This is a genomic window from Cytobacillus luteolus (assembly GCF_017873715.1).
GTDB lineage: Bacteria > Bacillota > Bacilli > Bacillales > Bacillaceae_L > Bacillus_BV > Bacillus_BV luteola.
Genome location: NZ_JAGGKM010000004.1, coordinates 115,344 through 516,672, shown reverse-complemented (window position 1 = coordinate 516,672; position 401,329 = coordinate 115,344). Strand labels below are relative to the sequence as shown.

At 36.0% G+C, this 401,329-nt stretch carries 371 protein-coding genes, 22 tRNA genes, 1 rRNA gene, 1 other RNA gene, 1 pseudogene, 2 riboswitches and 10 other annotated features (1 of these 408 running past the window's edge); of the genes and pseudogenes, 326 read left to right on the top strand and 70 right to left on the bottom strand.

Features of this window, described 5'->3' with window-relative positions; all coding sequences use genetic code 11:
* The 27 genes from rrf to J2Z26_RS14465 form a co-directional block, all read left to right on the top strand.
* A 5S ribosomal RNA gene (rrf, locus tag J2Z26_RS14595) occupies positions 1-97 on the top strand; the annotation flags it as partial.
* A 9-nt stretch (positions 98-106) separates the two neighbouring features.
* Positions 107-182 (top strand) — tRNA-Val (locus J2Z26_RS14590).
* A 60-nt stretch (positions 183-242) separates the two neighbouring features.
* Positions 243-318: transfer RNA gene (locus tag J2Z26_RS14585), tRNA-Thr, on the top strand.
* Positions 319-496: 178 nt separating this feature from the next.
* Positions 497-572 (top strand) — tRNA-Lys (locus J2Z26_RS14580).
* 18 nt (positions 573-590) lie between these two features.
* Positions 591-674 (top strand) — tRNA-Leu (locus J2Z26_RS14575).
* Between the two features lie 8 nt (positions 675-682).
* Positions 683-757 (top strand) — tRNA-Gly (locus J2Z26_RS14570).
* 23 nt (positions 758-780) lie between these two features.
* Positions 781-869: transfer RNA gene (locus J2Z26_RS14565), tRNA-Leu, on the top strand.
* A gap of 7 nt (positions 870-876) precedes the next feature.
* Positions 877-953 (top strand) — tRNA-Arg (locus J2Z26_RS14560).
* 10 nt (positions 954-963) lie between these two features.
* Positions 964-1,040 (top strand) — tRNA-Pro (locus tag J2Z26_RS14555).
* Between the two features lie 14 nt (positions 1,041-1,054).
* Positions 1,055-1,130 (top strand) — tRNA-Ala (locus J2Z26_RS14550).
* Positions 1,131-1,177: 47 nt separating this feature from the next.
* A tRNA-Met gene (locus tag J2Z26_RS14545) sits at positions 1,178-1,254 on the top strand.
* Between the two features lie 39 nt (positions 1,255-1,293).
* Positions 1,294-1,370 (top strand) — tRNA-Ile (locus J2Z26_RS14540).
* 14 nt (positions 1,371-1,384) lie between these two features.
* Positions 1,385-1,477, top strand: a tRNA-Ser gene (locus J2Z26_RS14535).
* Positions 1,478-1,541: 64 nt separating this feature from the next.
* A tRNA-Met gene (locus J2Z26_RS14530) sits at positions 1,542-1,618 on the top strand.
* A gap of 2 nt (positions 1,619-1,620) precedes the next feature.
* Positions 1,621-1,696: transfer RNA gene (locus J2Z26_RS14525), tRNA-Asp, on the top strand.
* A 31-nt stretch (positions 1,697-1,727) separates the two neighbouring features.
* Positions 1,728-1,803: transfer RNA gene (locus J2Z26_RS14520), tRNA-Phe, on the top strand.
* Between the two features lie 26 nt (positions 1,804-1,829).
* Positions 1,830-1,905: transfer RNA gene (locus J2Z26_RS14515), tRNA-His, on the top strand.
* 7 nt (positions 1,906-1,912) lie between these two features.
* A tRNA-Gly gene (locus J2Z26_RS14510) sits at positions 1,913-1,986 on the top strand.
* Positions 1,987-2,009: 23 nt separating this feature from the next.
* Positions 2,010-2,086 (top strand) — tRNA-Ile (locus J2Z26_RS14505).
* A gap of 33 nt (positions 2,087-2,119) precedes the next feature.
* A tRNA-Asn gene (locus J2Z26_RS14500) sits at positions 2,120-2,194 on the top strand.
* Between the two features lie 4 nt (positions 2,195-2,198).
* Positions 2,199-2,289, top strand: a tRNA-Ser gene (locus J2Z26_RS14495).
* Between the two features lie 16 nt (positions 2,290-2,305).
* Positions 2,306-2,377, top strand: a tRNA-Glu gene (locus J2Z26_RS14490).
* A 548-nt stretch (positions 2,378-2,925) separates the two neighbouring features.
* Entirely contained in the window at positions 2,926-4,860 is a 1,935-nt protein-coding gene (glgB, locus tag J2Z26_RS14485; protein ID WP_193536066.1) for a 1,4-alpha-glucan branching enzyme, read from the top strand.
* On the top strand, positions 4,808-5,947 hold the full coding sequence (locus tag J2Z26_RS14480) for a glucose-1-phosphate adenylyltransferase (RefSeq protein ID WP_319638045.1): 1,140 nt from the start codon (positions 4,808-4,810) through the stop codon (positions 5,945-5,947). The genes glgB and J2Z26_RS14480 overlap by 53 nt, the downstream gene beginning before the upstream one ends.
* Positions 5,948-6,001: 54 nt before the next feature.
* Positions 6,002-7,018 (top strand): GlgC family sugar phosphate nucleotidyltransferase, encoded by a 1,017-nt coding sequence (locus tag J2Z26_RS14475; protein WP_193536062.1) that lies wholly within the window; start codon positions 6,002-6,004, stop codon positions 7,016-7,018.
* Positions 7,015-8,478, top strand: coding sequence for a glycogen synthase GlgA (glgA, locus tag J2Z26_RS14470; protein ID WP_193536060.1), 1,464 nt, complete (start codon positions 7,015-7,017; stop codon positions 8,476-8,478). The genes J2Z26_RS14475 and glgA overlap by 4 nt, the downstream gene beginning before the upstream one ends.
* Positions 8,453-10,843, top strand: a complete 2,391-nt coding sequence (locus J2Z26_RS14465; protein ID WP_193536058.1) for a glycogen/starch/alpha-glucan phosphorylase — start codon at positions 8,453-8,455, stop codon at positions 10,841-10,843. Before glgA ends, J2Z26_RS14465 begins: the two co-directional genes overlap by 26 nt.
* Before the next feature lie 49 nt (positions 10,844-10,892).
* Here J2Z26_RS14465 and J2Z26_RS14460 read toward each other — a convergent pair whose 3' ends face one another.
* Complete coding sequence (locus J2Z26_RS14460; protein WP_193536056.1) at positions 10,893-11,606, bottom strand: lipase family protein; 714 nt, start codon at positions 11,604-11,606, stop codon at positions 10,893-10,895.
* 415 nt (positions 11,607-12,021) lie between these two features.
* Between J2Z26_RS14460 and J2Z26_RS14455 the strand changes: the two genes are divergently transcribed.
* Complete coding sequence (locus J2Z26_RS14455) at positions 12,022-14,421, top strand: penicillin acylase family protein (protein ID WP_227413686.1); 2,400 nt, start codon at positions 12,022-12,024, stop codon at positions 14,419-14,421.
* Between the two features lie 45 nt (positions 14,422-14,466).
* Here the strand turns inward: J2Z26_RS14455 and J2Z26_RS14450 are convergent, their stop codons facing one another.
* Both J2Z26_RS14450 and J2Z26_RS14445 read right to left on the bottom strand, forming a co-directional pair.
* Positions 14,467-15,231 carry a TraR/DksA C4-type zinc finger protein gene (locus J2Z26_RS14450; protein WP_193536052.1) on the bottom strand — a complete coding sequence of 255 codons (765 nt, stop codon included), beginning with the start codon at positions 15,229-15,231 and terminating at the stop codon, positions 14,467-14,469.
* 142 nt (positions 15,232-15,373) lie between these two features.
* On the bottom strand, positions 15,374-16,309 hold the full coding sequence (locus J2Z26_RS14445; protein WP_193536050.1) for a 1,4-dihydroxy-2-naphthoate polyprenyltransferase: 936 nt from the start codon (positions 16,307-16,309) through the stop codon (positions 15,374-15,376).
* 289 nt (positions 16,310-16,598) lie between these two features.
* On the opposite strand from J2Z26_RS14445, the gene J2Z26_RS14440 reads away from it, so the two are divergent.
* The 7 genes from J2Z26_RS14440 (at position 16,599) to zupT (ending at position 25,547) form a co-directional block, all read left to right on the top strand.
* Positions 16,599-17,990, top strand: coding sequence for an isochorismate synthase (locus J2Z26_RS14440; RefSeq protein ID WP_319638041.1), 1,392 nt, complete (start codon positions 16,599-16,601; stop codon positions 17,988-17,990).
* Position 17,991: 1 nt separating this feature from the next.
* Positions 17,992-19,761, top strand: a complete 1,770-nt coding sequence (gene menD / locus J2Z26_RS14435; RefSeq protein ID WP_193536045.1) for a 2-succinyl-5-enolpyruvyl-6-hydroxy-3-cyclohexene-1-carboxylic-acid synthase — start codon at positions 17,992-17,994, stop codon at positions 19,759-19,761.
* The gene (menH, locus tag J2Z26_RS14430) at positions 19,758-20,558 is read left to right on the top strand and encodes a 2-succinyl-6-hydroxy-2,4-cyclohexadiene-1-carboxylate synthase (RefSeq protein ID WP_193536043.1); all 801 of its coding nucleotides are present in this window, start codon (positions 19,758-19,760) and stop codon (positions 20,556-20,558) included. Before menD ends, menH begins: the two co-directional genes overlap by 4 nt.
* Positions 20,559-20,604: 46 nt before the next feature.
* On the top strand, positions 20,605-21,423 hold the full coding sequence (menB, locus tag J2Z26_RS14425; protein ID WP_193536041.1) for a 1,4-dihydroxy-2-naphthoyl-CoA synthase: 819 nt from the start codon (positions 20,605-20,607) through the stop codon (positions 21,421-21,423).
* A gap of 127 nt (positions 21,424-21,550) precedes the next feature.
* Positions 21,551-23,029 carry an o-succinylbenzoate--CoA ligase gene (locus J2Z26_RS14420; RefSeq protein WP_193536105.1) on the top strand — a complete coding sequence of 493 codons (1,479 nt, stop codon included), beginning with the start codon at positions 21,551-21,553 and terminating at the stop codon, positions 23,027-23,029.
* A gap of 15 nt (positions 23,030-23,044) precedes the next feature.
* Complete coding sequence (gene menC / locus J2Z26_RS14415) at positions 23,045-24,148, top strand: o-succinylbenzoate synthase (RefSeq protein WP_193536039.1); 1,104 nt, start codon at positions 23,045-23,047, stop codon at positions 24,146-24,148.
* Positions 24,149-24,737: 589 nt separating this feature from the next.
* The gene (gene zupT / locus J2Z26_RS14410; RefSeq protein ID WP_193536037.1) at positions 24,738-25,547 is read left to right on the top strand and encodes a zinc transporter ZupT; all 810 of its coding nucleotides are present in this window, start codon (positions 24,738-24,740) and stop codon (positions 25,545-25,547) included.
* Between the two features lie 47 nt (positions 25,548-25,594).
* Here the strand turns inward: zupT and J2Z26_RS14405 are convergent, their stop codons facing one another.
* Complete coding sequence (locus tag J2Z26_RS14405) at positions 25,595-25,795, bottom strand: hypothetical protein (protein WP_193536035.1); 201 nt, start codon at positions 25,793-25,795, stop codon at positions 25,595-25,597.
* A 200-nt stretch (positions 25,796-25,995) separates the two neighbouring features.
* Here J2Z26_RS14405 and J2Z26_RS14400 point away from each other — a divergent pair, with 200 nt between their 5' ends.
* The gene (locus J2Z26_RS14400) at positions 25,996-26,295 is read left to right on the top strand and encodes a DUF2325 domain-containing protein (protein ID WP_193536033.1); all 300 of its coding nucleotides are present in this window, start codon (positions 25,996-25,998) and stop codon (positions 26,293-26,295) included.
* 120 nt (positions 26,296-26,415) lie between these two features.
* Entirely contained in the window at positions 26,416-26,832 is a 417-nt protein-coding gene (locus J2Z26_RS14395) for a hypothetical protein (protein ID WP_193536031.1), read from the top strand.
* An 84-nt stretch (positions 26,833-26,916) separates the two neighbouring features.
* Here the strand turns inward: J2Z26_RS14395 and J2Z26_RS14390 are convergent, their stop codons facing one another.
* Positions 26,917-27,900 carry a sodium-dependent bicarbonate transport family permease gene (locus J2Z26_RS14390; protein ID WP_193536029.1) on the bottom strand — a complete coding sequence of 328 codons (984 nt, stop codon included), beginning with the start codon at positions 27,898-27,900 and terminating at the stop codon, positions 26,917-26,919.
* A gap of 210 nt (positions 27,901-28,110) precedes the next feature.
* Between J2Z26_RS14390 and J2Z26_RS14385 the strand changes: the two genes are divergently transcribed.
* Positions 28,111-28,878, top strand: coding sequence for a FixH family protein (locus J2Z26_RS14385; RefSeq protein WP_193536027.1), 768 nt, complete (start codon positions 28,111-28,113; stop codon positions 28,876-28,878).
* A 65-nt stretch (positions 28,879-28,943) separates the two neighbouring features.
* Here J2Z26_RS14385 and yidD read toward each other — a convergent pair whose 3' ends face one another.
* Complete coding sequence (gene yidD, locus J2Z26_RS14380; protein WP_193536025.1) at positions 28,944-29,165, bottom strand: membrane protein insertion efficiency factor YidD; 222 nt, start codon at positions 29,163-29,165, stop codon at positions 28,944-28,946.
* Positions 29,166-29,326: 161 nt separating this feature from the next.
* Between yidD and J2Z26_RS14375 the strand changes: the two genes are divergently transcribed.
* Positions 29,327-29,800 (top strand): S-ribosylhomocysteine lyase, encoded by a 474-nt coding sequence (locus tag J2Z26_RS14375; RefSeq protein ID WP_193536023.1) that lies wholly within the window; start codon positions 29,327-29,329, stop codon positions 29,798-29,800.
* 710 nt (positions 29,801-30,510) lie between these two features.
* Here the strand turns inward: J2Z26_RS14375 and J2Z26_RS14370 are convergent.
* From J2Z26_RS14370 to ytzI, 3 genes are all read right to left on the bottom strand, one after another.
* Positions 30,511-30,651, bottom strand: coding sequence for an FbpB family small basic protein (locus J2Z26_RS14370; protein ID WP_193470170.1), 141 nt, complete (start codon positions 30,649-30,651; stop codon positions 30,511-30,513).
* Between the two features lie 232 nt (positions 30,652-30,883).
* Complete coding sequence (locus J2Z26_RS14365; protein WP_193536021.1) at positions 30,884-32,347, bottom strand: amidase family protein; 1,464 nt, start codon at positions 32,345-32,347, stop codon at positions 30,884-30,886.
* Positions 32,348-32,349: 2 nt separating this feature from the next.
* Complete coding sequence (gene ytzI, locus J2Z26_RS14360; RefSeq protein ID WP_193536019.1) at positions 32,350-32,508, bottom strand: YtzI protein; 159 nt, start codon at positions 32,506-32,508, stop codon at positions 32,350-32,352.
* 155 nt (positions 32,509-32,663) lie between these two features.
* On the opposite strand from ytzI, the gene J2Z26_RS14355 reads away from it, so the two are divergent.
* The 3 genes from J2Z26_RS14355 (at position 32,664) to J2Z26_RS14345 (ending at position 34,478) form a co-directional block, all read left to right on the top strand.
* On the top strand, positions 32,664-33,104 hold the full coding sequence (locus J2Z26_RS14355; RefSeq protein ID WP_193536017.1) for a Dps family protein: 441 nt from the start codon (positions 32,664-32,666) through the stop codon (positions 33,102-33,104).
* A 135-nt stretch (positions 33,105-33,239) separates the two neighbouring features.
* Positions 33,240-33,434, top strand: coding sequence for a polyribonucleotide nucleotidyltransferase (locus J2Z26_RS14350; RefSeq protein ID WP_193536016.1), 195 nt, complete (start codon positions 33,240-33,242; stop codon positions 33,432-33,434).
* 30 nt (positions 33,435-33,464) lie between these two features.
* The gene (locus tag J2Z26_RS14345) at positions 33,465-34,478 is read left to right on the top strand and encodes a threonine aldolase family protein (protein ID WP_193536014.1); all 1,014 of its coding nucleotides are present in this window, start codon (positions 33,465-33,467) and stop codon (positions 34,476-34,478) included.
* A gap of 43 nt (positions 34,479-34,521) precedes the next feature.
* Here the strand turns inward: J2Z26_RS14345 and J2Z26_RS14340 are convergent, their stop codons facing one another.
* A complete protein-coding gene (locus J2Z26_RS14340) occupies positions 34,522-34,782 on the bottom strand; it encodes a DUF6154 family protein (RefSeq protein WP_193536012.1) in 261 nt (86 codons plus the stop codon).
* Between the two features lie 232 nt (positions 34,783-35,014).
* Between J2Z26_RS14340 and J2Z26_RS14335 the strand changes: the two genes are divergently transcribed.
* Together J2Z26_RS14335 and ytkD are read left to right on the top strand one after the other, a co-directional pair.
* Positions 35,015-35,350 (top strand): hydrolase, encoded by a 336-nt coding sequence (locus J2Z26_RS14335; protein ID WP_193536010.1) that lies wholly within the window; start codon positions 35,015-35,017, stop codon positions 35,348-35,350.
* Positions 35,351-35,425: 75 nt separating this feature from the next.
* A complete protein-coding gene (gene ytkD, locus J2Z26_RS14330; RefSeq protein WP_193536008.1) occupies positions 35,426-35,896 on the top strand; it encodes an RNA deprotection pyrophosphohydrolase in 471 nt (156 codons plus the stop codon).
* Between the two features lie 17 nt (positions 35,897-35,913).
* On the opposite strand, the gene J2Z26_RS14325 is transcribed toward ytkD, so the two are convergent.
* The 3 genes from J2Z26_RS14325 to J2Z26_RS14315 are packed head-to-tail and all read right to left on the bottom strand — an operon-like array spanning position 35,914 to position 38,479.
* Complete coding sequence (locus J2Z26_RS14325) at positions 35,914-36,726, bottom strand: ABC transporter permease (protein ID WP_406565550.1); 813 nt, start codon at positions 36,724-36,726, stop codon at positions 35,914-35,916.
* The gene (locus J2Z26_RS14320) at positions 36,710-37,483 is read right to left on the bottom strand and encodes an ABC transporter ATP-binding protein (RefSeq protein ID WP_193536004.1); all 774 of its coding nucleotides are present in this window, start codon (positions 37,481-37,483) and stop codon (positions 36,710-36,712) included. Before J2Z26_RS14320 ends, J2Z26_RS14325 begins: the two co-directional genes overlap by 17 nt.
* A 12-nt stretch (positions 37,484-37,495) precedes the next feature.
* Positions 37,496-38,479: an ABC transporter substrate-binding protein gene (locus tag J2Z26_RS14315; RefSeq protein WP_193536002.1), complete on the bottom strand. Its 984-nt coding sequence runs from the start codon at positions 38,477-38,479 to the stop codon at positions 37,496-37,498.
* A 121-nt stretch (positions 38,480-38,600) separates the two neighbouring features.
* Here J2Z26_RS14315 and J2Z26_RS14310 point away from each other — a divergent pair, with 121 nt between their 5' ends.
* The gene (locus J2Z26_RS14310) at positions 38,601-39,383 is read left to right on the top strand and encodes an alpha/beta hydrolase family protein (RefSeq protein WP_193536001.1); all 783 of its coding nucleotides are present in this window, start codon (positions 38,601-38,603) and stop codon (positions 39,381-39,383) included.
* A 54-nt stretch (positions 39,384-39,437) separates the two neighbouring features.
* Complete coding sequence (locus tag J2Z26_RS14305; RefSeq protein WP_193535999.1) at positions 39,438-39,680, top strand: DUF2584 domain-containing protein; 243 nt, start codon at positions 39,438-39,440, stop codon at positions 39,678-39,680.
* Between the two features lie 270 nt (positions 39,681-39,950).
* Here J2Z26_RS14305 and pdxR read toward each other — a convergent pair whose 3' ends face one another.
* Positions 39,951-41,348, bottom strand: coding sequence for a MocR-like pyridoxine biosynthesis transcription factor PdxR (gene pdxR, locus J2Z26_RS14300; protein ID WP_193535997.1), 1,398 nt, complete (start codon positions 41,346-41,348; stop codon positions 39,951-39,953).
* Between the two features lie 116 nt (positions 41,349-41,464).
* Here pdxR and J2Z26_RS14295 point away from each other — a divergent pair, with 116 nt between their 5' ends.
* The 5 genes from J2Z26_RS14295 (at position 41,465) to tyrS (J2Z26_RS14275) (ending at position 46,736) form a co-directional block, all read left to right on the top strand.
* The gene (locus tag J2Z26_RS14295) at positions 41,465-42,172 is read left to right on the top strand and encodes an aspartate/glutamate racemase family protein (RefSeq protein WP_193535995.1); all 708 of its coding nucleotides are present in this window, start codon (positions 41,465-41,467) and stop codon (positions 42,170-42,172) included.
* A 29-nt stretch (positions 42,173-42,201) separates the two neighbouring features.
* Entirely contained in the window at positions 42,202-43,044 is an 843-nt protein-coding gene (locus J2Z26_RS14290; protein WP_193535993.1) for a P-loop NTPase family protein, read from the top strand.
* Between the two features lie 106 nt (positions 43,045-43,150).
* Entirely contained in the window at positions 43,151-44,581 is a 1,431-nt protein-coding gene (locus J2Z26_RS14285; protein WP_193535991.1) for an FAD-binding oxidoreductase, read from the top strand.
* A gap of 2 nt (positions 44,582-44,583) precedes the next feature.
* Positions 44,584-45,147, top strand: coding sequence for an MFS transporter (locus tag J2Z26_RS14280; RefSeq protein WP_193535989.1), 564 nt, complete (start codon positions 44,584-44,586; stop codon positions 45,145-45,147).
* A gap of 51 nt (positions 45,148-45,198) precedes the next feature.
* Positions 45,199-45,444 (top strand) — a binding site (T-box leader).
* Between the two features lie 47 nt (positions 45,445-45,491).
* Positions 45,492-46,736, top strand: coding sequence for a tyrosine--tRNA ligase (tyrS, locus tag J2Z26_RS14275; protein ID WP_193535987.1), 1,245 nt, complete (start codon positions 45,492-45,494; stop codon positions 46,734-46,736).
* A 38-nt stretch (positions 46,737-46,774) separates the two neighbouring features.
* On the opposite strand, the gene J2Z26_RS14270 is transcribed toward tyrS (J2Z26_RS14275), so the two are convergent.
* Positions 46,775-47,761, bottom strand: a complete 987-nt coding sequence (locus tag J2Z26_RS14270; RefSeq protein ID WP_193535985.1) for a glycerophosphodiester phosphodiesterase family protein — start codon at positions 47,759-47,761, stop codon at positions 46,775-46,777.
* A 180-nt stretch (positions 47,762-47,941) separates the two neighbouring features.
* Positions 47,942-49,531, bottom strand: coding sequence for a phosphoenolpyruvate carboxykinase (ATP) (gene pckA / locus J2Z26_RS14265; RefSeq protein ID WP_193535983.1), 1,590 nt, complete (start codon positions 49,529-49,531; stop codon positions 47,942-47,944).
* Between the two features lie 633 nt (positions 49,532-50,164).
* Positions 50,165-50,309: riboswitch (SAM riboswitch) on the top strand.
* Positions 50,310-50,547: 238 nt separating this feature from the next.
* Here pckA and metK point away from each other — a divergent pair.
* Positions 50,548-51,750, top strand: coding sequence for a methionine adenosyltransferase (gene metK, locus J2Z26_RS14260; RefSeq protein ID WP_193535981.1), 1,203 nt, complete (start codon positions 50,548-50,550; stop codon positions 51,748-51,750).
* A 246-nt stretch (positions 51,751-51,996) separates the two neighbouring features.
* Positions 51,997-53,883, top strand: a complete 1,887-nt coding sequence (gene asnB / locus J2Z26_RS14255; protein ID WP_193536103.1) for an asparagine synthase (glutamine-hydrolyzing) — start codon at positions 51,997-51,999, stop codon at positions 53,881-53,883.
* Between the two features lie 29 nt (positions 53,884-53,912).
* Here the strand turns inward: asnB and J2Z26_RS14250 are convergent, their stop codons facing one another.
* Both J2Z26_RS14250 and J2Z26_RS14245 read right to left on the bottom strand, forming a co-directional pair.
* The gene (locus J2Z26_RS14250; protein ID WP_193536101.1) at positions 53,913-54,644 is read right to left on the bottom strand and encodes a C39 family peptidase; all 732 of its coding nucleotides are present in this window, start codon (positions 54,642-54,644) and stop codon (positions 53,913-53,915) included.
* Between the two features lie 122 nt (positions 54,645-54,766).
* Positions 54,767-55,279: a gamma carbonic anhydrase gene (locus tag J2Z26_RS14245; RefSeq protein WP_193535979.1), complete on the bottom strand. Its 513-nt coding sequence runs from the start codon at positions 55,277-55,279 to the stop codon at positions 54,767-54,769.
* 101 nt (positions 55,280-55,380) lie between these two features.
* Here J2Z26_RS14245 and J2Z26_RS14240 point away from each other — a divergent pair, with 101 nt between their 5' ends.
* Positions 55,381-56,481 (top strand): tetraprenyl-beta-curcumene synthase family protein, encoded by a 1,101-nt coding sequence (locus tag J2Z26_RS14240; RefSeq protein WP_193535977.1) that lies wholly within the window; start codon positions 55,381-55,383, stop codon positions 56,479-56,481.
* 30 nt (positions 56,482-56,511) lie between these two features.
* Here J2Z26_RS14240 and mnmM read toward each other — a convergent pair whose 3' ends face one another.
* Positions 56,512-57,084, bottom strand: coding sequence for a tRNA 5-(aminomethyl)-2-thiouridylate-methyltransferase MnmM (mnmM, locus tag J2Z26_RS14235; protein WP_193535975.1), 573 nt, complete (start codon positions 57,082-57,084; stop codon positions 56,512-56,514).
* Positions 57,081-58,043 (bottom strand): tRNA modification radical SAM protein MnmL/YtqA, encoded by a 963-nt coding sequence (mnmL, locus tag J2Z26_RS14230; RefSeq protein WP_193535973.1) that lies wholly within the window; start codon positions 58,041-58,043, stop codon positions 57,081-57,083. Before mnmL ends, mnmM begins: the two co-directional genes overlap by 4 nt.
* 225 nt (positions 58,044-58,268) lie before the next feature.
* Here mnmL and J2Z26_RS14225 point away from each other — a divergent pair, with 225 nt between their 5' ends.
* From J2Z26_RS14225 to J2Z26_RS14190, 8 genes are all read left to right on the top strand, one after another.
* Positions 58,269-58,550, top strand: coding sequence for a YtzC family protein (locus J2Z26_RS14225; RefSeq protein ID WP_193535971.1), 282 nt, complete (start codon positions 58,269-58,271; stop codon positions 58,548-58,550).
* Positions 58,551-58,561: 11 nt separating this feature from the next.
* Positions 58,562-58,726 carry a glycogen biosynthesis protein GlgD gene (locus tag J2Z26_RS14220; RefSeq protein ID WP_193535969.1) on the top strand — a complete coding sequence of 55 codons (165 nt, stop codon included), beginning with the start codon at positions 58,562-58,564 and terminating at the stop codon, positions 58,724-58,726.
* A 154-nt stretch (positions 58,727-58,880) separates the two neighbouring features.
* Complete coding sequence (locus tag J2Z26_RS14215) at positions 58,881-60,080, top strand: MDR family MFS transporter (RefSeq protein WP_193535967.1); 1,200 nt, start codon at positions 58,881-58,883, stop codon at positions 60,078-60,080.
* 105 nt (positions 60,081-60,185) lie between these two features.
* Positions 60,186-61,556, top strand: coding sequence for a sigma-54 interaction domain-containing protein (locus J2Z26_RS14210; RefSeq protein WP_193535964.1), 1,371 nt, complete (start codon positions 60,186-60,188; stop codon positions 61,554-61,556).
* 230 nt (positions 61,557-61,786) lie between these two features.
* A complete protein-coding gene (locus tag J2Z26_RS14205) occupies positions 61,787-62,473 on the top strand; it encodes a CoA transferase subunit A (protein WP_193535962.1) in 687 nt (228 codons plus the stop codon).
* A gap of 16 nt (positions 62,474-62,489) precedes the next feature.
* Entirely contained in the window at positions 62,490-63,152 is a 663-nt protein-coding gene (locus J2Z26_RS14200) for a CoA transferase subunit B (RefSeq protein WP_227413684.1), read from the top strand.
* A gap of 29 nt (positions 63,153-63,181) precedes the next feature.
* A complete protein-coding gene (locus J2Z26_RS14195) occupies positions 63,182-64,501 on the top strand; it encodes a GntP family permease (RefSeq protein WP_193535960.1) in 1,320 nt (439 codons plus the stop codon).
* A gap of 26 nt (positions 64,502-64,527) precedes the next feature.
* Positions 64,528-65,304, top strand: coding sequence for a 3-hydroxybutyrate dehydrogenase (locus J2Z26_RS14190; protein ID WP_193535958.1), 777 nt, complete (start codon positions 64,528-64,530; stop codon positions 65,302-65,304).
* A 73-nt stretch (positions 65,305-65,377) separates the two neighbouring features.
* On the opposite strand, the gene J2Z26_RS14185 is transcribed toward J2Z26_RS14190, so the two are convergent.
* Positions 65,378-66,442 carry a multicopper oxidase domain-containing protein gene (locus J2Z26_RS14185; protein ID WP_193535955.1) on the bottom strand — a complete coding sequence of 355 codons (1,065 nt, stop codon included), beginning with the start codon at positions 66,440-66,442 and terminating at the stop codon, positions 65,378-65,380.
* 281 nt (positions 66,443-66,723) lie between these two features.
* Positions 66,724-66,965 (top strand) — a binding site (T-box leader).
* A gap of 81 nt (positions 66,966-67,046) precedes the next feature.
* Between J2Z26_RS14185 and leuS the strand changes: the two genes are divergently transcribed.
* The 3 genes from leuS (at position 67,047) to J2Z26_RS14170 (ending at position 71,330) form a co-directional block, all read left to right on the top strand.
* Positions 67,047-69,464 (top strand): leucine--tRNA ligase, encoded by a 2,418-nt coding sequence (leuS, locus tag J2Z26_RS14180; RefSeq protein ID WP_193535953.1) that lies wholly within the window; start codon positions 67,047-67,049, stop codon positions 69,462-69,464.
* A gap of 89 nt (positions 69,465-69,553) precedes the next feature.
* Entirely contained in the window at positions 69,554-69,859 is a 306-nt protein-coding gene (locus J2Z26_RS14175; protein ID WP_193535951.1) for a rhodanese-like domain-containing protein, read from the top strand.
* 91 nt (positions 69,860-69,950) lie between these two features.
* Positions 69,951-71,330, top strand: a complete 1,380-nt coding sequence (locus tag J2Z26_RS14170) for an MATE family efflux transporter (RefSeq protein ID WP_193535949.1) — start codon at positions 69,951-69,953, stop codon at positions 71,328-71,330.
* Between the two features lie 14 nt (positions 71,331-71,344).
* Here the strand turns inward: J2Z26_RS14170 and J2Z26_RS14165 are convergent, their stop codons facing one another.
* The gene (locus J2Z26_RS14165; RefSeq protein WP_193535947.1) at positions 71,345-72,463 is read right to left on the bottom strand and encodes a diguanylate cyclase; all 1,119 of its coding nucleotides are present in this window, start codon (positions 72,461-72,463) and stop codon (positions 71,345-71,347) included.
* Between the two features lie 391 nt (positions 72,464-72,854).
* Between J2Z26_RS14165 and J2Z26_RS14160 the strand changes: the two genes are divergently transcribed.
* The 6 genes from J2Z26_RS14160 (at position 72,855) to J2Z26_RS14135 (ending at position 80,209) form a co-directional block, all read left to right on the top strand.
* On the top strand, positions 72,855-74,132 hold the full coding sequence (locus J2Z26_RS14160; RefSeq protein WP_193535945.1) for a metallophosphoesterase family protein: 1,278 nt from the start codon (positions 72,855-72,857) through the stop codon (positions 74,130-74,132).
* Entirely contained in the window at positions 74,132-77,656 is a 3,525-nt protein-coding gene (locus tag J2Z26_RS14155; RefSeq protein WP_193535943.1) for a YhaN family protein, read from the top strand. Before J2Z26_RS14160 ends, J2Z26_RS14155 begins: the two co-directional genes overlap by 1 nt.
* A gap of 194 nt (positions 77,657-77,850) precedes the next feature.
* Entirely contained in the window at positions 77,851-78,180 is a 330-nt protein-coding gene (locus J2Z26_RS14150) for a PadR family transcriptional regulator (RefSeq protein WP_193535941.1), read from the top strand.
* Complete coding sequence (locus J2Z26_RS14145; RefSeq protein WP_193535939.1) at positions 78,167-78,724, top strand: DUF1700 domain-containing protein; 558 nt, start codon at positions 78,167-78,169, stop codon at positions 78,722-78,724. The genes J2Z26_RS14150 and J2Z26_RS14145 overlap by 14 nt, the downstream gene beginning before the upstream one ends.
* Positions 78,721-79,611 (top strand): DUF4097 family beta strand repeat-containing protein, encoded by an 891-nt coding sequence (locus J2Z26_RS14140; protein ID WP_193535938.1) that lies wholly within the window; start codon positions 78,721-78,723, stop codon positions 79,609-79,611. The genes J2Z26_RS14145 and J2Z26_RS14140 overlap by 4 nt, the downstream gene beginning before the upstream one ends.
* A gap of 148 nt (positions 79,612-79,759) precedes the next feature.
* On the top strand, positions 79,760-80,209 hold the full coding sequence (locus J2Z26_RS14135; protein WP_193535936.1) for an SRPBCC family protein: 450 nt from the start codon (positions 79,760-79,762) through the stop codon (positions 80,207-80,209).
* Between the two features lie 56 nt (positions 80,210-80,265).
* On the opposite strand, the gene pssA is transcribed toward J2Z26_RS14135, so the two are convergent.
* Complete coding sequence (gene pssA / locus J2Z26_RS14130; protein ID WP_193535934.1) at positions 80,266-81,000, bottom strand: CDP-diacylglycerol--serine O-phosphatidyltransferase; 735 nt, start codon at positions 80,998-81,000, stop codon at positions 80,266-80,268.
* A gap of 324 nt (positions 81,001-81,324) precedes the next feature.
* Between pssA and J2Z26_RS14125 the strand changes: the two genes are divergently transcribed.
* The 8 genes from J2Z26_RS14125 (at position 81,325) to J2Z26_RS14090 (ending at position 97,688) form a co-directional block, all read left to right on the top strand.
* Positions 81,325-83,001, top strand: a complete 1,677-nt coding sequence (locus tag J2Z26_RS14125) for a bZIP transcription factor (protein ID WP_193535932.1) — start codon at positions 81,325-81,327, stop codon at positions 82,999-83,001.
* Positions 83,002-83,124: 123 nt separating this feature from the next.
* Positions 83,125-84,222 carry a prephenate dehydrogenase gene (locus J2Z26_RS14120; RefSeq protein WP_193535930.1) on the top strand — a complete coding sequence of 366 codons (1,098 nt, stop codon included), beginning with the start codon at positions 83,125-83,127 and terminating at the stop codon, positions 84,220-84,222.
* A 176-nt stretch (positions 84,223-84,398) separates the two neighbouring features.
* On the top strand, positions 84,399-86,642 hold the full coding sequence (locus tag J2Z26_RS14115; protein WP_193535928.1) for a vWA domain-containing protein: 2,244 nt from the start codon (positions 84,399-84,401) through the stop codon (positions 86,640-86,642).
* Between the two features lie 27 nt (positions 86,643-86,669).
* Complete coding sequence (locus tag J2Z26_RS14110; RefSeq protein WP_193535926.1) at positions 86,670-90,029, top strand: tubulin-like doman-containing protein; 3,360 nt, start codon at positions 86,670-86,672, stop codon at positions 90,027-90,029.
* Between the two features lie 26 nt (positions 90,030-90,055).
* The gene (locus J2Z26_RS14105; RefSeq protein ID WP_193535925.1) at positions 90,056-92,218 is read left to right on the top strand and encodes a hypothetical protein; all 2,163 of its coding nucleotides are present in this window, start codon (positions 90,056-90,058) and stop codon (positions 92,216-92,218) included.
* The gene (locus J2Z26_RS14100; RefSeq protein WP_193535923.1) at positions 92,215-96,048 is read left to right on the top strand and encodes a hypothetical protein; all 3,834 of its coding nucleotides are present in this window, start codon (positions 92,215-92,217) and stop codon (positions 96,046-96,048) included. Before J2Z26_RS14105 ends, J2Z26_RS14100 begins: the two co-directional genes overlap by 4 nt.
* A gap of 167 nt (positions 96,049-96,215) precedes the next feature.
* Positions 96,216-96,818, top strand: a complete 603-nt coding sequence (locus J2Z26_RS14095; protein WP_193535921.1) for a TetR/AcrR family transcriptional regulator — start codon at positions 96,216-96,218, stop codon at positions 96,816-96,818.
* A gap of 360 nt (positions 96,819-97,178) precedes the next feature.
* The gene (locus J2Z26_RS14090; RefSeq protein ID WP_193535919.1) at positions 97,179-97,688 is read left to right on the top strand and encodes a hypothetical protein; all 510 of its coding nucleotides are present in this window, start codon (positions 97,179-97,181) and stop codon (positions 97,686-97,688) included.
* A gap of 63 nt (positions 97,689-97,751) precedes the next feature.
* On the opposite strand, the gene mgtE is transcribed toward J2Z26_RS14090, so the two are convergent.
* Positions 97,752-99,113, bottom strand: coding sequence for a magnesium transporter (mgtE, locus tag J2Z26_RS14085; RefSeq protein ID WP_193535918.1), 1,362 nt, complete (start codon positions 99,111-99,113; stop codon positions 97,752-97,754).
* 226 nt (positions 99,114-99,339) lie between these two features.
* Here mgtE and J2Z26_RS14080 point away from each other — a divergent pair, with 226 nt between their 5' ends.
* Both J2Z26_RS14080 and J2Z26_RS14075 read left to right on the top strand, forming a co-directional pair.
* On the top strand, positions 99,340-100,590 hold the full coding sequence (locus tag J2Z26_RS14080) for a Na+/H+ antiporter NhaC family protein (protein ID WP_319638040.1): 1,251 nt from the start codon (positions 99,340-99,342) through the stop codon (positions 100,588-100,590).
* A 72-nt stretch (positions 100,591-100,662) separates the two neighbouring features.
* The gene (locus J2Z26_RS14075; RefSeq protein ID WP_193535914.1) at positions 100,663-100,848 is read left to right on the top strand and encodes a sporulation protein Cse60; all 186 of its coding nucleotides are present in this window, start codon (positions 100,663-100,665) and stop codon (positions 100,846-100,848) included.
* A 230-nt stretch (positions 100,849-101,078) separates the two neighbouring features.
* On the opposite strand, the gene J2Z26_RS14070 is transcribed toward J2Z26_RS14075, so the two are convergent.
* Positions 101,079-102,362: a BaiN/RdsA family NAD(P)/FAD-dependent oxidoreductase gene (locus J2Z26_RS14070; protein WP_193535913.1), complete on the bottom strand. Its 1,284-nt coding sequence runs from the start codon at positions 102,360-102,362 to the stop codon at positions 101,079-101,081.
* A gap of 170 nt (positions 102,363-102,532) precedes the next feature.
* Here J2Z26_RS14070 and J2Z26_RS14065 point away from each other — a divergent pair, with 170 nt between their 5' ends.
* Both J2Z26_RS14065 and J2Z26_RS14060 read left to right on the top strand, forming a co-directional pair.
* On the top strand, positions 102,533-102,919 hold the full coding sequence (locus J2Z26_RS14065; protein ID WP_193535911.1) for a hypothetical protein: 387 nt from the start codon (positions 102,533-102,535) through the stop codon (positions 102,917-102,919).
* 74 nt (positions 102,920-102,993) lie between these two features.
* The gene (locus J2Z26_RS14060; RefSeq protein WP_193535909.1) at positions 102,994-104,637 is read left to right on the top strand and encodes a putative polysaccharide biosynthesis protein; all 1,644 of its coding nucleotides are present in this window, start codon (positions 102,994-102,996) and stop codon (positions 104,635-104,637) included.
* A gap of 20 nt (positions 104,638-104,657) precedes the next feature.
* Here J2Z26_RS14060 and J2Z26_RS14055 read toward each other — a convergent pair whose 3' ends face one another.
* Positions 104,658-104,894: a hypothetical protein gene (locus J2Z26_RS14055; protein ID WP_193535907.1), complete on the bottom strand. Its 237-nt coding sequence runs from the start codon at positions 104,892-104,894 to the stop codon at positions 104,658-104,660.
* A gap of 105 nt (positions 104,895-104,999) precedes the next feature.
* Here J2Z26_RS14055 and J2Z26_RS14050 point away from each other — a divergent pair, with 105 nt between their 5' ends.
* Complete coding sequence (locus J2Z26_RS14050) at positions 105,000-105,734, top strand: pseudouridine synthase (RefSeq protein ID WP_193535905.1); 735 nt, start codon at positions 105,000-105,002, stop codon at positions 105,732-105,734.
* A gap of 83 nt (positions 105,735-105,817) precedes the next feature.
* Here the strand turns inward: J2Z26_RS14050 and J2Z26_RS14045 are convergent, their stop codons facing one another.
* Positions 105,818-106,039: a DeoR family transcriptional regulator gene (locus J2Z26_RS14045; RefSeq protein ID WP_193470088.1), complete on the bottom strand. Its 222-nt coding sequence runs from the start codon at positions 106,037-106,039 to the stop codon at positions 105,818-105,820.
* A 341-nt stretch (positions 106,040-106,380) separates the two neighbouring features.
* Here J2Z26_RS14045 and J2Z26_RS14040 point away from each other — a divergent pair, with 341 nt between their 5' ends.
* The 3 genes from J2Z26_RS14040 to J2Z26_RS14030 all read left to right on the top strand — a co-directional run bounded on the left by J2Z26_RS14040 (position 106,381) and on the right by J2Z26_RS14030 (position 110,528).
* Positions 106,381-107,697 (top strand): M48 family metallopeptidase, encoded by a 1,317-nt coding sequence (locus tag J2Z26_RS14040; RefSeq protein ID WP_193535903.1) that lies wholly within the window; start codon positions 106,381-106,383, stop codon positions 107,695-107,697.
* A gap of 102 nt (positions 107,698-107,799) precedes the next feature.
* Positions 107,800-109,227 (top strand): dipeptidase PepV, encoded by a 1,428-nt coding sequence (pepV, locus tag J2Z26_RS14035; protein ID WP_193535901.1) that lies wholly within the window; start codon positions 107,800-107,802, stop codon positions 109,225-109,227.
* Positions 109,228-109,337: 110 nt separating this feature from the next.
* Positions 109,338-110,528, top strand: coding sequence for an MFS transporter (locus J2Z26_RS14030; protein WP_193535899.1), 1,191 nt, complete (start codon positions 109,338-109,340; stop codon positions 110,526-110,528).
* 56 nt (positions 110,529-110,584) lie between these two features.
* Here J2Z26_RS14030 and cysK read toward each other — a convergent pair whose 3' ends face one another.
* Entirely contained in the window at positions 110,585-111,517 is a 933-nt protein-coding gene (cysK, locus tag J2Z26_RS14025) for a cysteine synthase A (RefSeq protein ID WP_193535897.1), read from the bottom strand.
* A 198-nt stretch (positions 111,518-111,715) separates the two neighbouring features.
* On the opposite strand from cysK, the gene thpR reads away from it, so the two are divergent.
* Genes thpR through J2Z26_RS14005 form a run of 4 tightly spaced genes read left to right on the top strand, consistent with a single transcriptional unit; the run spans position 111,716 to position 114,439 of the window.
* Positions 111,716-112,291: an RNA 2',3'-cyclic phosphodiesterase gene (gene thpR / locus J2Z26_RS14020; RefSeq protein WP_193535895.1), complete on the top strand. Its 576-nt coding sequence runs from the start codon at positions 111,716-111,718 to the stop codon at positions 112,289-112,291.
* Positions 112,292-112,338: 47 nt separating this feature from the next.
* On the top strand, positions 112,339-112,734 hold the full coding sequence (locus J2Z26_RS14015) for a CidA/LrgA family protein (protein WP_193535893.1): 396 nt from the start codon (positions 112,339-112,341) through the stop codon (positions 112,732-112,734).
* Complete coding sequence (locus J2Z26_RS14010) at positions 112,731-113,414, top strand: LrgB family protein (RefSeq protein WP_193535891.1); 684 nt, start codon at positions 112,731-112,733, stop codon at positions 113,412-113,414. The genes J2Z26_RS14015 and J2Z26_RS14010 overlap by 4 nt, the downstream gene beginning before the upstream one ends.
* Before the next feature lie 20 nt (positions 113,415-113,434).
* Positions 113,435-114,439 carry a nuclease-related domain-containing protein gene (locus J2Z26_RS14005; RefSeq protein ID WP_193535889.1) on the top strand — a complete coding sequence of 335 codons (1,005 nt, stop codon included), beginning with the start codon at positions 113,435-113,437 and terminating at the stop codon, positions 114,437-114,439.
* A 352-nt stretch (positions 114,440-114,791) separates the two neighbouring features.
* Here J2Z26_RS14005 and J2Z26_RS14000 read toward each other — a convergent pair whose 3' ends face one another.
* The gene (locus J2Z26_RS14000) at positions 114,792-114,992 is read right to left on the bottom strand and encodes a cold-shock protein (protein WP_193535887.1); all 201 of its coding nucleotides are present in this window, start codon (positions 114,990-114,992) and stop codon (positions 114,792-114,794) included.
* Between the two features lie 292 nt (positions 114,993-115,284).
* On the opposite strand from J2Z26_RS14000, the gene J2Z26_RS13995 reads away from it, so the two are divergent.
* The 3 genes from J2Z26_RS13995 (at position 115,285) to J2Z26_RS13985 (ending at position 119,387) form a co-directional block, all read left to right on the top strand.
* A complete protein-coding gene (locus J2Z26_RS13995) occupies positions 115,285-116,217 on the top strand; it encodes a diacylglycerol/lipid kinase family protein (protein WP_193535885.1) in 933 nt (310 codons plus the stop codon).
* Between the two features lie 44 nt (positions 116,218-116,261).
* Positions 116,262-118,427: a type I pullulanase gene (gene pulA, locus J2Z26_RS13990; protein ID WP_193536097.1), complete on the top strand. Its 2,166-nt coding sequence runs from the start codon at positions 116,262-116,264 to the stop codon at positions 118,425-118,427.
* A 156-nt stretch (positions 118,428-118,583) separates the two neighbouring features.
* Complete coding sequence (locus tag J2Z26_RS13985) at positions 118,584-119,387, top strand: phosphotransferase family protein (protein ID WP_193536095.1); 804 nt, start codon at positions 118,584-118,586, stop codon at positions 119,385-119,387.
* Positions 119,388-119,393: 6 nt separating this feature from the next.
* Here the strand turns inward: J2Z26_RS13985 and J2Z26_RS13980 are convergent, their stop codons facing one another.
* Positions 119,394-119,672, bottom strand: a complete 279-nt coding sequence (locus tag J2Z26_RS13980; protein ID WP_193535883.1) for a YtzH-like family protein — start codon at positions 119,670-119,672, stop codon at positions 119,394-119,396.
* 200 nt (positions 119,673-119,872) lie between these two features.
* Between J2Z26_RS13980 and J2Z26_RS13975 the strand changes: the two are divergent.
* From J2Z26_RS13975 to J2Z26_RS13965, 3 genes and pseudogenes are all read left to right on the top strand, one after another.
* A pseudogene (locus J2Z26_RS13975) lies at positions 119,873-120,556 on the top strand (transcriptional regulator).
* Between the two features lie 348 nt (positions 120,557-120,904).
* Positions 120,905-121,552 carry a tRNA (guanosine(46)-N7)-methyltransferase TrmB gene (trmB, locus tag J2Z26_RS13970; RefSeq protein WP_193535881.1) on the top strand — a complete coding sequence of 216 codons (648 nt, stop codon included), beginning with the start codon at positions 120,905-120,907 and terminating at the stop codon, positions 121,550-121,552.
* Between the two features lie 92 nt (positions 121,553-121,644).
* Positions 121,645-122,484: a YtnP family quorum-quenching lactonase gene (locus J2Z26_RS13965; RefSeq protein ID WP_193535879.1), complete on the top strand. Its 840-nt coding sequence runs from the start codon at positions 121,645-121,647 to the stop codon at positions 122,482-122,484.
* A 36-nt stretch (positions 122,485-122,520) separates the two neighbouring features.
* Here J2Z26_RS13965 and J2Z26_RS13960 read toward each other — a convergent pair whose 3' ends face one another.
* Positions 122,521-122,829, bottom strand: a complete 309-nt coding sequence (locus tag J2Z26_RS13960) for a PepSY domain-containing protein (protein ID WP_193535877.1) — start codon at positions 122,827-122,829, stop codon at positions 122,521-122,523.
* Between the two features lie 216 nt (positions 122,830-123,045).
* Here J2Z26_RS13960 and J2Z26_RS13955 point away from each other — a divergent pair, with 216 nt between their 5' ends.
* Together J2Z26_RS13955 and J2Z26_RS13950 are read left to right on the top strand one after the other, a co-directional pair.
* A complete protein-coding gene (locus J2Z26_RS13955; RefSeq protein ID WP_193535875.1) occupies positions 123,046-124,119 on the top strand; it encodes a M42 family metallopeptidase in 1,074 nt (357 codons plus the stop codon).
* A 56-nt stretch (positions 124,120-124,175) separates the two neighbouring features.
* On the top strand, positions 124,176-124,691 hold the full coding sequence (locus J2Z26_RS13950) for a DUF84 family protein (RefSeq protein WP_193535873.1): 516 nt from the start codon (positions 124,176-124,178) through the stop codon (positions 124,689-124,691).
* 37 nt (positions 124,692-124,728) lie between these two features.
* On the opposite strand, the gene J2Z26_RS13945 is transcribed toward J2Z26_RS13950, so the two are convergent.
* Positions 124,729-125,169, bottom strand: coding sequence for a YtoQ family protein (locus J2Z26_RS13945; RefSeq protein ID WP_193535871.1), 441 nt, complete (start codon positions 125,167-125,169; stop codon positions 124,729-124,731).
* A 254-nt stretch (positions 125,170-125,423) separates the two neighbouring features.
* On the opposite strand from J2Z26_RS13945, the gene J2Z26_RS13940 reads away from it, so the two are divergent.
* From J2Z26_RS13940 to murC, 6 genes are all read left to right on the top strand, one after another.
* Entirely contained in the window at positions 125,424-125,933 is a 510-nt protein-coding gene (locus J2Z26_RS13940) for a hypothetical protein (RefSeq protein WP_193535869.1), read from the top strand.
* A 98-nt stretch (positions 125,934-126,031) separates the two neighbouring features.
* Entirely contained in the window at positions 126,032-126,343 is a 312-nt protein-coding gene (locus J2Z26_RS13935) for a thioredoxin family protein (RefSeq protein WP_193535867.1), read from the top strand.
* Between the two features lie 41 nt (positions 126,344-126,384).
* Entirely contained in the window at positions 126,385-127,179 is a 795-nt protein-coding gene (locus J2Z26_RS13930; RefSeq protein WP_193536093.1) for a DUF1444 domain-containing protein, read from the top strand.
* A 408-nt stretch (positions 127,180-127,587) separates the two neighbouring features.
* Positions 127,588-130,008: a DNA translocase FtsK gene (locus tag J2Z26_RS13925; RefSeq protein ID WP_193535865.1), complete on the top strand. Its 2,421-nt coding sequence runs from the start codon at positions 127,588-127,590 to the stop codon at positions 130,006-130,008.
* A gap of 54 nt (positions 130,009-130,062) precedes the next feature.
* Positions 130,063-131,160 carry a nicotinate phosphoribosyltransferase gene (locus tag J2Z26_RS13920; RefSeq protein WP_193535863.1) on the top strand — a complete coding sequence of 366 codons (1,098 nt, stop codon included), beginning with the start codon at positions 130,063-130,065 and terminating at the stop codon, positions 131,158-131,160.
* A 380-nt stretch (positions 131,161-131,540) separates the two neighbouring features.
* Positions 131,541-132,842 carry a UDP-N-acetylmuramate--L-alanine ligase gene (murC, locus tag J2Z26_RS13915; protein ID WP_193535861.1) on the top strand — a complete coding sequence of 434 codons (1,302 nt, stop codon included), beginning with the start codon at positions 131,541-131,543 and terminating at the stop codon, positions 132,840-132,842.
* A gap of 54 nt (positions 132,843-132,896) precedes the next feature.
* On the opposite strand, the gene J2Z26_RS13910 is transcribed toward murC, so the two are convergent.
* Positions 132,897-134,012, bottom strand: a complete 1,116-nt coding sequence (locus J2Z26_RS13910; RefSeq protein WP_193535859.1) for an aminopeptidase — start codon at positions 134,010-134,012, stop codon at positions 132,897-132,899.
* Positions 134,013-134,864: 852 nt separating this feature from the next.
* Here J2Z26_RS13910 and J2Z26_RS13905 point away from each other — a divergent pair.
* The 3 genes from J2Z26_RS13905 (at position 134,865) to ytxJ (ending at position 136,237) form a co-directional block, all read left to right on the top strand.
* A complete protein-coding gene (locus J2Z26_RS13905; protein WP_193535857.1) occupies positions 134,865-135,323 on the top strand; it encodes a DUF948 domain-containing protein in 459 nt (152 codons plus the stop codon).
* A 44-nt stretch (positions 135,324-135,367) separates the two neighbouring features.
* Complete coding sequence (locus J2Z26_RS13900; RefSeq protein ID WP_193535855.1) at positions 135,368-135,832, top strand: YtxH domain-containing protein; 465 nt, start codon at positions 135,368-135,370, stop codon at positions 135,830-135,832.
* A gap of 78 nt (positions 135,833-135,910) precedes the next feature.
* Entirely contained in the window at positions 135,911-136,237 is a 327-nt protein-coding gene (gene ytxJ / locus J2Z26_RS13895; RefSeq protein WP_193535853.1) for a bacillithiol system redox-active protein YtxJ, read from the top strand.
* Positions 136,238-136,277: 40 nt separating this feature from the next.
* On the opposite strand, the gene J2Z26_RS13890 is transcribed toward ytxJ, so the two are convergent.
* Entirely contained in the window at positions 136,278-138,434 is a 2,157-nt protein-coding gene (locus tag J2Z26_RS13890) for a cell division protein FtsA (protein WP_193535851.1), read from the bottom strand.
* 272 nt (positions 138,435-138,706) lie between these two features.
* On the opposite strand from J2Z26_RS13890, the gene J2Z26_RS13885 reads away from it, so the two are divergent.
* Together J2Z26_RS13885 and ccpA are read left to right on the top strand one after the other, a co-directional pair.
* Entirely contained in the window at positions 138,707-139,780 is a 1,074-nt protein-coding gene (locus J2Z26_RS13885; RefSeq protein WP_193535849.1) for a bifunctional 3-deoxy-7-phosphoheptulonate synthase/chorismate mutase, read from the top strand.
* A 247-nt stretch (positions 139,781-140,027) separates the two neighbouring features.
* Positions 140,028-141,026 (top strand): catabolite control protein A, encoded by a 999-nt coding sequence (gene ccpA / locus J2Z26_RS13880; RefSeq protein WP_193535847.1) that lies wholly within the window; start codon positions 140,028-140,030, stop codon positions 141,024-141,026.
* Between the two features lie 51 nt (positions 141,027-141,077).
* Here the strand turns inward: ccpA and J2Z26_RS13875 are convergent, their stop codons facing one another.
* The 3 genes from J2Z26_RS13875 to J2Z26_RS13865 all read right to left on the bottom strand — a co-directional run bounded on the left by J2Z26_RS13875 (position 141,078) and on the right by J2Z26_RS13865 (position 143,594).
* On the bottom strand, positions 141,078-142,253 hold the full coding sequence (locus J2Z26_RS13875; protein ID WP_193535845.1) for an acetoin utilization protein AcuC: 1,176 nt from the start codon (positions 142,251-142,253) through the stop codon (positions 141,078-141,080).
* Positions 142,250-142,894, bottom strand: a complete 645-nt coding sequence (locus tag J2Z26_RS13870; protein ID WP_193535843.1) for an acetoin utilization AcuB family protein — start codon at positions 142,892-142,894, stop codon at positions 142,250-142,252. Before J2Z26_RS13870 ends, J2Z26_RS13875 begins: the two co-directional genes overlap by 4 nt.
* 67 nt (positions 142,895-142,961) lie before the next feature.
* A complete protein-coding gene (locus tag J2Z26_RS13865; protein ID WP_193535841.1) occupies positions 142,962-143,594 on the bottom strand; it encodes a GNAT family N-acetyltransferase in 633 nt (210 codons plus the stop codon).
* A 177-nt stretch (positions 143,595-143,771) separates the two neighbouring features.
* Here J2Z26_RS13865 and acsA point away from each other — a divergent pair, with 177 nt between their 5' ends.
* Positions 143,772-145,490 carry an acetate--CoA ligase gene (gene acsA, locus J2Z26_RS13860; protein ID WP_193535839.1) on the top strand — a complete coding sequence of 573 codons (1,719 nt, stop codon included), beginning with the start codon at positions 143,772-143,774 and terminating at the stop codon, positions 145,488-145,490.
* Positions 145,491-145,533: 43 nt separating this feature from the next.
* Here acsA and J2Z26_RS13855 read toward each other — a convergent pair whose 3' ends face one another.
* Complete coding sequence (locus J2Z26_RS13855; protein WP_193535837.1) at positions 145,534-148,449, bottom strand: transglycosylase domain-containing protein; 2,916 nt, start codon at positions 148,447-148,449, stop codon at positions 145,534-145,536.
* Between the two features lie 131 nt (positions 148,450-148,580).
* Positions 148,581-148,852 (top strand) — a binding site (T-box leader).
* Between the two features lie 61 nt (positions 148,853-148,913).
* Between J2Z26_RS13855 and tyrS (J2Z26_RS13850) the strand changes: the two genes are divergently transcribed.
* Positions 148,914-150,170: a tyrosine--tRNA ligase gene (gene tyrS / locus J2Z26_RS13850; RefSeq protein ID WP_193535835.1), complete on the top strand. Its 1,257-nt coding sequence runs from the start codon at positions 148,914-148,916 to the stop codon at positions 150,168-150,170.
* Positions 150,171-150,267: 97 nt separating this feature from the next.
* Here tyrS (J2Z26_RS13850) and rpsD read toward each other — a convergent pair whose 3' ends face one another.
* Positions 150,268-150,870, bottom strand: a complete 603-nt coding sequence (rpsD, locus tag J2Z26_RS13845; protein WP_193535833.1) for a 30S ribosomal protein S4 — start codon at positions 150,868-150,870, stop codon at positions 150,268-150,270.
* A gap of 395 nt (positions 150,871-151,265) precedes the next feature.
* On the opposite strand from rpsD, the gene J2Z26_RS13840 reads away from it, so the two are divergent.
* Together J2Z26_RS13840 and megL are read left to right on the top strand one after the other, a co-directional pair.
* Complete coding sequence (locus J2Z26_RS13840) at positions 151,266-153,107, top strand: sensor domain-containing diguanylate cyclase (protein ID WP_193536091.1); 1,842 nt, start codon at positions 151,266-151,268, stop codon at positions 153,105-153,107.
* Positions 153,108-153,299: 192 nt separating this feature from the next.
* A complete protein-coding gene (gene megL / locus J2Z26_RS13835) occupies positions 153,300-154,496 on the top strand; it encodes a methionine gamma-lyase (protein WP_193535830.1) in 1,197 nt (398 codons plus the stop codon).
* 57 nt (positions 154,497-154,553) lie between these two features.
* Here megL and J2Z26_RS13830 read toward each other — a convergent pair whose 3' ends face one another.
* The gene (locus J2Z26_RS13830) at positions 154,554-155,042 is read right to left on the bottom strand and encodes a GAF domain-containing protein (protein WP_193535828.1); all 489 of its coding nucleotides are present in this window, start codon (positions 155,040-155,042) and stop codon (positions 154,554-154,556) included.
* 143 nt (positions 155,043-155,185) lie between these two features.
* On the opposite strand from J2Z26_RS13830, the gene refZ reads away from it, so the two are divergent.
* Positions 155,186-155,839, top strand: a complete 654-nt coding sequence (refZ, locus tag J2Z26_RS13825; protein WP_193535826.1) for a forespore capture DNA-binding protein RefZ — start codon at positions 155,186-155,188, stop codon at positions 155,837-155,839.
* Positions 155,840-156,231: 392 nt separating this feature from the next.
* Positions 156,232-157,938: a septation ring formation regulator EzrA gene (gene ezrA, locus J2Z26_RS13820; protein WP_193535824.1), complete on the top strand. Its 1,707-nt coding sequence runs from the start codon at positions 156,232-156,234 to the stop codon at positions 157,936-157,938.
* Between the two features lie 45 nt (positions 157,939-157,983).
* Here ezrA and brnQ read toward each other — a convergent pair whose 3' ends face one another.
* Complete coding sequence (brnQ, locus tag J2Z26_RS13815) at positions 157,984-159,297, bottom strand: branched-chain amino acid transport system II carrier protein (protein ID WP_193535822.1); 1,314 nt, start codon at positions 159,295-159,297, stop codon at positions 157,984-157,986.
* A 260-nt stretch (positions 159,298-159,557) separates the two neighbouring features.
* Here brnQ and J2Z26_RS13810 point away from each other — a divergent pair, with 260 nt between their 5' ends.
* The 4 genes from J2Z26_RS13810 (at position 159,558) to mbcS (ending at position 163,963) form a co-directional block, all read left to right on the top strand.
* Positions 159,558-160,703 (top strand): cysteine desulfurase family protein, encoded by a 1,146-nt coding sequence (locus J2Z26_RS13810; RefSeq protein WP_193535820.1) that lies wholly within the window; start codon positions 159,558-159,560, stop codon positions 160,701-160,703.
* 5 nt (positions 160,704-160,708) lie between these two features.
* Positions 160,709-161,920, top strand: coding sequence for a tRNA uracil 4-sulfurtransferase ThiI (gene thiI / locus J2Z26_RS13805; RefSeq protein WP_193535818.1), 1,212 nt, complete (start codon positions 160,709-160,711; stop codon positions 161,918-161,920).
* Between the two features lie 92 nt (positions 161,921-162,012).
* Positions 162,013-162,216: an alpha/beta-type small acid-soluble spore protein gene (locus J2Z26_RS13800; RefSeq protein WP_193535816.1), complete on the top strand. Its 204-nt coding sequence runs from the start codon at positions 162,013-162,015 to the stop codon at positions 162,214-162,216.
* Positions 162,217-162,379: 163 nt separating this feature from the next.
* Positions 162,380-163,963, top strand: coding sequence for an acyl-CoA synthetase MbcS (gene mbcS, locus J2Z26_RS13795; RefSeq protein ID WP_193535815.1), 1,584 nt, complete (start codon positions 162,380-162,382; stop codon positions 163,961-163,963).
* A 53-nt stretch (positions 163,964-164,016) separates the two neighbouring features.
* Here the strand turns inward: mbcS and J2Z26_RS13790 are convergent, their stop codons facing one another.
* Positions 164,017-164,817: an NAD kinase gene (locus J2Z26_RS13790; RefSeq protein ID WP_193535813.1), complete on the bottom strand. Its 801-nt coding sequence runs from the start codon at positions 164,815-164,817 to the stop codon at positions 164,017-164,019.
* 193 nt (positions 164,818-165,010) lie between these two features.
* On the opposite strand from J2Z26_RS13790, the gene sppA reads away from it, so the two are divergent.
* The 9 genes from sppA to J2Z26_RS13745 all read left to right on the top strand — a co-directional run bounded on the left by sppA (position 165,011) and on the right by J2Z26_RS13745 (position 172,527).
* Complete coding sequence (gene sppA, locus J2Z26_RS13785) at positions 165,011-166,024, top strand: signal peptide peptidase SppA (protein WP_193535811.1); 1,014 nt, start codon at positions 165,011-165,013, stop codon at positions 166,022-166,024.
* 12 nt (positions 166,025-166,036) lie between these two features.
* A complete protein-coding gene (locus J2Z26_RS13780) occupies positions 166,037-166,537 on the top strand; it encodes an RDD family protein (RefSeq protein WP_193535809.1) in 501 nt (166 codons plus the stop codon).
* A gap of 95 nt (positions 166,538-166,632) precedes the next feature.
* Positions 166,633-167,328, top strand: a complete 696-nt coding sequence (locus J2Z26_RS13775) for a DUF2953 domain-containing protein (RefSeq protein WP_193535807.1) — start codon at positions 166,633-166,635, stop codon at positions 167,326-167,328.
* A 17-nt stretch (positions 167,329-167,345) separates the two neighbouring features.
* Entirely contained in the window at positions 167,346-167,819 is a 474-nt protein-coding gene (gene ytfJ, locus J2Z26_RS13770; protein WP_193535805.1) for a GerW family sporulation protein, read from the top strand.
* 149 nt (positions 167,820-167,968) lie between these two features.
* Positions 167,969-168,469 (top strand): thiol peroxidase, encoded by a 501-nt coding sequence (tpx, locus tag J2Z26_RS13765; RefSeq protein WP_193535803.1) that lies wholly within the window; start codon positions 167,969-167,971, stop codon positions 168,467-168,469.
* A gap of 216 nt (positions 168,470-168,685) precedes the next feature.
* A complete protein-coding gene (locus tag J2Z26_RS13760; RefSeq protein WP_193535801.1) occupies positions 168,686-169,687 on the top strand; it encodes a class I SAM-dependent methyltransferase in 1,002 nt (333 codons plus the stop codon).
* Positions 169,688-169,858: 171 nt separating this feature from the next.
* Positions 169,859-171,046 carry an acetate kinase gene (locus tag J2Z26_RS13755; protein ID WP_193535799.1) on the top strand — a complete coding sequence of 396 codons (1,188 nt, stop codon included), beginning with the start codon at positions 169,859-169,861 and terminating at the stop codon, positions 171,044-171,046.
* Positions 171,047-171,172: 126 nt separating this feature from the next.
* Complete coding sequence (locus J2Z26_RS13750) at positions 171,173-172,018, top strand: EcsC family protein (RefSeq protein WP_193535797.1); 846 nt, start codon at positions 171,173-171,175, stop codon at positions 172,016-172,018.
* The gene (locus tag J2Z26_RS13745; protein ID WP_193535796.1) at positions 172,015-172,527 is read left to right on the top strand and encodes a MogA/MoaB family molybdenum cofactor biosynthesis protein; all 513 of its coding nucleotides are present in this window, start codon (positions 172,015-172,017) and stop codon (positions 172,525-172,527) included. Before J2Z26_RS13750 ends, J2Z26_RS13745 begins: the two co-directional genes overlap by 4 nt.
* Positions 172,528-172,585: 58 nt before the next feature.
* Here the strand turns inward: J2Z26_RS13745 and J2Z26_RS13740 are convergent, their stop codons facing one another.
* Both J2Z26_RS13740 and J2Z26_RS13735 read right to left on the bottom strand, forming a co-directional pair.
* On the bottom strand, positions 172,586-172,903 hold the full coding sequence (locus J2Z26_RS13740) for a hypothetical protein (RefSeq protein WP_193535794.1): 318 nt from the start codon (positions 172,901-172,903) through the stop codon (positions 172,586-172,588).
* 138 nt (positions 172,904-173,041) lie between these two features.
* A complete protein-coding gene (locus J2Z26_RS13735; protein ID WP_193535792.1) occupies positions 173,042-173,494 on the bottom strand; it encodes a universal stress protein in 453 nt (150 codons plus the stop codon).
* A gap of 113 nt (positions 173,495-173,607) precedes the next feature.
* Between J2Z26_RS13735 and J2Z26_RS13730 the strand changes: the two genes are divergently transcribed.
* The 4 genes from J2Z26_RS13730 to J2Z26_RS13715 all read left to right on the top strand — a co-directional run bounded on the left by J2Z26_RS13730 (position 173,608) and on the right by J2Z26_RS13715 (position 177,099).
* On the top strand, positions 173,608-173,766 hold the full coding sequence (locus J2Z26_RS13730) for a hypothetical protein (RefSeq protein WP_193535790.1): 159 nt from the start codon (positions 173,608-173,610) through the stop codon (positions 173,764-173,766).
* Positions 173,767-174,046: 280 nt separating this feature from the next.
* Complete coding sequence (locus J2Z26_RS13725; protein ID WP_193535789.1) at positions 174,047-174,415, top strand: hypothetical protein; 369 nt, start codon at positions 174,047-174,049, stop codon at positions 174,413-174,415.
* 279 nt (positions 174,416-174,694) lie between these two features.
* Positions 174,695-175,810, top strand: a complete 1,116-nt coding sequence (gene ald, locus J2Z26_RS13720; protein ID WP_193535787.1) for an alanine dehydrogenase — start codon at positions 174,695-174,697, stop codon at positions 175,808-175,810.
* 242 nt (positions 175,811-176,052) lie between these two features.
* On the top strand, positions 176,053-177,099 hold the full coding sequence (locus J2Z26_RS13715; RefSeq protein WP_193535785.1) for a hypothetical protein: 1,047 nt from the start codon (positions 176,053-176,055) through the stop codon (positions 177,097-177,099).
* 49 nt (positions 177,100-177,148) lie between these two features.
* On the opposite strand, the gene J2Z26_RS13710 is transcribed toward J2Z26_RS13715, so the two are convergent.
* Positions 177,149-178,246, bottom strand: coding sequence for a M24 family metallopeptidase (locus J2Z26_RS13710; protein ID WP_193535784.1), 1,098 nt, complete (start codon positions 178,244-178,246; stop codon positions 177,149-177,151).
* A 365-nt stretch (positions 178,247-178,611) separates the two neighbouring features.
* Here J2Z26_RS13710 and J2Z26_RS13705 point away from each other — a divergent pair, with 365 nt between their 5' ends.
* From J2Z26_RS13705 to J2Z26_RS13695, 3 genes are all read left to right on the top strand, one after another.
* Positions 178,612-179,295: a metal-dependent hydrolase gene (locus J2Z26_RS13705; RefSeq protein ID WP_193535782.1), complete on the top strand. Its 684-nt coding sequence runs from the start codon at positions 178,612-178,614 to the stop codon at positions 179,293-179,295.
* 95 nt (positions 179,296-179,390) lie between these two features.
* Positions 179,391-179,636, top strand: a complete 246-nt coding sequence (locus tag J2Z26_RS13700; RefSeq protein WP_193535780.1) for a hypothetical protein — start codon at positions 179,391-179,393, stop codon at positions 179,634-179,636.
* Between the two features lie 75 nt (positions 179,637-179,711).
* Positions 179,712-181,028, top strand: a complete 1,317-nt coding sequence (locus J2Z26_RS13695; protein ID WP_193535778.1) for a DRTGG domain-containing protein — start codon at positions 179,712-179,714, stop codon at positions 181,026-181,028.
* Between the two features lie 60 nt (positions 181,029-181,088).
* Here the strand turns inward: J2Z26_RS13695 and J2Z26_RS13690 are convergent, their stop codons facing one another.
* The gene (locus tag J2Z26_RS13690; RefSeq protein WP_193535776.1) at positions 181,089-181,388 is read right to left on the bottom strand and encodes a YtpI family protein; all 300 of its coding nucleotides are present in this window, start codon (positions 181,386-181,388) and stop codon (positions 181,089-181,091) included.
* A gap of 176 nt (positions 181,389-181,564) precedes the next feature.
* Between J2Z26_RS13690 and J2Z26_RS13685 the strand changes: the two genes are divergently transcribed.
* Positions 181,565-182,503 (top strand): DHH family phosphoesterase, encoded by a 939-nt coding sequence (locus J2Z26_RS13685; RefSeq protein ID WP_193535774.1) that lies wholly within the window; start codon positions 181,565-181,567, stop codon positions 182,501-182,503.
* A 66-nt stretch (positions 182,504-182,569) separates the two neighbouring features.
* Here J2Z26_RS13685 and J2Z26_RS13680 read toward each other — a convergent pair whose 3' ends face one another.
* The 3 genes from J2Z26_RS13680 to ytrH all read right to left on the bottom strand — a co-directional run bounded on the left by J2Z26_RS13680 (position 182,570) and on the right by ytrH (position 183,727).
* Entirely contained in the window at positions 182,570-182,758 is a 189-nt protein-coding gene (locus J2Z26_RS13680; protein ID WP_193535772.1) for a YtzJ family protein, read from the bottom strand.
* A gap of 130 nt (positions 182,759-182,888) precedes the next feature.
* A complete protein-coding gene (ytrI, locus tag J2Z26_RS13675) occupies positions 182,889-183,431 on the bottom strand; it encodes a sporulation membrane protein YtrI (RefSeq protein WP_193535770.1) in 543 nt (180 codons plus the stop codon).
* Complete coding sequence (gene ytrH / locus J2Z26_RS13670; RefSeq protein WP_193470021.1) at positions 183,389-183,727, bottom strand: sporulation membrane protein YtrH; 339 nt, start codon at positions 183,725-183,727, stop codon at positions 183,389-183,391. Before ytrH ends, ytrI begins: the two co-directional genes overlap by 43 nt.
* 197 nt (positions 183,728-183,924) lie before the next feature.
* Between ytrH and dnaE the strand changes: the two genes are divergently transcribed.
* The 8 genes from dnaE to J2Z26_RS13630 all read left to right on the top strand — a co-directional run bounded on the left by dnaE (position 183,925) and on the right by J2Z26_RS13630 (position 194,974).
* Positions 183,925-187,314, top strand: coding sequence for a DNA polymerase III subunit alpha (gene dnaE, locus J2Z26_RS13665; protein WP_193535768.1), 3,390 nt, complete (start codon positions 183,925-183,927; stop codon positions 187,312-187,314).
* 239 nt (positions 187,315-187,553) lie between these two features.
* The gene (gene ystJ, locus J2Z26_RS13660) at positions 187,554-188,792 is read left to right on the top strand and encodes an NADP-dependent malic enzyme (RefSeq protein ID WP_193535766.1); all 1,239 of its coding nucleotides are present in this window, start codon (positions 187,554-187,556) and stop codon (positions 188,790-188,792) included.
* A 9-nt stretch (positions 188,793-188,801) separates the two neighbouring features.
* A complete protein-coding gene (locus J2Z26_RS13655) occupies positions 188,802-189,425 on the top strand; it encodes a FadR/GntR family transcriptional regulator (RefSeq protein WP_193535764.1) in 624 nt (207 codons plus the stop codon).
* Between the two features lie 142 nt (positions 189,426-189,567).
* Entirely contained in the window at positions 189,568-190,431 is an 864-nt protein-coding gene (gene accD, locus J2Z26_RS13650) for an acetyl-CoA carboxylase, carboxyltransferase subunit beta (RefSeq protein WP_193535762.1), read from the top strand.
* Positions 190,425-191,402, top strand: a complete 978-nt coding sequence (gene accA / locus J2Z26_RS13645) for an acetyl-CoA carboxylase carboxyl transferase subunit alpha (RefSeq protein WP_193535760.1) — start codon at positions 190,425-190,427, stop codon at positions 191,400-191,402. The genes accD and accA overlap by 7 nt, the downstream gene beginning before the upstream one ends.
* A gap of 286 nt (positions 191,403-191,688) precedes the next feature.
* Positions 191,689-192,648, top strand: coding sequence for a 6-phosphofructokinase (gene pfkA, locus J2Z26_RS13640; protein ID WP_193535758.1), 960 nt, complete (start codon positions 191,689-191,691; stop codon positions 192,646-192,648).
* A gap of 48 nt (positions 192,649-192,696) precedes the next feature.
* Positions 192,697-194,457: a pyruvate kinase gene (gene pyk / locus J2Z26_RS13635; RefSeq protein WP_193535756.1), complete on the top strand. Its 1,761-nt coding sequence runs from the start codon at positions 192,697-192,699 to the stop codon at positions 194,455-194,457.
* Positions 194,458-194,581: 124 nt separating this feature from the next.
* On the top strand, positions 194,582-194,974 hold the full coding sequence (locus J2Z26_RS13630; RefSeq protein ID WP_193535754.1) for an FxsA family protein: 393 nt from the start codon (positions 194,582-194,584) through the stop codon (positions 194,972-194,974).
* Between the two features lie 46 nt (positions 194,975-195,020).
* Here J2Z26_RS13630 and ytvI read toward each other — a convergent pair whose 3' ends face one another.
* Entirely contained in the window at positions 195,021-196,139 is a 1,119-nt protein-coding gene (gene ytvI, locus J2Z26_RS13625) for a sporulation integral membrane protein YtvI (protein WP_193535752.1), read from the bottom strand.
* Between the two features lie 153 nt (positions 196,140-196,292).
* Between ytvI and J2Z26_RS13620 the strand changes: the two genes are divergently transcribed.
* From J2Z26_RS13620 to J2Z26_RS13490, 27 genes are all read left to right on the top strand, one after another.
* Positions 196,293-196,754 carry a DUF441 domain-containing protein gene (locus tag J2Z26_RS13620; protein WP_193535750.1) on the top strand — a complete coding sequence of 154 codons (462 nt, stop codon included), beginning with the start codon at positions 196,293-196,295 and terminating at the stop codon, positions 196,752-196,754.
* A gap of 306 nt (positions 196,755-197,060) precedes the next feature.
* Complete coding sequence (citZ, locus tag J2Z26_RS13615; protein WP_193535749.1) at positions 197,061-198,179, top strand: citrate synthase; 1,119 nt, start codon at positions 197,061-197,063, stop codon at positions 198,177-198,179.
* 131 nt (positions 198,180-198,310) lie between these two features.
* Positions 198,311-199,582: an NADP-dependent isocitrate dehydrogenase gene (icd, locus tag J2Z26_RS13610; RefSeq protein ID WP_193535748.1), complete on the top strand. Its 1,272-nt coding sequence runs from the start codon at positions 198,311-198,313 to the stop codon at positions 199,580-199,582.
* A gap of 72 nt (positions 199,583-199,654) precedes the next feature.
* Positions 199,655-200,593 (top strand): malate dehydrogenase, encoded by a 939-nt coding sequence (gene mdh, locus J2Z26_RS13605; protein ID WP_193535747.1) that lies wholly within the window; start codon positions 199,655-199,657, stop codon positions 200,591-200,593.
* A gap of 86 nt (positions 200,594-200,679) precedes the next feature.
* Positions 200,680-201,156, top strand: coding sequence for a MaoC/PaaZ C-terminal domain-containing protein (locus J2Z26_RS13600; protein ID WP_193535746.1), 477 nt, complete (start codon positions 200,680-200,682; stop codon positions 201,154-201,156).
* A gap of 356 nt (positions 201,157-201,512) precedes the next feature.
* Positions 201,513-202,226: a response regulator transcription factor gene (locus tag J2Z26_RS13595; protein WP_193535745.1), complete on the top strand. Its 714-nt coding sequence runs from the start codon at positions 201,513-201,515 to the stop codon at positions 202,224-202,226.
* Positions 202,219-203,988 (top strand): two-component system histidine kinase PnpS, encoded by a 1,770-nt coding sequence (gene pnpS / locus J2Z26_RS13590; protein WP_193535744.1) that lies wholly within the window; start codon positions 202,219-202,221, stop codon positions 203,986-203,988. Before J2Z26_RS13595 ends, pnpS begins: the two co-directional genes overlap by 8 nt.
* Positions 203,989-204,182: 194 nt before the next feature.
* Positions 204,183-204,668, top strand: coding sequence for a GNAT family N-acetyltransferase (locus J2Z26_RS13585; RefSeq protein ID WP_193535743.1), 486 nt, complete (start codon positions 204,183-204,185; stop codon positions 204,666-204,668).
* Between the two features lie 181 nt (positions 204,669-204,849).
* The gene (gene hflK, locus J2Z26_RS13580) at positions 204,850-205,818 is read left to right on the top strand and encodes an FtsH protease activity modulator HflK (RefSeq protein ID WP_193535742.1); all 969 of its coding nucleotides are present in this window, start codon (positions 204,850-204,852) and stop codon (positions 205,816-205,818) included.
* Positions 205,818-206,750, top strand: coding sequence for a protease modulator HflC (hflC, locus tag J2Z26_RS13575; protein WP_193535740.1), 933 nt, complete (start codon positions 205,818-205,820; stop codon positions 206,748-206,750). Before hflK ends, hflC begins: the two co-directional genes overlap by 1 nt.
* A gap of 186 nt (positions 206,751-206,936) precedes the next feature.
* Positions 206,937-209,567: a DNA polymerase I gene (gene polA / locus J2Z26_RS13570; RefSeq protein WP_193535738.1), complete on the top strand. Its 2,631-nt coding sequence runs from the start codon at positions 206,937-206,939 to the stop codon at positions 209,565-209,567.
* A gap of 17 nt (positions 209,568-209,584) precedes the next feature.
* Positions 209,585-210,415: a DNA-formamidopyrimidine glycosylase gene (gene mutM, locus J2Z26_RS13565; RefSeq protein WP_193535737.1), complete on the top strand. Its 831-nt coding sequence runs from the start codon at positions 209,585-209,587 to the stop codon at positions 210,413-210,415.
* A gap of 89 nt (positions 210,416-210,504) precedes the next feature.
* Positions 210,505-211,140 (top strand): sporulation membrane protein YtaF, encoded by a 636-nt coding sequence (gene ytaF / locus J2Z26_RS13560; protein WP_193535735.1) that lies wholly within the window; start codon positions 210,505-210,507, stop codon positions 211,138-211,140.
* A gap of 30 nt (positions 211,141-211,170) precedes the next feature.
* Positions 211,171-211,770: a dephospho-CoA kinase gene (gene coaE / locus J2Z26_RS13555; RefSeq protein WP_193535733.1), complete on the top strand. Its 600-nt coding sequence runs from the start codon at positions 211,171-211,173 to the stop codon at positions 211,768-211,770.
* Positions 211,771-211,957: 187 nt separating this feature from the next.
* A complete protein-coding gene (locus J2Z26_RS13550; RefSeq protein ID WP_193535731.1) occupies positions 211,958-212,989 on the top strand; it encodes a glyceraldehyde-3-phosphate dehydrogenase in 1,032 nt (343 codons plus the stop codon).
* 559 nt (positions 212,990-213,548) lie between these two features.
* Positions 213,549-213,929, top strand: coding sequence for an adenosylmethionine decarboxylase (gene speD / locus J2Z26_RS13545; RefSeq protein ID WP_193535729.1), 381 nt, complete (start codon positions 213,549-213,551; stop codon positions 213,927-213,929).
* A gap of 81 nt (positions 213,930-214,010) precedes the next feature.
* Positions 214,011-214,388 carry a cytosolic protein gene (locus J2Z26_RS13540; protein WP_193535727.1) on the top strand — a complete coding sequence of 126 codons (378 nt, stop codon included), beginning with the start codon at positions 214,011-214,013 and terminating at the stop codon, positions 214,386-214,388.
* A gap of 130 nt (positions 214,389-214,518) precedes the next feature.
* Entirely contained in the window at positions 214,519-214,977 is a 459-nt protein-coding gene (gene nrdR / locus J2Z26_RS13535) for a transcriptional regulator NrdR (RefSeq protein WP_193535725.1), read from the top strand.
* 77 nt (positions 214,978-215,054) lie between these two features.
* Positions 215,055-216,461, top strand: a complete 1,407-nt coding sequence (locus J2Z26_RS13530) for a replication initiation and membrane attachment family protein (protein ID WP_193535723.1) — start codon at positions 215,055-215,057, stop codon at positions 216,459-216,461.
* 27 nt (positions 216,462-216,488) lie between these two features.
* Entirely contained in the window at positions 216,489-217,424 is a 936-nt protein-coding gene (dnaI, locus tag J2Z26_RS13525) for a primosomal protein DnaI (RefSeq protein ID WP_193535721.1), read from the top strand.
* Positions 217,425-217,698: 274 nt separating this feature from the next.
* Positions 217,699-218,565 carry a putative sporulation protein YtxC gene (gene ytxC, locus J2Z26_RS13520; protein ID WP_193535719.1) on the top strand — a complete coding sequence of 289 codons (867 nt, stop codon included), beginning with the start codon at positions 217,699-217,701 and terminating at the stop codon, positions 218,563-218,565.
* A 69-nt stretch (positions 218,566-218,634) separates the two neighbouring features.
* Positions 218,635-218,897: a binding site (T-box leader), on the top strand.
* Positions 218,898-218,950: 53 nt separating this feature from the next.
* Complete coding sequence (gene thrS / locus J2Z26_RS13515) at positions 218,951-220,885, top strand: threonine--tRNA ligase (protein ID WP_193535717.1); 1,935 nt, start codon at positions 218,951-218,953, stop codon at positions 220,883-220,885.
* Positions 220,886-221,009: 124 nt separating this feature from the next.
* Positions 221,010-221,151 (top strand) — a sequence feature (ribosomal protein L20 leader region).
* An 83-nt stretch (positions 221,152-221,234) separates the two neighbouring features.
* Positions 221,235-221,756 (top strand): translation initiation factor IF-3, encoded by a 522-nt coding sequence (gene infC, locus J2Z26_RS13510; RefSeq protein WP_193536089.1) that lies wholly within the window; start codon positions 221,235-221,237, stop codon positions 221,754-221,756.
* Positions 221,757-221,781: 25 nt separating this feature from the next.
* Complete coding sequence (rpmI, locus tag J2Z26_RS13505; protein WP_193469963.1) at positions 221,782-221,982, top strand: 50S ribosomal protein L35; 201 nt, start codon at positions 221,782-221,784, stop codon at positions 221,980-221,982.
* A gap of 36 nt (positions 221,983-222,018) precedes the next feature.
* Positions 222,019-222,372, top strand: coding sequence for a 50S ribosomal protein L20 (gene rplT, locus J2Z26_RS13500; protein ID WP_193535715.1), 354 nt, complete (start codon positions 222,019-222,021; stop codon positions 222,370-222,372).
* Between the two features lie 68 nt (positions 222,373-222,440).
* Complete coding sequence (locus J2Z26_RS13495) at positions 222,441-222,719, top strand: DUF1294 domain-containing protein (RefSeq protein WP_193535713.1); 279 nt, start codon at positions 222,441-222,443, stop codon at positions 222,717-222,719.
* Between the two features lie 96 nt (positions 222,720-222,815).
* Positions 222,816-223,403, top strand: a complete 588-nt coding sequence (locus J2Z26_RS13490) for a TVP38/TMEM64 family protein (RefSeq protein ID WP_193535711.1) — start codon at positions 222,816-222,818, stop codon at positions 223,401-223,403.
* Between the two features lie 315 nt (positions 223,404-223,718).
* On the opposite strand, the gene J2Z26_RS13485 is transcribed toward J2Z26_RS13490, so the two are convergent.
* The gene (locus J2Z26_RS13485; protein WP_193535709.1) at positions 223,719-224,114 is read right to left on the bottom strand and encodes a sigma-w pathway protein ysdB; all 396 of its coding nucleotides are present in this window, start codon (positions 224,112-224,114) and stop codon (positions 223,719-223,721) included.
* 136 nt (positions 224,115-224,250) lie between these two features.
* Here J2Z26_RS13485 and J2Z26_RS13480 point away from each other — a divergent pair, with 136 nt between their 5' ends.
* Together J2Z26_RS13480 and J2Z26_RS13475 are read left to right on the top strand one after the other, a co-directional pair.
* Complete coding sequence (locus J2Z26_RS13480) at positions 224,251-224,739, top strand: dUTP diphosphatase (protein ID WP_193535708.1); 489 nt, start codon at positions 224,251-224,253, stop codon at positions 224,737-224,739.
* Between the two features lie 95 nt (positions 224,740-224,834).
* Positions 224,835-225,920, top strand: coding sequence for a M42 family metallopeptidase (locus J2Z26_RS13475; protein WP_193535707.1), 1,086 nt, complete (start codon positions 224,835-224,837; stop codon positions 225,918-225,920).
* A gap of 260 nt (positions 225,921-226,180) precedes the next feature.
* Here the strand turns inward: J2Z26_RS13475 and sspI are convergent, their stop codons facing one another.
* Positions 226,181-226,390, bottom strand: coding sequence for a small acid-soluble spore protein SspI (gene sspI, locus J2Z26_RS13470; protein ID WP_193535706.1), 210 nt, complete (start codon positions 226,388-226,390; stop codon positions 226,181-226,183).
* Between the two features lie 117 nt (positions 226,391-226,507).
* Here sspI and J2Z26_RS13465 point away from each other — a divergent pair, with 117 nt between their 5' ends.
* The 4 genes from J2Z26_RS13465 to pheT all read left to right on the top strand — a co-directional run bounded on the left by J2Z26_RS13465 (position 226,508) and on the right by pheT (position 231,833).
* On the top strand, positions 226,508-227,260 hold the full coding sequence (locus tag J2Z26_RS13465) for a TrmH family RNA methyltransferase (RefSeq protein WP_193535705.1): 753 nt from the start codon (positions 226,508-226,510) through the stop codon (positions 227,258-227,260).
* Between the two features lie 65 nt (positions 227,261-227,325).
* Positions 227,326-228,000 carry a YwaF family protein gene (locus tag J2Z26_RS13460; RefSeq protein WP_233459447.1) on the top strand — a complete coding sequence of 225 codons (675 nt, stop codon included), beginning with the start codon at positions 227,326-227,328 and terminating at the stop codon, positions 227,998-228,000.
* A gap of 59 nt (positions 228,001-228,059) precedes the next feature.
* Positions 228,060-228,296 (top strand) — a binding site (T-box leader).
* 66 nt (positions 228,297-228,362) lie between these two features.
* Positions 228,363-229,397 (top strand): phenylalanine--tRNA ligase subunit alpha, encoded by a 1,035-nt coding sequence (gene pheS / locus J2Z26_RS13455; RefSeq protein WP_193535703.1) that lies wholly within the window; start codon positions 228,363-228,365, stop codon positions 229,395-229,397.
* A 21-nt stretch (positions 229,398-229,418) separates the two neighbouring features.
* On the top strand, positions 229,419-231,833 hold the full coding sequence (gene pheT, locus J2Z26_RS13450; protein WP_193535702.1) for a phenylalanine--tRNA ligase subunit beta: 2,415 nt from the start codon (positions 229,419-229,421) through the stop codon (positions 231,831-231,833).
* 32 nt (positions 231,834-231,865) lie between these two features.
* Here pheT and rnhC read toward each other — a convergent pair whose 3' ends face one another.
* Positions 231,866-232,813, bottom strand: coding sequence for a ribonuclease HIII (gene rnhC, locus J2Z26_RS13445; RefSeq protein ID WP_193535701.1), 948 nt, complete (start codon positions 232,811-232,813; stop codon positions 231,866-231,868).
* Positions 232,814-232,937: 124 nt separating this feature from the next.
* Between rnhC and zapA the strand changes: the two genes are divergently transcribed.
* From zapA to J2Z26_RS13380, 13 genes are all read left to right on the top strand, one after another.
* On the top strand, positions 232,938-233,198 hold the full coding sequence (zapA, locus tag J2Z26_RS13440) for a cell division protein ZapA (RefSeq protein ID WP_193535700.1): 261 nt from the start codon (positions 232,938-232,940) through the stop codon (positions 233,196-233,198).
* Positions 233,199-233,208: 10 nt separating this feature from the next.
* Positions 233,209-233,751, top strand: coding sequence for a CvpA family protein (locus J2Z26_RS13435; protein ID WP_193535699.1), 543 nt, complete (start codon positions 233,209-233,211; stop codon positions 233,749-233,751).
* Between the two features lie 124 nt (positions 233,752-233,875).
* Entirely contained in the window at positions 233,876-235,597 is a 1,722-nt protein-coding gene (gene polX, locus J2Z26_RS13430) for a DNA polymerase/3'-5' exonuclease PolX (RefSeq protein ID WP_193535698.1), read from the top strand.
* A gap of 64 nt (positions 235,598-235,661) precedes the next feature.
* Complete coding sequence (locus tag J2Z26_RS13425; RefSeq protein WP_193535697.1) at positions 235,662-238,016, top strand: endonuclease MutS2; 2,355 nt, start codon at positions 235,662-235,664, stop codon at positions 238,014-238,016.
* 49 nt (positions 238,017-238,065) lie between these two features.
* Positions 238,066-238,473, top strand: coding sequence for a DUF350 domain-containing protein (locus J2Z26_RS13420; protein ID WP_193535696.1), 408 nt, complete (start codon positions 238,066-238,068; stop codon positions 238,471-238,473).
* Between the two features lie 264 nt (positions 238,474-238,737).
* A complete protein-coding gene (locus J2Z26_RS13415) occupies positions 238,738-240,423 on the top strand; it encodes a long-chain-fatty-acid--CoA ligase (RefSeq protein WP_193535695.1) in 1,686 nt (561 codons plus the stop codon).
* Between the two features lie 183 nt (positions 240,424-240,606).
* Entirely contained in the window at positions 240,607-241,203 is a 597-nt protein-coding gene (locus J2Z26_RS13410; RefSeq protein WP_193535694.1) for a TetR/AcrR family transcriptional regulator, read from the top strand.
* Positions 241,204-241,214: 11 nt separating this feature from the next.
* Positions 241,215-241,988: an enoyl-CoA hydratase gene (locus J2Z26_RS13405; protein ID WP_209794360.1), complete on the top strand. Its 774-nt coding sequence runs from the start codon at positions 241,215-241,217 to the stop codon at positions 241,986-241,988.
* A gap of 114 nt (positions 241,989-242,102) precedes the next feature.
* Positions 242,103-242,876, top strand: a complete 774-nt coding sequence (locus J2Z26_RS13400; protein ID WP_193535692.1) for an electron transfer flavoprotein subunit beta/FixA family protein — start codon at positions 242,103-242,105, stop codon at positions 242,874-242,876.
* Between the two features lie 47 nt (positions 242,877-242,923).
* Positions 242,924-243,901, top strand: a complete 978-nt coding sequence (locus J2Z26_RS13395; RefSeq protein WP_193535691.1) for an electron transfer flavoprotein subunit alpha/FixB family protein — start codon at positions 242,924-242,926, stop codon at positions 243,899-243,901.
* Positions 243,902-244,248: 347 nt separating this feature from the next.
* Positions 244,249-244,563, top strand: a complete 315-nt coding sequence (trxA, locus tag J2Z26_RS13390) for a thioredoxin (RefSeq protein ID WP_193469940.1) — start codon at positions 244,249-244,251, stop codon at positions 244,561-244,563.
* A gap of 371 nt (positions 244,564-244,934) precedes the next feature.
* A complete protein-coding gene (gene uvrC, locus J2Z26_RS13385) occupies positions 244,935-246,707 on the top strand; it encodes an excinuclease ABC subunit UvrC (protein WP_193536087.1) in 1,773 nt (590 codons plus the stop codon).
* Positions 246,708-246,777: 70 nt separating this feature from the next.
* Positions 246,778-246,955, top strand: a riboswitch (Lysine riboswitch).
* A 93-nt stretch (positions 246,956-247,048) separates the two neighbouring features.
* Entirely contained in the window at positions 247,049-248,287 is a 1,239-nt protein-coding gene (locus tag J2Z26_RS13380; RefSeq protein ID WP_193535690.1) for an aspartate kinase, read from the top strand.
* A gap of 51 nt (positions 248,288-248,338) precedes the next feature.
* On the opposite strand, the gene J2Z26_RS13375 is transcribed toward J2Z26_RS13380, so the two are convergent.
* Positions 248,339-248,797: a YslB family protein gene (locus J2Z26_RS13375; protein ID WP_319638038.1), complete on the bottom strand. Its 459-nt coding sequence runs from the start codon at positions 248,795-248,797 to the stop codon at positions 248,339-248,341.
* A gap of 409 nt (positions 248,798-249,206) precedes the next feature.
* Here J2Z26_RS13375 and J2Z26_RS13370 point away from each other — a divergent pair, with 409 nt between their 5' ends.
* From J2Z26_RS13370 to J2Z26_RS13270, 21 genes are all read left to right on the top strand, one after another.
* Positions 249,207-249,815 (top strand): succinate dehydrogenase cytochrome b558 subunit, encoded by a 609-nt coding sequence (locus J2Z26_RS13370; RefSeq protein ID WP_193535689.1) that lies wholly within the window; start codon positions 249,207-249,209, stop codon positions 249,813-249,815.
* An 86-nt stretch (positions 249,816-249,901) separates the two neighbouring features.
* Positions 249,902-251,662, top strand: a complete 1,761-nt coding sequence (sdhA, locus tag J2Z26_RS13365) for a succinate dehydrogenase flavoprotein subunit (RefSeq protein WP_193535688.1) — start codon at positions 249,902-249,904, stop codon at positions 251,660-251,662.
* A 3-nt stretch (positions 251,663-251,665) separates the two neighbouring features.
* Positions 251,666-252,427 (top strand): succinate dehydrogenase iron-sulfur subunit, encoded by a 762-nt coding sequence (gene sdhB / locus J2Z26_RS13360; protein ID WP_193469935.1) that lies wholly within the window; start codon positions 251,666-251,668, stop codon positions 252,425-252,427.
* Positions 252,428-252,724: 297 nt separating this feature from the next.
* Complete coding sequence (locus J2Z26_RS13355) at positions 252,725-253,195, top strand: acyl-CoA thioesterase (protein WP_193535686.1); 471 nt, start codon at positions 252,725-252,727, stop codon at positions 253,193-253,195.
* A 132-nt stretch (positions 253,196-253,327) separates the two neighbouring features.
* Positions 253,328-253,552 (top strand): spore germination transcription factor GerE, encoded by a 225-nt coding sequence (gene gerE, locus J2Z26_RS13350; RefSeq protein ID WP_193469933.1) that lies wholly within the window; start codon positions 253,328-253,330, stop codon positions 253,550-253,552.
* Between the two features lie 193 nt (positions 253,553-253,745).
* Positions 253,746-254,204 (top strand): MarR family winged helix-turn-helix transcriptional regulator, encoded by a 459-nt coding sequence (locus J2Z26_RS13345; RefSeq protein WP_193535684.1) that lies wholly within the window; start codon positions 253,746-253,748, stop codon positions 254,202-254,204.
* A gap of 10 nt (positions 254,205-254,214) precedes the next feature.
* Positions 254,215-255,009, top strand: a complete 795-nt coding sequence (gene racE / locus J2Z26_RS13340; RefSeq protein ID WP_227413681.1) for a glutamate racemase — start codon at positions 254,215-254,217, stop codon at positions 255,007-255,009.
* A gap of 142 nt (positions 255,010-255,151) precedes the next feature.
* The gene (locus J2Z26_RS13335) at positions 255,152-256,213 is read left to right on the top strand and encodes a GerMN domain-containing protein (RefSeq protein WP_193535682.1); all 1,062 of its coding nucleotides are present in this window, start codon (positions 255,152-255,154) and stop codon (positions 256,211-256,213) included.
* 90 nt (positions 256,214-256,303) lie between these two features.
* Positions 256,304-257,059, top strand: coding sequence for a ribonuclease PH (gene rph, locus J2Z26_RS13330; RefSeq protein ID WP_193535681.1), 756 nt, complete (start codon positions 256,304-256,306; stop codon positions 257,057-257,059).
* A 1-nt stretch (position 257,060) separates the two neighbouring features.
* The gene (locus J2Z26_RS13325; RefSeq protein ID WP_193535679.1) at positions 257,061-257,675 is read left to right on the top strand and encodes an XTP/dITP diphosphatase; all 615 of its coding nucleotides are present in this window, start codon (positions 257,061-257,063) and stop codon (positions 257,673-257,675) included.
* Complete coding sequence (locus J2Z26_RS13320; RefSeq protein WP_193535677.1) at positions 257,672-258,184, top strand: metallophosphoesterase family protein; 513 nt, start codon at positions 257,672-257,674, stop codon at positions 258,182-258,184. Before J2Z26_RS13325 ends, J2Z26_RS13320 begins: the two co-directional genes overlap by 4 nt.
* Before the next feature lie 304 nt (positions 258,185-258,488).
* A tRNA-Arg gene (locus J2Z26_RS13315) sits at positions 258,489-258,565 on the top strand.
* A 178-nt stretch (positions 258,566-258,743) separates the two neighbouring features.
* Entirely contained in the window at positions 258,744-259,769 is a 1,026-nt protein-coding gene (locus J2Z26_RS13310) for a tetratricopeptide repeat protein (RefSeq protein WP_193535675.1), read from the top strand.
* Between the two features lie 277 nt (positions 259,770-260,046).
* Positions 260,047-261,333: a trigger factor gene (gene tig, locus J2Z26_RS13305; RefSeq protein WP_193535673.1), complete on the top strand. Its 1,287-nt coding sequence runs from the start codon at positions 260,047-260,049 to the stop codon at positions 261,331-261,333.
* A 348-nt stretch (positions 261,334-261,681) separates the two neighbouring features.
* Positions 261,682-262,947 carry an ATP-dependent protease ATP-binding subunit ClpX gene (clpX, locus tag J2Z26_RS13300; RefSeq protein ID WP_193535671.1) on the top strand — a complete coding sequence of 422 codons (1,266 nt, stop codon included), beginning with the start codon at positions 261,682-261,684 and terminating at the stop codon, positions 262,945-262,947.
* Between the two features lie 163 nt (positions 262,948-263,110).
* Positions 263,111-264,784, top strand: a complete 1,674-nt coding sequence (gene lonB, locus J2Z26_RS13295) for an ATP-dependent protease LonB (RefSeq protein WP_193535669.1) — start codon at positions 263,111-263,113, stop codon at positions 264,782-264,784.
* Between the two features lie 147 nt (positions 264,785-264,931).
* Positions 264,932-267,247, top strand: a complete 2,316-nt coding sequence (lon, locus tag J2Z26_RS13290; protein WP_193535667.1) for an endopeptidase La — start codon at positions 264,932-264,934, stop codon at positions 267,245-267,247.
* A gap of 3 nt (positions 267,248-267,250) precedes the next feature.
* Positions 267,251-267,832, top strand: a complete 582-nt coding sequence (gene yihA / locus J2Z26_RS13285; RefSeq protein ID WP_193535665.1) for a ribosome biogenesis GTP-binding protein YihA/YsxC — start codon at positions 267,251-267,253, stop codon at positions 267,830-267,832.
* 252 nt (positions 267,833-268,084) lie between these two features.
* On the top strand, positions 268,085-268,867 hold the full coding sequence (locus J2Z26_RS13280) for a transporter substrate-binding domain-containing protein (RefSeq protein ID WP_193535663.1): 783 nt from the start codon (positions 268,085-268,087) through the stop codon (positions 268,865-268,867).
* A gap of 97 nt (positions 268,868-268,964) precedes the next feature.
* Positions 268,965-269,624, top strand: a complete 660-nt coding sequence (locus J2Z26_RS13275) for an amino acid ABC transporter permease (RefSeq protein WP_193535661.1) — start codon at positions 268,965-268,967, stop codon at positions 269,622-269,624.
* Between the two features lie 17 nt (positions 269,625-269,641).
* Positions 269,642-270,379 carry an amino acid ABC transporter ATP-binding protein gene (locus J2Z26_RS13270; RefSeq protein WP_319638037.1) on the top strand — a complete coding sequence of 246 codons (738 nt, stop codon included), beginning with the start codon at positions 269,642-269,644 and terminating at the stop codon, positions 270,377-270,379.
* A 62-nt stretch (positions 270,380-270,441) separates the two neighbouring features.
* Here J2Z26_RS13270 and J2Z26_RS13265 read toward each other — a convergent pair whose 3' ends face one another.
* A complete protein-coding gene (locus tag J2Z26_RS13265; RefSeq protein ID WP_193535659.1) occupies positions 270,442-270,927 on the bottom strand; it encodes a LiaI-LiaF-like domain-containing protein in 486 nt (161 codons plus the stop codon).
* Positions 270,928-271,192: 265 nt separating this feature from the next.
* Here J2Z26_RS13265 and hemA point away from each other — a divergent pair, with 265 nt between their 5' ends.
* From hemA to ysxE, 8 genes are all read left to right on the top strand, one after another.
* Positions 271,193-272,551 (top strand): glutamyl-tRNA reductase, encoded by a 1,359-nt coding sequence (hemA, locus tag J2Z26_RS13260; RefSeq protein WP_193535657.1) that lies wholly within the window; start codon positions 271,193-271,195, stop codon positions 272,549-272,551.
* Between the two features lie 201 nt (positions 272,552-272,752).
* Positions 272,753-273,586 carry a cytochrome C assembly family protein gene (locus J2Z26_RS13255; RefSeq protein ID WP_193535655.1) on the top strand — a complete coding sequence of 278 codons (834 nt, stop codon included), beginning with the start codon at positions 272,753-272,755 and terminating at the stop codon, positions 273,584-273,586.
* Positions 273,587-273,603: 17 nt separating this feature from the next.
* On the top strand, positions 273,604-274,536 hold the full coding sequence (gene hemC / locus J2Z26_RS13250; RefSeq protein ID WP_193535653.1) for a hydroxymethylbilane synthase: 933 nt from the start codon (positions 273,604-273,606) through the stop codon (positions 274,534-274,536).
* Positions 274,536-275,330, top strand: a complete 795-nt coding sequence (locus J2Z26_RS13245) for a uroporphyrinogen-III synthase (protein WP_193535651.1) — start codon at positions 274,536-274,538, stop codon at positions 275,328-275,330. The genes hemC and J2Z26_RS13245 overlap by 1 nt, the downstream gene beginning before the upstream one ends.
* Positions 275,331-275,332: 2 nt before the next feature.
* Positions 275,333-276,310 (top strand): porphobilinogen synthase, encoded by a 978-nt coding sequence (hemB, locus tag J2Z26_RS13240; protein WP_193535649.1) that lies wholly within the window; start codon positions 275,333-275,335, stop codon positions 276,308-276,310.
* Between the two features lie 69 nt (positions 276,311-276,379).
* On the top strand, positions 276,380-277,669 hold the full coding sequence (gene hemL, locus J2Z26_RS13235; RefSeq protein ID WP_193535647.1) for a glutamate-1-semialdehyde 2,1-aminomutase: 1,290 nt from the start codon (positions 276,380-276,382) through the stop codon (positions 277,667-277,669).
* Positions 277,670-278,042: 373 nt separating this feature from the next.
* Positions 278,043-279,218 carry a stage VI sporulation protein D gene (gene spoVID / locus J2Z26_RS13230; protein WP_193535645.1) on the top strand — a complete coding sequence of 392 codons (1,176 nt, stop codon included), beginning with the start codon at positions 278,043-278,045 and terminating at the stop codon, positions 279,216-279,218.
* Between the two features lie 143 nt (positions 279,219-279,361).
* A complete protein-coding gene (gene ysxE / locus J2Z26_RS13225) occupies positions 279,362-280,417 on the top strand; it encodes a spore coat protein YsxE (RefSeq protein ID WP_193535643.1) in 1,056 nt (351 codons plus the stop codon).
* A 20-nt stretch (positions 280,418-280,437) separates the two neighbouring features.
* Here the strand turns inward: ysxE and J2Z26_RS13220 are convergent, their stop codons facing one another.
* Positions 280,438-280,629, bottom strand: coding sequence for a hypothetical protein (locus J2Z26_RS13220; RefSeq protein WP_193535641.1), 192 nt, complete (start codon positions 280,627-280,629; stop codon positions 280,438-280,440).
* 193 nt (positions 280,630-280,822) lie between these two features.
* Positions 280,823-281,065 (top strand) — a binding site (T-box leader).
* A gap of 56 nt (positions 281,066-281,121) precedes the next feature.
* On the opposite strand from J2Z26_RS13220, the gene J2Z26_RS13215 reads away from it, so the two are divergent.
* The 5 genes from J2Z26_RS13215 (at position 281,122) to J2Z26_RS22150 (ending at position 291,999) form a co-directional block, all read left to right on the top strand.
* Entirely contained in the window at positions 281,122-283,764 is a 2,643-nt protein-coding gene (locus tag J2Z26_RS13215; protein WP_193535639.1) for a valine--tRNA ligase, read from the top strand.
* Positions 283,765-283,848: 84 nt separating this feature from the next.
* On the top strand, positions 283,849-285,159 hold the full coding sequence (locus tag J2Z26_RS13210; protein WP_193535637.1) for a bifunctional folylpolyglutamate synthase/dihydrofolate synthase: 1,311 nt from the start codon (positions 283,849-283,851) through the stop codon (positions 285,157-285,159).
* Positions 285,160-285,263: 104 nt separating this feature from the next.
* Positions 285,264-286,982 (top strand): sensor domain-containing diguanylate cyclase, encoded by a 1,719-nt coding sequence (locus J2Z26_RS13205; protein WP_193535635.1) that lies wholly within the window; start codon positions 285,264-285,266, stop codon positions 286,980-286,982.
* Between the two features lie 151 nt (positions 286,983-287,133).
* Positions 287,134-291,045 (top strand): Ig-like domain-containing protein, encoded by a 3,912-nt coding sequence (locus tag J2Z26_RS13200; RefSeq protein ID WP_193535633.1) that lies wholly within the window; start codon positions 287,134-287,136, stop codon positions 291,043-291,045.
* 3 nt (positions 291,046-291,048) lie between these two features.
* Positions 291,049-291,999: an ankyrin repeat domain-containing protein gene (locus tag J2Z26_RS22150; RefSeq protein WP_209794358.1), complete on the top strand. Its 951-nt coding sequence runs from the start codon at positions 291,049-291,051 to the stop codon at positions 291,997-291,999.
* Between the two features lie 53 nt (positions 292,000-292,052).
* On the opposite strand, the gene J2Z26_RS13190 is transcribed toward J2Z26_RS22150, so the two are convergent.
* From J2Z26_RS13190 to J2Z26_RS13180, 3 genes are read right to left on the bottom strand one after another with little or no spacing between them, the layout of a single operon-like run.
* Positions 292,053-293,813, bottom strand: a complete 1,761-nt coding sequence (locus J2Z26_RS13190) for a hypothetical protein (protein WP_193535629.1) — start codon at positions 293,811-293,813, stop codon at positions 292,053-292,055.
* A gap of 15 nt (positions 293,814-293,828) precedes the next feature.
* Entirely contained in the window at positions 293,829-294,467 is a 639-nt protein-coding gene (locus J2Z26_RS13185) for a PilW family protein (RefSeq protein WP_193535627.1), read from the bottom strand.
* A complete protein-coding gene (locus tag J2Z26_RS13180) occupies positions 294,451-294,939 on the bottom strand; it encodes a type IV pilus modification PilV family protein (RefSeq protein ID WP_193535625.1) in 489 nt (162 codons plus the stop codon). The genes J2Z26_RS13185 and J2Z26_RS13180 overlap by 17 nt, the downstream gene beginning before the upstream one ends.
* Before the next feature lie 137 nt (positions 294,940-295,076).
* Between J2Z26_RS13180 and J2Z26_RS13175 the strand changes: the two genes are divergently transcribed.
* The 30 genes from J2Z26_RS13175 to pheA all read left to right on the top strand — a co-directional run bounded on the left by J2Z26_RS13175 (position 295,077) and on the right by pheA (position 322,086).
* The gene (locus tag J2Z26_RS13175; protein WP_193535623.1) at positions 295,077-296,510 is read left to right on the top strand and encodes a hypothetical protein; all 1,434 of its coding nucleotides are present in this window, start codon (positions 295,077-295,079) and stop codon (positions 296,508-296,510) included.
* Positions 296,511-296,588: 78 nt separating this feature from the next.
* On the top strand, positions 296,589-297,401 hold the full coding sequence (locus J2Z26_RS13170; RefSeq protein WP_193535621.1) for a PRC-barrel domain-containing protein: 813 nt from the start codon (positions 296,589-296,591) through the stop codon (positions 297,399-297,401).
* Positions 297,402-297,419: 18 nt separating this feature from the next.
* Positions 297,420-298,754 carry a VanW family protein gene (locus J2Z26_RS13165; protein ID WP_193535619.1) on the top strand — a complete coding sequence of 445 codons (1,335 nt, stop codon included), beginning with the start codon at positions 297,420-297,422 and terminating at the stop codon, positions 298,752-298,754.
* Between the two features lie 21 nt (positions 298,755-298,775).
* Complete coding sequence (locus J2Z26_RS13160; RefSeq protein WP_193535618.1) at positions 298,776-300,437, top strand: GspE/PulE family protein; 1,662 nt, start codon at positions 298,776-298,778, stop codon at positions 300,435-300,437.
* Positions 300,438-300,446: 9 nt separating this feature from the next.
* On the top strand, positions 300,447-301,487 hold the full coding sequence (locus tag J2Z26_RS13155; protein WP_193535617.1) for a type IV pilus twitching motility protein PilT: 1,041 nt from the start codon (positions 300,447-300,449) through the stop codon (positions 301,485-301,487).
* Positions 301,488-302,696, top strand: coding sequence for a type II secretion system F family protein (locus J2Z26_RS13150; protein WP_193535616.1), 1,209 nt, complete (start codon positions 301,488-301,490; stop codon positions 302,694-302,696).
* Between the two features lie 87 nt (positions 302,697-302,783).
* Positions 302,784-303,221, top strand: a complete 438-nt coding sequence (locus tag J2Z26_RS13145) for a type II secretion system protein (protein WP_193535615.1) — start codon at positions 302,784-302,786, stop codon at positions 303,219-303,221.
* A gap of 65 nt (positions 303,222-303,286) precedes the next feature.
* Positions 303,287-304,045 (top strand): prepilin peptidase, encoded by a 759-nt coding sequence (locus tag J2Z26_RS13140; protein ID WP_193535613.1) that lies wholly within the window; start codon positions 303,287-303,289, stop codon positions 304,043-304,045.
* Positions 304,046-304,074: 29 nt separating this feature from the next.
* The gene (pilM, locus tag J2Z26_RS13135; RefSeq protein WP_193535611.1) at positions 304,075-305,070 is read left to right on the top strand and encodes a type IV pilus biogenesis protein PilM; all 996 of its coding nucleotides are present in this window, start codon (positions 304,075-304,077) and stop codon (positions 305,068-305,070) included.
* A complete protein-coding gene (locus J2Z26_RS13130; protein ID WP_193535610.1) occupies positions 305,070-305,651 on the top strand; it encodes a PilN domain-containing protein in 582 nt (193 codons plus the stop codon). The genes pilM and J2Z26_RS13130 overlap by 1 nt, the downstream gene beginning before the upstream one ends.
* A complete protein-coding gene (locus J2Z26_RS13125) occupies positions 305,651-306,385 on the top strand; it encodes a type II secretion system protein M (protein WP_193535609.1) in 735 nt (244 codons plus the stop codon). The genes J2Z26_RS13130 and J2Z26_RS13125 overlap by 1 nt, the downstream gene beginning before the upstream one ends.
* A gap of 48 nt (positions 306,386-306,433) precedes the next feature.
* Positions 306,434-306,874, top strand: coding sequence for a type II secretion system protein (locus J2Z26_RS13120; protein ID WP_193535608.1), 441 nt, complete (start codon positions 306,434-306,436; stop codon positions 306,872-306,874).
* A 123-nt stretch (positions 306,875-306,997) separates the two neighbouring features.
* Positions 306,998-308,104, top strand: a complete 1,107-nt coding sequence (locus J2Z26_RS13115) for a hypothetical protein (protein WP_193535607.1) — start codon at positions 306,998-307,000, stop codon at positions 308,102-308,104.
* A 251-nt stretch (positions 308,105-308,355) separates the two neighbouring features.
* Positions 308,356-308,925, top strand: a complete 570-nt coding sequence (locus tag J2Z26_RS13110; RefSeq protein WP_193535606.1) for a Maf family protein — start codon at positions 308,356-308,358, stop codon at positions 308,923-308,925.
* An 80-nt stretch (positions 308,926-309,005) separates the two neighbouring features.
* On the top strand, positions 309,006-309,698 hold the full coding sequence (radC, locus tag J2Z26_RS13105; RefSeq protein ID WP_193535605.1) for a RadC family protein: 693 nt from the start codon (positions 309,006-309,008) through the stop codon (positions 309,696-309,698).
* A gap of 122 nt (positions 309,699-309,820) precedes the next feature.
* Positions 309,821-310,825, top strand: a complete 1,005-nt coding sequence (locus J2Z26_RS13100) for a rod shape-determining protein (RefSeq protein WP_193535603.1) — start codon at positions 309,821-309,823, stop codon at positions 310,823-310,825.
* A 272-nt stretch (positions 310,826-311,097) separates the two neighbouring features.
* Positions 311,098-311,964 carry a rod shape-determining protein MreC gene (gene mreC / locus J2Z26_RS13095; RefSeq protein WP_193535601.1) on the top strand — a complete coding sequence of 289 codons (867 nt, stop codon included), beginning with the start codon at positions 311,098-311,100 and terminating at the stop codon, positions 311,962-311,964.
* Entirely contained in the window at positions 311,961-312,470 is a 510-nt protein-coding gene (gene mreD / locus J2Z26_RS13090; RefSeq protein ID WP_193535599.1) for a rod shape-determining protein MreD, read from the top strand. The genes mreC and mreD overlap by 4 nt, the downstream gene beginning before the upstream one ends.
* 72 nt (positions 312,471-312,542) lie before the next feature.
* The gene (gene minC, locus J2Z26_RS13085) at positions 312,543-313,226 is read left to right on the top strand and encodes a septum site-determining protein MinC (RefSeq protein ID WP_193535597.1); all 684 of its coding nucleotides are present in this window, start codon (positions 312,543-312,545) and stop codon (positions 313,224-313,226) included.
* 2 nt (positions 313,227-313,228) lie between these two features.
* A complete protein-coding gene (gene minD, locus J2Z26_RS13080) occupies positions 313,229-314,029 on the top strand; it encodes a septum site-determining protein MinD (protein ID WP_193535596.1) in 801 nt (266 codons plus the stop codon).
* Between the two features lie 113 nt (positions 314,030-314,142).
* On the top strand, positions 314,143-314,934 hold the full coding sequence (locus J2Z26_RS13075; protein ID WP_193535595.1) for a M23 family metallopeptidase: 792 nt from the start codon (positions 314,143-314,145) through the stop codon (positions 314,932-314,934).
* Complete coding sequence (locus J2Z26_RS13070; protein ID WP_193535594.1) at positions 314,927-315,793, top strand: M50 family metallopeptidase; 867 nt, start codon at positions 314,927-314,929, stop codon at positions 315,791-315,793. Before J2Z26_RS13075 ends, J2Z26_RS13070 begins: the two co-directional genes overlap by 8 nt.
* A 59-nt stretch (positions 315,794-315,852) precedes the next feature.
* On the top strand, positions 315,853-317,313 hold the full coding sequence (locus J2Z26_RS13065) for an Rne/Rng family ribonuclease (RefSeq protein WP_193535593.1): 1,461 nt from the start codon (positions 315,853-315,855) through the stop codon (positions 317,311-317,313).
* Between the two features lie 124 nt (positions 317,314-317,437).
* Positions 317,438-317,515, top strand: a sequence feature (ribosomal protein L21 leader region).
* A gap of 16 nt (positions 317,516-317,531) precedes the next feature.
* On the top strand, positions 317,532-317,840 hold the full coding sequence (rplU, locus tag J2Z26_RS13060) for a 50S ribosomal protein L21 (RefSeq protein WP_193469875.1): 309 nt from the start codon (positions 317,532-317,534) through the stop codon (positions 317,838-317,840).
* 9 nt (positions 317,841-317,849) lie between these two features.
* Positions 317,850-318,182 (top strand): ribosomal-processing cysteine protease Prp, encoded by a 333-nt coding sequence (locus J2Z26_RS13055; RefSeq protein WP_193535592.1) that lies wholly within the window; start codon positions 317,850-317,852, stop codon positions 318,180-318,182.
* Positions 318,183-318,194: 12 nt separating this feature from the next.
* Complete coding sequence (gene rpmA, locus J2Z26_RS13050; RefSeq protein ID WP_193535591.1) at positions 318,195-318,485, top strand: 50S ribosomal protein L27; 291 nt, start codon at positions 318,195-318,197, stop codon at positions 318,483-318,485.
* A gap of 336 nt (positions 318,486-318,821) precedes the next feature.
* Positions 318,822-319,367: a sporulation initiation phosphotransferase B gene (locus J2Z26_RS13045; protein ID WP_193535590.1), complete on the top strand. Its 546-nt coding sequence runs from the start codon at positions 318,822-318,824 to the stop codon at positions 319,365-319,367.
* Positions 319,368-319,396: 29 nt separating this feature from the next.
* On the top strand, positions 319,397-320,683 hold the full coding sequence (gene obgE, locus J2Z26_RS13040; protein WP_193535589.1) for a GTPase ObgE: 1,287 nt from the start codon (positions 319,397-319,399) through the stop codon (positions 320,681-320,683).
* Positions 320,684-320,744: 61 nt separating this feature from the next.
* Positions 320,745-321,206, top strand: coding sequence for an ACT domain-containing protein (locus J2Z26_RS13035; RefSeq protein WP_193535588.1), 462 nt, complete (start codon positions 320,745-320,747; stop codon positions 321,204-321,206).
* A gap of 13 nt (positions 321,207-321,219) precedes the next feature.
* Positions 321,220-322,086: a prephenate dehydratase gene (gene pheA, locus J2Z26_RS13030; protein ID WP_193535587.1), complete on the top strand. Its 867-nt coding sequence runs from the start codon at positions 321,220-321,222 to the stop codon at positions 322,084-322,086.
* Between the two features lie 45 nt (positions 322,087-322,131).
* Here pheA and J2Z26_RS13025 read toward each other — a convergent pair whose 3' ends face one another.
* Together J2Z26_RS13025 and J2Z26_RS13020 are read right to left on the bottom strand one after the other, a co-directional pair.
* Positions 322,132-322,671, bottom strand: coding sequence for a transcription repressor NadR (locus J2Z26_RS13025; RefSeq protein WP_193535586.1), 540 nt, complete (start codon positions 322,669-322,671; stop codon positions 322,132-322,134).
* Positions 322,672-322,695: 24 nt separating this feature from the next.
* Complete coding sequence (locus J2Z26_RS13020) at positions 322,696-323,829, bottom strand: IscS subfamily cysteine desulfurase (protein ID WP_193535585.1); 1,134 nt, start codon at positions 323,827-323,829, stop codon at positions 322,696-322,698.
* 121 nt (positions 323,830-323,950) lie between these two features.
* On the opposite strand from J2Z26_RS13020, the gene nadB reads away from it, so the two are divergent.
* The 13 genes from nadB to yajC all read left to right on the top strand — a co-directional run bounded on the left by nadB (position 323,951) and on the right by yajC (position 336,768).
* Positions 323,951-325,531: an L-aspartate oxidase gene (gene nadB / locus J2Z26_RS13015; protein WP_193535584.1), complete on the top strand. Its 1,581-nt coding sequence runs from the start codon at positions 323,951-323,953 to the stop codon at positions 325,529-325,531.
* 2 nt (positions 325,532-325,533) lie between these two features.
* On the top strand, positions 325,534-326,382 hold the full coding sequence (gene nadC / locus J2Z26_RS13010; protein ID WP_193535583.1) for a carboxylating nicotinate-nucleotide diphosphorylase: 849 nt from the start codon (positions 325,534-325,536) through the stop codon (positions 326,380-326,382).
* A complete protein-coding gene (gene nadA, locus J2Z26_RS13005; RefSeq protein ID WP_193535582.1) occupies positions 326,379-327,488 on the top strand; it encodes a quinolinate synthase NadA in 1,110 nt (369 codons plus the stop codon). The genes nadC and nadA overlap by 4 nt, the downstream gene beginning before the upstream one ends.
* 200 nt (positions 327,489-327,688) lie before the next feature.
* Complete coding sequence (gene safA, locus J2Z26_RS22425; protein WP_193535581.1) at positions 327,689-329,137, top strand: SafA/ExsA family spore coat assembly protein; 1,449 nt, start codon at positions 327,689-327,691, stop codon at positions 329,135-329,137.
* Positions 329,138-329,301: 164 nt separating this feature from the next.
* Positions 329,302-330,048 (top strand): NAD(+) synthase, encoded by a 747-nt coding sequence (nadE, locus tag J2Z26_RS12995; RefSeq protein WP_193535580.1) that lies wholly within the window; start codon positions 329,302-329,304, stop codon positions 330,046-330,048.
* 104 nt (positions 330,049-330,152) lie between these two features.
* A complete protein-coding gene (locus J2Z26_RS12990) occupies positions 330,153-330,941 on the top strand; it encodes a YhcN/YlaJ family sporulation lipoprotein (protein WP_193535579.1) in 789 nt (262 codons plus the stop codon).
* 162 nt (positions 330,942-331,103) lie between these two features.
* Entirely contained in the window at positions 331,104-331,694 is a 591-nt protein-coding gene (locus J2Z26_RS12985) for an intercompartmental signaling factor BofC (RefSeq protein ID WP_193535578.1), read from the top strand.
* 92 nt (positions 331,695-331,786) lie between these two features.
* Positions 331,787-332,398, top strand: a complete 612-nt coding sequence (ruvA, locus tag J2Z26_RS12980) for a Holliday junction branch migration protein RuvA (RefSeq protein WP_193535577.1) — start codon at positions 331,787-331,789, stop codon at positions 332,396-332,398.
* Between the two features lie 13 nt (positions 332,399-332,411).
* Positions 332,412-333,413, top strand: a complete 1,002-nt coding sequence (gene ruvB / locus J2Z26_RS12975; protein ID WP_193535576.1) for a Holliday junction branch migration DNA helicase RuvB — start codon at positions 332,412-332,414, stop codon at positions 333,411-333,413.
* Positions 333,414-333,418: 5 nt separating this feature from the next.
* Positions 333,419-333,610 (top strand): DUF2905 domain-containing protein, encoded by a 192-nt coding sequence (locus J2Z26_RS12970; protein WP_193535575.1) that lies wholly within the window; start codon positions 333,419-333,421, stop codon positions 333,608-333,610.
* A gap of 494 nt (positions 333,611-334,104) precedes the next feature.
* On the top strand, positions 334,105-335,130 hold the full coding sequence (gene queA / locus J2Z26_RS12965; RefSeq protein ID WP_193535574.1) for a tRNA preQ1(34) S-adenosylmethionine ribosyltransferase-isomerase QueA: 1,026 nt from the start codon (positions 334,105-334,107) through the stop codon (positions 335,128-335,130).
* Between the two features lie 204 nt (positions 335,131-335,334).
* Positions 335,335-336,474, top strand: a complete 1,140-nt coding sequence (gene tgt, locus J2Z26_RS12960; RefSeq protein ID WP_193535573.1) for a tRNA guanosine(34) transglycosylase Tgt — start codon at positions 335,335-335,337, stop codon at positions 336,472-336,474.
* A 33-nt stretch (positions 336,475-336,507) separates the two neighbouring features.
* On the top strand, positions 336,508-336,768 hold the full coding sequence (gene yajC / locus J2Z26_RS12955) for a preprotein translocase subunit YajC (RefSeq protein ID WP_193535572.1): 261 nt from the start codon (positions 336,508-336,510) through the stop codon (positions 336,766-336,768).
* 48 nt (positions 336,769-336,816) lie between these two features.
* On the opposite strand, the gene J2Z26_RS12950 is transcribed toward yajC, so the two are convergent.
* Positions 336,817-337,197 (bottom strand): TIGR04086 family membrane protein, encoded by a 381-nt coding sequence (locus tag J2Z26_RS12950; RefSeq protein ID WP_193535571.1) that lies wholly within the window; start codon positions 337,195-337,197, stop codon positions 336,817-336,819.
* Positions 337,198-337,474: 277 nt separating this feature from the next.
* Here J2Z26_RS12950 and J2Z26_RS12945 point away from each other — a divergent pair, with 277 nt between their 5' ends.
* Positions 337,475-338,152 (top strand): DUF421 domain-containing protein, encoded by a 678-nt coding sequence (locus tag J2Z26_RS12945; RefSeq protein WP_193535570.1) that lies wholly within the window; start codon positions 337,475-337,477, stop codon positions 338,150-338,152.
* 24 nt (positions 338,153-338,176) lie between these two features.
* On the opposite strand, the gene spoVB is transcribed toward J2Z26_RS12945, so the two are convergent.
* Complete coding sequence (gene spoVB / locus J2Z26_RS12940; RefSeq protein ID WP_193535569.1) at positions 338,177-339,751, bottom strand: stage V sporulation protein B; 1,575 nt, start codon at positions 339,749-339,751, stop codon at positions 338,177-338,179.
* 144 nt (positions 339,752-339,895) lie between these two features.
* Here spoVB and J2Z26_RS12935 point away from each other — a divergent pair, with 144 nt between their 5' ends.
* The 9 genes from J2Z26_RS12935 to dtd all read left to right on the top strand — a co-directional run bounded on the left by J2Z26_RS12935 (position 339,896) and on the right by dtd (position 350,445).
* The gene (locus tag J2Z26_RS12935; protein WP_193535568.1) at positions 339,896-340,390 is read left to right on the top strand and encodes a COG2426 family protein; all 495 of its coding nucleotides are present in this window, start codon (positions 339,896-339,898) and stop codon (positions 340,388-340,390) included.
* Between the two features lie 10 nt (positions 340,391-340,400).
* Entirely contained in the window at positions 340,401-340,709 is a 309-nt protein-coding gene (locus J2Z26_RS12930) for a post-transcriptional regulator (RefSeq protein WP_193535567.1), read from the top strand.
* A 127-nt stretch (positions 340,710-340,836) separates the two neighbouring features.
* Positions 340,837-343,092: a protein translocase subunit SecDF gene (secDF, locus tag J2Z26_RS12925; protein WP_193535566.1), complete on the top strand. Its 2,256-nt coding sequence runs from the start codon at positions 340,837-340,839 to the stop codon at positions 343,090-343,092.
* 163 nt (positions 343,093-343,255) lie between these two features.
* Complete coding sequence (locus J2Z26_RS12920) at positions 343,256-344,116, top strand: cation diffusion facilitator family transporter (RefSeq protein WP_406565551.1); 861 nt, start codon at positions 343,256-343,258, stop codon at positions 344,114-344,116.
* A gap of 25 nt (positions 344,117-344,141) precedes the next feature.
* Complete coding sequence (locus J2Z26_RS12915; protein WP_193535564.1) at positions 344,142-344,486, top strand: LapA family protein; 345 nt, start codon at positions 344,142-344,144, stop codon at positions 344,484-344,486.
* A gap of 85 nt (positions 344,487-344,571) precedes the next feature.
* Positions 344,572-346,929 (top strand): single-stranded-DNA-specific exonuclease RecJ, encoded by a 2,358-nt coding sequence (gene recJ, locus J2Z26_RS12910; RefSeq protein ID WP_193535563.1) that lies wholly within the window; start codon positions 344,572-344,574, stop codon positions 346,927-346,929.
* Complete coding sequence (locus tag J2Z26_RS12905; protein ID WP_193535562.1) at positions 346,929-347,441, top strand: adenine phosphoribosyltransferase; 513 nt, start codon at positions 346,929-346,931, stop codon at positions 347,439-347,441. The genes recJ and J2Z26_RS12905 overlap by 1 nt, the downstream gene beginning before the upstream one ends.
* 347 nt (positions 347,442-347,788) lie before the next feature.
* Positions 347,789-349,984: a RelA/SpoT family protein gene (locus J2Z26_RS12900; protein ID WP_193535561.1), complete on the top strand. Its 2,196-nt coding sequence runs from the start codon at positions 347,789-347,791 to the stop codon at positions 349,982-349,984.
* A 17-nt stretch (positions 349,985-350,001) separates the two neighbouring features.
* A complete protein-coding gene (gene dtd / locus J2Z26_RS12895; RefSeq protein WP_193535560.1) occupies positions 350,002-350,445 on the top strand; it encodes a D-aminoacyl-tRNA deacylase in 444 nt (147 codons plus the stop codon).
* Between the two features lie 45 nt (positions 350,446-350,490).
* On the opposite strand, the gene J2Z26_RS12890 is transcribed toward dtd, so the two are convergent.
* A complete protein-coding gene (locus tag J2Z26_RS12890; protein ID WP_193535559.1) occupies positions 350,491-352,335 on the bottom strand; it encodes an N-acetylmuramoyl-L-alanine amidase family protein in 1,845 nt (614 codons plus the stop codon).
* Between the two features lie 149 nt (positions 352,336-352,484).
* On the opposite strand from J2Z26_RS12890, the gene J2Z26_RS12885 reads away from it, so the two are divergent.
* From J2Z26_RS12885 to J2Z26_RS12865, 5 genes are all read left to right on the top strand, one after another.
* Positions 352,485-352,661 (top strand): hypothetical protein, encoded by a 177-nt coding sequence (locus J2Z26_RS12885; RefSeq protein ID WP_193535558.1) that lies wholly within the window; start codon positions 352,485-352,487, stop codon positions 352,659-352,661.
* A gap of 74 nt (positions 352,662-352,735) precedes the next feature.
* Positions 352,736-352,968: a binding site (T-box leader), on the top strand.
* Between the two features lie 63 nt (positions 352,969-353,031).
* Entirely contained in the window at positions 353,032-354,315 is a 1,284-nt protein-coding gene (gene hisS, locus J2Z26_RS12880; protein ID WP_193535557.1) for a histidine--tRNA ligase, read from the top strand.
* Positions 354,316-356,091, top strand: a complete 1,776-nt coding sequence (gene aspS, locus J2Z26_RS12875; RefSeq protein WP_193535556.1) for an aspartate--tRNA ligase — start codon at positions 354,316-354,318, stop codon at positions 356,089-356,091.
* 62 nt (positions 356,092-356,153) lie between these two features.
* A non-coding RNA gene (ssrS, locus tag J2Z26_RS12870) (6S RNA) lies at positions 356,154-356,337 on the top strand.
* 412 nt (positions 356,338-356,749) lie between these two features.
* On the top strand, positions 356,750-357,517 hold the full coding sequence (locus J2Z26_RS12865) for a tRNA threonylcarbamoyladenosine dehydratase (protein WP_193535555.1): 768 nt from the start codon (positions 356,750-356,752) through the stop codon (positions 357,515-357,517).
* A gap of 41 nt (positions 357,518-357,558) precedes the next feature.
* Here the strand turns inward: J2Z26_RS12865 and J2Z26_RS12860 are convergent, their stop codons facing one another.
* Positions 357,559-358,293, bottom strand: coding sequence for an RsfA family transcriptional regulator (locus tag J2Z26_RS12860; RefSeq protein WP_193535554.1), 735 nt, complete (start codon positions 358,291-358,293; stop codon positions 357,559-357,561).
* Positions 358,294-358,445: 152 nt separating this feature from the next.
* Entirely contained in the window at positions 358,446-359,717 is a 1,272-nt protein-coding gene (locus J2Z26_RS12855; protein WP_193535553.1) for a replication-associated recombination protein A, read from the bottom strand.
* 191 nt (positions 359,718-359,908) lie between these two features.
* Between J2Z26_RS12855 and J2Z26_RS12850 the strand changes: the two genes are divergently transcribed.
* The 22 genes from J2Z26_RS12850 to J2Z26_RS12745 all read left to right on the top strand — a co-directional run bounded on the left by J2Z26_RS12850 (position 359,909) and on the right by J2Z26_RS12745 (position 381,528).
* Positions 359,909-360,592: a YczE/YyaS/YitT family protein gene (locus tag J2Z26_RS12850; RefSeq protein WP_193535552.1), complete on the top strand. Its 684-nt coding sequence runs from the start codon at positions 359,909-359,911 to the stop codon at positions 360,590-360,592.
* Between the two features lie 20 nt (positions 360,593-360,612).
* Complete coding sequence (cymR, locus tag J2Z26_RS12845) at positions 360,613-361,029, top strand: cysteine metabolism transcriptional regulator CymR (RefSeq protein WP_193535551.1); 417 nt, start codon at positions 360,613-360,615, stop codon at positions 361,027-361,029.
* A gap of 87 nt (positions 361,030-361,116) precedes the next feature.
* Positions 361,117-362,259, top strand: coding sequence for a cysteine desulfurase family protein (locus tag J2Z26_RS12840; RefSeq protein WP_193535550.1), 1,143 nt, complete (start codon positions 361,117-361,119; stop codon positions 362,257-362,259).
* 38 nt (positions 362,260-362,297) lie between these two features.
* A complete protein-coding gene (gene mnmA / locus J2Z26_RS12835) occupies positions 362,298-363,410 on the top strand; it encodes a tRNA 2-thiouridine(34) synthase MnmA (RefSeq protein WP_193535549.1) in 1,113 nt (370 codons plus the stop codon).
* 92 nt (positions 363,411-363,502) lie between these two features.
* Entirely contained in the window at positions 363,503-364,168 is a 666-nt protein-coding gene (locus J2Z26_RS12830; protein WP_193535548.1) for a tetratricopeptide repeat protein, read from the top strand.
* Positions 364,169-364,202: 34 nt separating this feature from the next.
* Entirely contained in the window at positions 364,203-366,608 is a 2,406-nt protein-coding gene (recD2, locus tag J2Z26_RS12825) for an SF1B family DNA helicase RecD2 (RefSeq protein ID WP_193535547.1), read from the top strand.
* A 26-nt stretch (positions 366,609-366,634) separates the two neighbouring features.
* A complete protein-coding gene (locus J2Z26_RS12820; protein WP_193535546.1) occupies positions 366,635-367,114 on the top strand; it encodes a PRC-barrel domain-containing protein in 480 nt (159 codons plus the stop codon).
* 16 nt (positions 367,115-367,130) lie between these two features.
* Positions 367,131-367,322, top strand: a complete 192-nt coding sequence (locus J2Z26_RS12815; protein WP_193469829.1) for a hypothetical protein — start codon at positions 367,131-367,133, stop codon at positions 367,320-367,322.
* A gap of 24 nt (positions 367,323-367,346) precedes the next feature.
* Positions 367,347-367,481, top strand: coding sequence for a YrzQ family protein (locus J2Z26_RS12810; RefSeq protein WP_193469828.1), 135 nt, complete (start codon positions 367,347-367,349; stop codon positions 367,479-367,481).
* Positions 367,482-367,553: 72 nt separating this feature from the next.
* Positions 367,554-368,627, top strand: a complete 1,074-nt coding sequence (locus J2Z26_RS12805) for an AI-2E family transporter (RefSeq protein ID WP_406565549.1) — start codon at positions 367,554-367,556, stop codon at positions 368,625-368,627.
* Positions 368,628-368,720: 93 nt separating this feature from the next.
* Positions 368,721-368,951, top strand: a binding site (T-box leader).
* A gap of 84 nt (positions 368,952-369,035) precedes the next feature.
* Positions 369,036-371,669, top strand: coding sequence for an alanine--tRNA ligase (gene alaS, locus J2Z26_RS12800; protein ID WP_193535544.1), 2,634 nt, complete (start codon positions 369,036-369,038; stop codon positions 371,667-371,669).
* Between the two features lie 254 nt (positions 371,670-371,923).
* Positions 371,924-372,190: an IreB family regulatory phosphoprotein gene (locus J2Z26_RS12795; RefSeq protein ID WP_193469825.1), complete on the top strand. Its 267-nt coding sequence runs from the start codon at positions 371,924-371,926 to the stop codon at positions 372,188-372,190.
* 3 nt (positions 372,191-372,193) lie between these two features.
* Positions 372,194-372,610 (top strand): Holliday junction resolvase RuvX, encoded by a 417-nt coding sequence (ruvX, locus tag J2Z26_RS12790; protein ID WP_193469824.1) that lies wholly within the window; start codon positions 372,194-372,196, stop codon positions 372,608-372,610.
* 54 nt (positions 372,611-372,664) lie between these two features.
* Positions 372,665-372,949, top strand: coding sequence for a DUF1292 domain-containing protein (locus tag J2Z26_RS12785; protein ID WP_193535543.1), 285 nt, complete (start codon positions 372,665-372,667; stop codon positions 372,947-372,949).
* A gap of 386 nt (positions 372,950-373,335) precedes the next feature.
* Complete coding sequence (mltG, locus tag J2Z26_RS12780; RefSeq protein WP_193535542.1) at positions 373,336-374,460, top strand: endolytic transglycosylase MltG; 1,125 nt, start codon at positions 373,336-373,338, stop codon at positions 374,458-374,460.
* 184 nt (positions 374,461-374,644) lie between these two features.
* The gene (locus tag J2Z26_RS12775) at positions 374,645-375,292 is read left to right on the top strand and encodes an O-methyltransferase (RefSeq protein ID WP_193535541.1); all 648 of its coding nucleotides are present in this window, start codon (positions 374,645-374,647) and stop codon (positions 375,290-375,292) included.
* 3 nt (positions 375,293-375,295) lie between these two features.
* Positions 375,296-376,225, top strand: coding sequence for a peptidase U32 family protein (locus J2Z26_RS12770; protein WP_193535540.1), 930 nt, complete (start codon positions 375,296-375,298; stop codon positions 376,223-376,225).
* Positions 376,226-376,258: 33 nt separating this feature from the next.
* Positions 376,259-377,533, top strand: coding sequence for a peptidase U32 family protein (locus tag J2Z26_RS12765; RefSeq protein ID WP_193535539.1), 1,275 nt, complete (start codon positions 376,259-376,261; stop codon positions 377,531-377,533).
* Positions 377,534-377,538: 5 nt separating this feature from the next.
* A complete protein-coding gene (udk, locus tag J2Z26_RS12760) occupies positions 377,539-378,174 on the top strand; it encodes a uridine kinase (protein WP_193535538.1) in 636 nt (211 codons plus the stop codon).
* Positions 378,175-378,352: 178 nt separating this feature from the next.
* Positions 378,353-378,826, top strand: a complete 474-nt coding sequence (gene greA, locus J2Z26_RS12755) for a transcription elongation factor GreA (RefSeq protein WP_193535537.1) — start codon at positions 378,353-378,355, stop codon at positions 378,824-378,826.
* A gap of 63 nt (positions 378,827-378,889) precedes the next feature.
* Complete coding sequence (locus J2Z26_RS12750; protein ID WP_193535536.1) at positions 378,890-380,668, top strand: peptidoglycan D,D-transpeptidase FtsI family protein; 1,779 nt, start codon at positions 378,890-378,892, stop codon at positions 380,666-380,668.
* A gap of 110 nt (positions 380,669-380,778) precedes the next feature.
* Complete coding sequence (locus J2Z26_RS12745) at positions 380,779-381,528, top strand: YrrS family protein (protein ID WP_193535535.1); 750 nt, start codon at positions 380,779-380,781, stop codon at positions 381,526-381,528.
* A 356-nt stretch (positions 381,529-381,884) separates the two neighbouring features.
* Here J2Z26_RS12745 and J2Z26_RS12740 read toward each other — a convergent pair whose 3' ends face one another.
* Positions 381,885-382,091, bottom strand: coding sequence for a YrzA family protein (locus tag J2Z26_RS12740; protein WP_193535534.1), 207 nt, complete (start codon positions 382,089-382,091; stop codon positions 381,885-381,887).
* A 182-nt stretch (positions 382,092-382,273) separates the two neighbouring features.
* Here J2Z26_RS12740 and J2Z26_RS12735 point away from each other — a divergent pair, with 182 nt between their 5' ends.
* The 7 genes from J2Z26_RS12735 (at position 382,274) to J2Z26_RS12705 (ending at position 387,049) form a co-directional block, all read left to right on the top strand.
* On the top strand, positions 382,274-382,915 hold the full coding sequence (locus tag J2Z26_RS12735; RefSeq protein ID WP_193535533.1) for a class I SAM-dependent methyltransferase: 642 nt from the start codon (positions 382,274-382,276) through the stop codon (positions 382,913-382,915).
* Between the two features lie 22 nt (positions 382,916-382,937).
* Positions 382,938-383,648, top strand: a complete 711-nt coding sequence (gene mtnN / locus J2Z26_RS12730; RefSeq protein ID WP_193535532.1) for a 5'-methylthioadenosine/S-adenosylhomocysteine nucleosidase — start codon at positions 382,938-382,940, stop codon at positions 383,646-383,648.
* Between the two features lie 15 nt (positions 383,649-383,663).
* Positions 383,664-384,587 carry a PLP-dependent cysteine synthase family protein gene (locus J2Z26_RS12725; protein ID WP_193535531.1) on the top strand — a complete coding sequence of 308 codons (924 nt, stop codon included), beginning with the start codon at positions 383,664-383,666 and terminating at the stop codon, positions 384,585-384,587.
* A 1-nt stretch (position 384,588) separates the two neighbouring features.
* Positions 384,589-385,728 carry a bifunctional cystathionine gamma-lyase/homocysteine desulfhydrase gene (locus J2Z26_RS12720; RefSeq protein WP_193535530.1) on the top strand — a complete coding sequence of 380 codons (1,140 nt, stop codon included), beginning with the start codon at positions 384,589-384,591 and terminating at the stop codon, positions 385,726-385,728.
* A 59-nt stretch (positions 385,729-385,787) separates the two neighbouring features.
* A complete protein-coding gene (locus tag J2Z26_RS12715) occupies positions 385,788-386,093 on the top strand; it encodes a YrhC family protein (protein WP_193535529.1) in 306 nt (101 codons plus the stop codon).
* A gap of 537 nt (positions 386,094-386,630) precedes the next feature.
* Positions 386,631-386,771, top strand: coding sequence for a YrzI family small protein (locus J2Z26_RS12710; RefSeq protein WP_193535528.1), 141 nt, complete (start codon positions 386,631-386,633; stop codon positions 386,769-386,771).
* A gap of 116 nt (positions 386,772-386,887) precedes the next feature.
* Positions 386,888-387,049 (top strand): YrzI family small protein, encoded by a 162-nt coding sequence (locus J2Z26_RS12705; protein ID WP_193535527.1) that lies wholly within the window; start codon positions 386,888-386,890, stop codon positions 387,047-387,049.
* A 465-nt stretch (positions 387,050-387,514) separates the two neighbouring features.
* Here J2Z26_RS12705 and sigK read toward each other — a convergent pair whose 3' ends face one another.
* Positions 387,515-388,228 (bottom strand): RNA polymerase sporulation sigma factor SigK, encoded by a 714-nt coding sequence (gene sigK / locus J2Z26_RS12700; protein ID WP_193469802.1) that lies wholly within the window; start codon positions 388,226-388,228, stop codon positions 387,515-387,517.
* A gap of 501 nt (positions 388,229-388,729) precedes the next feature.
* Here sigK and J2Z26_RS12695 point away from each other — a divergent pair.
* The 3 genes from J2Z26_RS12695 (at position 388,730) to J2Z26_RS12685 (ending at position 391,993) form a co-directional block, all read left to right on the top strand.
* On the top strand, positions 388,730-388,897 hold the full coding sequence (locus tag J2Z26_RS12695) for a hypothetical protein (protein WP_193535526.1): 168 nt from the start codon (positions 388,730-388,732) through the stop codon (positions 388,895-388,897).
* A gap of 159 nt (positions 388,898-389,056) precedes the next feature.
* Complete coding sequence (locus J2Z26_RS12690; protein ID WP_193535525.1) at positions 389,057-390,850, top strand: M3 family oligoendopeptidase; 1,794 nt, start codon at positions 389,057-389,059, stop codon at positions 390,848-390,850.
* Positions 390,851-391,204: 354 nt separating this feature from the next.
* Positions 391,205-391,993, top strand: coding sequence for a phosphatidylserine decarboxylase (locus J2Z26_RS12685; RefSeq protein WP_193535524.1), 789 nt, complete (start codon positions 391,205-391,207; stop codon positions 391,991-391,993).
* 22 nt (positions 391,994-392,015) lie between these two features.
* Here the strand turns inward: J2Z26_RS12685 and sda are convergent, their stop codons facing one another.
* Entirely contained in the window at positions 392,016-392,156 is a 141-nt protein-coding gene (sda, locus tag J2Z26_RS12680) for a sporulation histidine kinase inhibitor Sda (RefSeq protein ID WP_193469795.1), read from the bottom strand.
* Positions 392,157-392,571: 415 nt separating this feature from the next.
* Between sda and J2Z26_RS12675 the strand changes: the two genes are divergently transcribed.
* From J2Z26_RS12675 to J2Z26_RS12640, 8 genes are read left to right on the top strand one after another with little or no spacing between them, the layout of a single operon-like run.
* Positions 392,572-393,087: a YqeG family HAD IIIA-type phosphatase gene (locus J2Z26_RS12675; RefSeq protein WP_193535523.1), complete on the top strand. Its 516-nt coding sequence runs from the start codon at positions 392,572-392,574 to the stop codon at positions 393,085-393,087.
* A 2-nt stretch (positions 393,088-393,089) separates the two neighbouring features.
* Positions 393,090-394,196 (top strand): ribosome biogenesis GTPase YqeH, encoded by a 1,107-nt coding sequence (gene yqeH / locus J2Z26_RS12670; protein ID WP_193535522.1) that lies wholly within the window; start codon positions 393,090-393,092, stop codon positions 394,194-394,196.
* Positions 394,197-394,219: 23 nt separating this feature from the next.
* Positions 394,220-395,065, top strand: coding sequence for a shikimate dehydrogenase (gene aroE, locus J2Z26_RS12665; RefSeq protein WP_193535521.1), 846 nt, complete (start codon positions 394,220-394,222; stop codon positions 395,063-395,065).
* Positions 395,059-395,352 carry a ribosome assembly RNA-binding protein YhbY gene (gene yhbY / locus J2Z26_RS12660; protein ID WP_193535520.1) on the top strand — a complete coding sequence of 98 codons (294 nt, stop codon included), beginning with the start codon at positions 395,059-395,061 and terminating at the stop codon, positions 395,350-395,352. The genes aroE and yhbY overlap by 7 nt, the downstream gene beginning before the upstream one ends.
* A gap of 21 nt (positions 395,353-395,373) precedes the next feature.
* Positions 395,374-395,955, top strand: a complete 582-nt coding sequence (locus J2Z26_RS12655) for a nicotinate-nucleotide adenylyltransferase (protein ID WP_193535519.1) — start codon at positions 395,374-395,376, stop codon at positions 395,953-395,955.
* A complete protein-coding gene (gene yqeK, locus J2Z26_RS12650) occupies positions 395,933-396,508 on the top strand; it encodes a bis(5'-nucleosyl)-tetraphosphatase (symmetrical) YqeK (RefSeq protein WP_193535518.1) in 576 nt (191 codons plus the stop codon). Before J2Z26_RS12655 ends, yqeK begins: the two co-directional genes overlap by 23 nt.
* Complete coding sequence (gene rsfS / locus J2Z26_RS12645) at positions 396,509-396,865, top strand: ribosome silencing factor (protein WP_193535517.1); 357 nt, start codon at positions 396,509-396,511, stop codon at positions 396,863-396,865.
* Positions 396,862-397,608 carry a class I SAM-dependent DNA methyltransferase gene (locus tag J2Z26_RS12640; protein ID WP_193535516.1) on the top strand — a complete coding sequence of 249 codons (747 nt, stop codon included), beginning with the start codon at positions 396,862-396,864 and terminating at the stop codon, positions 397,606-397,608. The genes rsfS and J2Z26_RS12640 overlap by 4 nt, the downstream gene beginning before the upstream one ends.
* A 78-nt stretch (positions 397,609-397,686) precedes the next feature.
* On the opposite strand, the gene comER is transcribed toward J2Z26_RS12640, so the two are convergent.
* Positions 397,687-398,523 carry a late competence protein ComER gene (gene comER, locus J2Z26_RS12635; RefSeq protein WP_193535515.1) on the bottom strand — a complete coding sequence of 279 codons (837 nt, stop codon included), beginning with the start codon at positions 398,521-398,523 and terminating at the stop codon, positions 397,687-397,689.
* A gap of 109 nt (positions 398,524-398,632) precedes the next feature.
* Between comER and J2Z26_RS12630 the strand changes: the two genes are divergently transcribed.
* The 3 genes from J2Z26_RS12630 to J2Z26_RS12620 all read left to right on the top strand — a co-directional run.
* Positions 398,633-399,265 (top strand): helix-hairpin-helix domain-containing protein, encoded by a 633-nt coding sequence (locus tag J2Z26_RS12630; protein ID WP_193535514.1) that lies wholly within the window; start codon positions 398,633-398,635, stop codon positions 399,263-399,265.
* Between the two features lie 64 nt (positions 399,266-399,329).
* Positions 399,330-399,902, top strand: a complete 573-nt coding sequence (locus J2Z26_RS12625; protein ID WP_193535513.1) for a ComE operon protein 2 — start codon at positions 399,330-399,332, stop codon at positions 399,900-399,902.
* Positions 399,899-401,329 carry the 5' portion of a DNA internalization-related competence protein ComEC/Rec2 gene (locus J2Z26_RS12620; RefSeq protein WP_193535512.1) on the top strand. It continues 909 nt past the right edge of the window, so the window shows 1,431 of its 2,340 coding nt (coding positions 1-1,431); the start codon lies at positions 399,899-399,901; the stop codon falls past the right edge of the window. Before J2Z26_RS12625 ends, J2Z26_RS12620 begins: the two co-directional genes overlap by 4 nt.

Below are 401,329 nucleotides of genomic sequence, written 5' to 3'. Positions count from 1 at the left end.
AGGTCACACCCGTTCCCATGCCGAACACGGAAGTTAAGCTCTTCAGCGCCGATGGTAGTTGGGGGTTTCCCCCTGTGAGAGTAGGACGTTGCTAGACTGTTTAAATGGAGGATTAGCTCAGCTGGGAGAGCACCTGCCTTACAAGCAGGGGGTCGGCGGTTCGATCCCGTCATCCTCCACCAATGTTTTTTCGCGAAGCGAAAATAACTTTCCTTAAAATAAATTGACACTTTCTAAAATACGCCGGTGTAGCTCAGTTGGTAGAGCAACTGACTTGTAATCAGTAGGTCGAGGGTTCGACTCCTTTCGCCGGCACCACTTTGTACGTGCTATTAGCTCAGTTGGTAGAGCAATGAGCGATACATCTTGAATAATCTACGAATTGTACTCATCGAGCTGCTACTTGCATAAGCTTCCTGAGATGAGGACACGTATTAGATGCTCTTGCCCAATTACCTATCAAGCTTTAACATGAAATACAATCTCTTATTATTAAGAGCCATTAGCTCAGTTGGTAGAGCATCTGACTTTTAATCAGAGGGTCGAAGGTTCGAATCCTTCATGGCTCACCATTTTAATTTTATTCATTTGCGGGTGTGGCGGAATTGGCAGACGCGCTAGACTTAGGATCTAGTGTCCATGACGTGGGGGTTCGAGTCCCTTCACCCGCACCAATATTTTTGCGGAAGTAGTTCAGTGGTAGAACACCACCTTGCCAAGGTGGGGGTCGCGAGTTCGAGCCTCGTCTTCCGCTCCAAAAACAGTCTGCTTTCTTTATGTGCCGGGGTGGCGGAACTGGCAGACGCACAGGACTTAAAATCCTGCGGTAGGTGACTACCGTACCGGTTCGATTCCGGTCCTCGGCACCATTTATATGCGCCCGTAGCTCAATTGGATAGAGCGTCTGACTACGGATCAGAAGGTTATGGGTTCGACTCCTTTCGGGCGCGCCATATATATTTACGGGGAGTAGCTCAGCTTGGTAGAGCACTTGGTTTGGGACCAAGGGGTCGCAGGTTCGAATCCTGTCTTCCCGACCATTTCAAAACTATTTGGGGCCTTAGCTCAGCTGGGAGAGCGCCTGCCTTGCACGCAGGAGGTCAGCGGTTCGATCCCGCTAGGCTCCACCAAATTATTCTCACAAAGTGAAAATAATTTTCCTTGCACTTCTTAATATGGCGGTGTAGCTCAGCTGGCTAGAGCGTACGGTTCATACCCGTGAGGTCGTGGGTTCGACTCCCTCCGCCGCTACCATATTATTTAGAACAAACTAACACTTAATATCTTCTCTTAGGACCTTTAGCTCAGCTGGTTAGAGCAGACGGCTCATAACCGTCCGGTCGTAGGTTCGAGTCCTACAAGGTCCACCATTAGTTAATTATACGGAGGAATACCCAAGTCCGGCTGAAGGGATCGGTCTTGAAAACCGACAGGGGTGTTAAAGCCCGCGGGGGTTCGAATCCCTCTTCCTCCGCCATTATCTCATTTGAAATGATGGCTAAAATCTTCAGCAAAACATATACATTTATAATTTTTATTATCGCGGGGTGGAGCAGTTCGGTAGCTCGTCGGGCTCATAACCCGAAGGTCGCAGGTTCAAATCCTGTCCCCGCAACCAATGGTCCCGTGGTGTAGCGGTTAACATGCCTGCCTGTCACGCAGGAGATCGCCGGTTCGATCCCGGTCGGGACCGCCATTAGTTATTCAAAACAACAAATATTTTATATGGCTCAGTAGCTCAGTTGGTAGAGCAAAGGACTGAAAATCCTTGTGTCGGCGGTTCGATTCCGTCCTGAGCCACCATTTTATTCTCTAATTTAATAATTGTGGCGGTTGTGGCGAAGTGGTTAACGCACCTGATTGTGGTTCAGGCATTCGTGGGTTCGATTCCCATCAGTCGCCCCATACAACTGCGGGTGTAGTTTAATGGTAAAACCTCAGCCTTCCAAGCTGATGTCGTGAGTTCGATTCTCATCACCCGCTCCATTTACTTTAACCTAAACTTATTAGGGCCTATAGCTCAGCTGGTTAGAGCGCACGCCTGATAAGCGTGAGGTCGATGGTTCGAGTCCATTTAGGCCCACCATTCATAACCTATGAATGATTCTATTCTCACTATTCCACAGTAGCTCAGTGGTAGAGCTATCGGCTGTTAACCGATCGGTCGCAGGTTCGAGTCCTGCCTGTGGAGCCATTATGGGGAAGTACTCAAGAGGCTGAAGAGGCGCCCCTGCTAAGGGTGTAGGTCGCGTGAGCGGCGCGAGGGTTCAAATCCCTCCTTCTCCGCCATAAGAACATTATTTATGGCCCATTGGTCAAGCGGTTAAGACACCGCCCTTTCACGGCGGTAACACGGGTTCGAATCCCGTATGGGTCATCAAAAAAGCGTAACGAGTTTAATTACTCGTTGCGCTTTTTTTCTTTTCCTATATCGTCTACTTAACCTATTCTAGCTTCCTCTTATGAATCATTATTCACTCTTATCCACTCATCTGTCTTTTCCATATTGAACAATTTGTGTCTAGTTTTTTATCGACAATATTTGCTTTTTGACTAAAACGCTTTTGCGTTTACTGCTTTACTATAACAAATTAGCTGATAATTTATAATATTTACTATATTTTTTCTCAATAATCCCTCTTCATGAAGACGAATCCAGCATCAATCAAAGATTGTTATAACAATGTTTTACCCGTAACTATACTTGTAAAGACTATTTATAAAACAAATAGTGAAATACTTTTTTCATAAAAATAATGTAATCGTTTGCAATAATAATTGAATGTTATCTAGCAATAACAATTAATGGTGGAAAAGAATATTTTGTAAAATAATGTCATACAAAAATACCTCTTCACACTTACAATTGCTTGTAAAATGAATAAATAATGATCGAACTAAACGTTATAGAAAGGGTGGATACGAGTGATCTTAACTCTTCCAACTAGTCATGATATTCATTTATTTCATGAAGGAAATCTATTTAAAAGCTACCAGTTATTTGGGGCACATCTTACATTGCAAAATGGTGTGGAGGGAACACAGTTCACTGTCTGGGCACCTCATGCTGCAAAAGTAAATATTGTAGGTAACTTTAATCAGTGGGAAGGAGAACATCATCCATTAGATAAGATAAATAATGAGGGAATTTGGACAAATTTTTTCCCTGGATTAGTTGAAGGAGACATCTATAAATATGAGATAACTACTGACCGTGGTGACATTCTCTTAAAGTCGGATCCTTTTGCTTTCTATTCTGAGATTAGACCAGCAACAGCTTCTGTTATTTATAATCTTGAAGGCTATAAATGGAATGATAGGGCATGGCAAAGAAATAAAAGGTCTACTCATGATAAGCCTTTAAATATATATGAAGTGCATTTAGGTTCATGGAAAGTAAAAACTGATGGTACCTATTATTCATATGAAGAACTATCAGAACTTCTTATACCTTACGTTCTTGAGCATGGTTTTACTCATATAGAACTTTTACCACTTGTAGAACATCCACTTGATAAGTCTTGGGGATACCAGGGGACTGGCTATTACTCTGCAACTAGTCGTTATGGGACGCCTCATGGGTTAATGTATCTTATTGACCAATGTCATCAAAATGGTATTGGTGTCATCATGGATTGGGTACCAGGACACTTTTGTAAGGATTCTCACGGTTTATATTTATTTGATGGAAAGCCTACCTACGAATATAGCTTTAGTCATGATCGCGAAAACAAAGTGTGGGGTACAGCAAACTTTGATTTATCAAAGCCGGAAGTTCAAAGTTTTTTAATTTCAAATGCACTCTTTTGGATAGATTATTTTCATATTGATGGTTTCCGAGTAGATGCAGTGGCAAACATGATTTATTGGCCTACTAGTCATGAGGGTGAACAAAGATCTAATCCATTTGCAATAGAGTTTCTGAAAAAGCTAAATAGTGCAATTCGCGAGTTCGATCAATCTGTACTTATGATTGCCGAGGATTCTACTGTTTGGCCAAAGGTTACTAGTTCCGTGAGTGAAGGTGGCCTAGGATTTTCGTATAAGTGGAATATGGGTTGGATGAATGACATTTTAACATATATGCAAGCTTCTCCATATGAGAGAAAAAATCTACATAATAAAGTGACATTCTCCCTTTTATATGCATTTTCAGAGAAGTTTATTTTACCCTTTTCACACGATGAAGTAGTACATGGGAAAAGGTCAATGCTTGATAAAATGCCAGGTGATTATTGGGATAAGTTTGCTCAGTTAAGGCTCTTGTATGGCTACCTAATTACACACCCTGGAAAAAAGCTTCTTTTCATGGGTGGAGAGTTCGGTCAATTTTCTGAGTGGAAGGATGATAGCGAGCTTGATTGGAACCTTGATGATTTCAGAATGCATCAACATATAAGAGCGTATGTTAAAGAGTTATTCAAGGTATACAAAAAGCAGCGGTCTTTATATGAGTTAGACAATTCTGATGAAGGCTTTGAATGGATTGATGTTAACAACTATGACCAAAGCATATTTTCTTTTATACGAAAAGGAAAGAAAGAGAATGATTTAACAGTCACTGTGTGTAATTTTACACCTGAAACCTACCATGAATACAAAGTGGGAGTACCGTTATTATCTTCTTATAAAGAAGTATTGAATAGTGATGATATAGCCTTTGGTGGTTCTGGTCAAATAAACAAAGGGAACCTGATTGGTGAAGAAGGACCGTACCATGGCAAACCTTATCACATTAAAATGACAATCCCGCCATTTGGTATTTCGATTGTACGTCCAATTAAACGCAGAGGGGAGAAAAATAATGATGATCAGAAAAAAGTGCGTCGCAATGCTATTGGCAGGGGGAAAGGGGAGTAGGCTAAATTCATTAACTCAAGACCTGGCAAAGCCTGCTGTTCCTTTTGGTGGAAAATATAGAATTATTGACTTTACTCTGAGTAACTGTACAAATTCAGGAATTGATACTGTTGGTGTGCTTACACAATATCAACCTCTCCTACTACATTCTTATATTGGTATTGGTAGTGCTTGGGATCTTGACCGTAGACATGGTGGAGTCACAGTTCTTCCTCCATATGCAGAGTCCTCAGGTGTGAAGTGGTATTCTGGTACGGCCAGTGCAATCTATCAGAATGTAACCTATTTAAAACAATATGACCCAGAATATGTATTGATTTTATCAGGAGATCATATTTATAAAATGGACTATGCTAAGATGCTAGAATTTCATATTAGTAAAAATGCAGATGTTTCTATTTCAGTCATTGAAGTACCTTGGGATGAAGCAAGCCGATTTGGCATTATGAATACAAACGAGGACATGGAGATTATAGAATTTGAAGAAAAACCCGAATATCCAAAAAATAACTTAGCATCTATGGGCATATATATTTTTAAATGGTCTGTTCTAAAGGAGTTTTTAGAATTAGATGACCAAAATCAAGATTCAAGTCATGATTTTGGCAAGGATGTTATTCCGCTCTTATTAAAAGAACAGAAAAAGTTAATTGCATATCCTTTTAAGGGCTATTGGAAGGATGTAGGAACCGTAAAAAGCTTATGGGAAGCTAATATGGACTTATTAAGTGAGGATTCCAAATTAAACTTATTTGATCAATCTTGGCGCATTTATTCGGTTAATCCAAATCAACCACCACAATTTATCTCTCCATCTGCGGATGTTAATGAATCGCTTGTAAATGAAGGTTGTGTAATTGAAGGAAGTGCTTACCATTCTGTTTTATTTCAAGGTTCACATATTGGTGAGGGCTCTATTATAAAAGAGTCTGTAATCATGCCAGATGCAAAAATCGGAAAGAATGTCTTTATTGAGAGAGCCATTATTCCACCAGGAATTCACATTCCAGATGGGACGGTCATTCGTTCCGAACAGGAAGATGACATTGTCCTCGTTACAGAAGACATGATTATGGTAAATAAATAAAGATGAATAGGGTTATGGACAGAATTGAAAATAGCCCCTGAGAGGATGAGTAAAATGATAAAGAACTTGCTTGGAGTCATTGATGCAACAACATATAGAGAGGCTACCAGTGATTTAACAATAAATCGATCAATGGCAGCTATTCCATTTGCAGGTAGATATAGATTAGTTGACTTTGTTTTGTCTAACATGGTTAACTCCGGAATTGAAAGTGTAGCCATCTTTCCGAGATATCAATACCGTTCTCTTATGGATCATATTGGATCCGGGAAGCAGTGGGATTTAAATAGAAAAAGAGATGGATTATTTTTCTTTCCCTCCTCAAATTTTGAAGAAGAAGGTTCGTTTAAGCAGTTTCGTAATCATATGGATTACTTTTATCGAAGTACTCAAAAGTACACGTTGATCACAAACAGTTACACTGTCTGTAATGTCGATTATAAGAAGATATTAAAAAGACATATTGAAGAAGAGTGTGATATAACCGAAGTTCGTCATTTGGGCAAATCGCTAGAGATGTATATCCTAGAAACTTCGCTTCTGATTGATTTGATTACAGCACAAGATGCTACAGGATACTATAGCATTCAAGATGTAGTCCAGGACCATAAGCATACCTTTAAGATATGTGATTATGAATATCGCGGATATGTAAAAGTAATTGATTCTATAGGAAGCTATTATAAACACAGTATGGAGTTGTTAGATCCAACTGTTTGGAAACAATTATTCTTACAATATAGTCCGATTTATACTAAGGTGAAAGATGAGCCACCTACGAAATATACAAAAGATGCAGTTGTAAAAAATTCAATGATCGCTAATGGATGTGTAATTGAAGGACATGTAGAAAATAGTATTATTTCAAGAGGTGTTAAGGTAGGTAAAGGAACGTTTATTAAAAACAGCATCATTATGCAAAAAAGCGTTATTGGAACAAATTGTGTACTAGATGCAGTTGTTTTTGACAAAGATGTAAAAGTAGAGAATAATGTATCTCTCCAGGGAAGTAAGTTTTCTCCTTACGTAGTTCGTAAAGGAACCTTACAAGGAGCGTTGATGAAATCGTGAAAGTCCTATTTGTAGTATCAGAGTGTGTTCCCTTTATAAAATCAGGTGGTTTAGCAGATGTAGCTGGTGCCCTTCCAAAGGAACTGAAAAATTTGGGAACAGACGTAAGGATTATGCTGCCGAAATACGGGCAAATCCCCTTACAATTTAAAGAAAAGATGGATAAAGTGTGTGAGTTTAACGTTCAACTAAGTTGGAGATCTCAATACTGTGGTATAGAGGTTTTAACTTATGAGGGAATCACTTATTATTTTATCGATAATGAGTATTATTTTAATAGAGATCGCCTTTATGGGTACTATGATGATGGTGAAAGGTTTTCTTTCTTTTGCCATGCGGTTTTACAAGCTATTCCTAACATTGACTTTATGCCGGATATTATTCATTGTCACGACTGGCACACTGGAATGGTAAACTTTTTACTGAAACATGAGTATAAAGAAGAAGACTATTCTTCCATTCGTACGATTTTTACCATCCATAATCTTCAATTCCAAGGTGTATTTCCAAAGGGAATCCTAGGAGATTTGTTAAACCTGTCAGAGGAATACTTTACAAGTGATCAACTTGAGTTCTTTGGGAACGTAAACTTTATGAAGGCAGCTATTGTCTCATCAGATTTAATTACTACCGTTAGTCCAACCTACAAAGATGAAATTCAAAGCAAGTACTATGGTGAAAAATTAGATGGGCTATTACGAAAGTATAATGATAAGTTAGTTGGGATTTTAAATGGGATAGATGATGAGATATATAACCCGAAGACAGATGACCTGATTGCGAAGAAATACGATTACACGAAAATGAAAAATAAAGAATTGAATAAACAATCATTACAGAAGCAATTTGGGTTACCGAAACGAAAAGATATACCTGTAGTATCAATTATCTCACGGTTAACTGAACAAAAAGGTCTCGATTTAATCATACATGTAATAGAAGAAATGTTATCTAAGGATCTACAGTTAATTATCCTTGGAACCGGTGATGAGAAATATGAAAATATCTTTTTAACTTTAGCTCACCACTATCCGACTAAGTTAAAAGTAGTTATTGGTTTTGATGAAAAATTAGCACACCAAATCTATGCTGGTTCTGATCTATTCTTAATGCCTTCAAAATTTGAACCATGTGGATTAGGGCAACTAATTGCTTTACGTTATGGTACGATTCCGATTGTTCGTGAAACAGGGGGCTTAAATGATACTGTTCTCTCCTATAATGAAAGCACTGGTATCGGAAATGGCTTTAGTTTTAAGAACTTTAACGCACATGATATGCTCTACACTGTTGATCGTGCAATTGACTTATTTCAAAATAGGGAAGTATGGTCAAAAATAGTTGGAGAAGCAATGTCACGTGACTATAGCTGGGCACAATCTGCTTTTAAATATAATCAGCTTTATGCAGGTTTACTTGTTAGGAGTGGAATGAATGTTCACCAACAAAGAGACGTTTAAGAAGGTATTTTGCAATAGACTTGAAATGCTGTCTGGAAAAAGTTTCTCTGAATCGACAAGTAGAGATCATTATAATACACTGGGTAGTTTAGTAAGAGAGTATATTAGTTCAAACTGGATACAAACGAATGAGAAATATCGAAGTAGTAAACAGAAGCAGGTTTACTATTTATCAATTGAGTTTCTACTTGGGAGATTATTAGGAAATAACCTTATAAACCTTGGAATAAATCAAATTGTAGAAGAAGGTCTGTTAGAGCTAGGCATTGACATAAAGAATATTGAAGAGGCTGAAGCAGATGCTGGATTAGGTAATGGGGGCTTAGGAAGATTAGCAGCATGTTTTCTTGATTCATTAGCCTCCCTAAACTTACCAGGACACGGTTGTGGCATCCGTTATAAACATGGATTATTTGACCAAAAGATAATAGAAGGATATCAGGTTGAATACCCAGAGCAATGGTTACGTCACGGAAATGTCTGGGAGATACGAAAATCTGATCAAGCTGCAGAGATAAGTTTCTGGGGAGAAGTTGAGTCCTTCTATCATGAAGGGAAGCTTAAATTTAGACATGTAAATGCAGAGAAGATAACGGCTGTTCCTTATGATATTCCTGTAATTGGTTATGGTACAGAATCAGTTAATACACTTCAACTATGGAATGCAGAACCATCCCCGTTCCCTCATAATAAGAACATTTTAGAGTATAAGAGAGAAACAGAAGCGGTATCAGAGTTTTTATATCCTGATGATACCCATGATGATGGGAAAATCTTAAGGTTAAAGCAGCAGTACTTCTTAGTTTCAGCTAGTTTACAAAGTATATTACGAAATTATAAATCTACACATGGTAGCCTGGAAGATTTGCATAATGGAGTAGCCATCCATATTAATGACACACACCCAGTATTAGCAGTACCGGAATTAATGAGGATATTAATGGATGAGGAAGGTATGGGATGGTATGAAGCATGGCAGGTTACAACCAAAACGATCTCTTATACGAATCATACCACTTTATCTGAGGCATTAGAGAAATGGCCAATTTATATTTTTAAGCCTTTATTACCAAGAATTTTTATGATTGTAGAAGAAATAAATGAGCGTTTTTGTAAGGAACTTTGGAAACTGTATCCAGGGGATTGGAATCGAATTGAGAATATGGCCGTTATTGCACACGGTGTTGTTAAAATGGCACATTTAGCGATTGTAGGAAGTTATAGTGTGAATGGTGTAGCTAAGCTACATTCTGAAATATTGAAAAAACGCGAAATGAAATTATTTTATGAGGTCTACCCTGACAAATTCAATAATAAAACGAATGGAATTACTCACCGACGTTGGTTATTAAAGGCTAATCCTCAATTGGCAGCACTGCTTACTGAAACAATAGGAAACGATTGGATTTATGAGCCCAAGTCTTTACTAGAATTAAAGAATTATAGATATGACCCAACTATACTTGAGAGACTTTATGATGTGAAAATATCTAGAAAAGAGATTTTGGCAAAACGTATCCTAGCACAAACGGGTATTAAGGTTGATCCTTATTCAATTTTTGATGTACAGGTAAAACGTCTACATGAGTATAAACGTCAGCTATTAAATGTTCTACATATCATGTACTTATATAATCGAATGAAAGAAGATTCCAGTTTTACGTTTCACCCGCGAACCTTTATTTTTGGGGCAAAAGCATCCCCAGGCTATTATTATGCAAAAAAGATAATAAAACTGATTAACTCTGTAGCTGAGAAGGTAAATAGTGATAAGCAAACTTCTGAGTTCCTTAAGGTGATCTTTATTGAAAACTATCGTGTATCGATTGCAGAGGATATTTTTCCAGCAGCAGATGTTAGTGAGCAAATTTCAACGGCTAGTAAAGAAGCATCAGGAACCGGCAATATGAAGTTTATGATGAATGGTGCTCTAACAATTGGTACATTGGATGGTGCGAATATTGAAATCAAAGATGCTGTAGGCGATGAAAATATTTTCACCTTTGGATTAAAGGCTGAGGAAGTTCTTCACTATTATCAAAATGGGGGATATTATTCAAACGAATACTATTACCATGACAAACGAATTAGCAAGGTTTTAGAACAACTAATTAACGGTCATTTCCCAGAAACTGAGGGAGACTTTGAAGCAATCTATGACTCTCTTCTAACTCAGAATGATCAATATTTTGTTCTTAGAGATTTTGCTTCTTACGTGGCAGCACAGGAGCAGGTTAACGATGCTTATCAAGACCGAAGTAAGTGGTTGGAGAAGAGTCTATTAAATATTGCTCACTCAGGTTACTTTTCAAGTGATCGAACGATTCGTGAGTATGCTAAACACATCTGGAAAATAGATTCATAAACTATGAAATAGAGGGGCACTTCTCTGGGTGCACCCTCTTTTTTGTACTTTATAATTCTTCCAGGCCTTTTATATAAGTATAAATGCTATGATTGCCTCTAAGTGTCCCTGTTTGGTGAGAAAAGCTTACTTGCTTTTTAACATGTCGATAAGAACTATATTTCTCTGTTAAGGGGTTATAAATCCTTTTAGGAGGGAGCATTGGAATGATATCATTTGCATTGACAAATCGTATGGAATTTTTAATTTTACGATTATACAATGATGCAAATTCACCATTTCCTACACGTGGACCGGCCAATGTAAATAGTGTTAGTTCCTTAAAATCTGTATTTTCATAGATATCCATAGCATGTAAAACAGCTAATGCAGCCCCTAAACTATGACCTGTTACGTATAGCTGTTTTTGTGCCGATAGAGAAGATAGCTTTGATAGGAGTTGGTCTCTACATGATTCATAAATTGATAGAAAGCCCCCGTGTACTAGACTCTTATTTGTAGAGTATGGAAAGGGATGCTCAATAATATCAGCGTCTGCAATCCAATCTGGGTCTGAGACTGTTCCTCGAAAGGCTACAATTATTGAGTCTAAAGATTCGATGATAAAGCCAAACCACTCTTTCGAACCAAAGACATCAGCTTTAAAGGTATCGACAACTTTGAAACCTTTCGGAGGAGTAAATTCCCCTTTCTTATCGTATTGCGTATATGTTAGAAGACAACAGTTTGCTAGCAAAAGTGCTTCATCCTTTTTAATCCTCATTCTCCCACTTCCTTTCAAGTTAATTTATTTTATGAAAAGAAATGCATAGTGATAATAAAAACATGACACCTTAAATCCCTGCTAAGTCAGAATGCCATACCTGATTTCATCTACATAAATCGTTTATCAATTTTATGTGCGTTAATTCTTACATTCTCTTTTCCTTTGTATACCCGACTATTCTCCACCCTTTTTGAAATCCCATTTTTATATCCTCTCTCATGAAAAAAATGTAAAATTCTTGTGTAGTTTTTTGTTATGTGTATGCTCTACAATATGACACTATTCGCTCTTTTATTTCGACTGTCGAATAGTGACTGCAAAGTAATTAATGACAAATTATATTCTGAATATTATAATTATAAAAAAGTATTTCACTAAAATTTTGAAAGCGTTTACTTACGGGGGGATTTATTTGAATGGTGAGGTAATTATAAAAAAACAGACTAGGGCTAAAAAGAAAGGATTAAAGCTTGTACTCATAGCTTTAGTTTCGCTTTTAATCTTACTCACTGCAATTGTTTTAGCAGGATATTTATTTATTAAAAAGGGACTACCAACTATTGATGGGGAGCTAACTGTTTCAGGGCTAGAAAATCAGGTTACAGTTTATCGTGACGAGAATGGTGTTCCACACATTGAAGCACAAACAGAAAGAGATTTATATATCGCACAAGGGTATGTAACTGCACAGGATCGCCTATTTCAAATGGACTTATCTAGAAGACAAGCTTCAGGAGAATTAAGTGAAGTAATTGGAGCTTCAACTGTTGATAAAGATAAGTTTTTCAGGGCTCTTGGTTTACGAAGGGCAGCAGAGGCAAGCTATGGTATTTACTCTGTGGAAGCACAAGAAGTATTGAATTGGTATGCTGAAGGTGTAAATGCATATATAAATGAAGCGATAGAATCAAACTCTTTACCTATTGAGTTTACACTAGCGGGGTATAAGCCGAGGGAATGGACTGCGATTGATTCGCTAACAATTGGGAAATACATGGCATATGATTTAGGTGGACACTGGGAAGGACAGGCTTTCCGACACCATATGGCCTTCGTCGTACCTGAAGATAAGCTATTAGAACTGTTTCCAGTTTACCCTGAGGATGGAGCAACTGTAATTCAGGCCCTAAAGGAAAATCCAATGGATCTTACGAAAAGCTTTGCTACTTTGGATGTACCAGATGAATTTAATGGGAGTAACAACTGGGTTGTATCAGGAGATAAAACGGAATCAGGGTTTCCATACTTAGCGAATGACCCTCATTTAAGCCTTGCAACTCCTTCCATCTGGTATGAGGTGCACCTTAACAGTCCTGAAGTTAATGTGAATGGTGTAATATTTGCCGGAATTCCTGGTATCATACTCGGAAGAAATGAGAAGATTGCATGGGGAGTTACGAATGTTGGCCCAGACGTACAGGATTTATATATTGAGAAGCGTAATCCGGAAAATGAAAATGAATTCTTATACATGGACAAGTGGGAACAAGCAACGGTGATTGATGAACAAATTAAGGTAAAAGATGAGGAAACTATTCCTTACAAAGTGACAATCACTCGCCATGGGCCAATTATATCTGAATTTGCACACGATAATAGATCTGATACTGCTCTTGCTTTAAAATGGACTGCCTTAAGTCCATCAACAGAATTAGAGGCAGTTCTTAGATTTAACAAGGCAAGTAATTGGGAGGAGTTTAAGGATGCATTAACTTATTTTCATACTCCGGCGCAAAACTTTGTTTTTGCTGATAAAGAAGGAAATATTGCTTATCGAGCAAATGGGCATATTCCAATACGAAAAAAGGGTGATAGCTCGGTGCCAGTTCCTGGTTGGACGGATGAATACGAATGGGAAGGTTTTATTCCTTGGGAAGAGCTGCCAACGGTTATTAATCCGAAAGAAGGGTTTATTGCTACAGCCAACAATAAGATAGTAACGGATGACTACCCTTACCATATTACTCATACATGGGCACAGCCCTACCGCCAACAAAGAATTATGGATGTGCTATCTGGAAACGAAAAGCTTTCTGTTGAGGACATGAAGAAGCTTCAGTTTGATCAATACAACCTTCAGGCAGAAGAGTTCGTACCGATTTTAGTAGGGATGTTGAAGGAAGATAACTTACGTGAAGTGGATAAAAATGCATTGAAATTGTTATCGGAGTGGGATTTTAATGATAATAAAGATTTAGGTGCGCCATTAATCTTCCATTTATGGATGGCAGAAATTGGTGATGTGATTTTTGAAAGTAAAGTACCGAAAGAATTAAATGGACTCTTCGAGGGGAGAGCTCAGATTGTTGATGAAATGATTCGTAAAGCAGACAAAGGTGAAGAAAGTTTATGGATTCAGGATGCAGGTGGAATTGACAAGGTTATATCTTCTGCATATAAACGAACAATTGATAAAATTACAGAAATTCAAGGTAATACCATAACTAAATGGTCATGGGGTGAATACCATGCAGTGCCATTTAATCACCCATTGTCTGCAATAAAGCCATTAAATTATTTATTTAACTTTGCAAAACCAGTTCCTATGGGTGGAAGTCGCGTTACAGTTGCTGCAGCAGGTTGGAGTAGTACAACTGGTTTGGTTAATCACGGAGGTGCTTGGCGAACGGTTGTGGATTTAGCTAACTTATCAAAAAGCTATAATGTTGTTGGTCCTGGTCAATCTGGTCATGTTTTAAGCAATTGGTATAACGATCAAATAGGACCTTGGACAACAGGAGGATACCATACAACTTATACAGAATCATATGAAAACCAAAAATATAAATTATTATTGGTTCCAGGGAAATAACAGAAAGAGGTGTCAGGATTATTATGACACCTCTTTCTTACATTTTTATCTTCTATCTTCAGCTTCTTCTTCTGTATATGGGTCTTTTTCATATGCAGGAAGGTCTCCGAATATTGTCATTGTCCCAGCTTCATCTAATTCCTCTTCATACTTTTGGTGTTGCTTGCTAGGATAAATTTTCATTTCGTTACCGTAAATATCGGTCGCAGCAAAGTTTTCATAATCTTCTACATACCCTACAGGGTCATGTGATTCAACATATGCATCATTGTAATGGTCAACATTTTCATTTAAATCTGAAGGTGTTTCAGAGGTGCCATACCTAGCTACGTCTTGCCAAGAATCCTCAGCGTCATAGGCCTCTACATCTTTATCATCAAACTCAAATTTCCCATAATCGGGAATTAGCACACCTTCTTCAATCGGGCGATTATGTGATACCACCTGATCAGGGCTATGCTCCTTACAATAAGTAGTTGTAGGAAGAACCTCCAACCTTTCAAGCGGAATATCCTTTCCACAAACTTCACATCTTCCATAAGAACCATCATCTATCTTTTCTAAAGCAATATAGACGTCTTTGAGTTCTCGGCTTGTATGATCATTAAGTGCCAAATCCTTTTCTCTCTCATATAAAGCACTACCTTCGTCTGCAGGGTGGTTATCATAGCTAGATAGTTCACCCATTGACTCATGATAATGACCATTATCTAAATCAAAATTGTCATTTTCCTGTAGTCTTCTTTCAATATCTTCTTTGGCGTTTATCAACTGAGAACGGAAGGTTGATAACTGTTCAGGTGTAAGCATAAAAACACTCCTTCCTTGTAAATGTGTTATATAAAGTATTATCTACTTTTTACCTCAAAAAATGATTGTAAAAATTAGCATAATCAAAAGATAAATAAAACAAAGCACGTATACAATGGCTGTATACGTGCTTTTAGAAAAATTATATAAAATAACTTACAACAAGACCAACAGATAACAAAAATCCGAAGATCGTATTCGTTTGTGCTGTTGCTTTCATTGCAGGCATCATTTGGATTGGTAAGGATTTACCTACAAATCCCTTAGTTGCCTTGATCGCTTTTGGCATACTAAATAGAACTAATAAAGTCCAAATAGGAGCTAATCCTGTAATGATTAAAGCTAAAACCCAAACATAGGAAGTAATGAACATTAAGGCCAAAAATAGTATTGCATTTTTTCTTCCTATTAATATTGCTAACGTTTTTCTTCCGTTTTCCTTATCACCATCTAAATCACGAATATTATTCGCAAGGAGGATAGCTCCAACAAGAATTGAAATAGGAATCGATACTAAAACACTGCTAGTTGTTACTTCACCAGTTTGGATGAAGAAAGAAATTAAAATAATGATTAAACCCATAAAAAGACCTGCCATAAGTTCACCAAAAGGTGTATAAGCAATAGGAACAGGACCACCAGTATAAAAATAACCAGCTGTCATACAAATGGTTCCAATTAATGCAATCCACCAGCTACTGTTCATACAAATATATACTCCTAGGAGTGTAGCAATACCAAATGAAGCAAAAGCAAGTTTTAGCACAGTGTCTGCCTTAATGCCATCTCTTACAATGGCACCACCAATTCCAACAGATTCGGCTGTATCTAGGCCTCGTTTGTAATCATAGTATTCATTGATCATGTTCGTTCCAATTTGAATGAGTAAACAAGCAAGTAACATAACTAAAAATAGTGGTATATCTATCGTTGTTTCATAAAGAGCAAGAGAAGTCCCTATAAAAACAGGTATAAAAGCTGCAGTTAATGTATGTGGACGTAATAACCTCCACCAAATATCCCAGTTAGATTTTCTTCCTGTGGACATATTATGCTGTGTTTGAATTTGAGGTTGCATAAGCACTCTCCTTTCCTTCAATAGAAAAAGACATACAAGCCTAGTCTAGATAATTGTTAATGAAGTGTCAATCCTTTTTGAGTATAATAAAAAGTCCATATTATACCATAGCCATCTTTATCAATAAACTCTTGGTAAAAACGTGTGTGTTGACACATAATTATGTTGAGGTGTATCTTAAAATTAGCTAATTATGACCATTTATTTTATTATACGTTGCCTTTAGAACAACGTTTTTTAAATAATGATTTTACTAACTGTGCGGAATAGACTTTTCGGGGGGATAAAAGTGGTAATCATTCAAGAAAGTATTTTAAAAGAACATCAACGTAAAAAGAATACAAGCTTAAGCCCTCTTCTGAGGAGTTATACTCAAAAAGTAGAGAATGTTGACCCCCTCACTTTCTTTACTATAGGAAATAAATATTTTCCTGGTAAACGATTTTTTTGGACAGAACCTTCAAATGAAACAATCTTAGTTGGTTTAGGATTTTCTCATACAATAGAGGTCAATCAATCATTGAACCGGTTCCAAAACATAGAAGAAGAATGGAAACGGTTATTGATCACTAATCAAAAGAACCAGAAAGAGTTCAAAATTGGAACAGGCCCAATGCTATTTGGAGGATTTTCCTTTGATCCTTATAAAAAGAAAACAAAGTTATGGAGTAACTTTTTAGATGCCAAGTTTGTCATGCCAACTTTAATGCTCACTGTTCATAAAGATGAATGCTATTTAACAACAAATTTCTTATATAATAAGGAAGAAGAAATACAGACTCGTGAACATGAGTTAAACCCAATCAAAGATGAACTACTTACAGAATACAACCTACCTAGTGAAACTTTGTTAGGACAGGATTTTAAAATGACAGAGGTAATGCCAGAAGAATGGAAACAAAGTGTTAAGGAAGTTACGAATAAGATAAAGCAGGGGCAGGTTGAAAAGGTTGTACTAGCGAGGGAAGTAAGGCTATTCTTTGATAACTCAATAGAAATCACAAATGTAATTGCCAACCTTAGAGAGCAGCAGCCACTAAGTTATACATTTGCTTTTGAGAATGGGAAAGATTGCTTCGTAGGTGCTTCTCCTGAACGTTTAGTGAAAAAAGAAAATCAAGAGGTATTGTCTACTTGTTTAGCAGGTTCAATTAAGAGAGGAACTACGCTGAAGGAAGATGATGACTACGGTAACCTCCTACTAAATGATAAGAAAAATATAATTGAGCATGAAGTAGTAGTTCATATGATAAAAGATGCCATGTCAAAGGCGTGTAATCATTTAGAGGTTCCAAGTAAACCGTCATTATATAAAATGAGGGATATACAGCACTTATATACTCCAGTAAAGGGAATTGTTAAGGAAGATGTGTCATTATTGAGTATTGTAGAGAGTTTGCATCCTACTCCGGCACTAGGTGGTTTTCCAAAAGAGGAAGCAATAAAAATGATAAGAGAGACAGAAGTGCTAGATAGAGGTTGGTATGCTGGCCCTATCGGCTGGATAGACAGTAGGGATAATGGAGAGTTCGCAGTTGCCATTCGGTCAGCCTTATTACAGGAAAATGAAGCGAGTCTTTTTGCGGGGTGTGGAATTGTTGGGGATTCTGAACCTGAAAGTGAATACAAAGAAACTGAAATTAAGTTTAAACCTATGCTCTCCGCACTAGGAGGAATTTAGCATGAATGAAAACAATGCATTAACAACCTATGTTGCATCATTTATAGACGAATTAGTTCGGGTGGGAGTGACAACAGCTGTAATTAGCCCTGGTTCACGTTCAACACCTATGGCAATCTTAATGGCTGAGCATTCTAATATGGACGTGTATGTGAACATTGACGAGCGCTCAGCCGCTTTTTTTGCTCTTGGAATAGCGAAAGAAAAGAAAACACCAGTTGCTATATTGTGTACATCAGGTACAGCTGCTGCAAACTATTATCCAGCAATCGTTGAGGCGAGTATATCTCGAGTTCCTCTTCTAGTACTAACGGCAGATCGACCACATGAGCTAAGAGATGTTGGGGCACCCCAGGCCATAGATCAAATTCATATGTACGGTAAGTATGCAAAATGGTTTGTAGAAATGGCTTTACCTGAGGACACAAATGAAATGATAAAATACGCTAGAACAATGGCAGCTAGAGCTACAGGAAAATCCTTAACAGCCCCGGCTGGTCCAGTTCACTTGAATTTTCCATTTCGCGAACCATTAATACCAAATATTGATGCTGATAGTTTATGGAATAAAGGAACATTTAATAACCCAAAACATGTAAACGTTTCAATAGGTAGACCAGTAATTGATGAAAGTCTTAAAAGTTACTTATTTGAACTTCTAAGCTCTTATGAAAAAGGAGTAATCATTTGTGGTGAGCAGGTTAGTGAGGAATTCTCCGAGTATATAACGAAAGTTGCTAGTTTATTTGGATTCCCGATTCTGGCGGACCCACTATCACAGCTTAGAAGTGGATCCCACTCTAAAGAATACATAATTGATTGTTACGATACTTTTTTGCGTAATCAGGACTTTACCAAAACCTATCAACCTGACATTATCATTCGTTTTGGAGCGATGCCTATTTCAAAGGCTCTATTACAATATGTTAAAGCCAATGAAGGCTGTAAACAAATTGTTATTGATAGTGATGGAGGATGGCGTGAACCTACATTATCTGCTTCCGAAATGGTCTATTGCGATGAAATAAAATTTTGTGAAGCGATGTTGGCATTAGGTCAAAACAAAGATATAGCGAAAACGAACTGGACGAATGATTGGATTCTTATAAATGAGATAACTATGTCGGAATTAATGTCCATCCAGAAGGAAGAAGTACTAGCAGAAGGAAAAGTAATTGTAGAGCTAAAAAGGTTACTGCCAACTAACTCAACTTTGTTTATTGGAAATAGTATGCCAATACGAGATGTGGACTCATTTTTTACAAATACAGAAAAAGCTCTTAAGATTATGGCAAATCGAGGTGCAAATGGGATCGATGGAACAATATCTACAGCACTAGGTGTTTCAGCTTCATCCTCAGATAGATTAGTTTTAGTGATTGGTGATTTAACTTTCTTCCATGATCTAAATGGTCTTCTTGCAGCCAAAAAATACTCTATACCAATAACAATTGTTTTAATAAACAATAATGGTGGAGGAATATTCTCATTTTTACCTCAAGCAAAAGAGGAAAAACATTTCGAAACATTATTTGGCACTCCTCTTGATTTGGATTTTGAACATGTTGTAAAAATGTATGGTGGAAACTTTACTAGAATAAATACTTGGGAGTCATTCGAGATGGAATTACTGTTAGCTGATGAAAAGCAAGGTATATCAGTTATCGAGGTCCCTTCGGTCAGAGAGGAAAATGTCACTATCCATCGGACATTGTGGAATCGTGTTTCCCAGGAAATATCAAATTTCATCATAAAAAGTGACAAACAATGAAAATTGTCGTAAGTGATATTACCTATTATGTTGAAATTAGGGGAAAAGGGTCATCGCTTTTATTTTTACACGGATTCACTGGAAGCTCGCAAAATTGGTTGCCGATTGTATCGATGTTTGAAGATACCTATCAATGTATACTAATAGATATACTCGGGCATGGTAGGACAGATTCACCAGCGAATTCGAAGCTATATGATATTGAAAAAGTTAGTAGGGATATTATTTCAATCCTTGATGAACTATTAATTGATAATGTTACTTTAATAGGATATTCAATGGGTGGAAGACTAGCTTTAGCGTTGGCAATAAACTATCCACAACGGATAAATAAATTAATTCTAGAGAGCAGCTCACCAGGTCTCCTGTTAGAAAGTGAAAGAAATATAAGATCTGAAAATGATCTGAAATTAGCGAATGATATTAGAAAAAATGGAATAGAGTGGTTTGTGAATTATTGGGAACAAATTCCCTTATTTGAAACTCAACATTCACTTTCAACTGAGGTAAAACAAGCCATTCGAAAACAGCGTTTAAATAATAAAACTGTTGGCTTGGTAAACAGCCTTATAGGAATGGGCACTGGAAGCCAACCTTCCTATTGGGATAGGTTAGGTTCACTTGAAATACCTGTTCTATTAATTTGCGGTGAAGTTGATCAAAAGTTTTGTGAAATAGCTAAACAGATGTCAAAAAAATTACCAAATGCTAAGGTTGAAAAAATAACAGGTGTTGGACATGCAATACATGTGGAACATCCTAAGTTTTTTGGTAAAATAGTAAGTGAGTTTTTATGATCCTTAAGGACATTAAAAATATTATACATAATAGGAGGACAAGCACATGGCATTTGAATGGGTTGCTGAACGTAAGTATGAAGACATTCTGTATGAAACATTAAACGGAATTGCTAAAATTACAATAAACCGTCCCGAAGTACGTAACGCCTTCCGTCCAAAAACGGTAATGGAATTGATTGATGCATTTGCTTATGCACGTGATGATGCTAACATTGGGGTTATCGTATTAGCAGGAGCAGGAGATGATGCATTCTGTTCTGGTGGAGATCAAAGAGTACGTGGACATGGTGGATATGTTGGTGAGGACCAAATTCCACGTTTAAACGTATTAGATTTACAACGCTTAATTCGTGTAATTCCGAAGCCGGTTGTGGCAATGGTGTCTGGTTATGCAATCGGTGGGGGTCATGTTTTACATATTGTATGTGATCTAACAATTGCGGCGGACAACGCTATTTTTGGCCAAACAGGACCGAAAGTTGGAAGCTTTGATGCTGGATACGGCTCTGGCTACTTAGCACGTATTGTTGGTCATAAAAAGGCTAGAGAAATCTGGTTCCTATGCCGTCAATATAATGCACAAGAAGCACTAGATATGGGCTTAGTAAATACAGTTGTTCCACTAGAGAAGCTTGAGGAAGAAACAGTTCAATGGTGCAAAGAGATGTTAGAGAAGAGCCCAACAGCTCTGCGCTTCTTAAAAGCAGCATTTAATGCTGATACAGATGGCTTAGCAGGAATCCAACAGTTCGCTGGTGACGCTACATTACTTTATTACACTACTGATGAAGCAAAAGAAGGTCGTGACGCCTTCAAAGAAAGACGTCAACCAGACTTTAAGCAATTCCCTAGATTTCCATAAAAACAAAGTTCAAAACAGTTTGGTACATACCAAGCTGTTTTTTATTTTTAAAAATTGGCCAGAAATCTATTAATTCTTTATACTTATTCTTAGAATGATAATCTGATCATAAGGGGAATAGAGAATGATGAACAATGTCGAAACTCCAAACTGGTTAGCCAACCGGGCATTTCTAACTCCAAATCGAGTAGCAATTAAAACAGACAAAGAATCAATTACCTTTGGAGAACTTCATACGAAAACTTTATCGTTTGCAAGACAACTGTCCGGTTTAGGAGTTTCTAATGGAGATATGGTAGCGCTATTAATGAGAAATACCATAGATACGGTCTTAGCTATTCATGCTTTAAAATATATTGGTGCAACAACAGTCCTTCTAAATACAAGACTTACAAGTCATGAACTTTTATGGCAATTAGAAGACTCAAAACCTAAAACGGTGCTAACAGAGGGATTTTTTAGTGAGAGATTTGAATCTATTAAAGATAAAATGGAATGGTCTACCTTACATACATTAGAGGAAATTAAGCAAGTCGATGAAAAAAATTTTGATTTCGTATCAACCTTTCAATTGGATTTGGTTGACACAATTATGTATACCTCAGGAACTACGGGAAAACCAAAAGGTGTCCTGCAAACCTATGGTAACCACTGGTGGAGTGCAATTGGGTCTGCTCTAAATCTAGGATTACATGAAAAAGATACCTGGTTATCATCTGTCCCACTTTTTCATATTAGTGGTTTATCTATACTAATGAGAAGTGTTATTTATGGGATTACAGTCGTTTTACATGAAACCTTTAATGCAGAAGAAGTGAATAAATCGATTTTGAAAAATAAAGTAACAATCATTTCGGTTGTAAGCACAATGCTCTCACAAATGATTGATGACCTCGGAGTAAATAAGTACCCTAGTTCTCTACGCTGTGTATTATTAGGGGGCGGACCTGCTCCTAAACCTTTACTAGAGGTTTGTAAGGACAAGTTGATACCTGTTTATCAAACGTACGGTATGACTGAGACGTCCTCTCAAATTGTCACCTTATCCCCAGAATATAGTTTAGAAAAGTTAGGTTCAGCTGGGAAACCACTATTTCCAGTTCAAATAAAAGTTGTATCAGATGGAAAAGAAGTTCTTCCAAACCAATCAGGGGAAATAGTAGTTAAAGGCCCTAATGTAACGAAGGGATATTTAAACAGAGATGATGCTACAGCTGATTCAATTCGCAATGGTTGGTTATATTCAGGAGATATTGGCTATTTAGATAGTGATGGGTTCTTATATATTCTTGATAGACGTTCAGATTTGATTGTATCGGGAGGAGAAAATGTTTATCCAGCTGAAATTGAGTCAGTCCTGCTATCTCATCCATTTATAAAAGAAGCAGGAGTAACGGGAATCAACGATTCAATCTGGGGACAAGTACCGTGTGCGTTTATAAATCTTGAAAATCAAACTAGTCTTACTGGGGAAGAGGTACAAGCTTTTTGTCAAGAAAGACTTGCTAAATATAAAGTACCCAAGCAGGTTTTCTTTGTGAAAGAGCTCCCTCGGAATGCATCAAATAAACTAATGAGAAAAAGACTAGTAGATTTGATCAAATAAGGGTGGCGTTTATTTATGAAAGTTAAAAAAGTAACTCTTCATTTAGTTGGAATGAAATTGGTATCCCCATTCAAATCTAGCTTAGAGGTCGTATCATCAAGAGAAAGTATTTTAGTGGAAGTTCAGGATGATGATGGAATAATAGGATGGGGAGAGGTAGTTGCTTTTTCTTCACCATGGTATACGGAAGAAACAATTAAAACATGTTGGCATGTTATCGAAGATTTTTTAATACCTAAGTTACTTAAAACTGAAATATCACATCCAGATGAGTTAGAATACCTTTTTCAGGGAATAAAACGAAATCATATGGCAAAAGCAGGTGTAGAATTGGCAATCTGGGACTTATATGCCAAGAATCATAGCCAGCCACTAGCTTCAGTCCTAGGTGGAACACGCAAGAAAATAGAAGCTGGCGTAGTAATTGGTATAGAATCAATAGAGTCCATGCTTAATAAGATTGCAATCTATGTAGATGAGGGCTACAAGCGTTTCAAGATAAAGATTGAACCAGGCAAAGATGTTGAAATTGTAAATACGATTCGACAACACTTCCCACATCTGCCATTGATGGCAGATGCAAACTCGGCCTATACTCTTGATGATATTAATAAACTAAGAGAATTAGATCACTACAATTTAATGATGATTGAGCAGCCCTTAGGCTCTGACGATATTTTTGACCATTCAAAACTACAAAAAGAGCTAAATACACCAATATGCTTAGATGAAAGTATTGTTTCATTTGAGAATGCAAGAAAAGCAATTGAGTTAGGAAGTTGCAAAATAATTAATATTAAGGCAGGGCGAGTTGGGGGTCTTCAAGAAGCTAAAAAAATTCATGATTTATGTATGAGACACAATATTCCTGTATGGTGTGGGGGAATGCTCGAAACAGGGATTTCAAGAGCACATAATATTGCATTAGCTTCCTTACCCAATTTTACAATCCCAGGAGATATTTCTGCGTCTTCAAGGTATTGGGAGAGGGATATTATTACACCGGAAGTTAGTATTAAAGAGGGTTTAATTGAGGTTCCCACAGACCCGGGGATTGGATTTGAAATTAATCGAGAAATGATTAGTAAACATTTGATGCATAGTAGAATATATTGTTAAGGCTAACGGGTTATCGTTAGCCTATTTTAATACAGTGGAACGGGGCTTTTCTGCGCATTTCGGATTGTCCAGCTCCGAAAGCCCAGCGGCTAGTGGTCTTCGCCTCTCTTCCTTACGATAAGTCAACATCGGATCGCTAACGCTCTCCGTGTTTCCCTTATCTCATGCAGAGCGGCTCAGCCCATACGTCGCTGAGCGGGCTTTCTGCGCATTTCGGATTGTCCAGCTCCGAAAGCCCAGCGCCTAGTGGTCTTCGCCTCTCTTCCTTACGATAAGTCAACATCGGATCGCTAACGCTCTCCGTGTTTCCTTTATCTCATGCAGAGCGGCTCAGCCCATACGTCGCTGAGCGGGCTTTCTGCGCATTTCGTGATTTGTCGAAATAATTAATTTGACAAAAGGGACAATGGACATTATATTTTGCATAAGGGAAACTTTTTAAGTAATAGCCAATTTTTCATCAGCAATTTTTTTTATTTAAAAGTTGCACAAGGTAAACATTTATAGCTTAAACTAAATAGTCATATCGAAATCTTTATTGTATGATAAAAAATAATTTAAAATTAGGAATAACGGGAGTGGGTTTAAAATGACCGAAAATTTATTACTTGCTTTTGGCCTCACATTGATGGCTGGTCTTGCAACAGGAATTGGAAGTCTATTGGCTTTATTAACATCAAAAACAAATACTAAATTTTTATCGGTTGCTTTAGGGTTTTCGGCCGGAGTTATGATTTATGTTTCAATGGTTGAGATCTTTGTTAAAGCAAATGAGTCACTTTCTAGTGCAGTTGGAGATGAATTGGGCGGATGGTTAACAGCTGCAGGTTTTTTTGGAGGGATGATTTTAATTGCATTAATTGATAAATTTATTCCTAAACAAGGAAATCCGCATGAGCTGAAAAAAGTAGAGGATATGAACCAGGGAAAAGCAACAGGTAGCCAGGATCCAGCGTTACTAAAAATCGGAACCTTCACTGCACTAGCTATTGCAATTCATAATTTTCCAGAAGGAATTGCAACGTTCACATCTGCTCTTCAAGATCCAGCACTGGGTGTGGCAATTGCTATTGCTGTAGCTATTCATAACATTCCTGAGGGAATAGCAGTATCAGTGCCCATCTATTTTGCAACAGGAGATAAAAAGAAGGCATTCAAGTTGTCATTCTTATCAGGTTTATCAGAGCCATTAGGTGCAGTTGCAGCCTACTTATTCTTAATGCCTTACATGAGCGATACTATGTTCGGAATTATCTTCGCAGGTGTTGCTGGAATTATGGTATTTATCTCCTTGGATGAATTATTACCGGCTGCAAAGAGGTATGATGAAGCGCACCTTTCAATCTATGGACTTATTGCTGGAATGGCCGTTATGGCACTTAGTTTATTATTAATTTAAAATAGTGTTAGTTGAGAGGCTGCTTTCGCAGGCTCTCTTTTTTATTCCTAAAAATCAGAATCCATTAACCCCAATTCTAATGCCCGTTTTGCAATAATGTGGTCGACATCCTTTGGTAAATCCTCTAGAGAACCAAATTCATATTCCCATAAATTTGTAAATGAATCTACACAAATAGGAAATGTCATTTGATTAGTTGAACTAATCTCATCTTTAAAGGCAGAAAGTAAGCTATTTTTATCAGACATTTAGTAATGCTCACCTCAATGTAAAGTAATTTTCAATTCATCAATATCTTTGCCTTCCAACAAAAATAGATAACTGCCAAGAATTAACTATTTTATTGAGAATTAATTTCAATTATTATTGACATAGATAATCATTCTCAATTAAAATAAGAATAACAATAAAGAAGTAATAATGTATTAATTAGGAGGGATCGTTAGAAATGATGTCTTTATTAGTAGTCGGAGCTGATCATCTTGGCAATATTACGGATAAATTAAGGGAGTCAGGGTTTCATGAGGTTATTCACCTGGATGGTAGAAAGGTGAATATGGTAAAAAGAGAAATACCTGATGATATAGATATGATATTTGTAATGACCGATTATATAAACCATAATTTGGCGAAGGTTGTAAAACAAAGAGCTAGAGAACAAGCTAAACCTATTTATTTTGTGAAAAGATCTTGGAGCTCCATACATAAGGTTATAGAGGAGAATAAGTTATCAGCCTTAATCACTTAACTATTATTTAGTTATAATTTAATGAAACGTTGCATAAATCGATACTATGTATTAATTGTTACCAAAAGGTTTCTCTTAAGCGGGTGGATAACGAGTGTGTAAACGAAGGGAGGAAAAACTTTGTTTCATGTTGTATCTAATCGTGAAGGTCTTTTACTAAATTGTTCATTTTACGGAACTCGCAAAGAGAACTTGGTCGCAAAAGAACAATATTTATGCTACGGTGACAGTTTTGAAATTGGGCAGGATTGTAAATACATTAAAGGTGTTGGCTGGTTTTTGCTAATAGTGGTAAATGGCCAAGAGGAAATGTTTGTGCAGTTAGAATCAATTGAAAAAGCGTTAAGTGAAAATGCTGTTGTAACAATTGTAGAACTCCAAATTGAGATTAGTCTGTTGAAGTTTAAGCTTGATCATGTGTTAAAGAAGCGCATGGAGCAAGAGTTCTATGAAATTGCGACAAAATATAATGGGATTAAACAGCTTAATGAACTAACATTAGTAAAAATGGGAAATACCTCGATAAATTTAAAATAGCCCTTTAACATAGAATGTTAAAGAGCTATTTGTTGTTATTTTAATGGATTATTTAGTCTAAAATAACTAGCCTACATATAAGAATTAAAGTATTGTAGCCAACCAAAAGTAAAAAGGAATTCCAAATATTAAATTAAACGGTAATGTTAGGCCAAGGGAAGAACCTAAATATAGTCCGGAATTTGCTTTGGGTATGGCTTGGCTAATGGCAGCAGGTGCAGCAATATAAGATGAACTTGCAGTTAGTATTCCTAGCATAAAAGAGCCACCAATGGACATGCCTATGATATTACCTACAAGTACCCCAATTGTACCACCTACTATTGGAAGGATAAATGCAAATAAAAACGAATGAAATTTGTACCCTTTTAATTCTTTAATTTGCTGTGTCGCAATCATCCCCATATGCAATAAGAAGATACATAACACCCCATAGAACAGGTCCCCAAACAATGGTTTTATCTTTTGTATTCCATCCTCACTAGCTACTAACCCAATGAAAATTCCACCTAGTAAAAGAAAAATACTCTTTCCGAAGAAAGCCTCTTTGAATGCATGTCCTAGTCCACTAGAAACAGTTTGGGGTTGATCTTTTTCTTTGTTAAAAAGCTTATATAAAATAATTGCTCCAATAATTGCAGGGCCCTCCATGATTACTAAGATGGCAGAAATATAGCTTTCATAAGCTACTCCCATCTTTTCGAGAAAACCAATTCCAGCAACGAATGTAACTGCACTAACAGAACCATAATGAGCAGCAATAGATAATGCATTTGTAGTGTCAAATCTAAATAGTTTCTTTAGCACAAGGTAAGCAAAGAAAAGCATGAAAATGCTTAATAATAAGGCTGCTACAACAGCTGGTAGCATAGTGAAAAAAGAAACATTTTTAAGTTCCGTACCACCTTTTATACCAATCGTGAATAAGATAATCATTGTATACCCTGTGTAGAATGCTTCGGGTACCTTTAAATCAGAATTGACAATAACAGCTATGATGCCCATAAGGAAAAATAGTACCATTGGTGATAGTAAGTTGGTATGTACAATTTCTAAGATAAGTTCCATAGTATTTACCTCATTACAAATATTTAGTATTTAAAGATAATTATAAACGTTTATTCCAGGTTGTACATTAAAAACTTATTCTTTAAGTTTGTGAATCAGTTTCGAATTATGTATTATTTGATAGGAGAGAATGATTGAAAGAAAACATTCACATAAAGTTCACAAGGAATTTCTTGTACTATAAGGTAAATTTGTATAGAGGTGATAAAGGTGAGAAAGCTAGGACTAATATTATTAGGATTTTTCGTATTGCTAATGATAGGTTGTAATAACCAAGAAGAACAAAATGAGGAAGTACAGTTTATTGAGGTAGATATACAGGTACCTGATAAAATAGAGCCAAATGAAAGTGTTGAACTAGGTGCCTTAGTTACACTTGGTGATGAAAAAGTAGAAGACGCACAAGAAGTTAAATTTGAGATTTGGGAACAAGGTCAGGAAACTGAGCATGAAATGATTCCAGGTAAGCATGCTGGGGATGGATTATATATGATTACTAAATCATTTGGAAAAGACGGTGTTTATTACGTTGTTGCACACGTTACTGCAAGGGATATGCATAATATGCCAAGAAAAGAAGTGATAGTTGGTGACGCTAAAGCTCAAACAGAAGAAACTGTGGAGCAAGAAGAACAAAATCACGGAAGTGAGGATCATCATAACCATGGACACCACCATGCACATGGTACTTTAATAATTGACTTCCAGAAAGAAGATACTATCACATTAGAGCAACCAACCGATTTGAAAGTCATAATAACCAACGAAGATCAGCCACTCACAGGAGCGAATGTAAGGTTTGAGATATGGAAACAGGATGAAAGTAAACATGAATTTATTCCAGCAGAAGAAGGCAATGCTGGGGAGTATAGCTTTTCACATGTGTTTCCGAAAGCGGGTATATATAGCATAATCATACATGTTGAAAAGGGATCGTTACACGAACATATTGAGAAAACTGTAGAGGTTACTAAATAAGGTTAGGAAAATGAGTTCTAGAGATTTATAGAAAATGGTGTGAGGATATTACTTCCTGACACCATTTATTTTTTCTCGGGGACATTATCTATTCCACCTGGATGAAATGGGTGACATTTAGATATACGCTTGATTGTGAGCCATCCACCTTTAATTGCCCCAAATCTTTTGACTGCTTCAAGTCCATAATGAGAACAAGTTGGATAAAATCTACATGTTGGTGGTTTGAGTGGTGAAATGACTCTTTGATAAAACCGAATAATACCTATAAATATTGTTTTTAACAAGATTAACTCATCCCTTCATATTTTTATATTACTTAACTATACTATACTATGAGTTATGTACTTGGAAAAATTTTAGTAATTTAATTCGGTTTAAATAGATGAAATTTATCGGAATTAACGTTATGATAGGATTATGTATATAAAAAAGGAGTGCAAAAAATATGCCATCTGTAGAAAGTTTTGAGCTAGATCATGATGCAGTAAGAGCACCATATGTTAGACACTGTGGTGTACACAAAGTAGGTAGTGACGGTGTTGTAAATAAATTTGATATTCGTTTCTGTCAGCCTAATAAACAGGCGATGAAACCTGATGCAATTCATACGTTAGAGCATTTGCTTGCTTTTAATATCAGAAAGCATTCAGAGAAATATGATCATTTTGATATTATTGATATCTCACCAATGGGCTGTCAAACGGGCTATTATCTAGTAGTTAGTGGAGAACCAACTGTAGCAGAAATCATTGATTTATTAGAAGATACAATGAAGGAAGCAGTTGAAATTACTGAGATTCCAGCAGCAAATGAAAAGCAATGTGGTCAAGCAAAGTTACATGACCTTGATGGAGCCATTCGTTTAATGCGCTTTTGGTTAGAGCAATCAAAAGAAGATTTACACAAAGTTTTTGGATAAAAAGAAAGAAGAGTGCTTGAAATTACTCAAGTGCTCTTTTTGATAGTTTATTTGTGAAATTGTTCACATAAATGTCAACATACATATGAGTAAAAACAAAGAATAATGGTAAAATAAAGATGTAGAGAAGAATATTGAATCTCTACAAAGGAGCTAACAGTTTAAGAGGCTCAACCATCGGTGTTCGTTCCAAATTAAACGAACAAAGTAAGATTTCATTAAAGGATTCATTCGGTGGAAAAAGAAATTCTTGTCTACTAAGGACTTAATCGGAAGAAATGCTTAGGATTGAAGATCCCTACGTTCACAAGAAGGAATTTTAACACCCAAAGGCCATTAACTTACTAACAAAAATGGTCGGAATCTAAGCGCGTGGTTGAGAGAAGTATGAATCAATTCAGTTAGGTCGTTTGTTTTAGTAAAGAAGGTTTACGGAACAAACACACTCAGCATTAATAGTATTATCCTGAGCTGATGCATGGTTGGGTCTCTTAAGCTGTTAAAGTCTTGGTCAAAAATAGAAAAACGAGTCAGGATTCGCGATGGATTCTGACTCGTTTTTGTCAAAAGCAGTAAATGAGTCCGAAAAACGCCTGGATTCGGACTAGTTTCAATCAAAGCCAGCAAACAAGTCCGAAAAACCCCCGAATTCGGACTAGTAATTCCACATAAAAAATCCTCCTACAAAATGCAGGAGGATTTTCTTATATTTAACGGTTTTCCGTTTTAATATGGCGTTCTTCAATTTTTTCAATTATTTTATCGATATGGCGAGTATCTTTCATAATGTCTTGTTTATTTTTATCGATAAGTCTCTTGATTGAAAATTGAGCTGTGCTACGTTTCCTCATTGAAAATCCTTCTTTCTGGTTTTTACTTAATCTTACGATACTAAGCATACACCTAACTTTTAAATTTGTAAATATTTTGAAGGTAGTAAGAGTTGTAAATTTTTTGTAAATTGTTATCATTACTTACATTATATAGATTCCAAACAAACAAAGATGTGAGGTTAATCACAGGCCCTATCAAGAGTTTCTTACACAAAAACACACAGTGAAAAATCTACTGTGTGTTTTTGTTTTACCATTTAGGAGGTTGTCGGTGTTTAGTGAACTGCTCAAACGTATATGCAATTTTTAATAAAGTTGATTCACTAAAAGCTGCTCCAGTAAAGGTGATACCAACAGGTTCTCCCTCTTTTGTATAGCCTGCAGGTACTGTTATAGACGGATAGCCCGCTTTAGCTGGGATTGCAGCTCCATAATTATTAGGGAATACAATTGCATCTAAGGAATGCTCGGCAAGAGTAAAATCAATACCCTGTTTTGTAGAATGATAACGGTCAAACTCTAGTGCATCAATATACTCGCTTTCTTTTAAAGTGCCACTTGTGTTTTGGCTTTCCACTAATAGTTTCTGTCCATATTTTAATGTATCTTCTTTGTGCTCTCTATTAAAACGTATAATATCTTCTAATGACCGTATAGTCATAGAAGGATGTAGCCCATTTAAATATCCGTTTAAATCTGATTTAAATTCATAGGTTAACACATCATATGACCATTTGGCTTGGGTCGATGGAATGGAAACTCCATCAATAACATTCATCCCGAGTTCTTGTAACTTTTCAATTGCATTGTTTAAAATTTCACGTTTTTCTTCACTTAAATATTCAAAATAAATCTCCCTTGCAATTCCAACTTTAAAAGAGGAATGCTCAATGTTATTGAAAACTGAAGCATAGTCAATTGCATCGCCAGTTACAATCGATTTAGTGATTGGATCACTATCGTCTTTACCAACTAAGGAAGTTAAAAGGTAAGCTGCATCTTTAACAGTTCTCGCCATTGGTCCTGCTGTATCTTGGCTATGGGCAATCGGAATAATACCGGAGCGACTTATTAATCCAAGGGTTGGCTTGATACCTACTAATGAATTTTGACTAGCTGGGCTAAGAATGGATCCTGAAGTTTCTGTACCTACTGCAACCGTAGCAAAATTTGCAGCTATCGCGGCACCAGAACCTGAGCTTGATCCACCTACGTCGAAGTGATTAGGACCGTATGGATTAAGAACCTGTCCACCTCTAGAACTATATCCACTAGGCATACCTATAGTCATAAAATTAGCCCATTCAGTCATATTTGTTTTTCCTAGTATGACAGCACCTGCTTTTCGTAGTTGAGCAGCCACAAAAGAATCTTTTAGTGCAATTGAATGTTGTAATGCAAGTGAGCCTGCTGATGTATGCATCTTATCTGAGGTATCGATATTATCTTTGATGAGGACAGGAATTCCATGTAATGGACCACGTGCGCCTTTAATCTTTCGTTCAGCGTCGAGTGCTGCGGCGATATGAATTGCTTCAGGGTTCACTTCTAGAATAGAGTTAATCTTATGATCGTATTCGGCGATTTTCTTTAAATATAAGACAACTAACTCTTGTGAGGTTAATTCACCCGACTCCATTTTACTTTGAATATCATCAATTGTTGCTTCGTTGAGCCATGATTCATAAAGTTCCTTTAATTTTGGATCTTGCAAAATTATTCCTCCTTCTGGTTATCTTTTTCTTTTTTTGTAATGGATTGTTGGTCAGGCTCATCAATTGTATGTTTGAAGCCATAAGCCTTTGAGGTGGTTATTAGAGCTAAAATGAGAACAATGAAGACGATAATAATTGATATGATTAAAACAGTATACAAGGTGCTTCCTCCATAATTTTTTAGTTTTGTCTTATTTTATCATGAGTATCTCGAAATTTTTAGAGAATTGTCACTGTTCTTTTACATATTTGACACAAATCTTTATGTTTCAATACCTTTTAAAGGGGTATCTTAAACTTAAGGAGGCGATAAATATGTCAAAACAATTAACTGAAATTGTTAATAAACAAATTGCTAACTGGAGTGTTCTTTACATTAAGCTACATAATTATCACTGGTTTGTTAAGGGGCCTGCATTTTTCACATTGCACGATAAATTTGAAGAGCTCTATACTGAAGCTGCCGTTCATATTGATGAATTAGCAGAAAGACTACTTGCATTGGAAGGACAACCTGTTGCTACAATGAAAGAAATTTTAGAGACGTCTACTGTTAAGGAAGCAATAGGTAATGAATCAGCTGATCAGATGGTTCAAGTTATTACTGATGATTTTAACATCATGACTTCTGAACTAAAGGAAGGGATGAGTGTGGCTGATGAAGTTGATGATGAAACCACTGGAGATATGTTGCTGGCCATTCATCAGAGCTTAGAGAAACATGTATGGATGTTAAAATCCTTCCTAGGAAAGTAATTTTTATCTCCCTCTATTAGTAGAGGGAGATTTTTTATTTTGTAATGATATCTTAGCTTTCCATCTACTTTCATAGAAAGATTTCAGTTTTTTTACTATAATTATAGTTAAGTTATATAAGAAGGGGAGGATTATATGGAATTAAGTAGCATAATGGCAAACAACGTGGCTGAACTAAAGCGCACACTTAGTACAAATCTACTAAAAAGCCAGATGGCAACTCAAACAGCACATGCAACAGTTATGCTGAATGATTTTATGAACGCACAAGCCCCAACAAATCAAGCCCCGCATCCTACTCTAGGAAACAGAATTGATTTGAAAGGATAATTACGAGGCGAATTATTAGAGGTGAAATAGATGATAGATTTAAGAAGTGATACAGTTACTAAGCCTACGGAAGAGATGAGGAAGGCTGCTTATCAAGCTAAGGTGGGGGATGATGTTTATAACGAAGACCCTACAGTAAGAAGGCTTGAAGAATTAGCGGCCCAGATGTTAGGTAAAGAAGATGCTCTATTTGTAACGAGTGGGACGCAAGGTAATCAAATTGCCGTACTTACACATTGTGTACCAGGAAATGAAATTTTGTTAGAGGAAGATTCACATATTTTTTATTATGAAGGTGGAGCTGTCTCTGCTTTCGCGGGTGTACAAACTAGAACGATTAAGGGTCACAGAGGGGCCATGGATCCTACATTGGTTGAAGTAGCTATTAGGGGGGAAGATATTCACGTCCCGGAAACAGGCCTAATTTGTCTTGAAAATACGCATAACCGAGCGGGTGGTGCGATTGTTCCTATTGATAACATGGAATCCATCTACAACGTTGCTTCTAAATATAATGTCCCAGTTCATTTAGATGGTGCAAGGTTATTTAATGCAGCAGTAGCTTTAAATAAACCGTTGACTGATTTCACAAAGTTTACAACTACTGTTCAAGTCTGTTTATCAAAGGGACTTGGGGCACCAGTAGGGTCAATTATTGCTGGTGATGAACAATTTATAAAAAAAGCTAGAAAGTGGAGAAAGAGACTGGGTGGAGGTCTGCGTCAGGTGGGTCTAATTGCTGCACCTGCAATGGTAGCGTTAACACAAATGGTAGAGCGACTCTCAGTTGATCATGACAATGCAAAGAGGCTTGCAGCTGGGATAGGCTCAATCAAAGGATTAGAGGTTATCAATGAAGTTGATACGAATATTGTATTAATTGATGTTGCTAAAAAAGGTTTAACGGCTGAGGAGTATATCCGCTTATTAAAGGAGCAAGGTATACTAGCTGTTTCTTTTGGACCTACTATTATTAGGATGACAACACACTATGATGTTAGCACTGAACAAATAGATCAAGCACTAGCAATATTACAGAAATAAAAAAAATACCAGAAAGAGTCGTTCTCTTTCTGGTATTTTAAGTTTAATGTAAATTTCTAACACCATCGTTTGGTACCGCTTTAGTATCCCCAAATTCCTCACGAGCCATTTTTGCTTTTAACTTTTCAATCATATAAAAACCAACTAAGTTATAAAGCTCCTGGTCACTTAGTTCCTCAATTAGTGTAATCATATCATCTCTATTTAATTGTTCTAGTACTGAGAAAGCTAAAATGTCTGCATCCTCTTCATCGCCCGATAGCTTGTGACGATACATCTCGTATAATTCATCAATAAATTTCATCCGACTAGCCTCCTCTTAGAAAACTCTATGTTACCAACTAGTATATCGTATAGAAATGAAAAAATGCTTTTATCCAATAAGTAATTTTCTTTTTTCTAGTATAAATGACTTTTCAGAAACTCTCCACTAATATGGTAATAACCCTAGCTAATTTAGTTGCAACTTGTTACATACATAATTTGGCTCATTTTTGAAAAGCTAATGAAAAGAATCAACTTAGGGGTGAGAGTTCGTGGATCAAACTAAAAAAACATATTATGTTTCAATCGCCAATGGAGAAATTTCACAGCTTAGTACAGCTTCTCCTTGGGACTTCAAAATTGAAGCTACAGATGAAGAAATTATCCAGTTAAGGGAGTATTTTGAACAAAACTATTCTTCAGATTGGCAAGGCTTTTTACGAGCGCATGTTCCATACATTGAGTACCATTATGATCCTACAAATGATGCTATTGATGCAACGATGCAAAAAATATATAAAATGATGTATGAACTAGGTGATCAAGATGCAAAGGAGCTTATTAAGTCACAGAATTTAATAAGTGAAATTAGTAACAAGGAACATTAAAAAGAGTTGTTCGTATACCATTTGATTTTTATATGGTACCATATAAGAAATACCAAGTAATGGAGAAAAGGTTATATGATTGTTTTTCAGGATATGTACTTAAACGAAGTTAATTTATCCTTCACTAACAACCCTTTCTCGATGAATCCTAGGCATGTTTGGGTGATTTGCAGGCATAATGATCAGTGGCTGTTAACAGACCACAGTGAGCGAGGACTTGAATTCCCAGGAGGAAAGATTGAGAACGGTGAAACGCCAGAGCAAGCTGCAGTTCGTGAAGTAATGGAGGAAACGGGTGGAATCGTTTCAGATTTAAACTATATCGGGCAATATAAAGTTATCGGAAAAGGAAAAACGATAATAAAAAATATATATTTTGCAAAGGTTAGTAAGCTTGTAGAGAAGGATGATTACTTAGAAACAAAAGGCCCAGTATTACTAAATAATCTGCCGAAGAACCTTTCTACAAATTCCATGTATAGTTTTATCATGAAAGATGATGTTCTTCAGCATAGCATTGAGTATATCTTAAAGAAAGCTCTCTAATTATCTTAGAGAGCTTTCTATTGTTTAGAGTCCTTTATAAGCTTTCTTTCAAGCAACTCTACACCCTGATACATTAATGTAGCAAATACTGCAATGACTAAAAGACTTAGGAGAACCAGAGTGAAGTTGAACACTTGGAATCCGTATATAATCATATAGCCTAACCCTTTTGCCGAAACAAGAAATTCGCCAACAATTACCCCAACCCAAGATAAACCGACATTTACTTTCAGGGTAGAGATAATGGTAGGAAAAGAAGCGGGAAGAATTGCTTCCTTAAAGCATTGACTCCGGCTAGCGCCAAATGTGTTTAATACCTTTATATAGTTAGGGTCTACTTCCCTAAATGAGGTGTAAACAACGATTGTGGTGATAATAACAGAAATGATCGCACCCATTGCAATGATTGAAACAAATCCTGGACCAAGTGCTACTATTAAAATAGGTCCTAGAGCAACCTTAGGCATTGCATTCAATATGACGAGATAAGGGTCTAGAATTCTTGAGAGGCGTTCTGACCACCATAGAATAGCTGCCAAAATTGTCCCTAATAGTGTTCCAATAATGAATCCTAATACCGTTTCAAATAAAGTAACACTTAAATTAGAGAGTAAAGATCCATCAGATAACTTTGTGATAAAGAGTGCCCATATTTTTGATGGAGAGCTAAAAATTAAAGGGTCAATCCATGTTTTTTTACTGGCGATTTCCCAACCTGAGAAAAAGACTAGAAATATAAGGATTTGGTAAAATAGAACAATCCTTTTTTCTTTTTTTATTTCTTTTAAATATTGTTCATGGAGGAGACGAATGCTACTGTTTTGTTTCAAGATCATCTAACTCCTTCCATATTTGTTGAAAGATTGTTGAGTACATTGAATGCTGACGCGCTTCAAATGGAGTTATTTTTTTTAGTTCTTCTGGAATGGTAAAGGTTTCTGCGATTCTACCCGGGTTTGCTGAGAGTAGAAATATACGATCACTCATTGCAATCGCTTCACCTATATCATGAGTAACGAGTAATGCAGTTTTGCTATATTCCTTTAATGTTTTTACCATTAGATTTTCTAGCTTCAGTTTGGTTTGATAATCTAAAGCTGAGAATGGTTCATCGAGTAGTAAAATCTTTGGGTTCGTTGCTAACGTCCTTACTAACGAGGCTCTTTGTCTCATCCCACCGGAAAGCTGTTTTGGGTAAGACTTTTCAACTCCTTGTAAGCCCATCTCTTTTAATATATCAAGCGTTTTTTCCTTATTTTCACTAGAATACTTCTTCATGGTTCGTAGTCCGACAAAAACATTTTCTTCTATTGTTTTCCAGGGGAAAAGGTAATCCTGCTGCAGCATATACCCAATTGAAGGTCCTTCTTTATTAGGCGGATTTCCATCTATCAAAATTTGACCTTCTGTTGGTTTTAGTAAACCAGCGATAATCGATAATAAGGTTGTTTTTCCACAGCCACTAGGGCCGAGAAAGGAGACAAACTCCCCTTCCTCTATCGTTAAAGAGATATCTTCAAGTGCTGTTTTTGCGGAATCTCTAGTAAAGTAGGTATGCTGAATTCTATCTACTTTGAGAAAAGTCACGAGTCATCACTCCTATTCTGAAATGATCTTTTCGGCAATAGATGTGTTAACTAATGTGCTGTATTCAATACGTGCTGGTAGCTCACCAGCTTCATCCATAATGTTTTGAAGATTATCCCATTCTTCTTCGTCTAATATTGGGTCAGTGGCGTATGAGCCTTGGCTTCTGTAACGGTCAACAACCATTTCAATTGTTTCAAGTGGTGTGTCCTCAAAATAGGATTGAATGGATTCGGCTACTTCTTTAGCACTATGTGTTTGAACCCATTGTTGAGCTTTGTAGATAGCACGAGTGAACTTATCTACTGCTTCTTTATTACCGTCAAGGTAGCTTTGTTTCGCCATAAATGTTGTATATGGTACATGACCTGACTCTTTCCCAAATGAGGCAACAATGAAGCCTTTTCCTTCTTGTTCAAAGATACTTGCTTGTGGTTCAAACAATTGAACAAAATCACCAGTTCCGGAAGCGAAGGCAGAAGCAATATTGGCAAAATCCACGTTTTGGATTAGTTCTAAGTCATTATGTGGATCGATCCCATTCTTTTTAAGTACAAATTCACCAACCATTTGTGGCATGCCACCTTTACGTTGACCTAAAAATGTACTACCTTTTAATTGATCCCAACTGAAATCTTCCATTTTTTCACGAGCAACTAAGAAAGTGCCATCTGTTTGAGTGAGTTGTGCAAAATTAATAACCGGATCACTGGACCCTTGAGCTTGAACATAAATGGATGTCTCAGAACCTACTAGGGCAATGTCTGCTCCATCTGATAAAACGGCAGTCATCGTTTTATCACCGCCCCATGTAGTTGTAAGTTCAACATTTAAGCCCTCTTCCTCAAAAAAGCCTTCAGACAGTGCTACATACTGAGGAGCATAAAAAATAGAACGGGTAACTTCCGCAACACGGATTGTTTCTGTTTTGTCATTATTACAAGCTACTAGTGGAATAATAAGAAGAAACGTCAAAAATAATGATACATAACGCATGAAATTTACCTCCTAGACGTGTCAAGACGTCAAAATATTAGTTATTACTTACGTTACATTATGAATTGTGACAAAAATGTGTGAATGCCTAGAAGGATTTAATTAGAAAGGGGATGAATGAATGGTTGACGGCAGTATTATAGATAGACAAAGATATCCTTCACCTAATCCTAGAATCGAACTGTATCTCATTACCTATTACTGTAAGGGGCTGCGTGTAAAAGGATATTTAGCTTATCCTAAAGAAGAAGGCTGTTATGATGGTTTTCTCTATTTACGCGGTGGGATAAAGAATGTTGGAAAAGTACGAATAGGTCGTATTATCCAGTTTGCTTCTGAAGGTTTTGTAGTAATGGCTCCTTTCTATCGCGGTAATCAAGGTGGAGAAGGAAATGAGGATTTTGCTGGTGATGATAGATATGATGCTCTAGCTAGCTATAAAGTCTTGGAACAGCATCCGAAAGTGAATCCTAACCGTATTCATGCCTTTGGATTTTCACGTGGGGGTGTAATGGCACTCCTGACAGGAATTTATGAAACGAATATTTGCTCAATCGTCTCATGGGGAGGAGTGTCAGATATGTCACTTACGTATGTAGAAAGGAAAGACTTGCGTAGAATGATGAAGAGGGTTATTGGTGGTACACCAACCAAATATCCGGAACGATATCGTTATCGCACCCCACTTTATGAATTGGAAAAAATAGAGGCACCAGTCTTAATTATTCATGGTGAAAAGGACAAAAACGTATCAGTTGAGCATTCATATCGTCTAGAAAAACGATTAAAGGAATTAGGTAAAAGTGTAACGAGCAGATATTTTAAACAATTTACTCATTATTTTCCGCCAGCTGAAAATCGAGAAACGGTAAAATTTGTAACAGAATGGATGAAAAATCAGTAGCCGATTATGATACTATGAAGAGGGACCAACTTACAAAAAAGGGGAGACAAGCTTATGGGCATGCCTTTTGAATTTAATACAATGATTGTAACGAAAGGAAGAGAAACAAGGGTAGCAGAAAATATCTTTACTTTGGTGAAAGAGGGGTATCGATTATACCCAATTGATATTCCGATAGAGGTTAGAAGAACAATCGAAAGTGACTCTAGCGGTGAGGCACTTATCAAAAAGGTCGAATTAGCAAACAATACAACAACGATTACATACGAACTGATTGCCCTAAATTCTACGAACTAATCTAAAAGGAAAATGAGGCTGGGACATAACATAAGTGTTTAATTACAATTCCGAACAAAGTAATAGCCTAGCGGATGAAATATACGTAGACTCCTGCGGGATGAAAAGCAACGGCTAGACCCCGCAGTGCTTAGCACGAGGAGTGGGTTTTTTCACGCCAGTGAAAATAACCTTCTTACCCGCGGAAACCGAAGTATATTTCAGGAGCGGTGTAACTACCCCTACAACCATTGTTCGGTTTCTATATAGTTAAACTACTTTTGTCTCAGCCTATTTTTTATAGCTTTTTATAGCCATGCTTAATCTTGATACACCTTCTTCAATTTTCTCTACTGCTAATCCTCCATACCCCAAAACAATTTTATGATTGTGTAAGCCTTTAATGATTGAGTAGTACTCTACCGGATATATTTGTATCGAGTATTTTTTAATCCAATCCAATAATTCTCCATTAAAATCTACTGAGGGAATTTCTACTACCAAATGCATGCCAGCAGCATGCCCTAATATACGTGAATCAGGGAAATGATTCTTTAGGCTAGATACTAGTGCTTCACGTCTTTGTTTATATATTCTTTTCATTTTTCTGATATGCCGATCTAAGAAACCTTCTTTTATAAAACGAGTCAGCATTAATTGTTCTAATGAGGGATGGTGTCGATCTGTATACCATTTTAACTTCTTACACTCTTCAATCAGTGGTTCTGGAAGAACTACATATCCAATTCTAAGAGCCGGAGAGAGAATTTTACTAAATGTTCCTACATAAAGTACTCTCTCAGGGTCAAGTCCTTGCACTGAGTGGACAGGTGTACCTTCATAAGTAAATTCGCTATCATAATCATCCTCAACGATATAACAGTTAAACTTACGGGCGTACTCAATTAATTGTATTCTTCGTTGAATTGTCAATGTTCCGCCAAGCGGAAATTGGTGAGAAGGAAGGATAAAAATAAAACTTGGCGGTGTGTCTTCTGAAAGGAATTCTGGTTGGATTCCCTTATCGTCAACTGGAACAGGTATGATGGTTGCACCACCATATGAAAAAATGGTTCTCATTTCATCGGTAACTGGGTCTTCCACAGCAACTAATTGATTTTCTTTTAATAACAATTCTGTAATTAAAGAGAGTGCCTGTGTAGCACCAGAAGTGATTATTATTTGTGCAGGATCACTTACTACCCCTCTAGTCCGTAATAGGTATCTAGACAGTTCTTCCTTTAACTCAACTAATCCTTCAGGGGAATGGTAACCAAAAAGTTGGTCAGGGGCTTCGTAGCATACTTCTTTTGCTAATCTTCCCCATACCTTTCGAGGGAAATGGTCCATTGCTGGTGTAGCTGCTCTAAAATCAATTACATCTGTATATCCTTTATTTTGTTTTTTGATTTCTACCTTAGACTCATTGGTCGTTAGTTTAATCAAGGAAGATCCTGGGGCAACAAATGTACCTGACCTTGGTCGAACAATTAGATAGCCCTCATCAACCAGTTGATTATATACTTCAAGCACAATGTTGCGTGATACCCCAATTGAAGTCGAAAGTTCTCTAGTTGAAGGTAATTTAACATCTCTATTTAATTCACCGTTTAGGATAGAATTCCGAAGCTGCTCATAGATTTGTTGTGTTAATGTTTTTTGAATTGAGCGGTCTACATGAAACCACATCCGTTTCATCTCCTATTCTTATAAACTGGTACTATTAAAATAGTTCATTTCTGGCACTTCATACGGCCAGTATATCATGCTACTTTAATTTTATATATCGAAGGAGGGAATTTCTATTGAAAACAATTGGACTTATTGGAGGACTTAGTTGGGAGTCAACAAGTGTCTATTATTCATATATTAATCGTTTTGTACAAAAACAATTAGGAGGAATACATTCGGCAAAATGCTTAATTTATTCATTTGATTTTGAAGAGATTGCTGCATTGCAAAGAACTGGTGAATGGCAAAAAGCAACTGGAAAAATGATAGAAGCAGCAAAATGTTTAGAAAATGGAGGTGCAGAACTAATCGTAATCTGTACGAATACAATGCATCTCATGGCAGATGAAGTGCAAAATGCTTGTACGGTCCCACTAGTTCATATAGTAGATTGTTTAGTTAGCGACATAGAACATTTAGGTCACAAGAAGGTAGGACTACTTGGAACTAAGTTTACTATGGAACAATCATTTTATAGAGATCTTCTTATGCAACAAGGGATAGAGGTTATTACTCCTGATGAAGAAGAAAGAAGTGGGGTTCACGAGATTATTTTTAATGAATTATGTAAAGGTACTTTTAATGAGAGTTCGAAATCCTATTATCTATCAGTTATAAAAAAATTAGTTGATAATGGGGCAGAGGGGATTATACTAGGATGTACAGAGATACCTCTGTTAATTAGTCAAAATGACACGAACATTCCATTATTTGATACAACTTTTATCCACGCGAATAAAGTGGCTGCACTCTCATTAGGAGTGTTAGATTATAAAGGTTAGGAGTCAAACATTGTTAAGGGAGTAAGCTTATGAAAACAAAATTAATCTTAATCGAAGGTTTACCTGGCTTTGGAAAATCTACTACAGCCAGGCTAGTACATAACATCCTTGCTGAAATGAATGTGGAGGCTGAATTGTTTTTAGAAGGTAACCTAGATCATCCTGCTGATTTTGAAGGGGTTGCTTATTATTCAAAACAGGATTTTGAAGAATTACTGTCTACCCATACAAACTTTAAAGATCTATTATTAAGCCATGTAATTGAAAAGGAGAATGGATATTTTCTTCCTTACCACAAGGTGAATAATGTTATTGGCTCAAGCTTACCTTCAGACCTTACTAACAATTTCTTTCAAAAAGATATCTATGAACTACCTTTAGAACAGAACATTGAATTAATTACTCAAAATTGGATCGCTTTTGCCGAGAATGCTCTTAGAGGAAATAAAGTATATATATTTGAATGTTGCTTTATTCAAAATCCAATTACAGTTGGTATGGTTAAGTACGGTGCAGAAAAGGAAATAATCACAAACTATATTAAGGGGTTAGCTCAAAGCGTTAAAGCCTTGGAACCAATCCTTTTCTATGTAGACCAAGCAGACCTTGATTACTCTTTCAAGAAGGCTATTCAAGAGAGACCAAAAGAGTGGTTCGAAGGGTTTGTAAATTACTATACACAACAAGGCTATGGAAAAGAGAATGAACTTGAAGGGTTAGAGGGGACTCTAACGGTTCTAAAGGTAAGGAAAGCACTAGAGATGGATGTGTTTTCCCAATTAGATATGAACAAACATATTATCTTAAATAATTACAGTCAAGAGGAATATAGGAATAAACTAAAAACAATACTAGACTCAGAAACTATCTAAATCAAAATCCTATGAGCGATACTATAACTTAGTATCGTTTTTCTTTTTAGTGTAATGTAAAATATTACTAATATACATAAAACAGATACGGATTGGAGAAAACTAGATGAAAAGATTAGTAATTCTTTTTATTTGTATTATTACTTATCTATCTTTCTTCTTTTTATCAACTATAAATAATAAAGAAATCGATAACAACTTAGTTGTCTCAGATGTTAGTGGTTTAATGCCAGTGAAAGTAAAGAAGATTGTACAAAAAACCAAGACAGAGGAACTTGTTGAAATCATTGAAGAGGCAAAAGAGAAAGATTTAAAGATTTCAATTGCGGGGACAAGACATAGTATGGGTGGTCATACCTATTATAAAGACGCAATCGTACTTGATATGACAAACTATAATCAAATTCTGGATTTTAATCCTATAGAAAAAACAATAACTGTTCAAAGCGGAGCAACGTGGAATGATATTCAAAACTATATAAATCCACAGGGCTTAGCTGTAAAAGTCATGCAGTCTCAAAATATTTTTACAATCGGTGGTTCCCTAAGTGCAAATGCGCATGGGAGGGACATTCGATACGGTTCTCTTATCGATACAGTCAAATCCTTTCGATTGTTAACAGCGGAAGGGAAAATTATTAATGTAAGCAGAAAAGAAAATAGTGAGCTCTTTGCACTTGTTATTGGGGGATATGGACTTTTCGGGGTCATTCTTGATGTTGAATTAGAGCTTACTGATGATGAATTGTACGAAATGAATACAGTTTCAATGGACTATAAAGAGTATGCTGCATATTTTACAAAAGATGTTAAAGGAGATCCTAGCGTGCGTATGCACCTTGCAAGGATATCAACTGCACCGGAGAATTTTTTAACTGATATGTATGTAACAAATTATGTTCTTTCAAAGGAAGAGCTGAAAGAACATACCCAGCTAAAAAAGGACCGCTTTACATGGTTAACAAAGTTTACGCTAGGATTATCTCGTCAATATGACTGGGGAAAGGATTGGTTTTGGACATTACAACAGTCCTATTTTCATAATACCAATGGCTCTCTTATTTCTCGTAATAATGTTATGCGCTCAGAATCTAAGTTTTTAGAATATGAAAATAGTAATGATACCGACGTCCTTCAAGAGTATTTTGTTCCGATTGATCTTTTTCCTCGGTATATTGACGAATTACGAACGGTGTTATCAAATGAGGATCTGAATCTAATTAACATAACAATCAGATATGTGTCGAAGGATGAGGACGCAGTTCTTTCTTATGCAAAAGATAATATGTTTGCACTTGTGCTATTAATTAATCAAGGATTTAGTGAGAGTGATCAACAGAAAACGAAAGAGATTGTTCAAAAAATGATAGATGTTACTTTATCCCATAATGGCAGTTATTATCTACCCTATATGCCATACCCAACAAAAGAACAAATGTTAAGGTCTTACCCTAGAGCTGAGGAGTTTTTTCAAAGAAAGCTAATCTATGATCCTGAAGAAAGATTTATGAACTTCTTTTATGAAAGGTACAAATAGATATGGAAAATCATAAGAAATTGAAATGGTTAATAATAACTCAAAGCTCAGTATTTTTTGCCAGTAGTCTTATCTTTCCGTTCTATATTCTTTTCATAAATAATATCGGTTCAAATTACAGTCAGTTCGGTCTATCCTACGGTTTGTTTGCTTTAAGTGCAGCTCTTGTCCACCCAATAGCCGGACGGTTATCCAGTAAATTTGATAATCAGTATTTTTTACTCGTTAACTCGTGGGGAATGGCACTTGTACTGCTCTATTATCCTCATATAAGTAGTATAGAACAAGTTTACATCTTACAATTACTGCTAGGCATATTTGGAGCCTTGCAAAAGCATGGAGAAAAGACACTAATTGCCAGTCTTACCGACGATGCCGAACGAGGAATAAATATTGGCAATTACCATTTTTGGACTTCCATTTTTTCTGCAATCGCTATTTTTTTCGGTGGTGTCTTAGCTGACTTCTTTACTATTCACATTATTTTTTATAGTAGCTCCATTATCTATTTTGTTAGTGGGTTACTTATTTACAGGACAAATATATTAAACAAAAAAGAGTTGTAATTACTTAATTTTTCGGTTAAAATAACAAAAATCAACTAAACTTTATATTTTTAAAAAGTTATGATGGGAACACAGTAGTGACTTATCTCCCTGTTTTAGAGAGCTGATGGTTGGTGCAAATCAGCACAAAGATAAGAGCGAATTACCTCCCTGAACTTTCTTTGCGAACCTTTAAATCTCCTAGAATCTATCTTGGACAGTAAGAATTAGCAAAGAACGGCTAAACCGTTATTCGATCTTGAGTGGAAGAATCTAATTCTTCAACAAGGGTGGTACCGCGTAATCCACGTCCCTTTTTTTAGGGGCGTGTTTTTTTATTTTTTTGAGGAAAAGGAGGATTTACAATGAGTGATTTTTTTGAGCAGTTAACAAGTGAACAACGTATAGAAGTAGAGAGGCAGCTTGCGATTTATAGTAATGGAGTATCAGAGGTAATTCCGTTAAATGAACTAAAAATAAAAGTTGCAAAATCAATCTTAAAAGAAAAGCCATTGAAAATTAAGCTTGGCCTAGATCCTTCCGCACCAGATGTTCACTTAGGGCATACAGTTGTGTTAAATAAGCTAAAGCAATTTCAAGAAAATGGGCATGTTATTCAATTAATTATAGGTGACTTTACAGGCAAAATAGGTGATCCTACTGGAAAGTCTGTTGCAAGAAAGCAACTAACAAATGAGGAAGTACAGCATAATGCAAAAACCTATTTTGAACAGTTTAGCAAAGTACTCGATATGGATAAGGTTGAGCTATATTACAACTCTAAATGGTTATCAGAGCTTAACTTAGAGGATGTCATTAACTTATCTGCAAGTATAACGGTAGCCAGATTACTCGAACGAAATGACTTTTCAGAAAGATTATCAACAGGGAAACCAATTTCTTTACATGAATTTTTCTATCCATTAATGCAAGGGTATGACTCAGTCATGCTTGAAAGTGATGTAGAGCTCGGTGGAACGGATCAACATTTTAATGTTCTAATGGGAAGACATCTTCAAGAACACTATGGTAAAGAAAAGCAAATTGTAATCATGTTACCATTGCTAGAAGGACTCGATGGTGTAGACAAAATGTCTAAATCGAAAAACAACTACATTGGGGTCGATGAAGAACCGAACCAAATGTATGGAAAAACGATGTCCATTCCAGATGAACTTATTACGAAATACTTCAACTTAATAACAGATTTATCAGTTGAAGAGAAGAACAAAATCTCTGAGGGACTTTCTGAAGGAACACTACATCCAAGAGATGCTAAAATGCTTTTAGGCAAGACGATTGTAAGAATGTACCATAGTGAGGAAGCAGCGCGAAAGGCAGAAGAGCATTTTACAACAGTGTTCCAGAAGGGGTCTTTACCAGATGACATTCCAGTCGTTGAATGGAAAGGCGACTCTGAAGTAGGAATTCTTGATTTGCTTGTTGAGTTAAATTTACAAAGTTCAAAAAGTGAAGCGCGTAGAATGATACAAAATGGTGGCGTTCGATTGAATGAAGAAAAAGTAAGTGATGTAAATGTACTAGTAACAATTATAGACGGGTTAATCTTACAAGTAGGCAAACGAAAATTTGTTAAACTAACAAAATAAGTGAAGCGATCCTTCTATATTAGGAGGATCGCTTTTAACTAGTCCATCTTATTTAAAAGAGGAGCAATAATATCAATCCGATTTGTCCATATTCCCCCAAAATATTCTTCAGGTAGTCGTTCAAGATCCTCTTTTTGATCAAAACCTTCTGAGAACCCACCGTCTCCAGCAACTACTATAACTCTTGTACCCTCATTTTCCATACGTGATATAAACTTATGAGGCCATCCCCAAATCCAGGGTGCAATTTTTTCGGGTAAATGTAATTGTGAGTTTTTGCAATTAGAAGGCACAATTCCCGTCCAACCTGTTGCGAAATATGGTATTAGGCAATCCTTCATTGTTGCTTTTGACATGACACGAAGTGCTGGCATTTGTTGTTTTAATATTGCAATGGGATTGTCCCCGCCATATACTGACAACAAAGATAACTGCTCTGGTGAAAGGTCTGCAAGGTACTGAGCAAGTTGGATTCCTTCATTCGGGTCATTACTCTTTATATGAATTAAGAAAGATTGATCAGGAAAGTAGCTCAATACTTCATCTAAAGATGGCATTAATCCCTGCCCTTTACCTCGAAATGGATAGGTTTTTCCATTATCAGCAGTATATCCATATCCGATATCAAGGGACTTCAGTTCTGCCATCGTATGTTCCCTAGTTACACCCGTTCCGCTTGTTCGACAATCGAGTGTCCAGTCGTGGAAAACAGCAAATTGACCATCACTTGTGGGATGAATATCTAGTTCAACAATATCAGCCCCCGCATCAAAGGCTGCCTCCATGGATGTTATTGTATTTTCCAGATAGGGATGTTCGGGTGGATAAATTCGCTCAGCTGTACAAGTATTGTTATCAATCCCCTCAAAGGAAAAGGTTTGTGCTATACCTCGGTGTGCCAGTAAAAGTGAATCACTAGTTTCATGATTTACAAAGATTGAACTATTGTTTATGTATATAAAAATAAATAACAATAAGGCAATTCGGAAGGATGTACTTCTCCCAATTTTTTTAAGTGTGTTCATATTTCCTCCATTTCTTTAACACTAACTAATACTACTTTATGTACTCTATAAGTCTATAAGGTTATTTACGTTTTCTCAATAACTATTTAGACTGATATATGGAGAAAATCTAGGTATATTGTAGGGACCAAACTAAAAAAAAGCAGGTGCGATATGCACACTGCTTTTTGATCGTTAATACTATACTAATGGTCCACCAAGCTCTTCAATTTCTTTCGGAACATTAGAGAATTTTTTGAAGTTTTGACGGAATTTTGCTGCTAGCTCTTTAGCTTTTACATTGTATGCATCTTGATCTGCCCACGTTTTTGCAGGTTGAAGTACTTCATCAGGAACACCTGGTACATGAACAGGAATTTCTAATCCGAAGATTTCACCCTTAACTGTTTCAGCATTTGTTAGTTCACCTTCAAGAGCTGCTTGAACCATTGCACGTGTGTATGCTAGTTTCATTCTATTTCCTACACCATATTCTCCACCAGTCCAGCCAGTGTTAACTAAGAATACTTGAACATCATGCTCATCAATTTTCTTACCTAACATTTCCGCATAAACAGTTGCCGGTAGAGGTAAGAATGGTGAACCAAAGCAAGTTGAGAAAGTAGCTTGTGGAGATGTAATTCCTCTTTCTGTACCAGCTAGCTTACTAGTATATCCACTTAGGAAATGGTACATCGCTTGCTCTTTCGTTAGCTTACTGATTGGAGGTAATACTCCAAATGCATCTGCTGTTAAGAATACAATCGTGTTAGGGTGGCCTGCAATACTAGGATCAACAATATTATCAATTGCTTGAATTGGGTAAGCTGCTCTAGTATTTTCTGTTAACGAAGAGTCATCATAATCAGCAACTCTAGTATTAGGATCGATTACTACATTCTCTAATACAGAACCGAAGCGAATCGCATCAAAAATTTGAGGCTCTTTCTCATAAGAAAGGTTGATACATTTTGCATAACAACCACCTTCAATATTGAAAACACCTGAGTTAGACCAACCGTGTTCATCATCCCCGATTAAGCGGCGGTTAGGGTCTGCAGAAAGAGTTGTTTTACCTGTTCCTGATAAACCGAAGAATAAAGCAACATCTCCTTCTTGGCCTACGTTTGCTGAACAGTGCATTGGTAAAATCCCAGCTTCAGGTAACATGTAGTTCATAACAGAGAAAATAGACTTTTTCATTTCTCCAGCATATTCAGTTCCACCGATTAATACCGTTCTACGTTCAAAAGAAATGATAATGAACGTTTCAGAAGCTGTTCCATCTTCTTTAGGATCTGCTAGAAAAGTAGGTGCTGAGATCACAGTAAACTCTGTTTCATGTGTCGCAAGCTCCTCAGCTGATGGACGAATGAATAACTGGTGTGCAAATAGATTATGCCAAGCATATTCATTGATTACTTTAATTGGCATTTGATATTTTTTATCAGCACCAGCAAACCCATCAAACACAAATATTTCGTTTTGTTGTTTTAGATGGTTGATTACTTTTTTATATAATTTATCAAATGACTCTTCTGAGATAGGAGTATTAACTGAACCCCAGTCAATTTTATTTTTATTTGAAGCTTCTTCTACGATATATTTATCTTTAGGCGATCTTCCTGTATACTTCCCTGTTGTTGCACGAACCGCACCAGTTGAAGTTAAGATCCCTTCATTTCGATTAAGAACTTTTTCTACTAAGCCTGACACAGATAAGTTGTGGAGAACATTGTTCCCATTAAGTAATTCTGTTAATAATTCACTTGAAACACCAACTGAATTCATGTGCAAAACCTTCCTTTATATAAATTGTTATATGTTTTCAACGTTAATCCCATAATTAGTATAACACATTAATCTAATTAGTCTATACTATTTCTGATATTTTACGTCTTAACTTTCATAAATGTACCATTTTTTTTGAAATTAGCTAAAAAATAGTGCAAGGACGTGTTTCTAACCTCTATATGATAAAATAAAATAGAATATGAGGCACTATAAAATATGAAATAAATTGTTTTTTTTAGAAAAGGATACAATAGTATGGATTCGGACTCGTTGTGCAAAGTGAAAGCTCAACCTGTCTGAATACGAATGGATTAAGACTAGTTATGTAAAGTGAAGGCTCAACCTGTCTGAATAACGAATGGATTAAGTTATGTAAAGTGAAGGCTCAACCTGTCTGAATAACGAATGGATTCGGACTCGTTGTGCAAAGTGCAAGCTCAACCTGTCCGAATAACCAATGGATTCGGACTAGTTATGCAGAGTGGTAGCTCAACCTGTCTGAATAACCAACGGATTCGGACTCGTTTTGCAGAGTGATAATGGAATATTTATCATTTAGATAAGAATATTGTCAAAAAATGTTGACACTACCAATATGACTGAGTTATTATTGGTCATTGAACGGATACTCTCTTATCCCGAGCTGGTGGAGGGACAGGCCCTATGAAACCCAGCAACCATTACTAAATTTTTAAGCATTATGTGAGAGAAATTTCACATATTTAGTGATAAGGTGCTAACCTGATGCAAGGTAACTGACCTTGATCGATAAGAGTGAAAGGACTGAGATTGAAAAATTCTACCTTTCCTCAAAATAGGGAAAGGTTTTTTTATTTTTTGGGAACGATGCAGATTAGTTATACATACGATGAATTATTTTTAAGACAATAAACAACTTCTCAACGTATAACTGGATAAAACAGGTTTAACTAATCAATAATAAGGGAATGAGTACCGTATCTTACAAACAACACACGATTAATTTCGTGGTATTAAAAGGAGGAAGCTTTTGAATGTCTAAAAAGCGCCGTTTATTTACTTCAGAATCTGTTACTGAGGGTCATCCAGATAAGATTTGTGACCAAATCTCAGATTCAATCTTAGATGCAATTTTAACAAATGATCCTAATGCACGTGTTGCTTGTGAAACGTCAGTGACAACTGGACTAGTACTTGTTGCAGGTGAAATCACAACATCTACTTATGTTGATATCCCAAAAATCGTTCGTGATACGATTAAAAATATTGGTTATACTCGTGCGAAATATGGTTTTGACTATGAGACTTGTGCAGTTTTAACTTCTATTGATGAGCAATCTGCTGATATAGCAATGGGTGTTGATCAGGCGTTAGAAGCTCGTGAAGGTCAAATGACAGATGAGCAGATCGATGCAATCGGTGCAGGAGACCAAGGATTAATGTTTGGTTTCGCTTGTAATGAAACAAAAGAGCTAATGCCTCTTCCAATTTCATTAGCACATAAGCTTGCTCGTCGTTTAACTAAAGTTCGTAAGGATGACATTCTTCCTTACCTACGTCCAGATGGTAAAACACAAGTAACAGTTGAGTATGATGAAAATGACAAACCAGTTCGTATTGATACAATTGTTATTTCAACTCAACATCACCCAGAAATTACATTAGAGCAAATTCAACGTAATCTTAAGGAACATGTTATTTCTCCTGTTGTTCCAAAAGAATTAATTGACGAAAATACTAAATATTTTATTAACCCAACTGGCCGTTTCGTTATCGGTGGACCACAAGGTGATGCAGGTTTAACAGGTCGTAAAATCATCGTTGATACATATGGTGGTTATGCACGTCACGGTGGTGGTGCTTTCTCTGGTAAGGACGCAACTAAGGTTGACCGTTCAGCGGCGTATGCAGCACGCTACGTTGCGAAAAATATCGTTGCAGCTGGTTTAGCTGATAAAGTTGAAGTTCAATTAGCTTATGCAATTGGTGTAGCAAAACCAGTATCGATTGCAGTAGATACTTTTGGTACAGGTAAGGTTTCAGAAGATGTGCTAGTTGACGTAGTTAGCAGCAACTTCGACTTACGCCCAGCAGGTATCATTAAAATGCTAGATCTTCGTCGTCCTATTTATAAGCAAACTGCAGCATATGGTCACTTTGGTCGTTCAGATGTGGATCTTCCATGGGAGCGTACAGACAAAGCAGAGGTATTAAAAGCACAAGCTTTAGGTCAATAATAAATAAGATTTTAAAACAGGTGATATTCTACGAATATCTACCTGTTTTTTTTTGTTGCTTGTTTTAGAAGCATCCACTATCTTTAAGTTATCGTAATTGTATTCTAAGTGAAGAGTATTAAAAAAATGTAACAATTTATCACTTTTTGTCGTCTAATAAACAGGTAACCTAGATCTGTCATACAAAGCCTAAGTAAAATAGACATGGGTATTGAAGAATTTATATTAAAAGTGTAGGTGACTAAAATGTGTGGTTTTATAGGATGTATGCATAAAAAGAGCAGCTCTAATGAATACATTGATAAATTTAAAAGTATGAACACAATAATAACTCATCGTGGTCCAGATGATGAGGGCTATTATTCGGATGATATTATACAGTTTGGTTTTAGGCGTCTGAGTATAATTGATCTTGAAACGGGACACCAGCCCTTAACATACGAAAACGATCGCTACTGGATTATTTTTAATGGAGAAATTTATAATTACCTTGAGCTAAGAAAAGAGTTACTACTAGATGGAATGGAATTTGAGACAAACTGTGATACAGAAGTAATTGTAGCTCTTTATAGCAAAATAAGAGAAAACGCAGCATCACGTTTACGCGGTATGTTTGCCTTTGTTATTTGGGATAAGAATACAAAAGAAATCTTCGGTGCACGAGACCAATTCGGTATCAAACCATTTTATTATATGGAAGATGATTCAAAAATTTTATTTGCTTCAGAGAAGAAAAGTATCTTATTGGCGTTTGAAAACGATATTATCAACTATGATTCCTTACAACATTATTTAACATATCAATTCGTACCAGAGCCAGAAACAATGTCAATTGGGATTAAAAGACTTGAGCCTGGTCATTATTTCACAAAGAAATTAAATGAAGACATGAAGATTAAACAGTACTGGAAGGCCAACTTTAAACCAATAAAGTCAGAAGAAGAGACGCTCGTTAGCGAAATTAGGGATGCACTATATGATTCTGTTAATATTCATATGAGAAGTGATGTCCCTGTTGGATCATTTTTATCCGGTGGTATAGATTCTTCAATAATTGTATCTTTGGCAAAACAATTTAATCCTTATATTAAAACATTTTCTGTCGGGTTTGAAACAGAAGGATTTAGTGAAATAGATGTTGCTAAAGAAACAGCTAGTATGCTAGGTGTAGATAATTTTAGTTATGTCATTTCTCCAGAGGAGTATATCGCAGAATTACCTAAAGTCATGTGGCATATGGATGACCCACTAGCGGATCCTGCAGCAATTCCACTCTATTTTGTTGCAAGAGAAGCAAGGAAGCATGTAACGGTTGTTTTGTCAGGAGAAGGGGCCGACGAATTATTCGGTGGGTATAACATTTATCGTGAACCGCAAGCATTAGAGATATTCGATACGCTTCCCCAAACCGGTAAAACGTTGCTAAGAAAGATTGCACATCTACTACCAGAAGGCGTTAGAGGTAAAAGCTTTATTGAACGTGGCTGCACACCTATGGAGAAACGGTATATTGGAAATGCAAAAATGTTTACAGAAGATGAAAAGGAATTGTTATTAACAAGCTATAAGGAAGGGTTAGATTTTACCCAAATTACAGCTCCATTTTATCAGGAGACAGCACATTATGAACCTGTAAATCGAATGAAGTATATTGATATTCACACATGGTTACGCGGAGATATTTTACTTAAAGCAGATAAAATGACAATGGCTCATTCTTTGGAACTACGAGTTCCATTTCTAGATAAAGTAGTTTTTGATGTAGCAAAAAAAATTGGACCTGAATTTAAGACTGCAAATAAAACAACTAAATACATTTTACGTAAAGCAGTAGAAGGCATTGTGCCAGACCATGTGTTAAATCGAAAAAAATTAGGATTTCCAGTACCAATTAGACATTGGTTGAAAAATGAAATGTATGATTGGGCCGTTTCCATTATAAAGACAAGTGACACTAATCACCTGTTTAATAAAAATATAATCTTAAAATTGTTAGATGATCATTGTAAAGGTAATGCTGATAATAGTAGAAAATTATGGACTGTACTAGTGTTTATGGTTTGGCATCAAGTGTTTATTGAAAAGAAATACCAGTTTGAGGAGATTTATAGTGAAATTTCAAGTTTCTCTTAAATACAATGGGATAGAACAAGCGGCACTTATTAAGGCCAATAAGTAATCGCTTGTTTTCCCATCTGTACCCAAGATGCTATAAATTCTTCCTTTGGTGCTTTTGTGTTTTTAATTCCTGACAAGGGGTCATTAAAGTAAATAAAGTGCTCATCAAAACCTGTAACTAAAACTGAGTGTTCATGGTAGGTTATATTAATAATCCCGGTGGGTGTATGCCATGTTTCAAAAGAAGATTTTGGCAGCTTTTCAAACGTAGCATTCGTAATGACCCAAACGGGGGATCCATTTACTAAATACTTATAAACCTGTGTGAAATCTTCTCCTGTTAAATCAATAATCCTAGTAGCTAAAAATTGGTCAGCTAAATCTGCGATTGGAGCATGATAGACCCCAAGACCTTTATTTCTTTTTGTATACATATCACCCACAAACCCGTTATATGGATTGCCAAAGTGGACAATGCCATTATGTTTTTTATAAGGTGTAGGGTCTTTTTTTACAGCTTTAGCAAGAGTAAGCTTATCAACCATTACACCAGCATGTTGCAGAAGCATGGCTAAGCTTGTTACCTCACAGCCTCTTGGTAATTCAGGATTTTGTGAAATTAAAGGCGCATCTAAAATAATTTTTTTGGTGGTAGTAGTTGTAAGATTTCTGCTATAGGCAGCGGTGCCATTATTAGGTAAAAACACTATAAGAAAAGTACATACTAGAAGAATGCGATTTCTCAGTTTAGATTGATTAAGAATTTTAGGTATCATATAGACTAGCTCCAATCTTAAAAGCTTTTTATTAGGATACCATTCCTTCTGTAGTCAAAATCAGAAAAGTGTTTCCAAATGATTTGGAAACACTTCATAAGTAAACATAGTTGCATCAGATATTATTTTTGAAGGCTTTTATAATATTGACCCTTTTCAACATATTCCCTACGAATACGAGCCATGTCTGCTATGTCATCTTCATTAAGTTCACGAATTACTTTGGCAGGGCGACCAAAGGCTAATGTATTTGGCGGGATTTTCTTACCCTGAGGAACAAGACTTCCAGCTCCAATAAATGCCCCTTCACCAATTTCAGCACCATCAAGTACAATTGATCCCATACCAATTAATGCTCCTTTTCTAACTTTGGAGCTATGTAAAATAACTTGATGTCCGACCGTAACATCATCTTCAATGATAAGTGGATTATTTGGACTTTGATGTAAAATAGAATTATCTTGAATATTAACTCTGTTACCAATAATCGTTGATGCAACATCACCTCTAATTACACTGTTAAACCAAATACTACTTTCTTCACCAATTTTAACATCACCTGTTACTGTTACATAATCCGCAATAAAAGCAGATGAAGCAATTTCAGGTAAGATTCCCTTATAAGGATAGATCATAATTCTTTCGTTCCTTTCATAATTTCCTTTTTTGTAGTAAGTTTAGTGTAACAAATTTTTGAGTAAACGGTAATTCAAAATCAAAAAGACGAGGTGTTTTGATGAAGGTACCATCTAATTCTGTAAGTTTAATGGCAAAGGTATATAAAGATGTTTTACCTGAAGTTCATAAACATTTGTCATATTGGCGAGAAAAAGCAAATCAAATACCAGATCCTGAACTTAGGACACAGGCACTAGCCAGTATAAATACAAAAGCTTTTCATTGTGAAGGTGGAGCTATCTTAGCTCTTCTTGCGCATGAACATAAAAATGAATGTATCCGATTTATTGTCGCATACCAAACAATAAGCGATTATTTAGATAATCTGTGTGATCGAAGTACATCATTAGATCCGATTGATTTTAGAGCATTACATGACTCGATGCCAGATGCCTTAACTTTAGATAGCCCATTGAAAAATTATTATCGTCACCGCTCTGAACAAGAAGATGGTGGATACTTAAAAAGCTTAGTGAAAACTTGTCAGGATGTCCTGAGGAAGGTTAAACACTTTGATATTATCAATGAGCACCTACAGGAACTAGCTTTATATTATTGTGATTTACAGGTACATAAACATGTTCGAGTTGAGGAAAGAGTGCCAAGGTTAGAAAAATGGTTTAATGAATATAAACCGCATTTACCTGAAATGCAGTGGTATGAATTTTCTGCTTGTTCTGGGTCCACACTAGGAATCTTTTGCTTGGTATCGTATGCATTTCAATCAAGCTTCACTGAGGAGACAGCAAATAAAATTAGAGACGGTTATTTCCCCTACATACAAGGCCTACACATTCTTTTAGATTATTTTATTGATCAGGATGAAGATCGAAAAGGCGGGGATTTAAATTTTTGTTTTTATTACCCTAAGCAAAGTGAATTAGTTGCTCGTCTCCATCATTTTGTAGAAGAAGCTGATCAGAATATTACTGGAATACCTGATGAACATTTTCATCGTATGATAAATAGGGGGTTGTTAGGGATCTATTTATCAGATGAGAAGGTTAGAAAGCAGAAAGAAGTACATAGGATTGCAAAGAAGATTATTCAGCTAGGGGGTAAAACTTCACTGTTCTTTTATTTAAATGGACGATTATATCGTTCAATGCAGAAAGTAACGAATGTTTTAAAAGGATCAAAAAAGGAAATAGCAATGTAAAAGAGTGCTATGGGGTATCCATGGCACTCTTTATTTCTTTTCTATAGCAATGATGAATGGTGGATTGTTTGCCTGGTTTATAAAGCGATATTCTAAAACATGGGCATATTGTTGATCAATTTTTGAGACGTATTCAAGTAATTTATCACGTTCAACAGCACCTTGCTCGTGTCCGTGATAAATGACAAGTACTATGATTCCTTCTTTTTCCATGATGGAAAGTAGCTGCTCAATAGCAGCGATCGTTGAAGTTGGTTTTGTTACAATTTCTTTATTACCGCCAGGAAGATAGCCAAGATTAAAGATAGCACCGTTGATCTTTCCATGGGTTGTAGCAGGAATTGATTGTTGTAACTCATCATGACTTTGTTCAAATAATGTAACACGGTCTGACAGCTGATTTTCATTTAACCTAATACTCGTATTCGTAATAGCATCGCTTTGAATATCAAAGGCATAAACATGTCCATTCTCACCAACTAGTTTGGCTAAAAATAAGGTGTCATGACCGTTACCCATGGTAGCATCTATAGCTATCCCACCTTCGGGTATGGCCATTTCTAACAATCTTCGGGCAAAAGGCAGAATTCGTTCTAGCTTCATTTGACTTCAACTACTTTTTTGTAGTATTTCCCTTGATAACTGTCTCTTCGAATGAGTTCTGCATCGATTGCATTTAACACCTGCCACTTGTTCACACTCCACATTGGACCTACCATAATTTCAATTGGGCCGTCACCTGTTATACGGTGTATAACCATTTCTGGTGGTAAAATTTCTAATTGGTCACATACTAAATTTACATAGTCTTCAAAGGTTAAAAACTCAAGTAAGCCTTTTTCATATTGCTTAACCATTGGAGTTCCCTTTAATAAATGAAGTAAGTGTATTTTTATTCCTTGTACATCAAGTTCAGCTACTGCACGAGCAGTTTCCATCATCATTTCTGTAGTCTCAAGTGGTAGTCCATTAATGATATGTGAGCAAATACGGATATTGTGCTTTCTCAATTTATTTACACCTTCAATATAACACTGAAAGTCATGGGCACGATTTATTAATAAAGCTGTGCGTTCATGAACTGTCTGCAACCCTAGCTCCACCCAAAGATAGGTGCGCTTATTTAAGTCAGCCAGATATTCTACGACATCATCTGGAAGACAGTCAGGCCGTGTAGCAATTGAAATACCAACAACCCCTTCTTGCTCAAGAATTGGTTCAAATGTTTGACGTAGAATTTCTACCGGTGCATGGGTGTTGGTAAAGGCTTGAAAGTATGCCATATACTTTCCATCTTTCCATTTAGAATGCATTTTGTCCTTAATCGTGTGAAACTGAACGAGGATATCGTCCGCACGGTCTCCTGCGAAATCACCGGAGCCAGAGACGCTACAAAAAGTGCACCCACCATGAGCAACTGTCCCATCACGATTCGGGCAATCAAAACCACCGTCTATCGCAACTTTAAATACTTTATGACCAAAGAAGTCACGTAAATGATAGTTCCATGTATGAAACCGTTTATTATCTGAAGAATATCGGAACGGGTTTACTTGCGTCAAAGCAGTACCTCCTATATTAAATACATTAACTTTACTATTTTATCACGGGCCATTACCCTACTCAAATGCAAATAATACAAGAGGCTTCAATATTAATAAAGGAGTTAATTTAGTGCTTTAAAGTGGTGGGGGTCAGGCCCCGAAAGACATATTTTGTTCTTGTATGGTGCAAACTACAGGTTGAGGAAGCTAGTCGCTTCTTTAGTTAAGTTAGGGGGGATTTGAATGGCTACACGCCAATCAGTTGAAACGTTTCTCCAAAGATGTGAGGATACGATTAGAACGAGCAAGGAGCAAATGACGGTTGCAAGAAAGCAAGAGCATTATAATATCACTGAATATACGAATGCTATGGAGCAACTTGAAGATTGTGCAAATGACCTGGCTCATCTAGCTCTAAGTTGCAATGGACAGCAGCGTGAACAACTTCACCGTATGAGACTGCAACTTCAGCAGATTCAAAATGATATGACTCTTGATGAAAATCTTTTAAATGAATATCACTAGGGGGTCAAAGAATGAAAAAACGTTCAAAGCAAAATAACCCTGAGCAAAAAACAAAAAACGGAATTAATAGTAATGACATAGAGGTTGGTCAGGATTTTGATCCTAAAAAGGTTGCGAAGAAAAAGTATCTTGAAAAAGGCCAACCTATAAAATCAAAACAAAGAACTGAAAATTAACCCAGAAAACAAGGACAGTCATACATTCGGTATGGCTGTCTTTTTAGTGAATATTAAGAAAATTTTGTAGGTTAATTTTTATATTGCCATTTAACCAGGAAAGGAATAGAATTATTTTGGAAATCGAAACATAACAAATTTTAGGGGGATTCTGATGCCTCGATCTCTTTGGTTATTAGTGATAGGCATGATTATTAATGTGACGGGGTCTTCCTTCTTATGGCCTTTAAATACGATTTACATTCATGATCATCTTGGGAAATCTTTATCTGTAGCCGGTTTAGTATTAATGCTTAATTCAGCTGCAAGTGTTATTGGAAATCTGTTCGGTGGAGCACTTTTTGATAAAGTGGGAGGATATAAATCTATATTAACGGGGATTGTAATATCCTTAATGGCTGTAATCGGTCTGGTTTTTAACAATGAATGGCCATATTATGTTGTTTTTTTAACAATCGTAGGATTTGGATCAGGTATTGTTTTTCCAGCGATGTATGCAATGGCAGGCTCAGTTTGGCCTGAAGGTGGAAGGAGAGCATTTAATGCAGTATATGTCGCTCAAAATGTCGGAGTGGCAGTTGGTGCAGGACTTGGTGGTTTAGTTGCATCGTTCTCTTTTACGTATATATTCACGGCAAATGCAGCTTTAATTCTTGTTTATTTCTTTATAGCCCTATTTGGTTATCGACGTATTAGTATAGAAAAAGCTGAACAAAGCTCGATTTTACAACAACCCCAAGTGGTGAAAAATAGAACGAAGTTGACTGCTTTATTAGTAATGTCCATAGGGTATTTAATATGTTGGTTGGCATATGTTCAGTGGCAAACAACAATTGCTTCACACACACAAGATCTAGGAATTAGCTTAAAACAGTATAGCCTTTTATGGACAATCAATGGGGCATTAATTGTATTTGGGCAACCAGTCATTTCTTTAGTGGTCCGTAAATTTGCAAAAACCTTAAAAACACAAATTATTATCGGACTAGTAATTTTCGTAGGCTCTTTTGCTATAGTTGCTAAAGCGGAGATGTTTACTGCTTTTGTAGTAGCTATGATCATTCTTACGATAGGGGAGATGTTTGTGTGGCCGGCTGTACCGACTATTGCCAATGAACTGGCACCTAAAGGTAGAGAAGGCTTTTATCAGGGCATTGTTAATAGCACGGCTACTGGTGGTAGAATGTTAGGTCCAATTTTCGGTGGTATAATAGTAGATTTATATAATATTGAACTACTATTTATCATTTTGATGATGTTAATAATATTATCTATTATTCCAACTGCTTTATATGACCAGAAATTAAAGAAAAAAAGTCAAGATACTTCAGTGATAGTAAGTTCTCATACTTAAGATGAAATGACGTGGCACATATGTTTCACGTCATTTTTTTATTTCTATAATTTTTAAAATATTAGTGATATTATAGAAACAATTAGATTTGTAGTAGGTGATGTTATGTTTAACGAAATAGATGCTCAATATAAAAATGATATATTAGAAACGATTATTGACAGTGCTTATGAATGGATTGTAGTCGTTAACAAAGATGGAAATATTGTATATATGAATAAAAAATATTGTGAGTTTCTTGAAATTAACCGGAGTGAAATAATTGGTAAGCACGTAACAACTGTTATTGAAAATTCGAGAATGCATCTTGTTGCTAAGTCAGGTAAAGAGGAAATAGCTGACCTTCAGTATATAAAGGGGAATTATATGATTGCTAATCGAATTCCTATTTACTCAAATGGTGAAGTAATAGGTGCACTTGGTACAGTCATTTTCCGTGATACAAAAGAATGGGATAAAATGAGTAGTCATATAAAGAGCCTGATGCCACAACTTCAAACTTATTTGCAAGATTGGCAAGAGCACAATGGTGCTAAGTATACACTACAAGATATTAAAGCGGTTTCAAAGCAAATAACGGAGCTAAAAGAGAAAGTGAAAAACGTTGCTTCTGGCGATACTTCTATTTTAATCAGAGGTGAGAGTGGTACGGGTAAAGAGCTTTTCGCTCATAGTATTCATCAATTAAGTTCACGAAGCAACAAACCATTTATCAAAGTAAATTGTGGGGCCATACCGGAACACTTACTTGAATCTGAACTCTTTGGTTATGAAGAAGGCGCTTTCACCGGTGCTAAAAAAGGCGGCAAAAAAGGGAAGTTTTTATTGGCTCACGGAGGAACCATCTTCCTTGATGAAATTGGAGATATGCCATTAAATATGCAGGTGAAACTCCTTAGAGTCCTACAGGAAAAGGAGGTAGAGCCAGTTGGTTCGATGACACCAATTCCTGTGGATGTTAGAGTAATTGCAGCAACGAATAGGCCGTTAGAAAAAATGATTCAAGAAAACCGTTTCAGGGAGGACTTGTTTTACCGAATCAATGTTATTCCTTTTAAAGTACCACCTCTTCGTGAACGTGTAGAGGATATCGGTCACTTGACCGAATTCTTTTTAAAGAAGATGACAAAACGTTCCGGAAAAAGGATAACAATGATTGAGGAAGATGTTCTAAACCTGTTATATAAACATACATGGCCAGGAAACCTACGGGAACTTGAAAATGTGATTGAGGCAGCAATTCACTTAACAGATGGAGAGAAGATAACGATATCTTCTTTACCTGAATATTTTATGGGAGATCCAAAGCTTCTTATTGGTCAGAGATCCTTAAAAGAGATTTTAGATGAAACCGAGAAAAAAATTATTGAAAAATCCCTTGAACAATTTGGACAAGATAAACTACAAGCGGCTAAGTCTTTAGGAATTAGTAAATCTAGTATGTATGAAAAAATTAAAAAATATAGTTTAGAATAAAAAATTCCAGATTTCCGGAAACCATTCCGGAAATCTGGAATTTTAAATTTAAGTGATTTAAAAAGCGTTTTCAAACAGATTAACTCATTTCTATTCCAGAATTCCGGAAAAAAAAGCTGCGCTTAATTCAGTGAAAAGTGAAAAAAATGTGAACAATATGCGTTTTTGAAAAGTTGGCACGGTCCTTGCATTGTAAATAGTGAACGAAAACTTAGAAAGGAGGAGAAAAAATGAAACCTGTATTTACTTCATTTGTAGAAGCTGTAAAGGATATCAAAGATGGCTCAACACTTATGGTGGGAGGCTTCGGTTTAGTAGGTATTCCTGAAAATCTAATTTTGGCTTTAGTTGAAACAGGTGTTAAGGATCTAACTGTTATTTCAAATAACTGTGGAGTTGACGATTGGGGCCTAGGGTTATTGTTAAAGAATAGACAAATCAAAAAGATGATAGGTTCTTATGTTGGTGAAAATAAGGAATTCGAAAGACAGGTTCTCGCTGGTGAACTAGAGGTAGAGCTCACACCACAAGGGACACTAGCTGAACGGATTCGTGCAGGTGGGGCAGGTATCCCAGCTTTTTATACACCAGCTGGCGTAGGAACTCCAGTTGCCGAAGGAAAAGAAGTCAGAGAGTTTAATGGAAAAGAGTATATTTTAGAAAAGGCCCTAGTTGCTGATTTTAGTTTGGTTAGAGCTAGTAAGGCAGATAAAATGGGTAATCTTATCTATAATAAAACAGCAAGAAACTTTAATCCGATGATTGCTGCAGCGGGTAAGGTGACGATCGCCGAAGTCGAAGAGCTTTTTGAAATTGGAGATTTAAATCCCAATGAAATTCATACTCCTAGCATCTACGTTCAACGTTTAATTGTAGGCAAGCAAGAAAAACGAATTGAAAGACTAACAGTTTCATAGAAAGGAGGAGTACTTTTTGACTCATTTAGATAAACAGGCCATTCGTGAAAAAATTGCAAGAAGAGCTGAACAAGAAATTGAAAGCGGTTTCTATGTAAATCTAGGAATCGGTATGCCAACATTAGTTGCGAACTATATTCAAAGTAATAAGCAAGTCGTACTACAGTCTGAGAATGGGTTATTAGGAATCGGACCTTATCCGTCTAAGGAAGAGGTTGATCCTGATTTAATTAACGCTGGGAAAGAAACTGTTACAGCAATTAAGGGAGCTTCTTATTTTGATAGTGCCGAATCATTTGGAATGATCCGAGGTGGGCATGTTGATATTGCTATATTAGGTGGAATGGAAGTTTCAAAGTCTGGAGATCTAGCAAACTGGATGATTCCTGGCAAAATGATCAAAGGCATGGGTGGAGCAATGGATCTCGTTCACGGTGCCAGAAAAATCATTGTCATTATGGATCATGTTAGTAAAAATGGAGATCCGAAAATTGTAAATGAATGCAGCCTTCCCTTAACAGGAAAGAATGTCGTAAATCGAATTATTACAGATCGGGCTGTAATTGATGTAACAGAAAAAGGGCTAAAACTAATTGAAGTCTTTGAGGGATACACAATCGAGGATATCCAACAATCAACCGAACCAGATTTAATTATTGAGGATGTAAATGTTTATTAAGATATTAATGAAAGATAGGGGGAAAATTAATGCTTAGTATGATAGGTCTTATTGGCGGCTTAGCACTTTTAATTTATTTAACAATGAAGGGTATGAATTTACTAGTAGCAGGACCACTATGTGCATTATTCGTTGCAGTATTAAGTGGATTACCATTGTTTCCACAGTTAGCTCCAGATGGTGGAGCAAATCTAGTAACAAACTATATGACTGGTTTTTCTGGGTTTGTTGCTTCTTGGTATTTGATGTTCTTACTAGGTTCCATTTTCGGGAAAGTTATGGAAGATAGTGGAGCAGCAGATAGTGTATCTAAATGGGTAGTTGATAAGCTAGGTATGAAGCAAGCTGTATTAGCAGTAGTTGCTGCCTGTGCAATTTTAACATACGGTGGAGTTAGCTTATTCGTAGTAGCATTCTCTGTGTATCCAATGGCGCTAAGTTTATTTAAACAGGCAGACCTTCCGCGTCGCTTTATTCCTGCTGCATTAGCATTTGGTTCAGTAACCTTCACAATGACTTCAGCGGGATCGCCAGAAATTCAAAACTGGATTCCAATTGAGCATTTAGGCACGACTCCATACGCTGGTTGGGAAGTTAGTTTAATTGTTGCCGTGTTTATGGCAGTATTCGGCTACTGGTGGTTAAAACGTATGATCACGAAAGCAGTATCAAATGGTGAAAGATTCGTTGCTCGTAAAAATGACCCAGTAGTTGCAAATAAGGAATTACCTAATCCAATTGTTGGTTTAATTCCACTTTTAGTTGTACTTATTATTTCATTTATTTTCCATGATTCATTAAAACAATCTGCGTTAATTATTGCTTTATTAGGTGGGGTAATTGCAACATACTTATTAAATCGAAAATATTTCACTTCGTTCTGGAATGCAGTTTCAGACGGAACAATGGGAGCTTTAGTTGCCATCGGTAATACAGCAGCTGTAGTTGGATTTGGAGGAGTAGCAAAAGCAGTACCTGCATTCCAAGTTGCTGTTGATGCAATGACAAGCATTCCAGGCAGTCCATTAATTGGTGGAGCTATCGCGGTAAGTGTAATTGCTGGGATGACAGGTTCAGCTTCTGGTGGCCAGGCAATTGCATTACCATTACTAGCACCACATTATATGGACTTAGGTGTTAATACGGAAGCACTTCATAGAACTGTAGCTATTTCTTCAGGTGCTCTAGACTCTTTACCACATAATGGCTATGTTGTAACAACAGTTCGAGCAATTTGTGGTGAGTCACATAAAGATGCATATGGTGCAGTTGGAATTGTAACAGTAGTTGTACCGTTAATCGGTTTAGCACTTGCAATTGCATTATTTTCAATTGGTTTAGGTATTTAATTTAACAGGGAAGGGACGGTTGTAACGTGGTTGAGAATAAAGTTGTTTTCATAACAGGTGCAGCAAGAGGAATTGGTCTTGAAATTGGCAGAACCTTTGCTGAAAGCGGGGCGAAGGTTGCACTCTCAGATTTAGATGAAGCAGGGGTAAAAGAAGCAGCACAGGCCTTAACAGAGAAGGGCTATGACGTAATAGGAATTAAATGCAACGTAACTGATGAAAATGAGATGAAGCAGGCTCTAGACCAAGCGGTAAATCATTTTGGAAGAATAGACTGTTTGATAAATAACGCAGGACTTCAACACGTTGCAAACATTGAAGATTTCCCTAGCGAAAAGTTTGAACAATTAATTTCAATCATGCTTACCGCACCATTTAAGGCAATTAAGCATGTGTTTCCAATCATGAAGAATCAACAGTTTGGTAGAGTTATTAACATGGCTTCTATTAATGGTTTAGTTGGTTTTGCTGGAAAAGCTGCATATAATAGTGCAAAGCATGGAGTAATCGGTTTAACTAAGGTTGCAGCACTAGAGGGAGCGGCACACGGAATTACAGTAAATGCTGTATGTCCTGGATATGTAGACACACCACTTGTGCGTAACCAATTAAGCGATCTTGCAAAAACTAGAAATGTTCCATTAGAAAGTGTATTAGAAGAGGTTATTTACCCATTAGTGCCTCAAAGAAGATTACTTCAAGTAGAAGAAATCGCGAGTTATGTGATGTTTTTAGCTAGTGACCATGCAAAGGGAATCACTGGTCAAGCTTGTGTAATTGATGGTGGATATACTGCTCAATAAAATGAAAAAAAGAACCTTTAGTGAGTACTAGAGGTTCTTTTACTTTTATACTACTATTCTATTATCCTCCTGATCAATGTCCTCCAACAGCTTTACCATCGTCTTTGCCGTCTTCAGTTACCTTTAACATTGCTACCGCACCTTTTTGAGCATGATTAAATTGGTGAGTAACAATTGGATAGTTCCCTACTTCTGTTACAGTGAATTCAACTACAGCACCACCACTCGCAGGTAACATAACAGTTTGTAAGCCTTGCATATGGTTATATGGGTTTCCATCGATATATACATCATCAAATACAGTTCCAACTACGTGGAATGAACTTACCTCATTCGGTCCAACATTATTAACATAGATTCTAATGCGGTCACCAACTTTAGCTAATAAAGGTTCGTTTTTCAAAGAGAAAGTATCTCCGTTTGTATTGCGGTCACCTTCTTTAAGAGCTTTTGCAGAGAATACAACTTGACTAGGCTCACCATTCATGAAATCATTAATATCATTATATTTGTACCATTCATTCTGAATCAGGACAAATTCGCGATCGATTTCTGCATCGTTTGGATAACCATCTTTAGGCATAACGATTATTGTACCATGCATACCATTAGCTATATGAGATAGTACTGGTGCTGTACCACAGTGGTACATGAACACACCGGGCTTATTTGCAGGGTATCTGAATGTCCCAGTTTCATCAGGTTCTACATTTGCAAATCCTTTTGAAGGAGCTGCGTGCACGGCATGGAAGTCCATGCTATGTGGAATAGCCGGGTCCATATTTTTTAAGGTGAAGTTTATCATGTCGCCTTCTTTAACGACTACTACAGGTCCTGGAGCTTCACCATTAAAGGTCCATGCTTTATAATTGTAATCTGGGCTAATTTCAATGTCGGTGATTTGAGAAGTCATTTCAACATTTACTTCATTTTCTCCAATTCTCTCTATTTTTACTGGGATTGGCTCTTGGTTTAGGTCTTTATGTGGTGCAATAACTTCTACTTCATTAGTAGAAGTAGCTGCCTCTACTACACCATCCTTTTTGGAACTCTCATCAGTAGCACTTGAATTACATCCAGCTAGTATAACCATAGAAGATAAAGCTAAAATGAATACCATTTTGAATCGACTGTTCATATTATTCCCTCCATAAATTGTTTTTCATAAATTTGTTTTTATCTACACCCTTATAATAAAGCGTTTACTTTCCTGATTTTGTGACCCAGGCCACAAAAAAGCGCTACTTTATGTACAGTTTGTGAATTGATGAACATATAAATAATGTACGAATAGTGTTATCGGAAATTGGCCTAAATCCATTAATTTAAAAAAGCTACTATAATCAAGCCTAATTTTCTTAAATACTCTTGCAGTTCGATTGCAAATTCTATACAATACTCATTATACTAATGAAAAAAGTAATGACTTTGAAAAGGAATAGTAATGAATCGAACATGTTCAGAGAGTTGACGGGTGGTGCAAGTCAATCATTGTTAGTTCATGAACTCGCCTTTGAGTTGCAGGTGCGAACGAAAGCCTAATGGTTTTCCAAGTAGTATTTGCCGTCTTATCCGCGTTAAGGAGTAATGAAGTGAGTGACGTACGTACACTAATTTGGGTGGTACCGCGGGAGTTATACATATAACCTCTCGTCCCTTTTATGGGATGAGAGGTTTTTTTATGTTCAAAAACGTACAAAATGGTAAAAAATCATTTGTTAATACAGAGGAGGAAGGTTTATATGAGTTTCAATCATCTTGAGATTGAAAAGAAGTGGCAAACACATTGGGAAAGTAATAAGACATTTAAAACGAATGAAGAAGTTGAAAAGCGGAAGTTTTACGCATTAGACATGTTTCCTTATCCTTCTGGAGCAGGACTTCATGTAGGACACCCTGAGGGCTATACTGCTACTGACATCTTATCAAGAATGAAGCGTATGCAGGGCTATAATGTACTACATCCAATGGGCTGGGATGCTTTTGGACTTCCAGCAGAACAATATGCATTAGATACAGGAAATGATCCAGCAGAATTCACAGAACAAAACATAAATACATTTCGTCGCCAAATCAAGGAATTAGGTTTTTCTTATGATTGGGATCGTGAGGTTAACACGACAGATCCAGAGTATTATAAGTGGACACAATGGATTTTTATCAAGCTTTATGAAAAAGGTTTAGCATATATTGATGAAGTGGCTGTTAACTGGTGTCCTGCCTTAGGAACCGTGTTAGCGAACGAAGAAGTAATAGATGGTAAAAGTGAGCGTGGAGGTCACCCGGTTGAGCGCCGTCCAATGAAACAGTGGATGCTTAAAATCACTGAATATGGAGATCGTTTATTAGAAGATCTTGAAGAGTTAGATTGGCCTGAAAGCTTAAAAGAAATGCAACGCAATTGGATCGGTCGTTCAGAGGGTGCACATGTAACGTTTGAAATTGATGGACATGTTGAAACCTTTACTGTATTCACTACTAGACCTGATACTTTATTTGGTGCAACGTATGCTGTTTTAGCACCGGAGCATGCTTTCGTTAGTAAAATAACGACGGATAACCAAAAAGAAGTGGTAGAAGCCTACTTAGATAAAGTAAAAATGAAGAGTGACCTAGAGCGAACAGACTTAGCAAAAGATAAAACCGGCGTTTTCACAGGTGCGTATGCAATTAATCCAGTAAATGGTGAGAAGATGCCAATTTGGATTGCTGATTATGTATTAGCAAGTTATGGAACAGGTGCTATTATGGCGGTTCCAGGACATGATGAACGTGATCATGAATTCGCAGTGAAGTTCGACTTACCTATAAAAGAAGTTGTTGCTGGTGGAGATGTTACGAGAGAGGCTTACACAGGTGATGGTGAGCACGTTAACTCTGAGTTTTTAAATGGATTAGGAAAAGAAGAAGCCATTTCCAAGATGATCTCATGGTTAGAGGAAAATGGCAAAGGTGAGAAAAAAGTTACGTATCGCCTTCGTGACTGGTTATTCAGCCGCCAACGTTACTGGGGAGAGCCAATTCCTATAATCCATTGGGAAGATGGCACAATGACTGCTGTACCAGAAGACCAATTGCCTTTAACCTTACCTAAAACAAAAGAAATTCGTCCTTCGGGAACTGGAGAATCACCTCTTGCGAATATTTCAGACTGGGTAAATGTTGTTGATGAAGCAACTGGTAAAAAGGGACGTCGTGAAACAAATACGATGCCTCAATGGGCAGGTAGTTGCTGGTACTACTTACGTTATATTGATCCAACCAATAGTGAACAACTGGCAGACCCTGAAAAATTAAAACGCTGGTTACCAGTTGATATCTATATCGGAGGAGCAGAGCATGCGGTTCTTCATTTACTATATGCACGCTTCTGGCACAAAGTATTATATGATATCGGGGTCGTTTCAACGAAGGAGCCATTCCAAAAGTTATTTAACCAAGGTATGATACTAGGTGAAAATAATGAAAAAATGAGCAAATCAAAAGGAAATGTAGTAAATCCTGATGATATTATTAAAAGCCATGGTGCTGATACATTGCGTTTATACGAGATGTTCATGGGGCCATTAGATGCATCAATTGCATGGTCAGAAAAAGGCTTGGATGGCTCTCGCCGATTCTTAGACCGTGTATGGCGCTTGTTGGTAGAAGAAAACGGTAAAGTAACTGAAAAGATATCTGGTGATGACCAAGGTCATGCGCTAGAGCGTGTATATCACCAAACGGTTAAAAAGGTAACCGAAGATTATGAGGGATTGCGTTTCAATACTGCTATTTCACAACTAATGGTCTTTATTAATGAAGCGTATAAAGCGACAACCTTACCTAAGATTTATATTGAAGGATTTGTAAAATTACTTTCACCAATTGCGCCACATCTTGCCGAAGAGTTATGGGAGAAGCTTGGAAATACTAATACAATTTCTTATGAGGCATGGCCTGCTTTTGATGAAGGTAAGCTAGTCGAGGATGAGATTGAAATTGTAATTCAGGTAAATGGGAAAGTTAAAGCGAAGTTACACGTACCAACTGATGCAACACGCGAAAAACTAGAAGAGATTGCGATGGCCGATGAATTAGTAAAAGAGCAAATTGAAGGTAAAACGGTTCGAAAGGTAATCGCGGTACCAGGTAAATTAGTAAACATCGTAGCAAATTAAGATGGAACGCACAAGGTTCATTTGAACCTGTGCGTTTTTAATTTCATTTTGCTATAATATCACTAGTTGAAGGAAAGGAATGGATTTTAATGTCTGAAATAGAAATTATTACGACTGAAGAACTCAAGCAGAAACTTGAAAATGGCGAGCAATTAGAATTAGTCGATGTACGTGAAGACGAGGAAGTTGCAGTAGGTATGGTTCCTGGTGCTAAGCACATTAAAATGGGTGAAATTCCAGCAAACCTTGATTACTTCTCCAAAGACAAAGAATACATATTTATTTGCCGTTCAGGTCGCCGTAGTGAAAATGTTTGTTATTATTTACATGAACAAGGTTACAAAGTACGTAATATGGTTGGTGGTATGCTCGAGTGGACTGGTGAAACTAAATAATACCACTTGGGAAACTAAAAACTCTCCTAGTCATAGGGGAGTTTTTGTTATAGAATTGAGTATCCTTAACTAGAAAATAGGAGATAACCTCATGTATCAAACATATACGTTGAAAGAAAAAATTAAACTAATATTCATTATGTTAATTCCTATATTAATTACACAGCTTGGTATGTTTTCTATGGTGTTTTTTAATACCATTATGTCTGGTAAATACAATCCGGCTGATTTGGCTGGAGTAGCCATTGGTTCTTCTATATGGAATCCAATATTTACGGGCTTAAGTGGAATCTTACTAGCAGTATCTCCTATAGCTGCGCAGCGATTTGGAGAGAAAAAAGATAAAGAGGTAACTAGTGTTGTTGTAAATGGAATCAATCTAGCTTTTATCATTGGAATAATTGTTATTTTGGTTGGTGCTTTTATTCTAAATCCTATCTTAGACGCTATGAATTTAGCCCCACGTGTACACAAAACAGCACATGATTATTTAGTTGGATTAAGTTTGGGTATTATTCCATTGTTTATTTTTAATGTTTTACGATCATTTATCTATGCTTTAGGGATTACAAGAATTGTTATGATTATCTTATTAAGCTCTCTTCCAGTGAACTTCTTTTTAAACTATGTTTTAATTTATGGACATTGGGGATTTCCAGAACTTGGAGGAGCAGGAGCAGGTTTGGCTACTTCCTTAACATATTGGGTAATTGCAGGGCTTACAGCATTAATTATAAAAACGAAAATGCCTTTTTCAACATACTCTGTCTTTACAAACTATAAATCTATATCTCTTGAAGAGAGTAAGGAAATCCTAAGAATAGGAGTACCGATGGGGTTATCAACATTTTTTGAAACGAGCATGTTTGCTGTAGTTACAATATTGATTAGCAAATTTGCGATTACAACAATCGCTGCCTATCAAACTGCATTAAATGTCGTTTCTTTCCTATATATGATACCGGTAAGTATTTCTATGGCTTTAACAGTTTTAGTTGGATTTGAAGTTGGGTCAAAAAGATTTAAAGATGCAAAGGTTTATAGTTGGCTTGGCATAGGTTTATCTATGTTAATTGCATTAGTAACTGGATTGTTAGTTGTCCTATTTAGGTATGATGTTGCGGCCCTTTATTCGAATGACCAGGAAGTTATTGTGTTAACTGCCCATTTTTTAATTTATGCTTTATTCTTCCAATTGTCTGATGCGATACAAGCAACTGCTCTTGCAGCTCTCAGAGGCTATAAGGATGTAAATGTAGCTTTCATAATGACACTTGTAGCCTATTGGCTAATTTGCTTACCTCTAGGCTATTACTTGGCTAACTTTACGAAGTTAGGTGCTCCTGGATATTGGATTGGCTTAACCGCAGGATTGCTTGCAGCGGGTGTAGGCTTATCGTTAAGACTAATTCAAATACAAAGAAGATATGAAATAAAATATCCTAAATCAAAAATATCCCCTAGTTTATAATAGGGGATATATGTTTAATTATTCAAGATTACAGAATGTGTATCTCTTATAGATCGTGAAGAAGAACAGACGATATTTCTCCCATTCCGTTTAGCATGATAGAGAGCATCATCGGCTTCCTGGAAAAGAGTATAAGGCTTTTCTAATTCATGATAATAAGCAGCAATACCTACAGAAACAGTGAGGTTTATTTGTTTGTTTCCAGAAAGGTAAAATGGTTCTTCTTCAACTTTCCTTCGAATTCGTTCTGCAATTTCTTTAGCTTTCTCATGATTACAATGTGGAAGAATAATAGAAAATTCCTCACCACCATTTCTTGATAGGACATCCCCTTCTCGAGTTAAACTCTTTAGTAGATTTGCGAGCTGTTTCAATACTTGGTCTCCAGCTAAATGGCCATAGGTATCGTTAATTTGCTTAAAGTGATCAACATCTATAATACAAATTGAACAATCACCCTTCATTTCCATCGTTTTTGTCAAGATGGAATTGTAATAATAATCAAACGAACGAACATTAAATAGTCCAGTTAATGAGTCCCTTTGAGAGCTTTCTTTATATTTTAAATATAGTTCACTGTTTAACCTGATGTAGTTTACAAAATGATAAATTAATGTTCCACCGACCATAGTTGATATTACATGATATAGAGCGAAGTCAAGCACTTCATTAAAGTTATCCACTACAATATATAAGGCTAAGGAAAAGATTGTTTGACTATAGACCAGTAAGGTCAACCACTTCACCCATGGAGTAAGTCTAAGCCTTAAAGATATAAAGCTAGCACCAAAAGCAATTGTAAACATCATAAATAAAGAAACAACTGAAGAGAAGTTATATGCAATTAAGAATCTACCTATAGAAATAACAATTACTGATACTAGAGTCGGTATAAACCCACCAAAGAATGCAACTAATACCACCGGAATATGTCTTAAGTCTAATATAGTAATTTCATTTACCTGTATACTATAGTGCATCAAGATGATACCTAATAAACCTGCGATTAAGCCATCAAGTAATTTTATCTTTAATGGTGAATTCATAGTAAGTCGATTATGTCTAAATAGCTGATGCCATATAAAAGTAAAAGACATTAAAATAGATATATTAATAACTAAATCACTGAGCATCGTTAAAACCTTCCTTAAAATACGATCTTTCTATATATATTCCATTATTTAGTGCTAATGTCCTTCTAAATTATACATTTGTTTTCGTGAAAAAGAAATTATAAAATTTGTAAGATGAAGTCATAAGCAATAATAGAGATAACGCAAAGTGACCAAGCTCACTGACTACATCGATTTCTGAAGTTAGAATATTACTAAATTTCAAAGTTTTTTTCTTCTTCCATAAACTACTAGATAACTAGAAACCCTTATAAATCAACAAGTATGCTCATAGCAAACTTGATTGATTCATAGAAAAAGAGATAGAATAGATATAGATTAAATGGAATCGATTTTCCAGAAAAATAAGCTAACATCGCTTTGTTAGGTAGTAATAATAGGAGGAATTTGCTTGAGTTTATCATTTTCGTTTATTCATGCAGCTGATATACATTTAGATAGTCCGTTAACAGGGCTTGAACAGTATGAAGGGGCTCCTGTTGATAAAATAAGAAGTGCCACTCGAGAGGCATTTAAAAATTTAATAGATACAGCAATCAATAACGAAGTGTCCTTTATTATTATCGCTGGTGATTTATATGACGGTGATTGGAAGGACTATAACACAGGATTATTCTTTGCTAACCAAATGGTACGTTTACAGAAGGAAAATATTAAAGTGTATCTTATTCGTGGCAATCATGATGCAGCAAGTCTCATCACTAGGGAATTAAAGCTTCCAGATAACGTTCTTGAATTTTCTGTAAAAGAAGCAGAATCATATATTGATGACGATCTTAGGATTGCTATCCATGGACAAGGCTTTGCTTCTCGTGCTGTTGAAGAAAATCTAGTGAAAAATTACCCTAGACGACATGAGGGTTATTTAAATATCGGAATTCTACACACGAGTGCTACGGGAAGCGAAGGTCATGAAACATACGCCCCTTGTTCAGTGGAGGATATGAAGGGGCTAGGCTATGATTATTGGGCTCTTGGGCATATTCATTTAAGAGAACTGCTGCATGAAAAAGACCCGGTAATCCTATTTCCAGGTAATATTCAAGGGAGACATATTAAAGAAACAGGAGATAAAGGTTGCTCCATTGTAAAAGTTGAAGAAGGCATGGTCGATTCGGTAGATCACATATCACTTGATGTATTGCGTTGGGAGCTTTGTGAGGTAGATGCAAGTGAAGTTGAGAGTATAGATGAATTAATGAATGCGGCACGCGAGTTATTAGAGATAAAGTATCAACAAGTTGATGGAAGGTTCCTTGCTATTAGATTCAGGATTTATGGAAGTAGTAAAATTCATCAAGAGTTACTAATATCAAAGGAACATGTAATAAATAATCTACGTTCGATCGCTTTGGATGTAGGTTTAGGTGATATATGGGTTGAAAAAGTAAAAGTTGAAACAACAAGATCAGTAAATATTGATGAACTTAAGGAACAGAATACACCTTTAGCAGTTATTTTAGAATTTATTAAAGAAGCCAGAAACAATGAAAGCATGTTAGACGATTTGCTGTCGGAATTTCAGGATATCGGGCAGACACTTCCATATGAACTACGAAATAGTGAAGAAGGCCTGAATTTTAATGATAGTGACAGTATTAAAAAGAGAATCGAAGATGTTGAAGATTTAATTCTTTACTATTTAACAAAGACAGGAGTGGAAGTGTGATGAGATTTGATTACTTGAATTTACGAGCATTTGGTCATTTCACTGACTATGAACTTCTATTTGATCAAATGAAAAACTTCCACTTGATATATGGACCGAATGAAGCAGGTAAAAGTACTACACTAAGATCAATAACCCACTTTCTCTATGGATTTCCACAGCAAACGAATGACTCATTTCTCCATAGTAATACAAAGCTTCGAATCGAAGGACAATTAAAAAAATCAACGGGTGAAAGCTTACAATTTATTCGTAGAAAAGGAAACAAAAATACAATTCTTGATGTTGATGGTGCTTCTTTGGATGAAAATGTGGTCGACCATTTTTTACAAGGAATCAGTGAAGAGCATTTCTTAAATATGTTTGCTCTTGATCATGTGCGTCTTCGTGAAGGCGGAGAGAGCTTATTGCAAAGTGGTGGAAACCTAGGTGAAAGCTTATTTTCAGCTGCATCAGGAATTAACATACTCCGAAAGGTTTTTGAAGACCTAGACAAAAAGTCGGGTGAGTTATACAAAAAACGTGGTTCAACCCCTGAAATTAATAAACTCTTAAAAGAAGAAAAAGAACTAAAAAAACAAATTTCGGAGTATCAACTAAAAGTACAGGCATGGAAAGATCTTGAAAGAAGATACACAGATGGTAAAAAGCAGATTGACACCATTAGTAAAGAGGTTAGAGAACTACGTGGTAAACAAGACAAGTTACAACGCTTGAAATTAACACTCCCAAAAATCGCCAAGCGAGAAGATTTACGACAAAAGCTAGAAGAACTTGGCGAATTACCAACTATGCCAGAAAACTCCACTGAGTTACGAAAAGAGAGTCAGCAAAAGCTAGATTTAGCGAGCCTAGATAAAAAGAAGGCTGAAAATGAACAACGAGATCTTCAGTTAGAAATGGAAAAAATCACTATTCCCATTGGTATATTGGAGCAAGCAGCAAGTATCAATTCTCTCTACCGTGAAGTGCAGTCCTATCAAAATCAGGTAAATCAGGTTCCTAGACTAGAAGGTGAAATAGGAATTCTTAAGGAGAGAGTACTAGCTGTAATGAAGGAGATAGACCCTTCGAATGCTGAATTAGAATCTATTGATAAATTTCGTATTACTTCAGAAAAAAAAGAAACAATTCGTGAGCTGTGTAAAGAAAAGCCGCTACTGGATCAAGCGCTTCAGGAATACACCAAAGAGCGAGGTGAGATTGAAGAAGAATTGATAAACAAAAGAAAGGAATTAGACTCTCTTCCGCAATTGCTAAATACGGAGGAACTGGAAGATGTGATTGATCAAGTAAAACGTACTGGAGATATCGAAGAAGTTATTACTCAATTAATTTCAGATTATAGCCAAAAAGAACTACAAATTGAGGAAGAAATTAAATTGTTACCGCAATGGCGTGGTAGTTATCAGGAGTTAATGAATCTTGAAGTAGCTATCCTAACGGAAACGATAAATAAGTACGAGCAGGAACAAACACGATTAACTAAAATGCTGGATAAAGTTAAGAACCAACTTTCAACACAGAAAGAACTGATTGAAGAACATGAAGAAAAAATCAGAGAGCTAGAAGCATTGGCAGAAATTCCTTCAGAAGAAACGTTAATCAAAGCTCGAACTCATCGGGACCAGGAATGGCAGTCAATTAGTAGCAAGCTTAAAAATTGGAACACGCATACCTCAGCACAAATGTCGTTTTGGGAAGAGTCAAATGAAAGTGCGTTTGAAAAGAGTATGAAAAATGCAGATAGTATAGCGGATAAAATGAGGTTTGAAGCAGCAAAGGTCGGAGAAAAGAATAAGAGATTATCAGATATTGATAGTTGTAAAAAGAAGGTCCAAGAAATAGAACTTGAAGAGAAAAGACTCCATGATGAAATGATAGTATGGGAAACTGCTTGGAGAGAACTTTGGAAGCCTACAACCATTACACCTTTAACCCCTGCAGAAATGAAGGAATGGATAAGTAAGTTTGAATTTATTAAAGTGCTTGTGAAAGAAAATGAGAAAGTCAAAAAGTCAATCAGAGAGCTAGAAAGTAAGAAAGAGCAATTAAGAACTACCTTAAAGGTATCCCTATCTATGTTTACTAAAGTATCTTCGGAAAAATCCCTAAATGAAATACTTAGTATTGCAGAAAGACAGTATAAGAGTATTTTAGAAGTTGAAGCCAAAAGAAATAGGCTAGTAGAAGGGATATCTGAGATAAACCGAAGGCTGAATACGAATGAACAGAAAGTAAATGATACAAAAAGAAAAATAAGCTATTGGAACAAAGATTGGGAAGAGGTTATCCTAAATACTAATATTTCATCTAATATCTCTGTAAAAGTTGCTGAAAGCCTACTTAGTAAATATGAAGATTGCTCTAAGACTTATGAAGAGTTTAAGAGGGTTGAAAAGGACCTAAAAGCTGTTAAGATACAAATCTCACAATTTGAGAATAGTGTATCCTCTCTTTTACATTTGGTTGATTTTAAAATGGAACTTGAGAATACCGATCTTATTGTTAACCATTTATATGCAGCACTTCAAAAAGCTCAGACTGATCGTAATGAACTGACAAACCTAGAAAAACAATTAAAGAAGCTTCGTGATATTATTAGAAATGCTGAAGAAGAAATAGAAAATGCGACTTCAGTAATAAGTGGGTTACTGCGTACGGCAGATTGTCAGGAAATTCACGAGCTCGAAAATCTTGAAAAAAGGTTTCTGTTAAAGGAGAATTACATGAAGGATATTCGAGCTATTGAGGAGGAGCTTCTGCTAAATGGGAACGGTTTATCACTACATGACGTTTTGGAAGAGTCCAAAGAAGCAAATCATGATCAGCTAGGAATCCAAATCGAGGAAATTATGCAGAAGCTAGAGGAAATCGAACCATTACGCTCTCAAATGGAACAGAACTATGGTGTTGTAAAAAAAGAGTATGAAGAAAAAGTCCAAGGAAATAGTACATCTTCAGTTACTGCAGAACAAAATAAAACAAGTTTGCTTACTAAACTTGCTAATGTTACAGATCAATACGTTAATTTAAAGCTGGCGTCTATACTGTTACAGAGGGGTATAGAGCACTATAGAAATCAAAATCAAGATCCTATTTTAAGTAGGGCTAGTGAGCTGTTTGCAAGATTAACATTACAATCGTTTAGTGGTTTACAAGTTGATTATGACGAGAAGGACCAGCCTGTACTAATGGGTGTTAGATCCAATGGAGACAAAGTACCGGTTGAGGGTATGAGTGATGGTTCAACAGATCAACTCTACTTGGCACTTCGCATTGCTAGTATTGAAAAATATGCATCAGAAAATGAACCGATGCCTTTTATTTTGGATGATATTCTTGTCCACTTTGATGATATTCGTGCTAAAGAAACTTTAAAAATCTTATTAGAACTTTCAAATCATACCCAAATTATCTTCTTCACTCACCATTCTAGACTAGTTGAAATTATGAATGAAATTACACTCGATTCAGAATATCAATTAAAAGAAATTAATAGTAAAGAAACAGTAACAGCTTAATTAAGTTATAACAAAAAGACGAAACCATCTTGAAGGTTTCGTCTTTTTGTATTTTTTTGGAAAAATTATTAATCAGTACCTTGCATTATTCACTAGTGTATTGTAATATGTAATTTATGGAAATTTAGTGGTTAAATTTGGATTACTATTAAATAATGATTAGTACTGAACAATGTTTTGTAGGGGGAGTAAATTTGAATGTCCAATTTAAAAAAGGAGCCTTGGAGTTATGTGTGTTGATTCTAATTTCTAAAAGAGACCAGTATGGTTATGAATTGGCCCAAAATATATCAAATAAAATTGAAGTGGCAGAAGGAACCTTATATCCATTATTGCGAAGATTAACAAAGGATGAGTATGTTTCTACTTATTTAGCTGAATCGTCTGAAGGACCTCCAAGGAAATATTATGCTTTAACGGATAAAGGAAAGGGCTATATGAAATTATTAGTTGAGGAATGGCGACAATTTGCAGGTGCTGTAAATGAATTTATTGAGGAGGGTCAGCAACATGGAGAAGAATAGGTTTATTAATGAGCTTAATAGGCATTTAGAGAAGGTACCAGAGCACGATCGAAGAGAAATGCTATATGACTATGAAGAACATTTTTCAATAGGTTTGGCTGAGGGAAGAAGTGAAGATGATTTAATTTTGGAACTAGGTGATCCTAGTTTGATCGCTAGAGATTTATTAGCCGATTATCGTGTAACAAAAGCTGAAAATGATAAGTCGATACCTAATATGTTTAATGCAATTGTCGCAGCTATTAGTCTTAGTTTCTTTAATCTAGTATTTATCCTTGGGCCAGTTATAGGAGTATTTGGAGTATATGTTGGACTGTGCTTAACTGCAATTGCCTTTACATTATCACCGTTAGCTATCTTTCCTTCAATTTTCTTTAATGGATTTGAGAGATTACCATTTACATTTTTTGTATCGTTAATACTTTGTAGTTTAGGTATCTTATTAAGTGTAGGTATGATCTATGTTGGTAGATATTTCTATAATTTAATTTTACGTTACATCAAATTTAATATTCGCGTAATAAAGGGAGGAAAAGCAGCATGAAAAAGGTTGTACTGGGTGCGTTAGTACTATTAATTGTTGGTTTAGTTGGATCTGTAGCAACTGCTAGTTTTTCTGATGTATTTTCGGTCAACACAGTTGAAGTATATGAAGAGAAAACAGTAAAGGCAAGTTCAGTTGAGACAATTACCGTTAAGTTATCATCAACAGATTTACAGTTAGAACCAATTAGTGGTGATGAAATTATTGTAGAACTAAGTGGGAGTGTAAGCAAGAAGATTAAAGACCAATATGAGCTCATAGTGGTTGAAAAAGGAGACAGGTTAGAAGTTTCTTTAGACAAACTAGATGTTATGTTCTATGTAGGGGTTACAAGGGTAGATCTAGACTTAACAGTGAAACTGCCTGAAAAAATCTATCAATCTATTCTTATTGAGGCATCATCAGCTGATGTTGAAATGAAGGATCTCCAATTGGGTGAAGTGAGGACGAATGTAAGTTCAGGGGATGTTACGTTTGAAAATATTACTACTGAAGAACTTGTACTAGAAACATCAAGTGGTGATATAAAATTGATGAATTCTAAGGCTGACCTCTTCAATCTTGCTACTTCTAGTGGAGATGTGATAATAGAGGATTTAACAGGAGATATAAGAGTTAATACGACTTCAGGCAGAATAAGCTTAGAGAATGAAGAAGTGAGTGGGAATATGGATTTTACTGCTACAAGTGGTGATGTAGATGTACGTTTTAAAAGTAAACCAAATGCAATCTCTTTAGATTTTAAAGGGTCTTCAGGAGAAGGAATTGTAAATGTAGAAGGTTTCAGTTTTAGTGAAAAATCAGAGGATAGAGTTGTCGGCCAAATCGGCAAAGCAAGTTATGAATTGAAGGTTAGAACAACTTCTGGAGACTTTACGTTAAATTAAAAGAGAAAAAGATTCGAACGGTCCGAGAACAGTGAAAGAGAGTATTGAATCCCGGTATCAAAGTCAGAAAGAGGCATGAAGCTTAAATTCATTGAATACACATGTAACAAGCTACATCTAAGAAAATACATACATGGTGGTGGAAAATATGATTGTGAAAAAGCAGTTTCTAATTAATGCGAATAGAAATGATGTTTGGGAAGTATTTATGAATCCTGAAAAGTTGGCTACATGTGTACCAGGATGTAAAGAGATAAAAGTGGTGTCCCCAACAAGATATGATGCAGTTGTGGAATTAAAGGCACAGTTAATGAAATTAAAGTTTCAGGCAACGGGGGAGCTAAAAAATGCGATTGAGAAGGAGCAGCTTACAGTAGAGATGACGGGAAAGCCACTTGCAATGGTAGGACTCTTTCAAAATACAATGACTGTTCACCTTTCAGATGCTGAGCCTGGTGCTACTATGGTGGATTATGAGATGGATATACAGGTATCAGGAAAACTAGCAACAATGGGATCTAAACTTATGAAGGGTTCACTTTCAAAATCAGCGGGTGAATTTGCGGAAAACGTACAAAGTTTATTTCAGCACTCATAAATGAAAAGGGCCTAAAACTCAAATGCATAAAAGCATTGTGTTTTAGGCCCTACTTTTTATTTTCTTTTCCTTAGTCTAAACTTTCTATTCGGTAATTTGAACCTACGCTTAGGAAACTTTATTTCTTTTTCTTTTACAAAGCGAAGAAGGATAAATAAGATGTAAGTTCCTAAAGCGACATAAAAGAAAATAGGCACATTTTTTGATTTCGTAATAAGGTAAGTCATATACAAGAGAAATATTGTAACTAAGAAACTATATTTTGGTAAAGGAATATCCTTAAAACTAGGGATTTTAAACGAGCTTGCCATTAAAATTCCTAGTACAAAATAAATTACCGCAAATATTGGTACTGGTATCACTTTATAAAACAGAACAAGAAAAGCAACTAATCCACCAGCAAATGTAATAGGTATACCTCTAAAATATTTTGAGGGCTCATTGGTTGATGTTAAATTAAATCTAGCTAGTCGATAGGCACCGAAAAGTGGAAACACCCCAGCAATAACCATCCCTGCCATTCCATAATCAACAAAATATGTATAAATGGCTAAAAAGGCAGGAGCGATACCAAATGACACTATATCAGCTAATGAATCCAATTCCTTTCCAAAATCATTGGAAACACCAAGTATTCGAGCAGCTCTTCCGTCAAGAGCGTCTAACATCATTGCGATAAAAATTAATATCGTGGCATTTCGAATGTCTTGATTAATAATATAACCTAAGGAAAGAAAACCACAAAATAAATTACCAAATGTTAATGCATTTGGTATATATCTTTTTGACATACGCACACATCCTTATATCTCTTGAACTAAATATATCACATTTTTAAACGAAATAGCACATGACTCCAATTATTTTAAATTCAGCTTTCCTTTTACTGTTGGGCCTTTCTAATAAGCGCATTTTATTTCTCTTTTAGTTTATTTGCAAAAGTTTGAGGTATTCTCAATAGGAATTATGCTAATATATGGATATTACCCTCAGAATACAAGTCTAATCATAATTCTTATATTTTACGAACACATATAAGACTATTCAAGATATGAAAACATTGAATTAAATATACAATTGCTCGTAGATACTTTATACCATTGGGAGGTATTAAATTGTCTCAAAAAAAAACGATTGAAGAGCTTGAGAAGAAAGTTGATGCACTTCAAAGGGAAGCTCGTGATCTTAAAGTGATGATCTTGGAGTTGAAAAGGGAAGAGAAGGAAAGCCAAACTGACAGAATAACCGAACCTACCCCTGATATAACTAACTATCAGAAAGATATTAAATCAAAAGGTATAGTAAGAGAAGAAAGAGAACCGATTGATTGGGAACGACAGATTGGTCAAATTTGGTTACCAAGAATTTTTATATTTGTACTATTATTAGGTGTTATTTGGGCGTTTAAGGCGGCATCAGATTATGGCTATTTAAATAATTCCGTTAAAATAACCATTGGCTATCTGTCTGCTGTAATCTTATTATACATAGGTGGGCGACAAATAAGGAGTAACAGAGTTGCGTTAGGACAGGTTTTATTTGGAGGAAGTACCATCCTTTTGTTAATCGTTACTTTTGCGATGCATGTTCTATATAATATGGTCCCTTTGCTCGTGGCACTAGTATTAAATTTAATTTGGATTGGGATGGGAATATACTTCTCACATCTTTTTAAATCACAGCCGCTTGCCGTACTCACAGGTATTGGAGGTTATCTCATTCCCTTCTTACTTAAAAATAATGATCCGAATATACTAAATTTAGTGATCTTTGAAACCATATTCTACTGTATATTACTGTTATTTGCTTTAAAAAAGCAGTTCAAAATTCTTTACCTTGTTTCTTTTGTAATGTTACATATCACCTTATTAGCTTCAATAGCGATTACTGGATCTGGACAGGAAAAAACATTTGGGATAGCTGTACTAATTCAACATGGATTATTGGTAGCTACTTTCTTTTTAAAAAAGGACTTTATGAAATACCAAATGGGTGTATTGTACACCAGCTTTATATTGACAATGTCTTGGGTCGGTTTATCCTTTCCTGAGACTCAGTATGAAATGATTGTACTCTTAACCTTTGCATTGTACTCTTTTTTATCAATCATTTCCTGGAATAAAGATACAACAAGGATTCCTATAACCCTTTCAATATCAACATTAGCTTTGTTATTATTTTTAATAAGTAAGTTTGATGAAGAAAATATCATGGGGTTAATTGTTCTTCAAGGATTATTATCAATCTATATAGGAATACTTGCATCGTCGAAACTTCAACAAGCTGTTGGTGCAAGCATTTATGTGTTAAGTGGATTGGTTATAATTAGCACTGATTTTTATTCAATTGCCTCCATTGATTTTCTAAACTGGGTAGTATTACTCGGAACCTTGATTGTAGTAGTAAGGTTGTTACCTTCAGTAGAAGTAATCAAGGAGAATGAGATTACGAAAGTAAGGCAGATTATTCATATTGTTTTTATGGTGTTATTGCTCCCATTTATTACACATACTGTACAAGCTTTAACACATGAATTTACACTTAATATTAAATATATGGCTGTATCATCTTCTTGGGGAATTTATGCATTTATTGGAGTAATTCTAGGTTCAATCAAGAACTATAAACCATTAAGAGTTTTTGGGTTAATTCTGTTATTCATTACTTTAGCTAAACTGTTTTTCGTCGACTTAACCTATGTTTCGATCTTTATAAGGGCTGTCTTATTCATAGGACTTGGAATACTCGGTATTATAGGATCGAGAATTCTCTATAAAAACGAATACAAATAAAACAATGGTGTCAGGAGTTACTGACACCATTTGATTTGAATTCTGCCATTCAACTAATTTCTTGTAAATTTAACAGGAAAATGCTTTAATAGTTAAAAGCGGTAAAGTGAGGAGTCGGTATTCATGGAAGGCAATGTATTAGTGATTGGTCTAGGCTTAATTGGAGGGTCAATCGCTTTATCTATAAAGGATGAGCATAAATGTAAATTAATGGGCTATGATCTAAACCAAGATCGAGTAAGGCTTGCTAAATCCCTGAATGTAATTGACGATTGCGTAATGACTATAGAAGATGAAGCACAAGCTGCAGATCTTATTATAATTGCGGTTCCTGTCACGGAGACAATAGCCGTTTTACGTGAACTAGCAAAATTAAAATTGAAAAGCGGAGTAATAATAACAGATGTTGGAAGTACAAAAAAAGTCATTGTAGATGAGGCTTGTAATGTACTACCAGATTATGTTGATTTTATAGGTGGACATCCTATGGCAGGCTCACATAAGAGCGGGGTGGAAGCAGCAAAAAAAGATTTATTTGAAAATGCTTTTTATGTACTAACTCCGACACCTCACACATCCGAATCAGCAATTTCAACTCTAGAGAAGTGGCTAGCTTGTACTAGATCAACAATTGTAAAAATGAATGCAGAGGAGCATGATCATGTAGCCGGAGTAGTTTCTCACTTTCCACATATTATTGCATCAAGCCTTGTCGAACATGCTGAAATTTACCATCAAGAAACACCAATTATTCAAGATTTGGCTGCTGGTGGTTTTAAGGATATTACTAGAATCGCATCATCTAATCCGAAAATGTGGAGCGATATTTTATTACACAACCGAGAAGGTATTTTGCAACAGTTTGAAGTTTGGATGGATCAGATGAATAGAATACAAGAAAGTATTCGAAATTCTTCTAGAGATGAAATCTATCACTTTTTTGAGCATGCTAAAGAATTCCGTGATGAATTTTCTACTCGTAAAGGAAGGGCACTTGCCACTTACTTTGACTTATTCATTGACATTCCTGATAGCCCGGGGGTGCTTGCAGAAATTACAAACATCTTGGCAAAAAACGAAATTAACATAACAAATATTGAGATAATTGAAAGTCGGGAAGATATTTATGGGGTATTACGCGTGAGCTTCAGAAATGAAAATGATCGTGTCCGAGCAAATAAGTTAATATCACCAATCTATGAAACTTACATTCTGCAATAGTGCAAAATAAAACCTTTGGTCTTCGTAATATAGAAGTCCAAAGGTTTTTTTATGAGAAAAATTCCAAAAAGGAAAGGTTATTTTTAATTAGAGGTCATGACGAGCCTGTTAATTTGCATATTATAGTAATGATTACCAGTCCACATGCAATATTTCATTTGCGAGGAGTCTAATATATGGGAAAACGAAAAATGCGATATGGATTTGTTTTTATATTAATAATGGCATTGGTCTTGCTTTCTCCCTTTCAGAGCAAGGCAGATACAGATCCGCGTATTCCAAAGAATAAAATTGTAGCCCTTGTTTACGATGATTCTGGGAGCATGTGGGTACAGTCCGACCAGAAAGGACAAGAGTATCCAATTGATAATTGGAAGTATGGAAATTATGCTCTCCAAAGCTTTATGGCCATGCTCGATAGCCAAGATAAACTAGATGTTGTTTATATGAGCCACTCCCATTTTGCAGAATCTATTGAACTGGATCAACGTCTAAGGCAGAGAGAGGTTGAACATGTAAGATCATGGGAAGGTAAAAGTAATACACCCCTTATCTCTATCCATACAGCGATAGACCAGCTAGAAAAAGGTATGGAGGCAGAGCCTCGAGCAGATTTTTGGTTAATTGTTTTAACTGATGGGATTTTCAACGAATTAAACTACTTAGATTCAAATTTAACTAAGCAAAATATTAATCAAAGCAAGCAGAGACTGTTTAATGAATTAAAACAATTAAAAACAAAAATGGAAGAAAAAGGTGCAACTCTCCAAACCGCCCTCATTCCGATTGAATCTTATTTAAAGCCTGATGAAGAGTTAATGATGGCTGACTTTAAACGAGAATGGGTTGAAAGTACAGGGGGAGTGGTTTTAGAAAGTGATGGACAGCTTGACATTATCCATCGAATAAACGAGGTTGCTGCACTTATGACAAATCGTGACTCAGGTGATGAACAGCTTTTTCAATTAAATCCAGTGGTAGAGTTAAATCAGTTAACGTTACAATCTCCTTTCCCACTTAGGAGAATTACCATAATGGAACAAACGACAGATGAGAAAGCATCCTTTTCAATGAAAGAATTTATCATAAATAACCAATCAGTAGAGGAAGGAATCGAAGGGCCCTATACAATAGCTACACCACATGATCCATTTCAATTAAATCCACCAATTAGGGGGACACTAACTCATTTCAAAAATGAAGTTAACAATTCAATTATACCAGAAGGAACCTACAAAATCGTTTTTAATGAACCACTGACAGATGAACAGGTTAAGAATATGCAAATTCTTGCGGAACCAGCAATTGACTTTAGTATAGATTTCAAAAAAAGGAATGAGGATGGTAGTTTAACAGACGATTCATCTGCTTTTTTTGCTGGAAGCGATATGCAGATAGGAGTAACTCTTATAAAAGGTGAGAGTGATCCAACTGAAATTAATCTCCGTGAGTTAAAGGTAGGAAACCTTTTTGAAGTTGTTGCAATGATCGATGACAAACAAGTGCCATTAACGTATGATAACGAACTAAATAAATTTATTGGAAATTTTACCTTAGTTGAAAAAGAGTCAATTCCGGTAAATGTGAAAGTTATTATCAAAGGCTTTTATCAGAAGGAGAAAGAAACTTCTCTTAAGGGATATCCAATCAGATCAATGGAACTTGTAGCTAGTTCAAAGGATTGGGAGGCTCGTCTTGGAGAGTTAGATAAAGCTGAATCTTTTAAAATTACACCCTATGTAAACGGGAAAGAAATGTCGGAACAAGAACTAACAGAAATTTTTCACTCAGTTACAATTAACCTACCAAATGACCTTGATTTTAGTGTTAGACAGCAAGGTAATCAAATACTAGTAAATTTTCATGACAAGTGGCCAGTATTTCGAACTTCTGTCGGAGATATACCCTTTGGGGTGAGCCTTATAGGGAAGTATCCCGGGGAAATGGCGGAATCTACCTTTTCGATACACGTAAAGGACATTCACTGGCTAGAAAAGTATGGAGCTTTTTTACTAATAGGACTTATTCTCCTTCTGCTAGCAATCTATATCTTCGGTATTATTGTTAAGCCAAGATTTGATTACAACAGAATCGCTATAGAATACAAACAAAGTAAAAGACGGGACAAAATACGAGACAAAAAAGGAAACACTGAGCATTTTTACGGGAGCTGGTTCAAACGTTGGCTGATACCATTTGTTGCTGAGAAGAAAACGATTAATGATTTGACGTTTAAAGCCCATTCTAAAAAAGACCGAGTATTACTTACAAAAGAATGTCAGGACGAAAATATGATTGTTCGTCAAGAAAAACTACTAGAGCGAAGTAATATGGAAGACATTCTGATTTTTAATAATGATGAAATAAAAATAGAGAGAGGGAATCGGAATATTGCCTATATCTTTAAATCGCATATGTGAGGCTGAAGTAAAAAAGGGGGAAAAAGAATGACTTTTAATGTACCCACGATATTAATTGGATTAGGTGGGATTGGAAATCAGATTGTAGATATGGTCTATGGAAGCATCCCAAAAGAGAGTCGAGGGCGTATCGCAGTACATGCCTTTGATACAGATGTAAATAGTATTACTCAATTAGAGCACCTAAAAAACCATGTAACACAAACAAGCTCAAAGCATTCAGTTGGAGAGTATTTATTATCGAATGAAGATTTATTGCAATGGTTTCCAAATAATGCTCATTTAAAAAGAAAGACAATGACTGATGGGGCAGGTCAAGTAAGAGCTGTTTCACGCCTAGCTTTTCGTTCAAGTATGGCAGAAGGAAAGCTAAATGCAATGTGGGATGGAATAGAAAGCATCTTTCCTGTGGATAGTGATGCAAACAAATATGGAGTAAGGGTTATTATTATTAGTTCATTGGTAGGGGGAACAGGTTCAGGAATCTTCTTGCAAATTGCCCTTTATTTACGGGAGATGTTAGAAAGAAAACTAGGCACCGATAGTGTTCTCCTCCGAGGAGCCTTCTTATTACCGGATATTTTTGTTCGAAGTAATACATTGGATCGAACCGAATGGGAGGCAGTTCAAGCGAATGGGTATGCAAGTTTAAAAGAGTTAAATGCAATAACATTAAGTGCTTCAGGATATAGTAAGCAAAACGTGACGATTGAGCTTGAATACAGGCCCAATCAAGTTGATTTAGAAGGTCGAACAACACATGCTATTACGAACAAGCACTTACCTTATGATTTTTGCTTTCTATACGACTATGAAAATACAAAGGGTCAGCATTTAACGAATGTTTCAGAATACCTAGATCAAGTTTCTCGTTCCATCTACCTTCAGTTATTTAGTCCAATATCAGCTAAAAGCTTTTCTCAAGAAGATAACCAAATTAGAGGGCTTGTAGAATCCTATGGTACCGCTAGATATTGTGGGGCTGGGGTTGCATCCCTTACTTATCCTTATGAGGACATTGTTGATTACTGTGCGTTAAAATGGTCAATTAATGGTCTGGATGATTCATGGTTATTACTAGACCAATTATATTCTGAAGATAAAAAACGATATGAGAACGACTTAAGAAATGGTATTAATTCGGATATGCCCGAGTTAAGAAAACGCTATGTTACCTACTTTAATAAGCTAGCTAATGACCCTGAAAAACCAGATCCATTTTTCCGCCAGCTTGATTTACAAGTACACGAACTAGAAGATAAAGGGAAAAAAGGTGCACCTAAGGCTGAATTATTTATAGATGCAATTGAAGAGTATGTAAAAGGCGTTATTAATGATGATATAGAGCTTAAAGAAGATTATGAAGATGAATGTCGCATTGATGAAGGAGCACTAAAAGTCAAAGATCAGGCAAAAAAAGAGGTTGGTAGAATCGAAGCTGCACTCGAAGACTATGCAATTGAGATCAACAAAAAAATAAATGAATATAGCCAATTCATTGTTCATCAAATCATAGATGCAGATTCTCATTCTCCGGACGGTGCAAAAGGACACTCTTTTCGACTGAATACATGGATGCTAAAAAAGGATCAACCACTTCATCCAGTTGCAGCCCGGTATGTACTTTATAGTATTCATAATGAGTTACTAGAGGCCATTTCGTCTCTAAAAGAAGAAAATCGATTAATGAAAGAGCAGATTGACCGTTACGAAGAGATTTATGACCTTGATCGTAATGATGATGAAGTGGATGATGCAGTTCGCCGTGTTGACCTTGCATTGGGGCAAGGATTTATTACCAGTGTATTCAGAAGTCATTTTAAAGACTTTATTCAAGAGTATCAGCATAAAGCGAGTCGTCAGCTAACTACACTCAATAAATATAAAGTGTCAAAGCTGTTAGAGGTTGTTTATTCATCTATCAATCAATCTATAAGAGATATGCTTTCAAATTGGGAACGCTTCTTTGACAATTTAAAGGAAACAAGAGATACGCTATCGGCTGATATTAATCAATTATCCACGAAATTTGAAGGCATTAGTAATCCAACTAAAATCTACGTGCTTGCTAACAAGAAAATGTTAGATCAAACGTGGGAGCGTATTCGCCAAACAGTCGATAACGGTCTATTGCCAAACGATATAGCGGGTAAAATTTATTTAAGCCTTTATCGTCAATTTATTGAAAGAAAAAATAGTCGAGGGTCAGAAGAATATTTTCAAGAGATAAAAGTTGAAACATTTTACAGAGATAATGTATTAGCATTTTGTAGAAATGAATTAATGACAAAGCACCATGACAAGCTTGATATTACAATTTTACAAGCACTTAGACTTGAAGCTTCTAGGCTAGGATTAGAACCAGAGTCTTATATTTTTCACAAAATAAAAAGTCTAGATGAATTGGCTCAACCTTTTATTCCTTTGACTAACAGTTTTAGAGAAATAAAGATTTGGGGAGTACATGTTGAAAGTGATAAGCAACTATCTGAGCAATTAAGAAATCGTTTGTTTAACGAAAAGCAAATTGTAGATGAGGCTTTTAAAAGAAATGAAATTATCTGTTATCGAGCACATTATGGATTGTCAGTAAGTGACTTCTCAAAGTTTGCTTCGAATAATAGAAATAATCGACCTGGTGTTTACTATGAGGCTTACCACCGTTTAATTAGCCGGTTGAATGAAGATGAAAATAGAACGATTACACCTCACCTAGATCGTCGCTGGCACTTACCTGCATACATGCCAGATTTAAATCCAGAACAAGCAGAGCTAGAGACAAATCGAACAGATCGTGCTTTATTAGTAGGTCTGATTAATGGATGGTTACAGTTAGTTAACTCGGATGGTAGTAAAGTATTCCAATATAGTGGGAATCAAGGAACGAAATTAATCTTAAAATCAAATGAAAAAGTGTATGAGGAGATTTACTTACTACATGATGCACTTCCACATAATCCTGTTATCTATGATGAAATACTCGAAAGGTTTGGAGAAAAACAGGAGCTACAAATAAGAAACAATAGAGAGATAGCAGACCATGATTTTATTAAGGGTTCATTAGAAGTCTCCAAACTGAATAAGGATGGTATTGTGAATATCCTAGATGTTGTTCTGTCATATGATCAAAATCATTATACAGATATGGCGCTTACAGAAAAGGCAGATCGTTTAAGACAATGCTTATTAAATGAAATTGTAGATTACTATAGTAAGGTTTATCGCCCTGATTCCGCTAAAAGAGAGGCTGCGAATTTTATTAAACGATTATGGGATTTATCCTTAGTAAGGATGCAAACACATATTGAATCTGAAGAATATAACAAATGGTTAAACGATATCAATAATAAATTATACACACTAAGGCAGGATAAAGTTCTCCAGTAGGTGTGAAAAATGAGGGATGGTGTGGTTTGCATACAATCGTAATTCGAATTGGTAAAAAATATGAGGACTGGCATTTAATTGAGCCATTATTTTATAAGCTTGAAGAAAGAAAGAAACTAATCTTTTTTTGGGAGGAGGAGGCTTCGGCCTCTAAACCTCTCTTTTTAACATTAGTAGATAGAATTATTGAGCATATTGAGAGACACAAAGTCCTAAATTGGCAGCTATTCTTTTTGACTAGTTCAAATGACGAGAGGTCAAGGCAATATCGATTTGCCACGCAGTTGGTTGACTTGAAAAAGAATTTGTTGATGCCACTTAAGGCAAAAGGCTTTCACCCTCAGAATGTTGTTATGCACATGATTGACATTATTCAGAGAAATCCAGACTACTCTCCTCCACAAGAAATATTAAAAATGTATTGGGAACTTGATAATCATGGCTATAGAATATCTGATTGTCATACACAAGGTAATACATTCATGTTGGAAGAGATTAAGGCTCTTGATGAAAAGTGGGGAGAAAAGGTCTGTCTTCAAGATGCCGGCATATTGGATAAGCCAAATCTTGAATTTATAAAGGATCTTTCCTCAAAGTGTGATCGTGTTATCATTCATCTTACAGAATTAATTGAAAGAAAAAAATCACAGCTTGACCAAAAAGAACTTGGTGGTGACGATTGGTTATCGACTGATCAACTCAATGCAGTTCTGATGGATTTCACATCAAAGGTAAAGAAGTTATGTACCCCTCCTTTGACCCCTCTACTTACAAGTTTTAAGCCTTCATTGGAGCTTGCAAACATCTTGAAATACCATGTAGGCCTTGTAAGTGAAATGGAAGATATTCGGATGGTTAGACAGGAAATTTATATGGGATCTCATCGGGAGAGGTTGAAGGGATATATTGAACTTGCTTACTTTTTACTAACCATTTCTCATCATCCGAAACTAATTGAACGGATTGAAAAGGGAAGTTCAAGTGCCATTCAAGTGTCCTTAAATGATGAAAGGCTTGAACAGCTATTATCTAATTATTATTTCTCCTTAGTTTCGATGAAGAAAAAGATAGAAGATCGCTTAATTGTAGAAAATCAATTTCATACCAATCGTTTAAGACAAGAGGATTTTACAAACTATGTTGGCACTAAAAGTATAAAAGCAATAAATGATTTTGAAAAGGCTAGTATCCCGTTTAATCAGGCAACATTTTATGAGACTTTGGAAAATGAAATGTTTCAGGTAGATAGAACACTAGAAAATCGTGAAAAAGAACTGCTTTCGGCATCAAAAGAAGCTATTCGAAACTTAGCCATATTAAAGAGAAATAAACAATTTATCTTAGAAGAAGAGAAGATAGAAATTAATGAATACCTTGAGGAGCTAAAAAGTGATATAAGTGAAACGCAGCATAAAGTTATTAACTCTGCACCTTCATTATCGAAAGCACTTGAGAGGTGGAGAGTCTATACAAAGGAAGCAAAAGGTAAGATGCATTATCACTTACAACGCCTTCCCTCTACACAACAGGTAGGCATAGCATTTCTATTTATCTATGTAACTTTAGTTTTACCGTTTCTATTCACAATCGACGCTAGGTTGATCACTAAAACATGGGAGCAATACTATTATTATTTGTTGTTTCCTGTTGGTCTTTTAGGTTTACTATTGATCCCTTTCCTATACGCTCGGAGGTTATCAATGCAGCCCCTACTTGAGCTTAAAGAGCATTCTGAACAAATTGCACTAGAGATGTATCAGATTCAAGAGGAATCACAGCACAAATATAACGCTTATATTAACCAGTTATATAGACTTTTTTCACTAAAGAAATATTATCAAAAAGTAGATGAAGAGGGAGAGGAGAAAAAAGCATTGAATATTTTACTTCGTTACCATCAAGTAAAGCTAGAAGAATATGTTCAAAGTACAATTCGACTTCTTCGCATCCTGCAGATAAATGTTGAAACTAAAAATAATACTACAGAGTCCTATAACTATGAAATTAAAGAAGAATTGGATGTTATGCATAACCCAGTTTATACTCCATTTAGCCAGCAAAGCCCTCTAAAAGAAAGTGGAAATGGGATAAATGTATTAATAGGGAGTGCCAAAGAACAGTATGAATCCATGTATTTCGATGAACTGGAGAAAATTAGAATACTAGATGATAAGGTATATAAAGTATGAGTTCATTATATGTAATTTTAGGGTTTATTATAGCAGGTACAATTCTCCTGAATTTATTGTTTTTGTTGAACGTAAAAAAAGAATTTAGGTATAAACAATCAGCTCTTCCACTACTGGCTTTAGTGACCAGTTTCGTTTTCATTTTTATAGATGGATGGGTTCTATCTAAATTACAGCAAACAATTTTTCAACAATTCACAGGTAGTTTCACCTATCACATTATTCTATTAAACATAACCTTTTTGATTCTATTTTTGTTCATAAAGTGTAGCTGGAGAGTAGTTGTAGGTTTACAGCAATTAGCTGCAGACCGACCAGGGGATAAGGTAACAATATTTTCAAAGGTAGGCAACGTTTTTTTACTGGTTATTCCAGTTGAAGTTTTGAATAAATGGAAGAGGAAACTAAGAGACCAGCAATCTGTTTCGATCTTTTATACAAAAAAAAGAGGTAAAATATTTCTAAAAAATGAATGGTCTAATTTCTCGATTTATTTTCGAATGGCAAGCATTATCCCTATCGCATTCTTTTTAGGATTAGTAATAGCAAATGAATTTTCCTATGATTTACTTCTCTATTTACCTTATTACCCTATTTTATCGTTGGTCGTAATTATGGAAATTGCCTGGTTTCTAGATGGGAAAAGGCTTCCGTATACAGTAGGTAGTATTGATGGCAAAGATGCCATCGCTACTAAACTAACAACCTTTGAAAATTTATTTGAGGAATACTCTGAACTATGGAAAGAGCAAGTGATTATAAAAGGAAGAATGAACGAAAACCAATATTCTCACAAAAGGGTTGATCATTTTTCTTATGAAACGATTTCAAATAAACCCGAGATTCAATTAATGGTGAATGCCATTTGTGATGATTTAAAAAAGGATAAAATTGTGATAAATGAGAGCTATACAAAGGTATTAACAAATTTGCTTGAGGAAAAGGATGTTCTTATCGAGGATCCATTATATGAAGACTTTTCTCCATATTTCTTTCCTGCACTATACCACCTTTTATCTAAAAATAAAAAAATGATTGTTTTAGCTCATAGTCGACAAAGTGCAAGTGAGTCTGTTGAATGGCTGAGGAAAGGGTTAACTAAGGTAAGTGGTATTAAGTATTTATGGAAAATAAGTACCTTTCATGATGCCCTAGAACAGAATACAAATCCGGATCTATTAGTTGTTTCACCAGATACATTAAATGAAAAAAGCTTTCTCCATTACCTTAATCAATTTGAAAAAACAAAATCACTAGAAACAGTAATTTTACTACAAGCTGAACGTATTATTCCTAATTATTCGATGATCCTTCATACGTTTAATTTAAATGTACTAGAGTTAATAAAGAAAAAACCACAGTATATTATTTTCTCAGATTGGTTTGAGGGGCTAGAGCACACAATTCGGAATGTATTTTACTGCGAACCTATAGACATCCTTACTACTTCTCCTCATAGTCAAAAAATGTACTACATTATTTGGAAGACAGAGGGTGAACAGTGGTATCAACAAAAAATACTACCGAAGCTATCCCATCGTAAAATAGAGAATGAAGTCGTTCTAGCCATCCCTGCTTTACGGGCGGGAATTAATCCTGTCGACTTTTTAAATCAAAGTAAGACGCATATTCATGAGGGTATTCAAGATATTCTTGATTCAAAGCCCTTACTGTATTCCAAGGGCTTACCACTTGAAACCATCGATCATTTTGAACAACTAGTTAATGTACATGATGGAAAGCTATCGATGGATACCTCTAATTTCACATTTCTGCTGGTAAGGGATCGTAATTATAATTTGATAAACACATTAAAACAGTGGAACAGCACTGCGAGTACTGCATCTTTTGTCCATGTCGTCAGTGAACCTTACCTTTTACGTGAATACTTGGCAGAACAGTTTGATTTTTTTGTGGATAACCATCGGATGATTTCACAGTTAGCACCAAGAATTTCAGATACCCAGTGGAGTGTGGCTTACTTCTTATTAGAAAGGCTATGTCACACCTTTTTGGATGAAAAGCTGATAGTAAGATATCTATCAGATGCTAATATTAGGGGATTTAGTTCAACAATTGAAGGGATCGATTTTCTACTAAAAAAAATATTTGGCAAACAAGTAGACTATTGGTCAAATCTAGAATCAAAGGAAACCGTAAAGTTTGACCGCCAAAAGAAGGATTTTATAAAAGTAATTCAATACCGGTTACCCTTCTCATTAAGAGAGCAAATCTTACCAAAGTGGTATCGTTTTATTGAAGTTAGACACAACGGCAAAGCAATAGGAGAGGTGTTTGAAGGACATATTTATCAGCAATACCTACCAGGTCAACTTCATTCTTTTAACGGAGAGCCTTATAGAATCCGTAAAATCGATATGGAGTCAGGCTATGTTGAGGTTTCTTTTGAATCAATATATGACCAAGAATACTATCTTCCAGTCAACCACTATTCGGTTACATCGATGAAAAATGAAGGGAATACTTCGTTTAAAAAGATAGCATTTGCCCAATTAGAGATGAGTATGCACATGTATCAGGCAAATATTTCGATTACAACGGGTGGGTACCATGAAATAAGTCATCCTGGTAGTTTGAAATCGTATAAGTATCATTCGTTTACTGAATCAAAAGAGGAAATAGTCAGGAGCTATGAAAATGGTAGTTTATTATTAGTTAAAATTCGATCAAGACAGGAGAAATCATTAAAACATGAGCAAATTGCATTCACACTTTCTATTTTGCTTAATGAGTTGTTTGTTACTCTTTTTCCAACAAGTCATCAATTTCTAAAGGCATGTACTACATTTAACATTGCAAATGATGATAATAAGGATATCTTATTTAAACAAATAGTGAGTATGCAATCTACTTTTGAAATGAACGACTCCATAGATGATGAGAGTATTAGAATTTATATAATAGAAGATTCACCAATTCACTTGGGGCTTCTTGAGGCCATTAGAGAAAATTGGGAGCATATCTTTAATATTTTAAATGATTATTTGTTTTGGTTTATTTATGAAAGTGATAAAGAACAATCTTACTTGAAGTTTGGGTATGAATCAATATCTACAGAGCTGTTGCTAGAGGATTGTTTATCCATTCTAGACAATTTACTCACAAAGAAAAAACTACGTGAAATAAGAGCTGAATACTATAATACAACTGTAGAAAATGAACTGGTACCAATTACTACCCGTGAAGAATTTTGTGTCTTCTGTGGTAAGGTATTTCCAGCAGCCCAATTTATCGAATTAGATGATGGTCGGGAGAGATGCTATACCTGCAATCTAACAGCCATTGATAAGGTTACGGAAGTTGAACCATTATATAAGCAAGTAAGAGAGCTATTTAAGGAGAATTACAAAGTTGATTTAAGGTATGATATCGAACTCAGGGTACTAAATACTGAGACGATTCATAATATGAGTGGTATTCCGTACATTAAACAGCCTGGTAATCCACGAATCACAGGTAAAGCGATACTAGAGTTTAATGAAAAAATGATTGTCATTATTGAAAATGGATCACCGAAGACGATAACTCTAGCTACACTTGCTCATGAATTAACCCATATTTGGCAGTATGATAACTTAAATGTTGAAGATCTGTCTATTGAAGAGCTAGAAGGGTTTGCCACATGGGTGGAGATTAACCTTTTAGAAAGTTTAGGCGAACTTCCTTATGCTGACTTGCTAGGGCGAAACATAGAAGTTAGAGACGATGAATACGGGAAGGGATACAAACTAATACTGGAAAGACTAGAAGAACATCCAATTGCTTCTACACCATTTGAATTATTTGTTGGTGAAGCGGTTTATGAGTAATGTGGCTTTAGATTCTCGTAGTTTGATAGCAAAAAAAACACTTATTCCGCTGGAGAATAAGTGTTTTTTTGCTATTGTAGCTACCTATTTGATAACTAAGTAACACTATATTATAATTTATTATAAACTTTATAGTCAGTTTTTTATTAATAGAGAGGGTGGATGATATGGCTCCTAAAATCTCTGAAGAGGCGAAAGAGGAAAAAAGAGTAGCTTTATTAAATTCTGCATTAGAATGTTTTTCAAAAAAGGGCTACTATGCTACGTCTGTCGATGATGTCGTAACGTACTCCAAGTTGAGCAAGGGATCTTTTTATAATTATTTTAAAAGTAAGGAAGAAATTTTTATCAACTTAATGCAATATCAGACTGAAAAATCCCAGGAGGCATTATCTAAAAAATTAAATGAGATTCCAAGTCCTACTGAAAAAATAAAGTATATGATTAATTTGGATCTACCCATGAATCTCTACAAAAAGAAACTAATGAGAGTTCATCTTGAATTCTGGATGTATTCAGCAGACAACCCAGAAATTAAAGAAGTAATGGTAAATAGATTCAACCATATTATTGAGAATACAAAAGCTATCCTAAAAGAAGGCAAAGATAAACGTGAGTTCAGAGAAGACCTAGATATCGACAACGCAGCCTCTATGTTCTGGGGATTACACGATGGCATCTGGATCCACACATTGGTACTAGACGACAAAGAAATATTTGAAGCGAAAATAAAAGAATTTGAAACAACATTCTTAAGATATATTAAGTAATTAAAAACGGTATAGATTTATTAGGCTCTTTGTACTAAGTAAGTGCTCCTAAGCATAGTTAAAATTTAGACTGTAGCGAAAAGGAACGGACTATGTTCTATATTTAAAAACAGGTAAGAACTTCTTACCTGTTTTTCATTTTGCCTATAAATTATGCAGGTGAAAAACGAAAAAATTATTCTAGTATTATATCTTATTACTTATTTTGAATTAAAAGAGTTGATTTAATAGTGTGTAAAATAAGAAATTACAGAATATTCCACGTATAATGTTTTCCTTGAATAACTTTAATTGTTGATAGTATAATGACTTCTGTAGCTAATTTTGGTATAAATAGGAAAAGGAAAAGGGGGAATTACAATGAAGAAGTATCTTATATTAGTAGTATTTTCTATGATTCTATTCGTTCTTACTGCTTGTAATACAGAAACATCAAGTGGCTCAGAAGGTAAAGTAGAACCAGAAGTTGACATTACAAAAGAAGAAATCGTTAAGCAAACTCGTTCTGCAATGTTTAACCTTGAGTCAACAATCATTAAAAAAGTCCGTGAAACTGATAATCTGTTATACGCTCACATGGATGAGACAGTTACAGAAAAGCCAGCAGATAGTGCTAGTGTAATTGGTGCAAACTTTGAAAGTGAGTTAAATGCATTAGAAATTCCAGCAGAACTTAAAGCACATGAAGAAACAATCAAAACTGCACTTGCTAAACTTGGTGAAGCTTACAATAAAGAAGGGGCTGCCATTGAAGCTGGAGAAACAGTATTTTCTGAGTCAGAAAAGCTAGTTCAAGCATATATCGATGCTATGAAACAAGTTAGTGAAGCAATTGATATGGTACCTGCTAATTATAACCTAGTATTTTAACACATGAGAAAAGCGCTGCTTAAGCAGCGTTTTTTCATGTAAATAAACTAGGGATTTTTTATATTACATTAGGTAATTAATAAACATAGATGCTAAACCAAAATAAATTAGAAGAGACATGATGTCATTTAAAGTTGTAATAAGTGGTCCTGATGCAACAGCTGGGTCAATATTTAACCGATATAAAAGTAATGGAATGATTGTGCCTGCTAATGTACCAATGATTAAAGTCATCACTAAAGAGCTTCCAACAACTAGCCCCAAAACAGCACTTCCTTGCCAAACAAGTGCAATAATCGCAATTAATATTCCACATGTTACACCAATAATTAATCCTACATTCAGTTCACGCAAAATTAGCCGAACGGCCATCTTTTTATCCACATTTCTCGTAATCAAGCCGCGAACAACAACAGCTAGGGACTGAGTACCTGTATTTCCTGTCATTCCTGCAATCATTGGCATAAAAAAAGCAAGCGCAACGACTTTTGAGAGTGTTTCCTCAAACTGACTTATTATCGTACCGGATACGATACCAATAAATAAGAGCAAAATTAACCAAGGTAATCTACGGTAAGCAGCTACATATGCTTTTGTGTCAAAATCGATCGCTTTACCAGAAGCTGACAACTTTTCGATATCCTCAGTTGCCTCGCTTATCACTACATCGATGATATCATCAACAGTGACGATTCCTACTAACACTTCATTTTCAACAACAGGTATTGCTAAGAAGTCATAACGTTCGATGATTTGAGCAACTTCCTCTTGGTCCGTATTTGCTGTAACCGATATGACTCTTTTATACATAATATCTTCAATCTTCTCGTGCAAATCAGCTATAATCAAGTCACGATAGGAAACGACACCTACTAGCTTTTTCGCATCGTTGATTACATATAGGTAATTAATTGTTTCGGAGAACTCAGCGAATTCTTTTAATTTATTTGCTGCTTCGCGAACTGTATAATGCTTTGAAATCCAAACAAAACGATTTGTCATTAATCGTCCCGCAGTTTCAGGGGGATAATTCATGATATTTTGAACAATTTTTGATTCTTCTCGGCCCATCCCTGCTAAGAGCTCTTCTATTTTATCAGGGGATAGATCTTCAAGAAGAAAGGCTAAATCATCATTGTCCATTAAATCCATTACATGTCCAGACTTTTCTATTCCTAATTTTGTAAGAACCTCTAATTGGACTTCTTTTTCGAGCTCTTGTATTAAATCAGCTATTTCTTCAGGATTCATAAATAGCAAAAATTTAGTGTGATGCTTTTTCGGGAGGCTCTCAAATATTCGGGCGATATCATAAGGTTGCAATTCGTCTAAAAGTAATTTGAACTCACCCTTCTTACTATCTTTAAGGGACTTTATTATGCGTAGAGTAAGTTTATCTTGATCCTCAAGGCCTATATTACTCATGATTTACCTCCCATCTTTATAAAATAAGCATTTGCTTATGGTGTTTTAATAATGCATGTGAATCGTTAGTGTTTACCATTTTAAAACGTTAGTCTTTCGTCATAAAGCTAGTATATAATATGAAGTATTCTAATTATAGGGGTGAAAGAAACTGGAACCAGTCACGTTTTCCTTACGTCAAGTTATATTACTTATTATGGTAACTTTATCTGGTGTAATTCTTTCCGTGAGTATACATATTCCATTGTTGATTGGATTTTTGCCAGGCTTTCTTTTTTTGGTTTATTTAATAAATAGTAAGGGAGTTTCTTATTCGAAAATCTTTACAATTAGCTTAGAAGGAATAAAGAAAACACGTGGCGTTATCTATATTTTGCTACTTGTAGGCTTTCTATTGCCTTCTTGGTATTTATCTGGAACAATTGAACAACTTGTGACGGTGTCATTACATTTAATAGCACCTGCCTACTTTTTGATGCTTTCTTTTATCGTTGCAAGTGTTTTTTCAATGATACTGGGAACCTCAGTCGGTACATTAAGCGCTGTTGGAATTCCAATAATGAGTACGGGTATATCAATTGGTCATCAACCGGAGATTATTGCAGGGGCGTTAATTGCAGGCGCATTTGTTGGAGATCGTACATCACCTTTTTCTAGTGCACATCAACTTTTGGCACACACATTGGAGATTTCAGTAAAAGAACAGTTTAAAGCAATGCTTCCAACTACTTTAATAAGCATCGTACTTGGAATTGTATTTTTCAGTTTACTAGATGCTTATTATCAAGAGGGATTGCTTGGTGCTACATATGTGAATGACCTTAAAAAGTTATCCTTCATCACCTTTATCCCCCCATTGGTCCTAATTGGAATCGTTCTTGTCCGAATAAAGATTCTTTATGCTTTTATTCTAAGTATAAGCAGTGCATGTTTGATAGCTTTATATAAACTAACGACAATAAGTGAATTGTCTCACGCTTTATTTTTCGGTGTCGAAGGTATGGGTGGTGGGTTTATTAATATGTACTTACTTCTATTATTTTTAGGATTGGCCGGTGCGTATAATGGCTTATTAGAAGAATACAAGATTATTCAAAGCTTTTTAGACGAGTGGCTAGCAACATCATTTTCTCTTTTTGCAGATACGGTTAAAACGATGATAGCCACAACTCTTATTGCGATGATTGCAGCAAACCAAACTTTACCGATTATTTTAACAGGACGTTCTTTTTTATCCCATTGGAAACATAGGTATTCGAATGCAGAGCTTTCAAGAGTGATGGGCGATTCTACCATGTTAGTTCCAGGGATGCTTCCTTGGAGTGTGCTAGCAATTATGTGTAGTACAATTGTTGGTGTGCCTTTGCTTTCTTATTTACCTTATGCCATCTTCTTATGGTTACTTCCTCTACTGACAATAGGCATTTCATTATTAAAAGTAGGTAAGGCTTTCAAGCGTGAAACAGTAAACTATTAACATATAAAATTCTCTCCACTAGGTTATATTTTTAGGTTTAGTCAATAATGTAATACTAGAGGGGTGGAACTTATGGGCTTTAAGGTTAAGGTTTTTGATGAAGAGCATGAGGAAGATTTAGAGGTTGCTTTGAATCGTTTTCTTGAAAAAATAGATGAGAGACAGTTAATAGATATTAAGTATCAAGTAGCGATTACGTGTAATGCTGGTGAAGAACAAATCTATTGTTTTTCGGCAATGGTTTTATATAGAGCCTAGTATGTTGCTAGGCTCTGGAATAAACGGTCTGTAAAAATACATGGTTTGTTATTCGCTAGAATCCACTCGCTTTCCGCGGGCAGTCCGGGAGCCTCCTCGGGCGATTGCGCCTGCGGGGTCTCCCATTGACGTGCTACTCCCGCAGGAGTCTCGTGGATTCTAGCGAATAACCTAACTCTCAACATAAGCTTAAGCTAAATTACACTAGGGGACTGTCATAATACACTTTCTCATACCATTGTATCTGAAGGTCGTTTTGAATATTTCCCTGCATTTACTCCAGCTAGTCGGCCGGTTACGAGGGCGGATGTGATATTGTAGCCACCTGTATATCCATGTATATCGAGGATTTCGCCACAAAAGTATAGTCCATTCATAAATTTTGAGGACATTTCCTTTGGGTGAATTTCCTTTACAGATACTCCGCCTCCTGTTACAAAAGCTTTCTCGATCGGTAATGTACCATTGACATCAAATTGGAATTGTTTACAATCCTTTGCAAATGACCGAATGCTTTCGTGAGATAGATTGGCTGAGGTTACTTGAAGGTCTATTTGGTTTTTTTCTAACAGAAAGAGTAAATATCGCTCTGGTAAAAATCCTTTTAAAATGTTTTTTATGGCTTTTTTCGGCTCAGCCTTTGTTTCCTTAAGCACAAATTGGAATATTTCTTCCTCATTCATGGATGGTAGTGCATCAATACTAACTGTAACACTGTCTACATTAAATTTCTTCAGAGTTTTAACTACATATTGACTACAACGTAAAACCGCAGGTCCAGAAATACCAAAATGGGTAAATAACATATCCATGGTATGGGTAATAACTGTTTTTCCTTTTGGGTTGAGTACACTTAGAGCAACATCACGAAGTGCTAACCCTTGTAGAGTCTTGTTTTTTATGAAAGGTTCATTTGATGTAATAGGTACTTCTGTCGGGTACAATTCAGTAATTGTATGACCAGCTGCTTTCGCCCAAGCATACCCATCACCTGTAGAACCCGTATGGGGTACAGATTTACCTCCAACTGCAAGCACTAGGCTCTTTGTATCAATTTGCTCACCCGTTTTAAGGATTACGCCTTGTACTTTATCTTCATGATATAGTACTTTGGAGACAGGTGTGTTCGTTCGAATGTGTACTTTATATTTCTTTAATTGCTCTATCAATGCATCAACAACTGATTGAGCCTTATCTGTTACAGGAAACATTCTTCCATGGTCTTCTTCTTTAAGTTTGATACCTAGTTTCTCGAAGAAACGAATAATATCTTCATTATTAAAAACAGAAAATGCACTATATAAAAAACGACCATTTCCAGGAATATGCTTTATAATTTCTTCAACTGGGAGGCGGTTTGTAACATTACATCGTCCTCCACCGGAAATCGCTAATTTTCTCCCCAATTTTTCACCTTTATCCAGTAACAGGACCCTTGCCCCTTGTTCACCTGCTGCAATGGCTGCCATTAACCCAGAAGGGCCCCCGCCAACCACAATAACATCATACTTCATACAAGTTCACCACTTTTCTAAAAACTTCTAAGGTTAAAGATACCACTTTTTATGAAGAAATAGAAATAACCATAAAGTAATTACTTCGACCGCAACTAGTGATATGATACACTATATTTGATTTATATGAATGCTAAGTTATAATCCGTAGATAGAATTGAGGGATCATGTTGAATAGAGAATACAAACCAACCATTTCAGAAGGGCATTACCCGGAGGATGGAGGTTGGACACAAGATGAAAATGGCAATGTGTTACTGTTGTCATTACCAACTAGTACTGAATTCATTACTGAAAAGGTTTCGACATTTGATTATGCCTGGCTTTATTCTAGTGAACTAGATGCATATATATTTTGTTTTCGTTTGCCGAGCGGGTTGGAATTCGGTGTTATCTTTCATTCGAAACATGCAGGAAAGCTATTATTAGACACACAAGCATATGATACTTTCACAATAACAATTACTGATAAACCGTTTAATGAACTAACCGAAGATAGTCACTATATTTCTTTTCCAAATATCATTATAAATAGACAGCCCAGTGCTGGATGGTAATAATGAGGATTAGTCTGTTTTTATGGTAAAATAGGTAAGTTGAAAAAAGCTTCCTTATCAGAATGGGGATTTTTATGGATTCTAAATTACTACGAGGCACGTTTATACTAACCATCGGTACATATATATCAAGAATACTAGGAATGATTTATGTTTTTCCGTTTGTAGCACTAGTTGGATTACAAGGTTCAGCTTTATTTGCATACGGATATGGTCAATATACGATCTTCTTAAGTATTGCTACAATGGGATTTCCAATGGCCGTCTCGAAGTTTGTGGCTAAATATAATGAAATAGGAGATTACCATACAAGTAGACGGATGTTTAAATCTGGTCTTCTTGTAATGGGAATAGCGGGATTTGTTGCGTTTTTAGTTCTGTTTTATCTTGCGCCATATATTGCGCCTAAAGTATTAGGTGGTAGGGACGAACATGGTAATACTATTGAGGATGTAACAATGGTTATTCGAATGGTCAGTGTGGCACTAATCGCTGTCCCGGTCATGAGTTTAATTCGAGGCTTCTTTCAAGGAAATCAATCAATGGGTCCGACTGCTGTCTCTCAAGTTGTTGAACAGTTAGTGAGAGTGGTTTTCTTATTATCTGCTACTTATATTGTAATTGAAATGGTAGATGGGGAAATGGCCACAGCTGTTGGTTTTGCTACCTTTGCTGCTTTTGTAGGTGCACTTGGCGGACTCGTAGTATTACTAATTTATTTAAAAATGAGAAAGCCATACTTTGATGAATTATTAGAGAAAAGTAAGCCACAAACTGAAATGACAACGAAGGATATGTATAAAGAGCTTTTATCTTATGCGGGTCCGTTTGTCTTTGTTGGGCTGGCAATTCCCTTGTATACATATGTTGATGTTTTTACCTTTAATAATGCAATGATAAACACAGGTTTTTTAAAGGTAACAGCAGAAGAAATTTTTGGTCTGATCACTTTTTCTATTCCTAAGCTTGTAATGATTCCCGTATCATTAGCGACTGCATTTGGACTAACACTAATCCCAACTATAACTAGTTCTTTTACATCAGGTAATCTACCATTACTTCGACGTCAAATTGACCAAACGTTTCAGATCATTGTTTTATTGGTTTTACCAGCAGTAGTGGGTTTAGCTGTATTAGCTGGTCCCGCATATGCTACCTTTTATCCTACAGAAGGTTTAGGTGGAGAGTATGGAGGTTTTTTCTTAGGCTGGTTTGCACCTGTTGCCATTCTATTTTCTTTCTTCACGGTTACTGCTGCTATCCTGCAAGGGATAAACAAGCAAAAACTTGCTGTTATTAGTCTTGTTATTGGTCTACTTATTAAACTAATGACGAATGCACCACTTATTTATGTCTTTGAGGGGCTAGGGTCTATTCTTGCAACTGCATTAGGTTTCACTGTATCGATTGCTTATAGCTTTTGGATGATTGCAAAGCACACAAAATACAGTTTTTCTCTATTTTTACGTAGGTCTGTGCTCATGAGTTTATTTGCTCTACTAATGGCACTTTCTATATTATCGATAGAGTATATCTTATCATTTGTAATTAGTTATGAAAGTGGAAAAGTACAGTCAGTTACAATCTTGTTAATAGGTGTACTTATAGGTGCAGGAATCTATTTGTATTTAGCATACAAATCCCACCTACTAGCAAAACTATTAGGAGCGCGTTTTGCATTTCTGAACAGAAAGAAAAAACAGAAGGCTGTACAATAGACAGCCTTCTATTTCAAATATTATTGCCCATAACCGCCGCCGTAGCCGCCGCCATAGCCGCCACCGCCACCATAACCAAGGCGTCTTTCAATTCGGTCAACTCTACGGTCTAAATTATCAATTTGTCTTTGTTGCCGTTCTAACTGGCGTTCAAGGCGATCTAAACGTCTTTCTACATTTCCGCCACCGCCGTAGCCTCCCCCAGGAAAGCCAGGTAAACCAGGAAGTACAATTTGAGGTGTTTGTCGATAATACATAATTTTCTCTCCTTTTCCTATAAATACGTTATTAGTCTATGAATGTAGGGCAAATGTGGAGTGATTAAACTGCCTATTATGTAAAAGATGGGCATTTGGAGGATAATGATTATGAGAATAGATAAAATGTTATCAACAATTGGTTTTGGAAGTCGTAAGGAAGTAAAGGCTCTCCTGAAATCAGGAGCTGTAAAAATAGAAGGACAAATTGTAAAAGATTCTGGAAAACATGTTAATCCAAAAGAACAGATAGTCACTGTTCATGGTGAACCAGTTGTTTATAAAGAGTTTATCTACCTGATGCTTAATAAGCCACCTGGTGTTATTTCAGCAACAGAAGACTCAATGCATCAAACGGTAATTGATTTGCTTGTAATGGAGGATGCTATCTATGAACCTTTTCCGGTAGGAAGATTGGATAAGGATACGGAAGGTTTGCTATTGTTGACGAATGATGGTCAACTGTCCCATCAGCTTCTTTCCCCAAAGAAACATGTACCGAAAACGTATTTTGCAGTCATCGAAGGTGAAGTTACGAATGAGGATGTAGTTCAGTTTAAAGAAGGCGTTGTTCTAGAAGATGGGTACAAGACGCTTCCAGCAGATTTGGTTATTTTAAAACAGGGAATTTCCTCAGATATTGAAATTACGATTACTGAAGGTAAATTCCATCAGGTAAAACGGATGTTTGAGGCTGTTGGAAAAAGAGTGGTTTATTTACAAAGAATTAAAATGGGTCCACTCTCATTAGATGAAACATTAGAATTAGGAGAGTACCGAGAGCTTACAGAAGAAGAAGTTGATTTATTAAAAAATGCGAACGTGAAAAGCGACCTGTAACAGGTCGCTTTTTTGAGTATATTAAGTAATAGTACTTTTATGTATATTGTCTATAGTTTAACTATTATTTTTAATTTCAATGTTTATGATGTTAATTTAATTTTCTTTTTTGTTGTCGTCCATTTGCCACGACTTGGACTGCGCACCAAATCGTTATATGCTAACACATTTAAATCGCGCTGGATTGTACGAGGAGTTATACCAAATTCATCAACAAGTTCCTGTGTTGACACAGTTCCTTTCTCATTTATAAACATGTAGACTGATTTGATACGGGTTAGCATCCGGTTTGTTGAATTCTTCAAAAAACCACTCCTTATCATTTTTTCGCATGGCACAACGTTCTTCGATAAGTGTTCGTGATGTAACTTCACCTTCTATTTTACACAATCAATATGGTTATTTCTAGGATAAAACTGAAATTTACGAACTATTTACATAATTACCTAATTTGAAAAGGAACCTATAGGTCTTTTATCACCTCACTTAGAAGTTTTACTAATCTATATAGTCCTAATCAGAATAGTATGACTACTTCGCTATATTTTCCAAATATCCTTCATTTTTTTACAAATTTCTCATAGTGAATTTAATCTGTCGTTTACCACATATTAAAAGTAATGCTAATGAGAAAGGGTTTTTTTCAATGGAAAATACAAAAAGATTGGTTCATCCAAAAGAAGATTTTTATTTTATATTTTGCATTTTAATCAGTGTAGGTGTTTATTTAGCCTTCCTCTTTTCTATCATAGGTATATTTTTTATTGTGTTCTTAATTTTATTTTCACTTACTTTACATTTCTTGATGATTGGATCTATAAGAAGAAATGCTGTAAAAATTGGTGAGAATCAATTTCCATTGGTGTATGAGCGTGCAGTACAAATCTGCTTAGAAATGAAGCTTGAAAAGGTACCAGATATTTATATCATGGAGTCAGGCGGACTGTTGAATGCATTTGCAACCAAGTTTTTTAGAAGGAATATGGTGGTTTTATACTCTGATATCTTTGAATTAATTGAAATGGATGCTGAGGACGAAGTTTATTTTATCCTTGCGCATGAACTTGCTCATATCAAGAGGCGACATATAACCATACAAATGGTCATCTTGCCTGCTATGTGGGTTCCTTTTATTGGGGAGGCTTATTCTCGAGCATGTGAATACACTTGTGATCGTTATGCAGCGTATTACACAAATAACTTTGAAGCTGCAAAGAATGGTTTAACTATATTGGCTATAGGTAGAACATTATATAAATCCGTTAATCATGATGACTATTTAAAACAAGTTAGGGATGAGTCAGGCTTTTTTGTATGGTTATCAGAAAAAATATCAACACACCCACACTTACCTAAACGTATTCAAGAAGTCGCACAATTTATGGATATAGACTTCCCATATTATAAAGAAAGCAAGCGAGGAGTTGTTATTGGAATTGTGGGGCTAACCCTCGCTGTTACTATTTTTGTCGTTGGAAGTTATATGACAATAGACAGAATAATGAATTCATCATTATGGTCTGATTTCTTTTTAGGTGTAGAAGGAACTACACCTTTAATGGATGCTGCTTTTGAGGCAAATATAGAAGAGGTCCAGAAATTAATTGATGAAGGAGCTGAGGTTAATGTTAGTGATTCAGAAGGATCTACTCCTCTTCATTGGACAATCTACGGAATCGACTTTACTTATGAAGAGGGTATCGAAGTAGATAACATACCTAGTATTGAAACGGCAAGGCTGTTGTTAGATGCTGGTGCAAATGTAAACGCGGTTGATATTTATGGTACGACTCCTCTAATTGATGCCGTTAGCTATGATTCTCCTGAGATGGTTGAGCTATTATTAGAATATGGTGCTGATCCACTAATAACAGATGCCAATGGGATGACAGCACTAGACTTAGCAAAAGACTATCAAAATCAAGAAATTTTAACATTATTAAATACTGCTACTCAAAACTAGCCTCTAATTCTGTATAATCTTGAATAGTAGGTTTTAATTTAGAATTTATCACTACAACGTATTAACGTAATGGGGGTCAGGCCCCAGGTATGGAGGTTTATGATGAGTACAATTAATTGGATGGAAGAAGTACTGAAGAGGAAAGATGAATTGGTAAAGGATACTCAAGAATTCTTAAGAATCAAGAGTGTTTTAGATGAAGAAAATGGTACAAGTGAAGCCCCTTTAGGAGAAGGAATAGATGCTGCACTTCAGTATCTATTATTAAAAGGAAGTAAAGATGGGTTTCTAGCTAAAAATGTAGATGGATTAGCTGGACATGTTGAAATGGGTGAAGGTGAAGAGCTAGTTGGAATTCTTTGTCATGTCGATGTAGTACCTGAAGGTGATGGCTGGTCAAGTGATCCATTTGGTGCTGAAATTCGTGAAGGGAAGATATTTGCTAGAGGAGCTATTGATGATAAAGGTCCTACGATGGCTGCTTATTATGCTATGAAGATTGTTAAGGACTTAGGAATCCCTCTCAATAAGCGGATTCGGATGATTATTGGAACGGATGAGGAAAGTAACTGGCGTTGTGTAGATCATTACTTTAAACATGAAGAGATGCCAACTATGGGCTTTGCACCAGATGCAGATTTCCCGATTATCTATGCAGAAAAGGGGATTGCTGATTTTGATTTGGTGATGAAGGTCAATCATAATAGTGTTGAATCGTCACATGAACAAACGATCATTCTGAAGTCTTTCCAATCTGGTCGCCGCTATAATATGGTACCAGACTTTGCCGAGGCACGACTAAATACTACGATTCATGATGACAAGCTACTAGCAGAATTTAATAACTACATAACTCAAACTCAACTACTCGGAAAGGGATATGTAGCGGGTGATACATTAGTCTTTGAATTAGAAGGTCAGTCTGCACATGGAATGGAGCCTAAGAAAGGTAAAAATGCAGGATTACTGTTAGCTTCTTTTCTTAAGGGAATTCAACTTGACAAGGATGCATTTAGTTATATTACTTTTCTTTTAGATTATTTTTACGACGATTCCCGCGGGGAAAAGCTTGGAGTACGATATTCTGACGAAATTACTGGTGATTTAACAATCAACGTTGGAAAAATGGCCTATACCAATGAGGCTGGAGGCAGTATCGGAATTAATCTTCGTTACCCAGTCACAAATGATATGGAAAAAACAAGAGAGAAAATTGAAGAGGTTGCAGGATTAAGCTCATTTGCTTTAAGAAATTTCAGTGATTCAAAGCCCCATCATGTCGATAAAAACCATACATTAATTAAAACTTTACAAAAGGTGTATGAAGAGCAGACTGGAGAAGAAGCTACTCTAATCTCGATTGGTGGTGGGACATATGCTCGCTCATTGAAAGCAGGGGTGGCATTTGGACCTTTATTTCCTGGACGTCCAGACAGTGCACACCAAAAAGATGAATATATTATAATTGAAGACTTGCTTAAAGCAACTGCCATCTATGCGCAAGCAATAAGTGAGTTAGGTAAAATATAATTACCAAATTTTTGTATAATATGCTACTATTTATGTTAATAACCGTTCTCTTCTAACAGAGAACGGTTATTAACTATTGTAAAAGTGCACCAAAGAAAGAAGGCTCATACATGGAATTAACCACTCACAAGCAAAAGACTCGAAGTGCTAAATTAACGTTTACGCTTTTTTATTTTTTTATATTTTTCGGTTTAGGTTCTCTTTTTCCACTACTAGCTGTTTACCTTAATGATACTGTAGGTCTAACAGGTGCTCAAATCGGGACAATTATGTCTATCAGTCCTGTAGTCACAATCCTAACCCAACCTGTTTGGGGACTTATAAGTGATTATACTCAAAAGCCTAAACTTGTACTAACGATTACTCTCATTTGTACTGCCTTAATTGGAGTTGGTTATTCTTTTGTAGAATCCTACTTTTGGTTTATTATATTTGCAGCCTTATTAGCTGTTACTCAAAGTGCAGTTGTGCCAATTTCAGATAGTATGGCGTTATCTTATGTTCAAAAAACAAAAGGTAATTATGGATCCATACGTTTGTGGGGAGCACTTGGCTTTGCGGTAGCTGTGTTAATTGTAGGTAATCTATCTGAAACGTTTTCTCTTTCTATCATTTTTTATGTCTTTGTTATAATGTTATTCGTCTCATCAGTTTTTGCTTGGAGTTTGCCTGATGAAGGTAATTCTATGCAAATTAATATTAAAACTGGGGTATCACGGCTGGTAAAAATGCCTCGATTTTTATTATTCTTACTAACTACGTTTTTGATTTTTGGGCCCATTTTATCGAATAATTTTTACTTTGGACTTTATATTAGAGAACTAGGTGGAACTCTTACCGGGGTAGGGATAGCCTTTATGTTAGGAGCAGGAAGTGAAGCTCCCTTTATGAAGTTTGCAGGGAAGTGGATTCAAAAAATAGGAATGCTACAGGTCTTGATACTGGCAGGTCTTATTTCCGGATTGAGATGGATTCTCTATTTCTTTGATCCTCCACTTTATCTTGTGTTTGCTACTATTGTTGCCCAAGGGTTTTCAGTCGGACTTTATATACCTGCAGCCTTACAGTATGTAAGGGACATTTCACCTGGAGAGGTAAGAGTCACTGCAGTTTCACTTTACTCTGCTGTCGGAAATGGATTAGGAACCTGGTTTTGTACGTTTGTAGGAGGATTTATTTTAGAAGCTTTCTCAATAAACCATCTTTACTTGTTTTATGGGTTATTAACAAGCATTGGTTTAATGTTAGTACTAGTTATCGTCTACTTAGAGAAAAAAACAACAACTGCTACCATGATCTAGTAAAAGAATAAAGAGAGCCTTTGTATGAAGGTTCTCTTTATTAATGGGAAAAAATGTTATGAAAAATCAAAAACGTCACTTGATAAATATCTTTCACCTGTGTCGCAGGCTATACATACTACAACATCTTGTGGAGTAAGGCGTTTTGCTACTTGAATAGCGGCGAAACATGCAGCACCTGAGGAAGGGCCAACTAGAATGCCTTCTTCTCGAGCAAGACTCCTAGTGATTTCATATGCTTCTTCATCTTCAATCTTAAAAATTTCGTCATAGACATTTTGATTTAGTATGTCTGGGATAAACCCCGGGCTTGTTCCTACAAGTTTATGCTTTCCTGGCTTTCCTCCAGATAGTACCGGTGATCCAGCAGGCTCAACAACATGAACAGTAAGATCCTTATAGTGTTCTTTAAGTGCTTCTCCTGTACCGGTTATGGTACCACCTGTTCCCGCAGTGGCTACAAAAGCTGAAAGTGGCTTCCCAATCTCCTTCATGGCTTCAATTATCTCAATAGCAGTTGTATGACGATGTGCATCTGGATTTGCGTTATTTTCAAATTGCATAGGAACGAAGCTATCAGGAATATCTTTAGCAAGCTCGTTAGCTTTTTTGATAGCACCAGGCATTTTTTCATCTCCTGGAGTTAAAACCACTTCTGCACCATATGCCTTTAGAAGGTTAATACGTTCAGCTGTCATTGTATCTGGCATAATTAGAATTGCTTTGTATCCACGAGCAGCGGCATTCATTGCCAGCCCAATGCCTGTATTTCCGCTAGTAGGTTCAATAATCGTCGAATTCTTATTTAATAAGCCTTGTTTTTCTGCTTGAACAATCATATTGTATGCTGCTCTATCCTTAACACTTCCACTTGGGTTGAAAAACTCAAGTTTTAAATAAATGGATGCTCCATCTTTCGGTCCAATTTTATTTAATTTAACAAGTGGTGTGTTTCCGATTAATTCAGCCATGTTGTTGACAACACGCATTTATGTCACTTCCCTTAAATCTTTTTTAAGCTCTTTTTTATTATATCAATTCTGTAAAATCCTATCTAGTATGTTGGAATTAATGAATTAGTTCTGAAAGTATAGCTGATAACTTGATAAGGTGCTTTCTCCAATTATTTAAGTTAAAATGTAGTTTAAATAAAACTTCCGTAATGTTTCGTAAAAGGAGAGCTTTGAATGACTCAGCAGACACATTATTTTATCGCATTATCTTTGCCACAACCTATTCGAGAGGTTTTAATGGGGGTTAAAGAGCTTGTTGAACCGAAACTTCCATTTAAGACATGGGTTCACGAACAGGACTTACATATAACTTTGGCTTTTTTAGGTCAACCTTCATCTTTATCGCAAATGAGAGCAATAAAAGAAAAATTAAAAATAATTAGTGTAAAACATTCATCGTTCACTTTAGAGCTTAATGGTTTTGGAATCTTTGGAAAACCAGATTCCCCAAGAATACTCTGGAGTGCACTTAAAGAGCAGAACGATTTAGTTAATTTACAAAAAGATATTTATCACGCTTGTACTGGTAGTGGTTTTAAATTAGAAGATCGCCCATATAAACCGCATATAACATTAGCAAGAAAATGGATGTCTGAGAATCCTTTTGAAATGGAATCGTTAAAAAGCATGGTCCAGCCAAAAGAAGAATTTTCTAAGTTTACTGCAGGACATATCGTATTATATCAGACCCATATTAACCGTCTTCCAAAATACCAACCACTTTCTATTTATCCTCTTGAAGCAAAGTAGTAAAATAGGGTAAGTGTTGTGTTATCACAAAAGTGAAGGAGATAAAAATGAAGAAGAAGGCTTTCCTAACTATTCTCCAGCTTAGTATACTATACGGTATTTACCTTATAGGAATGATGATTCAATCTTTTTTTGATTTGTCGATTCCCGGGAGTATTATTGGGATGCTCCTTCTATTATTCCTATTACAGCTTAATGTCGTAAAAGAGAAATGGTTATCTTTGGGAACACAGTTCTTGTTATCAAGACTCCCCTTATTATTTCTACCGGCAACAGTTGGATTAATGAACTATTTTCCATTATTTAAAGGGAAAGGACTATTATCTGTTGCTATCGTTTTGCTTAGCACCTTTTTGGTCATGATTATATCAGCTAGAGTTGCAGATTTTATCTCTACTAAAAACGATACGAATAAGGATATGGGTAGGGGATTTGAAGTATGAACATAGCACAAGCAGTGTGTATGATCATATTAACTCTTATCCTTTATAGCGGAATGAAGGTCCTTTATCAAAAAAAACCTTCCCCTATTTTAGTTCCAATTGCAACCACAACCTTAGCTCTTATATTACTATTATCTCTTTTTAATTATTCTTATGAAGAATATATGACTGGTGGTAAATGGATAGATGAATTATTAGGACCAGCTGTGGTGGCACTAGCTTTTCCGCTGTATCAAAACAGAAAGTTGCTTAAGAAGTATTATATTCCTATTGTTGCCGGTGTCTTAAGTGGGTCATTTATCTCACTCCTTACAGGAATCTGTATGTCAATTTTCATTGGTCTCGATAAGGAAATAATGCTATCTATCTTACCTAAATCGGTTACTTCCCCAGTTGCTATGGATATCGCAGGAGAAATAGGTGGGGCGCCTTCACTTGCAGCAGTATATGTAATGATTGCTGGAATAGGAGGTGCGGTATTCGGACCGTCTCTATTAAAAAGGTGTGGTGTGACTCATTATATAGGAATAGGGATGGGATTTGGGGCTGCTGCTCATGGTATTGGTACGGCAAAAGCATTAGAGATTGGAGAGCGTGAGGGAGCAATTAGCTCAGTTTCCATGATATTAAGTGCTATTTTTGCTGCCATCTTTTTACCATATGTTACGTTGCTTCTTTAAAAAAATGAGGTGGTCTAAAGTTGGGTCAACTAATTAAATTACAAGACTATGTTTCCCGATACGAAATCGATATTTATCGATATCCTAGTCAGTATATTAGACTAAAAAAACAACAGTGGAATCATGTCTTAACTGCTTGGGAAAATGGATCATTAGATTCATTGAGTGGATTTGCTCAAAACAAGCATGAAATATATGAACGTTTCCAAACACTAAAAGAAGATAATAAGAAGTCTGTACTAGAACCACTTAAACAGCTTTTCTCAAGAGTACGTAAAAGTGAGGATGAGTCTAATCTGTCGGATATCCTTCTAGAAAGACCAAATACAAATGAAGATGAGATTGATTCTGATGACTTTATAGCCTCCTTTCAATCGACACCAAACTCTATAGATGAACTCAAGATTGATTTTTTAGAAAACCTCTTTACATTCCAAATGAAGTGGGCAAGTTCAACAATTAGAGAAGTATCCTTTGTTGATTCAGCGTTTAAAGTAGATAACGATTTAAAGTACTTTTTGCAGAGGTTTCCAGATACGTATTTAGTAATGTACAAGCCGGTTTTTGTGTTAAAACATGCCCCGATCGAAGTAGATATCATTTTGATTAGCCCAACGACTACTTGGTGTATCACGATTCTTGAAGGTGAAAGAGAAAGTGTGTTTCTTGGATCGAAAGAGCGCTTCTGGATAGAACGTAACGGGGATAAAGAAAAAAAAGTCTTGTCACCTTTAATAGGTCTTAATCGGATGGAGAAGATTGTAAAAAAAGTCTTTCAGCTTTATGAAGTGGATATGCCTATAAAAAAAGTCATTTTAAATCGGACGGGGTACTTTGATTATCCGTTCCCACCATATGATGTTGAGTTTATCGAAAAGCGCAACTACGATGGCTGGTTTACCAATTTAAGAAATCTGTCATCACCACTCAAACATGTCCAATTAAAAGCTGCGCAAGCTCTACTAATGTACTGTCAAACAACCTGTGTAACAAGAACTGAGTGGGCTGTTGATGATGATAAATAAAGGTTCTTTTCTAAAAAAAATAGTTCTTTTCACATCTAACCATGACCGTTCCTTTGCGCTGCAGGCACTTGCTTTCCGCGGGGAATTATGAAAAAGCCCAACTGCCAGCTTTTTCAAGGGCGAATTCCTATCGGGGAGGAAGTCGAGGGTTATTTTCACTAGCGTGAAAAAACTACCTCCTCGGCGCATGCGCCTGTGGGGTCTCGACCTTTCCTCTACTTCTGAGTAGGAGTCAAGTGCCTTCCGCTCCAATCCACTCTTGTTTAATACACATTCAAATCAACAAACTTTACGAAAAGAGCCTAAATAAAAAAACAGACTCAAAAACTTTGAGTCTGTTTTTAAAAGCTTATTAAATCTTTTGAACGTTAGCAGCTTGAGGTCCACGAGCACCTTGCTCTACGTCAAAAGAAACTGATTGACCTTCTTCAAGTGTTTTGAATCCGTCACCTTGGATAGCTGAGAAGTGAACGAATACATCGTCTGCTCCTTCGCGCTCGATGAATCCAAAACCTTTTTCTGCGTTAAACCATTTTACTTTACCATTTTCCATGTTTGTTGCCTCCTAGTGCGTGTGTAAACACAATGTATTACTATTCTTGCTCAAAGTAGATATTGTGGAAAAGCATAAGACTTCCCTAACTTACCGAACAAAAATAATTCCTATTAATAATAACAGAATTAGGAAAAATAGGCAAGTTATTAGCAGGCTTTATTGTTAATATACTGTAACAAATGTTATTTAAATTTTCTAAGAATTAATAGATTCTTTGGTTACATAATGAATGGTACAATAGGTAATAAAAAGGTTATTTTTGATCATAAAAGAAATGAAGGGTAAATCTATGAAAATATTATTCTTTATTGTCAATACTGCAGCTAGTAATGGGAAATCATTAAAAGTCTGGAGGAAATTGGTTATAGAGCTTGACCAGCGTAAAGTTAATTATCGATCTTTTAATACAAAGTATCCAGGTCATGCTACGGAGCTTGCCAGACAGATTGCCAAGATGTATGGAGATAAAGTGGCAGGAATCATTTGTGTTGGCGGGGATGGTACGATGAATGAGATTGTCAACGGACTCGTAGACCATCCAGAAGTGAAAATTGGTTTTATACCTGCTGGAACGGGTAATGATTTTTCAAGAGGCTACTCCTTACCAAAGTCTCATTTAGATGCACTGAAAGTGATACTAAAGAGAATGAATATGCCAGTGCGAAAATATGATGTTGGTAAAGCTTCTTTTGATCAACTAAAGAAGTCACACGGATTTGTGAACAGTCTTGGAATTGGTTTTGATGCAGAAGTTTCAAAGTTAGCAAATGAGTCAAAAATAAAGAAGTACTTACACCAATTAGGGCTAGGTTTTCTCTCTTATGTTGTTGCATTAATGAGGCTTCTTTTTACATATGAGGTAACAAACGTCACCCTCACTATTGATGGAAACATTTATAGGTTTCAAAATGTTTGGTTTGTCACAATTTCCAATCAAAGTTATTACGGTGGCGGTATGAAAATATCACCTAATGCTCGACCAAATGACGGTATATTAAATATTACTGTTGTTCATAACATATCTAGATTAAAACTCTTAGCTGTATTTGGAAGTGTGTTTGTGGGTAAGCATGTATTGTTTAAGGAAGTTAGCTCATATACAGGGGAAATTATTAGAGTTGATAGTGATAAGCCATTATTGATCCATGTAGATGGAGAACAAGTAGCTAAGTCACCAGTAACCGTTACGATTGAAAAAAGTAGAATGAGTATTATTAACTAAGGGACATTTGAAAAGTTCCACTATCTAGTTAGGGAGGTGACACCATCGAACCAATAGTACGTAATTTTGAGGCTTATCTAGATGAGTTAACAGTTATTACTGTTCTGCTTCCTAAATCTCATTATGGAGGGGAGAGTCAAACTTTTACTCTCTGTAAAAAGGATCTAGACATGGAGCTTGATATTATTAACAAACATGATATTGATACACACATAAAATATGTATGTACCTTCACAGCCGTTCTATCTATTGGAGATGAATACATTGTAAAAGATGAGCATGGGCATCAAACCGATTTACAAGTCGGGGCTGTTATCCGGACAAAAGACTTTGATGAGCTGTACTCTTATGATGGAGCTGATCTTGGTGTTTTATATTCACTTTCAGAATCAACATTTAAAGTATGGGCTCCCTCTTCGACGAGTGTAAAATTAAAAATATTTGATGAAAATCAGGAACAAGTAGATATTTATCAAATGACAAGAGAGCAGAATGGAGTTTGGGAGTTAACGATACCAGGTGATTTAGAGGGACTTTTCTATACTTATTTAGTCTGTGTGAATCGTAGTTGGAGAGAAGCTGTTGATCCATATACAAAGGCAGTTTCTATTAACGGTGAATATGGAGTAATTATTAATCTAGAAAAAACAAAGGTTGATCATATCACTCTTTCACCATTTCATAAAGCAACAGATGCCATTATTTATGAGACTCATGTACGGGATTTTTCTATCGATTCTGAAAGTGGAATTAAACAGAAAGGAAAATACTTAGGGATAACGGAAATAAACACGAAGGGTCCTCAGGGGACTATATCCGGCTTGTCCTATTTATTAGACTTAGGAATCACACATGTAGAGTTACTGCCTGTAAATGATTTTTATGGTGTCAAAGAGGACAGTAATACTGAAGAATATAACTGGGGCTATAACCCTTTGCACTATAATGTTCCTGAAGGCAGTTATTGTTCGAATCCGAGGGACCCTTATAATCGAATTATTGAACTAAAGAATGTGGTTGAAACATTACATGAACATGGACTACGAGTGATTATTGATGTTGTGTATAACCATGTATATATAAGGGAAGAGTCGTCCTTTGAAAAAATTGTTCCAGGTTACTACTTCAGACATGATAAATATGGTATGCCATCAAATGGAACTGGGGTAGGAAATGATATTGCTTCAGAACGCAAAATGGCACGAAAATTTATTGTGGATTCAGTTAGTTTCTGGTTAAAGGAATTTAATGTGGATGGGTTTCGCTTTGATCTAATGGGGATATTGGATGTCGAAACAATGAATTCCATAAGAAGAGCAGTTGACGAAATGAATCCAGACGTTCTTATTTTAGGAGAAGGGTGGGACTTAAACACACCACTACCTATTGATAATAAAGCCTCTATCCGAAATTCACAAAGGATGCCTAGAATTGCCCACTTTAATGACAGATTTAGAGATGGAATAAAAGGAAGTACGTTTAATCTTTATGACCGTGGATTTGCTCTAGGTAATCTCCATAAAATGATAGAAGCGAAAGAATCTATTGCAGGAAGTGTTTCCTTTACGAAAGGACATAAAGGTTTATTTTTAGAGCCAACTCAAACGGTTAATTACGTAGAGTCTCATGATAATCATACGTTATGGGATAAACTAATCGTATGTAACTCACATGAATCGGATGAAATATTGAAAAAAAGACATTTACTAGCAACAGCTATGGTCTTGCTTTCACAAGGAATCCCCTTCTTGCATAGTGGTCAGGAATTCTTCCGAACGAAGCAAGGAGTTGAAAATAGCTACAAGTCTCCAGATGCGATAAATAAACTAGATTGGTCTAGAAAACATAAGTATTTGGAAGAAGTTGAATACATTAAAGGACTTATTGCTATTCGAAAAGCACATGGTGCATTTAGGTTTGACTCTACTGCACAAATTAGAAATCATTTAAAATTTTATGATGTACCTGAGGGAATTCTTATGTATTCTCTATTTAACGTAGAAAAATATGGGCCATGGTCATCCATTTTGGTAATTCATAGTAATTCTTGTCAAAGTAAAGAAGTGAAGTTGCCATGTCACGGAAATTGGTTTGTAGCCTGTAAGGGAAAGAAAGCCGGTATAGAACCACTTTTCACATTACAAGAAGCACAAGTTATAGTTGATCCTATTAGTACAATGGTGCTATTTGAGAAAGTAGGAAATCAATAAGTTTTTTCTTGACTAACCATCAATAAGAACCTAAAATTTAAATAGATAGCTATTGTTCTGAACCATAGGCAGGTAGCTGTCTTTTTTGTTTCTAAAGAACTAACTTATGAACTATACATTAAAAAGTATAGAGACAATAAATTAAGAAATGTTGTGTTGCAATTGAAGGTGAATTGGTTGGATTATATATTAGATGATGAATGGGAGATATTCCCTGCAGGTGGAGCGACAGGAGATGCTTACTTTGCTCAATTAAATGACAAGAGGCTCTTCTTAAAGCGAAATTCATCACCATTTTTAGCTGTTTTATCCGCAGAAGGGATTGTACCTAAATTAATGTGGACAAGACGTTTAGAAAATGGTGATGTTATTACCGCACAACATTGGATAAATGGTCGTGAGCTAAAAGCACAGGACATGAATGGTCCAGACATTGCTCATTTACTTCGTAAAATTCACCATTCAAACGAACTGCTAGATATGTTAAAAAGACTACAAAAAAAACCTCTTCATCCTGAAGAGATTTTATTAGATATTACTAAACGTTTAGAGAAAGAGAAGGACCTTTCTAAGCTTGCAACCATCACAGAAGGACTTCATTTTTTAGAAATGGAGCTGCAAAATATACAATATGAGCAGAAAGTAGTTTGTCACTGTGATGTGAATCATAATAATTGGCTAGAAACTGGAGATAAACAACTGTATCTTATTGACTGGGATGGAGCAATGATAGCTGATCCTGCAATAGATATAGGACTTTTGCTACACTGGTATATAGATAAGGAAGACTGGGATTCTTGGCTAGAATTATATGGCCTGGAACTAACAGATAACCTTCGATTACGCATGAAATGGTATGTAGTATCACAGACAATCTTATCGATTCTTTGGTACAACACAAAAGATCTTCAAAAAGAGACACAGCACTGGATCAATTACCTCCAAAGCCTTACTTCATAAGCTAGGTTAGCTGAAGGAATCAATATCATTTATCCATTGAGTTAGTTCAGTTCTGTGGTTGTCTATATGATTATCAAGTGATTGTGTATATTTTCCATTTTGGCTGTAAGAGTAAATGTCCTGTAGAACAGATTTTACATTGTGATCAATGTCTGTATTAATCATTAAGGATTTAATAAGTCTCTCCATTTGTTCACACTCAGCAACTGTCCCACAGCAGTCAGTTTGTTGATTTGACAATATATCCTTTAATATATGCATTTGGTCTGTATGATTTAGTGGCATTAGTACAACTCCTTAAAGGGCTAGATGATATTATTAAATTGCCAAAAAGGCGCCTTTTTTATACGAGCAAAGCCGGTCATTTGAATATGACCGGCTTTTTGTTTTGTAGTAGATTTCTTTAGTGGAATTTTTATAAATAATTGTTTGAAGTTTCCACAAATTAACGATAACTATTTTTAAATTTGAAAGGAAGTGGTGCGATGTCTCAATTTCAACAAGAGCTTGATAAATGGCTATATCATAATATCGAGAATGAGAAAAATCATAGGAGACGAGAGATTCTTGAAAATGGTCTATGACATGGGACAGTCGAATTTATAAGAACAATATGGTTTCCAAAAGTAAGGAATTTTGATCATTTGTTTCCAGAGTGGGAAGTAAGAGATTTTAATAATGGGTTTCGTTACCTTGACCTTGCATATATGCCTGGAGGTGCTAAAGGAAGCATTGAAATTCAGGGTTATGGACCTCAGGCCAGGGATTTAAATGTAAGTCGATTCAAGGATTTATGTTGGCGTCACTCATTATTGGCTTTAGATGGTTGGACAAGTTTATCAATAGCTTACCTATCTATAAAGGAAGAACCTAAACAGTGCCAACAGCTTATTTTAGCTTTTATAGGGAAGTTTTTATCCACTGATGTATCCTCACAATTAACATGGCTTGAATCGGAAGTTGTTAGATTTGCACGTCGTAAGCTCCGTCCAATTACCCCACTTGAGCTTCGGGACCACCTTGGAATATGTGACCGGCAAGCTAGACGTATCTTGCACAATTTAGTTGATATGAAAATTCTCACTGTGGCATCGGGTAGTGTTACAGCAAGGTCTTACACTAGAAAACCATACTATTATTGTAAAATTCCCCCAAGCTTCTACTTATAATTTCATAAAGACAGTATTGCGGACTCACATTCCGTTAAGTGGCCCAAAATCAAAGAAGAAGTTCAAATTGCGGACTCAGAATCCGTTATATGCCTTAAAAACCCAAAAAAAAGCCCTTATTAGAACGAATAGCGGAGTCTCAGTCCACAATGAGCTCTTAATTAGATGAAAATTCGTAAATAGTGGAATCTCAGTCCGTCTAACGCTAGACCAATTGTTTAGGACTTACATTTAGCGATTTTAGAACTCATTAGAGATTTTACCCATGCGTTACTAACCTGGTGTCTTGCGCTTTTAGTTATTCGATGATATTATTTTGAACGAATGTTATTTAAATGAGGTGGCGTGATGCGTGTTAGAAATAAACCGTGGGCGAAAGAGAAGTTAGAAAGCTTCCCACAGTTTGTTATTCATAATCCTGAACAACATAAAGGTAAGTGGAATGAAGTATTCGGGAATTCGAATCCTTTGCATATAGAAGTAGGTACAGGAAAAGGTAGATTTGTTACGGGAATGGCACAGAGTAATCCTGACATAAACTATATCGGGATTGAATTGGCTGACAGTGTGGTTGTCACTGCATTAGACCGTATCATTGAAGCAAATCTTCCAAATGTGAAATTGTTAAATCAAAATGCAAATGACTTACAAAAGTTTTTTGATAAAGGCGATGTTGATCGTGTGTATTTAAATTTTTCAGATCCTTGGCCGAAAAAACGCCATGAAAAGAGAAGATTAACATATAAAACATTCCTTGATTTATATGAGAGTATCCTTATTGATGGTGGAGAAATCCATTTTAAAACCGATAACCGGGGATTATTTGAATACTCGTTAACAAGCTTCTCTGAATATGGGTTACTCTTGACTTATGTTAGTCTAGATCTCCACAAAAGTGATTACGAAGGCAATATTATGACTGAGTATGAGGAAAAATTCTCAGAAAAAGGATTTCCAATATACCGCAGTGAAGTAAAATTCCAAAATGAGGAGTAGACGCCTAAGTCTACTCCTTTTTTCCTTTTCATTTAAAAGTACTGAATAAAATGATAAAATGGAAATATTCTTTCAAAAGGAGGTTTGGTTTTATGGAAAGTCTTAAAATAGGCGAATATACACTTACGTGGCTAAATGGTGGAGTTACCCATTTGGATGGAGGTGCTATGTTTGGTGTTGTACCTAAACCGTTATGGACAAAAAAATATCCATTTAATGAAAACAACCAAATAGAGCTGCGTTCAGATCCAATTTTAATACAAGCCGGTGGAAAAAATATTCTCATAGAATCTGGCCTTGGAAATAATAAAATGTCAGACAAAATGAAAAGAAATTTTGGAATGAATGAGGAGTCTTCGATTGAACTATCTCTTGAAAGGCTTGACCTCAAGTTATCTGATATTGATATGGTACTCATGACACATATGCATTTTGATCATGCTTGTGGTTTAACTACGTGGAAAGAGGATACCCTAGTATCGACTTTTGAAAATGCAACAATCATTACTTCTGATATTGAATGGAATGAAATGCGAAACCCTAATATACGCTCGAAAAATACATACTGGAAAGAGAATTGGGCAGGAATCGAAAACCAGGTTAAAACTTTTAGTGGTGAAATAGAGGTATTTCCTGGCATAAAAATGACTCATACTGGTGGTCATAGTGATGGACATTCAATTGTAACCATTGAAAACAATGGTGAAAAGGTTATTCATATGGCAGATATTATGCCTACACATGCTCACCAGAATGTACTTTGGGTTATGGCTTATGATGACTATCCTATGAAGTCTATTGAACAAAAGCAAAAATGGATGGATATAGGTTTAAACCAAAATGCTTGGTACAGCTTTTATCACGATGCAATTTATCGTGCAATCAAGTGGGATGAAGCTGGAAACATACTTGATTTCATTAAACGTAAGTAAAAAGAGACTCCTTATTAGGTGTCTCCCACTTTAGTTCTATATTGGATAAACCTCTAGCACTGAACCTGTTTTTGCATCAATGAGGAACTCATATTGCTTCACTTCATCATTTATGTTTCGTGAGATGCCACCTTTATAGACACTGTAACTAATATTAAATTTTTCGAATGTTTCTGGAACCATATGAATCCATGAGCCGCTGATTGGACCGTTTTTCTTAAAAGAAGCTTTAGCAATCCTTAATGCTTTTTCAGCGGAGAGGTTTTGTTCAGGGAGTGAACCTTTTAATAGGTATGCACCTGCAAATCCAACACCCAGACCAAGTACGAACTTTTTCCAACCCATTAGATGCGCCTCCTTACATTATCCATCTACTTCTAGTATACAAAACAATTCTTTACATGTTAAGCAGGTACCTATCTTTCTACTGGAAAGGTTTATTATATTTCGTTATACTAAATGAATAAATCTGTTTATATATTGTATCTTTAGATTACTTAAAAAATGCCTAAGTATACCCCTTCACCAATGAGGTGCCAAAGAGGAAAGGAGAAATACATAATGAACCAAGAAACAATGGAACTTTTTAAAACATTAACGGAACTTCCAGGTGCTCCTGGAAATGAACATCAAGTTAGAAAATTTATGCGTTCTCAATTAGAGAAATATTCAGACGAAGTGATTCAAGATGGATTAGGAAGTATTTTTGGGGTTAAACGCGGGGATGAGAATGGTCCGATTGTCATGGCTGCAGGTCATATGGACGAAGTTGGATTTATGGTTTCACAAATTACGGATAATGGAATGCTACGTTTTCAAACATTAGGTGGCTGGTGGAGTCAGGTTTTACTTGCACAACTCGTACAAGTAATTACCGATAATGGGCCGGTTATCGGGGTAATAGGATCAATTCCTCCTCATTTATTAGATGATAACCAACGCAACAAGCCAATGGACATTAAGAATATGTTAATTGACATTGGAGCAGATAATCGTGAAAATGCATTAGAATTAGGTATTAGACCTGGCCAACAAATCGTTCCAATCTGTCCATTTACACCAATGGCAAACGAGAAGAAAATTCTTGCTAAGGCTTGGGATAATCGTTACGGATGTGGACTATCAGTTGAACTTTTAAAAGAGTTACAAGGAGAAAAGCTACCAAATATCCTATACTCAGGGGCAACAGTTCAAGAAGAAATCGGATTACGTGGAGCACAAACTGCTGCAAATATGATTAAGCCGGATATTTTCTTTGCGATGGATGCAAGTCCAGCAAATGATATGTCGGGTGATAAAAATGCATTTGGTCAACTTGGAAAAGGTGCGCTACTTCGAATTTTTGACCGTTCAATGGTTACACACCGTGGAATGCGTGAGTTTGTTCTTGATACAGCTGAGACGAACAAAATACCTTATCAGTATTTTATTTCTCAAGGTGGTACAGATGCTGGGCGTGTCCATACTTCAAACGAAGGTGTTCCTTCAGCAGTAGTAGGAATCTGCTCTCGTTATATTCACACACATGCTTCAATTGTTCACATTGACGACTATGCAGCAGCAAAAGAATTATTAGTAAAACTTGTGAAGTCCTCAGACCGTGCAACTGTTGATTCAATTAGAAATAATAGTTAAGACTGAAAGGGCCTATCTTTAGGCTCTTTTTTCAGATAAAAGGAGTTAAGGAAATTATGGTAACCATTGCAATTGGAACAAAAAATCCTACAAAGCTAGAGGCAGTAAAAGTAGCTTTTGAAGGCACGGTTGCTACCTTTATACCTACATCAGTAGATTCAGGTGTAGCTAATCAGCCTTTCTCAGATGAAGAGACGATTCAAGGTGCAATTAATCGTGCAAAGGCAGCGAGAATAAAAACTGAATCAAGTGTTGGTGTTGGTTTGGAGGGTGGCGTTTTCGAGACATCCTACGGGCTTTTTCTGTGCAACTGGGGAGCACTTTACGATGGAGTGAATGATCCTTTTATAGCAGGTGGAGCTAGAATTCTTTTACCAGAATCAGTTGCAAAGAAAGTTAGAGAAGGTTTGGAGTTAGGGGAAGTAATGGACCTCTATACGAAAGAAAATAATGTTAGGCATAAAGAAGGGGCTGTTGGTGTGTTTACGAATGGATTAATTAACCGCACTGAAATGTTCACTCATGTGGCTAAATTGCTAGTCGGTCAGTATCAATATAAAGTAAGAAACTAGAAGTTAGATAACTATCTTCTAGTTTCTATTTTTACCATTATTCGAATACGTAAGTTAGAACCTTCATAGCCTGATCTACTGTATCTACTGTCACATTAGCTTTTGTGGAAAGCTCTTTTAACGGATGGATAAGCGAGTCAGGTCTTATAATAATTAGCGGTTTATTTAAAGTAAGAGCTGCACTCGCATCCATTGCAGTATTCCATTGCTTATATTTTTCTCCGAATAAAGCAATAACAATATCTGCTTTATTCATTAGTACCTGTGTTCTAAAATTATTAATACATGAAGCTGTGTGGTCCTTGTATAAAGGGGAAGGTTGTACACCCAATACTTCTTCACCAATGGAATCAGAACGACTGTGATCTTCCATAGGACCAACAAATGACAAAGGTAAATTTAATGCTTTTGCTTTTTCCTTAATTTCATCGCGCCAACTTGAATGAATTTCACCTGCTAAATAAACAATTAAGTTCATTTTTAAACCTCCCTTTTCTACATTCTATTTTTATCCTATCATGTATTTCTTCAAATTTCCTGTCATGCGTTTTCTTCCTTTATTTTGAAATCTTTAGAAAAGGCTTGTAACAATAGAATTGAAAAAGGTATTATATAGGTAAGTATGTCAAGGCTTTTAAGTTATTATCGATTTTTTATAGTCTTTTAGATAGAGAGATACATACTACGTAGTGAAATAATTTCATTGTATGAGAAAACTGGAGGAAAGAAGAAATGAAAAATAGATTGTTACTTTCTATATGTCTACTTCTACTAACAGGACTTGTAGTAGGTTGTTCAGTATCGGTTGATGAAGAGATTAAAAAAGTAGAAACTGCTGTAGAGGAAGCCTTCACAAATAAAGCTATAGAGACTAACGAGAAATATGAGGATTTTTCTTATTACATGCCGACTACTATGAAAATAGATAGTGAAGAGGGAAACAATAACCTAATCATCAAAAAAGGAAATCAATTATTTATACTATTTGTAAATCCGAATGAGGAACCCAATAGTAAAGTAATGTTTGAATCCTCTGGTCCAGAGTCACAAGATGACTTAGTTGTAAAAACGTTTGAGGACCAAGATCGATTTGGTTATATTATAGTTAAAGAACTTGATAAAAACTTGTTTGAAATTGTAGTTGGTATCGGTGGAGTTAAAATGACCACACAAACAAAAGCAAGTGAGATATTAGAAAGTGCGCAGCAAATGATGGAGATTGTTGCATCTGTAAGATTTTAATAATCGCAACCCTCGTTAATATACAACGAGGGTTTATTTGTGTTTAAATTAGAGAAGATGTACTATTGCAGTAAATGAAGATAATTGGAGGGGTAAGAATGAAAAAGCTTGAATCGTTGGAAGAGTATAAAGATTTAATTAAAAGAAGTAAAACAGTATTAATGTTTTCAGCTAACTGGTGCCCGGATTGTCGTTTCATTGATCCATTTTTACCTGAAATAGAATCTACATACAATGATTTCAAATTTATCTATGTCGACAGAGATCAGTTTATAGATTTGTGTGGAGAGTTAGATGTTTATGGTATCCCAAGCTTTGTTGCATTTGAAAATGGACAGGAAACGGGAAGATTTGTAAGTAAGGATAGAAAGACAAAAGAAGAAATTGAAGGCTTCTTAAAAGGACTATAAATAGATTGTACAAAGGTCGACTGGAGTGATTTTAAATGAAAATGGATACAAAAAAAATGAGAGCTCGTCTCGAAGAAAGACTAACGAGACCTGAGTGGAAATTCACCTTCGACAAAGAAAAGGATACGTTAAGGGTTGAAAATCGTGAAACTGAAAAGGGAGTAACTGTATCACTTCCTGGTATAGTTGCAAAATGGCATGAAGAAAAGGATAAATCGATTGATGAGGTCATTTATTATATTGAAGAGTCATTAACCAATATGAGTGCAAATCATGAGCTAACTGGGAAAGAAAAGAACATCTACCCTGTCATTCGTTCAACTTCATTCCCAACAGAAACAAATGAAGGCAAAACCTTGGTTTATGATGATCATACGGCAGAGACACGAATATACTATGCAATAGATTTAGGTACCACCTATCGATTAATAGATGAAGAACTATTAGAGAAAGAAAAATGGAACAAAGAAAGAGTAAAAGAAGTTGCAAGATTTAACGTAAGGTCGTTGGATATTAAGGTTAAAGAGGATACAGTTGCAGGAAACACCTTCTATTTCATCAATTCAAACGATGGATATGATGCTAGTAGAATATTAAATGATACGTACCTTCAAAAGTTTAGCGAAAAAATAACAGGTAAAATGGCAGTTGCTGTTCCTCATCAAGATGTTTTGATAATTGCTGATATCCAGAATGATACAGGCTATGATGTCCTTGCTCAAATGACAATGAGCTTTTTCGCAAGTGGAAGAGTGCCAATAACAGCACTGTCCTTTTTATATGAAGACAATCAACTAGAACCTATTTTTATTTTAGGGAAAAATAGGACTAAATAAAGTTAAAACAGGTTATACTTCAGAGCCACTCATATACGAGTGGCTATTTTTATGAAAGTCTTTGGGGAAATTACAATTTAATGACTAATGCTGTTGATTATAGTGGAAGGATACGAGACTCCTGCGGGAGTAGCGGGACAGGTGAGACCCCGCAGGAGCTTTGCTCCGAGGAGGCTCACCGCACGCCCCTATGGGAATCCGCTTTTGAAAAAGCCGGTAGTTGGGCTTTTTCATGATTCCCCGCGAAAAAGCGAGTATCCTGTAACGAAAATCAACAACATGGGTGAACTGAAATATTACTCAGAATGATGAAGGTATAAACTGTATCGATTTTTTCTTTATATTCTTAGAATTATTGATACAATAGTAATATCTATGGTAGAAGTGATTAAGAAAGAGTGGTATAAGATGGATTGGTTAAAGAAGCTATACAGAACATTAGTTAATGACAACGAGAAAATAACAACTGAACCTGAGGTTACCAATAATAGAGTGATAAGCCCAAAGAATGTTGAAGCAAAGATTGCTTATCAGTATCCAAAAGGAAAGTTTCGATTTCCACTAATACCTGATGAAATAAAGGTTACAGAATCTCTCGAGAGAAGAAAGTCTGAAATAAAAAAACAGGATACTAATCTTACTAAGTTAAGAGAGGTCAAAGTACAAGAAAAGAAGAGTGGTATCAAAAAGCAATTTAAGCCAACTGAAGTACCTTCTCCTGTATATGGTTTTGGTAAACCTAAAAAAGCAGACACCGAAGATATTATAGAGTTTGAGTTAGTATCCTCAGAAAGCATGAAGCAAGTACAGGCGGAAATTGCAGTGACGAGTTCCGAAAATAACTTAAATATCCTCGAAAGTAATTTAAATGAGGATCTACATGCTCTGGAAGAGAACAAAGTTTTGGAAGCAGAACAGGAAGAAAAGAACCTAAATGAGTCAGAGGAATTTCTAGACTTGCTTAAAGAGCTTAGAGATGGTCCATTACATAACGTTCATGAAGATCATAAAGAAGACGAGACGGCTGAAATAAAGTCTCAGAGTATAGTAATTGAAGATGAAGTAGATATAGAACCGACTGAATCAGCAGGTCATAACTTACATCATTATAGTGAAGTCCCCTCAGTGGAGGAGAAAGTAACTAATGAAACGGAACAATCCATTTATGAAAACGAAAACCCAAGAAGGCACTATATTCCCTACAATGTGATGATGTTAAAACAGGATAGACAAAATTTACAAAAGAAGCAGTTAGAAAAAGTTCAAGCAAATGAAGAGGTAATTCCTCAATCAATTAGTCTAGATGATAGTGAAGCTGCTCCACAGATTGAAACGCTTAATTCAGTAGAAGAGGCTAATGAAAAAGATGTGGAAACTCGTGAACCTCAAAGTATAGGTTCTTATAATTTTCCTAGTCTTCAATACTTAAACCTACCAGTAGAACAACTAGAGGATGATGAAGAGTGGTTAGCAGAACAAAGTGAACTCCTTGATCAGACCTTACGAAACTTTAAAGTGGGAGCAACAGTTGTAAATGTAACTCAAGGGCCAGCAGTTACTCGCTTTGAGGTGCATCCAGAGCCTGGGGTTAAAGTAAATAAAATAACAAACCTTGCTGACGATATAAAATTAAGCTTAGCGGCTAAGGATATAAGAATTGAAGCTCCTATCCCTGGAAAAAACACAATTGGTATTGAAGTTCCTAACCGTAAAAGTAAATCTGTATTATTACGAGAAATCATCCAAAGTGATGCATTTAATTCGGACTCTTCTCCTATGACCGTTGCATTAGGACTCGATATATCAGGGAAACCTGTCGTTACAGACCTTCGGAAAATGCCACATGGATTAATTGCTGGTGCAACGGGGTCAGGTAAAAGTGTCTGTATAAATACAATGCTAGTGAGTTTACTTTACAAAGCATCACCACATGAAGTGAAACTATTATTAATTGATCCAAAAATGGTAGAGTTGGCACCATATAATCATATTCCTCACCTAGTAAGTCCTGTAATAACAGATGTTAAAGCAGCTACAGCAGCACTTAAATGGGCAGTGGAAGAAATGGAAAGGCGCTACGAGCTGTTTGCTCATGCAGGAGTCCGTGATATAGCTAGATTTAATGAATTAGTAGATAGACATAACGAACAAAGTGGGCATTTACCATATCTTGTTATTATCATTGATGAGTTAGCAGATTTAATGATGGTAGCACCAGGTGATGTTGAGGAAGCAATTTGTCGCATTGCTCAAAAAGCCCGTGCATGTGGAATCCATCTAATCCTTGCTACGCAGAGGCCATCTGTTGATGTAATTACTGGCCTTATTAAGGCAAACATTCCAACTCGAATTGCCTTTTCAGTATCATCTCAGGTTGACTCAAGAACAATTATTGACACAAATGGAGCTGATAAGCTATTAGGAAAAGGAGATATGCTCTTCCTTGAAAATGGATCATCAAAGCCAACTAGGATCCAAGGTAACTTTGTATCAGATGATGAAATCGAACGAGTAGTTCAACATGTAAAAGATCAAATGAAGCCAGTATATATGTTTGAACAGGATGAGTTAGTGAAGAGAGCCACAATTCAATCAGAAGAAGATGATCTGTTTTATGAGGCTTGTGAGTTCGTTCTTGACCAGGGCGGTGCTTCTACTTCTAGCTTACAACGTCGTTTTCGCATCGGCTATAACCGGGCTGCAAGATTAATTGATATTATGGAGGAACAAGGTATTATTTCAGAAGGACGAGGTAGTAAACCAAGGGAAATACTTATTACAGAAGATGAACTTGAAAATATACAAGAAACTAGCACATCAACTTTATAAATGGTATCCTAACATATAGCTAAATGTCCCTATCGAGAGAAAGGAAGCTTTTGGATGAAGGAAATAGAATTGAAAATGCAAGGTAAAATAAGCAGATTAACAAATAGCACGTTTAAATTTGATGAGAGAATTAAGGAAGGCTGGTTCTCAGCAGTCTACTTTTTAAAGACAAGAGAGATTGTTAAGGAATTTAAGTCAGATAATATTGTCACTATGCAGTTTTTCCAAAAGAATCATGCAGTACTATGCGGAACTGACGAAGTGATTGCTCTTGTCAAAACATTTGCTGAGCAGCCTGAGGAATTAGAAATTTACTCGTTAAAAGATGGAGATAAAATTAGTCCATTTGAAACGGTATTAACAATAACTGGTCCTTACCAAAGTTTTGGCTACCTTGAAGGTATTATAGACGGCATATTGGCAAGAAGAACAAGTGTTGCAACGAATGTTTATAATGTTGTAAAAGCTGCTGGATATTCTGGGATTCAAAAAAAGGTTATCTTTATGGGAGACCGTGATGATCATTTCACTCAACAAGCTGGTGATGGGTATGCCGCTTATATTGGTGGCTCGCAAGCTCAAGCAACACATGCTATGAATGAATGGTGGGGGAAAAAGGGAATGGGGACAATGCCTCATGCTCTAATCCAACTGTTTGATGGTGACACTGTTGCCGCAACAAAGGCGTATCATGCAAAGTTTCCTGAAGATGAACTAATGGTCCTGGTTGACTATAATAATGATTGTATTACTGATGCTTTAAAAGTGGCTCATGAATTTGGTGATAAGTTAAAAGCAGTTCGACTAGATACATCCCGGACAATGATTGATCAATATTTCCTTAGAAACCAGGACGTATTGGGAACATTCGACCCTCGTGGTGTTAATGCCCCATTGGTCTTTGCCTTGCGCGAGGCACTTGACAAAGAAGGCTTTAGCCATGTGAAAATTGTGGTTACAGGTGGCTTTAACGAAGAACGGATTCTTAACTTTGAAGAGCAAAATGTACCAGTTGATATGTACGGTGTAGGAAGTAGCCTATTAAAGATTAATATTGGCTTTACCGGAGATAATGTTATGCTTAACGGCCAACCACAGGCCAAGGCTGGTAGGAAATATAGACCTAACCCTCGTTTAGAAAAGGTTGAATAAATTTTTTATAGTAATCAAATTAAAATGCAATGCTATACATTGAAGTCTAATTGGGAAAACTGATAGAGATTAGCTCTGTCAGTTTTTCACTTTTTAGGGTCAGTTAAGAATGGGACTATTGAATTAGCTTATTATTATCATGGCCTTCATAATTGATTAATGCTATAATATGAAAATGCAGATATCTGTACGAATGGATTTTTTTGCAAATTAGTTATACATAATCACTACCTGAAATTGTTGCTATTATTGACGTTTATTAAGTGTTTGGAAGAGCACTTAGTTCCTTCATCTTTTGTTGTTCACACTCGATCAATTAGCAAAACTAGATGAACGTCATATACTGTCTTACAGATAGACGATTGTTGGAGGTTCTTTATATGACAGTTTACCATTTTGTTGGAATTAAAGGCACTGGTATGAGCCCGTTGGCACAGGTGCTTCATGATATGAACTACCAAGTCCAAGGCTCAGATGTAGAAAAGCGTTTTTTTACTCAATTGCCATTAGAAGAAAGAGGAATTCAGATTTTACCTTTTAGTAAAGATAATATTAAGCCAGGTATGATTGTTATAGCCGGGAATGCTTTTCCTGACACTCATGAGGAACTGGAAGAAGCGCGTAACCAGGGATTGACAATCATCCGATACCACAAGTTTTTGGGTGACTTTATGCAAAAATATACAAGTGTCGCAGTCACTGGAACGCATGGCAAGACTTCAACCACTGGTTTGTTAGCGCATGTTATTCAAGGTGCACACCCAACCTCCTATTTAATTGGAGATGGAACTGGGAAGGGCTCTGAAAACAATGAGTACTTTGTATTTGAAGCATGCGAATATCGTAGGCACTTTTTAAGTTATCACCCTGACTATGCCATTATGACCAATATTGATTTTGACCATCCTGACTACTATACGAGTGTAGAAGACGTATTTAGTGCATTTCAGGAGATGGCATTACAGGTTAAAAAGGGCATTATTGCTTGCGGTGATGATGAACACCTACAAAGCATCCAAGCAAAAGTGCCAGTAATGTATTATGGATTCGGCCAAGATAATGATTTTCAGGCACGAAATGTTAATAAAAGTACGAAAGGTACAACATTTGATGTATTTGTTAGAGGTACCTTGTTTTCAACATTTTCAATTCCAACCTATGGAGACCATAATGTATTAAATGCATTATCTGTTATTGCACTTTGTCATTATGAAAATATTGATGTTGAAGTTATACAAGAACGTCTTAAAACCTTTCAAGGTGTTAAAAGAAGGTTTTCTGAAAAGCAAATGGGCAACCAAGTGCTCATTGACGATTATGCACACCACCCTACTGAGATAAATGCAACGATTGATGCAGCTAGACAAAAGTACCCAGATCGTGAAGTTGTTGCTGTTTTCCAACCTCACACGTTTACACGAACTCAAACTTTCCTTAATGAGTTTGCAGATAGCTTAAATAAAGCAGATCATGTCTATCTATGCGATATTTTTGGTTCTGCAAGGGAAAATCAAGGAAAGCTTACGATTCACGACTTGATTGAAAGAATTGAAAATTGTACCTTGTTAAGTGAAGAGGACACCTCATCACTACAACAACACGCCAATGCGGTTATTATATTTATGGGTGCAGGGGATATTCAAAAGTTCCAGGAAGCCTATGAAAAACAACTAATAAATTAATTCTAAACAAAGAAGAAGAGGCCGATAAACATTGAGGCCTCTTTTTTGTTTATTCTATTTAAGATTTTCTGGATTTAATACTTCAAGTTCAGGAAGTACAAAGCGACCGTCCTTACGGATTAGTACATCATCAAAGTAGATTTCTCCTCCACCGTATTCGGGGCGTTGGATATTAACCATATCCCAATGGATGTTAGAATAATTTCCGTTAAATGCCTCATCATAACATTGACCAGGAGTAAAGTGGAAGCTACCATCTATTTTTTCATCAAATAAGATGTCTTGCATCGGGTGTTGGATATATGGATTTACACCAATAGCAAATTCACCTATGTAGCGAGCACCTTCGTCAGTATCGAAAATTTTATTGATACGGTCTGTATCGTTTGATGTTGCTTCAACGATTTTTCCATCTTTAAATGTTAGTTTCACATTCTCGAAAGTAAAACCTTGATATGGAGAAGGTGTGTTATATGTAATCGTGCCATTCACTGAATCACGAACAGGTGCAGTATAGACTTCACCATCAGGAATGTTCATTTCACCAGCACATTTCACAGAAGGAATATCTTTTATAGAGAAAGTCAGGTCCGTACCTTCACCAGTAATTCTCACTTTATCTGTTTTGTCCATTAAAGCAACTAAAGAATCCATTGCTTCATTCATTTTACCGTAATCAAGGTTACAAACATTAAAGTAGAAATCTTCAAATCCTTCTGTACTCATTTTTGCAAGTTGTGCCATTGCTGAGTTTGGATAGCGGAGAACAACCCATCTTGTTTTAGGAACACGAATTTCTCTATGTACTTTCTTACCTATCGTATTTCCTGTTATTTTCATCTTATCATCCGGCACATCTGCAAATTCATTAATGTTATCACCAGAGCGAAGTCCAATATAAGCATCCATATTTTTCATTACATTCGCTTCAAAATCTGCAATCATTTCGAATTGCTCATCCTTAGCACCTAGTAATAACGCACGATCAACTTGGTGGTCTTTTAGTGAAACAAATGGATATCCACCAGCCTTATATGCCTCATCAACCAAAGCAGTTACTAACTCACGTTGCAATCCAAAATTTTCAATCAAAACCTTCTCACCTGGTTGAAGTTTTACCGAATAGTTTATTAAATTCTTAGCTAACGTTTGTATACGTGGATCTTTCATAAATAGGCCTCCTAAAAATTAATATGTACTATCCTATTGTAACCGAAATCTGAATAATTGTTGAAAGAATTTGTCTTCTGGTGCTTGCCTAATGTTATAAAGCTAATATTCCATATAATGTAGGTTCAATTTCAATTTGTCGTTCCTTTCCGCTGCAGGCACTTGCTTTCCGCGGGGAATTATGAAAAATTCAAACTGCCGGCTTTTTCAAGGGCGAATTCCCATCGGGGAGGAAGTCGAGCCTCCTCGACGTTCCGTCTGTGGGGTCTCGACTTTTCCTCACATCCCGCAGGAGTCAAGTGCCTTCCGCTTCAATCCACTAAGTGCTTAATATCAAAGAAAAGAAACAAACTATAGGAAAATAGCTTAAGAAATAACAAATATGCTGTATTTAAATTTTATGGCGTTCATATTACAAGGTATTGAGCAACAAGTTAATATTAAACTATCGTCATTCCACAAGTTTTCAATATATGATTTATTAACTTAAATTTGGCAAAATAACTCAGTAGTGGCTTTTATAACCTATATTCAGAGTGTAAAGTTATTTGCTAAATCCACGAGACTCCTGCGGGAGATGCGCGTCATAGGGAGACCCCGTAGGCGCAGTGCGCCGAGGAGGCTCCCGGACCGCCCGCGGAAAGCGAGTGGATTTTAGCAAATAACGACTTCATACTATAACAATGCTATTTTTAACATCAACTAATGTTAATTTATTATAGGCTTGGTAAGCGGCGTTACTATGGTAATGGTGGGTGTCAAAATAGTGGATAAATTTCCAAAAGTTATGGTATGTTTATAGAAGTATTATTGTGGGTAAAGATAGTGTATCACCAAAGGAGGTGTAGGTAGTTGATCATCATTCTGTACTTAAGTGTAGCATTAATCGCAATTGCATTTTTAATCTTGGTGATATTTTTGTCGCGAACACTTCGCTCCCTTCAAATCACACTTGATAATGTAGCCAAAACATTATCTGGATTAGAAAAACAGATGGAAGGAATTACTGTTGAGACGACAGAACTCTTACATAAAACAAATGCATTAGCTACAGACATACAAGAAAAGACGAAAAAATTGAATACAGTTGTAGATGCAGTACAAGACGTTGGAGTCTCTATTCAAAGATTTAACGGTTCGATCCAGAAGGTATCGGAAAATGTTAGTGTCCAAGTAGAAAGAAACCAAGAAAAGGTTACACAAGTGATTCAATGGGGAAATGTATTAATAGATCTTTGGGATAAATGGAAAGATAAAAAGGAAGTCAAGAGAGAAGATCATACCGTACAGCGAAGTCGTGACTATAGTTAATCTTAAGTTATTCTTAAGTTATTCTAAAGGAGGAAGATGGAACGATGGGTAAAAACGACAACAACTTTCTAATTGGAGCAATTGTTGGTGGTGTTATTGGAGCTGCAACAGCACTATTTTTAGCACCAAAGTCTGGTAGAGAACTAAGAGACGACATTAATACACAGGCTTCTGTTGTTAGAGATAAAACCGAACGTTGGAGAAATGAAGCAGTTGATAAAGGTTCTGAACTAGCCAATGTTGCAAAAGAAAAAACGTCGAACTTCACTAAGAATGTCAACAACCAATCAAGTCAAATCTTTGATAAGGTTAAAGAATTTGCAAATGCCCCAATAGACGATAAACAGCTAGTTCAACAGAGTGAAGAATTAGTTGATGAAATTGTTGGTTTAACTTCTTCCAATGATGGTACAGATGCTGATGAAATTCGTCGTAGATTAGAAGAAGCCGATAAAGCACTTACCTTAGCTGAAAGCCAATCTAACACACAACCTAATCCACAGTCTTAAGACATAATTAGTGGAGAAACTGGTGAAGTGATAAAATATTCACTCATCAGTTTTTTCATATTCAAGGAGAGATACAAATTGAAGAAAATTGAGACTCTTGAACAATTTAATGCAATTCATGAAGAAAATGATGTATTTTTGTTTCTAAAACACAGCTCGACATGTCCAATAAGCCAGTCAGGATATGAGGAATTTGAAAAGTTTGTAGAAGATCATACTGAAATCCCGGCCTATTATTTAGTCGTTCAAGAAGCAAGACCCTTGTCTAATCATATAGCAGAAACATTCCATATAAAACATGAATCACCTCAAGTGATTTTATTTAAAAACAAGGATGTTACCTTTCATACTTCTCATTGGAATATTACTTATGATACCCTTTCCAAGGAAGTTAATAGCGATTAAAAAGAATGATAAAGAGGCCCTTAATGGGCCTCTTTATCGTTTACGTATTGATTGTATCAGGCCAAACTATTTTTAAATGGTCTCCTGGTGAGAGTACTTCGTGAAAGCTTACCTCTTGATTATTTCTCTCTAGGATAAAGCGGCCTTTTAATGAAGTGGGTAATTCAATATCTACATGCCTAAAAATATCTTGAAATATGAACGGTTCAACAGTTTTGCTAATAATTTGAATATGGTCATTAAAATGAATAATATCATCTTCATTTAAAGGCTTCCCATTACGGTAGATCTCATTAACAGGTTTACGTAATTCTAGCTTTTCTCCGTTGAAAAAAATAGGTAGAGTCTCAAAAAGTTTAATATTTTTAAGCTCAGCTAATTTGCCAGCTGTTGGAATACTTGCATCCGATAAAACAAATGAATCTCCGTCTGAAAATGGAGAACTTATTGATGAAACACGGTCGTTCTTTAATAGGTTTCTAGTAAACTCGGGAAAATTAGTAGCTCTATCGTTAATGCTGACTTGAAAAATACGTAATTCATTCAATACATTAGTAAGCCCCAGATTTGTTAAAGCTTGTCCAATTGTTTCAGGGTATTCATAGGTAATGACATCATGGTCTCGTATAACGTTATTAACATGAGATGGTACTGAATTCTGATAAACAGACGCTTTTATTTCATAACCTCTTCCGTTAATGGTGATGGCCTTATAAGGTATCTCATCAACTAAATCAATGATTTTAGCTTCAGCTTTTAACCCATCTGATCCCTTTTCAACCGTAATAATATCCCCATGTTTTATTTCATCGTCCAATGTACAATTCTCTCCATTTTTTAAGAGTGTTGGAGGATTTCCATGCTTACCGGGAATTGTTATTTTCTGTCCATTTAATGAAATAATCATAGCAATTCCAGGTTTACCATAAAGTTTGTTCATTTGAATACCCGAAGCAAGGAGACAGTCACCAACAGTAAGCTTTTTCATATCAAATAAACGAACTGGCTTATTGTTAACGTAAACACTTACATACTGAACTGGACTTTGCTCGGAGGCAATTGCAATACCAATCGGAGTAACTAGCTCCGGTCCTTTTTTAATGTCCTCTGACAATTTTACATTCTGGATTGCATCTATCCCACGAATGGCAACTCTGTTTTCAGGTAGGCCCAACATTCCAGCTAATCTTTTTGGTAACTCTGGAGTTAAACTTCCACCACCTACAAGCATCACAGCTTTCGGTGCCTTGTCTCCATTTAATAACAGTATCTCATGAGTAATTGCTGCAGCAAGTTTATCAATTGAGTGTGAAATTTGTTCAATAACATCTTGTTTTGGTAATTCTGTTTCAAAACCTAATATATCAGTAACAGTAATATTATCATTATTGTATAAATCACGTTTAGCCTTTTCAGCTAGTGGAAAGTCAAGTAATAGCTGATCACTTATCGCTTCTGTAATTTCATCTCCTGCGACAGGAACCATTCCATATGATACAACGGAACCTAAATCTGTAATAGCAATATCTGAAGTGCCAGCACCGATATCAACTAGTGCCACATTTAGCCTTCTCATTGTTGGTGGAATTAGCACATTGATAGCAGCAATAGGTTCGAGTGTTAGAGCGTCCATCTCCAGTCCGGCTCTATTCAAAGCTGAAATAAGAGACTCAACAACTACCTTAGGTAGAAAAGTTGCAATAACCTCTACAGATGCTTCTTCACCCTGTTGATCAATTAAATTTCCGATTTCTTGTTGATCTAATAAATAGCGGATAACTGAATATCCTACACAGTAATAGTGATGGCTATTTTCATTCTTTTGTTTATTTGCAAGGGAAATCTGTGCTTGTTGGACTGCACTTAATTCAAGATGTAAGATATCTTGCTTTTCTATCGCATTCATTAAGGAAATATCAATAATGTAGCTTGACTTTTCAGTTTTTAACGCACGCCCAGCAGCAGCTACACAAACCTTTGTTAGTTGGCCATGCTTTGTTTCAAGTTCTTGTTTAATTTCTGCAATTACCTTTGAAACGGCTAATACATCATGGATCTGACCATCCAGCATAGAACGCTCAGAGTGTTCTTTAATAACAATATCGGCTATTTCATATTGCCCATTAATTTGGCTCAAAATAATACCAACTACTGATCGAGTTCCTATATCTAAAGCGAATATTGTAGATTTTTTCATATGTGTTTCACCTTCTTTTTTATAGACATTCTAATGCTATTTTAAGGCAGAATGTAAAATGAATAAACTATAATTAGAATAATTCAGAAAGATTTAATGCTTTATCGATTGAAAGCGTTTAAATGTTAAAGCTTTTTAGTGACAATGTATTTAATATCGTATATAATTAACCCTAATTATTAGAAATGTATCATACTTTCTGTGATATATAAAGATTACTAAACTTTTGACGAAAGCAATTTACTTTTGGACAGATAGAAAGGGTGTAAGAGATGAGTAACGGGTTAGATAATTTGCGTGAAAAAGTAGATGAGTTAAACTTACAATTACTTCAAATTATTAATGAACGTGCTAAGCTTGTACAAGAAATTGGGAAGACAAAAGAAGCTCAGGGAGTAAATCGTTACGATCCTGTTCGTGAGAGAAAAATGTTAGATGAGATAATTGCCAATAATGATGGTCCATTTGAAACGTCAACACTTCAGCATATTTTTAAAGAAATTTTTAAGGCAGGACTTGAATTACAAAAAGATGATCACCGAAAAGCATTGCTTGTATCTAGAAAGAAAAAGCCAGAAGATACGATTGTCGACCTTAAAGGTGAGAAAATTGGTGACGGAAATGCACACTTTTTTGTTGGACCTTGTGCAGTAGAAAGCTATGAGCAAGTAGCTGCGGTTGCAAAGGTAGCGAAAAGTTACGGGTTAAAACTATTGCGCGGTGGAGCTTATAAACCTAGAACTTCTCCATATGACTTTCAGGGGCTAGGATTAGAAGGTCTTAAAATTCTTAAAAAAGTAGCAGATGAATATGATATGGCTGTTATTAGTGAAATTGTTAATCCTGCAGATATTGAAAAAGCAATTGAATATATTGACGTGATTCAAATTGGAGCACGTAATATGCAAAATTTTGAGCTATTAAAAGCTGCGGGGGCTGTCAATAAACCTGTATTATTAAAACGTGGAATAGCTGCAACAATCGAAGAATTTATAAATGCAGCTGAATACATTATTGCACAAGGAAATGGACAAATTATCTTGTGCGAAAGAGGGATTCGTACGTATGAAAGGGCTACTAGAAATACCCTTGACATATCTGCAGTTCCAATTCTAAAACAAGAGACACACTTACCAGTTGTTGTTGATGTAACACACTCAACAGGTCGACGTGATTTATTATTACCTGCTGCTAAAGCAGCACTAGCAATAGGCGCGGATGGTGTAATGGCTGAAGTACATCCGGATCCAGCAGTAGCATTATCTGATTCTGCGCAGCAAATGGATTTTGATCAATTTCATGATTTTATTACTCAATTAAAAGCAAATAGTGCTATTAGAGTATAACATTACATTGCCTCCTGAATTACAGGAGGCTTTTTACATACAAAGAATGCAAATTCAGCATATTTTCAAATTAAACATCCACAATATAGACATATTTCCAGTTAAAGCCTCTAAAGACATTGCGGTGATATTAATAGTATCGTATCATTAGTTACATAACTAAACAAATAACTTAAATGTAAATTATAAATATTACTTATACTATTAATAGTAATGTTTCGTTTAATAAAAGGAGTGTCGATTTTTCATGAATGTAACTATTTATGATGTTGCTAGAGAAGCTAGTGTTTCTATGGCTACAGTATCCCGTGTTGTCAACGGGAATCCAAATGTAAAACCAACGACAAGAAAAAAAGTGTTAGAAGCCATTGAACGATTAGGGTACAGACCAAATGCAGTTGCTCGTGGTTTAGCTAGTAAAAAGACAACTACCGTTGGTGTTATTATCCCGGATATTTCTAGTATTTTTTACGCAGAGCTTGCTCGTGGAATTGAAGATATAGCTACAATGTATAAATATAATATTATCTTGAGTAACTCAGATCAAAATAAAGATAAAGAACTTCACCTTTTTAATACAATGCTAGGTAAACAGGTAGATGGAATTGTATTCATGAGTGGAAATATAACAGAGGACCATGTTCATGAGTTTGAGCGTTCACCTGCACCGGTTGTACTCGCTGCTTCTATTGAAACAGGTGAATCAATCCCATCGGTTGCAATTGATTACAAGCAGGCTGCTTATGATGCGGTTACAATGCTGATTGAAAAGGGCCATAGAAAGATTGGATATGTTTCTGGACCGATGCTAGAACCAGTAAATGCAGTGAAAAAGCTTGCTGGGTATCGCCAGGCGTTGGAGGAGGCAAATCTAGATTTCAATGAGGAATTAGTTGTTGAAGGGGATTATACATATGATTCTGGGATGGAAGCATATGAAAGACTAATGGAAAACTCTAAAGAAATTTCTGCTATTTTTGTAGCAACCGATGAGATGGCATTAGGGGTTATACATGGAGCTCAGGATAATGGTGTATCAATACCAGAACAGCTAGAAGTTGTTGGTTTTGACAATACAAGGTTAGCAACTATGGTTAGGCCAACACTTACAACAGTACTTCAGCCAATGTACGATATTGGAGCTGTTGCAATGAGACTACTGACTAAATATATGAATAAAGAGGCGGTTGATGACCATATCGTAACACTTCCTCATCGTATTGAATATCGTAATTCAACAAAATAAATGTTAGAAAAGGCACATAAAGCAAAAGCTTCATGTGCCTTTTCATTATTCTTATAACAGACCCTGTTTTTTCTTATTATTTCTAATAGGATAAAGTGCTTTTTCAACGGTTTGAGCATTTTTTTCAGTGATCTCAGCTTTTCTTGGAATTGGTGGATAGATGTCAGGCTTATCAAACCAATGTTCAGGTAATTTGGTAGTTGTTCTTGATTGCCAATTCTCAATCCACTCTCTGGGTAATTCATTAGTGAAATCTGTCTCACCAATCATCTCAAGCCAAATCATTGACCATGCCCGTGGGACAACACGCCAAATATCATAGCCTCCACCACCTACTGCAATCCAACGACCATCACAATATTGATGTGCTAACTCATGTGCTAATCTCGGAATTTCTCGGTAAATGTTCATTGTGGCAGAAAGATGAGTTAGTGGGTCATAATAATGTGAGTCTGCACCATTTTGGGTAAGAATGATATCAGGCTTAAAAAAATCAACAATTTCACGAAGTGCGATTGAATAAGATTCTAACCACGATTCATCTTCAGTAAATGCATCAACAGGTATATTAAAGGAGTACCCGTAACCAGTTCCAGCTCCACGCTCATTTACGTTTCCAGTTCCAGGAAATAGATAACGACCAGTTTCGTGTATTGAAAAGGTACAAACAGAAGGATCATCATAAAAAGCCCATTGAACGCCATCCCCATGGTGCGCATCTGTATCTACATATAATACACGTAAATTATACTTTTTTTGAATGTATTTAATTGCAACTGCACTGTCATTATAAATACAAAAACCAGAGGCTTTCCCACGAAATCCATGATGTAGCCCCCCACCTAGACTAAGAGCGTGTTTGCTTTTACCAGAAAGAACATAATCGACAGCTGTTAATGTACCCCCGACCAATAATGCACTTGCTTCATGCATATTTTGAAATATAGGTGTGTCTTCGGTTCCTATTCCATAATTCAAACCAATTTCTTTTTCTAGTTGTCCCTTACCAGCTAATTTAACGGCGTTTATATATTTTGGATCATGGAATAATTCAAGCTCTTCATCTGTTGCCATACGCGGTGCAATGAGTTGAGATTCATCTATTGCATTCAATTTCTTTAATAAGTCATAAGTAAGTTCGACCCTAATTTGATTAAAAGGGTGAGAGTCACTAAACTTGTAATTTAAGAATTCTTTAGAATAGATGAAAACAGATTCTTTCGTCATGATGATATCCCTGGCATATTCGGCCATAACACCTGATAGCCTTCATTCTTTAAATCTGTAATAACCGCCATTGGATTCATAGTTTGAACTCGGAAAACAAGTATTTTGTACCTCTCGTCTTGGTCAGGATAAACAAGGACACTAGAAATATTTACATTTCGTTTACCTATAATTGTTGCAACCTCTGAGAGCATACCAGCCTTATTAGAAACTTTGATTTCAATCTGTGAACCTGGCTGATTTGCACCAGTTAATTGAACCAAGGTATGTAGCAAATCTGTCTCAGTTACAATACCAACAAGCTTTCCACCCTTTGTGATTGGTAGACAGCCAATATTGTGTTCATATAAAATAGCAGAAATTTCTTCAACAAAGTCTAAGGGATGTCCTGTAATAACATCTGTTGTCATAATTGTTTCAACAGGTCTTTCCAAGTCTTCAAGGTGCTCATTGCTTCTAAAGATAGAAGAATTAGCATCACGAACATCACGGTCACTAATAATACCCACAACAGACTGATGTTCGTCTAAAATCGGTATATGTCGTATCTTATGTTTTTCTAATAGCTTTACAGCAGTAGCAATTGTATCTTTTGGACTAAGTGTAAACACATTTTTTTTCATGATTTGTTCAACAATCATCATGAATCCCCCTTGATTTTAAAATCATCAAGTATCTATTTAAAATTTTCATAATCAAACAACTTAATTAATACATGAATCTGTTTTTGAAGCGTAATTGGTCAAAGCGTTGTATTGATTCACTATCAACTCGCTTACCAATTTTAGCCATCAAACAATTAGCTGGGTGTGAGCTAATTTCAGGATCGTCTGTAGCATACCACTCAAGACCACCAGCATTCATCATTTTTTCCATTACTTTACGGTACTCCCAGACGTTTAGTCCAGTCCCTTTTAAATCCCAATGCCAATAGTATTCTGTAGTTATCGTGATAAAATCTTCCATTGCATCATCCATCATTGATACTTGGATAAGGTTTTTGCCAACAGAATAACCTCTAAACTCAGGAATAACTTCTATTGCTCCAAGTTCGATAAGATTTTCCATTTTAGCTTCAGACCATCTTTCGAGTGGATCAGGATAAAGGTAGGTTACATATCCCACAATCGTATGGCGATTTCTAGCGATAATAATTCTACCCTCTGGTAAATCAGCAATCTCTACTAAAGCTTTATGCTGTTGTTCAGGTGTACGAAAAGCAACGAGGTCACGATGAAATTCATATCCTGCCAGTTTATAGCCTGGTATGGGTCCTTCAATAATAAGACTTCCATGTGGAGTTTTTAATTCTTTTGCATTATAAGTCTTTTTATGTTCCATTAAATCACCACCATTTTATATCACTTCACAATCTATTATACATGAAATAACAGAATTTAAAGCGTTTTCACAAAAAATTACCTTTAATTACTGTCAATATAAAAGATTTTAAAAATTGAGAAAAGAGCATATGTATAATATAATAGAAGCATATTTACATAAGGGGGAGTTTGTTTTATGAAAGTGGAAGCGCTACCAGTAATGCAAGGAGATCATAACTTAAAAGATTATAATGAAACATATAATACTCACAATTGGTCTGATGTTGAGAAGAATTTTTCGTGGTCAGAGACTGGTAGAGTTAACATGGCCTATGAAGCGATAGATAGGCATGCTACTGGCAATAGAAAAAATAAAGTTGCTCTCTACTACCGTGATCCCTTAAAAGAAGAAAAATATACATTTAAAGAAATGAAAGAATTCTCTAATAAAGCTGGAAATGTACTTAAACAAATTGCAGATGTTGAAAAAGGTGACCGTGTATTCGTCTTCATGCCTCGCTCACCGGAATTATATTTTGCTATTTTAGGAGCAATCAAGCTTGGTGCTATCGTTGGTCCACTTTTTGAAGCATTTATGGAAGGTGCAGTCCGTGACCGTCTTGAAGACAGTGAAGCAAAGGTTATTATTACAACTCCTGAATTAGTTGATAGAATTCCAGTTGATGAACTCCCAGCTCTCAAACATATCGTTCTTGTAGGGGAAAATATTAACGAAGATGGTAAAAATATTGATTTTAGAAAGCATATGAAAAATGCAAGTAAACACCTACAAATTGAGTGGATGGACCGTGAAGACGGGTTAATTCTTCACTATACATCTGGTTCAACTGGCAAACCTAAGGGTGTTCTTCATGTCCATAATGCTATGATTCAACATTACCAAACGGCTAAATGGGTTTTAGATCTGAAGGAAGATGATGTGTATTGGTGTACAGCAGACCCAGGATGGGTAACTGGAACAGCATATGGAATTTTTGGGCCTTGGTTAGTAGGAGCTTCAAATGTCATCCTTGGTGGACGTTTCAGGCCAGAATCCTGGTATGAAACAATAGAAGATTACGGAGTAACAGTATGGTACAGTGCTCCGACTGCATTTCGTATGTTAATGGGTGCTGGGGATGAATTAGTTAAACAGTTTGATTTATCCTCTTTACGACATGTGTTAAGTGTTGGAGAACCATTAAACCCTGAGGTTGTTCGTTGGGGAGTTAAAGTGTTCAATCAACGCATCCATGATACATGGTGGATGACTGAAACTGGAGGGCAACTAATCTGTAATTACCCTTCAATGGAAATCAAACCAGGGTCAATGGGTAAACCAATTCCTGGAGTAAAGGCTGCAATAGTAGATGATCAAGGTAATGAGCTACCTCCATACAGAATGGGGAATTTAGCGATAAAAAAAGGCTGGCCTTCAATGATGCATACAATTTGGAACAATGAAGCGAAATATCAGTCGTATTTTATGCCTGGAGATTGGTATGTTTCTGGTGACTCAGCCTATATGGATGAAGATGGCTATTTCTGGTTCCAAGGAAGAATTGATGATGTAATTATGACTTCAGGTGAAAGGGTAGGTCCGTTTGAAGTTGAGAGTAAGTTAGTAGAACATCCTGCTGTTGCAGAAGCTGGTGTAATTGGAAAGCCTGACCCTGTAAGAGGAGAAATTATAAAAGCCTTTGTAGCTCTTCGTGATGGCTATACAGCAAATGATGAGCTGAAGGAAGAGATAAGAAGTTTTGTTAAAAAAGGTCTAGCAGCACATGCCGCCCCACGTGAAATTGAATTCCGTGATAAACTACCGAAAACAAGAAGTGGGAAAATTATGAGACGTGTTCTTAAAGCTTGGGAGCTTGATTTACCTACTGGTGATTTATCGACAATGGAAGATTAATCAAATAGAAAAGCACTGCATTTCATTCATGCAGTGCTTTTTTTTATACATATGGTACTGTTAAGCTTTGACGATTCGTTCCGACTCCTGGTAAGCCAGGGATGATTTCATCATCTCCGGGCTCTCCGCCACTATCATCGCCATCATTCTCACCATCTCCTGGTGTGTCTTCTTCATCAGAAGGAACTTCCTCTGGCTGATCCATATAGGTTCCAAAATTCTTAGTATCAGAAATAGGAGAGACATTTCCGATAATATCAACTGCAACAACATAGTATGCCGCAGGATCCTGGTTAGGAAGTGTATATTTTAGTTCAGTTTGTGCAGGGATACTTGCTATTTGCACAAACTCTGTTGAAAAGTTACCTGCACGATAAATTCTATAGCCAACCACATCAGTGTGTTCATGCTTTGACCATGTTAGAATATTACCCTTTAGTTCGACTTTTGCAATCTTAGTAGGAGCGACTCCATTATCCTGTAATGGTTCTGTTTCAGTGACTACAATATTGGTCCACTGATCATTTTTCGGAAGTATGTCGTTAAGAGCAGTTAAATCCTTAAGGTCATTCTTTTCTAGGAATTCTTTCTTAACCATAATACCTTCCTGAACAAACTCTGCTGGAGCAGTTTCTGGAACTCTGTAAGCTTTTCCATCAACAATGATGTATTTGCCTCTTTCTAGATTATCATCGACTTCTGTAGGTGCATATTTTGCATTGAAGATATCCTCTGCAACAAGGCCAGCTTCTTTACAAATATCCGATGGCAGAAGCCCTGATAGTGCACAGTATTGCCTTTTAACAAGACCACCTGGCATTTTAAATGGCTCTTTTGGTGCTACAAGGTCTGGGTTAATTTCATACGCAACGTTCATAAGCTTTGACCATAGCAATAGATTTCGTTGCGAATATGATAGCCCTTTATAATGACCATACATCGATTTTGGTGTATCATAACCAATCCATGTTCCAAACGTAACATTTGGATTTGTCGCAACAAACCATGCATCTCGGTAATCTTGGCCCGTTCCTGTTTTACCTGCCCAATCAGCATTAAAGCTTAAATAACGGTTGATAGACGTTGCTGTTCCACTTCTAATTACATCACGCATTATATCAATTGTAAGATATGCAGTCTGAGGTGAGAAAACATCTACAGCCTTTGATTCATGCTGGTAGATTACCTCTCCTTCATTTGTCTCAATTCTATCAATCATATAGGCATCGATAAATTGCCCTGAGTTTGCGAAAGTTGCATATGCATTTACATTCTCTTCAACAGTTACACCTTTTGTCATCCCACCAAGAGAAAGAGAGAGGATTTCACTGTCTAATTTTACAAGTGAGCTAAATCCCATTTGTTCTAGATAAGAGATAGGACGCTGTTTATATATATTTGCATATGTTTTAACAGCAGGTATATTCCTAGACATTTTTAATGCATGTCTTGCTGACATTAGTCCGTCAAAAGTGCCACCATAGTTTTTAGGTTCATATTTAGGCAGCTTTAGAGGTACATCTGCAATAACTGACCCTGGTTGTAATTCTCCAAGCTCAATAGCAGGAGCATATACTAATAATGGTTTCATAGTAGAACCATTTGGACGTAATGCAAAGGTAGCATGATTTGTTTGTTCTCTTGTATGATCTCTTCCACCAACGAAGCTAATGATCTTACCAGTGCTATTTTCAATTAACACAGCACCTGTTTCTACTGGTTCCATTACTTCCTCATCTACCCCAGTGTCAGGGTTTTTCTTAATTTGAGGCTTATCTGGTCCGTAATATTCATAATTCTTTGCAACCTCTTGCATCTTGTCATAAATCTGTTTATCAATAGTAGTATAAATTCGATACCCATTTTGACGTAAATTTTGATTTGCCAAATTTTTATAGTACTTTTGTAAATTCTCATCTGCAGTCAGGTCTTCTTCTTCGTATCCATCTTCTTTCGCAAGCTTTTTTAATAGAATGTCAGTAGCTCTTAGCTCTATTTCACTAGTTAACCACGGATATTGGTCAGTTGGAGAGGCTTTATAAGGTGTTAAATTAGCACGTAAATCATATTTAATTGCCTCATCATATTGTTTTTGTGTGATATATTTACCATCCAACATTCGTTTAAGAACAGTTTGCATTCTATTTAAACCAGGCTCTAAATCTGTTTTTACTTCTGCTTTATTTGTAAACGGTGTATATCTGAAAGGACTTTGTGGTAAACCTGCGATAAAAGCAGCTTGTGCAAGATTTAAGTCCTTAGCGTCCACCCCAAAAATTCCCTTAGCAGCTGTTTGTACACCTGCAATGTTTCTACCAGATGAATTACGCCCAAATGTAGCCATATTTAGATAAGCTTCAAGAATTTCATCTTTCTCAAAGAATTTTTCGAGTCTCATGGCAAGAAGAATTTCTTTTGCTTTACGGTCAAATGAAACTTCGTTTGTAAGTATTTGGTTTTTAATTAATTGTTGAGTTAATGTACTTCCACCGGTTTGAACGGAGGAGTTTGTTACTTCCTGAAAAATTGCACGTAAAATTGCTTTAGGTACTACACCGTTATGCTCATAAAAGTATTCGTCTTCAGTTGCAATAACTGCATTTTTTAAGTGATCAGAGACTTCGTCTAAAGTAATTTCTACTCTATCTAGATCTGATCTGAGTTTCCCTAAATACACATTGTTATCGAAATATACTTCCGTTGTTTCTTCATAATTGTAAACATGCTTCTTCATATCCTCAAATGGGCGTAGTGGTTCATCTTTTACTAGAGATGCGAAATAGCCAGCACCGGCACCACCGGCAAATGATATACCAATTAGTCCAAATATCAAAAATAATAAAAATAAGTTCCAGACTACGCTATATGTTATATTTGCGGTCTTTTTTGCTCTTTTGTGGAATAGAAAATCTTTAATGGATACTAATCTTTCAACCCATTTTTCTTTATTGTGGTTCATCTATAATCAATCCCCCTAAAAATCAAGTTAATTATAGCACAATCCTTGTCACCATTTATATTTATTTGTCATTTTCCAAGATTTAATTTGACAATAAATTCTCGATATGATAAAAACTATTACATATAAATAGTAAAGCTATGATAGGAATTAGTAATACATATCTCACTGTTAACGATGGTTTCAACTTAGTTCGAATCATCTCAGAGAGCTGATGATTGGTGGAAATCAGTACAAAGATATCGTGTGAATTACCTCCTTGAGCATCTTTTGTGAAATGCCAATTGCCAGATTGCAATTTAGTATTCAGTAGCAAAAGACGGTCTAACCGTTAATTTTCTAAGCGAAGGACTTTTGTTGTCCTTAAGTTGGGTGGTACCGCGACTATTAACTCGTCCCTTCATTATGAAGAGACGAGTTTTTGTGTTTATTACACGAAATAATTATGAAAAGGAGAATAAGGGATGGATATTCTAAAGGATTTGGAATTTAGAGGACTAATTAATCAAGTAACAGATAGTGAGGGGTTAGAAAAGACATTAAGTGAAGAGAAAATTAAACTTTATTGTGGTTTTGACCCAACTGCAGACAGTCTTCATATTGGAAATTTAGCAGCCCTGTTAACTTTGAGAAGATTTCAACAAGCTGGGCATCAACCAATTGCCCTGGTAGGTGGAGCAACAGGTTTGATTGGAGATCCGAGTGGGAAAAAGAATGAACGAACGTTAAACCCACAAGAAACGGTTGTAGGCTGGAGTGAAAAAATTAAGGCCCAGCTTTCTCGATTTTTAGATTTTGAAGCAGTAGAAAATCCAGCGAGTATTGCAAATAACTATGACTGGATAGGTAACTTAGATGTAATCACTTTTCTAAGAGATGTTGGTAAAAATTTCGGATTAAATTATATGCTTGCAAAAGATTCAGTTAAAACAAGAATTGAAGAGGGAATTTCTTACACAGAGTTTACTTATATGATCTTGCAATCTTATGATTTCTTAAAATTATATGAAACACAAAACTGTAGAATGCAAATAGGTGGAAGTGATCAGTGGGGGAATATTACAGCTGGACTAGAGTTAATTAGAAAGTCTACGGAAAATGCAAAGGCCTTTGGATTAACGATTCCTCTTGTAACTAAATCAGATGGTACGAAGTTTGGCAAAACAGAATCAGGAACAATCTGGTTAGACCGTGAGAAGACATCATCGTACGAATTTTATCAATTTTGGATTAACACGGATGACAGAGATGTGGTAAGTTATTTAAAATACTTCACTTTCCTAAGCCAAGAAGAAATTGAACATCTAGAAAATGAAACAACAAATGCTCCTGAGAAGCGAACAGCTCAAAAGGCACTTGCTGAGGAGTTGACAAAACTTGTACATGGAGATGAGGCATTAGTTCAGGCTGTTAAAATTTCAGAGGCACTATTCAGTGGAAGCATTGGGAGCTTGACTGCTGATGAGATTAAACAGGGTTTTAAAGATGTTCCATCATATGAACTAAAAGGTGAAGCAGAAGTAGGTCTAATTGACTTATTAGTCGACAGCAAAATCTCTCCATCGAAACGTCAGGCGCGTGAAGATGTTCAAAATGGGGCTATCTATATAAATGGTGAGCGTATTCAAGAAGTAAATTATGTCTTAACTAAAGAAGATCGTATCGAAGGACAATTTACTGTAATTCGTAGAGGTAAGAAAAAATACTATTTAATTAAATAAATTCATCAAAAAAGGAGCGTGTCTACACACGCTCCTTTTTAATACTATCCTTTTTAGAAATAAAAAAGGACGGGAAGAACCCATCCTTTTTTCATTATTAACGTGAGTAGAACTCAACGATAAGTGCTTCGTTAATTTCAGCTGGTAACTCAGAACGCTCAGGTAAACGAGAGTAAGTTCCTTCTAATTTATCAGCATCAAATGTTAAATAATCAGGTACGAAGTTATTTACTTCGATTGCCTCTTTAATAATGTCTAAGTTACGTGATTTTTCACGAACAGAGATTGTTTGACCAGGTCTTACACGGTATGAAGGAATATCTACACGACTTCCATCAACTAAAATGTGACCATGGTTAACTAATTGACGAGATTGACGGCGAGTACGAGCAAGACCTAAACGGTAAACAAGGTTATCTAAACGTGACTCAAGAAGAACCATGAAGTTTTCACCGTGGATACCAGACATTTTACCTGCAGTTGTAAAAAGGTTACGGAATTGACGCTCATTTACTCCATACATATGACGAAGCTTTTGCTTCTCTTGTAATTGTAAACCGTACTCAGAAAGTTTTTTACGTTGATTTGGACCATGTTGTCCTGGAGCGAAAGGACGCTTTTCTAATTCTTTACCTGTTCCGCTTAAAGAAATACCAAGACGACGTGATAATTTCCAACTTGGACCTGTATAACGAGCCATTGATGACTCCTCCTTCAATTGTTTTTATTTTGTATAAAATAAAAACCAGACGTGACTTCTTACAGTATGGACATTTTATTTTCATGTATCCTCGCCCTAGCAGCAGAGAGTTACAAGATACACCTCAAAAGTTTGTGAGGAATAAAATGAAACATAAAGCCAATCACATAGGCTGCAATATTTTACACAACGATTAGTATATGATTTTGAAGCATAAAAGTCAAGTGATTTTCTATTAACTCCTATGAACAAGGAAATAAAATGATAGAACCATAAAATGAAAATCATAGAAAAAAGACATTTATATTACAAAATAAACTATAATAGAGAAATATTTTATAAAAAAGATTATAATATAATTGTCAAATTATTGTCAGGAAAATGTAGGTGATACGATGGAATACCAAGATCCTCAGCTACTGGCTTCATTAAAAAGTCATTTCTTTGATTTTTTAGTGCAAGAAGATGAGCAACAATCAATAGATCAATTATTAATTTTAATGAATGAAAAGCTAAATCTAGAAGAGGTGACTCTCTTTATTTATAACGAATGGAAGCAATACTATTTTCCAAAGGCCTCTAGCAATATGTCCATTAACAATAATTTAGGCAGTTATTTTCTATCAGATAAAATCGTAAATGAAATGATGGAAGAGCAGGAAAATGTTGACGATAAAAGGACTATTTATACGTTCATTTCAAAGATATATAGAAATAACAAAGCAATTGGACTATTTGAGTTTAAATATAGACAATTATCCATAAATAAATCGTTGTTAATAGAAGTGGCTAATGAAGGCTTCAAATTGATTGAAAAGTTACTAGAGTTTTCAAAGATATTTGAAGAAGGAAAAAGGTATGAACAATTATTTAATGTAACAGCTAAATTTCATTCGACGATGGACATGGATGAAGTATTAGGAGAGATTATTGATACCTTACGTAATGTATATCCTTCGTTCACATACTATTTATTACTTTCTCATGACAATCATAATAACAATGGGTTGCCAATTAAAGAGTTCCAATATGATAATGATGATAATCCTGCGGCAATGCAAGCCTATGTAACAGGAGAAGTACAGTTTGAGGACTTAGTAAAAGAGAAGAGATCTATACTATATGCGCCCCTGAAAGGTAAGCAGGGTGTGTATGGAGTACTACAAGTAATTGCGCCAAATACTGTTATTTTTCCGCATAGTGAGGTCAGGTTTATTGAATTGCTTGCGAACACAGCGGGGAGTGCGCTTGAAAATGCTCAACTATATCAACAATCAAAAAGACTAGTTGCTGATCTTCAACTAATAAACGAGACATCACATCGATTGAATTCTAACTTAAGATTAACAGACACGATGAACTTTATGTCAGATCAAATTCTACAGTCTTTTGGATCACAAGAGGTAGGATTTATTATATTAGAAAACGATCGATTTAAATTGCTACCAGGAAGTACACCTTTTTTTGAAAGTGAGCAAAGTGAGCTTTATCTAAAGTATGTGGATGAAAAAATTAAAGACGAAAAGGATACATTATTTATTGGGGATATATCTACTGAACCTCTCTTAAATGGGTTAAGATTTCGTTCTTTAATGGCAGTCCCAATGGCTCAAAGTGGACTTATTAAAGGTGTTGCCATTGTTATGCACGAGAAACCTTACTATTTCTCATTTGAAACCTTTAAACTGCTTCAATCATTAATTCATCACTCAACTCTAGCATTCTCAAACTCAATGTTAAGAGAAGAATTAGAAAACCTAGTTATAACAGATCATTTAACGAAATTATACTCACGTAGCTACCTTGATAGCATGATTACAAAATCTATGGCAACCGATGCTTTTGGGACTTTTGTGCTAATAGATTTGGATAATTTCAAATGTATTAATGATATATATGGTCACCAGATAGGTGATGAAATCTTAATACAGGTTGCTAGAATTTTAAAGGATAATATTCGAGATAATGATATTGGTGCAAGATGGGGTGGAGAAGAACTTGCTATTTATTTACCAAAGGTTGATCTGGCAGCAGGTACAGCAATAGCAAAGAGAATTGTTGAAAAAGTAGGCAACCATACCTCTCCTAAAGTGACAATTTCCTGTGGATTATCCCATTGGAATCAAAGTTATCAGGATAATGCATTCAAATTATTTAAAAGGGCAGACAAGGCTTTATATATGGCAAAAGAAAATGGAAAGAACCAAGTGGTCGTTCAAGAAGAAAGCATAGTGTAAAACTAGTAAGAAATTACAGGCGTTCAGGAGGTGCTACCTCTTGAATGCTTTTTTTATCTGTACTGAATTGAGAAAAGCGGTAGTAGCAACACAGATACACATTCCTTTTTATATAAAAAGAAAACGCTTTCAATACAGGCTGTTTTATCATATCCTATTAATAGGAGTTTAAAATTAGGGGGATGGATTTGGATGGCTAATGAAGAGAAAAAAATAGAAACAACTGTTATCCACGGAGGGTACGATTCTAAAAACCATAATGGAAGTCTGACGCCGCCTTTATTTCAGACGTCAACATTTACTTTTGAAACAGCAGAGCAAGGAGAAAGACGGTTTGCTGGGGCAGAGGATGGGTTTATCTATTCTAGATTAGGAAATCCGACTGTTAGAACACTCGAAGAAAGAATCGCTCTGATTGAGGGTGCCGAGGCAGGACTTGCTTTTGGTTCTGGAATGGCTGCTGTTTCAGCAGTTCTACTGGCTCTAACCAAATCCGGTGATCATATTCTATGTTCTAAAGGAGTTTATGGATGTACCTTTGGGTTACTTGAATTGATGAATGAAAAATATAATATCACGCACAGCTTTAGCAATATGGATTCTGAACAAGCAATTGAAGATGCAATATCCTTTGATACAAAAGTTATTTATGTGGAAACACCTATAAACCCTACAATGGCACTTATTGATCTAGAATTGGTTGTGAAGGTAGCGAGAAAATACAATGTCCCAGTAGTCGTAGATAATACATTTTCTTCTCCTTATCTACAACAACCTATTAAATTAGGCTGTGACATTGTAATCCACAGTGCGACCAAGTATATTGGTGGTCATGGAGATGTGATCGCTGGTTTAGTTGTTGGGAAAGCGGAATTCATCAATAATGTTGCCATGACGACAAAAAAGGATATAGGTGGAATTATTTCACCATTTGATGCATGGCTATTACTTCGTGGATTAAAAACTTTACCTGTTCGAATGGACCGTCATTGTTCTAATGCAGCCAAGATTGCTGAGCTACTTAAACAACATGAAGGAATTGAGGAGTTATACTATCCAGGAGATCCTAATAACCCTCAATATGAAATTATGAAAAAACAAATGAAACAGGCTGGTGGGCTAATATCATTTACGATAAATGGTGGAAAAGAAGAGGCGCAAAGAGTACTGAATGAATTGAAATTGATAAAAATTGCAGTAAGTTTAGGTGATGCTGAGACCTTAATTCAACACCCAGCCACAATGACTCATGCTGTCGTTCCTGAAGAAGAGCGAAAGAAGATGGGAATCACTGATAACATGATACGTCTATCTGTAGGCTTAGAAGCATGGGAAGATATTTGGAGTGACTTAAAGCAGGCATTAGACGTCTTGGTTTTAAAGAAATAGTGTATTTAACCAAAAGAACCTCTCCTAGCTAGGAGGGGTTCTTACTTTAACAAAGACTTAAACTTCCTTTATATAACTTACTAAAACTTCCACAAATTTCTCTAAGAATTCTTGGTCAATTTCATCAAATCGATCTTTTATTGGGCTATCAATATCAAGCACGCCTATTACTTTGTCATTTTTTATCATAGGAACAACAATTTCAGAGGCAGATGCAGCATCACAAGCAATGTGGCCGGGGAATAAATGAACATCGGCTACTCTTAAAGTTTCTTTGTTTTGGGCAGAGGTACCGCAAACTCCTTTTCCAAACGGAATTCGAACACAAGCAGGAAGTCCTTGGAACGGGCCGAGTACAAGCTGTTCACCTTCAGTAATGTAAAAGCCAACCCAATTTATATTTTCAAGAAACTGATTCAATAGAGCTGAAGCGTTAGCTAGATTTGCAATGGTATTTGTTTCATCCTCAATTAAAGCAGTTAATTGTTTTATGACAAACTGATAATTTTCTTCCTTAGTTCCTTTATACATTTCGACGTTAAACATGATAATCCTCCATTCTAATGTAAGAAATTACATTTATAATAGCAGAAAAAGTAGATTTCCGCATAACTTTGTCGAGCGAAAGTTAAAGGAGTTAAATATATATTCTAGAAGGTTTATATAGGGAGTAATGATATGGAGGGATTATGTTGAAAACAGAAACAAAGAAGAAGGTAATTGATGCGGCAGTTTATTATTTCAATACCAAGGGGTTTGATGGCACTTCGGTTAGAGAAATAGCGAATAAGGCGAACGTTAATGTAGCCAACATATCCTATTACTTCGAAAATAAGAATGGTTTGCTTGAGTATTTGATATCAAATTTCTTTGAAGGATACCTTAAAGTGATCGAATCTAGGTTTGATGAGTTAGATAAAAGATCTGCTAAAGAGTGCTTACTACTCGTTGTAAAAGATATACTACTCTATCAAAAAAGCAATAGACACCTTACTCGATTTGTCTTACGAGAGTTAACATTAGATACACTATTAATTAGAGAAATAATGACTACCTATCTGGCGAAGGAAAGATATTATTTAAAAACGATTTTTGAGATTGGTATGAAACAAAAAGAATTTAAGAAACTGGCTATCCCTTTTATTATTATCCAATTAAAAGGTATGCTAAGTATGCCGTACCTCCATCCTCAATACTTGGCAGAGGTACTTCATGTAATGCCGAATGAAGAATATTTTACAGAGCAGTACTATAAGGAAATTGAGCGTTGGGTTAATGCTGCTGTCTCAGAGCCCTTTGAAAAAACAGTAAAAACAAATAATCAAATCGCGCTTTCTATATAATATTTAGTGCCTGTAATTGAAATCAACAGGTTAGTGTATATAGCTTTATCAATCCTTATCCACTGGAGTGTTTTTAACCAGTGGATAAGGATTTTTTTGTTGAAAATCTATTAAATGTTTTAATTTAAATCTTTTATAGGAAAAATTAATGATTTTCTGTAAAAAATTTTAAAATTTTGGTCAAAAATTGTCGTTTACATGGTATCATAAAAACATTGAAAATACACCAATATTTAGTATGTATCTATAAATATCGTAATCAATTAGATGAGTTATTGGCGGAATTTGTCGAATGGGAAAAAATCGACTGAAAATAAATAGATATGGGTTCATGCCTTCTAACTAATGATCTTTTATAAAACTAGATTTAATAGAAAGTAAGGGGGCTAGTTATGGAAATCATAATAGGCATTATAATTGTTGTTGCACTTATTTTAATTTTAGGAATTTATTTTAGGAAAAAAATTTATAAAGAAGTTGATCGTTTAGAAGCGTGGAAGATAGATGTAATGAATCGTCCTGTCACAGACGAGATATCAAAAGTAAAAGAACTAAATATGACAGGTCAAACAGAAGAGCTCTTTGAAAGATGGAGAAGACAGTGGGATGAAATTGTTACGTTGAATCTGCCCAATATTGAAGAGTACCTATTTGATGCCGAAGAATTAGCTGATAAATATCGCTTTAGTAAGTCCAAAGCAGTTCTTCAAAAAATTGAAAATACCTTACAGCAAACAGAAGAAACTATCGCTAAAATTCTTGAAGAACTTAAAGACCTAATAGGTAGTGAAGAAAAAAATAGAGTGGAAATTGGAGAGTTAAAGTCTACTTACCGAAATGTTAAAAAGTCCTTGCTTGCTCATCATCTCTCCTTTGGAAAGGCAGAGGTAGCTTTAGAAAAGAAATTAGAAGAAGTTAATGAAAAGTTTTCAACCTTCGAGGAAGCAACCACTCAGGGTAATTACTTAGAAGCTAGAGAAATTGTACTTTTCATTAAAGATAGTCTCTCGATCATGAAGGAATACATTTCGGAAATACCAGAATTATTATCTGAATATCAATCTTATATCCCATCTCAATTAGATGATTTGATTGATGGATACAAAGAAATGCAAAATAATGGCTTTATGCTGGATCATCTCCAAGTTGAAAATGAAGTTGAGTTTTTACGAAATAAAGTAGTGGAAAATCTCAACCGTATTGAAAAACTAGAGATTAAAGAAGCAAAAGAAGCGATTATTGAAATAAAAGATTCACTTGAAGGTCTATATGACCTATTAGAAAAAGAGGTCACTGCGAATCATTATGTTCAACAGGAAGTAAGTAAAATAGAACAAGTACTTCATTCTTTACATGAGGAAAGTAAATCTTCAGGGGATGAAACCGAACTTGTACAACAGAGTTACAGACTGACTGAGGAAGAGATACAAACACATAAAGCGATTGTAAAGCAGATAAAACAGCTTTTAAAACAATTTTTATCAATCCAATCGAAATTAAATGAGGATCATATTGCTTATTCGTTAATTCAAGATGAACTTGAGGATGTTCATGCTCAAATTGAATCAGTGAAGGAGCAGCATATTAAATATTGTGAGTCATTACAAACACTACGAAAAGATGAATTATATGCTCGTGATCAGCTGAGTGAAATGAGAAAAGCATTAACAGAATCAAAACGATTATTATCGAAGAGTAATGTGCCAGGTTTACCCCAAGGTTATAAAGAGCTTCTTATTGATGCAAAGGAGAGCTTAGAGGCAGTTGTTATAAAGCTTGAAGAAAAACCTTTAAATATGAAAGTAGTTAACCAAACTCTAAAAGAGGCTCAGGACATTGTAGCAAATACTACGACTATGACAGAGGATTTAATTGAACAGGTTTATCTGGTGGAACAGGTCATTCAATATGGAAACCGCTATAGAAGTAGCTATCGTTCAATCTCTGAAGCTTTGCTAGAAGCAGAAAAGTCTTTCCGCAACTATGAATATGAAACAGCCTTAGAGCAGGCTGCTAGTGCAATAGAAGAGATTGAGCCAGGTGCACTTAAAAGAATCCAAAGCATTTTAGATGATAGAGAACTAATACAACATATCTAAATAATAAGGCCCTTATGATTTTTTCATAAGGGCCTTAATGTATACTTATTTTCTCATAGAGAGTATATAACCGAGTATTGCTCCAATAATTGCTGGAACCACCCAACCGATACCTTGCTCATATAAAGGTAAAAATTCTTTGAAAAATTGTAAGAGTAAAGGAAACTCAATTCCAGCACTATTAAGACCATCAAATATACTAATAAGACCTGTGGCTAAGAGTGCTAAGGAATATATCATACTTTTCTCTCCGATAAGTGGGTGTGCAAAAGAAAGTAGGATGAGTACAATTGCTAAAGGATAGATAATGATCAAGATTGGCACGGAAAATGCAATAAGTTGCGTTAGTCCAATATTAGCTACACCTAAACTAAAAATTGTTAGAAGTGCAACAAATGACTTGTACGAAATCTTGTTTGTAAGTGTTGTTAAATATTTTGCACATGCTGATACTAATCCTACAGCTGTGGTTAAACAAGCAAAAGTAATTGCGATACTGAGTATACTAGTCCCAACTGAACCTAATAAGTAACTTGCGGACGTGGATAGTATAATACCTCCGTTCTCTGCATAGCCAATTGCCTCTACACTTGTTGCCCCAAGATAGGCCAACGAAACATATACGATAGCAAGTCCACTTGCTGCAATGAGACCAGCAATTGTACATGTTTTCAATAATGATATTCTATTGGTGACTCCTTTTTCCATTACCGAATGAATAATCACAATACCAAAGACTAATGCTGCAATCGTATCCATTGTCAGATAGCCCTCGATAAACCCTGTAAAGAAGGGAGAGTGTACGTAGCTTTCTGCAGGGGTTTGCAGAGAACCCATCGGTGAAAGAAGGGCTTTCCCAACTAAGAAAGCAATAACAACTAGTAATACTGGCGTTAAGTACTTTCCAATTCTGTCCACTAGCTTAGAAGGGTTTAGAGATAATAGGTAGGTTATTAGAAAGAAAATCATTGTATAGACCATTAAACTAATATTGCCATTTAGCTCAGCTGCAAGAAAAGGAACAACCCCAATTTCGTAAGCAGTTGTAGCTGTACGAGGAATTCCGAAAAATGGACCTATTGCCATATAAAGTGTTAGCGTAAAAATGAATCCGAATAATGGATTAACCCTATTTGCAATTAACTGAAGATTACCACCTGAATATGCTATCGCAATAATTCCTAAAAGAGGCAACCCGACTCCTGTTAGTAAAAATCCTAAGATGGCAATCCACACATTCGATCCTGCCAATTGACCTAATAAAGGTGGAAATATCATATTTCCTGCTCCAAAGAATAAGGCAAAGAGCATTAAACCGATTGTCAATATTTCTCGTTTTTTCAGTACTATGTCTTTCATAGTGTCCCCCTGTTTTTCGTAAACGTGAATACGTTTTCATAATATCATAGCAAAATCGAATAATGTCGAAATTTAAAAATGTTTAAATTTTAGTATAATTTTGTCAGTTTTAATATAGATGACTATTTTAACATTTGCATACTATTAGGAATTATGAATGTACCTACATATGTTTTCATCAAAAAACGATTATGTTAATATTGAAGGCATGATAAAGACAGGAGTCAACAATCGACCCCGAGAAGAAGTGAGGCTTTATTATGATTTATTTAGACAACAGTGCAACCACCATACCTTATGATGAGGTGTTAGACGTATTTATAAAAGTGTCAAAGGATTACTTTGGTAACCCATCGTCTATTCATCGGTTAGGTAGTACAGCTGAAAGATTATTAACACAAGCGAGGGAGAATGTAGCAAATATTCTGGGATGTAAGCCTTCTGAAATCATATTTACTTCTGGAGGCTCAGAAGGAAACAATCTCGCTATAAAGGGAGTAGCCTTGTTTAATAAAAGACGTGGCAACCATATTATCACATCTTCCATTGAGCACCCTTCTGTAGAAGAGGCTTGTAAACAACTTGAGCAATTAGGGTTTGAAGTAACCTACGTTAAGCCAGATGAAAATGGTATAGTACATATAGAGGATATTAAAACTGCAATTCGCAATGAAACCATTCTTGTATCAATCATGCACGTAAATAATGAAGTTGGTTCTGTTCAACCGATAACAGAAATTGGCAAGTTACTTAAAGATTATCCTAAAATATTGTTTCATGTAGACCATGTTCAAGGTGTTGGTAAGGTGCCTTTACATTTTCCATCTGCAAATATTGATCTTTGCACTATTTCTGGACACAAATTTCACGGTATAAAGGGGACAGGAATCGTTTATATCCGATCCGGGGTTGAGTTAACACAACTCATTTCAGGTGGTGCTCAGGAAAATAGTTATAGATCGGGAACAGAAAATACTGCAGGAGCTGTAGCAATATCTAAGGCATTAAGAATGACGTTTGAAAATATTGATAATAAAATTTCAAAAATGAATATAATAAAGAGGGCGTTTATAGATAAACTCTCCGCGGATCTCCCTTTAATAACGATAAATACACCTAACGAGAGATCAGCACCGCATATTATTAATTTCTCAATAAATGGCTTAAAATCAGAGGTGTTTGTTCATATGTTAGAGGAACAAGGGATATATGTCTCAACTACGTCAGCCTGTTCTTCTAAAAAACAAGCACCTAGTAAAACACTTTTGGCTATGGGCAAAAATGAGCAATCAGCTAATAGCTCAATTAGAATCAGCTTGACCCACTTTAATAGGGTTGAGGATGTTGATATAGTTATAAAGGCTATTAGAGATTCTCTAACCAAACTTGAAAAGATAATGAGGTAGCTAAAATGAAATACGATCATATATTAATTCGATATGGAGAAATTTCAACGAAAGGGAGAAACCGAAAGAAGTTTATAGACCAGTTGTCTTATAATATCAAAATTAAACTAGCGGATTTCCCTAAGTTGACAATTGAGAAGACAAGAGACCGGATTTATATAAAGCTTAATGGCGAGGAAAATATAGCAGACATTACACAGCTACTAAAAATGGTATTTGGGATACATTCTTTTAGTATTGCTATGAAGATTGAAAGTGAGTTGTCCTCAATTAAGCAGGCTGCTCTGGCAGCTATAGAGGATGTTGGTTACCGTGGTAAAACGTTTAAAGTGACTGCCAAAAGAGTATTTAAACAATTCCCATTAGACACCAATGAATTAAATTACGCGATTGGAAGTCACGTTCTTACAAACACTGAGGATTTAAAGGTAGATGTAAGAAATCCCGATATTAATTTACGTGTTGAGGTCCGTGAGGAAGCAACATATATCACTTGTAAGGATATTTATGGTGCGGGAGGTCTTCCTGTAGGTACTAGTGGAAAAGCAATGTTAATGTTATCAGGAGGGATTGATAGCCCTGTTGCAGGATACTTGGCAATGAAGCGTGGACTACATATAGAGGCAGTTCATTTCTTTAGTCCTCCCTATACAAATGAACGATCAAAACAAAAGGTGATTGATTTATCTAGAAAACTGGCTCAATATGGTGGGAATATTAGGCTATATATTGTACCGTTTACTGATATTCAGCAAACAATTCAGGGACAAGTACCAGAGAATTATACGCTTATTTCAACCAGAAGAATGATGCTAAAGATTACAGATGAAATAAGAAATAGAAACAATGGACTAGCTATTGCTACAGGAGAGAGTCTTGGGCAAGTTGCGAGCCAAACTCTTGAGAGCATGTTCGCCATTAATCAGGTAACATCAACACCGATTATCCGTCCATTAGTTTCAATGGATAAAACGGAAATCATTGAAATTTCACGAAAGATTAATACACATGATATATCCATTTTGCCATATGAAGACTGTTGTACTATTTTTACACCGAGCGCACCGAAAACTAAGCCAAAAGTAGAAAAGGTTGAGCATTATGAAAGCTTTGTTGATTTCAATCAATTAATTGAAAAAGCAATAGAGTCAGTTGAAATCATTGACTTTAAAGCGGGAGAAGATCCTATTCAGACTGAATTCAACGATTTATTCTAGAAGATGTATATTCTGTGAACAATTACCAACTTTTTCTGTGAATGATGCCATGTGTTTTTACACAATATATACTCACAAGGAGGTGAAAGCACATGGCAAACAACAATAGCTCAAACCAATTATTAGTTGCTGGAGCTCAGCAAGCTATCGATCAAATGAAATATGAGATCGCTCAAGAATTCGGTGTGAATCTTGGTGCAGATACTACTTCACGTGCTAACGGTTCTGTTGGTGGTGAAATCACTAAACGTCTTGTATCTTTAGCTCAATCTCAAATGAGTGGTACTCGCGCGTAACTAAAATTATATAAATGGCTACAAGGACGAGCTTAATTGCTCGTCCTTTTTACTGTATTTGCACTACTAATATTTATGTAAATTATAGTAAAATACTATTCAAAACTGTTGGATAATTTAGTATAATTTGAATTGTACTATAAAAGAGCGAGGGGGAAATCAAGTGAAGAGAGAAAATCTAATAGCACCTGAAAGTTACAATTTAGTAAATGAGGTTGAAAAGTTTACTCAAAATCCTGAAAAGATTGCTCTTAAGTGGGAAGATGAAAGTGGAAAAAAGCGTCAAATTACATATGCTGAATTGATAAGTAGTGCAAATAAAGTTGGAAACGCTTTACTTTCACAAGGTTTAGAAAAGGGAGACAAGGTTCTTGTCATTATCCCAAGGCTGATAGAAGCCTATATTGTTTACTTAGGCGCATTAAAAGCAGGATTAATTGTAATTCCTAGCTCAGAAATGTTAAAAGAGAAGGATCTACAGTATCGTATTACTCATGGTGAGGTAAAAGGGGTAATAAGTTACTATCCATACGTTGATCAATTTGAAAATATTAATGAGATAAATAGTATTTTACGATTTGTAGTAGGCAAAGAGGAAAAAGATTGGTTGTTTCTAGACAAGTTGATGGAAGAGGAAAGAGACACATTGCAAACTGCAGATACAAAAAGGGATGATATGGCTTTCTTGTCTTATACTTCTGGTACTACAGGAAACCCAAAAGGTGTTGTCCATACACATGGGTGGGCCTTCGCTCACCTACAAACAGCTGCGGCTAACTGGTTAAGCTGTAGCGAAGGAGATACTGTTTGGGCGACTGCAGGGCCTGGTTGGCAAAAATGGATATGGAGTCCGTTTGTCTCTACGTTATGTACAGGTGCAACAGGTTTTGTTTATAATGGGAAATTTGACCCTGAAAAGTACCTACAGTTATTAAGTGATTACTCTGTAAATGTTCTTTGCTGCACTCCAACAGAATATAGAATTATGGCGAAGGTGGAAAACCTTCATGAGTACTCTTTACCAGCCCTTCATAGTGCTGTTTCAGCTGGTGAGCCTTTGAACAGAGAAGTAATTGATACATTTAAGCGTATCTTTAATATTGAGGTACGTGATGGGTACGGACAAACAGAAAATACGCTTCTTGTCGGAGTATTAAAAGGGATGGCAATTAAACCTGGTTCAATGGGTAAACCGACTCCAGGAAATCGTGTAGAAATTATCGATGAAGAAGGTAACCCATGTAAGGTTGGCGAGGTTGGAGATATTGCAGTTCATATAGAAACACCCGCCCTGTTTAAACACTATTATAAGGACCCAGAAAGAACTTCAAAGCAGTTCCGTGGTGAGTATTATTTAACAGGTGACAAGGCCAAAAAGGATGAAGATGGCTATTTTTGGTTTGAAGGTCGTGGAGATGATATTATAATAAGCTCTGGCTATACAATTGGCCCTTTTGAAGTAGAAGATGCACTGGTAAAGCATCCGTTTGTAAAAGAATGTGCTGTAGTAGCAAGTCCGGATGAAATTCGCGGAAATATTGTTAAAGCCTACATTGTCTTAAGAGAAGGTGTGGACAGTAGTGCACCGATGGATATAATCAAGACATTACAAGATCATGTTAAGGAGCTAACTGCGCCTTATAAATACCCTCGTAAGATAGAATTTATCGATGAGTTACCTAAAACAACATCTGGGAAAATTCGTAGAATCGAATTGAGACAAAAGGAATTGGCAAAGCAAGCTTAAGTATTGCAAAAACAAAACAGACAGCCATATGATATTGGCTGTCTGTTTTACTTTTATAGAAAGATTCTTTTCACTTTTTCCCAGAAGGAATTATCTTTTAGCTTAACCATCTTAATAACCTTGTCGCTAAGTCTTACATCAATTTGATCTACATGGCGAATGCTTACAGCTTCATTATCCATACCGATGATTGGAAAGTCATTTCCGTCTTGGACAACGCGAAGTTTTAACTTTCTAGAACCACTAAGAATAAATGAGGAACCTAAAGTACGGTATTGGCTAGTATTTAGAGAAGCCAATTCACTAATTTGCAAACATGGTAAAAGAGGGTCAACTACTGCTCCGTTTACTGATTTATTATAGGCAGTACTTCCAGTTGGAGTAGCAACAAGCATTCCGTCTCCCCTAAAGGTTTCAAAATGTAGGTCATCAATATATACATCAATCACAAAGGTTTTAATAATTGGTGAACGAATAGAACACTCGTTTAAACAATAAAATGAAGCTGTATTATCGACTTGAACTTCAATTGTTGGATAGCGCCTAACTTCTATTTGTTCGAGATTCATTGCTTCAATCATTTTTTCAATATCCCGGAGATGAAAGTCACAGTACATACTTAATGAACCAGATGTAGAGATACCTGCATATAAGCAGTCATCTCGGAAATTTGTTTGACGAACAGCTTGAAGAAACGTACCGTCTCCACCAATACTTACTATAATATTTGCAGTTGTGTGATCATTAACGATGGTAAAATTATATCTTTCGGCCATCTCGAATAGTGGTTTAATTTCATTCATTATTTCAGGTTCTTTTTTATAGAAAAAATAAATATTTCGACGATGTGGCATCTTTAAACCTCCTTAAGCTTTCTTTCTAAATACTATGATGTACAATATCTATTAATTGATTCTCTTATCCAAAATAAGCTAGTATTAAATGGTTACATGTACAGCTTTTGAATATAGTGTACCATTTTCTTGAAACTATTAATGATCAAGTTCGTAATAATATGTGACAGATTGTTAAGGAGGAGTAATACATATGAATGGCAAACGTTGGGCAGCTTTAGGGATTGCAGCGGGATTATTTATATTCTCAATCATAATTAATTTTGCTACTGCAGTTGCATTTAAGGATTTCGGAGGTTGGTCAGAAAATTTCCTTTCGGCAACTGAAGATCAATTTATTGAAAATGTTCTAATCGAAGGAAGCGGTACAAATAAAATATTAGTGTTAAATATTAATGGAGTTATTCAAGACACGGGTCAGACCGTCCCTTCGATATTTGATACAGCAGGATATAATCATCACTCTCTTTTAGAAATGATTAAGTCTGCAACTGAGGACTCTACTGTTAAAGGAATTGTGGTTCGTGTGAATTCACCCGGTGGAGGAGTTGTAGAAAGCGCACAAATTCATGATAAGCTTGTAGAATTCAAAGAAAAAACAAATAAGCCTGTTTATGTGTCCATGGGAACAATGGCTGCTTCAGGAGGATATTATATTTCTGCTCCTGCTGATAAAATTTATGCTGTTCCTGATACACTTACTGGTTCACTTGGAGTAATTATGCAAGGTATTAACTATGGTGGGCTAGCCGAAAAATACGGGGTAGAGTTCCAAACGATAAAGAGTGGTCCATATAAAGATATCATGTCACCAACCCGTGAAATGACCGAAGAAGAGCGCAAAATCTTGCAGTCATTGGTTGACAATGCGTATTCGGGGTTTGTTGACGTTATTTCACAAGGACGTAATCTATCTGAATCTCAGGTAAAGAAAATTGCTGACGGTCGTATTTATGATGGTAGACAGGCAAAAGAATTAAACCTAGTTGACGAGCTTGGTTATTTTGAAGATGCTGTTGAAGCCATGAAAAGCGACCATAATTTAGGAAATATAAGAGTAGTTGAATATGAAAGTAATTATGGCTTTGGTTCTATATTTTCTATGGGTGCACAAAGAATCTTTAGTGATGACTTTGAGATGGCAGGGTTAATGAAGATATTGTCACAGCCAAACTCACCACGTTTAATGTATTTATATGCTGAATAGGGGGAGTGGGAGATGGATCATACAATAGTACAATCAAATGAAGATCAAATAGAAGAAGTGAGCAAGCAGCATAACTCCAACCCATTACATGCTAATTCTGCAGTACCTTATGCTGGATTTTGGATGAGATTTTGGGCGTACTTAGTGGACTTAATTGTGATTGGGAGTATTAATCGAATTATAATCTATCCTGTATTACGTTATTTTGAATTTCCTCTATCAGATTCAAATATGTTTGCAATCAGCTCGGTAGCAACAGCCATCACATTTTACTTGTATTTTGTACTTATGACAAAATTCTTAAGCCAAACCTTAGGGAAAATGATATTTGGTCTAAAAGTAATCGAACTACATGGTGAAAATATAAAGTGGTCTACAGTCTTTTTTAGAGAGTTTATCGGTAAGTTTATTTCAAAGTTTTTATTCATTGGGTACATCTTAGTGGCCTTTTTACCAAAAAAGCAGGGTCTTCACGATATATTTGCAGATACAACTGTTATACATGAAAAATAATCGTTAAATTTTAAACCTACTAGATTGATTTAGTAGGTTTATTTTTTTTTTACAAGGTGATACTGAAAGATTGAGGGAAGGGTGGTGTACTCTAATTGAATTGGCTACTAACAATAGTTGGCATACTAGTATTTTTACTCATTATTGTTTCAATTACTAAACTAAAAGTTATTATTGATCTTCACCACGCAGGTGATGATGACCATATAATCATAAAACTTTTCGCTTGGTCTGGAATACTCCGCTATACAATTAAAATACCATTAATCAAAATAGACAAAGAATCACCAGGGATTGTTGTTAAACATGAAGAAATCGCGGGTAACCAGAAAGACAAAAGTAATAAAGGGAAAAACAAATTTACACCTAGAGACATTCTTTTGGGTATTGAAGATACGACAATAATCGTGCAACATGTTGTGAACATACATAAAATTGTACGGCTATTCTTAAGCAAGGTATACATAACTAAATTTAATTGGAATACAACCCTTGGTATAGGGGATGCCGCGCAAACTGGATTAATTGTTGGATTAGGATGGTCCCTTAAAGGAACACTAATAGGAGTAATAAGTCAATATATGAAATTGATGGTACATCCAACCATTTCGATTACACCTTCCTTTCAAATCCCAATTTCCGAAACGAAATTATCATGTATTTTTCATTTTAGGATAGGGCATGCTATATTAGCAGGAATTAGACTGATTAAATATTGGAAAGGTGGATTACCAAAGTTTAAAACAAAGCCACTTTCCATGTTATCAGGTAATCAAAACAAATCAGTTTAATATAGGAGGTAGTAAGAATGTCCGAACATCCTATTCAAGGATTAATGACCACAGCAATGGAAAATCTTAAACAAATGATTGATGTAAATACAATCATAGGTGATCCAGTTGAAACTCCAGATGGAAGTGTAATTCTTACAGTTTCAAAGGTTGGTTTTGGCTTTGCAGCCGGTGGTAGTGAATTCCAAGCAGGGCAGCAAGAAAATAAAAGTGACCAACAACAAAGTGGTGGGTCCAAGCTTCCGTTTGGTGGAGGTAGTGGTGGTGGGGTATCCATTACTCCAATTGCCTTTCTAATTGTGAATGCATCAGGTGTGAAATTGCTACACTTAGATGAAAGTACGCATTTATATGAAAAAATTCTTGAACTAGCACCACAAGCAGTAGATAAAATTCAACAAATGTTTAAAAAGAATAATCAAGGACAACAAAATAACCAATCAAATCAAGGTGGACAACAACAAGTTTCAAAACAGGATTTTGACATTTAATACAGTAGTTAACTGTCTACTTGGGCAGTTAACTTATTTTTTGCTTTCCCTTTAAAAATAACTATTTTTTGGTACTTTATAATTGCAATAAGTCATTGATAAAGCTATGATTTACACTGTACATATCATAATTAGTAGGAGGAACCACAATGGCAAACATCACATTTAAGAATAATCCAGTTACATTATTAGGAAATGAAGTGAAGGTTGGAGATACAGCACCTGACTTCACTGTACTAGCAAATGATCTATCACCAGTTACATTGGCTGATTCAAAAGGTTCTGTACGTTTAATTAGCGTTGTACCTTCAATTGATACAGGTGTATGTGATGCTCAAACACGTCGCTTCAACGAGGAAACTACAAGCCTTGGAAATGTAAAGGTACTTACAGTAAGTGTTGACTTACCTTTCGCTCAAAAACGTTGGTGCGGAGCTAACGGAATTGAGAATGTTCAAACAGTATCTGACCACAGAGACCTATCTTTTGGTGAAGCATATGGTGTACATATTAAAGAATTACGCTTATTAGCTCGTGCAGTATTTGTAGTTGATAGCAATGACAAAGTTACTCATGTTGAGTATGTAAGTGAAGCAACAAATCACCCTAATTATGAAGCGGCAATCGAAGCAGTAAAAGCAGCTCAGTAAGAAAAAATGGTGTCAGGATTGTACCTGACACCTTTTGTTTCGTTAAGCTTTTGTGAGATTGATAACGTTGATTTTAGCGGAAGGCACGAGACTCCTGCGGGAGAAGCGCGTCAAAGTGAGACCCCACAGGTGCAAAGCGCCGAGGAGGCTCACGGAACGCCCGCGGAAAGCGAGTGCCTGTAGCTTAAATCAACAGTATAAAAAGGAGGAATCGGAGTGAACTCTCCTGTAGAACATCTTTTTACAGTGTTAAATAAAACAGCAGAAATACTTCAAGAAGAACTTTCATGTTCCTATTTAGATGCTATTGCCGAAACAGGCGAAAATCTATTCCACGAAACAATCCTTCAAGATGAAGTTTCAGAACTTACCAAAAAAAGACTTGAAAAAGAGTACAGTCTAATTAAAATGGACAAGTTTTCAAATGAGGAAATTAGAAAAGCGTTTCAGCTTCTTATTCTAAAAGGAATGAAAAATAGCGCACAACCAAATCATCAAATGACACCTGATACAGTTGGCCTATTTATTAGCTACTTAATAACGAAACTGATGGAAAAGAAAAGTAATTTTACAATTTTAGACCCAGCAATTGGTTCAGGCAATCTACTAACGACTATATTGAATCAAAATAGCAACAAAGAAATAACTGGCTTTGGTGTTGATATCGATGACCTATTAGTAAAGCTAGCTTATGTAAGTGCGAACCTCCAACAGCATTCGATTCAGTTATTTAATCAGGATAGCTTAGAGCAGCTATTTATCGAACCAGTTGACATGGTTGTTAGTGATTTACCTGTTGGATATTATCCAAATGATATTGGTGCAGAGAAGTTTGAATTACGTGCAGAAAAGGGTCATTCATACTCCCACCATTTATTTATAGAGCAAAGTATGAAACAAGTTAAAGAAGGAGGTTATTTACTCTTCTTAATACCGAATTCCCTGTTTAATAGTGAACAAGCAGTTAAATTAAACCAATATATAAAAGATAACAGTTTTATTCAAGGGTTAATTCAACTACCTATTTCCCTTTTTGCGAGTGAAAGTGCGGCCAAAAGTATTTTTATCCTTCAAAGAAAGGGAGCAACTATAATTCCTCCTAAGCAGGCTCTATTAGTAGACTTACCTAAGTTCTCGAATAAAGTTGCTATGAATGACATTATCGAAAGAATCAATGAATGGTTTAAAGAAGAAAAATCAGAGTCTAGCCCAGTTTAATAGACATATATATTTGACAAAAAAAGCACCTTTCTATCCTACATATTGATAATCTGTAATCCTCAATGGTTAAATGAAATGGGTGGGATATAAATTGACTCATTTTGCACAAAATAACCTAGATAATATGCGTAGTCACCTTGGATGTAGAATGATTAGGAGGATTATATAATGTCTAAAATAATTGCAATAAATGCAGGAAGCTCTTCATTAAAGTTTCAGTTGTTTGAAATGCCTAGTGAAAAAGTAGTAACAAAAGGGCTAGTTGAGCGTATAGGGCTAGATAATGCTATTTTCAATATAACAGTGAACGGAAACAAACAGACAGAAACGACAGAAATACCTGACCATTCTGTTGCCGTAAAAATATTACTTGCAAAACTAACGGACCTTGAGATCATTCAATCTTTAAATGAAATACAAGGTATTGGCCATCGAGTGGTTCATGGTGGTGAAATCTTTAATGACTCTGTTTTATTGACTGATGAGGTCATTAGTAAAATAGAAGAATTATCTGAATTAGCACCTTTACATAATCCAGCTAATATAACCGGAATTAAGGCTTTTAAAGAGGTGCTACCAGATGTTCCTGCAGTAGCAGTTTTTGATACTGCATTTCATCAAACGATGCCCGAAAAATCATTCCTATATAGCTTGCCATATGAGTATTATGAAAAGTATGGTATTAGAAAGTATGGATTCCATGGGACATCCCATAAATATATATCGGAACGAGCAGCTCAACTACTCGGCCGACCAAAGGAACAGCTTCGCTTAATATCTTGTCACTTAGGAAATGGTGCCAGTATTGCTGCGATAGAAGGTGGTAAGTCCATAGACACCTCGATGGGTTTCACTCCTTTAGCTGGTGTGGCAATGGGGACGAGATCTGGTAACATTGACCCTGCATTAATTCCTTATATTATGGAAAAAACGGGGCAAACTGCTGACGAAGTACTAGATGTCTTGAATAAGAAAAGTGGTATTCTTGGTGTTTCAGGCTTTTCTAGTGATTTAAGGGATATTGAACAACAGGCTGGAGAAGGAAATGAGCGCGCAGAATTAGCCTTAGAGGTCTTTGCAAGCAGGATTCATAAATATTTAGGGTCATATGCAGCACGTATGTCTGGAGTTGATGCAATCATCTTTACGGCTGGTATTGGTGAAAATAGTGATACAATTCGTGCTCGAGTATTAAGAGGTTTAGAATTTATGGGAGTATATTGGGATCCTACATTAAACAAGGTACGTGGAGAAGAAGCGTTTATTAGCTATCCACACTCCCCTGTTAAAGTTCTTGTTATTCCTACTAATGAAGAAGTGATGATTGCAAGGGACGTTGTTAGATTAGCTCAATAAAACCCAAACCAGGTGATTACCTTGAAATCACCTGGTTTTTTATTGTACATATAACTCGTGAGGGTGAATGCTCTACTTATGGTATAATACATAATAAGGTAAAAATGGTAGCGGGAGGTTTTAAGCTTGAGTTTAACTTCAAGAGAAAAACAAGTAGTAGAAGAAATTAAAACATGGGAACAAAAGCTCTATCAATATGAACCAAATGACTTTGAAGCAACGTACAATAAATGGTTAGAAAGAGCATTTGAGTTAATTCCAGAGGAAGTTAGGAGTGAATTTTTTCTTAAATTAGATAACATGCTTTTTCATTTGCATGCCGCTATACAAGGAACTCAACTTCAAATGGATGCCCGTCAACGAATACTTACATCAGCCCGAACCTTTTATAAGGAAATTGAAGATGTTAGTGATCTAAAAAACCTATCAATTGACCAGTTAATTTATCTAGCTGATCATCAAATTGCTAAACATAGATTATATTCAGTTGCCCAAGGTGGTTTGACTGGAACAGGTGGTGTATTATTACTTGGTTCGGACCTTCCAGCGATGACAATTATTAATTTACGAGTGGTCCAATTAATTGCTATGACGTATGGATATGAGGTGAATACTCCACATGAAATGATGACTTCTCTAAAGGTGTTCCATGCTGCAACCCTGCCAAACTCCATTCAGCACAAAGGCTGGGAAGGTTTAATTGATGAGCTAGATGGAACAGATGAACATTTTTTCTTTTATGAGGGAAGTGATGAGCTTACTGACGTAACTTGGATGGCACATCCACTTAAACAATTAATGAAAGCCATGTTAATTATCGTCTTTAGAAGGAAAATTGTACAAGGAGTTCCATTAATTGGAATGGCGATTGGTGCAGGTATGAATTACCAGTTAACAAGAAAAGTAACTGAATTTGCACATAAATATTATCAACTCCGCTATTTAAAGGAAAAGGAAGGTCTCTCTCTATGAGTTCACTAGAGCATAAACAGCAAGCGCCATTAACAGTGAACTGTAAGGTCATTACAGTAAGTGATACTAGATCAGAGGAAACAGATAAAAGCGGGAAAACAATGATAGCCTTTCTTCTGGAACATGAACATAAAATCATAGAATATGAAATTGTAAAAGATGAAAAAGAAGCTATTCATAGGTCAGTATTAGCTGGCTGTGAAAACCCAAATATTGATGTAGTCCTAACGAATGGTGGAACTGGGATTGCTAAACGAGATGTTACGATTGAAACGATAGAGGAGATTTTAGAAAAGGAGATTGTAGGCTTTGGTGAATTATTTAGGATGCTAAGTTACACTGAAGATATAGGCTCATCTGCTATTTTATCAAGGGCGATAGCAGGTGTAGCAAAAAATACGGCAATCTTTTCTACTCCAGGTTCAACAGGTGCCGTTAAGTTGGCAATGAATAAACTCATTATCCCGGAACTTGGCCATGTAGTGAGAGAGATTAAAAAAGATTTATAAAATAAGACCTAACCTTGGGTTTAGTTATACCAAAGTTAGGTCTTATTTTCTTCCTTGTTTATTGGTGCCCCTTCATGGACACACTTTGGTTCAATCTATACCAAAGCCAAAGGTCATTAATAATAGAAGCAAGGTCTGATATTTGAGAATTGAGTAAACAGGATCGTGGGAAATTATCTTCATTATCAAGCTCTGCTTGCTTTCGATTAATCTCACGTTCTAATTCTGAAATTCGATCAGGTATCCTCCCCCTAATCTTTTCCCATTGAAGTAAAATCGCATTCTGCTTCTCTTTATTATATTCATCCCAATCCTTTGATAAAACGGGAATATGAATTCCTAATCGTTCATTAAAGGTGAAAATTGTTTTGTCCATTCAGTTTACCCCCAAGAGGTGATTTCTGTGTTTAATTGTACACTAGTAAACTAGGACATTCCATCAAAAAGTAAGAATTACAGAAATAGGTATAAAAGCAAAAGCATGAAGACTTATCTTCATGCTTTTGCTTTTTCATTAGTGTTCGTCTTTTTCAGATTTTACAATTAAAACGTCACAGGTTGCAGAACGTGTGATGTTTTCAGAGACACTTCCGATTAAGAATCGTTCTACTGCGTTTAAGCCTGAACCACCACATACAATTAAATCTATTTCATGCTTTGGAGCGATTTCTTTTGCTATTTTAACTTTTGGGGACCCATATTCTAAAACAGTATATAAGTTTTTGACGTCTTCTTTCTCAGCTCGTGTGTGATATTCATCTAAAAGTTCTTTAGCAAACTTTTCAGCTCTTAACACAATTGACCTATCATACGCTTCAACAGTTGCAAAAGACCTTGTGTCTATAATATGTGTAATGACTAAGCTAGCATTGTTACGTTTTGAGATTTCAATTGCCTTTTTAAATGCCCAATCAGATTCCTTTGATCCATCAACAGCAACAAGAATTTTAGTATAAGTTAAGCTCATAAGAGAACCTCCCTTTAATTTCAAAATACTTCCTATATACAGTATAACACCCATAAAATAGCAGAAACTAAGTTAGAAATGTAAATATGGTGAACATTAGGAGATGAATGGTTATGACTGATAAGGATATACCAATGCAAGAATTACTGTTTGATGAAACTGGTACAAGTGAAGTGAATGAGCAATTACATAATGCCTATTTCAGTGGCTTTGTTGATCAATATCATGTGTTAAATTCAACTGCAGTAAACAGTGAAGAAGAAGAAATATAATCATTAATAAACATTATTTGGCTATTCTAGGTTTCAAAATTGAACAAGGAACGTTTCTTGCCACTGCAGGCACTAGCTTTCCGCGGGGAGGAAGTCGAGCCTCCTCGACGTTGCGTCTGCGGGGTCTCGACATTTCCTCTACTTCCCGCAGGAGTCAAGTGCCTTCCGCTCCAATCCACTCTTAATTTAATTTATATTTATAAAATTTCACATTCTCTTCGCAAAAGAGCCATGTATAAAAATCCAAGTTTTTCCTCATTCTATTGATGAGGTGATTTTTATGAGAGGGATTTTATTTATCTTTTCACTTTGCGTCATTCTTTTTGGGTTTAGTTCGAACAGTTCAGAAGTAATGAAGGAATCAGTCTTATTTAAAGTAGTTGTACATGATTCGGAATCGATTACAAAATGGGAGTATAAATATCCTTTCAAATATGTCTTCCAGAAAGGGCAACATGAAATGAAAGGGTTACAAGCAAAACAAGAGGTTACAAATCTATTTAGTGAAATTCCTCTTAGCAAGGCGAGTAAAGCTGAGGAATTAGTAAAATTTCTTGAGGACAAGGGATTCTCTTCAATTGAAAGACTAGATGTTTCCTGGCAGGAACAAGATGACCATCTGTATACTTGGGTATGGGAACGTGAATAGGAGACTCTCATATAAAAGGAGAGTCTTTTTGTAATGAATACAACTAGTTTGAAAGGGTTTTCATTATTGAATTATTCAGTAAAATCAAATTTTGCCAATTAGCGAAGAAAATTGTTTAACAATTTTAAGAATGGTGATATAGTAGAGACGTTATTAGCTCTTTACTTTAGGTTTTTAGATTAATGAATATACTAAAATCCTCAAGGTGAGCCGTTTTAGTATGTTATTTTACATAATTGAGTAGTTACTGAAATTATAATTAGTAGGAGGAATTATTTAATGCGTATTGGTGTACCTAGAGAAATAAAAAATAATGAAAATCGTGTAGCGATGACACCAGCTGGTGTAGTGAACCTAATTACATCTGGACACGAAGTATTTATCGAAACAAATGCAGGCCTTGGCTCAAATTTTACTGACGAAGATTACGTAAATGCTGGTGCTAAAATAGTAGATACTGCTTCTGAGGCTTGGTCAATGGATATGGTTATGAAAGTAAAAGAGCCACTACCATCTGAATATCAATATTTCCGTGAAGGATTAATTTTATTTACATATTTACACTTAGCTCCAGAGCCTGAGTTAACAAAGGCATTAACCGACAACAAAGTAGTTGGTATTGCTTATGAGACGGTTCAGCTTCCTAACGGGTCACTACCTTTATTAACACCTATGAGCGAGGTAGCAGGACGTATGTCATCCCAGTTGGGTGCACAATTCCTTGAAAGACCAAAGGGTGGAAAAGGAATTTTACTTGCTGGAGTTCCTGGTGTTAGTCGTGGAAAAGTAACAATTATCGGTGGTGGTGTAGCTGGAACAAATGCTGCTAAAATGGCAATTGGTTTAGGTGCACAAGTAACAATTATCGACTTAAACCCAGATCGTTTACGTCAACTTGATGACATTTTTGGTAAAGACATTACTACATTAATGTCAAATCCTTTAAACATTGCTGAAGCAGTTTCCCAATCTGACTTAGTTATTGGTGCAGTTTTGATTCCAGGGGCAAGAGCACCTAAGCTAGTTACTGAAGAAATGGTAAAATCAATGGCACCAGGCTCAGTAATCGTAGATATTGCAATTGACCAAGGTGGAATTTTTGAAACGACTGACCGTATAACTACTCATGATGATCCTACTTATGTTAAACATGATGTAGTACACTATGCAGTAGCAAATATGCCAGGTGCCGTACCGCGTACTTCTACAATTGCTTTAACGAATGTTACAGTACCTTATGCAATTCAAATTGCAAATAAAGGGTACAAGCAAGCATGTTTAGATAATGAAGCTTTATTAAAAGGAATCAATACATTAAACGGTTATGTAACATACAAAGCTGTTGCAGAATCACACGAACTTGCATACTCAGATGCAAGAACTTTATTAAATTAATTTTTGCTATAGCTTTATAATAATAACGGTATTTCAGTCCGGCAGACATTGCGATGTTGTTCAAGTGGACTGAGATACCGTTATTTTTTTATGGCTCATATTTATTACATTTTCTTGAGTATTTATAATGATCCAAACCCTAATTAGCATATGATCTCTATAGGTCTAAGTCACAAAAGTATAGGTATTTAAATAAAATAAAGAATAATTTGCGAAATTTTCACTGAAAAGGAGAGAGTCAAATGACTTCCCAACCTTATATAAATAACTCGAATCAGCATATATTCAGACCTAGCCCTACTCATTTCAAGGAACTTATAAATAATCAAAACATGTATCATACAAGTGTGTTGAAAGAACATATAGAAAACCAAACTATCGTTAATAGAGAAATATCAGATAAGGTAAGAAAAAATAACCTAAACCTTATTGACCTGGCCACCAAGCACGGAAATCTGCATGAGCAATTCGAGCTTTCCATAACCGAACAAGCAAACCGAATCAAACAGTTGTCTTCATTGGTACAAGAAAACGAACAGTACCTAAACAGTCATCTACATGGACATGATGGCAAGCTACATGAATTACAATTAAAGATTGGTGCATTACAGAAAGCGTCAGAAGAACAGGATAAAATAAACAAAAACATTTATGAGGACTACCAAAAAGTAAAAAGTGAGACAGAAGATAAGTTTAAAGAACAAGAGAAGAAGCTAACACCTTTATACAAATTTATTGAAGTGCAAAAGAAATTCAATAAAAAGATCTTTAAGAGATTTAAACGTCTTAAAAAGAGTGATAAGGAAATCCGGGAAGAACAAAATGATAAAATGTTACCGATATTAGATTTTATCGATAAACAAAAGCTTTTAAATACAGAAGTTACTGATGAATATAAAGGCATGAAGGAGCTTCAAGAGGAACTTCATCTCCACTATTATAACCTTGAAAAAGAGCATTTAGAGCTAGTTGAAAAAGTGCTAGATCAGGCTAAAATGTATAGTCAACTAATCGATAATGTTGAAAACCACGAAGGCTTGCAAAGAAAGTTCTCAGAGGAGCTATTAAGGCATAAGGAAGATGATATTGAATTAATGGAGTTTATTGAAGAACAAAAACAGGTCTTAAACAACCTTTTAGACTATTTGAGACAACAGGAAGAAAGGTATCAAATATTATCAGGCTATATTAGAAATCAAGAAAACTTTAATCATAAATTATTTGATTACATGTGTGACCAATTTGAAAGAATAGAGACAAATACAGAAGAGAAAACTTTATCAAACTAAAGTTAATGGACCTTTCCTATAATTAGGAAAGGTCCATTTTTTCTTATACTCACTTAATAATTTGTAATTCCTTTGGATAGCTTGTTAATATTTCTACCCCATCTTCTGTAATTAAGAGATCGTCCTCGATTCGAACTCCTCCGATAGACGGAACATAAATTCCAGGTTCAATAGTGTATGACATCCCTCTTTGAAGCAGCATTGTGTTTGTTGCATTCATAGATGGAAATTCATGAACATCTATTCCTAATCCATGGCCAATACGATGTGTGAAGTACTCACCGAAACCGGCCTCTGTGATAACATCACGAGCAATCGTGTCAATGGATCCAATCGCCACTCCCGGCTTACTTGCTTCAACAGCTTCTTTTTGCGCTCGTAATACCGTCTCATAGATTTCCTTCTGTTTTTCGTTAATAGATCCGAATGCCACTGTTCTAGTAATATCAGAGCAATATCCATCTAAAACAACTCCAAGGTCAAATAGAACTAAATCACCTTTTTGAACAAGATCTAACCCTGGCTTACCATGTGGAGAAGCTGTTTTTAGTCCAGTCAACACCATGGTTGCAAATGACATTTGATTTATCCCTTTTTTCTTTAGTTCATACTCAATCGTAGCCAAAATTTCGAGCTCAGGCTTTCCTTCGGCAATTGCATTAACTCCTACTTCAACGCCAAAGTCTGCTAACTCTGCTGCTTGTCTTAAAATAGTTGCTTCCTTTTCATCCTTCACCATACGTAGAAGATGCATCTTTTCTTCTGCAGCTACAAAGACAGGATTACCGAAAAGCTCCTGCAATTTTTCATAACGTTCAATATTCATGTGTTCTTTTTCTACAGCTATTTTTGTAGGGGTAATATTACGCTTATTTAATGACGCCTGGATCATACTCCAAGGATTATCAGTATCACTATAACCAATAATCTCATATTCCCAACCTTTTGAACGAGCCTGAGATACCTCCATATTTGGGCAGATTAAAATTGGCTCTTGGTCTTGAAATACACATAAACCTAATAATCGCTCGTGGGGGTTAGTATAAAACCCACTTAAATAAAAGACATTAGCCGTTGATGTTAAAAAGCTCATCGTAATATCCTCTTGCTGTAACCAGTTTGATAACTCTTCAATTCTATGCTTCATACATTACCCACCTTATTATGTATTTAGTGTTCTAAACTTAGAGTAGCAACTACTAAACCAAAAGTAAATGTATAAGTTATGTTTAATTCATTTCATAAGGGGAAATATTGAGTTTGTATTATTGCAGGATTTTTTATGAAATAGCTAGAATATTAACTAAAAATTGGATTTGGTGTTTATTTGAACACCATGTTGATTTCTGCGGAAGGCACGAGACTCCTGCGGGAGAAGCGCGTCAATGTGAGACCCCACAGGAGCGAAGCGACGAGGAGGCTCACGGACCGCCCGCGGAAAGCGAGTGCCTGCAGCAGAAATCAACAGTTAAGAGATTAAAGCTTAATACCTATAACCTTGGAGGAGATAAAATGAAGGTATCTTATCACGGACATTCAGTTGTGAAAATAGAGACTAATGGCAAGACAATAATTATTGACCCGTTTATCACTGGGAATAATTCAACGGACTTAGATGCTACTAATCTGAAGGTTGATGTGATTCTACTAACTCATGGACACAATGATCATGTTGGAGACACGGTAGGGCTTGCGAAGAAAAATAATGCACTTGTTATTGCTCCTTTTGAGTTGGCTGAATTTATTGGCTGGCAAGGGGTAAATGTACACCCAATGCATATTGGTGGTAAACATGATTTTGAATTTGGCACAGTTAAATTGACTCCTGCTTTTCATGGATCAAGCTATACAAATTATGAGACAAAAGAAATTACGTACACTGGTATGCCAAGTGGTATTCTGTTCACTTCTGAAGGGAAAACAATTTATCATGCAGGTGATACGGCTTTATTCTCAGATTTAAAATTAATAGGTGAGAGAAACATCATTGACGTAGCCTTCTTACCAATCGGTGATAATTTCACAATGGGGCCAGAGGATGCAGTACTTGCTGCCGAGTGGTTACATGCAAAAAAAGTAGTTCCCATTCATTACAATACCTTTCCAGTTATTGAACAGGACCCAGTGAGCTTTGTGCAAAAACTAAATACAGATGTAGGACTTGTTCTCAAACCAGGTGAGGGCATAAACTTATAAACAAACTCAAAAAGAAGTACTCTATTTATCGGATCTACTTCTTTTTTTTCCTTCTATGCATAAAATGAAACAAGCATATTTGAAGGAGGAAGAATATGAAAAATAGATTAATACTCTGCTTACTTATTTGTGGTGTTCTACTATATTATGGGTTACCTAGATTGTCTATAAATGCAGGTGGGTTAGAAGCTATCTTTTCTGCTGCATGGATTTTATTTGCGCTTATGGTGATTGGAGGTAATTTAGCAGGATTGTTATATTCTCCAAAAAAGAACAAAGAAAAATCATATAAAGTTAATAAAATGACACAAAACAGACGTAGGCTCCGTCAATATCAATAGGGGACATTGAATAAAAAAATTTTCACCCTTATAATAAAACTAGATAGATTATGGCTACATTAAAGGGTGAGAAGCTTGGCTACAAAACATGAACAAATTTTAGAACATATTGACAGCCTTCCAGTCGGCGAAAAAATATCAGTTAGGCAAATTGCAAAGGATATGAAGGTTAGTGAGGGTACCGCATATCGTGCAATTAAGGATGCTGAAAATAAAGGGTATGTTAGCACGATTGAACGTGTTGGGACAATACGTATTGAAAAAAAGAAAAAAGAGAATATCGAGAAGCTAACATTTGCTGAAGTCGTTAACATTGTTGATGGTCAGGTATTAGGCGGACGAGCAGGTTTACATAAAACATTGAATAAATTTGTAATTGGTGCAATGAAGCTTGAAGCAATGATGCGTTACACTGGGGCAGGAAATTTACTAATCGTTGGTAATAGAACAAATGCCCACGAGTTAGCCTTAAAAGCTGGTGCAGCTGTGTTGATTACAGGTGGATTTGATACAGAAGATCATGTGAAAAAGCTAGCAGATGAATTACAGTTACCGATTATTTCTAGTACTTATGATACGTTTACAGTAGCAACGATGATTAATCGTGCTATTTATGACCAATTAATCAAGAAAGAGATTGTACTAGTGGAGGATATATTAACACCTCTTGAAGCTACTGTTTACTTATCAAATCAAGATAATGTGGGTAGATGGTTTGACTTAAATGTAAAAACTGGTCATAGCCGATTCCCAGTTGTAGATCAACAGCTAAAGGTAGTTGGGATTGTTTCAGGCAAAGATATTATTGGTCAAGAACATTCAACTTTAATTGAAAAGGTAATGACTAAACATCCGATGACTGCCCTAGAAAAGACATCGGTTGCATCAGCATCTCACATGATGGTATGGGAAGGAATTGAGGTCCTACCTGTAGTAGACCAAGGAAATAAATTGCAAGGATTGATTAGTCGTCAGGATGTTTTAAAAGCACTTCAAATGATAGGCAGACAGCCACAGGTTGGGGATACAATCGATGATATAGTAACAAATCGTTTTGTTGAAATTGTTGGAGATAAAAAAGACGAAGAGGTATATCGTTGTGAAGTGTCTCCACAAATGACGAACTATCTAGGTACAATTTCATATGGTGTTTTTACAACGATTGTAACTGAAGCAGCCAATAGGGTATTACGCTCCTATAAAAAAGGAGACTTAGTAATTGAAAACATAACCATTTATTTTATAAAGCCCGTTCAAATTGACAGTATGATTGATATTAAGCCAAAGGTTCTAGAGGTTGGTAGGAAATTTGGTAAGGTAGACGTTGAGGTATATAATGAAGGTGTTGTTGTAGGTAAGGCCTTAATGATGGTTCAAATTATTGATCGCTAAGGGGCTCATATAATAAACGTAACAAAAAAAGGGACTTTCTCCGTCCCTTTTTTCTATGCATTATTTAGCTTGGTTTGCTTCTTCAATCGCTAATGGTAAATAGTATTTGTAAGCTCGATAGCCAGCCCATATACTTCCCCCACCTACAAGTAAGAACACAATTCCTACAACAGTAGAAACCGTCGAGGTATGAAGGAAAAACTGGTTAATTGCAAAGAATAACACAAATAATCCTAAAGCAATGCTTGACTTCGCTGATACCCAGCGCTTTTCAACCGGACGCTTTGTACGGAAATATTTAGCTTTATAGAAGATATAAAAAGATAAAGAGAATATAATTAGTATAACAAAAATAGGCATTTTCAAAATCCTCCTTGATAGTACAACCTATCCTTATTTTACATACAAATTCGCTATAATTCCACCCACAATAATTTGACAGCTTTTTGAACAAAATTTATTACACGATGCTATTTTCTTATTTTATAATAAAGAAAGGTAAATAGTTGAAAAAAAGGTTCTAAAAGGAGCGTAAAATGAAAGATAAAATTTTAGAGGCTATTAAGCAATTTGATACAATTATTATTCATCGTCATGTGCGCCCGGACCCTGATGCATATGGTTCGCAGGGTGGGTTAGCAGAGATGCTAAAAGCATCCTATCCTGATAAGAATGTTCTTATAGCAGGAGAAAATGAAGACTCACTAGCATTTTTAAACAAAATGGATACTATTTCGGATGAAGAGTACGAAGGTGCTTTAGTAATTGTGTGTGATACAGCTAATCAAGAACGAATTTGTGATCAACGCTATGGCTTAGGGGAGTTATTAATTAAAATTGACCATCATCCAAATGACGATCAATACGGAGATGTAATTTGGGTAGATACGAATGCAAGTTCATCGAGTGAAATGATCTATGAGCTATATTTACATGGAAAACAACAAGGTCTTCACTTAAATACAAATGCAGCAAGATTAATATATGCTGGTATCGTAGGTGATACGGGCAGGTTTCTATTTCCAAGTACAAATCCTAAAACGTTCAAATATGCAGGAGAATTAGTTGAATATAACTTTTTATTTTCAGTTTTATATGAAAATCTATATAGTACTAAACCGAATGTAGCTTCCTTAAGTGGTTATATTTTGCAGAATTTCACCCTTACTCCAACAGGTGTGGCATCAGTCATAATTAAGGATGAAATGCTAAAAAAATATAATGTCAAACCAACAGAAGCTTCTCAACTGGTAAGTATCTTAGGAAATATTGAGGGAATTAAGGCATGGGTCTTTTTTGTAGAAGAGGAAGATCAAATCAGAGTAAGATTACGCTCAAAAGGGCCTGTTATAAATCAAGTGGCTAGGCGATATAATGGTGGGGGACATCCTTTAGCGGCAGGAGCTTCAATTTATTCATGGGATGAAGCGGAGCAAGTCGTGAGAGACTTAGAAGAAATCTGTAGTAACGATTAAAAAGTCGCCCTTTTAGCGACTTTTTCTATAAAAAATATGGATAAATGTACTTATGAGGTCTGTTTATTACTTAACCTTTTCAGGAATAAACCATGATCCTACATTTGTAATATCTTCGTGAACTTGCAGATTGAGAGCTTGAATCTCCTTTTTTAAAAGGGTAGCAATCTCGAATGATTCGGCATAAGCAGAATAACCCGCTTTAATTAGGTCAAGCTTTTCCTGTACAATTTTCCGGCGGTTTAAAATTTTCATGACTCATCTCCCCCTATAGTTTATTCTAGAACATTCGTGACATAAGCCTTTGTTAGTTCTATTCTATACATTAGGGGTGAGAAATGCCAGTAATTTTTAGAAAATTTCAACAAATGTTCACAAAAAACAATTAGATTAAATCAATTTTTAGTAATATCTCCATTGTGGTATCGAAGTAAATGGTATAAACTTGAAGGCGATAATTTTTGTCATCAATTTCATATACCTTATTTTCTATAGTTTGTCGTAATAGCTCTTTATTTCGTGAGACAGTTTCAATGTCTTTCGCAATAAGATGATTAAGGTCTTTTTTTACTGCTGTTTTTAATTGATGGATGGTTAGGCCGGCAAGCTCAATTTTCCTTGTGTCCAAAAATTCAATGTCAATTTCTTGGATTTTAAGCTTACTTTTATTTTGTTCATTTAACTTTTCATAGTCCTCTAGAAGTAATTTTTTTTGATCTTTTAAATCATCTATAGTAGCGATCTGTTCCTCCAAAAGTTGGATTTGCTTTTCCTGTAGGACTCCATACATATACAAAAATACGAACCAGCTTATCAATGCACCCATGAAAACTCCTGCGAAAAAACGTTGCCATCCTGGTTTTTTGTAATAAGGTGGTATTCTCATTATGATACATGCTCCTGGGTGAACCACTGTATAATCATCCAACCTGTTTGTGCTCCACCCATCGCTGAAATGATTAAAAGGCTTTGTTTGAAAATATCCTTCGTTTGTCCTTCAAGAATTCCTCGCTCGAAACTGTTAAATGCATCAAAGGTTCCACCAATGGCAGCAACTAACGCCCAGATTTTTAATTTACCCGCAAATTTAAAAATATAAGTCAACGGGGCATCCCCTGATAAAAAAGCTCCAATTCCACCAATTAGCGCTCCTCCTAATAAAACACCAAGCGCGATAAAATAGCTCTGAATAAAGGCTGGAATAAAACCATCATTGAGATCCAACAAAACCATCTCCTTAAAACAGAATAAACGAAAAAACAAATGTTAGTTATATATATGGACAATCATGACTAGTTATGTTTATCTCTGGATGAACTAAAGAAATAAAACCAAGTTCATATTTATTTGTCACTTAATTTCATTAGTTCTATAATTGATATAAATATTTAATAATATTTTTTAAAAAGGTGGGGTAGCTAGTGTCCTTTGTACATCTTCAAGTTAGAAGTGCGTATAGTTTGTTAAATAGTCCGTCCAAAATAGAAGACCTTGTAAGTAAAGCAAAGGCACTTGGTTATAAGGCAATCGCGTTAACGGATGAAAATGTGATGTACGGAGCAGTCCCTTTTTTTAAGGAGTGTAAAAAACAAAACATCAAACCAATTATCGGGTTAACAGTATCCATTATTGGTGATCAATTGGATAGTGAAGAAACCAACACGTCAGCTTTTCCTCTGGTATTGCTTGCTATTAATAGTGCAGGGTACCAAAACCTCTTGAAAATTAGTAGTATAGTTCAATCAAAATCAAAAGCAGGTATGCCTAAGAAGTGGTTACCCTATTATAGTAAAGGCTTATTAGCCATTTCACCTGGACTAGTAGGTGAAATTGAACAATCCATCTTAAAGGATAATGTTGATGTAGCGAAAAGAGTGATAAATACATATAAGAATATCTTTGGTTTAGAAAATTTCTATTTATCAATTCAGGACCATGGTTTAAACGAACAGCAAATGTTAAATAAAAGTCTAATGGAACTCTCTAAGGAGTTAATGGTAAAGCCTGTAGCAACAAATGATGTCTATTATTTAAATAAAGAAGACTCTTTTGCACATGAGTGTCTCATAGCAATTAAGAATGGTAATAAACTATCAGATGATGATCGAATCAAACTACCTAGTGACCAATATTACATGAAACCTATATCAAATATGGTAGAGTTATTTCGGAATTTCCCAGAAATACTCGAAGAAACATTGAATATTTCTAACAGATGTAATGTAGAGATAGAGTTAGGGAAAACAGCATTACCAAAATATCCTACTCCTATGAATGAATGCTCGAATGATTACCTAGAAAAGGTTTGTACAGAGGGGCTAAGGGTAAGGTTCGGAGAAGAAATTAAAACGAATTATCTTGAGAGACTTACATATGAACTAGATGTTATTAAATCTATGAAGTTTAGTGATTACTTTTTAATTGTATGGGATTTTATGAAGTTTGCACATTCAAATGGGATATTAACTGGACCTGGTAGAGGTTCTGCAGCAGGGTCACTAGTTGCGTATGTTCTTAATATTACAGATGTCGATCCTATAAAGTATCAGTTACTATTTGAACGGTTTTTAAACCCAGAGAGAATCTCCATGCCTGATATTGATATTGATTTTCCAGACAATCGACGAGATGAAGTAATAGCCTACGTTGCTCAAAAATACGGTCAACTACACGTTGCTCAAATTATTACCTTTGGAACTTTAGCAGCTCGGGCGGTACTTAGAGATGTTGGACGGGTTATGGGGATTCCACCGAAGGAAGCAGATTATATATCAAAACAAATTCCATCAAGTTTAGGTATAACACTTAAACAGGCGATTAAAGAATCAAACTCTTTACGCGAGTATATAAGTAGCTCTGAACTTGGTAAAAGACTATATGAGACTGCCATAAAACTAGAAGGTCTTCCTAGACATACGTCCACACATGCTGCAGGAGTTGTTATTAGTGAAGAACCTCTTACTAACTTGGTGCCAGTTCAAGAAGGACATAACGAAACCTATCTTACTCAATATTCAATGGACATTCTTGAGGAATTAGGACTGTTAAAAATGGATTTCCTCGGCTTGCGTAACTTAACGATTTTGGATAATATTCTATCCTACATTCGAAAAGAAACAGGGAAAAGGATCCAATTAAACAACATACCTTTCAATGACGCTAAGACATATGAACTATTGAGTAGCGGGGATACTACTGGGATTTTCCAATTGGAATCAGGAGGTATGAGAAAAGTTCTTGAAAATCTTGAGCCGACTAACATAGAAGACATTGTGGCTGTAAATGCACTCTATCGTCCTGGTCCAATGGAAAATATTCCAACTTATATAGAACGAAAACATGGTCGTGAACAGATTGTCTATCCGCATGAAGACTTGAAAGAAATATTAAAAACGACTTTTGGTGTAATTGTTTATCAGGAACAAATCATGCAAATCGCAGCTACTATGGCTGGTTTTTCATTAGGTGAAGCTGACCTTTTACGAAGGGCTGTTAGTAAAAAGAAGAAAGAAGTTCTTGATGAAGAAAGGGAACACTTTGTAAAGGGCTGCTTAAATAAGGGGTATACTCTTGAAACATCCCATTCAACCTATGATTTAATTGTCCGTTTTGCAAATTACGGATTTAACAGGAGTCATGCAGTTGCATACAGTATCATTTCCTATCAATTAGCCTATTTAAAAGCAAACTACCCACTCTATTTTACTGCAGCATTACTTACAAGTGTGATAGGAAATGAAGATAAGATTTTTCAGTACAGTAGAGAAGCAAAACAAAAAGGTATAAAACTATTACCTCCATCTATTAATAGCAGTAGTTTTCCTTTTACAGTGGAAAAAGGTTACATCAGGTTTAGTTTAGCAGCTATAAAAGGAGTAGGAGTTGCTGCACTAAGAGAAATACTTCAGGTGAGAAAGCAGAAAAGATATAGTGATCTTTTTGATTTTTGTATGAGGACTTCAACAAAAAACGTAAATAGAAAAACACTTGAAATGCTAATCTCTTCAGGAACTTTTGATGAATTTGGGGAGGACCGCGCAACGTTATTAGCGTCATTAGATTTAGCAATAGAACATGCAGAATTAGTTCGGCCAAGTGAAGATGGGCAATTCGACCTATTTATGAATGATGAATTTAATTTAAAGCCTAAATATATTAAAGTTGATCCATTTTCTCCGGAAACTAAACTGAAGTTTGAAAAAGAAGCACTTGGATTCTATTTATCAAGTCATCCGACTACCCCATACGAACCACTATTCAAAAAGATGCTTGCCAAACCTATTGTGGAGCTAGCTCCATCTAAGTTCGATACATCTGTGAAGCTAGGAGTTTATATAACAAATGAACGAACCATTCGTACAAAAAAAGGGGAAGTAATGGCATTCTTAACACTTAGTGATGAATCAGGAGAGATTGAAGCGGTTACTTTCCCAACTATTTATCGAAAGTTTTCTACCAAACTACAAAAAGGTACAGTAGTGTTAGTTGAAGGGAAAATCGAGTTAAGGGACCAAAGGCAGCAGTTAATCGTAAAAAATGTAGTATCTATTGAAGAACTAAAGTCAATGAAAGAAGAATCGTCCTCCTTGTATCTTAAAATTGAACCAATTCATAAAGAAGGATCTACTATACAAAATATACACGCGATTTTAAAAAAGTACCATGGTTCAACACCAGTCATCATCTATTATGTGGATGAGAAGAAAACATATAAGCTACAAAAGGATAGTTGGATAAATAGTAGTGAAGAGTGCCTTAATAGGTTAAAGGAATTAGTAGGAGAAAAAAATGTTGTATTAAAAAAACATTAATCTTTACATAAAACAAAATTATGTTATATTGTAAAGGTATCAGTGTGGTCTGACCACTTTTGGAATTTTTATTTTATGGCTAGTATTTATACAATGATGTAATTTACCTTTTTTAAAATTAGGTTGTGTTAAAGCCTAGTGTAAGTTGACCCACTTGTTGATTTCTGCGGAAAGCGAATGCCTGCAGCAGAAATCAACAGGTTGTTTTACATAGCCTAAAACTATGAGGAGTGAAAATAATGACCCTACGTGAAGAAGCATTACATATGCACCTAGTAAATAAAGGGAAGTTAGAATCAAAATCAAAAGTTCCTGTTAGAAATGCAAAGGATTTAAGTTTAGCCTACTCACCTGGAGTGGCCGAGCCTTGTAAAGCAATCTATGATGATAAAAATAAGGTTTATGATTATACAATGAAAGGTAATATGGTAGCCGTTGTTTCTGATGGAACTGCCGTATTAGGCCTTGGCAACATAGGACCAGAGGCAGCTCTTCCGGTTATGGAAGGTAAAGCAGTGTTGTTTAAGAGCTTTGCTGGTGTTGATGCATTTCCTATCTGTCTAAATACTACAGACATAGATAAAATTGTCGAAACTGTAAAATTACTAGAACCAACATTTGGTGGAGTGAATTTAGAAGATATTGCTGCACCTAATTGTTTTGTTGTTGAAGAACGATTAAAGAAAGAAACAAATATCCCAATCTTCCACGATGATCAACATGGTACTGCAATCGTTACAGTTGCTGGACTAGTGAATGCATTAAAATTAGTTGATAAAAAGATGTCTGAAATTAAAGTAGTAGCAAACGGTGCTGGTGCAGCAGGAATCGCTATTATCAAGCTTTTATATCGTTATGGTGTAAGAGATATTATTATGTGTGATACTAAAGGAGCTATCTACGAAGGCAGACCGTACGGAATGAATTCAGTTAAAGAAGAAGTAGCTAAATATACAAACAATGCACGAGCAGAAGGTTCGCTGCAAGATGTAATAAAGGATGCAGACGTATTTATCGGGGTTTCTGTGGAAGGAGCACTTACTGCAGAAATGGTTTCAAGTATGAATTCGGATCCAGTTATTTTTGCAATGGCTAATCCAAACCCTGAAATTATGCCAGAAGAAGCAAAGGCTGCAGGTGCTAAAGTTGTGGGGACAGGTCGTTCAGATTTTCCAAACCAAGTAAACAATGTTTTAGCGTTCCCGGGTATTTTTAGAGGTGCACTCGATGTTCGTGCAACTCATATTAATGAACAGATGAAAATTGCTGCTGTTGAAGCAATTGCGAGCTTAGTCTCTGAGGAAGAGTTAAGTCCGGATTATGTTATTCCTGCCCCATTCGATGCTCGTGTTGCCCCGGCAGTAGCTGCAGGAGTAGCAAGAGCTGCAATGGAAACAGGAGTTGCAAGAATAGTAGTGGACCCTGAAGATGTGGCAGAAAAAACACGTAAATTATCTATTATAGGTAAAGGCGAGTGATTCAAGAAGGTGACCTCTTCAAATTCGAAGGTATATATTGAAATATTAAAACAAATACGTTCTATCATTGTGGCAGACGGACTTGTTGCCGGAGATAAAATTCCGTCCGAACGAGAGCTATCCGAACGCTTAAAGGCTGGAAGATCTTCTGTACGAGAAGCATTACGTTCTCTGGAACTCCTAGGTATTATTGAGACAAGAAGAGGAGAAGGCACTTTTATAAAAAATTTTGGAGACCACCAGCTTGTTCAAATATTAGGCACGTATATATTAGAAGATGTAAAAGTTAAAAAAGATTTAATTGAAACAAAGTATTTAATTGAACGTGATAGTATTGTTTTAGCCTGCGAGAGAATGAGCGAGAAGCAATTACAAAGTCTTAGTGAACTTATTAATACGACAGAATTTACACGTCATGAGTTTTTTAGCGGAGTGGTAAAGGGAATTAATAACAGTTTATTTCTACGACTTTGGCAAGTGATTAGTGAGTATTTCCTAGTGCTACAAGTCCAAGACCCTACTAAAAATAATAAATCACTCTATCAAGAACTACTTGATGCTTTTTCTTCAAAAAATGTGGAAAAAGCATTACATATCTATGAAAAGCTCGCAATTAAAGAAATTGTCGAATAACGTATGACATGTTTCAACAAAATGTTTGGGCTTGTTTCGTTACAGTAATAGAGAGAGGGAACTAAAGAAAGATTGCTTTGTTCTATTATCTCTATATAGTCCGTAAACTGTAGGGTTGCTATTAAGTAAGGGAGGTTTATGCTTGTTAAAAGATATATTTGTAAAGAAGAAAAAGTATGCTTCTATTCCATCTGAACAGGCAAAGCAAGATGTACCTGAAGGAATAATGACAAAATGTCCAAACTGCAAGAAGATCATGTATACTAAAGAATTAAATAAAAATTTGCGAGTGTGTATGAATTGTGACCATCATCATATGATGAATTCACATGACAGACTCCAAAGTTTACTAGATGAAGGTTCATTCATGGAATATGATAGAGAATTGCTCTCTCAAAATCCATTAGGATTTCCTGATTACCTTGAGAAACTTGAAAAAGATAGAAAAAAAGCTAGAATTAATGAGGCTGTTGTAACTGGTGAAGGTAAAATAAACGGTAACAAAACGGTTATTGCCATTATGGATTCAAGTTTTAGAATGGGGAGTATGGGTTCAGTAGTAGGAGAGAAAATTACGAGAGCCATTGAAAAAGCATCAGAATTAGGTGTGCCTTTTATTATCTTTACAGCCTCAGGCGGAGCGAGAATGCAGGAAGGCGTTTTAAGTTTAATGCAGATGGCAAAAACAAGTTCAGCGTTAAAAATGCATAGTGATAAGGGTGGATTAATCATTTCAGTTATGACTCACCCAACAACAGGTGGAGTTTCTGCTAGTTTTGCCTCTTTAGGAGATTACAATTTTGCAGAACCTGGTGCTTTAATAGGATTTGCAGGTAGAAGAATTATTGAACAAACGATTCGTGAAGATCTACCTTCTGATTTCCAAACTGCGGAGTTTCTTCTTAAGCATGGACAATTGGATGCAGTTGTTCATCGTCAGGATTTGAAAGAAACACTTGCTAATGTACTAGATATACACCAACCTGGAGGTGAGTTGAATTGGTAGGAGAATTGGAATTTGAACGTCCGGTTATAGAATTAAGGAAAAAAATCTCAGAGTTAAGAGAGTTTACGAAAAATACAGATGTAGATTTAACGGATGAGTTAGAGAAGCTAGAAGGTAGACTAGCAAAATTAGAAAACGAGATTTATGGAAACATGAAGCCGTGGGACAGAGTTCAAATAGCACGACATCCAGAACGTCCTACCTCTCTCGACTATATTAAGCGACTGTTTACGAATTTTTTAGAATGTCATGGGGACCGCTACTATGGAGATGATGAAGCAATTGTTAGTGGAATTGCAAAGTATCATGGTCTTCCTGTTACAATAATTGGTCACCAACGTGGGAAAGACACGAAGGAAAACATTCGTCGCAATTTTGGAATGCCTCACCCAGAGGGGTATCGTAAGGCTCTTCGTTTAATGAAACAAGCGGAAAAGTTTAACCGCCCTATCATTTGTTTTATTGACACTAAGGGTGCATATCCTGGGAAGGCAGCAGAAGAGCGTGGTCAAAGTGAAGCGATAGCAAAAAATCTATTTGAAATGGCCGGTCTAACCGTTCCAGTTGTATGCATTGTAATAGGTGAAGGTGGAAGTGGTGGAGCTTTAGCGTTAGGAGTTGGGAATCATATACATATGCTAGAGAATTCCACTTATTCTGTTATTTCTCCAGAAGGTGCAGCTGCATTACTTTGGAAAGATGCTAGTTTAGCAAAGAAAGCAGCAGAGACGATGAAAATTACAGCTCCAGATTTAAAAGAGCTTGGAGTAATTGATGAAATTATCCCTGAGGTTAAAGGTGGAGCTCATAAGGATGTTGAAACACAAACTGCACATATTGACCGTGTATTGAGAGAGTCACTTTCATTATTAACTAAAATGGGGAAGGTTGAATTAGTTAAACATCGTTATGAAAAGTTTAAATCGATTGGTGAATTTCAGAGTACGAATGATTATATAGGTGTACAGTAATATTGCCAAGAACGTGCGATTCCATTATCGGGGCACGTTCTTTTGGTTTTGATACTTAAGAATATTATCTTTCATTAAAGAAACAATAAATAAGTATAAAAACATTCTCAACTACTCTTCACTTTATTGTTGTAAATTTGACACATAGTTTTCTATGTATTCATTTATCACTCTATTGTCTTCAATAATTCTTCATGGTATGTTAAACAATGAATAGTAGCAACGCACTCATGTGAATGCATATAGGAATGTTACATATCGAACTAAATTAACCTGAGGTGAGACTATGAAAAAAATTGGTGTACTAACTAGTGGTGGAGATTCGCCAGGAATGAATGCAGCAATTAGGGCTGTTGTTCGTAAAGCAATTTTTCATAACATTGAAGTATACGGTGTATACCAGGGGTATCAAGGATTAATAAACGGTCAAATTAAAAAGCTTGAACTTGGTTCCGTAGGTGATATAATCCATCGTGGTGGTACTATGCTATATACATCCCGATCTGAAGAGTTTAAAACAGCAGAGGGCAGGCAAAAAGGAATTGAACAACTAAAAAGCCTTGGCATAGAAGGACTAGTTGTAATTGGTGGAGACGGTTCTTATCGTGGCGCAAAAAAACTAACAGAACATGGATTTCCATGTGTTGGTGTACCTGGAACAATTGATAATGATATTCCAGGAACTGACTTTACGATTGGTTTTGATACTGCGCTTAATACAGTAATTGATGCAATTGATAAAATTCGCGACACGGCTACATCTCATGAGCGTACATATGTTATTGAAGTTATGGGTCGACATGCTGGGGATATTGCACTTTGGTCAGGTTTGGCAGGAGGTGCTGAAACAATTCTTATCCCTGAAGCTGATTATGATATGAATGATGTAGTTTCTCGTTTAAAAAGAGGACATGATAGAGGTAAGAAACATAGTATAATTATTGTTGCTGAAGGTGTTGGAAGTGGAGTAGACTTTGCCAAAGAGTTAACCGAAGCAACTCAATTAGAGACGAGAGTCAGTGTGCTTGGCTATATTCAACGTGGTGGTTCACCTACTGCATTTGACCGTGTTCTAGCTAGCCGTTTAGGTGCTCGAGCTGTAGAGTTATTAATAGAAGGTAAAGGTGGACGCTCTGTAGGTATCGAGAATAATAAGCTGGTTGACTATGATATTCTAGAAATTCTTGAAAGACCACATAAGATTGAGGAAAATATGTATCAATTATCAAAAGAATTGTCTATTTAGAATGGGTGTGGAATCGTTTCCACAATTGATAGAGGAGGTAGTTCAAAAATGAGAAAAACTAAAATTGTATGTACAATAGGTCCCGCGAGTGAAAGTGTAGAGATGCTTACAAAGTTAATTGAGGCGGGTTTAAATGTAGCCAGACTTAACTTCTCACATGGTGACTATGAAGAGCACGGGGCGAGAATAAAAAACATTCGAGAGGCTTCAGAAAAAACAGGTAAAACGGTTGCTATACTTCTTGATACCAAAGGTCCAGAGATTCGTACTCATACTATGGAAAATGGGGCAATTGAATTAAAAGAAGGCTCAACAATTATTGTTTCCATGACCGAAACAGTAGGAACGCTTGAAAAATTTTCAATTACATACCCTGGTTTAATAGAAGATGTGAATATTGGCTCAAAAATTTTATTGGATGATGGATTAATTGGTCTAGAGGTTCTTTCAATTGACCACCAAAATCAAGAGATTACGACGAAAATACTAAACACCGGAACCCTTAAAAATAAAAAGGGTGTCAATGTTCCAGGGGTGCAGGTAAAACTACCAGGCATTACTGAAAAAGATACAAATGATATTATCTTTGGGATTGAACAAGGTGTGGATTTTATTGCAGCTTCGTTCGTACGACGTGCTTCAGATGTACTTGAAATTCGTGATCTTCTAGAAAAGCATAATGCCTCAACTATTGAAATTATTCCTAAGATTGAGAATCAAGAAGGTGTTGACAATATTGATGAAATTCTTGAGGTGTCTGACGGTTTAATGGTCGCTCGTGGTGACTTAGGAGTAGAGATACCAGCTGAAGAAGTACCATTAGTACAAAAGGAGTTAATCAAGAAATGTAACGCCTTAGGTAAACCTGTAATTACTGCAACTCAAATGTTAGATTCAATGCAACGTAATCCTAGACCTACACGTGCAGAAGCAAGTGACGTGGCTAACGCTATCTTTGATGGGACAGATGCAATTATGCTTTCTGGAGAAACAGCGGCTGGAAATTACCCTCAAGAAGCTGTTCAAACAATGCATAATATCGCATCACGTGCTGAAACAGCATTACAATATCGTGAAATGCTTTCTACTCGTAGTAAGCAAAGTGGAATTACAATTACAGATGCAATTGGTCAATCTGTGGCACATACTGCTTTAAATCTAGATGTTTCTGCAATCATAACACCTACTGAAAGTGGTCATACTGCTAAAATGATTTCAAAATATAGACCTAAGGCACCTATCATCGCTGTTACAACTAGTCCATCAGCATCTAGAAGATTAGCACTTGCATGGGGAGTATATCCACAAGCTGGAAGCATAGCAACATCAACAGATGAGATGTTAGATATTGCTGTTCAAGAAGGGATACAATCTGGTATCATTACACCAGGGGACTTAGTTGTGATAACTGCCGGAGTACCAGTCGGTGAAACGGGCACAACTAACCTTATGAAAATTCATGTGGTTGGTGATGTGATCGTGAAGGGACAAGGAATTGGTAGAAAAACAGCGTATGGCAAAGCTATCATTGTTAAGTCTGGTGAGGAAGCTAATCGCAAAATGGAAGATGGAGCGATCCTTGTTACTGTTGGAACAGACCGTGATATGATGCAAGCACTTGAAAAAGCCTCTGCTCTGATTACAGAAGAGGGTGGGCTAACAAGCCATGCTGCAGTTGTAGGACTTAGTTTAGGTATACCAGTAATTGTAGGTGTAGAAAATGCTACAACACTTATAAAGGACGGGCAAGATATTACTGTAGACGCGTCACGTGGCGTGATTTACGATGGTCATGCTAGTGTGCTTTAATTTAAATAAATGAACGTTAATGTTTAAAGAGAAGGGATGATCTTTCCTTCTCTTTTTGTTTTTCTAAGCATATAATAGTGGGACAAGAATAATTTTGTTATAAAGAGATTCGGGGGTTAAGACAATGTTTCGTATACTTTTTGCACTGATTATAATTGTTCCGGCATTAGAAATTGGATTACTTGTGTTCTCTGGAAATACAATTGGGGTATGGCCAACCATTCTATTAATAATCGCCACTGGTGTAATAGGAGCATGGTTAGCAAAAAAACAAGGAATAGAAGTTCTAAAAAAGGCACAGGAGGACATATCCTACGGATACCCACCAGCCAATGCTATTATGGATGGTATTTGTATTTTAATAGGAGGAACACTACTATTAACTCCCGGTTTTATAACAGATGCATTAGGATTTTTTCTGTTGTTACCACCTACTAGAAATACCATAAAGCCATTGATTGGAAGGATTATTCAAAGAATGATAAATAACGGTCAGTTTACCATTATTAGAAGATAACATATGAAGAAAAGAGGGGAAGCTCAATGAGTCATCCCCTCTTTTTTTATGCAGATTTATTGTTGATAATAAAGCTCCATAAGTCCCTAAATACCCCAGCAGTACTGAGGGTTTTTATGATTACAAGTAAAACTGGGCCGATAATTAAACCTAGAAATCCAAATAATTTAAAGCCAACGAATAAGGAAATGAGTGTTGCTAATGGGTCTAACCCAATACTTGAAGATAAAATTTTAGGCTCCATAATTTGTCTTTGGACAATGACGATTACATAAAGAACGCCCAACCCTAAGGCTAAATGTACATCTCCACTTAATGCAGAATAGATGATCCAAGGTACAAAGACTAGCCCTGTTCCTAAGTATGGTAACACATCAACTATACCGATTAATAAAGCAATGGTGATTGCGTAATCTACTCGTAAGACAAGTAATCCAATTAAGACAATAACCGTAGTAATAGAAATCAATGTAGCTTGTGCTTTAATAAATCCAAATAAGGCTTTTTGTAGATCAACAAAAACGGTTTTGCCTGACGTACGAGCCTTTACTGGAAGTATTTTTCTTCCGATACCTACTAGACGATCCCAATCCTTACTGATAAAAAACGTAGCTAATAAAGAAAAAATTAGTACTGTTGCAGCGTTTGGAAGCCAACCTAAGAAGTTAGGAATATTTTGTAAGATTGTTTGAATAAATTGCCCAACATTTGTGGCAACTGTTGTCCCGACATTTTGAATATTTTCAATGATGGTATTTTGCTGCCCGCTTTCCAAATTATTAAATAGATTAGTAAGCTGATTATACATAGGAATTACCTGAGCGGTAATTATTTCTTCTATATATACTACTAGCTTCTCAAAATGGGAAGGAACTACATTAGCTAAATAGTTTGCACCTGAAATAATCTCAGCAATCAATAAGGTTAATAAACCTGCAACTATAGCAAAGACCAGTATAAGTGCTATAAAAACAGCTAAGGTTCTAGGCATTTTCCCTTTGTATTGAAGAAAATTAACCAATGGATTAATAATAAAAGCAATAACAAGCGCAATAATAAAAGGATAAGTAACAGTTGATAATAAATATATTGTGATGAGACCAATTACAACGATTGCAAGAACCAACAGGAATCGTAATACACTATATAAATGCTGGATAGTCAAATAGAAAACCTCCTGTCTTAGGGTAATATCCTTATTTTACATTCTTATATAATTTATGGAAAGTACAAACCCTTAATTAGTGACTTATATCATGGTAGAAAATATTTTTATATGGTACGATATAGTAGTTGTAAAATAGGAAGGATGAGTAACTTGTTTAATCAAGCTACCTTATTTTTGCTTGTCTTGTTAGCAATAGGTGTGGTCGGGAAAAACCAATCACTAATAATAGCAGTAGCGGTACTTCTGGTATTAAAGTGGACTGGATTGGATTCTAAATTTTTTCCGCATATCCAAGGTAAAGGCATAAATTGGGGGATTACACTAATTACTCTAGCTGTTTTAGTACCAATTGCGACTGGAGAAATAGGTTTTAAACAACTTGGTGATGCAGTGAAATCACCATATGCTTGGATAGCACTAGCATCTGGTATTGCCGTGGCATTGATTGCTAAAGGAGGAATTCATCTCCTTGCAGATGATCCACACATTACCACTGCTCTTGTATTTGGAACTATTATTGCAGTAGCTTTATTTAAAGGGGTTGCAGTAGGGCCCTTAATCGGTGCTGGAATAGCCTACTTAGCAATGAGGCTTTATAATTTTTTCACATAATATTTTTGTGTTATAATATTTATGGTCTTACTATACCTGTTGTGATTCACAAAAATCTGATAATTAGGTATAATAATAGATAAGATTGCATCCTTCCTACATAGAGCATTTATATGCAATTTTATCCTATACTAGATGTCACCTACTTTTTTGTGGTGTACACTTAATGGACGCTTGTAATTGTAAGCATTTACTTTTTAAAAAATGAAGTTATGTAATGTGTTATATTGAACAAGCGCTCACTTGGATAAAGTCCAAATCAATACTGGGGTAATGGGGAGATTTTTAAAAAAAGGAGAGGTTTTTATGACAGCAACACGCGGTCTAGAAGGGATTGTAGCAACTACATCTTCTATCAGTTCTATTATCGATGATACCCTAACTTATGTTGGGTATAACATTGATGACCTTGCAGATAATGCAAGTTTCGAAGAAGTTATTTACTTATTATGGCACCGTAAATTACCAACTCAAAATGAGCTTGCAGAATTAAAGCAACAACTAGCCGAAAATGCAAGTTTACCACAAGAAGTATTAAATCATTTTAAAACTTACCCAATCGACAAAGTCCATCCAATGGCAGCACTTCGCTCAGCTGTGTCTTTATTAGGTTTATATGATGAAGAGGCAGACAATATGGACGAGGCTTCAAATTATCAAAAAGCGATCCGCCTACAAGCAAAGATTCCATCACTAGTGACTGCTTTTTCACGAGTGAGAAAAGGCTTAGAGCCAATCGCACCACGTACAGATTTAGGCTTTGCTGCTAATTTCATATATATGTTAACTGGCCAAGAGCCTAGTGAAATTGCAATAGAAGCTTTTGATAAAGCTTTAGTTTTACATGCTGACCACGAATTAAATGCTTCAACATTTACTGCACGTGTTTGTGTAGCTACGTTATCCGATGTGTATTCTGGAGTAACTGCTGCAATTGGTGCTTTAAAAGGACCACTTCACGGTGGAGCAAATGAAGCAGTTATGAAGATGTTATCAGAGATTGGTGAAGTAGAAAATGTAGAATCTTACATTCAAACTAAACTTGCAAATAAAGAAAAAATCATGGGCTTTGGACACCGTGTATATCAACAAGGTGACCCTCGTGCAAAACATTTGAAAAAAATGTCTCAGAAGTTAACAACAATTACAGGTGAGACAAAGTGGTACGAAATGTCTACAAAGATTGAGGAAATTGTAACTAGTGCAAAACCTCTACCACCGAATGTCGATTTCTATTCTGCTTCTGTATATCACAGCTTAGGAATAGACCATGACTTGTTTACACCTATCTTTGCGGTTAGCCGTGTATCAGGCTGGTTAGCCCATATCCTAGAGCAATATGATAATAACCGTTTAATTCGTCCACGTGCAGAATACACTGGACCTGGAATGCAAACTTACGTACCAGTTGAGCAAAGAAGCTAATTAATTACTAGCTTCTTGTGAAAATTGTTTCAATTATGTACTATTAAGCTTGTGAGAACGGTGGTCAACAACCACCGTTTTATAAAGCATTTATAAGCAGTTCTTTACTTAAACTATTGGAGGTTTTACAAGTGACTCAAGGTGAAAAAATTACAGTTACAAATGGTGTGCTAAACGTTCCTAACAATCCGATTATTCCTTTTATTGAAGGCGACGGAATTGGACCTGATATTTGGGCTTCTGCATCTCGCGTATTAGAAGCAGCAGTTGAAAAAGCATATAAAGGCGAAAAATCAATCGTTTGGAAAGAAGTTTTAGCTGGGGAAAAAGCATTCAATCAAACAGGTGAGTGGTTACCAGAAGAAACTTTAAACGAAATTCGTGAATACATAATTGCAATTAAAGGACCTCTTACAACTCCTGTAGGTGGCGGTATTCGTTCATTGAACGTTGCGTTACGTCAAGAATTAGACTTATTTACTTGCTTACGTCCAGTGCGTTATTTTACAGGTGTACCTTCACCTATTAAGCGTCCTGAAGATACTGATATGGTGATCTTCCGTGAAAACACTGAAGATATTTATGCAGGTATTGAGTATGCAAAAGGTTCTGAAGAAGTGCAAAAGCTTATTAATTTCCTTAAAAATGAAATGGGTGTAAATAAGATTCGTTTCCCAGAAACATCTGGTATCGGTATTAAGCCTGTTTCTGAAGAAGGAACAAAACGTTTAGTTCGTGCTGCAATTAACTATGCAATTGAACAAGGACGTAAATCTGTTACTCTTGTACACAAAGGTAACATCATGAAGTTTACTGAAGGAGCTTTCAAAAACTGGGGTTACGAGCTTGCAGAACAAGAATTCGGCGATAAAGTATTTACTTGGGCACAATACGATCGTATTGTTGAAGAAGAAGGTAAAGATGCTGCTAATAAAGCACAAGCTGATGCTGAAGCTGCTGGAAAAATCATTGTGAAAGATTCAATTGCTGATATCTTCTTACAACAAATCCTAACTCGCCCGCGTGAGTTCGATGTAGTTGCTACAATGAACTTAAATGGAGACTATATCTCTGATGCACTAGCTGCACAAGTTGGTGGAATTGGTATTGCTCCAGGAGCTAACATTAACTATGAAACTGGCCATGCAATCTTTGAAGCAACACATGGTACAGCTCCAAAATATGCTGGACTTGATAAGGTAAATCCTTCTTCTGTTCTTCTATCAGGTGTACTATTATTAGAGCACTTAGGTTGGAACGAAGCTGCAGATTTAGTTATTAAATCAGTTGAAAAAACAATTGCATCAAAAGTTGTAACATATGACTTTGCACGTCTAATGGAAGGTGCAACAGAAGTGAAATGTTCTGAGTTTGGTGACGAACTAATCAAAAACATGGGTTAACGATTGATTACTACCTCGAATTTTCGGGGTAGTTTCGATATATATTGGTAAAAATTAGTCTGTAAGGGGGAAATGAGTATGAAACGCAAGAAAATATCTGTTATTGGCGGCGGCTTTACAGGAGCAACAACTGCATTCTTGTTAGCTCAAAAAGAACTTGGCGATGTTGTGTTAGTTGATATTCCTCAAATGGAAAACCCAACTAAAGGAAAAGCACTAGATATGCTTGAAGCTGGCCCAGTTCAAGGTTTTGACGCGAATATTACTGGTACTTCAAACTATGCTGATACAGCCGATTCAGATATCGTTGTAATCACTGCTGGTATTGCTCGTAAACCTGGTATGAGTCGTGATGATTTAGTTCAAACAAACCAAAAGATTATGAAAAGCGTTACTCAAGAAATTGTTAAGCACTCACCTAATAGCTATATTCTTGTACTTACAAACCCAGTAGATGCTATGACTTACACAGTATATAAAGAATCTGGATTTCCTAAAAACCGTGTAATCGGCCAGTCAGGAGTTTTAGATACGGCTCGTTTCCGTACTTTCGTTGCACAAGAATTAAACCTCTCAGTTAAAGATATCACTGGATTCGTTTTAGGTGGACATGGAGATGATATGGTACCTTTAGTAAGATACTCTTACGCTGGTGGGATTCCGTTAGAAACTCTTATTCCTAAAGAACGTTTAGATGCAATTGTAGAACGTACACGTAAAGGTGGGGGTGAAATCGTAAATCTTCTTGGTAATGGAAGCGCATATTATGCACCTGCTGCTTCATTAGTTGAGATGGTTGAAGCGATTTTAAAAGACCAACGACGTGTGTTACCTTCAATTGCCTATCTTGAAGGTGAATATGGATACGAAGGTATCTATCTAGGAGTACCTACTATTTTAGGTGCAAATGGAATTGAAAAGATAATTGAACTTGAATTAACTGAAGAAGAGAAGAAACAGCTTGATCAGTCTGCTGCTTCAGTAAAAAATGTCATGCAAGTTCTTAATTAAGTTAATCTAGAATTCGGGGGCTCCCCCGAATTTTTTAAATAGCAATTGCAAGCGTTTTCAATTATTACGGAGGTGAGAAAGGCCGCATGTTGTTAGGGAAAAAACGTAAATTAGGAAGAAGTATAGATGAAATTACGACGGGTGAAAAGTTATCACTTACAGAAAAAATCGAGGATAAGGACCTACTCCTTTATTTAGGCTTAACAAATGATTCTAATCCTTTATATATCCAGCATGACTATGCATCCCAAACACCGTTTAAGAAGCCAATTGTTCCAAGTGTTATGTTAACTGGTATCATTACTGCTGCAATCTCTAAATACTTACCTGGTCCAGGTAGTCATGTGCTTTCACAGTCGCTATCTTTTCCAAAGCCTGTGTATCACTATGGAACAGTACAATTTCTGTTTGAAATCACAGATGTAAACAGAGAAGAACATATTGTTGAGATTACGGTAAACGCGACAAATGAACAAGAAGAAACAGTTATTGAAGGCAAACTAACAGTATGCCCACCACACCAACTAAAACCAATGCATGGTGATGCATTGGATAACTTCTAAATAAATAGTGCTACATTAAGGGGAATTCTATATTCCTCTTTTTTTTATGTCTTCATAGAAAAAGTTTAGTTGATATTATTTCAAGCGCAGAGTTGATTGGAGGGGAAGGCACTTGACTCCTGCTCAGAAGTAGAGGAAAGGTCGAGACCCCACAGGTGCGAAGCGCCGAGGAGGCTCGACTTCCTCCCCGCGGAAAGCAAGTGCCTAGACCGGAAATCAACGGGCCTAATTAAATGTAACTATCCAATATTCTATTTAATAGTTGGTAAGTTAAATGATATCTACTATAATTAACCTAAATAGAGAAAAAGAGAAAAACGGATGAGGGGTTTTACTATTTTTAGTTGGAGGATTTTATGGATAAAAAAGTATTAGTAGTAGACGATGAACCATCAATTTCAACATTGCTGCAGTATAACTTAAATCAAGCAGGCTTCGAGGTTATTACTGCAATGGACGGAGAAGAAGGGTTCCAAAAGGCATTAGATGAAAGACCAGATATACTTGTACTTGATTTGATGCTCCCTAAGATGGATGGAATTGAAGTGTGTAAGCAACTACGCCAACAAAAGGTGACAACCCCAATATTAATGTTAACAGCTAAAGATGATGAATTTGACAAAATTATTGGATTAGAACTTGGTGCAGACGATTATATGACTAAGCCTTTTAGTCCAAGAGAAGTGGTTGCACGAGTAAAAGCCATTTTAAGAAGAACGAATATTCAAACTGAAAAAGAAGAGGAACTTGATACAGAGAATATTGTGATTGGAGAGTTAAGAATCCTACCCGATCATTATGAAGCATACACAAATCAAGTAAGGTTAGAACTGACACCGAAGGAATTCGAATTGCTTGTTTATCTTGCACGAAATAAGGGGAGAGTTCTTACTCGGGATCAGCTATTAAGTGCTGTATGGAATTATGATTTTGCTGGAGATACACGAATTGTGGATGTGCACATCAGCCACTTACGTGAAAAAATAGAGAGTAACTCAAAAAAACCTGTATATATAAAAACCATTCGAGGGCTAGGTTACAAGCTAGAGGAGCCAAAAATGGATGAATAATTTTCGTTCACGGCTGCTCTTTGCTCTCATAACCTTAATTGTTTCTGTGCTTCTCGGTTTAGGGATTTTATTAGGACAGATGTTTAAAAGCTTCTATTTAAATACATTTAACGAACGAATGGAAAAGGAAGCTGACCTAGTTTCAATCTACGTATCTGAAGGTGGATTATTTTATCATCCTAATTTGAATGAGAAAATGCATAACATAGAGGGAGCACTTGATTCAAGAATAACAATTATAAATCATGCCGGTAAAATTCTGTATGATGCGAATGGACATGAGGAATATAGTAAAACCATTCATGAACAACATATAAGTACAATCCTAAATGATTACGTAAATGACAAAAAGAGCTTTCACTTAATTGTAGAAGAATATGATATGTATTACTATGGAGTGCCTTTACTTGCTACAGACGAAACTGTTGAGGGATATATTATACTTAGCTCTCCTGTTGATTCTTTAAGAAAGGTAAACCAACAAATTTGGGGATTATTAATTAGTAGCTTAGGAGTTGCTTTTATAGTCATTCTGTTTCTTGGAGTAAGGATTACTTCACAGTATACGAAGCCGATTGAGTCTGCTACTAAAGTTGCAATTGAATTAGCTAAGGGAAACTTCAAGGCTAGAACATATGAAACCGATTTGGATGAAACAAGTGCACTTAATCGTTCGATTAATATTTTGGCTAGAAATCTACAGGATATGACTAAAGCACATGAAATGCAGCATGACCGCCTTCGAACCTTAATAGAAAATATGGGAAGTGGACTTATTCTTATTGATGGTAGGGGGTATATCAACCTTGTAAATCGTGCCTACAAGGAAATATTTGAGATAGAAACATCAAGTTATTTATCACATCTTTATAATGAAGCCTTACCGCATAAATCGGTTGTGTCATTAATTGAAGAAGTTTTTATGAAAGAAGAAAAAGTTCGTAGACAGCTTGTTCTTCCTCTGAAAATTGAACGAAGACATTTCGAAGTGTATGGGACACCAATCATCGGTACGAATAGTGAATGGAAAGGTGTTGTAGTTCTTTTCCATGATATCACAGAATTAAAAAGACTTGAACAAATGAGGAAGGACTTTGTAGCCAATGTTTCTCATGAACTAAAAACTCCGATTACATCTATAAAAGGTTTCTCAGAAACTCTTTTAGATGGAGCAATGAAGGATGAAAAGACATTAGAGTATTTTCTTTCTATTATTCTTAAGGAAAGTGATCGGCTCCAAGAGCTTATACAGGAATTATTGGATTTATCTAAGATGGAGCAACAAGGCTTTCAGTTGAATTACCAACAGGTAAATATTGTTGAAATATTAAATGAGATACTGGTATTACTGGGAGGAAAAGCAGAGAATAAAGATATTGAACTCTCACTAATGTCAGGTCACCAACCAATGGTTGAGGGAGATAGCTATCGATTAAAACAAGTATTTCTAAATTTAATCAGTAATGGCATTACGTATACACCAGCTGGGGGAAAAGTTTTAATTGAAGTTAGTGATTTAGAAGACACCATTCAAGTTAAGATTAGGGACACTGGAATAGGTATTGAAAAGGATGAAATTCCTCGGATATTTGAAAGGTTTTATCGAGTGGACAAGGCAAGGAGTAGAAACTCAGGCGGAACTGGATTAGGTTTAGCGATTGTAAAACACCTTGTTGAAGCTCATCATGGGACACTGGCTGTGAACAGTAAAGTTGGTGAAGGTACTACATTTATAGTTAACTTAAAAAGAAGCATTTCTTAAAAAATTTACAGAATTTTTACAGTAGATTTATATGAGTTTAACAATAATCCTCTACACTAATTTTGAAGACCCCTTCATCCGAGGAATTTTTTTGAAAGACAAGTCCTTAAAAAGGTCTTGTCTCTTTTTTATCTTGATTTAATTGCCAATTTTAGTTAAATTGAATTTGCAGTTAAATTTCTTTGAGGTGAGATATGAATATTGAAGTTTTAAGAGTAGAAAAGAATGAACAACAAATATTACATAATATTATGCAGTTTTATATTTATGATTTTAGTCAATTTATTAATAGTATTGAAGTCAATGAACAAGGTTTATATGACCCTTTTAATCTTGAAGAGTATTGGATACACGAAAATAAGCATCCATTTTTTATAAAAGTAGATGATGTATTAGCTGGTTTTGTTTTAGTAAATAGCCAAACCGAAACAAGTCCAGCCTCTATTGCTGAGTTTTTTATACTCAAGAAATATGCAGGAAAAGGTATAGGGAAAGTCGTTGCTCGGAGGATATTTGATATGTTCTTGGGTGATTGGAAAATTACACAAATTGCAAAAAACTATCCAGCACAAGCATTTTGGAGAAGTGTAATAAAAGACTATACAAATGATCAATACAGCGAAACTTATGATAATTCAAGAAGATCCGTTCAAGAATTTAATAACAGTGAAAAAAAATAACTCTTTTAGGGTTATTTTTTAAATTATATATAATTCAAATACGTATAAAATCTTTTTTGAAACTTTCTAGACTTTCACTCGTATATAACTATATCCCGAGCAATCGGTGTAAATACCTAACTTCCAATAATCTAGTAATATATGAAATTGGGTTAAACTATAGAATAAGGGGGAAAGCAACATGATGAGTCTGAAACGAATTTTTATCACGGCGGGACTATCATTGGTTATCATTCTACTTGGTATTACAGCATTCACATCTTGGTACACAGTAGATGAATCTGAGCAAGCAGTAATCTTAACATTTGGTAAAGTAAATGAAGGGATTAGTGAACCAGGGTTACATTTTAAGCTACCATGGCCAATCCAAGATGTACAAAAATTATCTAAGGAAACATTTAGTTTGCAATTTGGATATGATCAAAAAAACGGAGAAATTGTTGATTTTCCAGATGAAACAAAAATGATTACAGGGGACGAAAACATTGTATTAGCTGATCTTGTAGTACAATGGAAAATTACTAATCCTGGAAGTTATTTATATAATTCAGAAGATCCTCAACAAATCTTATATAATGCAACTTCTTCTTCATTAAGAAGTATTATTGGGAGCTCAAGAATTGATGATGCTCTAACCTCTGGAAAAGCTCAAATAGAAGCTGAGGTAAGAGATTTGCTTATTTCATTAGTTGAAAGATATGATATTGGAATTTCTGTTACAGCAGTTAAACTACAAGATGTTGAGCTTCCAAATGATGATGTTCGTAAAGCTTTTACAAATGTAACGGATGCTCGTGAAACGATGAATACAAAGATTAACGAAGCAAATAAATATCGAAATCAACGAACACAGGAAGCTGAAGGGGAAAAGGACGCAATTATTTCAAGAGCTGAAGGAGATAGAGCAGCTAGAATTGAAACAGCTCGTGGGGACGTTGCGAAATTTAATGCACTTTATGAAGAATACAAAGTCTCTCCTGAAATAACTCGTAAGCGTTTAGTGTTAGAAACTCTTGACCAGGTATTGCCGGGAGCAGAGATTTACATTATGAGTGAAGATGGCAATACAATGAAATATCTTCCAATTAGACCTCTTGAAAAACAAACACAAACTGCACCTAAAGACTCGCAAGAAGGGAGTGGTAACTAATGACTGATCAAAATGTAATAGACATTGAACAACGTAAACAAAACAACGATTGGAAGAAATACACTAAAGGTGGTATCTTCATCGTAATTATTGTTGCGTTACTCGTTATTGTGCTAACAAACCTTTTTATTGTTAAAGAAGGAGAATTTAAGGTAGTCCGTCAATTTGGAGAAGTTGTTCGTATTGAAAGTGAACCTGGTTTGAGTTATAAAATTCCTTTTATTCAGTCTGTGTCAACACTTCCAAAGTATCAAATGGTCTATGATGTTGAGGAAGCTGAAATTAATACAAAAGACAAGAAACGTATTATTATCGATAACTATGCTTTATGGCGTGTGGATAATCCAAAACAAATGATTGCAGTTACCCGTACAGTTGAAAATGCAGAAGCGAAGCTAGATGAGTTTGTATACTCAGCATTGAGAACTGAATTAGGTCAATTAAACTATGACGAGATTATTAATGATGAAAAATCGAATAGAGGGAGTTTAAATGATCGCGTAACAGAAATTGTTAATACACTGTTAGAGCGAGATAACTACGGTATATCTGTAACCGATATTCGTATGAAGAGAACAGATTTACCTAAAGAAAACGAGCTATCCGTATTTACTCGAATGATTTCTGAACGTGAGTCAAAAGCTCAAGAATATTTATCTATGGGTGATGCGGAGAAAAATAGGATTATAGCGAACACGGATAGAGAAGTAAAAGAACTATTAGCCAAAGCCCAGGCAGATGCAGAAACAATTCGTGGTGAAGGGGAAGGAGAAGCGGCAAGAGTTTATAATAACGCCTTTACCAAGGACCCTAGCTTTTATAACCTTTACCGAACTTTAGAATCTTACAAACGTACAATCAATGGTGAAACGGTCATCATCTTACCTTCAGAATCACCATATGCAAGAATATTAATGGGCTACACTGAATAAACCCAATTTATAATAGGCACTATTTTCCTTTCTGTATTTAGTCATGCTAAAATATATAGAAGAAAATAGTGTCTTTTTATATTTTGGCTTTTTCATAATTCCCCGCGCGGAAAGCAAGTGCCTGCAGCGGAAAGGAACGGACAAGATATAAATTGTAACCTATATAGGAAGAAATGGGGGATTAAGATGTCAAAAAAGGTAGTATTAATAGATGGAAATAGTATTGCTTATCGTGCTTTTTTTGCACTACCACTACTAAGCAATGAAAAAGGTGTACATACAAACGCAATTTATGGCTTCACTATGATGCTTATGAAAATTCTGGAGGACGAGAAACCTTCCCATATTTTAGTTGCATTTGATGCAGGTAAAACAACATTTCGTCATAAAACATTTGGAGAATACAAAGGTGGCCGTCAAAAAACACCACCAGAATTATCAGAGCAATTTCCATTTCTAAGAGAATTATTAGATGCATACAACATTAAGCGTTACGAGCTTGAAAATTACGAGGCAGATGATATTATTGGTACTCTTTCAGCAAAAGCAGCAAAAGAAGGTTATACAGTAAAGGTCATATCCGGAGATAAAGATTTAACTCAATTAGCATCAGACAAAATCACAGTGGATATAACAAAAAAAGGGATCACAGATGTAGATTCCTATACCCCAGAATTTGTCCAAGAAAAGTATGGAATTAGTCCTGAACAAATTATCGATATGAAGGGTCTTATGGGAGATAGTTCAGATAATATTCCTGGTGTACCGGGCGTTGGCGAAAAAACAGCTTTAAAGCTACTTAAAGAATTTGGGACGCTAGAAAATTTACTTGAGTCTATTGATCAGGTAAGCGGAGATAAATTAAAGGAAAAACTATCAGATAATAAAGCACAGGCTTTGATGAGTAAGGAATTGGCTACCATAATCCAAGAAGCACCCATTGAAGTTGGTCTAGACACAATTGAATATGATGGATATGAACCATCAAAACTTATTGCAATATTTAAAGAACTAGGATTCAATTCATTACTGGACAAGCTCGGAGTATCAGAAGAGGAAGACACTACAGCTTTAGAGGAAGTGGATTACAAGATTGTGTCTGAGGTTACTGAAGATATTTTCGCTAAAGAGTCTACTTTAATAGTTGAGATACTTGAAGAAAATTATCATCAGGCAGATATCCTTGGTTTTGCAATAGTCAATGATAACGGAAACTTTTTTATACCAACTGATGTTGCCTTACAATCAATGGAGTTCAAAGCATGGGCTGAAGATGAGCAACAACGCAAGAATGTCTTTGATGCAAAAAGCTCTATCGTTGGCTTAAGGTGGAAGGGAATACAATTAAAAGGAATTGATTTTGATTGTTTAATTGCCTCGTATATTCTTAACCCTTCAGAATCAACTGTTGATATTGCTTCAATTGCCAAAGTAAAGGGATATGGAAATATACAAGCAGACGAAACGGTGTATGGAAAAGGTGCAAAACGCACGATTCCACAACAGGACGTACTTGCCGAGCATTTAATAAGAGAAGCGAAAGCACTTCACTATTTAAAAGATAAATTAAATGAAGAGTTGGTTGAAAATGAGCAACTTGAACTTTTTACGGAACTTGAATTGCCGCTTACCTTAATTTTAGCTGAGATGGAAGCAACAGGTATAACAGTTGATGTCGAACGATTAAAATCGATGGGAGAAGAATTAAGGCAAAAGCTTAATTCTTTAGAACAAAATATCTTTGAGAGTGCAGGAGAAAAGTTTAATATCAATTCACCTAAACAACTCGGTTCTATCCTTTTCGAGAAACTTAATTTACCACCTGTAAAAAAGACAAAGACCGGATATTCAACATCAGCTGATGTTCTTGAAAAGTTATCAAATAAGCATGAAATAATTGAACACATTCTGCATTATCGACAACTTGGAAAACTTCAATCGACCTATATTGAAGGATTATTAAAGGTCATTTACGAGGATTCAAGTAAGGTCCATACAAGATTCAATCAGGTGTTAACGCAAACAGGGAGACTAAGTTCAATTGATCCTAATTTGCAAAATATCCCTATTCGTTTAGAGGAAGGTAGAAAAATCAGACAAACCTTTATCCCTTCGCAAAAGGATTGGGTTATCTTTGCAGCAGACTACTCGCAAATTGAGTTAAGGGTACTTGCACATATTGCAAACGATGAGAACTTAATTGAAGCATTTAACAAAGATTTAGATATACACACGAAAACAGCAATGGATGTATTCCATGTCTCGGCTGAAGAGGTGACCGGAGATATGAGACGCCAAGCAAAAGCTGTTAATTTTGGTATAGTATATGGAATTAGTGATTACGGCCTTTCTCAAAGTCTGGGTATAACCAGAAAGGAAGCAGGTCAATTCATAGAGCGTTATTTGGAAAGTTTCCCTGGTGTGAAAAACTATATGGAGGAGATCGTTCAGGACGCTAAGCAGAAAGGATATGTGTCAACTTTACTTCAACGCCGTCGTTACATTCCTGAAATAACTAGCCGTAATTTTAATGTTCGTAGCTTTGCAGAACGCACAGCTATGAATACTCCGATACAAGGTAGCGCCGCGGACATTATCAAAAAGGCGATGATTGATATGGCAGACCGTCTAGTAGAAGAGAAGTTAGAATCAAAGTTATTGCTACAGGTTCACGATGAACTTATTTTTGAAGCACCTAGACATGAAATTGAACGTTTAGAAAAAATTGTACCTGAAGTAATGGAGAATGCGGTTAAACTTGAAGTTCCGTTAAAGGTTGATTATTCATATGGCCCAACTTGGTATGACGCGAAATAATAAAGGAAGTGAAAGCATTGCCTGAATTACCAGAAGTAGAAACAGTAAGAAGAACTCTTGCACAATTAGTACTCGGCAAAAAAATTGAAGAAGTAAGAGTTCTTTGGCCCAAAATGGTCAAAAAACCTGCTGAGGCCGAACAATTTATTGATGCATTAAAAGGACAAACCATACATGAGATTTCAAGAAGAGGGAAATTTCTTAAGTTCATTTTAGATGATTATGTATTAGTCTCTCATTTACGGATGGAAGGAAGGTATGGATTATATTCTAACGATGAACCTTATGATAAGCACACCCACGTTTTCTTCACCTTTACAGATAACACGGAGCTAAGATATAAGGACGTAAGAAAGTTCGGTACAATGCATCTATTTAAAAAAGGTGTAGAAGAGATGGAGATGCCTCTTTCTCAGCTTGGACCCGAGCCTTTTTCGGAAGAATTTACTGAAAAGGTTTTAAAAGAAGGATTAATGAAAACCAATCGAAAGGTTAAAGTAGCTTTGCTTGACCAAAAAATTGTTGTTGGATTAGGCAATATCTACGTAGATGAAGCATTATTTCGAGCAGGTATTCATCCTGAGCGGGAAGCTAATTCTCTAAAGCCTAAGGAAATCAAAAAATTACATCAGGAGATTGTCAGCACCTTGCAAGAAGCTGTTAATAAGGGTGGAAGTACGATTAGATCCTATGTTAATACTCAAGGAGAAATAGGAATGTTTCAACTTGAATTGTTTGTGTACGGAAGAAAAGCAGAACCGTGTAAACATTGTGGCACCTCACTTGAAAAAATCGTGGTTGGGGGAAGAGGTACTCATTTCTGCCCTAAATGCCAAAGGTTAAAATAAAGTTTCACCCAAAATAAGACTTTCACACTGGATGGGCTCCTCCCATATACTATCATAGCAATTGATAGGAAGGAGCTTCTAAAGAAACGATGACTCAATACTTGTCACTAGTCTTATTAGCATTTGCTGTTAGTCTTGATAGCTTTAGTGTAGGTTTCACATATGGATTACGCAAAATGAAAATTCCATTTAAATCAATTGTAATTATTGCTTGCTGCTCTGCTCTTACCCTTTTGTTAGCTATGGGAGTTGGTAGTACAATCGCAACTATCATATCACCAAGTGCTGCTGAAAAAATTGGAGGCTTAGTGTTAGTCGGTATTGGAGCTTGGGTGTTGTTTCAATTTTTTAAACCTTCCAAGCAGTCCGAAGAGCAAGTAGAAGAAAAGGTGCTTCTGAAGTTTGAAATTAAATCACTTGGCGTCGTTATTAATATTTTAAGAAAGCCCATGGTTGCAGATTTTGATAAGTCTGGAACAATTACAGGTGTAGAGGCTTTTATGCTTGGTCTAGCACTTTCATTAGATGCTTTTGGAGCAGGAATAGGAGCTGCACTACTGGGTTATTCTCCGTGGATAATGGCGACTTGTGTAGCGATCATGAGTTCATTATTTGTAACTTTAGGTATTAATAGTGGACGTACCTTTTCAGAAAGTAAATGGATTCAGAAGTTTTCATTTTTACCTGGCGTAATGCTAATTGTGATTGGAATATGGAAGTTTTAAGTTTTTAATGATGGAGGAGTCGTAGCAATAATGGCACTTATTATTGGTCTAACCGGGGGAATCGCAAGTGGAAAAAGCACAGTTTCAAAGATGCTTGAGGAACTGGGACTTGCCATTGTAGATGCAGATAAAATAGCTCATCAAGTTGTTGAAGTTGGGAAGCCTGCTTATACAGAAATTGTAAGAGTATTTGGAGAGAAAGTTCTAAAGCCCGATCTTAGTATTAATCGTCCGGAGTTAGGAGCTATTATATTTAATGATAAGCAAAAGCGAGAGATGTTAAACAGCATCGTACATCCAGAGGTTCGCAAGGAAATGTTACAACAAGCTGATCGCTTTATAAAAAATGGAGCTAAGGCAGTTATATTGGATATCCCACTTTTATTTGAAAGTAAATTAACCCACATGGTTCAAAAAACAATTTTGGTATATGTTGATGAGGAAGTACAGTTGGAAAGACTTATGTCACGAAACGGTTATACGGAAGCAGAAGCGAAGGCAAGGATTTTCTCACAGATGCCTTTGATTGAGAAGAAAGACTTAGCTGATGTGGTCCTTGATAATAATGGGTCTATAAACAACACAAGAGAGCAATTATTACTTATATTGAGCAAATGGGATATACTATAAAATTAAAAATCGAGTAAACAGTATGAAATTCACTACTGTAAACTCGGTTTTTTTAGATTATTTCCAGAAAAGTCTAACTTTAATAAAATGTGCAATTATATCATCACATTTTTCGTTAATTATGTTATACTAATACCACAAAGACCTTATAAAGAGTATAACATATATCTTGGAAGGAGAATTAATTATGAACCCAAGAATCGCTATTAACGGATTTGGACGAATTGGTAGAATGGTATTTAGAAAGGCTATTATGGAAAATGACTTAAATGTGGTAGCTATTAATGCTAGTTATCCAGCTGAGACGCTAGCACATTTAATAAAATATGATACAAACCATGGAAAATTTGATGGGGATGTCATTGCAGAAGATGATGCTTTAATTGTTAACGGAAAACGAGTAAAGCTCTTGAGTTCACGTGACCCATTAGAACTTCCTTGGAAACAGTTAAATATTGATATCGTAATCGAAGCTACAGGTAAATTTAATTCTAAAGAAAAAGCAAGTCTTCATATGGCAGCTGGCGCAAAAAAAGTAATCTTAACAGCACCTGGTAAGAATGAAGATATAACGATCGTAATGGGCGTTAATGAACATGAATTAGACACAGAAGTTCACAATATTATTTCAAATGCTTCTTGTACAACTAATTGTTTAGCCCCAGTTGCTAAGGTATTAGATGAACAATTTGGTATTGAAAATGGCCTTATGACTACTGTTCATGCTTATACGAATGACCAAAACAATATCGATAATCCTCATAAGGATTTAAGAAGAGCAAGAGCTTGTGCACAGTCAATTATTCCTACTACTACTGGTGCAGCAAAAGCATTAACTTTAGTACTTCCTAGTTTAAAAGGAAAATTACATGGTATGGCACTACGTGTACCAACTTCTAATGTATCATTAGTAGACCTAGTTGTGGACTTAAAGCGTGATGTTACAATTGATGACATCAATGATGCATTTGAAGCTGCTTCTCATAGTTCTTTACAAGGAATATTACAATATACAACAGAACCACTTGTATCAATTGACTTTAATACAAACCCACATTCATCAATTATAGATGGATTATCAACAATGGTAATTGGTGATCGAAAAGTAAAAGTACTTGCTTGGTATGACAACGAGTGGGGTTACTCATGCAGAGTAGTAGACCTTGCAAAACACGTTGCAAGCCTAATGTTTCGAAAATCAGAAGTAGAAGTGGGTTAAGACTCAATTTAAAATATGAACAACAATGAAAACGCTTATTCTTTGAATAGGCGTTTTTAATCATGGTGAGCGTAAAATACTCATTTTACTTTCGGAGTGGATTGGAGCGGAAGGCACTTGACTCCTGCGGGAAGTAGAGAAAAGGTCGAGACCCCACAGACGGAACGTCGAGGAGGCTCGACTTTCTCCCCGCGGAAAGCAAGTGCCTGCAGCGCAAAGGAACGGTCTTCCTTCAAAGTGAGACATACTCTTTTTAAACAGTAAAAATTGTTAATGTTTAAATCCCCCAAAAAGAGGATAAATCAACTATGAGAGGTTAAAGTAAATACTGTTTCACTTTAAATAACCCTTTAACATCTGTAAATATTCACAGAATGTATTGCAAAATGATAATAAGCAAGGTATACTATTTTTCGTGAACAAAAAAACGCTTGGTAATGTTTCTACTTAAAGGGTTAGGACCTCTCTGGACTAACTTTCCCCCGTGGTAGTTAGACACAACCTATATGCGAAAGTTTTCATTAAAAAGAAGAAAAATTGTTAAAGGGGGATTTTTAACATGGAAACAATGGGTCGTCACGTAATTTCAGAATTATGGGGTTGTAATTTCGAAAAATTAAACAATATGCAAGAAATTGAAAGAATCTTTGTTGATGCTGCACTTAAATCAGGAGCTGAGGTTCGCGAAGTAGCATTCCACAAATTTGCTCCACAAGGAGTAAGTGGAGTAGTTATCATTTCTGAATCACACTTAACAATTCATAGCTTTCCTGAGCATGGCTATGCTAGCATTGACGTTTATACATGTGGTGAATTAGATCCTAATATCGCTGCAGATTATATCGCTGAGGCACTTGGCGCTCAAACTCGTGAAAATATTGAATTACCACGTGGTATGGGTCCAGTACAAGTTAAACAAGCACAAGCGAAAGCACTTTAAAATTAATAACAAATCGTCTAAAATGGTAAGAGGTGTATATTATACACCTCTTTTTATTATGAAATTTTAAGGAGCGAACAGATGGGCAGCCTTCAATCATTTTTTAGCAATCATTGTGAAACCAGTGACAATCATAGAGATCCATTACTTAAAAGCCATTATTATAAAGTAACAAACAAACAAGCCATTCAATCAATTAAAGATTTTATTACTAAGCAAAATGGTTTTAACCTAACCTCTATTTCAGAAGAACGCGGAGAGATGAGCGTTTCCGTATCTAAAAAGAGAAAAGCATTTATGGTGATAACGGTTATCTCTGTTAGACCATTTGAAACAGCTATAGACTTTTCGGTTACTACCGAAACAAGTGTATTACCTATGGACTTTGGATACAGTAAGCGATTGGTTCAGTTTATGTATAAAGAATTAGACGGGATACTTCCTCTTCTAAAACGGTAAAAATGTGGAATGAATTAAAACTTGTACTAAGACAAGCTTTCTTATAAGATTGAATTAAGAGCAACTAACTTGACGGGGAATGATGTGTACTCACTTTTTCTCCTAATAGCAGTAGATTGGAGCTGATCTTATGAAGTGCCCAGTGTGTCAAAATAACGGAACTAGAGTACTTGATTCTCGCCCAGTCGATGATAGCAAATCTATTAGACGAAGACGGGAATGTGAAAAGTGTTTACATAGATTTACCACATTTGAAAAGGTTGAAGAAATCCCTCTAATCGTAGTTAAAAAGGAAGGGATTCGTGAAGAATTTAGCCGCGAAAAAATGCTACGTGGTCTAATTAAAGCTTGTGAAAAACGTCCTGTCTCATTGAAACAATTAGAAGATATAGCACATGAAGTAGAGAAAGAGCTTCGAAATCAGGGTAACTCAGAAGTGAAAAGCGTAGAAATCGGTGAAATGGTAATGAACCGTTTATCAAAAATAGATGAAGTAGCATACGTTCGCTTCGCATCTGTGTATCGACAATTTAAAGATATTAACGTCTTTATCGAAGAACTCAAAGAGCTTATCAATAAAGACAGATAGAGAGCTTATAGAATTAAGCTCTTTTTTCCTTTAAAATAAGAGAAAGATTATTATTTAACGGAAAGTTGAGTGAAAGTATGAAACAACAACAACACTGGAAGGATCTTCTGCCAATTGATCGTTATATCGTGCGCTCTGCGGACATGCTAAATGAAAATGATCGAAAGGTGCTCACTCTCCTTTATCAACCGTTAATCGGCACAAAGTGCTTTAGCCTCTATATGACCCTTTGGAGTGAGTTAGAACAAAATCGAATGTGGGGTGAAGAAACAACACATCACGGTTTAATGGCTATTATGCAAACTAATCTAAGAGACATATACCAAGAGAGATTGAAGCTTGAGGCAATTGGCCTAATGAAAACATTTGTGAACGAATCAGACGATAATCGCCTTTTTATATATGACATACAGGCACCATTAACACCTAAAGAATTTTTTACTGACGGTGTTCTAAACATTTTCCTCTATAATCGACTAGGAAAAAATAAATTTATGATGTTGAAACGGTTTTTTTCTGGGGCAGAAATTGATTCACAGAACTTTAAGCCTATTACGAAAAACTTTAATGAGGTATTTAGCTCGATTAATCCTTCTGAAATGGCTGTAAATATTAATGAAGAAACAACTGGTAATACACAGCTTGACCAAAATAATAGTTTTTTCGATCGACAAGGAAAACAAGAAATTCACTTTAGTGAAGATCTGTTTGATTTTGATTTGTTTTTTGCTGGTATATCTGAGGTTATGATACCTAAAAAATCCATTACACCAAAAGTACAGGATGCAATAAAAAAGCTGTCGTTTCTCTATTCTATTGACCCGATACAGATGCAAAATATTGCTATGAGTGCAATTAATCATAATGAAATGATTGATATTGAAAAATTAAGGAAGGCAGCAAGGGATTGGTATCAGTTTGAACATGGAGACCATCTTCCAGCACTTTCAGAAAGAAGCCAACCAATTCCTTATCAAACAATGGCTACTCGTGAGCCGGAGTCAAAAGAAGAAAAGTTGATTAAGCAACTTGAGACAATTTCTCCAAGGGCTCTGTTAATTGATATATCCGGTGGTGCGGAACCTTCATCTGCAGATATGAAAATTATTGAAGATGTTATGTTCGGGCAACAGTTGTTACCTGGTGTCGTAAATGTCCTAATATATTATGTAATGCTACGTTCAGATATGAAGCTTACAAAAGGGTATGTAGAAAAGTTAGCCAGTCATTGGTCGCGTAAGCAAATACGTACTGTTCCTGAGGCTATGACATTGGCAAAACAAGAACATCGTCAATATCAAAATTGGGCAAAAACAAAAAGTGAACCAAAGCAAAATAAGCGTAAGGCGGTTCGAACTGAAATGTTACCAGACTGGTTGCATCAGGAAACTTCTGAGAAACAAGAAGAATCTAGTCAGAAAGATTTCGAGCATGAGAAACGTGAGTTAGAAGAAAGAATTAAGAAGTTTAAAAAGAAAACGTAATTCATTTAATTGTAAGGGGTGAACATAATGGAGCCCATTAATCATTCGTTAAAAAAACTAATCAGTAATGACAAATTCAAGAATCGTTTTGATTCCTTAAAAAGAGAAGTGTTAAGTCACCCACATATTAAAAGCTTTATTGAAGAACATAAAGAACAGATTACGGATGACATGATAACTCGTAGTTTAGGGAAATTATACGAATACATTAATCAGAGCAAGGAATGTGACCAATGTGCAAGCCTAGAAGCTTGTAAAAACATGCTTCAGGGTTATCATCCACACTTAGTACTAGAAGGCAAGATTATCGGTCTTAATTATGATCGATGTCCAAGGAAAATTCTTCATGATGACCGTTCTAAATTCAAGTCATTAATTAAAAGTATGTATATACCTAAAGAAATTTTACAGGCTTCTATTGATCGTATTGATTTAGATGACCCTGCAAGATTTAAGGCCATTTCAATGGCGCAAGATTTTGTAGAAACATATGATAGTGATAAACCAGGTAAGGGATTGTATGTTTATGGTCCATTTGGAACAGGAAAAACCTATATTCTAGGTGCCATTGCCAATGAGTTAGCTAGCAAAAATGTACAGTCTATGCTTATCTACGTACCAGAGTTCATGAGAGAGCTTAAAGGCTCATTACAGGATTCTTCTTTTTCGGAGAAAATCGAGGCAGTAAAAAAAGTACCAGTATTAATGCTTGATGACATTGGGGCTGAATCAATGTCTAGCTGGATTCGAGATGATATATTAGGAGCAATCCTTCAATATCGCATGTTAGAAAATAAACCCACCTTCTTTACCTCAAACTTCGATTATACTCAGCTTGAACATCATCTTGCCTTTACACAAAGAGGTGAGGAAGAACAAGTTAAGGCTGCTCGAATCATGGAGAGAATAAAATATTTAGCAAAACCGGTTGAATTAAGAGGCAAAAACCGTCGAAGTGAATAGAGTCAATCCTTTAAAGGGTTGGCTCTTTTTTGTACATATGAAATTAGTTGTGATTAATCCTTAAAGTTTACTGCGGCCAGCTCCAGCGCCTAGCCTCTCGAGGTCAAATAACCTTTGCCATAAAAAGTCGAAGAGCAGACTTTTTCTGTCACAGAACATTTGCTTGTCGGGGCTGATCAAGGCGCTTGCGCTTTTGTTCTTAAAAGTTCTTATTCTAAAATTTCGCCTGTCCCCATATACATAAAACAGGTATTGTTGAAAAGGGGGGACAAACTTGATTGAGATTCACTTTCAAGAATCCTTAGATGCTTTAAAATTATATGAACGCCTTTGCTCGGCACAACAGGAGCGTAACATAAATTACATAGATGTATTATATGAACAAGAAAACATAATTACGATATGTATAGATAAAAAGAGTAATGAGCTAGTGGATTCTTTTATTATTCCAGTGATAACAAGCTTTTTTATTGAGACGAAAGAAGATATTTGGATGCTATCAATGATGCAAGAGTTATTTTACTTTTCCGATTTTGAAGAAAGACAACAAATATTAGAGATTGCTAGATCCATAATCGAAGGTGAGCGTAAGGGGATTCCTGTTATTGCAGACTTAGTGCCTAGAGAAGAGTTGATTTCTACTTCGTTAAGTACACTGCTAACAGATTCGATTTCCTTCTCATTCGAGTCATTCATTAAGTTCCGGTTAAAAGACTATTCGGATCGATTGCTACAATATGTTGAAATATCAATTGATGAATATAAGCTAGAACAAGAATATCAGAATTTCATTCAAAATCTAAGAGATTATATCACTGAACGGGATTCGAAGTTAGAGCACGTTAACATATTGCATAATGATCAGTTTTTATTGTTTAGTGAGCAATTTTCTGAAATAAAAAGAGATGAGGTTATAAAATACATTGATCGAAAGTTAATTCAAAGTTATCCAATGTATATTGACTCATCCATAATAGCACCACTTGTTTCAATGAACCCAAGTTCGATTAATTTATATACAAATCAAGTTGATGATGGGATGGTGCAAACCATCCGTAACATCTTCCAAGAACGAGTTAGGATATTCTCAAAAAAAGAATTTATCGAGTCTCAGCACTTATTAGTTCATAAGAAAATATAAAAAAGGTTTTCACTGCTCTTGATTTCTAAAAAAATTAGAACTATAATACTCTACATATAATAATCATATAAACAAGTTATGATGAGGACATGAGTGTGTAAAACCGGTTCCAAGAGAGGGAAGACCAGGCTGAAAGCTTCCTAACACGATTGTACACTTACCACCTTTAAACTTCAGTAGTGAACATTAACACTAGTTAACAAAGTAATTACTGACGGCCATTACCGTTACCAAATTCTTGAGCCATTTTTGAGGCAATGATGAGATGCTTAGCTTATCATTCACTAAAATGGGAACAAGGGTGGAACCACGAGATATAACTCGTCCCTTTCTATAGGGACGGGTTTTTTTATTTTTCAAAAAAACATATGTAGGAGTGAACATGATGTCAGATGTAGTAAAAATTGCATTTCCAGATGGAGCAGTGAAGGAATTTCCAAAGGGGATTACAACTGAAGATATTGCTGGGTCAATTAGCCCAGGATTAAAAAAGAAGGCATTAGCAGGAAAACTAAATGGTAGTCATATTGATTTACGTACAGAAATCAACGAAGATGGAGAAATTGCCATCATTACTCAGGATACAGATGAAGCACTTGAAATCATGCGCCATAGTACGGCCCATTTAATGGCCCAAGCGATTAAGCGCTTATATGGTAATGTAAAGCTTGGTGTAGGACCAGTTATCGAAAATGGCTTTTATTATGATATTGATATCGAGGAGTCATTAACACCAGAAGATCTTCCGAAAATCGAAAAAGAAATGAAGAAAATAATAAGTGAAAATATAGATATTGTTCGTAAAGAAGTGAGTAGGGAAGAAGCATTAAGTCGATATGAAGAAATAGGTGATAACCTAAAAGTAGAACTAGTGGGAGCAATCCCAGAAGGTGATACGGTAACAATTTATGAGCAAGGAGATTTCTTTGACCTTTGTCGAGGGGTACATGTCCCATCAACAGGAAAAATTAAAGAGTTCAAGCTATTAAGTATTGCTGGTGCTTACTGGCGTGGAGATAGTAAAAATAAAATGCTTCAGCGTATATACGGTACTGCATTTTTCAAAAAAGCAGAGCTAGATGAATACCTACGTTTGCTTGAAGAGGCAAAAGAACGTGATCATCGTAAATTAGGTAAAGAGTTAAGCCTATTTGCAAATTCTCAAAAAGTGGGACAAGGTTTACCACTATGGCTTCCAAAAGGAGCAACAATTCGCCGTGTAATCGAGCGATATATTGTGGATAAAGAAGAAAGATTAGGTTATCAACATGTGTATACACCAGTTTTAGGGAGTGTTGAATTATACAAAACATCTGGACACTGGGATCACTATCAGGATGGAATGTTCCCTAAAATGGAAATGGACAATGAAGAGTTAGTTCTTCGCCCAATGAACTGTCCACACCACATGATGATCTATAAGAATGAAATACACAGTTATCGTAAACTGCCAATCCGTATTGCAGAACTAGGACTCATGCACCGCTATGAAATGAGTGGAGCACTATCAGGTCTACAGCGTGTTCGTGGGATGACTTTAAATGATGCTCACATCTTTGTTCGTCCTGATCAAATCAAAGACGAGTTTATTCGAGTGGTAAAATTAATTCAGGAAGTGTATAAAGACTTTGGACTTGAAAACTATAGCTTCCGTTTATCGTACCGTGATCCAGAAGATAAAGAAAAATACTTTGATGATGATGCAATGTGGGAAAAAGCACAAAGTATGCTTAAAGAAGCAATGGATGATCTCAATGTTGAGTATTATGAAGCAGAAGGAGAAGCTGCGTTCTACGGTCCTAAATTAGATGTACAAGTACGTACTGCACTAGGTAAAGATGAAACACTATCTACTGTTCAATTAGACTTCTTGCTTCCTGAACGCTTTGACTTATCGTATGTTGGGGAAGATGGGAAGCCTCACCGCCCAGTAGTAATACACCGTGGTGTAGTATCAACAATGGAACGTTTTGTTGCGTTTTTAATTGAAGAATACAAAGGGGCATTTCCAACATGGCTAGCTCCTGTACAGGTTCAAGTGATTCCGGTTTCACCAGAAGTTCATCTTGACTACGCGAAAGAAGTTAGAGAGAAGCTTCAAGCTGAAGGCTTCAGAGTAGAACTTGATGACCGTGATGAAAAGATTGGTTATAAAATTCGTGAAGCTCAGATGTTAAAGGTTCCTTATATGCTAGTTGTTGGTGATAATGAAATCAGTGAGCAAGCAGTTAATGTTCGTAAATATGGTGAACAGAAATCAGAAACTGTACCATTTACAACATTTGTAGGAGATCTTTTAAACGAAGTTAAAAAGAAGTAGAAAAAAACTTCTTGATATTATGTGTATATTTTATTATAATGAATTTTGTTGCTAAGAAAAGTACATCTGTTGACAATTCAACTTGCGACATGTTATAGTAACTAAGGTGAATAATTGAATACTTGTTTAAAAGAAGGAGCACCCGCTTCTCACCTGATTGACGCATCTATGCAGTTGGTAGGTAACAATTCGAAGTCTTTTACGTATTAATAAAAAAAGAAATCGTATAGTGTGGGTGTCTTATGCACCCACACTTTTTGTTTTACTCAAAAAATCGGGATCAATGTGAAACTTGTGTTTCACTTGATGTAAAAAACAGTATTCGTTCATATTTCCTTGGAGGTGTCTAATTATTAGCAAAGACATGATGGTAAACGACGGCATTCGTGCTCGAGAAGTACGTCTTATTGGACAAAACGGTGACCAGCTTGGTATTAAATCAAAGACGGAAGCGCTTGAAATTGCTGCCACAGCTAATCTTGATTTAGTAATGGTAGCACCAACTGCGAAACCACCTGTATGTCGTATAATGGACTACGGAAAGTTCCGTTTTGAGCAACAAAAGAAAGACAAAGAAGCGCGTAAGAACCAAAAGATTATCAGTATTAAAGAAGTGCGTTTAAGTCCAACTATTGAAGAACACGACTTCAATACGAAGCTACGTAATGCAATTAAATTCCTTGAAAAAGGTGACAAAGTTAAAGCGTCAATTCGCTTTAAAGGTCGTGCGATTACGCACAAAGAAATTGGTCAACGTGTTTTAGACCGTTTTTCTGCAGCTTGTGCAGAGGTTTCAACTATAGAGTCTCATCCGAAAATGGATGGACGTAGTATGTTTTTAGTTTTAGCACCAAAAAATGAATCTAAGTAAGTAATGAAATGAGGAGGAACACCTTATGCCTAAAATGAAAACTCATCGTGGCGCTGCAAAGCGTTTTAAGAAAACTGGATCTGGTAAATTAAAACGTTCACATGCTTATACAAGCCACTTATTCGGTAACAAATCTCAAAAACAAAAACGTAAATTACGTAAGGCTACAGTAGTAAGCAAAGGCGATTTCAAACGTATTCGTCACTTACTAGACAACTTGAAATAATATCGGGTCTTTATAGATTTTTAGGAGGGAAACAAAATGCCAAGAGTTAAAGGCGGTACAGTAACACGCAAACGTCGTAAAAAGGTAATAAAATTAGCTAAAGGTTATTATGGTTCAAAACATACATTATATAAAGTAGCAAATCAACAAGTAATGAAATCATTAATGTATGCATACCGTGATCGTCGTCAAAAGAAACGTGATTTCCGCAAATTATGGATTACACGTATCAACGCGGCAGCACGTATGAACGGTCTTTCTTATAGCCGCTTAATGCACGGATTAAAAGTTGCTGGCATCGATGTTAACCGTAAAATGTTAGCTGACCTAGCTGTAACTGATGAAAAAGCATTTGCTGAATTAGCAAACGTTGCTAAAAACGCTAAATAAATAATAATTACTAAAAGGTCATTCTCACAACTTAGAGAATGGCCTTTTATTATATAGGAGGAGTACTAATGGGCAACATAGGACTTATAGCGTTGATTTACATAATCCTGAATTTTTATGGATATATTCTAATGAATGTTGATAAAAAAAGAGCCATTAAAAATGAATGGAGAGTATCTGAAAAAAAGCTTTGGGTTATTTCTCTATTAGGGGGAGCTCTTGGTGTGACAATAGGGATGAAGCATTTTCGTCACAAAACGAAACATTTCTCGTTTAAATACTTTTTACCAATCTTATCATTTCTTACCTTGGCTCTTTATGTATTTATTATAATTAATTTGGCATAACAGCTCGTTTCATTGTATATGTTTAAAAGAGTATTGGAATAGTATCACCTTTTGGTGCGTTACAAATGATGTATACAATAAATGAGGTGATCTAAAATGGATGAGACAATGTCTATGTTATTTGTCTTTGTTGAATCAACCGGTTATTTAGCGCCATTTGCATTTATCTTATTGCACTTATTACGTTCATTTTTCTTTATACCAGTTGCAGTGATTTGTATTGTTGGTGGAATTCTATTCGGGTCCGTATTTGGAACGTTGTACTCTTTAATTGGTTTAACGTTTGTAAGTATCACCTTCTATATTTTGTTCAAAAAAATGCCTTCTACCTTTAAGCGTGTCATTGTTCTAAAGGAAAAATGGCTTGGAAGTAGTGTGAATTTTACCATTGGTCAAATTGCCATTTTACGATTAATTCCATTTATAAATTTTCATCTTCTTTCATTATGCTTAGTTGAAGTCACGAGGAATTTCCGTCAGTATGTCAAAAATTCATTTACAACGAATATTCCTGTAGCGCTTTTTTATACTGTGTTTGGCCAGTTTATAAGAGAGTTTTCTACGACTATTATTATTATGATCTTATTAGCTCTAACTCTTCTGTTCTATCTTCTACGTGAAAAACAAGTCATTATTAAATGGGATGTGTTTTTTAAAGATAAGGCTGAAAAGTCGTATTTGTAATAATTCATAAATGCTGCCTTTCACTTTGAACCTTGTCGTTCCTTTGCGCTACAGGCACTTGCTTTCCGCGGGGAATTATGAAAAAGCCCAACTGCCGGCTTTTTCAAGAGCGAATTCCCATCGGGGAGGAAGTCGAGCCTCCTCGGCGCTGTGCGCCTGTGGGGTCTCGACCTTTCCTCAATTCCCGCAGGAGTCAAGTGCCTTCCGCTCCAATCCACTATTAGTCTAAATATAAGTGACGCATTTCTTGAAGAAAGACAAAATAAAAAACTTTAGAGATAATAATTTTATCTCTAAAGTTTTTTTGTAGTTTAGTTACCATTGATTTTTATTGAGTAAGAACTCTTTTATTGGACTTTTCCAGTCTATTTTTGCATTAGGGTAGTATGCTTTTAGTTTACTTTCGATAAATTTAAAGTCATCACGTGATAGGCCTTGTAGTTTTGAATCGTCTTTGACCCAAACAAAGATAGAAACAACATCAAAGGACTGTTTAGTAGTGCCTAAGTATTTTTCACCCTCGAATAATACACCTTTATATGTGAGTAAAAAATTTTTCCTTACATTTTTAGGGTCATCATATAAGAAGTACTTTTTCTGGTCATGAGCAAGCTCTAGTTTGCGTTTAGGGCTAAGTAAATACTTAATAATACCGTATATAATGTAAAAAATTAATGCAAAAATCAATAAACGTATGAGCAGAACGAACATAAGGGCTCCTCCTAAAACGATTATCCTATATATACGAATGAAATGAAGGAAGGTTTCATGATTTTAAAAGTTTGTTATAATTTTTAATGAAGATATCAAAAGTTCTAAAATAATTCAAGAAAATAGGAGTGTAAGAATGAATATAGATACAATGTTTGAGTTACAAAAAGTGCTTGATATTCATATTAAAGAAAAACATAATCTTGAAATGGAAAATTTAATTGAGAGAAAAATTCTTGCCTTACTGGTTGAAATAGGAGAGCTTGCAAATGAAACGAGATGTTTCAAGTTTTGGAGTATTAAACCACCTTCATCTAAGGAAAAAATTCTTGAAGAGTTTGTAGATGGAGTACACTTTATTCTCTCAATAGGTTTAGACCTTTCTTATAACGCTGGGTTTGAGTTGACTATTAACGATGAAGAATTATCTTTAGTAGATCAGTTTCTTTCAATATATCAACGAATTGCAGATTTTCAACTGAATCATACTAAGGAAACTTATAAAGTCTTACTATCGGAATACTTTAATCTCGGTCGATTACTTGGATTTACTAAAGAAGAAATTATGTTTGCTTACATCTCTAAAAACGAAATCAATCATGAACGTCAAGAACAAGGATATTAAAATAGTAAGATTTTGTACATTTGATAGCGTATTCTGTATAATAATTAATGTGATTAGAGAATTAGAATACATATAAAGTTAGGGGAGTCAAACTAATGGCAAAATTAGATGAAACATTAACAATGTTAAAGGACTTAACTGACGCAAAAGGGATACCAGGGAATGAACGTGAAGCGCGTGAAGTAATGAAGAAATACATAGCGCCTTTTGCTGATGAAGTGACGACTGACGGATTAGGAAGCTTAGTTGCAAAAAAGGTTGGTAAAGCTGATGGACCGAAAATCATGGTCGCTGGTCACCTTGATGAAGTAGGTTTCATGATTACTCAAATTGATGACAAAGGATTTCTAAGATTCCAAACAGTAGGTGGCTGGTGGTCACAAGTTATGCTTGCACAACGAGTAACGATTGTTACTAGCAAAGGAGATGTTACAGGTGTGATTGGTTCAAAACCACCGCATATTCTATCTCCAGAAGCACGTAAAAAGCCAGTGGATATTAAAGATATGTTCATTGATATTGGAGCATCAAGTAGAGAAGAAGCAATGGAATTTGGAGTGCGTCCTGGAGACCAAGCAGTTCCTTTCTTCGAATTTACTGTTATGAATAATGAGAAGATGCTATTAGCAAAAGCATGGGATAACCGTATTGGCTGTGCCATTGCAATTGATGTGTTAAAACAGCTAAAAGGTGTTGAGCACCCTAACATAGTTTATGGAGTAGGAACTGTTCAAGAAGAGATTGGTCTGCGTGGAGCTAAAACATCGGCACAGTTAATCAAACCAGATATTGGTTTCGGGGTGGATGTTGGTATTGCTGGAGATACACCTGGAGTATCTGAAAAAGAAGCGATGAGCAAAATGGGTCATGGTCCACAAATCGTTCTTTATGATGCATCCATGGTTTCACACAAAGGACTTCGTGATTTTGTGGTAAACATTGCTGATGAGCAAAACATTCCTTACCAATATGAATCTATGCCTGGAGGCGGAACAGACTCTGGAGCAATTCATTTGACTGCAAATGGAGTGCCTTCATTATCGATCACAGTTGCAACTCGTTACATTCATTCTCATGCAGCAATGCTTCACCGTGATGATTACGAAAATGCAGTTAAACTAATTGTAGAAGTAATCAAACGCTTAGATGCAGACACTGTAAAAACAATTACATTTGACTAATAGAAAGAAGACTTGCCTCCCAAATTGTGGGTGGCAAGTCTTCTTATTTTAGGTTTGTAATAGCAAAATCCAAATTTAATACTATGTTGATTTCCGTGGAAGGCACGAGACTCCTGCGGGAGAAGTGCGTCAAAGTGAGACCCCACAGTCGCATAGCGCTGAGGAGGTAGGTTTTTTCACGACAGTGAAAATAACCTTCCTCTTCCACCCGCCGAAAGCGAGTGCCTGTAGCTGAAATCAACAGGCATATTCAGCACAAACTATTTCTTTAATCCTTGTTCTAATGTAGTAAGCATTTCTTGCTGCTCATCTTGACTAGCATTTTGCCAAATCACTTCGAATAATACCCCTAAGCCAGGAAGCATTTTCTCTTCTCCACTCTGAATTGCATCAACAATTGTATCCTGTAATTCACTTTGAGAGTTTCCAGTTACATTTGTAATAACTGCGTTACGTAAATTAAGATTCATACTAAACACCTCTTTATGTAGATTTTTCATACTTATCATTTGTCATTGTTGGTTTTATTATGCAGATAAATTAAGCTATAATGGAGAAAAACCTTCATGTAATAAGGAGCATCTACATTGAAAAGAATAGAATCAGTCAAAAATACACAAGTAAAACATTGGAAAAAGCTGCAGACTAAGAAAGAAAGAGAGCTTAGCAAAACGTTTATAATAGAAGGCTTCCACTTAGTTGAGGAGGCATTGAAAACAAAGGATATCGTCCGTGAAATCATCATAAGTGAATCAGTGACAATTCCGTCTACTCTTAAAGTAGATAATGTAAACATGACTATCGTTACAGATGAAGTGATGAAGTTTATAAGTGAGACTGAAAACTCTCAGGGGATTGCTGCTGTGTGTGAACAGTTTCAACATACTAATACTAGATTTTCAAAACTACTACTAGTTGATGCTGTTCAAGACCCTGGAAACCTAGGTACGATGATTCGGACAGCCGATGCAGCGGGATTAGATGCTGTAATCGTAGGGGAGGGATGTGTAGATGTTTACAACTCAAAAGTTGTGCGATCTACTCAGGGTGCGATTTTTCATCTCCCTATCATTAAGGCTAATTTAGAAGAATGGATTATGAGTCTTCAAGAAGAAAAAATTGACATATATGGTACTGCATTAGATGATAGAGCAGTATACTATAAAGAAGTGACAGCAAAGCAATCATTTGCTTTGTTAGTAGGTAATGAGGGTAGTGGAGTGAATCCAATTCTACTAAATCGAACAACTAAGAATCTCTACATACCGATTCACGGGAAAAGTGAATCACTTAACGTAGCTGTTGCAACGGGAATATTGTTGTACCATCTACAAAACTAATGTGGGGAGGGAGTATTATCGAACATTTCTTTGGTCGGACAAATCAAGGAGAGCCTTTTCAGTTTTTGTCAGGTAGCCATCTTATTATGGTAGGTCTACTAGTTTTTCTTGCATTCCTACTCTATTTTTACAGGGAGCAGATAAGAGGTACAGTATGGGGGCAAAGTGTAAGAATCTTACTAATATTGATCCTTGTATTAAGTGAGGTTACACTTACCATTTGGTATAATTACACAGGTGTATGGGACGCTGTTGATACCTTACCCTTTCAACTATGTTCAATCTCCCTCATTTTAAGTGTTTTTATGTTAGTCACCAGGAATTATCTATTATTTGAAGTCACCTATTTTTTAGGAGTGGGTGGTGCTCTACAGGCAATGCTGACTCCGGAGTTATTTTATGATTTTCCGCACTATCGTTATTTTCATTTTTTCCTGGCACACATCGCAATAATAGTAGCCAGCTTTTATATGATTTGGATTGAAAAATATATACCTACATTGAAGTCAGTCCTTAAAGCATTTTTGGCGATAAATATTATTGCTGTCTTCGTATTTACTATAAATAAAATCACAGGCGGCAACTACATGTTTCTAGCTCATAAACCTAGTAACCCAAGTCTAATTGATTTACTAGGTCCTTATCCATGGTATATTTTATCGTTAGAATTTGTAGCCTTGGCTATGTTTTTCATACTATATATCCCATTTGCACTCATAAATAAAAAAAATAGGCAATAGTGGATTGAGTTGCACAATAGAAATCCGTATACTATAATAATAAACGATTTAATATAAAATGAATGACTATGATAGAGTAGAGTAGCTTAAAGGTATCCATTAAGGGAGAAAATGCCATAGACTGAGAGCATTTTTATGGAAATGTTAAGTGAATTCACCTCTTGAGTCGACACCAGGACCGTATAATCAAACTACGTAAAGGTGTACCGGTTTTTACCGTTATCAAAATCAAGTGAGCAGATAAAGTTATTATCTGTTAACAAGGGTGGTACCGCGATGATATCCTCGTCCCTTTTTTAGGGGCGGGGTTTTTTGTTTTTTTTAGGTATTACTCAATAGACCATTATTAAGGAGGATTACAAATGAAGGAACGTTTAAAAGAACTTCAACAAGAAGCAATCGCAAAAGTTGAAGCAGCTAATGATTTAAAAGCACTTAACGATGTTCGTGTAGAGTATTTAGGAAAAAAAGGCCCAATTACTGAAGTATTAAGAGGAATGGGGAAATTATCAGCAGAAGAACGCCCTTTAATGGGAGCTCTTGTCAATGAAGTGCGTGAGTCGATAACAGAAAAAATCGCTGAAAAACAAGCTGAACTTGAAAAGGCAGAAGTCGAAAAGAAGCTAGCTTCAGAAACAATCGACGTAACCTTACCAGGACGCCCAGTTAAAGTGGGTAATCACCATCCGCTAACAGCTGTAATTGAAGAAATAGAGGATTTATTTTTAGGCATGGGCTACTCCATTGCAGAAGGACCAGAAGTTGAAAAGGACTACTACAACTTCGAAGCATTAAACTTACCTAAGGGCCATCCTGCACGTGATATGCAAGATTCCTTCTACATAACAGAAGAAATTTTGCTGCGTACTCACACTTCACCAGTTCAAGCAAGAACAATGGAGAAGCATAAAGGAAAAGGTCCTGTTAAAATAATCTGCCCAGGAAAAGTGTATCGACGCGATAATGATGATGCTACTCATTCACATCAATTTATGCAAATTGAAGGTCTAGTCATTGATGAAAACATTCGCATGAGTGATTTAAAAGGAACTTTAGAAGTGTTCGCGAAAAAAATGTTCGGTGAAGACAGAGAGATTCGTCTACGTCCTAGCTTCTTCCCGTTCACTGAGCCTTCAGTAGAGATGGATATATCATGTTTTATCTGTAGTGGAAAAGGCTGTAATGTATGTAAAAAAACAGGCTGGATCGAAATTCTAGGTGCTGGAATGGTACATCCGAATGTGCTTGAAATGGCGGGCTTCGATTCGAAGAAGTATACTGGTTTTGCATTTGGTATGGGTCCTGAGCGAATTGCAATGCTGAAGTATGGTATTGATGATATACGTCATTTTTACACAAATGATATGCGTTTTGTAAATCAATTTAAAAGAGCTTAATTGAAGGAGGGAATTCACAACATGTTTGTTTCTTATAAATGGTTGTCTGAATATGTTGACTTAACTGGAATTACTGCATCAGAACTAGCAGATAAGATCACGAAAAGTGGAATTGAAGTCGAAGGTATTGAAACATTAAATGAAGGTATTAGTGGAGTCGTCGTAGGTTATGTAGTAGAGCGTGAAAAGCATCCAGATGCTGAAAAGTTAAATAAATGTCTTGTTGATATTGGTGAGGAAGAAACAGTTCAAATTATTTGTGGAGCGGCTAATGTAGACAAAGGACAAAAGGTGGCTGTTGCTAAGGTTGGAGCAGTCTTACCAGGCAATTTTAAAATCAAAAAAGCAAAACTTCGTGGTGAGGAATCACATGGGATGATTTGTTCACTACAAGAACTTGGGATTGAATCAAAGCTTGTTTCAAAGGAATTCTCTGAAGGAATCTTTGTTTTCCCAAATAATGTGGAAGTTGGCACAGATGCGTTAGCGCAACTGAATCGAGATGATCAAATCCTGGAACTCGGGCTCACACCAAATAGAGCAGATTGCTTAAATATGCTTGGAGTTGCCTATGAAGTTGCAGCTATTCTTGGAAGAGACGTAAAGTTTCCTTCGATTGAATTATCAACTAATTCTGAGCAAACAAGTAGTTATGTATCACTATCAGTAGAAGCAAGTGAAGATAATCCTTTATATGTAGCTAGAATAGTTAAAAATGTAAAAATTGGACCATCTCCATTATGGCTTCAAACACGCCTAATGTCTGCGGGTATTCGCCCACACAATAACGTAGTTGATATTACAAATTATGTTTTACTTGAATATGGTCAGCCGCTTCATGCATTTGACTATGATCGACTTGGTTCTACCGAAATTTTAGTAAGACGTGCTTTTGATGGCGAAAAAATTACAACACTAGATGATGCACAGCGAACTCTAACGAGCGATCATTTAGTTATTACAAATGGTAAGGAGCCTGTGGCCCTAGCTGGTGTAATGGGTGGTGCTAATTCTGAAGTACGATCAGACACAACAACTGTTCTAATTGAATCTGCCTATTTTACGGGTGCTACGATTCGAAAGGCTTCTAAAGATCATGGATTACGAAGTGAAGCGAGTACACGTTATGAAAAAGGAATTGATCCTACTCGTACACGTGAAGCTGCTGACCGTGCTGCTGCATTAATGGCTGAGCTTGCTGGTGCTGAAGTAGTTGGTGGTGTTGTTGAAGTGGATACATTATCAACAGACGCTACAGTTGTATCTGTTACCTTAAATAGAATTAATAACGTTTTGGGAACATCTATAAGTAAGGACATAGTTAGCCAGATCTTCACGAATCTTAAATTCGATTTTCAAGAAGATAATGAGACGTTTACAGTTAAAGTTCCTTCTCGTCGAGGGGATATTACGATTGAAGAGGACCTTATTGAAGAGGTAGCAAGGTTATACGGATACGACGAAGTGCCGACCACTTTACCTGTTGGAGAAAGTACGCCTGGAAGGTTAACTGAATATCAGCAAAAGCGTCGTCTTGTTCGACGATATCTTGAAGGAGCTGGTTTATATCAAGCGGTAACCTATTCACTAACTAGTGAAACAAAAGTAAACCAATTTGCTCTAGAAGCAACGACTCCAATTCGACTTGCAATGCCGATGAGTGAGGAACGTAGTTTATTGCGATTAAGCATTGTACCTCATTTACTTGAAGTAATTGGTCACAATGTAGCTCGTCAAATTGACTCTGTAGCTATTTACGAAACTGGCTCTGTGTTCCTTTCTACAAGTGAAAATGAACTGCCTGTAGAAAAAGAACATTTAGCAGGAGCTGTGACAGGACTCTGGCAAGCACATCTATGGCAGGGAGAAAAGAAAGCAGCCGATTTCTATGTTGTCAAAGGAGTTCTTGATGGGCTCTTCCAATTGCTTGGTTTAGAGAGTCAGATTGAATATCATCAAACAGCAATTGATGGTCTTCATCCGGGTAGAACAGCAATTGTAAATTTAGATGGTAAATCAATTGGTTTTATAGGTCAGGTTCATCCTACAGTACAAAAAGAATTAGACCTAAATGAGACGTATGTTTTTGAGTTATCTTTAAAGAGTTTACTTGAAGCAGAAGTAGAAGCGATTACCTATACTAGCATTCCTCGTTACCCATCTATGACTAGAGACATTGCTCTTGTTGTGGATAAAAAGGTTGCAGCTGGTGATATTCAAAAGGTTATTGCTGAAACAGGCGGAAAGCTAGTAAAAGATGTTTCTATTTTCGACCTGTATGAAGGGGATAAAATGGAACCAGGTAAAAAATCTGTTGCGTTCTCACTTCGATACTTTGACCCAGAAAGAACATTGACAGATGAAGAGGTTACCAAAACACATAATAAAGTATTAAAGGCTGTAGAAGAAAAGTTTGCGGCAACCTTACGTTCTTAAGTCTAGCAAAAAGCGTTCTTAACGAACAATCGTTAAGAACGCTTTTTTGATAGGAGACTCTTTGCTTTTTCGGTATTTGCGAAATGGAGTTTAGTAAAGGTACGTAGGGAAGAAAGCCCATGTTTTTGTATTAGATTGGCTGCCGCCATATCTACTTTTTGTCCAGCTCCCTTTGGAATTTCAAATCCAGCACGTTCACTAAGCTTCTCGAATTCTTTTACGAAGGCATATCGTGCAATTATTGAGGCTGCTGCAACTGCTAAATGTACACCTTCAGCCTTAGTACTAAAATACACGTTTTCCTTATTTACACTCTTCCCAACTAAATAATTAAAATAAACACCTGGTTGTGCGAATTGGTCAATTAATATACCATCTGCTTTTTCTGGTTTCAGCTTTTCAACTACATTATTTAGTGCCTGATTATGAAGGTAGGCTTTTATTTTTCCTTGTGACATGCCACTTTCTTGAAGAGTGTTATATTTTTCATTATGTAAGATTAATAAACTATACGGGATCACTTTAATAATATTTTTTGCTATTTCAACTATTTGTTTGTCTGTTAAATTTTTTGAATCCTTTACTCCTAATTCTTGAAGTAATGATAAGTTCTTATTAGATACATAGGCTGCAGCTACCGTCATTGGACCAAAATAGTCTCCAGTTCCTACCTCATCCGAACCGATAATTGATAATGTAGAGATGTTCTGTGGTGGAGAATAGATGGTTGTGCTTTTTGGTTTATCTGAAGATTTTTTTTTGTTAGTTGAAGGCTCGTTGCTTCCCCACCGTGAAGATTCAGACTCAGCCCCACTACCTTGAAAGAGTACTTTCCCAGACTTATAAGCAGTAATTGTACAATTTGGAAGTTTAGCAACAAATAATCCACCCTGAGGTATCTTTTCTGTTAAACTGCTTGAGTAAAATTCTTTCATTTTTAGAGCTATAGTTGAATTTACTTTTATAACTGCGTTAGACAAAAAATCCACTCCCATTACTTTGTAATCCTATAAAGCTATCATAACCTTTCTTGAGATATCTTTCCAACAATGCTTTATTCATGGTATCATATTGAATAGGATTCTGATGAATGGGGGCAGTAATTTGTCACAGCCGGATAAAACAAGAACAACTGTAGATATATATGGGCAACAATATTCAATCGTAGGAACCGAATCGACAAGTCATGTTCGATTAGTAGCCTCGCTAGTTGACGATAAAATGAGAGAAATTAGTGCTAAAAATCCATACCTAGATATTAATAAAATCGCAGTTCTAACTGCAGTAAATACAGTAAATGACTATTTGAAATTAAAGGAGAAAGTAGAAGAACTAGAAAAACAAGTAAAAAACGAAAAGGATTGAAACATTCATTATGCTAGATCTTATCTTAATTATTATATTATTAATGGGATTTTTAATTGGATTAAAAAGAGGATTTATTCTTCAAATTGTGCATTTAACAGGTTTTATTGTTGCTTTTATTGTTGCATATGTATATTCGGGAGATTTAGCTCCTGCTATTAAACTATGGGTACCGTATGTAACCTTAGGTGATAATGAGACAATTACATTTTTATTTGAAAGTACTAACCTAGAAGCGGCTTATTACCGAGCGATTGCTTTCGCTATGCTGTTCTTTGGTACTAAAGTCATATTACAAATTGTTGGTTCAATGTTAGATTTCCTGGCTCACTTACCAATCCTAAAACAAATTAATGGATGGGCTGGGGGAATGTTAGGTTTTATAGAGATTTACTTACTAGTCTTTATCGTATTATATATTGGAGCATTAATGCCTATTGAAACAGTACAAGGCTATATCCAAGAGTCATTCATGGCGAAAACAATTGTACAGAATACGCCTATCTTTTCAGGAAAAATAAAGGATTTATGGATTGAGCATATAGCAATGTAATCTATAGGCATGATGAACTTCTCTATCAATAGGGAAGTTTTTTACTTTTAAATTGTACTTTTACTTTAAAAATATGTATCATTTTTTGTAGTGAAACGTAGAAATAGGTAGGTGTTCAAGAATTATGGAATTAAATAAAAAGGACGTTATCAAATTACTAGAAACGATTGCAATATATATGGAATTAAAAGGTGAAAATTCGTTTAAAATATCTGCATTCCGTAAAGCAGCTTTGGCACTTGAAAATGATGACCGTAGTCTGTCTACCATTAATGATTTTACTCAACTTTCAGGAATTGGTAAGGGCACAGCAGCTATCATTACTGAGTATATTACGACCAGCACATGCACCGTGCTAGAGGAACTTAAAAAAGAGGTACCATCTGGTCTTATTCCACTATTAAAACTTCAAGGCTTAGGTGGAAAGAAGATTGCGAAGTTATATCAAGAGCTTGGTATAGAAGATATTGAGTCATTGAGACAAGCCTGTGAGCAGGAAAAAGTCCGTGGTTTGGCTGGCTTTGGAAAGAAGACAGAGGAAAATATACTTTCGTCAATTTTAGAAAGTGGCAAAAGACCGGAAAGGCTTCCTCTATCCTTGATGCTTCCCCTTGCTGAGGAAATTGAATACGCACTATCAAAAATGGAAGGGATCGATCAATTTTCTAGAGCTGGAAGTATTAGAAGAATGAAAGAAACGGTAAAGGATTTAGATTTTATCATTTCAACCACTGAACCTGAATCTGTTCGTGAACAGTTATTAAAGTTAAACAGGCTTACTTCAGTTATTGCAAGTGGTGATACAAAGGTTTCGGTTCAATTACATTATCATTATGATGTGTCAGTTGACTTTAGGCTGGTTAAACCTCAGGAGTTTAGTACTACTCTCCATCACTTTACAGGGAGCAAGGATCATAATGTACGTATGCGACAGCTTGCAAAGGAACGAGGAGAAAAAATTAGCGAATATGGTGTTGAGTCGCTAGAAACAGGTAAAATAACAACGTTTAACTCAGAAGAAGAATTCTATAACCATTTTGGCTTACCATTTATTCCACCAGAAGTTAGGGAAGACGGTTCTGAGGTGGAACTTTATACAAAAGAAATAGAGTTATTAAAACTAGATGACATTAAGGGTGACCTTCACATGCACTCAACATGGAGTGATGGGGCATTTACTATCGAGGAAATGGCAGAGGCTTGTAGAAAAAAGGGATATCGCTATATTGCCATTACAGATCATTCACAATTTTTAAGAGTAGCTAATGGGCTAACAGCCGAACGGTTAATAGAACAGAGGAAAGAAATAGACAGACTGAATGCCAAGTATGATGATTTTAAAATCTTGGCAGGAGTAGAAATGGATATACTACCAGATGGAACACTCGATTATGATAATTCTGTTTTAGAAGGTATGGATATTGTTATTGCATCCATTCATTCTAGTTTTTCTCAACCAAGAGAAAAAATAATGGAAAGATTACTTGCGGCATTAACAAATGTCCATGTTGATTTTATTGCTCATCCAACTGGTAGGCTAGTCGGTAAAAGACCGGGCTATGATGTTGACATTGATCTACTATTACAAATAGCAAAAGAAACAAATACAGCCATTGAATTAAATGCAAATCCTAACCGGTTGGACCTCTGTGCTGAGCATATAAGAAAAGCACAAGAGTTAGGGGTAAAAATCGTCATTAATACAGATGCTCATAATGTAGCGATGCTTGAGGATATGCCAATTGGAGTTGCGACTGCTAGAAAAGGTTGGATTCAAAAAGAAAGTGTTATAAATACGTGGGAATACGATGAGTTGATCAACTTTTTACAAACTAGAAAGATGTAATCTATTTTTAGAAGATACGATCAATCACACCCTTAACTATTAGATCAAAACGGGGGTTAAATTTATGCAACAACGCGTTTTAAAAGTATTAGAATTTGAGAAGGTGAAAGAACAGCTGATGAAGCATGCCTCTTCTTCACTAGGGAAGCAGAGGGCTCAAACTATTGTACCTTCAACTGATTTCGAGGAAGTTGTTCTGTTACAGGAGCAAACAGATGAGGCCGTTAAGGTATTAAGATTAAAAGGAAATGTTCCACTTGGAGGGATAAGTGATATACGTCCGAGTGTTAAGAGAGCAAAAATCGGTAGTATGCTTGGCTCTTTAGAATTACTAGATATAGCCGGCACAATCTATGGAGGAAGACAACTAAAGAAATTCATCCTTACGATGGTTGAAGATGGGGTAGAACTACCAATACTAGAGAGTTATGTTGAAAGAATCCTCCCATTAATGGAATTAGAACAGTCCATTAAACATTGTATTGATGACAATGGGCATGTGATGGATGGAGCAAGTGATAAACTCAGGTCAATTCGAGTTCAGCTTAGAAGTAGTGAATCAAGAATCCGTGAAAAATTAGAAAATATCGTACGATCATCCTCTGCTCAAAAAACATTGTCGGATGCCATTATAACAATAAGAAATGATCGCTACGTTATTCCAGTAAAGCAGGAGTACCGGGGAACATATGGTGGTATTGTTCATGACCAATCTTCTTCAGGTGCAACTTTATTTATAGAACCTCAATCTGTTGTTGACCTGAATAATACGCTACAGGAAGCACGTGTTCAAGAGAAGCTTGAAATTGAGAAAATCCTTTTTGAACTTACGGGTGAAGTGGCTGAAGTTGCCGATAGCTTACTTGAAAATGTAAATATTCTAGCAGACCTAGACTTTATGTTTGCAAAGGCTGGCTATAGCCAAAAAATTAGAGCATCTAAACCAACAATGAATAATGATGGTCATATCCGAGTTTTTAAAGCACGTCATCCATTGATTAACCCAGATGAAGTTGTTCCAAATGATATAGAACTAGGTAGAGACTATACATCAATTGTTATCACCGGTCCAAATACGGGTGGAAAAACAGTTACATTAAAGACCTTAGGTTTGTTTACTTTGATGGCACAATCTGGTCTGCAGATACCTGCCTTAGATGGTTCTGAACTTGCAGTATTTGAAAATGTTTACGCTGATATTGGGGATGAACAATCAATTGAGCAAAGCTTAAGTACCTTTTCATCTCATATGGTGAATATAGTGGATATATTAAATAAGGTAGATTCCAACAGTTTAGTATTATTCGATGAGTTAGGTGCTGGAACCGATCCACAGGAAGGTGCTGCACTTGCTATCTCAATCTTAGATGAAGTCTACAACAGAGGTGCAAGAGTAATTGCAACAACACATTATCCTGAATTGAAAGCATATGGGTATAATCGTGAAGGAGTTATAAATGCTAGTGTTGAATTTGATATAGAGACTCTAAGTCCAACTTACAAATTATTAATTGGAGTACCAGGAAGAAGTAATGCGTTTGAAATCTCAAAAAGACTTGGGCTCAAAGAGGATGTCATAACTAGAGCAAAAGAACATGTTAGCACTGAAAGCAATACGGTAGAAAATATGATAGCCTCACTTGAAAAAAGTAAGAGAGAAGCAGAAGCAGAATTAACAGAGGCCGAGACAATTCGGAAAGATGCCCAAACTCTGCATAATGAACTTCAGAAACAAATTCAAGAATTCAATGATAAACGTGACAAGCTTTTTGATAAGGCTCAAGACAAGGCACATGAAACAATTAATAAAGCAAAACAAGAAGCAGAAGAGATTATAAAAGAGTTACGTAAAATGCGAACTGATCAACATGCTTTTGTTAAAGAGCATGAGCTAATTGAAGCGAAGAGACGATTGGAAGAAGCATCCCCAAATTTAAGCAAGAAAAAACAAGTCAGTACAGCAAAAGTGAAACAAGATTTTCAAGTTGGAGATGAAGTGAAAGTAATTAGCTTCAACCAAAAAGGGCATCTGTTAGAAAAAGTTGGTTCAAAAGATTGGCAAGTTCAAATGGGTATCATGAAAATGAAGGTAAACGAGGCTGATTTGGAATATGTTAGCAGACCAAAGCCAGTAGAAACTAAACCTCTTGCTACTGTAAAGGGAAAAGATTATCACGTTAGTTTAGAACTTGATCTAAGAGGAGAAAGATTTGAAAATGCGCTAGTACGAGTTGAAAAGTATATTGATGATGCTCTTCTAGCCGGTTATCCAAGAGTGTCAATTATACATGGAAAAGGTACTGGAGCTCTCAGGCAAGGAGTACAAGAATACTTGAAGAACCACCGATCTGTGAAGTCGATTCGATTTGGTGAGCCAGGAGAAGGTGGAAGTGGTGTTACAGTCGTCACTTTTAAGTAGATAGAGAATGTAGAGGTAATCCTATAATTTAATTAGGGAGATTATACTTATGAATGAATTTTGGGAGAATGAGCTAGTTTCAACAGCTGCACACTATAGTGTCGTTATCTTGTGTATTTTCGTTTCCTTGGCGATTTTCGAACTTGTAACGAAATATCGTAATTGGGAAGAAATACAAAGAGGGAATTTGGCAGTTGCTATGGCTACAGGCGGAAAAATTTTTGGTTTGGCAAATATTTTTAGATATTCTATTAATAATCATGATTCTCTATTAACAATGGTGGGTTGGGGATTCTTTGGGTTTATACTATTATTGTTGGGGTACTTTATTTTTGAATTTCTAACTCCTAAATTTAAAATTGACGAAGAAATTGCACGTGATAATCGGGCTGTTGGTTTTATATCACTAACCATTTCAGTTGGTTTATCATTCGTCATCGGTGCAGGTATAGGGTAAGGTGAAACTAGATGGAAACATTAGCAAAAGTACTTTTAGGTCTATGCGGCCTCTTTATATTGATAGGAATAATATATATGACGTTCTTTGCATAACAATCAGTAAAAGGCATTCAATTTTGGATGCCTTTTATTATTTAAATTTAAACATTTATTTAAACTCCAATTGTCACAATATTGCGTATGTACTATAATGGAGAAAATGGTTAGAATATTCAAAACGTAATTGTTTTGGATATAAAATATATTAAGGAGGGGAAATAAGATGGAACAACGTAAACCATGGTTAAAGCAATACCCAAAAGAGATACCACATTCACTTGATTATGGTAATAAGTCTTTACAATCCTATTTGAAGGATGTAACAAAGGAGTACCCAAACAAAAAAGCAATACACTTTCTAGGTAAGGAATTGACGTATGCTGAACTTTACGAGAGTTCGCTTAAATTTGCAAACTATCTAAAGAAAATTGGGCTTGAGAAAGGTGATAGAGTTGCAATCATGCTTCCGAATTGCCCACAAGGTGTAATCGCTTACTATGGTACATTATTTGCAGGTGGAGTAGTTGTTCAGACAAACCCACTTTATATGGAACGCGAAATAGAATATCAAATGAACGATTCTGGCTCTAAAATAATCATTACACTCGATATTCTATATCCAAGAGTTTCAAAAGTGAAAGCGCAAACATGCCTTGAACATATTATCGTGACTGGGATTAAAGATTTTTTACCTTTTCCAAAGAACATGATTTACCCATTTATTCAGAAAAAACAATATGGGATTGTTGTAAAGGTAGAACATCAAGGGGAAAATCATTTACTTACAGAAATCTTAAAGTCGAGTGAAGCAAAAGAAATCGAATTAGACATTAATCCAGAAGAAGATATTGCTTTATTGCAATATACAGGTGGTACGACCGGCTTTCCAAAGGGTGTAATGCTAACACACAGAAATCTTGTAGCTAATACTTTAATGTGTACAACTTGGATGTATAATTGCAAAAGAGGGGAAGAGTCTGTTCTAGGAATATTACCATTTTTCCATGTGTATGGCATGACAACTGTTATGAATCTTTCAATCATGCAGGCTTATAAGATGGTATTATTACCAAAATTTGACGCAACAGACACCTTAAAGACCATTCAGAAATTCAAACCAACCTTATTTCCTGGTGCACCGACTATCTATATCGCATTACTAAATCATCCTGACATTAAAAAATATGATTTATCCTCAGTTCAAGCGTGCATAAGTGGTTCTGCACCCCTTCCGGTTGAAGTGCAAGAGCAGTTTGAAGAGGTAACAGGTGGTAAAGTAGTTGAAGGTTATGGTTTATCTGAAGCGTCACCGGTGACACATTCGAATTTCCTTTGGGGGAAAAGAGTAAGTGGGAGTATTGGATTACCATGGCCCGATACAGATGCTAAAATCATTGATATGCAAACTGGCGAGGAAGCAGAAGTCAAGCAAATTGGTGAAGTTATCATTCGTGGTCCACAGGTAATGAAAGGGTATTGGAATAGACCAGAAGAAACTGAAGCAACACTCAAAGACGGTTGGCTATTAACTGGAGATTTAGGTTATATGGATGAGGACGGATACTTCTATATTGTTGATCGCAAAAAAGATATGATTATCGCAGGTGGATATAATATTTATCCTCGTGAGATTGAAGAAGTACTATATGAGCATGATAAAGTTCAAGAGGTTGTTGTTGCAGGTATCCCGGATCCTTACCGAGGAGAAACTGTAAAAGCGTATGTAGTAGCTAAAGAGGGTAAAACAATAACTGAGGCTGAATTAGATGAATATGCCAGAAAACACTTGGCTGCATATAAGGTGCCTAGAAAATACGAATTCCGAAAAGAACTTCCAAAGACTGCGGTAGGGAAAATATTGAGAAGAGCTTTAGTGGATGAAGAGAAGGATAAAATCAAGCAGGCTTAATGTTAAAGGTTATCAATATACTTTGCAATAGACGGTTCACCAATGTTAGACACATCATGCAAAGAGCCATGATAACAGAGCGTGGCTCTTCTTAGCTAACACAAACTTGACAGCAGTTAATTAAGGCCTTATTATAAAAATATGAATGACGATTCATTCATTTTATGAAAGGAAGTAACATAGTTGAAACGAACGAAGCCAAAATTCAAACAAATTATAGATGCAGCAGTAGTCGTAATTGCCGAGAACGGCTACCATCAAGCACAAGTTTCAAAGATTGCAAAACAAGCAGGAGTAGCTGATGGGACAATTTACCTCTACTTTAAAAACAAAGAAGATATTCTCGTTTCCTTGTTCCAAGAAAAGATGGGCAATTTTATCGAGAAAATTGAAGAAGAAATTGCAGGAAAACAGACTGCTGCAGAGAAATTGTTAATGTTGGTGGAAAAACACTTTTCCTTATTAGCTGCTGATCATGATTTAGCGATTGTTACCCAACTAGAATTACGTCAATCTAATAAAGAACTTAGACTTCGAATAAATGAAGTTCTAAAAGGTTACTTGAAGGTCGTTGATCAAATCATTATTCAGGGTAAAGAAAATGGCGAGTTCAGGGCTGATTTAGACGTTCGACTAGCAAGGCAGATGGTTTTCGGTACTATAGACGAGACTGTCACCACTTGGGTTATGAATGAACAAAAATATGATCTCTTAAAGTTAACAGGACAAGTACACCAACTATTGATCTACGGATGTGGATTCTTCAAGCCTAATAGTTAGGGGGAAAGCAAATGGCATTACTAAGTACAACAATTGAGGAAAGAATTGCCACAATTACAATTAATCATCCACCTGCAAATGCTTTATCATCTTTAGTCCTAAAGGAGCTATCGGGAGTACTTGATGGTCTTGAGACTAATGAAGAAGTTAGAGTAATTGTTTTAAAAGGAGAGGGCAGATTCTTCTCTGCAGGTGCAGATATTAAAGAATTTACGACTGTTTCAAATGGAGAAGAGTTCTCAAAGCTGTCTACATACGGGCAGGATCTATTTGAAAGAATGGAAAACTTCACCAAACCAATCATTGCTAGCATTCATGGAGCTGCACTAGGTGGTGGCTTAGAATTAGCAATGGGTTGTCACTTTAGAATTGTAAGTGAAACTGCAAAGTTAGGTCTTCCAGAACTTCAATTAGGATTAATCCCTGGTTTTGCTGGAACAGCTAGACTACCAAAGTTTATTGGTGTGTCTAAAGCAGCTGAAATGCTTTGGACAAGTGACCCTATTAGTGGAAAGGAAGCTGTTCAGTTTGGATTAGCAAACCATGCATTTCCAGAGGAGAGCTTAGTAGAAGAAACATACAAAATTGCTAAAAAGATTGCTGCGAAAAGCCCAATCTCCATTGCTGCTACCATCGAGTTATTAAATATTGCTAAGACAAAACAATACCATGCGGGTGTTGCAAGAGAGGCTGAGTTATTCGGTCAAGTCTTTACATCAGAGGATGGCCAAGAAGGTATCCAAGCTTTTATTGAAAAGCGTCAACCTCAATTCAAAGGAAAATAAAGATTATTTTAAACTATTTTTCTATTCAATATTCAGAAATTATAGTAAAATAGTTATATAAGGTTTTAGAATTATTAAAACTTATAAGCTTTTAATTTTGTAGGAGGGGAAACAATGAACATCTTTGTTATTATGAAAAGAACATTTGACACAGAAGAGAAGATTGTAGTTAAAAACGGTCAAATTAGTGAAGATGGTGCCGAATTTATAATTAACCCTTATGATGAATATGCCATTGAAGAAGCGATTCAAGTTAGAGACGCAAACGGTGGCGAGGTAACTGTTGTAACTGTTGGTACAGAGGATGCTGAGAAAGAACTTCGTACTGCTTTAGCAATGGGTGCTGATAAAGCAGTTCTTATCAATACAGAAGATGATGTAGAAGCAGGAGATCAGTTTACAACTGCTAAAATCATTTCTGAATTCTTAAAAGATAAAGAAGTTGACCTAATCTTAGGTGGTAATGTAGCAATTGATGGTGGGTCTGGACAAGTTGGACCACGTGTTGCAGAATTACTAGATATTCCATATGTTACAACAATTACTAAATTAGAAATCAATGGAAAGAATGTTACTGTTACTCGTGATGTTGAAGGAGACTCTGAAGTAATTGAAACAACACTACCATTATTAGTAACTGCACAACAAGGATTAAATGAGCCTCGTTATCCTTCTCTACCTGGGATTATGAAAGCTAAGAAAAAGCCTCTAGAAGAATTAGAACTAGATGACTTAGATTTAGAAGAAGATGATGTAGAAGCAAAAACAAAAACTATTGAAATCTATTTACCACCTAAAAAAGAAGCTGGTAAAGTTCTTCAAGGTGAATTAGCTGACCAAGTTAAAGAACTGGTTTCATTACTTCATACTGAAGCAAAAGTAGTGTAAGAGACTTATAAATATATCACTCTACTAAAATTAGGGGGTAAAATAAAATGGCAAGAAAAGTGTTAGTATTAGCTGAAGCACGTGATAACTCATTACGTAATGTTTCATTTGAAACGATTTCTGCAGGTAAAACAGTTGCTGAAGGTGGAGAAGTTGTAGCTGTCTTACTAGGAGACGGTGTTAGCTCATTAGCTACTGAATTATTTCACTACGGTGCAGATAAAGTAGTAACAGTTGAAGACGAAAAATTGAAAACGTATACACCTGATGGATATGCTCAAGCTTTATTAGCTGTTATTGATGCTGAAAGTCCAGAAGGATTAGTGATTGGACACACTGCATTAGGAAAAGACTTAGCTCCTAAAATTGCTGGTAAGCTAAATTCTGGATTAATTTCTGATGCAACAGATGTTGAGGCAACAGGCGGTAATCTTGTGTTTACAAGACCAATCTACTCAGGTAAAGCATTTGAGAAGAAAATTATTACTGATGGATTAATCTTTGCTACAATCCGTCCAAATAACATTGCTCCTTTAGCAAAAGACGAGTCACGTACAGGTGAAGTGTCTTCATTATCAGTTGATATTAAAGACTTACGTACAATTGTAAAGGAAGTAGTGAGAAAAGCATCTGAAGGTGTTGACTTGTCAGAGGCAAAGGTTGTTATTGCTGGTGGTCGTGGAGTGAAAAGCGAAGATGGATTTGAACCATTAAAAGAACTAGCTAATGTTCTTGGTGGAGCAATTGGTGCTTCTCGTGGAGCTTGTGACGCTGAATACTGTGATTATTCACTACAAATCGGCCAAACAGGTAAAGTAGTTACACCAGACCTATATATTGCTTGCGGTATCTCAGGTGCAATTCAACATTTAGCTGGTATGTCTAACTCTAAAGTTATCGTAGCTATCAATAAAGACCCAGAAGCAAACATCTTCAAAGTAGCTGATTACGGAATCGTTGGAGACTTATTTGAAGTTGTACCACTTCTTACAGAAGAGTTTAAAAAACTGAAAGTACATTCTTAACATAAAGAGGCAGCCAAGTGGTTGCCTTTTATTTATGAATATAGGCTACTTGATTTGGAGGCTCACGGACCGCCCGCGGAAAGCGAGTGCCTTCAGCTGAAATCAACGGGTTAGTGTAACTAATAAACAAATATAATGCTTTAAATTAGGGTATTTTACTTACATAGATTTAACCGTCCTAGCATATATTACGTACGAAGCAAATAATTAGCATCTAAAACTTCCAGGTGATATACTGTGTTTAGCTACTCAGAATAACGGTAAATTATTCTGGAGGTGTTAGTTACTTAGGTATTCACATGCTAGGTTAACTACAATATATAAACGTTTTAAAGGAGGAAAAAAATATGGCAATTTCAAATGTAACAGATCAAAATTTCAATACGGAAACTAGCGAAGGTCTAGTTCTTGCAGATTTCTGGGCTCCATGGTGTGGACCTTGTAAAATGATTGCTCCTGTATTAGAAGAATTAGACTCAGAAATGGGTGAAAAAGTTAAAATCGTGAAAATCGATGTTGACGAAAATCAAGAGACTGCAGGGAAATTCGGAGTTATGAGTATCCCAACATTACTAGTTATGAAAAACGGCGAAGTTGTAGATAAGGTTGTTGGATTCCAACCTAAAGATGCACTTGCTGAATTACTAAACAAACACGCATAATCCAACAACAGCCTATATAATTAGGCTGTTTTTTTTGTATTTCTTAGGAAATATTGTCGAAAGCTATTTTTTAGGTAAGTCTTTGTTGTAACAAAAAAAAATTAAAACTAATGTTGAGAGTTAGGTTATTCGCTAGAATCCACGAGACTCCTGCGGGAGTAGGACGTCAACGGGAGACCCCACAGGTGCGTAGCGCCGGGAGGCCCCCGGACTGCCCGCGGAAAGCGAGTGGATTCTAGCGAATAACTCCCTGTTACCTTTTTTTTTGGTATAAAAGACAATTACTTTATTTTACAAGTCCTAGTGTACACAAATCATGATACAATAAGTGTTAGTTAAATTCTCAACATTGTGTAATGGAGTGGTTGCAAATGCATGATCACCTAAAAGAAAAACTTTCCGTACTTCCAGATCAACCAGGCTGCTATTTAATGAAGGATAAAAATGGGACGATTATCTATGTAGGGAAAGCAAAAATATTAAAAAATAGAGTTCGATCTTATTTTACTGGTTCTCATGACGGTAAGACGCTACGCTTAGTTCAAGAGATTGTTGATTTTGAATATATTGTAACACCTTCAAACATAGATGCATTAGTACTAGAAATGAACTTAATTAAAAAATATGACCCAAAATATAATGTGATGTTAAAGGATGATAAAAGTTATCCTTTTATTAAGATTACCGCTGAAAGACATCCAAGATTACTCATAACCCGTAATGTGAAAAAAGATAAAGGGAAATACTTTGGCCCTTATCCAAATGCACAGGCGGCTAGTGAAACGAAAAAGCTATTAGACCGAATCTATCCGCTTAGAAAATGTTCTACTTTGCCTGATAAAGTATGTCTTTATTATCATATTGGTCAGTGCTTAGCACCTTGTATCCAGTCGGTTTCAGAAGAGCAAAATAAACAGTTGGTGGATGAGATTTCCAAGTTTTTAAATGGTGGTTACAAGGAAATTAAAACTAACTTAACTGAGAAAATGATTAATGCTTCTGAAAACCTTGACTTTGAAAGAGCAAAAGAATATCGAGATCAAATAGCGCATATTGAAACAACAATGGAAAGACAAAAGATGACGATGACTGACTTTGTAGATCGCGATGTATTCGGTTTTTCTTATGACAAAGGCTGGATGTGTGTACAAGTCTTTTTTATTAGGCAAGGGAAATTAATAGAGCGTGAAGTTTCTTTATTCCCATTTTATGATGAGCCTGAGGAAGATTTCCTAACATTTTTAGGGCAATTTTACTCGCAAAATAATCATTTTAAACCCAAAGAAATTCTATTACCTAAGACGGTAGACAAGGAAATGGTAGAAAAACTTTTAGAAGTAAGTGTGTTTCAGCCTAGTAAGGGGCAGAAGAAGGATTTAATAGATTTAGCAACTAAAAATGCTTTTATTGCGATAAAAGAGAAATTCTCCCTAATTGAAAGAGATGAAGAGAGAACGATTAAGGCAGTTGAACAGTTAGGTATCCACTTAGGAATTGCTACACCTCATCGGATTGAGGCTTTTGATAATTCTAATATACAAGGAACAGATCCTGTTTCTGCGATGATTGTGTTTATAGATGGCAAGCCTGAGAAAAAAGAGTATCGAAAGTATAAAATTAAGTCCGTAATCGGTCCAGATGATTATGAATCGATGCGAGAAGTCGTTAGAAGGCGATATTCAAGAGTACTAAAGGAACAACTACCACTACCTGATTTAATTATTATTGATGGTGGTAAAGGTCATTTAGCGGCAGTTAGGGATGTATTAGAGAATGAGCTAGGATTAGAGGTTCCGACAGCAGGGCTTGCTAAGGATGAAAGACATAGAACTTCAGAGTTATTATTGGGAGAGACTGCTGAAATTATCCAGCTACCACGAAATAGTCAAGAGTTTTATCTATTACAGCGAATTCAAGATGAAGTTCATCGATTTGCAATAACTTTTCATCGTCAAATTAGAGGGAAGTCTGCATTTCAATCTGTTCTGGATGATATACCTGGTGTGGGAGAAAAAAGAAAGAAAGCACTTCTTAAACATTTTGGCTCGATAAAAAAACTACGTTCAGCAACTATAGAAGAAATTGTAGAGGCTAAAATACCTCGCCAAACTGCGGAGATAATCTATGAGAAATTAAGAAATTAATTCTTGTATTTTTACATCCAATTCTGATATAATTACAACTAATTTGATATTCATACACTTCAGAAACTGAAGTGAAGATAGAGGTGCGTGCTTTATAAGTAGGCAGTGGGAGGAGAATGAGCTCTGTAAATCACTGTTTGAAAGGGAAGCTCGCCGAAGTGATAAAACGCTCATTTTGTTTTTTCGCTGGTTTTGCATTTAATAGATGTAAGACTGTCAAGATTTACTCTTGGAGGGCTATCTCACGAAGTGACACGTAATTATCGTTATCACTGCAATGAGATGTTAGTCTCATTGCTTTTTTGCGTTTTAGAGAACTTAATGAAGAGGATGATAAAATAATGGGAATCATTGTACAAAAATTTGGTGGTACATCGGTTGGTTCAATTGAGCGTATTCAGAACGTTGCAAATCGAGTTGTTCATGAGGTAGACAAAGGTAATAAAGTGGTTGTTGTCGTTTCTGCTATGGGAAAATCAACAGATGAACTTGTGTCTTTAGCGAAGCAAATTAGTAAAAATCCTAGCAAGCGTGAAATGGATATGCTTCTTTCAACAGGAGAACAAGTTACCATTTCATTATTAACATTAGCATTACAAGAAAAAGGATATGATTCAATATCATTTACAGGATGGCAAGCTGGCATTGAGACTGAAGCGATACATAGCAATGCACGTATCGTAAATATAGATACAAAGAAATTAAACGAAAGTTTAAATAAAGGACAAATTGTTGTGGTTGCTGGATTCCAAGGAATTACAGTAGATGGTGCTATTACTACACTTGGGAGAGGTGGATCTGATACAACAGCAGTTGCTTTGGCTGCCGCATTAAAAGCTGATAAGTGTGATATATATACTGATGTAACTGGAGTCTTTACTACTGATCCACGCTATATAAAAACTGCAAGAAAATTACAGTCTGTCTCCTATGATGAAATGTTGGAACTAGCTAATTTAGGTGCAGGCGTACTTCACCCCAGAGCAGTTGAATTTGCCAAAAATTACTTAATGCCTTTAGAGGTTAGATCAAGCATGGAGTTAGAAAATGGGACAATCATCGAGGAGGAAGTTTCAATGGAAAAAAACTTAATTGTTAGAGGCATTGCATTTGAAGACCAAGTAACAAGGGTAACAGTCTGTGGATTACCTAATGAACTACAGACATTATCTAAAATCTTTACAACATTAGCACAGAATGGCTTAAATGTGGATATTATCATTCAAAGTACAACCAATGATAATACAACATCTATTTCTTTCTCAGTTAAAACAGCTGATTTAGAGGATACTCTTCATGTATTAAATAGTAACCGTGAGGAGCTTAAGTTTACTGAAATTCAGCATGAAAGTGGATTGGCCAAGGTCTCTATTGTTGGCTCAGGAATGATTTCCAACCCCGGAGTAGCAGCCGAAATGTTTCAAGTGCTAGCAAATCACGAAATTCAAGTGAAAATGGTAAGTACATCTGAAATCAAAGTATCGACCGTAGTTGAGCAGGTGAACATGGTCAAGGCAGTAGATGCCCTACATGAGGCATTTAGTTTATCAGTTTCTGACAAATCAGAGGTTACAATTTAGATAATGAAAAAAGGTGCGACACAAACTGTGTAGCACCTTTTCCATTAACCATTAAATATGTTTAATGATGTCCTTTTTGTCAGTTTTTACTGTGAAAATGACCTTTAAGGCCCTGTTTTTCTGTTGTTCATATGCTTCAGATAATTGACCTTTTTGGTGTTCAATTTGTTGAGCCAAAAAGCCTGATTCGAGTTGGAAAGTGGAAGGTTCTTTACTAGAGAGACGATTCGAAACGAGATCACCTGTTAAATGGAACTCGAGTTCTTCTTTCTTATCCTTATCGAGTGTCAATTGTCCCCAACCAGCTTTACTGAAAAAATCAACAATCATCTCTATTGAGTCTAAAGGATACTTCCTAGCTAAATTTTTACCAGCCCAATATAATAGCTGAGGAGTATCTTTGCCGAGTAGATCAGGTATTAAAACTTCTCTTAATAATTCATAACCGAAGCTTGGTACTTGTTTTTCATCAAAAAATGATTTATTTACATCTAAGATAGTATTTCTCACACGATTCCCCTCTTTCTCTAAATTATTATATAACAAGAAGGTGGATTAAAAACATGAATTTTTTTGTCGAATAAATACTGATTATGATTCTAAATTAATTATTTGATATTAGTTGTAAGTAATTGGTAATAGCGGTAATTGAATTGTTTTAATTTGAACAATTTGTGTACAGGATTCCTTGACGCTACTTCTGTATGAGAGTAAAATGTATTTGTTACATTATATTGATAAAGAAATATCTACAATAGCATTGTCAATTATTGTCTCATCTCTGAAGAGTTGGGCGAATTTTGACATCTATTGCAAGGGTTTTCATTTTATCAATTAATAATATAAGTGAATGTATGCTTAACAGCAGCAACAAAGAGTTCCATAAAGATATGGTGCTAAAATTTAAGGGGGTAAATTAATGGGAGGAAATCGTGAGTTTTTTTATCGTCGACTCCATTCACTTCTAGGTGTTGTTCCAGTTGGAATATTCTTAATTCAACACTTAATTGTGAATCATTTTGCGACAAAGGGAGTAGAGGCATTTAACAATGCTGCTCATTTTATGGAAAGTCTTCCTTTTCGTTATGTATTAGAGGCTGTAATTATCTTTATTCCAATTATCTTCCATGCTGTTTATGGACTTTACATTGCGTTTACAGCTAAAAACAATGTTAGCAATTATAGTTTTTTCCGAAACCAAATGTTCTTATTACAACGTGTAACAGGTATTATTACACTTATCTTTATCGTTTGGCATGTTTGGGAAACTCGTATTGCAGCTGCATTAGGTGCTGAAGTTAACTTTCAAATGATGGAAAACATCCTAGCTAATCCTTTCATGCTAGTATTCTACATTGTGGGTGTTGTTTCTACAATCTTCCATTTTGCGAACGGCTTGTGGTCATTCTGTGTAAGCTGGGGAATTACAGTTTCTCCACGTTCTCAATTAATTTCTACTTATGTAACACTTGGTATTTTCGTAGCACTATCTTTCGTAGGATTACGTGCGATTTTTGCATTTGTATAAACTAAAAAACTATAATTTAAGTTTATTAGAATAAATGATTTAAGCTCGTTATTGCATATGTAATAACTTTTGAGGGGTGAGTTACTATGGGTAAAGGAAGAATTATCGTAGTCGGCGGTGGTTTAGCTGGCTTAATGGCAACGATTAAAGCTGCTGAAGCAGGAGTACAAGTAGATTTATTTTCACTTGTTCCGGTAAAACGTTCTCACTCTGTTTGTGCACAAGGTGGGATTAATGGAGCTGTAAATACGAAGGGTGAAGGAGATTCTCCGTGGGAACACTTTGATGATACAGTTTACGGTGGAGATTTCTTAGCAAACCAACCACCTGTAAAAGCTATGACTGAGGCGGCTCCTGGAATTATTCATTTATTAGACCGTATGGGTGTAATGTTTAACAGAACTCCAGAAGGACTACTTGATTTCCGTCGTTTTGGAGGTACTCAGCATCACCGTACAGCATTTGCTGGTGCAACAACAGGTCAACAATTACTTTATGCTTTGGATGAGCAAGTTCGTCGTTATGAAGTGGCAGGACTAGTTACAAAGTATGAAGGATGGGAATTTTTAGGTGCTATTATTGATGATGAGGGTGTTTGTCGAGGTATTACAGGTCAGGACTTAACAACAATGGAAATTAAGGCTTTCGCTGCTGATGCTGTAATTATGGCAACAGGCGGACCTGGGATTATTTTCGGTAAATCAACTAACTCAGTTATTAATACTGGTTCTGCTGCATCTATCGTATATCAACAAGGTGCAATTTATTCAAATGGTGAGTTTATTCAAATTCACCCTACAGCTATCCCGGGAGATGATAAGCTTCGTTTGATGAGTGAATCAGCTCGTGGTGAGGGTGGACGTGTTTGGACTTATAAAGATGGAAAGCCATGGTATTTCCTAGAAGAGAAATATCCTGCTTACGGAAACTTAGTACCACGTGATATCGCAACTCGTGAGATCTTCCACGTATGTGTAGACTTAAAAGCTGGTATTAACGGAGAAAACATGGTGTATTTAGATCTTTCTCATAAAGATCCTAAAGAGCTTGATATTAAACTTGGTGGAATCATTGAAATCTATGAGAAATTCATGGGTGATGATCCTCGTAAAGTGCCAATGAAAATTTTCCCTGCTGTTCACTATTCAATGGGTGGACTATGGGTTGACTACGACCAAATGACGAATATTCCAGGCCTTTTTGCAGCTGGTGAGTGTGATTACTCTCAACACGGTGCAAACCGTTTAGGGGCTAACTCATTATTATCTGCTATTTATGGTGGTATGGTTGCTGGTCCAAATGCAATTCGTTACATGAATGGATTAGAAAAGAGTACGGATGCAATTCCTTCTTCAGTATTTGACCGTCACGTTAAAGAACAAGAAGACAAGTGGAATTCAATCATGAGCATGGACGGTAACGAAAATGCATATGTCCTACACAAAGAACTTGGTGAGTGGATGACAGATAATGTTACTGTTGTTAGATACAATGATAAGTTATTGAAAACAGATGAGAAAATCCAAGAGCTACTTGAGCGTTTTGGAAATATCAATATTAATGATACTGCGAAATGGAGCAACCAAGGTGCAGTATTTACTCGTCAATTAGAAAACATGCTTCATCTTTCTCGTGTTGTAACACTTGGTGCTTACAACCGTAATGAGAGCCGTGGAGCACATTATAAACCAGAATTCACTGAGCGTAATGATGAAGAGTGGTTAAAAACAACAATGGCTAAATTTAAAGATAGTAAGTCTGCGCCACAATTTAGCTATGAGGATGTTGATACATCTTTAATTCAGCCACGTAAGCGTGATTACTCTAAGAAAAAGGGGGAGAACTAAAACATGAGTGAAAACAAAATTGTTCATTTTATTATTACTCGTCAAGATAGTCCTGAAACAGCCCCTTATACACAGGAATTTAAAATTCCATATCGTCCGAACATGAATGTAATCTCAGCACTAATGGAGATCAGACGTAATCCAGTGGATGCTAGAGGAAATCAAACAGTACCAATCTCTTGGGACATGAACTGTCTTGAGGAAGTATGTGGTGCGTGTTCGATGATTATCAATGGTAAACCACGTCAGTCTTGTACTGCACTTGTTGATCAACTAGAGCAGCCAATTCGTTTGGAGCCAATGAGAACATTCCCAGTAGTTCGTGATTTACAGGTAGATCGTAAGAGAATGTTTGATTCTCTTAAAAAGGTAAAAGCATGGATTCCGATTGATGGAACTTATGATTTAGGTCCTGGACCACGTATGCCTGAAACAAAGCGTCAGTGGGCATATGAGCTTTCAAAATGTATGACATGTGGTGTGTGTTTAGAGGCTTGTCCTAATGTAAATAGTAAATCTGATTTCATTGGACCTGCACCTTTATCCCAAGTTCGTTTATTCAATGCTCACCCAACTGGTGAAATGAATAAAGCAGAACGTCTAAATTCAATCATGGGTGATGGTGGTCTTGCGAACTGTGGTAACTCACAAAACTGTGTGCAATCCTGTCCAAAGGGTATCCCTTTAACAACATCAATTGCAGCATTAAACAGAGATACAACAATCCAATCATTCCGAAACTTCTTCGGAAGTGATCAAGCGTAATAGTAAAAGCCTCTTCAAATTATTGAAGGGGCTTTTTTACTAATGCTCTTTTCGTAAAGTTTGTTGCTTTTATCTGTATTTAACAAGAGTGGATTGGAGCGGAAGGCACTTGACTCCTGCGGGAAGTAGAGGAATATCCGGCGAGACCCCACAGGCGTATGCGCCGAGGAGGCTCGCATTCCTCCCGGCGGAAAGCAAGTGCCTGCAGCGCAAAGGAACGGTCAATGTTCACTGTTAAAACAACATTCTTTTAGAAAAGAACCTTTATTAAATACCAAAAGTTAGGAGCATCTTAGGATGAAAAACATACCTTATATTAATGATTTATCCTCATGGAAAGAATCATTCGAATTTAGTCATAAAATTAAAGTCCGTTTTTCAGAAACAGACATGTTTGGACACTTGAACAACACAATTCCTTTTATCTATTTTGAAGAGGCGCGAATCGAGTTCTTTAAAGCGTTAGGGTTTATGCAAGAATGGACCAAACCAGCAAGCGAAGTTATCCCTGTTGTAGCAGATCTTCAGTGTGATTTTGTAAAGCAGGTTTATTTTGATCAAGTCATCGACATCTATGTTAAGGTTCACAAAATTGGCAACTCGTCGATTGATCTTCATTATATGGGTGGGGATGAGCATAAAAATGCCTTCTTTACAGGTAGAGGAACAATTGTTCAAATGTCGAAGAAGAAGGCTAAGGGCGTACCATGGTCAACAGATATGAGAAACGTAATAGAAAATGTATCAAAGGAACTTATTTTCATATAAAAATAGGCGATTAATAATAATACATATCGTAATTTCAGTCACAGGAAACGCATTTACCTCATAGTATATGTTGACTAAATATATACCCATCCGGTAGTTCAGCTCTGGCTAAGGCAAGGAGGGTTACAGTACTTGAAGGAGAATGAGTTTCAACCAAAGCCACTACTCACAAAGAGAGAAAGAGAAGTTTTTGAACTATTAGTTCAGGACAAAACAACAAAAGAAATCGCCAGTGATTTGTTTATTAGTGAAAAAACGGTTAGAAATCACATTTCGAATGCGATGCAAAAGCTTGGTGTCAAGGGGCGCTCTCAAGCAGTTGTCGAGCTCCTTCGAATGGGCGAACTTAAGCTTTAAGTACAATCAGCTATCTTACAACAAAAGTAAGGTAGCTGATTTGTTTTATAGCAAATCCCCCCTTAAAGTTTGTTGGTAGAACTCACTAAATATAGGTGTGTAATCTAAATGTTACTTGCATTTTTGACGAAAAAAGTAGAAAATAAAATAAATTAGTAGAGAATGTGGTTAAATTCTATAAAGGGGGATGATTATGTCAATTCAAGGACATCAAACGGTAAGTGAAGATCAGGTAGTTGCAGATTTAGAAAAATCGTTAAGGTATATCTCGGCTATCATTAAACAAAAGGGTCGAGAAATTCTTAGTAATTATACAATTACTCCACCTCAGTTTGTTGCACTTCAATGGCTTTTTGAAGGTGGCGATATGACGATTGGTGAGCTTTCCAATAAAATGTTTCTCGCATGCAGCACAACTACAGACTTAATTGATCGAATGGAAAAGAATCATCTAGTTATGCGTGTTAAAGACCCTAACGACCGCCGAGTGGTAAGGATTCACCTGCTTGATGAAGGTGAGCGCATTATCGAGGAAGTAATACAAAAACGTCAGAATTACTTATCTGAAGTACTTGGTGATTTTTCAAAAGAAGAAATACTAGTTTTAGAGAAAAGTTTAGCTAAACTACATCATGAAATGAAAGCAGAATGAGGCGATTTTTTTGTACAGACCAATTGGAATTATCGATTCTGGGGTCGGTGGACTGACAGTAGCAAAAGAAATTATGCGTCAATTACCTAAAGAAGAAATTATCTACTTAGGCGACACTGCTAGGTGTCCGTATGGTCCAAGGCCTAAGAAAGAAGTTAGTCAATTTACTTGGGAAATGACAAATTACGTACTTGCTTACAACATAAAATTATTAGTCATTGCATGTAATACGGCAACCGCTCTAGTTTTGGACGATATTCAAGCAGAATTAAATATACCGGTAATTGGAGTTGTATTCCCTGGAGCAAGAACAGCACTTAAGGTAACTAAAAATCACAACATAGGTGTTATAGGGACAATTAATACAATAAATAGTGGAGCGTACGAAACGGCTCTTAAATCAATAAATAGTCAGATTAATGTAGAAAGCTTAGCTTGCCCTAGTTTTGTTCCATTAGTGGAAAGTGGAGATTTCAATAATGAAAAGGCAATGCAGATTGTGAAAGAATCTCTTCTTCCTTTTGAAGATAGTAGGATGGATACATTGATTCTAGGTTGTACACATTACCCATTATTGAGACCTACCATTCAAGAAGCTGTCGGAAATAGTGTGAATCTCATATGTTCCGGCGACGAGACGGCTAGGGAAGTAAGTACGATTCTTTACTACAATGGATTACTAAATAAAGGTTCTAATAAGAGAAACCACCTCTTCTTAACAACAGGAGAAAAAGAGATTTTTCAAAAGATCGCGTCACAATGGCTTGAACGACCAATTGAAAATATAAAAACAGTTCAGATTTAAACTCCAGTTATAGACTACTGGAGTTTTTTATCTTAATAGAAATAAATATATAAGAAAGAAGATTTCTTTTAGTAAAAGTCGGTCTAAAATGAAAAATAGCTCGTATACATAGTAGTACAAACCACCATGGGAGGGATTATGTATGCGAGATTTAACAAAGTCTAAAATTGCAGCAACAGTTATTGCTTCATCAGTATTACTATCGGGGTGTGGACTATTTGGAGGAGAACCAGCGGTAGAAGAAATTGACCCACCACAAGATGTGACGTATACGAATGAAGATATAGACACTACTGAGAGTGGAACTGAAATGGGAGATGAAGCATCAGTTGAATCAGTAACGAGGGAGCTTTATCTAGTAGATAAAAATGGAATGGTAGTTCCACAAACCTTTCAGCTTCCTAAATCCGAGGGTGTAGCTAAGCAGGTTTTAGAATACTTGGTAGAAGGTGGACCTGTTACAGAGATGCTGCCTAATGGTTTTAGAGCAGTACTACCACAAGATACTCAAGTAACTACAAATATGGATGGGAATACGGTTATTGTTGACTTTTCTAAAGAGTTTGCAAACTATCAACCAGAGGATGAGTTACGAATTTTACAATCGATAACGTATACACTTACTCAATTTGATTCCATAAAAAATGTTAAAATCCGTATAAATGGACATGAGCAAGATGAAATGCCTGTTAACGGTACCCCAATCGGGAATGGATTAAACCGATCAGCTGGCATTAACTTAGATAACAGTGAAGTAGTAGATATTACAAACACTAAACCTATCACGTTATACTTCTTAGCTGAGAACCAAGAGGGCATCTATTATGTACCAGTAACAAAGCGTATTGATAAATCAGAAACTGACGAGGACAATATTGCTGTCATTGTAAAAGAATTAATCGAAGGACCAGACTATAACTCAAGCCTATTAAGTGATTTTCAAACGGATGCAGCTCTTCTAAGTGCTACGTATGAAAATGGAAAAGTAACATTAGACTTTAACGAAAACATTTATGGTAGTTTCGAGGAAAAAATGATTTCTAGACATGTAATTAATTCCTTAGTATTATCTCTAACTGAACAACCAGGGATTGAAAGTGTTGCAATTACTGTCGCTGGTAATCCAGAAGTTATGACTGATGAAGGAAAAACGTTAACAGAACCTGTTACACGTCCTGAAAAAGTCAACACTGGTAGTTTTTAATCTTATTAATTTTGATATACTATAGGTAAGTTTAAAAAGAGGTTGGCTTAGTGCCCGCCTCTTCTTTATTGTGGAAGGTAGGGAATTGATATGAGAGTAGATGGGCGAGAAAACAATCAACTTAGGGAAATAAGCTTTGATCTAAATTTTATTAAGCACCCAGAAGGATCAGTATTAATTTCTGTGGGCGACACAAAGGTCATTTGTAATGCTTCAGTTGAAGATCGAGTGCCTCCATTTATGCGAGGTGAAGGAAAAGGGTGGATTACAGCAGAATACTCTATGCTACCAAGAGCAACTGAGCAAAGAACGATACGTGAGTCTAGTAAAGGAAAAGTGACAGGACGAACGATGGAAATCCAGCGTCTTATTGGTCGGTCTCTCCGTTCTGTTGTGAATTTAGAAGAGCTAGGTGAAAGAACTATTTGGATTGATTGTGATGTTATACAAGCTGATGGTGGGACAAGGACTGCTTCAATATCTGGAGCATATGTTGCAATGGTTATTGCTTTATCGAAATTAGTTAATCAGAAAAAGGTAAAGTCACTACCTATAACTGATTTCCTGGCTGCTACTTCTGTGGGTATTATCGATACACATGGGGAGATCCTCGATTTAAATTACATAGAAGATTCAAAAGCTGCAGTTGATATGAATATTATAATGACAGGGTCTGGACAGCTAGTAGAGGTCCAAGGGACTGGAGAAGAAGCAACCTTTTCGAGATCTCAATTAAATGAATTGTTAGACCTAGGTGAACATGGTATTAAAGAGATAGTTTCTATTCAAAAAGAAGTATTAAATGGTTTAGGAATAGAAGTGAAAATATCTGAAGGTGGAAAATGAAATGAAAGAGATTTTAATTGCAACAACAAATAAGGGAAAGGTCGCGGACTTCAAGACACTTTTAACACCCCTTGGTATAATTGTAAAATCCTTATTAGACTACAAAGATATAATAGATATAGAAGAGACAGGGGCAACTTTTACAGAAAATGCAATTCTAAAGGCAGAAGCCATCTCGAAACACTTTAAAACAAACGTAATTGCAGATGACTCTGGTCTAGCAATTGATGCATTACAAGGGAGACCAGGCGTGTATTCTGCTAGGTATGCAGGATTTGAAAAGAATGACCAAGCCAATATGGCGAAGGTGCTAGAAGAGCTAGAGGGTATACCAACAAATAAGCGTACTGCTAGGTTTCATTGTGTACTAGCGCTAGCTATACCAAATGACGAGACAAAAACTGTTGAAGGAACATGTGACGGGATTATTGCAACTTCACCTATTGGTGATCAAGGGTTTGGGTATGATCCGATCTTTTTCCTTCCTGAATTAGGGAAAACAATGGCTCAACTTTCAAAGGAAGAAAAAAATCAAATTAGTCATCGTGCTAATGCTTTCAAACAATTAAAGGGCCTACTAGAATCCATCAATCCTGGAAAGGAAACTAGCTTATGAGAGCTTTAATTGTAAGTGATAGCCACGGTTTGACTAACGAATTAGTAGTTTTAAAAGATAGACATATGACTGATGTTGATCTATTGATTCACTGCGGAGATTCTGAATTAATTCATAATGCAGATGAAATGTTACAATTTATTTCTGTAAGAGGAAATTGTGATCATGATCAGGAACTCCCGACTGAGCAAGTAGTGAAAGTGGGAGATAAAGAAGTGTTAATCACTCACGGTCATCTTTATAATGTAAAAATGACTTTAATGAACCTTAATTATCGTGCAAAGGAATTAGGAGCTTCAATTGTATGTTTTGGGCATTCCCATGTCGCAGGTGCAGAAATGATTGATGAAACGTTGTTTATAAATCCAGGTAGTATAAGACTTCCTAGACTAAGAAGGGAAAGAACTTATGCAATACTGGATTTGAAGGACAAAAATGCTTCTGTTAGTTTTTACGATATTAATGGTACAAAAGTTGATTCATTGACAACCGAGGTTCAGTTCACATAAAATATAAAGGTAGGTTAATAAGAGCACATTATTTTCCTACCTAAAAAACTTTGCAAAAAGTGTTGACTTTAGATCGCATGGTGAGTATAATAAAAAATGTCGCTAATGAGATATCGACAAAAACAACTTAGACAAAAACATTTAAAATACTATGTCCCAGTAGCTCAGCCGGATAGAGCACGAACGAATAAGCTACCTGAAAAAGCTTCAGCGTACTAATCGAGCTGCTACTTGAATAATCTTTCTGAGATTAGGACGTCATAACCTGATTGGTGTACTAAACTAAATATTATTATAACACAATGTCCCAGTAGCTCAGCCGGATAGAGCATACGCCTTCTAAGCGTACGGTCGGGAGTTCGAATCTCTCCTGGGACGCCATTTAAATCCTGTTATATTAACATTTATGAATATTTTGCCTTGCAAAATGTTGATAAATGACTAATATAGTGGGATTTTTTATTTTGTGCTCTATTTCCTCTTCTATTGTTTTATTTTCTACTAGTTGTTAAACTAAACCAAAATCATTATTTAAACGTCTGGAGTTGTAAACTGCTCGATGAATAACCAATCTAATGACCGAAAAGCGAGAGTCATTCAGTTCCCAAAATTAAAGGAACGTCTTTTAGATAAAGGGATGGATGCTATCAAAAATAAGAACTATAAGCATGCCTTAGACCTGCTTTCACAAGCGAAGGAAATAGATTCAGTAAATGATGAAATTGAGTTTGGAATTGTGATGTGCTTATTCGAGATGGGGCGTCTAGAGGAAGCTAAACAGAGCTGTAAAAGAATGTTATTAGAGGATGTAGGAGATTACTTTCATGTTCTTCAATTTTACCTAACCATCTTAATTCAATTGGGGGAATATACAGAAGTAAAAACAACACTTGAAGCAGTTTTCCAGGAAAATCAGGTGCCTTCACAACACGCGGAAAACCTTTATCAATTATTAGAATTCAGTCGGAGATATACTTCCTCCAATACAGAAGAGATTCTTGAAGACAAATTTGAACCAGAAAATAAATACGAACAAATTCAACAAATTCTACTAGAACAAAGTGACAAAAATGAACAAATTAAACTACTACATACTTTAAAGGAAAGCAATATTTCTAAATATCTTGAACTTATTCAACAGTATTTAATTGACCCTACTAAGGATGTTGTAATCAAAACAATGATTATGCAGCTCCTTATTGACCATTCAATCGATAAAGAAATAACGGTTGTAAAACTAGGTGAGGAAGGTACGGTTATTCCTTCAAAACTTACTGATATCATTGATAATGAACATGCACAGCAGGTTCTGGAAGGTTTAGAGGAAATGCTAGCAAATAACAACCCAACCTTATTTGAGGTGTGTAAAGAAATATGGTTTAGGTATTTATACGTAACCTATCCTTTTTTACCGAAAGCGCATTCTAGTAAAACATGGTCTGCAGCTTTGTATATGTATGGAAGTGAACTTCATGGAATGGAGATTGACATAGGAAGTTTTATGTATGGAGATGATATAGGAAACGTGAATTGTGCACTAGAAACATTGAAAGAAATAGAAAAAATTTCTTTTTTAGAAATATAATTCAATCTGTTGAAAGGATTATAGAGTATGTTATAATGTAAGGGTTGTAAATACTCGTATGCCTACATATAAGCGAAGAAAACAATTACCACACATAAGCATGTCGGTATAAATAGATAATGACTTGTTAAAAATGGACAAATATACTACATATTGTTCAGGCAGTCGAAAGGTTAGAAATGAGTAATCATGTTCGAATACCAACCTAATTAAAAGACAGCATATTCATTATCTGACAAAAGTAATTGAACACATAATAAATGCTGGAGGGAAATATATGTCTGTAAAATGGGAAAAATTAGAAGGTAATCAAGGTGTCCTAACGATTGAAGTGGATGCTGACAAAGTAACACAAGGTCTTGACGAAGCGTTTAAAAAGGTTGTTAAACAAGTTAACGTTCCTGGCTTCCGTAAAGGAAAAATGCCTCGTAGCATGTTTGAAAAGAAATTTGGTGTAGAATCTCTTTACCAAGATGCATTAGATATTTTACTACCTGATGCATATGCAAGTGCAGTTGAAGAAGCTGGAATCGATCCAGTAGACCGTCCTGAAATTGATATCGAGCAGATTGAAAAAGGTAAATCTTTAATCTTTACTGCAAAAGTAACAGTTAAGCCCGAAGTAAAATTAGGTGAATATAAAGGTTTAGAGGTTGAGAAAATTGACCCAACTGTAACTGATGAAGATGTAGACAATGAGTTAAAATCTTTACAAGAGCGTCATGCTGAGTTAGTGGTAAAAGAAGAAGGAACAGTTGAAAATGGTAATACGGTTGTAATGGATTTTGAAGGCTTTGTTGATGGTGAAGCTTTTGAAGGTGGAAAAGCGGAGAACTATTCATTAGAAGTAGGTTCTGGACAGTTCATTCCAGGCTTTGAAGACCAATTAGTTGGATTAGAAACTGGGGCAGAGAAAGACGTTGAAGTTAACTTCCCTGAGGAATACCATGCTGAAAACCTAGCAGGTAAGCCTGCAGTGTTCAAAGTGAAAATTCATGAAATTAAAGCAAAAGAACTTCCAGCTTTAGATGATGAGTTTGCTAAGGATGCTGATGAAGAAGTTGAAACTCTTGCTGAATTAAAGACAAAAACAAGAGAGCGTTTAGAATCTACTAAGAAAACTGAAGCAGAAAATCACCTTCGTGACACTGTCATCGAAAAAGCTGCTGAAAATGCGGAAGTTGATGTTCCTGAAGCAATGGTAAACACTGAGTTAGACCGTATGCTTAAAGAATTTGAACAACGTTTACAAATGCAAGGCATGAACCTTGACCTTTACTACCAGTTCTCAGGACAAGATGAAAATGCTCTTCGCGGACAAATGAAAGAAGATGCGGGTAAACGTGTACGCATTAACTTAACGTTAGAAGCAATTACTAAAGCAGAAAACATTGAAGTTTCTGAAGAAGAAGTAAATGCTGAATTAGAAAAAATGGCTGAAATGTACAGCACACCAGTTGAGTCTATTAAACAAATGCTAGGTGGACTTGATGGAATTAAAGAAGATCTTAAATTCCGTAAAGCAATCGATTTACTTGTAGAAAATAGTAAAGATGTTGCATAATAATAAGTAAGAGGACAAGAGGACAAGGCGCGACTCAATCGTGCCTTGTTTTCCCTTATAAAGAAGTAGGAATCGTGTAAGTTACATAACATAAGTTTTAATATTTAATTAATGGGAATGATAGTAAGAAGGTTATTTTTTGACCTTGTTTTCTGATGCTACATACATAATCTTTTTCTCACTAAGCATCATATTTTCCCTGTTTTATCACTACATATAAACAAAAGAGTTATTATTACCTGTATTACTTTGGAATATGGTACAATCCACTACATACCTGATTTAAGAAGTGTTAGAAAGTTGTAAGAGATAGAAAAATACATATAGAATAATCTAAGGGGTGACAGGATGTTTAAGTTTAACGATGAAAAAGGGCAATTGAAGTGTTCCTTTTGTGGTAAAACGCAGGATCAAGTACGTAAGTTAGTTGCTGGTCCAGGTGTTTATATATGTGATGAATGTATTGAATTATGTACAGAAATCGTTGAAGAGGAACTTGGAACTGAAGAAGAAGTTGAATTCAAGGATGTTCCTAAGCCGAAAGAAATCCGTGAAATCTTAGACGAATATGTCATTGGTCAAGATGCAGCGAAAAAGTCTTTATCCGTAGCTGTATATAATCACTACAAACGAATCAACTCAAATAGTAAAATTGATGATGTGGAATTATCAAAAAGTAATATTGTTATGATAGGGCCAACAGGTAGTGGTAAAACTCTTTTAGCTCAAACATTGGCTAGAATTTTAAACGTGCCATTTGCTATTGCAGATGCTACTTCTTTAACAGAAGCAGGGTATGTAGGTGAAGATGTAGAGAACATTCTTCTAAAGTTAATTCAGGCAGCTGACTACGATGTGGAAAAGGCTGAAAAGGGAATCATCTATATTGATGAAATTGATAAAGTAGCTCGCAAATCAGAAAATCCGTCAATTACTCGTGACGTTTCGGGTGAAGGTGTACAACAAGCCCTTCTAAAAATTCTTGAAGGAACAGTTGCAAGTGTACCTCCGCAGGGTGGACGTAAGCACCCTCATCAGGAATTTATCCAAATTGATACAACAAACATCTTGTTTGTATGTGGTGGAGCATTTGATGGAATCGAACAAATTGTAAAACGCCGATTAGGTAAAAAAGTAATTGGTTTTGGCTCGGATGCTGCACAAGAGGATTTAAATCAAAAGGAATTGCTATCAAAAGCGTTACCTGAAGATTTATTAAAATTTGGACTTATTCCGGAATTTATCGGACGTCTTCCTGTCATTGCAAGCTTAGAACCATTAGACGAAGATGCGTTAGTTGAAATTTTAACAAAACCGAAAAATGCGTTAGTTAAGCAATATCAAAAAATGCTCGAGCTTGATGATGTAGAGCTAGACTTCGAAGATGATGCATTAGTTGAAATTGCGAAAAAAGCAATTGAGCGAAAAACAGGGGCTCGTGGTTTACGTTCAATTATTGAAGGGATTATGTTAGATGTAATGTTTGACTTACCTTCAAGAGAAGATATAACTAAATGTATTATTACTCCAGAAACAGTAAGAGACAGTACACCACCAAAGTTACTATTAAACGATGGTACAGTTGTTGTGGATGACGCTAAAAATTCAGCTTAAATAATTCATATAAAGTAGCAGATAAGGATATCCTTTCTGCTACTTTTTTTTATTTTCTTTAAGTACCTATCTATTTCTTTTATCCTTTTTTTGTTTATTACACCTCCACATCGGAAATACTAGCAATTAAACATGACAACTAAGAGCTTAGGGAGGGTATTTCATGAGTTGGACAGGTATTGCTTTGTTTGTCCAGTTATTTTTTGGAGTAATTATAGGACTCTATTTCTGGAACTTGCTTAAAAATCAAAGAACACAAAAGGTATCAATTGATAAAGAATCCCGTAAGGAAATGGAACAACTACGTAAAATGAGAGCAATTTCTTTATCTGAACCATTGGCTGAAAGAGTTAGACCTACTAGCTTCAAAGACATAGTTGGTCAAGAAGATGGTATCCGTGCATTGAAAGCAGCGTTATGTGGCCCGAATCCGCAACATGTTATTGTTTATGGACCACCTGGAGTTGGAAAAACGGCTGCTGCAAGATTAGTGCTTGAAGAAGCGAAAAAAAATGGTAAATCTCCATTTAAACCTTCTGCTGTTTTTGTAGAACTTGATGCAACAACAGCTCGTTTTGATGAAAGAGGTATTGCTGATCCGTTAATTGGTTCTGTTCATGACCCTATCTACCAAGGTGCTGGGGCAATGGGACAGGCAGGAATTCCACAACCAAAGCAAGGCGCAGTAACACATGCCCATGGGGGAGTTCTCTTCATTGATGAGATTGGTGAGTTACATCCTATTCAAATGAATAAAATGCTTAAGGTACTAGAGGATCGAAAGGTTTTCCTTGAAAGTGCTTATTACAATGAGGAGAATACGCAAATTCCTACACATATCCATGATATTTTTAAAAATGGTTTACCGGCTGATTTTCGCTTGATTGGAGCAACTACTAGAACTCCCAACGAAATACCGCCAGCTATCCGCTCTCGTTGCCTAGAGGTCTTTTTCAGGGAGTTAGATCAAGACGAAATCTCGGCAGTTGCCAGAAACGCTGCGGATAAAGTTAAAATGAATATCAGCGACAAGGGTATAGCTATTTTATCTTCCTATGCTAGAAATGGTCGTGAAGCAGTTAATATGGTTCAAATATCAGCTGGACTTGCGATAACGGAAGAAAGAGATTTTATTCGTGAAGAAGATATAGAATGGGTTATCCATTCAAGTCAAATGAGCCCACGACATGAAAGAAAAATAAATGAAGAGTCTAAGATAGGCTTAGTTAACGGTTTGGCAGTCTATGGCCCGAATACAGGCTCATTATTAGAAATTGAAGTGACTGTAATTCCAGCAAAAGAAAATGGGACTATTAATATAACCGGAATTGTTGAAGAAGAAAGTATAGGGGATAAAGGGAAGTCAATTCGTCGTAAAAGTATGGCAAAAGGATCAATTGAAAATGTAATTACTGTTTTACGTTCTATGGGTGTGCAAGCTTCTAATTTTGATATCCACGTTAATTTCCCTGGTGGAATTCCGATTGATGGGCCATCAGCAGGTATTGCTATGGCAACGGGTATTTATTCAGCAATCCATGAAATACCTATACATAACACTGTAGCCATGACAGGAGAAATTAGTATTCATGGGAATGTCAAGCCTATTGGTGGAGTTATAGCTAAAATAAAGGCAGCAAAAATCGCAGGTGCTAAAAAAGTAATAATCCCTTCAGAAAACATGCAAGCGATTTTACAGGAAATTGACGGAATTGAAATTGTGCCAGTTACTCACTTAGAAGAGGTATTCAAAATAGCTTTAGATCGATCTAGCTTTAAACAGACCGAAACAATCATACCTGCTACTTCAACCTATTCTAAGAAAGAATCTGTATAATGTGTTTAGTGACTTCGACAGCTAACAAAGCATATAGTATGAGTCGAAGTCATTTTACATTTAAGGGCCCAGATTAGACACTAGAAAATAAATAAGATAGAATTGAAAAAAGAAAACGTATAATCTTGTAATTTAGAGGTGTTTGCAGTGAATAATAATGAAATCATTGTTCCTCTTTTACCACTTAGGGGCTTACTCGTCTATCCAACAATGGTTTTGCACCTAGATGTTGGGCGCGACAAATCCATTCAAGCACTTGAGAAATCAATGGTAGAAGAACATAAAATCTTTTTAACAACCCAGAAGGATGTCTCTATTGACGATCCAACTGAAGATGATATCTTCACAATGGGAACTTTAACTCAAGTTAAGCAGATGCTTAAACTTCCAAATGGAACAATTCGCGTTCTTGTTGAAGGGTTAACTCGTGCTCGTCTTAAAGAATTCTATGATGAGGGAGACTATATCTCTTCAAAAATTGAAACGTTTGAAGATGATCCCGAGAAAGATGTTGAAAGTGAAGCATTAATGCGCACGATGCTTGAGTATTTTGAACAGTACATAAAACTATCGAAGAAAATATCAGCCGAAACCTACTCGACTGTAACTGACATTGAAGAGCCTGGTCGTCTTGCTGATATCATTGCTTCTCACTTACCTTTAAAATTAAAAGAGAAACAAGAAATACTAGAAACACTCGATATCAAAGAGCGTATGGATAAGGTCATCTCCATTATTAATAATGAGAAAGAAGTATTATCATTAGAAAAGAAAATAGGTCAACGTGTCAAACGTTCAATGGAACGTACTCAAAAGGAATATTACCTTAGAGAGCAAATGAAGGCTATTCAAAAAGAACTTGGTGATAAAGAAGGTAAAACAGGCGAAGTAACATCCTTGAAAGAAAAAATTGAAAATGCTAACATGCCTGCCAATATTGAAGAAATAGCTTTTAAAGAATTAGATCGTTATGAAAAGATACCTTCAACCTCAGCTGAAAGTGCCGTTATTCGGAACTATATAGAGTGGCTAATCTCTTTACCATGGACGAAAGCAACTACTGACCAGTTAGATATAAACCGAGCTGAAGAAATTTTAGAGAAGGACCATTATGGTTTAGAAAAGGTTAAAGAACGTGTGCTTGAGTACCTTGCCGTGCAGCAATTAACACAATCTCTTAAAGGCCCAATTCTTTGCTTGGCTGGACCTCCGGGTGTAGGTAAAACATCACTTGCAAGATCGGTAGCTAAATCTCTAGGAAGAAACTTTGTGAGAATATCATTAGGTGGAGTTCGGGATGAATCAGAAATTAGAGGACACCGTAGAACCTATGTTGGAGCAATGCCAGGGAGAATTATCCAGGGTATGAAAAAAGCAGGTACGATTAATCCTGTCTTCCTACTAGATGAGATTGATAAAATGTCTAGCGATTTCCGTGGCGATCCTTCTTCTGCAATGCTAGAAGTATTAGATCCTGAACAAAATAGTACCTTTAGTGATCATTTTATTGAAGAACCATATGACTTATCGAAGGTTATGTTTATAGCAACTGCAAATAATCTAGCAACTATCCCTGGTCCTCTACGAGATAGAATGGAAATAATTACGATAGCGGGATATACAGAACCAGAAAAAGTACATATCGCCAAGGATCATTTATTTCCTAAGCAAATCGAGGAGCATGGGTTAAATAAAGGTAAAATTCAAATGCGTGACGAAGCAATTCAGAATATTATACGTTACTATACACGTGAGGCCGGTGTTCGTAGTTTAGAGAGACAACTAGCTACTATATGTCGTAAGGCAGCAAAAATCATTGTTGGTGAAGGACGTAAACGAGTGGTTGTAACAGAAAAAAACCTTGAGGAGTTTTTAGGGAAACCTAACTTTAGATACGGACAAGCAGAGCTTGAGGACCAAGTTGGGGTAGCAACAGGGCTTGCGTACACAGCCTTTGGTGGAGATACACTGTCAATTGAAGTGTCCATTGCACCTGGAAAAGGTAAGCTTGTTTTAACAGGTAAGCTTGGAGATGTTATGAAGGAATCAGCTCAGGCTGCATTTAGCTATATTCGATCACGTGCAAATGAATTGAAAATTGATCCAGAGTTTAATGAGAAAAATGACATTCATATTCATGTTCCTGAAGGTGCTGTACCAAAAGATGGGCCTTCTGCAGGTATAACAATAGCTACTGCCCTCATATCAGCCCTTACTGGTAGAGCTGTTAGAAAAGAAGTAGGAATGACAGGGGAAATCACATTACGAGGTCGAGTTTTACCTATTGGTGGTTTAAAGGAAAAATCCTTAAGTGCCAACCGTGCAGGGTTGACTAAAGTGATATTGCCAAGGGATAATGAAAAAGACTTGGACGATATCCCTGAAAGTGTCCGAAAGGAATTAGAATTTGTTTTAGTGTCGCATTTAGATGAAGTACTAGAACACGCATTGGTAGGAGAGTAAAAAATGAAAGTAACAAGTGCTGATATTGTAATTAGTGCTGTCAAGCCTGAACAATATCCAGAAACACATTTGCCAGAGTTTGCTTTAGCAGGTAGATCAAACGTGGGTAAATCATCATTTATCAATAAGCTGTTAAATCGAAAAAATCTAGCTAGGACCTCTTCAAAGCCAGGAAAAACACAAACTTTGAACTTTTACCTGATTAATGAGGTCTTGCATTTTGTAGATGTTCCTGGTTATGGTTATGCAAAGGTATCCAAAAGAGAACGTGAAATATGGGGCAAGATGATTGAGACATATCTAACTTCAAGAGAACAGTTAAAGGCTGTTATTCTTATAGTTGACCTTCGTCATCCCCCATCTAAAGATGACGTTACAATGTATGGCTTTGTCAAACATTATGAAATCCCAGTAATTGTCGTGGCCACAAAAGCTGATAAAATTCCAAAGGGTAAATGGGATAAGCATCTGAAAGTGGTTCGTGAAACTTTAGACTTTGATCCATCAGATCAACTAGTTTTGTTTTCATCTGAAACTGGTCTTGGGAAGGAAAAAGCCTGGAGCGTTATACAAAGTTATATGTAGAAATTGAAGCTGAAATAGGATGTTTTGTCCTGTTTCAGCTTTTTTTATATGAATTTGTTGGATATAAGGGAATCAGAAGGAAATGGGAGTATTATAAGGGATTACTGTTAAATGTATATGCCCTCTATGTAAAATCACACTATATCATGAATTATCAGCGAATACCCTTGATTACCAATTTTGTGGAAAAATCTGCTTGTTGTTAACATAATTATATAGGCTTAAATAATAAAACTAAGGGGGAGTTATTACATGAGAAAAGGACTAGCAACACTGTTTAGTTTATTATTAGTGATTGGTTTGTTAGCTGCATGTGGAGGAAAAGAAACGACTACTGATGGTATGAAGCTAGTTGAGGCTGATAAATTTACATATGCCGCATCTGGAGAATTTAAGCCATTTAGTACTACCGATGGTGATGGGGTTATGTCAGGATTTGATATAAGTGTGGCAGAAGCTGTCGCAAAGGAGCTTGGGTTAGAACCGGTTCAAAAGAAATTTAAGTTTAATAGTATCGTAGAAGGTGTTAAAACCGGACGATTTGATGCTGCTGTAGCAAGTCATACAATCACACCTGATCGATTAGAACATATTAGTTTCTCAACTCCTTATTATTATTCGGGACCTCAAATCTTTGTAAGGCCAGATAGTGATATAGAGACATTCGACGATTTAAAGGACTTAGAGATTGCAGTTTCTAAAGGTTCAACCTACGCTGATACTGCTAAGGAACAAACAGACAATATCATCTTATACGATAGTGATGTAACGGCATTAGAAGCATTAAGTATTGGGAAGCATGATGCGGTTATTACTGATTTTATTACTGGTAAAGAGGCAATCGGTGCAGGGCTAGAAATTGATGCAAGACAACTTCTAGGTAGAAGCGAACAGGCAATTGGGATTGCTAAGGATAATGAAGTTCTTTTAGAAAAAGTAAATGAAGCGCTTCAAACATTAAGAGAAAACGGAACGTTAAAGCAAATTAGTGAAGAATTTTTTGGTGAAGACATTACAGTAGACCCAGAAGAATAAATAGGAACTGAAGAGCGAATGTGTATTTACCTAAATGCACATTCGTTTCTTCATCTATCTTGATTTAAACATTTTTAGTAAAAGGAGATGAGAATAAATGCCAAGTTTTTTGCACGTGTTTTCACAGTTTGTTGACACCTTTGATATCTTTCTAAAAGCAATGTTAATGACTTTGAATGTAACTGCTGTTTCTATCTTCATTGCAGTATTTATTGGTCTGTTTTTCGCTTTCTTAAAAATATCAGGGAACAAATTTCTAAATAAAATAGCGGATTTATACATTTTCTTAGTTCGTGGGACACCATTAATCGTTCAAATTTTTATATTCTATTTCGGCTTAACTAGCTTGAACATTTCCTCTTTTTGGTCTGTTACATTAGGTTTAGCTTTTCATAATGGTGCTTATATTGCTGAGATTTTTCGAGGAGCAATACAGTCAATTGATAAAGGCCAAATGGAGGCCGGACGTTCCTTAGGAATGAGCAGAGCATTGACAATGAGAAGAATTATTTTACCACAAGCATTTCGTAGAGCCCTCCCTCCACTTGGAAATCAGTTTATCATTGGTTTGAAAGACTCCTCTCTTGCTGCATTCATAGGATTTAATGAGCTATTTAATGTTTCTACCACATTAGGATCACAAACATTTGATAATATGACTTATTTATTAATCGTTGCAGTTTATTACTTATTCCTTGTGTTAGTGATGACAATTCTTGTTGGAATCTTAGAGAAAAAACTTGCAGCAAGTGATTAAGGAGGAGGTTATTTTTGATGAAAAAGGATGTAATGATTAATGTAGACAAACTAAATAAATCCTTTGGTTCCTTACATGTGTTGAAGGATATTGATTTTACCGTTAGAGAAAGTGATGTTGTTTGTTTAATTGGAGCAAGTGGCTCAGGAAAAAGTACTTTATTGCGTTGCTTGAACTTTCTAGAAATTAAAGACAATGGAACTATTACAATAGCAGATGAAGTAATTAACCCAAAAACCCATGATTTAAATAAGGTTAGGCAAAGAGTTGGCATGGTTTTTCAGCATTTTAACTTATTTCCTCACAAAACAGTTATAGAAAATGTTATTGAGGCACCTACACAGCTAAAGAAATTGTCAAAGGAAGAAGCTTTAAGGCACGGTAAAGAGCTTTTACAAAAAGTTGGATTAGCTGATAAGGAAAATGTCTATCCTTCAAAATTATCAGGCGGACAAAAGCAACGTGTGGCTATTGCAAGAGCATTAGCAATGAAACCCGAAATTATGTTGTTTGATGAACCAACATCAGCCCTTGATCCTGAACTAGTAGGTGAGGTTCTATCAACAATGAAGGAGCTTGCAGAAGAAGGAATGACAATGGTAGTTGTAACCCATGAAATGGGCTTTGCCAAGGAAGTAGCCGATTGGGTAGTATACATGCATGATGGCAGAATTGTGGAAGTAGGTAAACCGGATGATCTTTTCAATCACCCAAAGGAAAAAAGAACACAAGAATTCTTAAATGCAGTGTTATAACCCAAAAAACGAGACAGAGCATGAGCCGTCTCGTTTTTTCATTATGTAAATTTAAGTATATTTTACCTTTTTTTAATAAATAATAGGTAAAAACCGGTACCAATTAAAAGAACGGGCCAAAATTTTATGATAAAGGAAAAACCATTTTCCAAAAATCCGAGTGATTTAATAAATTTATCATAATACAGAATTAGCACTGAAATGGATAATAAAAGTAAGCTTTGAAAGAGCCCTGCTTTTGTTTTAAAATAACGCAGTAACAAGCCCAAGGCAATAATGAATACTAGCATTCCATAATGTTTTGGCCAAAATGATAGAGTATTTGCACTATGAAAGTGAATTCCAAATCCAACAAGAATGACGCCAGCCACGATATTACTATAGTCGTTACTCGTATAAGACTGGACAAGAAGTGCTGTACCAATTATGAAAATTAATGTCTGCCATGAGTAAAAGCCACTAAAAACAGATATATTTAATTGTTGTAAGAGAAAATAACTACCAATACCTATAAGGATAATACCAGGAAATACGCCTTGTTTCTTCATATAACCCTCCTAAAAATACATACATCTTACTTGATTAAATGCGTAAAATTTGCTATTGTATCTGATGTACATTGCGACATAATTCGTCACTTCATTTGTAGAAAGTGATATAAATAATAAAGTTGATAAATTACTAATTAATCTTAACATATGAGTTCATAATCTGTTCACATATTTTTTTATTACTATATTTTTGACATGTTATAATAAAGATTAAGTTCAATAGAAACTTGATTCAAAACTTTTTTTGGGGGTGTAATGATCTATGCATATTATAGTAGTAGGACTAAATTATAAGACTGCCCCTGTTGAAATTCGTGAGAAGCTTACATTCAATGAATCTGAACTAGCAATTGCAATGCAAACATTAAAGCACAAGAAGAGCATTCTTGAAAATATAATTATCTCAACATGTAATCGTACTGAGATTTATGCGGTTGTTGACCAGTTGCATACTGGGAGACATTATGTGAAGTCTTTCTTATCAGAATGGTTTGGTATTGATAAGGAAGAATTTACGCCGTTCTTAAATATATTTGAAAATGACGGGGCAATTGAGCATTTGTTCAATGTTTCCTGTGGTCTTAATTCAATGGTTGTTGGTGAAACTCAAATACTAGGTCAAGTACGTTCTAGTTTCTTAAAGGCGCAGGAAGAGAATACGGTTGGGACAGTCTTTAACCATTTATTTAAACAAGCAGTTACTCTAGCTAAACGAGCACATTCTGAGACAGATATAGGTGCTAATGCAGTTTCTGTTAGTTATGCAGCGGTTGAGCTTGCAAAAAAAATATTTGGTGATTTAGCTAACAAAAATGTTTTAATTCTTGGTGCCGGAAAAATGGGAGAACTAGCTCTACAAAATTTACATGGTAGTGGTGTTAGAAAAGTAACGGTTATTAATCGTACATTCGAAAAAGCACAAAGTTTAGCGGAACGCTTTGCTGGAGAAGCAAAGTCAATTGCCGAATTACAGTGTGCTTTGATTGATGCTGATATTATGATTAGTTCAACTGGTGCAAAGGACTTTGTTATCACCAAGGATATGATGGTCCATGTTGAACGATTAAGAAAAGGGCGTCCATTATTCATGGTAGATATAGCTGTACCTAGGGACCTTGACCCAAGCTTAGCGGATTTAGACAGCGTCTTTTTATATGATATCGATGATTTAGAAGGCATTGTTGAAGCCAATATGCAAGAACGTCAAAAGGCTGCCGAAGTGATCGAGATTATGATTGAAGCAGAGATTATTGAATTTAAGAACTGGATAAATACACTTGGAGTTGTGCCTGTAATTTCTGCACTTCGCAATAAGGCTCTGGCTATTCAAGCAGAGACGATGGAGAGTATAGAGCGTAAGATGCCTAACTTGACAGAACGTGAGAAAAAAGTGCTTAATAAACACACGAAAAGTATTATAAATCAGTTGTTAAAAGATCCAATTCTTCGAGCAAAAGAAATTGCTGCTGAGCCAAATGCTGAAGAATCACTGAAACTCTTTATGAAAATTTTTGATATAGAAGAATCTGTTAAGGCTGAACAGAGTGCACAAGCAAGTGTTAGTATTGGGAAACAAGAAACTTTATCTATTCCTGTTAGACAGGCTTCCCTACAATCTTAATAAAGGTGCGGCTTTTCACTGAGTACTTGTTCAATAATGTAGCTAAAAACCCCACTTAAACAGCATAAAGTGGGGTTTTATATCTTTATTAAATTGACCAAACACAGTCGACAAAAGTGCTAAAATGTAAATAGACTTCTATAGCTAAGTTTTCCTTAGTAATCAGATGTTAGAATCTTTTTGGAGAGGAAATAATCTAACATGACAGAGTTAAATATCACAAGATTACATGAACTAACGGTTATTATATACGCACTTAGTGTGTTATTATATTTTATTGATTTTCTACATAACAACCGGAAGGCCAATCTTACTGCCTTCTGGTTACTTGCATTTGTATGGCTTTCTCAAACGTTTTTTTTGATTTATCGTGTAATTGAAACGGGAAGATTTCCAATATTAACTGTCTTTGAGGGACTTTATTTTTATGCATGGGTTCTAATTACTCTCTCCTTAGCAATAAATCGATTATTACGAGTAGATTTTATTGTGTTTTTTACAAATATACTAGGTTTCTTTATTATGGCACTTCATACATTTGCACCTGTTCAATATGAATCTACTGCACAAGCTGGCCAATTAATATCCGAACTATTGATGATTCATATTACAATGGCCATTTTATCATATGGAGCTTTTTCCCTTTCATTTGTTTTCTCGATTTTGTACTTAATACAATACAATCTCCTTAAAAAGAAAAAATGGGGAAAACAATTATTACGGATTCAGGACTTATCAAAACTTGACCACATGTCTTATGTATTAAATGTCATTGGAGTACCAATGCTTTTACTATCACTTATTTTAGGAGTATTATGGGCTTACATAAAGTTGCAAGACTTTCAACTATATGATGCAAAAGTATTAGGTTCATTTTCTGTGATAACAGTGTACAGTTTTTATTTATATAAGAGGGTTGTTCAGGGGCTACAAGGAAAGTCCATAGCTTTATGGAATATAGCTGCATTTTTAGTACTATTAATCAATTATTTCTTATCTGGAAGCTTATCTAGATTTCATATGTGGTATACATAATTAGGAGGTTAGTTGGTATGAGAAAAGTTATTGTTGGATCACGAAAAAGTAAACTTGCTTTAACTCAAACAAATTGGGTTATTAACAAATTAAAAGAGTTAGGTGCAGACTGTGAATTTGAAGTAAAGGAATTTGTAACTAAGGGCGACATAATTCTTGATGTTACATTATCCAAAGTCGGGGGTAAGGGTCTTTTTGTAAAAGAAATTGAGCAAGCAATGATAGATAAAGAAATTGATATGGCAGTTCATAGCATGAAGGATATGCCGGCAGTATTACCTGAGGGTCTGATGATTGGTTGTGTGCCTAAACGTGAGGACTATCGCGATGTAATGATATCAAAAGACCATATTAAGTTTGATGACCTTCCGCCAGGAGCTGTAGTAGGAACTAGCTCGTTAAGACGTTCTGCACAGCTTCTTGCTAAACGTGATGATATCGAAATAAAATGGATTCGTGGGAATATTGATACACGTTTGGCGAAGTTGCAAAATGAAGATTATGATGCAATTATTTTAGCTGCAGCCGGTTTGATACGTATGGGTTGGTCTGATGATGTTGTAACAGAATACCTAGATAACGAAGACTGTGTACCAGCTGTTGGGCAAGGTGCCCTTGCAATTGAATGTCGTGAAGACGACCAAGAAATTCATAGAATTCTTTCCCTTTTAAATGATGAAGTTACTGAACGTACTGTAACTGCTGAAAGAGCTTTTCTTCATAAGATGGAAGGTGGATGTCAGGTGCCGATTGCTGGTTTTGCCCAAATAAATGAGAATGATGAAGTAGTATTTACAGGTTTAGTTGGTTCACCAGACGGAAAAATAATCTATAAAGAAAAGGCTATTGGCACTAACCCAATCGAGGTAGGAATAGAAGTTGCAAATAGACTTACTGAGGCTGGTGCAAAAGACCTAATAGATAAGGTGAAAGCGGAGTTAGACAAGTAATGAACGAGACCAAACCTCTACATGGAAAGGTAATACTAGTAACTAGAGGTAAGGAACAGGCTTCTGACTTCTCAGAAAAGATAAGGAAAGCAGGTGGGATCCCGATTGAGATTCCACTCCTTTCATTTACATATCCAAATCGAGCAGAAACTGAATTACTAGAAGAGATAAAAAAGGTTTCATCATTTGATTGGCTTGTCTTTACTAGCAAAAATGGTGTAGAGTTCTTTTTTAAACTTTTTGAGCAGCTGCCTGTAGAAGAACGGCAATTACCCCGAATTGCGGTAGTTGGTACAAAGACAGCTGAAGCATTATTAGCACTCGGCTATAAAGCAGATATTGTTCCTAATGAATTTGTAGCAGAGGGGTTAATAGATATATTAAAACCTTATGTGAACTCCACTAGCCGTATTTTGCTGGCTAGAGGAAATTTGTCTAGGAAGATACTAGTTCATGAATTTGAAGCAATAGGAGCAAAAGTAAACGATTTAATCGTCTACAACACTGTGGCTAATGAAAATATGAAAGAAAAGCTAGTTAGTCAATTACCGCATATAGATGTTGTAACCTTTACTAGTTCTTCTACTGTTACATACTTTTTAAAGCTAGTTGACACGATGGAAGATTGGGAATATATCAATAAATTAGTAGTTGCGTGCATAGGGCCAATTGCAAAACAAACAGCTATAGAAGCAGGTCTTAAAGTACAAATTTGTCCTAGTCGTTATACAACCGATAACTTACTAGAAGAAATCGTACATTATTATAATCAACCCACGAAAAGGGAGGAATAAAAATGAGTGAGCTTCAGTTTTCAAGACATAGAAGATTACGACACACAGAAAATTTAAGAGGACTTGTTAGAGAAACATACTTACATAAAGAGGATTTAATTTATCCAATTTTTGTAGTTGAAGGTGAAAATATTAAAAATCCTGTTGCTTCAATGCCTGAGGTGTTTCATTTATCATTAGACCTACTTATTGCTGAAATGCAAGAAGTTGTGGACCTTGGTATTAAATCAGTTATTGTGTTTGGTGTACCAGCAAACAAAGATGAGCTAGGAACTGAAGCCTATCATGATAATGGGATTGTTCAAAAAGCAATTAAAGTGATTAAAGAGTCATTTCCTGAGCTTGTTGTGATTGCAGATACTTGTCTATGCCAATACACGTCACACGGGCACTGTGGAATTGTTGAAGAAGGACAAGTGCTGAATGATCCGACTTTAGATTTATTAGCTAGAACAGCAATTAGTCAGGCTAAGGCTGGTGCTGATATTATCGCACCGTCGAACATGATGGATGGTTTTGTAGCAGCTATTCGCTATGGCCTAGATGAAGCTGGGTTTCACCATATACCAATTATGTCATATGCAGTTAAGTATTCATCTGCTTTTTATGGCCCGTTCCGTGATGCGGCACATAGTTCTCCACAATTTGGTGACCGTAAAACGTATCAAATGGACCCGGCAAATCGTGCCGAGGCTTTACGAGAGGCTGAATCAGACATTCTTGAGGGTGCAGACTTCTTGATCGTTAAACCAGCACTATCATATATGGACATTATCCGTGATGTGAAAAATAATTATAATGTTCCTGTAGTTGCTTATAACGTGAGTGGAGAGTATTCAATGGTTAAAGCAGCTGCTGCAAATGGCTGGATAAATGAGAAAGAAATTGTTCAAGAAATGTTAATCGGAATGAAGCGTGCTGGTGTTGATTTAATTATTACTTATTTTGCAAAAGATGTAGCTAGATGGTTATCTAAGTAAGGAGATATAAAGGTAGACAGTGTCTACCTTCTTTCAAAACTAAAAGATTACAACAAAGGAGATCTGTCTATGCGTAGCTATACGAAATCTTTAGAAGCTTTTAAGGAAGCAGGAAAGTTAATGCCAGGTGGTGTAAACAGTCCTGTCCGTGCATTTAAGCAAGTAAATATGGATCCGATTTTTATTGAACGTGGTGAAGGTTCGAAGATATACGATATTGATGGTAATGAATACATAGATTATGTTTTGTCATGGGGTCCACTCATTCATGGACACTCTAATCCTAGGGTCGTTGAAGCAATCAAAAAGGTAACGGAACGTGGGACAAGCTTCGGTGCACCTACTTTAATTGAAAATGAAATGGCAAAGCTAGTGATTGAACGTGTACCATCTATTGAAGTTGTGAGAATGGTAAGTTCGGGTACTGAAGCTACGATGAGTGCTTTACGTTTAGCTAGAGGTTATACTAAACGAAACAAGATCATGAAATTTGAAGGGTGTTACCATGGACATGGTGATTCTTTATTAATTAAAGCTGGTTCAGGTGTAGCAACACTAGGATTACCAGATAGTCCAGGTGTCCCAGAAAGTGTTGCACAAAACACAATAACCGTGCCATATAACGACCTAGAAAGCGTGAGATATGCATTTGAACAATATGGTGAAGATATAGCTTGTATTATTGTAGAGCCAGTTGCTGGAAATATGGGAGTTGTTACACCAAAAGCTGGATTCTTAGAAGAATTAAGAAGCATTACTGAGCAATACGGTTCACTACTGATTTTTGACGAGGTAATGACTGGATTCCGTGTAGATTATCATTGTGCACAGGGCTACTACGGAGTAACCCCAGATTTAACATGTCTTGGAAAAGTAATTGGTGGAGGATTACCTGTGGGAGCTTATGGTGGTAAAGCTGAGATTATGCAGCAAGTGGCACCAAGTGGACCGATTTATCAGGCAGGAACATTATCAGGAAATCCTCTAGCAATGACCGCTGGATATGAGACGCTACTCCAGTTAACGCCTGAATCTTACAAAGAGTTCTCAAGAAAAGCAGACCGCTTAATTGAAGGATTAAAATCCGCAGCGGAAAAATATAATGTACCTTGTGCATTTACCCGTGCTGGCTCAATGGTAGGATACTTCTTTAACGATCAAGAAGTAACGAATTATGATCAAGCGAAGAAATCTAATTTAGAATACTTCGCAGCCTATTTTAAAGAAATGGCCAACCAAGGAATCTTCCTTCCACCTTCCCAATTCGAAGGAATGTTCCTCTCAACTGCCCATACAGACGAAGACATCGAAAAAACAATTCAAGCAGCTGAAAATTCATTTGCAATACTCAATAAATAATAATAAGAGACTAGTCTCCTCACTCAGATTTACAAAGTGAGAGGCCGGTCTCTTTTTTGCTTTATGTATTTCATATAGAGAATGATGGATCTTATAACTAGAGTAGAGTGGATTGGAGCGGAAGGCACTTGACTCCTGCGGGAAGTAGAGGGAAGTTCGAGACCCCACAGGTGCGAAGAGCCGAGGAGGCTAGAATCCCTCCCCGCGGAAAGCAAGTGCCTGCAGCGCAAAGGAACGGTCCATTTCAAAGTGAAAAATATTTAATTAAAAGCTTCTTTTCTTTAGATTTTAATCATAAAACACAGTTTCCGGACATAAATCTGTATTGTCATAGTAAAAAGTTTCGTGTGGGAACTGAAAGGAGGAATAGACTTTGGCATCAGATAATCAATCGTGCTTACGATTTTCTGTAGAAGAGTCAGTCTGGTTTCAAAAGGGACAGGAAGTCTCAGAGCTTGTTTCAATTACACTAGACCCAGATATTGTTATTCAAGAACATGATCAATACGTTTCGATTCGAGGGGCATTACAACTATCAGGGGAATATCGCATAGATGAAAATCGTTCAGAGGATGAAGAACCTAGGGATTATACTGCCTTAAGAGTAGTAAATGAGATTACAACTCGTGAAGATGGAGTAAGTGAACTTAAACACAGATTCCCTGTAGACGTAACCATACCGAAAAACAGAATTCAAAACCTGGACGATGTTTATGTAGCTATTGATTCATTTGATTATGAGTTACCACGATATGGATGTCTACAATTAGTTGCTGATTTATCAATAAGTGGAATTTATGGAAGTCAGCAAAGTGTTCCTTCATTGGAAAATGAACAAGAGGACCGCTACGATACAAAAGTAGTGAACAACGAAAACGAAAACGATAACAACCTAAGCAGTAACGAGGATGAACATTCACCTTTTGTTGCTTCTAGGGAATGGAATGAAGAAAAAGAAGATACTACTTACGCAAGAAATGAAGAGCAAGAAACAGAGGAACTTGAAGAGCTTTCACCTGTTGTTAGTGAACAAGAAGATGCTTCTGAAAATGAGGAACCAGAAGAAGAATCAGATTTGTACACTCCTTTTGAAATAGAAGGAAGAAAAGAAGCTTATCATGAGGATCTGGACGACGCTAATGAAGTAGTTGAAGAGGCTGTTGAAGAGGTTAAACAACCGGTTATGCAAATTGGGATGAAGAGTAGAGCCGAAGATAACCAAAATTGGGCTCCACAAGAGAGAGAAAAAGAGAAAGTTGCTGCCAATATGAAAGATGCACCAACGTATGATGGTGAACAAGAGCAACAACCAGCAGGTAAGAGAAGCGAAAATGCTCTATACTTAACTAAAATATTTGCACGTGATGACGATGAGGATTTTACAAAGATGAAGATTTGTATTGCACAGCAAGGAGATACATTAGATATCATTGCTGAACGATATGAAGTAAATGTTCAACATCTTTTAAGAGCAAATGATATCGATTTAAACCATGATGTAAGTGAAGGACAATTACTTTACATTCCAGTTACAGTAAGTAAGAAATAAAGATGATGATACAAACAAACAGCGTGAGTGAGTATTTTCTCCTCACCTGTTTTTATTTAAGCATTACCTAGAATGGGTACGTATTTTCTTTACTAGAAGCTAAGTTTTGTAAAATTCTATAAGAAAGTGAGTGTGTGGCCCTTATGACTGAAAATCTAATAAATTATTATGGGCCGATTCTAAACAGGTATAATCTTAAGGCAGATTTTATAGAGGAATTTGGTAAGGTTAAAAAAGTGTACACCAAAAACGGTGTGTTTGCTTTAAAAACGATTTCAGCAAAGCGTGCCTTGGAGTTTCCAACAATTATCCGTAAACTATATAAGAGTGGTTACACAAAAATTGTTCCAATACATGCCACTGTTGATAATCATTTTTTAACTTTATTTGATAATAAATACCATTACTTAATGCCATGGTATAGTAATGAATTGGGAGAAGAGCGGGATGATCGACATCAGTTACTTTTCAAAGAATTAGCTAGACTACACTCCTATTCTTCTAAAGAGTTTGAAGTGGTAGAGCAAGAAATTTCTGAGCATCATCGTTTTCATATCGAACAGTGGGATAGGAGAAAAGAGTTTTTAGAATCATTTATCACAAAGTGTGAAAATAAATGGTACATGTCACCATTTGAGTTGCAATTCTGTTCAATTTATCATGATACTGTCCAAGGTAGTAATTTTGCCTATATGAAGTTAGAAGAATGGTATGAACAAATGAAAGAAACGAAGAAAAACAGAACAGTATTAAATCATGGTAAGGTATCTGTTAGACATTTTCTATTTGATAAAAACGGAAGTGGATACTTTTGTAACCTAGAAGATTCAAAAGTAGGAACCCCAGTAAATGATCTTGTCCTATTCTTTTATCGGACCCTCCATACCTATCCAATACAAAGCTACGATTGTTTTGAATGGCTTTCTACTTATAGAAAGTACTATCCACTAAAGGAAGAAGAGCTCCTTCTTTTTCTAAGCTATATGGCATTCCCTGAACCTATTTATCGCTGTGTGTATAAATATGAAAACAGTAAAAATTCAATGAGTGAGCGTCAATTTGTTGCCTCTCTTCAAAGAGCTTATTGGCAAATGAAGAATATTGAGTTTTTCCTTACGACCATTGTGGAAGATGAGAGAAGAAGAAAAGCACAAGAAGAACTAGAATTGAATCAGGAAGAAAACCAATCCCATACATAGTAAAAGTGTATGGGATATTTTTATAGCCATTCCAAATGCAGGGATACAGCTAATAAAATGAAAATGGCAAGTAAAATTACATCAAAGGTTGTTGGAAGTAGTATGGTGCGAATACCTTGGAATATAGTTATTGGAATTATAAACTGTACACAAACTGCTCGTGTTTGTCTCAGCCAAGGGGGATAAGAATAATGTTTAAACCGTCTTCTCATATAGTGTCCTCCTATTGAAACATTCTGTTGATATTACTAAAATATGCTGAACTAAATATTTAAGTTCCATTTTTAAGCATGTTTCATATACTGCAGTATAAAATATTAAAATTTTGGAGAAGATTATTGACGTTACGAACATTTTTTAGGTACTATATATAAAAGATATTAATGTTATGAAAAATTCTTATATAAACATACAGTGATTGGGAAGAGTACAATGTTAACACCTTCAGAGAGAGAAATCATTAGCTGTGAGATTTCTTAGGATGGTTAAATTGGAAGGTCGCCCTTGAGTAGCTATTATGATTGGAGTATTTCTCAAGTAGTAATAGCCGGCAATAGCCGTTATCGTTAGAGAGCTTAAATAGTACATTTTTTGTATTGTTTAAGAAAAAAGGTGGTACCGCGGAAATTAACTCCTTTCGTCCTTTATTGGATGAATGGAGTTTTTTATTTTGGAATTTTTTTGAAATGTTAAAAGGAGGAAGCATGATGGAAAATGAACAAACAATGTCTACGAAATATGATCCAACCACAATTGAAGCAAATCGCTATGAATATTGGCTTAAGGGTAAGTTTTTTGAGGCAACTAATGATCCTCAAAAAGAACCTTATACGATTGTAATCCCACCGCCAAACGTAACAGGTAAGTTACACTTAGGGCATGCTTGGGATACGACCTTACAAGATATACTTACCAGAATTAAACGTATGCAGGGCTATGATGTATTATGGCTTCCAGGAATGGACCATGCAGGTATTGCGACTCAAGCAAAGGTTGAAGGTAAACTTCGTGAGGAAGGAAAATCACGGTATGATCTTGGCCGTGAGAAATTCCTAGAAGAATCATGGAAATGGAAGGAAGAATATGCAGGCCATATTAGAGAGCAATGGGCCAAGTTAGGTTTAGGACTCGATTATACACGTGAACGATTTACTCTTGATGAAGGCTTATCAAAAGCAGTAAGAGAGGTTTTCGTTTCTTTATACAAAAAAGGTCTAATCTACCGTGGAGAGTATATCATTAACTGGGATCCAGCTACAAAAACTGCCCTTTCAGATATAGAGGTAATCTACAAGGATGTTCAAGGGGCTTTTTATCACATGCGCTATCCATTAGCCGATGGATCAGGTCATATTGAAGTTGCAACAACTCGACCTGAAACAATGCTTGGTGATACAGCAATCGCAGTTCATCCTGAAGATGAGCGTTACAAGCACCTTATTGGTAAAAAGGTTATTCTTCCAATTGTAGGTCGTGAAATTGAGATTGTTGGGGATGATTACGTTGATATGGAATTTGGTTCTGGTGCAGTAAAAATTACACCTGCACATGATCCAAATGACTTTGAAATTGGAAACCGACATAATCTAGAACGTGTTCTGGTAATGAATGAAGATGGAACAATGAATGCCAATGCAGGGGAATATCAAGGCCTAGACCGCTTTGAGTGTCGTAAAAAGATTGTAAAAGACCTTCAAGAAGCAGGCGTACTGTTTAAAATTGAAGATCATTTACACTCAGTAGGGCATAGTGAAAGAAGTGGAGCAGTAGTTGAACCTTATTTATCTACTCAATGGTTTGTAAAAATGCAACCACTTGCAGACAAAGCGATTGAATTACAATCTAAAGAAGAGAAAGTTAATTTTGTTCCTGATCGTTTTGAAAAAACATATCTTCGCTGGATGGAAAATATTCGAGATTGGTGTATCTCTCGTCAGCTTTGGTGGGGACATCGTATTCCTGCTTGGTACCATAAAGAGACAGGCGAGGTATATGTAGATCATGAGCCGCCAACAGATATCGAAAATTGGGAGCAAGACAATGATGTTCTAGATACATGGTTTAGTTCGGCACTATGGCCATTTTCAACAATGGGTTGGCCAGATGTAGAATCAGCTGATTATAAACGTTACTATCCGACAAACGTTCTAGTTACTGGGTATGATATCATTTTCTTCTGGGTATCACGTATGATTTTCCAGGGTCTAGAATTTACAGAAAAAAGACCTTTCGATGATGTTTTAATTCACGGTTTAGTTCGTGACGCAGAAGGCCGTAAAATGAGTAAGTCACTTGGAAACGGTGTAGATCCTATGGAAGTTATTGCCGAGTACGGTGCAGATTCACTACGTTATTTCTTATCTACAGGAAGTTCACCAGGTCAGGATTTACGTTTTAGTATCGAAAAGGTTGAAGCAACTTGGAACTTTGCCAATAAGATTTGGAATGCATCACGTTTCGCTCTAATGAACATGGACGGCTTAGCCTATGATGAAATTGACTTAACAGGTGAAAAGTCTGTAGCGGATAAATGGATTTTAACTCGTTTAAATGAGACAATTGAAAATGTAACAAAGCTTGTAGATAAATATGAATTTGGTGAAGTTGGACGTTTATTATATAACTTCATCTGGGATGACTTCTGTGATTGGTATATTGAAATGGCGAAGCTTCCACTTTATGGAGAAAATGAATCAGCTAAGAAAACAACCAGATCCATACTTGCTTATGTATTAGATAACACTATGAGGCTATTACATCCGTTTATGCCTTTCATTACGGAGGAGATTTGGCAAAACCTACCTCACCAAGGTGAGTCTATTACAGTAGCAGAGTGGCCAACGGTAAATGAACAGTTTACAGATAAACAAGCAGCTAGTGATATGCGTTTATTAGTAGATGTCATTCGTGCAGTTCGTAATATCCGAGCAGAAGTAAATACACCAATGAGCAAACAAATTAAATTACAAATTAAAGCAAAAGACGAGAGCATACTTCAACAATTAGAAACGAATCGCTCTTATCTTCAAAGATTTTGTAATACAAGTGAGTTAATTATTGCGACAACTGTACAATCAACTGAGAAATCAATGACTGCTGTAGTAACTGGAGCAGAGCTTATTCTCCCTCTTGAAGGTTTAATCAATATTGATGAAGAGGTAAAGAGATTAAATAAAGAGCTAGAAAAGCTTGATAAAGAGGTAGAGCGTGTACAGAAGAAGTTGAGTAATGAGGGCTTTGTAAAAAAAGCACCAGCACAAGTAATTGAAGAAGAACGAGCAAAAGAAAGTGACTATATTGAAAAAAGAGATGCTGTTCGTGCTCGTATTGAAGAACTAAAGTCATAAATGTATTGAAGAGACGAATTCTATTAGTAGAATTCGTCTTCAGTATGTTTTACTAAAAACGATAAATATTTGGAGGACATGAAAATGTTTACTACCTATGAAGAAGCTCTGGGCTGGATCCATTCAAGACTCAGACTGGGGATTAAGCCAGGTCTAAAACGGATGGAATGGATGATGGAACGACTTGAACATCCCCATGATAAGATAAACGCGATCCATGTAGCGGGTACTAATGGAAAAGGATCAACGGTTTGTTATCTTCGAAATATGCTCGAATGTGCTGGCTATAATGTTGGTACGTTTACATCACCTTTCTTTGAAGTCTTTAACGAAAGAATTAGTGTAAATGGTCATCCTATAGCTGACGAGGAGATTGTTAGATTAGCAAATATAATCTATCCTCTAGCCGTAGAGTTAGAGTCTACAGAGTGGGGTTCTCCTACCGAATTTGAAATCATTACTGCGATGGCATTCTACTATTTCGGCAATCAAGAGGATGTGGACATTGTCGTTTTTGAGACAGGCCTAGGTGGACGTTTAGATTCTACGAATATCATTAATCCTCTTTTAACGGTAATTACGAATATCGGTTACGACCACATGAATCTTCTTGGTGAAACTTTACCAGAAATCGCTTTTGAAAAAGCAGGAATTATTAAAGAGGGTGTACCTCTAGTATCAAGCGTTGAGCAGGAAGAAGCGATTAAAGTAATAATGGATAGGGCCACTTCATTACAATCTCAGGTATATTGTTTAGACCTGGATTACCACATAACAAATAAACGTCCTATTGCTTATGGAGAAGAGTTTTCTATTCGTACTCCAACTAATACTTTTCAGGAATTGATTATTACCATGAAGGGAGAGCATCAAATTAAAAATGCAGCGCTTTCACTTATGGCGATATCTGTTTTGCAGCAACAACACGATTTTATTATTAAAGAAACTCATATAAGAGAAGGTCTAAAGAGAGCAAGATGGATTGGAAGGTTTGAGACACTCTGTGATCGCCCGACTATTATTATTGATGGGGCACATAATCCAGAGGGAATTAACAGTTTAGTTAACACAATCAATACAAGATACAATGATCGTAAGGTTCACATTATATTTTGTGCACTAAAAGATAAAAAATTATCTGATATGATCATACCTTTAGAAACAGTTGCAGAATCACTTTCATTCACTAGCTTCGATTTTCCACGAGTTAGCTCGGCGAAGGAGTTATTTGATGTATCAACCTTTGAAAAAAAAGACTTTGATGAGGATTGGAAAAGTTGTATCACTAGAAAAATGAAATCAGTCACAAATGATGAAATTTTAATTGTCACCGGTTCTCTCTATTTCCTATCTGAAGTAAGACCATTTATTGTTGAAGAGTGTAAAAATATCTAAAAGTTACTGGAAATACAGGTAAATTGTACTAGTTTTATATGACAACTATCTGAAAATTTGTTAAAATAACATATACTTTATAAAAAGGTGAAGGAGGAAAAGACATGAATTCCAATCGACGTGCAAAAATAATCATATGGTTATTGTGGCTTGTTTTTGTGCCTTCTTCAACCTATTTAGCCTTTCTAGTAACTAAACCAGACATAGCAAGCTATAGTGCGGATATATTATTCTTTCTTATTCTAATTGCAATTGTCGGCTTTTTTCCAATTAAACTAAACAATACCCCGATCTTTTTATATGAGGGGATTGCATTAGCTGTCTTTCTATCATTTGGACTTTTTGCTGAGCTAGTATTTGCTCAATTTGCTTTCATGATTGTTTTATTAACAATAAGAATTGGATGGAGCGAACTTTATCGAATTCCATTAAATTCTTTAATATTTTTAATCACTTCAATTATTAGTGCTGTTGTTTTCTACCTTTTGGGTGGCACTCATAATGGAAATGACTTGGCATCTTTAGCCTTTCTAGTTCCTGCAGCTGCTTATGAATTAACAAAGTTTTTATCTAACCAGCTAGTAATCAACTTTTTACTTCGATTACTAAACGGTGATCGAATACACTTCTTCACTCGGGATACATTACGACAAGGTATTACGGTTCTTATTCAATTTCCTATCGGGATTATTTTGTATATTCTTTATACCGAGATGGGTGTAATAGCTACAGTTTATGTTGGTATACCATTCATTACTCTTTCGATTTTCTTTAAACAATATTATGCGAGCCAAAATGTTAATTACTATCTACAAAAAGCAAGTGAAATAGGTCATCAGTTAGCTGGGAGATTGCAGGTAGATGAGGTTCTCGACTTAATTATCCAAAAGCTTTCAACTGTCTTGCCCGTAGATTTTGCTTATATATTAGATGTGAAAAAGGACGGATTGCATCTCATTCGTTATGTTGAAAATGGTGTACAAAAGACTCTTTCAATTCCTCCTTTACAAAAAAATGAAGGTATTGGTGGTACCGTTTGGCAAACAGGACAAGCTGTTCTGTTTCATAAAAAGGAAGAGTGGAAAAAGATTACTCAAGGCTATCTTCCGGCGACAGTTGAAAGTATTATTTCAGTCCCTATCGTCCGAAATAAACAGATTGTAGGAGTTCTTGTACTTGCTTCAAATTCAAAAAGATCATATGAAAAATATCAATTGATGATAGTCGACTTACTCGTTTCCTATTTAGCTGTTGCTGTTGAGAATGCAAGACACTATGAGGAAACGAAAAATAAGAGTGAGCGTTGTGCCTTAACAAAACTCTATAATTATCGTTATTTTGAAGGATTATTAGAAGAAGAATTTAAAAAATTAGATTCTACTAATAAAGGCGAACCATTATCATTAATTTTACTAGATATCGATCATTTTAAAGCAGTTAATGACAATTTCGGTCACCAGAGCGGTAATTTAATCTTATGTGAACTTGCTAATCGACTAGTGAAGATGGTTGGTAAAAGAGGAACAGTAGCACGGTACGGTGGGGAGGAATTTGTAATCTTATTGCCGAACAAAGACAAATTCACAAGTTTACAAATTGCTGAAGATATTAGAAAGTTAATTGCTAATAACCCGTTTGTTTTTTACTCTGACCTAGATAATAATAGAAAACAAATTTCTGCTAAGATTACAGCTAGTATAGGAGTCGCCACTGCACTAGAAGACGCAGATGACCCTCTTGCCCTCGTTCGCCATGCTGACCGAGCGATGTATACAGGTGCTAAGCAGGCAGGTAGGAATAAGGTTGCGCAATATGTTAGTTAATACCCTCTTTATTCAGGAGGGTTTTTGGTTTTTAAGAAATATAATATTAATCAATATATACACTGAAAAATTAATAAGTGATATAATAGAAATAAGTATTTAGTACTAATTTTATATTATTATTTTGTAGCAGATAGGAGGAGGAACTAGATTGTCAAAAAAAATTATCAGTATATCAATTATTTTCATATTAGTTTTAACCCTATTTATAAATGAAACCTCACCCAAAATTGCTGCTACTACAATTGATAATGAATTAAAATATGAAATTTTAGAAATTATAGCAAACGGTGAATCACAAATAAAAAATGATTTAGATAATCGGAAATTTAATGTAACAACAATGAGAATGAAAAAATTTGTAGCACTTCGAGAAGAATTAGTAGGGAAGTATGATTTAATACTTCTTGCAAGCGGGGATTATAATCCTGCCCGTGTCAATAGTAGTCCCTCTCACACTGTCCAACAAAGAACGAGTGCTCATAACACTACGAATGTTTTAAATGACATTACAAATCTAAAATCAAATGAAATTATTAACGGCTTTATTAATAATGGTCAACCAGTACTTTTACACTCAGATATATTAAAACATACGAATAGTAAATTGTATAAGAACTTTTCAGTCTTCGCAAATACAAATAAAAAAAATGTAAAGTTCTACAATGATTCTATTACTCTTAAAAATCTTATAAATGATTTTTATTTAAATCAGTTTTCTAAACGTCCACGAATTATACTAAATGAAAGACCAGTAGAGTACGTTCAGAACACCCAACATTTCTATGAAGCTGGGGATTCAGTTAAATTTGATTTTTCAGTTGCTAATACAAATAATTCTAGTAACATTACTGCTAATCTTTATATAGATTCTAATTTTGATGGGAAGTATACACTAGATGAAATTGTCTTAACAAGAGGGATAACGTCAAACAAAGGTAGTATAGTATATGTTCTTCCACGGGGATATTCAGGGCTAAGAAACTGGAAACTTGAAATAATTGATCCAATAAAATCTAGTAGTGACTATAAAAGTGGTTCATTATTTTTTAAAGGCGAAGTCGTAAAAGTAAGAGTATTACAGGTGAAAAAGGATACAAGTTTAGCCGGTTCATTAAATAATTCAGCTAATAATGATGTAATGCGCCAGTCCTATTTAAAGAAAGATAAAGAGTATGAAATCATTATAGATGTTACTGATATAGACACGTTTAAGAAAAGTAGGTCTCTGTTAAGTGAAAACTCGAAAAAACTGTCTCATGAGTCTATTAATGGTACGTATGACATGCTTATTTTTGGTTTTGCAGATGTATATAACAGTGCTAGCTTAAATAGTAATGCAATAAATTCAATTCAAAGATTTATCGACACTGGTCAAAGTATTATGTTTACCCATGACACAATTTATAGTTCAGAAAATGATTGGGTAAACAACTTCATGGATGATACTGGACAAACTTTTCCAAGAACTGATCTTGGAACAAATGCTCCAAATATCACTACCAATACAAGAAAAGTAAATGAAGGTTTAATAACCCAGTATCCATTTCTATTGGATGGACAAGGATTAACTATAGCAAATACACACAATCAATATTACACGTTGGATTTAGAAGATGAGAGTATCACACCATGGTATAACGTTATCGGTAATACACGTGATCAAGATGATAGCTGGAATCACTATTACACTTATTCAAAAGGTAATATAACGTATTCTGGTACAGGTCATACAAATAATAAATTTCCAGATTCTGAGCAAAGATTATTTGTTAATACGATGTATCGCGCATTTTTAGGATCAAATCATGCTCCGGAAATTAAAGTAATTACTCCAATAAGTAATTCAACAATTCCAAGCCATCAAGTTATGGAAATTGCGTACAGTGTTGAAGATTTGGATTTAAAGGATCGTAAACTAAAGACGAGAATTCTATTTGATGATAAGGAAGTTTTTGTAGACCAACATATTTCTAACGGAGATACAGTAATCAAATCTTTCGAGAATCCTTTACCGAATGGTGGGGACTTGAAGATTACAATTGAGGTTTTGGATAAGCAGGGTGCCATTTCTAAACAAGATGTTTTTATTAATGTAAAGCAGATTTCTTCAAATATTGAAGTTAGTAGACAACTTAATAACCCAGTTAGTGTTATAGAAGTTGGTAAAACTAATACAATTGGTTATAAAATACAACCTAAGCCTCTACAAAATAATTTTGAAAATGGGATTACAGGAGTACGCCCAATAGGTGTAATTAACCCTACTGAAGGTTTTACAGTTAATAAGAAATACACGATTATTAATGGAAGTCAAGGTAATTCGGACCAGGATAGTGCTTTTAGTGGGAACTTTGCTGGACTATCATTTTATGGGTCAAACAAGAAAGATTTTGAAGAGGAATTAAGATTTGGATATGAACTTCCACTTCGAATTGGCGATATGATATTAACTTCGCCAGGAAACATCAAAAGGAAAACTGAGGAAGTAATTGAAGACCTTACAAAAGAAGGACCTTATAAGATGATCTTTCCTGTTATTGATGATTTTCCAAATGGAAGAAAACAAGTAGAAATAACCAATTTTGTAGAATTTGAAGTTGAGATTAATTCAAGTGGCGACATTATTGGTAAGTTTATTCGATATATTAACGGAAATAGTGATGCTACTCTGAAGGTTACAAATGTTCAGTTTAGAGAGACATTCCCAGCAGGCTTGGAAGTACAGTTACCAGAAGGTAATAACTTCACAAGAACCGGAAACGTAGAATCTGGTTATACACTAGAAGGCACATTCGATGATATCAAATATTCATGCGTACAAAATGAATGTAGTGCCGATCCCCTGGAATTTGCTGTTACTGTTTCTCCTAAGACAAAAGATCAATTTACATTAAATAATTCTAAGTTGCTTTTTAATGATATTAATTCTGAAAGAATTGAATCTAGTTTCAATTCACTTACCTTAGTTTCAGATTTTGCTATTACAAATGTTCAGTTACCAAGTGAAATAACTGTAAATAAGGGAATTCCAAATAATTTATTTCCTTCACTGAAGATTCAACCGGAAAATGCAACCGTTAGGGATATTCAATGGAGTGAGAATACTAACGGTGAAATAATTACAGTGGATAGCAATGGCATTATTCAACCAGTGCAACAAGGGACCTCTCTTGTTACTGTTACCGTTACTGATAGATTTGGCAATGTGAAAGAAGCTACTATACGTGTAACTGTTCGTGTTCCGATAGAATTGATTGTTGTAAATGATATGAGTATAGAGATTGGTGAGATTAAATCTATCCCACTTAGTGTATTACCACAGGATTCCACCAATAATTTAATTTTTGAAATTGCAAATCCTAACATTGCCAAACTAAATAGTATAGACGGTACGGTTAAAGGACTCAAGGAAGGAACAACGATGTTAACTGTATATGGTTACGGTTCATCTGGTCAGGTAATTACAGATAATGCAATAATCACAATATTGCCGGTACCAGTTCAATCTATTGAGATTAGTCCAAAGGAAGTTAGGTTATCAAAATTTGACGAGTACAATAATTTTACTGTTACAATTAATCCTAGTAACGCAACATATAAAGATATTAACTGGTCTTCATCAAACACTAATGTAGTGACTGTAAACTCAAATGGGAAAATAGTAGCGATGAGCACTGGGTCATCTAGTATTACAGTAACTACACGAAATGGGAAAAGTGCATCTGCAATCGTGTATGTAGGCTCTCCATTAACTAATATTTTAGTACCAACATCACCTATTATTATTGAAAAAGGTGAAGAACGTAACTTGAATCAATATATTTCACTTGTCCCGTCTGATGCAACTAATGTCAGAAGTATTAACTTTAAAAGTGAAGATAATTATATCGCTACGGTTATTAATTCACACATTGTAAAAGGGAAACGTCTTGGTGAATCCAGTATTGAAGTAAAAGTTATTGATGAAGATGGAAATGTTTTCACTAGATTCCTACCAATTAAAGTCGTAGAACCTGGTACAAGAGATACTAATGATGATAGAAGCAAATGGTTATATTAAACTGTGAAAAGCCTTAACATTCTTTTGTTAAGGCTTTTCTTCAAGTTTTTGTTAGGAGGGCTCGTTCTGAAGAAACTTATTATATTTTTAATTATTGTTACCACAATGACTATTTCAGGTTGTACTAAATTAGATAAGTTAAATAAAAATCAGACTGAAGAATTGTTTACAGCAGTAGAGGAAGCAGATCTAGAACAGGTTAAAATACTAACAGAGGAAAACATTGATTTAGAAAGTAAAAATGATAGCGGTGAAACTGTATTTATAATGTCGTTAAAATATGGCCTTCATGATATTGCTAATCTATTATTAGAAAGTGGCGCTAAGTCCAATTACGAGATATCTGAACAAAATCCGATTCCTGCATTAAGCTTATCAATATCAACAACACCCGATATTAAGGATACAGTTGACTCAGCATCTTTGGATTTAATAGATCAACTACTAAATAATGTAGAAGTTGATCAAAAGGATATGACAGGTAGTACTGCATTACATTACGCTAGTAGAAAAGGGAGTGCTCACGTAGTTAACAAATTATTGGATGCAGGTGCTGATCCCACTATAACAAACTCATTAGCTGAAACACCTCTACTATTAGCTTCTGCAAGAGGGCATTCTGAAGTAGTAAAAGCACTCATTGAAAAAGGAAGTAACGTTAACGAAATAGATAGTAACGGGTGGTCTCCTCTTATGTTGGCGATCTCAAATGATCACATTGAAGCAGCCCTGTCATTAATTAAAAAAGAAGCAAATGTTAATTATCAGACCCAAAATGAGGGTTACACAGCGTTAATGATTGCATCAGAATATGGCTATCAAGAAAGTGTAAGAATATTATTGGAAAATGGTGCAGAAAAGTCTCTCAAGGACAATTTAGGAGAGCAAGCAATAGATAAGGCTAAAAAATGGAATCATGACGAAATAGTTTCATATCTAAATGGAGAAAAGTAAAGAGTAGCTAACCCATAAAGGGTAAGCTACTCTTATTTATTTTTTATAAAATTTTATTTGATAACTAGATCATCTGCAATTAAATCTAATTTATTTACTAATGGAAGTCCTTGTTGTTGTTCTATAAAAATATTTTTATCGTATATAACCTTAAATCTAGCCTTTTGAAGGTCTTCACTTTGAGTAAGTAATAATTTATCATAAAGTCCAAGTGATTCTTCTGCATTTCCACGGAAAGTGTTGATTACCAATCCATGTGAATTAGTATTCGGTAAAAGTTGATTGCTATTTCCTTTGGCAAATAGTCCACCTCTAATATTTATGTTTGAACCAACAGCATATAAGATAGCATTCGAGTTAGTGTAAAAGTAACCTCTTAAATTTTCATCTTTGTCGGATGAATTTGTAAACTCATTGATTCTTGCTATATTAAGCTCACCCTGCACAATCATTACTATTTCCTTTTCTTTTTCATTTTGGTCTTTTACACCTGAAATATCAGCATTATAAATGGTAGCATCTCCAAGAACATAAAGGGTAGAATCAAAAGCAATATCTCCTCTAATGAAAACATCTCCTGTTACAAGGATGTTTGCAGCTATATTCATTCGCTCGGTTCCTGTATTTTCAAAAAATGCATTACCATCAAATATTAGCCAATGAGAATTTAAATAGTGCCCAGTATTAGGAGTTTGGTTACACTCATTATTCTCAAAATAATATCCCTTGAAGTTAATACAACTAACGTCTACATATATATTATCCGTGCCATTTGTGCTCTCAACTAAAATTGATTTGTCTTGCTGAGTTAAATCTTCAAAGTCTATAAAGTTATTCGTTATGTTATAGGAACTTTTTAAGTCATCTAGTAAGTTGTCAATTACTTGACGCTTATTGTCATCCGTATTTTCTTTATCTTCAAGGTATTGTGAATATCTATTCCTAATTGCTGGGTTAGAGAAGGATGCACCTGCAGCATCAAAGAGTTTATCAGCAAAAGTTGTCATAACGTCAACATCAATGAACTCATCATGAGATTTTTGATATATAGGAGCATTTCCTTTAAAGGAATTATTCAATTCAGCTCCTTCTTTGTTTACTCTGCTGAAAAGGGCTTGTTCTCCAATAAAATCTCCCGAGTTAGTAACTTGATAACATTGTGTACCATAAGAACATGAATACATATTCTCCTTTGCAAACAACAAGCTAGTAGGAGATGTTGTTGGAAAAGTTGTTAAAGTCGTCTTTTTATATCCATTATAAATATAGTTGGCTGAATTACTCACATAAAAGTCTTCTTGTACATAAATATTTCCGTCTATATAGGTACCACCATTTAAAGTAACATCAGTTCTTGATCCCAATGCATATTTCAAAAAGCTAGGGGAAGCCGAAATAATAACGTTCCTACTTACAATTTTATTCCCTGCCTTTTTCCTGATTTGATACACTCTTGTATAAAGTTTTTGCCGCATCTGTTCTCCAACATTATATTGTAGGGAGATATCAATATCTTCAGGTTTATCATAATCCAATTCATACTCATCTATTAATTCTAAGAGGAATTCATTTAGTTTAATTTCATATTCGATAGGTGTTGTTTTTGTTATGTCGACGTTTAACGTGTATACTTTCAGTCTTGCTATAACCTCATCGATACTTTTAATACTCTCTTGTAGAGTGATCGTTTCAACTTTACGAAATTCTGTACGTTTTGCTCCGCCAATTGATGCAGAGAGTATCGCCATACCTAATGTCATAAAAATTAGAGTGACCAATAAGACTAAAAGTAAACTTGACCCCTTTTGATTCATTAAATACCATTCCTTTTAAAATCCAAATTCACTAGTTAGTGTAATAGGTTCAACAGATAATCTATTTTCAGATGTGTACTGTTTGTGTTCCAGAGTAAGAGATAGATGAATCAAGGCACTTTTACATATATCAAAATAATCTCCATTATTATTTTGTTCTACCAAGGTTCTAGTACAGCTAAATGATAATTTCTTGTCCAAAGATGTGTCTAAGCTACTCTCCGTATTAGTCTTAATAGATATTTGTTGCGAATTAATAATCTGATTATTAATATAAAGATTATCGTTTTCGATTTTTATAGTAATTGTAGTTGAATTTGGATCGGGATTTCTATCAAGTTCCTTTGATACATCACCAGTAGGATCAATTTTATAAATTTCTTTGTTAGCAAATGAAATACAATTCTCACCACAAGATTCAATTGTGTCAGGAGATAGTTCATAGATTTCATTTAAAACCATCGATAATATATAATCGGCTTCATCACGAAGCTGCCCTTCAATACCAATCTTCTCATAAGCTTTTATACCCGTTATAAATACACCATAGATTATTCCCACTATCATTGTTGAAATGGAAAGTGCAACTAAAAGCTCGATAACTGTAAATCCTTGTTCAGATCCTTTAACTCTACCTTTATCGTATAGATTCATCTGTGATCACACCTTCTATTACTATTGGAGGATTAACATCTACAGTTACTGTAATACCTACAAGATAACCATTAAGTTGAACTTTTTCTTTTTCAGGAACGTTTTCTTTATTGTATTCGTATAGAGAAATCTCGATATTATCATACACAATATTATTAATGGTGGGCTTTAGAACAGCTTCACAAGCAAGTCTATTATTTGAATCTAAAGATGTGCAGATTTCTTTATATGTAATCGATGTATGAGAGATTAAATTCTTTATAAAGTCAAAATCTTGCCGTTCCATATAAATTAATGCATTTCTCGCTACATTGAGGGCGACAGTTCGATTCTCATTCATTTTGGTATATGAATATGCCTGAGTGAAAAGAGATAACATACCTATTGTCACTACACTAAGAATTGTAATAGAGAGCAATACTTCTATTAATGTAAAACCCTTCTTATTCTTTATAATTTTCAATAGAATCATTTCGTCACCTTCTTTCAAAATACCTAATTTTATTATACAATAACTAATAGTCGATATTTGTCCAATTTCGGTGAATTTTGTATTTTTTAAAATTAGTAACGCATCTTATATAAAAAAATTAGGAAAGAGGTGAGATGTTGGAAAACATTTTGTTTGCCTTTTTAGCACTTATTTTATTAATTCCTTTACTATACTTTTTGCCATTAGGCTTTAAAAAACAAGGTAAACTAATAATAGTTGGGATTTCTTTACTGTTGGCTTTATTCGGATTACTTGCCAATACAGTATTTAATCTTTGGCAAACATCTCTACTTTTATTAGTATTTGCACTAGCAGCAACTTACTTAATTGAAAAAAGACTTAGTACACTTATCTTTGCTGATAAAGGATCCTCGCGATTGGAAGAAGAGGTCGAAGTCTCTAACGATCATGTAGTTTCCTCCAGTGAAGAGGAAACAGAAGGAATAATAAATGAAGAGAAAGAAGTTGAAGCTGAAAAGTTCTCGGCTACCTCAGAAACCTTACTTTTAAAAGACGCAAATGAAGATCATCAAGAGGATAGTCTATCACTCGAGTTAGATGAAATAGAGTACTTTAGCACTGACCCTAAGGATGGAATAGATGATGATACCATCGGAAAGGTTAGTGAGAAAGAACTCGACGAAGAATGGTTTGTTGAGAAGACACAATCTGATGATTTAAAAGATCAAACTCTGGTACATAATGAAGAGACAACAACAGAAACAGAGGAAGTTAAAGCAGAACAGAACGATGCGGATGATGCTAGTATTGTAGATTACAATATAGATGAGATTATTAATGAGGCAGAAGCAAATACAGTTGAAAATGAGCTTGCTCACACAGTTGATAATACAGAAGAAACTATATCCTTTGATACCTTAGAAGAATTAGATTTTATGGAAGAAGATTTACTTACTGAAGACGAGATCCGACTTGTGGAAGAAGATGAATATACAATCGAGGAAGATAAACATCAAGTAGATGAGGAAGACATAATTGATGAAAAAGACCTTCTAGTTGAAGATGTGGCCACAGTGATTGAAGAAGAAACTGAAGTTGTAGAACATGATCTTATCGAAGAGGAAGTCAAAGTGTTAGAAGAAGATCTTGTAGAAGAAGACGAAGTTCAAGAAGAAAAGGGCGTAGAAGAAGAAATCGAAGTCATAGAAGAGCAGCAGTTCGAAGAAGAATCTGAAGTGGTTGATGAAGAGTTGGTTGAAGAAGAGCTAGAAATAGGAATCACTGAAGAAAGTGTAAAAACAAAGCAGGTTAAGCAACAGATGATTCACACAATGGTAGCTCAGCTTCAGCATAGTAGAAAGTATCTTTCTTCTAAAGAGTATGTGAATCAAGTACAGGCACATTTGCATCCTAGCTTACCTTCTGTTGATTACTATACTTTTGCCCATTTATTAATTGAACATTTCATTTCTGAACATAATGATAAGGAGCTTGCTTCCTTAATAACCCATTTGAAAGAAAAATTTACAAATTATGCAATTATTCAACAGCAATTGCAATTTTTAGAGGAATATTATTGTAAAAAATGACTATTTTTTTGTCGATACATGGTACAATGAAAGATATGAATAAGTCGTGAATTATATAGAAATGGTGTGGTGAACATTATGAAAAAGAGTACACAAATCGTGAGCCTTCCAATCATTAGTATTTCGGAAGGGCAACAAGTTGGAAAAGTTAAATCTCTAGTGATTAATCCTGATAAAGGTTCTATTGACTTCTTAACAATCGAGCATGAAGATTGGCAAGTTAGTGTAAAGGCAATTCCTTTTAAAAAAGTTGTGGGGATTGGTGAGTATGCTGTAACTGTTGAAAGTGATAGTGCAGTAATTGACTTAAACGAGATTCCAATTGCAAATCAATTAGTGAATAAGAAAATTAAAATCACGAACACTAAAGTTATGACACGAAAAGGAGAGTTACTTGGTGAAGTAACTGAGTACTTTATCGATGATGAAACAGGTAACATTTTAGGTGTTTTACTTAACCTGCCAAATCGTGAAGTAAGTCTAGCTTCTGACTCTATTTTAACTTATGGGAAAGATATCATTATCGTCAAAGAAGATGCTGCTTCTCATTTTTTAGATTCAGTTGATCAATTGATAAACCCTGTCGTGGCGACTGAGACTTCAGTTGATTCATTCATAGACGAAGTTACAAACACTCAACAACCTACTTCTGGCTCTACTTTTGATCCGTTTGAAGGCTTAACTTTAATTGAAGAAGACGAAGAAGTAAAAGCATTAAAAGAAAAGCAAATTGAAATCCTATTAGGCAAAACTGTACAAAAGGACATTTTTGGTACAGATGGGCAACTATTATTCCATGAGGGAACTGTTTTAACTGAGAGTGATGTAATGAAAGCGCAAGAAGAAGGACCAGGAATAGTTGTAGAATTATCCATGCATGTCGAAGCTTAATACAAAGGAGGCAGATAGGTGAGGAACTTGCGTGAACTAAAGCTATTAGCTGCACTAGTTGTTTGCACAGGTTATATTTTTAGTTTCTCACACTTTGGTGCTTTTGCGTATGAATCAGTATTTAGCGACGGTAACAAGTTTGATGTCGGGACAATGATTGGACCAGTAGACATTTCAAACTTAACGAAAGAAGAAGCGATTAGTAAAATAGAGAATGAAATACATAATTGGGGCACATTGACTCAATTAACCCTTAAGAATAAAGAAAACGATCAAGTAATTAATACTTCATTGTTTTCTTTTTCGATTACAGAGAGTGTTTCAAATGCTCGAAATGGAAAACAGTCGCCTCTACTTGTTGCCCTCTTAGATGAACATCTTATAAGTGCTTTACAAGAGGTTGCTGAAGATTCGCTAATAGAGAGACTAGAGTTAAACGAACTGCAATCTGAACTTGAACAAATTGCAGAGGAGCTACAACCTGGTAGTTATTCATTTGAACTACTGCATTATGGAGCTAACAATGATGAATTCGAGGTAGTTGCTGAGAGCATTGTTGGAACCTCAACTTACCACAATGACATTTCAAACATGCTTACTAGCCTCGCTAACATAAACGTACCAGCTCAGGGTACATTTTCTCTTCTAGAAACAATTAATGAACTGGGTATCGGTAACGTATCTACAGATTCACTAAGTATTGTTGGATCGGCTCTATACAAAGCGATTTTGTTAACAAATTTTGATATCCTTGAACGACATGCAAGCCGAGAATTACCAGTTTATGCAGAATTAGGTTATGAAGCTAGAATTCTACCAAATCAAAAGGATTTTGTTTTTTATAATCCAAACACGACTGATTATAGTATTAATTTTGAACTTTTTGAAGATCGGCTTTATGTATCAGTTAGTGGATCTCCTTTCATTTATGGCTATCAAGTAATGATGGAAACCAGAGCCTTTAATCCGAGAACAATTTTACAATACAAAAGTTCTGTACCCGTAGGAGAGACGGTAGTACAGACTGAAGGAACAAAAGGTTTTTTAGTTCCTGTCTATCGGTTAACAATGCAGGATAGTATAAATATTGTTGATAAAACAAAAATAGCCGAAGACTTTTATCCACCTATACATCGGGTTGAGTTAAAAAGTATCGTTAGTAACCAAGCAGAAGGAAACCAAGGAAATGATCGAATAGATTTTCCAAGTGAAGAGTCACCTTCTGAACAAAATGAAACTGAGCCGAATACGGATTCAGGAGATGCTGGAAATATAAATAATCCTATTGAAGACCCAGACGATGATGATGATGATTTATGGGGAACACCAGGTGCACCAATAAAAGGTGAATAATTGGTAAAGTAGGGGTAACAAATGAAACAAGTCAGAAAAAGATTAGGGGATTTATTAGTTGAAGCTGGTCTAATTACGCAAGACCAGCTTCAATTAACATTAAAAGAAAAAAGTGAAACACAAAAGCTAGGAGATGCACTGTTACAACAGGGATTTATAACAGAGCAACAATTAATTGAGGTCCTCGAGTTTCAGCTAGGAATTCCTCATATTAGCTTATTTAGATACCCATTTGACCCTAAGTTAACATCCTTAGTGCCAAAGGAATTCGCAAAGCGTAATTTACTTATCCCTTTAAAAAAAGATGGAGATAAATTATTCATAGCTATGTCAGATCCAATGGACTTCTATGCAATTGATGATTTGCGTCTTACTACCGGCTTTCAGATCGAAACTGCAATTGCTACAAAGGATGATATTCTTCGCGCAATAACAAAGTACTATGATATAGATGATAGTATGGATGAGTTACTTAGTGAAATAAAGGTAGGTCAACCTGTTGAGGAAGATAAAATTACCGATAATGACTCGCCTGTTGTTAGATTAGTAAACCAAATTCTTCAAAATGCAATCCAGCTACGTGCGAGTGATATACATATTGACCCACAGGAGACGAAGGTAATTGTTCGGTACCGAGTGGATGGTGTGTTAAGGACAGAAAGAACACTCCCTAAACATATGCAAAGTGTGTTAACAGCACGTATAAAAATCATGTCTAACTTAGATATCACAGAGCATCGTACGCCTCAGGATGGTCGAATGAAGATGAATTTAGAGTTTCATCCAGTTGATCTACGTATTTCTACGTTGCCTACCGTGTTTGGTGAGAAAATAGTAATGCGTATCTTAGATTTAAGCAGCGCGCTGAATGATATTAATAAACTAGGATTTAACAAATTGAATCATAGTCGTTTTCTTAGCCTTATTGAAAAGCCAACGGGAATTATACTAATTACTGGACCTACTGGCTCAGGGAAGTCTTCTACACTCTATGCAGCTCTTAATCGCTTAAATAGTGAGGAAGTTAACATTATTACGATTGAAGATCCTGTTGAATATCAGTTAGAAGGTGTTAATCAAATCCAGGTAAACCCAACAATTGGTATGACCTTTGCAAAGGGATTAAGATCGATTTTACGTCAAGATCCAAACATTATTATGGTCGGAGAAATACGCGATCGCGAAACGGCAGATGTAGCAATTCGAGCATCTTTAACAGGACATCTTGTTTTAAGTACTCTACATACGAATGATTCAATTGGAACGGTCACAAGGTTAATGGATATGGGAGTAGAACCATTCTTAGTAGCATCATCCTTAAATGGTGTAGTAGCTCAAAGACTAGTACGTAAAGTTTGTAGAGACTGCTCAGAAATACAAGCACCTACAAAAAGGGAGCTTGAGATTTTTTCAAAAAGAGGGATTACGGTTTCTGAAATTACTAGAGGAAGAGGATGTGGAACTTGTAATATGACTGGTTACAAAGGTCGAATTGCAATCCATGAATTACTTGTCATAAATGATGAGCTCCGTCGAGTGATTATGAATGGAGAATCACTTTCAAGATTAAGGGAATTAGCCATGAAAAATAAAACCATCTTCCTGCTTGATGATGGACTACTAAAGGTAAAACAAGGCTTAACAACAACTGAAGAAATATTAAGAGTGGTAATGCCAGAGTAGGTGAATGAAATGAAAACAAAACTTGATCTTCTATTACGAGCAGCTTTTGAATTAAAGGCTTCAGATATCCATTTAACAGTCGGAGTACCTCCTGTACTTCGGATTAATGGTGAGTTGAAAAAATACGGAAAAGAGATAATGAAACCGGCTGATACAGAAGGTATGGCAAAGTCGATTATTTCTGATGCTATGTGGCCACAGTTTATTGAAAAAGGAGAGCTAGATTTCTCCTACGGGATATCTGGGGTCTCACGATTCCGTGTAAACACTTTTTTTCAGAGGTCTTGCATAGCACTTGCCATCCGTGTTGTCCCAACAACAATTCCAACAATTGACGAGCTTGAACTTCCATATGTTTTGAAAAAATTAGTGACAAAACCACATGGGTTGATATTAGTGACAGGACCTACAGGAAGTGGTAAATCGACAACGATTGCTGCAATGATTGATCATATGAATCAAACAATGAGGAAGCACATTATTACGCTTGAAGATCCAATCGAATATCTACATAAACACGGAAATTGTATTATCGACCAACGAGAAATTGGCTTTGATACAAGAAACTTTTCTAACGGACTTCGCGCATCATTAAGGCAAGATCCTGATGTGATTTTTGTTGGGGAAATGAGAGACTTAGAAACGATTCATACTGCGATTACTGCAGCAGAAACAGGTCACCTAGTGTTTGGAACACTACACACATCGAGTGCACCCACTACAATCGACCGTATAATCGATGTATTCCCAGCCACACAACAAGCACAAATTAGAATACAACTTGCCTCTGTGCTAGTTGCAATTCTCTCACAGCGATTATTTCCAACTGCAGATAAAAAAGGAAGAAAAGCAGTTACAGAAGTGTTAATTAATAACTCTGCCATTTCTAATTTAATTCGGAACGAAAAGATTCATCAAATTATTAGTGTCATGCAAACAAGCCGAACACAAGGAATGCATACACTAGAAGTTCGTTTGAAAGAATATGTCCAAGCAGGTGTGATTTCAGCCGAAGCAGCACAACCATTTTTACAGGAGAGGCAAGAATAGATGCCAAAATTCCGTTATCAAGGCAGAGATAAAAAAGGAAAAAAATCAGGTATTATTACTGGTCCTTCAAAACGTGATGTAATAGGGAAACTACAGGAAACAGGTATAAGGGTCATAGAGATACAAGAGGTTCCAGAAACATTGTTAACGAAAGAAATTATCATTGGAAATCCGGTAAAACTTCAAGACTTTGTTATTTTTATGAGACAATTCTCTACCCTTTTAAAAGCAGGTGTCTCTGTTGTTGAGTCAACAAGGATTTTATCAGCACAAACGGAAAGCAAACAGTTAAGAAGGGTCCTCGTTGAAATCGAAGCAGATTTGAGAGAGGGAAATCCCCTGTCAACAGCTGCTTCTAGGCATAAAAAAATCTTTTCGCCAATGTTTATCAGTATGGTAAAAGCAGGTGAAGCGGGTGGAAACATGGACGAAACCCTTGATCGCCTTGCAGTTCATTATGAAAAACAGCATCGAACGAGACAGAAGATTGTATCTGCATTAGCTTATCCTATAACGGTAGCAATCATAGCTGCAATCGTCGTTATGTTCCTCTTAGTAGCAGTTGTTCCAACTTTCGTTGATATGTTTGCTGGATTTGGAGCTGAGCTTCCTGCAATTACTCAATTTGTCCTAAATGCGAGTGCGTTTATGCAAAAAATGTGGTGGCTAATCATTCTAGTTGCACTTGCGTTATATGGAGGTTTCCTGGTACTAAGAAATGACAAAAAGGGTAAGTACTTTATAGACTATTTTTCGTTAAGAATGCCAATCTTCGGTAACATGCTTCAGAAAGCTGCATTAGCAAGAATGACTAGAACCTTAAGCTCACTATTCTCAAGTGCTGTTCCAATCTTGCAGGCTTTAACTATTGTAGAGGATGTTGTGGATAATGAAGTGATTACCAAAGTTATCCGTGAGTCAAGGGACTCTCTTGAAAGAGGACAATCCTTAACGGAACCGATGAGACGTCATTGGGCTTTTCCACCACTTGTTACACAAATGATCGCGATTGGTGAAGAGACAGGTTCTTTAGATGAAATGCTAGGGAAAGTAGCTGACTTCTATGAGGCTGAAGTAGAAAGTAGTACGGACCGACTTAAATCCCTTATTGAGCCACTTATGATTGTACTTTTAGCGGGAATCGTCGGTACAATTGTAACCTCAATACTAGTTCCGATGTTCGACATCTTTAACAAAATTCAGATGTAAAAACCAGAAAAAAACAATAACGTGTTTGATTTTGTCATGTTATAATACACATAGGACAAAATTACTATATGGGAGAGGATGAAGCAAATGTTTAAGAAAATGAGAACACACTTAAAAAATCAACGTGGATTGACATTAATAGAACTACTAGCTGTAGTTGTTATTTTAGGGATTATTTCGGCGATTGCTGTGCCGAGTATTGGTGGGATAATACAGAAAACACAAAATGATGCTATTAAAGCAGAAGCTGTTCAAATATTAAATTCTGCTAAGCTTTATACAGCAACTAATGGAAGTACTCCTCCGACACATTTAACTCATGCGGACTTGGGAGAATACCTTGAAAACGTTAATGATGAAACATATAGAGTGTCTTATATGACTTTAGCAGATGGAACAGTTACTTACTTAATTAATGGTCATGATGCAAACGGACTAGATAATATAGATGGCACTGCTATCGCGCAACAGGCGAACTTACCTGCAACTGCTGTAGACGGAGCTACATTAGGAGATCTAGATTAATCGGTTATATACTACTTTTTCACAACAACCCTTAAGGGTTGTTGTGAAACTATAGAGGTAAAACTATGGAATTAGTAATATCAACTTATATATTGTTAGTAGCCCTCCTCCTAGGCTCCTTCTACAACGTCGTAGGCCTTAGAGTACCAAACAATCAATCAATCGTCGCGCCACGTTCAGCGTGTCCAAATTGCAAGCACCAATTAACAGCAGTGGAGTTAATCCCTGTTTTTTCGTATTTGTTCCAAAAAGGAAAGTGTAAATCTTGTAACACACCAATCTCGCCAATTTACCCATTTGTTGAATTAATGACGGCAATTCTTTTTACGATTTCACCTTTTCTGGTGGGCTGGTCAAAGGAATTGATTATCTGCTGGACCTTGATTTCACTATTTATGATAATCTTTGTGTCAGATGTACATTATATGATTATTCCAGATAAAGTCTTAATGTTCTTCTTTTTCGTTTTTCTAGTAGAACGAATGTTTATACCACTAACACCTTGGTGGGATTCATTGCTAGGTGCCCTAGTTGGATTTACCCTCCTCTTACTCATTGCATATCTAAGCAAAGGAGGAATGGGTGGCGGAGATATAAAATTATTCGCGTTACTAGGGTTTGTCTTGGGGTGGAAGCTAGTCTTACTCTCTTTTTTTCTTTCAACTCTTTCAGGTACACTTCTCGGAGGGCTCGGCATGTTAACCGGAAAAGTAAAAAGAGGGAAGCCCTTCCCTTTTGGCCCTTCTATTATAATTGGAACACTAGTAGCTTATTTCTTCGGTGACAAACTGATACACTGGTATCTTCACTTTTTTATCTACTAACAAACAACGCTATAAGGAGTTTTTACACGATGGTCTTCAATTTTCTTTCAGGTAACCACAGAACAGCCAACATCATATTAAAAGACCATGTTATTCGTTATATAGAATTGAAACAAACTTCACCTATTATTGTTAATCATTCGGCTGAACGGTATATTCCTGAAGGATTAATACGAGACGGTAAAATTATTGATAGAGACACACTGTCTACGATACTAGAGGAATGTATTGAGGATTGGGGAATCAAAAAAAGAAATGTGCGCTTTACTGTACCAGATGCTTTTGTTGTCATTCGTACAGTACAGGTCCCTGGTGACCTTGAAGATGATGAGGTAAAAGGCTATTTGTATCTAGAATTAGGGACAACTATTCATCTTCCATTTGAAGATCCTGTCTTTGATGCAATTGTCATAAAGGATTCTGGGGAGAAAAAAGATGTCCTATTATTTGCTGCTCCTGAAGAAATAGTTACTCAATATTCGGAGTTATTCTCAGAGCTCAAACTAAAACCAACTTCAGCTGATATCTCAGCGTTATGTTTATATCGATTATATTTCGAGATTGAAAATCCACGAAATAATCAACACATTATGTTAGTGCAATTTGATATACATATGGTCAACATTAGTATATTTCATAATCATAAGCCTATTTTTATGCGACATCTTCCCATCGAAGGTATATATGAAAATTGGGATAATCATTACACTACTTCAGGTGAACACCAGTATCAATGGGTTGGTGATGAACAAGAGCTATCTATGCAGCTTCTTGACGTATACAAAGAAATAGAAAATGTAATGAATTTTTACCGTTTTTCTTTGAAACAAGGAAAAGAGGGAATTGAGAGAATTTACTTATGTGGTGATTACCCATTATTTAGAAAAGTTGCTAAGGATGTTAAAGAACGTTTTGACTTACCAGTAGATACAATTGATTCTGAAAAAGTAGCAACAAGTAATGGAGAGCAAATCCCACAGCAATTACATTTAGCACTAGGGTTAGCTTTAAAAGAGGTGCGCTGATGTTAGTAGATATCAATTTATTACCTCAGAAGGAAACAAAGAATACATCAAAGTACATTATTACTGGTATTATCCTTTTTATTGTTTTAGTCCTAAGTATTTTATTAATCGTGGTTATGAACCATCATAAATCCCAAATTGATCAGTTAAACAATGAACTAGCAATGACTAGAGAATTAACAGCAATCGAACAGCAGAAAATTGTTGATTTTGAGTCCTCCTCTTCTGTTATTGAGTTAGAAAATGCAGTTGAGTGGGTGAAGAACTATCCAACAGAGACAGTGCCTATATTAGAGCATTTAATAGGACTTTTACCAGAACGAGGATTTTTACAAGCATTATCCTACACTGGAGAAGGTGCAGTCTCAATCTCAGTTCAATTTGATACAAATCGAGAAGTAGCATATTACCTAAAGTCTTTAACAGAATCTGACCTAATAGAAGCTGCATCACTGCTAGATATTCAAACACAGCAGATTGGCACTGAAGAAGCTGAAGGCTACTTACCAAGGTACATTGCACAATTTGATCTTACGATTAATAAACAAGCCATAGATGAACTCCAAAAGGAGGAAGAATAATGGCAAAACAACTATCCAAGAAGCAACTAGTTATCATTTTAATGTCTAGTTTGTTGATATTATTACTCTTCGTTTTTCTCTATTTTCTTTTAATAAAGCCGTTAGAAACTGAACATGACCGACTTGAAAATGACTTGAAAACAGAGAAACAACTCTTAGAAGTTGTCCAAACAAGAGTTGCACAAATGCAAAATCAAACATATGAAAGTACGATAGAATTACAAAAGCGGGTTCCTGTTAAGCCAATTTTGGAACAATTTCTACTTGACCTAGAAAAAGCAGAGGTTGTATCAAATAGCTTTATTTCAAATATGTCTTTTGGTGAGACAGAAGTAACTCCACAAAATACATTAGAAGAGTATGTTGATATGAATAATAATGATGAAACGGCAGAAGAAGCTCAGGAACAGGAAAACGCTCAATTTCCTGCGGGGTTAGAAAAGATAACAGTCAATCTATCTGTTGTTGCTCCTGACTATTTCGCTCTAGAAGAGTTTATAACAACCTTAGAATCTCAAAAGAGAATAACCCAAATTGAGAATTTAGTTTTTGCAGGAACAGAAGAGATTACTTCCATTGAACAAGAGATCAATCCTATCCCTTTTACACTTACTGTTTCTACTTTTTACTTACCTAGTCTAACTGACTTAGTAGATGATCTTCCAACATTAGAAACACCACTTCCTAGTAATAAAAGAAATCCGTTTCCAACAGGAATAAAGGATAATGACTAAGCTCGGCAAGTCCGAGCTTTTCATAGAAAAATTAGTAGGAGAGTGGCTATGCTTGTTAATAGAAATCAAAAAGGAATTACTTTAATAGAATTATTAGCAGTGATTGTAATATTGGGGATAATTTCTTCTGTTGCGATTCCAACAATGACTAATCTTGTCCAACTTTCAAAGGATCGGGCGATGGTAGGCAATGCGCACGCTTTAAAAGAAGCAGCAAGTTTATATGTTCGTGATTTACACCTACAGCAACAAACACCCCCATCAAAAATTACCTATAAGATGTTAATAGATAGTCAGTACATAGAATATATTAAAGATCCAGATACAGGTAGCCGTTATAGTGACACAAATGCATCCTTTGTTGAATATAAACAAAATCAACTTACAGGCATTTGTTTAAAAGGCTTTGAGCGAAGCATTTGCGGTGGCAACGGAGAAGCACTATCTCTAGATTCGATCACTGTTGAATCCATAATAATAAATGATTAGTGAAAAATTTGACGAAAACCTTTACCGACAAGACGACAAATGTCTTGTTATTTTTTTTGTATCTTATGGTAGCATGGTAGAAAGTGATTGTCCCGTTCGACAAATATAAAGGTGGTGAATGGTGTGGACAAGCCAAAACAAGGTATCTCAATAAAAATTAATGGACAAGAACGTGAATACAACGTAAATAAAGTAGAAAAAGAAAAAAAGCTAGATATTGAGCTTGACACATATGAAAATCATGAAGTAGCTGCTGCCAAAGAAGCAGAGGAAGATGATTTCGCCTGGGTACTTCCGACAACAAGTGGGGATGAAAAAGGAAGCCAACCATTTGTAGCAATCGAAGATGTAAGAAACTTGAGTAGTAAAAAGAATAATAAATTTAAAGGGTTTGGGAAGAAAAACTTTACCCCAAAGTCAGTTTTACCTTCAAAGTCCTTTTTGATTTCAGTTGTATTAGGTGTATTGATTGGAACAGGTTTTGGATTAATTGTTCTAAATCTATTAACAGATGACATTATTCAGGAACAGGTATCATCTAGTAATCCGCAGGGAGGAACGGTTGGGCAAAAAGCAGCAGGTGAGGAAGAAGAGAAACCAACAGCAAGTGATGATAACAAGCAGAAGGACGGTGTCAACACCATACCATTTAAAGTGGGTACACTAAATCCTGTAGTCATTCAAGCTGGAATTTTTTCAACTTTAGATTCTGGTCAGCTAATTGTCGATAAGATAAAAAATCTAGGGTATTCTGCTGTGATTCTTGAAAACGCAGATACATATATTGTTCTAGGTGGAATTGGTAGTAATGTTGACCTAGTAAAACAGATGAGTTCTGTATATGCTGAAAATAATACAGAACATTTTGTTAAACCAATAACCATCAATGGTGGAGACTATCAAAATGTACCTGAGATTGAGAGCCAATATATTGGAAAGACAATCCCTCTTTATAATGAACTAGCTTCAATCTCATCGAGTTTAATAGCTGGTTCTGACATTACTAGTGAAAAATGGCAGCAAGTAGTAGGTCTTTACAAAGAGATAAAACCAATTGAACAAGACAAAGTAAGCGAACATATACAATCGTTTTCGACAAATATAACAAAGGGCTACGAAATACTAAACACCTATTATGAAACGAAAGATAAAGCTTCACTTTGGCAATCTCAACAGGCTTTATTAGATGCCCTTCGAGATTATCAGTTATGGGTGAATACTCTTTCTTAATAAAAATTCTCAAACTATATAAAATTAAATTTTCACTTAGAAAATAGCCGAAAAAGGAGCGGAAACGTTCCTTTTTTTAACCTTTTTCATTAAGAATTAGAAATCTTTTCATAAAAATACCGTTTTGTTGAACACTAAATTTGGTAGTAAAATTCAATTTTGGTAAATTGTTTATTGTCATGTTTCTTTGGTACGATAGTAAAGTATCTTCCAAATCTGTAAGAAATAAAAATGAGAAGGGTGATTACTATATGAAACGCCTCATCTTAGCCTCAGGCTCTCCTCGAAGAAAAGAACTTCTAAATAATCTTCAAACTCCTTTTGAGATATCAGTGAGTGATATTGAAGAAGTCGTTGATCCACAGTTAGTGCCTGAACAAGTTGTAATGTCACTAGCAGAACAAAAAGCTAGAGACGTTGCGAAAAAATATCCGAATGATTTTGTTTTAGGGGCTGATACAATTGTTGTATATGACCATCAAATCTTAGGGAAACCAAAGGATAAACAGGAATCATATACTATGCTTAAGCTGCTATCTGGCCAAGTTCATGAAGTATTAACAGGTGTAGCTATCATCGTTGGTGAAGACGCAGTTACTTTTTTTGAACGGACAGAAGTTGAATTTTGGGAATTAACGGATGAAGAAATTTGGAAGTATATTAACAGTGGTGAACCAGCAGATAAAGCTGGATCATACGGTATACAAGAGCTCGGTTCAGTATTGGTTAAGAGGATTAGCGGTGACTACTTTTCAGTGGTTGGATTGCCTATTTCCCGCACCATTCGTGAACTTCAGAAATTAGGGTTCAAGGCAAATTAAACCCACGGGTAATTGGCGTAAATCTATTAACTTTTGAACATGATAAGGCTATTAGGAGGCTCCAGGAGGAATTTTATAAAATGCAAACTGAGTCTCCATTATTAATTCGTGATTTTCCACATGATGAAAGACCGAGAGAACGTTTACTCTCAGAGGGCTCCTCAAATTTATCCAATCAAGAGTTACTAGCAATTTTATTAAGAACTGGGACAAAGAAAGAGTCGGTATTACAACTTTCTAACCGTCTATTAAATCATTTTGAAGGATTAAGGCTTCTAAAGGATGCAACTGTTGAAGAGATTACAGCGATAAAAGGTATCGGTCAAGTAAAAGCTGTTCAAATTATGGCTTCTATTGAACTTGGTAGAAGAATTGGCCGACTTCAATATGAAGACCGTTATGTTATTCGCTCACCAGAAGATGGAGCCAAATATGTAATGGACGACATGCGCTTTCTGTCACAGGAGCATTTTGTGTGTCTTTACTTAAATACCAAAAACCAGGTACTCCATCGACAAACTATCTTCATCGGCAGTCTAAATGCTTCGATTGTTCATCCTCGTGAGGTATACAAAGAAGCTTTTAGAAGATCAGCAGCATCAATCATCTGCATTCATAACCATCCTTCTGGTGACCCAGCACCAAGCAGAGAGGACATTGAGGTTACGAAACGTTTAGCGGAATGTGGAAAAATCTTAGGAATAGAACTTTTGGACCATCTAATTATAGGTGAACATAAATATGTCAGCCTCAAGGAAAAAGGGTATGTATAAGCACTATCCTTTTTAATAGTAGTACGATATAATATTTGTTATGGGTTTTTGAAGTAAAACATTATAAAAAAACATAAAAAACACTCATTTGGTATTTCGTATCAGAAAGGAAGATACATAATATGTTTGGAATTGGTACACGTGACCTTGGAATAGATTTAGGAACAGCAAATACTCTTGTCTATGTAAAAGGAAAAGGGATTGTTGTAAGGGAACCATCTGTTGTTGCAATGCAAACTGACTCAAAACAAATCGTTGCAGTGGGGAACGATGCGAAAAATATGATCGGCCGTACACCAGGAAATGTAGTAGCTCTACGTCCAATGAAGGACGGAGTAATTGCAGATTACGATACAACTGCAACGATGATGAAATATTACATTAAGCAGGCAGTTAAAAACCAAAGCTTTTTTGCACGTAAGCCATATGTGATGGTTTGTGTACCATCTGGAATTACAGCAGTTGAGAAGAGGGCAGTAATCGACGCGACTAGACAAGCTGGTGCGCGAGATGCATATACAATTGAAGAACCATTTGCAGCAGCTATCGGAGCTAACCTGCCTGTTTGGGAACCAACTGGAAGTATGGTTGTAGATATCGGTGGTGGGACGACTGAGGTGGCAATTATCTCTTTAGGTGGTATTGTTACAAGCCAGTCAATTCGTGTTGCTGGTGATGAAATGGATGATGCAATGGTTCAATACATCCGTAAGACTTACAACCTTATGATTGGTGATCGTACAGCCGAAGCAATCAAAATGGAGATTGGGTCAGCAAGCTCTCCAGAGGGTGTAGAAAATATGGAAATTAGAGGTAGAGATTTATTAACAGGTCTACCTAAGACGATTGAAATTACAGCAGAGGAAATTTCCAAAGCTTTACATGATACAGTTTATGCGATTGTTGATTCTGTAAAAAACACATTAGAAAAAACGCCACCAGAGCTTGCAGCTGATATAATGGACCGTGGAATTGTCCTCACAGGTGGAGGAGCTTTACTACGCAACCTGGACAAGGTAATCAGTGAAGAAACAAGCATGCCTGTACTAATCGCAGAAAACCCATTAGACTGCGTTGCAATCGGAACAGGTAAAGCACTAGACCATATCCATTTATTTAAAAAATAGGCTAGATTGAGATTTGATACTATGTTGATTTCTGCGGAAGGCACTAGACTCCTGCGGGAGAAGCGCGTCAAAGTGAGCCCCCACAGGCGTAAAGCGCCGAGGAGGCTCACGGACCGCCCGATGGGAATCCGATTTTGAAAAGCCGGTAGTTGGGCTTTTCAAGATTCCCCACGGAAAGCGAGTGCCTGGAGCAGAAATCAACAGGTATTTATAACATTGCAAAATAGTAAATCAAGATTTCGTTAATGTATTAGAACAAGAGGGTGTTAATCATGCCACAATTTTTCCTAAATAAACGTCTAATATTATTGCTTGTAAGTATTATCGTGCTGGTGGCATTGATTGGTTTCTCACTAAAAGAACGTGAAGGTCTATCATGGCCCGAACAATTTGTAAAAGACTCAATGGGCTGGGTACAATCAATCATTCACAAGCCAGCCCGTTCCATCTCTCATTTTTTTAGCAACGTGAACGATCTAAAAAATACCTATGAAGAGAATAAACTATTGAAGTCTAAACTAGATGAATATGTATTGCTAGAAACCGAACTTCAAGATCTTAAAAACGAGCATAAAACACTACAAGAGATATTAGATAAAACCGAAAGTTTACGTGGCTTTAATTCGATACAAGCAGCTGTAATAGCTAGAAACCCTGATCGTTGGCATGAAGTTGTTACTATTAATAAGGGTGGACAACATGGTATTAAGCAGGACATGGCTGTTATTACGGCAAGTGGACTAATTGGTAAAATAAAACATGCTTCACAATTTACATCAACTATTCAGTTATTAAGTGCCCCTGACCGAAAGAATCGAATATCTGCCTATATACAAAGTGGAGATACAGATACATTTGGGTTGATTGAGGGGTACGATAAGGAAAAAGAGGCGCTTTTATTTAAAAGAATTCCGTTTGACGCCAAAATTGAAGTAGAGCAAAAAGTGCTCACATCAGGTTTAGGTGGAGTATTCCCAGAAGGTCTTCTAGTTGGTGAAGTAATTGAGGTCGTACCTGAGGACCATGGGCTAACTAAAATGGCTTATGTGAGACCTGCTGCTAACTTTTATCAAATCGACCATGTTATCGTAGTAGAACGCACAATGATTGAACCAGAAGATGAGGGGGAAGAAGGGTGAAAAAACTAATTCTTCCACTTCTTTTAACTATACTATTTGTTCTTGAGAGTGTATTTGTCGATTTATTACCATCTACGCTTTTTAATGTAGACCGATTATTTATTCCACATTTTGTTATGATCGCACTTGTATTTATAGTAGTTTATTATAATCATTTGCTAGGTTTAGTATATGCTATTATTTTTGGACTACTATTTGACATGGTATATACTGAAATTATTGGTGTTTATATGTTTGCTTATCCAATTATTTCGTATGTTCTAACCAAAGCGGTAAAAATACTTCAGACTAATATATTTATTATTTCAGTTATAAGTATTGTTGGTGTCGCTTTGCTAGAATTTTATGTGTATGCTGTTAATCTAATTATTGGATTTACAAATATGAATATATCTCTTTTTATAAGTGATCGACTTTTTTCAACATTGGTTTTAAATAGTGTATTTGTAATAATAGTATGTTATCCATTTAAAAGGTTATTGGTGAGACTTTCTGTCACGGAATAGTATGAAAACTAATGAATTGATAGAGGAAAATGGAACCCTTTTGTTGAAATATTAATCGTTGAGGTGAACGTCATGAAAGGACAAAAACAACAATATGTGACAATAAAAGGCACAAAAGACGGTTTAACGTTACATCTCGATGATTCTTGTTCATTTCAGGATCTAGTAGCTGAGCTAGAAGAGAAACTTTTAGTTAATCAACGTCATGAAGAAGATGGGCCCTTACTACCAGTTCGCTTAAAGGTAGGAAATAGGTATGTTACAAATGAACAACAGGAACAGTTACGTGGTCTTATACGTAATAAAAAGCATTTAGTTGTTGATTCTATAGAAAGTAATATACTGACTAAAGAGGAAGCACTTGAATTAAAAAGAGAGAGTGAAATTGTCTCGGCAGCTAAGGTTGTCCGGTCTGGACAGATTCTAAAGGTTCAGGGCGATTTATTGTTAATAGGTGATGTTAACCCCGGAGGAACCGTTATAGCAGAAGGCAATATATTTATTTTAGGTGCATTACGAGGTATTGCTCATGCGGGATGTAATGGGAATGGACAAGCTGTTATAGCTGCATCGATTATGCGTCCTTCACAGCTTCGTATTAGTGATATTATGAACAGGGCACCTGATTACAATCAGGATGATACAAACGAGATGGAATGTGCGTATATTGATGAAAATGGATTGATTGTCGTAGATCGTCTTCAATTGTTAACACATATTAGACCCAATTTGACACGGTTAGAAGGAGGTATGTAACGGTGGGAGAGGCTATTGTTATTACATCAGGTAAAGGCGGAGTTGGTAAAACAACTACATCTGCAAACGTTGGAACAGCCCTTGCGTTAGCTGGAAAAAAAGTATGTTTAGTAGATACAGATATTGGCTTGCGTAATCTGGACGTGGTCATGGGCTTAGAAAATCGGATTATCTATGATTTAGTAGATGTTGTAGAAAATCGTTGTAAAATACACCAGGCACTAGTTAAGGACAAGCGTTTTGACGATCTATTGTATTTATTACCTGCTGCACAAACAAGTGATAAGTCAGCAGTATCTCCAGAGCAAATGAAAAAGCTTATTGCTGAACTTAAGCAAGACTATGATTATATTATTATTGACTGTCCTGCAGGAATTGAACAAGGCTACAAGAATGCAGTAGCCGGTGCTGATAGAGCGATTGTTGTGACCACACCTGAAATTTCTGCTGTAAGAGATGCTGATAGAATTATAGGTTTACTTGAAAAAGAAGAAATTGAACCCCCTAAATTAATTATTAACCGTATTCGTAATCATATGGTTAAAAATGGGGATATGTTAGATGTGGATGAAATTGTTACTCATCTATCCATTGATTTAATTGGAATCGTTGCGGATGATGATGCTGTCATTAAGGGATCTAATAATGGTGAGCCGATTGCTCTTGACTCAACGAGTAAAACGGCAATTGCTTATCGAAATATTGCTAGAAGAATATTAGGTGAGTCCATTCCACTTCAATCTCTAGATGAGGCTAATAATGGGATGTTTACAAAACTTAAAAAGTTTTTTGGTGTACGTTAAGTCTTGCAATTACTGCAAGGCTTTTTTCTTTTTCGATGATTCTTAAGTCATATCTTCCCCGGACAAGTCATAAAATTGTACAAACTTCGTTTATAAGGGAATGGTGTAAAGATATGAGTAATCGAGCGGATGAAATCAGAAGAAGAATCGCAAAGAGAAAACAAAGTAGACAGAGCACGTCTGGCTCAACAATTCTTAGGGACCCTTCTCCATTTGTTGTTAGGGATGAAGAAAAATTTGGGCATGAACGATTTTCATCATATGAAGGAAGTCCGTCTGATTCAGGACATCCTTTGTTCAAAAAAGAAGTATTTATGTTTAAAATATTATTTTCAATTTGCTTGATATTGGTTGTAGCAATCCTCTATAAAAATCAATCTCCACAATTAGAGGGGACAAGACAGTTTGTTAAACAAACGATGGAGAACGATTTCCAATTTGCAGCTATTTCAACGATGTATGAAGAGAGATTTGGTAGCCCTCTTGCTATTTTTCCTACATCTAGTACAGGCAAAGAGGAGCAAGAAAACCAAGTAAAGCCAGCTGGCCAATACGCAGTGCCAGCAAATGCAAGGGTCCTTCAAGGTTTTGAAGTAAACGGTCAGGGTATAACCGTAGAAACGGTTAGTAAGTCATCGGTTGAAGCCGTTGACGAAGGTGTCGTAACGTTTGTTGGAAATAAAGATGATTTAGGAAAAACAGTCATTATTCAACATGCAGACGGCTCCCATACTTGGTATGCAAAACTACAATCAATCGATGTAACTTTATATCAATTTGTAGATACTGGGCAGGCAGTAGGTAAAGTGGTAGATAGTGAAGATGGACAAAAAGGAACCTATTATTTCGCAATTAAAAAGGGTGAGTCCTTTATTGATCCTATACAGGTGATATCGTTTGACTAAGTTGATGGAAACATTATTAAAAATTAAAATACATCCACTATTTTGGGTTGTAATAGGAATATCAATTATAACTGCTCATTTTAAGGAGCTATTAATGCTATTTCTCATTGTATTCATCCATGAATTGGGGCACGTAACAGGTGCCCATTTTTTTTCATGGAGAATTAAAAAAATCCAACTTCTACCTTTTGGAGGAGTTGCCGAAATGGATGAGCATGGCAACCGTCCCATTAAAGAAGAGTTAATTGTTATATTAGCTGGACCAATCACACATATAGTCCTTGTCTTTATAGGCTATATTTTTTATGCATTTTCTATTATTTCTGCAGAAACACTTGATCTATTTATTTTTCACAACCTAGTTATTTTGTTTTTTAATTTGCTACCGATCTGGCCATTAGATGGTGGAAAACTTTTACTTTTATTATTTTCTTTAAAAAAACCTTTTAGTGATGCACATAAGATGACCATACAATTGTCGATTATCGGTGTTGGTCTATTTATACTTGCTGTCCTGTATTACTCACCTTCTCAACTTCATTTATGGATGATTATTACATTTCTACTCTTCTCAATTGTGATGGAGTGGAGACAACGACATTTTGTTTTCATGCGGTTTTTACTAGAACGGTATTATGGGGATGCTTCTCAGATACAAAGGTTAACACCTCTAATTGTTGATGAAAAAGAAACAATACAAGAAGTACTTGTTAAGTTTTATCGCGGGAATAAACATTCTATAATAATAAGCAAAAAGGGTAAACATCATGTGCCACTTGATGAAAACGAAGTGTTACATGCTTACTTTAATGAAAGGCGTACTACAGAACACGTTGGAGATTTAATCTATCCATATTGACCTCACTTCTAATTATCTGTTTAATTATCGGTAAGAGATAATGAAGTGAGGTTCTAGCTTTGAGCATATTAGTACTAAATATAAATTCATCAGAAAAACGTGGCGCGATTGTTAAAAATAATAAAGTTGAGCAATTTATTCTTATCCAGCCCGCTAGGAAAAGTCTAGTTGGTAATATTTATTCTGGAAGAGTAATCGATGTTATTCCTGGTATGGAAGCAGCATTTGTAGACATAGGTATTGATAAAAATGGATATTTACCAATAGATGAATTTCCTTCTATTCAAAATCCGGATAAAGAAAAACGAATATCCCAACTAATACATCAAGGTGAGGAAATAGTAGTACAAGTGATAAAGGACAGTAGTGAACTAAAAGGACCAAAACTTACGAGGTTAATCGAGATTCAGGGTGATTACATAATCTATCAGCCCGAAGGTAAGACTGTCTCAGTGTCTAGAAAAATTAGAAATGAGCAAGAACGTGATAAGTGGCATGCATTTGCAACGGCTCATTGTACTGAGAATGAAGGGCTTATTATACGTACTTCGTGCGAAAAAGAACATGAAGATACAGTTTTAAATGAATTATCTTACATTCGTAGTAAATATCAATCCATGCTGAAAATACGAGGACATGAGCAGAAAACTCCTAGCCTTTTATTTGATAAAGGTAGCATCGAAGAAAGAGCACGTGATATCGTAATAGCTGGACAGATTGAAGAAATCGTAGTAGATGATTTCTCCTTCTACCAAAGGCTTAAAGTAATGTTAGATAATGTAAAAATAAGCACATATAGCCGAAGCGAGAACATATTCTCCTATTATGGAGTGGAGCATGAAATTGAGAAGTGTCTAAATAAAACAGTTGTGTTAGATAATGGTGGCTATATTATTATCGAAAGCACAGAGGCCATGACTGTTATTGATGTGAACTCCGGTAAATTTCATGGAAAAACTAACTTAAGGGAAACCATATTAAAAACCAATATAGAAGCAGCACGAGAAGTAGCAAGACAAATTCGGTTACGGGATATTGGTGGAATTATAGTGGTTGATTTTATTAACATGAGGTTTCAAGAAGATAAACATCAGGTGTTAGACACCATTAAAATGGCCTTAAGAGCAGATCCTAATGATACGAAGATTCTAGGGTTTACAAAGCTAGGTTTAGTAGAATTAACTAGGAAAAAAGTTTATCAAACGGTAAATGAAATTCTATGTTCACCTTGTTCAACTTGTGAAGGGACAGGAATGGTCTTATCCGCTGAATCCATCGCTTATAAAATTGAACGCGAACTCTGGGAGCTAAAAGGCAAGGACTATGAAGCCGTTTGGATAGAGGCACCTGAATCCGTAATCAGATGTATTACTGGTGAAAAAGGTGTTCATAAAAAAAGGTTAGAAGAAACGTTGAATTTAGCGATATACCTAACTATACAAAAAACAACTGATCGTAAATATACAATTCGTCATGTAGGTTCGAAAAAAGAGATTGAAGAGCGGATTAAATTACTGTAAACTATAATAGTTGTCACTGGTAGGGGCATGAAGTTGCCTCTATTTTACATGTTGTTAATCTAGTAATACTTATTGACATTGCATAGTATTAGTGGTAACATTTTGATGTTATTGTTTGTAGCACCCATTGCTACAACCGCTCAGCTCAGGTAATAAGATTTCCCATTGGAAGCGCCTGTCGTTGGCGAGTCTTAGTCCATATTATAGGAGGTGCAATTATGTACGCAATTATTGAAACTGGTGGAAAACAAATCAAAGTTCAAGAAGGTCAAGAGATTTATATCGAAAAGCTTGACGTTGAACAAGGTGGAACAGTTACTTTTGACAAAGTTTTATTCGTAGGTGGAGACAACGTTAAAGTTGGAACTCCAACTGTTGAAGGAGCTACTGTTACTGCTAAACTTGAAAAACATGGTCGTGCTAAGAAGATCACTGTTTTCAAATACAAAGCTAAGAAAAACTACCGTCGTAAACAAGGTCACCGTCAACCTTACACTAAAGTTGTTATTGAAAAAATCAACGCGTAAGGTCATACAATGATCAAAGTAACGATAAATCGCCAAAGTAATGGGCATATTGAATCGTTTACAATCAATGGACATGCTAACTTTGCAAAGCATGGCTCAGATATTGTTTGTGCTGGTGTATCGGCAGTTTCGATTGGTGCTATTAATGCTATATTAGCCTTAACTAAAATAAATCCTGATATTGAACAGGGTGGCGAGGGTGGCTTTCTCCGCTGTGTGATTCCAACCGAATTGGAAGAGAACACAAATGAGAAGGTACAACTTCTTTTAGAAGGAATGTTAATTTCCTTACAAACCATCGAAAATGATTACGGACAATACATTAAAATCTCAACAAAGTAGGAGGTGAAAGTCATGTTAAGATTAGACCTTCAATTCTTCGCTTCTAAAAAGGGAGTAGGTAGTACTAAAAACGGTCGTGATTCAATCTCGAAACGTCTTGGTGCTAAGCGTGCTGATGGTCAATTCGTTTCAGGTGGATCAATTCTTTACCGTCAACGCGGTACAAAAATCTATCCAGGTGCAAACGTAGGCCGTGGTGGAGACGATACATTATTCGCTAAAATTGACGGAGTAGTTAAATTTGAGCGTTTAGGTCGTGACCGTAAACAAGTAAGCGTATATCCAGTTGCACAAGAAGCGTAAGCTCTTTAAAGAAAAACTCTAACCTTTTCTGGTTAGAGTTTTCTTTTTTGCCCTTATACTATAAAGAGATTTTATAGGATACAATTAGTGAATTGGAGCGGAAGGCACTTGACTCCTGCGGGAATTGAGGGAAGTATGAGACCCCACAGGCGAAGCCGAGGAGGCTCATATCCCTCCCCGCGGAAAGCAAGTGCCTGCAGTGTAAAGAAACGGTCAAAGTTCAAATTAGAAAGCAAACTGCTCTTCCATACGGCAAAACTAAGTATTATTAGTCATATTTCACAATGTTTGTTATAATTTCTTCAGATAAGATTCTAATGATTTGGAGAATTGCTGATGAAAAAGGAATGGAATGTTGTTGAAGTTCTAAGCCATTCAAGACACGATTGGCTTAATAAAATTCAATTATTAAAGGGTAATCTATCTTTAAATAAAATAGACAGAGTCAAAGAAATAATCGAAGAGATCGTTCATGAATCCCAGAATGAATCGCACTTAACCAACTTAAAAATGCAAAAGTTTGCCGAGCTGCTAATGACCTACAACTGGGAACAGCATCATTTTCGACTTGAGTACGAAATAGTAGGCGACTTAAAAGATTGTTCGGAATATGATGATTCGTTACATAACTGGTGTATTGAGTTTTTTTCTGTGTTAGACCATTCAATCGATTGTAACAATGATAATAATCTAAGCATCTCGATAGAGACATTTAATGATGAACTCCGTTTCTTTTTTGACTTTAGTGGAATAATAACAGATAGAGAAGTAGTTAGGAATTGGTTTAAAAAACAACGATCCGAAGAGAGCTTCTTTCAAATTTTAGATTATCAAGTACAAACAGATGAAATGCTTGTTGTGTTAAGGCTGCAAAGTTCTTAAACATTTAGGCAAGCGAACGGAGGGAAACAATGTTTGTCGATCAGGTCAAAGTTTATGTAAAAGGCGGAGACGGCGGGAATGGTATGGTCGCATTTCGCCGAGAAAAATATGTACCCAATGGAGGACCAGCGGGTGGTGACGGAGGTAAAGGTGCAGATGTTATCTTCGAAGTAGAAGAAGGACTTCGTACACTAATGGATTTCCGTTATAAACGTCATTTTAAAGCTGAACGTGGAGAACATGGGATGTCTAAGGGCATGCATGGGAAAAATTCTTCCCCAATGATTGTAAAAGTTCCACCTGGGACTGTTGTAACCGTAGAAGGTACAGGGCAAGTAATTGCAGACCTAACTGAACATGGACAGCAGGCCATTATTGCAAAGGGTGGTCGTGGTGGAAGAGGGAATACTCGTTTCGCTACACCTGCAAATCCAGCACCAGAAATTGCTGAAAATGGAGAACCAGGACAAGAGAGAGACGTAATATTAGAATTAAAGGTATTAGCTGACGTAGGTCTTGTGGGCTTCCCTAGTGTTGGTAAGTCAACTCTACTATCTATCGTATCTGCTGCAAAACCAAAAATTGCTGAATATCATTTTACAACAATTGTTCCTAACTTGGGTGTTGTAGAAACAGAAGATAGTCGTAGTTTTGTAATGGCAGACCTACCTGGACTTATCGAAGGGGCGCACCAAGGTGTAGGACTAGGGCATCAATTTCTTCGCCATATCGAAAGAACAAGGGTTATTGTGCATGTAATCGATATGTCTGGTATGGAAGGTCGTGATCCATATGAAGATTATTTGACAATTAACGATGAACTTAAAGAATATAATCTTCGACTAATGGAAAGACCTCAAATTATTGTAGCCAATAAAATGGACATGCCAGATGCAGATGAAAATCTTAAAGTCTTCAAGGAAAAATTAAATGAGGACGTGAAGATTTTCCCTATCTCGGCTATTACAAGACAAGGGCTTCGTGATTTACTCTTCGAAATAGCAGATCTGGTAGAAACAACACCTGAATTTCCAATGGAGGTTGAGGAAGAGGATACCGAGCACAGAGTTCTTTATAAGCATGAAAAAGAAGAGATTGACTTTAAAATTACGAGAGAGAGCGACGGTACATTTGTCGTATCTGGAGATAAGATTGAAAAGCTATTCAAAATGACGAACTTCCAGCGTGAAGAGTCTATTCGAAGGTTTGCAAGACAATTAAGAGGTATGGGCGTTGATGCTGCTTTGCGTGAAAAAGGAGCAAAACACGGAGATACTGTAAAGCTTGAGGATTATGAATTTGAATTTGTAGAATAGTGGTCAAGAAAAGGCACGTCAATAGTGCCTTTTCTTATCCCTTTGAAAGTGGGGATAGGTATTGAATAATAAGCAGAAAAAAGTAGATGAAAAATTTTATTTAGTGCGTGAGGATGTTCTTCCTGAAGCCATAAAAAAAACACTTGAAGCTAAGGAATTACTTGATCGTGGCAAGGCTAACTCGGTGGCAGATGCGGTTCAAATGGTTGATTTAAGTCGTAGTGCATTTTATAAATATAAAGATACTGTCTTTCCTTTTCATACCGTAGTTAAAGAAAGAATTATTACGCTCTTTTTTCATTTAGAAGACCGTTCAGGAACTCTTTCTCAGTTATTAGGTGTTGTTGCGGCTGCAGGATGTAATGTATTAACGATTCATCAAACGATTCCGTTAAGAGGAAAGGCAAATGTTACACTTTCTTTAAATACAACTGGTATGACTGAAGATATTACAGATCTCTTATCAAAGTTAAAACGTCTAGATTTTATAGATAAAGTAGATGTACTTGGAACAGGGGCTTAAGGGGGAAGCAAGAATGACAGAGAAAAGAAAGATTGCTTTTTTAGGGCCAAGAGCAACATTTACAGAAAGTGCAGTTACGTTTTTATTCCCTGACGAAGTCGGTGTGGCCTATCAAACGATTCCTGAATGCATGGACGCTATCCAGGCGGGAGAAGTTGAAGTTGCTGTAGTTCCTTTAGAAAATACGATCGAAGGGTCCGTTAATTTAACACTCGATTATTTAATCCATGAAAAGCCCGCACGAATTATCGCTGAGCTAACTGTTCCAATAAGGCAGCAGCTAATGGTTCATCCAGACAATACAATGCGATGGAATGATGTAAACTGTATTTACTCACATTCACATGCAATAGCACAGTGTCATAAATTTTTACATGGTCAGTTTAATCAAACAAACTATGAGTATATGACTTCAACTGGAGCAGCTGCTAAATATGTTTCTGAACATCCAAAAGAGAATATAGCAGCGATTGCTAACGAATTGGCTGCTAAGGAGTATGGTCTTACAATTGTAAGAAAAGACATCCATGATTATGAAAACAACCATACGCGTTTTGTTGTGCTTCAAAAGGAGAAACACTCGATATCTCCTCCTAGTAATCTTTCACCAGTAGGGCAGAAAACGACATTAATGATTACCTTACCTTCGGACCAAGCTGGGGCACTTCACCAAGTATTATCTGCATTTGCATGGAGAAAATTAAATCTTTCTAAAATTGAATCACGACCAATGAAAACAGGCTTAGGTAATTATTTTTTTATCATTGATATAGATGCTATTTTAGATGAAATATTAGTTCCGGGGGCAATTGCTGAACTTGAAGCTCTTGGCTGCTCTGTAACTATTTTAGGTTCGTATCCTTTCTTTCATGCAAACTAAAAAAATCCCTTACAAAAATTTAGTAAGGGATTTTTACATTCTATCTTATTCAATCAGGATATTTGCTTTCTTAAGGGCCTGGCAAGCTGCATCCAATTTATCAATTGAAGAAGCTTCTAATGTATGAAGGTGAGTACCATCTGTAAGTTCAGATAAAAATGTTGCATTCGTTTCATTTATTTTACTCATAAATGTATTTACTTCCTGACGATTACTAACCATTATCGAGGCCGTTAAGTCACCATAGACAGGATGTTCTATTTTTACATCTTTAACGGTAACGCCATGGTCCACAATTAGAGTTAATTCTTCCTGAGTTTGGCTTGGTGGGTGTTGGCAAACCACAACACGGCTAAAACTTTCCTTGGTTAGCTCATTTTTTAAATAAAAATAGCCATTACTTGTTGCCAAAATGGGTTCATTTCTTGCTTTAAGTAAAGATATATCTTGTACTATAACTTGCCTACTTACATTCGTTTTTGTGGATAATTCACTTCCTGTAATTGGTTCTCTGGAATCCTTTAACCACTTTAAGATGAGCTCACGTCTATTTTCCCCAAGAATTTTCTTGTCGTCCTTCACCATTGTCACTCCTTTAAAGATCCACTTTTAAAGTCTAAAATTGTTTATGATCTGTTTCATGATTTTTAGTAAGAAATCAATATCTTCAATTGTTGTGTATTTGCCAAAGGATAACCGTATAAATTGCTTTGCTTTATCAGGGGTTTTTCCAATGGCTATCATTGTTTTTGATGGTTCTTGTTGACCAACCTGACAGGCACTTCCAGTCGAAATGGCGACTCCGTGTCGATTGCATTCTAACATTGAATATTGTCCTTCTATTCCTTCAATGAGTAGCCCTAAAATTGTAGGTAAATGAAGGGATGCCCGATTTATGATTTCAATAGGAAGATGTAAATGACCTATTTCTTCAATTAAATGTGTTCGTAAGGTTTGTAATCTCTGTTGTTCATCAGTCATTTCATTATATATAAGTTGTGCGGCAATCACAAAAGCAGCAATCCCTGGGACATCTACTGTTCCTGGACGAAATCCAAATTCATGACTAGTATTTGGAAAAACACTACTCCATTTTACCATAGGGTTTATATAAGCAGCGCCTACTCCTTTTGGCCCGTAAATTTTATGACTAGAAATTGAAATACTATCCAGGTTTGCTTCTTTAATTTCTATTGGAATTTTCCCAAATGATTGTACACAATCACTGTGAAATAGAATATCATGCTTTTTTAAGATTTTCCCGATTTCATGAATAGGTTGGATAACACCTATTTCTGAATTAACATGATGAATGGAAGCTAGAACAGTTTCTTCAGTAATTGATTGCTCTAACTCTTTAAGATTAACTTCACCTGATGAAGTGACATTTAAATATGTGATAGTATAACCCTCATCTTCAAGTTTCTTAAACAGATTCTTGACTGATGAGTGCTCAACTTTAGTTGTAATAAGGTGTTTACCTTTATGTTTGTTGCCAAGTAACAGTGACTGTATCGCTAAGATATTTGCGTCAGAACCACCACCTGTGAAAAATACTCCACTTTTTGGTACAGCTATTAATTTTGCTAGTTCCTCTCGACATCCCTCTAAAACATTCTTTGCTGATGTTCCATGATCATGAAGGCTACTTGGGTTCCCGAATATCTTTTTAGCCACTTCACTATAAGCTTGTATAGATTCATCCCTCATTGGTGTTGTTGCAGCATAATCTAAATAGATCATAAGCCCCGTCCTTCCGATTTTTCTTTATACTATAAACTATAAAACTATAAAAAACACTTGTTATTATTTTAAATATATGTAAATATAGGTGTCAAGACACTAGTAAAGAAGAGGTGGCAAAATGCCTTTCGAATATACAGATGTTTTAATTGTCGGTAGTGGTATTGCAGCCTTAAATCTTGCCACTAAATTAAGTGAGCATATGAATGTGAGAATCATCACAAAGTCTAAAATTGAAAATAGTAATTCTATGTTAGCCCAAGGGGGCGTTGCAGCAGCAATCAGTCCAAGTGACCATTGGGAAAATCACTTTCAAGATACAATGAGTGCAGGATGTTACCATAATAACAAGGCAGCAGTTAAAACATTAGTCGAGCTTGGACCTAGTTGTATAAGAGAATTAATGAATGATGGAATGACATTTGATTGTGATTCAGATGGAAATCTAGTACTTGGTCTAGAAGGTGCACATCTTCAAAATCGTATTCTACATGCTGGAGGAGACAGTACTGGTAAAGCATTAATGAATTATCTCTTTTCAAAGTTAGACCAAAAAGTAATCGTGAATGAAAATGAAATGATTTTAGATTTAATTATACATGATGAAAAGTGTGTTGGAGTGACTAGCCTTAATAATCATAATGAAATAACCTCTTTTTATGCAAATCATGTGGTACTTGCGACAGGAGGTTGCGGAGGACTATATTCTGTAACATCTAATGACATTACTATTACAGGGGATGGAATAGCTGCTGCATATCGAGCGGGAGCAGAAATAACGGATATGGAATTCATTCAGTTTCATCCAACAATGCTATTTAAAGATGGTAAAAGTCATGGGCTTATTTCAGAAGCTGTTCGTGGAGAAGGAGCTCTTCTAGTGAATGACAAAGGTAAATACATTATGGAGGGTGTTCATGATTTAAAAGACCTTGCTCCAAGAGATATCGTGTCTAGAAGAATTCATAAGGAGTATATAAACGGAAATTTAGTTTTTCTTGATATATCCATGATTAAAAACTTTAGGATAAAGTTTCCAACGATTACAGGAATATGTGAAAAAGCAGGTATCAGCCTACAAGAAGGATTACTCCCCGTTGCACCAGGAGCTCATTTTTTAATGGGAGGAATAAAGACGAACTTATATGGCGAATCAACTATTAATGGACTATATGCTATAGGAGAAGCGGCGTGTACAGGTGTTCATGGAGCGAATCGACTTGCTAGTAACTCACTACTTGAAGGAATTGTGTTTGCAAGTTTACTAGCAAAAAGATTAATAAGTGCTCCTAAGCAAAGAAGAAGACCATTCCTTTTTGCCAAAAGACAACGTTCTTCAAGTGGAACGAGTAGTTTGCCAACAGCAAATGAAATTAGAAATTTAATGTCTCGTTATGCTGGTATTGAAAGAGATGAAAAGGGCTTAATTTATGCTAAACAATGGATTGAGTCCTACTTAAATAAGGATATGGTGAATGGCGTACTCCTTGTAAACGCATCAAGGTCTGCGTATACAGTGATTAATATGTTAACAACAAGCTGGCTCATCCTTTCTTCAGCATTGGAACGAGAAGAAAGTAGAGGAGGCCATTATCGGATTGATTATCCAGTTAGTGACTCAAGGTGGTTAAAAAGGTATCTTTCAAGAACGATTAAAAAAGACGGAATAGGTTTTCAAGAATTGGTCAAAGGGGCGAATTAAAGATGAATAAACTGAAGGTTAGAAAATTACTCGAGCAATTCTTTCTAGAGGATATTGGTGAGCGAGATATAACCAGTGATTCAATATTCCCTCCAGAACTTAGAGGAGAAGGCCACTTTTTAGTGAAAGATGAAGGGATATTATCAGGAGTAGACATTATCACACAAGGCTACAAGTTATTAGATTCATCCTGTGAGGTCATCCTGTACAAACATGATGGAGATCGTGTAGAAAACGGAGAGATTATAGCAAAAGTATATGGACCGATGGGAGTTTTATTAACAGGTGAAAGAGTCATCTTGAATCTTTTACAAAGGATGAGTGGTATTGCGACCCTTACTAAAAAGGCGGTAACAGCCTTACAAAGTGATCATACGAAAATATGTGATACTCGAAAAACGACACCTGGCTTAAGAATTCTTGAAAAGTATGCTGTCACATGTGGTGGTGGTTTTAATCATCGCTTCGGTTTGTATGACGGTGTCATGATAAAAGATAATCATATTGCCTTTGCCGGTTCTATTACTCTAGCTGTTAAGGCAGTTCGGGAATCAGTTGGACACATGGTAAAAGTTGAGGTTGAAACAGAATCTAGAGAAGCTGTTGAAGAGGCTATTTCAGCAGGTGCTGATGTAATTATGTTCGATAATCGAACACCAGAAGAGGTAAAGGAATTTGTTGGAATAGTACCTAAATCAATTGTTACTGAAGCTTCAGGAGGTATTACAATTGAAAACCTCAAAGAATACGGAAAAACAGGTGTTGATTACATTTCTTTAGGAATGTTAACTCATTCAGCAAAAGCGCTAGACATCAGTTTTAATGTATCAGAAAAGGGGGCAATAAGATGAATATTTTAGAATTGATAAATAAAGATAGTGTACAAGGAATTCCTTCAGAATATAAGACTCTTTCTGTTGCTGAAATGGAGCAACGTGTGAGAGAAATTAAGAATTCCTTTGGGGAGAAATTGTTTATACCCGGACATCATTATCAAAAAGATGAGGTAATCCAATTTGCTGATACGACCGGTGACTCCTTGCAGTTAGCACAAATTTCAGCTCAAAATAAGAATGCTGAATACATTGTTTTCTGTGGCGTGCATTTTATGGCAGAGACAGCTGATATACTAACCAATCCGAACCAACGAGTTATTTTACCTGATATGAGGGCAGGCTGTTCGATGGCTGATATGGCAAATATTGAACAGACTGAACGTGGTTGGAATACGATGCAACAAGTCTTTGGTGATACAATTATTCCTCTAACTTATGTTAATTCTACAGCGGCAATTAAAGCATTCGTTGGGAGAAATGGGGGAGCAACCGTTACTTCATCAAATGCAAAACCGATGCTTGAATGGGCATTTACCCAAAAGCAACGAATATTATTTTTGCCTGACCAACATTTAGGTAGAAATACGGCATTTGATCTAGGGATACCGCTTGATGAAATGGCAGTTTGGAACCCAATAACTGATGCCTTTGAATATAATGGGAACTTAAATGATGTTAAGGTTATCCTATGGAAAGGCCATTGTTCAGTCCATGAAAACTTTACAGTAAATAATATAAATGATATTAGAAAAGATGAACCAGATATGAATATTATTGTTCACCCTGAATGTACTCGTGAAGTAGTTGCTTTATCCGATTATGCAGGATCTACTAAATATATTATTGATACAATCGACAAGGCACCATCAGGAAGTAAGTGGGCGATTGGTACTGAAATGAATCTTGTTAAACGTATTATAAACAATCACCCTGATAAGAAAATTGTTTCACTAAACCCACATATGTGTCCTTGTTTAACGATGAATAGAATTGACTTACCTCACCTACTATGGGCTCTAGAATCTCTAGAAAAAGGAGAGGTAATTAACGAAATAAAAGTAGATGCTACGATTGCAAAAGATGCTACTTTGGCACTTGAACGTATGCTTGCAAGAGCATAACATCACTAAGTTTATAAAAATGACAGTGTAATAACTGCTATTTTTATAAACTTTTTTATTTTAGTGTGTTCCCTTAGTATGGCAATGATTTTTATACATATTCCTTTAAAAAAGAGCATAAGTTGTGATGAAGAATAGTGGCAATTTGCCTATCGTCACATAGACTGTAAAAGACTTATGTACAGGAGGGGAACTACAAAGTGAAAATTCATGTTGTTCAAAAAGGCGATACACTATGGAATATTTCCAAAAAATATGGTGTAGACTTTGAAGAATTAAAAAAGATGAATACGCAATTAAGCAACCCCGACATGATCATGCCAGGTATGAAAATTAAAGTTCCAACCGGTAACGTACCTGTAAAAAAAGAAATGCAGACAAATGTCGGGACAGTTAAGGAAAGTGTGAAAAAGGAAGCACCTATTGCTGCCAAAAAAGAAGCGCCTATAGCAGCTAAAAAAGAAGCACCAAAAAAAGAGGCAGTTCATCCATATGCTGATAAATCACCACAGCCATTACCAGTAATGGAGGCAAAAGAAGAAATAAAGGAAAAGAAGGTACCATATACTCCAAAGATGCCAACACCAAGTCCAATTAACATTGAGGGTAATAAGCTTAATATGTTAAATCTAGAATCACTTAAGGCTCCAAGCGCACCACCTATTTTACCAGGAATGATGCAGCCAGAAGAGAAGCCACAAGTAGCAGGTGTTCAAGAGAAAGCGCCTAAAAAAGCACCTCAGGTAGCAGGTGTTCAGGAGAAAGCGCCTAAAAAAGCACCACATGTGGCAGGTATTCAAGAGAAAGCGCCTAAACAAGCACCTCAAGTTGCAGGGGTTCAAGAGGGATTTCCTCAACCGGTACCAATGCCAACTGCACCAGTAGGATATACACCACCACAACCGGCGGAGTATCCTTGTGTGCCAATGTCACCAGTATTACCAGGTTCAGGATTGGGACCTTTTGCAAGCCCACCAGTTCCACCATTCCAACAAGGTGCACCAATGCCTATGGGCTATCCGGGATATCCTCAAGGAATAAATCCGGCTATGTTTGATGATGACGATGATGATTTACCACCACCAATGCCAAACGTAGCACATACACAGCCAATGGGTTATGCGCCATCACCAATGCCATATCAGCAAATGCCAAACTTTGTTGCTGGTGCACAAGCAGGCTATAAAAATGATTGTGGATGTGGAGGTCATGTGAAACCAGCTGGATATCATCAGCAAATGGGATTACCTCAAGGATATGGTACAATCCCACCTGGATATGGAATGTCGCAACCAGGATTTGCTGGAGCAGGAGTACCTCAACCATATGGTTTACCACAACAACAAGGGTTAGGTGGATTCCAGCAACCTTATGGAATGCCACAACAACCGGGATTAGGTGGATTTCAGCAACCTTTTGGTGTACCGCAACAAGGATTTGGGGGTTACCCACATCTACAACCTTATACTGGACCACAACAGGGATTAACACCTTATGGTCAAGGCTTTCAGCCAGGACTAATGCAATCCCCTGGACAGCCAACTGTTCCTGGTGGGGCTCCATTTGGTATGAATCCTGGTCAGCCAATACCATTTAATCAAAATCCAATGTTTACAATGCCGGACTTTGATGATGATGATTTAGATTAAGCTATAAAGATTAAAGGAGACGGTTGTTTTATGATCGTCTTCTTTTTTTATGGATTCAAATTATCAATAGTATTCAATGAAATAGTCAGAATGTAAAAATTGTTTACTTATCATCCCTTGTGCTACTATAGAAAATTATAATAGTAAAGAAGGGAAGAGTGAAAATGGAAGAGAAAATTACATTCCTTGTCAATTGGATAAAAGCTCAGGTAGAAAGTGCAGGATTAAAGGGTGCTATAGTAGGTGTAAGTGGGGGTATTGATTCAGCAGTTGTCACTTATTTAATAAAAAAGGCTTTCCCGAATGCCTCATTAGGTTTAATTATGCCTTGTAAAAGTAGTGAAAGTGATAAACATGATGCGTTAAAAGTAATTGAAGGCTGTGACATACACCATCATGTAATTGATTTAACGGCGACTCATGAAACCCTTTTTACAGAACTAGAGAAACAATTAAAAGAAAAAAATGAATGGAATGAAGAAACGGCAAGATTAGGTGATGCTAACACAAGAGCTCGTCTTCGTATGACAACTCTTTATGCAGTTGCAAATAATTATGGATACCTGGTTGTTGGAACAGACAATGCAGCTGAATGGCATACTGGATATTTCACAAAATATGGAGATGGTGGAGTAGACCTTGTACCACTAGTCCATTTGACAAAAGGTGAGGTTCGAGAGATGGCAATAGCACTCGGTGTGCATGATGACGTCATCAACAAAGCTCCTAGTGCAGGACTTTGGGAAGGACAAACAGATGAAAATGAGATGGGTACAACCTATAACATGATCGATAAGTATTTAAAAGGTGAAGAAATTCCGAATCATGATAAAGAAATCATTCAAAAATTACATAATAGGTCACATCATAAACGCAGCTTAGCGGCAGCTCCACCACCGTTTGAAAAGTAACGTTTGAAATACCGATACTTAACAGATTAAACTACCCCCTTTTAAGCCAACCTATAGATGAACGTCTAATATAGATGTTCAAAAGCTTAAAGGGGGTATTTCCAATGAGGAAGCAATTTCTTACTTTTTCAGCGACAGCATTATTGTTAGGTGGCCTTGTTGGGTGTAATACGAATGAAGGGGCCATGGATAATAATGAGAATGTAAGGCCTTTTGGTTATTATTCGAACGAGGGTGATAACAGTACCGGTGACGATCAAAACGGTAATGCGTATACACTTGATGATAATGATGGGCCACTTACAGAAATAATGGATCGAAATACGAGAAATGACCGTACTCACAATACCCGCTATGGAGCCCTTAATCGAAAAGAAGGAAATCAAAATCGAGAAGGGAATATTGAGGAAATAAACGACCATGAAAGATATATTATAGGTGATGATGGTGATAAGGATAATCATCACGGATCCAACGATATAAATTACCACGGTCATTTAAATGATGAAGACAATACTGCAAGATCAACTGGTTATTACAATAACTATGATGGTAACCTTGCAGAACGTATTACAGATCGTGTAGAAGGTATTAAAAATGTTGATGATGTACGTACTGTGATTATGGGGGACAATATTTTAGTTGCAATTGATACAAATGACAGAAATGATGCAAATGTTGAAAAAGAAGTACAAAAAGCAGTTAAGCCACTTGCAAAAGGGAAAAATATTAATGTTGTTACTGACGAGGGAACGTATAGCAGAGTAAGAAATCTTGATAATGATATTCGTCAAGGTAACAGAAGAGAAACAATTGATGCAGATATGAAAGACCTTTTTAGAAATGTTGACGAAACACTTCGTCGGCCATTTACAGATAATAATAACCGATAATGTTAGGAATAAAGTCAGTCCATATTTGGGCTGGCTTATTTAAATTTAAATAAAAAAGACAATAATAATTGGATAACTCTTCTATTATTGGTCACACTATGAAATAAAGAAGGTTTATTTATGTAATGATTGCTAAAAATTCTAGCAAGAGGTGATGTTAATATGAGACCTTCCATTAGAATATTTACTTGGACTACTATTATTTTGTTTTCCATTTTTTACTTCGGTTTTTTAAAAGAGGCGCCATCTACTCATGAACTAAATAGAGCCGAAGCATCAACAGAGATTGTAGAAAAAGAGAACAAGGCTTATGAGGTAAATGGACCTCTAACAATTACCGTTATATTGGAAAGATTATATTTAGACGGTGAAGTAAGTGAGGAAATTGTAGAAGAAACAATTTGGTCAATGGAAGATTTTTGGGCCCAATATGAGGATTGGCAGCTAGTACATCAAGATGAAGAACAGATTGTTTTTCAACAACAAATTGATGATATTTCGCCCTTATTAAAATCAAATGGGTATTTTGGGATAACTGATGATGGAATACTTACAATTTACGAAGGTAAACCAAAGGAATCAACAAAAGTAATTCAATCTTTTTTTCAAATAGATGTAAAAAAGCTTGAGAGTCATCAGCATACTCGTCTAAAAGAAGGAATAAGAGTTAGTTCAAAGGATCACTATGAAGATATCATTGAGACCTTTAAAACTCTCTCTGCTACCCCAACTACCAACACTTTAAAAGACTAGTCCTATAAGCTAGTCTTTTTTCGTGTTTTTTCTCTGTACATTTTAATAAATATGATAAAATGAGGTACAGCAAGAAAGAGGAGAGAATTTCATTGATTGAATTTATAAAAGGACAAATAGATTTTGTTAACCCGGAATATATTGTTGTCGAAAATAATGGAGTAGGCTATCTGATTTATACACCAAATCCATTTGTATTTAGAAAGAATAAAAATGAAATGGTCACCATATACACGTATCAACATGTTCGTGAGGATATTTTAGCCTTATATGGCTTTCAAACGCGTGAAGAGAGAGCACTGTTTATGAAGTTATTAAATGTTTCTGGTATAGGTCCAAAAGGTGGACTCGCGATCTTAGCTTCAGGACAACCAGCCCAAGTTGTACGAGCCATTGAGAACGAGGATGAAAAATTCTTAGTCCGTTTCCCTGGCATCGGCAAGAAAACAGCAAGGCAAATGATCCTTGATTTAAAAGGGAAACTTCATGATTTAGTACCGGAAGGATTAGATGATTTATTTACGTCAGAAGATAGGCTCATTCTTGAAAGTACATCTTCTGAAGCACTTGATGAGGCGGTTGAAGCTTTAAAAGTTCTAGGGTATGCGGAGCGTGAAATCAAAAAAATCATACCAGAGCTTTTACAAGAAACAATGACAACTGATCAATACATAAGAAAGGCTCTCCAAATGCTACTAAAATAAGGGGGACTAAATTATGGAGGAAAGAATTGTCTCTGGTGAAGCAGATATAGATGAGTCTTCACTCGAACAAAGTTTAAGACCACAAACGCTTAAACAGTATATTGGCCAAGATAAGGTTAAAGCCAATATGGAAGTCTTTATTGAAGCAGCAAAGATGAGACAAGAAACGTTAGATCACGTCCTATTGTATGGACCTCCTGGTCTTGGGAAAACTACTCTTGCTACAATTATTGCTAATGAGATGGGTGTGAATATCCGAACGACTTCTGGACCTGCAATTGAACGTCCAGGTGATTTGGCTGCTGTTTTAACTGCCTTAGAGCCAGGTGATGTCTTATTTATAGATGAGATACATAGATTACACCGCTCCGTCGAAGAGGTTCTTTATCCTGCGATGGAGGACTTTTGTTTGGATATAGTTATTGGTAAAGGGGAAACGGCAAGGTCTGTAAGGTTAGATCTCCCTCCATTCACCCTTGTAGGGGCTACTACAAGGGCTGGATCTCTGTCCGCACCTCTACGGGACCGGTTCGGTGTGTTAAGTAGACTTGAATATTATAATGAAGCACAGCTAACCGATATAGTTGAACGAACCGCTGAAATACTAGATGTAGCGATTGAACCAAATGCAGCCATTGAAGTTGCTAGACGATCACGTGGGACTCCGAGAATTGCTAATCGTCTCTTGAGAAGAGTTAGAGATTTTGCTCAAGTTCGAGGGAATGGAGAAATAACGAATACTCTTTGCAGCGAAGCACTTGAACTTCTTCAGGTCGATAGTTTAGGATTGGATCATATTGACCATAAATTACTTAAAGGGATCATTGAAAAGTTCAGAGGAGGACCTGTTGGTCTAGAAACCATTGCTGCAACAATTGGCGAAGAGGCTCATACGATTGAAGATGTATATGAACCCTATTTATTGCAAATTGGCTTTCTCCAACGAACACCAAGAGGCAGGATTGTAACCGAGTTAGTTTACAACCACTTCCACATGGAAATTCCTAAGGAGTGATATTGATGGGGAAAATATTAATGACCCTAGGCATAATCCTACTTATCATAGGCATGATATGGCAATTTATAGGAAAACTTCCTGGTGATATTGTTATAAAAAAGGGCAACACAACATTCTACTTTCCAATTGTAACATCAATTGTGGTAAGCATCGTCCTATCAATCATCTTCTATGTGATTGGTCGATTTAAATGAATAGATTAGAACCCTATAAAAATGTTTATGTGACCTCATTTGGACCAAAATGCAGAATTGAGGGCTGATAAAACGATTTATGTGATCTCATTTGGACCAAAATGTAGAATTGAGGGCTGATAAAACGATTTATGTGACCTCGTTTGGTTTAAAATGCAGAACTGACGGCTGATAAAACGATTTATGTGACCTCATTTGGTCCAAAGTCCACAAATGACGGCTGATAAAACTGTTTATTTGACCTCATTTGGACCAAAATGCACAAATGACGGCTGATAAAACTGTTTATGTGACCTCATTTGGCCCAAAGTGCACAAATGAGGGTTGATAAAACGATTTATGTAACCTAATTTGGCCCAAAGTGCACAACTGACGGCTGATAAAACTGTTTATGTGACCTCATTTGGCCCAAAATGCACAAATGATGACTGATAAACCGATTTGAACTTAACAAATTAGATTCAAACCGAAATGAATTAGAAATAGGTGAAAAAATGAAAGTAGATTTATTTGATTTCCATTTACCAGAGGAACTCATCGCTCAAACTCCGCTTGAAGATCGAGAAGCCTCTAGGCTACTAGTACTAGATAAGCAAACAGGAGAACTAACCCACGATACATTTAGATCCATTCTTACATACCTAAATGAAGGAGACTGTTTAGTCCTAAATGATACAAGGGTTTTACCTGCAAGGCTATTCGGAGTAAAAGAAGATACTGGCGCAAAAGTTGAGGTATTGTTGTTAAAACAAGCATCAGATGATACATGGGAAACCCTAGTTAAACCGGCAAAGAGAGTGAAAGAAGGTAGTGTGCTAACATTTGGAGATGGACGCCTAAAGGCAACTTGTACAGGTACGAGTGATCAAGGAGGAAGAACCTTCGAGTTTCAATATGAAGGCATCTTCTACGAAGTTCTAGATTCACTTGGAGAAATGCCATTACCACCCTACATTAAAGAACAATTAGATGACCAAGAACGTTACCAGACTGTATTTGCTCGAGAACGAGGTTCAGCAGCTGCCCCTACAGCAGGATTACATTTTACCGAAAAATTACTGCAAGAAATTAAGGATAAAGGAGTTCATGTTGCCTTTATAACGTTACATGTTGGATTAGGAACGTTTCGACCTGTAAGTGTTGACTCAATTGAAGAACATGATATGCACTCAGAATTTTATCAAATGACCAAAGGAACAGCAGAACTACTAAATAAAGTAAAAGCAGAAGGTGGAAGAATCATTTCTGTTGGAACAACATCAACACGAACCCTCGAAACAATTATGAATACATACAGTCAATTTCAGGAATGCAATGGCTGGACGAATATCTTTATCTATCCAGGTTATGAATTTAAAGCAATAGATGGGTTAATTACAAACTTCCATCTACCTAAATCAACACTAGTTATGATGATCAGTGCACTAGTAGGAAGAGAAAAGATTTTACATGCATACAATGAAGCAGTAAAGGAACGTTATCGTTTCTTTAGCTTTGGAGATGCTATGCTAATTATCTAACTAGGGATATATAAAAGGCTTTTACTAGGTTTAGTGTTTAGCTCCAGGTGCCCAGCGACTAGTGGCCTTCACCTCTCCTCCTTACGATAAGTCAACATCGGATCGCTATGCTCTCCGTGTTTCCTTTATCATGCGGATATGTTCAGTCCATACGTCGCTAACCGGGCACCTTACGCTTTTCTATTTAGAAGGGAGATACAAAAATTGACGGCAATACGTTATGAATTAATAAAAACTTGTAAACAAACAGGAGCTAGGCTCGGTAAGGTTCATACTCCACATGGTTCATTTGATACTCCGGTATTTATGCCAGTTGGTACCTTAGCCACTGTAAAGACCATGTCACCAGAAGATTTAAAAGAAATGGGTGCTGGTATAATTCTAAGTAACACCTACCATTTATGGCTACGCCCAGGACATGAGATTGTAAAAGAAGCTGGTGGGTTACATAAGTTTATGAATTGGGATCGTGCTATTCTTACAGATTCAGGTGGCTTCCAAGTTTTTAGTTTAAGTGAATTTCGTGAAATTCAAGAAGAGGGCGTTCATTTTCGAAATCATCTAAATGGTGATAAGTTATTTCTCTCACCTGAAAAAGCTATGGATATTCAAAATGCTCTTGGCTCCGATATCATGATGGCATTTGACGAATGTCCACCTTACCCTGCTGAATTTGACTATATGAAAAAATCAGTTGAACGAACAAGCCGCTGGGCTGAAAGATGTTTAAATGCACACCAACGCCCAAATGACCAAGGGCTATTTGGAATCGTCCAAGGTGGGGAGTATGAAGAACTCCGAAAACAAAGCGCAAAGGATTTAGTTTCAATGGATTTCCCTGGGTATGCAGTTGGAGGACTTTCGGTTGGAGAACCAAAGGACGTAATGAACAGAGTGTTAGATTTCACAACTCCATGGCTTCCTACTAATAAGCCAAGATATTTAATGGGAGTGGGGTCTCCTGATTCATTAATTGATGGTGCAATTCGTGGAATTGATATGTTTGATTGTGTACTTCCTACAAGAATTGCTCGTAATGGGACACTAATGACAAGTGAAGGAAGATTGGTTGTTAAGAATGCACAGTTCGCGAGAGATTATCGACCTCTTGATGAAAATTGTGATTGTTATACTTGCCGTAATTATAGCAGAGCCTATATTCGTCACTTAATTAAATGTGAAGAAACCTTTGGGATAAGATTAACGACTTATCATAATCTTCATTTTCTGTTAAAATTAATGGAGCAGGTTAGACAAGCTATTATGGAAGACCGACTTGGTGATTTCCGTGAAGAATTCTTTGAGCGCTATGGTTTTAATAAACCGAATGCAAAAAATTTCTAGGCTAGACTGCAACTTATGAAAGGGGTGAACTAAATGGAAGGTTTATTAGGAACAGTTGGACCATTAATACTAATGTTTGCTATTTTTTATTTTCTGTTAATCCGTCCACAGCAAAAGCGTCAAAAAGCAGTTCGTGAAATGCAATCGTCTATTAAAAAAGGTGATAAAGTTATAACTGTTGGTGGATTTCACGGTATTGTTGATGCAATTGATGAGGATACAATCGTACTTAAAGCTGGAGACGGCGCTAGACTTACTTTTGATCGTCAAGCAGTACGCGAAACAAGAAATTAGGTAAAAGGAAAGAGCTTTCAAATGAAAGCTCTTTTTTCTTTATTACTTTTATGCGTTTCTAGCAGGAGTCGTTACATTAACCCCAATTATACCGCCAATCATTGCTGTAGCTAAGAACCCAGTATGATAAAAGAACTGCTCAGTGGAGAAAGTACTATCAAAACCTAAAAAGTTAAACAAAAACACAATTAGGATGTATAACAAGCCTGTTGCGCCTCCCATTAACCATCCTTTTTCTTTTCCTTTCCCTCCCGAAACAAAACCACCGATAAATAGCGCTAAGAATGAAAGAATTAAGATAACCCAGGACAATGAAGATTCCTGTAGTGTCGTAAATTTAAGCAATAGAGAAAATAATAAACTAGAGCCTAATACAACTACTAAGATTGCTACGACACCATAAATCATTGCTATACCCATGTTTTTCATTGTGACATCCCCTTTCTAAGTGATGTAGATGTAAAAAGGTATTGGGAAATATCATGAAGACTAAAAGTGCTACATTTTCTTCTTACATCTAGCCTTAGTACGAGCATATTCATGTCCAATTAATTTTAGAATCAAGATTTTACTTTTTGTTCCTAAAAATGGTAGAACAATATCCTAATGATTTTTGAACAATTGTAGAAAGCTAAACATATTGGTTTGTAAAAAAAGGTAAGGATTTACTCCGCTTTTACAAGAGGTTTGAAGGGGGCAATTATTGGTGGAGGAATATGTAATCATTACCGCTAGAACGATTTTTATTTACTTTGTGATCTTATTTATATTTCGTCTAATGGGCAAAAGAGAAATTGGTGAGTTAAGTATAGTAGATCTAGTTGTTTCGATTATGATTGCTGAGATGGCTGTTGTATCTATCGAAAATACATCTGATCCATTGCTGCATACAGTTTTTCCAATGTTATTACTGATGCTAATTCAAATTGCTTTAGCCTACTTTTCAATTAAAAGCCAAAAAATTCGCGAACTTATAGATGGTAAACCTACGGTAATTATCGATAAAGGAAAAATTGATGAACATGAAATGAGAAAACAACGGTATAATTTTGATGATTTACTTTTACAATTAAGGGAGAAAAATGTTCGAAGTGTTTCTGATGTAGAGTTTGCAATACTTGAGCCATCTGGCAAGCTTTCTGTGTTCCAAAAGGAGTACGAACAACAACAAAACAATAATCCTACAGTAAGTGAATTCGAGTGGCCTATCATTATCGACGGGGTTGTTCAAGAAAAACAACTAGAAAAAATAAATAAAACAAATTTATGGATACGACAGCAACTACGTAACCTTGGATATAAGGATATTAAGAAGATATCTTACTGTTCCTATAACGAGAAAAAAGGGACGTTCGTTATTGATATAAAGGATGAAAAAAAATAAAAGTAACCATCCATGAAAGGGTGGTTACTTTTTAATTGGTAGAAATGCTGCAAGTGGTGGACCAACAAATGGGATTCTCTTCACTTCATTTCTATCAACCAGTCTAAATGCAAATAGAAGAACGCAATAGACTAGTGAAGTAAAGATGATTGAAACTAATGTTTTACTAATTAGAGGCAAGGATATAAATACAGTTGTAAATAAATAGTGCCCACAAATACCTGATCCGACCATTGTTAAAAAGCTCTTAATATAATCCCTTACATAAAAACTATAAGAAATGATTTTTACAATTGTACTAAAATGCAGTAGGGTAACTAAAACCATACCTGCAACTATTGCTAAAGCAGCACCCATAATTCCAAGCTCAGGACGTGTTGCTAATGCGAATATAGCGATCGTCTTAACTACTGCACCTATTATGCTATTAATCATGGCGGCTTTTGCTAAATCTAATGCCTGTAATGTAGCCTGTAAAGGTCCTTGAAAGTAGTAAAAGATAAAGAAGGGAGCCATTACCTTTACAAAAATCGCGGACTCTCCACTCCCATAAATAAGTTCCATAAGAGGTGCTGCAAAAACATATAAAACTACTACTGCTAAACCACCGGTAACTAAAGATAATCTAAGTGCTTGTTGCAAACGGTGTTCAATTAAAAGAGTTTGTTTTTTAGCGGCCGCCTCGCTAATTGCTGGAACTAAGGATGTTGCGAGAGCATATGTTATAAATGATGGCAACAGTAATAAAGGTAAAGCAAATCCAGTTAGCTGACCATATTGGCTAGTGGCAAGGTGTGTAGCAACACCTGCAATAGCTAAACTTTGAGCAACTACAATTGGTTCAAAAAACCAAGCAATTGAACCTATCAATCTGCTGCCTGTTGTCGGTAGAGCTATTGACATTAATTCATTAAACGTTTGCTTCCCTGCCTTTACAGCTTTGAAAAAATCAGTTCGGACTTTTACTCGTTTCTTCGTTTTAAACATCCAGAACATATAAAGTAAGGAAATTAATTCACCTATTACCGCTGATATCATTGCCCCCGCCGCGGCAAACTCAATTCCATAAGGTAGAAAGGCTTTAGTAAATACTGCTACAAGTGTTATTCGTACAACCTGCTCAATTACTTGAGATATGGCAGCGGGACGCATGTTTTGTCGGCCCTGGAAATAACCCCTTAACACAGATGAGATAGCGATAATTGGAACAATTGGAGAGATAGCTAATAGAGGCCAATATGTTCTAGAATCAGTAAATAATGTTTCAGATAGAATTGGAGCTAGGAATATCATTGTAGGTGTGAAGATTAAACTTAGTGAGCCGGTGACGGTTAGAGAAACAACAAGTATTTTTTTTATCTTTCTCCGATCACCAATTGCCTCAGCCTCAGCAATAAGCTTAGAAATCGCAACAGGTAGCCCCATTTGTACAAGTGTTATCGTAAGTACGAAAGTAGGCACAGCCATCATATATAGGCCAACACCTTCTGCACCAATCAAGTTAGCTACAACTATTCGATTTATAAAGCCTAAAACCTTCGTTATAAGGCCAGCAACTATGAGTATTAACGTTCCTTGTAAAAATGTTTGTTTCGACATGTGTTTCCCTACCTTCTCAAACAAGGTTATTTCATTTACAATTACTATATGCGAGGTAGGGGGCCAAGCATGACAAGTATTATTCTATTCCCTTTCTCATAATGTTAAATAGATAACATTATTCGTAGAGAAAGGATTGATTAGATGAAAGAAAGAATAAAAGATTTCCTTGTGCAAAACCTTGAATTTTTGCCTCCAGAATTAATTATTTTAGTTATCTCGGCTTTACCGATTTTAGAATTAAGAGGTGGCTTACCACTTGCCTATATTCACTATGATTTTAGTCTTGCAAAATCAATCCTATTAAGTGTAAGTGGAAATTTACTTCCATTAATCCCAATACTTTTACTTTTTCATCCATTAAGTAAGTGGTTAATGAGGTTTAATCTATATCAAAAAATGTATAATTGGCTTTATCATCGTACGTTAAAAAAAGGAAATAATGTTGAAAAATACGGAGCCGTGGGACTGCTATTATTTACAGCACTTCCTCTCCCAACAACTGGAGCCTATAGTGCTTGTATAGCAGCTGCTATCTTTGGAATTCGTTTTCGTTATGCTTTTATAGCCATTTCACTTGGGGTGATAAGTGCTGCAATCATTGTTAGTTTAGGATTACTATCTATTTCAATTTTATAGGGGGACTAAGATGAGTATTAATAAACATCCTTTCGACCAATATCGTACACAGGTTGAGCCTGCATTAATTAGTAAACTTGAGGAATTCCAATTGTTTGGTTATGACAAAGTGACTGAAGAAGAGTTATGGGGGTTTTTAACAAAAAAGAGATGGAAGAAAGCAACTGAAGAAAGAAAACTTCATGAAATTGTGAATGATATTTTATCACTAAATATCAGTGATTATATTACATATGCTACAATTGAAGCCTTTAAATCTACGGATAATGTATTTTCTGAAGAAGGCAAAGAGTCGTATAAAGCTTTGTTTGGAAAGTAATTTTTAGACGATTCACTTATTTTCCTCCTTTCACCTCTGACATTGACAGGTTTTAGGTGTTGTTTCATAATGGGATTATTGGTATTTTAGCTAGCTTTTTGTAGACAGAAGGAGGATTACGTTTCAAATGGTAAAAAGAGGTCGGATAGTAGCTTTTTTTCTGCTTGTACTTCTTATCGGAAGTTTAATGGGTACAACGCTAAATGGAATTGTAAATAATATAAAACTTGGATTAGACCTTCAAGGTGGTTTTGAAATTCTATATGAAGTTAAACCTGCCAAAGAAGGAGATGTCATTGATCGAGATGTACTACTAAGTACGGTTGAAGCTCTGGATAGACGTGTAAACGTCCTTGGGGTAAGTGAACCTAATATCCAGATTGAAGGTGAAGATCGTATCCGTGTCCAGTTAGCTGGAGTGGATGATCAAAACACAGTTCGTGAAATATTATCAACGCAAGCAAAGCTAACATTCCGTGATGTAAATGATAACATCATGTTGGATGGAACTGACCTAGTTGAAAATGGAGCAAAGCAAAGCTTTGCGGAGCAAAACCAACCAATTGTTAGCTTAAAGTTAAAAGATGCAAATTTGTTTAAAGAAGTAACTGAGGATATTTTGGCTATGGGTGTCCCTAACAACCTTCTTGTCATTTGGTTAGATTTTGAAGAAGGTGTGGACTCTTATGCTGCTGAAGCACTAAAAGCTGAACCAAAATTCATTTCAGCACCAAGGGTTTCACAAATATTAAATACATCAGATGTTCAAATTGAAGGTAATTTTACAGTTGAAAGTGCAGATCAATTGGCTGATCTACTCAATGCAGGTTCACTTCCTGTAGACCTTGAAGAAATTTATTCAACATCAGTTGGCGCAAAATTCGGTGAAACAGCATTGCAAAAAACAGTCTTTGCTGGAATGATCGGTATTGCAATTATCTTTTTATTTATGATTTTCTATTACCGCTTCCCAGGAATTATTGCGGTTGTCACACTAAGCATTTACATTTTCTTGATTCTGCAAATTTTCGACTGGATGAATGCTGTATTAACATTACCAGGTATTGCGGCTTTACTGCTTGGTGTTGGTATGGCGGTTGATGCGAATATCATTACTTATGAGCGCATTAGGGAAGAATTAAGATTAGGAAAATCTGTAATGTCTGCCTTTAAATCTGGTAATCGAAATTCCTTGTCAACAATCTTTGATGCAAACATTACGACTCTGTTAGCTGCAGTTGTATTATTTAGTTTTGGTACAAGCTCTGTTAAAGGTTTTGCGACAATGCTAATTGTCAGTATTTTGGTCAGCTTCTTAACAGCTGTATATGGCTCGCGTTTACTCCTTGGCCTATGGGTTAATAGTCGCATCTTTAATAATAAGCCAGGACTCTTTGGAGTTAAACAAAGTGAGATTGCTGATATAGCAACAGTAACAGATGAAACAGAAGTAGTAACGAGATATGATCGTTTTGATTTCGTGAAGCATCGTAAGAAATTCTTCATTGCTTCAGGAGTTATGTTTGTTTTAGGTATTGGTTTACTATTAACGTTAAAGTTGAATCTAGGGATTGATTTTGCTAGTGGTACACGTGTAGAAATCCTAGCTGAGAAGTCGCTAACAGCCCAAGAGGTAACTGAAGAATTTAGAGACCTTGGTTATGAGCCAAAAGATGTTATCCTTTCAGGTGATAATAAAGAAATTGGAGTTGCAAGGTTTATAGGCGTACTATCTAAGGATGAAATTGCAGAGGTTAAAACTCATTTTCAAAACCTTTATGGCGCAGAACCAAGTGTAAGCACGGTATCTCCAACTGTAGGTAAAGAACTTGCAAGAAATGCTTTTTTTGCAGTGATGATAGCATCCATAGGAATTATCATCTACGTAACGATTCGTTTTGAAATGATAATGGCGATAGCAGCGATTATAGCGTTACTACACGATGCCTTCTTTATCATTATGTTGTTTAGCTTAACACGTTTAGAAGTGGATATTACATTTATAGCTGCAATACTAACAATTGTCGGCTATTCGATTAATGATACAATAGTAACGTTTGACCGCATTCGTGAGTTAATGAAGAAGTCGAAGAGAGTGAAAACGTTCGAAGACCTCTCCGATATTGTGAATAAAGCATTACGCCAAACACTTGGCAGATCAGTAAGTACTGTAATCACAGTGGTATTTGTCGTCCTAGCTTTACTATTCCTAGGTGCAGAATCCATCACCAACTTCTCGTTTGCTTTACTAGTTGGATTAATTGCTGGTACGTATTCTTCACTTTTCCTTGCATCACAGTTATGGTTAGTTTGGAAACATAAACAACTTGAGAAGAGACGCTATGCGAAAATCGAAGATAAAGAACCTGAGCCAGAAGTATAAACGTAGAATAAAGCCGTGGAGAAATCCACGGCTTTTAATATTTTCAAGTTCAATTTGTGGTGAGAGAATATGTTATTGGTTACAATAAGATACGACTGTTTTACAAGGAAGGGTGAGTAACTTGGGGAACAAAGATCGATTCAAGGAAGCTGAATTTGCGGCAATGGTAGGAGTAGTCGGAAATCTTGGATTAGCTATTTTAAAATATGTAATCGGTGTCATCTCAGGAAGTAGAGCATTAGTAGCAGATGCTGCGCATTCCGCGACGGATGTTGCTGGTTCTTTAGCGGTTTTTATTGGGTTACGTGCAGCAAAGCAACCACCTGACGAGGATCATCCATATGGTCACGGGAAAGCCGAATCCATTGCTGCTATCATCGTATCTGTACTTTTATTTTTAGTTGGTATAGAGATTGGAAAATCTTCATTTGAAGCGTTTTTCGAACCCATAGAGGCACCAAAGACAATCGCTATTTACGCACTTATCATATCAATCATTGCCAAAGAAGCAATGTTTAGATACAAATACAAGTTGGGTAAAAGAATAAAAAGTGATGCAATTATCGTTAATGCTTACGACCACCGATCAGATGTCTACTCCTCTATTGCCGCATTAATTGGTGTAGGGGCAGCCATTCTAGGAGAAAAAATGGGAATTCCATGGTTAGAATATGGAGACCCTGTTGCAGGCTTATTTGTTTCTATTCTAATTCTTAAAACAGCTTGGAAGTTAGGGAAAGAATCAATTCATAATACCCTGGACCATGTTTTACATGAAGAAGATACTGTTGAAATGCGAAATGTAGTATTAACAGTACCTGGGGTTAAAAAGATTGGTTCTCTACATGCTCGTGAGCATGGACATTATGTAATAGTAGATATAAAAGTTTCTGTTGATCCACATATAACAGTCGAAGAAGGTCATAAAATAGGAAAAACGGTAAAACAAAAATTAATAGAGGTTTCAAATGTCCAAGATGTGTTCGTACATATTAATCCTTATTCAGAAGATGATGAGGATTAATTTGAATCTAAAGGGGGATTAAATTATGAAGGGACAATGGAGTTTAATCTTAGCATTCTTATTTGCTATTATAGTTGCATTATTTGCAGTAATAAATGTTGAGCCGGTTGAAGTTGACTATCTATTTGGGACTGCTGACTGGCCACTTATCCTTATTATTTTAGGTTCAGTATCAATGGGGGGAATAATTGTGGCATCTGCCGGGATATTCCGACTTTTTGTATTACAAAGGAAAGTAAAAGGACTTGAAAAAGAAAATGCAGCTCTTAAGGTGGAAGTTGATAACAAAAATGAACAACTTAAAGAAACTACACCTTCAGAACCATTAGAAGAGACAGCTGAACATAAGGAAAGTAGTGAACTAAAATAAAATATTTCCAGCTTTATAAACAAGGTTAACTTCATTGAAACCCCTTAGTCACTCCTGTATAATGGTGTGGTTAAGGGGTGAAAGAATGCTACAGGCTAAAACACGTTGGGATATTTTAAATAATGATAATGATAAGATAGATTTAATTTCGAAAGAGTTAAATATAGCACCTCTAGTTGCTTCATTATTGGTAAGTAGAGGTTTCGATACCGTAGAGACTGCGAAAGCATTCTTATTTACCGATACGCAAGATTTTCATGATCCTTTTTTACTTGAGGATATGGAAAAAACGGTCGATCGAATAAACCAAGCTATTTTAAATAATGAGAGAATATTAGTATACGGAGATTATGATGCTGATGGTGTAAGTAGTACAACAGTATTAATGACCGCCTTATTAGAAAAAGGTGCAAATGTAGACTTCTATATACCTAATCGTTTTACGGAAGGCTATGGTCCGAATGAAAAGGCCTTCAGATGGGCAAAGGACGAAGGCTTTACTTTAATTATTACGGTAGATACGGGTATTTCTGCATTGCATGAGGCAGATGTTGCTAAGGAACTAGGCATTGATCTAATTATTACTGATCACCATGAACCAGGACCTGTCCTCCCAGATGCCTTCTCAATTATTCATCCTAAAAAAGAAAGCTGTTCTTACCCGTTTAAGGAGCTAGCGGGTGTAGGAGTTGCTTTTAAGCTGGCACATGCACTTTTAGGACAAGTACCTACTTCTTTGTTGGAAGTTGCTGCAATTGGTACGATTGCAGATTTGGTACCTCTGCATGATGAAAATAGATTACTAGCAAGTAAAGGGATAGAAAAGCTTCAAACAACGAATCGAATTGGGATAAAAGCTCTATTGAAAGTATGTGGGATTGAGTCAAAGGATATTACAGAAGAAACAATTGGTTTTGCACTTGCCCCTAGAATTAATGCAGTAGGAAGACTAGAAGCTGCAGATCCTGCTGTACATTTGCTTATGACTAATGATAGAGAAGAAGCAGATATGCTCGCACAACAAATCGACTTGTTGAATAAAGAGCGTCAACAATTAGTCAATGAAATGACTGAAGAAGCAATAAAAGAGGTAGAAGAATTCTTCCCTCCTGATAAAAATTCAGTATTAGTAATTGCAAAAGAAGGCTGGAACGCTGGTGTTGTAGGGATTGTTGCATCTAGGCTAGTTGATCGGTTTTACCGTCCTACTATCGTTTTAAGTATTGATCCTGACAAAGGAATCGCTAAGGGGTCAGCTAGGAGTATTGCTGGTTTTGATCTATTCGCTAATCTTTCTACCTGTCGTGATATTTTACCTCACTTTGGAGGTCATCCTATGGCAGCGGGTATGACATTGAACCTTGACGATGTTGCTAGCCTTAGAAATCGTTTAAACGAGCTTGCACTAGATTGTTTAACAGATGAAGACTATATACCCATCACAAATGTAGATGTGGTTTGTTCTCTTCATGAGGTAACTATTGATACAATTGCAGAACTTAATAGATTAGCTCCTTTTGGGATGGCTAATCCTAAACCACGTGTATTAATTAAGGATGCAACCATAAACAGTATTAAAAAGATAGGGTCCAATCAGAATCATTTAAAAGTTGTAGTAGAGGATAACGGATTAACCTTAGATGGGGTGGGTTTTGGCTTTGGCGAAGTATATGACCATATATCACCTGTTTCTAAAGTGTCTATTCTTGGTGAATTATCGATTAATGAATGGAATAACTTTCGTAAGCCCCAGGTAATGATACAAGACGTCGCTGTTAATCACTGGCAACTTTTTGACTTCCGTGGTGCAAAAGATATCCATAAAGTGATCGAAGGGGTTCCTTCTGATAATAGAAAATTGGTTGTTTTTAATCAAGATACATTAAATAAGATACAAATAGGTAAGTATAAGGATGAGCTACTAATTATCTCATCAGTAGAAGAGTTTGAATTAAACCTAAGTAAAAGTCATGTTATCCTTATTGACTTACCATCTAGCAAGGATAGTTTAAATTTATTATTTAAATCCTCCTTTCCTAGACGGATTTATACATTATTTTATAATGACCAAAACCATTTCTTTAGTACAATTCCAACAAGGGAGCACTTTAAGTGGTTTTATGCGTTTATATCAAAACGAGGCAGCTTTGATATAAAAAGGTATGGAATGGAGCTAGCCAAACATCGCGGTTGGTCGATAGAAACAATTGATTTTATGTCACAGGTGTTTTTTGAACTAGAATTTGTTAAAATAGACAATGGATTAATTTCCTTATCAACTGTTGCTACAAAACGGGATTTGATTGAATCAGAAACATATCGTTTAAAGCAGGAACAAATCGAGCTTGAAAATGAGTATTTGTATTCTTCTTATCAACAATTAAAGCAATTGTTTGATCAATTTGATAGAGGTTCGTTAACGTACGAGGAGGCAGTAAACTAATGGATTTAAAGAAATTTGTTACAATTGTTCCAGACTATCCAAAACCAGGTATTTTATTTAAAGATATCACACCATTAATGAATGATGGAGAAGCATACAAATATGCAACTGATCAAATCGTTCAATATGCTCGTCAAAAAGAGATTGACTTAGTAGTTGGACCAGAAGCTCGTGGATTTATCATTGGATGTCCAGTAGCTTATTCACACGGGGTAGGATTTGCACCAGTTCGTAAGGAAGGGAAACTACCACGCGAAGTTATTCGTCAAGAATATGGTTTAGAATATGGTAAGGATGTATTAACAATCCATAAAGATGCAATTAGACCAGGGCAACGTGTCCTAATTACAGATGACCTTTTGGCTACTGGTGGAACAATCGAAGCTACAATCAAACTAGTTGAAGGACTAGGAGGCATTGTAGCAGGAATCGCGTTTATCATCGAATTAACATACCTAGATGGACGTGATAAGCTAGATGGCTATGATGTACTTACTTTAATGAAATATTAATCATCCTTGAGCGCTCTTAGTAGAGTGCTCTTTTTTAAAAGGGTATGCTAAAGCATATTTTTATTAAAATACTATGTGGTTTCAGCTGCAGGCACGAGACTCCTGCGGGAGAAGCTCGGTCATTGTGAGACCCCACAGGCGCAAAGTGCCGAGGAGGCACACGGACCGCCCGCGGAAAGCGAGTGCCTGCAGCTGAAATCACATCCTCAGTTTAATTGACCCCTAAAATAGTAATTTCCCTTTACATCCTTATGAAATTTCATGATAATAGGGATAATCATTATTTTTTTAGAAAAGTATAATGAAAATATTGTTTAATGAAAGTTAAATTATAAAAAGGTGATTTCATGGCTAATGAACAGGTATTAACTGCTGAGCAAGTGATCGAAAAAGCGAAGCGTTACTTGTCTGATAAAGATATTGACTTTATTCAAGAAGCATATAATTTTGCAAAAGAAGCTCACCGTGAACAATATCGTAAATCCGGTGAGCCTTATATTATTCACCCTATACAAGTAGCTGGTATATTGGTCGATCTAGATATGGACCCTTCAACCATTGCAGCTGGTTTTCTTCACGATGTTGTGGAAGATACAGAACTGACCTTCCAACATATTGAGGAAGCTTTTACTAAAGAAGTTGCTATGCTTGTTGATGGTGTAACAAAACTAGGAAAGATTAGATATAAATCCCAAGAAGAGCAGCAGGCTGAAAACCATAGGAAGATGTTTGTTGCCATGGCACAGGATATTCGTGTCATATTAATTAAACTTGCAGATCGCCTGCACAACATGCGTACCCTGAAACATCTACCTCAGGAAAAGCAGCGAAGAATATCAAATGAAACATTAGAAATCTTTGCTCCTTTAGCACATCGTCTCGGGATCTCTAAAATTAAATGGGAGCTTGAGGATACAGCTTTACGCTATTTAAATCCGCAGCAATATTATCGAATTGTGAATTTAATGAAGAAAAAACGGGCTGAGCGTGAACAGTATTTAGAAGATGTTATAAATGAAGTAAAAGTTAGAGTAACTGAGGTATCCATTAAAGCAGACATTTCTGGAAGACCAAAACACATTTATAGTATTTATCGTAAGATGGTACTTCAAAATAAACAGTTTAATGAAATATATGATCTTTTAGCAGTTAGGATTGTCGTTAACAGTATTAAGGATTGTTATGCTGTTTTAGGAATTATTCATACCTGTTGGAAGCCGATGCCTGGCCGGTTTAAGGATTATATCGCGATGCCAAAGCCTAACATGTATCAATCGCTGCATACTACAGTTATAGGTCCTACTGGTGACCCACTAGAGGTTCAAATAAGAACCTTTGAAATGCATCAAATTGCTGAGTTTGGTATTGCTGCGCATTGGGCTTACAAAGAAGGCAAGAACGTTCTGCCAACTGCATCTTATGAAGAGAAATTAACTTGGTTTAGAGAGATTCTCGAGTGGCAAAACGATGCTAGTAATGCTGAAGAGTTTATGGAGTCATTAAAAATTGATCTATTCTCTGATATGGTGTTTATCTTTACACCAAAGGGTGATGTTATCGAGTTGCCATCAGGTTCTGTACCCATAGATTTTGCATATCGAATTCACTCGGAAATTGGAAATAAGACAATTGGTGCGAAAGTAAATGGAAAGATGGTTACACTTGATTATAAGCTTAAAACCGGTGATATAATTGAAATTTTAACTTCTAAGCACTCTTATGGTCCAAGTCAAGACTGGCTAAAATTGGCTCAAACATCACAAGCGAAAAATAAAATTCGTCAATTCTTTAAGAAACAACGTCGAGACGAAAACCTTGAAAAAGGGAAGGAATTAGTTGAGAAAGAGGTAAAAAACCTCGAATTTGATGTGAAAGAGGTCCTTACCTCTGAAAACTTGAAAAGGGTTGCTGAAAAGTTTAATTTCTCTAATGAAGAAGATATGTTTGCTGCTGTAGGTTATAACGGTATTACAGCTGCGCAAATAGCTACAAGACTTACTGAAAAATGGCGCAAGAAACGTGACCAAGAACAAGAAAAGAATGTAGCGGATGTTGTTTCAGAAATGAGGCAATTCCCTGCTTCTAAGAGAAGAGAATCTGGTGTACAAGTTCAAGGAATTGATAATTTATTAATTCGCTTATCTAAATGCTGTAATCCCGTGCCTGGTGATGATATTGTAGGATTTATTACAAAAGGCCGTGGTGTTTCTGTACATCGAAATGACTGTCCAAATGTTCATAGCAGCGATGCTCAGGCTAGACTTATACCGGTTGAGTGGGAAAGTAAAATTAATGAGCGAAGAGAATACAATGTTGAAATTGAAATTTCAGGTTTTGATCGTAGAGGCTTATTAAACGAGGTCCTACAAGCTGTCAATGAAACAAAAACAAATATTAATGCCGTTGCAGGAAAATCAGATCGCAACAAAATGGCAACAATTAATATGACCATTTCAATTCAAAATGTCAACCACCTTCAAAAGGTTGTTGAACGTATTAAGCAAATTAGAGATATTTATGCAGTAAGAAGGATGATGAGTTAGAAAGGAAATGCGGTAGAATGAGGGTAGTTGTACAGCGGGCCAAACATGCTCGCGTAATTGTGGATGATACAGTTGTTGGTAGCATTGACCATGGTTTAATGCTATTAGTTGGGGTGACACACTCTGATACAGTTGAGGATGTAAAGTACCTTTCAGAAAAAATTGTCAATTTACGTATCTTTGAAGACGATGCGGGGAAGATGAATCTATCTTTGCTTGATGTAAAAGGTCAAATTCTATCTGTTTCGCAGTTTACGTTGTATGGAGATTGTCGAAAAGGAAGACGTCCCAATTTTATGGAAGCAGCAAAGCCAGACTATGCTGAAGAACTGTATGAATTATTTAATCAAGAGTTACGGAACAAAGGGATTGAGGTAAGTACCGGACAGTTTGGTGCAATGATGGATGTTCAGTTTACAAACGTTGGTCCTGTTACACTCATTTTAGAAAGTAAAGAATAAAAACAAGGCGAGTCCTTAGACTTGCCTTGTTTTTATTCTTTTTATTTATTTATTTTTAAAGTATTGAGCAAGCCCATAATAGATTCCATTTGAAATGTTTTCCTGGAAGTTACCAGATATAATGGTTAGCTCTTCTGTACTGTTACTTATGTAGCCTAATTCTAATAGTACAGAAGGCTGTTTGTTATCTCTAAGAACATGGTAATTTCCAAAACGGTGCCCTCTGTCTCTCAGTTTTGTGTGCTTAATCATTTCATTTTGAATGGCGGCTGCTAACGGTGCATCTAGTGCCGTCTTATAGAAATAGGAAGTAATTCCTCTAACGCTTCGATCATTTACACTATCATAATGAACACTAATAAATGCATCTGCATTTCGGTAATGAGATAAGCTAACTCTTGAACGTAAACTAACATACACATCACTTGACCTAGTAAGAATCACGTTTGCTTCAGATGCTTTTAATTTATCAAATAAAAGTTTTGATGTTCTTAATGTCATGTCTTTTTCTAGTGTTCCTTTAACGCCAATGGCTCCGCTGTCCCTTCCACCATGTCCAGGATCAATAACAATTGTCTTGTTTTTAAAATATTGATTCATCCCAGGCTTCTCGATATTAGGAATATTGCTTCCAGAAGTTTCAACGATCCACCCAGCAATATAGCCTTCTTGCTTATTAGGTAACTCTATTTTAAACCAGTCACCCTCTACTGCTAGAATGATAAAAGTGTCCCCTTCATTAGCTCTCATAACTACATCAGTACCGGTACTAGGACCAGAGCGGATATTACTTCCACTATGTAATATTTTTACTTTTGAGCTTGTATCGCTGTTCTCAACTGGAGTAGAGGGTAGTTGTGATTTCTCACTTTTTTCAAGGTACCAGCTCGCAACCCACCCCGTTTTATTATTAGAAAGCTCTACCTCACACCACTGACTGTTCTCTTGCAGAATTTGAACAATGTCTCCTTTTGCAACTTTATCAATCACCTTACCACTTAATGAACCTTGATCACGAACATTAAGAATAGATGCAGTAACGACTGCAGAAACTTTTTCTTTTGGAATAGGGTTATCATTTTTGTCGTCATTAGAATCTGGCTGGTCTTCTTTTTCTTCATCTTCAGGTGCTTCTGGTTGTGGCTGAACTATAGATTCTGTTATTTCTATAAATTCACTTGAAACCCAAGCCCGTACTTGATTAATTGAAATCTCAAGCCAGTTTTCTCTTTCTCCCACGATTTTAACTTCGTCATCTTTTTTTAATTTACTAACGATTTTGCCTTGAAGTGATGCTTGGTCTCGAACATTAAGAATTGTAGCAGTTACCTTACCGGTTATTTTCGTGGTATTTTGGACTGGTTTTTGGTTGTTCTGTTTTTCAGAATTTCCAACAATAGTAGAAAGGTATTCAGCAGAAACCCAACCTTCTTTTTTATTAAGAAGGACCTTTACCCAGTTTTCATTTTTAGCTATAAATTCAACCTCTTGACCTTTGTTTAAATGGCCTATTATTTGAAAACTAGTCCCAGGACCAGAACGAACTCGTAGCCAATCTACTGTAGATGCTACCTTAGTTGGTAAATTGGTCACTTTTTCTTCGCCGCTTATATCTTCCTTTATAAGCCAAGCAGCAAGCCACCCAGTACTGCCTCCAGGGAGTTGTACCATTAACCAGTCATTCTTTCTTTCAAGTATAGGGTACTTTTCTCCGCGAGTTGCCTTTTTAACTACATCAAATGATAGCCCTGGGCCTTTCCGGATATTTAAAATATCAACGTTAATGGTTGCTAATTCTTCTGCTGCATTAACGTTTGATTCATATGGGAGTAGTGTTGTTAACACTAATAGAATGACAATAAGTATTTTTACAATATAGTTTCTGTACAAGAATCATACTCCTCCTTAAACAAAGATGCGTATCTATTTGATTCGATAAAAAAAGTAAAAATCCTGTAATATTTGAAAATAAATTATCGAAAAAGGGCATGATAGGTTATAGAGATTTTTAAAGATATAGAGAAAGGATGATCTTTTTCGTGAGATTTAGTGAGAAAGGCCAATTATCGCATCAAGGGACAAATGAATTGTTCGGTGTAGATTTTCATGATTTTATCCAAAAAGAACAAAATGCTAATGCAGTCGAGTTAGCTTCTGAGTTTGGATTGTCTCTTGGAGATGTTCGAAAACTAAAAAAACAACTGCATCGTTCTTAAAATAACATAATTTATAAAAGAGCCTTGACAAGTTGCGGCTTGGTACGTATGATAATATAAAATTACGAGTTAAATAAGAACCATTGATGGAGAATAGTAATTAAGATCACACATGCTAGAGAGGGAATGCCTTGGCTGAAAGCATTTCTCATGATGCCTTAATGAATGAACACTCTTTAGGTTTCTCTCTGAAAGGATTTTTTCTTAGTAGGAGTTGGACGTAGTCAGGCGTTAACTGGATGAGTGAAGACACTTTGATGTCTTTAACTAGGGTGGCACCACGGGAAAATATCATCTCGTCCCTACAAATATTTATTTGTAGGGGCGGGATTTTTTTATTTTTGAAATGTAATAGGAGGAGAAAAAGAGCATGTCAATACAAATCCCAAGAGGAACACAGGATATATTACCTGGTGAAATTGAAAAATGGCAGTATATCGAGGAAACAGCGAGAGAAATTTGTCGTCGCTATAATTATAAAGAAATTAGAACACCAATCTTTGAGCATACTGATTTATTTTTACGTAGTGTTGGGGAAACAACGGATATCGTACAAAAGGAGATGTACACCTTTGAAGACCGTGGTGGAAGAAGCATTACGCTAAGACCTGAGGGAACTGCAGCTGTTGTAAGAGCTTTTGTTGAAAATAAAATGTTTGGGAACCCAACTCAACCGACTAAGCTTTATTACAGTGGACCAATGTTTCGATATGAACGCCCTCAAGCCGGTCGATTTAGACAGTTTGTTCAATTTGGTGTCGAGGCATTAGGGAGTGCGGACCCTGCAGTAGATGTAGAAGTTATTTCATTGGTGATGGACTTATATCGAACACTTGGCTTAAAGCAAGTAACACTTGTAATTAATAGTTTAGGTGATTCTGATAGCAGAACAGCACACAAAGAGGCATTAACTAATCACTTCGCACCGAGAATTGATGAATTTTGTTCGGACTGTAAATCTCGCTTAGAAAAAAATCCAATGAGAATTCTGGATTGTAAGAAAGACCGTAATCATGAGTTAATGGATACAGCACCATCTATCCTTGATTATTTAAATGATGAATCACGTACATACTTCGAAAAAGTCCAACAATACTTAAAAGCAGTTAATATAGACTTTGAAGTTGATCCTGGATTAGTTCGAGGTTTGGATTACTATAATCACACAGCCTTCGAGATTATGAGTAATGCAGAAGGCTTTGGTGCAATAACCACTCTATGTGGTGGTGGAAGATACAATGGTCTTGTTGAAGAAATAGGAGGCCCAAATACTCCTGGAATTGGCTTTGCTTTAAGTATTGAACGTTTACTTTCAGCATTAAATGCAGAAAACATTAAATTACCAATTCAATCATCCATTGATTGTTATGTTGTAACTTTAGGAGAAAAAGCAACTGAAGTCTCGGTATCCATTGTTAGCGAATTAAGAAATGCAGGATTCAGTGTAGATAAAGATTACCAAGATAAAAAAATGAAAGCCCAATTTAAAGCTGCAGATAGACTTCAAGCAAAGTATGTTGTAGTTCTAGGAGATGATGAATTGGCTAGAAACGCAGTCAACCTAAAGGCAATGGAGACAGGTGAACAATTAGAAATCTCAATCGATTCACTTATCCCAAGCTTACTAGAAAAAAGATCACGAGGTGAATTATAAATGTATGGTAGAACATATTATTGTGGTGAAGTAACTGAACACAACATAGGAGAAAAGATACAGCTGAAGGGATGGGTTCAAAAGCGCCGGGACCTTGGTGGTCTTATATTTATAGATTTAAGAGACCGAACAGGAATCGTTCAAGTTGTTTTTAATCCTGAAGATTCTAAAGAAGCACTAGCAACTGCTGAAGCAGTTCGTAATGAATATGTTCTTGATATTGAAGGTACGGTAATTGCACGTGAAGAGGGTACGATAAATGAAAACCTTCTGACCGGAAAAGTAGAAATAAAGGCTGAAAAAGTAGCAATCATTAATGCTGCTAAAACTCCTCCTTTCGTTATTGCAAATCAAACAGAAGTATCAGAGGATGTTAGATTAAAGTACCGTTATTTAGATTTACGTCGCCCGGTTATGTATGAAACGTTTAAAATGCGTCATGATGTAACCAAAACAATCCGTAATTACTTAGATTCACAAGGTTTTTTAGATGTAGAAACACCAATCCTAACGAAAAGTACACCAGAAGGTGCCCGCGATTATCTAGTACCGAGTCGAGTGCACCCTGGTGAGTTTTATGCCTTACCGCAATCTCCGCAATTATTTAAACAAATGTTAATGGTTTCAGGTTTTGATAAATATTATCAAATTGCACGCTGTTTTCGAGATGAGGATTTACGTGCAGACCGTCAGCCTGAATTCACACAGGTAGATATCGAGACATCATTCATGAGTCAAGAAGATATCATGGCAATGATGGAAGAGATGATGATCAAGGTATTAAATGATGTAAAAGGAATTTCGATTGAAAAAGGCTTTCCTCGAATGTCTTATCAAGACGCTATGAGTCGCTATGGTTCAGATAAACCTGATACACGATTTGACATGGAATTAGTGGATTTATCCGAGGTTGTTAAAGAATGTGGATTTAAAGTATTTACTTCGGCTGTTGAGAGCGGAGGACAAGTAAAAGCCATTAATGTTAAAGGAAATGCTGATACTTACTCTCGTAAAGATATTGATGCATTAACAGAGTTTGTTTCTGTTTATGGGGCGAAAGGTCTTGCATGGCTAAAAGTTGAGGAGTCAGAATTAAAGGGACCTATTGCGAAGTTCTTTAATGAAGAAGAACAAGAAGTATTTAGAAAAGCCCTATCTGCACAATCAGGAGATTTACTTCTATTTGTTGCAGACAAGAAAAGTGTAGTTGCTGATGCACTAGGTGCCCTTCGTTTAAAACTTGGAAAAGAACTTAAATTAATTGATGAAAGTAAATATAATTTCCTTTGGGTTACAGACTGGCCATTACTAGAGTACGATGAGGAATTAGGAAGATACTTTGCCGCACATCATCCGTTCACAATGCCGGTTAGAGAAGATTTAGGCTATCTAGATTCAGACCCAACTAAGGTTCATGCTCAAGCCTATGACCTTGTTCTTAATGGATATGAATTAGGTGGAGGATCATTAAGGATTTTTGAGCGAGAAATTCAAGAAAAGATGTTTAAAGTACTTGGCTTTTCTGAAGAAGAAGCTAGAGAACAGTTTGGCTTTTTACTAGAAGCCTTTGAATATGGAACACCTCCACATGGTGGTATTGCACTAGGTCTGGACCGTTTAGTTATGCTATTAGCTGGTCGAACAAACTTAAGAGATACCATCGCATTTCCAAAGACAGCAAGTGCAAGCGACTTATTAACACATGCACCAGATGTAGTTAGTACTAACCAATTAAAGGAACTGCACTTGTCGGTAAATGTTGAAAAAAGACAGTAATTTGTAGATGTCTTAACCTTGAAAACGCTTTTTTCCTATGTTATTATTTTGACATAGAGTTAAGAGTCCTGATGTGTTCGTCGTATAACCTATTGTTTTGACCGAACAATAAGTTATACGGGAGCTCGGAGTTTTCTTACCGCGTACACGCCTCATGGATAGAGGACTTACAAAGGAGAAACAGAGCACCCACCTGCCTGGGTGCGGGTTCAAAACGAAGGCATCGACGGCACAATTGGGGCTCTTACAAGTTATTTATTATACCTATAAACTAACCCTATGTAAGAACCAACTTACATAGGGTTTTTGTTCGTTTTTTCCGATGAGATTAAATGCTTCTAAATATTTTACAAGAGTGGATTGAAGCGGAAGGCACTTGACTCCTGCGGGAGTAGAGGGAAGTGCGAGACCCCACAGGCGAAGCCGAGGAGGCTCGCATCCCTCCCCGCGGAAAGCAAGTGCCTGCAGCGGAAAGCAACGGCCAACCTTTAAAGTAAGAAACATCATACTCTTGCAACTAATCCTTTGTTAAATATATAATAACACCTATAGATTTACTTGCTTTTACCCACAAGTATGATATAGTACTAATCGGGTAAAATACAGCCACAGACCTTATTTGTACATAAGCAAATGCATTATAAATGGAGTTGAGAATATGCTACATCAATTTTCTAGAAATGAACTAGCCGTCGGTAAACAAGGAATTGAAACACTTAAAAATAGTACAGTCGCAGTTTTAGGTATCGGAGGAGTAGGTTCCTTCTCAGCAGAAGCCTTAGCTCGATCAGGGGTAGGAAGGTTAATATTAATCGACAAAGATGATGTCGATATTACGAATGTTAACCGTCAAATTATCGCACTATTATCAACAGTTGGAAGGCCAAAAGTTGACATAATGAAAGAGCGAATAGCTGATATTAACCCTAATTGTGAAGTGATTGCCCTAAAAATGTTCTATACTGAAGAAACGTATGAAGAAATCTTTAACTTTGGACTTGATTACGTAGTAGATGCTTCTGACACCATCTCATATAAAATACATTTGATGAAAGAATGCTTAAAGCGTAAAATTCCAATCATATCAAGTATGGGTGCAGCTAACAAAATGGATCCAACTCGTTTCCAAATTGCTGATATCTCAAAGACACATACAGACCCAATTGCTAAGGTGATTCGGACAAGACTTAGAAAAGAAGGAATTCGCAAAGGTATTCCTGTTGTGTTTTCTGACGAAAGCCCTATTGTAATTAGAGAGGAAATACGACAAGAAATTGTAGCTAATCCAAATGCACCCATTAGAAAAGCGAAACTTCCACCTTCTTCTAATGCATTTGTACCTTCAGTTGCCGGCCTAATTATGGCTAGCCGTGTTATTAGTGATTTGCTAAAGGATATTAAAATCTACCGCGTTTCAGATGAATAGAAAAAATCGTGGCCACAAGCCACGATTTTTTTATGGTTTTTTTACTTTGCTACTTCTAGGTTCCCGTTCTTATCCATTCTAAAAGTTGGAGCTTTTCTGTCTTCATGGTCCTCAAACAGAACCATGCGACGTGCTCTATCCATTATTTGAACAAGTGCTTGATAATCTTCTTGAATCATAGCCTGTTGTTCATCTAGCTTCTTAAGCTGCTTTTCTAATTCTCTATTCTTTTGAAGTAACTCATTATTCTCTCGTCTTAATCTCTCATTTTCAGCTGTCATTTGGTATGAGCTTCTGTCTTGTTTTTTCATTTCTGATAGAAACGAGATGCAGTCTTCAAGAGTAATTTCTTTCATAGGTGCTGGCAATAATTCAGTGGAATACTCTTGTATATAGTTTTGAGATTGCTTATTGTTTAATTCTTCAAACCAAACTCTTTCTTCAGCTTTCTCATCAGAAAAGTTGTCTTGAAATGACGGTGAGATAAAATCATCATTAATAGGGGAAATTTCTTGTTTGTTTGTGTGTTTTTTGTTATTTTCCATAGCACGCTTTCTTTCTTTACGTTGTTTCTTAGCAATTGCAATGGCTTGATCATATTTACCTCTAACTTCAGCATTCCACCTAAAGCCACAGGCAGCTGAAGTCCTATTTAGCTTGTCTCCAACTTCTTCAAATGCAGCTAATTGTGTTCCACCTTCACGAATATAGCGTAGAACTGTTTCTGCTAGTAATAGATCGTCTTCATGCGACCATGCATCTTGTCGTACCTTCATTTATATCAGCTCCAATAATCAATCTAGTTTTTTTCTATCATGACCATTGGAGGCAATATTTATACATTTTGCTAGTTTTATAAAAGCCAGTCATCAACTCTAGTACAATAATCTACTAGAAAGTATATGTAAACTTCAAACAGTATTTTGTCCTATCTATTATTTTGCAGTTTTTCATAAAGCTGAGCTAAAGCTTGTTCAAATTTACCGGTTTGCTTTGGTTTAAAATAATTTCTATGTTTTAATCGATCAGGTAGATACTGTTGTTTTACCCAACCATTTTCATAATCATGTGGGTATTTATAGTCAATTCCTCGACCGAGCTTAGCAGCTCCTTTATAATGTGCATCTTTTAAATGGTCCGGTACTTCACCTGTAAATCCAGTCTGTATATCTTGTATTGCTTCGTCTAAAGCTTTATAGGCAGAGTTAGACTTTGGAGATAAGCACAATTCTATGACAATATTAGCTAATGGAATTCTTGCTTCAGGAAACCCAACCCGTTCTGCTACCTCTATAGCAGCCAGAGCTCTTTGACCTGCTTGGGGGTTTGCAAGACCAATATCCTCATAAGCAATAATTAATAACCGTCGACTAATACTAACTAGGTCACCAGCAACAATTAAGCGGGCGAGATAGTGTAGCGCAGCATTTACATCACTTCCACGAATTGATTTTTGAAATGCAGAAAGAACATCATAATGTGCATCTCCGTCTTTGTCGTGGACAAAGCTTTTATTTTGCATACATTCTTCCGCTACTTCAAGATTAATAAAAATCTTGCCATCTATGTTCTCATCTGTTGACAATACACAAAGCTCTAAAGCACTTAGAGCTGAACGAACATCTCCTCCACATGAATTAGCAATATGTGACAATGCTTCTGTTGTCAAATCAATAGGAAGGTTTCCAAATCCACGTTCTTCATCGTTCAACGCACGTAATAGAGCAGTTTCAATATCTTCAGGAGTCAATGGTTTAAGTTCAAAAATTTGGCATCGACTTCGAATGGCCGGATTTATGGCGTGATATGGATTACTTGTAGTTGCACCTATAAGTGTTATTAATCCATTCTCAAGGTGAGGTAATAGAAAGTCTTGTTTTGCTTTATCTAGTCTATGTACTTCATCTAATAACAAGATTACTTTACCAGACATTTTTGCTTCAGCTACTACAATTTCCATATCTTTTTTATTATTTGTAACTGCATTAAGCGACCTAAATGCAGATTTCGTACTACCAGCAATTGCTGTGGCAATTGATGTTTTTCCAATACCAGGAGGACCGTATAAAATCATGGAGGAAAGATGTTTTGCTTTAACCATTCTATGTATTATTTTTCCTTCGCCAACCAAATGCTGTTGTCCAATAATTTCTTCGATTTTTGTAGGACGCATTCGGTATGCTAATGGTTTTTGAATCATGTATTTGCCCTCCTGCTTAGTATACTTTTTGCTTTATCATTTAAATATTATCACTTTATCATAAATCGTAGAGCCATAGAAATACATAAGTTCTTAAAAATATGCTATAATTGCAGATGTTTACCTTGCTACTTTAATCGGTAATGTTCTTTTTATGAGCTAGAGTTGAGTATAGATCGGAGAAGATGAGCGTGAAAGGACACCATAGAATTAACAAGTTGCTTGTTAAATGGACGATTTATTTTACAGGTTTATTAATTATGGCCTTAGGAATAGTTCTAATTATAAAAGCTGATTTAGGAGCATCACCCTGGGATGTTTTACACATTGGGTTATTTAAACAAATCGGATTCACAATCGGAACATGGTCTATCCTTGTAGGGTTTGTCATATTGGGAATTTCATCTATTATGTTAAAAGCATTACCTCAATTGGGTGCGTTTTTAAATATGTTAACCGTTGGAGTATTTATTGATATGTACATGGCAATACCTTTTTTGGTGACGCCAGGTGCAATACTTGGAAAAGTACTCATGCTATTAATAGGCATTATTGTATCTGGATACGGGATAGGAATATATATATCATCAAGATGTGGGGCTGGTCCTAGAGATAGCCTCATGATTGCATTAACTGAGAAAACAGGTATGAAAGTACAATATATAAGAGCAATCATGGAAATTGTCGTTTTATCAATTGGTTGGTTACTTGGCGGTCCTGTGTTTATAGGGACGGTTATCTTTAGTTTTACAATAGGAATTATAGTAGGTTATACGTTGCCAAGATGTCAAATGATTGCAGATAACCTAATGAATAAGGGTTCAAAGCAACCAGAGCAAGTTATACACTTTGACCATTTTAGTAACAGTAATTAGGGGACGAGGGGTGTACAAGGATGAAGATTTCAACAAAGGGTAGATACGGACTTACAATCATGATTGAGTTAGCTAAAAAATATGGTGAAGGACCTACTTCATTAAAGTCAATTGCTCAAACTCACGATTTATCTGAACACTATTTAGAACAATTGATAGCTCCATTACGAAATGCAAGATTAGTGAAAAGTATACGTGGTGCTTATGGAGGATATATTTTGGCTGATGAACCAGCAAAAATAACTGCAGGTGACATTATCCGTGTGCTAGAAGGACCTATAAGTCCGGTTGAAGTACTAGAAGATGAGGAACCTGCAAAACGAGAATTATGGATACGAATTAGAGATGCAGTAAAAGAGGTATTAGATAATACAACCCTTGAGGATCTTGCGAGCTACAGTGATGGGGACCAAGAAGCTTATATGTTCTATATTTAATCATTGCTCAGGGCTAATGGTTATGAGCTCAGAGAATAAGGGATAAAATAGAGACATTATAATGGGTAAAAGGAGGGGTGTTTATTAATGGATAAAATTTATCTCGATCATGCCGCTACTTCACCAATGCACCCTGATGTAGTAGATAAAATGATACCTTATATGACAAAGATTTTTGGAAATCCGTCAAGTATCCATCATTTTGGGCGGCAAAGTAGACATGCTTTAGATGAAGCAAGACAATCAATTGCTGATGCTATTGGTGCAAAAGCTTCAGAAGTTATTTTCACAAGTGGTGGAACTGAGGCTGATAATCTCGGAATAATTGGAGTAGCTTTAGCAAATAGAGAAAAAGGCAATCATATCATTACAACTGCAATAGAGCACCATGCTGTACTCCATTCATGTAAATACCTAGAATCATTAGGATTTGAGATAACGTATTTACCAGTAAATGAAGAGGGGCATGTTTCATTAGATGAGTTTAAATCTTCATTAAGGCCAAATACAATTCTAGTATCCATCATGTTGGGAAACAATGAGGTAGGTTCAATACAGCCAATTAGTGAAATAGGAAGTTTAGTAGCAGAACATCAAGCCTATCTGCATACAGATGCTGTACAAGCCTTTGGTGTAGTACCCATTAACGTGAATGAACTTAAGATAGACCTCCTTTCAGTTTCAGGTCATAAAATTAATGGACCTAAAGGAACTGGATTCCTTTACATTAGAGAAGGTAGTAGGATGGTACCTAATCTTTATGGTGGGGAGCAAGAGAGAAAACGACGTGCAGGAACAGAAAACGTGCCAGGAATAGTAGGCTTATCGAATGCGGTGGTGCTTGCTGCTGAGAATTTCGAAAAGAAAAAACTTGAATATGTTGAGTTTAAATATAAATTTGTGGATGTACTTAAACAACAAGATATTGAATTCAGTGTAAACGGACAATTGGATGGTGGACTACCACATATATTAAATATTTATTTTCCTGGTACAAATGTGGAGTCAATGCTTGTAAATTTAGATATAGCAGGCATTTCAGCATCAAGTGGTTCAGCTTGTACTGCAGGCTCAATTGACCCTTCACATGTGTTGGTAGCCATGTACGGTAAAACATCTGAGCGTATAGCTTCCTCTATACGATTTAGTTTTGGTTACGGTAATACGATGGAACAGGTTGAAAGAGCGGCAGTTGAAACTGCACGGATTGTGAGAAGATTGACAAAGTAAACTAGGAAAAAAGTGCAAGACGATTGGATGTGAAAACGATGAATAAAGCACCAAAAGATACACGGGTTGTAATTGGAATGTCAGGTGGAGTAGATTCTTCCGTTGCTGCTTTACTACTAAAACAGCAGGGGTATGATGTGATAGGAATCTTCATGAAAAACTGGGATGATACGGACGAATTTGGTGTATGTACGGCTACTGAAGATTACAATGATGTTATCAGGGTTTGTAATCAAATTGGAATACCGTATTATGCTGTTAACTTTGAAAAGCAGTATTGGGAAAAAGTGTTCACCTACTTTTTGGATGAATATAAAGCAGGACGGACTCCAAATCCAGATGTAATGTGTAATAAAGAAATCAAGTTCAAAGCGTTTTTAGATCACGCTCTAACCCTAGGTGCTGATTATTTAGCTACAGGACATTATGCACGAGTAGAGTATCGTGATGGTGAGTATAAGATGCTCAGAGGAATAGATGAAAACAAAGACCAGACCTATTTTCTAAATCAGTTAGGACAAGATCAGTTATCTAAGGTACTCTTCCCAATTGGTAACATTGAAAAGTCAAAGGTTAGAGAAATTGCTCATGAGGCAAACCTTGCAACTGCCTCCAAAAAGGATAGTACTGGCATTTGTTTTATAGGAGAGCGTAATTTCAAGGACTTTTTAAGTAATTATTTACCTGCTCAACCTGGCACAATGGAAACCTTAAGTGGAGAAGTTAAAGGAAAACATGATGGTCTTATGTACTATACAATTGGTCAGCGTCATGGTTTAGGTATAGGTGGCAGTGGGGATCCTTGGTTCGTAGTTGGTAAGAATCTTGAGAAGAATATTCTTTATGTAGATCAAGGTTTCGATAATGAACTACTCTACTCGGATTCAATACTTGCAACAAATATTAGCTGGGTATCTGATAAGAAGCCAGACAAAGAAATAGTATGTACAGCTAAGTTCAGATATCGTCAACCTGATAACAAAGTTACAGTAAAAATAATTGATGATAATAATGTAAAGATAATTTTTGATAAACCAATTAGAGCTGTCACACCAGGGCAAGCAGTGGTATTTTATAATGGAGAAGAATGTCTTGGCGGCGGTACAATTGATGATGTGTTTAAAAACAATGAAAAACTCTGGTACGTATAACAAAACAAAACAAAACAAAACCTCAACTCAATCTGAGTTGAGGTTTTAATCTATGATATAATAAATTGGAAAATTTGATTGGAGTGTACGATATGACAGATAAAAATAAATTAGGTATTCAGTATATGCAGGAAGGAAAATACGAAGAAGCTGCAAAGAGCTTCTCTGAGGCGATTGAAGAGAATCCAAAGGATGCCCTTACATATATCAATTTTGGAAATTTATTATCTGCTGTTGGTGAATTTGACAGAGCATTAAAGTTTTTTGATAAAGCTTTAGAAATAAATCCAGAAGTTGCTACTGCTTATTATGGAGCTGGAACAATCCACTACAATGATGAAAATTACCCTGAAGCAAGAAAAATGTTTGAAACAGCCATGAGAAAAGGACTTGACACATCGGACACTTACTTTATGTTAGGGATGACCCTATTACAGATGGATCAGCCAAAACTTGCCCTTCCATATTTTCAACGTGCAGTTGAACTGAACGGAAGTGACATCGAGGCACGTTTTCAATATGGCCTTTCCTTAGCAGGACAAGCAATGATTGATGAGGCAATTGAACAGTTTTTAATGGTCATTGAAGCAGAACCAGAACACACTGATGCCTATTATAATTTAGGTGTAGCTTATGCAGGATACAAAAATGATGCTGAAAAATCGCTTGAGATGTTTGAAAAGGCATTATCGATTCAACCTGACCACCTATTAGCCGGTCATGGGAAAAAGTTAGTTGAGGAATCGTTAAAAGGTTAGGTAAAACATGATTAACAGGATTGGAGGGAAATATATGGCTCAACAAAACTCTCTTGACTTATTTCAAGAGCAACAGAAATTTATGAAAGGTACTCATTTGGTTACGATATTTCATAACGAGAAAAACTTATATTCTGTTGTCCGCATTCGATTACAAGAAACAAACTTAGAGTATTCAGAAAAGGAAGCCGTAGTAACTGGATATTTCCCTCGAATTCATGAAGATGAAACATACATATTTTTTGGAGAAATAAAAGAACATCCAAGATTTGGAACTCAATTCCATGTTGAGCATTTTCGGAAGGAACTTCCACAGTCTAAACAAGGAATCATCCAATATTTATCGGGTGACTTATTTAAAGGAATTGGTAAGAAAACAGCTGAAAACATTGTTGACACACTTGGGGAAAGCGCTATTTCTAAGATCCTAGAAAATCCAAGTGTACTAAGTGAAGTCCCTAAGCTTTCAAAAGATAAAGCAAAAGATATCTATGAATCCCTTAGGGAGCATCAAGGCTTAGAACAAATTATGATTAGTTTATCTCAATTTGGGTTCGGACCCCAAATTTCAATGAGAATATATCAGACATACAAGGATCAAACCCTAGAAATTATACAAAATAATCCATATAAAATGGTTGAAGATGTTGAAGGTATAGGGTTTGGCCGAGCTGATGAATTAGGACATCAAATTGGTATCTCAGGTGCACATCCAGATCGAATTCGAGCAGGTTGTTTGTATATTCTTGAACAAGATTCGATACAAGAGGGGCATGTTTATTTAACCCTTGATCAACTAGTAGAGAAAGTGAAAGAGTTACTTGAGCATAATAATAGAGAAAATTTAACTGAATTCGACATTTCTCGGGAAATAACTTGTTTGGCTGAGGAAGGGAAGCTTGTCATTGAGGAGCAAAGAGTATATGTTCCGTCATTATTTTTCTCAGAAAAAGGATTAGTAACCAATATCACCCGTTTACTCGAACAAACTGAATATAAGGACAGCTTCCCAGAAAGCGAATTTTTATTAGCTTTAGGAAAGCTTGAAGAAAGATTAAAAGTGGAGTACGCCCCCTCCCAAAAGGATGCCATTCAGACTGCCTTAATGTCCCCAATGCTATTGTTAACAGGTGGACCAGGGACAGGGAAAACAACCGTGATTAAAGGGATAGTCGAGTTATATAGTGAGTTACATGGCTGTTCACTTGACCCAAAGGATTATAATAATGAAAATCCATTTCCGGTGTTATTAGTGGCACCGACGGGTCGTGCTGCAAAACGTATGAGTGAGGCTACAGGTTTACCCGCAGTAACTATTCATCGTCTATTAGGGTGGAATGGAGTAGAAGGTTTTGTCCATGACGAAGACAATCCAATAGAAGGAAAGTTGTTAATCGTTGATGAAGTGTCTATGGTTGATGTTTGGCTTGCAAATCAATTATTTAAGTCTTTACCGTCATCTATCCAAGTGGTTCTTGTTGGCGATGAAGACCAGTTACCTTCAGTTGGACCAGGGCAAGTGCTTAAAGATTTACTTAGATCAAGTGTCATTCCAACAGTATTATTAACTGATATTTATAGGCAATCTCAGGGATCCTCGATAATTGATTTAGCTCATGATATTAAAAATGGTGGATTACCCCCTGATATTAGTACTCCAAAATCGGATCGGTCATTTATTAAATGCAATCAATCACAAATAATAGACGTAGTAAAAAAAGTTGCTCAAAATGCGAAAGAGAAGGGCTATACGTCCAGAGACATACAGGTACTAGCACCAATGTATCGCGGATCAGCAGGGATAGATCAACTAAATGTCATGCTTCAAGATCTTTTTAACCCAAAGACAGAACAGAAGCGTGAAATGCAATTTGGAGAAACAGTTTACCGAATCGGTGATAAAGTTCTCCAATTGGTCAATCAGCCAGAAAGTAATGTCTTTAATGGAGATATTGGAGAGATTGTTTCAATCTTTTATGCTAAAGAAAATACTGAAAAACAAGATATGGTAGTCATCTCTTTTGATGGGAATGAAGTTACCTATATTAAGCAGGATTTAACTCAAATTACCCATGCTTATTGTTGCTCTATTCATAAATCACAGGGAAGTGAGTTTCCAATTGTTATTCTTCCTGTAGTAAAAAGTTATTTTAGGATGCTAAGAAGAAATTTAATTTATACAGCGATAACCCGAAGTAAAAACTTTTTAATATTATGTGGTGAGGAAGATGCTCTTCGACAAAGTATTCGGAGAAATGATGACGGTCAACGACAAACCACGTTAACAGAGAAACTTCAACAGTTGCATTCAAACGTTGATCATACAATGAATAAAGCAATTGATACTTATGATGAAGATGAAGTTCCTTTTATGAAGGATGCATTTATCGGAATGGAAAACCTTTCACCGTATGACTTTATGGAGGAAAGTGAAAGATAAGTAATGTTCGGAAGGTGGCGATCTCTTTGCGGACATTATCTTTGCTAAAAGGTGTACCCGTTTATAATGAAAAGACGGGGAAAATTCTTGGCCAGGTAGTTGACCTTTGTATCAATAATTCAGGTCAAGTTGAATCACTATTATTAGATGGAAAAGGCCTGTTTCAACGTGATCGACTCATCCCATTAGAAGAGATATCATCATTTGGAAATGATGGTGTAATGGTATCATGTGAAATTGAAGCCTTACCAATGGTTCATACTAACAACGCGATTCACTTTTTGAACTCTCATCATGGTTTATTTCGAAAACCTGTGTTAACAGCCGAAGGAGAAAAGCTTGGCTTATTAGAAGACGTATATTTCCAAGAAGAATTGGGCACAATCATAGGGTATGAAATAACGGATGGCTTTTTTGCGGATATTACTGAGGGGAAAAAGGTTGTAAAGACCAATCAACCTATAACAGTAGGCAAAGATGTCATCGTCGTTGATGTAAAACCATGATGAGAGGTGTACACCATTGTTTAAGTGCCCAAACTGTAAATCTAAAGATATAGGAAAAATTGGTGTGAATCAATATTATTGTTGGACTTGCTTTATTGAGCTTTCGGTTTCTAAAGGACAAATTTTCACCCATCAAGTTGAAGAAGACGGCTCTCTGAGCTCACTTGATGACTTATTTGCTGAAGATGACAGAACATTAAGCATGTAATCTTAAGCTTGGGGGGAATATGTTATGAATAGAACAATGACATCACTAATTGCTTTAGGAATTGGAGCAGTTGCTTATAATTACGCACAGAAAAACAATATGATGAATAATAAAACAATGAAACAAATGCGTAAACGTTTAGCTAGAGCGATTTCTTAAAAATGTAGAGCCCCACTACTTCATAGTGGGGCTTTATTTACTTCACCTACGCCTATGAAAGGAGTATTTATAGTGAAGGACTTACGTATTAAGTGGTTACTTATTTTGGGAATCATCTTATTATTATTTCTAAGTGTATTTGTATTCTTAAAACTAGAACCGATATGGTTACCAGTTGTTCATGTTCTAAAAATTATCGTCATCCCATTTATCATCTCTGGATTTATTACGTATTTGCTTCATCCATTAGTAGAGAAAATTCATCATAGAGGTGTTCCTAGAGCTATAGCCATACTCTTCATTTATATATTCTTCTTTGGTGGTCTGGGCTTTGGTATTTACCGCGGAATCCCTTTAATTATTGCCCAATTACGAGAACTTATCGAAAATTTCCCTACTGTACTGGATACTTATCGTGTCTGGTTAAGTGATATCCATAATAAGGCATCCTATTTACCTGAGGGTTTACATTCTAGAATTGAAGAGGGGTTGTTGTCGTTAGAAGAAGGATTGGATTATGTATTAAATCGAATCATTGAATCGATAAAGACAATATTAAGTTCAATCCTCCTTTTGGCCATCATTCCATTCATTGTGTTTTATATGCTTAAAGATTATGACGAGATAAAAAAAGCAATTTGGTATGTTACTCCTAGGAGATTTAGAAAGTCAGGTCAACTATTTATTAAAGATGTTGATGAGTCTTTAGGAAATTATATAAGAGGACAGCTAATCGTTTGTTTAGCTATTGGAATCATTGCATCTATAGCTTTATGGCTCTTTGGAATGAAATATCCTCTACTCCTTGGGATAATTATAGGTTTAACGAATGTTATACCTTACTTTGGGCCGTTAATTGGGGCAATTCCTGCAGGTTTAATTGCTGCTACCATCTCTATTGAAATGGTTATAATCGTTGTTAGCATCATTTTTGTATTACAATTTATTGAGGGAAACCTTTTATCTCCACTTATAGTGGGAAAAAGTCTCCACATGCATCCACTCATGATAATGGCAGCTTTGTTAATTGGCGGAGAAGTAGGTGGAGTGATAGGTCTTATTATAGCAGTGCCACTTTTGGCCATTTTAAAGGTTATTATTATCCATGCAAAATCTCATTTTATGCATCGTTATAAAGAATCTTAAATGTGATGCAAATTGTCTATCTACAAAGATTGACAAATAAATTCTGCTTGTCTATAATCGAGAATAACTATTGATACCTATAAAATTGATGATCATAAAACGATGAAGGATCCAGTATGTTTCAGACCATCTTTTGTGTAATGAGCACAAGCTAGAGAGGAATTTCCACGGCTGAAAGAAATTCTAGGTGAAGGGAAACAGAAAGCTAATCCTGAGTGTAGGAAAAACCTACCGGTAAGCCCCGTTATCTTGGCTACTTAAGGTGATGAACATTTAGTTGTGTTCATAATCAGGGTGGTACCGCGAGATACTCTCGTCCCTGTTTGGGATAAGGGTATTTTTTTATGCTTTTTTTTAGGTGATTTATGACAATTTTAAGGTGATAAACTAACATATGGAGGTAAAAAAATGAAAAATTTAACTTCAGCACAAGTCCGCCAAATGTTCCTGGATTTCTTCAAAGAAAAAGGGCATTCTGTTGAACCGAGCGCACCATTAGTTCCACACGAAGATCCATCATTATTATGGATTAACAGTGGAGTTGCAACTCTAAAGAAATATTTTGATGGAAGGGTAATTCCTGCAAATCCACGTATCTGTAATGCCCAAAAATCAATTCGCACAAATGATATTGAGAATGTCGGAAAAACAGCACGTCATCATACATTTTTCGAGATGCTTGGTAATTTTTCAATTGGCGACTATTTTAAAGAAGAATCAATCATTTGGGCTTGGGAATTTTTAACAAGCGAAAAGTGGATTGGTTTTGAACCAGAGAAACTATCTGTTACTATACATCCAGAAGATAATGAAGCATTTGATATTTGGAGAGAGAAGATTGGCATTCCTGAAGATAGAATTATAAGATTAGAAGGAAACTTCTGGGACATTGGGGAGGGACCTAGTGGACCTAATACTGAAATATTCTATGATCGCGGTGAGTCCTATGGTAATGATACAAGTGATCCTGAACTTTATCCAGGAGGAGAAAATGAACGTTATTTAGAAGTTTGGAATTTAGTTTTCTCCCAATTTAATCATAATCCGGATGGTACATATACGCCACTTCCCAAGAAAAACATCGATACAGGAATGGGTCTTGAACGTATGGTTTCAGTTATTCAGGATGTACCTACAAACTTTGACACTGATTTATTTATACCAATCATTGAAGCAACTGAAAATGTTTCAGGAGAAAAATATCGCCAAGATAAAGTAAAAGATGTAGCTTTTAAAGTAATAGCTGATCATATACGAACGGTGACCTTTGCTGTAGGTGATGGAGCTCTTCCTTCTAATGAAGGTCGAGGGTATGTATTACGTCGATTACTTCGTCGTGCAGTTCGATATGCGAAGCAGATTAACATTAACCGTCCTTTCATGTACGAGCTTGTTCCAGTTGTTGGAGAAATCATGGTTGACTTTTACCCTGAAGTAAAAGCAAAAACAGAATTTATTCAAAAGGTTATAAAGAATGAAGAAGAACGATTCCATGAAACATTAAATGACGGACTAGCTATTCTTTCAAGTGTGATTAAAAAGGAAAAAGAAGCAGGAAAAGATACAATTCCTGGAGAAGATGTTTTCCGTTTATATGATACGTATGGCTTCCCGGTGGAATTAACTGAGGAATATGCAGAAGAAGAGCAGATGAAAATTGACCATGAAGGCTTTGAACGTGAAATGAATAGTCAGCGTGAAAGGGCGAGAGCAGCTAGACAAGATGTTGACTCAATGCAAGTTCAAAGTGGTGTATTAGGAGAAATTACAGTAAAAAGTGAATTCATTGGCTATGATTCATTCGAGTCAGAGTCAATTATTGAAGTGATTATAAAAAATGGAGAAGTCGTGAATAATGCATCATCAGGCGATGAAATACAAATCATTCTTGATAAAACTCCTTTCTACGCTGAAAGTGGAGGTCAAGTTGCTGATCATGGCGTACTAGAAAACAATCAAGTTCGAATGGTAGTAAAAGATGTTCAAAAAGCGCCAAATGGACAAAACCTACACAAAGTGGTGATTGAAACAGGTTCTTTAGAACAAGGTATGGCAGTTGCAGCTAAGATTAGTGTAGAGAAGAGAACAAATATTATTAAGAATCATACGGCTACTCATCTACTGCATCAAGCATTAAAGGATGTGCTTGGCGAGCATGTGAACCAAGCAGGATCACAGGTATCTCCTGACCGTCTACGCTTTGACTTTTCTCACTTTGGACAAATCAGTGAGGGTGAAATCGAAAGAATAGAAACAATAGTGAATGAAAAGATTTGGGCTAGTATCCCGGTTGAAATTGAGCACAAGTCATTATCTGAAGCAAAGGCAATGGGTGCAATGGCATTATTCGGTGAAAAGTACGGAGACGTTGTTCGTGTGGTTCAAGTAGGAGATTACAGCCTAGAGCTTTGTGGTGGTTGTCATGTGCCTAACACTTCAGTAATAGGATTATTTAAGATCGTTTCAGAATCAGGTATCGGTGCAGGAACTAGAAGGATTGAAGCATTGACAGGATCAGCAGCCTATCAAATCGTTAATGATCAAGTTAAAATGCTAAACGATGTTGCTCACCTTTTAAAGACAAAGTCAAAGGACTTACCAACTCGAGTGGAGTCATTGTTAAACGAATTGAAGACACTTCAAAGAGAGAATGAATCGCTGTCAGCTAAATTAGGGAATATTGAAGCAGGAAGCTTAGTAGATAAGGCTCAAAAAATAGACGATGTCACTGTTTTATATAGTAAAGTGAATGGTACAGATATGAATAACCTTCGTACAATGGTAGATGACTTGAAGCAAAAATTAGGTTCTGCGGTAATTGTACTAGGTAGTGTCAATGAAGGAAAAGTGAATATTACTGCAGGTGTAACAAAGGACTTAATTGAAAAAGGCTACCATGCTGGTAAGCTTATTAAAGAAGTCGCAACTCGCTGTGGCGGCGGCGGTGGGGGTCGTCCTGATATGGCGCAAGCAGGCGGGAAAAACCCAGAGCAGCTTGATAGTGCATTACAGTATGTTGAGGAATGGGTTAAGACTGTTTAAGAAGTTGTTCAAAAAGTCCGGGAAAAATAGCTGTCGAATTTCTTTGTCAGCTTGCTCCTCCGCTCCTCACGTATTAAAAGCATACGCTCGGTGCTTGGAGGCTGCACTTCCTTGAACTTCTCGGCTCTTTTTGTCCTCCTATTTGAACACTAGGTCTAAGTTTGGGTTTTTAAATTATCTTTAAGTAGTGTACAATGGTAATTAAGTGAAGATATACCAGATTTAAGCTTGAATCTGAAGTGAGGTGCAAGAAAATGAGCTCATTTGATAAAACGATGCAATTTAATTTTCCTGATGATTCAATGGAGACCAATGTAAACGAAGTATTGTTTACAGTGTATGAAGCATTACAGGAAAAAGGCTATAACCCAATTAATCAGATTGTAGGTTATTTATTGTCAGGAGATCCGGCTTACATTCCTCGTCATAAGGATGCTCGTAACATTATTCGAAAACTTGAACGTGACGAATTAATTGAGGAGTTAGTGAAATCATATTTAAAGAGTCACCGCGAGGGATAATTGATGCGTGTACTTGGCTTAGATGTGGGTTCAAAAACAATTGGTGTAGCTATTAGTGATGAGATGGGATGGACAGCACAAGGAATCGAAACAATTCAAATTAATGAGGAAAGACAAATTTTTGGATTGGACAGGCTTAAAGAAATTGTTGAAGAGTATCAAGTAGATTCCTTTGTAATCGGGTTTCCCAAAAATATGAATGGTACGATTGGACCTAGAGGAGAAGCGAGTCAGGCTTTTGCGCAAATGTTAACCGATCACTTCGGGCTTCCAACAATTCTTTGGGACGAGCGCTTATCTACTATGGCAGCTGAAAAGTTATTAATTTCAGCCGATGTGAGTAGGAAAAAAAGAAAGAAAGTCATTGATAAAATGGCTGCAGTTATGATTTTACAAGGCTACTTAGATAGTAAGAATTAGCTTTTGTAATAATATTTTAAATTCATTAGCAAAATTTTAGATGAGGTGAAAGAAATGACACATGATGATAACCAAATTACAGTAATTGATGAAAACGGAAATGAGCAACTTTGTGAAGTACTATTTACTTTTGATTCCGAAGAGTTCGGTAAATCATATGTATTATATTACCCAATAGGTGCAGACGAAAATGACGATGAAGAAATTGAAATTCACGCTTCAAGCTTCAACGGTCAATCAGACAGCGAAGAAGGCGAACTTCAACCAGTCGAAACAGAAGAAGAGTGGGACATGATTGAAGAAATGCTAAACACATTTCTTGCTGAAGAAGAAGAATAAGATAAAAAAGCTTTTCCAGATACATGGAAAAGCTTTTTTTATTTTACTCATTATATAAAATATTTCTTTATAAAAGTCAAAGAGTGGATTGGAGCGAAAGGCACTTGACTCCTGAGGGAAGTAGAGGAAAGGTCGAGACCCCGCAGACGGAACGTCGAGGAGGCTCGACTTCCTCCCCGATGGGAATTCGCTCTTGAAAAAGCCGGCAGTTGGGCTTTTTCATAATTCCCCGCGGAAAGCAAGTGCCTGTAGCGCAAAGGAACGGTCAATGTTCAGATTCAAAAAACAACAATCTTTTAGAAATAAACCTTAATTTTTATAGAATTTGACGAAAGTTGATTAAATATGTAGTATAATATTTCGAGTGAGAGGAGGCTTTTTTTAGCATGTCTGAAATGAATTCAAATGAAAATAAACTAACAAATAAATTACTAGAAAAACAAAGTGAAGCAAAAATTGTAAGAAGAATCGTCCTTATTATATTTATAATCACCCTACTAATCCTTTCAGGAATAGTTGGAGGAGGCTATTTATATATTAAGTCAGCATTACAACCAGTTAACCCTGATAGCACAAAACAGGTAGATGTGTCGATTCCGATCGGATCTTCTCCAACGAAAATTGCTAATATACTTGAGGAAAATGGCATCGTAAAAAATGCAAAAATCTTTCGATATTATACTAAATTCAAAAACGAGTCAGGTTTCCAAGCAGGTGAGTACAGTTTAACACCTTCCATGACTTTCGAAGAGATTATCGCGAGCTTAAAAACGGGTAAAATCATAGAAGAAGTAAAGTTCACGTTAACTATTCCTGAAGGTAAACAATTAGTTCAAATCGCGAAAATTATCGGTGAAAAAACAAACCAAGGCGAAGAAGAAGTATTTAATAGATTAAATGATGAAAAGTTCATTGCAGAACTCATGAAGCTATATCCGAGTGTTCTAACAAATGAGATACTCCATGAGGATATTTTATATCCATTAGAAGGATATTTGTTCCCTGCAACATATCCATTTTATAAGGAAAACCCAACGATTGAAGATGTCGTGAAAACAATGCTAGATAAGACTGAAGATATTCTTATTAAATACCAAGGTCTTGCAGATGAGAAGGATATGTCTCCTCATCAGCTTCTAACTATGGCTTCACTTATTGAAGAAGAAGCAACAGCACAAACGGATCGTCAAAAAATTGCAAGTGTTTTTTATAACCGTATCAATATTGATATGCCGCTACAAACTGATCCAACGGTTATCTATGCACTAGGTGAACATGTAGATCGAGTATTGTATGATCATTTAGAAGTCGATTCACCATATAACACCTATAAAGTACGAGGTCTGCCACCTGGACCAATTGCAAATGCTGGTGAAATGTCAATAGAGGCAGCACTTAATCCTTCAGAAACAGACTATTTATACTTCCTTGCAACTTCAACTGGTGAAGTTATTTTTACTAGAACATTAAATGAACATAACCGCGAAAAAGCTAAACATATTGGAAATTAGAATGTCGTGTGTAAGGGAACGAAATGAAAGATTAGCGTTCCCTTTGTTCTTGTGGTAAAATATATCGAGTTAAAGAGAATTAAAACTTGTATTATAGAAATTGGCACTATGCCAATTTCTTTATTTTGGTTATCAACCTATGAATTAGTATCGAGGAACGATATTCGAAATGGAGGAACTAGCTTTGCTTTCAGTTGAAATTACAGCCTATTTAGAGTCGCTCATTCCGAGTAGAGACAACATAATCCAAGAGATAGAAGCATACGCACAAGAAAATAATGTGCCGATTATGGAGTTGGTTGGAATCGAGGCTATGCTACAGATTTTACGGTTAATTCAACCGGCCTCAATCCTTGAGATTGGAACAGCGATAGGCTATTCTGCAATACGTATGGCAAAAGCTCTTCCGGAAGCGAACATCGTTTCAATCGAACGGGATGAAATCCGATATACCAAGGCGTTAGAATATATTGAAATGACAAATACTAGTTCTCAAATAAAGGTTCATTTAGGCGATGCGCTAGAGCTAGTAGATCGACCAGAAAGCCTAGGAACATCGTTTGATGTCATTTTTATTGATGCGGCTAAGGGCCAGTATCAGCGTTTTTTCAACGGTTATGAAAACCTATTGTCACCAAATGGTGTAATAATAACTGATAATGTTTTATTTAAAGGACTCGTTGCCGCAGAAGATGTTGATGTAAAACGTACCCGTAGCTTAGTCAATAAAATTAGGACATACAATGAATGGCTGATGAGTAATCCAAAGTATATAACTACCATATTGCCAATAGGTGACGGTATTGCGATAAGTAAAAAAAGAGGTGTTTAATTTATGAACAAACCAGAATTATTACTAACTCCAACTAGGGTTTCAGATATAGTACCGTTAATTGATGCAGGAGCTGATGCATTTGTTATTGGTGAGCAAAAGTTTGGTCTACGCCTAGCAGGTGAATTTTCAAGGGAAGAAGTTAAAGAAGTTGTAACACTTGCCCACGAAAGCGGTAAAAAGGTATATGTGGCTATGAACGCACTATTCCATAATGAGAAGGTAGAAGAGTTAGGAGAATATTTAACTTTTCTTCAATCAGTAAACGTAGATGCTGTTGTATTTGGAGACCCTGCGGTTTTAATGGCTGCACGGGAATATGCACCTGATATGAAGCTGCATTGGAATACTGAAACAACTGCTACCAATTGGTATACCTGTAACTACTGGGGACGCAAAGGTGCAAAAAGGGCTGTTCTTGCTAGAGAACTTAATATGGACTCAATCGTTGAAATAAAAGAAAATGCTGAGGTAGAAATTGAGGTTCAGGTCCATGGTATGACTTGTATGTTCCAGTCCAAGCGAAATCTGATTGGGAATTATTTTGAATACCAAGGAAAAGAACTAGCAGTTGAAGAGAATAAGCTTGAAAACACCATGTTCTTATTCGATAAAGAGCGTGATAATAAATATCCGATTTTTGAAGATCAAAATGGTACTCATATCATGAGTCCTAATGATATCTGTATCATAGATGAATTAGCGGAAATGGTTGATGCAGGTATAGATAGTTTTAAAATAGATGGTATCTTAAAATCTTCTGAGTATTTAGTAGAAGTTACACAAAAATATCGTGAAGCAATAGATCTTTGTGTTAAAAATAGAGAAGAGTATGAAGACAAAAAGGACAGTTATTTAGAAGAAATAGAACAGATTCAACCCAAAAACCGACCGTTAGATACTGGATTTTTCTTCAAGGAAACGGTCTATTAAAACCAAGAGTTTTAAAAAAGGAGGATAACTGCTATGACTACAATTAAATCTGATTCAATATCGGAAATCATAAATGGTAAGCGTGTCATTGTTAAAAAGCCGGAACTATTAGCTCCAGCTGGAAACCTTGAGAAATTAAAAATAGCAGTCCATTATGGTGCAGATGCTGTATTTATCGGTGGACAAGAATATGGTTTACGATCTAATGCCGATAATTTTTCACAAGAAGAGATGGCTGAAGGTGTTGAATTCGCAAAGAAATATGGGGCAAGAATTTATGTAACTACTAATATTTTTGCTCATAATGAAAATATGGATGGATTAGATGAGTACCTTAAAGGTTTAGAAAATGCTGGAGTAGCGGGAATTATTGTTGCAGATCCACTTATTATAGAAACATGTAAAAGAGTGGCGCCAAAGTTAGAAATACACTTAAGTACTCAGCAATCACTTTCCAACTGGAAGGCTGTACAATTCTGGAAAGAAGAAGGTCTTGAAAGAGTTGTGTTAGCTCGTGAAACAAGTGCTGAAGAAATACGTGAAATGAAGGAAAAAGTGGATATTGAAATTGAAACATTTATTCATGGAGCAATGTGTATTGCGTATTCAGGTCGTTGTACGTTAAGTAACCATATGACTGCAAGGGACTCCAATCGTGGTGGCTGCTGTCAATCGTGCAGGTGGGATTATGACTTATTCAGCTTGGAGAATAACGACCAAGAAGTCGCTCTATTCACTGAAGAAGATCCAGCTTTCGCAATGAGCCCAAAAGATTTAAACTTAATTCAATCTATCCCAAAAATGATTGAACTAGGTATAGATAGTTTGAAAATTGAAGGCCGAATGAAGTCAATTCATTATGTTGCTACAGTGGTAAGTGTATATCGCAAAGTAATTGATGCTTATTGCGCAGACCCTGAAAATTTTGAAATTAAAAAAGAATGGCTTGAAGAGCTTGATAAATGTGCAAATCGTGAAGCAGCATCAGCATTTTTTGAAGGAGTTCCAGGGTATAAAGAACAGATGTATGGAAATCATAGCAAAAAGACTACCTATGATTTTGCTGGACTTGTATTAGATTATAATGAGGAAACAGGCATAGTTACTTTACAGCAACGAAACTACTTTAAACCTGGTGACGTAGTAGAATTCTTTGGACCTGAAATCGACAACTTTACACAACTTGTAGAAAAGATTTGGGATGAAGAGGGACAAGAACTTGATGTGGCGCGTCATCCGCTACAAATTGTTAAATTTAAAGTAGACAAGCCATTATTCCCTAACAACATGATGCGAAAGGGGCTTTAAAAAGAATGGGGAAAAAGCCAATAGTAATTGGCATTGCTGGAGGCTCCGGCTCTGGTAAAACCAGTGTTACTAAATCAATTTATGAGCATTTTAAGGGACACTCAATTCTGGTAATAGAGCAGGATTCTTACTATAAGGATCAAAGTCATTTACAGTATGAGGAACGACTGGATACGAATTATGATCATCCTCTTGCCTTTGATAATGACTTGCTAATTAATCATATTCTTGACCTATTAAGTTATAATCAGATCGACAAACCGGTTTATAATTATACCCTGCATACCCGAGCGGATGAGGTCATTGCAGTTGAACCTAAAGATGTAATTATTCTAGAAGGAATTTTGGTACTAGAAGACGAACGACTACGACAACTAATGGATATAAAACTATTTGTTGATACTGATGCAGACATTCGAATTATTCGAAGAATGCTTCGTGATATAAAAGAAAGAGGCAGAACCATTGATTCTGTAATAGATCAGTACGTTACAGTAGTGAGACCAATGCATAATCAATTTATTGAACCAACAAAAAGGTATGCTGATTTAATCATACCTGAAGGTGGTCAAAACCATGTTGCGATTGATTTAATGGTAACAAAAATTCAAACAATTCTTGAACAAAAAGAGATTTTGTAATAACATAGCATAGATAAAGAGTAGAAAATATGGAAGAGCTACTTATCAAGCTCTTCCCTTTTAAAAGAACTCAAGATGGACGAGAGAGTAAGCCTAATACATAATGCTTGGTGCAAGGCATATATAAAAAGTTGACCTCTGTTCCAAGGATGTTCGAAAAGTGAAGGAGTGAAGGGACATGGCAGTAGAAAAAGTTTTTCCTATGACAGAAGAAGGTAAACAAAAGCTAGAACAAGAACTTGAACATTTAAAATCAGTTAAACGTAAAGAAGTAGTTGAACGTATTAAAATAGCAAGAAGCTTTGGAGACCTTAGTGAAAACTCTGAGTACGACTCGGCTAAGGAAGAACAGGCATTTGTTGAGGGGCGTATTACGACTCTTGAGAATATGATTCGCAATGCAAAGATCATTGTTGAGGATGCTGGAACAAATGCGGTTTCTTTAGGGAAATCCGTTACATTTGTAGAGTTACCTGACGGTGATGAGGAAACGTATACAATCGTTGGTAGTGCTGAAGCAGATCCATTTGAAGGGAAAATTTCAAATGATTCACCTATTGCTAGGAGCCTAATGGGTAAACAAGTTGGCGACCAAGTTAATGTACAAACTCCTGGAGGAGAAATGCAAGTAAAGATTGTTTCAATTAAATAAAATAACATATTAGAGTTTAAAAAACACCACACCTCGTCGAAACTGTTGACGAGGTGTTTATTTATGGTCATAAAAAAAAGAGGGCTATCAATTATCTTTTTAATTTTATTTTGTTTAATTGGATTAGTCGCAAGACTGGTGCAAATTCAATTAACACATACGGAATCTTTTTCAAGCAATAGAGTCAACTTAATTGAAGAAAGTGTTGTTCAAAGAACCCAAGAGATGGTAATAGACCAGGGACGCGGGAGATTTGTTGACCGTAATAATCTTGCCTTAACACATGAGTACCATCCAACCTTAGTTCTTTTTCCTTTCTTAAAAAATATTGAGTGGCCAGTTTCAGAATTAGCGAAAGCTGTAGGAGTTCAGGAAAGGACTATAGAACAATCACTGAAGGATGCGAAGGAACCATTTGTATTTTCAATAAATGGTAAGCCATTTGAACTTACTCAAACTCAAATGAGTGAAATAAACCGATTAAAAATACCAGGTGTGTTTGCAATTAATCGGCAGTATGAACTAGATACAAAAATTGCTGAACACTTAATAGGTCTAGTTCGAGAAAATGAGGAACTACTTTACAAAAGATATCCGGATAAAACCTACCTTTCAAAGAGGACTATGCTCGGAATAACTGGACTACAAGCCACCTTTGATGAATTTTTATTACCCGAAGGTGAAGCAAAGTTACTCTATCATGTATCTGGTGATGGTTCTCCTTTATTTGGGATTGATGTAAAATACTCAGCACCTGCAAACCCTTTTTATCCAGTCGCAATTAAAACAACGATTGATAGAGAGATTCAGCAATTAGCTGAGAGTATTATAGACAATCATACGATTGAAAAAGGTGGCTTAATTTTATTAGATATAGAAACGAATGATATCCTAGCAATGGTTAGTAAACCGAGTATTAACTTTCAGAACCCTTTTGGAGATGATGGGGCCGAGAATCAAATGTTGATGTCTCAGTTTCCAGGCTCTGTATTTAAGACTGTTATTGCGGCGGCGGCTATTGAAAAAAATGTAAACTTGAATAATCGTATATTTGACTGTGACCTTAATTTATATGGAGATGGACCATCACAATACGATCATGGCCCATTAAATTTCAAAGATAGTTTTGCAAAAAGCTGTAATTATACCTTTGCTGAACTTTCAAATGAGATTATTAAGGAAGATTCAAACTTTATCGAAGAGTATGCACAGAAGCTAGGTTTACTCGGACCAGTCGGATGGCATGGTGACGTATTTAGGTATAATGATTTTATCCAAATGCCAAAAGAATACCCCGGTAGAATTTGGTCAGATTCCCGAGATAAAAGTTCTGTGAAGGCTGTTGCGCAAACAGCAATAGGACAAAAAGATGTAAGAGTAACTCCTTTAGCTATTGCTAATATGATGGCAACAATTGCACGTGGTGGCGAGAAGATGCAAGTTAGATCGGTGAGCGATGTACTCTATAAAAATGGCACTACTTTATTTTCCTTTCCAGAGTATAAGCTAGATGGGGATTCCATATCACCCTATACTGCAATGAGACTTCAAGAGTTATTAAGAACCGTAGTGCAAAGTGGTACTGGAATTAGGTTTAACTCTTTACCATATGAAGTAGCGGGTAAATCAGGAACTGCAGAAACAGGGAAGGTTTCAAGTGAGGGTAATAAAAACTTAGTTAATAAATGGTTTGCTGGTTATTTTCCTTTTAATAAACCTAAGTATGCTCTTGTTGTTGTGGACTTAGATAGAAAAGATGGGAACTCAGTTACCAATAGTGTATTTTATGATGTAGTAAAAGGACTTTATGAACTTGATAATAAAGACCAATCTAATTTTTAGTACGAAGGTAGTATTATTCTTGTTTTCCACAAGGTATAAATATATCTTCATCTAATGGATAACTAATGTTAAAATAGGGAAATAGAAATGTTCATGGGAGGCTTGTACATATGGGATACGACTGGGAGAAACTATATGAAGGTCCACGGTTCGAAAAAAGAGCAAAGAGAAGAAAGATAAATAGAATTCTTAATACTTTAATTGGTGTTGTAGTAATATTAATCATTATTTTTGGGGGTAAGTTACTATTTGGTTCAGGTAACTCAACTGAAACAACTGCACCTAAAGTGTCTAATAATACAGATGTAGCTGCAGCGGATGAAAAGGAAGATAAGAAAGAAACGGAGCAGTCAACAGATGCTTCACAAGAAAGCTCGGAGACTGATGAAGATAATGAAAAAACTGAAGAGACAACGACTAATAATGAAAAAGTAGAACCAGAGTCAAATGAGAGAGCTACAATAACAGATGGTGATTCTGAGTCTAATATCATTCGATCAATCGAAAACCCTGCTTGGAAACCTATTGGTACGAATCAGGTTGAGCCACAAACAAATGTATATGATAAAGGTACTGAAAATCGTAATGAAATTGAGATTGCAGCAAGCTATGCAACAGGATTGGATCTAGCAAATTTGACAGTTTGGTGGCTGACAAATAATGGACCTGATAAAGCGAAAGTAACCATTGCATCTAAAGACGGTAGCCAAAATTACAAGGTTTACATGGATTGGGTAAGTGGAGAAGGCTGGAAACCAGTCTTAGTAGAAGAACTTAAAGAAAACGACAGTCCAATTTTCCAACAAAACAATGCTTCTGAAGAAGAAGCAGAGAATGAAGACGAATCAGATGACGAATAATAAGGGACTATCTTAGAATAGAAAAAGGAAGTAGGGAAAAGCAAAATTGTTTTTCTCACTTCCTTTTATGTTTTTTCTTATGTTGATTTTTAACAAGAAAAGATGATATATTATATGGAATTTATATTCTGTTTGATGCTATTTAAATATAAAGTTAATAGTTGATTGGAGGGGAAGGCACTTGACTCCTGCGGGAAGTAGAGGAAAGGTCGAGACCCCGCAGACGGAACGTCGAGGAGGCTCGACTTCCTCCCCGCGGAAAGCAAGTGCCTGGACCGGAAATCAACGGACGTTATTACTGCTAAATCCAAAATAATAATCATTAAGAATTCATCATTTTGGATAGCCACCTTTTATTATTTTTTTGCCTTAAAATGAACGACAGCTGTAAAGTACCTTCTTCCATCTTCATCAACATACATTTGATGTGATACATGATGAACCTCTAAAAGAATAGCCTTATTATGTTCTATTTTCTCATTAATGTTTTTTTCTAAAGTCACAAGATCATAGCTTTCAAAAAACTCCACTTTATCCTGTATAAAATCTAACCTAAACTCCATCTAGCACAGCCCTTTCCTACACATTTTTCTGCAATTAGTGTAGCACAAAACCCAACATCATACGAAAGAATTAATTAATTGATAAACTTTAAGATTTATGCTAAGTTAAGAACAGTTCTAATTTTAATTCATACTATACTTATAGGAATTATATAGATAATATCATGGGAGAGTGTACAAAAATGGGTAGAGAGTTTAACGAACTATTTGAAATATGGGCAGATTCGTATGATATGACGGTAACAGGTCATGATGAAGAGTATAAGGCGGTCTTTCAAAACTATGATGACATATTAAAACTTGTAGCTGAAAAATCAGTAGGTAATGTGCTTGAGTTTGGTGTAGGTACCGGTAACCTAACAAAAACTCTTTTAGAAAAGGGGCATCTTGTTTTTGGTATTGAGCCCTCAGCTTCGATGAGAGAAATTGCCATCGCTAAACTAGGGAGTGAAGTATCAATAGCAGACGGTGACTTTATTCAGTTTAAGATGCCTAATGCAAAAATTGATACTATAGTAAGTTCTTATGCCTTCCATCACCTTACAGATGATGAAAAAGCGAATGCGCTTGCAATTTATAGCAAGTTTCTACAAAAAGGTGGTAAAATAGTGTTTGCAGATACTATTTTTGAAGATGAAATGGCGTACAAGAAAATGATTGAAGACGCGAAAGAAAAAGGCTATTCCAACCTAGCAAATGACTTACAATCCGAATATTACACGACAAAAGAAGTTTTAAGCGACATTCTGAAAGAGAATGGGTTTACTGTAAATTATATTAGATGTAATGATTTTGTATTGGTAATGGAGGCCATAAAAATTTAATCAATAAAGGTGGATTCTAACAATGAAAGTTGCAATTATTGGAGCAATGGAAGAAGAAGTAACGATACTAAGAGAAACAATCGAAAATCGAGAAGATACTACAATTGCAGGTTGTGAATTTACAACTGGAACAATACATGGTCAAGAAGTCATCTTATTGAAGTCTGGTATAGGTAAAGTAAATGCTGCGATGTCTACAACGTTACTTTTACAAAATTTCAACCCGACTTATGTTATAAATACTGGCTCAGCTGGAGGTTATCTAGAATCTTTAAATGTAGGTGATATTGTTATCTCATCAGAAGTTCGTCACCATGATGTAGATGTTACTGCCTTTAATTATGAGTATGGGCAAGTCCCAGGTCTACCAGCAGCTTTTTCTGCTGATCAAAAGCTTGTAGATATAGCTGAGAAATGTGCAAGTACTATAGAGAATGTACAAGTCGTCAAAGGGCTAATTGCTACGGGAGATTCGTTTATGAACGACCCTGAACGAGTAGAATTTGTTCGAACAAAATTCACTGAACTTTATGCTGTTGAAATGGAAGCAGCAGCAATTGCTCAGGTATGCTTTCAATTTGGCACACCATTTGTTATTACAAGAGCACTATCGGATATAGCAGGAAAAGAATCAAATGTATCGTTTGAAAACTTTTTAGAAACGGCAGCAGTAAATTCTTCTACTATTGTAATTAAAATTGTTGAGGAACTTAACAAATCCGTAAGCATGTAAGGAAGAGTGGAAAAAATGCAGATTTATCGTGGTGTACATGAGTTAATAGGGAATACCCCAATTATTGAACTAACTAAGTTTACATTACCTTCAGGAGTAAGGCTGTTCGCAAAATTAGAATATATGAATCCTGGGGGCAGTATTAAAGATCGTCTTGGTGTTGAACTTATCCGTGAGGCTCTTGAAACTGGTAAAGTCCAAGAAGGTGGAACAATTATTGAACCAACTGCTGGAAATACCGGTATTGGTTTAGCACTTGCTGCCCTGGATAAAAATTTAAAGGTTGTTGTTTGTGTCCCAGAAAAGTTCAGCATTGAAAAGCAGGATTTAATGAAAGCTTTAGGCGCTACCATTGTTCACACACCTACCGAGGCAGGTATGAAGGGTGCAATTGAGAAAGCCAAGCAACTATTAGATGAAATACCTAACTCGTATTGTCCGCAGCAGTTCGGGAATCCTGCAAATCCGGAGACTTATTATAAAACATTAGGTCCAGAAATGTGGAATCAACTAGATGCACAAATTGATATCTTTGTTGCTGGTGCTGGCACTGGTGGAACTTTTATGGGTACATCTAGGTACTTAAAAGAGAAAAACCAACATATCAAGACAGTCATCGTCGAACCAGAAGGGTCAATACTTAATGGTGGTGAGTCTGGCCCCCATAAGACCGAAGGCATAGGAATGGAATTCTTACCCGGTTATATGGATGATGCCTATTTTGACAGTATTCATACAGTAACCGATGAGGATGCATTTAGGAGAGTCAAGGAGCTTGCTATAAAAGAAGGCCTTCTAGTTGGAAGCTCTTCGGGGGCTGCTTTACATGCTGCGTTAATTGAGGCTGGCAATGCAAAATCTGGTCAAAATATTGTTACCATTTTTGCAGATAGTAGTGAGCGCTATTTAAGTAAGAAGATATATGAAGGGGGAATATAGAATGAGAAGAAAGACAAAAATGATTCATGGTGGAATCGTTGGTGATGAACTGACTGGAGCGGTATCTACACCGATTTATCAAGTTAGTACGTATCGTCAGGAAGCCGTAGGTAAATTTAAAGGATATGAATATTCTAGAACAGGCAATCCAACACGTCATGCCTTAGAGGAATTAATCAAAGATCTTGAAGAAGGAACCTCCGGCTTCGCATTTGGTTCAGGAATGGCAGCAATTACTGCAGTAATGATGCTATTTGATAGTGGTGATCATGTAATCTTAACAGACGATGTCTATGGTGGTACGTACCGAGTGATGACAAAGGTTCTAAATCGCCTTGGAATTGACTCTACATTTGTTGACACAAGCAATCTGGAAACAATTGAGCAGGCAATTCGTGAAAATACTAGAGCAATCTACATTGAAACTCCTACAAATCCATTACTGAAAATCACAGATATAGAGGGCGCAGCAAAAATTGCGAAAAAGCATAATCTATTAACAATTGTAGACAACACCTTTAGCACACCTTACTGGCAAACTCCAATTACACTTGGGGCAGATATAGTTCTTCATAGTGCCACAAAATATATCGGTGGACATAGTGATGTTGTAGCTGGTTTAGTTGTTGTAAATTCAAAAGAACTAGCTGCAGACTTACATTTTGTTCAAAACTCCACGGGTGGAGTACTTGGACCTCAAGATTCTTGGTTATTAATCCGTGGTATTCGTACCCTAGGAATTCGTATGGAGGAGACGGAGCACAACACTGTTAGAATTGTTGAATTTCTATCAAATCATAAAGCCGTTAAAAAAGTCTACTATCCAGGACTTTCAAATCATCCGAACCATGATATTGCGAAAAAGCAAGGAGGCGGATTTGGAGGAATGGTTTCCTTTGATGTAGGCAGTGAAGAAAATGCTGATAAATTATTAGCTAGTGTAAAATATTTCACTCTTGCAGAAAGCTTAGGAGCTGTTGAAAGTTTAATCTCAGTTCCTGCAAGAATGACACATGCCTCAATTCCAGCAGAACGTCGTGCTGAGTTAGGAATTACGGATGGACTCATTCGAATTTCAGTAGGACTTGAGGATGCTGAAGACTTAATTGAAGACTTGGCTCACGCACTTTCTAGCATTTAAAAACGATTGCTCGACCCTTCCTAAATAGTGAAGGGTCTTAGTTTTTTGGTTTTATTTACATGAATACGAATCTACTAGCCTATGATATAGTTTTAATAGCTATAAAGAAACGAGGTGCAGTAGTGGATAAAAACAAAGTAAAGGTAATTCAAGGGAAGGTAACAGATTATACGCAGTTTGGCTTTATCTTACTGGCAGTTAGTGTGTTTCTTTACATTGGTATATTGATCCCATCTGAAGGAGTTCACTCTTTGCAGACAAATCTATTAATGGGTGCTACCGTATTATTTCTAATTCTTTCATTCTACTTTTTTCGAAAAGTAATTAAATATAAGCAAATGTTAAATTCAGAAGAGCAACAGTAGATCCTTTCCTAATTAAATTAGGGAAGGATTTTTTTGTTTTATACACTCTACTGTTGATTTCTGCTGCAGGCACTCGCTTTCCGCGGGTGGTCCGTGAGCCTCCTCGTCGCTTTGCGCCTGCGGGGTCTCACATTGACACACTTCTCCCGCAGGAGTCTCGTGCCTGCAGCAGAAATCAACATAGTGAGTAAACTAACATAAGTTGAAACACAGCCAATAATATAAATTTTACCTTTTTTTAGTAAAAGGGGTTTACATTGGTAATTGTTTTGGATATAATTACCTCTGTAATAATAATTCATTGAAGGAGGTCGAGTAACGTGATTAATAAAGCTGGTATGAAAAAAGGTTCTAAAATTGCATATGTAACAATCTATTCGACCGCCATGGTAATGAATTAATTGCACTTATTTATTTAATTTGCATTCATGCCACAGTGACGAATAGTGTCTCTGTGGCTTTTTTATGCCTATTTATGCCACAGTACATTATACAACTGTGGCTTTTTTGTGCCCAAATTTAAAGGAGGTGATATATATGACACTAAATCTATTTTTTCTAACGATTTCTGTAAATAAGAGAAAAAGAACAATTGAAGAAATTCAGCACGAACAAAATGTGCAAAAAATGTATGATGAAATGAAAGACCGCCAAATCACAATGTTTTATACAAATTAATTAAAATTTATTTTTAAAAAACGAGAGGAGAATCAGGATGATTATAATTACTACGATTGAAACCAACAATAAAAAATTTATACCGAACTTCTATAAAAGAGAGGAAACAGTAGATTATGACATTTCATTTATTCTTTTTAACAATTACTTTGGAGAAACGTGCTCCTAAAACGGTTGATCGTGAAGCTTTTATGCGAGAAATTGAAGGGAAAAGAACAAACCCATCAGCCCAAGATGATTTCAATTTAGGTTTATATTCATATTTAGAAAGGTGGTAAAGAGTATGTATTATAAAGTAAATATTATTCTTAATTGGCTATTTGTGGAGAAAGATTCCACCTAACAACATGATAGGAGGATTATCAGATGTTATCGTTACATGTATTACTATTAACCATAATTTTTGAGAAAAAAGAAACTAAGTCTAAAAAGGCTTAATAATGTATAACAAAGCGCCTGAGAAATCAGGCGCTTTGCTTTTGACCTGTTCTTCACAAAGTTGACAATTTATAGTAACAGAACGTTCAAAGTCGCCTACCATTTTTACTGTAAAAAAGTGATAAATTATAAGTAAGAAAAGTATTACTTAGGTAATCATGGAGGTGGCAAACATGTTCTCAATCGTAATGGGGCTTGTTATAACTGTATCTATCGCACTTATTATCGGAACAGAAATTAGTGCAGAGGCTTAAAATACTAACATTAAAAAACACAGTGAATCTTCACTGTGTTTTTGTTTCCTCTTAAATTCTTCGCTTCTCTTTTTCTGCTCTATAAAACTCATGAAACATCTTCATTAATGCACGTTTTTCTATTCTTGATACATAGCTCCTAGATATCCCTAATTCCTTAGCGATTTCTCTTTGTGTTTTTTCTTTTTTCAAATCAAGCCCAAATCTTCCCACAATGACTTCCTTTTCCCTACCGTCTAGAATATCGATATACTCCTTAATCTTTTCAAGTTCCATATTAAGTTGAATTGTTTCGATAACATCTTCTGCTTCGGATTTGAGAACATCAATTAAGCTAATCTCATTTCCCTCTTTATCCTGGCCAATTGGATCATGTAAAGATACATCTTTCTTTGTTTTTTTCAATGCTCGCAGATGCATTAAGATCTCATTTTCTATACACCTCGCAGCATAGGTGGCTAGTTTAGTCCCTTTACCTTCAGAGTAACTTTCTATGGCCTTAATTAAGCCAATTGTACCGATTGAAATGAGATCTTCTGTATCTTCCCCAGTGTTTTCAAACTTTTTTACAATATGGGCGACTAATCTGAGGTTATGCTCAATTAGTAAGTTACGAGCGTGTTCGTCACCCTCTGCCATTAAACGTAAGTATTTTTTTTCATCAGAACTTGATAGGGGTTGTGGAAAGGCATTGTTTTTTACATAGGAGACTAAAAATAGTAATTCCTTAATGAAATATCCGAGCGTAGTTAATAATGCTGACATTCCTTCACCTCCACATTAGTAAAAAACTTGCTTTTTTAGTACGGGAAAGAATAGGCAAATACCTATTAATTCATTCTTATGTACGAGGAAGCTTGTTTGTGTCTGTACCTATAAAAAAATGAATAACATTTCGTTTTTGTATTTCTTAATTTATTTGTCAAATTGTTCATAGTCCGTTCCTTTCCGCTGCAGGCACTTGCTTTCCGCGGGGAATTATGAAAAAGCCCAACTGTCGGCTTTTTCAAGAGCGAATTCCCATCGGGGAGGAAGTCAAGCCTCCTCGACGTTCCGTCTGCGGGGTCTCGACCTTTCCTCTATCTCCCGCAGGAGTCAAGTGCCTTCCGCTTCAATCCACTCTTAATTACTATATAAGTTGATTCAGGATACGGACCATTTTTTTCATTAAAACTGTGTATTCGCCCTTACGTTGTACAGATTGTTGAATAGGTTATTTATATAGGGGAAATATCATTATTTCTAAAGTTGAAGGAGGCTTTTAACATGCCATACGGATATTATCCATACGGAGGGTATGGTTATCCAGCTTATGGTCCAACTGGCTATGGATATGGTGGTCGTGGATATGGCTTTGGATTGATTGTAGTACTCCTAATACTATTACTCGTATTAGGCGGAGGCTACTATTACTATAATTATTACGGAAAGTAGTTCTTTAACAGTCAGCTTACAAACAATCTGTTTGTCAGCTGACTATTTTTAAGATGATTAAATTGTAGAAATATTTTAAAATTACCTTTATAATAATATTTAGGTTATCTAAATAATTTTGTATTACATACCATGCTTAACCATGAGAGGAGAAAAACAATGACTACTGCTACATACCAACAAACATGGGATTTAGACGTATTTTTTGAAGGAGGAAGCAATTCCCCACAATTTGCTGCTCATCTTGAGGAATTACAAACTGAATTAGAAAGCTTTTCTAATTTAGTACAAGACTTTGCTGTTCCAACCAATGCGAATGATAAAGAAGCGTTATCATCTATAATCTCTGCTTTCGTAGTGGTTGGAAGTAAGCTTCGTCAAGCTGGGGCATTTGTCGGCTGCCTTCAAGCACAGGACACCACTGATAAAAAAGCAAATTCACTTCGTGGTAAAGTTACACAAGTTAGTGCAGCCTTTCAAACCGTATTAACTACATTTGACCAAAAACTTGTTTCAATCGATCAACCTGTTTTTGAAGCGTTATTAAGCGAAGAGCCATTTCAAGAAATTTCGTATGTATTAAATGAGCGCAGAAATCGTGCGAAAGAAAAATTATCAACTGAACAAGAAGCATTAATCAATAGCCTTGGAATTGATGGCTATCATGCTTGGGGTCAATTTTATGATACGATTGTAGGTAATCTTAAGATTCCATTTGAAGAAAATGGTGAAGTTAAGGAATTATCTGCGGGTCAAGCTCATAATAAGTTTTCTAATAAAGACCGAAATGTACGAAAAACTGTATTTGAAAGCTGGGAAAAAGCATGGGGCGAACAATCTGATTATTTTGCTGCTTCTTTAAACCATTTAGCTGGATTCCGTTTAAATGTATATAAGCAAAGAAACTGGGACGAAGTATTAAAAGAGCCATTAGATATTAATAGAATGTCTCAACAAACATTGGATACAATGTGGAAAGTAATCTCAGACAATAAAGCTCCGTTTGTTGAATATTTAAATCGTAAAGCTAAAATTCTAGGACTTGAGAAATTAAGCTGGTTTGACCTAGATGCGCCAATTAGTAAAACGGAAAGTTCAGTTACGTATCAAGAGGGTGCAGAATTTATCCTAGAGCAATTTAGTCATTTTGGACCTGAACTTACAGAGTTTACGAAGAAAGCTTTTGAAGACCGTTGGATTGAAGCAGAAGATCGTGTTGGGAAAAGACCAGGTGGATTCTGCACAAGTTTCCCAGAAAGTGACCAATCTCGTATCTTTATGACTTTCTCAGGAACACCATCAAATGTATCAACTCTAGCTCATGAGTTGGGTCATGCATTCCATCAACATGCGATGAAAGGCGTACACACATTAAATCGTAGCTATGCAATGAACGTGGCTGAAACTGCCTCAACTTTTGCAGAAATGATTGTTGCTGATGCATCTGTTAAAAATGCAAAGAGTGAAGATGAAAGACTTGCTCTACTAGAAGATAAGATTCAACGAAGTGTAGCATTCTATATGAACATACACGCTCGTTTTATCTTTGAAACTTCGTTCTATGAAGAACGCAAACAAGGAATTGTAAGTTCTGAACGTCTAAATGAATTAATGGAAAATGCACAAAGAACAGCTTATTGTGATGCACTAGATCAATATCACCCATCATTCTGGGCTTCAAAAATGCATTTCTATATCACAGGCGTTCCTTTCTATAACTTCCCGTATACGTTTGGCTACCTATTCTCACTAGGTATCTATGCTAAAGCACTTGAAGAAGGTACAGATTACGAAGAAAAATACATTGCACTATTAAAAGACACTGCTAGCATGACAGTCGAAGACCTAGCCCAAAAACACCTAGGAGTAGACCTAACCCAACCAGAATTCTGGGACAAAGCAGTCAAACTATCAATAAAAGACGTAGAAGAATTCTTATCACTCACAAACTAATTACGGAAAGCACTTATCTTAAGTTGATAAGTGCTTTTTTTATATGGCTAATTAAAGTCAATGTTAATTTTAACACTATGTTGATTTCAGCCGAAGGCACAAGACTCCTGCGGGAGCAGCGCGTCAAAGTGAGACCCCGCAGGAGCAACGCGACGAGGAGGCTCACGGACCGTCCGCGGAAAGCGAGTGCCTTCGGCTAAAATCAACAAGTAAGTGTGAAACCTACATATATAAAAAGGGGTATCAATTATACAGCCAATGAAATAATAATAGTAGACATCCAAGCTAAGTGTTATAATAGCACTCGTGGAAAAGTATACCTATCTGATTCAAGCCCTGTAGGAGGAAGATTCATTGCTTACATATGTTTATCGTTTCCTAATCGAATTAACAAATAACCGTTTCGTCTCCAATGCTCTAAAAAAGTTTGCTCAATCAAAATACAGTTCGTTTATCATACCTTCATTTGCATCCACCTATAAAATTAACCAAGATGAAATGGAAGGCACGTTGGATAACTATAATACCTTACATAGCTTTTTTATTCGAAAGCTTAAAGAAGGAAACAGACCAGTAGACCAATCATTAGACTCCATAGTAAGTCCGGTTGATGCTGTATTTGAAAAACATGGACTAATCACTGAAAAAAATATAATTGAAGTGAAAGCTAAACCCTATTCCGCTCGCGAGATGTTAGGAGATGACAACGCACTGCAAAAGTACATTGGTGGTACATTTGTCCTTCTCTATTTAAGTCCAAGTCACTACCATAGAATTCATAGCCCAACAACAGGAGTAATAACGAATCAATGGACTCTTGGTACCAAATCCTATCCGGTCAACAAACTAGGGTTAAAGTACGGAAAAGACCCTCTATCGAAAAATTATCGAACGATCACTGAGGTAAAGCAACCGGGTGGCCAGCATATGGCGATTGTAAAAGTGGGTGCGATGTTTGTAAATAGTATTGAAACAACTCATAAAAATGAGGCATTATCAAAAGGTGAAGAAATTGCGTATTTTACATTTGGATCAACAGTTGTTTTATTATTTGAAAAGAACAGTTTTCAGCCTTTAGCTACTCTAAAAGAGGGAACAGAAGTCAAAGTAGGAGAAAAGATTGGAACTATAAAAGAGCAATAAAAAAGAGCCAGTAAGTGGCTCTTTAAGATGATACTCTAATTCTATGTGATAAAGATCTACGTTTAATTTCTGTCTCAATCAAAAGGATGAAATCACTGCTCAGTCTTAATTCTCTTGCTTTAAAATATGATTCGATTAACAATTCATCAGATAATTTTCTCATAATGGCCTGCCACTTTTGGCAAGTCACCTCCTAAAATAATTATTGATATTAAAGGGGTAAATAAGTTCTAAAATCTATATAATGTAAATACAATAGTAGGTTATGTCATGCTTGTACCCTTACTCTATCATGAATAAACGTATAGAACAATCGTTCTGTTATCCACAGAAAAAAGTGGATAACCTGTTGATATGTTGTTGGTAAATCTTAGAAAACTATAATTATCAATATGGAAAATGTGTATAAGTTTATCCACAAGTGTTGAAACGGAAGGACTTTTGTCGAAAAATTTTTGTATTTTGTTAAAAATTCTTCTATTTTAGCCGAATATTGTCATATTTTTTGAAAGATATGAGTATTTTCGATATGATGTAATGCAGAATTACTAATAAAAAGACGAGGGTGTGTAACACAAGTGTTAAAACTATTTCTACCGGATGAACATGTGAAGAGTGTATTTGAAATATCACCTAAAAGCTTAGTGGAGCGTGGCATAAAAGGAATTATTACAGACTTAGATAACACATTAGTAGAGTGGGATCGTCCGAATGCTACGCCTAAGCTTATAAATTGGTTTAAAGAAATGAAAGATGAGGGAATCATGGTAACAATTGTTTCAAATAATAATGAGCAAAGGGTAAAGGACTTTTCTGATCCCCTAGAGATTCCCTTTATATTTGAAGCTAGAAAACCACTAATTCGTGCTTTTAAAAGGGCACAGATAAATATGAAACTAAAACCTGAAGAATTAGTTGTAATCGGTGACCAACTACTTACTGATGTTTTAGGAGGTAACCGAACTGGACTACACACAATATTAGTTGTACCTGTGGCACAAACAGATGGTTTTTTTACGAGAATAAATCGCAGAGTAGAACGCAGATTGCTGTCGTGGATGAAGCGTAAAGGTATGTTATATTGGGAGGAATAAAATTGGAATTACAGGATTATTCTTGTGTTGGATGTGGAATTAACATTCAAACTGAAGATAAAGAAGGAATTGGTTATGCACCTAAATCGGCATTAGAGAAAGATCAAATTATTTGTCAAAGGTGTTTTCGGTTAAAGCATTATAATGAAATTCAAGATGTACCATTAAATGATGATGACTTTTTAAAAATATTAAATGGTCTTGGTAATACTGATTCATTAATTGTGAAAATAGTTGATATATTTGACTTTAATGGTAGTTGGTTGCCTGGGTTACATCGATTTGTAGGTAAAAATAATATTATTCTCGTAGGGAATAAAGTAGATCTATTACCAAAATCAGTGAAACACAATAAGCTGATCAACTGGATGAAGCAATCCTCAAAGGAACTAGGTTTAAATCCTGTGGATGTGTATTTAGTTAGTGCTGCAAAAGGACAAGGGATTACAGAAATTGCAGAAGCAATTGAGCGCCATAGAAATGGAAAAGATGTGTATGTTGTTGGTTGTACGAATGTTGGGAAATCAACATTTATTAACCGTATCATTAAACAGTTTAGTGGTGAAGATGACGTTATTACAACCTCTCACTTCCCTGGCACAACTTTAGATTTGATTGAAATTCCCCTTGATAATGGGGCTGCATTAATAGATACACCAGGCATTATTAATCACCATCAAATGGCACATTATGTAGGGAAACAAGACTTAAAAACGATTACTCCCAAAAAAGAAATTAAGCCAAAGGTATTTCAGCTAAATGAAGGACAAAGTCTCTTTTTCGGTGGGTTGGCACGATTTGATTTTGTAAGCGGTGGAAGACAGTCATTTGTTTGCCATTTATCAAATGAATTAACCATACATCGTACAAAGCTTGAGAAGGCGGATGAATTATATGAGAACCATGTGGGTGAGCTATTAAGTCCTCCTAGAAAAGATGAACTTGAAGGTTTCCCGAAGTTGGTAGCACATGAATTCATGATTAAGGAAGCGAAAACAGATATCGTTTTTTCTGGCTTAGGATGGGTAACTGTGAATGAGCCGAACGTTAAAATTATTGCTCATGTTCCTAAGGGTGTAGGTGTAGTTATTCGAAAATCATTAATATAGATAATTAGTAGTAGGTGGGGAAAATGTCAAAGCTATACGGTTTACTTGGGTGCCCTGTCAGCCATTCGATGTCACCGGCAATGCATAATGATTTATTTTTACATTATAAATTGAATTATTATTATCATGCATTTCATGTGGAAAATGAGGATTTAGAAATGGCTGTAAATGGTCTAAGAGCATTAGGAGTCAGTGGATTTAATGTTACCATACCTCATAAAATAGCAATAATTAAGTATTTAGATGGAATTGACGGTGTTGCAGCTAATATTGGAGCTGTTAATACAGTTGTAAATATCGATGGGAAACTTAAAGGCTATAATACAGATGGAGATGGATTTATAAAATCATTAGAATCATGTGTAGATGGTCTTTTACAAAACAAAAAGATCCTTATTATTGGTGCTGGTGGTGCTGCTAGGGCCATTTTGTTCTCACTAGAGGCTATTGACGTCCATGCTATAGATGTGTGTAATCGAACACTTTCTAGTGCATTACAATTAATTGCTGAGTGCTCTTATAAACTAAGTGGTTCTGGTATTTCCATTATAGATGCTGAAAATCGTCTAAATGAGTATGATATAATCATAAACACTACTTCTGTTGGAATGTACCCTAACTTAGAAGAAATTCCTATTTCATTAACTAATTTATCACCGAGTACGATTGTTAGTGATATAATCTATAATCCCCTTGAAACAAAGTTATTATTGGAGGCAAAACGAAAAGGATCGATAACGCTAAATGGAATTGGTATGTTTGTGAATCAAGGAGCATTGGCATTTGAAAAGTGGACAGGCATCTTTCCCGATACAAGGCGGATGGAAGAGCTTGTTATTAACAAACTAGGAGGACATGCAGAATGTTAACAGGTAAGCAAAAAAGATTTTTACGCTCTAAAGCACACCATCTGGACCCAATCTTTCAGGTCGGGAAGGGTGGGGTCAATGAGAATATGATTAAGCAAATTGACGACGTCCTTGAGGCACGAGAGCTTATTAAAGTAAGTGTGTTACAGAATTGTGAGGAAGATAAAAACTCAGTTGCCGAATCTTTGAGCAAGGGTGCAAAAGCTGAGTTAGTTCAGATTATCGGAAATACAATTGTATTATATAAGGAATCTAGAGAGAATAAGCAGCTAGTTTTACCTAGGTAATAAGTAAATGGGGGGAAATGGATGAAACGCATTGGAATCCTGGGAGGCACATTTGACCCACCCCATAATGGGCATTTATTGATGGCAAATGAAGTTCTATTTAACTTAGGTCTTGAAGAAATATGGTTCATGCCTACTAATATACCTCCACATAAAAAATATGAGCAACATATTACAAATGAGGATAGGCTTAAGTTGCTATCATTAGCAATATCGGATCATCCTCATTTTATGTTACAAAGGATTGAATTAGACCGCGAAGGTCCATCCTATACATATGACACGATGAAGATACTGAAAGAAAGGTATCCTGATAATAACTATTATTTTATTATTGGTGGGGATATGGTTGAATATTTACCTCATTGGTACAGGATTAATGATTTAGTGGAGATTGTTCAATTTGTTGGTGTTAAACGACCAGGATTTGCGGTTAACTCAAATTATAATGTGATTGAGGTGACTGTTCCACAATTTGAAGTGTCCTCCTCAGAAATTAGGAGTAGAATTGTGAAAGGTCAAACGACGAGGTATTTACTGCCAGAAAAAGTAGAACAATATATTGAGGAGAAAAATTTGTATGGAACGAAAAGAGGCTCTTGAAATTGTTCGAAAGCAGCTTACTGAACATAGATACACTCATACGATTGGAGTTATGGAAACAGCAATAGCTCTAGCAAAACGATACGGTGTAGACGAAAAAAAAGCTGAAATATCAGCCATTTTTCATGACTATGCAAAATTTCGACCTAAGGACGAAATGAGAAATATCATATCTGAACAAAAAATGGAAAAAGACTTATTAGACTTTAATAGTGAGCTTTGGCATGCTCCAGTTGGTGCTTATCTTGTAAAGACTGAGGTAGGTATAGAAGACGAAGAGATATTAAATGCGATAAAGTTTCATACTTCAGGCCGAGTAAACATGGCGCCATTAGAAAAAGTGATTTACCTAGCCGATTATATAGAGCCAGGGCGTCACTTTCCGGGTATAGATGAAGTACGAGAGTTGGCTAAAATAAGTTTAAATAAAGCACTAATTCAATCTTTAATAAACTCAATTCAGTTTCTGATGAAAAAAAACCAAGCCATTTATCCAGATACATTTTTAACATATAATGCACTGGTTAATGAAGAAAAGGGAGGCTATCTCTAAATGACAGAAAGAGAAATCTTATCGATTGCAGTTAAAGCAGCTGATGATAAAAGGGCAGAAGATATACTTGCACTAAATATGAAAGGGTTATCCTTAGTAGCAGATTATTTCCTGATTTGCCACGGTAACTCTGAAAAACAAGTACAAGCAATCGCACGAGAGATAAAGGAAAAGGCACTAGAAAGTGGTCTTAATGTAAAGCGTTTAGAAGGTTTTGAAGAGGCAAGATGGATCCTTATTGATTTAGGTGATGTAGTTGCACATGTATTCCATAAAGAAGAAAGAGGCTATTATAAGCTCGAAAAATTATGGGGCGATGCACCAAGCGAAAATATTGAAAAAGAGCTTAGTCAATGAGTTATCAGCAATTCGCTTACCTTTACGATGAACTAATGAAGGATATTGATTATAATCAATGGATATCCTTCGTAAAGGAAAGTCTACCAGGAGAGTTCACCTCAAAATCGAAGCTTCGTGTACTAGATCTTGCATGTGGAACAGGAGAATTGTCTGTTCGCCTTGCAGATGAGGGATATGAGGTAACTGGGGTGGACCTTTCAGAGGAAATGCTAGCAGTCGCTCATGAGAAAGCTATGGAAAAAGGGAAGAAGATTACCTTTTATCAACAGAATATGATGGAACTAGAAGGATACGAAAAATTCGATGTTATTCTATGTTTTTGTGACTCCTTAAACTATTTAGGCTCAAGTGATGACGTGAAAAAGACTTTTCAGAGTGTATTTAATCAGTTAGAGGATGGAGGGTTATTTCTTTTTGATGTTCACTCTATCTATAAGATGAATCATATCTTTGCTGATCAGACTTTTGTGAGTAATGCTGATGACATTAGCTTTATTTGGAACTGTTATCAAGGTGAGTTTGAAAATAGTGTTGAACATGATCTATCATTCTTTGTGAAAAAAGAAAATGGTAATGAATATGTTAGGTATGATGAAGTTCATTATCAACGAACGTTTGAACTATCTGACTACCAAAAATGGTTAGAAGCAGCAGGATTCACGCTTATTAACATTTCATCGGATTTTCAACACACCATCGCTGAGCAACCTGAGCGAGTTTTCTTTTCACTAAAAAAATAAACCAGAAAAACCTTTTTGTGGTTTTTCTGGCTTTTACGATTTTTTCAAAGAGGATTTATCTCCTCTTTGGAGAAATAATTATATAGTCCGATTTGTAGAATTAAATTGCTTTGAAACTTCATCAATATCTTCGTAATACTTGGCATGTGTACTTTGAAAAAGATGCTCAAACATTTCTCCAAGCTCAGCTTCTAAGACCTTTATACCTTCACCTGTTACTCCACCTTTTACACAAACCTTTTCTTGTAATGTTTGTAAAGTGAATATTTCCTTTTCGATTAGCTTACCCATCCCAACAATCATACCACTAGCAAGAGTGATTGCTTGTTCTTCTGAGATCTTCGTTTCCTTTACAGCTGCATCCACAAACCTTCTTAATAAATAGCTGAAAAATGCAGGACCACAACTAACAATGTCAGAAGCTACCCTTGTAATGGAATCCTCTATATGAACAGTTTCCGAAATATGCTTAAAAAGTGTTTCGATATAGTTTCGGGTTCCTTCATTACAACTTTCACCGAAAGTAATTAGAGAGACACCAGCTAAAGCTCGATTTGTTATGCTAGGAATAACTCTAGCTACTTGGCAGTCTACGACCGATTCAAGTTGACTTACTGCAACAGGGCTTGTAATGGAAACGATGCACTTTGTTTTAGGTAGGTCTTTATTTAATTTCTCTAAAAGGGGGTGAATTTCTAATGGTTTTACACAAATAAAGATAAGGTCTGAAGCTGCTACTACATCCTCGCTTGTTTCTACAACCTTAATATCCGGATAACTTTCACCTATTTTTCTAGCCTTTGAAAGCGTACGATTAGTAATGGTTAGGTTAGAAGGCGGAACAGCGATTGATTCAATGAAAGCATCTATTAAAATTTTCCCCATGTTTCCTGTTCCTATAATCCCAATGTTCACGTTTCGTCCCCTCCTTCACAAACATGTTCTCTCATAAACGATATGTATGTAAAAACACTTTTATGATTGTTGTTTTATTTTTATTACTTAGTAAAAAGGAGTTAGTTAGATGAAAGAAATTATAATTAAATACAAGTATTTTATGATTATAGGGTTAGGTTTATTAGTGGTTAGTTCACTTTACTATTTTACTCCGCCTAGTAACGATAGTAGTAACGAATTAATAATGAATGAAGCCTTACTAAGGAAAGGTGAATTAGCTTCAAGGAATGAAGCAGTTGACCCACCTGTAGAAAAAATAGAGTTGTCTACGGTATATGTCGATGTAAAGGGGGCTGTTGTTAGACCTGGAGTGTATGAATTAAAAAATGGTAGTCGAGTCAAGGATGCTTTAGAACTGGCTGGAGGGGTGAATCCTGAGGCGGAGGTTAACAATGTAAATCTCGCTGAACTGCTCGTTGATGAAATGGTTATCTATGTACCTAAAGTAGGGGAAGAGATTAATGAACCAAATGAGACACTAACTGGATCTTCAAAAAAGAATGACGATCTGATCTCAATAAATAAAGCAACAATAGAAGAGCTACAAACCTTACCTGGAATCGGACCATCTAAGGCAGCTGCAATTATTGAATACCGAGAACAGAATGGCGGCTTTGCAACTATTGATGAGATTCTATCAATAACTGGGATAGGCCCTAAAACCTTAGAAAAATTTCGAGACAAAATTACCTTAAAATAAAAATTGCAAGGTACAACATTTTTCGATAGACTTTTTAATAAGCTCGCAAAGGGGGAAGATATTAATGGAAAGAATATCATGGGACCAATACTTTATGGCACAAAGCCATTTACTTGCAATGAGAAGTACTTGTACTCGTTTGACTGTAGGTGCGACCATTGTTAGAGACAAGCGAATCATTGCGGGGGGATATAATGGTTCAATTACTGGAAGCACCCACTGTATCGATGAAGGTTGTTATGTTATTGACAATCATTGTGTCCGAACAATACATGCAGAAGTTAATGCACTACTACAGTGTGCAAAATTTGGAGTACCAACAACCGGTGCAGAAATTTATGTGACTCATTTCCCTTGTCTACAATGTTGCAAAGCCATTATTCAGAGTGGGATAAAGGTAGTTTATTATGCAAAAGATTACAAAAACCATCCATATGCAATTGAATTATTCAACCAAGCAGGTGTTAAGGTAGAACAAGTAGAGCTTAAAGAAATGGTGATTGAAATACATTCTAAGGAAAAGCAGCAATACGTTGGTGAGCTTTTACAGTTGCTGCATGATAGTGACCTTGATAAAAAGCAAGTTGCCGAGTTAGAAGCAACAGGTAAGAAGTTATTCGCTCCCCCGAATCTATGAAGAGACTTTCTGGCAACTATCTTTTTATAGCGATCGCAGCTATTTTCGGTATTATACTCGCCCATTTGTCTTATCATCCTCTTGTAGGTTTATCCATATTACTTTATTTTGTATATTTGCATTCAAGAGGTCCGAAAATAGTTGTAATTGCTGCCAGTGTTTGTATTGTTTTCTTCACCATTTATTTTGAACTTTATGACGAGTATAATTCAACTAAGTTGACTGGCTCAGAAACTAATTTAACCTTCAAAATTGCAACTGCACCCGACCTGAATGGTAGAACCTTATCCACGGTGGCAAAGATAGGGAATGAACGTGTTAATTTAAGGTACACAATTCAAACAAAAAATGAAAAAAATGAACTAACTTCCTTAAAAGTAGGAATGATTTGTAGATTTGAAGGTCAGTTATTACTACCAAACAAGGCAAGAAATTTTAATTCATTTGACTACAAGAAATATCTTTACTACAAAAAAATTCACTGGATATTCAGCCCCACTTCACTCTCTCTTCAAAATTGTACCCAGCAGGCACCTACTCCTTATGAAAGACTTTTGTTAATTAGAGAACAAGGAATTAACTACATTGAGAAACACTTTCCTAAAGATACCATCGGAATTGCACAAGCCTTAATTTACGGAGAAAGAGGGTATATCGATGATGAGGTAATTACGTCTTACCAGTCATTGGGGTTGGTTCACTTATTGGCTATATCTGGTTTGCATGTGGGCTTACTCACAGGTGCTATTTTCTACATTGTTATTAGAATGGGGTTTACAAGAGAATCGGTCACACATACTTTATTATGTTTGCTTCCAATCTATACAATCGTTGCTGGAGCTGCTCCATCTGTTATTAGAGCCGCGCTCATGCTAATGATTTTGCTTAGCTGTATAAGATGGAAAAAGATTTATCCTATAGATTCCATAGGAATAGCGTGTTTTTTTATGGTATTAATCAATCCATATCTTGTTTTTGAAGTTGGTTTTCAATTATCCTTCATTGTTAGCTTGGGGCTAATTTTATCTTCAAAGACCATTATTCTTAGAGCAAGCAATCCCCTTATCCAAACTCTTACAGTGACAGTAATTGCCCAGCTCTTTTCTTTTCCAATTATTATTTTTTATTTTTATGAGGTTTCACTTCTCAGTATCCCTTATAACCTCCTATTTGTTCCCGTCTACTCAGTGATAATCCTGCCGCTATCGATTTTATCCTTACTTCTACATATATTGTACGAGCCAATCGGCCATTCCTTTATGTTTCTGCTAAAAATGATCCTAAACATTTTAAACAAATTTGCATTATATGGAGCCGAGGTTAATTTACTATCATTAACTGTAGGTAAGCCACATATATTCTTTTTGGTGGGTTATTTTATATTGATAATAACTATTTTCAAAATGTGGGAACGGTCAAATCGAAAA

Bases quoted from the DNA above. Each gene is read 5' to 3' on its own strand.
- secDF (WP_193535566.1), top strand. From the start codon at position 340,837: ATGGTAAAAAGAGGTCGGATAGTAGCTTTTTTTCTGCTTGTACTTCTT.
- mtnN (WP_193535532.1), top strand. From the start codon at position 382,938: ATGAAAGTTGCAATTATTGGAGCAATGGAAGAAGAAGTAACGATACTA.
- J2Z26_RS14400 (WP_193536033.1), top strand. From the start codon at position 25,996: ATGATGTCTTTATTAGTAGTCGGAGCTGATCATCTTGGCAATATTACG.
- ytaF (WP_193535735.1), top strand. From the start codon at position 210,505: ATGACTCAATACTTGTCACTAGTCTTATTAGCATTTGCTGTTAGTCTT.
- J2Z26_RS13920 (WP_193535863.1), top strand. From the start codon at position 130,063: ATGAAGGAAATAGAATTGAAAATGCAAGGTAAAATAAGCAGATTAACA.
- cysK (WP_193535897.1), bottom strand. From the start codon at position 111,517: ATGCGTGTTGTCAACAACATGGCTGAATTAATCGGAAACACACCACTT.
- ccpA (WP_193535847.1), top strand. From the start codon at position 140,028: ATGAATGTAACTATTTATGATGTTGCTAGAGAAGCTAGTGTTTCTATG.
- alaS (WP_193535544.1), top strand. From the start codon at position 369,036: ATGAAAAATTTAACTTCAGCACAAGTCCGCCAAATGTTCCTGGATTTC.
- J2Z26_RS13900 (WP_193535855.1), top strand. From the start codon at position 135,368: ATGGGTAAAAACGACAACAACTTTCTAATTGGAGCAATTGTTGGTGGT.
- J2Z26_RS13435 (WP_193535699.1), top strand. From the start codon at position 233,209: ATGCTAGATCTTATCTTAATTATTATATTATTAATGGGATTTTTAATT.
- asnB (WP_193536103.1), top strand. From the start codon at position 51,997: ATGTGTGGTTTTATAGGATGTATGCATAAAAAGAGCAGCTCTAATGAA.
- J2Z26_RS13960 (WP_193535877.1), bottom strand. From the start codon at position 122,829: ATGGGTTGGAAAAAGTTCGTACTTGGTCTGGGTGTTGGATTTGCAGGT.
- J2Z26_RS14110 (WP_193535926.1), top strand. From the start codon at position 86,670: ATGACTTTTAATGTACCCACGATATTAATTGGATTAGGTGGGATTGGA.
- J2Z26_RS13475 (WP_193535707.1), top strand. From the start codon at position 224,835: ATGGCAAAATTAGATGAAACATTAACAATGTTAAAGGACTTAACTGAC.
- yajC (WP_193535572.1), top strand. From the start codon at position 336,508: ATGGAAGGTTTATTAGGAACAGTTGGACCATTAATACTAATGTTTGCT.
- J2Z26_RS14310 (WP_193536001.1), top strand. From the start codon at position 38,601: ATGGTTGACGGCAGTATTATAGATAGACAAAGATATCCTTCACCTAAT.
- J2Z26_RS13925 (WP_193535865.1), top strand. From the start codon at position 127,588: ATGGATTGGTTAAAGAAGCTATACAGAACATTAGTTAATGACAACGAG.
- J2Z26_RS13215 (WP_193535639.1), top strand. From the start codon at position 281,122: ATGATGGAAAATGAACAAACAATGTCTACGAAATATGATCCAACCACA.
- J2Z26_RS12795 (WP_193469825.1), top strand. From the start codon at position 371,924: ATGAGCTCATTTGATAAAACGATGCAATTTAATTTTCCTGATGATTCA.
- rpmA (WP_193535591.1), top strand. From the start codon at position 318,195: ATGTTAAGATTAGACCTTCAATTCTTCGCTTCTAAAAAGGGAGTAGGT.
- J2Z26_RS14090 (WP_193535919.1), top strand. From the start codon at position 97,179: ATGAAGAAGTATCTTATATTAGTAGTATTTTCTATGATTCTATTCGTT.
- J2Z26_RS13275 (WP_193535661.1), top strand. From the start codon at position 268,965: ATGCCAAGTTTTTTGCACGTGTTTTCACAGTTTGTTGACACCTTTGAT.
- dnaI (WP_193535721.1), top strand. From the start codon at position 216,489: ATGGAGCCCATTAATCATTCGTTAAAAAAACTAATCAGTAATGACAAA.
- J2Z26_RS14290 (WP_193535993.1), top strand. From the start codon at position 42,202: ATGAAAACAAAATTAATCTTAATCGAAGGTTTACCTGGCTTTGGAAAA.
- J2Z26_RS14225 (WP_193535971.1), top strand. From the start codon at position 58,269: ATGGCTACACGCCAATCAGTTGAAACGTTTCTCCAAAGATGTGAGGAT.
- aroE (WP_193535521.1), top strand. From the start codon at position 394,220: ATGTCAAAGCTATACGGTTTACTTGGGTGCCCTGTCAGCCATTCGATG.
- J2Z26_RS14195 (WP_193535960.1), top strand. From the start codon at position 63,182: ATGCTTAGTATGATAGGTCTTATTGGCGGCTTAGCACTTTTAATTTAT.
- tpx (WP_193535803.1), top strand. From the start codon at position 167,969: ATGGCAAACATCACATTTAAGAATAATCCAGTTACATTATTAGGAAAT.
- menH (WP_193536043.1), top strand. From the start codon at position 19,758: ATGAAAATTGTCGTAAGTGATATTACCTATTATGTTGAAATTAGGGGA.
- J2Z26_RS13530 (WP_193535723.1), top strand. From the start codon at position 215,055: ATGAAACAACAACAACACTGGAAGGATCTTCTGCCAATTGATCGTTAT.
- ystJ (WP_193535766.1), top strand. From the start codon at position 187,554: ATGACCCTACGTGAAGAAGCATTACATATGCACCTAGTAAATAAAGGG.
- J2Z26_RS14355 (WP_193536017.1), top strand. From the start codon at position 32,664: ATGTCAAAACAATTAACTGAAATTGTTAATAAACAAATTGCTAACTGG.
- rsfS (WP_193535517.1), top strand. From the start codon at position 396,509: ATGACAGAAAGAGAAATCTTATCGATTGCAGTTAAAGCAGCTGATGAT.
- J2Z26_RS14165 (WP_193535947.1), bottom strand. From the start codon at position 72,463: ATGCTCAGTGATTTAGTTATTAATATATCTATTTTAATGTCTTTTACT.
- J2Z26_RS14030 (WP_193535899.1), top strand. From the start codon at position 109,338: ATGGAATTAACCACTCACAAGCAAAAGACTCGAAGTGCTAAATTAACG.
- J2Z26_RS14115 (WP_193535928.1), top strand. From the start codon at position 84,399: ATGGGAAAACGAAAAATGCGATATGGATTTGTTTTTATATTAATAATG.
- rpmI (WP_193469963.1), top strand. From the start codon at position 221,782: ATGCCTAAAATGAAAACTCATCGTGGCGCTGCAAAGCGTTTTAAGAAA.
- J2Z26_RS13735 (WP_193535792.1), bottom strand. From the start codon at position 173,494: ATGAGCTTAACTTATACTAAAATTCTTGTTGCTGTTGATGGATCAAAG.
- J2Z26_RS13995 (WP_193535885.1), top strand. From the start codon at position 115,285: ATGAAAATATTATTCTTTATTGTCAATACTGCAGCTAGTAATGGGAAA.
- J2Z26_RS14445 (WP_193536050.1), bottom strand. From the start codon at position 16,309: ATGCAACCTCAAATTCAAACACAGCATAATATGTCCACAGGAAGAAAA.
- thiI (WP_193535818.1), top strand. From the start codon at position 160,709: ATGAAATACGATCATATATTAATTCGATATGGAGAAATTTCAACGAAA.
- J2Z26_RS13965 (WP_193535879.1), top strand. From the start codon at position 121,645: ATGGAAAGTCTTAAAATAGGCGAATATACACTTACGTGGCTAAATGGT.
- J2Z26_RS14350 (WP_193536016.1), top strand. From the start codon at position 33,240: ATGGAATTAAGTAGCATAATGGCAAACAACGTGGCTGAACTAAAGCGC.
- J2Z26_RS13935 (WP_193535867.1), top strand. From the start codon at position 126,032: ATGAAAAAGCTTGAATCGTTGGAAGAGTATAAAGATTTAATTAAAAGA.
- J2Z26_RS14250 (WP_193536101.1), bottom strand. From the start codon at position 54,644: ATGATACCTAAAATTCTTAATCAATCTAAACTGAGAAATCGCATTCTT.
- J2Z26_RS13830 (WP_193535828.1), bottom strand. From the start codon at position 155,042: ATGTTTAACGTCGAAATGTATAAAGGAACTAAGGAAGAAAATTATCAG.
- J2Z26_RS13160 (WP_193535618.1), top strand. From the start codon at position 298,776: ATGAAACAAGTCAGAAAAAGATTAGGGGATTTATTAGTTGAAGCTGGT.
- J2Z26_RS13700 (WP_193535780.1), top strand. From the start codon at position 179,391: ATGAAAAATAGATTAATACTCTGCTTACTTATTTGTGGTGTTCTACTA.
- J2Z26_RS12900 (WP_193535561.1), top strand. From the start codon at position 347,789: ATGGCTAATGAACAGGTATTAACTGCTGAGCAAGTGATCGAAAAAGCG.
- ald (WP_193535787.1), top strand. From the start codon at position 174,695: ATGCGTATTGGTGTACCTAGAGAAATAAAAAATAATGAAAATCGTGTA.
- J2Z26_RS14465 (WP_193536058.1), top strand. From the start codon at position 8,453: ATGTTCACCAACAAAGAGACGTTTAAGAAGGTATTTTGCAATAGACTT.
- menB (WP_193536041.1), top strand. From the start codon at position 20,605: ATGGCATTTGAATGGGTTGCTGAACGTAAGTATGAAGACATTCTGTAT.
- J2Z26_RS14010 (WP_193535891.1), top strand. From the start codon at position 112,731: ATGAACATAGCACAAGCAGTGTGTATGATCATATTAACTCTTATCCTT.
- J2Z26_RS12655 (WP_193535519.1), top strand. From the start codon at position 395,374: ATGAAACGCATTGGAATCCTGGGAGGCACATTTGACCCACCCCATAAT.
- J2Z26_RS13485 (WP_193535709.1), bottom strand. From the start codon at position 224,114: ATGTTCGTTCTGCTCATACGTTTATTGATTTTTGCATTAATTTTTTAC.
- J2Z26_RS13265 (WP_193535659.1), bottom strand. From the start codon at position 270,927: ATGAAGAAACAAGGCGTATTTCCTGGTATTATCCTTATAGGTATTGGT.
- clpX (WP_193535671.1), top strand. From the start codon at position 261,682: ATGTTTAAGTTTAACGATGAAAAAGGGCAATTGAAGTGTTCCTTTTGT.
- queA (WP_193535574.1), top strand. From the start codon at position 334,105: ATGAAAGTAGATTTATTTGATTTCCATTTACCAGAGGAACTCATCGCT.
- thpR (WP_193535895.1), top strand. From the start codon at position 111,716: ATGACTCAGCAGACACATTATTTTATCGCATTATCTTTGCCACAACCT.
- J2Z26_RS13705 (WP_193535782.1), top strand. From the start codon at position 178,612: ATGAAGGTATCTTATCACGGACATTCAGTTGTGAAAATAGAGACTAAT.
- J2Z26_RS13680 (WP_193535772.1), bottom strand. From the start codon at position 182,758: ATGAAAATTTTAAACCGCCGGAAAATTGTACAGGAAAAGCTTGACCTA.
- pyk (WP_193535756.1), top strand. From the start codon at position 192,697: ATGAGAAAAACTAAAATTGTATGTACAATAGGTCCCGCGAGTGAAAGT.
- J2Z26_RS12860 (WP_193535554.1), bottom strand. From the start codon at position 358,293: ATGAAGGTACGACAAGATGCATGGTCGCATGAAGACGATCTATTACTA.
- J2Z26_RS13490 (WP_193535711.1), top strand. From the start codon at position 222,816: ATGGATGAGACAATGTCTATGTTATTTGTCTTTGTTGAATCAACCGGT.
- coaE (WP_193535733.1), top strand. From the start codon at position 211,171: ATGGCACTTATTATTGGTCTAACCGGGGGAATCGCAAGTGGAAAAAGC.
- J2Z26_RS13980 (WP_193535883.1), bottom strand. From the start codon at position 119,672: ATGCCACTAAATCATACAGACCAAATGCATATATTAAAGGATATATTG.
- J2Z26_RS13415 (WP_193535695.1), top strand. From the start codon at position 238,738: ATGGAACAACGTAAACCATGGTTAAAGCAATACCCAAAAGAGATACCA.
- J2Z26_RS13890 (WP_193535851.1), bottom strand. From the start codon at position 138,434: ATGAAAAAATCTACAATATTCGCTTTAGATATAGGAACTCGATCAGTA.
- J2Z26_RS14000 (WP_193535887.1), bottom strand. From the start codon at position 114,992: ATGGAAAATGGTAAAGTAAAATGGTTTAACGCAGAAAAAGGTTTTGGA.
- nadE (WP_193535580.1), top strand. From the start codon at position 329,302: ATGGAAGAGAAAATTACATTCCTTGTCAATTGGATAAAAGCTCAGGTA.
- nadB (WP_193535584.1), top strand. From the start codon at position 323,951: ATGCCTTTCGAATATACAGATGTTTTAATTGTCGGTAGTGGTATTGCA.
- J2Z26_RS12770 (WP_193535540.1), top strand. From the start codon at position 375,296: ATGAACAAACCAGAATTATTACTAACTCCAACTAGGGTTTCAGATATA.
- sppA (WP_193535811.1), top strand. From the start codon at position 165,011: ATGAATGGCAAACGTTGGGCAGCTTTAGGGATTGCAGCGGGATTATTT.
- J2Z26_RS14185 (WP_193535955.1), bottom strand. From the start codon at position 66,442: ATGAACAGTCGATTCAAAATGGTATTCATTTTAGCTTTATCTTCTATG.
- J2Z26_RS12985 (WP_193535578.1), top strand. From the start codon at position 331,104: ATGAGACCTTCCATTAGAATATTTACTTGGACTACTATTATTTTGTTT.
- J2Z26_RS13420 (WP_193535696.1), top strand. From the start codon at position 238,066: ATGAATGAATTTTGGGAGAATGAGCTAGTTTCAACAGCTGCACACTAT.
- leuS (WP_193535953.1), top strand. From the start codon at position 67,047: ATGAGTTTCAATCATCTTGAGATTGAAAAGAAGTGGCAAACACATTGG.
- J2Z26_RS13790 (WP_193535813.1), bottom strand. From the start codon at position 164,817: ATGCCACATCGTCGAAATATTTATTTTTTCTATAAAAAAGAACCTGAA.
- recD2 (WP_193535547.1), top strand. From the start codon at position 364,203: ATGGCTCAACAAAACTCTCTTGACTTATTTCAAGAGCAACAGAAATTT.
- J2Z26_RS14050 (WP_193535905.1), top strand. From the start codon at position 105,000: ATGATTATGAGAATAGATAAAATGTTATCAACAATTGGTTTTGGAAGT.
- mnmM (WP_193535975.1), bottom strand. From the start codon at position 57,084: ATGAAGCTAGAACGAATTCTGCCTTTTGCCCGAAGATTGTTAGAAATG.
- hflK (WP_193535742.1), top strand. From the start codon at position 204,850: ATGATGAGTCTGAAACGAATTTTTATCACGGCGGGACTATCATTGGTT.
- J2Z26_RS12705 (WP_193535527.1), top strand. From the start codon at position 386,888: ATGACATTTCATTTATTCTTTTTAACAATTACTTTGGAGAAACGTGCT.
- J2Z26_RS14285 (WP_193535991.1), top strand. From the start codon at position 43,151: ATGAAAAGATTAGTAATTCTTTTTATTTGTATTATTACTTATCTATCT.
- J2Z26_RS12715 (WP_193535529.1), top strand. From the start codon at position 385,788: ATGAATACGAATCTACTAGCCTATGATATAGTTTTAATAGCTATAAAG.
- J2Z26_RS14070 (WP_193535913.1), bottom strand. From the start codon at position 102,362: ATGAAGTATGATGTTATTGTGGTTGGCGGGGGCCCTTCTGGGTTAATG.
- J2Z26_RS13370 (WP_193535689.1), top strand. From the start codon at position 249,207: ATGGGAGGAAATCGTGAGTTTTTTTATCGTCGACTCCATTCACTTCTA.
- tig (WP_193535673.1), top strand. From the start codon at position 260,047: ATGTCTGTAAAATGGGAAAAATTAGAAGGTAATCAAGGTGTCCTAACG.
- polA (WP_193535738.1), top strand. From the start codon at position 206,937: ATGTCAAAAAAGGTAGTATTAATAGATGGAAATAGTATTGCTTATCGT.
- J2Z26_RS12810 (WP_193469828.1), top strand. From the start codon at position 367,347: ATGAATAGAACAATGACATCACTAATTGCTTTAGGAATTGGAGCAGTT.
- radC (WP_193535605.1), top strand. From the start codon at position 309,006: ATGCAAACTGAGTCTCCATTATTAATTCGTGATTTTCCACATGATGAA.
- recJ (WP_193535563.1), top strand. From the start codon at position 344,572: ATGCTACAGGCTAAAACACGTTGGGATATTTTAAATAATGATAATGAT.
- J2Z26_RS13400 (WP_193535692.1), top strand. From the start codon at position 242,103: ATGAACATCTTTGTTATTATGAAAAGAACATTTGACACAGAAGAGAAG.
- J2Z26_RS14145 (WP_193535939.1), top strand. From the start codon at position 78,167: ATGGAGAAGAATAGGTTTATTAATGAGCTTAATAGGCATTTAGAGAAG.
- greA (WP_193535537.1), top strand. From the start codon at position 378,353: ATGGCAGTAGAAAAAGTTTTTCCTATGACAGAAGAAGGTAAACAAAAG.
- pheS (WP_193535703.1), top strand. From the start codon at position 228,363: ATGAAGGAACGTTTAAAAGAACTTCAACAAGAAGCAATCGCAAAAGTT.
- J2Z26_RS12855 (WP_193535553.1), bottom strand. From the start codon at position 359,717: ATGATTCAAAAACCATTAGCATACCGAATGCGTCCTACAAAAATCGAA.
- sigK (WP_193469802.1), bottom strand. From the start codon at position 388,228: ATGTCAGCATTATTAACTACGCTCGGATATTTCATTAAGGAATTACTA.
- J2Z26_RS13885 (WP_193535849.1), top strand. From the start codon at position 138,707: ATGAGTAACGGGTTAGATAATTTGCGTGAAAAAGTAGATGAGTTAAAC.
- J2Z26_RS14040 (WP_193535903.1), top strand. From the start codon at position 106,381: ATGGAAAATACAAAAAGATTGGTTCATCCAAAAGAAGATTTTTATTTT.
- menD (WP_193536045.1), top strand. From the start codon at position 17,992: ATGAATGAAAACAATGCATTAACAACCTATGTTGCATCATTTATAGAC.
- J2Z26_RS13190 (WP_193535629.1), bottom strand. From the start codon at position 293,813: ATGAATCAAAAGGGGTCAAGTTTACTTTTAGTCTTATTGGTCACTCTA.
- dtd (WP_193535560.1), top strand. From the start codon at position 350,002: ATGAGGGTAGTTGTACAGCGGGCCAAACATGCTCGCGTAATTGTGGAT.
- J2Z26_RS13220 (WP_193535641.1), bottom strand. From the start codon at position 280,629: ATGAGAAGACGGTTTAAACATTATTCTTATCCCCCTTGGCTGAGACAA.
- ezrA (WP_193535824.1), top strand. From the start codon at position 156,232: ATGGAAATCATAATAGGCATTATAATTGTTGTTGCACTTATTTTAATT.
- murC (WP_193535861.1), top strand. From the start codon at position 131,541: ATGACAGTTTACCATTTTGTTGGAATTAAAGGCACTGGTATGAGCCCG.
- rplT (WP_193535715.1), top strand. From the start codon at position 222,019: ATGCCAAGAGTTAAAGGCGGTACAGTAACACGCAAACGTCGTAAAAAG.
- sdhB (WP_193469935.1), top strand. From the start codon at position 251,666: ATGAGTGAAAACAAAATTGTTCATTTTATTATTACTCGTCAAGATAGT.
- J2Z26_RS12785 (WP_193535543.1), top strand. From the start codon at position 372,665: ATGACACATGATGATAACCAAATTACAGTAATTGATGAAAACGGAAAT.
- J2Z26_RS14135 (WP_193535936.1), top strand. From the start codon at position 79,760: ATGATTGTGAAAAAGCAGTTTCTAATTAATGCGAATAGAAATGATGTT.
- spoVB (WP_193535569.1), bottom strand. From the start codon at position 339,751: ATGTCGAAACAAACATTTTTACAAGGAACGTTAATACTCATAGTTGCT.
- J2Z26_RS13630 (WP_193535754.1), top strand. From the start codon at position 194,582: ATGTTTCGTATACTTTTTGCACTGATTATAATTGTTCCGGCATTAGAA.
- J2Z26_RS13730 (WP_193535790.1), top strand. From the start codon at position 173,608: ATGACTGATAAGGATATACCAATGCAAGAATTACTGTTTGATGAAACT.
- J2Z26_RS13950 (WP_193535873.1), top strand. From the start codon at position 124,176: ATGGTAACCATTGCAATTGGAACAAAAAATCCTACAAAGCTAGAGGCA.
- J2Z26_RS12625 (WP_193535513.1), top strand. From the start codon at position 399,330: ATGGAAAGAATATCATGGGACCAATACTTTATGGCACAAAGCCATTTA.
- J2Z26_RS12840 (WP_193535550.1), top strand. From the start codon at position 361,117: ATGGATAAAATTTATCTCGATCATGCCGCTACTTCACCAATGCACCCT.
- rpsD (WP_193535833.1), bottom strand. From the start codon at position 150,870: ATGGCTCGTTATACAGGTCCAAGTTGGAAATTATCACGTCGTCTTGGT.
- pheA (WP_193535587.1), top strand. From the start codon at position 321,220: ATGACAGAGAAAAGAAAGATTGCTTTTTTAGGGCCAAGAGCAACATTT.
- J2Z26_RS13930 (WP_193536093.1), top strand. From the start codon at position 126,385: ATGGATACAAAAAAAATGAGAGCTCGTCTCGAAGAAAGACTAACGAGA.
- mnmA (WP_193535549.1), top strand. From the start codon at position 362,298: ATGAATAAAGCACCAAAAGATACACGGGTTGTAATTGGAATGTCAGGT.
- cymR (WP_193535551.1), top strand. From the start codon at position 360,613: ATGAAGATTTCAACAAAGGGTAGATACGGACTTACAATCATGATTGAG.
- J2Z26_RS12725 (WP_193535531.1), top strand. From the start codon at position 383,664: ATGCAGATTTATCGTGGTGTACATGAGTTAATAGGGAATACCCCAATT.
- J2Z26_RS13955 (WP_193535875.1), top strand. From the start codon at position 123,046: ATGAACCAAGAAACAATGGAACTTTTTAAAACATTAACGGAACTTCCA.
- J2Z26_RS14390 (WP_193536029.1), bottom strand. From the start codon at position 27,900: ATGGAACTTATCTTAGAAATTGTACATACCAACTTACTATCACCAATG.
- J2Z26_RS14270 (WP_193535985.1), bottom strand. From the start codon at position 47,761: ATGAACACACTTAAAAAAATTGGGAGAAGTACATCCTTCCGAATTGCC.
- sda (WP_193469795.1), bottom strand. From the start codon at position 392,156: ATGAGAAAATTATCTGATGAATTGTTAATCGAATCATATTTTAAAGCA.
- J2Z26_RS13855 (WP_193535837.1), bottom strand. From the start codon at position 148,449: ATGAACCACAATAAAGAAAAATGGGTTGAAAGATTAGTATCCATTAAA.
- yhbY (WP_193535520.1), top strand. From the start codon at position 395,059: ATGTTAACAGGTAAGCAAAAAAGATTTTTACGCTCTAAAGCACACCAT.
- J2Z26_RS13945 (WP_193535871.1), bottom strand. From the start codon at position 125,169: ATGAACTTAATTGTTTATTTAGCAGGTGAAATTCATTCAAGTTGGCGC.
- uvrC (WP_193536087.1), top strand. From the start codon at position 244,935: ATGCATGATCACCTAAAAGAAAAACTTTCCGTACTTCCAGATCAACCA.
- hflC (WP_193535740.1), top strand. From the start codon at position 205,818: ATGACTGATCAAAATGTAATAGACATTGAACAACGTAAACAAAACAAC.
- J2Z26_RS13715 (WP_193535785.1), top strand. From the start codon at position 176,053: ATGACTTCCCAACCTTATATAAATAACTCGAATCAGCATATATTCAGA.
- pdxR (WP_193535997.1), bottom strand. From the start codon at position 41,348: ATGTGGTTTCATGTAGACCGCTCAATTCAAAAAACATTAACACAACAA.
- trmB (WP_193535881.1), top strand. From the start codon at position 120,905: ATGCGTGTTAGAAATAAACCGTGGGCGAAAGAGAAGTTAGAAAGCTTC.
- J2Z26_RS13130 (WP_193535610.1), top strand. From the start codon at position 305,070: ATGTTAGTAGATATCAATTTATTACCTCAGAAGGAAACAAAGAATACA.
- J2Z26_RS14155 (WP_193535943.1), top strand. From the start codon at position 74,132: ATGAGATTTGATTACTTGAATTTACGAGCATTTGGTCATTTCACTGAC.
- J2Z26_RS13180 (WP_193535625.1), bottom strand. From the start codon at position 294,939: ATGATTCTATTGAAAATTATAAAGAATAAGAAGGGTTTTACATTAATA.
- J2Z26_RS14015 (WP_193535893.1), top strand. From the start codon at position 112,339: ATGAAGAAGAAGGCTTTCCTAACTATTCTCCAGCTTAGTATACTATAC.
- J2Z26_RS13185 (WP_193535627.1), bottom strand. From the start codon at position 294,467: ATGAATCTATACGATAAAGGTAGAGTTAAAGGATCTGAACAAGGATTT.
- J2Z26_RS12905 (WP_193535562.1), top strand. From the start codon at position 346,929: ATGGATTTAAAGAAATTTGTTACAATTGTTCCAGACTATCCAAAACCA.
- J2Z26_RS14075 (WP_193535914.1), top strand. From the start codon at position 100,663: ATGGGCTTTAAGGTTAAGGTTTTTGATGAAGAGCATGAGGAAGATTTA.
- rph (WP_193535681.1), top strand. From the start codon at position 256,304: ATGAGAGTAGATGGGCGAGAAAACAATCAACTTAGGGAAATAAGCTTT.
- J2Z26_RS13335 (WP_193535682.1), top strand. From the start codon at position 255,152: ATGCGAGATTTAACAAAGTCTAAAATTGCAGCAACAGTTATTGCTTCA.
- nrdR (WP_193535725.1), top strand. From the start codon at position 214,519: ATGAAGTGCCCAGTGTGTCAAAATAACGGAACTAGAGTACTTGATTCT.
- tyrS (WP_193535835.1), top strand. From the start codon at position 148,914: ATGGATATTCTAAAGGATTTGGAATTTAGAGGACTAATTAATCAAGTA.
- J2Z26_RS13205 (WP_193535635.1), top strand. From the start codon at position 285,264: ATGAATTCCAATCGACGTGCAAAAATAATCATATGGTTATTGTGGCTT.
- J2Z26_RS14055 (WP_193535907.1), bottom strand. From the start codon at position 104,894: ATGTATTATCGACAAACACCTCAAATTGTACTTCCTGGTTTACCTGGC.
- J2Z26_RS13550 (WP_193535731.1), top strand. From the start codon at position 211,958: ATGAACCCAAGAATCGCTATTAACGGATTTGGACGAATTGGTAGAATG.
- J2Z26_RS14340 (WP_193536012.1), bottom strand. From the start codon at position 34,782: ATGAAATTTATTGATGAATTATACGAGATGTATCGTCACAAGCTATCG.
- J2Z26_RS12630 (WP_193535514.1), top strand. From the start codon at position 398,633: ATGAAAGAAATTATAATTAAATACAAGTATTTTATGATTATAGGGTTA.
- J2Z26_RS13740 (WP_193535794.1), bottom strand. From the start codon at position 172,903: ATGGACAAAACAATTTTCACCTTTAATGAACGATTAGGAATTCATATT.
- J2Z26_RS14450 (WP_193536052.1), bottom strand. From the start codon at position 15,231: ATGCTTACACCTGAACAGTTATCAACCTTCCGTTCTCAGTTGATAAAC.
- J2Z26_RS13380 (WP_193535690.1), top strand. From the start codon at position 247,049: ATGGGAATCATTGTACAAAAATTTGGTGGTACATCGGTTGGTTCAATT.
- J2Z26_RS12935 (WP_193535568.1), top strand. From the start codon at position 339,896: ATGAAAGAAAGAATAAAAGATTTCCTTGTGCAAAACCTTGAATTTTTG.
- J2Z26_RS14140 (WP_193535938.1), top strand. From the start codon at position 78,721: ATGAAAAAGGTTGTACTGGGTGCGTTAGTACTATTAATTGTTGGTTTA.
- J2Z26_RS12915 (WP_193535564.1), top strand. From the start codon at position 344,142: ATGAAGGGACAATGGAGTTTAATCTTAGCATTCTTATTTGCTATTATA.
- J2Z26_RS14375 (WP_193536023.1), top strand. From the start codon at position 29,327: ATGCCATCTGTAGAAAGTTTTGAGCTAGATCATGATGCAGTAAGAGCA.
- J2Z26_RS14280 (WP_193535989.1), top strand. From the start codon at position 44,584: ATGGAAAATCATAAGAAATTGAAATGGTTAATAATAACTCAAAGCTCA.
- J2Z26_RS13245 (WP_193535651.1), top strand. From the start codon at position 274,536: ATGAACGAGACCAAACCTCTACATGGAAAGGTAATACTAGTAACTAGA.
- J2Z26_RS13540 (WP_193535727.1), top strand. From the start codon at position 214,011: ATGGGCAGCCTTCAATCATTTTTTAGCAATCATTGTGAAACCAGTGAC.
- J2Z26_RS12990 (WP_193535579.1), top strand. From the start codon at position 330,153: ATGAGGAAGCAATTTCTTACTTTTTCAGCGACAGCATTATTGTTAGGT.
- J2Z26_RS12690 (WP_193535525.1), top strand. From the start codon at position 389,057: ATGACTACTGCTACATACCAACAAACATGGGATTTAGACGTATTTTTT.
- J2Z26_RS13110 (WP_193535606.1), top strand. From the start codon at position 308,356: ATGAAACGCCTCATCTTAGCCTCAGGCTCTCCTCGAAGAAAAGAACTT.
- J2Z26_RS13320 (WP_193535677.1), top strand. From the start codon at position 257,672: ATGAGAGCTTTAATTGTAAGTGATAGCCACGGTTTGACTAACGAATTA.
- pepV (WP_193535901.1), top strand. From the start codon at position 107,800: ATGAGTACAATTAATTGGATGGAAGAAGTACTGAAGAGGAAAGATGAA.
- metK (WP_193535981.1), top strand. From the start codon at position 50,548: ATGTCTAAAAAGCGCCGTTTATTTACTTCAGAATCTGTTACTGAGGGT.
- J2Z26_RS12710 (WP_193535528.1), top strand. From the start codon at position 386,631: ATGACACTAAATCTATTTTTTCTAACGATTTCTGTAAATAAGAGAAAA.
- mltG (WP_193535542.1), top strand. From the start codon at position 373,336: ATGTCTGAAATGAATTCAAATGAAAATAAACTAACAAATAAATTACTA.
- J2Z26_RS12765 (WP_193535539.1), top strand. From the start codon at position 376,259: ATGACTACAATTAAATCTGATTCAATATCGGAAATCATAAATGGTAAG.
- J2Z26_RS13075 (WP_193535595.1), top strand. From the start codon at position 314,143: ATGAGTAATCGAGCGGATGAAATCAGAAGAAGAATCGCAAAGAGAAAA.
- J2Z26_RS12950 (WP_193535571.1), bottom strand. From the start codon at position 337,197: ATGAAAAACATGGGTATAGCAATGATTTATGGTGTCGTAGCAATCTTA.
- J2Z26_RS13210 (WP_193535637.1), top strand. From the start codon at position 283,849: ATGTTTACTACCTATGAAGAAGCTCTGGGCTGGATCCATTCAAGACTC.
- J2Z26_RS13910 (WP_193535859.1), bottom strand. From the start codon at position 134,012: ATGAAAGATCCACGTATACAAACGTTAGCTAAGAATTTAATAAACTAT.
- minC (WP_193535597.1), top strand. From the start codon at position 312,543: ATGAAAGGACAAAAACAACAATATGTGACAATAAAAGGCACAAAAGAC.
- polX (WP_193535698.1), top strand. From the start codon at position 233,876: ATGGAATTAAATAAAAAGGACGTTATCAAATTACTAGAAACGATTGCA.
- pfkA (WP_193535758.1), top strand. From the start codon at position 191,689: ATGAAAAAAATTGGTGTACTAACTAGTGGTGGAGATTCGCCAGGAATG.
- J2Z26_RS13155 (WP_193535617.1), top strand. From the start codon at position 300,447: ATGAAAACAAAACTTGATCTTCTATTACGAGCAGCTTTTGAATTAAAG.
- J2Z26_RS12745 (WP_193535535.1), top strand. From the start codon at position 380,779: ATGGGATACGACTGGGAGAAACTATATGAAGGTCCACGGTTCGAAAAA.
- J2Z26_RS13125 (WP_193535609.1), top strand. From the start codon at position 305,651: ATGGCAAAACAACTATCCAAGAAGCAACTAGTTATCATTTTAATGTCT.
- J2Z26_RS13875 (WP_193535845.1), bottom strand. From the start codon at position 142,253: ATGACGAAAGAATCTGTTTTCATCTATTCTAAAGAATTCTTAAATTAC.
- J2Z26_RS14370 (WP_193470170.1), bottom strand. From the start codon at position 30,651: ATGAGGAAACGTAGCACAGCTCAATTTTCAATCAAGAGACTTATCGAT.
- nadA (WP_193535582.1), top strand. From the start codon at position 326,379: ATGAATATTTTAGAATTGATAAATAAAGATAGTGTACAAGGAATTCCT.
- J2Z26_RS13595 (WP_193535745.1), top strand. From the start codon at position 201,513: ATGGATAAAAAAGTATTAGTAGTAGACGATGAACCATCAATTTCAACA.
- acsA (WP_193535839.1), top strand. From the start codon at position 143,772: ATGAAAGTGGAAGCGCTACCAGTAATGCAAGGAGATCATAACTTAAAA.
- pilM (WP_193535611.1), top strand. From the start codon at position 304,075: ATGGTCTTCAATTTTCTTTCAGGTAACCACAGAACAGCCAACATCATA.
- J2Z26_RS12720 (WP_193535530.1), top strand. From the start codon at position 384,589: ATGAGAAGAAAGACAAAAATGATTCATGGTGGAATCGTTGGTGATGAA.
- J2Z26_RS13495 (WP_193535713.1), top strand. From the start codon at position 222,441: ATGGGCAACATAGGACTTATAGCGTTGATTTACATAATCCTGAATTTT.
- sspI (WP_193535706.1), bottom strand. From the start codon at position 226,390: ATGAATCTTAATTTACGTAACGCAGTTATTACAAATGTAACTGGAAAC.
- J2Z26_RS12865 (WP_193535555.1), top strand. From the start codon at position 356,750: ATGCTACATCAATTTTCTAGAAATGAACTAGCCGTCGGTAAACAAGGA.
- J2Z26_RS14205 (WP_193535962.1), top strand. From the start codon at position 61,787: ATGAAACCTGTATTTACTTCATTTGTAGAAGCTGTAAAGGATATCAAA.
- J2Z26_RS14405 (WP_193536035.1), bottom strand. From the start codon at position 25,795: ATGTCTGATAAAAATAGCTTACTTTCTGCCTTTAAAGATGAGATTAGT.
- J2Z26_RS13280 (WP_193535663.1), top strand. From the start codon at position 268,085: ATGAGAAAAGGACTAGCAACACTGTTTAGTTTATTATTAGTGATTGGT.
- J2Z26_RS14420 (WP_193536105.1), top strand. From the start codon at position 21,551: ATGAACAATGTCGAAACTCCAAACTGGTTAGCCAACCGGGCATTTCTA.
- J2Z26_RS14245 (WP_193535979.1), bottom strand. From the start codon at position 55,279: ATGATCTATCCTTATAAGGGAATCTTACCTGAAATTGCTTCATCTGCT.
- J2Z26_RS13120 (WP_193535608.1), top strand. From the start codon at position 306,434: ATGCTTGTTAATAGAAATCAAAAAGGAATTACTTTAATAGAATTATTA.
- J2Z26_RS13800 (WP_193535816.1), top strand. From the start codon at position 162,013: ATGGCAAACAACAATAGCTCAAACCAATTATTAGTTGCTGGAGCTCAG.
- megL (WP_193535830.1), top strand. From the start codon at position 153,300: ATGGCTAATGAAGAGAAAAAAATAGAAACAACTGTTATCCACGGAGGG.
- J2Z26_RS13310 (WP_193535675.1), top strand. From the start codon at position 258,744: ATGAATAACCAATCTAATGACCGAAAAGCGAGAGTCATTCAGTTCCCA.
- J2Z26_RS13020 (WP_193535585.1), bottom strand. From the start codon at position 323,829: ATGATCTATTTAGATTATGCTGCAACAACACCAATGAGGGATGAATCT.
- ytfJ (WP_193535805.1), top strand. From the start codon at position 167,346: ATGTCCGAACATCCTATTCAAGGATTAATGACCACAGCAATGGAAAAT.
- tyrS (WP_193535987.1), top strand. From the start codon at position 45,492: ATGAGTGATTTTTTTGAGCAGTTAACAAGTGAACAACGTATAGAAGTA.
- J2Z26_RS12830 (WP_193535548.1), top strand. From the start codon at position 363,503: ATGACAGATAAAAATAAATTAGGTATTCAGTATATGCAGGAAGGAAAA.
- J2Z26_RS13145 (WP_193535615.1), top strand. From the start codon at position 302,784: ATGTTTAAGAAAATGAGAACACACTTAAAAAATCAACGTGGATTGACA.
- J2Z26_RS13810 (WP_193535820.1), top strand. From the start codon at position 159,558: ATGATTTATTTAGACAACAGTGCAACCACCATACCTTATGATGAGGTG.
- hemA (WP_193535657.1), top strand. From the start codon at position 271,193: ATGCATATTATAGTAGTAGGACTAAATTATAAGACTGCCCCTGTTGAA.
- J2Z26_RS13140 (WP_193535613.1), top strand. From the start codon at position 303,287: ATGGAATTAGTAATATCAACTTATATATTGTTAGTAGCCCTCCTCCTA.
- J2Z26_RS13425 (WP_193535697.1), top strand. From the start codon at position 235,662: ATGCAACAACGCGTTTTAAAAGTATTAGAATTTGAGAAGGTGAAAGAA.
- lonB (WP_193535669.1), top strand. From the start codon at position 263,111: ATGAGTTGGACAGGTATTGCTTTGTTTGTCCAGTTATTTTTTGGAGTA.
- rplU (WP_193469875.1), top strand. From the start codon at position 317,532: ATGTACGCAATTATTGAAACTGGTGGAAAACAAATCAAAGTTCAAGAA.
- J2Z26_RS14170 (WP_193535949.1), top strand. From the start codon at position 69,951: ATGTATCAAACATATACGTTGAAAGAAAAAATTAAACTAATATTCATT.
- brnQ (WP_193535822.1), bottom strand. From the start codon at position 159,297: ATGAAAGACATAGTACTGAAAAAACGAGAAATATTGACAATCGGTTTA.
- J2Z26_RS14475 (WP_193536062.1), top strand. From the start codon at position 6,002: ATGATAAAGAACTTGCTTGGAGTCATTGATGCAACAACATATAGAGAG.
- udk (WP_193535538.1), top strand. From the start codon at position 377,539: ATGGGGAAAAAGCCAATAGTAATTGGCATTGCTGGAGGCTCCGGCTCT.
- ysxE (WP_193535643.1), top strand. From the start codon at position 279,362: ATGACTGAAAATCTAATAAATTATTATGGGCCGATTCTAAACAGGTAT.
- J2Z26_RS14095 (WP_193535921.1), top strand. From the start codon at position 96,216: ATGGCTCCTAAAATCTCTGAAGAGGCGAAAGAGGAAAAAAGAGTAGCT.
- J2Z26_RS14345 (WP_193536014.1), top strand. From the start codon at position 33,465: ATGATAGATTTAAGAAGTGATACAGTTACTAAGCCTACGGAAGAGATG.
- thrS (WP_193535717.1), top strand. From the start codon at position 218,951: ATGTCAGATGTAGTAAAAATTGCATTTCCAGATGGAGCAGTGAAGGAA.
- yqeK (WP_193535518.1), top strand. From the start codon at position 395,933: ATGGAACGAAAAGAGGCTCTTGAAATTGTTCGAAAGCAGCTTACTGAA.
- J2Z26_RS14480 (WP_319638045.1), top strand. From the start codon at position 4,808: ATGATCAGAAAAAAGTGCGTCGCAATGCTATTGGCAGGGGGAAAGGGG.
- J2Z26_RS13055 (WP_193535592.1), top strand. From the start codon at position 317,850: ATGATCAAAGTAACGATAAATCGCCAAAGTAATGGGCATATTGAATCG.
- J2Z26_RS13690 (WP_193535776.1), bottom strand. From the start codon at position 181,388: ATGCCTATTTTTGTTATACTAATTATATTCTCTTTATCTTTTTATATC.
- J2Z26_RS14460 (WP_193536056.1), bottom strand. From the start codon at position 11,606: ATGAGGATTAAAAAGGATGAAGCACTTTTGCTAGCAAACTGTTGTCTT.
- J2Z26_RS13755 (WP_193535799.1), top strand. From the start codon at position 169,859: ATGTCTAAAATAATTGCAATAAATGCAGGAAGCTCTTCATTAAAGTTT.
- J2Z26_RS12735 (WP_193535533.1), top strand. From the start codon at position 382,274: ATGGGTAGAGAGTTTAACGAACTATTTGAAATATGGGCAGATTCGTAT.
- J2Z26_RS13345 (WP_193535684.1), top strand. From the start codon at position 253,746: ATGTCAATTCAAGGACATCAAACGGTAAGTGAAGATCAGGTAGTTGCA.
- J2Z26_RS13150 (WP_193535616.1), top strand. From the start codon at position 301,488: ATGCCAAAATTCCGTTATCAAGGCAGAGATAAAAAAGGAAAAAAATCA.
- trxA (WP_193469940.1), top strand. From the start codon at position 244,249: ATGGCAATTTCAAATGTAACAGATCAAAATTTCAATACGGAAACTAGC.
- menC (WP_193536039.1), top strand. From the start codon at position 23,045: ATGAAAGTTAAAAAAGTAACTCTTCATTTAGTTGGAATGAAATTGGTA.
- J2Z26_RS13355 (WP_193535686.1), top strand. From the start codon at position 252,725: ATGAAAAACATACCTTATATTAATGATTTATCCTCATGGAAAGAATCA.
- J2Z26_RS13840 (WP_193536091.1), top strand. From the start codon at position 151,266: ATGGAATACCAAGATCCTCAGCTACTGGCTTCATTAAAAAGTCATTTC.
- ruvB (WP_193535576.1), top strand. From the start codon at position 332,412: ATGGAGGAAAGAATTGTCTCTGGTGAAGCAGATATAGATGAGTCTTCA.
- J2Z26_RS13685 (WP_193535774.1), top strand. From the start codon at position 181,565: ATGAAAGATAAAATTTTAGAGGCTATTAAGCAATTTGATACAATTATT.
- J2Z26_RS13480 (WP_193535708.1), top strand. From the start codon at position 224,251: ATGAATATAGATACAATGTTTGAGTTACAAAAAGTGCTTGATATTCAT.
- speD (WP_193535729.1), top strand. From the start codon at position 213,549: ATGGAAACAATGGGTCGTCACGTAATTTCAGAATTATGGGGTTGTAAT.
- J2Z26_RS13780 (WP_193535809.1), top strand. From the start codon at position 166,037: ATGGATCATACAATAGTACAATCAAATGAAGATCAAATAGAAGAAGTG.
- J2Z26_RS14220 (WP_193535969.1), top strand. From the start codon at position 58,562: ATGAAAAAACGTTCAAAGCAAAATAACCCTGAGCAAAAAACAAAAAAC.
- J2Z26_RS13405 (WP_209794360.1), top strand. From the start codon at position 241,215: ATGGCATTACTAAGTACAACAATTGAGGAAAGAATTGCCACAATTACA.
- hemB (WP_193535649.1), top strand. From the start codon at position 275,333: ATGAGTGAGCTTCAGTTTTCAAGACATAGAAGATTACGACACACAGAA.
- J2Z26_RS12640 (WP_193535516.1), top strand. From the start codon at position 396,862: ATGAGTTATCAGCAATTCGCTTACCTTTACGATGAACTAATGAAGGAT.
- pckA (WP_193535983.1), bottom strand. From the start codon at position 49,531: ATGAATTCAGTTGGTGTTTCAAGTGAATTATTAACAGAATTACTTAAT.
- J2Z26_RS13870 (WP_193535843.1), bottom strand. From the start codon at position 142,894: ATGATTGTTGAACAAATCATGAAAAAAAATGTGTTTACACTTAGTCCA.
- J2Z26_RS13710 (WP_193535784.1), bottom strand. From the start codon at position 178,246: ATGAAGCATAGAATTGAAGAGTTATCAAACTGGTTACAGCAAGAGGAT.
- J2Z26_RS13940 (WP_193535869.1), top strand. From the start codon at position 125,424: ATGAAAAATAGATTGTTACTTTCTATATGTCTACTTCTACTAACAGGA.
- J2Z26_RS12750 (WP_193535536.1), top strand. From the start codon at position 378,890: ATGGTCATAAAAAAAAGAGGGCTATCAATTATCTTTTTAATTTTATTT.
- J2Z26_RS13045 (WP_193535590.1), top strand. From the start codon at position 318,822: ATGAAAAAGGAATGGAATGTTGTTGAAGTTCTAAGCCATTCAAGACAC.
- J2Z26_RS14315 (WP_193536002.1), bottom strand. From the start codon at position 38,479: ATGCGTTATGTATCATTATTTTTGACGTTTCTTCTTATTATTCCACTA.
- pheT (WP_193535702.1), top strand. From the start codon at position 229,419: ATGTTTGTTTCTTATAAATGGTTGTCTGAATATGTTGACTTAACTGGA.
- ytkD (WP_193536008.1), top strand. From the start codon at position 35,426: ATGATTGTTTTTCAGGATATGTACTTAAACGAAGTTAATTTATCCTTC.
- J2Z26_RS12930 (WP_193535567.1), top strand. From the start codon at position 340,401: ATGAGTATTAATAAACATCCTTTCGACCAATATCGTACACAGGTTGAG.
- J2Z26_RS13325 (WP_193535679.1), top strand. From the start codon at position 257,061: ATGAAAGAGATTTTAATTGCAACAACAAATAAGGGAAAGGTCGCGGAC.
- J2Z26_RS14100 (WP_193535923.1), top strand. From the start codon at position 92,215: ATGAGTTCATTATATGTAATTTTAGGGTTTATTATAGCAGGTACAATT.
- J2Z26_RS13170 (WP_193535621.1), top strand. From the start codon at position 296,589: ATGAAAAAGAGTACACAAATCGTGAGCCTTCCAATCATTAGTATTTCG.
- J2Z26_RS13100 (WP_193535603.1), top strand. From the start codon at position 309,821: ATGTTTGGAATTGGTACACGTGACCTTGGAATAGATTTAGGAACAGCA.
- mdh (WP_193535747.1), top strand. From the start codon at position 199,655: ATGAGTATGAAACGCAAGAAAATATCTGTTATTGGCGGCGGCTTTACA.
- J2Z26_RS13600 (WP_193535746.1), top strand. From the start codon at position 200,680: ATGTTGTTAGGGAAAAAACGTAAATTAGGAAGAAGTATAGATGAAATT.
- J2Z26_RS12740 (WP_193535534.1), bottom strand. From the start codon at position 382,091: ATGGAGTTTAGGTTAGATTTTATACAGGATAAAGTGGAGTTTTTTGAA.
- J2Z26_RS13025 (WP_193535586.1), bottom strand. From the start codon at position 322,671: ATGGTGAAGGACGACAAGAAAATTCTTGGGGAAAATAGACGTGAGCTC.
- refZ (WP_193535826.1), top strand. From the start codon at position 155,186: ATGTTGAAAACAGAAACAAAGAAGAAGGTAATTGATGCGGCAGTTTAT.
- pnpS (WP_193535744.1), top strand. From the start codon at position 202,219: ATGAATAATTTTCGTTCACGGCTGCTCTTTGCTCTCATAACCTTAATT.
- mreC (WP_193535601.1), top strand. From the start codon at position 311,098: ATGCCACAATTTTTCCTAAATAAACGTCTAATATTATTGCTTGTAAGT.
- J2Z26_RS14215 (WP_193535967.1), top strand. From the start codon at position 58,881: ATGCCTCGATCTCTTTGGTTATTAGTGATAGGCATGATTATTAATGTG.
- J2Z26_RS14305 (WP_193535999.1), top strand. From the start codon at position 39,438: ATGGGCATGCCTTTTGAATTTAATACAATGATTGTAACGAAAGGAAGA.
- ruvX (WP_193469824.1), top strand. From the start codon at position 372,194: ATGCGTGTACTTGGCTTAGATGTGGGTTCAAAAACAATTGGTGTAGCT.
- yihA (WP_193535665.1), top strand. From the start codon at position 267,251: ATGAAAGTAACAAGTGCTGATATTGTAATTAGTGCTGTCAAGCCTGAA.
- J2Z26_RS13585 (WP_193535743.1), top strand. From the start codon at position 204,183: ATGAATATTGAAGTTTTAAGAGTAGAAAAGAATGAACAACAAATATTA.
- J2Z26_RS14120 (WP_193535930.1), top strand. From the start codon at position 83,125: ATGGAAGGCAATGTATTAGTGATTGGTCTAGGCTTAATTGGAGGGTCA.
- obgE (WP_193535589.1), top strand. From the start codon at position 319,397: ATGTTTGTCGATCAGGTCAAAGTTTATGTAAAAGGCGGAGACGGCGGG.
- J2Z26_RS13395 (WP_193535691.1), top strand. From the start codon at position 242,924: ATGGCAAGAAAAGTGTTAGTATTAGCTGAAGCACGTGATAACTCATTA.
- sdhA (WP_193535688.1), top strand. From the start codon at position 249,902: ATGGGTAAAGGAAGAATTATCGTAGTCGGCGGTGGTTTAGCTGGCTTA.
- J2Z26_RS14210 (WP_193535964.1), top strand. From the start codon at position 60,186: ATGTTTAACGAAATAGATGCTCAATATAAAAATGATATATTAGAAACG.
- nadC (WP_193535583.1), top strand. From the start codon at position 325,534: ATGAATAAACTGAAGGTTAGAAAATTACTCGAGCAATTCTTTCTAGAG.
- J2Z26_RS14060 (WP_193535909.1), top strand. From the start codon at position 102,994: ATGGATTCTAAATTACTACGAGGCACGTTTATACTAACCATCGGTACA.
- J2Z26_RS13255 (WP_193535655.1), top strand. From the start codon at position 272,753: ATGACAGAGTTAAATATCACAAGATTACATGAACTAACGGTTATTATA.
- J2Z26_RS12695 (WP_193535526.1), top strand. From the start codon at position 388,730: ATGCCATACGGATATTATCCATACGGAGGGTATGGTTATCCAGCTTAT.
- hemL (WP_193535647.1), top strand. From the start codon at position 276,380: ATGCGTAGCTATACGAAATCTTTAGAAGCTTTTAAGGAAGCAGGAAAG.
- J2Z26_RS13270 (WP_319638037.1), top strand. From the start codon at position 269,642: ATGAAAAAGGATGTAATGATTAATGTAGACAAACTAAATAAATCCTTT.
- hemC (WP_193535653.1), top strand. From the start codon at position 273,604: ATGAGAAAAGTTATTGTTGGATCACGAAAAAGTAAACTTGCTTTAACT.
- aspS (WP_193535556.1), top strand. From the start codon at position 354,316: ATGTATGGTAGAACATATTATTGTGGTGAAGTAACTGAACACAACATA.
- mgtE (WP_193535918.1), bottom strand. From the start codon at position 99,113: ATGAGTAATATAGGCCTTGAGGATCAAGATAAACTTACTCTACGCATA.
- J2Z26_RS14175 (WP_193535951.1), top strand. From the start codon at position 69,554: ATGTCTGAAATAGAAATTATTACGACTGAAGAACTCAAGCAGAAACTT.
- citZ (WP_193535749.1), top strand. From the start codon at position 197,061: ATGACAGCAACACGCGGTCTAGAAGGGATTGTAGCAACTACATCTTCT.
- hisS (WP_193535557.1), top strand. From the start codon at position 353,032: ATGTCAATACAAATCCCAAGAGGAACACAGGATATATTACCTGGTGAA.
- J2Z26_RS13865 (WP_193535841.1), bottom strand. From the start codon at position 143,594: ATGGAACATAAAAAGACTTATAATGCAAAAGAATTAAAAACTCCACAT.
- J2Z26_RS13725 (WP_193535789.1), top strand. From the start codon at position 174,047: ATGAGAGGGATTTTATTTATCTTTTCACTTTGCGTCATTCTTTTTGGG.
- pssA (WP_193535934.1), bottom strand. From the start codon at position 81,000: ATGTCAAAAAGATATATACCAAATGCATTAACATTTGGTAATTTATTT.
- J2Z26_RS12970 (WP_193535575.1), top strand. From the start codon at position 333,419: ATGGGGAAAATATTAATGACCCTAGGCATAATCCTACTTATCATAGGC.
- zupT (WP_193536037.1), top strand. From the start codon at position 24,738: ATGACCGAAAATTTATTACTTGCTTTTGGCCTCACATTGATGGCTGGT.
- J2Z26_RS12920 (WP_406565551.1), top strand. From the start codon at position 343,256: ATGGTAGGAGTAGTCGGAAATCTTGGATTAGCTATTTTAAAATATGTA.
- J2Z26_RS13745 (WP_193535796.1), top strand. From the start codon at position 172,015: ATGAGTTCACTAGAGCATAAACAGCAAGCGCCATTAACAGTGAACTGT.
- J2Z26_RS14240 (WP_193535977.1), top strand. From the start codon at position 55,381: ATGAAGGTACCATCTAATTCTGTAAGTTTAATGGCAAAGGTATATAAA.